The organism is Serratia sp. SM04 (genome assembly GCF_040280225.1).
Taxonomy (GTDB): domain Bacteria; phylum Pseudomonadota; class Gammaproteobacteria; order Enterobacterales; family Enterobacteriaceae; genus Serratia; species Serratia sarumanii.
This window is the reverse complement of sequence record NZ_JBEOQT010000021.1, coordinates 109813-571185: the sequence shown is the minus strand read 5'-3', so window position 1 is coordinate 571185 and position 461373 is coordinate 109813. Positions and strand designations below refer to the sequence as shown.

The following is a 461373-nucleotide window of genomic DNA, read 5'->3' as shown; positions in this document are numbered from 1 at the left end:
CCTCGTTTAACGCCCATTACGGCTGAGTGCCGTTTCCCCATAAAAAAAGGCCGCCGAAGCGACCTTTTTATCGTTTGAAGCGTTATCAGAACGTCGGCTGCGCCATCTGCACCAGCGAAATCAGCGGCTGCGGATAGACGCCCAGCAGCAGCACCAGCGCGGCGGAGATCAGCACCACGACGCCACCGGCGGTCAACGCCCAGTTGTTCGGGGTATCGCGCTGCAGCGATTCCGGCGCGCTGAGGAACAGGCTGACGGTCACGCGCAGGTAGTAGTACAGGCCGATGGCGCTGCCTACCACGACTGCGCCGGTCAGCCACCACAGGTGTGCGCTGACGCCCATCGCGATCACGAAGAACTTACCGATAAAGCCCAGCGTCATCGGGATACCGGCCAGCGACAGCATCATCACCGTCATCACCGCGGACAAGATTGGCTTATGCCAGAACAGACCGCGATAAGAGAACAGTGAATCCGCATCCGGGCCGCGGTACGGGCTGGACATCAGGCTGACCACGCCGAAGGCGCCCAGGCTGCTGAACAGGTAACCGGCCAGGTAAACGCCGGCGGTTTCCAGCGACAGCTGATGGGTTTGCACCGCAATCAGCGCCACCAGCAGGTAGCCCAGGTGAGCGATCGACGAGTAGCCCAGCAGACGCTTGATGTTGGTCTGGCTGATGGCCATCAGGTTACCGAACAAGATGGAGCAGAACGCGATGATCGACAGCACCATGCGCAGCGCTTCGTTGTCGGCGGCCGGGGCATACAGGAACAGACGCATCACGACCGCGAAGATCGCGATCTTGCTGGCGGTCGCCAGGAAGGTCGAGACCGGCGCAGGCGCACCCTGATACACGTCCGGCGTCCACAGTTGGAACGGCACCAGCGACAGCTTGAAGCCCAGACCGACGATCATCATGCCCATGCCGGCCAGGATCAGCGGCTGGTGCATCATGTTTTCCTGCAGGCTCTTGCCGAGGCCGGCCAGCGACAGATCGCCGGATTCGGCATACAGCAGCGCCATGCCGAACAGCAGGAACGACGACGCGGCGGCGGACAGCAGCATGTACTTGATGGCGGCTTCCAGCGGGCGCTTCTGGCGGTAGGCGTAGCCCACCAGGCCGAACAGCGGCAGCGAGATCAGCTCGATACCGATGAACAGCGAAGCCAGATGGTTGGCGCTCGCCAGCAGGATGCCGCCCATGGCGGCGATCAGCACCAGCAGGTAGAACTCTTCGCGGTTATCCGGATAGCCGACCAGCCACGGATAGGCGAAGGTGCAGGTCGCCAGACTCGCCAGCAGCACCAGCCCGGTGTAGAACATCGAGTAACCGTCAACCCGCAGCAGCGGGGTGACGTCCATTGGGCCTGCCTGGCCGACAAAGTACAGCGAAAGCAGCGCCAGGTTGAGACCGATCACGGTCAGGGTGGCGTTGATAAAGTGGTCGCGTCGCCACGCAATGCCTAGCATCACAACCACCACCGTCAATCCGACGATCAACAGCGGCAGCAGTGCGATCAGTTGTTGAGGAGTTATTGTCATGGCGAATTACGGCCTTGTTGTTGAAATTGCTGAAACTGACGAACCAAACCAGTGTTGCACGTTGCTCATCGCCGCGTTGGAAGTATCCAGAATCGGCTGCGGGTAAACCCCCAGCAGAACCAGCAACACCACCAGCAGCAGAATGATGAACAGTTCGCGCGCGGTCATGCCCTGCAGCGGCTGGTCGGATTTAGGCGCACCGTAATAAGCGCGCTGCATCATGATCAGCGAGTAAACCGAAGCGAACACCAGACCGAAGGTGGAGATCACGGTGATCACCGGCACCACCTGGTAGCTGCCGAACAGAATCATGAATTCGCCGACGAAGTTACCGGTACCCGGCATCCCCAGCGTAGCCACGGCGAAGAACAGCGACAGCGCAGGGATGAACTTGATACGCCCCCACAGGCCGCCCATCTGACGCATGTCGCGGGTATGCAGGCGCTCATACAGCTGGCCGCAGATGATAAACATACCGGCGGCGGACAGACCGTGCGCGATCATCTGGATCACCGCGCCCTGATAAGCCAACTGGCTGCCGGTGTAGATGGCGATCAGCACGAAGCCCATGTGCGAAACCGAGGTGTAGGCGATCAGACGCTTGATGTCGGTCTGCGCGAACGCCATCCAGGCGCCGTAGAAGATGCCGATCACGCCCAGCCACATGGCGATTGGCGCAAACTCGTGCGAAGCCTCAGGGAACAGCGGCAGGCTGAAACGCAGCAGGCCGTAGGCCGCGGTTTTCAGCAAGATGCCCGCCAGATCGACGGAACCTGCGGTCGGCGCCTGGCTGTGCGCGTCCGGCAACCAGCCGTGCAGCGGCACCACCGGCATTTTCACCGCGAAGGCGATGAAGAAGCCCAGCATCAACAGATATTGCACGTTGTGGGACATCGGCGTTTGCAGCAGGTCTTCGTAATCGAAGGTCCACACGCCGGTGGCGTTGTAGTGCACGAACACCAGGCCCAGGATCGCAATCAGCATCACCAGACCGCTGGCCTGGGTGTAGATGAAGAACTTGGTCGCCGCGGTGATGCGGGTTTTACCGTCCGACGCCTTGTGGCCCCACAACGCGATCAGGAAGTACATCGGCACCAACATCATTTCCCAGAAGAAGAAGAACAGGAACATGTCGATGGCGAGGAACACGCCGATAACGCCGCCCAGGATCCACAGCAGGTTGAGGTGGAAGAAGCCCTGATACTTCTGGATTTCACGCCAGGAACAGAGGATCGCCAGCACGCCCAGCAGACCGGTCAACACCACCATCAGCAGCGACAAGCCGTCCAGCGCCAGGTGGATGGAGATACCGAAGCGCGGGATCCACGGCAGCAGGAATTCGCTCTGCCACTGCGGAATGCCTTTCGGCGTGGTCAAGGTATAGCCGCCCTGCAGCCACAGCTGCAGAGAGAGCGCCAACGTCAGCCCCATTGCGATCAGCGCTATCCAGCGCGGCACCTTAGTACCGAAGCGCTCAAGCTGCCAGCACAGCAGACCGCCGATAAAGGGGATAAGAATTAGCCAAGGTAATAGCATGGCGTTTTGTGTCCCTTATACGAATAATTTCAAACTTTGTACGTAGCGCCTGCCCGGCGCTACGCCCGAAAAATGCGTCTGTTTAAATTATTCAATTAAACCAAAATCAACAGAGCCAATACGACCACTGCACCCACACCCATAGACGCTATATACCAACGCACCTGACCGTTCTCACTCACCGTCAGACCGCGGTTCCCCCAGCGGGAGAAGACGGCCGGCAGGTTCATCAGCGAGTTCAGCGGATCGCGCTGCAGCAGCTTCGCAATGCCCAGGTACGGCTTGACGAACACTTTGTCATACAGCCAGTCGAAGCCCCAGGCATGGAACCACCAGGTCGAGAAGAAACGCCCCGGCGCGCTGTTGGCGATGCTGTTGACCAGGCTGCGTTTGCCCAGCCACAGCGCGGCCGCCAGCAGAATGCCGACGATAGCCACCACGCCGGAGGTGATTTCCAGCGTCAGCACGCTGCCGTGCGCCAGCTCGGTCGTCTCCGGCAACACGCCCTGCAACGGCGGCACGATCATCGCACCAACGAAGGTGGACAGCACCAGCAGAACCAGCAGCGGCAGGTGGTGAGTGATGCCTTTACCGGCATGCGCTTTGATTTTCTCTTCGCCGTGGAACACGATGAAAATCATACGGAAGGTGTACAGCGAGGTCATGAACGCGCCGACCAGGCCGGCCACCATCAGGTTGATGTGGCCGTTGGCCATCGCGCCCGCCAGGATCTCGTCCTTACTGAAGAAGCCGGCCGTGACCAGCGGCAACGCAGACAGCGCCGCGCCACCCACCAGGAAGCAGACGTACACCAGCGGGATGCTCTTGCGCAGGCCGCCCATCTTGAAGATGTTTTGCTCGTGGTGGCAAGCCAGGATCACCGAACCGGACGACAGGAACAGCAGCGCCTTGAAGAACGCGTGGGTCATCAGGTGGAAGATCGCCGCGTCCCATGCCTGCACGCCCAGCGCCAGGAACATGTAACCGATCTGGCTCATGGTGGAGTAAGCGAGCACGCGCTTGATGTCGGTCTGCACCAGCGCGGCGAAGCCGGCCAGCAGCAGAGTGACCGCACCGACGATGCCCACCAGGTGCAGCACTTCCGGCGCCATCAGGAACAGGCCGTGCGTACGGGCGATCAGATAGACGCCCGCGGTCACCATGGTCGCCGCGTGGATCAGTGCGGAAACCGGGGTTGGGCCCGCCATCGCGTCCGCCAACCAGGTTTGCAACGGCAGCTGCGCCGATTTACCGACCGCGCCGCCCAGCAGCATCAGGGTTGCCCAAGTGATGGCCGTATCGCCCACCGCCAGTTTCTGCGGCGCCAGGATCATCAGCTCGCGGATATTCAGCGTGCCCAGCTCGTTGTAGAGGATGAACAGCGCGAACGCCAGGAACACGTCGCCCACGCGGGTCACGATGAAGGCTTTCATCGCCGCCGCGCCGTTGGCCGGATCTTTGTAGTAGAAACCGATCAACAGGTAGCTGCACAGGCCCACGCCTTCCCAACCCAGATACATCAGCAGCAGGTTGTCCGCCAGCACCAAGACCACCATGCTGGCGATAAACAGGTTGGTGTAAGCGAAGAAGCGCGAATAGCCCTCTTCACCGCGCATGTACCAGGAGGCGAACATGTGGATGAAGAAGCCGACGCCGGTGACCACCGACAGCATGGTCAGCGACAGGCCGTCCAGCACCAGGGTCACGCCGATATTGAAGTTGCCGACGGCCATCCAGGTCCACAGGCTTTGCTCGAACAGCTGCACGCCGGCGGCTTTCTGGGCGAAGAAATCCATCGCCACATACACCGTGACCAGCGCAGCCAGGCCGATAGAGCCCACGCCGACGGTAGCCGCCGTGTTCTCAGACCAACGACCGCGGGAAAATGCCAACAGCAGGAACCCGATCAGCGGTAGCAGAATTGTTAAATATAATAGGTTCATCCGCGCATCTCACTGACAGTATCAATATTCAGGGTATGACGACGACGGTAGAGCTGCAGCAGCAGCGCCAGGCCGATACTGGCCTCGGCTGCCGCCAGGCTGATCGCCAGGATGTACATCACCTGCCCGTCCGCCTGGCCCCAGTAGCTTCCCGCCACGATAAACGCCAACGCCGCAGCGTTGATCATCACTTCCAGGCTGATCAGCATAAACAGCAGGTTGCGGCGCACCAGCAGCCCGGTCAGCCCGAGCACAAACAGGATAGCCGCCAGGATCAGGCCGTGTTGAAGAGGGATCATGCTTGCTCCTCCGATTTTCTTCTCGCCATTTCGCCACTCGCCGGCGCGTTGCTCAGCACCTCGCCAGGTTTGTGCTCGCGGCCGATATGGAAGGCGACAACCAGACCCGCCAACAGCAGCATTGAAGCCAGCTCAACCGCCAATACGTAAGGCCCGAACAGGCTGATGCCCACCGCCTTCGCGTCGACCATCTCGCCGCTGATACCCTGGTCGGATACGCTGCGGATCGCGACGATCAATACCACCAGCAGCGCCAGCGACAACAGGCCAGGCCCGATCCACACCGTCGGCTTCATCCAGTCGCGCTCTTGCTGCTGCACGTTGCCGAGGTTCAGCATCATCACCACGAACACGAACAGCACCATGATGGCGCCCGCATAGACGATGATTTCCAACGCGGCGGCAAAGTAGGCGCCGAGCGAGAAGAAGACTGCCGAGATCGCCAATAACGAGACGATCAGATACAGCAGCGCATGCACAGGGTTGGTATGGGTGATCACGCGAATCGTCGCGGCCACCGCAATCAAACCTGCCAGGTAAAATGCAATTTCCATGCTTGCTGGCTCCTTAGGGCAACAGACCTTTGACGTCGATCGGTTTGGCTTCGTTTTCGGCTTCGCCTTTGGCTTTGCCGTCAATCGCCATACCGGCCATCCGGTAGAAGTTATATTCCGGATATTTACCCGGCCCCGAGATCAACAGATCTTCTTTTTCGTACACCAGATCCTGACGCTTGTACTCACCCAGTTCGAAATCCGGCGTCAGCTGGATAGCGGTAGTCGGGCAAGCCTCTTCGCACAGACCGCAGAAAATGCAGCGCGAGAAGTTGATGCGGAAGAACTCCGGATACCAACGGCCGTCTTTCTGCTCCGCTTTTTGCAGCGAGATACAGCCGACCGGGCAGGCAACCGCACACAGGTTACAGGCGACGCAGCGCTCTTCGCCGTCCGGATCGCGCGTCAGCACGATGCGGCCGCGGTAGCGCGGCGGCAGGTAAACCGGTTCTTCCGGATACATCTGGGTTTCGCGCTTGGCGAAGGCATGCATGCCAATCATCCAAATGCTGCGCACCTGGGTGCCGAAACCAACCACTAACTCTTTCAATGTCATGGTTTATTCACCCCTTATTGAGCGTTGTACAAAATGACCGCGGCGGTTGCCAGCAGGTTCAGCAGCGTCAGCGGCAGGCACACTTTCCAGCCGAAGGACATCACCTGGTCATAACGCGGACGCGGCAGCGCGGCACGGATCAGGATGAACATCATCATGAAGAAGGCCGTTTTCAACGCGAACCAGATGAATGGCGGCAGGAACGGACCCTGCCAGCCGCCGAAGAACAACGTCACAATCAGGGCGGACACGGTGACGATACCGATGTATTCCCCCACGAAGAACAGACCGAACTTCATGCCGGAATATTCGATGTGGTAACCGTCGGCCAGTTCCTGCTCGGCTTCCGGCTGGTCAAACGGGTGACGGTGACACACCGCCACGCCGGCGATCGCGAAGGTCACGAAGCCGAAGAACTGCGGAATGACGTTCCAGACGTGCGCCTGGGATTCAACGATGGCCTGCATGTTGAACGAATCCGCCTGCATCACCACGCCCATCAGCGACAGGCCGATGAACACTTCGTAGCTCAGGGTTTGCGCGGAGGCGCGCATCGCGCCCAACAGCGAGTATTTGTTGTTGCTCGACCATCCGGCGAACAGCACGGCGTACACCGCCAGGCCGGCCATCATCAGGAAGAACAGAATACCGATGTTGAGATCGGACACCGCCCAGGTCGGGCTGACCGGCACGATGGCAAATGCCAGCAACAGAGAAGTAAAGGCGATCATCGGCGCCAGGGTGAAGATCACCCGGTCGGAGAATCTCGGCACCCAGTCTTCCTTGAAGAACATTTTGATCATGTCGGCGACCAGCTGCAGCGAGCCGCCCCAGCCTACGCGGTTCGGTCCGTAGCGGTTCTGGAACAGGCCGAGCAGGCGACGTTCGCCAAAGCTCATGAATGCCCCGCACGCCACGACCACCAACAGGATCACGACCGCTTTAAGAATGGCGATCAGAATGTCGATCACCTCAGGGGTAAACCAGCTCATCGTGCCGCCTCCCGCAGATTGTCTACCTTAGCACCCACCAAGATCGGCGGGATCCCTGGCAAGCCGAGCGGCAAACCAACCTGGCCCTGGGTCAGGGTTTCACTCAGACGCACCGGCAGACGCAGGGTCTGGCCCGCACAGCTGAACTCCACCAGGCTGCCCGCGTTGACGCCAAGCGTCGCCGCGTCGGCCGGGTTGACCATCACGTAGGCTTCCGGCATGCGCTGCTGGATCACGTGAGAGCGCTGCGACATTTCGTCGCTGCCGAACAGGTGGTAGTACGGCGCGACACGCCAGCCGTCGTTCGGATTGAACGCGGCAGGCACGCGGTCGAAGTAACCGAGGCTGCCCTCCCCCGCTTCGATCAGGCGCACGCCCGGATCGCCGTGGCGCAGTTTGCCGCCCACTTCGGCCTGGAACTTGTTCCATGCCTGCGGTGAGTTCCAGCCTGGCGCCCAGGCGAACGGGATCTGCTGACGATCGGCCAGCGGACTGTTGTTCCCTTCCATCGAGAAGGCGAACATGGTGTCTTTATCCTGCGGCTGACGCGGCTCGTGCACGCTGATGTTGGCGCGCATGGCGGTACGGCCGCTGGAGCGGTGCGGCGAACGCGCCAGCTTCTGACCGCGAATGCGGAAAGTCGCGTCCGGCGCGGCGTCGACGATGCCCTGCAGCTGCGGCAACGCGGCGACGCAAGCGGCGATCACGTCATCGAGCTGGGTCCAGTCCACGTGGCGGCTGGTGTAGGTGGAGTGCAGCGAGTGCATCCAGCGCCAGCTTTCCAGCATCACGGTGAACTGATTCTTCTTGGCGTCGTCGTAGTAGGCCGGATCGTATACCTGGAAGAAGCGCTGCGCGCGGCCTTCCTGGTTGATCAGCGTACCGTCGCTCTCGGCGAAGCTGGCCGAGGAGAGGATCAGGTTGGCTTTGTCCATGATCGCAGTGCGCTGGTGGTCGGCGACGATCAGGTTGTTGACCTTAGCCAACGCCGCATCCACCTGCGCCGCCGGCGCATGACGATAGAGATCGTTTTCCATCACGATAGCGGTGTCGGCTGCGCCGCTCGCCAGCTGTTCCAGCGCCTGATCGAGCGAACCGCCGCCGATCATCGCCAGGCCCATGCTGTTGGCTGCGCCCGCCACGAAGGTGATGCCGACATCGGAACCGCGGCCCTTCAACGCTTTGGCAATGTTGGCCGCCGCTTCGATGATGGCTTCGCTGCCGGCGTTGCTGCCGGTAATAATCAGCGGTTTGCGTGCGCCGGTCAGCGCCTGCACGATGATATCGACTTTCTTGTTCAGGCCTTCAGCCAGATCGTTCACCGCCGGCGCCGCGCTGTCCAACGCGTGAGCGATGGCGAAGCCGAAGCGCGCCTGCTCGTCCACCGGCGCGCGGTAGTTCCAGGCGGCGATGTCGTCCAGGCGGGTGTTGTCGACGTTGGTGGTGAACAGCGGGTACTTGGCGTGCTGGCCGATGTTCTGCACCGCCGCGATCTGCCAGTCGGCCACGCGTTGCGCCGCCGCCATCGCGCGGGCTTTGCCCTTGACGGCCTGGCGCACGGACAGCGCGATGCGCGCGCCGGTTTGCGTCAGGTCTTCGCCCAGCACCAGCACCGCGTCGTAATCTTCGATCTCACGCAGCGCCGGCGTATGGACGCCGCCGTTCTTCAGCACGTTCAGCATCAGCGCCAGGCGTGATTGCTCCGCCTGAGCGATACCGGTGTAGTAGTTCTCGGCGCCGACCAGCTCGCGCAGTGCGAAGTTGCTTTCCAGGCTGGCGCGCGGGGAGCCGATGCCGATGGTTTTCTTCGCCTGACGCAGGATGTCCGCCGCGCCCTGCATCGCCTGCTCGGCGTTCAGGGTGATCCAGTCATCGCCGCGCAGCTGCTGCGGTTGACGCGGACGATCTTTCTGGTTGACGTAGCCGTAACCGAAGCGGCCGCGGTCGCACAGGAAGTAGTGGTTCACGCTGCCGTTGTAACGGTTTTCGATACGGCGCAGCTCGCCATAGCGCTCGCCCGGGCTGGTGTTACAGCCGATGCTGCACTGCTGGCAAATGCTCGGCGCGAACTGCATGTCCCATTTACGGTTGTAGCGCTCGGAGTGCGTTTTGTCGGTGAATACGCCGGTCGGGCACACTTCCACCAGGTTGCCGGAGAACTCGCTTTCCAGCGTGCCGCTTTCCGGGCGACCGAAGTAGACGTTATCGTGCGCACCATACACGCCGAAGTCGGTGCCGTCCGCATAGTCTTTGTAGTAACGCACGCAGCGGTAGCAGGCGATGCAGCGGTTCATCTCATGCGAGATAAACGGCCCCAGCTCCTGGTTGTTGTGGGTGCGCTTGGTGAAGCGGTAGCGGCGGAAGCTGTGGCCGGTCATTACCGTCATATCCTGCAGGTGACAGTTACCGCCTTCTTCACACACCGGGCAATCGTGCGGGTGGTTGGTCATCAACCACTCGACCACGCTTTCACGGAACTGCTTCGCTTCGCCGTCATCGATGGAGATGAAGGTGCCATCGGATGCCGGGGTCATACAGGACATCACCAAACGGCCGCGCGTATCTTCCGCGTTTTGGTATTGCTTTACCGCACATTGGCGGCAAGCGCCGACGCTTCCCAGCGCCGGATGCCAGCAAAAGTAAGGAATATCAAGGCCGAGGGAGAGACAAGCCTGCAGCAGGTTGTCCGCCCCGTCTACCTCATACTCTTTGCCGTCTACATGAATCGTAGCCATAGTCAGCATGCTTCCAAGTGGCCTGCCTTGCGGCAGGCGTTAATCAAAAATTCTGGCCGTGTTCGGGCGAGTCGGCTTACCAGCGCTGCTTCAGCAGATTGTTCGGCTGAATGCCGCCAATCGCATGGGCGTTGCCGAAGTGCTGCACGGCGATACCCGCCTCGAACTCTTCACGGAAATATTTAATCGCGCTTTGCAGTGGCTCTACGGCACCTGGCGCGTGGGCGCAGAAGGTTTTGCCCGGGCCGAGGGAACGGCACAGCTGTTCGAGGGTTTCGATATCCCCCGGCTGCCCTTCGCCGTTTTCCAACGCACGCAGGATCTTCACGCTCCACGGCAGGCCGTCGCGGCATGGCGTACACCAGCCGCAGGACTCGCGGGCGAAGAACTCTTCCAGGTTACGCACCAGCGGCACCATGCCAATCTCGTGGTCTACCGCCATCGCCAGCGCGGTGCCGAGACGGCTGCCGGCTTTGCCGATCGCACCGTATTCCATCGGCAGATCGAGGTGATCGGCGGTCAGGAAGTCAGTCCCCGCGCCGCCTGGCTGCCAAGCTTTGAAGCGCAGACCGTCGCGCATGCCGCCGGCGTAGTCTTCCAGGATCTCGCGCGCGGTGGTGCCGAACGGCAGCTCCCAAACGCCCGGATTTTTCACCCGGCCAGAGAAGCCCATCAGCTTGGTGCCTTTGTCCTCACTGCCGGAGATGCCGGTGTACCACTCCACGCCGTTCGCCAAAATGGCCGGTACGTTGCACAGCGTTTCGACGTTGTTGACGCAGGTCGGCTTGCCCCACACGCCGGCGCTGGCCGGGAATGGCGGCTTGGAGCGCGGGTTGGCGCGGCGGCCTTCCAGCGAGTTGATCAGCGCGGTTTCTTCGCCGCAGATGTAACGGCCGGCGCCGGTGTGCACGATCAGCTCGAAATCAAATCCGGTGCCGAGAATGTTCTTGCCCAGATAGCCGGCTTCGGTGGCTTCCGCGATGGCGCGACGCAGATGCGCCGCCGCTTCGATGTACTCACCGCGCAGGAAGATGTACCCACGGTAGGCTTTCAGCGCGAACGCGGAGATCAGCATGCCTTCCACCAGCAGGTGCGGCAGCTGCTCCATCAGCAGGCGGTCTTTATAGGTGCCCGGCTCCATCTCATCGGCGTTACACAGCAGGTAACGGATGTTCATGGATTCGTCCTTCGGCATCAGGCTCCACTTCAAACCGGTGGAGAAGCCCGCGCCGCCGCGGCCCTTCAGCCCGGAGTCTTTCACCAGGTTGACGATCTCGTCCGGGGCCAGGCCTTTGAGGGCCTTTTCTGCGCCGGCATAGCCGTTTTTGCTGCGGTATTCGTCCAGCCACAGCGGCTGCTTGTCATCACGCAGCCGCCAGGTCAGCGGATGCGTTTCGGGAGTGCGTACAATGTGCTTGGTCATTGATACTGCTCCAGTAGCGTCTCGATATCTTCAGGCTTCAGCTGACTGTGAGTGTCGTCATCAATCATCATGGTCGGCCCTTTATCGCAGTTGCCCAGACAGCAGGTCGGCAGCAGCGTGAAGCGGCCATCAAAGGTGGTTTGACCCGGCTTGATGTTCAGCTTCTTCTCGATAGCGGCCTGAATGCCCTGGTAACCGGTGATGTGACAAACAACGCTGTCACAATAACGGATCACGTGACGTCCTACCGGCTGACGGAAAATCTGGCTGTAGAACGTGGCCACGCCTTCTACGTCGCTGGCGGGGATGCCCAGCACTTCCGCGATGGCGTAAATCGCACCGTCCGGAACCCAGCCGCGCTGCTTCTGCACAATTTTCAGTGCTTCGATGGAAGCGGCGCGCGGATCCTCGTAATGATGCTTTTCGTGCTCGATCGCATCACGTTCTTCCGCACTCAGTACAAATGCATCAACGCCGCTCTGAGGAGCGGCTGCGTTGATGGGCTCGAGCGCATCATTGACTGCGTGATTGTCTTTTTGAGAGTGCATAATTAGCGGTCCACATCTGACATAACAAAATCGATACTACCCAGATAGACGATCAGGTCGGAAACCAGGCTGCCACGGATGACCGATGGGATCTGCTGCAGGTGCGCAAAGCTCGGCGTACGTACCCGGGTGCGGTAGCTCATGGTGCTGCCGTCGCTGGTCAGGTAGTAGCTGTTGATCCCTTTGGTGGCTTCAATCATCTGGAATGATTCGTTGGCTGGCATCACCGGGCCCCAGGAAACCTGCAGGAAGTGGGTGATCAGCGTTTCAATGTGCTGCAGCGTGCGCTCTTTCGGCGGCGGCGTAGTCAGCGGGTGATCGGCCTTGAACGGGCCTTCCGGCATGTTGTTCAGGCACTGTTCGAGGATGCGCAGGCTCTGGCGCAGCTCTTCCACCTTCAGCATCACGCGGGTGTAGCAGTCGCTGGTGCCGTCGCCGACCGGCACTTCGAAGTCGAAGTTCTCGTAGCCGGAGTACGGACGCCATTTACGCACGTCGAACTCGACGCCAGTGGCGCGCAGGCCGGCGCCGGTCACGCCCCACTCCAGCGCTTCTTTGGCGTTGTAAGACGCTACGCCGATGGAACGGCCTTTCAGGATGCTGTTCTTCAGCGCCGCTTTCACGTAGGAGTCCAGACGCTTCGGCATCCAGTCGAGGAATTCACGCAGCAGGCGATCCCAGCCGCGCGGCAGATCGTGCGCGACGCCGCCGATGCGGAACCAGGCCGGGTGCATACGGAAACCGGTGATCGCTTCCACCAGATCGTAGATTTTCTGACGGTCGGTAAAGGCGAAGAACACCGGGGTCATCGCGCCGACGTCCTGAATGAAGGTGGAGATGTACAGCAGGTGGCTGTTGATGCGGAACAGCTCGGACAGCATCACGCGGATGGTGTCGACGCGCTCCGGCACCTTGATGCCGGCCAGCTTCTCGACCGCCAGCACGTAAGGCATTTCGTTCACGCAGCCGCCGAGGTACTCGATACGGTCGGTGTACGGAATGTAGCTGTGCCAGGATTGGCGCTCGCCCATCTTCTCGGCACCGCGGTGGTGATAGCCGATATCCGGCACGCAGTCGACGATCTCTTCGCCGTCCAGCTGCAGAATGATGCGGAACGCACCGTGCGCGGACGGGTGGTTCGGGCCGAGGTTGAGGAACATGAAATCTTCGTTCTCGGTGCCGCGCTTCATGCCCCAGTCTTCCGGCTTGAAGGTCAGCGCTTCCATCTCCAGATCTTCTTTCTGCTTGGTCAGCACGAAAGGATCGAATTCGGTGGCGCGCGCCGGGTAGTCCTTGCGCAGCGGGTGCCCTTCCCAGGTCTGCGGCATCATGATGCGCGACAGGTGCGGGTGGCCGTCGAAGGTGATGCCGAACATTTCCCAGGTCTCGCGCTCATACCAGTTGGCGTTCGGGAACACCTTGGTCGCCGTCGGCACGTGCAGGTCTTTTTCAGACAGCGCCACCTTCAGCATGATGTCGCGGTTGCGTTCGATGGAAATCAGATGGTAGAAAACGGAGAAATCCGCAGCGGGCAGGCCATCGCGGTGGGTGCGAAGACGTTCGTCCACGCCATGCAGATCGAACAGCATGACATACGGCTTCGGCTGTTTTCTCAGGAACGTCATTACTTCCAGCAACTGGTCAGGTTTAACCCATACCACGGGCATGCCGGTACGGGTGGCCTGAACAGTAAAGGCTTCCGGCCCAAAACGGTTGCGCAGTTCGCCGATCACCGGGTCGTCAAGGTGATCTCGGGTCTGCCAGGCAGGCAAGGCGTCGTGCGTCGTCAAATCTGTCATAATTTTTTTTCACCACACTAAAGGGTTATTCGCCGCAAGTTTCACTTTTCGCTGTGTTAACCAATAGCGCACTAAGATGGACGTTAAATGAACGTCTTAAATCTCGTCAGGCGTCCGGAGGTTGGTCACCGCGATGCGCTCGCCGTGTTTACGCTCTCTTTCAGACTGCATATTGGCGCGGTAAACGCCCTGATCGCCGACAACCCACGACAGCGGGCGACGTTCTTTGCCGATGGATTCCTGCAGCAGCATCAGCGCTTGCATATAGGCTTCCGGACGCGGCGGGCAGCCGGGAATGTACACGTCGACCGGCAGGAACTTGTCCACGCCCTGCACCACGGAATAGATGTCGTACATGCCGCCGGAGTTGGCGCAGGCGCCCATCGAGATCACCCACTTAGGTTCCAGCATCTGCTCGTACAGGCGCTGGATGACCGGGGCCATCTTGGTGAAGCAGGTACCGGCCACCACCATCAGGTCAGCCTGACGCGGGGAGGCGCGCAGTACTTCCGCACCGAAACGCGCCACGTCGTGAACGGCGGTAAACGACGTCACCATCTCCACGTAACAGCACGAAAGGCCGAAGTTATACGGCCAAATAGAGTTTTTACGCCCCCAGTTCACCATGTCATGCAGCGCATGTTCGAGTTTACCCATGTAAACCGTGCGGTGGACCTGTTGTTCCAGGGGATCGGCGACGATCTCCTGTTTTTGCAGGGGATAACGGTCGTTCTCACCGTTCGGGTCTATGCGGGTGAGCGTATAGTCCATCTTAATGCCTCGCTGTTACTGCGGATGACTGTTGGTGTTAGTGATCGTGCTCGGTTTGCTGCGGCGTTGGGAACGCGCCGGAGTCCAATCCAACGCGCCGATGCGCACCAGATAAACCAGACCGGCCAATAGCACCAAAATGAAAATGGCGGCTTCGATAAAGCCTACCCAGCCGCTCTCGCGAACCGAGACCGACCAGGCGTACAGGTATAAGGCTTCAACGTCGAAAATAACGAAGAACATGGCCACCAGGTAGAACTTGGCGGACAAGCGCATGCGCGCCGTACCGACCGAGTCGATGCCTGATTCAAACGGGGTGTGTTTGGCGCGCGCCCGGGCTCTCCCGCCCAAGAAGAACGCACCCAGCAGCATTAAGCCGCAGAGCCCGATAGCCACGACGAGAAATACGGCGAGCGCCCAGTGATGAGCGATAACTTCAGTGGTTGTTGACATACTCTATGCTTACTCATCAAAAGTGGCGTCGATCGCGCTGCTCTTGTCACCGGCAGTTAGTGCGCCACATCGATTTAAGGGAAGGATAAATAACCACACAAACAAACTGCTTTTACAGCGAGTTAGGCAGCGTTTTTCTGTGGGCTTTTTACTCCTTTCTATAACCTTTTGTCAACTTTGACAAAAGTATCTACACACTAGTTTACATACGTATCATTTGATTAACATTTGATGCGCCAGGGGCTGGCTAAATCGTGTCAGTTAATTTTTGTGTAGAAACAGATAGATATAAACCAACGTGCACATTTCAGTTTTACTATACCATTGTCTCAGGAATTCCCTGTTCTTCCACTCACTACCTAGGGGTATTTTTTTGATCCAGGACACGTTTTCAGCATAAATCCTCAAAAAAAGTGTGGCCCTTTAACAATTTTCCTCAAATTAAGCCGCAAAAACGGCCGCTATAAGCTAACAAAATAACCCTTCTATTACCATGCCTTTAACCCATTCAATCTTATTGCTCAAAAAACACACTCAGCGTCTTAAACCCGGCCAAACTCTCTTTTCAGCAACGCTTAAAAGTTAATAAAACAGCCAACTCATAACAAAATCGTCATTAAATCCCTATAACAGTAAAAATCGCCAAAAAAAGGACAAAAAAAACCTCCGCCGAAGCAGAGGTTTTCATCAGATCTAACGCCGCGGCGTTATTCTTCTTCGTCTACCAGGCTGGCGTCATCCTGATCGCCCTGGAGACCGGCTTCCGCGCCGTTGAAGCCATAGCTGTCATTGCCGCCCTGCATTGCGCTGAAGATGGCCATCGCCAATTCGTTGCTGCACTGCGCGTTTTTGCACAGCGCATACTGGGTATCCGGCAGCGGCGGCAAACCTTCCACCGCCCCCAGCACCCGCAGGTCGGGGCTCATCATCTCGATCGGCCGCGCGGTCACGCCCAGGCCGGCCTTACAGGCCGCCCGCACCGCGGACAGCGTGGAGGCGACGTAGGCGATGCGCCACGGGATACCGGCTTCGTCCAGCTGCTTGATCGCCAGCGCGCGGAACGGGCTTGGCTCATCCATCACCACCAGCGGGATCGGTTCGCCGGCCTGATAGTGGTAATCGGCGGCGCAGTACCACAGCGTCGGCGATGTGCGCAGCACGATGTGCGGGTGCCCGGCCGGATCGGCCGTGGTCACCGCCAGATCGATCTCGCCCTCTTCCAGCAGATCGACCATCGTCGTGCTGCGCTTTACGCGCACGTCAATGGACAGCTTCGGATAGATGGCGGTCACGCGGTTCAGCAGGAAAGGCAGAATGGTATCGGCGGTGTCGTCGGAAGCGCCGATGGTCAGAACACCTTTAATATTGTTGTACATCAGCGAGGTACAGGCTTCGTCGTTAAAGCGCAGGATCTTCCTGGCATAACCGAGAAGCTGAATACCATGCTCAGTCAGGAGTTTGTTGCGCCCATGGCGGGCAAACAGTTCTTTGCCGACCAGTTGCTCTAATCGCTGCATTTGTTGACTGACGGCTGATTGAGTACGGCATACGGCGACGGCCGCCGCCGCGAAGGTATTCAAATCAGCAACCGCAACAAAGGTTCTTAGCAGATCGAGGTCGAGATTAAGTATCGGACGATTTGCAGTTGTCATAGTGTATTCTTCACTTTTTTAAATTCTAATTTACGAACTACTACCCTGGTGTGTTTCTCAGACGCCGTTGAAAAGGACGGAGCCTGTTATGACAGTACCCCACTCATAAGTGGAGGGCAAAAAAATTACTTATGATTCGTTACCTCTATCGCTTTTTAAAATGCGATCTATCGATGGTGCTTATAGAACGCGGGGGGCTGAATATCGGTGGAAAGGGAAAACCCCCACCGAACCTGAGATTTTACTCATTCATACTGCCTAATTTCCACTCCATTCGTGCTACTGAGAACCCTTATCAACCGGCGACCAGACTGCATTACAGAGCAAAAAAGATAAATAATTAACGATATCGACTTCGTGTTACTACTCAATGAATTTAATAAATTCAATCAGTAAGATTTTTACTTTAAATAATAATCCTATAACCACATAAACAATGCTTAAGCTAAAATATAAAGTAAAACTAATGTAAATATGCCATTTTCTTAGTGTGGTGCGCTAACCGACAACCCGCTATCAGACAACTCCGGTATTATCGTTCCTTTACAGTTTATTGAAGCCCATTCTCACTTTCGGCTTATCAGTTCACTGCTGCCGGCCGCGATCGCCGGCACGTCGCGTTTATCGATGCGGGATTTTACAGAACAAAACCCTAGTAAAATTATAGTTCATGAAATTATGAACCACAAAATAACTTTACCTTTGCTTATCATAACTAAAATCTCCCGTTACGACATGCATTTGCACCAAAGGCGTGCAAAACCCTTCAAAAGCAACTACGCCAGGAGTACATTGGGCGGGTTGCGGCGTCCCACGGTAGGAGCGCCCCTATCCCAGCAAAAGGCTCAACTTTTTATGTCCCCCATTGAGAAATCCAGCAAACTGGACAACGTCTGCTATGACATTCGCGGCCCGGTGCTTAAAGAAGCCAAACGTCTTGAAGAAGAAGGCAACAAAGTCCTGAAACTGAACATCGGCAACCCTGCCCCGTTCGGTTTCGACGCCCCTGACGAAATCCTGGTCGACGTGATCCGCAATCTGCCCACGGCGCAAGGCTATTCCGACTCCAAGGGCCTCTTCTCGGCGCGTAAAGCGATCATGCAGCACTATCAGGCGCGCAACATGCGTGACGTGACCGTTGAGGATATCTACATTGGCAACGGCGTCTCGGAACTGATCGTCCAATCCATGCAGGCGCTGCTCAACAGCGGCGACGAAATGCTGGTGCCGGCGCCGGACTACCCGCTGTGGACCGCCGCGGTATCGCTGTCCGGCGGCAAGGCCGTGCACTACCTGTGCGATGAGCAGGCCGGCTGGTTCCCGGATCTGGACGACATCATCAGCAAGATCACCCCGCGCACCCGCGGCATCGTGATCATCAACCCGAACAACCCGACCGGCGCGGTTTACAGCAAAGCGCTGCTGGAACAGATCGTCGAGATCGCCCGTCAACACAACCTGATCATCTTCGCCGACGAGATCTACGACAAGATCCTGTATGACGAAGCCGAGCACCACTCGATCGCCGCGCTGGCGCCGGATTTGCTGACCGTCACCTTCAACGGCCTGTCGAAAACCTACCGCGTGGCGGGCTTCCGCCAGGGCTGGATGGTGCTGAACGGGCCGAAGAAGCACGCCAAAGGCTATATCGAAGGGCTGGAGATGCTGGCTTCGATGCGCCTGTGCGCCAACGTGCCGATGCAGCACGCCATTCAGACCGCGCTGGGCGGTTATCAGAGCATCAGCGAGTTCATTCAGCCCGGCGGCCGCCTGTACGAACAGCGCAACCGCACCTGGGAGCTGCTCAACGACATCCCGGGCGTCTCTTGCGTGAAGCCGCAGGGCGCGCTGTACATGTTCCCACGCATCGACGCCAAGCGCTTCAACATCCACGACGACCAGAAACTGGTGCTGGATCTGCTGCTGCAGGAAAAAGTGCTGCTGGTGCAGGGCACCGCGTTCAACTGGCCTTATCCGGATCACGTGCGCATCGTCACCCTGCCGCGCGTAGACGAGCTGGAAATGGCGGTCGGCAAGCTGGGCCGCTTCCTGGAAGGCTACCACCAGTAATCGCCTGGGGCGCAGCGCCTTGTTGCGCCCTTCTCTCACTGCCCGGTTGCAAAATTCGCCGTCACTGCTTCACAATGGGGCCCTCACTTGCCGTTAAAGAGAGCACCATGAGCCAGAGCCATTTCTTCGCCCATCTGTCCCGCCTGAAACTGATCAACCGCTGGCCGCTGATGCGCAACGTGCGTACCGAGAACGTTTCCGAACACAGTCTGCAGGTGGCTTTTGTCGCCCACGCGTTGGCGGTGATCAAAAACCGCAAATTCAACGGCAACCTCAACGCCGACCGCGTTGCGCTGCTGGCGATGTACCACGACGCCAGCGAAGTGATCACCGGCGACATGCCAACGCCGATCAAGTACTACAATCCGCAGATCGCCCACGAATACAAGAAGATCGAAAAGATCGCCCAGCAAAAGCTGCTGGACATGATCCCCGCGGAGCTGCGCAACGATTTCCGCACCATTCTCGATGAGCACTACTACAGCGAAGATGAAAAGCAGGTAGTGAAGCAGGCAGACGCACTGTGCGCCTACCTGAAATGCCTGGAGGAACTCTCTGCCGGCAACAACGAATTCACCCTGGCCAAGGCGCGGCTGGATAAAACCCTGGAACAGCGCCGCAGCCCGGAAATGGACTACTTCATGGACGTGTTCATCCCCAGCTTCAGCCTGTCATTGGACGAAATCAGCCTCGACAGCTCGCTGTAACCCCGCCGGCGCAGCCTCGCTGCGCCGTTAAAAGCCGTAGAGCCACGGCACCACAATCACGCTGACCGCCATCACCAGCAGGGTGAACGGCACGCCGAGACGCACGAAATCGCCGAACTTGTAATTGCCCGGCCCCAGCACCAGCGTGTTGACCGGTGAAGAAACCGGCGTCATAAAGGCGGCGGACGCGGCGATGGCGATAATCATCGCGAACGGGTATGGCGAAACGCCCATTTCGCGCGCGGCGGCGATGGCGATCGGCGCCATCAGCACCGCCGTCGCGGTGTTGGAAATAAACAGGCCGATGGTGGCGCACAAGACGAACAGGCACAGCAGCATCACGCGCGGCCCCGCGCCGCCGGCGACGTCCATCAGCCCGCTGACGATCAGATCCACCCCGCCGGTCTTTTGCAGCGCCTGCGCGAACGGCATCATGCCGACGATCAAAATGATGCTCGGCCAATGGATCGATTTATAGGCGCTCTCCATATCGATACAGCGGAACTTGCCCATCAGCAGACAGGCGATCAGCGCCGCGATCGGGTTGGGGATTTCGTCGGTCAGCATCATCGCCACCATCAGCGCCAGGCAAAACAGCGCGTGCGGCGCCTGCGTGATGGCCGGCGCCACTTCGTCCACCTCGGCCGGCAGATTGAGCACGATAAAGTCGTGGGTTTTGGCCTGCAGCTGACGGATCGCCTTCCAGTCGCCGATCACCAGCAAGATGTCGCCCAGCTCCAGCGGCTCGTCCACCAGCTTGCCGCCCAGCGTCTCGCCGTGGCGGCGGATGCCCACCACGTTCAGATCGTAGCGGCTGCGGAACGCCGCTTCGCGCAGGCTTTTGCCCAGCAGCGCCGAGTCCGGGATCAGCGACACTTCGGCCATGCCGACGTTGCGCGACTGTTCCGAGAAGTAATCGCCGCGCAGCACCATCGGCTCCAGCCGCTGCTCGCCGCAGAATTCGCGCAGATCGACCTGGCTGTCCGACATGTCGATCAAGAGGACGTCGCCCTCGCGCAGCTCGGTGCTGCCGGAAGCGCTGACCATCACCCGCCGGAAGCGTTTCCAGCGCTCAATGCCCACCACGTTGGCGCCATAGCGCGCACGCAGGTGCAGCTCATCCAGCGAACGCCCGATCAGCGGCGAAGCGCTGCGGACAGCCAGCCGCCGCGCACGGCCGGTCAGCTTGTAGTCGCGGATCAAATCGCGGAAGGTTCGGCGCTGCCAGTCATCGCCGGCTTTGCCCGTGTCACCGCTGCCCAGCCAACGCCGAGCGATCAGCATGTAACCGACGCCCAGCGCCAGCACCGCCAGACCGATGGGCGTCACGCTGAAGAAGCCGAAACCATGGATGCCTTCACGCACCAGTTCGCTGTTGACCACCATGTTTGGCGGCGTGGCCACCAGCGTCATCATGCCGCTGATGAGCCCGGCGAAGCTGAGCGGCATCATCAGCCGCCCCGGCGCAATCTTCATTCTCGCCGTCACGCTGAGCACCACCGGGATAAAGATCGCCACCACGCCGGTCGAGCTCATGAACGCGCCCAGCCCGGCGACCGTCACCATCAGCAGCATCAACATTTTGGTTTCGCTGCTGCCGGCCACTTTCACCAGCCAGTCGCCGACCTGATAGGCCACGCCGGTGCGCACCAGCCCTTCGCCGATCACGAACAGCGCGGCGATCAAAATCACGTTGGGATCGCTGAAACCGACCGTCGCCTCCTGCAGGCTGAGCGTGCCGCTCAGCACGAAGGCGATGATCACCAACAGCGCCACCACGTCCATACGCAGCTTGTTGGTGGTAAACAGCACGATGGCAATCAGCAGTAAACTCAGCACCCACAGTAATTCGCTGTTCAAAACGGCCTCATCCGGCAAATATCCAAGGGTCTAAAAAATAGCATAAAAAAACCCCGCCGAAGCGGGGTCTAATCAATTAGGGTGAAGATAATGCCGCTCAGGCCAGCCGGCGAACGATCGCGCCCTGCGCCGTTTTATCGACGGCGATCTGCGCCAGCGAATCCAGCCGCAGGTCGACCTGCTCCAGCTTCGGCGTATCCGCCGGCGCGTTGACCGCGATCACCTGGCAGCCCGCGGCCAGGCCGGAGAGAATGCCGGCCGGCGCGTCTTCAACCACCACGCACTCGTGCGGCGCCAGCCCCAGGCGCTCGGCGCCCAACAGATAGGCATCGGGCTGCGGCTTGCCGTGTTTAACCTGCTCGGCGGTGATGAACACCTCCGGCTGCGGCAAACCGCCGGCCTGGCGGCGAGCGCCGGCCACCGGCACCGAACCGGAGGTGACGATCGCCCAAGGGATGCCGAGCGCGTTCAGGCGCTCCAGCAGCGCAATCGCGCCCGGCAGCGCGCGAACGCCGTCGGTATCCTGCGCTTCCACCTGCTCCAGCAACTGAAACTCGCGCTGAATTTCCGCTTCGCTTTCGCCCGGCATAAAGTGGCGCAGAGAAGTAATGGCCTGTTTACCGTGAATGAAGTCCAGCACCGCTTGCGGGTTGACGCCGCGGCGTTCGGCCCAGTGCGTCCAGGCGCGCTCTACCGCCGGCAGCGAATCCACCAGGGTGCCATCAAGATCGAACAGAAAACCCTTACACTCCACAGAAAACCTCTTCTTAATCAAGCATTGATGATTTGCGCTATCTCAACGGCGCTCAAGTGATACTGGCGCGGACAGGCCAGCCAGATCGCCAGCATGCGCTGGTATTTTTCCCACATTTTGGTCTGGGCGTTGAAACCGTGGCTGCCGGAATCGAAGTGAGTATAGCGCCCCTCGGTGCTGACCAGGAAACGCACGTAGCTCAGGTAGCGCGCCTCGGTGGCGGCGTCGAAGCCGAGAAACGCCAGGCGGCGCTCGTCCAGATCCTGCTTCTCTTTCAGGTTGCCCCAGGAAACCTGCAGCGCATGGTGCATCTCCATCACGTTGATGATGGTGCGGCACACCTCTTCGCTCAGTTCGCCGAAGTCGCGATCCAGTTCGCGCATTTGCAAACCGAAGCCGCGTTCGACGATGGTTTGCAACCGGCGATAACGGTCGCCGTTGTCCGGATCGAGCAGGGTCATCATCTTGTACTGGTTCGACAGGATCAGCCGCTGGGCGTTGGTCATTTCCATCAGGATTTCCTCATTTCTGTGTGATGGCGGGAGCATCGCACAGCGCAAGAACGCAGGAAATCACAACTCGACCGTTCTTTGATTTAAACCGGGGTTATTGGCGCTTTGACGAGAAAGGCCGCACAACGCGGCCTTTTTCATTTACAGATCGTCGAGGAAAGTTTTGTCCAGCTGCTTGAAAGCGCGCTTGAGCAGATCGGCCAACGTCTGATAGGTCGGCGTGCCTTCGAGCGGCGCCACCGCCTGCCCGGCTTCCGTCAGCTTGTTGCGCACCTCATGGAACCATTGCAGCAGCGTCGGCGGCAGCGGCGTGACCGAACGACGCCCCAGCCACCACAGCCCCTGCATCGGCAGGCTGCAGGCGAACAGCGCGGTGGCGATCGCCGGGCCGAGCTGGCCGCCGAGCGCAATCTGCCAGGTCAGCGTGAAAATCGCCAACGGCGGCATGAAACGGATAGCGAAACGGGTGGCACGCGCAACGCGGTTCTCCGGAAAGACCGGTGCCAGACGTTTGTCCGACGGCCAGGTTTTCATATAATGCTGCCCGCGCTGGAAGACCTGAAACCAGCTTACGGAACCGGACGGTTTGCTCGTCATTGCGTACCTCAACGTCACGTAAAGAAACTAAAAGCATGCTGCCAGAGACCATACTAAAAAATTTGAAGCTTTAAATTTATTTTGTGTTTACACCGGGCTATCGGTATCCTAAGCCGGCCTTGTGGCCGGTAGAAGATGACGCAAACTTTGTCAACTTTTAGCCCTATAAAAATCAAGATTATTTAAACCGCAGAGAAATCATCGGTTTTTCCATCATCCTGTGATTTGTGCACGTCACATGATGTTAATCATAAATGTCATCGGCACTATGCGCTACGCTTGTTGTCTGATTGACGATTAATTCACCACGTGTTTTCGATTTTCTTTTAACAACACGACTATTTAAGTAGGTACTTCCATGTCGAGTAAGCTAGTACTGGTTCTTAACTGCGGCAGTTCTTCTCTGAAATTCGCCATCATCGATGCCGTTAACGGCGACGAATTCCTCTCCGGTTTGGCCGAGTGTTTCCACCTGCCTGAAGCTCGCATCAAGTGGAAAATGGACGGCGCCAAACACGAAGCTGCCCTGGGGGCCGGCGCTGCACACAGCGAAGCGCTGAACTTCATCGTTAATACTATTCTGGCACAAAAACCAGAGCTTTCCGCGCAGTTGACCGCCATCGGCCACCGCATCGTGCACGGCGGCGAGAAGTTCACCGCTTCCGCCGTGATCAACGACGAAGTTCTGCAGGGTATCAAAGATTCCGTGCCGTTTGCACCACTGCACAACCCGGCTCACCTGATCGGCATCGCGGAAGCGCTGAAATCCTTCCCTAACCTGGCCGACAAGAACGTTGCCGTGTTCGACACCGCGTTCCACCAGACCATGCCGGAAGAATCTTACCTGTACGCCCTGCCGTACAGCCTGTACCGCGACCACGGCGTTCGCCGCTACGGCGCGCACGGCACCAGCCACTTCTACGTGACTCAGGAAGCCGCGAAGATGCTGAACAAGCCGGTGGAAGAAGTGAACGTGATCACTTGCCACCTGGGCAACGGCGGTTCCGTTACCGCAGTGCGCAACGGCCAGTGCGTTGACACCTCCATGGGCCTGACCCCGCTGGAAGGCCTGGTGATGGGCACCCGCAGCGGTGACATCGATCCGGCTATCATCTTCCACCTGCACGATTCTCTGGGCATGAGCGTTGACCAGATCAACAAGATGCTGACCAAAGAATCCGGCCTGCTGGGCCTGACCGAAGTCACCAGCGACTGCCGTTACGTTGAAGACAACTACGACAGCAAAGCCGACGCCAAACGCGCCATGGACGTGTTCTGCCACCGTCTGGCCAAATACGTCGGCGCATACAGCGCGCTGATGGAAGGCCGTCTGGACGCGGTGATCTTCACCGGCGGCATCGGCGAGAACGCCGGCATGGTGCGTGAGCTGACCCTGAACAAACTGGGCCTGCTGGGCTTCGAAATCGACCACGACCGCAACATGGCCGCTCGCTTCGGCAAATCCGGCGCCATCACCAAAGACGGCAGCCGCCTGGCGCTGGTGATCCCGACCAACGAAGAGTTGGTCATCGCGCAGGACGCATCCCGCCTGACCGCGTAATGCTCTCAAAACACCGTCAGCCCAGGCTGGCGGTGTTGTTTTAGCCTCATGTTAATCGTGAAGAGGACTATTCTGTGTCACGTACTATTATGTTGATCCCCACCGGCACCAGCGTCGGCCTGACCAGCGTCAGCCTGGGTGTCATCCGCTCCATGGAGCAAAAAGGCGTTCGTCTGAGCGTGTTCAAGCCTATCGCTCAACCGCGCACCGGCGACAACGCGCTCGACCAGACCACCACCATCATCCGCAGCAACTCCACCATTCCGGCGGCCGAACCGCTGCGCATGGACTACGTTGAGGGCCTGCTGAGCTCCAACCAGCAAGACGTGCTGATGGAAGAGATCGTGGCGCGTTACCACGAGAACACCAAAGACGCGGAAGTGGTGCTGATCGAAGGCCTGGTGCCGACCCGCAAGCATCAGTTCGCCAACGCGCTGAACTACGAGATCGCCAAAACCCTGAACGCCGAGATCGTCTTCGTGCTGGCGCTGGGCAACGACTCCCCGGCGCAGCTGAAAGAGCGCATCGAACTGGCGCGCACCAGCTTCGGCGGCAGCAAGAACAAAAACATCACCGGCGTGATCATCAACAAGCTGAACGCACCGGTCGACGATCAGGGCCGCACCCGTCCTGACCTGTCCGAAATCTTCGACGACTCCACCAAAGCCAGCATCGCCCACGTCGATCCTGCGCAGCTGTTCGCCAACAGCCCGCTGCCAGTTCTGGGCTGCGTGCCGTGGAGCTTCGATCTGATCGCCACCCGCGCCATCGACATGGCTCGCCACCTGAAGGCCCGCGTGGTCAACGAAGGCGACATCATGACCCGCCGCGTGAAGTCCGTGACCTTCTGTGCGCGCAGCATCCCGCACATGCTGGAACACTTCCGCCCAGGCTCTCTGCTGGTGACCTCCGCAGACCGTCCTGACGTGCTGGTCTCCGCCTGCCTGGCGGCGATGAACGGCGTGGAAATCGGCGCCATCCTGCTGACCGGCGGCTACGCCATCGACGAGCCGATCAAGAAGCTGTGCGAACGCGCCTTCCAGACCGGCCTGCCGGTGTTCATGGTCGATACCAACACCTGGCAGACCTCGCTGAGCCTGCAGAGCTTCAACCTCGAAGTGCCGGCGGACGACCACCAGCGCATCGAGAAAGTGCAGAACTACGTGGCCAGCCACATCAACACCGAGTGGATCGACTCGCTGACCGCCACCTCCGAGCGTTCACGCCGTCTGTCTCCACCGGCGTTCCGTTACGAGCTGACCGAGCTGGCGCGTAAAGCCGGCAAGCGCATCGTGCTGCCGGAAGGCGACGAGCCGCGCACCGTGAAAGCGGCGGCCATCTGCGCCGAACGCGGCATCGCGGAATGCGTGCTGCTCGGCAACCCGGAAGAGATCCAGCGCGTCGCGGCAGCGCAAGGCGTTGAGCTGGGCAAAGGCATCGAAATCGTCGATCCGGTCGCCGTGCGTGAAAACTACGTGCCGCGTCTGGTTGAGCTGCGCAAGAGCAAGGGCATGACCGAAGTGGTCGCGCGCGAGCAGCTGGAAGACAACGTGGTGCTCGGCACCCTGATGCTGGAACAAGGCGAAGTCGACGGTCTGGTCTCCGGCGCAGTTCACACCACCGCCAACACCATCCGTCCGCCGTTGCAGCTGATCAAAACCGCGCCGGGCAGCTCGCTGGTGTCCTCCGTGTTCTTCATGCTGCTGCCTGACCAGGTACTGGTCTACGGCGACTGCGCGATCAACCCGGATCCGACCGCCGAGCAGCTGTCTGAAATCGCCATCCAGTCTGCGGATTCCGCCGCCGCCTTCGGCATCGAGCCGCGCGTAGCGATGATCTCCTACTCCACCGGCAACTCCGGCGCGGGCAGCGACGTCGAGAAAGTGCGCGAAGCAACCCGTCTGGCGCAGGAAAAACGCCCGGATCTGATCATCGACGGCCCGCTGCAGTACGACGCCGCCATCATGGCCGACGTTGCCAAGTCCAAGGCGCCGAACTCACCGGTAGCCGGCCAGGCGACCGTGTTCATCTTCCCGGATCTGAACACCGGCAACACCACCTACAAAGCGGTACAGCGTTCCGCTGACCTGGTCTCCATCGGGCCGATGCTGCAAGGTATGCGCAAGCCGGTGAACGACCTGTCGCGCGGCGCACTGGTTGACGATATCGTCTACACCGTCGCGCTGACGGCGATCCAGTCTTCCCAGGCTGACGCTGCCGCCAAGGCGTAATAAACCGTAAAAAAAGCCAGTCAGGTAATCCTGACTGGCTTTTTTATGCCTGATATTCTTGGTGATTATGCTGTTTTAGACAATATCCGCCAAATCCGCTGCACCCACCATCATCGCCAGGCGCTGACGCCCCGTGCAGAAAAATCAATGGTGGGCATGATGGGTGTTTGGCTATTCGTGGCATAGAAAAATGCCGAATTCGTAAAGGAATACACCTTCCCGGAAAAATTGATGGTGATGCGGTTTCCCTCACCGCGGATAGTTGCATCAGCCCGATCCGCCGTCAAGATTGGCGCGCTTTGCCCCAGCACTTTGATAGGGTCCCCATCCAGGCTTCGGTTCAAATAGTAACGATACACATCCGTGTCGGTAGCCCCCGCATTCTGGTACTCGGTGATGTAGAGCCAAATATCGTCGGTCAACTGCTTTTTGCTATAGAGCTTATCGTCATAAGTATCGCGGGTGGTATACCAGTATCCCGCCAATCCGACGACAATAACCAACAAAATTGCCGTCAGCAGCCGATGAGCCCATCTAGTAACCATGCCGATTTGCATAATCAATTCCTTGCTTGATCCAATATTGATCCTGAGGGTCATCACCATACGGCGGGCGTTGATACCAATGACTCCATTCTGACCGAGATGTTCCTGCCCGTGACTGAGCAAATCCGGCGCCCATCAACAAAATTTCTGCGGGAATTCCAGCCGCAGTACCGGTTGCCCCATAATTGAAATTACCAAAGTTAGCCAATGCGCGATTTTGCTGTTTGTAATCCCAAGGGCCCCGATTTTTTACCTGCTGGTAGAACCAATAATAAGTACCTGGCAGCGCCATGTTGCGAGGTTGCCCCTGCCTGCGCGCCTCGCGCAAATTTCTGGCAAGAACAGTAAAACCGCCTGGCGGCAGTAATGGAACCACGGCCATAATCTCCTCCTTGAGAGCCGAATGTAATTTATGGTGCAGAAACCCAACGGCACTCTCTCAAGCGTTATGCCTATCGCTTCGTTTCACACACATTGCCGTCCTTGTCATTTCATTCATCCCTTCTCTCGCTTTATTACTCCGCACTGGCAATAACCTGCAAAATCTGTCCGTCACTGATTTTCAGCGAGAAACTGCGCTGCCAGAAACGTTTGGAATCTGCATCCTGAGGATCTACGGTACTGATTGCCACGGTGTATGGCACATTGCTCTCAAATGCCTTGAACGAGTATGGGATACATTGGCCGGGCGTAATCGTCTCAACGGGCTTCGGTGGTAGAGTGGTCCTACGCCAGAGCTCATGCGTTTGGCTATCCAACCGTTGTTCAATAGCGATGCTGACCAGACTGACCCTGCCACTCTGTGTTGGGTAGGCTTGCGGTAAAGAGAAACAGAGATCATTTCCCCGCAGCGTAATATCCGCAGCGTAAAAACGTTGCTTTTCAAGCATACAGCCACTGAGCAACATCATCATGATGAGGGTATAGATTCTTCTCATTTCAGGTTTTTCCTGTCGGCAGGAGCATTAAGAAATCCTTTCAAAACATGCTCATAACGGCTTTTCAAATCTGGACCTATAATACCTTGCATCAGTTTCACCTCAAACCACCGTTCTTTGCCATAACGAGAAAGGATGAAGTAATCTGCAAGAAGGCTGGCTTGTGCCTCCATACCATAATCAGCTAAGGAGTAGTAATCAGGCAGCGAGTATTTATAAGTTACCGCCCAGCTCATTATTCCCCGCAGCCGGACGTTCATCCCCATCTGATACTGCCATACGTGGGCCATTTCATGCATGAACCACCATAGGTAGCGCGTTGTTTCTGTGGAAAAATCTTCCCTGAAGTGTTTTTCAGGCCAATAAAGTTCACCATTAGGCGTAACGGCCGTTTCCTCATTCTGCAAACCAAACGGGAAATAGCTCGCGTTATGCACTTTAACAAGACTGTAGTCGATGGCATTTTTATAGAGAAAACGGGATAGCGTGATCTCGCCTAGCGTCAGCCTTCTGAACGAGCCTCTTGCTGTTATCATTATTCACTCCATGAATATAACTTGTTGTATTTATTAGACTGTTTTTATTATCTCTTTTTACCCAAGCATTGGCCATCCATTATCCATTAAAAACAAAAAGCCCCCTAAGGGGCTTCTCAGTTGATAACGCGTGAGTCATAACTCAGATACTGGGCAGGAAGGCATGTGCTTTATACATAGCACCAGACCTCATTCGTTACAGCAGTTGTGATTGACTCGAGAACTATTTTTGCAGCAGCTGCCCGGCGGCCTCCAGAATATGCTCGGCGGTCAGGCCATACTCCTGTTGCAAGAACGCTTGGGTGCCCACCTGGCCGTAACGCTCCTTCACCCCCACGCGCCGCATCGGCGTCGGGCACTCTTCCGCCAGCACCTCCGCCACCGCCGATCCCAGCCCGTTATGAATGCTGTGGTTTTCACAGGTGACGATGCGCCCGGTCTTGGCCGCGTAGGTTTTGATCAGTTCACGGTCGATAGGCTTGAGGGTGAACATATCGATCACCGCCGCGCTGACGCCCTGCCGCGCCAGCCTCTGCGCCGCCTTCAGCGCCTCCGCCACCATGATGCCGTTGGCGATCAGCGTAATGTCGTCGCCGTCGCGCAGCAGGTTGCCCTTGCCGATGGTAAAGCGCGAGCCCTCCTGATAGATGCGCGTCGCCTGCTTGCGAATGGTGCGCACCCAGTAGAAGCCGCGCAGATCCATCAGCTGGCGCAGAATGTCGGCGAACATGGTGGCGTCGGTCACCTCCAGCACCACCGAATGCGCCAGCCCGCGCACGATGCCCATGTCCTCGAACGACATGTGGGTGCCGCCGTTGTGGCAGGCGCTCACCCCGGCGTCGGAGGCGATCACCTTGACGTTGTTGCGCTGATAATCCAGCGACATGAACAGCTGATCGAAACAGCGGCGGCTGGCGAAGGCGGTAAAGGTATGCACGAACGGCACCCGGCCGGTGAGCGACAGCCCGGCGGCGACGCCGATCACATTGGCCTCCATGATGCCGCAGTTGATCACGTGCTGCGGGTGATCCTTGTGTACGCCGTCCATCGCCATCGAGCTCATCAGATCTGCCTCCAGCGCGATGATCGGCGCGCCCGCCTCAATCTGCCGACGCACCGCGCCGGCGTAGACTTTGCGCATTTCGACGGCGTCGTTTTCCAACTGCGTCACTACGTTAAACATGGGCGGCCTCCAGTTCGGCGATGGCTTTTTCGATTTCCTGCTGCACGTCCGGCGTCAGGCGCAGGTGGTGAGAGTTCGACAGGTTTTCCAGATAGGCAACGCCCTGCCCTTTGATGCTGTCGAGCACGATCGCCAGCGGCCGCTGTTCGCCGCCGCGCGCCGGCGCCACCGCCGCCAACAGCGCCGCGATATCGTCGCCCTTGATGGTCTGCACCTCAAAGCCGAAGGCGCGGAACTTGGCGGCCAGATCGAACGGTTGGATCACCTCGTCCAGCGCGCCGTCCAGCTGTTGCTTGTTGTAATCGATGAACAGCGTCAGGTTGTTCAGATTGTGGTGGGCGATAAACTGGAACGCCTCCCAGCACTGCCCTTCATTCAGTTCCCCATCGCCGAGGATGCTGAACACCCGATTGCGGCGCCCCGCCAGCCGATGGGACAACGCCATGCCGGCGGCGATCGACACGCCCTGCCCCAGCGAGCCGGTGGTGGCGTCCACGCCGCGCGTGCGCAGCCGGTCCGGATGGCTCGGCAGACGCGTGCCGTTCTGGTTGAGGGTCTTCAACTCCGCCAGCGGGAAGTAGCCCTTGATCGCCAGTGTGCTGTACAGCGCCGGGCCGGCGTGTCCTTTCGACAGCACGAAGTCATCGCGCTCCGGCCAGTCCGGATCCGCCGGATCGATGCGCATCACGCTGCCATACAGCACCGCCAGCGTCTCCACCACCGACATGCAGCCGCCGTAGTGGCCGAAGCCCAGCCCGGTCAGCGCTTTCAGCGTTTCCAGGCGGATCGCGCGCGCCAGGGCATGCAGCTCTTCAATTTCCGTTTCGCTCGTTGTGTAGTTCATCAGTCTGCCCTCGTTATTTCTCGACGCGGTCAGCGGCCGGCGCGCCTTTGCGTTTTCCCAGGAAGTTATGCGCCACCAGCAGCGCGAACACGGCGACGATCGCCAGCATGATCATCTCTTTCGACATAAAGCGCGCCATATTGCCCAGCAGGATGCCGATCGCGCCGAAGTCGGCGTCGGAGAAGGTGGTGTTGGCAAAGCCCAACGCCCCCAGCACCGGCAGCAGTAATACCGGCAGGAAGGTGATCAGCAGCCCGTTGGCGAAGGCGCCCAGCATCGCGCCGCGCCGCCCGCCGGTGGCGTTGCCGAACACCCCGGCGGTAGCGCCGGTGAAGAAGTGCGGCACCACGCCGGGCAGGATCAGCACCATCTTCAGCTGCCCCAGCAGGAACAGCCCGGCCAATCCGCCAAGGAAGCTGAACAAGAAGCCGATCAGCACCGCGTTGGGGGCATAGGGATAGACCACCGGGCAATCCAGCGCCGGCCGCGCGTTAGGCACCAGTTTTTCCGAGAAGCCGGTGAACGCCGGCACGATTTCCGCCAGAATCAGGCGCACGCCCTGCAGGATGATGAACACCCCGGCGGCGAAGGTGATGGCCTGAATGATCGAATACACCAGGTAGTTCTGGCCGCCGCTGAGCTCGCTTTCCACATAGGCCCGCCCGGCGCAGATCGCCAGGATCAGGTAGATGACGATCATGGTCATCGAGATCGAAATGGAGCTGTCGCGCAGGAAGCTGAGGTTTTTCGGCAGGTTCATCTCTTCGGTCGAGCGCGAGTTTTTACCCACCTTCGAGCCGATCCAGCCGGACAGCACGTAGCCCAGGGTGCCGAAGTGGCCGAAGGCGATATCGTCATTGCCGGTGATGCGGCGCATATAGCGCTGGGCGATCGCCGGGAAGAACGCCATCACCAGCCCCAGGGTCAGCGCGCCGGTAAACACCAACTGCACGCCCTCGAAGCCCGCCACCGTCAGGATGATGCCGATCATGCAGGCCATGTAGAAGGTGTGGTGGCCGGTCAGGAAGATGTATTTCAGCCGGGTGAAGCGTGCCACCACGATATTCGCCACCATGCCGAACGCCATGATCAGCGCGGTGGAGGCGCCGTATTTCTCCAGCGCGATCGAGACAATGGCTTCGTTATTCGGAATGATGCCCTGAATATTGAACGCATGTTCGAACATGCCGCCCAGCGGATTGAGCGACCCAACCAATACCGTGGCGCCGCCGCCTAAAACGATAAAGCCGAGAATGGTTTTTACCGTGCCTTTCACCACGTCGGAAAACGATTTCTTTTGCGCCAGCAAACCGATCAGCGCAATAAGCCCGACCAGCACCGAAGGCACCTTTAATATATCCACCACAAACTTAAGCGTTTCCTGGATAAACATATCCACCTCGCCAATCGTTTTATTCAGATGATTGAGTGGGCTTCGAAGTAAGCGCGCAGCTTGGCTTCCAGCTCATTAATGTCGATGATGTTGCTGATCACCACCAGCTGCTCGGCCGGTACGCTGGCGCTGTCGGCGATGTCTTTCGCCATCACGAACACGTCGGCGGCGCCGGGGGTGGCGGACGACAGATCGGAGTGTTCGACCTCGGCCTCCACGCCCATCTTTTTCAGCACCTTTTTAATGTTCATTTCCACCATAAAACTGCTGCCGAGACCGGAACCGCAGATCGCCATGATTTTCATAATATCCACCTGTTGAATTTAGCGTGTAGGGTAGCGCCGCCGGTCATATTCCCGGCGTTGTTAGCATTGATGGTATTCCTGGTGATTAAGCGTTAATAGCGGGCGATAATATCCTCGATTTGCCGTTTATCTTTGGCGTGAAATAACGCCGCCATGGCCTGATTGTCTGAAAATAATTCCGCCAGTTGCGAAATCAATTCGATGTGGCTGTCGCCGTCGGGCGCCGAAAGCATCACCACCACCTGAACCGGATCGTTATCTGCGGAATGAAAATTCACCCCCTGATGGATCTTCAACAGCGATAATCCCAACGCGTTGGCACCCTCTTCGGGCCGGGCGTGCGGCATGGCAATGCCCGGTGCCAGGACGAAGTAAGGGCCGAGCTTCTCCTGCTGATCAAAGATCGCCGTCAGGTAATTCGGCGTGATCACGCCGTCTTGCAGCAGCGGCTGCGCGCTCAGCGTGACCGCCTGGCGCCAGTCCTCCACCCGTTCGCACAGCTGTATATGATCGGCGGTCAGCCACTCTTTCAGCACGTTACCCTCCTAAAGGTTGATGGTTTCGGCCGGTGATTAATTCACCGACGACGGTAAAACTTTAATCAACCCCTCCCGGCCACACAGTGATGGATATCACAAAGATAGCGCTACCAAAGCGCTATCATGCAGATCTGTGATAGCGCTATCAAAACGCCGCGCCGCGGCATGGCGTTAACCACAATTTTTTCTCGCTCTTTCGGGTAACGGGGTAGAATGTGCCGCATACGGGGATCGTCGAAGCCGCGCCGTCGGCTTCCCGCCCTCACCATTTTTATGCGCCGCGCGCGCATTTCAGTCGGGATTAGGCATGTCGATCGGTAAAAAACGACGCAGCACGGGCAGGGTGACGTTGGCTGACGTAGCGCAGCTGGCGGGCGTCGGCACCATGACGGTATCGCGCGCGCTGCGCACGCCGGAGCAGGTTTCAGACAAACTGCGCGAGAAGATTGAAGCCGCGGTAAGCGAACTGGGGTATCTGCCCAACCTGGCCGCCAGCTCGCTGGCGTCGGCCTCGTCCTACACCATCGCCATGGTGGTGCCCAGCCTGTCCGAATCCGGCTGCGCCGAGATGTTCGCCGGCCTGCAGAAAGTGCTGCAGCCGGCCGGTTATCACATCATGCTGGCGGAATCGCAGCACCATCTGGAGCGCGAAGAGAAGCTGCTGGAGACCCTGCTTTCCTACAACCTGGCGGCGGCGGTGCTGCTCAGCGTCGAGCATTCGCAAAACGCCCGCAACGCGCTGATCGCCGCCAACATTCCGGTGGTGGAGATCGGCGCCGTACGCGCCGATCCGATCGACATGAGCATCGGCATCGACTACGTGGCGGCCATGTATCAGCTGACGCAAACGGTGATCGCCAGCGGCTATCAGAACATCGGGCTGCTGTGCGCCAACCAGGAACAGTGGATCTTCCAGCAGCACCTGCAGGGCTGGCACAAGGCGCTGCTGCGCAACCATATGTCGCCGCATCGGGTGATCAACGCCGCGCAGCCCGCCAGCTTCAGCACCGGCGCGCAGCAGCTGCCGGAATTCTTGCTGGCCTGGCCGGAGCTGGACGCGCTGGTGTGCGCCTCGGACGAACTGGCCGGCGGCGCGCTGTATGAATGCCAGCGGCGGCGCATCAAGGTGCCGGACAATCTGGCGGTGGTGGGGTTCGGCAACAGCGAGTTCAGCCGGGTGTGCCAGCCGCCGCTGACCACCATGACCATTCCGCATCGCGACATCGGCATTCAGGCCGGCCAGGCGCTGCTGGCGCGGCTGAACGAGCAGCCCTGGCAGCCGGCAGGCTCCCTGCCCGCCACGCTGTGCCGCCGCGACAGCTGCTGAATCCGCACCATAAAAAAAGCCGGTCGATGACCGGCTTTCTTACGCGTTGGCGTCTCAGTGGTTGTCGAGCGGCTTGCCGTAATCCTGTTCGTTGTTGCGCGTCAGCCACAGCGACAGCGCCTTCAGCGAATCCGGAGTAAACTCGTCGCAGCGCGCGGTGATCTCTTCCGGCGTCAGCCAGCACACCTCGGCCACTTCTTCTTCCTGCAGCGCGAACGGGCCGTGCGATACGCAGCTGAACAGCGCGCCCCACACCCGGCACTGCTCTTCTTCGAAGTAGAACAGACCGTGTTCGGCGAAAGGCACGCCGGCGATGCCCAGCTCTTCTTCCGCCTCGCGGCGCGCCGAGTCCAGCACGTTTTCACCGCTTTGCACCACGCCGCCCGCCGTCGCGTCCAGCCAGCCCGGGTAGAAGTCTTTGATCTCGGTGCGACGCTGCACCAGAATTTTTCCCATTCCATCATGCACCACAATATAGGTAGCACGATGACGCAGCCGCTCCGCCCGCATCTGTTGACGACTGGATTGCGCAATCACCTCGTTTTGCTCGTCGACGATATCAACCCATTCGGTATCTGCAGCCTGACCCTGTTCCGCCATCCTCTAAAACCTTCTATTTTGGCGCGATGCATCCCGCGCGCTGGTTAATCAATGAGTGCTTTTCAAAGATTTTTATTGTGTGTGTATAAATTAGTGCGTTTAGCGTGTTAACGCCACCTCCGCGACGACCTTGCCGCCGTCGAGCGTCAGCACGCGCAAAGTGCCCCGATCCAACATGCCGTAGCTGGCCGGAAAGCCCCCTTTGGGGATGCTGACCGAGCCCGGATTGAAGCAATAGATCTCACCCTGCCGCTCCGCCTGCGGCAGATGCGTATGGCCGTAGGCCAGGACGTCACCGCGGGATAACGGCGGCAGTGCCGAGGGATGATAAAGGTGACCGTGGGTCAAAAACAATCGTCTTTTTTGCAGTAAAACCTGTTGCCAGGGCGCCTCGATGGGAAACGTCAGCAGCATCTGATCGACCTCGCTGTCGCAATTGCCGCGAACGGCGATGATCTTGTCGCTATAGCGATTCAATCGTTCGGCAACCTGAGCGGGCTGATACCCGGCCGGCAGCGCGTTGCGCGGGCCGTGATTCAGCAAATCACCCAGAAGAATCAGCCAGTCGGCGCCGTTTTGTGCGAACAATTCCAGCACGCGTTCGGTAGCCGGCAGCGAGCCGTGGATATCCGAGGCGAACATCAGCTTCATAACCTTGTCCTATAGAGGGAAATAAGCGCCATTTTACCGCGCCGGCGCCGTGCGGCAAACCGCCGCCCGCCCCGATGGAGAATTGTGATCCAACCGCGCAGATAGCATCGGACGAATCCCACATAGCCTGCTATCCTTAGCTGCTATTGTTGGATCCCTGATATGCCTTTGTGCGCGGCGAAGACCGCAGCAACGTGTAATGAATTACAGATCACCTTACCGCAGGAGGCAACATGATTGACCTATCAATTACAACTTTTTCCTCCCGAGTGCGAACTCAATAAAAAGGAGCCAAATCGGCTCCTTTTCAGTCACTTAGTATCTTTAGGTGGATATGGGTCGTGTCCATGTGAATCAGAGTTAGAAATCTTTCCATCCCGATTATGGATCACTAACTCACTTTCTTGATTACGTGCAATTACTCGGGCAGCATCAATTGCTTCTTTCTTAGTGTTAGTAACAACCGTTGCACGGCTGTTACCCTCCCCTTTAACTTGCCATCCATCAGCATGGGGCGTCACGTGTTGATCTTTACCTTTTGCCATGTGTAAGTCCTCTTGATGGGATATCGAGTTCAGATTACACATCTTGAAACAAAATGTACAATTTGCAATCAGATGGATTGTCACCCCCCTACCCTTACCCTAAGATATCTGTGGTTGCTTACCTACTAGGAATGATGAAAATGACAGATGAACAATTTGAAGAAAACTACCCGAGGGATAGATTCGAGTACGTCAAAACTAAAATGAGAGTTAAAGGAACGATGGGACAGACCGAAATAGAGTACTTTGACATCATCGAACGTGCTACAGGTCAGGTAGTGCTACAACCAACCAGAACTGAACATACGAACTTACGCGGGTTGAACACTACGGTGAATTGGAATTGGTAAGCTCAATGAAAAAGCTGGCTCTAATTTGCCTTCCGTTGATTCTGGTAGGATGTGCTCAAGTGCAGTACAACGATGGAAAGACCGTAAGCATTCAGTCAGACGGATGGTACGGACTTGATAGCCTACAGAAAACAGCCAACGCAGCTTGCCAACAGTACGGCAGGACAAAGGCTACATACACTCATAGTGCTAACTTGAACCCTCACCTCCCTGCGGGTAGTGGCGTACAGAATACAATTTGGAAGTGTGAGTGAAAAAGGAGCCTTAAGGCTCCTTCGAATTACTTGGTATCTTTTGGTAGATAAATCGGAAAAATTAATTATTTTTTACTAGCTAAATTAATGAAGTTTTTAGGTGGCTTAAAAAGCAATACTTTTGTGCCAGTTTTAGTAGGAGTTATAGACTTCACTAAATATTTCATAGCCACTTCAGGTAGAAGTGAGTGTTTTTTTACAAGATAACCACCTCTAACTTTTTCTATCACACCTTCTGACTCTAGCTTTTCAAAATCAACAGTAGCGAGAAGCTTTGCTTTAGAAATTATATCTTTTATCAGTTCGTCCTTCGAACGCGTATCGTTTTCATCTGACATAGCCCCTCCGATATTCGTGCTGTATAAAAAATCATTAACTACCACCAATCAATACTATCAGTACCCTCCATACGTCATCAAGAGGTATTGGCGGGAGCACTACACCACATACTGCCAGTACTGGAAGAATGACGTAATTCCATGCAATAATAAATGTTAGAACATACCCCAATGCTTGCCGCCACGTGAAGCCCTTACGAGTTTCCTCAAGAGTGATCTGATTCTGTTCGTGGCTATTCTGAGCTTCTAACTCATTTTTACTCTGTTCTTTTTTCTGAAATAACCCAATTCCAGATTTAATTAGTTCAATTATCATCCCTATCATTTAAAATTCCCGTTGTATAAACCCAGAAATATAATCCTTTCTGGTACTGTTTGTGTTTGTCGATTATGACAATATATTTCCCCTCATCAAATAAAGTCCACTCATGAACACTACCCATTTCAAAATGAGGATCATTCTGTACGAGGAACCCAATATTCATGTATTCCTTGCACTCAATTCTTTCATCCATATCGGCAATATATGCCTTTAGTTTCTTCTTGAGTGGTTTAATCAACAAACTACTATGCATCGTATGTGAGTTTACATCCGGTACAGTAATTTTATTGATTAAAATACTCATTGTGTCTTGATCATAATGCATATTACATCCTTGATATTCTAAAATGCCCTCGAACCCCTGAAAGTACTAAACGTACACCCTGCTCTGCTTCCTTATAGAAGTCATAAACAAGTTTCCTTTTCTTCGTTTCACGTAGTCCAATTACACGTTTTGTCTTTGTTTTCGTATCTTTCTTGCTAGTGTCAATTAATCTTCTCTTACCGCCAGAATCAACAACCTTATACTTACCAGAACTAAGACCAGATTTAAGACCTGATATATTACCTTGCTGTGTCATACGGGCAGTACTGGTGGGAATGAACTTCTTAAGATTCGACGGCTTCACAATAATATCGTATAGATACTGTGCCTGAATGTTCTTCACTAAGATTTGATTAACTGCCTGTCCAGTACTGTCACGATAGAAACGAAACAGTATTGCATTCTTCGTGAATGGTACTGGTCCACGATCAATTGCATTATTCATGTCAATTTGCATCTTCTGTGAAAGCTGTCTAAGTCTATTGGACACTTCCTTATTAAAGTTATTAGCGTAATCAATACCTTGTTGTTGAATATTTGCAATTACTTGCGGTACACCGGTTATAGTACTTACATTATTTGGCATTATGTAAAAGCCTCCATCAACATACGAATAATTCTTCGTTGTTCCCCATTGTCTTTTTTAAGTCTCGTCTTAGTCATCAATGCTTTATTGCGACAAAGATGATCAGTACCGCAATATGCAATCAACGCAGCTTCAACTAATTCTGCCTCCTGACGTGTTTTAAAACACCATAGAATCTGTTTAGTATGATGTTCCCCAGTGGCAATACGTTCTTGTACTTCTTTAGAACTGGAATTGTACTTTTCCCAGTTACTTTCAATACTGGTAGATTTAATCTTTGAAGCATCTTTGACTTTCTGATAAACGCCTTTAACGCCTATATAGTACTCTCCGCATTCTGGAAATTGAATCAGATACACGAAAGCGGCATAATCCAGTACGTCATATAGATCCCAATCATCCTGATAAAACATTGTCCATGCCATAAATCACCCACGTACAACATAGGCGATCATAGAATCAACACGATTAGGGGTTTGTTTGTACCAACGTGAATCTTTGCATTCGATAATAGCAGTTGCATAATTACCTGCCTTTAGAGCTGCTAGGAACTTCTTGAAGCCCTTCACACCCGCAAGACCTAGTTGGAATACCATAATGATTAGAAAATCATTCCAGCGGCTTTCTACGGGTAGATTTACGCCAAGTGAAGCAACACCAGCACGTGCAATGGCAATATCTTTATCAAGCAATGCATCTGCCTGTACTTCGTTTAGACCTTGTGAGAAGTCTTCACCTTTAAGTACTAAATGACCAAATCCAATAGTTGGATAGCCAAGACTGTCTTTATACGTCCAGTACTTACCATTCTTGAAATAACCTACTTTAGTCTGATACTCTTTAGTACCTTCATATTGTTTTAATTGTTGTTTTAAATCCATTTGAATTCCTCCGTTGTCAATCTATTTATGGGAGGAAATGAAAAAGGGGCTGTTATGCCCCTTTGTTGTTTTGCTCTAATAGCTGTTTTATTACGCCAATATCAATCCGTGCCTCAGAAAGTTCAGCCCTGATCATCTTGATTTCTTCAATGTCATCGTTGAGTACTTCAAGTTTAAGTTCTGCTTTTTGAACACGATTTTCCAATTGATCAATTCGATCATTTAAATTCTTACTTCGTTTAGAAAGTACTTTAAATACCCAACCTCCAATTGGAATGATAAAAACGGTTAATAACCATTCCCATTCCATTTGTTATTCCTTATTGTTGTCCTATTATATTTAGTATCCTGTAAATACTGCTAACGGTATTCTTAATAATTGTTGATTAGTAGCTTGCGGATAACCATCTTGATATTGTGCAGCATAAGTAACTTGGATATTGCCATTGGTATATCTAAGCAAGAAGCCAGAAAATCCCATAGATTCTGATTCAGATACGTTACCCGGTAAACCTGACAGCAAAAACCACGGCGACCATCCAAGATTCTTTGAAATTACTTGTCCTTGTAGATTGTAACCTTGCGGTATGACCAGATGATCGAACACTCGTGGCATTGTACCAGCACTTGCAGCACTCCAGATTAAAGTACCTTGACCATTGAACACATCTAGATAACCTGACTGGACAGTACCATTCACCGAAGTACGCATAAATTGTACTGAATTCGGTTCAAACAATTCTGCACCGGGGAAGCAATATGAATCACGTGTAAAACGACACCATAGCAAGCCCGGTTGAAATAGAATATCACTCACCATATACCCAAGTGTTCGCCCGTCACCGAACGCCGTAGGAATCAAATAGCCTGTAACTTCAACGTTACCTTGAGGAATGAGGGAACTAATCACAGTCCCCTTCTGTTCTGAATCTACAACTATATTCCCATATGTATTGTATGCTTGAAAACCACTCATGCGTATGTATAAACCTCAAATGTTAATGCATAAGAATATGCTTGATTACTTATTAAATTTCGCAAAGTGAAACCACCATTGCCCGGAATTATACTGAAGTACCGTGAAGCACGTTCATTTAGGTATATTGCAATCCATCCCGTATCCCTAAACGCTGAATAAGGAACCCACCACTGCCGAACACCAGTTGTTACTGTGAATTGGAAAGTACCAACATACCTCATTGAGTAGTCTCCAATATCAACTAACATTCGACCACTTCCATCCCATGCTTGTAAACCTTGTGTCATTACCATAACCCCATTCTTACGCGAAGTACGTTGTTGCTGTCGTATACTTCGATTCTGTTATTATTAATTACCATTCGACCACCAGAATTACCATTGATATAGAATGTCCCATCTTTATTTATCTGCCATCCAGTACTATTAGGTACGTAGTTGTTACTTTGAATAGTATTACCTATTTTGGCATTGGTGACGCTGCCGTTAATTATGCGGGCTTCATCTATGCTGGCTAGGGCAATCTTAGCTTGAGATACTGCCAAGTCCTTTATCTGAGCTGAGCCGATCGAGGCATCCTGAATCATCGCAGATTGGATATAGGTTTTTCCACCCTGAACAACAAAAGGATATACCTTCGTTGAACTACCAGCCGTAGCAGAACTGATAATTGAGAAGCGATCGGCAATTACTGTAAACACCGATTCAGTACCGTTATTACCTAGGGCAATACCAGATACATATCCATTGTTTGTAACTCTTAATTGCCAGCCTTTGAATTCAGTATTGTCAATGATTTCTTGTTTAATCTCGTTCATCTCAGATGATCCAAGAACCCAATCAATTACATCATCATTCAATTTAGAGTATGGTACTTTCGTCTGTTGATTGTACGGGATCATTGCAGTCCATCGGATACCATCTACACCGAACACATCATACATACCTGCACGAATATAGTACTGTCCATCTTCCACGACCGCCCAATAAATGAATTCTGCTGAAGTAGTAAACGTCTGTACTCCAGAACTGAAATCTTCGCTTGCAGATACTTGGAACATAATCCCGGCATAATCAATAGGTTTATTACTGTTATCCCATTCAAACACTAATGCACCAATACCAGATTTAACAGTTAATCCCTGTAACAATGGTGCTTGTGGGTTACTGACAGTTATTTTTACTTCTTGACTGAAAGTACCAAGATTGAAACCACGTGCAATAACACCTATTGTAACGTTACGCCCAGTATAATCGGCCTGATTCATTGCAAATGTATAACTGAAATTGTTCTGAGTAGTGAAGTACGAATTGCGTTTGTTCCCAGCTTGATCATATATCACTATTTCGTACTTCTGTAAGTACTCGGACATTGGACGACCATTAACTTGTAATGATGATTGATCATTCCATGCAATATTGAAATCAGATGATTCAGTACTGGTACTCGTTGCCATTGCATTTGTTAGAACAAGTCCAGTAACTGCCGGTAGTGTAAAGTTGAAATCAGGTACAAGACCATCCTTTGTAACTTTGACAGAAATGAATCCAAGGTTGTTATATGCAGCTACGGCAAAGTCATATTTTTGATCGGCAATAAGTCCATATAGTTCATAATCCGTCTTGTATCTGTTAGTACTGCCAACATACGACCAATCTGTATTACCTGTTTTACGATAATAAATGTAGTAACCTACTAGATTAGGGTCTAATGATTCATCCCAATCCATGATAACTACTTGACCACCTACTACACCACCTTTTCGTGTAACTTCTAGATTACGTGGTGGCTGTACTGTAATTACAGAATTGATATCACCGTTAGGACTCCATACACCCGGATCAACACCATCATACATTGCCGGATTATATTCAACGCAAGTAAGTTGGCAGTATCCAATACTGTCATTAGTACTTGCCAAATCTTTTGCCAGTACTCGATATTGGCCGTTAATATGGAATTCATCTAATTTAACGTTAATGATATCCCACGTCTTTAAATCCCAACCTTCCGAAGTGGTAAACACGATTGTATTCTGTGAGTACTTTGATTTTAATAGTTCGATATTAACAAGTTTCGATAACTGATCTTTGTCATATACCCATGTGTAATCACGTGCAAGGGCTATCACGCGACCGTCTGAACGAATCACATCATCCTGTGAAATATCACTTGGAATGCGTAGAACGTCGTTTGTGTAGCGAGAATAGGCATTTTTATATGATGCATCGATTGTGTTGTAATAGTCAGTACTACCACTGGTTGTTACCTGTACTGAACCGAATACAGTACTTTCATCAAAACTTGCCACTGGTAATCCTTTAACATCAATTGTCAGATAGATTTTACCTGCATGGATGTAAGTAATACCTCCAAACGTCTGGAGCATTTTTTCACAGTTACTCTTGAATGATTCACTATAACTAATTGCACCATTAGACCAATAGTTATTAGTTTGACAGTACTGTGCAGCACTACGGAAACTTGGTAAATCAATTAAACTTGGATCTAAACCCATGCCGTAAGTAGTATTCGTGAGATAGTCATATAGTTGGCTTGGTGCATTACTACATGTACGTTGTTGAAGATCAACTAAATCAGTAATCACTAATCCTTTCATCTCTACTTGAAGAGTATAGTTATCATTGACTAGTACTGAATTTTCTAGACTCGATTGATCTTTCTTGATAACAGTACTGATACTAACAATACCTTTACCAAGAAACTTATCCGTCCACTTCGGCCCTGCATATTGCTGTGCCAATGATTTAGTACTGGTATAATTACCACCAAAACGTACTTCTAGTTGTAAGTTGTTTTTGTACTTATCAATGAATTTATTCTGATTAACAATACCATCTTCAGTAATTGGTGAACCATCAATTAGAATTGGATCATTATCAATATAGATCTGATTGATATACTTTTGTACGCCCGCGTAAGCAATTGCATGTTCTGTAAATAAGTACTGTGAATCGTTATCCTTGACGTTGAACCAAGGAACGATTGAACCTAGAAGAACGAATGAACCATTACTAGTATCTTTGTGTGGCATCTGACCGCCATACACAATCGGTAAACCTGTTTGCGGGCTGGTTGTCCTATTTGGAGTACTGGCACTATCCCCATAACCTTTCATGTTGCCCGGTAAAGCAGTCATCATTGAAGTTGCCACTAAAGACGCAGCACCAGCAGCAGCACCCCAGCCAGCAGCAGCCCATGCAGTAGCACCACCGGTATATACTGCGGCTGCAACAGTTACTGCCATCATAACGGCGGAAAGAATACCGCCTCCTGAAATCTTACCCATTACTGCTCCTTACTCGATAAAACTTTCCATCCGTTGGAAAGTACAATTCAAAATGTGTGTGTTGTTCATCGACAACTAAAATTCGATTGCTGATATAAACACTCATTACAGTACGATCATCTTTATCAACCCATATATCACCCGGAATTGGGAATTCAACTTCCTCGATGTACTGTTCAATCAACTCGAAAGTACTGCTAACGCCTAGTTTTTTTAGAATATTTCGCCCTTTACGCAATGTGTCATATTTGCACATCCCAACGTATTCAGTACTGCACATTAAATCGATAATTTTTAGTACTAGAATATTGCAATCATTCTTTCCAAGCTGATATGGTTGTTCTAATGCACCTTGACATATGTCTACTATTTTATTAATCATTTATATCTCCAAGATTGGTTAGCATTAACTTGTCCAAGTAATGAAAAGTACTCATCACCGGGATAATAAGATTGATATACTGAGTTTGCCGCAATAGTGCGTGGTTGTAGGTCTAGTTTCTTATAGACTGAATTTAGATATACGCTCATTTCGTTCTTTGCCGCGTTTGGATCTGCTTCTGCCTGAATATAGTCAATGAAACCACTGAACATGAGTGTACTGTTCAGTACTGAATTGTCGGATGGGTTAAGTATTACGAGATAGATATTAACCTTTGCTTCTCGAAAGGCTCCACCTAGTGCCAATGTTCTAGTACTGTCATTAACGTTGCTTACTTTAAAGTTAATGCTGTTATTGTTAATTTCTTTTGTCTCTGTGAAACTTGGAAATGAATCACTAATTAGATCAGGAAAGCTTGTATACTGTGTCCCATTGATATTGAGATCTACAAAACCATCAGTCCAGAAGATTGGAGGAATGCCATTCTTTGGAAACACATCAATTGCACGGCAATGAACACCAAGTGACATTAGTTCAGTAATAGTAAGTTTGGTTTTATTACCACCTCTCGTAAGATTCCAGTACTGTAATAGGTCTGGATTAGTCAATAATTCATTCATTATAAGTACTCCGTCGCCTTTAGGTTAACACTCATGATATTATTAACAGGCACTTTATATTCATTATCAATGTCAAGGGTAAAAGTACCTTGAAGATTGTTATAAAGAATAGTTTCACCTGTCTGTACGTTTTCACGTAGATTGGGGAACAATTGAAGTACATTACCTGTCCGGCCAATAATGCGATAAATCTTTGAGTGGTTCGTAAATTGAATCAATGAACCTATTTCAAGAGTATTGGCAGTACTGGAAACTTGATAAGAACCTTTTAATGCCTGTGCAGATGCCGAAACAGCCCCAGATTGAGATCCTTTATAGACGCCCATATGACCTAACGAAAAAGTAAAAGGCTTACCACGTGAGTACTCAGCAACGAATGCTTGATATTCTGCTAGTGATTGTTGTTTGAAAGTCAATGTGAATTCTAGTTTATAGTACTGAATGCCAGTACTCCTAGTAACCTCTGTTCCTGTCCAAGAGCGATTTGAATAACGCGGTTCAGTACTGGATACTGAAACCCCATTGATTTTGATATTATTTGAAAATGATGCCATATATGCTCCTTAGCTTATGTAGTATTTAGGGCAATAAAAAACCCGGACATTGCCAGGTATTTATTTATGCATTTCTTGATTGAGCAGACCTAACAGCCTGATTAACATTATTTGCATGTCGTTTTAGATAGTCATTAAACATCTTGTCGTCATTAATACCGCCTTGAACAACCAAGGGAGCATTGATTGTGATTTCTCCAGTACTGCTATTGCCAGAAGATTGCTCTTGTTTATCGAGGAACTTCGACAATTTGCGGTTTGCCGGGGCCTGCACAACCCTCTCGCCCTGTTGAAGTACAAATGACTTATTATTTAAATGACTTGGTAACTCGTCTACACCGCCGTGGAATTGACCTGAACTAGCCCCTTTGATTGTACTAATAATGCTCATACCCATGCCGGCGACTTGTGCATATGCAGCCAACGAGGCAGGGAACGGTGTTGCCAAGGCACTAGCAAGAGCCGCTTGGATACGCATAATCGTTTCAGAAATGATTAAACCCTTCTGTACTGCGAAAGCCGCTTTAGCTGCTGCTGACTGTTCCCCAAACGCACCGGCCATCATGCCACCGATATCACCAGCAGCATTACCCAAGAGAGTAAGCTGTGCTCGTGTATTCTCTGTAGCCGTGTTCATTGAGTCCTGTGCATACTTGGCTTGCAATGCTGCCTTACGCTTCTCGTACTCTTCAGTACCGGCATAGAGACGTTCATTCAGTGCCATTTCTTGATTGTACTGGTCTTCTAGCTGTTGTTGCTTTGACTGAGTATCATCAACTGCAAAGGGATTATCACCATAAACCCGTTGGGCTTGTTGCTGTCCTAGATAGTTCTTCTGTTGGTCATTTAGGGTTACACCATTAAGATTCGTGTTTAAGTCCTTCAATCCTTGATTCGGATCGTTGTAACCAATCTGTTTATTGATTAGTTCTGTACGCTGTCTTGCACCCTGCTCTTTTGCCTGTGCTAAGTACTTATCAATCTCGGCCTGAGATTTACCAAGCAACTTTGCATTCTCGGCAATCTTGCGTTGCATTTCATTCTGCTGGAAGTCAAATGCATTTAGTTGGCGTTGTAGTTCAGTTTCACCGATCTTAGATAGTGCAGTACTTAAATCTAGCTGGGCTTTCTTCCGTGCATCTGCATTCTTCTTATCAAGTGCTGCTTGCTTCGTTGCTGCTGACTCAGCGGCTTTTGCTGCTTTGTCTTTACCGGCTTTATCATTGATAATATCTAACTGTTCTTGACGTTGTTGTTTATACATACGTTCAAGATCCGAAAGATCTTTTTGACGTAATGCAGGATTACTTTTATATGCTTCATCATTAGATTTCATGATTGCATTTTTAGTATCATTATAACGTTGCGTTAAGTTTGCTAGTTTCTGATTGGCTTGATCTGCCTTTGTATAAAGTGGTTGCATTGAGTTCTGAATAGTACGCCGACTAACTGAAACGTCTTCTTGCTTCTTGACTTCTTTGGTTTGGTCTTTCTGTATAGCTAGAATGTCTCGTTGTAGCTTCAAGGCTGCACGTAATGCCCCAGTAGCTCCTTTGTCTTCATAGCCAGCCGCTGTATAAACGGTTTCAGAGCCGTTATACATTTTCTTGAAATCTTCAGAAGTACGAGCCTGAGTAATGCCATTTAATAATTCCAGTACTTTAGTTAATGCCGGAACTAGACCACTAGCAATACTGTTTTTCCATGATTCCCATGTTTTTGCAAGTTGGGCTGATTGAGCATCATACTCTTTGAATTTTTCAACTTGTTCAGTAGTGAGTGATACTGTTTGTCTTCCTTGCTCGTTTAAATAGTCCTGTTGAGAAGCATACTTTTCATATACCTGAACACGTGAAACTGCATCATTACCTATGGTTTCCATTAGGTTAGTAATTTCAGTATTACTTAGACCTTGTGCCTTAGCAGCAAAGTAGATCTTTGCATAAACATCTTCACCTGCATCTGCAAGAGTTTTAAGTTCTAGAATGTTTAGTTTCAAAGGCTGGATAACATCAGTAAGCATACTGCCACCGTTGTTTGCTAGGGCATCGCCTAACTTGTCCTTTAAGTCCTTATTTTGATCTGCGATATTGTCGAGGGTTAACCCGGTTTGCCGTAGCATATTGGCTTGTTGCTGTAGTACTTCAACGCTATTACCAGATTTAGCAGCTGCGGCAACTAATTCCATTGCTTGTTCATGTGCCTGTGCTACTGAAGTAAGAGCAAAGGAAAATGCTGCCAGTACAACAGTAGCACCAGCAAAACCAACTTTCATACCAGTAGTCATACCAGCCATTGAGCTTGTAATACTATTAAGATTTCCCTGTGCAGCAGAACGAAGATTGTTCAAACTTGTTTGTGCCTGATTAACTGCCGTTGTTAGTCCTTGACTGTTACCAGTAATATTAACGACGATATTATTATTATTGTTGCTTGCCATTCTTCTTCCCTTTTTCCATATCCATTAAATCACGGAATGACTTTTTAATGTTCTGTACTTTATTTTCTTGTTCTTCTTCTTCGCGTTTCTTCTGGCGTTCGGATGCGGTGAGATTCTCAAATGTACCGAATAGATCCCAGTCCTTTAGTTTGGCTTCTTTTCTTCCCTTCTCTGATAGATTGGGTGAAGTCATCATTAACAAATGACAAAGATTAGCGAACATGGCACTTTGTACTTGTAACCCGCTTGGTTCAATTCGTTGATCAAAGATCATCAGTGCTTCAAGTATATCAGCTGGCAAATCATAAAATTCGTCCGGCGAAAGTCCACGTTTGTTAACCATCTTTAGAAAGTACTGTAAACGTGGATCACCGGTTCTTATTTTTTTTCGAGATCTTCAACTTGAGTAGATGCCTCAGTACTCCATAGTTCAATAACTTTCTGATTCAGTTCACCAACGAACATTGCATCAATTGAATTAACATCAATCCGGCCTTGAATTTCACCATCTGCGAAAATGGGGTCGCCGTTCTCATCTTTAACACAGTGAATAAGAGTTGCTTTTGCATCTGTACATTTATCAAAATCGGCAGAACTTGGACGATGAATGTATAGATCCATTCCGTGAAAATCGATTTTATGTAGTTTTGGTCTTAGTAGTTTTTGTAGGTCTTGTAAGTTCATTGAAAAGATTCCATAAATGGGGGAATTGCTCCCCCGTTATTATTGTTTTTGCATGTGTATTTATGGGGTTTCTGGAGTAGCACCAGAAGCAACAGAACCTTGATCTACTGCTAGTTTGAAAGTCTTCTTGACTACTTCATCTTTGTCACCAGCTACAGTAGTACTAGACACAAAGACGTTATAAACTACGAAGTAACCAGTTGTGTGTGTAGCATCCTCAAAGTATGTAATGCGAACTTGACCACGTGTTTGATCATTGGCCGCATTTTCAAGAGACATATGTACTACATCATCTGGTAGCCAGTTAACTTCTAAATCAATGTCCGGGCAAGATTTAGTACCTAATAATTTACGATTGTAAGCACTGTTGAAAGTCTTTACATCGATTACAGTACTTTCAAAACCTGAAGTAGTAAAACTAGCAACTTCAGGAATTACTTTATAATCAGTCGATGCAGTAGAACCAGAAGTAGTACTGAATTCTACTTTAAGATTTGCACCTGAGAAAATATCAAAACTCATATTATATCCTTATAAGTGATTGGGGCATCCTTGCCCCGTTGTATTTATTTATTTTGTTCTAATGCAGCAATACGTTCTTCTAGTTTTACAAGTGCATCTTTCAGTACTGCATTCTCTACTTTCAATTCTTGTACTTCATTGTCAAGTTCTGAAATAGATTTAAATGCTAATGGTAGGATTGTACTTAAATCAGGGTTTAAACTCACATCACCATATTGCTTAGTAATCAAACCGGGATCAATTTCTTCAAGTTGTTGAGCTTTCCAACCATAGTCTACGTGAGTAGCATTTTTGAAGTCTCTTGTTTGTTCGTTCCAATCGAATTGAACAAACTCAATTTGGCGTACTTTATCAAGTGCTGAACCTTGGCATTCGGCAAAGTTCTCTTTCAAACGAATATCAGATACACCATTTCTACTAAGCCACGTTTTAAGATAACCATCAACACCATTTGCCCATTGATCCCCCCAAATATTACCATCCTTGTGAAAACGGGCACTTCCTACTTCAATAATCGGATCTGTACCATTTACAGTTAAGTGGGCATCATTACGGAATTCAAACCAACCTTGTTTGCCATAGCCTTGCTGGTTAATAACAAAGCCTGAGTTTCCAGTACCCGTACGTGTAACCATGTATTGTTGAGCAACGTTATCTGAACCTTTTTGTAATAAACGCATACCATTGATTTGTCTAACCCATTGTCCGTTACCATTTTCTTGATATGGATTTGTTCCATAAAGTTCCATCCAACCTTTATTAAAGAATTGAGCTTTAATAAAACCATCATTTCCTTCACCGACTGAGTTACTAATATCCTGACCGACTGATAGATAACCGTACTGAACATTTAATAATCCATCAGGACTATATGTAACAGACTTACCACCTTTAGCCATCATCCCCATGACACCATCTTTGTCACACCATAACGCACCGCGTTGTGTTGTATTATCCATATCAAAGAACCCAAGATTAGCCCAGTCTGTATTATTAACTGGCCTAGTACGCATTGAACCACGTAAAGATAAACCGTTATTGATTGTGACGTTGGCATTAAATGTTGCTGCGTTAGCTGTATAAAGTCCTAGCCCAGTTAAATTAACTTGAGCAGTTGCAGGATCAATTACTACTGCTTGAGTGGTATCCGCATCACCCTTTGGTCTAATGTTAATCGGTTTATTTGCTGTAGAAAGTACAGCTTGACCTTGTGCATTACCACGTAAAATAACGCCATTCATATTAACTGCGGCATCAGACGTACTAACAAGATTAACACTAGAAAATGTTGGTGTACTTGTTGAACCAAGTCCTACATCATCGGCAGTTGGTTTATTACCAGTATGGTACATTGTATAGTTTGTTGAACCAACACGAACAGTTGGGTTTACTGAGCTATTAATAGAAATAGGAACGGCAGTACTACCTATGCCAACGGCATTAGACGAAGTTAAAGTAAGAATACCTAGATTAGTTCCCGTAGTGTTTTTGAATGAAATAGTTCGACCATTATCAAATTCAGTATTTGCATTAATTCTTACTGTAGAGTTAAAAGTATTCAGAGATGAAAATGTATTAGTTGTATCTTCACTTACAATTTTATTCCATGCAGACCAATTATCACCACCTAGATATGAACGGGTAAAATTCCTCCCAGAGAATGATCCGCTAGCACCATATCCATATAGGATCTGAGTGCAACGATAGCCAACGGGAGGTGTACCACCGCTGTTCCATGTTAGTACTTGTAGGAACCAAGTACCGGTAGCACCTGTCGGGGCATTTACTGGGTTAGTGACTACAGTACAGAATGAACCATCTTTTAGTGTGTTCAAATCCGTATCAGACGATGCAGTTACAAAAGTCCCAATACCATAATCACCAACTGTTACTACGTTGCCTGTACTTGTACCAGTGTTTAAAGTAGCTGCGTTACCAAGTCCTAGATTCGTGCGGGACGTTGCTTTATTGCTCAAATCAGAAAGATTGTTTGCAACTGTTAGTTGTGCAGAGTTAAGTACATTAGAAAGCCCTACATCGCTCTTAGACGGCTTAAAACCTTCATGGTATACGTTACGTACTGTCCATAGTCCTGACGTTGTATCATTGGCCTGACGGAACTGTAATTGTGAATTTGGGGAAATACCGAACCACTCATTAGCTTTAGTACCAAATGGTTCATTATTTCGCCAAACAATGCCGTAACCTTGTTCTGAACTGAGGGCTGCACTTGCTCCACTTACTGGGGAAGTCTTTAGACCTTGGTTGCCCGGTACTGTCACTGTTCCAGTACTGGAGATCGTGCCGGTAATGGTTAAGTTGCCAAAGTTAGCAGGCTGGCCCAGGCGGGCATAACGTGTATCTTGTTCAGTACTGGTATAGATACGAGTCCATGCAGTGTTCTGATTACGTGCATACAGCTTTAGATCGCCAGTCTCGGACATAACGATAGAGGCTTCATTATTATTATTGGTTAAGCCCACGCCGATAAGGTTAGTACTTGCAGGGTTGCCGGTTGCAGCTGCTGGGATCTGGATGAAACCATTACCTGCTATCTGTCCTGTTGCTGGTGTGTACTGAGGTGCATCAATACCATCGCTACCTAGGCCATAGTCTGAACGGCGTAGTAATGGTTGAATTGGTGCGAATCCTTGAGTAACTACAGTTTCAGGTGTGAACAGGTATGATCTCTGTACAACTGCGTCCTTGTCACCTGTGAGATTGTTAGATGAAACGTATCCATTGAGTACTATATAGCTTTCGGCATTGGCTTCTTCATCAGTAGTGTATTTTACTTTTACTTGAATGGGAGTTTGTTGTTCTGCCGCTTGTTCTAAAAATTTATGGCTTGGTTCGTCAATAACATAATTCACAGTAATCGGGAATGCGTCAATTGCCTTATCCCCTGTCAGTACTGAACTATAATCACTATCATAAGTTTCGATATTCTCTACCGAACTTGTTTGTAAAATTGTTGGAAATTCTGCAATGTTTGCAATTTCCTGATAACCACCGAAACTAGGACTATTGTTCCCAATATCAGTAGTGTAAAAAATTTGTAGGTCTTGTCCTGTTGAAATGTTCATTAGCTTTCCTTCCGTTGGATTACACTAATATTTAGTTGAAAGGTCCCTGTGCATATACCAGTAGTTGGATCTTGATGTGTACCGATATTGTCAAAAACGGGTTGCTTACTAATGATAAAATTCTCATTTAAAAAACATTCCTGTACTTTTGATTGAAATATTGACATTGTTTCTGACGTCAGGATATAGAATTGTTCTGTTGGATTTGTTTTGTTATTTCCAAAAGTAATATAAAATACTACCGAAAATGAACTCTCTATTCGACCACACATATTCATTTGTACTTCATTTGCTTGTATCTCGGAACAAAACACCCTAGTATCTTCGGATTGTTTTTTTAATGGATTTGACGCCCACGGGGTGAACGTCATAAGTTTATTAATTGCTTTCTTAACTCCAAGAATCATAATCTTTTCTCCGATAGTAATAATTAACTACCCCAGATAGATCATCATCTAGGTTATAAATTATTTGTGTAGCATTGTTAATTTCAATTAGTGTCCCAACTTGAAGTACTGGATTCTTCCGTGCCGTAAAGTAATATTCATATTCGATTGCAACACCATCAGAATCTTCAATGGTAATTTGGCGTACTTCCAAGATTGCCTTGAAAGACACGCCATTTAGTTCAAGTGGTTCGCCAAAAGCATTTAACAGTGCTTCGCTTTGCTTACTATTAAATGCTCTCATGCTATTAAGCCTTCTTAACTAGTACGAAAGCTTCTTTGTGAGCTACTGCGAAATCGATGTAGCTGAATGAACGTAGTACAACGCCAGCTGAGGCACGTCGCGAAGTGGTGTCGCGATCAAGTTCGTTAGTACCCCATTGAGCAATAATTAGTTCACTGAAGTCACCAATTAGAATTGAATCAGTTGGAACGCGAGTACTTACAATTACCCGGATCTCATCAGCGAGGTACTGTTCATCTCTGAATCCTTCAATAAGCATTTTAGCAGCGGTGTTACCAGCCATTGGGATTTGGCGTAGTGCTGCATATACGGATGGGTGCATTACTGCAACACAGTCGCCTGCATATACGTTTGCCATCGCTAAAGCTTCTACAGCAGCTTCAATTGCAGCTAGATCAAATACAGTTGTAGTTTGTTGGGTCGCATTGCTACCAATGTAACCTAGGATTTCGTTTTCTAGATCATTTGCAGATTTTTTAATTAGTTGTTCAGATACGTAACGTTCTGCGGCATTATTACTTAGTTGTAGAGTCTTAGTTAGAGTTACAGAACCAGTAAAGGTTTTTGGCTTTAGGCTTACGCTAGTAAATGGTGCATCGTGCATTGGTGAATCTGCACCTTCAGCGACGAAACCGAAATTACCGCCAGTTAGTGTTTGTGCCACGGGAATTACTAGTTCACCATTACCTTCTAGACCGGAAAAAATTTGTGGTTGTACTACTTGTGCAAGTACTGATTGTGCCCATAGTTGATCAATATAACTATCAGCTGTTTTATGAACTACAACACCAGCAGCGTTAGTAGTAGTGGTATCACGTTGCATTTCTACAACATAACCACGTTCACCCATTACAACACCCTCAATAGGTTGTTTTTCAATTAGGGAACGAATTGCTAAAGAAAGAGAATTGTTTTCCATTGTGATTTCCTTATCATCAATATTATTTTTAAGTTGATTGGTTATATCGCGAATACTCAATTTGGAATCGAGATAACGTGATACATCCTTATTTAGTAGTTTTCCAATAACGGCAATTTCCATTTGACGTTCTTTGTCTTGTTCTTCTGTATTTATTACTTCTTCATCAGTACTTTCATTCGGTACTTCAGTTTCTGTTTCATCTTGAGATTCATCAGTACTTTCATTCGGTACTTCTGTTTCTGTTTCAGTGCGGGTTTCATCTTGAGGTTCGTCAGTACTTTCAGTTTCTGATTCAAGTTGTTCTTCGGCTGGTGTTTCTTCTTCAACATCTTGTTCAAGAGAACGGCCAATACCTGATTTCAAATCATCAGCAGGAATACTCACGAGAGAGATCTCGTAAGGTTGCCACGAACTCACAAGAAGATTCTCACCTTCGATTCGGTAATCTAGAATTGAATATCCAACACTGACTTTTGTTAGAATTCCTTCTTCAACCATTGTTTGATATTCTTGTGCAGTACTGGAAAGACGAATACTTGCACGGCATACTTTATCTGCATCTACAGAACAAGATTCAACTACACCGATTAGATTGTCTTTGCAGTGATTGAAAAGTACTGCGGCTTTATTCTGAATACGGCTTAGGTCTACATTTTCTGGGGAACAAAGTAGAATTTCATTTAGGATTCTGTCGCCGAATTCTCTTTGTACTGGGATTTCTGATGCAAAGGCTAATTCAATTAGTTTATTGTTCTGATTGATTTGGCGGGTTTCCATCTCCCTCATCATTTGGTTTTTGTTGTTCATCTATTTTGTTATCCTTAACATTTAGATAATTGTCTATTTCATCTTTTTCAAAGTCCTTTAGAACGTCGCGGTAGTCCTGACCAAGTTCAGAAATAATCTGTTGGCGTGATTTCAATCCATTTTGCAATAGTGCAATTTGGTACTGTGCGTCTTTATTCGGATCTAGGCTTAATGAAACAACTGGCGTATAAGTTGCTTTGATTAAATTCTTAAAGTCTTTAAAATTGAGCTTTAACTCATTCTTATTTATCATTTCGACTTTCAAAAACTCTTTATAGATTGGTTTCAGTACTTGAACGATAAGTGCATTTTGTTTGCCCTTAACAACTTGTTGCATCATCCTGTCTGATAATTTAGCAGCACTGAAACTGCTGTTTTTAGTGTCATATAGTAGATTCATCTTGGTTACGTTTAATGCCATTGCAATTTGTCCTAACATTTGATCCATGAAAGAATCTAGTCCGTCAGTACTTGAAGTTGGATTTACAGTCTGGATCTTTTTACCCGGATCAAGTTCAATTAGAACACCCGGATCTAAATATCCTTCGTAGTTCTCATATGCATTTTGTGCTTCTTCAATGCTTCCTAGTAACTCTGTAGTACTGTTAGTGGGTTTTTCATCACTGGTGATAAAGGCCATTGAGCTTGCGGATACTTTCTTCTGTACAATAGATGCATTAACAAATTGTTCTAGTTCTTTAATCAAATTGGTACAGGCGACAATGTCGGGAATACCTCTTTCCTGGTCCGGAAATTCTTGAATAAAGAAGTGAATAATTTCTTCTGCTGGTACTACTTCAATGTCAGTCTGATAGTATGAATAGATTGTTGGGTCTACTTTACAGATATTGTATGAAATAGGACGTTTGAACTTGTTAAATCTAATACCATTACTGATATAGTCACCGTTACTGAACTTTTGATTGTTGATTACTGGTACTCGTAGACTGTCGATTATTTCGAGTCTTAAACCACCTTCAACTTCATGTAACCTGATAAAACACTCTCCGTCACGTGCTCTAGTACGACATACTAGATTTTGAAAAGTACTGATATCGTGTCTGCCATTAGTACTAAATGCATCTGGTTCTTCTGCCCATTCATAAAACAATTGTTCGATACTCATTGAGGTATCATGATTCTTTGTTTCATCGTCAAAAAGTTGTACATTCGAACGAATACTAATACCATCTGCACCAGAGATCTGATCGGCGTCCATTAGAATGTACTTTCGAACGATTGGATTGTTTTGTGCTAGTTCACGTGCCTTTGTTTGTAGTGCTGGTAGAGTACTATTAATAAGGCGGTTGATATTTGCACCTTGACCGTTACCAGAATAACCGAATGATAAAGTACTTGACCGTGCAACAGTGATAGTATTCAAATCACGTTCTAATTGTGATTTCTTTGGCGTATGTGGTTTAGTTTGGTATGTTGGTGCCGGTTGTTTTGCTGCGGGTGCTTCTTCTGGTTTCTTCCTGAAAAAATTAAACATTAATGATTACCCCTGTGTAGCTTGGTAATACTCTTGATTGGTTGTTTACCGTCTCCTGATTTACCATTGAGTTTTAATAGTTCTTTGTTGGCCTGTTGTGTGTACTGTTCTTTAAGACGATAAAGTACTTCCAACGACTCATTTACCAATGTCTTATTGTTGATTGTTGTAGTTGTAATTAGACCGCCAGAAATACGCATTGCAATAACTTCATCAATTTCCTTGAGAGTCTTCAATAAGTCTTGATATCTGGTTGTAGTTTCTAATGGATCTACTACAACAAATGTTGATACTGCCTTGATTGACATATCGTCTTTTAAAATCTGCGTCCACATTCCACTTTCCCAATTGGCAGTACTGATAGGTGTGGAGGTTTGTGTAATTTCAATTTTTGTCTGACTTGGTGAAACGAGTGTAGTACTTTCATTTACGTCTTGATAATATACAATAGTTTCACCAATATAGACTTTCTCTATTTTAGTGTTCATATTTAGTTCCAAAATGTATTGCGTCTAGCTGGCCGCCTTTTTTGTACTGGCTGCTGCGGCTGTACTTGTACTGGCGTTGCTGGGGCAATTGGTGCTTGTTCCTCACTATATTTATTACGAACACGTGCGTTATATTCCCGTAGAATATGGAATGGATCGGCACCTGTTAATGTATTTAGATAATTTTTCATGCATATAAATGAATATACGAGACAGTCCAATGCTTCATTTCGTGAACCTGATACCTTTAATGACCATTGCTTGAAACCGTTCTTAACATCCACCCTTTCAGCGGTAAGTTGATTAAAGTAATCGTCCGGTAGAGATTCACTAAATCGGATTGGTGGTTTTGTCTTGTCTACTAGGCAAGTTCTGAGCATCTTATTCACAGTACTTTTAGCGAGGTTCACGTTTAAGATCTGTAGCTCGTGCCCGCCAGTTCTTGACGATCTGAACAACGGTTTAGTACTTGAACAACCTTCACCTTTGATTGGCTTGAATAGTGGATTAATGCTATTGCAGTACGTGTAGACTGTTTGCGTTGCGTTACCGTTCGATGAGTCCATGTATCCCATGAGTACTTTCACCGGGCGGCCTGTAACGGTCTTGAACACGCTTTTGCTGTACTGGGTGAGTTCGGTATAGGCTTTACTACCAATCTGCGTACAATCCACGCCATAGAAGCTTCTATGATCCAGTACGTATAGGGTTTTCTCAGTGAAGCCCATAGTGGTGCATTCTAGGCGGTCTTGTTGTTGGTCTACTCCTAGGACAATACCAAGGCAGTTATCAGGGATTGCCAGTACTGAAATCTCTTCCCTTAAGTTCTCCAGCTCGACTAGGTTATGTTCCTTGTTCTCTTCTGGTTCATAAGGCAAGCCCAATGAGTTGTTGTAAAAACTCTGAAGATCGAAGTTGTAATGTGCGTTGCTGAAGTCCTCAACAGTACTTTCAATGGTGTTGATAGGACTGTACAAGCGGCTAACGTGATAGCTCGGATATTTACCTGATTGGTTAGATGCTACCCAATGTCCACCAGCAATTGCCCGTACACGTTCCCCTTCCGTAATATGATGCTCACAGTTTGGACAAAGTAACTTAGCAGTATTTGGCAGTGCTTTTCTACGTCCATTTGGCAGTACTTCCCAATCGAAACGCACGTTTTCAAATACTAATTCATGGTAGTGATTGCACTTCGGGCAAGGTACATGAAACTTACGTTGATCCCCTGCTTCGTACTCTTGGCATATCGCATCAAGTTTGTTTGTTGGGGTTGAACCCATCATAATTAAACCATCATCAAATGATTTAATACGTTGGCTCGCAAGACTTATTGGATCACCTTCACTGTCATCAGTACTGCCAGAGATTTCATCAAGAAAGATTCTCTTGGTTGTAATACCTCTAAGGGTCGATGGGGCGTTCAAGTTGATGAAATAAGTATTAGTACCGTCTATGTTCTGTTGCGTATTAGCATTATTGGCGGCATTCTTATCTGATTTGAGTGTCACATAATCTTTTAGTACTGACTGATCAATACTTGGTTGCCATTTACCTGTTTTGAATTTCTGAGTACTGGCCGCACTTTGTGAACCATAAGCCATATTCGCAGGATCATTCACAATAAAGTATTGCATGGCTGCAAGCATTACTGTTGATTTAAGTAATTGAGCACTACTCATCATTACGATGCGATGAATATTAGGTTCAACTATCGTATCTAGTACTTGACGCTGGAATTCAAATAATCTGAGTTTTTGTCCTGCTAGGCGGCCATCTGGGAATACTAGATTATCTTCTGCAAACTTACTTGGTTTTATTCTTTCTGGAGGTAGTATCTTTTTTATTGTTCGTTGGTAGATCTTCTTGAATTTGTTCTTCTCCAGAGAGTTCAAGAGATCCAATTTCTCTGAGTGCATTATCAATTACTTCCTGTAAATTGTTCTTCAAGGTGATTGCATCCTTGCTTTCAAATAGTTTGAGATATTCGCTTGATGGGATTGAACGCAATATTGTTTTGAATTGGTGAAAGTATTTTGCAAGTTCTGATTCAACAATTGCAACGTTAATCAATTCACCTCTTCGTTCTTGTTCGTCTAGTTCTTTTATATTCGCTGTTGCTGTTAATTCTCGAAGACGTTCTTTTTCAATTTGTACTTTAGTGGATTCATCACTTCGCAATGGCTTGATGATATTTTCAATAATCCATTTATTAATTTCTGCTTCTGACTTTGTAATATCAAGCCCGCGATTTTTCCAATCACGGCTAACAGTACTGACATCGTAACCGTAACGATCTGCGATTGCCTGATAAGTAATTTTTGTTGTCATTTTATTTCCATTTTGTTTTGAGTCGTTGTTAAAAGCCGATATATTTTTAAAACAAGGCGGGGCGAAACTACGCTTGAGAATGGTTCTCATTGGGAGTACCTTTTGTTATTTAAAATCAATCAGTTACAGTACTGAATTTTATTCCTTAAAGAGTTCTGCCACGGTGTCTATCATCGATTGTAGTACTTGAATATGTTTGTGTTCACTGCCTGTGTAGTTCATATAGTCATACTCAATCCTGCTTCCAATCGTTGCATAGTAGCCATCGTGTATTGTTATGTATTTATATCTGGCTGTGAGTTTGTTACTGCTTATTGTTAGGTAGTAGTCATTGTATTTGATGTGCAGTACTGCAACCTTGGATAATAACGCTGGTAAGCATTCATATTGATTTCCGTTATTGTCTGTCCATCTTATGGTGAAGTCCTGTAATAGCATAGTAGGTTCTCCAATGCGTAGTGCTGATCAATGATGTAATCTAATACCTTGGCGTCTATTACTGTTGAGTACTGAAATAGTTCAGGTTCATCTAATGCCGTGAGTGTTCGATTGAATTTAAGTACTTTAAAGTTATCACCACTTATTAGTACTTCCCATGTGTTATTAAAGTTCAGGTGTGTCTCTACACGAATATTACCGAATGTGATTAGTTGATATAATGCGTTCTGCATTAGAAATGTTTGTGTTGTTGATAGGATCATGTTGCCCTCCTTTTGGTATTTAGGGCATAAAAAAACCCGCACTAGGCGGGCTGGGGTAATTCTAATTGTTGTTCACGTTTCCCCTATTCCTTGGTGTTGTTATATCTCGCCTACATTCATAGTTGGTTCTGCAACGTTCATTTCATTATTAGGAACAGTAAATTCAGTACTGGCATTTCTTGTATGATTTCCGTGTGCGATATGTTCACGGTATGAATGAATATCAGTAATACGTTCTGCGTTTATATAACAGCCAGTACTGTTATTATCCATCTGATAGTACTTATTGTAAATCCTTCCGCAATCAGCAGACAACTGAGGCCGGTAATATTTAACACCTGCCATTTCATAAGCAGGATACATTACTACTAGTGTCGAGCCGTCTACCTGCCCTACTACAGCAGATTTAGTGTAATCATGTGTAGTACTGCAACCGGTGATCAGCATGGTGATTACCAGAGTAATTATTTTTTTCATTGTTTTATCTCCAGTGTTGTTGTGTGGGCATTGTATCATTTCAAACCATATTGATCAATTTTAACGATCAATAATTAGATTTTGATCGTTAAAAACGATCATAAATGTTAAATCGTGCGTATACGGGCTTATGCGGCGTTCTATGCAAAAGCCTATGGTTTGTATTGGTAGTGTGATTTAAATCGCGTGTTGATGTGTACAGGAGCCTGGATTGATCCGAGTTGCCAGATATATACTACGAGGGTGACGCCCACTATCTAACAACCCGGATCAATAGTACTATATTATCAACTGCTAATAGTACGGACAATACAAGTTCCACAATCAGGTAAGATATAATGACAGTTGATAACATCGTTAAAGTACTTCTATGCATTTTGGCAGTATTATTAGCTTATGCGTTCGCAAATATTTATGCGACCCAGTACATAAAATTAAACGATTGGGGAGTATGGGCAAACTGGGCCGGAGCATTAGCTAACTGGCTTGTTGCAATAGCAACATTAGTGGCGGTATTTAATGTCAAAAGTTGGTTTAAAGAGAAAAATAATTCAGCTGGTTATGATTTTTCGTTGAAACTCATGATTGATATAGATAGTACCCAAGCTGAACAGCATGAATTTTACTGGTACATAAGTAGTCTTTATCCCAATCATACAGATTTAAATAACATGTATAATAAAATAAGACTAAAATCATTTCATATATCATCATTAAAAGACAGAGCAGACTCATGTCTTCGTTTCAATATAAAACCGTGCTCCGATATTTATTTTTACCTTGAGGAAATGCATACATTTTATGACACCTGCCTTCGCCTTTATGGTGCACTAAGAATGGAGGATCATGATGAAATAAAAAGCTTACATACAGATTTGAGGGAAAAGCTAGAAAAAATAAAGAAAATAAAAAAACATATAAAAAAAGAGATTCATGAATTATTTAAATTCCCCTAGCATTTCAAATGAGGGAGGGGTATCCCCTCCCTCATTTAATTTGTGATGCTTTTGCGAATTAAACGCCCATCAAATCTCTTTTCGTATTCAGCAATAATGCTTTTCAATCGCCGGTCAATATGTGAATTATGATTGGCTTTCAATCCTGTTAACTTCATAATTGCTTGTACAGTATTAAATTGCTCTTTCTTAGAGTCACATACGTAAACTAACATTTCTAAGTTATCTTTAACCAAGAAATCATCAACTTCCTTTTCCATTTTGAAAAGTAGCTTTTTAAACTCTTCTTTTTGATCTATTCTGTTGACGTATTTTTTTAGTTGCGTAGTTCTTATATCAGCTACGCCTTCAGTACTTAATGTTGAAAAAGAATTATAGAATTTCTTTAACTGTATTGCTTTTTCTAACAAACTCTTTATATCTAACTCTGTAGACAAAGGCTTAACTTTTCCTAGACGTGATGCGATCCATTGTTCTTTGAAATTTTTCTCTTCACCTTCACGCTCATCGTTATCAGCATATTGAAGTTCTTTGATATACTGGACATCAACAAACACATCCCAATTACTGGTTCGCTGTGACTGGTATAAGAACGTCAATGCATCATTTGGCAGTAAGTCGTAAATCGCTGACATTCGCCGCTCAACTGCTTTGATACTCTGCTCAAGAGATACCAGTTCGGTAGCCATCCCTAACTTATCAGATAGAAAGTTTGCCATCTTGGCCAAAGCTTCCTTTCTAGCCAATTCATCGAGCACACGGTTCTTTTCTAGCTTGAATTCTGTACTAGCATTGAAGTGATTCTGTGCACACTGGCAGCCAATCAGAGCTTCAACGCCGCTCTTAGTTGTACCAAGCCATCCATTTTTGTGCTTCTGACGACATATCCCTTTGTCAGTACGCACCTGACAGATCTGATCGTCCCGGAAAAGGTAGGTTCCAATTAGTCCCTTGAAGTTACTGGGGCTTATCTCATAGGTAGGGTCGAAGGCGGGACGGCTGCATACTTCATCATAACTATGGAACTTCACAGACTGCTCGGTCATATCTGCCTCTCAGTTGATGAATGCCTGTTCATTAAAACAGCTGTTTAAACATACACCACGCTGAGTGTAATAGCAACACCTAGTACTAGATAATGTGTTTGCGAAAAAAATTACTACTAGTGGTAGTACATACCGACTTTTCCAGCCCTGGGCCGTATCGCCAACATCGCAGCCTTGGTGTAGAATCAGTACTTGTATCTTCCTTCCCACAGCACAGAGCCTGTATGACCAAACAAGATTGGATAATGCAACTTCGCCGTTGTATTAGTATTGAAACCCTAGAAAAAGTCATTGATAAGAACAAGTATGAACTTTCTAATGATGAGTTAGAAAGTTTCTATGCAGCGTCTGACCATCGACTAGCAGAAATCACGATGGGCAAACTGTACGATAAAATCCCGGCTAGTGTGTGGAAGTACGTGAGGTAATAACATATGGAAAAGAAGAAAAAAATAAAGAAAAGCGGAGTTTGCCAACTTACCGGTGATGTTGGTCCATTTCAAAGATCACATATACTTCCAAAGGCTGTAACAAAGCTGAGTGAGATTGGAGAACGATACATTGAAACATCATTGGAAAGTAAACCCGGCTGGCGTTCCAATAGTTGGTATGATTATAATCTAGTTACAGCTAAAGGAGAAAAGATACTCAGTGAAATAGATGATCATGCAATTAATGAGTTAAGAAAACATAAACTTATTTGGAGTGGATATGGTCCTAAATGGAGAAACCCACCAATAAGTTATCATATCAAAGAAGAAATTAGAGAACTCAACTCTATCGATAGTAATTTACTTAGATTGTTTTTTCTTAGTTTATTGTGGAGAGCAGCAGCATCAGCAAGAGAGGAAATGAATGATATTTACCTTCCTCAGAGTGAACTTGAAATTATAAGAACAATGATATTGAATAGGGATTCGGGTGAGTCATATTTCCTCCCTATGTACTTCAATCAAATTTCTGATATTGGGGCTCACCATAATAGAACCCCAATAACTGAAAAAATAAAACTACCTAGTAGTATAAAGCAAGATTCTACTATTGAGTTAGATAGTTTTAGATTTTATTTTGAGGGTTTAATATGTCATGTTGTTCACTCTTATGATAGTACGCTGACAAAAACAATGGAGCAGTGTTTTTTAGGGGCTTCGAATACACTACTTGTTATCACCCATCCATTTGAACAGTCACGCGAATATAGCGACTTAAATTTAGTAATAGCAGACTCATATAATAAAAACCCGAAATTCTCTACTTAAATCTATTATTCCATGTAAGGGCTTTAACAGCCCGATCCCTAAACAAACGAAGTGCGTTAGCTACTAACAAGGCAGTTATTTTGAGGCAGTTAGTACTTTCATGTCGGCGAAGCAAGACTTAAAACTCCGCGTTCTTTTCGACTGAAAGGAGAAAAAACGCAAGTTTAATCCCTATTAATTTTTTCTTAGTTAAGCGAGGAACGAGCTTGACTACGACAAGTTTACTTGGCGATTCTTTATTATAAAAATTCGAATGAAGAATAATATTAATATAAGGTCGCAAGATGCGAATCAACACTACATACTGTGCGTAAACCATTGATATATCTACTATATTTTATGTCGCCATGCGAGATAAAAACACCATCTTGCGAAGTAAACACCCATCTTGCGAAGTAGGTGGTCGCAACATAAAGTAAATCACTTCGCGTCTATCATATTTTGAAGTGCTTCAATAAGCTCTTGGGCTGAAGCTCCATCATTGTATAGTTTGTCTAGTTGATACTTTTGTACCGTAGTGGGGTAATAGTGACCAGCTTTTGAAGTTTTGAATAGCTTAATGCCTTTTGTATGTGCATCTACCATTGCCTCTGATAGCTGCTTGGTGATAGTCAGAAACTTGCGAACAGTGTTCTCTGATGGCATTGAATCATCACTAGGATAGTACTGTAGCCAGTACTTCACTCTGTCCCTGCTAATCTCAGTGCAATTAAATAATACGTAGTAAACCTTCTCTTTCGGATAGCCTTTCTTGCCTGCACATTTACCGATAATATCAATAACGATCGCTTTACCTTCAGTAGTAAGATCCGAGTACTTAGAATTATTACCAGCAATACTAATAAATTTTGAGTTGTCTGTTTTTTGTTGTTTTCCAGCCATTATAAATACCTTAGTTAGTTTAGATAAGCCCCACGCACGGGGCTTCTTTTATTTCGTTTCAATATTGTTGTCGTAATCAGATTGGATATTATCCCTAACTTCAATAAGACGTTGAATTACTCGTCCATCAAGACGTTGATCAAATGCAAACTCACGTAGGACATTGTTAATCTCTTGAATCTTCCAGAGCTGCCATTGTCTATGGGCATCATTTGCAGTTTTGAAATACTTAGCTTCATTAATATCATCAACCCAGCACCGTGCTTTATAATATTTCTGTTTCTCAATACAGACACCTTTTGGCAACCCGTTATTCTTTCCACCGCTATTCATCAGCGTGTTGATCTTGCTAGGTATCCAAACGCACTTATCTGGGTGATACTCTTTGTTGCCTGCAACGATCCAGTCCTTATCGATGTACCAGCCCTCAATGTGCGTAGCAAGCCACCACCTAGCGAATTTACTGTACGCCAGCCATTCAGTACTGACAGTCGCTCTTTTCTTAATGCTTTCAGCTTCTAGGCGATCTTTCCATGCTTGGTAGCACTTTCGCTGAAGTTCTGGTGTTAAGCCCATCTGTTGTTGTGTTTTAATATCGTTTGCTAAGTCATTCGTGCCAATCCCAGCTACTAGCTTTTTATTTTCCTTTTTCATTTTAAAATTCCGTTTACATGTATCACCACGTGCGGGTGATACTCCCTTTACTGCCGTTACTTCTTGTCACCTCCTAGAATAATGTACTGATTGATAATATGTTGTATTGCTGCTGCCCTTGTTTTAACGATTCCAGTACTAATAAGTTTATCAAGTCCTTCTACTTGTAATGGTGTTAATCGCACTGTTACTTGTTCTGTTTTGTTGATTTTCATGAATTCATTTTCCTAAATTTTAATTGCAAAAAAGCCCCCGCTGTCACCACGGGGTTACTTTGCTTCTTTGGAGATATTTATTAAATAGAATGAAATACGTTACCTAATGCAATTCCAAGCTTTTCATTTTGGAACACAAAAGCAATTGTACTTTCATCATCTGTATTTAGTATTTTCACATCATAAAGCGTGAATAATGCAAGCCAAAACACACTATTGAATTGATCAATATCTTCGGTAAGTTCTAAATTGTTGTCTTGCAAGAATCGTAGAATTTCATTTACGAGAATTAAATGTTCTGGTAACTCGAGAAATAGTAATTTAACCAATCCACATGTAGTTATAAGATTAAGCTTGGACATTGAATACCGCCCATAAGAAGGCAATAGACCAAACAATACTAAATGGATTGGCAAGTACTAAAATTATTAGTGCAAATATTGTAGATAGTACAATGAAGTCTTTTATATGTTGTTTCATGCGGGTGTTCCTCAGTAAGTTATCACTGCCTTTATTTAGTGAATAACTCCCAGAACACCTCTATTATAGCAGGAAATCAGGATTTTTTCAGATTTGTTCTTTTGCAATGACCTCATTAAGCCGATAGTACCGAACCCGATCTAGCTCATCCAATGGCATGATACCGAACTCTTTCTTAATACGACGATCAGTCCATCCCTCACGCTTCATAAGCTCTTCATGTGTAATAAAATGAGAATCAATACCGATGTATGCATACCCATTATTTTCAATAAAAATATCTAACAAATCCGAGATATGTTGAAAACTAACTGGTAAATCATAATCAGTGTTGAATTGCATTTCGTCTTTATATACACCATACACTACATCAGAATCAAAATAATCGGTTACAACTAATGCACCATCTTTCTTGTAGAACCGATATGTACCTGTGTCTGATTCTGGATCAATAAGAAGTAATTTAGACTCCTCATCTTCATTATCAATGTACATTGTAACATGGGTACTATATCCAGTAGGTTCAATCATATTGGTAATGTAACTATCAACCAATGTACTGAGAATTGAGTTAATTCTTGCATTAGACATATTTTTATTCCTCTTTATAATTTGAATAATAGTTTCCCCCACGCTAATTTAATAGCATGTCGAAAACAGTTTGTTTTACAGACAGGTATCCGCACACTGATATTTTAGTGTGGGATTAGATAAGATTGTTTTTCTTGCGGTATGAGTTGCTTCGAAATGAACTTTACCATACCCATCAGGAGTTGTCAATGGATATTTTCAATAGGGCTTAGAATCTCATTTCTTCGTCCAGAAGTGTTTACCGCCAAGTACTGGATAACCTACAACCCCAAGCATTTCTTCGGCCATGTTGGTGACCTTTGCTTGTCCCTCTACAAGTGCGTATAACGCTCTGTAAGGCGTTCTATGCCTTGGACGTGTATTGGTTCGTCTTTTGCATTTAAACACCTCTGCGAGCTTCCTATACTCATTTTCAATGATTCATCGACATAGCATTACAGATATCTATTTTAGTACTGCATCCATATTATGTTGTAAATACATCACATCGACGATCCATTGTTTCTCGCGGATACTCCCGATGTAGTTTGCCAACATAAAATAGTCCGTAACACTTACATCATCTATACCTTCAAAAGTACAACCATCTTCATGCTCAATAATTTTAAATGACCCACTACTATAGTTAATAGCATCATCTTCTTTTATAATGCTAATGCTTGATACTACCCCACCGGTTTTATTATCAAGTATCAGCACATGCTTTAATACATCCGTAAAATACTTGATATCTATAATAATCACTTTATCATCTTTATTAAAACAGATTGACTTGATGCTTTTTTTAATTTGTATATTACACTTCTGTCTTAACTCTATATTGTTTTGATTGGTAATATCATCAACATTAAAATCAAAGTCTAACGGATATTCAGACGCTTTTATTGATGATATTTCCTCTTCTAATTTAGAAATTTTTTCTTCTGTAGTAATCAATGCTCGTAACACAGCAGTAGGTGGTCTTTCAGTGGTCTTTATTATTTCATCTATTTCTAATTTATAGTTAAGTAACTCAGCCAATTCCATATTTAGATCTTCAGAACGCTCATTACTACGATCACTGTCGCGATATACTTTATTCCAATCAATGTTTTTTATATGTTGCAAAATCGCTAGTTCTGCATAAGCGTACACAAAGCCGGATAAATCACATTCTTTTGTACCACGTTTTTTCCAACACCAATAATACAGTTTATTGTGTCCATTTACGCTAACACACATTGCGGCACCACATTTTCCACAGCGAGCCACCGAGTTAAATATAGACCTCTGCGAACTATTAACCTTCTGTTTATTAAGCATTACTTTAGAGTTTTTAATTTCCCTTGCCTTTTTAAAAACATCCTCACCCACTATTGCTGGATAAATTTTCATGCCACTTTTCCAGCCAATCAACCTCTCATCCGAATACATCTTAGTCAATGCGGCAGTACTCCAAGATAATCCATCTATCTTCATATCATTATTATTAAGATACTTTACGATATACGCAGTACCATACCCTTCCGTGTATAACTTGAATATTGTATTAACTGCATCTGAATATTTTTTATCAATAACATACTCGCTGTTAACTATTTTCAACCATTTTGGAGTACGTGCAGGCAAAGGTTTTCCAGTAGCAAGTACTGTTTCTCTACGGGCCTTCCATACCTTTTTTGCAATAGTTGACTTTCTTTCACTCTCCCCCCACGCTCTTTCTATTGAGTGAGATAATTTTGATAGTGTATTGGGGATTTTCTTGCTATACACCACACCTGTTTCCACTTCATGGATATCAATGCCACCAAGAATCAGATCATTGAACTCTCGGATAGCTTCATGCTCCGGTAGGCGACTGAATCTATCAACGTTTTCAATGACTAACGCACCCTCTTTAATCTCCCGGCTCAATACTTTTCGCTTGAACTCACCCAAAGCTCCTTTAGTGAAGTTGTAACCATGATATGCCGACTTTCCTAGGTCTGGATCAAGCATCTCATGATCGTCTAAGCTGAGCTGATATCCTAATTTTGGATCAGGCTGATAATCATTGATGTACTCTATGACGGTGGCTTCTTGCCTTGTGATCCCAGTACCACCTTGTTTTTTGGTTTGATGTGTAGAACTAACACGGCAATATAAGAAAGCTCTCATGTTTCCCTCGACGCTAAATGATTCATGATTCATTCTATCATGGTGTTTTACAAGGAGTATTATAATATGATTGACCTGTATTACGCGCCTACTCCCAATGGTCACAAGATCACCTTGTTTTTGGAAGAGGTCGGCTTACCCTACCGTATCCATCGCGTAAACATCAGCGCCGGCGAGCAGTTCAAACCGGACTTTCTGAGCATTTCTCCCAACAACAAAATCCCGGCGATCGTCGATCAGCAACCGGTGGATGGCGGCGAGCCGATCAGCCTGTTCGAATCCGGTGAAATCCTGCTGTATCTGGCGGAGAAGACCGGCAAACTGCTGAGCAAGGGCCTGCGCGAACGCGCCGCCACCCTGCAGTGGCTGTTCTGGCAGGTGGCCGGGTTCGGGCCGATGCTCGGGCAGAATCACCACTTCAACCACTACGCGCCGCAGCCGGTGCCCTACGCCATCGAGCGTTATCATCTGGAGACCAAGCGGCTGTACGGCGTGCTGGAAGCCGAACTGCAAAAACACCCGTACCTCGGCGGCGACAACTACAGCATCGCCGATATCGCCACCTACCCGTGGGTGGTGTCGCATCCGCGCCAGCGCATCGATCTGGCGGATTACCCGGCGGTGCGCAACTGGTTCGAACGCATCAGCAACCGCCCGGCGACCGAGCGCGCCTATAAGCTGGCCGAACAAGGCTAAGTGCTTCCCCGACTCCCCGTCGACCGGGGAGTCACATCGTCCCTGCGTTATCATTTCCCTACTTTCCGTGTATTCTGAACGCCAATAATCAGACCTATGGAGAATCTCTGATGTCTTTCAGTCAACCCGACGCCGTTATTCGCATTAAAAATCTGCGGCTGCGCACGTTCATCGGTATCAAGGAAGAGGAAATCAACAACCGACAGGACATCCTGATCAACGTGGTGATCCACTACCCGGCGGACAAGGCGCGCAACAGCGAAGACATCGCCGATGCGCTCAACTACCGCACCATCACCAAAGCGATCATCCGCCATGTGGAAGATAACCGTTTCGCGTTGCTGGAAAAATTAACGCAGGATGTGCTCGATATCGTAAAAGAACACGCCTGGGTGACCTATGCTGAAGTGGAGATAGATAAACTTCTGGCTCTGCGCTACGCCGATTCTGTCTCCATGACCATGAGCTATCGCAGGGACTAACTCAGGGAGGTCGACCATGCGGATCCTGATCACCGGCGCAACGGGATTGATCGGCAGCAGCCTGACGGCCAGGCTGCTGGCGCTTTCTCACCATATTACGGTACTGACGCGAGACGAACGGCGGGCTCGGGCCCGGCTCGGCGACCAGCCGAGCTATTGGCGCACGCTGGACGACCGGCAGTCGCTGGATGACTTCGATGCGGTGATCAATCTGGCCGGCGAACCTATCGCCGACAAGCGCTGGAGCGCACAGCAGAAGCAGCGGCTGTGTCATAGCCGCTGGGATCTGACCGAACGCTTGGCGCAGCTGATCAAGGCCGGCAGTACGCCGCCCGGCGTGCTGATTTCCGGTTCCGCCGTCGGCTACTACGGCGATCAGGGGCAGGCGGTGGTCACCGAAGAGGAGCCGCCGCACGACGAATTCACCCACCAGCTGTGCCAACGCTGGGAAGCGCTGGCGCTGCAGGCGCAGAGCGACGCCACCCGGGTCTGCCTGCTGCGCACCGGCGTGGTGCTGGCGCCGCAGGGCGGCGCGCTGGCCAAAATGCTGCCGCCGTTCCGCTTCGGGCTGGGCGGCCCGATCGGCGACGGCCGCCAATACCTGCCGTGGATCCATCTCGACGACATGGTCAACGGCATTATTTATCTGCTGGATCACGCCACGCTCACCGGCCCGTTCAACATGGTCGCCCCCTACCCGGTGCATAACGAGCAGTTCGCCGCCCAATTGGCCAACGTGCTCGATCGCCCGGCGTTTCTGCGGGTGCCGGCGTTCGTCATGCGCTTGTTGATGGGGGAAGCAGCGGTGCTGGTGCTCGGCGGCCAGCGGGCGGTGCCGAAGCGGCTGGAGGAGGCCGGCTTCCACTTCCGCTATCTGGAGCTGGAGCAGGCGCTGGATGACGTGATTAATCAGCGGGCCGAAGCCCGCTGATCTGAAGTTACTTCAACGCGCCGGACAGGAACTGCTGCAGGCGCGGGCTTTTGGGGTTGCCGAACAGCTCGGCCGGCGGCCCCTGTTCTTCAATCAACCCTTTGTGCAGGAAGATCACGTGGTTGGAAACGTGGCGCGCAAACTCCATTTCGTGCGTCACCACCACCATGGTTTTCCCCTCCTCCGCCAGCTTCTGCATGATGCGCAGCACCTCGCCCACCAGCTCGGGATCCAGCGCCGACGTCGGTTCGTCGAACAGCAGCACTTCCGGCTCCATCGCCAACGCGCGGGCGATAGAAACGCGCTGCTGCTGGCCGCCCGACAGGTGCACCGGGTATTTGCCGCGCGCCCGCTCATCGATGCCCACCTTATCCAGATAACGCACCGCGCGCTCGTGCGCGTCGGCCTTGCTCAGCCCCAGCACCTGCACCGGCGCCTCCATCACGTTCTCCAACACCGTCATGTGGCTCCACAGGTTGAAATGCTGGAACACCATGGTCAGGCGGGTGCGCAGCAGCTGCAGCTGCTTCTTGTCGAACACCTTCAGCTGGCCGTCCTTGTCGCGCACCATGCGGATGTCTTCGTTGTTCAGGCTGATCGAGCCTTCGCTCGGCTTCTCGAGGAAGTTGATGCAGCGCAGAAAGGTGCTTTTGCCGGAGCCGGAGGAGCCGATGATGCTGATCACATCCCCGGCGTTGGCCGCCAGCGAGACGCCCTTCAGCACTTCGTGGTCGCCATAGCGTTTGTGCAGTTCCGTGACGGCTAATTTATTCTCAGACATGGTTTTTCTTCCCGTCATTTATCAGTGACTAACGTGTGCCATCCAGCGTTTTTCAGCCTTGCGGAACAGGCTGATTAACACGTAGGAGATGATCAGGTACAGCACCGCCGCGATGCCGAAAGCGTAAAACGGCTGATAGGTCGCGGCGTTGATGTCGCGCGCAATCTTCAGCAGATCCGGCACGGTGGCGGTAAACGCCAGCGCGGTGGAGTGCAGCATCAGGATCACTTCGTTGCTGTAGGCCGGCAGCGCGGTGCGCAGCGCCGAAGGCAAAATGATGCAGCGATACATCTTGAAGCGCGAGAAACCGTAGGCGTTGGCGGCCTCGATCTCACCGTGCGGCACCGAGCGGATCGCCCCGGCGAAGATCTCGGTGGTATAGGCGCAGGTGTTGAGCGTCAGCGCCAGGATGGTGCAGTTGAGCCCGCTGCGGAAAAACGCATTGAGAAACTCGCTGCCGCGCACGATCTCGAGGCTGTACATGCCGGAGTAGAACACCAGCAGCTGCACGTACAGCGGCGTGCCGCGAAACACATAGGTATAGAGCCACACCGGGAAACGCACCCAGCGGATGGAAGAGACGCGCGCCACCGCCATCGGGATCGCCAGCAGCCCGCCCATCACCACCGAAGCGATCAGCAGCCACAGCGTTACCGCCACGCCGGTGAAACGGTAGCCGTCGCTCCACAGCAGCGACTGCCAATACTGTTGCAAAATCTCGATCATAGCTCGGCCCTCTTGACGCCCAGTGAGTAACGCCGTTCAAGCCACAGCAGCACGCCGTTGGAAACGGTCGTGAAGATCAGGTACACCACGCCGGCCACGATGGCGAAGAAGAACGGCTGATAGGTGCCTTTCCCCGCCAGCTGCGTGGCTTTCACCACGTCGTTCAGGCCGAGGATCGACACCAGCGCCGTCGCCTTCAGGATCACCTGCCAGTTGTTGCCGATGCCCGGCAAGGCGAAACGCATCATCGCCGGGAACAGAATGCGCCGGAAGATCTGCGCGCCGCTGAAGCCGTAGGCCGTCGCTGCTTCGATCTGCCCTTTCGGCACCGCCAGATAGGCGCCGCGGAAGGTCTCGGTAAAATAAGCACCGTAGATAAAGCCGAGGGTAATGATGCCGGCGCCGAGCGGATCGATATCGATCTGCGAGAAGCCCAGCAGCGTAGTGATATTGTTCAGCGCGATTTGCAGACCGTAAAAGATCAGCAGCATCAGCACCAGATCGGGCACGCCGCGGATCAGCGTGGTGTAAGCGCCGAACAGGCCGGAAATAAGGGGGTTGTGGGAGAGTTTGCCGCCGGCGCCGATCAACCCGATCACCACCGCCAACAATACGGAACTGAGGGCCAACTCCAGCGTCACCAGAGCCCCCTCGAAAATCAGTTGGGAATAGCCTTGCAGCATCTACTTCACCCTGTGGTCTAGGATCCGAACCATCGGGGCCGGCACACCGGCCCCGCAGTCACAGCATGGAACGGTTAGCGGATTACCCGCCGTAGACGTCAAAGTCGAAGTACTTTTTCGCGTATTTATCGTAGGTGCCGTCTTTGCGCATTTCGGCGAAGGCTTTGTCCAGCGCCGCTTTCAGCTCGGTATCGGCTTTGCGCAGCCCCATGCCGGTGCCGACGCCGAAGAATTTGTCATCCTTCACCGATTCGCCGGCGAACGCGTAGTCTTTGCCCGGCGGCTGTTTCAGGAAGCCGTCGCTGCCCGCCACTTCATCCTGGAAGGCGGCGTCGATGCGCCCGGACGCCAGATCGGCGTAGACCAGATCCTGGTTCTGGTAAGGCACCACGGTGACGCCCTTCGGCTGCCACATGGCGTTGGCGTAGGCTTCCTGGGTGGTGCCCTGCAGCACGCCCACGCTCTTGCCTTTCAGGGCGTCCACGGTAGGCAACAGCTTGGAGCCCTTCGGCGCGATCAGACGCGCGTTGGCGGCATACAGCTTGTCGGTAAAGGCGATTTCCTGCTGGCGTTTTTCAGTGATGGACAGCGAAGAGATGATGGCGTCGATTTTCTTCGCCTTGAGTGATGGGATCAGCGCGTCAAAGTCGCTCTCCACGAAGGTACATTGGGTATTTATGCGTTTGCACAGCTCTTTGGCCAAATCGATATCGAAGCCGACCAGCTCGCCTTTGGCGTTTTTGGATTCAAACGGCGCATAAGTCGGATCGGTGCCGATCTTCAATGTCGATGGGATAGCGGCGAATGCGCTGTTTGCGGCCGCCAAAGCCAAGACTAAAGGAAGAACCTTAACCAGCTTTTTCATAAATTACCCTCAAATTGATTTTTTTGATGCCACTACGGGCATTACTTTTCCCCACCAAATCAATTTGCAGTAATCGTGCCACATTAGGTGCTACGGGCGGAGGGAACGGCTCCGGCCTTCACAATACTGTTTCCTGGGACGATAACCGCAAAATTAAATCGGCCGCTCGGGGCCGCGCCACTGGCAGCCGCGACAAGGCGGCGCCATGAAACAGTGAACGTGATGAAGTAGGATCATTATGGTGCATGCGCCGCCCTAATTCAGTGCGGTGTTGCACAAATGTGCCAATTTGGGGATTAAAATGTTAACTGACGCCCTGCCAACGGGTGAACAGATCGGCCGGCAGTTCGATATCAAACTGATCGATCACCCGATTGACGGTCTGATCGATGATGTCTTCCACGCTTTTCGGCTGGTGATAAAACGCCGGCACCGGCGGCATGATCACCGCCCCCATCTCCGCCGCCTGGGTCATCAACCGCAGGTGACCCAAATGCAGCGGCGTTTCCCGCACGCACAGCACCAAACGGCGGCGCTCTTTGAGCACCACGTCGGCGGCGCGAGTCAGCAGCCCGTCGCTGTAACTGTTGACGATGCCGGACAGCGTTTTGACTGAGCATGGCAGGATCGCCATGCCCAGGGTTTTGAAGGAACCGGAGGAGATGCCGGCGGCGATGTCGCGCGCATCGTGCACCACGTCGGCCAGCGCCTGCACTTCCCGCAGGCTGTACGGCGTTTCCAGCGCCAGCGTTTGTCTTGCCGCGTTGCTCATCACCAGATGGGTTTCCACCTCTGCGACGTCGCGCAAAACCTGTAACAGGCGCACGCCGTAGATGGCGCCGCTGGCGCCGGAAATGCCGATGATGAGTCGTTTCATGGAAAATGGCCTCTGCCGTAAAAAGTAAGATCAGGCAGACTTTGCCGCAATGGCGAGGGATAAGCAAGTCAGAGGAGCAAGGCGCACCGCCGCAGACGCGGCGATGCACCCTGATGGATCAACGCAGGCGGTTAGCCTTCGTTATGCAGTTCCAGATTTTCCGCTTCGGTTTGCACCCGCAGCGCCTTGGCGTCGTCGCTGCGCAGCGACTCCAGGTATTCCAGATAGCTTTGGTCGACGTCTTTGGTCACGTAGATGCCGTTGAACACCGAGCATTCGAACTGGGTGATGTCCGGGTTCTCTTCGCGCACCGCTTCGATCAGATCGTCCAGATCCTGGAAGATCAGCCCGTCGGCGCCGATAATCTGGCGGATTTCATCCACTTCGCGCCCGTGGGCGATCAGTTCGTTGGCGCTCGGCATGTCGATTCCGTAGACGTTCGGGAAACGCACTTCCGGCGCGGCGGAAGCCAGGTACACCCGCTTGGCGCCCGCTTCGCGCGCCATTTCGACGATCTGTTCCGACGTGGTGCCGCGCACGATGGAGTCATCCACCAGCAGCACGTTCTTGTCGCGGAACTCGGCGCGATTGGCGTTCAGCTTGCGGCGCACCGACTGACGACGCGCCTGCTGGCCCGGCATGATGAAGGTGCGGCCGACGTAGCGGTTCTTCACAAAGCCCTGGCGGTAGGGCTTCTCGAGAATGCGCGCGATCTCCAGCGCGATGTCGCAGGAGGTTTCCGGAATCGGGATCACCACGTCGATATCCAGATCTTCCCACTCGCGGGCAATCTTCTCGCCCAGCTTCTGGCCCATGCGCACGCGGGCGCTGTAGACCGAGATCTTGTCCATAAAGGAGTCCGGGCGCGCGAAATAAACGTATTCGAACAGGCACGGGTTGGTTTTCGGATTCTCTGCGCACTGGCGGGTGAACAGCTGGCCCTTGGTGGTGATATACACCGCTTCGCCCGGCGCCACGTCGCGCAGGAACTCAAAGCCCAGGGTATCCAGCGCCACGCTTTCGGAAGCCACCATGTACTCGCTGCGGCCATCCTCCAGCGTGCGCTTGCCGATCACCAGCGGGCGAATGCCGTTCGGATCGCGGAACGCCAGCAGACCGTGGCCGATGATCATCGCCACGCAGGCGTAAGCGCCGCGCAGTTGCTGATGCATGGCGGCGACCGCGGTAAAGATGTTGTCGGCCTCCAGCGGGTAGTGCGGGAAACGATCCAGCTCGCTGGCCAGCACGTTCAGCAGGATTTCCGAGTCGGAGGTGGTGTTGACATGGCGGCGGCCGCTTTCGAACAGCTTTTGGCGCAGCTCATGGGCGTTGGTCAGGTTGCCATTGTGGGCCAGCGTAATGCCGAACGGCGAGTTGACGTAGAAAGGCTGGGCCTCAGAGGCGCTCGAGCTGCCGGCCGTCGGGTAACGCACATGGCCAATACCCATGTTGCCCTGCAAGCGTTGCATATGGCGCGCCTCAAACACATCCTTCACCAGGCCGTTGGCTTTACGCAAACGGAACCCGTTGTGGGCGTCAATGGTGACGATGCCTGCGGCATCCTGGCCACGGTGCTGAAGCACCGTCAGCGCATCATAAATCGACTGGTTTACCGGCATGAAACCGGCGATACCGACAATACCGCACATGTTGTCTTTTCCTCATCAGCGCTACCGCCCCGGCAATTGGGTCGGCAAGAAACTCGACGTGCTCTGCAGGTAGTCAAAGAACCACCTGATGACGTAACTGAACTGGGGAATGAGCTGCGACTGTTTCCAGTCGGCACTCTGTGAAAAGCCGGTAAAGGTATCCAGGAAGAACAGGATCGCCGCGACGATCAATACTCCGCGCAGCGCGCCGAAGCAGATGCCCAGCACCCGGTCGGTGCCCGACAACCCGGTTTTCTCTACCAGTGAGCTAATCACATAGTTAACAATAGCCCCTACGATCAAGGTCGCGATGAACAAAATCGCGATCGCGATGCCGTTTCGCACCAGTTCATCTTCAAAACGAGTGAAATAGACCGCAAGGTAAGAGTAGAAATGGCTGGCAACAAAAAACGCACATCCCCATGTCACAAGTGACAATGCTTCGCGAACAAACCCTCGGATCAGGCTCACCAGAGCCGAAAATCCAATTACCGCTATAATGACGTAATCAATCCAGACCATGAACTATTCCAATGATGAATCGCCCCTGCATCCAATTCGCGGCGAATTCTAACAGAAAAAGAAAACGTTTGCGTAGGGGATTTCCTACCACGTTACAAATAAAAAGCGGCGATCAAAAAATTCTCAATCGCCGCGCCTACATAGGTGATTTCGCCTGTAAAAGGCGCGGTTTTTCTCGCTTTCTCTCCACCACTCCTTCATTCAGGGGCGCATCGTGCTGCGCCCCTGCGGGGTTTAACGGCCGTACGGCTTCACCTGCCCGCTCAGCCCGCTGATCGAGTTCAGCGACGGCAACGCCGCCTGCAGCTTCTGCCTGGAGGCGTCCGGGCCGACGTAGATGCGGGTTATCTGCCCCTGCACCGGCGTTGACGGCACGGTGAAGGCGCGGTAGCCCGAGAGGCGCAGCGAGGCGACAATCTCGTTCGCCTTGGCGGCGTTCTTCAGCGCCCCGAGCTGCACGACATAGGCTTGCCCTGCCGGCGCTTTTTCTTCCGCCGGTTTCGGCTGCGGCGCCGGCTCAGGTTTCGGCGTCGGCTCAGGTTTCGGCGTCGGCTTCACTTCCACCGGCTTCGGTTGCGGTGCCGGTTTCGTTTTCACTTCCACCGGTTTGGTTTCCACCGGTTTCGGCTTGGGCTGCGGCACCGGCTGAGGACGCGTCTCGACCGGCGGCGGCGCCACCTGCGTCGGCTGCTGAGCGCTCTGCCGTACCGCCTGTTGCGCCGCCGCTTCATTGGCCGCCTGCTGCTCGACCAGCGCGCCCGCCCCTTCCGGCGGCTGCGCCGGCAGCGGTTGCGTCACCGGCGGCAGCACGTCGTTCTCCTCGACGTCGCCCGGTTTCGGCACCAACGGAATGGCCGCAAATTCATCCTCGTAATGCTTCTTTTTGCCGTCCAGCAGCCCTGGCAGGATGATCACCCCCAGCGCCACCAGAATCACGGTTCCGACCAGTCGGTTCTGAAATTTACTCGCCACTCACACTCCCCGCATCTCGTCTAACGCCGCCATCACCTGCGCCACGGTGTGGAACGATCCACAGACGATCACAATATCCTGTTTATCAGCATCCTGCATAGCCTGCCGCCAGGCAGTTTCGACATCATTAAAGCGGCGCGGTTCCTTCAGATGTTGCGCCAGCTGTTCGACGCTGGCGCCGCGCGGCCCGTCGAGCGGCGCGCAGTACCATTCATCCACCTGCTCGCTCAGGCAGGCCAGCGTGCCGGCGATATCCTTGTCCGACAGCATGCCCACCACCGCGCGCACCTTGCCGCCTTCGCGCGGCAGTTTGGCCAGACGCCCGGCCAGATAGCCGGCGGCGTGCGGGTTGTGCGCCACGTCGAGGATCAGCGTCGGCTCCCGCCGCACGATCTGGAAACGCCCCGGCAGCGTCGCCTGCTGCAGCCCGGTGAAGATCGCGCGTTCGTCGATTTCCAGCGGGGAGCAGTTCAGCGCCGCCAGCGCGGTAGCGGCGTTGGCCAGCGGCACGTTCGGCGTCGGCAGATCGGTCAGCAGCGTGTCGCCGCCCTGCCACTGCCAGCGATCGCCCTGCTCGCTGAAGCTCCAGGCTTCGCCGCGGCGATACAGCGACGCGCCCAGCGTTTCGGCAACCTGACGAATGCTCTCCGGCATGTCGGGTTCGCCCACCACCGCCGGCTTGCCGCTGCGGAAAATGCCGGCCTTCTCGCGGCCGATGCTTTCGCGATCGTTGCCCAGCCAGTCGGTGTGATCGAGCGCGATGCTGGTAATCACCGCCACGCTCGGATCGACGATGTTGGTGGCGTCGAGACGCCCGCCCAGGCCCACTTCCAGGATCACCACGTCGAGCCGCGCCTGTTTGAACAGCTGCAGCGCCGACAGGGTGCCGAATTCGAAATAGGTCAGCGACGTTTCGCCGCGGCCGGCCTCAATGGCGGCGAACGAGCGGCTGTGCTCCGCTTCGCTCAGCTCTTCCCCCTGAATGCGCACGCGTTCGGTATAGCGCACCAGATGCGGCGAACTGTAGACGCCGACGCGCAGGCCGGCGGCCAGCAGAATGGCTTCGAGGGTGCGACAGGTGGTGCCTTTGCCGTTGGTGCCGGCAACGGTGAACACCGTGGGGGCGGGGGTCAGTAAATCCAGATGCGCCGCGACGCGCTGTACGCGCTCAAGGCCGAGTTCGATCGCCTGGCTGTGCAGACGTTCCAGATAATAAAGCCACGAGCTCAATGGCGACGTGGCTTGGGGAATTTGGTGGTTTTGCATGAGTCCCATCACTGAACTTGGGTTCATTAATCCATCAGGGCACCACCCTCACCGCGGTAAAGGCGATGCGCTTCGTGACTGCCGCCAGCCTGCAAACCGCAGCGAGATAGGCCACGGCCGGCAGGGAACGGGCATCAGCCGTCACTTAGCCACAAAGTGGCGGCTGAACCCGGGCGGGATCTGTCTTTGCCTCAGGCGTCGGCCTGCGGCTCCGGCTCAATGACCGGCGCGGCCTCATCGAAATGCGGCTGCGGCTGGTTGGTCAGCTTGGACAGAATGCTCGCCAACGTTTGGCGCATTTCCGGACGGCGAACGATCATGTCGATCGCGCCTTTTTCGATCAGGAACTCGCTGCGCTGGAAGCCCGGTGGCAGTTTCTCGCGCACGGTCTGCTCGATGACGCGCGGGCCGGCAAAGCCGATCAGCGCTTTCGGCTCGGCGATGTTGATGTCGCCCAGCATCGCCAGGCTGGCGGAAACGCCGCCCATGGTCGGGTCGGTCAGCACGGAGATGTACGGCAAGCCGCGCTCCTGCATCTTGGCCAACGCCGCGCTGGTTTTCGCCATCTGCATCAGCGACATCAGCGCTTCCTGCATGCGCGCGCCGCCGCTGGCGGAGAAGCACACCAGCGGACAGTTGTCCTCCAGCGCCTGCTCAACCGCACGCACGAAACGCGCGCCGACCACGGAAGACATCGAGCCGCCGATGAAGGCGAATTCGAAGGAGGCCGCGACGATCGGCATGCCGTACAGCGTGCCCTTCATCACCACCAGCGCGTCTTTCTCGCCGGTCGCTTTCTGTGCGGCGACCAGACGATCTTTATAGCGCTTGGAATCCTTGAATTTCAGAACGTCCTTCGGCTCCAGATCGCTGCCCAGCTCCACTTCGCTGCCTTCGTCCAGCAGGGTATGCAGACGCGCGCGCGCGCCCATGCGCATGTGGTGGTCGCACTTCGGACACACTTCCAGATTACGCTCCAGCTCGGCGCGGTAGAGGACCTGGCCGCAGCTGTCGCATTTGGTCCAGACCCCTTCAGGAATGCTCGCCTTACGGGTTTGTGTGATATTGCTCTTGTTAAGAATTCGTTCAATCCAGCTCATCGATGACCTTTCTGTTTGAACCTGGCACACGCCAGTCCGCTGTTCATGCTTTAACAATCCCCCTGAAAACACCCCAATGAAAAAATGCCCGTTCGCGGCGCGGCAAGCGCGGCGACTGAGGCATCGGCTTCAGGGTTGTTCGCAGGAACAGACCATAATGTCGCTCATTAAACCATATCGGCCCGACGCTGTGGACAAAAAACTGGTCGAACCGACAGGTTAAGCGATGTTTTTACTGTTTTTGCTGGCGGGCGGCCGCGCGCTTGTGGCGCCAAATTTCAATCACGCCCGGCAGAATCGAAACAATGATGATCCCGACGATCAACAGTTTCAGGTTCTCCTGCACCACCGGCAGATCGCCGAACAGGTAGCCAGCATAAGTGAAGAGCAGCACCCAAACCAGTGCGCCAATCACGTTGTAGGCGGCGAAGTGGCGATAGGACATATGCCCCATACCGGCGACGAACGGCGCAAAAGTACGCACGATCGGCACAAATCGCGCCAGAATAATCGTTTTTCCACCGTGCTTCTCATAGAACTGGTGCGTCTTGTCCAGGTAGCTGCGGCGGAAAATTTTCGAATTCGGGTTGCTGAACAGCTTCTCGCCGAACAACCGCCCGATAGTGTAGTTCACCGCATCGCCGAGGATCGCCGCCACCACCATCAACGCCACCATGGTGTGCACGTTCAGATCGTTGGTCGGCAACGCCGCCAGCGCGCCGGCGACAAACAGCAAAGAATCCCCCGGCAGGAACGGCGTCACCACCAGACCGGTTTCGCAAAACAGGATCAGGAACAGAATAGCGTAGACCCACATGCCGTATTGTGCGACCAGTTCGGCCAGGTGCACATCAATATGCAGAATGAAATCAATAATAAACTTGATGATGTCCATAAATTCTCTCATTGATACCGGGTGTTTCAATCACCCGGCAGAAGCACAAGGGAGCGACGCGTTCAGGCGTGCCGGCGTTTAATCGTCGGGCAAAAACAGCGGCCCCATCGGCGGCCGCGGTAGACCAAAGTGGTCGGGATAATCCACGGCAACCAGATACAGCCCCTCGGCTCGCGCCGTCGCCGCCGCCAGATTGCGATCCTTCAGCGCCAGCAGCTCGGCCATCCAGTTCTCATCCTGATTGCCGCAGCCGATCTCCATCAGGCTGCCGACGATGTTGCGAACCATGTGATGCACAAAGGCATTCGCCTTGATATCTACCACAATATATTCGCCGTAGCGCGTAACCTTAACGTGTTTTACGCAGCGCCACGGGGTGCGCGACTGGCACTGCACCGCGCGAAACGAAGTGAAGTCGTTTTCGCCCAGCAGCGCCTGCGCCGCCCGATGCATGCGATCGGCGTCCAGCGGGTGATAAAAGTGCGTCACCCCCTGTTGCAGCACCGCCGGCCGGTAGCGATGGTTGAAAATAATATAGCGGTAGCGGCGCGCGGTGGCGCTGAAGCGCGCATGGAAATCGTCGGCGACAGGGCTCACCCAGCGCACCGCGATGTCCGGCGGCAGATGGGTGTTCACCCCCATCGTCCAGGCGGCGTCCTTGCGGCGCGCGGTGGTTTCGAAATGCACCACCTGCCCGGTGGCGTGCACTCCGGCGTCGGTGCGCCCGGCGCACAGCACGCTAATCGGCGCATCCGCCACCTTGCTCAACGCCTGCTCCAGGCGTTGCTGCACGCTGGCCACTTCTTGCTGCCGCTGCCAGCCGTAGTACCGGCTGCCGTCATATTCGATGCCCAGCGCAATTTTCAGCGTCGGCTGAGCGGGCGAGACCACCTCAGACATCAGTACATCTGCTCCTGCACCAGACGCTCGGCGGTTTCGACAGCCATCAACGCGCCGCCGAAGCGCACGTTGTCCGCCACCGTCCAGAACTGCAGCAGCTCGGGGATGCCGTAATCGTTACGCAGACAACCGATGCTGAGCGCATCGCTGCCGGAGGCGTCGGTGACCTGAGTCGGGTAATCGTCCTCTTCGCTCAGCTGAATGTCCTCGACCTCTTCCAGCTCGCTGCGCGCCTCTTCGGCGGACAGAGGGCGCAGCGCTTCCAGGTGCACCACCTGCGCGTGGCCGTAAAACACCGGCGACTGAACGCAGCTCACCGAAATCGGCAGCCCTTCATCCTGCAGCACCTTGCGCACCTGATCGACGATCAGGCGTTCTTCGCGCACGCTGCCCTGCTCGTCGGCAATCAGCGGCAACAGGTTGAACGCCAGCTGCTTGCCGAAAACGCCTTCCTCCGCCGGGATGCCGTTCAGCAGGCGCGCGCTCTGGCCGGCCAAGTCGTCCACCGCCGCCTTGCCGCGCGACGATACCGACATCAGCGTGGTGACGTGCAAACGCGACAGCCCCGCCTGTTCGGTCAGCGGCTTGATCGCCGTCAGCAGCTGGCTGACCATGCTGTCGGCCACCGCCACAATGTTGCGGTTGCGGTAATCCGCCAGCACCTGCGGGTTGACGCCCGGCACCACCAGCGGCACATCCGGCTCCATGGCGAACAGGCCGCTGGTGTCGATCACCAGGCAGCCCATGTTGCCGGCTTCTTCGGCATAGCGCGCGGAAGCGTCGCTGCCGGCGACGAAGAAGGCCAACTGCGCCTGCGACCAGTCGAACTCTTCGGCGTTTTGCACCAAAAGAGACTTGCCGTTGAAGCGCACATTGGCGCCCGCGCTGCGTTCGCTTGCCAGAGGATAGAGCTCACCCACCGGGAACTGGCGATCCTGCAACAATTCCAGCAACGCTTCACCTACCGCGCCAGTGGCGCCGAGCAGCGCGATATTCCAGCCGTCAGACATCGGGTTTTCTCCAGAGTATTTCATTCATAAAAGCAGACGGGCAGTGCAGCCACCGCCCGATAATCTTTGCCGCTCACTGTAGCGGCGTTGGCTTAAGACAACCTTACGCGCTATGCCACGCTGAAGCCCAGCTTGCCGAGCAGCTCGGCGCTGGCGCTGTCATCGCATTGCACGGCCAGCGAAGACCACTCGCGGCGCTCCTGGTAGTGCTTGCGCAGGCGATCGAATTCGCCCGGTTGCCCGGCGACTTTGCGCAGCGGCGCATCATCGCGGCGCACATCATACACCAAGTGCATCAATCGTTTTAACCGCGCTTCATCCAGCGGCCCGTTGAGTCGGATCTGGCTGAACTCCGGCACCGGCAGCAGCGAGGCCAGCGCCACCTGCTGCGGCTGCCCCAAATGGCGGCTGAACGCCTCGAACACTTGGGTGGTGCCGCGCGCCTTGCCTTCCAGCGTATACCCGGCGATGTGCGCGGTGCCGATATCCACCCGCGCCAGCAGCGGCAAGGAGAGATCCGGCTCCGGTTCCCACACGTCCAACACCGTGCTCAGCTTTTTGCCTTTTTCCAGCGCCTGCAGCAGCGCGGCGTTGTCCACCACCGGCCCGCGGCAGGCGTTGATCAGAATGCGGTTGTCAGGCAGCGCCGCCAACAGCTCGGCGTCCGCCAGATGCAGCGAATGGTATGGGCCGGATTTATTCAGCGGCGTATGGAAGGTCAGCACGTCGGCCTCGGCCACCAGCTTCTCCAGCGGCCAGAATTCCCCGGCGTCGCCGCGATCGGCGCGCGGCGGATCGCACAGCAGCGTGCGCACACCCAGCGCTTTGAGGCGCGCGTCCAGGCGGGAACCGACGTTGCCCACGCCGACGATGCCGACGGTTTTATCCCGCAGATGGAAGCCATCGCGTTCGGCCAGCAGCATCAAGGCAGAGAACACATACTCGACCACCGCAATGGCGTTGCAGCCCGGCGCGGCGGAAAAACCGATGCCCTGCCGTTGCAGCCAGGCGTCATCGACGTGATCGGTGCCGGCGGTGGCGGTACCGACAAAGCCGATGCGGCTGCCGGCCAGCAAGGCTTCATTGACCTTGGTGACCGAACGCACCATCAGCGCATCGGCATCCGCCAGCGCCTCGCGCGGGATCGGGCGGCCCGGCACCGCCTGCACGTCGCCCAGGCGGCTGAACAGCTCGGCCGCGTACGGCATATTTTCATCAACCAGAATTTTCACTGCGTTCTCCGACGGTTTACGGCTATTTGTCTGCGAAATAGTGTGCCACTGAATCATGCACGGCGAAAGCGCTCAGGGGTGGTGCCGGCGATCTGCTGGAACATGACGATAAAGGCCGACGCGGAGCTGTAGCCGACGTCCAGCGCCACGTCCTGCACCGTCTTGCCCTGCTCGAGCAGCGACACGGCGTGCAGGAAACGCAGACGCTGGCGCCATTCGCTGAACGACATGCCCAGATCCTGCTGGCAGCGGCGCGACAGCGTACGCTCGGTGGTGTAGACCCGAGCCGCCCACGCCGCCAGCGAGGTGTTGTCCGCCGGGCAATGTTCCAACGCTTCCAGCACCGGCGCCAAAAACTTGTCGTCCGACGACGGCAGATAGGTTTGCTGGCGCGGCGACAGACGCAGCTGGTCGATCAGCACCTGGCACAGGCGCAAATCCTCCTCCGCCTGCGGAATGTACTGTTTGCGCGCATAGAAATCCTCGGCGATGGCGCGGAAGATTGGCGTCACGCTCACCAGGCAGGGATCGGCAGGCATGCCGGCGCACAGCGCCGGCGTGATGTCCACCATGCGGCACTGCGCCAGCCGTTGGTTGTAACAGGAGTGTTCGATGCCGGCCGGCGCCCACAGCACGAACTCCGGCGGCGCCAGAAAGCGCTGCCCGCCGATGCGCAGCACCATCACCCCGGCTTTAACCCACATCAACTGGCCCCAGGTGTGGCTGTGCGGCTGGAATTCGGTGCGCGCATTGAACTCCTCGCAGCGGAACTGCACCGGGTTGGGTGCCGGGATCAGCGACTCGGGGAAATGGCGGATTTCTGGCATGGTTTCGTCCCGTGATTTGTCTTGTTTACGCCAATTTTTGTCTGGATATCGCTATATATGATAAACCGGACACGCGTAGACTAGCCAGCATGTTGGACGTTATTGAGAATAATTATCATGAATATGATCTTCCCGCTGTTGGCCGTGCTGATTTGGTCGATTAACGCCGTCGTCAGCAAACTCTCCGCCACCGCCATCGATCCGGCGGCCATTTCGCTCTACCGTTGGCTGCTGGCGCTGATTGCCCTGACGCCGTTCGTGCTGCCGGGCGTGCTGCGCAACTGGGCGCAGGTGCGCGCCAACTGGTGGAAGCTGATGATCCTCGGCCTGCTGGGCATGGTGCTGTATCAAAGCCTGGCCTATTACGCGGCGCACAGCGTCAGCGCGCTGTTTATGGGCATCATCGTGTCGCTGATCCCGCTGCTGACCATCCTGATCAGCATCGTGCTGCTGCGCATTGCCCCGACCGTCGGCGTACTGCTCGGCAGCATACTCTCCTTCGGCGGTTTGATCTGGCTGGTCAGCGGCGGCCAGCCCGGCGTGCTGCTGCAGCACGGTATCGGCAAGGGGGAATTGATGATGCTGCTCGCCACCGCCTCTTACGCGCTGTATGGCGTGTTGACCAAACGCTGGGCCATCGCGCTGCCGAACTGGCAATCGCTGTACGTGCAGATCCTATTCGGCGTGCTGCTGCTGCTGCCTAATTTCCTGATGGCGCAGGATGTCGGCTTGAATGGCCATAACCTGCCGCTGGTGCTGTTCGCCGGCATTCCGGCTTCGATCATCGCCCCGTTCCTGTGGATCCAGGGCGTGATGCGCCTGGGCGCCAACACCGCCTCGATCTTCATGAACCTGGCGCCGGTGTTTACCGCCGCTATCGCCGTGCTGTTCCTGCATGAGCAGCTGCACGGTTACCACCTGATCGGCGGTGGCATCACCCTGCTGGGCGTGATCCTGTCGCAGCGGCTGCGCACGCCGCTGACGCGTAAAGCCAAAGCCCCGGCGGCCAACGTCGAGTCCTGCAAAGAACAGGCTTAAGGCAGCAGCCTGAAGCGCACCCGCACCAACAGGCCGCCCAGCGCGGCGGAGCTCAGCAGCTCCGGGCGGGTGCCGTGATAGGCGGTGATGTCCTTCACCAGCGCCAGCCCCAGGCCGGCGCCCGGCTGATCGCCCACGTTGTCCAGCCGGTGAAACGGCTGCAGCGCCAGCGCCTTATCCTGCAAGGCGATGCCGGGGCCGCTGTCTTCAATCTCCAGCACGCCTTCCCCCGCCGCCTTATCCTGAGTGAGGCGGGCGGTCACTATCCCCTGACGCGGCGTGTATTTCAGCGCATTGTCCAGCAGATTGGCACACAGTTCGGCCAACAGCAGCGGCTCCCCCGCCACCTGACACGCCGCCTCGCCTTCGAAACCCAGATCGATCTGTTTGCTGCGCGCCTGCGGCAAGCGGGAAAAGCAGGCGTCGCGCAGCACCTGCGCCAGATTGACCGGCTGCAGCTGGCGCTCGGCCTGGTGCTCGCTGGCCTTCAGGCGTGAGAGGTGCAGCAGGCGATCGGTCAGCGCCACGGTATTATCCAGCGTCGCGCTCATCGCCTGCAGGCTTTCACGCCACTGCTGCGGCCGATCGCTGGCCAGCGCCACCCCGACCTGAGTCTTCAACACCGCCAGCGGCGTGCGCAGCTGGTGGGAGGCGTCGGCGCTGAAACGTTCCTGACGCGCCACCATCAGCCGCAGCCGTTCGATGTAACGATTGAACGCCACCAGCAGCGGCTGCATCTCCGACCACGGCAACACCCGCGGCAAGGGCGTCAGCTCGCCCGGATCGCGCCGCAGCATGATGCCGGAGAGTTTACGCATCGGTTTCAACACCCGCTTGAGCAGCGCGAACGCCAGGATCAGGGTCAACACCACCACCGTACCCTGGCTCAACAGCGCCGCGATCATCATCTGCCGCGCCAGGTAACGGCGCGACTCCAGGGTTTCCGCCACCAAAATGGTCGCCATGCCGCTCACCCCCGACTCGTTGACCGGTTGAAACAGCGCCGCCACGCGGATCGGCCGGCCGAGGTATTCCGCATCGTAAAAATGCACCAGCGCCGGGTAGAGCGTGGAGCGCGGGATATGGGGCGGCAAAGGCGGCAAATCGTCATAGCCCGAAATGCTTTTCCCCTGCGGCGAAATCACCTCGTAATACAGCTGATCGTTCATGTTGCGCTCGAAGCTGTCGAGCACCACATAGGGCACATCGACCGCCAGCTTGCCTTCGCGCACCACCAGCCGCTCCGCCACGGTGCGTGCCGACGCCAGCAGCGTGCGATCGTAAGCCAGGGTGGCGGCGCTCATGGCGCTGAAATAGTGGGTGTAGATAGAGATGCCGCCCAACGCCAGCAACGGCAGACCAAAAAACAGCAGCAGTTGATAGAACAGCGAACGCGGCGCGTTAAACCACCGCATTGCACAGCTCCAGGCTGTAGCCCAGGCCGCGCAGCGTGACGATCGCCACGTCGCTGCCCTGCAGCTTTTTCCGCAGGCGGTGTACGTAAAGCTCGATGCTCTCCGGGTTGGCTTCGTCGGACAGTGTAAACACCTGTTCGAACAGCTGTTGCTTGGCCACCGGGCGGCCGCGCCGGTGCATCAGCGCGGTCAGCACCGCCAGTTCGCGCGGCGTCAGCGCCAGCGGCTTGCCCTCCAGCAGAAAATAGCCTTCGTCGTGATAGGTCAACGCGCCGTACTGCAACGCCGGCTGCGGGGCGCCGACGCTGCGGCGCAGCAGCGCCCGGATGCGCGCTTCCAGCTCGTCCAGTTCGAACGGCTTGGTGAGGTAATCGTCCGCCCCCAGATTCAGGCCTTTCACCCGGTCGGCCACGTCGGTGCGTGCCGTCAACAGCAGCACCGGCAGATCCTGCCCGCGCTTGCGCAGGCGCGCCAGCAAATCCAGGCCGTTCATACGCGGCAGCGCCACATCCAGCACCGCGAGCGCATAGCGTTCGTTGAGCAGCAGGTGATCCGCCGCCACGCCGTCCGGGGCGACGTCAACGGCAAAGCCGGCGCCGGTCAGCGCCTTTTGCAACCAGTGAGACAGCTCGGGGTGATCTTCAACCAATAACAGTCGCATGTTCCCATTCCATTGATTTACCTGAACAACCTGGCGCCGACACGGCGCCTGTTAACAGGCCGATAACAGAGAATGGCATGGAAAATAAGGGGATAAAAGAGCGCCGCGCCGCCAGTTTTGGGAGCTGGCACACAATTATGCGTATGGGGCGCGATCGCAGGGCGGTGTCAGATCAGCGGAATGGGGCTATCGGCAACGGCAATGTCCAGCACCGGGCGCAGTTTGTCGGCGGTAAACGGTGAAGATACCAGCACGGAGCGGTTGTTGACGGCAAACACCAGATCGATGCCGGTCACGCAGGCGGTCATCTGGCAAGCATATTTTTCACCGTCGGCGTTGACGAAATGCAGCTCAAAAACGCCAACGTCGGCACGCAGTCGCTTTAAACGGCACTGCCCGGCTTTTCCCGTCATTTCAGCGTAAACCTCAGGCAACCGTTTAATCGCACTTACTTTGGCGCTGTCCCTGCCACCAAACAATTTCCCTAACGAAAACATATCACTGCGTCTCTATTCATTTCACCGATCGTGATTTTATCGCGAAAGCAGAACGGCAAACCTGATATTACGCAGGATTTTGCCCGGTTTTGCGCCCTGTTCTTGCCCGCTTTTCTATGGTAGCGCATCCGTTATTCGCCGGCGACAAGAGACCCTAATCACAGACTGGAAACTTTTCCGGCCACTGAAAGGTAAATGAAAGGTTGTTGTTTTAACAATCCTGCAACCGCACCCGGCGGGATTTCACAATCAGAACAATACCGAGGGCAAGTCACAATGAAAAAAATAATGACCCGTACCTTTACCGCCGCCGCCCTGCTGCTGGCAGCCAATCAGGCCTTTGCCGTGGAAGCGCCCAAACGCACCGAATGCATCGCGCCGGCCAAGCCCGGCGGCGGCTTCGATCTGACCTGCAAGCTGATTCAGGTGTCGCTGCAGGACACCAAGGCCATCGATAAACCGATGCGCGTCACCTATATGCCCGGCGGCGTCGGCGCGGTGGCCTACAACGCCATCGTCGCGCAGCGCCCGGCGGAGTTCGGCACCGTGGTGGCCTTCTCCGGCGGTTCGCTGCTCAATCTGGCCCAGGGCAAGTTCGGCCGCTACAACGTGGACGACGTGAAATGGCTGGCGGCGGTCGGTACCGACTACGGCATGATCGCGGTGCGCGCCGACTCGCCTTACAAAACCCTGAAAGACCTGATGGACGCCTTCCAAAAAGATCCCAACAGCGTGGTATTCGGCGCCGGCGCCTCCATCGGCAGCCAGGACTGGATGAAAACCGCGCTGCTGGCGCGCGAAGTCGGCGTGGATCCGCGCAAGATGCGCTACGTGGCGTTCGAAGGCGGCGGCGAGCCGGTCACCGCGCTGCTCGGCAACCATATCCAGGCGGTCTCCGGTGATCTGAGCGAGATGGTGCCTTACCTGCAGGGCGACAAGATCCGCGTCCTGGCGGTGTATGCCGAGCAACGTTTGCCGGGCCAACTGGCCGACATTCCGACCGCCAAAGAACAGGGATACAGCCTGGTGTGGCCGATTATTCGCGGCTTCTACGTCGGGCCGAAAGTCAGCGATGAAGAGTATCAGTGGTGGATCGACACCTTCCAGAAAATGATGGCGACCGACGAATTCAAGCAGCAGCGCGATCTGCGCGGCCTGTTCGAATTCAACATGACCGGCAAAGAGCTGGACGCCTACGTGAAGAATCAGGTTGCCCAATACCGTGAGCAGGCGAAAGTGTTCGGCCTGGCCAAATAACCGCAGGGGAAAACCATGAGCGATCGTATTTTTGCCGGCTTTTGGCTGCTGCTGTGTATCGGCGGGCTGTTCATCGGCTGGGGCATCCAAAGCGAATACAGCTATGAACCGCTGGGGCCGCGCCCGTTCCCGCTGGCGATCCTCAGCCTGATGGCGCTGTGCTCGGCCCTGCTGTTGCTGCGCCGCCCGCAGGCGGTGGAGTGGCCGCACAACAAGGTGCTGCAGCGGCTGTTGGTGCTGGTGATCACCCTGGTGCTGTATGCCTGGGGCTTTGAATGGCTGGGCTTCCCGCTGGCGACCGCGCTGCTGACGTTCAGCATCGGCCTGCTGTTTCAGGCCAGCCTGCCGGCGGCGGCGATCTCCGGCGTCGTCATGGGCGCAGTGCTGTATTACGCCTTTGACCGCCTTCTTGATGTCACACTGCCGCTCGGCGCCTGGCTGAGCTAACGGGAGCGATGATGGATACCTGGATGTATTTGACCCAAGGGTTCGAAGTGGCGCTGGTGCCGCAGAACCTGATTATCGCCCTGATCGGCTGCTTCGTCGGCACCATCGTCGGCCTGCTGCCGGGCCTCGGGCCGATCAACGGCGTGGCGATCCTGCTGCCGCTGGCGTTTGCCCTCAAGCTGCCGGCCGAATCGGCGCTGATCCTGCTGGCGACGGTGTATATCGGCTGCGAATACGGCGGGCGCATCTCGTCGATTCTGCTCAACGTGCCGGGCGACGCGGCGGCGATCATGACCGCGCTGGACGGCTACCCGATGGCGCAGCAGGGGCGCGCCGGCGTGGCGCTGTCCATCTCGGCGGTCAGCTCGTTCGTTGGCTCGATGATCGCCATCGGCGGCATCATCCTGTTCGCGCCGCTGCTGGCCCGCTGGTCGCTGGCCTTCGGCCCGGCGGAGTATTTCGCCCTGATGGTGTTCGCCATCGCCTGCCTCGGCAGCATGATGAGCCAGAACCCGCTGAAATCGCTGCTGGCGGCGCTGATCGGGCTGGGGCTGGCGACGGTGGGCGTCGACGCCAATACCGGCGTTTACCGCTTTACCTTCGACAGCGTGCACCTCTCTGACGGCGTGCAGTTTATCGTGGTGGTGATCGGCCTGTTCTCGGTCAGCGAAATCCTGCTGATGCTGGAAAGTACCAGCGCCGGACAAAAGCTGGTGCGTAAAACCGGCCGGTTGCTGTTCAACCGCAAAGAGGCGGCGCAGTGCGCAGGCCCTACCCTGCGCTCGTCGGTGATCGGCTTCTTCGTCGGCATTCTGCCGGGCGCCGGCGCCACTATCGCCAGCGCGCTGACCTACATGACCGAGAAGAAAATCAGCGGCAACAGCGACACCTTCGGCAAGGGCGACATCCGCGGCGTAGCGGCGCCGGAAGCGGCCAACAACGCCTCTGCCTGCGGTTCGTTCATTCCGATGCTGACGCTGGGGGTGCCGGGTTCCGGCACCACGGCGGTGATGATGGGCGCGCTGACGCTGTACAACATCACCCCCGGCCCGGCGATGTTCACCGAACAGCCGGATATCGTCTGGGGGCTGATCGCGGCGCTGCTGATCGCCAACGTCATCCTGCTGATCATGAACCTGCCTCTGGTCGGCCTGTTCACCCGCATGCTGACCATCCCGCTGTGGTTCCTGGTGCCGGCGATCGCCGCGGTTTCGGCGGTGGGGGTTTATGCGGTGCACAGCACCACCTTCGACCTGCTGCTGATGGTCGGGTTGGGCGTGTTCGGCTACATCCTGCGGAAAATGCACTTCCCGATGTCGCCGCTGATTCTGGGCTTCGTGCTGGGTGAGATGCTGGAGCAGAATCTGCGTCGCGCGCTGTCGATCAGCAACGGCGAGTTCGGCATCCTGTGGAGCAGCAGCATCGCGCAAACGCTGCTGGTGCTGGCGGTCGCGGTACTGGCGCTGCCGCCGCTGCTGCGCCTGATGCGCAAACGCCGCCAATCGGCGATCGAGGCCAAGGCCGAGTAACGCGAAACGGGCGGGGAATCCCCGCCCGTTGTGTTTAACGGCGTAGCGCCGCCACTCCCCTTTCCAACGCATCGATATCGTCATCGGCAAGCAGCGGTTGAATCACCGCAAAGTCCACCTCGGACAAGTCATAGAGGCGCAAGGCAAGCAACCGCGCGATGACCTCCGGCGCGAACCGCCAACGGATAAACCGCGCGGGGTTACCGCCAACGATGGCATAAGGCTCAACATCGCCGGCCACCACGCTGCCGGCGGCGACGATCGCCCCCTCACCTATCGATACCCCTGGCATCAACATCGCGCGCATGCCGATCCAGCAACCGTCACCCAGCCGGGTATCGCCTTTGGGGCGGTACGCCTGCTTGATGGTTGCCATAAACGGATACAGGCTCAACCAGTCGATGCGATGGGTGTGATTGCCGCCCATCAGGATCACCGCTTCGGCCGCGATGCACACGTAATCGCCGATCAACAGGCGATCTATTTTACCCAGCGGCTGCCATTGCCGGCTGACCGCGTCGCCGTGCAGATAGCGCACTACCGAGCGTTCGAAGCCGTTATCCCAGCAGTCGCTGTAGTAGCTGTGGGTGCCTTTGACGATAATATTCGGGTTGGTCACCGTCTGATGCAGCAGCTCGGTGTTGGACCAGTGTTTTTCGGACATGGCGTATTCTCTCGTTACGGGAATAAAAGCCACGGAACGGAATGTCTGTGGCCGTGTTGTCGTTCATTCAACACGGCCATTCAAGCGATAAGCGCTCGTTTCAATCTCGGGTTATTCATCATTACGGCCTCTCTTGCGAGGCGTAAGGGTAGCCGATCACGCCTCGGCGGTCTTGCTTTTCAACAGCAGCACCCCGCCCATCACCAGCGCGCTGCCCAGCAGCTGCAGCTGATTCATGCTTTCCCCCAGCAGGAAATAGGCGATCACCGCGGTGAACACCAGCTCCAGCGACAGGATCAGGTTGGCCACCGCCAGCGGCAGCGTTTTCAGGCTGATATTGTACAGCCCGAAGCCCAGCAGCGTCGGCCCGGCGGCCAGCGCCAGCAGCAACAGCCAGCCGCTCCACTGAATGCCCTGCGCGCCGTGCGACAGGAACCACAGAGAGCCGGCCATGCCGTGGAACGCCGCCAGCGGGAACGCCGTCAACGCCGCGTTGAACACCAGCTGGTACAGCGCCGAAAAACCGAACACGTACAGGATGGTGTTCCACACCGGATAGCCGCGTTCGCTGGCCACCCGCCCGCCGAGGGTATACAGGGTATAGCCGATGCCCGACAGCATCCCCACCAGCAGCCCCAACAGATCGAAGTGGCTGTTCCCCATGCTGTCGCCGTTGCTGACCAGGAAGCAACCGCCCAGGCTGATGGCGATCACCAGCAATTGGCGCAGCGTCAGGCGTTCGCTGTACATCACCCAGCCGAGGAACACGGTAAAACCCACCGAGCAGTAGGTCAGAATGGTCGCCACCGATGCGCCGTTCAGCGCCACCGACAGCGTCCACAGGCTGTTGAACAGCGCCAGCAGCAGCCCGTAAAGCGCGTAGAATGCCACCTGTTTACGGCGCAGGCGCGCCCACTGCGGTTTCACCAGCAACAGCAGCGGCAACAGCACCAGCGCCACCAGCGCCGCGCGCCAGAACGCCAGCACGAAGGTCGGCAGGTGATAGTACTCGGTCAGCGCGCGGATGATGATGGCGGTAAAGGCCAGCAGCATGGCGCTGATAATGGCGATGACGTAACCCTGGCTGCTGCCCTGAAAGAGGCGCGCGCCGGGCAGCGCCGGCCGGGCGGAAACGCCTGACGGTAATGACATGAGATCCTCGGAAAAATGGCGACATAAATGCTCAGGCGCACAGTGTAACGCGGCCATTTTTTCTCACTATAGCCACTTTGCGGCGTTGTCATGCAGGCCACTTTTCTGCGCTTGAAGCCCTGTTGACATGGGGTATAGTAAAAATCTCTCTCCATAACCGGGCCAATTTCCCATGCATATCCCGTTGGATCGCGAGCAGGACGTTCCGCTCTATTTACAGATCGAAGAAGCGCTGCGGCGCGCCATCCTCACCGGCGTGTTCGTGGATGGCGACAAACTGCCCTCGACGCGCACGCTGGCGGCCGAACTGGCGGTCAGCCGTTTGACGGTGGATAACGCCTACGCCGAACTGGCGGCCAAGGGTTTTTTGCTTCAGCGGCGCGGCAGCGGCGCCTATGTCGCGCACCCGCAGGCGCAAACGCGCCCGGCCCGGCCGACCAGCGATGCCCCTTTCCCGCTGGAGAGCTTCACCACCCTCACCTCGCGGCTGGACGGCTACGCCGACGCCCCGCTGCCGGAGGGGCTGATCAACTTCGCCGCCGGCGTCGGCAGCCCTAAGGTGTTTCCGCTGGAAGCGTTTCGCAAAGTGCTGCTGTCGGTGCTCAGCCGCCACGCGGAAGAAGCCTTCAGCTACGGTGAATACTGCGGCTACTACCCGCTGCGCGATACGCTGAGCCGCATTCTCAGCGCACAGGGCATCCCCACGCAGGCGGAACAGGTGCTGATCACCAACGGCTCGCAGCACGCCATCAGCCTGGTGGTGCAAAGCCTGCTGGCGCCGGGCGATACGGCGATCGTCGAAGAGCCGACCTACGCCGAAGCGCTGGGCCTGCTGCGCCAGCACCGCGTCAATATCGTCACCGTACCGGGCGACCGACACGGCATGCGGGTGGATTTGCTGCCGGAATTGTTAGAACGCCACCGTCCCAAACTGATCTACACCATCCCCAATTTCCACAACCCGACCGGCCGCTGCCTGAGCGAGGCGCGTCGGCGACGCCTGCTGGCGATCGCTCAACAGGCCGGCGTGGTGATCCTGGAAGACGACTTCGTCGGCGATCTGCGTTATCAGGGCAAACAGCTGCCGTCGCTGCGCGCGCTGGCGCAGCCGGGCGCGGTGATCTACGTCAGCACCTTCTCCAAAATGCTGCTGCCCAGCATGCGCATCGGCTATCTGGTGGCGGACAGCGAACACTATCAGCGCTTCGCAAGGCTGAAGCACGTCGACAGCTTCACCAGTTCCAGCCTGATCCAGCGGGCGCTGGACGCTTTCGTCACCGTCGGCCGTTACGACAAGCAGCTGCGGCGCGCCGGGCGCGTCTACCGCCGCCATCTGGAGGTGATGATTGACGCCTTGCAACGGCGGCTGCCGCCGGGGTGCCGCTTTGAAACGCCGCAGGGAGGCTTGTTTATCTGGCTGACGCTGCCGGCGGCGGTGACCACCGCCGAGCTGATGCCGGTCGCCTGGCGATACGGCGTGACCTTCGCGCGCGGCGAATGCTTTTATGCGCAGGAACATTTGGGCGCGCACGGCCTGCGGCTGAATTTCGCCGCCAACTCGCCGCCGCAGATTGAAGAAGGTATCGCCCGGCTATGCCGGGCGATTGAGGAGGTGATAACGGAGAAAAACGCCGGTTAGACGGCGGCCCACCACAGCCGCAGCTTCATCCCCCAGTAGCTGGTCCAGCCGGTGGTGGTCTGCACCACCTTGCCCTGCGAGACCACCACGAAGGTCGGCGTCACGCCAATCTGCCACTGCGCCGAGAGCGTACCGGCCGGATCGTTGACCACCGGCAGCGCCAGCCGTTTGCGCGCCAGCCATTGTTTCACCTGGGCATCGTCGCCCGAGCGCAGCGCGACGGTCAGCACGTTGCCGCCCGCCGCCTGCAAACGGGCGACGTCCGGCGTGGTGAAACGGCAGACGCCGCACCAGCTGGCCCAGAAGTAAACCAGCAGCGGCCGCTCATGGCTGAGCTGCGCCAACGACACACTCTCGCCATCCAGCGTGGTCAGGGTCTGGGCATCGAAGGCCGGCGGCGCCTGCGGCGCGTTCAGCCAATCCATCACCGTCACCACCGCCAGCGCGATCAGCGCCAGCAGCAGCAACTCGCGCCCCCAGCGCTTGAGCTTAGCCATTGTTGGCCTTCGCCAGCTGCTGTTTCACCATCGCTTCCAGCTCTTCATAGGATACCGCCCCCGGCAGCATCCGATCGCCGATCAGCGTCGCCGGCGTCCCCTGCACGCCCAGTTGCTCCGCCAATTCCATGTTGGTGCGCAGCGTGGTCATGCTCTGTTCGCTGGGCGCCACCGCCTTGACGCCGGTTTTCTCTTGCGCGGCGGCGATGCTGGCGTTGTCGTGGAAGCCCTTTTTCGCCATCAGCCGCTGGTGCAGGGCCCAGAATTGATCCGGGTGCTGTTGCCAGGTGGTGAGCGCCACGCGCGCCGAACTGACCGAGCTTTCGCCCTTGAACGGCAGCAGTTTCACCACCAGCGCCACGTCCGGGTATTGCTTGACGATCTTCTCCAGCATCGGATCGAAACGCTTGCAGTACGGGCAGTTATAGTCGGTAAAGGTCACCAGCGTCAGTTTGGGGTTGGCGGCGCCGAGGCGCGGGCTGGCCGGATCCTGATACAGCGTTTTGGCGTTCTGCTTGATAGCCTGGCTGATCTGCTGGCCGGCGGTTTGTTGCTGCCAGGCGTCCACCGCCTGCGCCAGAATGTCCGGGTTAGACACCAGCGTTTCGCGGATCATCTCTTTGATACGCGCCTCTTGTGCCGGAGTGAAAGGCTCGGCGGCCCACACCGGGGTGGCGATGATCATCAGTAAAATCAGTAGCTTTTTCATTGTTCGGTTCCTTTGGCATGGGAAAGGGATTGCAGCACGGCGTCACGGGTCAACAGCGGGGATAACACCTCGCCCTCCGGGCTGCCGGGGCCATAGATTTGGTTGAAAGGCACGGCGACGCTGCCGCGCTTTTGCAGGAAGGCGCTGATGTCGGCCGACGGGCGGCTCCAGTCGCCGCGCAGCGCGACCACGTCGTCGGCGCTCAGCGCGCGCTGCACGTCATCGCGCAACAGCACATTGAATTTGTTGGCTTTACAGGTCACACACCAGTCGGCGGTCACGTCGACGAACACCCGCTTATGCTGGGCCAGCGCTTCGGTAATCGCCTGTTCGCTCAGCGGTTGCCACTGCACCCGATCCTGCAACGGCTGGCGCCACAGGCCGGCGGTCAGCGATCCGGCCAGCAAGGCCACGCCCGCCAGCACCAACGTGCCCGCCGCCAGCTTGGCCGCCAACCGTGCGCCCTGTTGACGCCACACCGCCAGCAGCAACGCCAGCAGCGCCAACGCCCCCAGCCACAGCGTGGCCTGCACGCCGATATGGTTGCTCAACAGGCTCAGCAGCCACAGCGACGACGCCAGCATCAGCAGCCCCATCGCCAGCTTGACGGTATTCATCCAGCGGCCGGGGCGCGGCAAGCGCAGCGCCAGCGACGGCCAGGCGGCGATCAGCAGCCACGGCAGGCTCATGCCGATGCCGAGCGCGATGAACATGCCCCACAGCACCGGCAGCGACGCCGCCAGCGCGAAGGCCACCGCCGTGCCGAGAAACGGCGCCGAGCACGGCGTCGCCAACAGCGTGGCGAACGCGCCCTGCCAGAAATGGCCGCTCAGCCCCTGCCCGTTATGGGTGGCCAGCGACGTGTTTAGATCGGACGAGAGGCGCAGGTGGAACAGGCCAAACAGGTTGGCGCTGAACAGCAGCGTCACCAGCACCATAAAACCGATAAACCACGGATTCTGGAACTGAATGCCCCAGCCGAGCGCATGGTTGCCGAGCCGCAGCAGCGTCATTAACAGGGCCAGCGCCATAAACGAGGCGACGATACCCAGCGACGACGCCAGGAACTGCAAACGCACGCTGCGCCGATCGCGATGCTCCACCTGTAGGATGGAGCCGAGCTTGATGCCCAGCACCGGCAGCACGCACGGCATCAGGTTGAGGATCAACCCGCCCGCCAGCGCCATCAATACCGCCTGCCACAGCGGGAACGCCGCACCGACGGGCGCGGCCAACGGATCGCCAATCGGCAGCGTAATCTGCTGCGCCATGCCGCCGTCGTCGATCACCAGCGTCAGCGTTTTGCCGCGCAGATCCGGCGCCGCATCGCCCCAACCGTCGCTGACCGGCACCCGCGCCAACAGCTGAGCGCCGTCGGTCTCGACTTGAGGTTTACCGAGATCGGCATCCGCCAGCGTATCGAAGAACAGCGCGGGCTGCTGCCAGCCGGCGGCGCGTTCGGCGGCAATCTGCAACTCGCCGTTGCGGTAACCGGCCTTGACGCTCTCCGCTACCCCGGCGACGATCGGCACCTGCCCCATCGCCTGCGCGAAGTCGTGGTTAAACTGCGGATCGTTCGGCGTCGTCAGATCCAGACTGAACGGGTAGTCGGTCAGAATGCAGACGTTGCTGCAGGTGGACAGCGTCAGGGTGCCCGCCAGCGGGCCGGATACCGGGCCTGACATCACGATCGGCAGCGTGACCCGATCGTGATAGCCCTGGGTGGAAATGCCGGCCACTTCGAAACGCTGCGGCGTCGGCCAGTGCCAGGTCGCCGGCGGCGGGTTGCCCTGCCAGACAATAGCCGGCGCGATGCCGCCTTCGCCAGGGGAACGCCAGTAGGTTTTCCAGCCCTTTTGCAGCTCGACCGACAGCAGCAGGCGGGTTTCCCCCGGCTGTGACGTGTCGGCGCGCAGCCGCACCTTGGCATGATCGTTGGCCGGATTTTGCAGCCAGCCGCTGTCCGCCGCCTGCAAGGCAGGTAGCCACAGCATAAACAGGCAAGCGCAGGCCAGCCTGATAATTTTCAACATGTTAATTCTCCATAAATGATTAAATCACCGCGAAAAACGGGCGATTAACTCATTCACGGAAGACGCATAATCGAAGGTGCACCCTGAGGGTGGGGGGTGAAATGGCGCGGGGAGGAGGAATGCGCAGGCGCGCGGCGATGGTCGGCGCCAACAGCGCCAGCAGCAGACCCAGCCCGAACAGCACGGTTTCGAACATCACCGGCGGCGCGGCCAGCAATGACTTGGCGCTCAGCTCACAGGGCGTCGGCTGCGCTTCGGCGGCGGTATCACCGGACTGAACGGCAGTGGCCGCCGGGATCCCCAGCGTTTGCTGCAGCGCATGCAGGCCCGCCATGCGCTGGGTCATGCACGTCAGCACCACCAGGCAAGCCAGGCATAAAAACCATTTTGCAATCCGCTGCCGTTTAACCATGCCATCCTCACGTTCGGGTCTGGGGCTATCTTAGCGGCGCGGGCGCGATTAGCAACGTTTTGTCGGTAAAGAAATGTCTGAGCGGCGGTATTGATGGCGGCGATTTACAGGTATCATAGTGGGTAAGCCTGTGCTTTTCGCCGGGTACGATGATGATTCTCTCCTCCAGGCATTCTGCGGGGATACACAGCGAAGGACTGGTGATATGCAACCTTTGAGTGGGCCGGGCACCCCAATCGCCGGCGAACGCCCTCCCTCCCCGGGCAAAACGGCGGCCACTGACGATCAACCCCTCTCTCCGGCGCAGCGCACGACGCTGGAAAAGCTGATCGTGAAAATCATGACGCTCAGCCCGGCAAAGCCGGCGGAGATCTGGGCGACTCTGCGTCACGATCTCGGCGCCGATAACGGCGGTGAACTGCTGGCGCGTCATTTTCAACCGGCGGAACAGCTGCTGCAAACGCGCCTGACGCAGGCGCAGCAAAACCATGCCGGGCGCCAGCTGTTGCAACAGCTGGCCGAATTGCTGCCGCAGGGCAACAATCGCCAGGCGGTCAGCGACTTTATTCGCCAGCAGTTCGGCCACACGGTACTGAGCCAGCTGAGCCCACCACAGCTGCAGCAGGTGCTGAATCTGTTGCAAACCGGCGGCCTGGCCATTCCCCAGCCGCAGCAAACCGCCACCAGCGATCGCCCGCTGCTGCCCGCAGAGCATCAAAGCCTGCAGCAGCAGGTCACCAAACTTAGCGCGGCCACCGGTGAAGCGCCGGCTAAAATCTGGCAAACGCTGTTTGATCTGGCGGGCGTGAAAACCAACGATCCGCTGCCGGCGCGCCACTTCCAGCTGCTGAACCAGTTTTTGCAGGTGAAGGTGGCTCTCAGCCCGCAGAGCGCGCCGACGCTGAACAATCTGCTGGCGGCACTCAAGCAGCCGGCGGACGAGCAAGAGCTGCAGCAGATGAACGACTACTGCCAAACGCGCTTCAACTGCGGCGCCAATGCGCCGCTGACGCATCCGCAAATGAGTGACGCCATTCATCAGCTGTTTGCCCGCCGCCTGGAGAAGGCCGGCCAGGCGCAGCCGATCGTCAGCCAGCCCGTCGAGCCGCAGCCGCTGCTCAACCCGCTGATCGCCGCCCTGCCGCTGCCGCTGCAAAAAGCGCTCAGCAAGCCTGCCGCGGCGCTGATCCTGCTGCTGGTGGCGCTGGCGATCGTACTGGCGCTGGTGTTTTAACGCCTCAGGCGCAGCCGCAGTCCTCAGCCGCCGCCCGATCGCGCAGCGATCCCGGCTGTTCGCCGGTGGCCAACGGATGGCCGTCGCGCAGCCAGAAATCCAGCCCGCCGATCAGCTCCTTCACCCTGAATCCCAGCTTCGCCAGCTTGTAGGCGCCTTTGGTGGAACCGTTGCAGCCGATGCCGTCGCAGTAGGTCACATACACCTTTTGGCGATCCAGCTGCGCCGTGCCGGCTTCATCCATCAGGCGATGCGGCAAGCTGATCGCCCCGGGGATATGCCCGGCGGCGTACAGCGCCTCTGCGCGGGTGTCGATCACTACTATCCCGTCCACGCCGTTGCGCAGATCTTCCGCCACGTCCCAGGCATCCGCATAGCGGCTCAGCTTGGCCGCCAGGTAAGCCAGGCTCTCTTCCGGCGCCGCCGGTGGAAAAGCCAGCACCAATGATTCTTTCGACATACCACTCACTCCCGTGCATCAAAACAGATGACAATAGTGCCTCATTTTGGTCTTATGATTGATACCCATTTTCCATAAATCATAAGGCCAATTATGCGGCACTCGCTGGTCACGCTGTTTCAGCAATCGCCCCACACCGCCGGCACGCTGCGCGATCGCCTGTGCGGCGCACTGCGGCAGGCCATCCATCAAGGGGCATTGAACGTTGGGCAACGCCTGCCTTCCAGCCGGGTGCTGGCCAGCGATCTGGGCCTCTCGCGAGTGACCGTCGAAGCGGCCTACGGTCAGTTGGAGGCGGAGGGATATCTGCAGCGCCGCGTCGGCCAGGGCACCTTTGTGGCGATTACCATCGCCAAATCACCGCCGCCGGCAAGCGGCTCCGGCATGCCGCGCCTTTCGCAGCGCGGCCAACAGATCGTGCAAACCGGCGGCTGCCGCGATCCGCAGCAGCCACAGGCGTTCGCCGCCGGTTCACCGGACCTGCGCGCGTTTCCGCTGGCCTTGTGGAAGCAGCTGACCGCACAGCGCCTGCGGCTACAGGGAGAAAGCCTGCTGCGCTACGGCGACCCGCAGGGCTATTTACCGCTGCGTGAGGCGATTGCCGCCCACGTCAACCAAACGCGCGGCGTGGTCTGCGATGCACGGCAGGTTATCGTGCTGACCAGTTCGCAGCAGGCGCTGCAGCTGATCGCCACGTTGCTGCTGGACAGCGGCGACAGCGTCTGGATGGAAGAGCCGGGTTACACCGGGGCAAGAAACGCCTTTATCAGCGCCGGCGCCGCCCTGACGCCGGTCGCGGTAGACGGCGACGGCCTGCGTGCTGAATCCTCCTTGCCGGACCCTCGTTTGATTTATCTGACCCCCTCACACCAATACCCGACCGGCGCCGCGCTCAGCCTGGCGCGCCGATTGGCGTTGCTGGCGCTGGCAGAGCGGCAACAGGCCTGGATCATCGAGGACGATTACGACAGCGAGTTTCATTACGACGGCCTGCCGATACCGGCGATGCAGGGCCTGGATCGCCGTGGCCGAGTGCTGTACCTCGGCACCTTCTCCAAGTCGCTGTTCCCTTCACTGCGGTTGGCGTATCTGATCGCCCCGCCCGCGCTGGTTGAAGCGTTCGTCACCGCGCGTACGGTGTATGACGGCCACAGCGCGCAGCTGATGCAGGCGGTCACCGCCGAATTCATCCACCAGGGGCACTTCGCCGCGCATATCCGCTACATGCGCCAGCTCTACCGCAGCCGGCGCGATGTGTTGCTGGCGGAAGTATGCGAAAAACTCGGCCACTTCGCCACGCCCGCTCCCGCCACCGGCGGCCTGCAGCTCAGCGTCTGGCTGCCGCCCGGCCAGGAGGCGGCGCTCAGCCGACAGGCGCGGCGGCTCGGCATCCTCACGCCCGGGCTGAAGGCGCAATACCAGACGGCGCAGGCGCAGCGCGACGGCTGGCTGCTGGGCTTTTCGGCCCTGACGCCGGGCGAGATCCGCAGCGCCGTCGAGCGGCTGGCGCAGATCGCCGTGGCTTAGCGCGGCCCCAATGGAACGCCCACCCGCTTATTGCTCGGTCAGGCGCATCTCCGCCACCAGCGGCAGGTGGTCGCTCACCGCCGGCCAATGCACGCCGTTCCAGTCGCCGCTGGCGTTCGGCACCGTCAGGCTGTCCAGATGCCAGCGCTGCGCGTTACCGGTGAAGATGTAATCCACCTTGATCTCGGCGTTTTCCGCCGGCCAACTGCGGCCGTCCTGCCCGTCAGGCATGATGTCGTTCCAATAGCGGCTCAACTCCAGCCAGGTCACGCTGCCCGGCACATCGTTCATATCGCCGAACAGCAGCTTGATACCGCGTACTTCGATGGCGCGATCGTTCAGCTCCCGCACCTGATCCAGGCGCATCGTCGGATCTTCCTTGGTATCGAGGTGGGCGTTGAACAGCGTGATCGGCGCCGGGAACTCCGGCACGTCAACCTTGGCGCTGAAGGCGATGCGCTGTTCGCGCTGGCCGGACGGCAGCGGATAGATCACGGCATCGTGCAGCGGATACTTCGAGAGAAACGCCAGGCCATATTCGCCGCCGTCGTGATCGATCGCCCGGCCAAACACCGCCTGCATGCCGGTCAGCTTCGCCAGCTCCGCCGCCTGATCGACCCGGCCGCTGCGGGCGGTGAGTTTATCCACCTCTTGCAGCGCCACCACGTCGACGTTCATCGCGCGAATTGCCTTGGCGATGGCGGTCATGTCGCTGACCTTGCCGGCGGCGATATTGAAGCTGGCGACGCGGATCTTCGGCGCCTGCTCCAGTTCATAGGTTTTATTTTTCAGGCCACCCAACGCGCTGGCCACTTCGCGGCTGTTGGCGTTGCTGTTGGCATGGCCGGCATCGGCAGAGGCCCAGGCGCTGTGAGAGAGGCCCAGGGACAGTAAGGTGATAAGCAGAGCGTGACCGGTGTGCATGAATTCTCCTTGAGGGACAGATAAGTGTTATGTAGGCGCTTCCCGGCCCACAGCTAACACCGATTTTGCCGCAGAAACCTGCGACTATTTCCTAGTTGCACCGCTATTTTTCGTTTCTGCGCGATGCTTCGCATTCTGGCGGTTTACGCATTGCACCGTTGGACAAACGGCTGATTTCGTTTTAAAACCGGTAGATTGCCAACCGCGAGGAGTTCCGATGACCAGCCCGATTGCCGAACAGCTTACCGAACGTTTCTTCCGCTACCTGGCGGTCACCAGCCAGAGCAACGCCGCCGCAACCACCCTGCCCAGCACGCCGGGGCAGCATGAAATGGCGCAGCTGCTGGCAGAAGAGCTGCGCCGGCTAGGCCTGGCCGACGTGCAGATAGACGAGCACGCCACCGTCACCGCCCGCAAGCCCGGCACCCAGCCCGGCGCGCCGCGCATCGGCTTCATCACCCATATCGACACCGTGGACGTCGGCCTGTCGCCCGAAATTCGCCCGCAGCGCCTGCGCTTCACCGGCGAAGATGTATGCCTGAACGCCGAGCAAGACATCTGGCTGCGGGTCGCCGAACACCCGGAGATCCTGCCCTACCGCAACGAAGAGATCCTGTTCAGCGACGGCACCAGCGTGCTGGGTGCCGACAACAAGGCGGCGGTCACCGTGGTGATGACGCTGCTGGCCAACCTGGCCGCCGCCGATCGCCACGGCGATATCGTGGTGGCGTTCGTGCCGGATGAAGAGATCGGCCTGCGCGGCGCCAAGGCGCTGGATCTGCAGCGTTTCCCCGTCGATTTCGCCTACACCATCGACTGCTGCGAACTGGGTGAAGTGGTTTACGAGAATTTCAACGCGGCGGCGGCGGAAATCCGCATCGAGGGGGTGACCGCGCACCCGATGTCGGCGAAAAACGTGTTAATCAACCCGATACGCATCGCCAACGACATCATCAACCGCTTCGACGTGCAGGATACCCCGGAACACACCGACGGGCGCGAGGGCTATTTCTGGTTCACCGATCTGGCCGCCAATGCCAATCAGGCGACGCTGAAGGTGTCGATTCGCGACTTCGATAGCGCGGCGTTCGAGGCGCGCAAAGCCCGCCTTGAGGAGACGGTGCGTCAAGTGGCGGCCGGCTATCCGCGCGCCAACTTCAGCTGCAGCATCAGCGACATCTACAGCAACATCAGCAACGCCATCGGCGAAGATCGGCGCGCCATCGATCTGATCTTCGGCGCCCTTGCCGCCCACGGCATCCCGCCGAAGGTGATCCCGATGCGCGGCGGCACCGACGGCGCGGCGCTCTCGAGCCGCGGCATCCTGACGCCCAATTACTTCACCGGCGCGCATAACTTCCACTCGCGCTTCGAGTTTTTACCCGTCAGCGCCTTCGTGAAATCCTACCAGGTGACCCGCAGCATTTGCCTGCTGGCCGCCCGGCAGAGCGGTAATCAGAGTTAGCTCAATAGCCAGCCGACCAGCGCGGCCCACGCCAGCAGCGGCAGCGAGTAATAGTGGAAGCGCAACCAGATCTTGCGCTCCCCCGCCATGCGCAGCGCAATCAGGTTGGCGAGCGATCCGATCGCCAACCCGAAGCCGCCGGCATTGACCGCATAGGCCAGTTGCGTGCTGGAGGGCGCATAGTTGAGCAGCAAAATGGTGGCCGGCACGTTGCTGACGATCTGCGACAGCCCAACGCCCAACGCATACACCCCACCGTCGCTCAGCCCGGCGATGGCGGCAAACGCCAGCTGAAGCGGCGGCAGGCGGGTAAACAGGCCAACATCGATAAACATGGCGGCGAACCCGAAAATCAGGCTCCAGTCGATCTGCAACAGCACCCGGCGCGCCAGCAACAAAAAGCCGGCGAACACCGCCAGCAGCCCATACAGCGGCAGGCCGATATCCAGGCACAGCAGGAAGATCGCATACAGCCCCACGCAGCTCAGCAACAGCGGCCGTTGATAGGGGTAGCCCTCGGTATTCGGCGTTTTCACGATGTCGCGCGCCGGGAAGCTGAACCAGGTCAACGCCAGCAGGCTCAGCATCATCGCGGCGCCAAACGGCGCCATCTGGCCGATGAAGCCGAGGAAAGAAAGGCCGGAGCGGCTCCACAGCAGGATATTTTGCGGGTTGCCGATCGGCGTCAGCAGCGAACCGGCGTTCACCGCTAGCGCCTGAAAGATGATCAAACGGCCAACCGGCAGCGCCGACAGCTTTTTCAGCGTGATGGTGAGCGGAATGACGATAAACAGCGCCACGTCGTTGGTCAGAAACGACGACAGCAGCGCGGCGGAAAACACCAGGAACAGCGCCAGCCGCCGTTCGCTGTGCAACCGGTTGATAATCTTGCGGCCAACGAAGTCGAAGTAGCCGCTGACCTCGACGCCTTTGGTCAGCAGCATCAGCCCCAGCAGAGTAATGAGGGTGCGGACGTCGATGAAACCGCCCAGCGCCGCCAGCGGCTGCGGATCAAAGGCGAACATCGCTGCGCCGGCCAGCAACAGCACGTGCAGGAAACGGTCTTTGACAAAGGGGTGGATAAGCCGGGAAATGGCGGTTGAACTCATGGTGGCAGCTTGAAACCTCAGCGAAAAGCATGAGCGAGACGTTAGCTCAGGCGCGGCATCTACGCCAGCAAAATGCTATTTTACCTTTATCCGCTTTCCATTTGCCGCGCTTTACTTTATTTGTAGCGGCTTTCTCGTTTTCAAAGGACATGTTATGGCTTCCCTGTTCGCCAAAGGGGCGTTGCTCAGCGCCTTATGCGCCCTGCTCGCCGCCTGCGACGATGCCGCCTCCCGCCCGCAAATCGATATCGACGGCAAGACCATGGGCACCTTCTACAGCGTTAAAGTCAGCGGTGACGTCGCGATCGGCAAGCAAGAACTGCAGCGGCAGATCGACGCGGTGCTCGAACGGGCCAACGACGATATCTCCACCTACCGCGCCGACTCGGTGCTGTCGCAATTTAACCGCAGCGCCGGCCTCGAACCGCAGCCGATCCCGCGTGGCATGGCAGACATCGTGCTGATGGCCCAGCGCATCGGCCGCGATACCGGCGGCGCCATGGACATCACCGTCGGCCCACTGGTGAACCTGTGGGGGTTCGGCCCCGACAAGCACCCGGTCAAAGTGCCGGAGCAGGCGCAGATCGACGCGGCGAAGCAGCGCACCGGCCTGCAGCACCTGAAGCTGATCAGCGACAATCGCGGGGAGTGGCTGCAAAAAGATCTGCCGGATATGTATGTCGATCTCTCGACGCTGGGCGAAGGCTACGGCGCCGATGAACTGGTGCGCCTGATGAACCGCAACGGCATTACCAACTACCTGGTATCGGTCGGCGGCGCGGTCTCTTCACGCGGCGTCAACGGCCAGGGCAAACCCTGGCGGGTGGCGATCCAAAAGCCGACCGACCGTGAAAATGCGGTGCAGGCGCTGGTGGATCTGCACGGTTACGGCATCAGCACCGCCGGCAGCTACCGCAACTACTTCGAACAAAACGGCCAGCGCTACTCCCATGTCATCGATCCAACCACCGGCAGGCCGATCAACCACCGCCTGGTTTCCGCCACGGTGATCGCCCCCACCGCGCTCGAGGCCGACGGCTGGGATACCGGCCTGATGGTGCTGGGCACGGAGAAAGCGTTGAAACTTGCCGAAGAGAAAGGGCTGGCGGTCTACCTGATCAGCAAAACCGACGACGGTTTCAGCGCCGTGATGACGCCGCAGTTCAAGGCGTTTTTGGTGCAGTGAAATTAAAAAGCCCGGCGCGCGATGGCCGGGCTGGTTGCATGCGCCCGCAGGCGCTGCGCCGATCACTTGGTCAGCGCGATGATGCCGAGAGTCAGGCCGGCAACCGCCGCCGCGCCGCCGGCGATCGCACCCGCGGTTTCCCAGTTATCCTGAGTGGTGCCCTTCATGCAGGTGTTGGTGTGCACCAGGCGCCCCTGGTCATCGTAGACCGGCACGCAGGGAGAATCGGTGGCGCATCCGGCCAACACGGCCGACAGTAACCCAACCGCAATTAACTTTTTCATACTTCGTGCCTCAATGTTCGATCACTTTGGAAAACTACGCCGAGCGATAATCACGCTACCCGGCTATTGTATGCCCAACGCGTGTAATGGCGAGGTAATGATGTGTCAGGGGATGTGATTTGGGAAAACTCCGAACGCCCGGCCGGCGGGCTTTGGACAGTAAAAAGCCCGCGAAAACGCGGGCTTGATAGCGAGGTGAGACTCAGGCGGGATTATTTCGCCAGTTTGCGCATCACCAGGGTGGCGTTGGTGCCGCCGAAGCCGAAGCTGTTGGACATCACGGTGGTCAGCTCGCGCTGAGTCGGCTGAGTCACGATGTTCATGCCGGCCGCCTGCTCATCCAGGGTTTCGATGTTGATGCTCGGCGCGATAAAGCCGTGCTCCAGCATCAGCAGGCTGTAGATCGCTTCCTGCACGCCTGCGGCGCCCAGCGAGTGACCGGTCATCGCCTTGGTGGAGGAGATAGCCGGGGTATTGTCGCCGAACACTTCGCGAATCGCGCCCAGCTCTTTCACGTCGCCCACCGGCGTGGAGGTGCCGTGCACGTTGATGTAGTCGATCGGCGCATCCAGATCCTGCATCGCCATCTTCATGCAGCGCACCGCGCCTTCGCCCGATGGCGCTACCATGTCGGCGCCGTCAGACGTTGCGCCGTAGCCAACGATTTCCGCGTAGATGTGCGCACCGCGCGCCAGCGCGTGTTCCAGTTCTTCAACCACCACCATACCGCCGCCGCCGGCGATGACGAAACCGTCACGATCGGCGTCGTAAGTACGGGAGGCTTTTTCCGGCGTGTCGTTGTACTTGGTGGACAGCGCGCCCATCGCGTCGAACTCGCAGGCCATTTCCCAGCACAGCTCTTCGCCGCCGCCGGCGAACACGATGTCCTGTTTGCCCAGCTGGATTTGCTCAACCGCGTTACCGATGCAGTGTGCGGAGGTCGCGCAAGCGGAGCTGATGGAGTAGTTCACGCCGTGGATTTTGAACGGCGTCGCCAGGCAGGCGGAAACGCCGGAAGCCATGGCTTTGGTGACCACGTATGGGCCAACCGCTTTCAGGCCGCGCGGGCTGCGCATCGCATCGGCGCCGAATACCTGGAAGCGCGGAGAACCGCCGCCGGAACCGGCGATCAGGCCCACGCGCGGGTTGTTTTGATACTCTTCTTCCTTCAGGCCGGAAGAAGCGATCGCTTCTTGCATCGCCAGGAAAGCATAGATGGAAGCATCGCTCATGAAACGCACCGCCTTGCGGTCGATCAGGCCGGTTGTGTCGAGCTTAACTTGCCCCCATACGTGACTACGCATGCCGGAATCTTTCAGCTCCTGGGAGAAAGTGATCCCAGAACGTCCTTCCTGCAGGCTCGCCAGGACCTCCTGCTGGTTATTACCAATGCTGGAGACAACTCCCAGGCCAGTAATCACTGCACGTTTCATTCAATACCTCTTCCACTATTTACCTACGGGATTTTGCATCGCACTTTAGCGTACAGATGTAAGCCGAACAAGTCCGATCAGCGTTTTTCAGCTTTATTGTTGTCCAGTTTGCGCCAGGGCGCCAGCGCCGTTAGAATTCGCGGCATCCCTTGAATTTCGAGCTATTGACCGTGAACCACGCCCCCATCCAAACCGCAACGCTAACCTGGAACGAACAGGGTACACCTGTTTCGAAACAGTTTGATGACGTCTATTTTTCCAATCAGGATGGGCTGGAAGAAACCCGCTATGTCTTTCTGCACGGCAACCGGCTGCCGCAGCGTTTCGCCACTCACCCGCGCCCGCTGCTGGTGGTGGCGGAAACCGGCTTCGGCACCGGGCTCAATTTCCTTACGCTGTGGCAGGCCTTCGCGGGCTTCCGCCAGGCCGAGCCGGACGCCGCGCTGCAACGCCTGCACTTTATCAGCTTCGAGAAATTCCCCCTGCAGCAGGCCGATCTGGCGGCGGCGCATGCGCGCTGGCCGGAGCTGGCTCCCTATGCCGATGAGCTGCGCGCCCAATGGCCGCTGCCGCTGCCGGGCTGCCATCGCCTGCTGTTGGCCGAAGGCCGCATTACGCTCGATCTGTGGTTCGGCGACGTCAACGAACTGCTGCCGCTGTTCGACGCCAGCATGAATAACCAGGTCGACGCCTGGTTCCTCGACGGCTTCGCACCGGCCAAAAATCCCGACATGTGGACCGAGCAACTGTTCGCCGCCATGGCGCGTTTCGCCCGGCCGGAAGGCAGCTTCGCCACCTTTACCGCCGCCGGCTTCGTGCGCCGCGGCTTGCAACAGGCCGGTTTTCAAGTCAACCGTTGCAAAGGCTTCGGCCAAAAGCGTGAGATGCTCGCCGGCTGTCTGCCGGCCGATGCGCAGCCCACGCGCCACCCGGCACCCTGGTATCGGCGTCCGGCGGCGGACAACACCGCCGACATCGCTCTGATCGGCGGCGGCGTCGCCAGCGCGCTCACCGCGTTGGCCCTATTGCGGCGCGGCGCCACCGTCACGCTGTACTGCGCCGACGAGCAGCCGGCCGAGGGCGCATCCGGCAATCGTCAGGGGGCGATTTACCCCCTGCTGAACGGCAGCGGCGACGCGCTGGAGAGTTTCTTCAGCGCCGCGTTTCCTTTCGCCCGCCGCCAATACGATGCCCTGTTGCAACAAGGCGTCGCCTTTGATCACCAGTGGTGCGGCGTCAGCCAGCTGGCCTACGACGAAAAGAGCGGCGCCAAGATCGCCAATATGCTGAAAACCGACTGGCCGCAGGCCTTGGCGGCGGCAGCCGACCGCGAAACGCTCAGCGAACTGTGCGGCGTCGACACCGGCTTTGGCGGCATCACCTACCCGCAGGGCGGCTGGCTCTGCCCGGCCGAGCTGACGCGCGGCGCTATCGCGCTGGCGCAGCGTCAGGGCTTGGTCTGCCAATACCGGCACGATGCACAGAGGCTGACGCAGGAAGAAAACGGCTGGCGCATCGATTTCGCCCACGGCGAAAGCCGCCGCCATGCGACGGTGATCCTGGCCAACGGCCACCGGTTGGCCGAGCTGGCGCCGACGCAAGCCCTGCCGCTGTATGCGGTGCGCGGGCAGGTGTCGCACATCCCAACCTCGCCGGCCCTCGGTCAACTGAAACAGGTGTTGTGCTACGACGGCTACCTGACGCCGGTCAACGCCAACAACGGCCAACACTGCATCGGCGCCAGCTACCAGCGCGGCGACACCGCCACCGACTACCGCGAGCAGGAGCAACAGGAAAACCGCGAGCGCCTGCTGCGCTGCCTGCCGGAGCAGGCCTGGCCACAGCAGGTGGACGTCAGCGCTCATCAGGCGCGTTGCGGCGTGCGCAGCGCCACCCGCGATCATCTGCCGATGGTCGGCGCGCTGCCGGACTATCAGGCCACGGTGACGCAGTATCAGGATTTGCAGCGGCGAAACCAGCGCGGCGAAACCGTCGCCGATGCGCCGGTCTATCCCGGCCTGTTCGCTATCGGCGGGTTGGGATCGCGCGGGCTGTGCTCGGCGCCGCTGGCAGCGGAAATTCTGGCGGCGCAGCTGTTCGGCGAACCGCTGCCGGGCGATGCGCGCCTGCTGGCGGCGTTGAATCCAAATCGGATGTGGGTGAGGAAGCTGCTGAAAGGACGTACGGTTTAATCAACCTTGAGGGGCGCGGCGGCGCGCCCCGGCATGGCGGTCAGGCGGCAGGGGTAGCGGCCTGATAAAGGTTTTCCCACATGCCGCGCACCAGGATCTGATCCGGCGGCGAGAGTTCCCCGGCGGCGATCGCTTTGTGCAGGCTCTCTTCCACCCGCGCTTTCAGCGCTTCGGCAGTGTGCTCGCCCTGCTCTTCCGCTTCGGCCACCGCCAGCGTCAGATGACCGCGCAGGTAGCCACCGGCAAACAGTTCATCATCGCTGGCGTGCTCTACCATGTCATCAATCAGCGCCAAAATGCGCGCTTCGAATTCTGCGATCATCAAATTTCCTCATTAAATAACGGGCTGTGGCGTCAGTTGAGATCTTCCGGGTACGGAAAATGCTCGGCCGCCAACGGTGGCGTATTGTAGAACGATTGCAACGCCTGAATAAAGCGCGCAGGCCGTGTGGGTATTCCCTGCTCCAGCAGCGCCAATACCCGGGCGCGCACCTTGCGCTGGAACGCGATGCGATCCGGCTCACAGTCGCCGTTCAGGTTGTCGCAGCTGACGTTGAACGGGAAACCGGCCGCCACGCAGAACATCCATTCCAGCGCCTGCGGTTTGATCTCTACCGCTTCGAATTCACTCTGGGTTTGCGCGTCGCGCCCGTCCGGGCAATACCAGTAACCGAAGTCCACCAGCTGGCGGCGCGCCTCGCCGGCGATGCACCAGTGCGAAATTTCGTGCAGGCCGCTGGCGTAGAAACCATGGGCAAACACGATGCGGTGATACGGCAGTTCGTCGTCGGCCGGCAGGTAGATCGGCTCGTCGTCGCCCTTCACCAGGCGGGTGTTGTAGTCATCGCTGAAGCACTGATTGAAGATCTCGATCAGTTGCTCATAGTGATGACGGGTCTGTGTGTCTGACATAAAAACTCTATAACCACAAAAATAAAGAGGTCATTATACCCGATAAGACAGGGCGCGTAAGCAACGCCCTCTCTTCATCTTTAACCGTGCACCAGGGCGCTCAACCACTGCTGAATTTCCGCGCCGTGATTGTCGTACAGCAGCTTGAGGCTCATCACCAGCGAGACGATCACGATCATCGGCCGAATCAGCTTCTGCCCGCGGGTCAGCACCATGTGGGCGCCCAAACGCGCCCCCAGCACCTGCCCCACCAGCATCACCAGACCGATGCTCCACACCACCTTGCCGCCGATGATGAACAGCGCCAACCCGCCGACGTTGGAGGTGAAGTTAAGCACCTTGGCGTGCGCCGTGGACTTGGCAAGGTTGAAACCGCACAGCGTCACATAGGCCAGCGCGTAAAACGATCCGGCGCCGGGGCCGAAGAAGCCGTCGTAAAACCCGACGCAGCCGCCGGCCACCAGCCCGAACGGCAAGGCGCCGAGACGGCGTTGACGATCTTCCTCACCCAGCCGCGGCATCAGCAGGAAGTAGAGGCCGATGCCGATCACCAGCAGCGGCAACATCTGCCGCAGCAAATCGGCGCGCATATGCTGCACCAGAATGGCGCCGGCGATCGAACCGATCAGCGTCAGAAAGATCGTCAGCTTCTGGTCGTTGAGGTTCACCGCCCGCCGACGAATAAAGTACAGGCTGGCGGAGAAGGAACCGCCGACCGACTGCAGTTTGTTGGTCGCCAGCGCCTGGGCCGGGGGAACCCCCACCGCCAGCAGGGCCGGCACCGTCAGCAGCCCGCCGCCGCCGGCGATGGAGTCGATAAACCCCGCCAGCAGCGCTACCGCAAACAACACCCCGAGCATCTCGGGGCCGATGACAAACCAGTCCATGTGTTATTCCGCTGAGAAATGGTGATCCAGCAATGCCTGACAGGTCGGCGGTAACGGCGGCGGCACCGGTTTACCCGGTTTGGCGTTCGGTTGATGCGGCACGAACCAGCTCGCCAGTTCGGCGCCGCAGCCGTCGCCCGGCGGCGGCGTATCCTGCTCTTTACATTCAAGGCTGCCCGCCGGGCAACGCAGGCGCACGTGCATGTGCGCGCGGTGACCGAACCACGGCCGCACCTTGTGCAACCAGGCACGGTCGGCGCCGGCGTCCAGACACAGACGCTGTTTGATGGCCGGATTGACGAAGATGCGCGTCACGTCCGCATCCTGCGCCGCCAGCTTGATCAGCGACTCAATCTGCGGCTGCCATTGGCGCGCCACTACCTGCTTGCCGTCCCCTGACACCAGATCGATCGGCTGCGGCTTCAGCAACTGCTGCGCGCTCCAGCGTTGACGCGGCAGTTGCAGCCAGATGTCGACGTCGAGCCCCGACTGGTGGCTGGCGTGGCCGCTGCTGAAGCGCCCGCCGGCCGGCATCGCCATATCGCCGATCAGCACCGTGCCCAGCGCTTTCTGATTCGCCTGGCTGCTGAGGCGCTGAATGAACGCCAACAGATCCGGGTGGCCGAAATAGCGGCGCTGGTCGGTACGCATCACCTGGTAGTTCGGTGAGTTCAGCGGCAACGGCTGGGCGCCGATGACGCAGCCGTTGGCGAAACCGCCCACCGCCTGCGGCGCGCCGGCCACCGGATGATCGATTTTCTGCCACGGCGTCAGCGCCATGGCGGAGGCGGAGGCCGTCAGGGCCACCAGGCCCAACATCCAGTTTTTCATGGCGATTACCAGTGCGGCACGTCGGAAACCACATCACCGTTTTGCGCACGCTGGCGCAGCAGGTGATCCATCAGCACGATCGCCATCATCGCTTCGGCGATCGGCACGGCGCGGATACCCACGCACGGATCGTGGCGGCCGCGGGTGACCATTTCCACCGCTTCGCCCTGGCGATTGATGGTGCGGCCCGGCACCATGATGCTGGAGGTCGGCTTCAGCGCCAGATGCGCCACCACCGGTTGGCCGCTGCTGATGCCGCCGAGAATGCCGCCGGCATGGTTGCTCTGGAAACCTTCCGGGGTGATTTCATCGCGGTTTTCGCTGCCGCGCTTGGTCACCACGGCAAATCCGTCGCCGATCTCCACGCCTTTCACTGCGTTGATGCTCATCAGCGCGTGCGCCAGATCGGCGTCGAGGCGGTCAAACACCGGCTCGCCCAGGCCAACCGGCACATTTTCAGCAATCACGCTGACCTTGGCGCCGATGGAGTCGCCCTCTTTTTTCAGCGCGCGCATCAGTTCGTCCAGCGCTTCCAGCTTGTCCGGATCCGGGCAGAAGAACGGATTCTGCTCGACCTGATCCCAGTCTTTCAGCTCGCAGGTCACGTCGCCGATCTGCGCCAGATAGCCGCGCACCTGCACGCCGAACTTCTGCTGCAGGTATTTCTTGGCGATAGCGCCCGCCGCAACGCGCATGGCGGTTTCACGCGCCGAAGAGCGGCCGCCGCCGCGGTAATCGCGCAGGCCGTATTTCTGTTCGTAGGTGTAGTCGGCATGCCCCGGACGGAACACGTCTTTGATGGCGCTGTAGTCTTGCGAGCGCTGATCGGTGTTCTCAATGATCAAACCGATGCTGGTGCCGGTGGTCACGCCTTCGAATACGCCAGAGAGAATGCGCACCTGATCCGGTTCGCGACGCTGGGTGGTGTAACGCGAGGTGCCCGGACGACGGCGGTCCAGATCGTGTTGCAAATCGGCTTCGGTGAGCGGGATGCCGGGCGGCACGCCGTCGACAATACAACCCAGCGCCACCCCGTGAGATTCACCGAAGGTGGTGACGCGGAAAATCTGCCCAATACTGTTTCCTGCCATCACGGCTCCTTACCGTTAGTCTTTTATCGTTATGAGGCCCGCCGTGCGGGCCTTGAAAATGCGGCTTAGCTGCGATAGAGGCTGAAGTGTTCCTTGCAATCCACCAGTTGCTGTTTGGTCAGCATGAACACGCCGTCGCCGCCGTTTTCGAACTCCAGCCAGGTGAACGGAATATCCGGATATTGTTCCATCAGGTGTACCATGCTGTTGCCCACTTCACAAATCAGCACGCCGTCGTCGGTCAGGTAGTCCGGCGCGCAGGCCAGGATGCGGCGCACCAGCTTCAGGCCGTCGCTGCCCGCCGCCAGGCCCAGCTCCGGCTCAAAGCGGAACTCCTGCGGCAGATCGGACATGTCTTCCGCATCGACGTACGGCGGGTTGGTGACGATCAGATCATACTGGATCGCGGGAACGTCGCGGAACAGATCGGAACGGATCGGGATCACCTGGTGTTCGACGCCGTACGCCTGAATGTTGCGCTCGGTCACCGCCAGCACCTCGCTGGAGATGTCCACCGCGTCCACTTCCGCTTCCGGGAAAGCGTAGCCGCAGGCGATGGCGATACAGCCGCTGCCGGTGCACATGTCGAGGATATGGCGCGGCGGGTGCGGGATCAGCGCGCTGAAGCGATCGTTGATCAGCTCGCCGATCGGCGAACGCGGCACCAGCACGCGCTCGTCGACGTAGAATTCCATGCCGCAGAACCAGGCCTTGTTGGTCAGGTAGGCGACCGGGATGCGCTCGTTGACGCGGCGGATCACGCGCTCAACGATGCGATGGCGCTCGCTGGAGGTCAGACGGGCGGTGTGCATGTCCTCCGGAATGTCCAACGGCAGGAACAGGCTTGGCAGCACCAATTGCACCGCTTCGTCCCACGGATTATCGGTTCCGTGACCATAATAGATATTGGCGGCGTTGAAGCGGCTTACCGTCCAGCGCAGCATATCTTGAATGGTGTGCAGTTCGTTCACTGCTTCGTCGACGAAAATTTTGTCCAATTTGCCCTCCGGCAGGCGCTGTGTTTCATGATTTAGCCGCATAGTTTGCCATGAAGCCCGCGACAAATCACGCTTGCCCCTCGCGCTTTTCACTCTGGCCCGAGTTTTGCGTCGACAGCGCTCATTCACAAGGTAAACTAGCGAAATAAACGATTTCCGGTGAATGAAGCATGAAGAACAAGCCCCCTCTGAGCAAAGACGAACAACAGCTCTTCAGAGAGTCGGTGGCGGGCGCGAAAAAGCTGCGCCAGGACACCATCGTCCACCGCCCGCCGAAACCCAAGGTCAAACAGATTGCCCCGCAGCGGCTGCTGCAGGAGCAGGTCGATGCCAGCTATTATTTTTCAGATGAATACCAGCCGCAGCTGGAAGAAGAAGGCCCGACGCGCTACGTGCGCCCCGGCAGCAGCCCGTATGAGCTGAAGAAGCTGCGACGCGGCGATTACTCGCCGGAGCTGTTTCTCGATTTGCACGGCCTGACCCAGCTGCAGGCCAAGCAGGAGCTGGGGGCGCTGATCGCCGCCTGCAAACGCGAACACGTGCACTGCGCCTGCGTGATGCACGGGCACGGCAAGCACATTCTCAAACAGCAAACGCCGCTGTGGCTGGCGCAGCATCCCGACGTGCTGGCGTTTCATCAGGCGCCGAAGGAATGGGGCGGCAACGCCGCCATCCTGCTGTTGGTGGAGCTGGCCGAGTAGACCCGCAGAAACGACTCAGGGCGATGTCAGACATCGCCCTGAGTTTATTCCGCACCGCATCCGCGGTTCACACTTTGGCCATCACCTGCGACGGGCTGACCTGCCATTCAAACTTGCCGTAGCTGCCGTCCGCCGGCAGATCGACGTTGGCAATCGCCGAGGTCGCGAACATCGGCGGGCACTCGCCCGGGCACAGTTCGGCCACCAGATAGCCCACCAGCGGCAGGTGCGACACGATCAGCACCGAGCTCACCCCTTGCATCGCCAGCGCCTGCAGATAGCTGCCGACCTGTTCGGCGTTGCCGCCCGGCGTCAGCTCGGGCAACACTTCTTCGCCCTCCGGTAGCGTCAAGGCTTCACGCACCGTCGCCAGCGTCTGTTCGGCCCGCAGATAGGGGCTGACCAGCACGCGTTCAATATCCACAGACTTGGTGTTCAACCAGGCCGCCATCTGACGGGACTCGTCGCGGCCGCACAGGGTAAGGGGCCTTACCGCATCGCTGGCTGCCTCGAGCGCCGCCTCTCCGTGACGCATAATCAAAACTTGCATATTGCACCGCTGTTGTTGACAAAGTAACGCTATACAGAAACGCCGTGCGTGCTGTACCGCCGAGTTTTACAACCCAAAGCCAAAGCTTTAAAACGATAACGCGCCGTCTCTTTATGGCGGCCGGGCATTTTGCCTGAAAGTTTGCCTAAAGAAAACGCTGTTTTTTACAGCAATCCTCCCCGGGCAAACCTCGATTGCTCACAGAACAATCAATTCAACGGGTTAAATTTTAACCTTTCCGCCATGAGATTTATTGATGGCGGTCAAGCTAACTTACCGCTGCCGCAGCCTCGCTGTACAGCCTCACCGGCTGACGCTGTCGCAAGGAGTGATGGCGATCACAACGCGGCCCTGTTGCAACTATAGTGCAAATCGGGCCGCCCTGCGTTCAGCTCCCCAGCGGGTAAAAGCGCTCGCCCTGCTGCGCCATGCGCTGCAGGCGTTCGCACGGGGCGAAATGCTCGCCGTGCTGCTGACGCAGGTAGTCCAGCGTCTTCACCACTTTCTCGGCGCCAAGCTCGTCCATATAGCGGAACGGGCCGCCGAGGAACGGCGGGAAGCCGATGCCGAACACCGCGCCGATGTCGCCATCGCGCGCGCTGCGGATCACGCCTTCGTCCAGGCAGCGCGCCGCTTCGTTCAGCATCATCATCACGCAGCGCTGAGCGACGCTCGCCGGCAGCATGTGCGCCTTCGGCGTGACGCCGAGCAGCGTATACAATGAGGTATCCGCACGTTTGCGCCGCTGCCGCTGCTGCCCTTCGCTCGGGTAGAGATAGAAGCCGCGGCCGTTCTTGCGCCCTTTGCGCCCGTCTTTCAGCACCGCATCGAACGCGGCAGGCGCGGCGAAGCGCGGCCCCAGCGCCTCGACCAGCACGGGAATGATCTTGGTGCCGACGTCGATGCCCACTTCATCCAGCAGGGTGATCGGGCCGACCGGGAAACCGAAGTCCACCAGCGCCTTGTCCAGCGACTCAATCGGCTCGCCTTCCAGCAGGCAGCGCGCCGCTTCGTTGATGTACGGTGCCAGGATGCGGTTGACATAAAAACCGGCGCTGTCGCCCACCACGATGGCGGTTTTGCCCTGCTTGTGCGCCAGCGCCACGGTGGTGGCGATGGTCTCTTCGCTGGTGCCGGCGTGCGGGATCACTTCCACCAGCGGCATCTTGTCCACCGGGCTGAAGTAGTGCAGGCCGATCACCTGCTGCGGCCGCTGGGCCTTTTCGGCGATGCGGCCGATAGGCAGCGAAGAAGTATTGGAGGCGAACACGGTATGCGGCGCGCAGTTGGCTTCTACCTCGGCCACCATCTGCTGCTTCAGCGCCAGATCTTCGAACACCGCCTCGACCACGATATCCACCTGTTCAAAGCCGGTGTAATCGGTAGAGCCGGAGATCAGCATCATCTGCTTTTGCCGTTCCGCCGGGCGCATGCGCTTGCGGCGCACCCGCTTGCCGAGCACGTCCCAGCTGTATTTCAGTGCATGGTTGATACCGGTTTCATTGATGTCTTTGATGCGAACCGGCAATCCGCCGCGGGTGGCGGTGACGCAGGCGATGCCGCCGCCCATCAGGCCGCCGCCGAGAATGCCGACGCGATGCAGGGCGTGCGGCTGGGCATTGCCGCCCCGCTCCTTTTTCAGCGCGGTGGAAGCGAAGAACAGGCTGCGCAGCGCCGCCGACTGCGGCGTCATCGCCAGCTCGCCAAAGGCGCGCGCTTCAGCCTCATAGCCGCTGGCGCTGCCGTGATCCAGCCCGGTACGCACCACCTGAATGATGCGCTCCGCCGCCGGGTAGTTGCCGTGGGTTTTCGCCAACGTTTTCTTGCGCACGATGCTGAACAGCAGACTTCTGCCCAGCGGGCCGTTGAGCAGGCGATCCTGCCACGGCAGCTCGCGCTGATGCTTCCAGCCCTGCTTCACCCGCTCGATGGCGGTCTGCAACAGAATCGACTGCGGCACGGCGTCGTCCACCAACCCCATGCGCAGCGCCTGGCGGGCGCGAATGTGCTTGCCGGTCAGGATCATGTCCAGCGCCTTGGCGGCGCCGACCAGGCGCGGCAGGCGCTGCGTGCCGCCGGAGCCCGGCAGCAGGCCCAGCTGCACTTCCGGCAGCCCGAGCGCGGTTTTGTCATCCAGCGAACAGACGCGGCCATGGCAGGCCAGCGCCAGCTCCAGGCCGCCGCCCAGGCAGGCGCCGTGAATGGCCGCCACTACCGGCACCGGGAACGCGGCGATCTGCGCCAGCGTGCTCTGCCCTTTCCTGGCCAGCGTTTCCGCCTCTTTGGCGCTGGTGCAAGCGGCAATCATAGTGATGTCGGCGCCGGCGATAAACGAGTCCGGCTTGCCGGAAACGATCACCAGCCCTTCCAGCGCGGTATGCTGCTGCGCCCGGATCAGCACGTCGTTGACCTGTTCGACGAACTCGGCCTTGAGCGTGTTCACCTTGTCGCCCGGCACGTCGATGGTGATCACGCCGATGTTGTCGGGGCGAATCGTCAGCTGAAAGGCCGACGGTTTGGCGCGCTGTTCATGCAATGCGTTTTCGAAGCTCATCATTCCACCTCCACGATCATCGCGGCCCCTAACCCGCCGGCGGCGCAGGCGGTGGTCAGGCCCAGCCCGCCGCCGCGGCGTTTCAGCTCATGCAGCGTCTGGGTGATCATGCGCGCGCCGGTGGCGGCGAACGGGTGGCCATAGGCGATGGAACCGCCCAAGACGTTGAATTTGTCCATGTCCACCTCGCCGATCGCCTGGCTGCGGCCAAGCTTCTCGCGGGCGAACTCTTCGCTGGCGAACATCTTCAGGTTGGCCAGCGTTTGCGCAGCGAAGGCTTCATGCATGTCGATGAGCGTCAGATCGGCCAGACCGATGCCGGCGCGATCCAGCGCCAGCGGCGTAGCGTAGGAAGGCCCCAGCAGCATGTCTTCCCACACGTCGATGGCGGCGAAGGCGAAGCTGCGCAAATAGCCCAGCGGCTGCAGCCCCAGCTCTTTGGCACGCGACTCGCTCATCATCAGCACCGCCGCCGCGCCGTCGGTCAGCGGCGTGCTGTTGGCCGCGGTGACGCTGCCATGCTTGCGATCGAACGCCGGCTTCAGCTTGGCGTAGGAAGCCAGGCTGGAATCTTTACGGATGTTGTTGTCTTCAGAAAGCTGCGCGCGGTAAGGCGGCACATAGGCGGTCATCACCTCGTCGCGCAGCCACCCTTCCCGCCAGGCCTTGGCCGCCAGCTCGTGGGAACGGTGCGCCAGCGCATCCTGCGCTTCACGGGTGATGCCGTGGCTCTTCGCCATCTGCTCGGCGGTATCGCCCATGCGCAGGCCGGTGGAATACTCCGCCACCGCCGGCGGCACCGGCATCAGATCGCGAAATTTCAGCCGGCTGAACAGTTTGAGGCGCTGCGACAGCGTGCGCGCCTTGTTGACGTCCACCAGCGTGCGCGCCAGCGCCTTGCTGACGCCGATCGGCAAGACGGAAGAAGAATCCGCCCCGCCGGCGATGCCAACGCTGATGCTGCCGGCCATGATGCTCTCCGCCACGTTGGCGATCGCCTGGAAGCTGGTGGCGCAGGCGCGCGACACGCTGTAGGCGTCGGTATGGACGCTCATGCCGGTGCCGAGCACGATTTCACGCGCGATGTTCGGCGCCTCGGGCATTTGCACCACCTGGCCGAACACCAACTGTTCGATAAGCTGCGGATCGATGCCGCTGCGCGCCAACAGCTCGCTCACCGCCGTTTTCCCTAAATCCACCGCCGGAATGCCGTGATAGGCAGTCGCCTGTTTGGCAAAGGGGGTACGCAGTCCATTCACAATCGCAATGCGGTCACCATGACGGGTCACCAACGGCAGTGCCTTACTCATAAATGCTCCTGAAGAAAATAACGTCAGCGCAATGGGCAGAAAGAGGTCTGACCTGATGAGGTCATTGTTAACCAAACGGTTACATTTGGCAAACCGGCAGAGATCAAAACTGCGAGCAGGCGCACTTTCTATCGGGGGCGGTGTGGGGAAAGGCAATCCCCGGCACGCGGCAGGCGGCGCCGGGGTAAAACGGGGATTAACGCAGGCCGAGCTGGAAGATCAGGGTTTCCGCCTGGCAGGCGAAGGTAAAATCGGCCGCCAACTGCACGCCGCCGTCAACCGGTTTAATGCTACTGCTGATGTCACAAGGGTCGGATTCTACCGCGCGCGCCTTTTCGCTCAGGGCGGCCAGCATCGCCTCCGCATCTTGTTGATTGCTGAACACCTGGCTGTAGGACGCGGTGCAATCGGTGTTATCCATCACGGTGCCGACATCCACACAGCAACACGCGGCGGTTTCCTGGGCGCTGCATTTATTAATTGCATCTGACATGATTGGTTCTCCTCAAAGGCCTCGGTTATCAGCCCAAATTGCCGTTTTACTCACCGGCACAAAGCCACAAAATTCTGCAGGTATTTTACGCTTCCACGCCGGCAATCACTAGCACTTACTTTTAATGGGTGTTTTAAGTGATGGAAATCACAAATAAAAATGAGCGCCTGCTAAGAAATGGTAAGAATTTTGTTATTTACCGCTGACGTTTTGTTAAGCAGATCTCTTTTTTGATATCAGGTTGGAAATATTTCAAAAACAAACTTGCAACATTTTCACAGGTCAGACCTATACTTCAGCCACTGGTCTGATTTGTCTGAACGATAACGGACCCTACAATCCCGCGCTCCTTGTTACCTCGTGTAACAATAGTTTAAATAATAAACACATAATGAGGTTTTGGTCATGAGCCAGAAAAACCTATTGACTAAATCAGCTCTCGCAGCTGCAGTGGCAATTATCTCTTCAAACGTGTCTGCCGCAGGATTCCAGCTGAATGAGTTCTCATCAGCTGGTTTAGGACGTTCGTATTCTGGCGAAGGCGCCATGGCGGATACGGCGGCCTCCGCAAGCCGCAACCCGGCGTTGCTGATGATGTATACCCGCCCGGAACTTTCTTTCGGCGCGGTCTTCATCGACCCGGACGTTGACATTACCGGTCAATCCCCTTCCGGCGCCAGTTTGGATTCGAAAAACATCGCGCCGACCGCCTGGGTGCCGAACCTGCATTATGTTCACCCGATTAACGATCAGTTCGCCGTAGGCGGCTCGGTCACCAGCAACTACGGTCTGGCGACAGAATTCAACGACGGCTATACCGCCGGCGCTTACGGCGGCAAGACCGATCTGACCACCCTCAACCTGAACCTCAGCGGCGCATATCGTCTGAATCAACACTTCAGCTTCGGTCTGGGCTTCGATGCGGTGTACGCCAAAGCCAAACTGGAACGTTACGCCGGTGAACTGCCGAAGCTCATCGCCGGTTCAGGCCAATTACCGCCGCAGCTAGCCGGCCCTGTTTCGCAGATCCCGGCAGATACCCAGATTTCGCACCTGAAAGGCGACGAATGGGGCTTCGGTTGGAACGCCGGTATTCTGTACGAAGTGGATGAAAACAACCGTTACGGCCTCACCTACCGCTCTGAAGTGAAAATCGACTTCGACGGCGACTACAAGAGCAGCCTGCCTTCAGCCTTCAACCCGCTGCTGGCCTCTCAAGGTCTTCCGTGGGGCACCAACGGCAACACCATTCCGGGTTCTCTGAGCCTGCACCTGCCGGAAATGTGGGAGCTGTCCGGTTACAACAAAGTGGCGCCGCAGTGGGCCATCCACTACAGCCTGGCCTACACCAGTTGGAGCCAGTTCCAGGAGCTGAGAGCCACCGGCAACAACGGCCAAACGCTGTTCGAGAAGCATGAAGGCTTCAAAGACGCTTACCGCATCGCGCTGGGTACCACCTACTTCTACGACGACAACTGGACCTTCCGTACCGGTATCGCCTTCGATGACAGCCCAGTGCCGGCACAGAACCGTTCGATTTCCATTCCGGATCAGGATCGCTTCTGGCTGAGTGCCGGTACCACCTATGCGTTCAACAAAGACGCGTCGGTCGACGTCGGCGTTTCCTACATGCACGGCCAGAAAGTCACCATCAAAGAAGGCCCTTACACCTTCAACTCTGAAGGTAAAGCCTGGCTGTACGGCGCCAACTTCAACTACCGCTTCTAATCTCGCCTGAGATGGATGCCAAAGCGCCCCGCGGGGCGCTTTTTCTTTGCCTGCCGCGTGCCGCCGGCATAAAAAACCCGCCTGCCGGCGGGTTTTTCATTGGCGTGACGCCCGTGATTACTGCGAGTCGATCTCGTCCAGTTCGCCCTGAATCGCCTTGGCGTTCGGGTTCTCTTCCGGCTTGAGCGAGCCGCCGTTGGCGATGAAGTCGTGGCGCTGGAAGTAAGCTTCGCGCACCATGATGTAAGGATCGGAGGAGTTGCGCAGCAGGCCGTCGGAATCCAGCAGCTGGGCGCGGGTTTCGATCCCCTCGACCACCCATTTGCCCGCCGACATCCAGAAGGTAAGGTAGCTCAGCATCGGATACAGCGTATCCGCAAAGTCGCCGCCGTCTTCACGCAGGGTGAAGCTGCCGTAGCCCGGCAGCATCACGTACGGGCCGTAACCCACATCGTAATGCCCCAACGTGCTGCCGAAGCGGTTCGGCTCTTCGCGCGCCAGTTTCGGGTTGGCCATGCCGGCCACGTCGATCAGGCCGCCCATCCCGAGCAGGGTGTTCAGGAAGAAGCGGTTGAAGTGAATCATCCCGCGGTAAGGGTCGCCCTTGAGGAAGGCGTTGACCATGCTGGCCGGCTCTTCCAGGTTGGAGGTGAAGTTGCTGATGCCGTTACGCGCCGGCATCGGCACGTAGTCACGCCAGGCCACCGCGACCGGACGCAGGATATAGGGATCCAGGACGTTGTAGTTGAAGTCGAACATCGTCCGGTTGAATCCTTCCAGAGGATCGGAACGCCCTTGCGGATCGTTGTCTGGCGCGCTGGCACAGCCCACCAGTAATACCGTTGCGAATGCCACCCCAGTCAGGCGAAAGTTCATATTTTTCTCCATAAAAACACGTTCGGTCTTATTTTTCAGTGACCTGCTTGTTTATCTGAACGCTAACCTGCTCTTTACCGCTGAATGTCTGCAGCGAGCTTTCGCCGAACCAGTCCCCCGGCTGCGGCGTGGCCAATCCGTCCTGTGAGAGGCGCACACGCACCTGCACCTGATGCTGCGCCGAGAGCAGACGCTCGGGCATCATGGCGTTGCTGTCATCCAGAGAGAAAGACAGCGGAAAACGGCTCAGCGGCAATTGTTTTACCGCCACCGGCACCGGGCTGACGCCGTCAGTGACCGAAATGACCAGCGTCCCCTGCGGCGGCAAGGCTTTCGCCGCCTGCGGTGACAGCGAAACGGTCACATTCAGTTTAACATTTTCTCCGCCTGCCTGGGCTTTTGCTTGTGCAATGCTGCGCTTTATCACTTCCGCGCGCGGATCGTTGGCCGGCAGCAGTTGCAGCATCACCTGCCAGGCGCCGATCGCCTGCTTGAAATCGCCCTGTTCGAAGGCATTGAACGCCAACAGGCTCAGCACCCGCGGATCGCCGTGGTTTTCCGCGATCATGCGCCGCAGCAGTTGCGTCGCCTGCTTGTTATCCTCCGGATCGTTGGAGCGCGTCAAGACCTCGGCATAGCCGAGCCGCACTTCCAGACTATTCGGATCCAATTGATAAGCATGGGCAAACGCCTGCGTGGCGGTGGTGGCGTTGTTCAACGCCATGCCGACGCGCCCCAGCATCATCCAGTCGTTGATGTTGCGATCGTCCTGCTGCAGCGCGGTGCGCAGCCCCAGCCCGAGGCGGGCGATCTCTTCCATGCTCAGCGGTTTGGCGCGCTCATTGGCAACGCGCTCGCGCAATTCCGGCATTTGCGCCTGCACCAGACGCCAGTCCAGCACCTGCGCCAATCCGCCGGTTTTCAGATAAAAGCCAACGGTCACCGCCAGCAATAACAGCACGCCCGGCACCAGCGCCCAACGATTGATCGGTTTCGCCTGCGCCGCTTGCTCGGCCGGGATGTCGTTCAACAGGTTCTGTTGCAGCTCTTTCACCAGCTCCGGGCGCTCGGCCACCACGCCCTGCTGCTCGTCCTGCTCCAACTCGCTGAGACGATCCTGATAAAAAGCCTTGTTCAACGCATCGCGCGTGGCGGCGCTCTGCTTGCCGTGGCGCATTGCCGGCACCACCAGCAACGCGGCGGCGCCGGCCAGCAACACGCAAATAATCAGCCAAAAAGCCATTAGGGTTTCTTCCTGTCAGTCTCTTGCAACAGCGCAGCCAGGCGCTGCCGTTCCCGTTCGGAGAATGCATCGTCCACCGCCGCGTCGGGCCGGCGCCGGGCGCGCAGGATCACCACCGCCCCGCCGATCAGCACGAACAGCAGCGGGCCGATCCACAAGATCAGCGTCGCCGGCGTCACCGGCGGCTCGTAGGTGACGAAATTGCCGTAGCGCGCCACCATGTAATCGATGATCTGCTGCTTGCTTTGCCCCTGCATCATCAGCTCGTACACCTTGGTGCGCATGTCGGCGGCGATAATGGCGTTGGAATCGGCAATGCTGTTGTTTTGACATTTCGGGCAGCGCAGCTGTTCGGTCAACTCGCGATACTGCTGCTCCTGCTCGACGGAGTTGAAGCGATAGGTATCGATCGCCGCGGCGGCGCTCCAGCTCAGCAGCGCGGCGCACAGCAGGACAATCAGCCTCATGCCTCACCTCCGTACTTTTTATACAGCGGCAGCACTTCCTGCTGCCAGACGCGCTCGTTCATATCGCCGGCGTGGCGATAGCGAATAATCCCCTGGCCGTCGATGAGAAAGGTCTCCGGCGCGCCGTAGACCCCGAGATCCAACCCCAGCATGCCGTCGCCGTCGTACAGGCTGAGGGCATAGGGATTGCCGAGGGAATTCAGCCAGGTCACCGCCTTGGCGCGATCGTCTTTATAGTTCAGGCCGACCACCCGCACGCCGCGCGCCGCCAGCGTGTTGAGATACTGGTGTTCCGCGCGGCAGGTCGGGCACCAGGTGGCCCAGACGTTGAGCAATATCGGCTTGCCGTCGCGCAGCACCGCCTGATCGTAGGTTTTGCCGGGCTGATCCAGCGATTCCAGCCTGAAGGTCGGCACCGGTTTGCCGATCAGCGCCGATTCCAGCATGGTCGGATCTTCGCCGCCGGCGTTGCGCGTCAGCTGCACCATCAGCGCCGCCACCAGCAGCAGGAAGAGGACCAACGGGATAAACAGCAGCTTGCGCTTCATGGTTGCGCCTCCAGCTTGCCTTCGCGCTTGAGTTTTTTGCTCATGCGGTAACGCGGGTCGAGGATGCACAGCAGGCCGCCGATCGCCATAAAGACGCCGCCGAACCAGATCCAGCGCACGAAGGGTTTGTAATACAGGCGCACCGCCCAGGAGCCATCCTCCAGCTCCTCGCCCAGCGCCGCATACAGATCGCGGCTGAAACCGCCGTCGATCGCCGCCTCGGTCATCATACTGCGCGCCACACTGTAATAGCGTTTCTCCGCGCGCAGCGTCGCCTCCGGCTTGCCGTTGCGCGTGACGTCGATGATGCCGACGCCGCCGCTGTAGTTCGGGCCGCGAATGTCGTGCACGTCGCGGAACACGAAGTGATAGTTGTGGATATCCACGCTGTCGCCGGCCTTCATCCGCACGTCGCGCTCCACGCTGTAGTTCTGGCTGAAGGCGATGCCGATCACCGTCACCGCCACGCCGAGGTGGCCGAGCACCATGCCCCAGTGGCTGCGGGACAGCTGGCGCAGGCCGCGCCAGAAACCGTGACGGTGGGTGGCACGCTCATGCAGTTCCATCAGCGTCAGGATGATCACCCACAGCGCCATGATCAGGCCCACCACCGTCATGCCGGCGATGCTGTCCTGTAGCAGCCACGGCAGCAGAATCGACAGCGCCAGCGTCGCCAACAGCGCCACGCCGAGGCGGCGCCACAGCTTGCTCGGCTCATCGCGGCGCCAACGCACTAGCGGGCCGATGCCCAACAGCAGCGCCAACGGCGCCATCAGCCAGGTGAACATGGTGTTGAAGAACGGCTCGCCGATCGAGATGCTGCCCAGCCCCAGCTGTTTGTGCACCAGCGGCAGCAGCGTGCCCAACAGCACCACCAGCATGGCGGCGATCAGCAGCACGTTGTTGCCCAGCAGGAAGGTCTCGCGCGAGAAGGTCTCGTGCTGCACCCGGCTGCGCACCTGGCCGCCCTTGACCGCGTACAGCAGCAGCGAACCACCGATCACGATCACCAGATAGGCGAGGATAAACATGCCGCGCGCCGGATCGGAGGCGAAGGAGTGCACCGAGACCAGCACGCCGGAACGCACCAGGAAGGTGCCCAGCAGGCACAGCGAAAAGGCGGTGATCGCCAGCAGCACCGTCCAGGCTTTGAACGTGCCGCGTTTTTCGGTCACCGCCAGCGAATGCATCAGCGCAGTGCCGGCCAACCACGGCATAAAGGAGGCGTTCTCCACCGGATCCCAGAACCACCAGCCGCCCCAGCCCAGCTCATAGTAGGCCCAGGCCGATCCGAGCACGATGCCCAGCGTGAGGAACACCCAGGCGGCGGTGGTCCACGGGCGCGACCAGCGCGCCCAGGCGGTGTCGAGCCGGCCGGCCATCAGCGAGGCGATGGCGAACGCGAAGGCGACCGAGAAGCCGACATAACCCATATACAGCAGCGGCGGGTGGAAGATCAGGCCGATATCCTGCAGCAGCGGGTTGAGATCGCTGCCGTCGATCGGGAAATTCGGCAGCGTGCGGGTGAACGGATTGGAGGTCATGATGATGAACAGCAGGAAACCGGCGGTGATCATCCCCATCACCGACAGCACCCGCGCCACCGCATCCTGCGGCATCGCCCGGCTGCACAACGCCACCGCCAGCGACCAGCAGCTCAGCAGCAGCACCCACAGCAGCAGCGAACCTTCATGCGCCCCCCAGGTGGCGGCGATGCGGTAATACACCGGCAGTTGGGTATTGGAGTTGGTGGCCACGTAGGCGACGGTAAAATCGTTGACCACGAAGGCGTGCACCAGGCACAGGAACGCCAGCGCAATCGCGGCGAACATGCCGTAGGTCAGCGGCCGGGCCACCGCCATCATGCGGCTGTCCTGCCGCGCCGCGCCCCACTGCGGGTAAATGCTCAGCAGCAGCGCGATCGCCAGCGCCAGGCACAGCAGAAAACTGCCCAGTTCCGGCATCATGACTTGGCGCCCTCCGCCTGCGGCGCGTTATACGCTTCCGCCGGGCCTTTGTGGTTCTCTTTCATCGCGTCGGCCACTTCCGGCGGGGTGTATTTCTCGTCGTGTTTGGCCAGCACTTCGCGCGCATTGACCACGTTGCCCTCACCCAGCACGCCCTGCGCCACCACGCCCTGCCCTTCGCGGAACAGGTCCGGCAGAATGCCGGTGTAGGTCACGCCGATCGCGCCGCGCGCGTCGTAAATCTTGAAGCTGACCTGCAGCGTATTGGGATCGCGTTTCACCGAGCCCGGCATCACCATGCCGCCGATGCGCAGCCGCTGGCCGACCTCGGGCTTCTCATGATTCTCGCCCTTGCCCTGCAAAATTTCACCCGGGGTATAGAACAGATCGATATTGGAGCGCAGCGCGTACAGCATCAGGGTCGCGGTCAGCGCGATGCCGATCAGCACAACGATCGCCAGATAAAGGCGGCTTTTACGACGTGGATTCACAATGATTTCTCCCGCGGTGCGGCGGATTTTTGTTTTGATTGTTGCGCATGGCGAATGCGCCGCTCGCGCGCCTGACGGCGGCCGATCTCGGCGAGCAGCTGGCGCCGTTGCCAGACGGTGTGCGCCACCAGCCCCAACAGCGAAATCAGCGTGGCGGCGACCGCCAGCCAGACATAGAAGGCGTAACCGCCCATGGCGAAAAACGCCGACCAGGAATCGAATGCGGCATTCATGACTAACGCTCCTTATTCACCAGCCCGGCGACCCACGGGCGCTGGCGTTCCTGGAACAGGATCAGATTGCGCAGGCGCATCAGCGTCAGCGTGACGAACAGCAGCAGGTAGCCGAGGATCGCCCAGCGCAGCGGGGTGCGCATACTGGGCGCGATGGACTGCTGCATGTTGGTCGAGCCCTGATGCAGCGTATTCCACCATTCGACCGAGAAATGGATGATCGGGATATTCACCACGCCCACCAGCACCAGAATCCCGGCGGCGCGGCCCGCCAGGCGGCGGTCTTCGAAAGCGTTATACAGCGCGATGACGCCCATATAGAGGAACAGCAGCACCAGCTCGGAGGTCAGACGCGCATCCCACACCCACCAGGTGCCCCACATCGGCTTGCCCCAGGCGGAGCCGGTCACCAGCGCGATAAAGGTGAACACCGCGCCGATCGGCGCCATCGCCGCCACCACGGTATCGGACATTTTCATCTGCCACACCAGGCCGATAAACGCCGCCACCGCCATCGAGGCGTAGATGCCCATCGACCACATGGCCGCCGGCACGTGAATATAAATGATGCGGAAGCTGTCGCCCTGCTGATAATCCTTCGGCGCGAAACCAAAGCCCCATGCCCAGCCAAGCAGCAGGCAGGCCGCCGCCGCCAGCCCCAGCCAGGGGATAAAGCGGCCGCAGACGTGATACAGCCGTTCAGGCCGCGCCAGTTGATGTAACCATTTCCACATTGTCGTCAGTGCTCACGGTAATTTTTATGCGTCGGCCGCCCCGAGGGTTCGAAACGGCGAAAATCTTCTGCGGGGTACGCTCTTGTCGGCCTTGCCCGTCTGTTCATTCAATACGTTAGCTAGTGTACGCTCACTCGCAGCGCCGCCGCGGTGGCAAATGGCGCCAATGTCACGCTGCCCGCCAGCATCGCGCCGAGTATCGCCAGGTAACCGTCGATCGGCATGCCCATCGAAGCGGCGTCGATCGCCCCGGTGGCGAAGATCAGCACCGGAATATACAGCGGCAGCACCAGCAGGCTGAGCAGCACGCCCCCTTTGCGCAGGCCGACGGTCAACCCCACGCCGATAGCGCCGATCAGGCTCAGCGTCGGCGTGCCGAGCAGCAGCGTCCCCGCCACCGCCAGCCAGGTCTGCATATCGAGCGACAGCAGCAGCGCCACCAGCGGCGACAGGATCAGCAGCGGCAGACCCGTCACGACCCAGTGAGCACACACTTTGCCCAGCACCGTCATCGGCAGCGGCGTCGGCAGCAGCAACAGCTGCTCCAGCGAGCCATCGAGGAAATCATCGCGAAACAGCCGCTCCAGCGACAGCAGCGAAGCCAGCAGCGCCGCCACCCACACGATGCCCGGCGCAATGCGCGCCAGCAGCTGCGGCTCCGGGCCAATCCCCAACGGGAACAGCGTGATCACTATCAGGAAAAACCACAGCGGGTTGACGATCTCCGAGCCTTTACGGCAGGCGATCTTCAGTTCGCGGCGCACCAGGGTCAAAAACATCACAAACTCCCCGCGTCGTGTTCCGCCAAACGAACTTTGCCCACCGTTTGGCCGACGCCGGCCAAATCCTGATGGGTGGTCAACAATACCATGCCGCCCCGCTGCGCATGTTGTTCAAAAAGGCTAATCAACTCGGCCACGCCCTGTTTGTCGATCGCCGTCAGCGGTTCATCGAGGATCCACAGCGGCGCCGCGCTGAGCCACAGCCGCGCCAGCGCCACGCGCCGCTGCTGCCCGGCGGAAAGCTGCGCCACCGGCAGATCTTCGTAACCCACCAGCCCCACCTGCTCCAGCGCGCGCCAGATGGCCTGATGCTCGGCCGCGCCGCGCACCGCCTGATAAAACTGCAGATTTTCGAAGGGCGTCAATACGGCTTTGATGCCGGGCTGATGGCCGATAAACAGCAAATCTTGCTGGTAATTCGCGCGATCGCGCAGCGTGTTGCGCCCGCGCCAGCACACCTCGCCGCCGTCCGGCCGCGCCAGGCCGGCGAGAATGCGCAGTAAACTGGTCTTGCCCGCGCCGTTCGGCCCTTCTACCTGAATGATATCGCCCGGCTGAACTGAAAAGCTTAGCTCGCTAAACAGGATGCGCTCATCGCGCACGCAACTCAGACTTTTGGCTTCCAGCATCGGGGAACTCATATTTTTCTTTGGGATAGCGAATCATAGCATAAGCCTTTCCCCGCACGCAGCCCGCGGCGGGCGCGCCGACGGGCCAATATGGCGAGCAGGATCAAGAATGCGTGGAAAAAATCGGCGGATTTTAACTCTTGTTACCTTTTTCTGTATTTCGCCGCATTTAACTACGCTTAATGACGTGAACTCACCCTTATGAAGCAGGAGCGACAGCATGAACGAACAGCGACGCCAGGAGCACGAGCCGGATGAGACGATGCAGGTAGAGAGCAAAGAACAGGAACAGGGCAAGCGCGAAATCGAAGTCAGGGAAGAAAATCTGCCGTCGCGCGCGGCGGCGGTGCATGAACAGATCCGGATGGAAGGCGAAAAAGAGCTGGAGCGCGACTGGCTGGCATTGCTGTGGTCGGCGATCGCCGCCGGGCTGTCGATGGGTGCCTCGCTGGCGGCAAAGGGCATTTTCCACGCCCGCCTGCCGGACGATCCCAGCCGCTTTTTCATCGAGAACCTCGGCTACACCTTCGGTTTCATCATTGTCATCATGGCGCGCCAGCAGCTGTTTACCGAAAATACCGTCACGGCGGTATTGCCAATCATGCATAAACCCACGCCGCGCAACCTGCTGATCCTGCTGCGCCTGTGGGGCGTGGTGCTGCTCGGCAACCTGATCGGCACCGGGCTGGCGGCGCTGGCGTTTACCCATATGCCGCTGTTCGACGCCGAGACGCGCGGCGCCTTCATCAGCCTGGGCGAAGAGGTGATGCGCCATACGCCGGGAGAAATGTTCGCCAACGGCATCCTGGCCGGCTGGATCATCGCCACCATGGTGTGGATGTTCCCGGCCGCCGGCGCGGCGAAAATCTGGGTGATCGTGCTGATGACCTACCTGGTGGCGATTTGCGATCTGACCCATATCGTGGTCGGTTCGGTCGAGATCCTCTATCTGGCGTTCAACGGCGCGATTGAATGGCAAGAATTCATTTACCCGTTCGCCCTGCCGACGCTGGCGGGCAACATCATCGGCGGCACCTTTATCTTTGCGCTGATAAGCCACGCGCAGATCCGCAACGATTTGAGCGCCAAAAATCGGGCGGCGCGCCTGCAAGAGGAAAAACGGCGCCACGGCGGGGAAAAACCGTGATCGCCGTCGGTTAGCCGAGGAAATTTCGGCATGAACTGGCGAGGTATTGAGCAAACGCGCCGCTAAGCGCTTATTCTGCGGGTAAAAAAAGGTATAATGCCCCGGCAGCTTCGGTTGCCGGCCCGCAGCGTCCCCGTAGTTAAACGGATATAACAAGCCCCTCCTAAGGGCTAGTTACTGGTTCGATTCCAGTCGGGGACGCCATTCTTTCTTGTCCAGCCATTCCCCGTCATCTGCACCCGCAATCCGCCCTTTTCCCCCGTTCAGATTCGATTTCCCCCGAGCGTTATGATTGGCATTAATTAAAAAACTTAATATCCGTCGGAGTAGAAACCGTCGTTGCCTGCCCTCTGGCCTGCAACTCGCCCTTCTCATCATCGAAATCGAACAACATAACGGTATTGGTAAACACATTCGTCACATAGAGATGGTTACCGCCGGCATCGAAAGCGAGCGCACGCGGTTCAATGCCGCCGGCCTCATAGCGCGTTGGTGCGCCCGGCAGCCCATCCTCGCCAATTTTTAATACCAGCAGGTGGTTATCGGCACCGCGATTGGTGGCAATAAGATATCTGCCGCTCGGGCTGAGGATTATTGCCCCACCGCTTTTCGCCTCCGCTGAATCCTGCCCGCCGTGCAGTTTCACCTTCCCTTGCCGCGTCAATCGATGGTCGCTGACGGCAAACACCTCGATTTCACTCGCCATTTCAGTGATGACGTAGGCGTATTCGCCTTCTGGCGAGAACGCCATGTGCCGTGGGCCGGCGCCGGGTGCGAAGGCGACATCGCGCGAAGCATCCGCTTGCAAAGGCTGCGCGTTGTCCGAGCGATAGCGGTAGGCGCGCAGCTTGTCCCCGCCGAGATCCGCCGCGTACAGGTATTGGCCATCGCGGCTGAAGGTGGTGGAGTGCGCATGGCCCCCTTCCTGGCGCCCCTGCACGGCGCCGGAGCCGGGCGTGAACGGAAAATGCTGCACCCGTTCCCCCAGTTTGCCGTCGCCGCCAATCGGTAATACCGTCACCCCCGCGCCGCCTTTGGCGACGGAGTAGTTGGCGACAAACAGAAACTTGCCATCCGGGCTGAGGGTGGCATGCGTCGGCTGCCGGCCCGCGCTGCTCACCGTATTCAGCACCCGCACGGCGCCGTCTTTGTCTATCGCCAAGGCAGTGACCGTTCCCGCGTTCTCCTCATTGGTGGCATAGGCGAAACGGCCATCGCGAGATTTTACGATCCATGACGGGCTTTTCATTTTAATCACGTCGAGCAGCGTTAATGTGCCGTCGCCATTAACCGCCAGACGATAGAGGCCTTCACTGGGGTGCGCCGGTTTCTGCACCGCAGGCGCATCCGGAATATGGGTCCAGGTGCCGACTAACGCTATTTGCTGATGCTCCCGATTATTTGCCATCGCATTTCCTGAAAACATGAAAAGAGTTAATGCCAACGCGAATTGAATGGCCTGTCTGGCTAAACCGGCCACGCTCGCTCCGCCAGACACAGACAATGTCAAAGGTAGCATACGGCGCGCATAATGACGCTTATTCATCGAATCGGTGGATTTCTCTATACTCATGATGTTTCCTTTTCTCAACGCTACGCCACAGGAATAAGTATATCGACATTGACGACGCGACTGTGTAAATGCTCATGTCTATATAGTTCGATAAAAAAACTTTCTCTCACCTTGACATTGATAGCCGGCAGATAGGCGTCATAGATATCTGCAAAAAAATCAATGTACTCAGACAACTCACCCATAAAGGGGATGACAATATATTTCCCTCTGGGTATGTAGAAATTGAAGATAGAATGAAAAACCTCTTGCTCCTTACCGTTTGAATGCCATTTTCCCGCTCTGTTGTTTTCCGCACGATAAGCCTTCCCATGCTTGCTTAACCATTTCTCATTAGTCTGCGTAATGTCACCGGCATCTCTGTATTTCCTTATGGAGTGGAAGATCAATGCCTTGTACTGCTTTAACAGCTCGATATCATCCGGCATGACCGTGTGATAAAAATAGGGTTTCTTGTCAATGCCATACGGTGGGATCTGGGTGGAAAAATCCCATCCCCGGCTGTTCCTAAAGCTGTTGGGCGTTTCGCCAAAGAAACGTTTAAACGCCCGCGTGTAACATTGCTGAGAGGCAAAGCCCGATGCCAAGGCGACATCCAATATGTTCTCTTGATGTTGTTTAAGCAAGATTGCGGATCGGCTCAGCTTTCTGTTTCTGATATAAGTCCCTAACGTAATGCCAAAATAATGTTTAAACAGCCGCTGTAAATGCCATTTAGAGTAACCCGAGATAATAGACACTTTCTCAACGGAAAGTCCCTCTATAATATTCTTCTCCATATACTCTAACACCTGTAAAAGAATATCTTTTCGATAGTCCATGCGCGCTCCTTGCTTTTATAAAAATCGTGTCCTTTTCATTAAAATCGTTAACCAACCAAATCAAGTCATTAAGATTAATCCTAAAAAAATCACCCTGACAACGCCATTTTTACGGCATGGGAAAAGTCATCATATAAATAACTGAAAATGATCATGTTATATAAATACGCTTGCGAAAAACACGTGAATAAAAAATGCGCCACGCAAAGTGCATCCATTAAAGATGCATTTGCCCCGCCGTGGCAAATCACACTTTATGTTAATTGTTTTATCTTAAAGTGTTTTTTTCATCCCAATTGCATGACCAAATAGGAATTTCATCATTGCAAATTAAAATACATTTTATAATCAGGCTGACTGATAAAACTTATTGAGGCTAATAAATAAAAACATGAACAGCGTTTGAAAAGAAAATAGGGACAGGCTCATTTTCTGAACATCGGGCCAGAAAATTACAGATCGTAATAGGGAGCTTCTTTTATCTTTTTCCTGCGCTGAGAAGAACCGATGTTTTAACACATCTTGCTCGATGCCCTATTTTACCCTCCACGCCAATTGGGGCGCTACTTTGCCCACCGTGAACCGCCGGCCCTCCAACGTAAAAGCCTCATGCCGATTCGCACCGTGCGTTGTTGCCAAAATAGCCTGATTGCCCAGTAAAAAGCCCAGCCTATAAGGCCGGGCCTTTCATTAACGGCCTGATTAATCAGCCAGGTTGTCGATCTCTGCGGATCTGTGCTTGCGCAACAGATACAGCAGCAAAGATACCCGCCGCTCGGTGCGTTCCGGGGTATCCGGCGGCAGGTTGTAGCGCAGGGTGTAGCGCTCGTTATTCTCGTTGCAAAAATCGATGACGAGCACGGGAGCAGAGGCCCCCGCTACTTTTCGATAATTCAGCGAGATGCACGACAGGTTTTTTTTCATCTCAACTTACCGCGACAGTGCGGCGGGTTGATTCGGCAATCCGCCCCACGCCGGCGCTCAGCGCAGCGCCCAACAGCAGCATCAACAGCGAACCCCACGCGGCGCGCGACAGCTGTTTGGCCGCTTCGTCGGCCGCTTCACGCGCTTTCTGCTCGGCCTCAGCCTTGAGTTTTTCCACTTTCTGCACCGCCTGCTGGTAAGTCTGAGCATAGTTATCGACGATTTGGCTCGCTTCATCGCGGCTTTTGCCGGTGCGCGCCGCAACGATATTCACCAGCGCATCCTTGTCGGCGGCGCTCAACGTCGGCTCACCGGACTGCTTGACGCGGTCGAACCACTGCTTGAGCTCGGAGGCGGCCTGCGCCGGATCGGCAGCCGCGTCCATGGCCGATTGCTTGCCGTCGGCGGTCGCCCTATCGGCCTTCTGTTCCAACCGAGCCGGATCCAGTTCCGGCTTGCCGGTCTGCTTGAGCGTGGCGTTCAACTGGTTTTCCAGGCTTCCCCAGTCAAGGCTGATGCCCTTTTTATCCAGCTGTTGCTTGAGGCCTTCGCCCACGTTTGGCGCCGCCGCCGCCAGGCCGCTGCCCGCCAGCGAAAGCCCTTTGCCCACCGCGCTGCCCGCCAGCCCCACCACGCCACTCGCCAGTGAAACCACCAGCCAGGTGGTCAGCAAGGTGGTGATCGCCCAGCTCAGCAGGCCATGCAAGCCGCCGCGGTTCGGTGCGGTGCGGCCGGCGACGAACGCGCCTGCGGCCAGCGACGCCAGCGTTGAAACCAGCAGCCAGATCCCGGTGCCAGTGCCAAAGCCGCTCAGCGGGTTACCCTTTTGCATCATATCCACGGCCTGGGCGCCGATAGCCGTGCCCAGCACGCTGAAGATCAGATAAGTCACCAGCGCCACGGCACTCCCGGCCAATATCGAGCCCCATGACACCTGAAACGCAAAGCGATTTGATTCATAGACAGTGGTCATCGTTGTTCCTTATATTTTCTGGACAAGTGATTGCACGCACGGCGGATAACCGCGCAGACAGATGCAGTCTGCCGCGCGGCGTCGTCGGCCGTCCCGGTTCATTTGCGCCAGAATGACTAGTGCATTCACACCCTGCGAATACGCACGTTATGCACTAAGCTGCTCAGCGAGTAGCGTAACCCGCGGCCCCGGTCAGAGGCCGCTCCCTTCTGTCTAGCGGAGAACACATGAGCCAATCCGTCCTGGCCAGCGAAACCCACCGCGGCCACCTGCAGCAAATCATCTCCGGCTTGTCCGACGGCGTGATCCTGACGGATACCGATCGAACGCTGCTCTGGGCCAACGAGGCCGCGTTGGCCATGCATAGCGTGAGTCATCAGAAAGCTCTGGGGGCCAATGCCGGCGAGTACGCGGCGCGTTTTGCCCTGCGCTATCGCAACAATCATCCGCTGGCTTTGGAACAGTATCCGCTGAACCGGGTTGCCGATGGCGAGACCTTCACCGATGTGGTGGTGGAGGTTCGGCAGGCCGACGATCCGGACAGCTTCTGGGTGCACCGCCTGCGGAGCCTGATTATCACCGATGCGCAGGGGCAACCGGAGCTGCTGGCGCTGATCCTGAGCGACGCGACGGAGTGGGCCAGCGCCGAACAGCGCTTTGAAAAAACCTTCAACGCCAATCCGGCGCCGGCGGTCATTTGTCGGCTAAGCGACCTGCGCTACGTCAAGGTCAACCAGGGGTTCCTGGATATGACCGGTTACCAGCGTGAACAGGTCATGGGCCGTTCGGTTTATGAACTCGACGTTTTGGAACAGGCGGAGCACAAAGATCTGGCGATACAGCGCCTGGGGGAAGGCGCCACCATTCCGCAAATGGAGGCCGAGCTGAAACTGCCCGGTGGCGGAAGCAAGCTGGTGGTGGTTGCCGGCCAACCGCTGGACATCAATGAAGACGACTGCATGCTGTTCACTTTTACCGATCTCGAACCCCGGCGCCAGGCGGAATCGGCGCTGCGGGAAAGTGAAGAGCGGTTCGCCAAGGCATTTCGCCTGAGCCCGGTGCCGACGTTGCTGTGTACCGCGCACGAGCGGCGCGTGCTGGACGTCAACGAAGCCTTTACCCGCACCACCGAGTACGACGCCGAAGCCTTGATCGGCAAGACGATCGATGAGATCCCGTTTATTGACGATCCCGAGGCGAACCGCCGTTTGTTTGCCGCGCTGGAAAAAAGCGGCAACGTCGAAGGGCTGGACATCCGGGTGCGCAAGAAAGGGAGCGAGTCGATCGACTGCGTGGCCTCGGCGGATGCCGTCAGCATCCACAATGCGCCCTGCTACCTGCTGGTGCTCATGGACATTACCGAACGCAAACGCTCGGAGCTGGAGCTGGTCAGCGCCATCGAAGAAGTGATGCAGGACGCCTCCTGGTTCAGCCAAACCCTGATTGAAAAACTGGCCAACGTGAAAAGCATCAACCGGCCCGACCAGGCCGGATTGACCGCCAGCGATCTCACGCCGCGCGAGCGCGATGTGCTGGAATTGATTTGCGAGGGGCTGCCGGACAAGAAAATCGCGGCGCGTCTCAATCTGGCGCTCAACACCATTCGCAACCATGTCGCGACGGTCTATTCCAAACTTGGCGTGCACAGCCGCAGCGAAGCCATCGTCTGGGCCAGAGAACGCGGGCTGTTTACCGGCGGGCTGGCCGCCAGGAACGGAAAGTAGCCTGCAAATGCACTATCCGCACCGATGCAAACGCCCCTTATAGGCTCAAAGTGAAGTGCATAACATGGAGGTGCAAATGCAGGCTTTCGCCCTGTGCGGAAGCCAAACGGATCGAACCTTAGGAGCGCATCACAATGAACAGCGAAAAAGCCAATGGCATGATGGAAAAAGTGGCGGGCAAGGCGCAGGAAATGGCGGGCGACGTCACCGGAAACCCACGCTTGCAGGCCGAAGGCGCCACGCGCTATGCAGCGGGCGCGCTGCAAGAAAAATACGGCGACGCCCTGAGCTGCGCCGGCAGCATGATGAAGAAAAACCCCCTCGCCGCATTAGCCCTCATTGCCGGCGCTGGCCTGTTGACCGGCCTGCTGCTGCGCCGCCGTTGATACGCGCCGGCGAGCAAACCGCTTTTCCCTGAACGCCGCGCCCGATTAACGACAACCGGGCGCGGTGCTATCGGCCAACGGGCAATGCCGTGCGAGCATATGGCCTTTTCGATTTATTCATCCGTTACGCCGACAATGATGATTAACGGCTATTCAGCGGCATCGGGTTATTATGGCGAAACGGCGATATCCCTCATGGAATAGACGGCATTCTTTTTCATACCGTCGCACGCCGCCTTTACTCACTGCTTAACGACAGCCATTTTATTTTCCTCGCGTATTCCTGATTTTTATCGTCTTCTCAACCCAAACCCCTCGGCGGTTATTTACGGTCTTGGTGCAATAAATCGGCTTACCCTCAACATCATTAAAACCATCAGGTTAAAATTCGACTCCATTCGTCAACCTGGGTTTATCCTCCTCTCCATTAAATGTTAAGATCGCTGTATTGCGCGCACGGAGAAATAGCATGTTCCCCACTAAAAAACATTCACAGCGGGCCACCCCGCTGACCAGCTATCAATTTTCCCGGCTGCATACTTTCGAATGCGTCGCCCGTCATTTATCTTTTGCGCTGGCGGCGCAAGAATTGTCGATCACCCCCAGCGCCGTAAGCCACCGCATTAATTTGCTCGAAAAGGAGTTGGGTTTTCTGCTATTCCAGCGCTTTCATCGCAGAATTACCCTGACGCCGGAGGGCGAGCGCATGCAATGGGCGCTGGACAGCTCCTTCAACACGCTGAATCAGGAAATTCTGGACATCAAGAATCGCGAGCTGACGGGCACCCTGACCCTCTACTCGCATCCGTCTCTGGTGCAATGCCTGTTGCTGCCGCGCATCGGCGACTTTATCGCCCAGCACCCCACCATTCACCTCAACATTCTGACCGGGCAAGAGATCATCAACCTGGCCAACCGCGGCGTGGACTTGGCGATGTACTTCGGCAAACTGCCCTCGGGGCGGCATCTGGACGAGGCCTTTATGCAGGAATCGATGGTGCCGATCTGTACGCCGCAGTACGCCGCCGCACATAGCCTGTACGATGCGCCGGAAAATTTGGCCCACTGCACGCTGCTGCACGATCGCTACAACTCCGGCGAAGACGAGTGGCAAACCTGGTCGCAACACTTTGCGCTGGGGCTGGATACCGACAGCAAAAGCATGGAGTTCGACCGTTCCGATCTCGCGGTGCTGGCCGCCACGCGGCACCTTGGCGTCGCCATGGGGCGGCTCAATCTGGTGCAGGACTGGATCAAAAGCGGCGAGCTGATCATTCCGTTCACCGACATGACCGTGCCCTGCGAGCACTGCTATTTTACCTCGACCATCTCCGAGCGGCAGTGGCCGAAAATCCTCGCGTTTAAGCAGTGGATCATGAAAATCGCCCCTCTGGTCTGATGGCCGGAGGGCTAGCGCATTATTTTAGGGGAATAAGAAAAATTCAGCGCGCAGGCGTAGAGCCGGCCGGCCTTTGAATAAGAGATATATTTGCGGTTTTTATCCCAGGCCAGCAGGGAGTTATTGGCAAAATAATAAACCTCCAATTGCATCCCATTAGCCAACCTCGACCAGCCTCGGCTTCGTATCACGGTAAAATCACCGTTATCGCCGAGCGTAATCAGCGGCACGCCCCAGGCATAGCGGGATATTTGCAGCTGAATAATGAATTGGCTTTCGCAGCTTATTTGGTAGTTCTGTACATCAACATCCATAATTTATATTTTTGGTGCCACCCTTCGGTAAAAATAAATAAGATAAGAACAACTCACCACGCTTAACACCAGCGCGATCAGCAAACAGGCGCACAGCGTGGCGCGATCTCAGGTGAAGCGCTGGCCGCGGCGGCAGCCCTGCCGTCGATTCCGATTCTCGCATTCATAATAGGGTTCTCGCCGCCGCGAGAATAATAACAGGCTACCGTCGCGTTATTCTTTGTACACCACAATTTCCTGATAAAGCTTAATCACCTCACCATCGCTGTCGACGGAGTCGGTATATTCGGTTTGCTGCGCCAAATGAATCACCTTCCATCCTTTGCGTGCTAATTCGGGGATCGTCAGGCGCCCCACGCCGCGGCAGGAAAACAGGGTGTCGTCAGACAACCTGAGCTTGCTAACCTCTGCATAATCATAGGCTTGAGAATGGCAAACGTGCGACTCCGCCGCCATCGCCGGCAGTGAAAACAGCCCCACTAACAACATTAACAGGTTTCTCATGGCGACCTCCCAATCGCTTATTCATGCCGGCCGATTACGCAGACAAAGGCTGACGTTAATACGCCGGCGAAAGGCTCGAATTAATTCTCTCTTGCACGGCTGAAATTACAGGCTGGCGCCGGTGACTGACAAATGAAAAATATAAACCTTGGCGTTAGATGAATTCATCCGAATCGCCAGACATGCGCAACGGCCCTTTTCACCGCACGAAATGGTTAAAAACCGGTCGATAATTAGCAAGAAAAGTAATTCTTTATGTCACTGTTTATGTTACAAATGCCGCCCGCCGCTAACACACCAAAAAACCGTCAAAATGCGTGAAAACGCAGCGTTCTGCGCAAAACATCGGCATGGCGGCGCTGATGGGGCGGTCATACATAAAACAGGGATAACACATGGCAATCAAATTGCGCGTATTGACTCAAGCGGTGGCGCTGGGTCTGGCGATCGGCAGCGCGTCGTTCGCCGCTCAGGCGGAAATCACCCTGCTGAAGCAGGATCCGCAGGCCGGCGATCCGCTCAGCCGCCTGAACTTCACCGTTGGCGGCAGCATCCGTCCACAGTTCAACAACATGACGGGCGACGGCGACAAGGGCTCCTACAAGCGTAACGGCTTCGACGGCGGCACCCGCTTCCGTTTCGCGGCGGACTACTACCTGTTCGACGATATCAGCTGGATCAGCTACTACGAGCTGGGCGTGAACATTCCGGCGCTGTTCGACTGGGATCACCACTATGCCGACGGCGCGAGAAACACCAGCCGCCGCATGCTGTACACCGGCCTGAAAAGCAACACCTGGGGCCAGATGACCTTCGGCCAGCAGAACAGCGTTTACTATGACGTGGTGGGCGCCAAGACCGATATCTGGGACTACGACATGCTGGCCCAGGCGCCGGGCAACGGCATCAACGGCGACTACGACGGCTCTTACCGTTCACGCAAGATGCTGAAGTACAAGAACCGCTTCGGCGATGCGGACGTTTATGCCTCGTACCTGTTCAGCGACAGCGACTACCTGCCGGGCAACGGCCTGCGCTATAAGCGCAAAGGCGGCGGCTCACTGGGCGTGGACTACCACATCACGCAGGATCTGACCTGGGGCACCGCCTGGAACTACACCCGCGCCGAAATGCGCAATCCGTCCACCAGCGGCAGCAAGAGCTACGATCAGCACATCGTCGGCACCGCCCTCAGCTGGAAACCGGACAACTGGACGCTGACTTTCGGCGGCGGTTACTACCACGACTTCCTGACCACCAAGAAAGCCGACATCAACAATTACTTCGCCGGCGATGCCTGGGGTATCGAATACCTGGCCGGTTATACCGTGCCGGTGGGCCAGTACGCGGTGAAATCGGTGATGCCGTACTTTATGGGCGATCGCCTGGAATACATCAGCGGCCGCAACTACCAGCGCATCGACAACGGCCTTGGGGTTACCGTGCAGTTTGACTACGGCTTCCGCGTTGACGTAGAGCACGTGCTGACATCGAGCACCGACAACCTCGGCGATATGACCGTGGTGCGTCTACGCTACGATTTCTGATTGTTCCGCACGTAAAAAAGGCCGCGCAAGCGGCCTTTTTCGTTATTGAAGCAGCGTCAGAAGCCGCCGCGCGCCGAGCGCCCTACCGCTTCGCCCAGCTGCCATACCGCCATGGCGTAGTGGGTGCTGTGGTTATAGCGGGTGATGACGTAGAAGTTCGGCAGGCCGTACCAATACTGGTAGCCGGTGCCGACGTCCAGCCGCAGCAGGCTGGCTTCCTGATTGTCGCCGAGCGAACCCTGCGGGCTTAGGCCGGCTTCCGCCAGCGCAGCGACCGAGTAGCGGGTCTTGAAGCCGTTTTCCAATCCCGGCGCCTGGCCGTTGGCCTGAATCGCGACCGGCTCGCCTTTGGACCAACCGTGCGCCTTGAAGTAATTGGCCACGCTACCGATGGCATCGACCGGATCCCACAGGTTGATATGACCATCGCCGTTGAAGTCGACCGCATAGCTCTTGAAGGAAGACGGCATGAACTGCCCATAGCCCATCGCGCCGGCGAAGGAGCCGCGCAGTTCGAGCGGATCGTCGCCCTCGGTACGCGACATCAGCAGGAAGGTTTCCAGCTCGCCGGCGAAGTAATCGGCGCGGCGCGGGTAGTTGAAGGCCAGCGTCGCCAGTGCATCGATAATGCGGGTTTTACCCATTACGCGGCCCCAGCGGGTCTCCACGCCGATAATCCCCACGATGATCTCCGGCGGCACGCCGTACACCTGCCAGGCCCGCTGCAGCGCATCCTGATATTGATTCCAGAACACCACGCCGTTTTGCACGTTATCCGGCGTGATGAACTTGTTGCGGTAGCGCAGCCAGGAACCGTTCGGGCCGGTAGGCCCCTGGGTAGACGGTTTCGGCGCCTGCCTGTCCATCAGCCGCAGCACCGAATCCAGGCGCCGAGCCTGCGCCAGCACGTCGTGCAGCTGCTGTCGATCAAAGCCGTGTTCCCGCACCATCTTATCGATAAAGCGTGCGGTATTCGGGTTATTGGCGAAATCTCCACCCAGCGGCGCGCCGCTGTGCGCCGGGCTCAGCAAAAAGCCGCCCTTTACCGGGGTGCCCTGCGGCGTAGCGGTGGTACTGGGTTTCGGCGTGCTGCTACAGGCAGCAAGCAAGGTAATCAGCGGTAAAAGCGCAACCAGGTGACGCATCGGATATCCATATAGCCATGCAAGAGATAAGTGGGAGTTATGTTAATGCATTGTTCAACGCGAACAAACAGGATTATGCCGCCAATTACCGCGCCAGGTAGCCAAACGTGCCAAATTGTGACGTTTTGCACGGTGAGAGAACGCCCGGCGCGGCCGCGCGGAATCTCAACCGCGACTAAATGAGAAAAATTATCACCTTGACGCCCCCTTTTACCCCGATAAAATGCCCGGCTGCTTGCCATCCGGCTATCGCCGCAATGATCACGACAATGGACTGTAATGGAATCTCTCGGACAACTCGCCAAAGATCTTTACCGTGGGCGCATCTCGCGCAAACCCTTTGTTTTCTCGCTGGCGATCTTCGCCATTGGCATCGTGTTGCTGTCGTTTCTGTCGACCTACCTGGATAAAAACCATTTTCGCGCCCATGCGCACGGCGATACCGAGGAATTCGTCTCAGTGCTGCTGTATCTGCTGTGCATTATGGTCTGGGCGCTGTTCTGTTTCGGCCTGGTGGCGTGGTTCATGGCCAAAACCGCGTTCCGGCTCAACGATATCGGCCTGCCCGGCTGGGCGCTGGCCGCAGCGTGCTATGTTTGCTCGGTGCTCAACAACTACTCCCCCGGCCCGGTGGCGCGCTGGCTGCCTCTTTTCAGCCTGGCCGTCATGATCTGCGCTCTGCTGTTGCCGCCGGGCGGGCTGCGCCGCAGGCCGGACGGCAACGCTGACGACTAACGCAGCTGCACCACCTTGTTCGCGGCCGGTTCGGCCGCCGTCAGCCTGCCGCTGACCTGGCTGATGCCGCCGCCGCTGTTATGGGACACCACGGCGATCGGCAAACGCCGCAGCTGCCGGGTCAGCTCGGGCGTGATATAGCCGATGTGGGTGTTCTGTTGCTGTTTCCGCCAGCGGTCGGCCGCCCTGCGGCGGGAGAAATACTGGTTGTATTTGGCCCAGGCGATCAGCGTGACGGCATTGAACAACGCCACAATGATGTACAGCGAGATCACTTCCAGCAGCGACAGGGCGGAGCCCACCCCGTGCTGATCCATTACCGACATCAGGCCGCGGCTGAACAGATAAAGGAAGCCGCACCAGGCGAAAAGCGTCAGCAGGCTGTCTACCACGCGCGGCAACAGGCCGCGTTCGGAATAAATCAGGACGTCCGTCATTCTTTGATCCTCCCAATGCCCCGGTCGGGGCTGATCCAGCGCGCACGCCCGCGCCGAGCTTTCAACATCACTTTGGAAAACGCCACCAGCGTGGTCAGCAGGCTGAGCAGCCAATACACCAGCGGATACCAGATGATCCAGAACAGCGAGCGGCCGAAGCCCTTCTCATAGCGCTTCTCCAGCAGCAGGCTGACGGTGAACTGCAGCAGGCACACCACGCCCAGCACCAGGCCGGTAAACGCCGGCGTCAGCAACGAGTGAATGCGGATGCCCTCCGGCAGCGGCACCGCCAGCCCGACCAGGAAAATCAGCACGCTGACCAGGTAAGTGAACGCCCACAACGTGGAGAGGCAATACTCGGCGAACAGCAGCCACATATGCCGGTGCTCCCAGGCCCACAGGTTGCGCAGATTCTTTAAAAACACCTCGGCGCCGCCCTGCGCCCAGCGCAGGCGCTGCTTCCACAGCCCGCGCAGGGTCTCCGGCATCAGGATCCAGCACAACGCCCGCGGTTCGAAGAAGATAGCCCAGTGCTTGAGCTGCAGTTTCCAGCTGATGTCGATGTCTTCGGTGATCATGTCCTGGCTCCAGTAACCGACATCGGTAAGCGCTTGCTTACGAAACGCGGCCACCACGCCGGAGATGGTGAACAGGCGGCCATAAACGCGCTGCGTGCGCTTGATAAGGCCGATGATCGATGAAAACTCACCGACCTGGATGCGGCCGATCAGCGTGGAGCGCGTGCGGATGCGCGGGTTGCCGGTCACCGCGCCGACGTGCGGATTGGCCAACAGCGGCGCCACCAAATAGGCCGCCGCATCGCGATCCAGCAGCGCATCGCCGTCGATGCACACCAGATACTCGCTGCGCGCCGCCGCCGCGCCCGCCTGCAGCGCGATCGCTTTGCCCTGATTTTGCGCCAGATGGATCACCCGCAGCCAGGGGAACTCCAGCGTCAACTGATCCAGCACCTCGGCGGTGTCATCGCTGGAGCCGTCGTTGATGGCGATCACTTCGATATTTTCATAGCGCTGCGCCATCGCCGCCGAAATGGTTTCACGCGCGTTCAACCCTTCGTTGAAACAGGGGATCAGCACGCTGATCGACGGGTTGCCCGGCAGCGCCGGCGCGGGCATGTCCGGGCTCCAGCGCCAGTGGCGCTCGCGGTGCAGCCAGAAATAGATGCCGCCGGCGATCCAGATACCGGACATGAACAGCGGCCAGAAGAACACAAAGTTGAGCAGCACTTCGCCGGTAAACAGCAGGACGATGCCGAAAGGCACGCTCAACACCAGACACAGGATGAATAAGGCAATTAAACGATCGGTCATGGCAGTGGGAACCAGGCTGAGGACAACACCGGGCGAACGGCATCCAGCTTAGGCCGATCGTCGAGGAAGTTGTCGGGGTAATAACCAAAGCTCTGAGCGCCATTGCGCTGCAGGCGACGCATCCATTCGGCCAGCAGTTGACCGTCATCCAGGCTGATCCGGCGCTCCTTGCGCCAGTCGACGGCCTGCAACTCAAACACCGTTTTATCGAGCGCGCCGGGGTAAGCGGCCACTTTGCCCACCAGTTGATCCAGCCAGCGGCCGCTGTCGGCGCGCGGCACGTTTTCCATCAGCGGCATCGCCATCGGCGCCACCCAGTCGTAGGCCTGCAGGAAATCCGCCAGATTCTGGCCGAACCAGGCTTCGCTGGCGGGATCGAGCACCGGCATCGCATAGATGTTGCGCGCGGTTTGCACCTGCGGGCCGCGGATCGCCCGCACCCGCTCGGTCAGCGACTGGGTAAATTCGATCAGCGCCCGGCTCTTGAAGCGCGTCCAGCGCGCCATCGCCTGCGGATCCTGGCGTATCGCCGCCACCGAATCGGCGAAGCCGGCCTGGCGGTAGGCCGCAGCGGCGTCGGGGCCGGCGTCTTCGAAGTCCGACAGCAGGGCATCGTCGTGGAACAGGATCCCTTTGAAGGTGGCGTGAGCCGCCAGATCCTCGTAGATCTCACCGATGCGCTGGCGCGCCACCGGGCTGAACGGCGACAGGCGGCGGTACTGCTTGTCGTCTACCGACAGCTGCCCGTTTTGCGGATCGAGGCGCTGTACGCGCGGCACGTCAGATCCCAGCTCGAACGCCAACACCGGCATCCAGGCATACACGGCCACGCCGGTGCGCGAAGAGAGCTGCCAGGAGACCCGGTTGAACAGGTCGGCCTTCATCGGCAGCCAGCGGTTGGGGAAATAGAGCTCGCGCACGTTGCCGTCGCCTTTTGGATCGGCGAACGCCTGCAGGAAAACGGTATTGATGCGCAGGTCGTAGATGCGCTGGATCAGCTTGTCGAGGTTTTTGGCCTGCTGCTGCGGATCGGGATCGTAAAGGTAGTCGAGATCGACGTGCGCCACCCGCATGATCTGCCGGTTCTGTATCTGCGTCAGCTGCTGGGCGAAGCTCGTCAGCGACGGGTTGCCGGCCACCAGCATGCGCGGCACGTTCTCAGGCGCGTTGACGTCTGCCAGCCCGTTCTCCAGCGTCAACGCCATGCGGTAACCGTGCTTGCGCGCGATGTCCAGCGCCACGCCGCCGGCCGCGCCGTACGGCCAGACCCAGACGCGCGGCGCCTTGCCGGTGGCGGCGGTGATGCGCTGGGTGATCAACGCCACGTCCTTCTCGATGCGTTGGCGATATTCCGCCTCGCTTTCGTAGCGGCCCTGTTTGGCGTCGTACAACCGATTGGCGACCGCCGGTTCGGTATTGCCCTGCGGGTTGGCGATGCCGCCGTAATGCGAAGCGTAGGTGTGCGCGCCGATCTCCACCAAGCCGGAGTCCGACACTTCCCGCACCTGCTGCCAGGTGAGGAAGCGATCGCGCGGCGTCATCAGGCCGCCGAAATCGACCGGCTTGTCGGCCGGCGCATCCAGCCAGACGCCGACCGGCGCCAGCACCGCCGGCCAGTTGTAGGCCTTCAGCAGCGGGAAGACTCGGCTGTAGAAGCTGCGGTAGCCGTCGTCGAAGGTCAGCAGCACCGCCTTGTTCGGCAACGCCGGGCCGCCGTTTTGCGCCTGCAGGATCTGCTCGACCGACACCGGCTGGTAGCCGTTTTGCTTCAGCCAGGCGAACTGTTCGTTGAGCGCGCTGGTGCGCACCGACATGTAGCGCTGGTCCGCCGCGCCGTCTTCCACGTCGTGATACGCCAGCACCGCGTAACGGTTGGCCGGCCACGGGCGTTCCATCGGCCCCACGGGCCGCTCCGCCGGCGGCGTGAAGCGCGGCACGTCCGCCTGGCTGCAGCCGGTGGTCAGCAACGCGGCCAACACGAAAAGCGAGGATCGAATAAGCATGATTATTCCTTTAAAAACGATAATTCAGATCAAACGTCACACCGATGTTGCGCTCGCGCTTGCCGTCGTAAGGATGCTTCTCAAACTGCAGCATCGCGCCGGCGTCCAGCACCCCGTTCCAACTGATGCGCTGGCCGTAACCCAGTTGGGTGATCGGCTTGCGCGCATAGTCCCGCTGCCAATAGCTGCCGGCGCCGGCCTGGAACTGCTGGCTCCACTCGGTCTGATAATGGCGATACAGGGTGTGATCGAGCGTTAACGACGGCAGCAGCGTGAAGTCGCGCTTCGGGTTGTAATACGGCACGTTCTCCTGGCTGTTGCGGCTGCCGGACAGCGTCAGGTTCATGTCCAGCCGATAACGGGCGCCGGCGAGCAGCCGTTGCCGCCCTTCCAGGCCGTATTCCAACCGGTTGTTGCCGTCCGAGAAGTGCGAAGGCGCCACGCTGGCGCGCAACTCGCGGCTTTCGTTCTGCTGCCAACGCAGCCACAGGTTGCCGCCGTTGGCGCTGATGCCGTTGGTCAACGCGCGCAGCGGCGTCTCGGCCGACAGGCGCGCCACCGAACCGCCGAGGCGCCATTGATCATTCAGGTCATACCAGGATGAGAGGCGCAGGCCGAGCTCATTGCCGTGGCCGTAGTTGCGGTTGGCCACCTCGGCTTCCAGCCACAGATCGCGCGAGCGCCACTCGGCGCCGGCGCTGAGATCGCGGTTGATGCCCTTGCCCTCGTCGAACTGGCCGGTGTTGAATCCCCAGCCGGTGAACAGCCGCCAGTTGTCGTCGATCGGCGGTGAATAGAGCGCGGCGTGAATGCCGAAATCGTGGCTGCCGCTGACCGGCCCGTCGGAATCGATGCCCTGATTGCCGCTGATGCGCAGTTCAGACATGTGGTGAATGCGGCGCGAACGCTCGAGCTGCTGAACGGCAACGCTTTCCGGCGCGCGTTGGATGACGTCGTCGGCCAGCAAATCCAGCTGCCGCCACTCCTGCAATTCCTGTGCGACATAGCCCTGCTGGATCTCCAACGGCAGGCTGCGCGGCTCCAGCCCTTCCACCTGCTTCAACTCGTCCTCGGCGCGGCGCGGCCAGCCGCGCGCCAAATAAACGCTGGCCAATGAGATGCGCAGCCCCTGATTGCCCGGCGCCGTGCGCGCCAGATGGGTCAGCTGCCGTTCGGCCTCGGCCAGATCGCGTTGATAAACCCGTGACTGCGCCAGCAGCGATTGGCCGACCAGCCAGTCATCGTTGTAGGCCAGCGTCGGCAACTGGTACAGGCGGGTCGCGTAGGGATAGCGCTGGCTGACGCGCTGCGCCAGCAACGCCGCCCGATCGATGCGTTCGTCCTCCGCCTGCGCGTAAAACAGATCGGTTTCGTCTTCGGCGGTCACCGCCTGCGGCGCGGCGGCGTTCAAGCGGCTGAAAATGGCCTGCGCCTTATCCGGCTGCTGCAGGTAGAGGTAGGCGGACGCCGCCCAGCGCTGGGCATAATCCGGCACCGTGCGCCCTTCCGCCTGCAAGGTTTGATACTCGCTCACCACATCGGCCATGCGATAACGCGCCAGCAGCGCGCCCAGGCGATCGATACGCGCCTGCTGGTAGCTGTCCTGCGCCTCCGGCAGCGGCCGCCACTGCGTCAGCAGTTGGTCATAGCGCGCCAGCGCGCGGTCGGCGATGACGAAGCGTTCCTGTTCGCCACGAGCATCGATAAACGACAGCCGCACCAGTTCGGCGGCTTCATCCACCTGCAGGCGCCGCTGCTGCGCGGGCGGCAATGCCAGCCCCTGGCTTGCACGCAGCGCCGGATCCGCGACCCGGTTCGCCGCCAGCAGCGTCACGTAATAAGCCTGAATGCCGGCGTCGGACGGCGCCAGCGCACGGGCGCGGGTCACGTTTTCCAACGCCGCCCAGCTGCGGCCGGCGGCCTGATCCACATAGGCGCGCGTCAGATACCACGTCGCCGGTTCCAGTAACTTCTCCGCTTTGGCCGCTTCCGTTTGCGCCTGCGCATCCCGCCCGGCATCCGCCAGCGTCATCACGTAGCCACGCTGCAGGCCGCCGTCGGCGGGAGCGAGCTGCAACGCCGCCCGCCACAGGCGCAGCGATGGTTGCCACTGCTTAAGATTGCGGTAGGCGCGGGCCGCCGTCGCCAGGCTGGCGCTATCCCGCTGCAGCGCGGCGCCGTCGGCACGCCAGAGTGCGACCACCTCTTCGTCATGGCCGGCCCAACCGGCCACCTGGATATAATCGGCTCGCTGCTGCAGGCTCAACCCCTCCCGAGCGCGCCGCTGCGATAAATACGCCAGCACCGGCGCGGTATCGCCCGATCTGGCCTGACGGATCAGCGCGTCATAGCGCTCATCCGCCAGCGCGGCGGCCGGCAGGGATAAACCGATAAACAGCAATGACGCCGCATATTTGGTGACGTGGCGTTCGGTAAAGCGTAATGAACGCGAGTTAACTTTAGGCACGAGGTATTCCTTTAATCCGTGAGCTGCTGTCCTGGCAGAGTGCAAATGCGAGCAGGCACCCGAAAAGTCGGCTAGAGCCGTCGGGTAATAAGCATGGAGTAATGAATATTTCTGTCTGGCGCAGACATAAAGAGAATCGAATGCGCCTTTGCCTAAAAAGAGTATTTTATAAAGCTGCCGGTGAATACCGCAGCCAGGTGATATCTGCCTGAAACTGGAATTTCACAATTGTTAATAAGTGAAATAATAAAAATTAAACCACCATAAATCAAATACATGAACTTTTATCATGATCAATATTCTTATTTTCACCCTTCCGTGTGAAATTGTATAAAAACCGGCGTGATATTTGATTTTAATTCTCATTATCACCCATCAACAGGGATATTAATCCAAACACCTAATTAAATAATCTGTCTTCATGGAAGAAATAATAAGAATATTGCTCACAAAGAAATTAAATTTGCCTGCTAATAATTATTACTTTCAATTTAAATTCCCCCACGGCTGCGTTCATGCTGGCTATCTTCCGGGCATGCCGTCACAATAGCGCCTCATTCAGGCTTCAATCAGGGATTGCCATGTACAGCCACTACCCCGCCCATTACACCTTCGATCGCGACAGCGACGCCTGGCAGATCGGTTTTCACGACTTCCCCGAGTGGCAATCTGCCTGCTATAAACGCGAAGACATCGAGCTGGAAGCGCAGGAAAGCCTGCTGGCCGCCATCGCCGCCGCGATGGACGAAGGGCTGCCCCTGCCCGCCCCTTCCCCTGTGCAAACCGATGATCTGAGAGTACATCTGCCGGCGCTGGTGGCGCTGAAAATCGAGCTGCACAACGCCATGCTGCGCAAAAACACCGGCAAAGCGGCGCTGGCGCGCAAGCTGGGATTCAACGGCGGGCAAATGGAGCGGTTGCTGGATATCGGCTACGCCTCGAAGGTTGAGGCGTTGGAGCAGGCGCTGTATCTGCTGGGCTACGAAGTGCGCGTGACAATAAGCGAAGTTTGCCAATAGGTTAGCGGCAGGTAAGCGAAATATTATCCAACGGGGCTAAATTTTCCCCGTTTTGCGCCGATATGATCGCTACCTAATCACTTGTCGCAACAACGAAGGCTAAAAATGGAGTGGAGTCGCCGTCATATTTGGGCCGTTATTCTGCTGTCTTGTCTCGTTTTTTGGGTCATTTTGGCGACCGGCATCAACGCCGTCGCCTGAGCGCCTGCCGCCGCATTGCAATACCTAACGCTTAACATCGCCCATGACTGAGTGATTCAGCCATGGGCGATGAAACAAAACCCCGTGCAGGCCTAAAGTCCTAATATAAAAATATTATTTAATATCAATCAATTAACCCTAGGCCTTCTTTCAATAACACGAATGATTACTGGGCTGACTATAAGCGTAATAACCAAGCAGCCGATAAGTAGCGCTATACCTACAAACCCCTCAATATCGCGTTCACCGAACAAGTTTGCTGCTTTTATCCAAAATGCACGCTCCCCCTGAGTCGAGGGGTCTGAAGGCCTCGCAAGCAAAAATGTCAGTATATAAATGCCAGCCCCTATCAGAAGTTTAATCCCTATTGGGACACGTCTGCTTTCCATTAAGAATGACCTCAATCGTTCCATAAGACATCAGGCCGTTAACTAACCTGACTGGCCGGGTAGAGACTAATGCCTGACGAATAGCTAAAAAGTCAGTCCGATGCTGCAATGTAATACAGCCCAAAGAAATACCTAAAGGGCCTGATGGATGCAAACGGAAATTTCCCCGCTTTACCCCATTGATCCATGTATAGTCGTCGATTTTCCCATCTTCACGATAGAGGGCAAACCACTCATATTTGATAACCGGTGTCGATGTCGGCCACGAATAGAAATCACGAAGATCGGTTCTCAACATTCCTTTCCAGCCGCCCGTTAGCCTGTTGACGATGTGATAACGGCCCTGAGGGATTGGGCCATTGTCAGGAACAGCCACGCAACCGGCTTGGTTACGATATATTCCATTGCCCGAGTAAGCCAGAAAAGTGCCAACACCGTATATGAGTAAAGGGGAGAACTGAGCATTATTAACGATAAACTCTCCATGTAGCGGTATAGGTAAAACTCCTTTTTACCGTTCATTAGTATAAAATTCACACTAACACAAAAATCATCTACCGAAAAAGAATACCTGCGGCTATCGTGGGTCAGAAAGTTGGCCTATCCCGACTTAAAAAGCGTTATAAAACAGTCCGTGCTGTGCAAAAAACAGCCAAAAATTGTGATCAAAAACACAGTATTGAAATCAGACCAGTATTGAGAGTACATTAGCGCCGATCCTGTCGCGGTTCGGATTTTACCTCACGGAGCATGAGGCGCGACAACCGGACAACCCGCGCTCGAGGACGTTGTTCTTTCGCTTGGAAGAATCCGCCCGACAAGCAGGTTGCCCATAAAATACTCAGCACAACAATCGGGATCATTGCTGGCGAGGACTCCAGACAGGAGTTGTTCAGTGAAATATTTTTTGATGGGCGTGTCATTCATGCTGGTTGCCTGGGTTGGCACCTTCATGTTGATGGTTGCCTGACCGGGAACACAGCCAAAGGGACGCACAAGCGTCCCTTTGTCGTTTCGGCTAGCGATCATTTGCCCGGCATCATGCGGCGCAGGGTGTCGTCCTTGCGCAGATAGTGATGATACAGCGCCGCCAGCGCATGCGCGCCAATGATAAAGTAGCCAACGTTTGCCAGCGTCTCATGCACCGTTTTGACCAGCCGGCGCATCACCGGATCCGGCGTCACCCACTGCGGCACCGGCCAGCCCAGCAAAGACCACGATTTACCGCCATAGGCCAGGGTTAACATACCCAGCAGCGGCAACATCAGGAAGACCACGTACAGCAGCCAATGGAAGATCTTGGCGCCCACTTCCTGCCACTCCTCCAGCGGCGGCGTGGTCGGCGGCGCAGCGCGGAAAGCGCGCACCGCCAACCGAATCAGCATCAGGGCAAAGACCGATACCCCGAAATTAAAGTGCAGATTTTTGACCACCGGCCCCCACGCCTCCGGCATCGAATCCTTCAGCAACATCGCCGAATAGGTGAGGATCACCAGCAGCAGCGTCAGCCAATGTAAAACGATTTGCGATCGCGCGTAGCGGTTACTCATACACTCAGTCCAAAAAATAAAACTCAGCGTAGTCGAGCATAATGGGGAAATAATGAAGAAAACCTTGGGACGGAAAAAATAAGGCCGGGCGAACGCCCGGCCTGACAGGATTATTTGGCGCTGCCGCCTTTGGCCGGTTTCAGCAACCCGTCCGCGCGGAACATCGCCTTGATGCCGCGCACCGCCTGGCGGATACGGTCCTGGTTCTCGATCAGCGCGAAGCGCACGTGGGTATCGCCGTAGTCGCCGAAGCCGATGCCCGGCGAGACGCAGACCTTGGCTTCCGCCAGCAGACGCTTGGCGAACTCCAGCGAACCGAGGTGGGCATAAGGCTCGGGAATTTTCGCCCACACGTACATCGACGCCTTCGGATTTTCCACCATCCAGCCGGCCTCGTGCAGCCCTTTCACCAGCACGTTGCGGCGCTGCCGATACTGCTCGGCGATATCGCGCACGCACTGCTGATCGCCCTCCAGCGCGGCGATGGCCGCCACCTGCAGCGGCGTAAAGGTGCCGTAATCGTGATAACTCTTGATGCGCGCCAGCGCGCTGACCAGTTCAGGATTACCGACCATGAAACCGATGCGCCAGCCGGCCATGTTGTAGCTTTTCGACAGGGTGAAGAACTCCACCGCAATGTCTTTCGCTCCCGGCACCTGCATGATCGACGGCGCTTGCCAGCCGTCATAGACGATATCGGCATAGGCCAGATCGTGGATCACCAGCACGTTGTACTGCTTGGCCAGCGCCACCACCCGCTCGAAGAAATCCAGCTCCACGCACTGCGCGGTCGGGTTGGACGGGAAGCCGAGGATCATCATTTTCGGGCGCGGAATGGTTTCCCGAATGGCGCGCTCCAGCTCACCGAAGAAATCCACGCCGTCCACCAGCGGCACCGAACGCACCTGGGCGCCGGCGATCACCGCGCCGTAAATGTGGATCGGGTAGCTGGGGTTCGGCACCAGCACGGTATCGCCGTGATCGAGGGTCGCCAGCATCAGGTGCGCCAGCCCCTCTTTCGAACCGATAGTGACGATGGCTTCGCTTTCCGGATCGATATCCACCTGATAACGGTCGGCATACCAGCGCGAAATGGCGCGACGCAGGCGCGGAATGCCGCGCGAGGTGGAATAACCGTGGGTGTCGTCGCGCTGGGCGACGGCGCACAGTTTTTCCACGATGTGCGGCGGCGTCGGGCCGTCGGGGTTACCCATGCTGAAGTCGATAATATCCTCGCCGCGACGGCGCGCGGCCATCTTCAGTTCGGCGGTGATGTTGAATACGTAAGGGGGAAGACGTTCAATGCGCGTAAAACGGCGCTGTGGACTGTTATCAGCCATAGGGGATTCCTCGATAGACGTTAGCGCCCGGACCGTCCGAGCGACGCTGGCCAGCGAACTGACCGAATATCGAACATAGCGCAGCGCCGACGAGCTTGTCGATACCCGGCGCGATATTTTTATTTGCCGCCCTGAAACTCCGCCGCCAGCAGCCCGAACAGCCAGTCGTCGCACCACTGCCCCGCCAGACGGTAGTTGTCGCGCAGCGTGCCTTCCAGCTGAAAACCGCACGACTCCAGCAGGCCGCGCGAAGCAAGGTTGCCCGCGGTCACGGTGGCGGTCAGCTTGTGAAAACCGCAGGCGTTCACCGCAAAATCCAGCACCGCCCGCAGCGACTCCTTGCCATAGCCCTTGCCCTGGCCGGCCGGCAAACTCCCGTATCCCACTTCCGCCTGCCGATACGGCACCCACTGCGGGCGAAAGCCGGTAACGCCCACCGCCTCTCCGCTGTGCTTCTCACGCATCACCAGGCACAGCCACTGCTCACCGTGTTTGTCCCAGGCCGGCAACCGCTCCTCGAACCGGGCGCGGATCTCCGCTTCGCTGCGCGGATCGGAAATGTAACGGATCACCTCGGGATCTTGGTACAGGCGCAAAAACAGCGGCCAATCCTCGGCGGTTATCGACTGTAAGTGCAGACGTTCAGTGACCAGCTTCATAAAATCTCCGAAAAACGAAAAAGAGGAACTTACGAATGAAATATATCTCTTTATTTTCCCCGATTGGTTGCCGATAATCATTCACGTTAAAACCACAAAACCATAACGTCTTGCCCGATTCCCTACAACCGCTCGCCGCAGTCACTCACGCGGCACGAGGAGAACACCATGGCCTCTTTAGTCATCGATGATATTCCGCAGACGATCGTTAACGTCAAGCGCCAGCTGCGCCAGGCATTGCCGAACTACCGCGACGTATTTCTGGCGCTGGAAGAGAACATCCGCGGCCAGGTCGAACAGATCCGGCGCGAGCTGGCCGCCGGCCACAATCCGGTGCCGCAGATCGACGCGGAAGATATCCTGCAGCAGCGCGTCAGCGAGCAGCAGATAGCGCTGATCAAACAGCGCGGCGCCTGCGCCATTCGCGGCGTGTTTCCCCGCGCCAAGGCCGAGGGCTGGAACCGGGAAATCGGCGACTACCTCGAGCGCAACAACTTCGTCGAGCGGTTGAAAAACGCCGCCGAAGACAACTATTTCGGCAAGCTGGCCGCCAGCAAACCGCAGATCTACGGCATCTATTGGTCGAAACCGCAGGTCGAGGCGCGGCAGGATGCGCGCATGCATGCGGTGCAGGTGTTCCTCAACAGCCTATGGGCCACCGAGAGCAACGGCAAACAGCATTTCGATCCGACCCGCGTCGCCACCTATGCCGATCGTACCCGCCGCCGCCCGCCGAACTCCTCGTCGCTGGGTCTGTCGCCGCACGTCGACAGCGGCACCATCGAGCGCTGGCTGGACGAAAACTTCCGCTATGTGTATCGCCACGTTTTCTCCGGCGACTGGCAGCAGTACGATCCCTTCGCCGCCGACGGCCGCACCGAGGTGCGCGAGATAGCCTCGCCGGCGGTCTGTTCGATGTTCCGCACCTTCCAGGGTTGGACGGCGCTGACGCCGCAGCGCACCAATGCCGGCACGCTGAACCTGGTGCCGATCGCCAACGCCATGGCCTATGTGCTGCTGCGCGCGCTGCAGGACGACGTCGCCGACGACGATCTGTGCGATGCGGCGCCGGGCCGCGCGCTGTCGATCTCGGAAAAATGGCATCCCCTTTTATTAAGTGGGATTTCCCCTATTCCCGATCTGGAGCCGGGCGACACGGTATTTTGGCACTGCGACGTGATCCACGCGGTGGAGAACGAGCATAACGGTGAGTTCGACAGCAACGTGATGTACATCGCCGCCGCGCCGGGCTGCGAGAAAAACGACGCCTATCTGCAGCGCCAGCTGCCGAGCTTTATCGACGGCAGAACGCCGCCGGACTTCGCCCCCGACGACTTCGAGGTGGATTTCGACGGCCGCGCCACCGCCGACCTGCTGACGCCGCTGGGCAAAGCGCAGCTCGGCATGGGCTGATCCCCCGCCCGTGGCGCGCGCCACGGGCCCCTTTCGCTGTGGTATACTGCCGCCATCCGTAGGCCGCAGCGAGAACCCGTCGTGCACCCTTTTTTTGAAATGCTGTTGGCGGTGTTTGATCGCGCCGCGCTGATGTTGATCTGTCTGTTTTTCCTGACCCGCACCCGGCTGTTCCGCCAACTGCTGCAAAAAGAAGACCATACGCCGCTCGAGCTCGGCATCGTCACGGCGATCTTCTCGCTGTTCGCGCTGTTCAGCACCTACTCCGGCATCAACGTCGAAGGGTCGCTGGTCAACGTGCGCGTCATCGCCATCATGGCCGGCGGCATCCTGTTCGGCCCCTGGGTGGGCATCGTCACCGGCATCGTCGCCGGGGTGCACCGCTATCTGATCGACATCGGCGGCATCACCTCGGTGCCTTGCCTTATCACCAGCATCATCGCCGGCATCAGCGCCGGCTACATCAACCTCAAGGTGAAAAAAGAGCAGCGCTGGCGCGCCGGCATCGTCGGCGGCATGCTGTGCGAATCCCTCACCATGCTGCTGATCGTGCTGTGGGCCAAGCCGACCGAGCTTGGGTTGGACATCGTGTCGCAGATTGCCCTGCCGATGATCCTCGGCACGGTGTGCATCGGCCTGATCGTGCTGCTGGTGCAGAGCGTCGAGGATGAAAAAGAGGTGATCGCCGCGCGCCAGGCCAAGCTGGCGCTGGATATCGCCCACAAGACGCTGCCCTATTTCCGCAACATCAACAGCGAATCGCTGGCCACCATCTGCGATATCATCCGCCAGGACATCCGCGCCGACGCGGTGGCGATCACCGATACCCACCAGGTGCTGGCCTACGTCGGCGTAGGGCGCGAAGCCTACCCGATCGGCCGCGAAGGGCTGAGCCGCGTCACCCGCGAAAGCATTCGCCACGGCAAAATCATCATCAAGAACAACCTGGAAAACCCGGCCGCGCCGCAGATCCATTCGCAGCTGGTGGTGCCGCTGTGGGAAAAAGGCGAAGTGACCGGCGCGCTGAAAATTTACTACTGCCACGCCCACCAGATCACCAACACGCTGAAGGTAATGGCGGTCGGGCTGTCGCAGATTATCTCCACGCAGATCGAGGTTTCCCGCATCGAGCATCTGCGCCAGATGGCGGACAAAGCCGAAATGCGCGCGCTGCAGAGCAAGATCAACCCGCACTTCCTGTTCAACGCGCTGAACGCCATCTCTTCCTCTATTCGCCTGAATCCGGACACCGCGCGCCAGCTGATCATCAATCTGTCGCGCTACCTGCGCTACAACCTGGAGCTGAACGACGAACTGATCGATATCCGCAAGGAGCTGCATCAGATTCAGGACTATATCGCCATCGAACAGGCGCGCTTCGGCGCCAAGCTGACGGTGATTTACGACATCGACGACGACGTCTCGGTGCGCATTCCCAGCCTGCTGATCCAGCCGCTGGTGGAAAACGCCATCGTGCACGGCATCCAGCCCTGCAAGGGTAAAGGGGTGGTGGTGATCGCGGTGAAAGATCAGGGCGATCGGGTGAAGATTTCGGTGAAGGATACCGGCCACGGCATCAATCAGGAAACCATCGACCGGGTGGCGCGCAACGAGATGCCGGGCCACAATATCGGCCTGCTCAACGTGCACCACCGCGTGTCGCTGCTGTATGGTGAAGGGCTGCATATCCGCCGCCTGGAGCCGGGCACCGAAATCGCGTTCTACATCAGCAAAAACGGCGGCAAGCTGCATCAGGAACCGAGCACGCCGCCGGTCGGGGAGGCCTCATGAAAGCCATCATCGTGGAAGACGAATTCCTCGCGCAGGAAGAACTCAGCTACCTGATCAAGAAACACAGCAATATCGATATCGTCGCCAGCTTCGAGGACGGGCTCGACGTCCTGAAATACCTGCAAACCCACCAGGTCGACGCCATTTTCCTCGACATCAATATCCCGTCGCTGGACGGCGTGCTGCTGGCGCAAAACATCAGCAAGTTCGCGCATCGCCCGTCGATCGTGTTCATCACCGCCTATAAAGAGCACGCGGTGGAAGCGTTCGAGATCGAGGCGTTCGACTATATCCTCAAGCCCTATCACGAGGCGCGCATCGTCACCATGCTGCAAAAGCTGGAGGCGCTGCACCAGCGCCCCGCCGGCGCGGCGGAACCGGCCAGCGCGCCGAGCCGCGGCAGCCACAGCATCAACCTGATCAAAGACGAGCGGATCATCGTTACCGACATCAACGACATCTACTACGCCGCCGCCGATGAAAAGGTGACGCGGGTCTATACCCGCCGGGAAGAGTTCGTGATGCCGATGAACATCACCGAGTTTTACGGCCGGCTGCCGGAAGCGCATTTCTTCCGCTGCCATCGCTCTTACTGCGTTAACCTGGCGAAGATCCGCGAGATCGTGCCCTGGTTCAACAATACCTACATTCTGCGGCTGAGCGATCTTGAGTTTGAAGTGCCGGTCAGCCGCAGCAAGGTGAAAGAGTTTCGCCAGCTGATGCGCCTGTAAGCGCTTACCAGCGCGGGCCCGGACGGTAGTCATAGCCGGGCGGCGGCGGTGGCGGCATGCGGTAATGCGGCCGATCTCGCCAGTCGCGCCGCGGCGGCCCGTAGTAAATCACCCGTGGAGGCGGGCCATAATAGTACCCGCGCGGGCGTTCATACCGGTGGTGATCGGCCCACCAGCGCGGATCGCGCCAGCGATAGCCGTCCCAGTAGTGGCCGCGATTATCGCGATCGCCGATATGCAACGACAGACCCGGCACGTTCACACCGATGGACACGTCGGCCTGGCTCGCCAGCGGCAGCGCCAGCAGCGCGGCCAGTAACAACAGCGTTTTTTTCATTTCATGGACTCCTGCAGAGCGGACCTCGTCCGATCGCAGATAACATAGTCCCGCGCTCATCGCCGCTCTATAGGCGCAATGCCGATTTACGCCTTTCAGACGCATCCTTCACAATCTCACCACAATCGTTCACCGGCAGTTAACAATAAATCGTTGATATCTTTGATGTAGATCACGTGTCACCCACGGCATTTCACGCGCTTTTCGGCGCAAAAACGGCAACTCACGCCGCATAACATGCATTTCATTCCTTCCGCCGTGCAACTCATTCCCGATCCGCCGCCCGCCGGGGGGGCCGGCCATATAATAAGCCCATACCGCGGGAACACAGCTTCACCCCGCAAATTTCAGCCAGCGGCTCACGCCCGGCAACGCACACACAGGAAGGAGACCGGCCATGAACACCAAACCGGCAAATCGCAGCTTAATCGTTCTCGGCACCATCATCTGTCAGATGGGCCTGGGCACCATCTACACCTGGAGCCTGTTCAACCAGCCGCTGGTCGACAAGTTCCACTGGGGGCTGGCGGACGTCGCCACCACCTTCTCCATCACCAGCTTCTTCCTGGCCTTCGCCACGCTGTTCGCCGGCAAGCTGCAAGAGCGCTTCGGCATCCGCAACCTGACGCTGTGTTCCGGCATTCTGGTCGGCCTGGGCCTGATCGCCAGCGCCCACGTCAGCTCGCTCGACATGATCTACCTGCTGGCCGGCGTGGTGGTGGGCTTTGCGGTCGGTATCGCCTACATCTCCACCCTGTCCAACCTGATTAAGTGGTTCCCGGCCAATAAAGGCCTGATTTCCGGCATCTCCGTCGGCGCATTCGGCAGCGGCAGCCTGTTGTTCAAATACGTCAACGCCGCCCTGATCGCCGACGTCGGCGTTTCCGGCGCCTTCTTCTACTGGGGTGCCATCGTGATGGGTCTGATCGTCGTCGGTTCCCTGCTGCTGAAAGAGCCGGTGCTGGCGACCAACGCCGCGCAGCAAGGCGCCAACGGTCTGGGCAACGACTTCAGCGTGCGCCAGATGCTGGCCACCAAAGAAGCCTACCTGCTGTTCACCATCTTCTTCGCGGCCTGCATGAGCGGTCTGTACCTGATTGGCATCGTGAAAGACATGGGCGTTCAACTGGCCGGGATGGATTTGGCCACCGCCGCCAACACCGTGTCCGCCGTCGCCATCTTCAACACCGCCGGCCGCATCATCCTGGGTACGCTGTCCGATAAAGTAGGCCGCATGCGCGTCATCAGCTTCACCATGCTGGTTACCGTGCTGGCGATTGTCGCCCTGAGCTTCATGACCCTGAACCACACGCTGTTCTTCATCTGCGTCGGCGCGGTGGCCTTCTGCTTCGGCGGCAACATCACCGTGTTCCCGGCGATTGTCGGCGACTTCTTCGGCCTGAAAAACCACAGCAAAAACTACGGCATCATCTACCAGGGCTTCGGCCTGGGCGCGCTGGCCGGTTCGTTCGTCGCCAAATACTTCGGCGGCTTCCACGCCACCTTCATGGTGATTGGCGTCCTGTCCGCCGCCTCCCTGCTGATTACGCTGTTCATCAAAGCGCCGAAAGGGGTGGAAGCGGAAACGGCAGAAACCGCCCAGACGGCGGAGTTGGCCAAAGCCTGATCCCCCACGAAAACGACAAGGGGCGCAACCTGCGGGTTGCGCCCCCTTTTTTTATTACTTCATCTCTGGGCTTACAGCTGCATGCCCAGCGTTTGGCGCAGATGCGCGCCGGCACCCAGCAGGCCCGGCTGGCCGTGCGTTATCATGAACACCGGAATGTCGCGCACATAGTCACGGAAACGCCCTTTGTCTTCGAAGGCGGCGCGGAAGCCCGAGGCCTTGAAGAATTCCATAAAGCGCGGCACGATGCCGCCGGCGATGTACACGCCGCCAAAAGTGCCCAGATTCAGCGCCAGGTTGCCGCCGAAGCGCCCCATGATCACGCAAAACAGCGACAGCGCGCGGCGGCAATCGATGCAGCTGTCGGCCAGCGCCCGCTCGGTGATGTCCTTCGGCTCCCATTTTTCCGGCAGGCGGTTGTCCGCCTTGACGATGGCGCGATACAGATTGACCAGGCCCGGCCCGGATAGCACGCGCTCGGCGGAAACGTGCCCCACTTCACCGCGCAGCACCTCCAGAATGATGTCCTCTTCTTCGCTGTTCGGCGCGAAATCGACATGGCCGCCCTCGCCCGGCAGGCTGACCCAGCGGCGATCGACGTGCACCAGGTGGGCGACGCCCAGCCCTGTGCCGGCGCCGTACACCGCGATCGGTTTGCCCGGCTGCGCATCGCCGCCGCCAAACTGCAGCACGTCATCCGGCGAAAGCATCGGGATCGCCATCGAGACGGCGGTGAAATCGTTGATCACTTCCAGGTGGCTCAGCCCCAGGCTGGCCTTCATTTCTTTGATCGAGAACGCCCAGCTGTGGTTGGTCATCGCCACCCAGTCTTCGGTCACCGGGCAGGCGATCGCGATACAGGCGTCCTGCACCTCGATATCGCACGCTTTCAGGTATTGGCGGATCACCGCCTCCAGGCTGTCGAACTCCAGGCCGGAATAGGTTTTCGCCTGGGTAATTTCACCCGTCGCAACAGTGCACAACGCCAGGCGGGCATTGGTGCCGCCAACATCACCCACGAGGGCATAGGTCATTGATTTCGTCTCCGCAAAATGAAAAATAAAAAGCTGCCCACACTGTAAAATCCTGCTGCGAAAACAACAATCACCCGCCCCGGATCTGCACCCCAATAGCGATCCGGATCACAAAAAACGTTTCAGCTTGCCCGCGACGCCGCGCCTTGAAACAAATTGCGGCAAAAAACGCCCCCCGGCGACTGTTAACCGTCATCGCCGCCGGGCAATATCAATGCGTGCCTGCGCGCCGATAGTCTGGCAAGCTGTGGCCACAGCCCAACCACCCGCTCTCCCTGCCCTGTAGGGAGGCATCGACAAGGGATTACCCATGCTGCATCCGCGCGCCAATGCCATGTTGGCCTTTGCTTTGCCTGCGCTGATTATCGGTTCCGCTTCCAGTCTGGTGCTGCTGCTAGTGATGAAAGTCGCCGCCACGCTGCAGCAGTGGCTGTGGGTAACGCTACCCGATGCGCTGAGCCTGGACGCCCAGTCGCCCTGGTGGCCGGTCGCGATGCTGACGCTGACCGGCGTGGCGGTGGGCCTTATCGTGCGCTATATGCCGGGCCACGCCGGGCCGGATCCGGCGACGGAATCGCTGATCGGCATGCCGCTGCCGCTCTCCGCCCTGCCGGGACTGGGGTTGGCGCTGATCGTCGGCCTGGCCGGCGGCGTCAGCCTGGGGCCGGAGAACCCGATCACCGCCATCAATATCGCGCTGGTGGCGGCCGCCGGTGCGCGCCTGCTGCCGAAGGTGCCGCGCATGGACTGGATCATCCTGGCGGCCGCAGGCACCATCGGCGCGATGTTCGGCACGCCGGTCGCCGCCGCGCTGATCTTCTCGCAAACCCTGGCGGGCAATAACGAAACGCCGCTGTGGGATCGCCTGTTCGCCCCGCTGGTGGCCGCCGCCGCCGGCGCGGTCACCACCCAGATGTTCTTCGTGCCCAATTTCGCCCTGCAGCTCGACGCCTACGACGTGACGCGGCTGCCGGACATCTTCAGCGGCGCCATCGTGGCGCTGATCGCCATCGCGCTCGGCATGGTGGCGCTGTGGTGCTTCCCGCACGTTCACCGTCTGTTCCATTCGATGAAGAATCCGGTGTTGATGTTAGGGCTGGGGGGTTTTGTGCTGGGCCTGCTGGCGCTGGTGGGCGGAGAGATTACCCTGTTCAAAGGGCTGGATGAAATGAAGCGCCTCGCGCAAGACGACGGCTATTCGGTGCCGGCGCTGTTGGCCATTACCCTGACCAAGCTGGCGGCGCTGGTGATCGCCGCCGCCAGCGGCTTTCGCGGCGGGCGCATCTTCCCGGCGGTGTTCGTCGGCGTGGCGCTGGGGCTGATGCTGCACCAGCACGTTCCGGCGGTGCCGGCGGCGATCACCGTCTCCTGCGCCATCATGGGGCTGGTGCTGGTGGTGACGCGCGACGGCTGGCTCAGCCTGTTCATGGCGGTGGCGGTGGTGCCGGATCTGCACCTGCTGCCGGTCTTGTGCATCGTGATGCTGCCCGCCTGGCTGGCGCTGGCGGGCAAACCGCTGATGCTGGTGAACCGCCGGCAACCGCCGCACGACGATTAGGCCAGCGCGAACGCCGCGGCGGCGCGGGCGTGGATCGCGGTGGTGTCGAACACCGGCACCGAGGCATCCTGCTCGCTCACCAACAACCCTATCTCGGTGCAGCCGAAAATAATCCCCTGCGCGCCCTGCTGCTCCAGATCGCTGATGATCCGGCGATACTCGTCGCGCGAGGCGTCGCGAATTTTACCGAGGCACAGTTCGTCATAGATGATGCGGTGTACGATGTCGCGATCGGCGCTGACCGGCGTCACCACCTCAATGCCGTGCAATTCCTGCAGGCGGCCACGGTAGAAGGTCTGCTCCATGGTAAAGCGCGTGCCCAGCAGCCCGACGCGGCGAATGTTTTTTTCCCGCACCTGCAGCGCCGTGGCGTCGGCGATGTGGATCAGCGGCAGGCCGCTGGCCTGCTCGACCGCCTCCGCCACCTTGTGCATGGTGTTGGTGCAGATCACGATAGCTTCGGCGCCGGCGGCGCGCAACGCCACCGCGGCGGCGGCCAGCAATCGGCCGGCGCCGTCCCAATCGCCCTGGTGCTGCAATCGCTCGATCTCCTGAAAATCGACGCTGTAGAGCACGATTTTGGCCGAATGCAGCCCGCCGAGGCGCGCCTTTACCTGCTCGTTGATGGTGCGGTAATACGGAATGGTGGATTCCCAGCTCATGCCACCCAGCAAGCCCAACACTTTCATTTTTCTTTCCTCAGCCTGTTGCGACAATCCTCTGACCTTACCTGAGAATCGCCGGGCTGACGACGCCTTATTCAGCGCCGGAATTGATCGGCTGGCGCGCTTCGAACCAGCGCTGGCGCAGCGTGTCGTACAGCCAGTTATAGGCCATGGTGTACGGCAGGAAGAACAGGAAGAAACCGATCTCCAGCATAAAGGCCTGCAATACGGAAATATTCAGCATCCAGGCGGCGATCGGCACGCCGATCAGGATAAAACCGGCTTCAAAGCCGACGGCGTGCAGCACACGCACCTTCAGGTTGCGGACGACCCGGCTGACCGGCCACAGACGGTCGAACACCGTGTTGTAAACCATATTCCAGACCATGGCGATGGTCGCCAAGGCCACCGCCAATGCGCCGATTTGCACCATCGAACGATTAAGCAGCCATGCCCCCAGTGGAGAAACGATCATTACGGCAATCACCTCGAAACCGACGGCGTGGACGATACGTTCAATGAGAGACTTGTTTTGCAGTTGCATACATCACCTTTTTTCCGACAGTTGTTGCGAAAGTCAGGTGATTATCATCGCTTTTTTGGGTAGATTAAAAATAGATACCATCGATAAAGTAGATAGTTTATGCACTATTCCCCGGAAGCGCTGCACGCGTTTGTCGAAGCCGCCGCCCTCGGCTCGTTTTCCGCCGCCGCGCGCAAGCTGCGCAAAAGCCAATCCACCATCAGCACCGCCATCGCCAATCTGGAGGCCGACCTAGCGCTGACGCTGTTCGATCGCAGCGCACGCCAGCCGGTGCTCACCGCCGCCGGCCGCAAAGTGCTGGGGCATGTGCAGGCGATCCTCGCCGCCAGCGAGCGGCTCGACGCGCTGAGCATTCAACTGGCGGGCGAGGTCGAACCGCGCCTGAGCATGGTGTTCTCCGATACCTATCAACCCAAGCATCACGATCAATTGATGCAACAATTCGAACTGCGTTACCCGGAGATTGAGCTGGAGTGGATGATCGCCGAAGATGGCGACGTTATCGATCTGCTGCAAAGCGGCCGCGCGCATTTGGGCATGGTGGAAGTGCAAAAAAGCTACCCGCCGGATATCGCCTTCTCTCGTTTGCCGGAACAAACCGACATGGGGCTGTTCGTCGCCCACCAGCATCCGCTGGCGCAGGCCGCCGCGCCGACGCCGGAGCAGTTGTCCAGCACCCGACAGCTGATCCTGAACACCTACACCGGCGCCGAAGCGGCCAGACAAGGCGGCCTGGTTTGGTCGGCGCCCAGCTATCTGCTGCTGCTGGAGATGGCGGAACAGGGGTTCGGCTGGGCGGTATTGCCGCACTGGCTGGTGCAACAATACGGCCACAATATGCTGACCGAGCTGCGGCCGCGCGGCTGGCCGAAAATGATCTCGGTGGATGCGGTATGGTCAAAACTGACCCCGCCGGGCCCGGCGGGGTTCTGGGTGCTGAAGCGCCTGCTGGGCGATTCCCTGCCTTAAGCGGCGGCGTTGCGCGCCTGAATGGCGCGCGAAACGGTGTCGAGCAGCTCGGGAATGTCCATCTTCGGCAGCATCACTTCAATGAAGGCCAGCCGATCGCCGTCGGCTACCTCGCGCAGCGCCTGGCGCAAGCCGTCCGAATCGCTGACCCGCAGCGCCTTCACCGGCCGCTCGCCGGCCAGCGCAGGCGGCAGCTGCGTCCAGTTCCAGCGCGCGATGTCGTTATAACGTTGCTCCGGCCCGTGGATGGCGCGCTCGACGGTATATCCCTGATTATTCAGCACGAAGATCACCGGTTTAAGCCCGTCGCGCAGCATCGAACCCAGCTCCTGCACGGTCAGCTGCGCGGCGCCGTCGCCAATCAGCAGCACTGCCCGGCGCTGCGGTTCGGCGGTCTGCACGCCGAACGTCGCCGGCAGGGTATAGCCGATCGATCCCCAGAGCGACTGCACGATCAACCGGCAGCCGCGCGGCAACGTCAGCGCCGCCGCACCAAAACAGGCGGTGCCCTGATCGGCCAGCACGATATCCCCGGGCCGCAGGAAATCCTGCATCTGCCGCCAGAAGGCGTGCTGATCCAGCCCTTCCCCATCGCCTTCCGGCAGCGCCGGGCGGACGATCAGCGGCAACGGCCAACGCGACGCCAGCGACAGGCTCAGGCGATGCAGCGCCCGCACCGCCTCGCGCATCGGAATGCGGCTAAAGCGCTGCCGCCCGACCCAGGCTTCGAACGGCTGAATGTCGATGCATTTTTCCACCGGCAGATGATGCGTGAAACCGGCGGTAATGGTGTCGGTCAAACGCACGCCGACGTTGATCACCACATCGGCGTTTTCGATAAGCTGTTTCACCGCCGGATCGCTGGCACCGCCGCAGTAGGTACCGACAAAACCGGCGCGGTTCTCATCCAGCACGCCTTTGCCGAGCAGCAGCGTAGCGTGCGGAATGTCGACCTCCTGCAGCCACTCGTCCAGCGCCGCTTCGGCGCCGAAGCGATCGGCCAGGAAGTCCGCCAGCAGCGATACCCGCCGCGCCGACAGCAGCTTTTCGCGCGCCGCGGCGATAAACGCCTGCAATGCGCTGCGCGACAGTTTGGCCTGGCGCAGCATCAGCGGCGCCGGTTTACTCGGCAGCGGCGCCTGCGCGACGTCGCTGGGCAACATCAGGTAAACCGGGCGATGTTCCAGCAAGGCGACGCCGATCAGGCGGTCGATCTCCTCTGCGGCGTTGTCGGCGGTCAGGTCGGCCTGCGCGACGGTCACCTCTTTGGCTATGCGGGCGAAGTGGGTGAAGTCGCCATCCCCCAGCGAATGGTGCAGCAAATCACCGGCGCGCTGAGCGCGCTGCGCCGGCGTGCCGACCACGTGGATCACCGGCAGGTATTCGGCGTAGCTGCCGGCCACCCCGTTTAACGCGCTCAGCTCGCCGACGCCAAAGGTGGTGAGCAGCGCGGCCGCCGGTTTGCAGCGCGCATAGCCGTCGGCGGCGTAGGCGGCGTTCAGCTCGTTGGCGCAGCCTACCCAGGTGATTTGCGGATGGGCGAGGACGTGATCGAGGAATTGCAGGTTGTAATCCCCCGGCACGCCGAAGAAATGACGGATGCCGATTTGGGCCAGACGATCGAGCAGATAATCGGCCACCGTATAGGTCTGAGTCATGATCATCACCTGTCTGCAGCTGGAGCGATTACCTTTAAGTATCGAAGATGCTGTTCAAATTTCGAACAAGGCTTCCTGCATCGATCGGCAACCTGGCGTTACATGCCGGCGCTGTGATCGCTCCCCCGGCAGCGCGGTGTGAAAGCGTATACACTCAAAGCACTTCACCTCTCGCCGACAAGGATAACTATGTCCTACCCCGCCTCCCCCTCACGTTATCAAGACATGGAATACCGGCGCTGCGGCCGCAGCGGGCTGAAGCTGCCCGCCGTCTCGCTCGGACTGTGGCACAATTTCGGCGACGCCACGCTGTACGACAACGCCCGCGGCCTGATCCGCTGCGCCTTCGATCGCGGCATTACTCATTTCGATCTGGCCAATAACTACGGCCCGCCGCCCGGCGCCGCCGAGGAGAACTTTGGCCGCATACTCAACGCCGATCTGCGGGCCTGGCGCGATGAGCTGATCGTCTCATCCAAAGCCGGTTACACCATGTGGCCCGGCCCCTACGGTGATTGGGGCTCGAAAAAGTACCTGGTCGCCAGCCTCGATCAGAGCCTGAGGCGCATGGGGCTGGAGTATGTGGATATCTTTTATCATCATCGGCCGGATCCGGACACGCCGCTGGAAGAAACCATGGCGGCGCTGGATTTGTTGGTGCGCCAGGGCAAAGCGCTGTATGTCGGCCTGTCCAACTACCCGGCCGAGCGCGCGCGGCAGGCATTCGACATTCTGCAGCGGCTCGGCACGCCGTGCGTGATCCACCAGCCGAAGTATTCGATGTTGGAACGCGGGCCGGAGACGGCGCTGCTGGATACGCTGGCGGAGCATGGCGTCGGCTCGATCGCCTTCTCGCCGCTGGCGGGCGGCCTGCTGACCGACCGCTACCTGCACGGCGTTCCGCAAGATTCCCGCGCCGCCAGCGGCAGCCGTTTCCTGCAGCCGGAGCAGTTGACCGCCGAGCGGCTGGACAAGGTGCGCCGCCTCGATGCGCTGGCGCGGCAACGCGGGCAGAAGCTGTCGCAAATGGCGCTGGCCTGGGTGCTGCGCGGCGATCGCGTTACCTCGGTGCTGATCGGCGCCAGCAAGAATGCGCAGATAGAAGACGCGGTGGGCATGCTGGCCAATCGCCACTTCAGTGACGAAGAACTCGCGCAGATCGAGAAAATCTTATTGTAATCGCTTACAAATTCCGCCGCTCAATCGAGCGGCGATCCCCCAGAAAAATCTCAAATCTTGGCCTTCGTCGCCGTTTTCAGAGTGGCTCTCAGATTCAACCCCATGCGCCGGCGCTATGATGCCGATATTGCAGCAAAAATAACGATAAGGCCGCTTTTTTAAACTGATGAACGCGCTTCATAAAGTGACAAACGGCCAGGCCGCGCAAGCGGAAAGGAGAAGTCATGTTTAAACCTCTGCTCTTGGCCGCCATCTTGGCGGCGACGGTACTGCCCGCCGCACAGCAGGCGCACGCCGAAGGGATCAGCATCGATCTGATGCCGGGCGTTTCACTGCGCATCGGCGATCGGGACAATCGCGGCCGTTACTGGGACGGTTACGACTGGCGCGATCGCGACTGGTGGCAAGGCCATCAGGGGCGCTATCTCGGCGACCGCAGCCGCCGCGGTTACTACTGGGACGGCTATCGCTGGCGCGACCGCGACTACTGGCGCAAACACTATTACTATCATGAAGGACGCTATCGTAAATACGACAGGCATTACGATAAGCACCACTGGAAGAAAGAGAAAAAGCACCACCACGATCATGACCGCGATCGCTGGCGCCGCCACGGCGATGACGACCGCGATTAACGACGACGGGCCGGCGCAATGCCGGCCCGCGCTATTTTCGCCTACAGTACGCTGCCGATCAGCAGGTAGCCGTTCAATCCCACCACCACCAGCACGATCAGCTTGCCCAGGTTTTGCACCACAGGGCCGTTGACCATCTCCCCCATCAGCGCCCGATTGCCGGTGAAAGCCAGCAGCGGCACCAGCGCCAGCGCAATGCCGAAGCTGAGCAGCACCTGGCTCAGCACCAGAATGCGCGTGGCGTCCATCCCCAGCATGATGACGATAAACGACGGCAGCATGGTCACCGCACGCCGCAGCCACAGCGGAATATGAAAATGCACAAACCCCTGCATCACCACCTGCCCCGCCAGCGTGCCCACCACGGTAGAGGAGAGGCCGGCGGCCACCAGGCTCAGGCCAAACACGGTGGCGGCGGCTTGCCCGAGCAGCGGTTGCAGCGTCAGGTAGGCCACGTCGAGATCGGCGATGCCGCTGTGGCCGCTGAAATGAAACGCGGCGGCGGCGGTGGCCATCATCGCCAGGTTAACAAAACCGGCAATGGTCATGGCCACGGCGACGTCGACTTTGGTGGCGGCATAGCGTTCCGCCTTGTCGTGCTCGCCGCCGATTTGGGTGAGCGAGGAATGCAGGTAGATCACGTGCGGCATGATGGTGGCGCCCAATACCCCGGCGGCCAGAAATACCGCATCGCCGTTGGGCAGATCGGGCAGCGCCATGCCCTTCAGCAGCGGCGCGAGCTGCGGCTGAGAGAACGCCAGCTCGACGATGTAAGCGGCGGCGACGAACAGCAGCAGGCCGCCAATCACCAGCTCCAGCGGTTTTTGCCCGCGCTTTTGCAGCATCAAGATTAAAAAGGTGGCGATGCCGGTCAGCACGGCGCCCTGCAGCAGGGAAACGCCGAGCAGCAGCTTGAAGCCGATCGCCGCGCCGATAAACTCGGCCAGATCGGTCGCCATGGCGATGATCTCCGCCTGCACCCAATAGGCCCACACCGCCGGCCGCGGAAAGCGATCGCGAATGTGCTCGGCCAGATTTTTCCCGGTGGCGATGCCCAGCTTGGCGGACAACAGCTGGATCAGCATCGCCATCACGTTGGCCCAAACCACCACCCACAGCAGGCTGTAGCCGAACGAGGCGCCGGCCTGGATGTTGGTGGCGAAGTTACCGGGATCGATATAGCCGATAGCGGCGATGAAGGCAGGCCCCATCAGCGAGAGTTTGATTTTTCTGGCGGAGCGACCGGAGATGGTTTCAACCACGCGACTGTTCAGCATATGTTGAACCCTTACTGAAATTACGTTTATCTCCACTCTATATAAATGATAATAATTATCAAGCGCATTTAGAGCGGTAAAACTTATCTCTGTAATAGCCAACATTAACGGTTTTATCGAAGGGTTCAGCGCGGAGCTTGCCGATTTCCGTGCTTTTCTGATGGGATTTTGGCTGCAATACCCCTGAAAGACAGGTTAGCACAAGAATACGAATTTCCTATTGCCGATTTAACGTCTTGATTTTTTATGCTTTTGCGCAACACTTTAGGAGAACTCCCGCTATGATTTTCCATATTTGCAATAGAAGTCTCGTTTTTAAACGTAGCGTTACATAAAATGACAGCCGAAATTCAGCCTGCCTCAAATTTGGAGCAAACATGTCCCATATTGCGCACTTTGCGTTGGCGATAGTGGTGGTGGCGATCCTGGCCCTGTTGGTGTGCCGCGATCGCAAAAGCATCCGCATTCGCTATGTTATTCAATTACTGGTTATCGAAGTACTGCTGGCCTACTTTTTCCTGCATTCGGAAGCGGGTTTGGGCTTCGTAAAAGGATTCGCCGCGCTGTTTGACAAACTGCTCGGGTTTGCGGGACAAGGGACTGATTTCGTGTTCGGCGGCATGGGCGACAAAGGCCTGGCGTTCTTCTTCCTGAAGGTGCTGTGCCCGATCGTCTTCATTTCGGCGCTGATCGGTATTCTGCAGTACATCAAGGTGCTGCCGTTCATCATCCGCATTATCGGTACCGTGCTGTCGAAAGTGAACGGCATGGGCAAGCTGGAGTCATTCAACGCCGTCAGTTCGCTGATCCTCGGCCAATCCGAAAACTTCATCGCCTACAAGGATATCCTGGGCAAGATGTCGGAAAAGCGCATGTACACCATGGCGGCGACCGCGATGTCTACGGTGTCCATGTCCATCGTCGGCGCCTACATGACCATGCTGGACGCCAAGTTCGTGGTGGCGGCGCTGGTATTGAACATGTTCAGCACCTTTATCGTGCTGTCGCTGGTCAACCCGTACGACACCAATAAAGAAGAAGAGCTGCACCTCGGCAACCTGCACGAAGGCCAGAGCTTCTTCGAAATGCTGGGTGAATATATCCTGGCCGGCTTCAAAGTAGCGATTATCGTTGCCGCGATGCTGATCGGCTTCATCGCCCTGATCGCCGCGCTCAACGGTGTGTTCAGCGCCATCTTCGGCCTGAGCTTCCAGGAAATCCTCGGCTACTTCTTCTATCCGTTCGCCTGGATCATGGGCATTCCTAAGCACGAAGCCCTGCAGGTTGGCAGCATCATGGCCACCAAGCTGGTTTCCAACGAGTTCGTGGCAATGATGGAGCTGCAGAAAGTGTCTGCCGAACTGTCGCCGCGCAGCCTGGGGATCCTGTCGGTGTTCCTGGTGTCCTTCGCCAACTTCTCTTCCATCGGTATCGTGGCCGGTGCGATCAAGGGCCTGAACGAACATCAGGGCAACGTGGTGTCGCGCTTTGGCCTGAAGCTGGTGTACGGCTCTACGCTGGTCAGCATCCTGTCCGCTTCGATCGCAGGCCTGGTGCTGGGCTAAGCCTCGAACCGACTGCGATAACAAGGCGCCTGCGGGCGCCTTTTTTGTTGGCCTGCATTCGGCGAAGGTGAAATGACGCAAAGCAAAAAGCCGACCCAAAGGTCGGCTTTTTAAATTGTGGTGGAGCTAGACGGGATCGAACCGTCGACCTCTTGCATGCCATGCAAGCGCTCTCCCAGCTGAGCTATAGCCCCACAAAAGTGGTACGCTTTGACCGGCGTTACGGTATTCCCCAACCTCTCTGAGAAGAAGGTTGGTGGAGCTAGACGGGATCGAACCGTCGACCTCTTGCATGCCATGCAAGCGCTCTCCCAGCTGAGCTATAGCCCCGTTCCACAATCACTTTGTGCTGTGAACGGGGCGCATAATATGAAACCCGCTCAAAGCTGTCAACGGCTAAATTGAATTCCTGAATCAAGCGTTGAAAAAGCCGCCAAATCAGCGCGTTTGCTACGAAATATTGCTCGTTTCGGGCAAAAATGCAGCGCCTGCGCCAACTCTACTTAACCAGGTACATACCTTCGCTGGCCGGGCGGCTGAGCTTGAAGCCAAACTTTTCATACAGCGACGGCACGTCGGCCATCAGGGTGATATAAGCACCCTGCGGTGCGGCCCGTTCCAGATATGCCATAATATGGCTCATGATCTGGCGCCCCAATCCTTTCCCCTGGTGTTCGGGATCGACCGCCACATCAACAATCTCGAAATTCAGCCCGCCATCCCCCACCACACGCCCCATGCCGACCACCAGCCCCGACAACGTGATTTGCACGCCGTACAGGCTGTTGGGCAACGCACGTTCGGCGCCCGCACGCGGCCGCGCCGACAGGCCGGCAACCTGCCGCAGCCGCATAAAATCGTCCACCGGCGCCACTTGCTGTTTCACGCTATACAAGATGCCTCCTTAATATTTCTCACCGTTTGCGTTCGCCCATTGAGTGTAGGCGGAAAAAAAGCCCCGGGATCGCTCCACGGGGCTTTTCTTTAAGGCGTATCAGCGAATCAAGCTTGCGCTTCGCGCTCGGCGATGTAAGCCAGCGCCATGTCGATGCGCTGCAGCGAACGCTTCTGGCCGATAGCATGCACGGTCACGTCCATGCCCGGCGACTGACCGGCGCCGGTCACCGCAACGCGCAGCGGCATGCCGACTTTACCCATGCCGACACCCAGCTCATCCGCCGTGCCCTGAATGGCGTCGTGCACGTTTTCCGGCGTCCAGACGGTGATGGCGGCCAGCTTGGCGCGCACCGCTTCCAGCGGCTGACGCGCAACCGGGCGCAGGTGCTTCTTGGCGGCGTCGGCATCGAACTCGCTGAAGTCTTCATAGAAGTAGCGGCAGGACTCCGCCATTTCTTTCAGCGTTTTGCAACGCTCGCCCAGCAGCTTGACGATGTCTTTCAGTTCCGGGCCGTTGCGGGTTTCAAGGCCCAGTTGCTCAACGTGCCACGCCAAATGCACCGCCACTTCTTCCGCCGGCATATGGTTGATGTAGTGGTGGTTCAGCCACTGCAGCTTCTCGGTGTTGAACGCGCTGGCGGATTTGTTGATCGCTTCCAGCGTGAAGAACTCTTTCATCTCATCGATGGAGAAGATCTCCTGATCGCCGTGGGACCAGCCCAGACGCACCAGGTAGTTCAGCAGCGCCTGGGGCAGATAGCCGTCGTCGCGGTACTGCATAACGCCCACGGCGCCGTGACGCTTGGACAGTTTTTTACCGTCGTCGCCGAGGATCATCGACACGTGCGCGTATTCCGGCACCGGCGCGCCCAGCGCTTTGAGAATGTTGATCTGGCGCGGGGTGTTGTTGATGTGGTCTTCGCCGCGGATCACGTGGGTGATTTCCATGTCCCAGTCATCGACGACGACGCAGAAGTTATAGGTTGGCGAACCATCGGTACGGCGGATGATCAGATCGTCCAGCTCCTGGTTGCTGAATTCGATCGGGCCGCGAATTTTGTCATCGAAGATCACCGAGCCTTCCTGCGGGTTGCGGAAGCGCACCACGTGCGGCTCGTCGTCGGTGTGGCTGCACTGGCTGTCGCGGCAGTGGCCGTCGTAGCGCGGCTTCTCGCCGTTTTCCATCTGCTTCTCGCGCAGCGCTTCCAGACGTTCCTTGGAGCAATAGCATTTATAGGCAGTGCCCTGCTCCAGCATCTCGTCGATGACCGCGTTGTAACGATCGAAACGCTTGGTCTGGAAATACGGGCCTTCATCCCAATCCAGGTTCAACCAGTTCATGCCATCCATAATTGCGTCGATCGCGTCCTGGGTGGAGCGTTCCAGATCGGTATCTTCGATACGCAGAACGAACTCACCGCCCGCATGGCGGCTGAACAACCAGGAATAAAGTGCGGTACGCGCGCCGCCGACGTGAAGATAGCCGGTCGGGCTCGGTGCAAAACGGGTTTTGATTTTCATTGGGTTCACTGCCTTATTACGCAACGCGTGTCGGCGGTTGCCGACGATTGCTCGGAATTGAAAAAAGAGTGGACGACATTGTATCACCACGCGCTAATTCCTCAACGCCGACACGATATTGCGCCGGTCGATTTCGCGCGTTTTGCGGCGAGTTTCGCATAGCGTTGCGCAAAGAATCGGCGCCGTTGGCGATAATTATCGCGCCCTGCCTAAATTTGCGGCGAACGATTGAAATCATTTTAAAAACCGTTGACTCACTTTGAACTATCCCTATAATGCGACTCCAACAAGACGGGGCGATTAGCTCAGTTGGTAGAGCATCTCCTTTACACGGAGGGGGTCGGCGGTTCGAGCCCGTCATCGCCCACCATCTTGTTGAGAAAAATGAGAACGAATGAGGGTGATTAGCTCAGTTGGTAGAGCATCTCCTTTACACGGAGGGGGTCGGCGGTTCGAGCCCGTCATCACCCACCATCATTATCTCGTTTAGCAGTACCTGGAAGTCCTGAAGTGGGTGATTAGCTCAGTTGGTAGAGCATCTCCTTTACACGGAGGGGGTCGGCGGTTCGAGCCCGTCATCACCCACCACTTCTGCGGGTCGTTAGCTCAGTTGGTAGAGCAGTTGACTTTTAATCAATTGGTCGCAGGTTCGAATCCTGCACGACCCACCAATTCAGAAAAAAGCGCCTTTTGGCGCTTTTTTCGTTTCTGCGCCCCCCAACTCTGACTTTATCTTCTTGCAGGCATAGTTTACCGAGTCGTGAAGGATGAAGAACCGTAGAGGTTCGAGCATCGCGCAGCGATACGACAACGCGCAGCGTTGCCCGCAGGGTGAGGCCAAAGGCCGAATCAATCCTGCACGACCCACCAATTCAGAAAAAAGCGCCTTTTGGCGCTTTTTTCGTTTCTGCCGCACTCACCTCCACTTTCTCCTTATTCTCACTATTCACCACGCGCTGAGATACGAATGGTTATCATTTTGCCGGCTTGGATGGTAAATTAGCGGGCATCCACCACGCAGCCAATCCGCCGCCGGATTGATAAGCCTTAGTTCAAGGAAAGAAAGAGCCCGCTCATGACCCTATCCTTACGCCAGCTGTTCATTGCATTTATCGCCACTTCCAGCCTGCTGCTCAGCGGCTGCGGCCCGGACGACCAGAGCGACGGGCAGAAACCGTCCGCCCCCGCTGCCGACAGCAGTTGGCCGCGCACCATCGACAGCGTCAAAGGGAAATTCACGCTCGAAAAACCGCCGCAGCGCATCGTGTCCACCAGCGTCACCATCACCGGCACGCTGCTGGCTATCGACGCCCCGGTCGTCGCCAGCGCCGCCACCAGCCCAAATCCCCTGGTGGCCGATAAGCAAGGCTTCTTTACCCAGTGGAGCGAAGTGGCCAAACAGCGCCACGTCGAACGGCTGTACCAGGTGGAGCCCAATGCCGAAGCCGTCGCCGCCGCCGCACCGGATTTGATCGTCGTCGCCGCCACCGGCGGTGATTCGGCGTTGAAGCTGTATGACCAGCTGTCCGCCATTGCGCCGACGCTGGTGCTCGACTATGGCGACAAGAGCTGGCAGCAGCTGGCCAGCGAGCTCGGCGAGATCACCGGCCATGAAGCCGGCGCCAAACAGGCTGAGGATCGTTTCGAACAGCGCGTGGAGCAAGTGAAGCAGGCGATCGCGCTGCCGCCGCAGCCGACCACTCCGCTGGTGTATGCCGACAACGGCCGCGAGGCCATGCTGTGGACGCCGGGTTCCGCCCAGGGCAAGCTGCTGACGCAGCTCGGTTTTCAGCTGGCCACCCCGCCGGAAAGCGCCAAAGGCAACACCAGCATGGGTAAACGCCATGACATCATCCAGATCTCCGGCGAAAAAATGGCCGAGGGCCTGAACGGCAAAACGCTGATCCTGTTCGCCACCAACGAGCGCAAAGTGCAAGAGGTGCTGAGCAACCCGTTCCTCAAACATCTGGAGCCGGTGGAACAGCGGCACGTCTATGCCGTCGGCAACGACACCTTCCGCCTCGATTACTACAGCGCCACCAACATGCTGAACCAAATCGAACGGCTGTTCAAAAAGCCCTGAACCACGCCGTCGGCGGGTCAGCCTCCTGCCGACGTTTGCCATAAACAGGGCAACCGTTCACATTCAATCAATTGAAATATCAATAGTTATTAACATCGTCAACGCACCTGCGCCACCAACCGGCGGGTGCATGCGGGCGCAAACTCGTGCTACTATTGGCACCCCGCATGAACGCAAATAACAATGAGAATAAAAATCATACAGGAGTTACCGGTGTGAACGTACCCACTCCGACTGAGCGGACGCTTTCGTCCGCACCGCACGCAGCTTACGCCAGTGGCTTCAAACGCATCGCCGGGTTCGGTATCGGCTTGGCGCTGTTGCTGCTGTGCATCATTGCCAGCCTGATGCTGGGTTCCAAAGCCATCCCCTTCCACACCGTCTGGCTCAGCCTGCAGGGCGCCGCGAGCGGTTCCGACAGCACCATCATTCTCAACGCCCGGGTGCCCCGTACGCTGGCGGGCATCTTGGCCGGCATGGCGCTCGGCGCCGCCGGCGCGCTGATTCAGGCCTTGACGCGCAATCCGTTGGCCGATCCCGGCGTGCTCGGCATCAACGCCGGCGCCAGCTTCGCCGTGGTCATCGGCATCATGTTTTTCGGCGCCGCCACCACCGAAAGCTATATGGCCTACGCCTTTGTCGGCGCCGCCCTCACCACTCTGCTGGTCTACCTGATCGGCACGCTGGCGGGCGGGCGCATTAACCCGGTGCGGCTGACGCTGGCCGGCGTGGCGATCGGCGCGGTGCTGCTCGGCATCACCACCGGGCTGTCGCTGATCGATCCGCAAACCTTCGATCAACTGCGCTTCTGGCAGGCCGGCACGCTGGATATCCGCACGCTGTCCACGCTGCCGGTCACCGCCCCCGCCATTTTGCTCGGCTGCCTGCTGACGCTGCTCATCGCCCGGCCGCTGAATACCATCGGCATGGGGGAAGATCTGGCTATCGCGCTCGGCGCGCGCGTGGTGCTGACTCAGGTCATCGCGGTGATCGCCATCACGCTGCTGTGCGGCGCGGCAACCGCCACCGTCGGCCCAATCAGCTTTATCGGCCTGATGGTGCCGCACATCGCCCGCTGGTGGGTCGGCCCCGACCAGCGCTGGATCCTGCCCTACTCCATGCTGCTGGCGCCGATTTTACTGCTGTGCGCCGACGTGGTCGGCCGTCTGCTGGCGGCCGGTGAGCTGCGGGTTTCCATCGTGGCGGCCTTCATCGGCGCGCCGGTGCTGATCTGGCTGGTGCGCCGCAAGAAAACGCTGGGGGGGCTGTGATGAGTCTGCCCCACACGTTGCATATCGGCCGCCCGGACGGCGTCATCAACTGGCGCATGCCGCTGCGCCTGCTGCTGGTCAACCTTTCGCTGCTGGCGTTGTGCCTGGCGATGGCCGTTGCCGCGCTGTGCTACGGCACGCTGCAGCTCTCGCTGGAGCAGGTCTTTGCCGCGCTCAGCGGCGAGGCGCCGAAAAATCTGGTCACCGTGGTCACCCAATGGCGCTTGCCGCGTATCGCCATGGCGCTGCTGTTAGGCGCCGCGCTCGGCATGAGCGGCGCCATTTTCCAGTCGATTATCCGCAACCCGCTCGGCAGCCCGGACGTGATTGGCTTTAACATGGGGGCTTACACCGGCGCGCTGATCGCCATCACCCTGTTCAACGGCGGCTATTACTACATCGCCGGCGGCGCGCTGGCCGGCGGCATTCTCGCCGCGCTGGCCATCTACCTGCTGGCCTGGCGGCAAGGCATCGCCGGCTTCCGGCTGATCATCGTCGGCATCGCCATCAGCGCGGTATTGGTCTCCACCAATACCTGGCTGATCATCACCGCCTCGCTGGAGCGCGCCATGGACGCCGCCATGTGGCAGGCCGGTTCGCTCAACGGCATGACCTGGCAGAAAGCCCAACCCGCCACGGCGTTCATCGTGCTGGCGGCCGCGGCCGCGCTGCTGATGAGCAAACGGCTGCAGCTGCTGGAAATGGGCGACGATACGGCGCGCGCGCTGGGCGTGAACGCCGAAGGCAGCCGGCTGTGGCTGATGCTGTTCGGCGTCACCCTCACCGCCGCCGTCACCGCCACCGCCGGGCCGATTTCCTTTATCGCGCTGGCGGCGCCGCAGATCGCCCGCCGCCTGGCCGGCCAATCCTCGGTCACCCTGACGTCCTCGGCGCTGATGGGTGCGGCGCTGCTGCTCGGCGCCGACGTAGTGTCCCAACATCTTTTCGCACCGATCCAACTGCCGGTCGGGGTCGTGACCGTCTGCATCGGCGGCCTGTACCTGATTTGGCTGCTCATCCGTGAGGCCCGCAGATAATGAAGAATGACAATGCCATGAGCCACCGCCTGCACGCCTCGCATCTGAAGCTGGGCTACGACAATAAAATCATCGCTGACGATCTGAGCGTGGCGATCCCCGACGGCGCCTTCACGGTGATCGTCGGGCCGAACGCCTGCGGCAAATCGACGCTGTTGCGCGCCCTGTGCCGCCTGCTGAAACCCAGCGCCGGCGAGGTGATGCTGGACGGCAAGAACATCAGCAGCTTCGCCACCAAGGCGCTAGCGCGCGAGCTTGGGCTGCTGCCGCAAACCTCGATCGCACCGGACAGCATTACCGTGGCGGATCTGGTGTCGCGCGGCCGCTACCCGCACCAGAGCCTGCTGAAACAGTGGACGCAAGCCGACAAACAGGCGGTGGAAGCCGCCATGGCGGCCACCAACGTCGGCCAGCTGGCGGACCGCAGCGTCGACGAGCTGTCCGGCGGGCAGCGCCAGCGCGTCTGGGTGGCGATGGCGTTGGCGCAGCAAACGCCGCTGCTGCTGCTGGATGAACCGACCACCTATCTGGACATCGCGCATCAGATCGAGCTGCTGGATCTGTTCCGCCAGCTCAACCGCGAGCACGGCCAAACCCTCATCGCGGTGCTGCACGATCTCAACCACGCCTGCCGCTATGCCGATCACATCATCGCTATGCGCGACGGCAAGATCGTGGCGGAGGGGAAACCGGCGGAGATCATCACCGCCGAGCTGGTTGAGCGGGTATTCGGCATGCCGTGCATGATCATCGACGATCCGCTGTCCCACACGCCGCTGGTGATCCCGCGCGGCCGCTACCACTGCGACACGCCGCAGGCATGAAAAAGGCCGGGTTAGCCCGGCCTTCGTTTATCCATGACTAGGGAGCCAACAGCGCCCGCAATCCGTCGAGCAAACCGCCGCGCCAGCAGACGGCATCATGCCCGCCGGCGAATACGCGATAATCGACCCGATGCCCCGCCTCCACCAGCGCCCGATGCATTTGGCGATTGACCTGATGAATATCCCTCTCCCCTTCACCGGCTTCCTGAAAGACGCGCAGCGGCGTCGCGGCGCACAAGCCCCGCCGCACCTGTTCAGTCAACCAGCCGACGTCGGCGTCATACTCCTCAGCCGGGTTAATCATCGCTTCAATGTGCGGCCACCAGAAAGAACCCGACTGGGTCAATACGCAGCCGAAACGCTGCGGCCAATGCAACCCGGCATACAACGCCGCCAACCCGCCGTAACTCTGCCCCGCCACCACCGTGCGCTGCGGATCGTCGCTGTAAGGCGTACGCGCCGCCACCTGCGGCAGCAGCTCCTCTTGCACCGCCCGCCAGAAAGCCGCATTGCAGGCCAATTCTTCCGCACGCCGCGCCATGTCTATCACGTCGATAAACAGATAAAGCGCCGACGGCAGCCTTCCGTTAAGCGTCTCGGCGTCCAGTGCGGAAAAAATCGGTATGCCATGCAGCCAAAATTGCCCGTCCAGCAGTACGACTAACGGGCGGTCTTCCCCTGCGCCGGTGGCGTACAGCCAGATGTTGCGTCGGTTAGCCAATCGTTCGCTGTGCCAAAAGAAGTGCTGCAAACGCCCAGACGCGGCGGGCAATGCTTGCCCGGCGTCCAACGCCCGCCACGCTGATTGATCCGGCGCCGCCGGCAAATGTATCGCAGACAACGGGAAGCCGCGGCTGCTGCAGTGCGGCGCCACCGGATTGAGCGGATCATGGCGCATCAACGGAAACAACGAACACCACCACTGACGCTGCTGCTGCCGACGCTGAGCCGCATCGCCGGTAAAAGCGGGCGGCAGTTGCGCCGTCTCAATGGGTATAAAACTGTAACTGCCTCGCCAATCTTCGCGAACAGTGAACTGCCACCACCAAATATCGCTACCCGGCCGGCGTTCCAGACTCTGTGGCGAAGGGCTGTGATGGTCGGTCACGCAGTTGATATCGACATACACCTTTTTAATCGGCGAGCGCCGTTCATCGCCCCACGGGTCGCGCCAGAAAAAGGTAACGCGCACCTGCGCTGCGGGCAGCGATTCGACGAGCGGCGTTCCCAACTCCGCGACCTGACGCCACCAATCTTCTCCGCCGAGATCGGGCCTTTGCAGCAGGTTGAGCACCAGGCCATCGGCATGAAGCGAATGCATTTTTCCTTTTTCCCCTGTTCACCGCACCCGGCGTTTTTTGTTTTCTTGAATAATGCAAATGGTATTGAGAATCATTTGTATTTTCAATAAAATGTAACCAATTATAAATCAACGCGCCTGAGGTCAACAAGGCCACTTCGAAGCGTGGCTCTGCAAAACGGTAAGCGATTCGTCCACCGTTCATTTATGGCAAGGAACTGCGCAGCCCTTCTCGGCGGCGCCAAATGAAAAAAGACAGCAATAGCTTGATATAAAATTGTTTTTTAAGGGATGAAAAATGTCAGAACACCCCCAAAATACCGCCAATCAACCTCTGCGTCACCCAGTCGCCAAGCTCTTGCTGACCTCAGCCATGCTGCTGGCGCCGGGCGTACAGGCCGGAACCGACAACGTTGAGCGTGATATCACCGTCGTCGCCGGCGCACAGGAAAACGTCACCGCGCCGCTGCAGGGCATCGTCGCCAAAGAAAGCGCGGCGGGAACCAAAAGCGCCGCGCCGTTGGTAAAAACGCCGCAGGCCATCACCGTCGTCACGCGCGATCAAATGGATCAACAGGATGCGGCTTCCGTCGCTCAGGCGCTGCGATACTCCAGCGGCGTCGTGGCGGAATACCGCGGCACCTCTAACCGCAGCGACGAAGTGATCGTACGCGGCTTTCGTTACGCCCCAAAATATCTGGACGGCCTGAGCTATCAAAGCGGCCAGATCGACCCCTGGCTGCTTGAACGCGTTGAGGTGGTGCGCGGCCCGGCTTCTGTGCTGTACGGCCAGGCCAACCCGGGTGGGCTGGTGGCGATGACCAGCAAGCGGCCCGTCGCCCAGGCTATTCGCAAACTGCAATTGAGCGCGGGCAACCTGCATCAAGGAGAGGCCGCTTTCGACTTCGGCGGCGCATTGGACGAAGATGCCAAACTGCTGTATCGCCTTAACGGCATCGCCGGCACCAAAGAGACCGGTATCAAAGATCACAAGGAAAAACGCTTCGCCATCGCACCGGCGCTGACCTATATCGCCAATGAAGACACGACGTTCACCCTGTTGACCAGCTATCAAAAGGAACCGGAGAACGGCTACCGCAACTTCCTGCCGACCTCCGGCGTGGCGATCAAAAGCAGCGCCGGCTATCTGCCGTATGATTTCAACGTCAGCGATCCCGGTTTCAATCAGGCTCGCCGCGAACAAACCTCGTTCGGCTATATCTTCGAGCACTATATTAACGACGTTTTCTCTTTCCAGCAGAACATGCGTTACACCACGGTGGATGAACGTTACAAATATCTGGTGTTCATGTCGCAAGCCAAAAACAGCACGCTGCTGCAGCGCCGTCCGCAAAAAGATATCGTCAAATCCCATGAGCTGGGGTTGGATAACCAACTGAAAGCGCAATTCAGCACCGGCGACGTCGAGCACAGCGTGTTGACCGGCCTTGACTACAAGTGGAGCAAGGTCAATACCCAAAACTGGCGCGGCGACAGCGCGGGCTATTTCCTCGACTGGACTCGGCCGGTTTACGGCATGCCGGTCAACGAAAGCGCATTGCCGAAGGTCACCGATAACCGCAAGGTGCTGGACCAACTCGGCGTTTATCTGCAGGATCAGATGAGCTACGGCGGTTGGAATTTGTTGTTGTCGCTGCGCAACGACTGGACCGAGCTGCGCACTCAGGACATGTTGAGATCCAGCGACAGTCAGCAAAACGACACCAAGCTGACTGACCGCAGCGGCCTGCTGTACGCCTTTGACAACGGCATTGCCCCGTACATCAGCTACAGCACATCGTTTGAACCCAACCTCGATACCGGCGCGCCGGGCACCGATCCGTTCAAGCCCACCACCGGTGAACAAACCGAAATCGGCGTGAAATTCCAGCCGAAGAACAGCAACACGCTGCTGACGCTGGCGTTGTTCGATCTCACGCAGAAAAACGTCAGCTCCACCAACCCGGTAACCAAATACAAGGAGCAGATCGGCAAAGTGCGCTCCAAGGGGCTGGAAGCCGAAGTGCATTCACAGCTCACCCCGGCCATCGCGCTCATGGCGGCCTACACCTATACCGACATCGTTACCAAAGAAACCTATGTCGACGATCAGCGCGGCAAGACGCTGGTGATGGTGCCGACGCACGCCGCCTCCGCCTGGGGAACCTACAGCTTCCTGCAAGGGCCGCTGAAAGGCTTCTCCACCGGCGCTGGGGTACGTTACAACGGCGCCAGCCAAGGCGATGCGACCAACACCTACAAAGTGCCGGCCTTTACGCTGTATGACTGGATGGCGCGCTACGAATTGGCAGAAGTGGCTCCGAGCCTGGCAGGCGCCGCGCTGCAGGTTAACGTCAACAACCTGACCGACAAGCATTACGTTTCGTCCTGCGGCGGCGTGGACGCCTGTTTCTACGGCAGCGGCCGCACCGTCACCGCCACGGTCAGCTACAGCTGGTAAAACCTTTGGGCGCCGCATTGCCGCGGCGCCCTGCTTTATTTCTCCAGCGACACCTGCTTGAAGATGTGTTTGCCGAACGGGTCAATCTCGTAGCCTTTCACTTCCTTGCGCACCGGTTCGAAGATGGTCGAGTGCGCGATCATCAGCGCCGGCATCTGATCGTGCATCATCACCTGCGCCTGCTGGTACATCGCCATCCGCTTGGCGTGATCGTTCTCTTCGCGCGCCTGCAGGATCAGCTGGTCGAACGGTTTATAGCACCATTTCGCCGAGTTCGAACCGCCGAGCGAAGCGCAGGTGAACAGCGGCCCGAAGAAGTTGTCCGGATCGCCGTTGGCGGTGGTCCAGCCCATCAGCGCGGTCTGATGCTCGCCGTTTTTAATCCGCTGCAAATATTCGCCCCACTCGAAGGTGACGATTTTGGCGCGTACGCCGATCTTGGCCCAGTCGGCCTGGATCATCTCCGCCATACGCTTGGCGTTGGGATTGTAGGGCCGCTGCACCGGCATCGCCCACAGATCGATGTCGAACCCCTGCCCCAGCCCAGCCTCCTGCAACAGCTGCTTCGCCCGCTCCGGCGAATACGGGTAATCTTCAAGCTGCGCGTTGCTGCCCCACTGGGTCGGCGGCAGCAGATTCTTGGCCGGCTGGCCGGCGCCGTGGAACACCGCCTCGATGATCGCCGGCTTGTTGACCGCCAGCGCCAACGCCTGGCGCACCTTGACGTTATCCAACGGTTTCTTCTGGGTGTTGAACGCCAGGAAGCCGATATTCAAGCCGGATTTTTCCATCACCTGAAGGTTGCCGTCCTGCCGCATGCGCGCCAGATCCGCCGGATTGGGGAACGGCATCACCTGACACTCGTTCTTTTGCAGCTTGGCGTAACGCACCGTCGCATCCGGCGTGATCGAAAACACCAGCCGGTCGATCTTCGGTTTGCCTTCCCAGTAACGATCGAACGCCTTGTAGAGGATTTTCGCGTCTTTCTGATACTGCACCAGTTGGAACGGCCCAGTGCCGATCGGATCGTTGTCCACCCGCTGCGGCGTACCGGCCTTCAGCATCGCGTCAGCATATTCCGCCGATAATATGGTGGCGAAGTACATGCCCAGATCGGCGACGAACGGCGCCTCGGCGCGGGAGAGCTCAAAGCGCACGGTGTTGTCGTCCACCTTGACGATCCGGTCAATCAGCGTGCCGAACTCCATCGACTCGAAGTTGGTGTAGGCGCCGTTGGAGACCTTGTGATACGGGTTGTTGGCGTCCTTTTGCCGCATAAACGAGAAGATGACGTCATCGGCGTTGAAATCGCGGGTGGGCGTGAAATATTTATTGCTCTGGAATGCCACGCCCTTGCGCAGGTGGAAGGTATAGCGCTTGCCGTCCTCGCTCACCTCCCAGCTTTCCGCCAGGCTGGGTTGCAGCTCGACGGTGCCGGGTTTGAAGTCCACCAGCCGGTTGTAGATCGCCGCCGAACTGGCGTCCACCGTGGTGCCGGAGGTGAACAGCTGCGGGTTGAAGCCTTCCGGCGAGCCTTCGGAACAGTAGACCAGCGTATTGGCCCGCGCGCCGCCGGCAATCGCCAACGCCAGCAGCCCGATCGTTATTGCTTTTCTTTTCATTGCGCTATCCCCAGTGGTGAAAAAACAGCCCAACGGTTAGCAATAAATCATGCGGTTAGCGATGTAAAGGACAAATTCCGCGCATAAAAACGGGCAGGCGCGCATGCGGCCTGTCCGGTGAAACGGCGCGAGGATGATGAAATTAAATCATCTGGCTGAAGTTCATCTGCGCCATCAGCTTATAGTTGTCGGCGTAGTCGACCGGAATGGCCACCACCACCGGCCCCTGGATCGCCATCGCCTTGCGCAGCATCGGCCGCAGATCGTCCACCGACTGCACGGCGAAACCGACCGCGCCGCAGGATTCCGCGTAGGCCTTGAAGTCGATCGGCCCAAACTCCACGCCGGATTTGCGCTGGTATTTGTTCACTTCCTGCATCTCCACCATGTTGTAGGCGTTATCGACCCAGATGACGTGCACGATGTTGTTTTTCAGCCGCACCGCGGTCTCCAGCTCCATGCTCGACTGCATGAACCCGCCGTCGCCGGAGATAGACACCACTTTATCGCCAGGGCGCACCAGCGCCGCGCCGATGGCCCACGGCAACGCCACCCCCATGGTTTGCTGGCCGTTGGAGATCAACAGCTGACGGGCGCGGAAACTGTACAGGTAGCGGGCGATCCAGATATGGAAACTGCCCATGTCCACGCACAGGGTTACGTCGTCGCTGACGATGTCCTGCAGCTCCTTGACGATGCGCAGCGGGTGGATCGGCATGCCGCCGCGGCGCGCGGCGCGCTCCGCCAGTTCCGTGCGTTGGCGGCCGAGATCGGTGAGGATCAGCTCCACCTCCGGCGGCACGCAGACCGCCTCAGTGAACGTTTCGGTCATCATGTTCAGCGTGGCGCTGATGTTGCCCACCAGCTCGACGTCCGGCCGATAGCAGGTGTCGATATCCGCCGGCAGCACGTCGATGTGCACCAGTTTCAGCCGCCCGTGGCTGTTCCACATGCAGGGATCGTATTCGATCGGATCATAGCCGACGCTGACCACCAGATCGGCCTTCTGCAACAGCTGATCGGCCGGCTGGTTGTTGAACAGGCCGACGCGGCCGGCGAAACGGGCGAAGTGGTTGACGTCGATCACCCCCGCCGCCTGATAGGTGCCGACCACCGGCATATGGGTGCGGTACAGCAGATGGCGCACCGCCTCGCTGTTCTCCGGCCGGCTGGCCTGCAGGCCGAGCAGCAATACCGGGCATTTGGCCTGCCGGATCAGTTTCACCGCCGCCTGAATGTCGTCCGCCGCCGCGGCCCCCATGCGCGGCAAGCGGCAGCCGGCCAGCACCGGCGCGCTCACCGGTTCATTGACGATATCCATCGGCAGGCTAACGAACGACGCCCCCGGCCGGCCGAACTCGGCGCGGCGAAAGGCGTTGGCGATCACCTCGGAAATTGCCGAACCGGCATGCACTTCGGCGCAATACTTGGTCACCGGCCGGAACATGCTGACGGTATCCATGCTCTGGTGCGTCTGTTTCAGGCTGTCGGCGCGCTTCACCGCCCCGCCGAAGGCCACCACCGCATCCCCTTCCGAAGTGGCGGTGGCCAGCCCGGTGATCAGGTTGGAGCTGCCCGGCCCGGAGGTGACCAGCGCCACCCCGGCCTTGCCGGTCAAGCGGCCGACCGCCGCCGCCATAAAGGCCGCGTTGGCCTCATGCCGCACCACCACCGTTTCAATCGATGGCGCGTCCTCCAGCGAGTCGAACACCCGGTCGATCTTGGCGCCCGGAATGCCGAAAACGTGTTTGACGCCCTGCGCTTCCAGGTTTTTCACCACCAAATCGGCGCCACATTGCCAGTCATTGCCTGTTTTTTCCTGTGCCATGGTTCCACCTCCTAAGAAAACGATCGCCGGGGTTAGCCCTCGGCGGAACGAATCGCGCGATCCAAATCCTCTGGGCAGAGGTTGGCGCGCAAGAAATCCGCATCATGCGGTAACTGAAGATTGAGACGCGTGATGACGCCGAACTGCAGACGGCCATGATCGAGCTGGTAGTCCAGCACGTGGCCGCCGCCGCTGCGGTCGTCGGTAACGAAGTGTTCGTGATAGCCGGCCACGCCGATGCCCTGCATGTAATCCGGCGAGCGGAAACCAACCAGCGTGCCGCGCCGCTGATGGAACGAGAAGGTCGGCTGCTCTTCTATCGCCTCCAGCATCGGGCGGTAAGGCCGCTCCTGGCGCGGCACGGTACGGGTTTCCACGTGGCTGAACTCGCCGTCGACCCGCACCGCGCAAAACAGGTTCGGCGAGGCGACCTGCTCGTCGATGCACTGGTGCAGCTGCGCCTTGGTGATCGGCCGGTCGAATTGCTGGCTGACGCTGGGCTGGAAAAAGGTGACGACGGCGAAGGGGGTTTGCTGTTGCAGGCCGGCCGGCCGGGCGCTGCCGTCGGCGCGCAGCTGGTGTATTTCCTGGTCGAAAGCGATCAGTTCGCCGTCCAGGTGATTGAAGGTGCCGAGGCCGAAATCGCCGTGCTTGAGCAGCTCGGCAATAGTTGTTTCACCCTCGTAGACCCCGTCGATGAGCGCGCTCATCAGCGAGATTTGATAGATTTCGCCCTCCCCGGCGTTGATCGACTGCCTGGCAAAACCCTGCGCCAAATGGCGCGCACAGGCACACCCGTGTTTTTCGTTCATGACTGACTCCTCCACCAGCGCGAAACCGCGGTTCCGCGCGTTCAAAAGACCCACCGACGGTGAGCCAAGATGCCCCCCAAGGCGCGTTCATCAGTTGGAACGATTCAGCCTGAGGCGACAAAAAAACCGGCACGGCTGGCCGGCCGATAACCAGGCATCAGATCAGAATGAGATAAAGTAAAGGCTTACTAATCATTAAGACTGAACCGGTTATCAAATTGAACGGTTAATCTGGTGTTGGAGCGGCAATCAACTCCGCAGGCGGCTCACGCGGCCTGGGAAAAACATCTGCTATTTGGTGCTAAGCGCCGCGAGGTTTATGCGTTTTCTCTCTATGCGGCCGGGATGGGACGGCGCCGAAGCCCGTCGTCAACCCGCAGCCAGAGTAGCCGCCGCGCCGCCGGCAGAGAAGCGGGTATTCATAAGAAACGCTTTTGCATATAATGCAAAAATGAATGACGCCCGCTATGTAGAACATCTGCCAATTTTTCTCGACGTCGCCCGCCTGGGCAGCTTTTCCGCAGCTGCGCGCCGGCTGGGCATGGTGCCCTCTTCACTGGTGCGCCACATCGATGCCCTGGAAAGCGCGCTCGGCGCCGCGCTGTTCGTGCGCTCCACCCGTGGCCTGCTGCTGACCGACGCCGGCGAACTGCTGCTGACGCGCGCCGCCGCGCTGATGACGGACATCACCGGCCTTCGCGCCGAGCTGAGCGCGCTGAACGAAACGCCGCAGGGCACGCTGCGCATCAGCTGCCTGCCAACCTTCGGCAAAACCTATGTGCTGCCGCTGCTGCCGACGCTGGCGGAACGCTACCCGCAGCTGTCGGTCGACCTCGATCTGACCGAACGCCAGACCGATCCGACGCAGGAGCGGCTCGACGCCGCCCTCCGCATCGGCGAACAGAAGGACAGCGCGCTGTATGCCAGCCGCATCGCCACCCAACGCTGGGTGATGTGCGCCAGCCCCGCCTACGTCGCCCGCTATGGCCTGCCGGCCGATCTGGAAGCGCTGCCGCAGCATCGGCTGATCGCCCGCTACCACAAGCAGCAGCCGGCCTGCTGGGCGCAGATCCTCGACGCGGCGCTGATGAACCGCTGCACCATGGCGCTGCGCTGCGACGACTTCACCGCGCAGCGCCAGGCCGCGCTGCTCGGGCTCGGCATCGCCTTTCTGCCCAACTGGGTGGTGGGGCCGGACGTGCAGCACGGGCAACTGGTGCAGATGCTCGAAGATCCGCGCCATGAGCAGCAAGGCATCTATCTGCTGCGCCCGATGGCGAAGGTGTCCGCCCGGCTGGCGGCCTTTACCGCCCTGCTGCAGCAAACCCTCGGTCAGCCGCCCAACTGGGGGTAAAGCGGCGTTACCCGGCCGCGCAGCGCCGGGTTGTCACTCTCATCTTTCAGTTCGACGCCGGTCAGCCGGCGCTGGAACGCCTGCTCCAGCAGCCAGGCCAATTTGAACGCCGCCTGCGGGTAATCCAGCCCCTCGGGGCGCACGTTGGAGATGCAATTGCGCTCGGCGTCCGTTCTGCGCGCGTTCGGCCCCCAGGTCAAATAGACACCCAGGCTGTCCGGCGACGACAGCCCCGGCCGTTCGCCAATCAGCACCGCCACCGCCCGGGCTTGCAGGCATTCGCCGATCTCATCCCCCAGCGCCACCCGCGCCTGATGCGCCAGCACCACCGGCGCAACGGTCAGCCCCAGCGTATCGAGATAGGGCCGCAGCGCCTGCAGCAGCGGCAGCGCCTGGCGGTGCACCGCCTTGGAGGAGAGACCGTCCGCCACTATCAGCAGCAGATCGACGCGGCGCGATGGCGAACCGAGCAGCAGGCTGCGGCTATCCGACACCAACCGCCGCCCCAGATCCGGCCGGCGCAGATAGGCGGCGCGGTCGGCGGCCTGGCTGTGCACCGCCAGCGTGGGCCAACCGGCATCGTGCAGATCCGCCGCCAGCCGCTCGCTGTCGAAAGGCTGATGCACCGCGTCGCGCGCCTGGGCATGAGCCAGGCCGAAGCGCAGCAGTTCGTCGGTCGGCAGGCTGGCGCCGGTGCGCCCCAGCGCGATGCGCGCATCGGTAAAGGCGCGCAGCGCGTCCCAGCTGTTGACGTGAACCGGTTTGCTCATGTGCGTTCTCCCTGCAGCGCCAGCAACAGCGGATGATTGGCGGCGGCATCGCGCAGCCGCCCGCGTTCGTCGGTAATGTTCATCGCCGCCAGCCAGGCGGCGAACTCCGGCGCGTGCTTCAGCCCCAGCAGCTCTCGGATATAGAGCGCGTCATGGAACGACGTGCTTTGGTAGTTGAGCATGATGTCGTCCGCGCCCGGCACGCCGATCAGGAACGTCAACCCGGCGGCGGCCAACAGCGTCAGCAGCGTGTCCATGTCGTCCTGATCGGCTTCGGCATGGTTGGTGTAGCAGACGTCGCAGCCCAGCGGCAGGCCGAGCAGCTTGCCGCAGAAGTGATCCTCCAGCCCGGCGCGGATAATTTGCTTGCCGTCATACAGGTATTCGGGGCCGATAAACCCTACCACGGTGTTGATCAGCAGCGGCGAGAAATGGCGCGCCACCGCATAGGCGCGCGCCTCGCAGGTTTGCTGATCGACGCCGTGATGGGCGTTGGCCGACAGGCAGCTGCCCTGCCCGGTTTCGAAATACATCACGTTGTCGCCCAGCGTGCCGCGCCTGAGGCTCAGCGCCGCCTGCTGCGCTTCCGCCAGCAGCGCCAGATTAATGCCGAAGCCGCGATTGGCCGCTTCGGTACCGGCGATCGACTGAAACACCAGATCCACCGGCGCGCCGCGCTCTATCAGCCGCAGCGTGTTGGTCACGTGGGTCAGCACGCAGGATTGGGTGGGAATGGCGAAGCGCTGGATCACGTCGTCCAGCATGTAGTTGAGCTTTTCCAGCAGCGGCAGGCTGTCGCTGGCCGGATTGATGCCGACCACCGCGTCGCCGCTGCCGTACAACAGGCCGTCCAGCATGCTGGCGGCGATGCCCTGCAGGCTGTCGGTCGGGTGATTGGGCTGCAGCCGCACGCTGAGGTGGCCCGGCAAGCCAATCGTATTGCGAAAGCGCGTCACCACCCGGCACTTCTTGGCCACCAAAATCAGATCCTGATTGCGCATGATCTTGCTCACCGCCGCCGCCATCTCCGGCGTGATGCCGGCCGCCACCTGCGCCAGCATGGCGCTGTCCGCCTGCTCGCTCAACAGCCAGTCGCGAAAATCGCCGACCGTGAGGTGCGAGATGGGCTCGAAGGCGGCGGCATCGTGGCCGTCGATAATCAGGCGTGTCACCTCGTCCTGTTCGTACGGCACCAGCGCCTGCTGCAGGAATGCCTTGAGCGGCAAGTCCGCCAGCGCGATGCGCGCCGCCATGCGCTCTTCGGCGCTGTGCGCCGCCACCTCCGTCAGATAATCGCCGGAACGCGCCGGCGAAGCCTTCGCCATCAGCTGACGCAGATCGCCGAAGCGATAGCCGCGTTGGCCCACCGTTGCCTGATACATAGCCCCCTCCCTTGCCCCGAGTGACGAGATAAAAGCCCTGCACCAAGTGTAGTCAGTGAGAGAAGAAAATTAATTTGCCTGCGATCGCCGTCATCACGCCTCCCGCCATTTCACCCGCAGCCGCTTCGGGTTACAGTAGCCGCGAAAACAGGAGGGGTGATGGATCCGCAACGGCAAATTATCGACTGGCTGCAACAAGATGACGCGCGCATGGCCGCCCTGCGCACCGTGCGCCGGCTCGGCCTGAATGACTGGTGCCTCGGCGCCGGCTTCGTACGCAATCTGGTGTGGGATCGGCGCCACGGCTATGTGGAGCCCACGCCGCTCAACGATATCGACGTGATCCACTTCGATGCGGAGCGTGCGGACGCCGAGCGCGATCGCATGCTGGAGGCGCGGCTGCAGCAATGGCTGCCGCAGCCGTGGTCGGTCAAGAATCAGGCGCGCATGCATCTGCGCGGCGGCCGGGCGCCTTACCGCAACAGCGAAGAGGCCATCAGCTTCTGGACCGAAGTGGAAACGGCGATCGGCGCGCGCCTGAACGCCGACGACAGCCTCACGCTGGTGGCTCCCTTCGGGCTCGCGGCGCTGTTCGGCGACACCATCACCTTCAACGTGAAAAACGGCGATCGCGCTGCCTATGCCCAGCGGGTGCTCGACAAAGGCTGGCTGCAGCGCTGGCCGCGCCTGCGGCAGGTAAAGATTTAGCCGCCACTGCCGATACCCTGAACAGCGATATACCGACTCAGGGAGAGCATCCATGTCGACCAGCATCACCATGATCGTACCGATCAAAAATACCGTTCCCGGCGTCAGCAACGTCTTCAGCGCGCCGGGCCATCAGGGCGAATTGCTGATGGCCAAACCGGTCAACAACCAGCCGGAAGGCGGCAAGGCGAAGAAAAACGAAGGCGCCAACGGCAATGACGAACCGGCAAATCTCAACGAAAGCCGCGCCTCGGCGCGCATCAAGGCGCTGAACCGGCAGATTCAGGCTCTGCAGCAAAAGCTGGTGGAGCTGAAGGACTCCAGCGCCGATCCCAAAGAGATCGAGAAGCAGAAACAGCTGATCGAAGCGCAGATCAAGATGCTGCAGGCCGAGATCGCGCGCATCCAGAAAGAAGAAATGGAAAAGCAGCAGCAGGAGCAAATGGAAAAAGCCGCGGCGCAAGCCGGCGACGGCGTAAACCGCCCGACGCCGCTCAACGCGGTGGACGTCTATATCTGAGTCAATATTCCGCGTTTTCCTGCCGGCGCTGGTGCAGCAGCGCCGCCTGCTGACGCGCGACCTGCCAGATGGCCTCCGCCGCCGGCGTCAGCGAGCGATTTTTACGCCGCACCAGCATCAGCGCGCGGTTGATCTCCGGCACCAGCCGCCGCACCCGGAGCCGCCCCCCTTCCGGCAGCGGCAGCGCCAACGCCGGGAAGATGCTGATGCCAATCCCCTCCGCCACCATCGGGAACAGCGTGGCCGGATGGCCGATTTCCTGCACCACCTGCGCCTCGACGCCCTGCTGCCTCAGCGCGCTGTCGATCAACGGCCGGCTGCCCGACGCGTAATCCTGCAACACCAGGCGGCAGCCGTTTAACGCCGACCAACGCACCTCTTGCTGCGCAGCAAACGGGTGGTCGTCGCGGCACAGCAGCAGGAACGGTTCATGCAGCACCGCTTCGCACTCCAGATCCACCGCCTGCAACGGATCGACCACGATGCCGAAATCCACCTCGGCGTTGCGCACGCTGTGCAGTACCTGCTGCTGCGCCTGATCGCGCAGCATGATGCGGATCTCCGGGTATTCACGCTCGCCGGCGGCGATGCACTGCGGCATCAGGTGGGCGGAAATGGTCTGGCTGGTCGCCACCCGCACCGTGCCGCTGCGCTGTACGCCAAAGCTGCGCGCATCCAGCAACGCGGCCTGCAGTTCGTCCAGCAGCCGTTCGACCCGGTTGGCCAGCCGCAGGCCGGCGTCGGTCAACACCACTTCACGCGTGGTGCGATCCAGCAGGCGCACGCCGACCTCCGCCTCCAGCTCTTTCACGCTGTGGCTGACCGCCGATTGCGTCAGGCCGATCGCCTCGCCGGCGCGGCTGAAGCTGCCGTGGCGGGCGACAGCGACGAACACCCGCAGCTGTTTGAGTGAGTAATTCATGTGTTTTATTCATATATAAATTAAATAAATCAATTTAATTATTATATGCCCACGCGGGAGAATAGCCCCATCGATTTTCTACCCGAGCGCATCGCCATGAGATTCCTGCCCGATCGTTTTACCCTGACGCTGATCGCCACCGTGCTGCTGGCTTCTTTCCTGCCGGCGCGCGGCGAGTTCGTCGGCTGGCTCAACGTCCTGACCATCGCCGCCATCGCCCTGCTGTTCTTCATGCACGGCGCCAAGCTGTCGCGCGAGGCCATCCTGGCCGGCAGCAATAACTGGCGGCTGCATCTGTGGGTGATGTTCAGCACCTTCATCATTTTTCCGGCGCTGGGGATGCTGTTCGCCTGGTGGGCGCCGATCGACGTCAGCCCCGAGCTGTACGCCGGTTTCATCTACCTGTGCATCCTGCCCGCCACCGTGCAGTCGGCCATCGCCTTCACCTCGCTGGCGGGCGGCAACGTGGCGGCGGCGGTGTGCAGCGCCTCCGCCTCCAGCCTGCTGGGGATCTTCGTGTCGCCGCTGTTGGTTGGCCTGCTGATGAACGTGCACGGCGATACCGGCAGCCTGCGGCAGGTGGGCTCGATCGTGCTGCAACTGCTGGTGCCGTTCGTCGCCGGCCACCTGCTGCGGCCGCTGATCGGCGGCTGGATCGAGCGCCATCGCCCGCTGATCGGCAAAACCGACCAGACCTCGATTCTGCTGGTGGTGTACGCCGCCTTCAGCGAGGCGGTCACACACGGCATCTGGCATCAGGTGGGGATCGGTTCGCTGGCGTTTATCGTCGGCGGCAGCATCGTGCTGCTGACGATCGTGCTGGTGGTGAACACCTACATGGCGCGCTGGCTGGGGTTCAGCAAGGCGGACGAGATCACCATCGTGTTCTGCGGCTCGAAGAAGAGCCTGGCGAACGGCATTCCGATGGCCAATATCCTGTTCCCGGCGGCGACGGTGGGGATCATGGTGCTGCCGCTGATGGTGTTCCATCAGGTGCAGCTGATGACCTGTGCGGTGCTGGCGAAAAGGTATCAGCGCAAGCAGCGGGCGCAACAGACGGTACCCAACGCCAACGCGCAGGCGTCGCGCGGGTAAAAAAAGACGGGCCGGGGCCCGTCAGTTCAACTTTTCTTCAGCGGCTTGACCAGGTGGTCAAGCCCTTCGATTTTAATCGCCAGCGTCATCTCCATCAGCATGCCGAGCTTGCCTTTGGGGAATTCGCCCTTGCGGGCGAACCACAGCAGGTACTCTTCGGGCAGATCGATCAGCACCCGCCCCTGGTACTTGCCGAACGGCATCACGGTATTGGCGATCTCCAGCAGGTTTTCCTTTTCCATCAGTCACCCAGCAGGCGGATCATCTCCGCTTCGTCGATCACGGCGATACCCAGCTCCTGCGCCTTCGCCAGCTTGGAGCCGGCCGCTTCGCCGGCGATCACCAAATCGGTTTTCTTCGACACGCTGCCGCTGACCTTGGCGCCCAGCGCCGTCAGGCGATCTTTGGCCTCGTCGCGCGACAGCTGGCTCAGCGAGCCGGTCAGCACTACGGTTTTGCCGGCGAACGGGCTGTCTATCTCTTCGGCGACCACCACCACCGGCGCCGGCCAGTGAATGCCGATCTCGGCGCCCACCAGCTCGTTGATCACCTGCTGATTGAGCGCTTCATCAAGGAAATTGCGGGTGTGTTTGGCCACCACTTCGCCGACGTCCGGCACCTCTTTCAGCGCCTCGATATCGGCGGCGAACAGCTTCTCGAGCGATCCGAAATGCGCCGCCAGGTTGGCGGCGGTCGCCTCGCCAACCTCGCGAATGCCCAGCGCATACAGGAAACGAGCGAAGGTGGTCTGCTTGGATTTCTCCAGCGCATTGACCAGATTCTGCGCCGATTTCGGCCCCATCCGATCCAGGCCGGTCAGAATGCCGGCGGACAAGCGGAACAGATCGGCCGGGTTCTTCACGTACTCTTTGTCCACCAGCTGCTCGATGATCTTGTCGCCCATGCCTTCAACGTCCAGCGCGCGGCGGGAAACGAAGTGCTTCAACGCCTCTTTGCGCTGCGCGCCGCAGATAAGACCACCGGTGCAGCGCGCTACCGCCTCGCCTTCCACGCGCTCAACGTCGGAGCCGCACACCGGGCAGTGCAGCGGGAACACCACTTCGCGCGCATCCTGTGGCCGGCGGTCTTCCAGCACCCCCACCACCTGCGGGATCACGTCGCCGGCGCGGCGCACGATCACCGTATCGCCGATGCGCAGCCCCAAACGCTCAATTTCATCGGCGTTGTGCAAGGTGGCGTTGCTGACGGTCACCCCGGCCACCAGCACCGGCTCAAGGCGCGCCACCGGCGTAATCGCGCCGGTGCGGCCAACCTGAAACTCCACTTCGCGCACTACGGTGATCTGCTCCTGCGCCGGGAATTTGAACGCCGTCGCCCAGCGCGGCGCACGCGCCACGAAGCCCAGCGTTTCCTGCAGATCGATGTCGTCAATCTTGATCACCACGCCGTCGATGTCGAAACCGAGCTGCGCGCGGTCCTGCTCGACCTGGCGATAAAACGCCAGCACTTCCTCGCTGCCGGTGCGGCGCTGGGCGCGATCGCTGACCGGCAGGCCCCAGGCCTTGAACTGCATCAGGCGCTCAAAGTGGCTGCGCGGCAGTTCGCCGCCTTCCAACAGGCCGACGCCGTAGCAGAAGAAGGTCAGCGGGCGTTTGGCGGTAATGCGCGGATCGAGCTGGCGCAGCGAGCCGGCGGCGGCGTTGCGCGGGTTGGCGAACACCTTGCCGTCTTTGCGCCGGGCTTCTTCGTTCATCTGTTCAAAACCGGCCTGCGGCATGAACACTTCCCCGCGCACTTCCAGCCGGCGCGGGATGTTGTCGCCGGTCAGGCGCAGCGGAATGGCGCGAATGGTGCGCACGTTGGAGGTGATGTTTTCGCCGGTGGTGCCGTCGCCGCGCGTCGCCGCGCGCACCAGCTCACCGTCTTCGTACAGCAGGCTGACCGCCAGGCCGTCCAGCTTCAGCTCGCAGCAAAAGGTCAGCGGATCGCTGCTTTTGAGCCTGTCCTGCACGCGCTTGTAAAACGCCAGGAAGCTTTCTTCGTCGAACACGTTGTCCAGCGACAGCATCGGCACTTCGTGGCGCACCTGGTCAAACGCCGCCAGCGGTGCAGCGCCCACGCGCTGGGTCGGTGAATCGGCGGTGACCAACTCAGGATGCGCGCTCTCCAGTTCCCGCAGTTCGCGCATCAGGCGGTCATATTCCGCATCCGGCACTTCCGGCGCATCCAGCACATGATACTGGTATTCATGATGGCGCAGTGTGGCTCGTAGTTGATTGATTTGTTGGATTATCGATTCCATGGCTCACCATCAAAGATAAAAAACCCCCGGCTAGCGGGGGCTTTGTTGTTACGGATGTTCAGTGCGCGCGGCAACCCGGTCAGGCATTGTTTTCCAACACTTCACGGATGCGCGCTTTGTAGGTTTCCAGCTTCTGCGGCGTCATCATGCGGCGCTCGTCGTCCAGCACCACGCCGCCCACGTCGTCGGCGATGCGCTGTGCCGACTGCAGCATCAGCTTGAAGTTCTGATTGGCGTCGCCGTAAGACGGCACCATCATGAACATCGACACGCCCGGCGTGGAGAAGTCGGACATCATGTCAGGATCGAACGATCCCGGCTTGACCATGTTCGCCAGGCTGAACAGCACCGGGCCGCTGCCGGCCGGGCTGATATGGCGGTGGAAGATGCCCATCTCGCCAAACTGGAAGCCGGCCTGCAACACGCTCTGCAGCAGCACTTCGCCGCCGATCACGCCGCCCTGGTGGGCCGCGACGTGCAGCACCAGCACGGTCTCTTTCAGTTTAGCCTGAATTGGCGCAGCCGCCGGCTGCGGTGCAGGTTCCGGCGCAGGCTTCACTTCCGGCGCTGGCTGCACAGGGGCCGGCTCGGCGTGGAATGCCGGTTCCGCCACCTGCGGCGCCTCATGTTCATGCGGCAGATCGTCGACGCGCGGCTCACGGCGCGCGGCCGGTTGCGGTTGCTGCGGTTCGGCCGGTTCTTCGTCCGGCGCGTAGTTGTTCAGCAGGATGTCATCATACTCCGGCCGCTGAGACAGCGGAGGCGGCGTCTGATGGGCAGCCGGCTGAACGGCGCGGGGCGCTGGCGCAGCCGCCGGAGCGGGCTTCGGCGCGGCCACGGGTTCTTCGCGTGCGGCATCGAAATGGCCGAATGACGGCTCGTCTTGCGGGTGAGCGGCGCGTACGCGCACCTCACCGACGCCTTCTTCGAGATCGTCGATCGGAGTTTGTTCACGTTCCTTTTGGGAACGTTTGGCTGGGCGATCGCGGAAGAGCGCTGACCGTTCTTTGCGACTGGTCCACAGACCGTGCAATAACAGCGCTATTATGGCGATCGCGCCAACAACGATTAATATCAGACGCAAATCCTGCATCATTGCTATCTCTGTTGTTCCAATACATTGCCACCGCGGCAAACATTCACTCTTTAACTCTATTTGCCCGCGCACACAAGTGCAAGTCCGTGCTGAACTTTATGCCAATAAAGATGATTATACTGCCTTTTTCTGCTGGTTTTTCAGCCAACCCTACCCTAGCCAGTGGAAAATCATCCCTATATGATAATGATGCCTGTTCAGACAACGAGATAACTTAAGATATGTCCTATACGCAGCCCCCTTCCCGTTCGACCAGCGGCATTCACTATTTCGCCGAGGGTTGGCGCCTGATTTCGCGCCCGGGGATTAAACGCTATGTGGTCCTGCCGTTGCTGGTCAACGTGCTGCTGATGGGTTCCGCTTTCTGGTGGCTGTTCAGCCAACTCGGCGACTGGATCCCGGCGATGATGAGCCACGTTCCCGACTGGCTGCAATGGTTGAGCTACCTGCTGTGGCCGCTGGCGGTCATTTCGGTGCTGTTGGTGTTCAGCTATCTGTTCAGCACCATCACCAACCTGATCGCCGCGCCGTTCTGCGGCCTGCTGGCCGAGCAGCTCGAAGGCAGCCTGACCGGCAAACCGCTGCCGGACACCGGCCTGCTCGGCATCGCCAAAGATTTGCCGCGCATCATGGCGCGCGAATGGCGCAAGTTGATGTATTACCTGCCGCGCGCGCTGCTGCTGCTGGCGCTGTACTTCGTGCCCGGCATCGGCCAGACGGTGGCGCCGGTGCTGTGGTTCCTGTTCAGCGCCTGGATGCTGGCGATCCAGTATTGCGACTACCCGTTCGACAACCACAAGGTGAGCTTTGCCGACATGCGCCGCGCCTTGCGCCAGCACAAACCCGCTAACCTGCAGTTCGGCGCGCTGGTCAGCCTGTTCACCATGATCCCGATCCTCAACCTTGTGATCCTGCCGGTCGCCGTCTGCGGCGCCACCGCCATGTGGGTCGATCGCTACCGCTCACAGTTCGTCCGATAACCGCCGCTTTTTACCGCCGATAGCGCGGGAATTTTCGACAGGGGGCGCATTTCGCGCCCTTATCATTGTGCTTAAAACTTATTTCCTAATAACATATAGATATACCAATTCTTTACTTCCCTGCCGGTACTGTTAGCGTATGCTTTCGATGTTCCCCACATTTTCATAGAGTTAAAGGACGGGCTATGAGCAAGATATATGAAGACAACTCATTAACAATCGGCCATACGCCGCTGGTTCGTCTGAACCGTATCGGCAACGGACGCATTCTGGCCAAGGTTGAATCACGCAACCCGAGCTTCAGCGTCAAATGCCGCATCGGTGCCAATATGATTTGGGATGCGGAACAACGCGGCGTGCTGACCGCCGGCAAAGAGCTGGTGGAGCCGACCAGCGGCAACACCGGCATCGCGCTGGCCTTCGTTGCCGCCGCGCGCGGTTACAAGCTGACGCTGACCATGCCGGAAACCATGAGCATCGAGCGCCGCAAGCTGCTCAAGGCGCTCGGCGCCAATCTGGTGCTGACCGAAGGGGCGAAAGGCATGAAAGGCGCCATCGCCAAAGCCGAAGAGATCGTCGCCACCGATCCGAACCGTTACCTGATCCTGCAGCAGTTCAGCAACCCGGCCAACCCGGCGATCCATGAAAAAACCACCGGCCCGGAAATCTGGGAAGACACCGACGGCGACGTCGACGTATTCATCTCCGGCGTCGGCACCGGCGGCACGCTGACCGGCGTCAGCCGCTACATCAAGAACACCAAAGGCAAGGCCATCACCACCGTGGCGGTCGAGCCGACCGACTCGCCGGTCATCAGCCAGGCGCTGGCCGGTGAAGAGCTGAAACCGGGCCCGCACAAGATCCAGGGCATCGGCGCCGGCTTCATTCCGGGCAACCTCGATCTGGATCTGGTGGATCGCGTCGAGAAAGTCTCCAACGACGAGGCCATCAGCATGGCGCGCCGCCTGATGGACGAAGAAGGCATCCTGGCGGGCATTTCCTCAGGCGCAGCGGTCGCGGCGGCGGTGAAACTGGCCGAAGAACCGGAGTTCGCCGACAAGACCATCGTGGTGATCCTGCCCTCTTCCGGCGAACGTTACCTGAGCACCGCGCTGTTCGCCGATCTGTTCACCGAGCAGGAATTGCAGCAGTAATTCCGCCACTGCACAAATCGCTAAAAAAGCACCCTGCGGGGTGCTTTTTTGTGGACTGGATCAAACTTTATAGCAGTCCAAGATTGCTTTTGCCCGCCGGCTTTAGTATTTAACGGTGCATTATTTCGATGCGCAAAATTAATCCCCCCTGAGCCCGGTCAAGGCTGAATCGATTTACTCATCTGTCGCCGACGCGGCGAATCGGGCATAATGGGGAGCGGATTGGAACGACGTCTAAAGCCGAGTTTTTTGATCTGAAGTGCCTAACGCGTCGTTTTCTGTTGCATCAACGTTCGCCCCTGTCCATAGTCAGGCGCTATAACCAGACAAGCTAAAGTCAGGCCCCTGGGCTAAACTTTAGCTCCACAACATTAATCCAATAAGTTGGGGAAACATCAATGTTCCAGCAAGAAGTTACTATTACCGCTCCGAATGGTCTGCATACTCGCCCTGCCGCTCAGTTCGTTAAAGAAGCCAAAGGCTTCGCGTCTGACATCACCGTGACCTCCAACGGCAAAAGCGCCAGCGCTAAAAGCCTGTTCAAACTGCAAACTCTGGGGCTGACTCAAGGGACCGTAGTGACAATCTCCGCTGAAGGTGAAGACGAGCAGAAAGCCGTTGAGCACTTGGTAAAACTGATGGCAGAGCTTGAGTAATCGGCCCGTCTTTTTAGTTAACACCAGTCAAGAGTAAGGTAGGGTTATGATTTCAGGCATTTTAGTATCACCGGGCATCGCTTTTGGTAAGGCTCTCTTGCTGAAAGAAGACGACATCGTCATCAACCGGAAGAAAATCTCTGCTGATCAAGTAGAGCAGGAAGTCTCGCGTTTTCTGGCCGGCCGCGCGAAAGCGTCCGAACAGCTGGAAGCGATCAAGACCAAAGCTGGCGAAACCTTCGGCGAAGAGAAGGAAGCTATCTTCGAAGGCCACATCATGTTGCTGGAAGACGAAGAGCTTGAGCAGGAAATCATAGCCCTAATCAAAGACGATCTGGCCTCCGCAGACGCCGCCGCCTACACCGTGATCGAAGGTCAGGCGAAAGCGCTGGAAGAGCTGGACGACGAGTACCTGAAAGAACGCGCCGCCGACGTGCGCGACATCGGCAAGCGCCTGCTGCAAAACATTCTGGGCATGCCGATCGTCGATCTGGGCTCCATTCAGGACGAAGTGATCCTGGTGGCCACCGATCTGACCCCGTCCGAGACCGCGCAGTTGAACCTGGACAAAGTGCTGGGCTTCATTACCGATCTCGGCGGCCGGACTTCCCACACCTCTATCATGGCGCGCTCCCTGGAGCTGCCGGCGATCGTCGGCACCAGCGACGTGACCAAGCAGGTGAAGAACGACGACTACCTGATTCTGGATGCGGTTAACAACCAGATTTACGTTAACCCGACCGCTGACGTTATCGATCAGCTGAAAGCCGCCCAGAACCAATACATCACCGAGAAAAACGATCTGGCCAAGCTGAAGGACCTGCCGGCGATTACGCTGGACGGCCATCAGGTTGAAGTCTGCGCCAACATCGGCACCGTGCGCGACGTCGCGGGTGCAGAGCGCAACGGCGCGGAAGGCGTCGGCCTGTATCGTACCGAATTCCTGTTCATGGACCGCGACTCGCTGCCGACCGAAGACGAGCAGTTCCAGGCTTATAAAGCCGTGGCGGAAGCCATGGGCTCGCAGGCCGTGATCGTCCGCACCATGGACATCGGCGGCGACAAAGACCTGCCGTACATGAACCTGCCGAAGGAAGAGAACCCGTTCCTCGGCTGGCGCGCCATCCGCATCGCGATGGACCGCCGTGAAATCCTGCACGCCCAGCTGCGCGCCATCCTGCGCGCCTCGGCGTTCGGCAAACTGCGCATCATGTTCCCGATGATCATCTCCGTGGAAGAAGTGCGCGATCTGAAAGGCGAAATCGAGACGCTGAAGGCGCAGCTGCGCGAAGAAGGCAAGGCGTTTGACGAGAGCATCGAAGTGGGCGTGATGGTGGAAACACCGGCTGCGGCGGTCATCGCTCACCACCTGGCGAAAGAAGTCGACTTCTTTAGTATTGGGACAAACGATCTAACCCAGTATACTCTGGCGGTAGATCGCGGCAACGAGCTGATTTCTCATCTCTATAACCCGATGTCCCCATCAGTGCTAGGCCTGATCAAACAGGTTATTGATGCATCTCACGCGGAAGGCAAGTGGACCGGCATGTGCGGCGAACTGGCTGGCGATGAGCGTGCTACACTGTTGTTATTGGGCATGGGGCTGGATGAGTTCAGCATGAGTGCGATTTCAATCCCGCGCATCAAGAAAATTATTCGTAACACGAATTTCGAAGATGTGAAGGCGTTGGCAGCGCAGGCCTTGGCACAGCCAACGGCACAAGACCTGATGAATTGCGTCAATAAATTCATCGAAGAAAAAACGCTCTGCTAAACTTCCACGACACTGGAACGCCGCCCAATTTAATGCTTAGGAGAAGATCATGGGTTTGTTCGATAAACTGAAATCTCTGGTTTCTGATGACAAGAAAGACACGGGCACTATCGAGATCGTCGCTCCCCTTTCTGGCGAAATCGTCAATATCGAAGATGTGCCGGACGTAGTGTTCGCTGAAAAAATCGTTGGCGACGGTATCGCCATCAAACCGGCCGGCAACAAAATGGTTGCTCCGGTTGACGGCACCATCGGTAAGATTTTCGAAACCAACCATGCATTCTCTATCGAATCCGACAGCGGCATTGAGCTGTTCGTCCACTTCGGCATCGATACCGTAGAACTGAAAGGCGAAGGCTTCAAACGCATCGCCGAAGAAGGCCAGCGCGTCAAGAAAGGTGACGTGGTTATCGAGTTCAACCTGCCTCTGCTGGAAGAGAAAGCCAAGTCTACCCTGACGCCGGTCGTTATCTCCAACATGGACGAGATCAAAGAGCTGATCAAACTGTCCGGCAGCGTGACCGTTGGCGAAACCCCGATCATCCGCATCAAGAAGTAATCGCGAATGAGCAAGAAAAACGGCGCCCTCGGCGCCGTTTTTTTATCCCCTTCGTCGTATCCCGATTTCGCTACGTTATGACGGCCAGCGCGGGATACGCAGGGTAATGACCAGGCCTTCTTTATCGCCGTTGCGCGCCTCAACCTGGCCGCCGTGCGCCAGCACCACCTTGCGGGTAATCGCCAGCCCCAGGCCGTAGCCCTTGCCCGACAGCGCCGACTTCACGCGCACGAACGGATCGAAGATGCTCGACAGCTTCGCCTCCTCGACCCCCGGCCCCTGATCGCTGACGGCGATCTGGAACTGGTTATCGACGCGCGTCAGCGCTACCGTCACCCGCTGGCCGTGGCTGGAAAAGCGCAGCGCATTGCGCACGATGTTATCCACCGCACGCCGCATCAGCTCCGCATTGCCCTTGACGGTGTACTCCACGTCCGACTCGGCCTGCAGCACGATATCCACGCCGGGCACCTGCGCCTCGTAGCGCGCATCGCTCACCACCGCGTCCACTAACCCATAGAGATCGAAATACTCTTCGTCCGGCAGGCTGCTGTGTTCGGTACGCGACAACGCCAGCAGCTCGCCGATCATTTTGTCCAGCCGCCCCGACTCGTGTTCGATGCGCTTGAGCGAGGTTTCGACATTGCCGGCATTCTGCCGCGCCAGACCGATCGCCAGCTGCAGGCGCGCCAGCGGCGAACGCAGCTCATGCGAAACGTCGTGCAACAGCTGCTCGCGGGCGCTAACCAGCAGCTCCAGCCGCTCGGCCATGGTGTCGAAATCGCGCGCCACGTCGGACAGCTCGTCATGGCGGCGCCGCATTTTCGGAAACAGCCGTACCGAGAGATCGCCCTGCGCCACCCGGTCCAGGCCGCCGCGCAGCTGACGCATCGGCCGGGTCAGGTTCCAGGCCAGCACGGCGCTGAACAGCAAACCGCCCAGCCCGCCGACCCACAGCATCGGCGCAGGAATGTTGAAGAAGTGGGAACGCCGCTCCGGCCGATACTCTTCCCGCAGCCCGCGCACGTTATAGCTCAGCCAGTATCCCTGCCCTTCCCCGGTCTGCACCCAGGCAGAGATCTCTTTCGGCATCCGCCGCCCTTCAAACGCCGGTTCTTCCGGCGCGGGCGGCGGCGGTTGGGTCATCGGCGTCACCGACAGCAAACGCCTGTCGTCCTCGGGCCAATCGCGCATCAGGGCTTCCAGCGCCGGCATGCCACCGCTGCGCAACTGGGTGGCGGCAGAGGTCAGCTGCAGGCCGATCACCCGCCGCGCCATGGCGTTCTCCGGCGGCACATAGCGATCGCCATAGAGAGAAAACGCCACCCACAGCGCCTGCGTCATGATGAGGAAAGTCAGCCAAAAGCCGAGTAAAATTTTCCAGAACAGTCTTCCGCGCATATCAGGTTACCGAATGCGATAGCCGATGCTGCGCACCGTCTCGATAATGAGCTTACTGCCAGCCAACGCGCTCAGCTTCTGGCGGATATTGCTGATGTGCACGTCCACGCTGCGGTCATAGGCCTCGCGCGGGCGCCCCAGCCCCTTCTCTGACAGTTCGTCCTTCGACACCACGCGATCCGGCGCACGCAGCAACAGCTCCAGCAGATTGAATTCCGAAGCGGTCAGATCAAACGCCTTGCCGCGCCATTCGCTGCTGCGGGTTGAAGGGTTCAGCGTCAGCTCGCCGAAGCTGATGGCGGCCTCGTCGTCCGCCTCTTGCGGCCGCTCTTCGAAACGGCGCAGCACCGCGCGCAGACGCGCCACCAGTTCGCGCGGGTAGCACGGCTTGGGCATGTAATCGTCGGCGCCCATCTCCAGGCCAATCACCCGATCGATGTTGTCGCCTTTGGCGGTCAGCATGATGATCGGCAACCGGCTCTTTTTACGCACGTCGCGCAGCACGTCGATGCCGCTCATGTCCGGCAGCATGATATCGAGGATCATCGCGGTATAGTCGCCCGACAGCGCGCCCTCTACTCCCGCCTTGCCGGTCAGCACCAGCGTGGCGTCGAAGCCTTCGCCCGTCAGGTATTCGCTCAGCATGGTGCCAAGCTCCAGGTCATCGTCGACCAGTAAAATTTTCATGCCTTGCTCCTTCACCGATTTTCGTTATTTTCCCGCCAATTCCGCCGGCCCGCAGCCGGTTTTACTCAATCCTTACACATCGCCGTTCGCGTCTCGCCACCGTTAGTGTGGCTGCTGTCGCGCGATTTCTCTACTTCAGTCAGGGCATTGGCATGCAGGCAGGCGCCAGCCGCCATGCTGGCGGGGCGGATATGCCGTCGGTCAAAAGGGAAGTGAGAGGGGGTTTCCCGGCGGAACGCGCCGCCGGGACGGAGCGCTCAGTCGAACACGCCGGTGGAGAGGTAACGGTCACCGCGATCGCAGACGATCGCCACCACGACGCTGCCGGGGTGGGCCGCCGCGACGCGCAGGGCGCCGGCCACCGCGCCGCCGGAGCTGACGCCGCAGAAGATGCCTTCACGCTGCGCCAGCTGGCGCATGGTCTGCTCGGCATCGCGCTGCTCGATATCCAGCACCTGATCCACCAGCTCCGGGCGGAAAATGCCCGGCAGGTAAGCGGGCGCCCAACGGCGAATGCCGGGGATGCTGCTGCCTTCCGCCGGCTGCAGGCCGATGATCTGCACCTGCGGATTCTGGCTCTTCAGGTAACCGCCTACGCCGGTAATGGTGCCGGTGGTGCCCATGCTGGAAACAAAGTGGGTGATGCGCCCTTCGGTCTGGCGCCAGATCTCCGGGCCAGTGGTGGTGAAGTGGGCGTAGGGGTTGTCGAGGTTGTTGAACTGGTCCAGCACCTTGCCCTGCCCCTGGCGCTGCATCTCCAGCGCCAGATCGCGCGCCCCTTCCATTCCCTGCTCACGGCTGACCAGGATCAGCTCGGCGCCGTAGGCACGCATCGCCGCCTGCCGCTCCAGGCTCATGTTCTCCGGCATCAGCAGCTTCAGCGTATAGCCTTTGAGCGCGGCGATCATCGCCAGCGCAATGCCGGTGTTGCCGCTGGTGGCCTCGATCAGCACGTCGCCGGGCTTGATCTCGCCGCGCAGCTCCGCCTGCTGGATCATCGCCAACGCAGCTCGATCCTTCACCGAGCCCGCCGGGTTATTGCCTTCCAGTTTGACCCATACCTCGCTGCCCGCCTGGGCGGCCAGCCGTTGCAGTTGTACCAGCGGGGTATTCCCGATGCATTGTTCGAGCGTTGTCACGATCTTTGCCTGTGTGTTGGTGTGCGTAAAGTAAAAAGGCAACCCGGGGGTTGCCTTGAATAAAAGGGCAGCTAAAACCTATCAGGCGCTTTTGGCTAACGCAACAGGTTGCAGCAGTTGATCGCCGGCATACAGCCGCGCATTGAGGCTGCCGACGTAATAACGGCCGCCGCGCACCGGGGTTGGGTTGCCTTCCGGCAACACCACGCCGATCGGCTCCTGATGCCAGCCGATTGGCTGCACCGTCAACTGCCAGAAGTGGCCACGCGGGCTGACTTCCAGCACCTGCACCGGCAGCGGGCAGCGCTCGCTGCTTTCGGTCGCCACTTCCATTTCCCACGGGCGCAGGAACAGATCGACGCTGCCCTGGTGCATCGGCTGGAACGACAGCGGCCACTGGTGCGCGCCGACGAACAGCTGGGAGCCGCGGATCTCGCCGTTCAGGCGGTTCACTTCCCCCATGAACTCCAGCACGAAGCGGCTGGCCGGTTCGCGCATGATCTCTTCCGGCGAGCCTACCTGTTCGATATTGCCCTGGCTCATCACCACGATGCGGTCGGCCACTTCCATCGCCTCTTCCTGATCGTGGGTGACGAACACGCTGGTGAACTTCAGCTCTTCGTGCAACTGACGCAGCCAGCGGCGCAGCTCTTTGCGCACCTGCGCATCCAGCGCGCCGAACGGTTCGTCCAGCAGCAGAATTTGCGGTTCCACCGCCAGGGCGCGCGCCAACGCCACGCGCTGTTTCTGGCCGCCGGACAGCTGCGACGGATAGCGGTTGGCCAGGTGGGCCAGCTGCACCATTTCCAGCAGCTGGGTGACTTTCTGTTTGATCGCCGCTGCGTTCGGCCGCTCGCGGCGCGGCAGCACGGTCAGGCCGAAGGCGATGTTGTCGAACACCGTCATATGGCGGAACAGCGCATAGTGCTGAAATACGAAGCCCACGCGCCTGTCGCGCGCGTGCATGTGGCTGACGTCGGTGCCGTGGAAGCCCAGCTTGCCGCCGCTCTGGCTTTCCAGCCCGGCGATAATGCGCAGCAGCGTGGTCTTGCCGGAACCGGACGGCCCGAGCAGCGCCACCATCTCACCGGAAGCAATATCGAGCGAGATATCGTTCAATACCTTGGTGCGACCGAAGTACTTGTTGATGCCGTTAATCTCAATGCTCATGATTTTCCTCCCGCTCGAGGCGCGCATTTTGACGTTCCAGACGCCACTGCAGCGCGCTCTTCAAAAATAGGGTAACGATCGCCATCAGGGTCAACAGCGCGGCGGCGGTAAAGGAGCCGACGGTGTTGTAATCCTGCTGCAACAGCTCGACCTGCAGCGGCAGGCTGTAGGTTTCGCCGCGAATCGAACCGGACACCACCGACACCGCGCCGAACTCGCCGATGGCGCGCGCGTTGGTCAGCACCACGCCATACAGCAGCGCCCAGCGAATGTTGGGCAGCGTCACGCGGCGGAACATTTGCCAGCCGGACGCCCCCAGCAGAATGGCGGCCTCGTCTTCCTGGCTGCCCTGGCTGAGCATCATCGGCACCAGCTCGCGCACCACGAAGGGGCAGGTGACGAAAATGGTCACCAGCACCATGCCCGGCCAGGAGAACATGATCTGGATGTTATGCGCATCCAGCCAGCCGCCCAGCAGGCCGTTGCTGCCGTAAAACAGCAGATAAATCAGCCCCGCCACCACCGGTGAAACGGCGAACGGGATATCGATCAGCGTCAGCAGCAGCTGGCGGCCGGGGAAAGTGAAGCGCGTCACCAGCCACGCCAGCAACGTGCCGAACACCAGGTTGAACGGCACGGTGATCAGCGCGATCAACACCGTCAGCCAAATGGCGTGCAGCATGTCCGGATCGAGCAAGTTGCTCCACATCGCGCCGAATCCTTTGGAAAAGGCCTCGGCGAAAATCGATATCATCGGCACCACCAGCAGCAGCACCGAGAACAGCGCGCCGATGGCGATCAACGTCCACTTGCCCCAGTTGACGCGCGGGCGCTCAGCGCCGTTGAAGGCGGAAACATCAGCCATCAGTGCCCTCCTCCCAAACGTCTGCCGAAGCGGCTTTGCAAGACGTTAATGCTGAACAGCAGCAGCAGCGACGCCGCCAGGATCACCGAGGCGATGGCGCTGGCCGCCGGGTAATCGAACTCCTGTAAACGCACAAAAATCATCAGCGAGGTCACTTCCGTCTTCCAGGCGATGTTGCCGGCGATGAAAATCACCGCGCCAAACTCGCCCAGGCTGCGGGTAAAGGAGATGGCGGTGCCGGCCAACAATGCCGGCGCCACCTCGGGCAATACCACGCGGCGGAAGCTCTGCCAGCGCGTGGCGCCCAGCGTCTCGGCCGCCTCTTCGTATTCCGGCCCCAGCTCTTCCAGAACCGGCTGCACGGTGCGCACCACAAACGGCAGGCTGGTGAACGCCATCGCTACCGCGATCCCAAGCCAGGTAAAGGTGACCTTGATGTCGAAGTGCGCCAGCCACTGACCGTACCAGCCGGTGGTGGAAAACAGCCCCGCCAGCGTCAGGCCGGCCACCGCGGTCGGCAGCGCAAACGGCAGATCGATCAGGCCATCCAGCAGCGAGCGGCCGGGAAAACGGTAGCGCGTCAGGATCCAGGCCATCAGCATGCCGAACACCGCGTTGAACAGGCTGGCGACGCCGGCCGCCAGCAGCGTCACTTTATACGCCGCCACCACCTGCGGATTGGAAATCACTTCCCAGTATTGCGCCAGGCTCATCTGCGCCAGCTGCATCACCAGCGCGGTGAGCGGCAGCAGCAGGATCAAACAGGTATAAAACAGGCTGCTGCCGAGGCTGAGGCCAAATCCGGGCAGCACCCGCTTACTGGACGACAACGCCAACATTTACTTGCGCCCTGCCGCTAACAGCTGATCCAGCTCGCCACCGGTGGCGAAGTGGGTTTTCATCACCTGCGGCCAGCCGCCGAATTGATCTTCCACGCGGAACAGTTGGGTATCCGGGAATTGCCCCTTCGCCGCCGCCATCGCTTTCTGGTCATACACGCGGTAGTAGAAGCTGGTGATCACCTGCTGCGCCGCCGGGCTGTAGAGATAGTTCAGATAGGCTTTGGCCGCCTGTTCGGTGCCGTTACGCTCGACGTTTTTGTCGATCCAGGCCACCGGGAACTCCGCCAGAATATCGACCGGCGGCACGATCACTTCGTACTTGTCTTCACCGTATTGCTTGCGGATGTTGTTCACTTCGGACTCGAAGCTGATCAGCACGTCGCCCAAGCCGCGCTCAACGAAGGTGGTGGTCGCGCCGCGGCCGCCGGTATCGAACACCAGCACGTTTTTCAGGAAGCGGGTCATGAAGGCGCGGGTCTTGGCCGCGTCGTTGCCGTCGGCCTGGCTGGCGGCGCCCCAGGCGGCCAGATAGGTGTAACGGCCGTTGCCGGAGGTTTTCGGGTTCGGGAACACCAGCTTCACGTCGTCGCGCACCAGATCGTTCCAGGTGTGGATGCCCTTCGGGTTATCCTTGCGCACCAGAAACGCCATGGTGGAATAGAACGGCGAACTGTTGTTCGGCAGGCGCGCCTGCCAGTCCGCCGGGATCAGCTGCCCGCGATCGTGCAGGATTTGCACGTCGGTGACCTGGTTATACGTCACCACGTCGGCGCGCAAACCCTGCAGGATCGCCAGCGCCTGCTTCGACGAGCCGGCATGCGATTGTTTGATGGTCAGCTTGTCGTTCGGATGCTGTTGATTCCACTGCTGTTCAAAGCCGGGATTCAGCGCGACGAACAATTCACGGGAAACGTCATAAGAGCTGTTCAGCAATTCCGCCGCCGACGCGGCGCCGCTCGCCAACAGCGCAGCCGCCAGCCAACCTTTCAGCACGAGATTTTTAACCCGGTTTTGTTTCATTCTGCACCTTATCACTGAGTCATTCCTTCAGGCTTTCGCCTTATTGACGACCAGTGTATTTATAACTCGGTGCGGAGCTGTAACGCTTTTATATACCGTTTAGTGATTTACAAGCATCAAACGCTATAAGGCAGGGAATGCGAGGCGTTTTGGGGCGGGGAAACGGACCGAAGCCGGGCAAGCCGGCTTCGGCAACGGCGTCAAAGTGACAGCAGGCGCGTCAGCGATGGCGCGAAGTAGTAGCTGCCGGTCACCGCACGGCTGAAACGCAGCATCGCGTCGCGTTTGCCGTCCAGATCGCCGAACATGCTCAGCAGCTGCTGCTCGATATTGTGCAGGCGCGCGCAATACGCGATGAAGAACAGGCCGTGCTTACCGCTGGCGGTGCCGTAAGGCAGGCTCTGGCGCAAAATTTTCAGGCCTTTGCCGTTCTCTTTCAGATCGACGCGGCTGACGTGCGAGGTATCCGGGCGCTGATCGGCCGGCAGCTCTTCGCTGTCGTGCTTGGTGCGGCCGATAATCTGTTCCTGTTGTTCGGTGGTAAAGCGCTGCCACTGGCGCAGGTTGTGCTCGTAGCGCTGCACCAGCACGTAGCTGCCGCCTGCGTCCTCTTCGCCTTCGGCGATCGTCGCCACTGCCGGGCGCTGCTCGCCCTTCGGATTTTCGGTGCCGTCGATAAAGCCGCTCAAATCGCGCTCTTCTACCCAGCGGAAACCGTGGGTTTCTTCTTCGATCTTGATGGCGTTGCCAAACGCCGCCAGCGCGGCCTGCGCCAGCGTGAAGTTGACGTCATGACGCAGCGACTGGATGTGGATCAGCATATCGCGCTGGGTGGCCGGCGCCAGCCCTTTGCCGAGCGGCGTGAACGGCTTCAGCTCTTGCGCGCCCTGGCCGCTGGAGAGATCGTGCCAAACATCGTAGCCGAAAGCGATCACCGCGCCGAGGCGCGCATCGGGGAACTGCTGCTGCAGCTCGCTCAGCGTCTGACAAAACTGCTTGCAGCCCTGGCGCAAGTCGGCGAACTCGCCCTGTACGCTGGCTTCCATAAAAATGGCGAAACGGCAGTGCTCCAGCAGAATGCCGCTCTGAACCTGTGTCATGTTGTTATCCTCAATACAGAATCCGGCAACAGGTAAGGTATGGCGGTTGACGCGCGGGTTCCCTGTTACAAACGCGCGCTATCATACCGCAAGCACGGGCGATTGCCTTGCAGCAGCGCAAAGAAAATAGGGGTAATGGCTTGAAAAGACAGGCGCCGCGAACCGACGCCCGTTGAACGCGTTACTGCTGCGGCTTGGCGTGCCAGATGATTTTGCTGACCGTCCAGCTTTTCAGAGTGTCGTCCGGCGGGATGATATCCTGCGCCCCGGCCCACTTGCCGCTGAAGATGTAGGTGACGTACTTGCTCTGCTCCGCCACGCACTCCACTTTACCGGCGTCTTCGCCGCTGCCCGGTTTACAGGAACCGAACGCCTTGCTGTACATGTCGCCGAACGGCGTGCCGAGCTTGTTGCCCCACTCCGTCGCCACTTGCGGATCCAGCACGTCTACCCGCTGCAGACGCCCTTTCGGTTCGCCGGTGATCACCAGCTTCACCTCGTCGCCGGACAGCGCCTGGTAATAAGAGACGATCTGGCCGTTGCTGGTCGCCATGCCGCCGCGCAGGCGGTAGTTGCCGTCCAGCCCGTCGTTGATGGCGCTTTCCGACATCGGCGTGCCGGCGTTGAGCTTGCCGACGCCCTTGGCGCCGACCTCCAGGCTGCTGCCGAACCAGTTGAACGGCGACAGGCTGGACCAGGAGAAATTGGACATGCTCGAACAGCCGGTCAGTAACAGCGGAAGCCCTAACAGCAGGGGGCGAATATTCATCTCTAGCTCCTTAAACATCAATGGCACGGGGCGGTAACCCGCCCCCGCCGCACTCGGCATTTTGCTGCGTGCCAGCCTCTCACAACGGCCCGCACTACGCCAACGGTTGCCAGCTTGGAGTGCGGAAAATGCGAAAAGTGCCGCACTTCTCGGCAATTAGTCGGCGTGCTCCGCCGGCGCAAAGCAGGCTTTCAGGCGCGCATTCAGCAACAGATAGCTTAGCGCCAGCGCATCGAGCAGCGCCAACGCCAGCTCCAGCCCCGGCGCATCGCCGTCCTGGCGCCACAGACTGAACAGCGAGCCGCCGAGCGACGCCAGCAGGGAGACAGCCAGCCCCCAGCGCCAGCCGCGCCACAGCCGCGGCCATTGGTGGCGGCGGCCGCTCAGCAAAAACGCCAGCGCCGCCGGCAGGCCGAGCAGCATGCCGTACCAAAAACGTTGGGTATCCGGATAAAATAGCGCCAGCAAGCTTTCGCCCTGCTCGCGCGAAGCGCCGGCCATCACGAACAGCAGCCAGGTGCGCGCCTGCAAAATCAACACGGCCCAAAATCCCAGCGGCAGCCGCAGCGCGCCGTGCTGGTCGTAATCGTCCGGGGAAAACCGGGGTGAGAATGGCTTCAACGATCGTTCCTTGCCAACAGAATAAAGACTATGGCTACAGATGGGCGCCGGCGGCGGGAATTTCAATGCGTCGGCTTAAGAAGCTCTTAAGATCGGTGTGTTTTAATCGTTAGCACTTAACAAGCAGCCCGATATCAGCGGGATGTGATTTTCGATAACGATGATAAGGAAGCGCAACATGAAAAAACTGACTCTGGCCGCTCTGATCGCGCTGTGCAGCGCACCGGTACTGGCGCAACAAGGCGGGTTCCTCGATCCGGCCGCGCCGCAGGCCCAAACGCAACCCGCTCCTCAGGGCGGTTTCTCCGGCCCCAGCGCGGCGCTGACCACCGTGGACAAGGTGAAATCGCTGAGCGATGACACCTGGGTGATGCTGCAGGGCAATATCGAGCAGCGCATCGGCGACGACACCTATACCTTCCGCGATGCCACCGGCACGCTGACGGTCGAAATCGATCGCAAGCGCTGGAACGGCCAAACCGTTACGCCGAAAGACAAGGTGCAGTTGGAAGGCAAAGTGGATAAAGACTGGAGCAGCGTCGAAGTGGACGTGAAAACCGTCAAAAAGCTGCCGTAATGCACTGCGGCGGGCGGTGCAACGCCGCCGCCCGCCGCCCGCTCAATATTCCTGATCTTCGATCAGCCGCTTGCCCAGGCTGGTGATGCCCTGGATCTCGTAGCCGAGCTTCTCGTACATCTCGACCACCGTGTCGTTGTCTTCGCGCACCATAATCTGGATTTTCGGGCAGCCACGGGCGATCAACTTCTTCTCCAGACGGTTGATCAACGCATTGGCGATGCCGCGCCCGCGATAGTCGGGATGCACCCCGAGGTAATATGCCGAGCCGCGGTGGCCGTCATAGCCGCCCATCACCGAACCGACCACTTCGCCGCCGACTTCCGCCACCAGGAACAGCTCCGGATCGTGGTTCAGCTTGCGCTCGATGTCCATTTCCGGATCGTTCCAGGGCCGCAGCAAATCGCAGCGCTCCCACAGGGTAATGACTTCTTCAAAGTCGTCTTGTCGAAATACGCGAATTTCCATCGATGTTGGCCGCTGTTAATTAAGGTGTTTATCTGATTATCGCGTGATTATTCACTTACGCAATATCAAACTGCGATTTACCGCGCTATTTGCCAGAAATCGCCGGTAACAGGCGTAATAAATGGAAATAGTTATCGGGTCGATTAATGATTATCAATACGATATAACGTCGCAAAATAGAAACGTCGACGGAGCGTTGCGTAATGAAAAAGCAGGGTAAACCCTTCCTCAATTTTAAACCGCTTGCCGTTTCCCCGACGCGACGCCAACTTTTGCTTTCCGGCCTGGCGGTGGCGCTGCTCGGCGTGAAAAGCCAACGCGCCAGGGCGGAAGGCCTGCTGCGCAATCAGCACAGCAAGCCGGCGGCGAAACCGGCCGGAGCCAAGAAGCTGGTGATGATCGATCCCGGCCACGGCGGCATCGACTCCGGCGCGGTCGGCCACGAAGGCTCGCAGGAAAAACACATCGTGCTGGAAATCGCCAACCACGTGCGCCGTTTCCTGCATGAGCGCGATCACGTCGAGGCGCGCCTGACGCGCGAAGAAGACGAGTTCATTCCGCTGTTCCAGCGGGTGGAGATCGCCCACCAGCACCAGGCCGACCTGTTCATTTCGATTCACGCCGACGGCTTTACCAGCCCGTCGGCCTCCGGCGCTTCGGTGTTCGCCCTGTCCAACCGCGGCGCCAGCAGCGCCATGGCGCGCTACCTGTCCAACCGTGAAAACGCCGCCGACGACGTGGCGGGCGGTAAATACAAGGATCAGGACAACTACCTGCAGCAGGTGCTGTTCGATCTGGTGCAAACCGACACCATCAACAACAGCCTGACGCTCGGCCGCCACGTGCTCGGCCAGATCCGCCCAGTACACCATCTGCACAGCGACAGCACCGAACAGGCGGCGTTTGCGGTGTTGAAATCGCCGTCCATTCCCTCGGTGCTGGTGGAAACCTCGTTCATCACCAACCCGAACGAAGAGCGGCTGCTGGGCACCACCGCGTTTCGCGAGAAGATTGCCCGCGCCATCGCGGACGGCATCGTTAACTTCTTCGACTACTTCGACGCCCACCAACGCAAACCCCGCTGATGCCGCGGGCGGCGAATAAGAGTATACTCAGCGCCTTGTTCAGCCAGACGCTATAAAGACCCCGCATGAGTTTACCTAACATCGCTGAAGTAAAATCCTTCCTGCTGGCGCTGCAGGATCACATCTGCGCGCAGCTCGCCCAGGCCGACGGCGGCGCCGCGTTCACCGAAGACCAATGGACGCGTGAAGAAGGCGGCGGTGGCCGCAGCCGCGTGTTGACCAACGGCGCGGTGTTCGAACAGGCGGGGGTCAACTTCTCGCACGTCTCCGGCGCCACCCTGCCGGCCTCGGCGACCGCGCACCGGCCGGAGCTGGCCGGGCGCAGCTTCCAGGCGATGGGCGTCTCATTGGTTATCCATCCGCTCAGCCCCTACGTGCCCACCAGCCACGCCAACGTGCGCTTCTTCATCGCCGAAAAGCCGGGCGAGGCGCCGGTGTGGTGGTTCGGCGGCGGCTTTGATCTGACGCCGTTCTACGGTTTCGCAGAGGATGCCGTGCATTGGCACCGCACCGCGGCCGAGCTGTGCGCGCCGTTCGGCGACGAGGTCTACCCCAAATACAAACAGTGGTGCGACGATTACTTCTTCATCAAGCACCGCAACGAAGCGCGCGGCATCGGCGGCCTGTTCTATGACGATCTGAACACCCCGGACTTCGACCACTGCTTCGCCTTCACCCGCGCGGTGGGCCAGGGCTTCCTCGACGCCTATCTGCCGATCGTGGAAAAACGCAAGGCCTTGACCTGGGGCGAGCGCGAGCGCCAGTTCCAGCTGTATCGCCGCGGCCGCTACGTGGAGTTCAACCTGGTGTGGGATCGCGGCACGCTGTTCGGGCTGCAAACCGGCGGGCGCACCGAGTCCATTCTGATGTCGATGCCGCCGCTGGTGCGTTGGGAATATAACTACCAGCCGGAAGGCGACAGCCCGGAAGCGGCGCTGGCGCGTGATTTCCTGCCGGTGCGCGACTGGCTGCAGGAGCCGAAATGATGCAGATTTGGGTCGATGCAGACGCCTGTCCGAACGTGATCAAAGAGGTGCTGTTCCGCGCCGCCGATCGTACCGCCATCACCGTAACGCTGGTGGCGAACCAGCCATTGCGCACACCGCCGTCGAAGTACATCCGTTCACTGCAGGTGGCGGCCGGCTTCGACGTGGCCGACAACGAGATCGTGCGCCGCTGCGAAGCGGGCGATCTGGTGATCACCGCCGATATCCCGCTGGCGGCGGAGGTGATAGAGAAAGGCGCGGTGGCGCTGAACCCGCGCGGCGAGCGCTATACGCCGGACACCATCCGCGAGCGCCTCAACATGCGCGATTTTATGGATACCCTGCGCGCCAGCGGCATCCAGACCGGCGGCCCGAACGCCCTGAACCAGCGCGACCGCCAGCAGTTCGCCAACGAGCTGGACAAATGGCTGCTGCAAGCAAAGCGGGCGCAGTGATGAATGAACTGCGCCCTGCTCTGCTGCGGTTTAGAAGCGCAACTCCCCCCCGAAGATATAAGTCCGCCCACGGGCGGTGTTGGTCGGCGTGAAATCTTGTGACTGCGACGGCAGCGAATTCATCTTGTTCAGCGCGTCCGAGTAGTCCTTGTCCATCAGGTTTTGCACGCTGAGCTTCAGCAGCAGATTGCGATTCACCTGATAGGTGCCGTACAGATCGATAATGGTCGGAATATGCGGCGCCGGCTCCTTCATCAACTGTTCGTTTTCATCGAGAGTGGAATCAGGCGACAGGCGCACCGACTTGCCGGTGTATTTCACCACCCCGCCCAGCGTCAACGTCTCGTCCAGCAGGCGCACTCCGCTGTCCAGCGTGAAGTAAAACTCCGGCAGTTCGCTGATATCGCCCGCGCCGAAAACGTTGCTGGCCTGGTTGGTCGGCTGGGAGGTATGCTCCTTGCTTAACGACAGCTTGGTGAAGGCGAAACCGGCGTCGTACAGCGCTTCGAGCTCCACCCCGCGCATTTTGACCGGTTCTGGGGCGTTGCTGTACATGGTCATGCTGACGTTGACGTCCGCGTTATCCCACTCTTCCTGCGTCGCCTGCGAACGGTTACACTTCTGGCGGTTTTTACACACCAGGTAGGTTTGGCTGGATATGTAGTTTTTGATCCTGGTTTCGAAATAGACCGCTTTCAGTTGGAAGCTGTCCTGCTTGAACAACAGATCGTGGGCATTGGCGTTGAAACCGCCCTGCCAGGTCTCCGCTTTTTCGCCCTTCAGGAACGGGTTCATCGACTGGCCGCCGCTGTTGGCGAAGAACACCTCCTGGATATTCGGCCCGCGCATCGACTTGCTGTAGCTGACGAACGGCTGCAGCCACGGCGTCACCTGCGCCGACAGCATGACCGACGGATTGAAACCCTGTTCATTGCGAGTGATATTGCTGGCGCCCTGCGGGAAGCACTCTACGCGTTCGTCACAGGCCGGCTTATAGCCGGAGAGGCGATAGGCGGTGTAGTTCAGATCGAAATTCCCCTGCCAGATGCCGTAGTTGGCCTGCAACCCACTGTACAGGCTGGAGATATCTTGTTTGCCGGCAATGCCCACCGGCATGCTTTCCGCCTGATTGTCATCCGTCACCAAACCGGAGGCCTTTTTCTTATACTCGTTGCGCACCAGCTTGCCGCCGTAGCTGAAGGCGAAATCGACATCCTGCAGGCTGAAACGGCTGGTGTTGTTGATATCCAGCGCATCGGAGATGTTTTTCGCCGTGCTGTCGCTGAATCCCGCCATGTTGTCGGACATAAATTGCTGTTTGCCGCGGCTGGTGCTGGCGGTCAGGTTGAAATCGATCAGTTCCGAGAACGGCGCGTAGTGGTATTTAAGGTAGAAATCGTCGCTGTCGATGTGGCGGCGGGTGATTTTATTCTGGTAGCTGCGCGCCGACAGTTCGATGCTGTTGAAGGCATCCGGCTTGATGTCCACCTTGAACAGCTGGGATTTCGGGTTCTGACGATAGGTTTTATCGACGTTGAACACCTCGCTGTCGAAACCGGCGCCGTTTTTGTAGTTGGAGGTGATGGAGCTGCCGCTGATGGCCGCCATCGCCCCCAGGCTGCCGCCGTCGGCAAAGGCGGCGGTTTTGGCGCCCACGGCGATCATGCCGCTGCGGCCGATGCCGTTATTGCCCACCGAGAATTTGGTGCGCACGCCGAACGGGTTATCGGAAAATACTACGTCGTCCACGCCGATAGTGCGGAAGTTGGCGCTGCCCGCCAGGGCGTTCACCCCAGCGGAGCCGGTGGCATTGCCGCGCGCCACGTCGACGCCGACGATAAAGTTAGGATCGATCAGCGCCCCGAACTGGCTGGTGGGCAATCCCCCGTGCGCTGCGTCGCTCGGCGAGTTGCCGTAGTAGTTTTGCGTGATGCCGTCGACCATGGTGTTGACCCGGCCAAAGCCGCTCAGGCCGCGGATATTGACGCTGACCGATCCCTGGCCGGGATCGATCTGGGTATAGGTGCCCGGCATGCTGCGCAGAATGCTGTCCACCGACTCCAGATTCTTGTTTTCGTCGCGCGAGCTGAACGCACCTGGCCTCGCCAACGCGTCTTTTTCGCTGCTGTTGCCGCTGTCGGCGGCCGAGACGTTGAGCGGGCTGAACGCCACGCTGCCTTTATTATTTTCCGCCTGTTCCTGCGCGGCCGCAGCCGGCCCGTACAGCGCCAGTCCCGCGCCGATCAGGCTCGCTATCATTTTGATTTTCATATATCCCCAGAAATAGCCAATAAGGTTTGATGGCCGACAATGCCCAGCAAAAAGCCCGCCGAAAGCGCGGTAAAAGATTGTTATTGTTTTATTGCGCCGCAGCGTGCCGCGGCGCTGAAGGTTATTTCTGCGCCTGCCGGTCCGCCGCCAGAATAAAGGCGTACTCCAGCGCGCCGTTTTCCAGCCGCGCCAGGCGGCCCGATTTGCCGCCGTGGCCGGCGGTCATGTCGGTGGAGAGCAGCAGCAGCGAATCGCCCTGCTTGAAGCGCCGCAGCTTCGCCACCCATTTGGCCGGCTCCCAATACTGCACCTGCGAGTCGTACAAGCCGCTGGTAACCAGCAGGTTCGGGTAACGCTGCTTGCGCACGTTGTCGTACGGGCTGTAGGACTTCATCAGCGCATAGGCGGCCGGCTGGTGCGGGTTGCCCCACTCCTCGTACTCCCCAGTGGTGAGCGGAATGCTGTCGTCCAGCATGGTGGTCACCACGTCGACGAACGGCACCTGCGCCACCACCGCGTTGTACAGCTGCGGCGCCTGATTGATCACCGCCCCCATCAGCAAGCCGCCGGCGCTGCCGCCCATGGCGTAGATGCGCCCTGGTTGGCCGTAGCCGTCTTTGATCAGCGCCTGGGTGGCGTCGATGAAATCGTTGAAACTGTTCGGTTTGTGCGTCAGCTTGCCCTGTTTGTACCAGCTCTGCCCCAGCTCCCCGCCGCCGCGCACGTGGATCAGCGCATAGACGAAGCCGCGATCCAGCAGGCTGATGCGGTTGGCGCTGAACGCTGGATCCATGCTCATGCCGTAAGCGCCGTAGCCGTACACCAGCAGCGGGTTATGCCCGTTTTTGAACAGCGATGTGCGGTACACCAGCGAGACCGGCACCTTCACGCCGTCGCGCGCCGTTACCCAGATGCGCTCGCTGTGATACAGGCTCGGATCGACGCCTTTCACCTCTTGCTGCTTCAGCAGGGTGCGCTCGCCCTTGTTCAGATCCCACTCATAGGTGCGGGTCGGCGTGGTCATCGCCGAATAGCCGTAGCGCAACCGATCGCTGTCCGGCTCGGGGTTATAGCCCAGCCAGGCCATGTAGCTGGCGTCGTCGAACGGGATGGCGCGCTCGGTTTTGCCGTCCCAGCTGATTTGCCGCAGCTGCACCAGCCCGTTGGCGCGCTCCTGCACCACCAGCCAGTCGCGGAACAGGCTGAAGCTCTCCACCTCGTGCTGCGCCTGCGGCGCGATCAGCGTCTGCCAGGGTTTGCCCGCCGCCGCCGTGCGGTACAGGCCGAAGTTCGGATCCTGATGGTTGGAACGCAGATAGAACTCGCCGCGGTAGTGATCGAGATAATACTCGCGGCCGTTCTGCCGGGCGGCGAACAGCTGCGGCTCGCGCTGCGGCTGATTGGCGTCGATCAGGCGCACCTCGGAGGTGGTGTTACCGCTGATGGTCAGAATCAGGTAATCGCGCGAGGACGAGCGGCCGAGGCTGAGGTAGAACGCCGGGTCGTTTTCCTGGTACACCAGCTTATCTTCCGCCGTCGGCGTACCGTACTGATGGCGGTAGACCTGGTATGGCAACAACGTTTGCGGGTGGTTGCGCACGTAGAACAGGGTTTGGTTGTCGTTGGCCCACACCATGTTGCCGGAGGTGTTTTCCAGCGTTTCCGGCGACCAGCGTTCGCTGCCTATCTCGCGCAGGGAGATGCGGTATTGGCGGCGGCCCTGCAGATCTTCGGCCACCGCTAGCCGGCGGTTGTCCTGGCTGACGTCCATCGCCCCCAGGCGATAGTAGGCATGGCCGGCCGCGCGCTGATTGGCGTCCAGCAAGGTTTGCCACGGCGCGTCGGCGGTGAGCGCCTGGCGCTGATACCGCGCGAAATCTTTACCGGCGGCGTAGCTTTCCTGATAGCGATAGCCGTTGAGCTGATACGGCACCGAACGATCGTCAGGGTTCATGCGACCCAGCATCTCCTGATACAGCGTGGCGCGCAGCTTCTGGTACGGCGCCATCATCTGCTCGGTGTAGCGGTTCTCCGCCTTCAGGTAGTCCAGCACCTTCTGCTCTTTTCGGCTGTCGTCGCGCAGCCAGTAGTAATCGTCGGTGCGCGTCTCGCCGTGCGCCGTCAGCGCTTTCGGCGCGCGTTCCGCCAACGGCGGCTGCGGTTGCGCCAGCGCGGCGCCGGCGACGCCTAAAGAAAGCCAGAGCGCGGCCGCGATGCGACGGCGCGGGGTGGATAACAGCGGATTCATAATCCCTCACGAAGTTTGAAAAGGCGCACGACGGCGATGCGGCGCCTGCGGGCATTAACGGCGGGCATTCAGCTCCGCCAGATTGAAATCGATCGGCATCGTCACCCTGACGGCCCCCTGCTGCAGCATCTCCGGCGGCGGCGGCGGCAACGGCTGAGCGCGCGACACCACCGCTACCGCTTCCCGATCCAGCGACGCAGTGCCGGAGCGCACCAGCAGCGTAACGTTCGAGACCCGCCCCTGCGCGTCGACGCTGAAACTGACCTGCGGCATGCCGCTGCGCCGGCGGCTGCGGGCATCCAAAGGGTAATCCTTGATGCGGTTCAGTTTGCCTTTCACCAGGCTCTCCCACGACAGTTTTGCCTGCGCGTTGCTGTTGGCGTCGCTGTTGATCGGTGCGGCGGTCTGGTGAGAGAGCGTCTGCGCCTGCGGCGCGGCGGCGCTGGACGCGGCGGCGTTGCGCGTCTCTTTGGCCTGTTCCTGCGGCTTAGGCTGCGGCTGCGTTTTTTGCGGGGGGCGGCGTTCGGCGCGCTTCTTCTGCGCCGTCACGATTTTCGCTTTCTCGGCGCGCGCCAGCTTGGGCAGATCCGGCTGTTGCTGCTGCTCCGCCGGCTGCGCCGCAGCGGATTCCGCCTGCTGCACGCCCAGCGGCAGCGGCTTGCTTTCCGGCGCTTCAATCTGCGCCGCCCAGCTCATCATCACCGCCGGCGGTGGCAACACCACCGGCTCCAGCGCCGTCTGCGGCCAGTAAAACAGCAGCACCAACGCCGCGTGCGCCGCCAGAGCGAGCAGCAGGCCGCGCGTCCAGCGCGGCTGCGGCAGTTCAAAGGCCGGGAGGGAGTATGACTGACTTAACATAGGGGCATTAGCTTGCTTAATTGCGAATGATTGCAGATCACATTTACTAATGATAATCATTTGCAACTATAATTAACACCCCTTTTCACTCTCTTAACGTATTCATTTCACTGATGGTGTGATCCACAGGTAGTCTGCGGTGTTCGCATCGACCTGTACGCCCTGCTCCGCCAGCATCAGCACCGTCAGCGCCGCCGCCGGTTGCAGATCCCGCACGTGCAGCGGCACCCCCACCGATTTGGCGGCGTGATAGCCACCGGCGATCAACAGCGCGGGCGTGGGCGCCGCCAGCAGGCGCTCAGCCATGCGCCGGTCGCGCTGCTGCTGGATCGCCAGCATCGCACGCAACTGGTCGGCCTCAATCTTGCCGCCGTGCGAAGTGCGGATGGTCTCTTCCAGCGCCTTGCGCACCGCCGGCTGCGCCGATAGCTGCCCCGCCGGGAATTGCGGCTGCTGATAGAACGCAGTAATCTCGCTGCGATCCAGGTTGGCCGACCACAGCGGGTAAGGCGCGCGCATCGCCGCCATCGTCACCCCGCCATACAGCGCCCACTTCCAGCCCGGCTGCCAGGCGATCAGCTCCGCTACGCGGCCGTCGCGCACCGTCGGATCGCTCTGCAACCACTGCTTGACCTTGTCGATCTGCGCCTGTTGGTTCGGATTGATCATCTCCATCAGCACGCTGCCCTGCGGCCGCCGCTGCGGCAGTTGCTGCACCAGCCATTGCTCAATCTGATGGTGGTAAGGATTGTCATGTTTCTCACCCAGGATCACCCGCGGCTGCTGCGCCAGTCGCGTCAACAGCTGCTCCGGCGTCAGGGTCGCGCCGCTGTGCAGATCGGTGATGCTCCCCAAACTCGCGACGTCGTTGGCCGGCGCCTTCACCGGCGCCTGGCTGCAGGCGCCGAGCGCCAACGCCGCCAATAAAATCAGGTATCTCATCATGTTGCCCCATTATCGAAAATGGCGACATTATAGATAATAATTATCATTTGCATATAGATCCGGCTTAACGATTTTTTTACGCGGCGATCGCCGGCTGTGCATTGCGTTGAAAAAGCATTGCGGGTATAACCAATAGCCATTCAGATATTTAGACGTCTATACGGATAGATTATTATGCAACCATCGGCACCCGCCGCAGGACAGTTCAAACGCAGCATGAAGGCCCGGCACCTGGTGATGCTGTCGCTGGGCGGCGTGATCGGCACCGGGCTGTTTTTCAACACCGGCTACATCATCTCCACCACCGGGGCGCTCGGCACGCTGCTGGCCTACCTGATCGGCGCGCTGGTGGTGTATCCGGTGATGCTGTGCCTGGGCGAGCTGTCGGTGGCGATGCCGGAAACCGGCGCTTTTCACGTCTATGCTTCGCGCTATTTGGGGCCGGCCACCGGCTATACCGTCGCCTGGCTGTATTGGCTCACCTGGACGGTGGCGCTCGGCTCCAGCCTGACCGCCGCCGGATTCTGCATGCAGTACTGGTTCCCGCAGTCGCCAGTGTGGCTGTGGTGTTTGATCTTCTGCGTGGCCATTTTCCTGCTTAACGTGGTGACCACCCGCTTTTTCGCCGAAAGCGAATTCTGGTTTTCGCTGATCAAAGTGGTGACCATTCTGGCGTTTATCATTCTGGGCGGCGCCGCCATGTTCGGCCTGCTGCCGATGAAAGACGGTACCCCGGCGCCGTTCCTGCATAACCTGACCGCTTCCGGCTGGCTGCCGCACGGCACGCTGCCGATCCTGATGACCATGGTGGCGGTGAACTTCGCCTTCTCCGGCACGGAACTGATCGGCATCGCCGCCGGCGAAACCGAGAACCCGGAAAAAGTCGTGCCGCTGGCGATCCGCACTACGGTGATCCGCCTGATGCTGTTCTTTATCGGCACGGTCTTCGTGCTGGCGGCGTTGATCCCGATGGATCAGGCGGGGATCGTCAAAAGCCCGTTCGTGCTGGTGTTTGAACGCATCGGCGTGCCTTACGCCGCCGATATCTTCAACTTCGTGATCCTGACCGCCATCCTGTCGGCGGCCAACTCCGGCCTGTACGCCTCGGGGCGCATGCTGTGGTCGCTAGCCCACCAGCGCACCCTGCCGGCCTACTTTGCGCGCGTCAATACGCGCGGCATTCCGATCAACGCCCTGACCTTCAGCATGCTCGGCGGCGTGCTGGCGCTGCTGACCAGCGTGATCGCGCCGGACACGGTGTTTGTCGCCCTGTCGGCGATCTCCGGTTTTGCGGTGGTGGCGGTGTGGCTGAGCATCTGCGCGGCCCACTATGCTTTCCGCCGCGCCTACCTGCGCAGCGGCCAGCCGATAAGCGGCCTGAAATACCGCGCGCCCGGCTACCCATTGACGCCGCTCCTCGGCTTTGCGCTGTGCCTGCTGGCCTGCATCGGGCTGGCGTTCGATCCGGAGCAGCGCATTGCGCTCTACTGTGGGCTGCCGTTCGTCGCCCTGTGCTACCTCACCTATTTCCTGACCCGGCGCGCCGGGCAAAAAACCGCTTTGGGAGAACAACATGTCGGTTAACAACCCCGTCGCCCGCCTGCTGGCCGAACATCCTACGCTGATCCTGGACGGCGCGCTGGCCACCGAGCTGGAAGCGCGCGGCTGCGATCTGACCGATCCGCTGTGGTCGGCCAAGGTGCTGATTGAAAATCCCGAGCTTATCTATCAGGTGCATCTCGATTATTTCAACGCCGGCGCCCAATGCGCCATCACCGCCAGCTATCAGGCCACGCCGCAGGGCTTCTTGCGCCGCGACCTGGATCAGGAGCAATCGCTGGCGCTGATCGCCAAAAGCGTGCAACTGGCGCAGCGGGCGCGCCGCGATTATCTGGCCGCGCACCCGCAGGCGGCACCGCTGCTGATCGCCGGTTCGGTGGGCCCGTACGGCGCCTATCTGGCCGACGGCTCGGAATACCGCGGCGATTACCGGCTGGCGCAGGATGACATGATGGCCTTCCACCGCCCGCGCATCGCCGCCCTGGCGGCCGCCGGCGTCGATCTGCTGGCCTGCGAAACGCTGCCGTCGTTCGCCGAACTGCAGGCGCTGCTGACGCTGCTGCAGGAATTCCCGACGCTCGGCGCCTGGTTCGCCTTTACCCTGCGCGGCAGTCAACATCTCAGCGACGGTACGCCGCTGACGGAGGTCCTGTCCGCGCTGCGCGGCAACCCGCAGGTGTTGGCCATCGGCATCAACTGCATCGCGCTGGACAAGGTCGCCCCGGCGCTGCGTCAACTGAACGCGCTGGCCGACAAGCCGCTGCTGGTTTACCCGAACTCCGGCGAGCACTACGATGCGGTGAGCAAAACCTGGCACGCCTGCGGCGGCGAGCACGGCAGCCTGGCCGATCAGGCGACGGAGTGGCGCGCGCTCGGCGCACAATTGATCGGCGGCTGTTGCCGCACCACCCCGCAGGATATCCGCGCCATCGCTGCACGCTGCAAGGCATAAAAAAAGCCCCCGGCGCCAGCGGTGCAGGGGGCCAGTCACTCAACCCGGGCTTACAGCGGCTGGGTCTGGGCTTCCACCACCGCCAGCGCCACCATGTTGACGATGCGGCGCACCGAGGCGATCGGCGTCAGGATGTGCACCGGCTTGGCGACCCCCATCAGCACCGGCCCGACGGTCACCCCTTCCGAGCAAGAGACGCGCAGCAGGTTGTAGCTGATGCGCGCCGCTTCCATGTTCGGCATGATCAGCAGGTTGGCCGAGCCTTTCAGCGGGCTGTCCGGCATCAGATCGTGACGGATGCTTTCCACCAGCGCGGCGTCACCGTGCATTTCGCCGTCGATCTCCAGCTCTGGCGCCAGCTCGTTCACCAGCTCCAGCGTTTTGCGCATCTTGCGCGCCGCCGGGCAGTCGGAAGAGCCGAAGCTGGAGTGAGACAGCAGCGCCACCTTCGGCTCGATACCGAAGCGGCGCACGGTTTCCGCCGCCATCAGGGTGATCTCCGCCAGCTGTTCCGGGGTCGGATCGTCGTTGACGTAGGTGTCGGCGATAAAGGTGTTGCCGCTCGGCAGCAGCAGCGCGTTCATCGCGCCGGCGACGTGCGCGCCTTCACGGAAGCCGAACACGTTCTTCACCACGTCGTAATGCTCGTGGTAGCTGCCGATGGTGCCGCAGATCATCGCGTCCGCTTCGCCGCGGTGCAGCATGATGGCGGCGATCAGCGTCGGGTTGCCGATCACCGCGCGGCGCGCCTGCTCTTGCGAGACGCCGCGGCGTTTCATGATCTGGTAGTACTCGCCCCAGTATTCGTTAAAGCGCGGATCCGACTCGTTGTTTACCACTTCGAAATCCTTGCCCGGCGTCAGCTGCAGACCCAGCTTTTTCAGGCGCATCTCGATCACGCTCGGGCGGCCGACCAGGATCGGGAAGGCCAGCCCCTGCGACACCAGTTCCTGCGTGGCGTGCAGCACGCGCTCTTCCTCGCCTTCCGCCAGCACCACCCGCTTCACCTCTTTGCGCGCCTGCGAGAAGATCGGCTTCATGAACAGGTTGGTTTTGTAGACGAACTCCGCCAGCTTCTCGACGTAAGCGTCGAAGTCTTCGATCGGGCGCGTCGCCACGCCGGAGTCCATCGCCGCCTTGGCTACCGCCGGCGCGATCTTGACGATCAGGCGCGGATCGAACGGTTTCGGGATGATGTATTCCGGCCCGAAGGAGAGATCCTGATCGTCATAGGCGGAAGCCACCACGTCGCTCTGCTCCGCCAGCGCCAGATCGGCGATGGCGTGCACGCAGGCCAGCTTCATCTCTTCGTTGATGGTGGTCGCGCCCACGTCCAGCGCGCCGCGGAAGATGAACGGGAAGCACAGGACGTTGTTCACCTGGTTCGGGTAATCGGAACGGCCGGTACAGATGATGGCGTCCGGGCGCACCGCTTTGGCCAGCGGCGGCAGAATTTCCGGTTCCGGGTTGGCCAGCGCCATGATCAGCGGATCGCGCGCCATGGTTTTCACCATATCCTGCGTCAAGACGCCCGGGCCGGAGCAGCCGAGGAAGATGTCGGCGTTCGGGATGGCGTCGCCCAGCGTGCGCTGGCCGTTATCCTCGATGGCGTAGGCGGCTTTGGTCTGCTCCATGTTGGCGTCACGGCCTTTATAGATGACGCCCTTGGAGTCGCAAACGGTGATGTTCTGTTGCCGCAGCCCCAGCGCCACCAGCAGGTTCAGGCAGGCGATGGAGGCCGCGCCGGCGCCGGACACCACCAGGCGTACGTCGGAGATATTCTTCTTCACCACGCGCAGGCCGTTGAGCACCGCCGCAGTGGTAATGATCGCCGTGCCGTGCTGGTCGTCGTGGAACACCGGGATCTTCATGCGTTCGCGCAGTTTCTGTTCGATGTAGAAACACTCCGGCGCCTTGATGTCTTCCAGGTTGATGCCGCCGAAGGTCGGTTCCAGCGCGGCGATAATGTCGATCAATTTGTCAGGGTTATGCTCATCCACTTCGATATCAAACACATCGATACCGGAAAACTTCTTGAACAAAACGCCCTTGCCTTCCATCACCGGCTTACCGGCCAACGCGCCGATATTGCCCAGACCCAGTACCGCCGTGCCGTTGGAAATCACCGCCACCAGGTTGCCGCGCGCGGTGTATTTGTAGGCCGCCAGCGGATCTTCGGCGATCTCGAGGCAAGGCGCGGCGACGCCCGGCGAATAGGCCAACGCCAGATCGCGCTGGGTCGCCAACGGTTTGGTGGGGGAAACCTGGATCTTCCCTGGGACAGGAAACTGATGGAAATCAAGGGCACTCTGTTTGAGCTGTTCGTCCATTATGGATTCCTTTGTTTTTTGCTTTTATGTTGAGGTAAGGCTTTGAGGCTGCGCCCTGCCGTGGGCCGTGGCGCCCAAGTACAATGACAGGGCGCAGCCTTGAAGTATAGTGAGAGAAACATCACAAACTTTGAAGCGCGCCATAACCTTGGCCGAAAGACCGTTTTAAAAGTAAAAAAAGGATCGCGAGACGAGTCGAAGAAGCGCCGCCGTCAGCGTGGCGGCAGCGTGGCGCGCCAGGCGTTGAGCGTCTCCACCTGGCCGGCGCAAATGTGTAACGAGGTTTGTAACGCCAGGGTATAGCTTACCGCATCGCCCCAGGTTTCCCCTTGCAGCCGCGGTTGCTCACAGGGCGCGAACACCGATTCAGGGGGCAACAGCGGCACGGCCTGCGGCGCCGGCGGCCGGGCGCAGGAGCTCAAGCACAGCGCCAGGCAGAGGCTGAGCGGCGCAGGGATCGTTTTTAATCGCTTCACGGTATTTCCTCTGATAAGCCTCGTGTTGTTGGCGCAGCTGCCGTTCCTGCCGCTGCTGCGCCGCCATCAGCGCGCGGTTTTGCGCATCCTGGGTCTGCAGGGTGGCGATCAGCCCGGCCTGCTGCGCCAGGCTTTTCTGTAGCTCCGCCGCCTGTTGGCGCGCGGACGCCAACTGGTGCGACAGCAGCGAGCTGTAGCCGCCGAGGCTGATGGCCGCCAGCAACAGCAGCAGCAACCCGCCCTGCATCAGTTTTTGCAGCCAGCCGCTCATGCCGGATAGTCCCGGAACGCCAGCTGGAAGTGCGGGCCATCCTTGAGGGTTTTCCACTCGCCGCCCCATTCGACGTTGACCCCGCATTCACGCGCCGCGCGCCGCACCGCCACCGCAATCTGCGCGTAGTAATCCCACTCCCAGGAGACCACCCCCGCCGGCATCGCCACCACGTCCACCGCGTGGCCGGTCAGATGGCGGCTGCGCAGCGTTTGACTGCTGCCGGCGCGCACCATTTCCCGCTGGCGCGCCATGCTGCGCAGCCCCTCGCTGACGGAAAACGGCACCAGCGAATAACGCAGCGCCAGACGAATAACGCGCACCAGATCCGGGTGCACGCCGCGCAGGTTCTCTTCGCTGCGGGCGGTAAAACGAATCTCTTCGATGTCATTTAACATTTTTAAACCCCGTCTTTTTGCCGATGAATTTTTTAATTAAGGCGTTGATGTAATCTGCCCCCATAAAGCCAATCAGTACGCTGGCCAAATTCGCCCACTTTAATTCCAGGCCCATCAGCGCCAGCGCATCGCGCACCGTCCAGGCCAATAACGCGCACATCGCCGCATTCAATAAACGGCGCCGAATGCCCACGTTGCGGTAAGCGCCGTGCAATAGCGCCATGACGCCGGCCAAAATGGCGTTTAATACCGGCTGAAGATATTCACATACTCGCTGGACTATTAAGCCAACAGCGTCAGGCTCTATGCTGGACATAGCTCATCTCCTTTTTTATTTTTAATTAAATGCCAATCACGGCCGGTGGGACATCGGATAATCAGAATCTAGTTAAGGATGCTATTACAAAGCAAATGAATAAATACAGGCCCTATGGTCGAATTCATTCATGCTGAGCGCTGGCACAACGCATAAGCGCCAATGTTGACGGCAATGAATAAAATTTCATTGTTATCGTGATTTATTTCGACTTTTGTTTTCACCAAAAATAAACATTAATGGCTGCGGGAAATATGTCCCATCTTAAAAACATCCACTCTGGAGAAATACCATGTCCACACGCAAAGCCGTTATTGGGTATTATTTTATTCCGACCAACCAAATCAATAATTACACCGAGTCCGATACGTCCGTCGTACCGTTCCCGGTTTCCAACATCACGCCGGCCAAAGCCAAACAGCTGACGCACATCAACTTCTCGTTCCTGGATATCAACAGCAACCTGGAATGCGCCTGGGATCCGGCCACCAACGATGCCAAGGCGCGCGATGTGGTCAACCGCCTGACCGCGCTCAAGGCGCACAATCCCAGCCTGCGCATCATGTTCTCCATCGGCGGTTGGTACTACTCCAACGATCTGGGCGTGTCGCACGCCAACTACGTCAACGCGGTGAAAACCCCGGCCTCGCGCACCAAGTTTGCCCAATCCTGCGTGCGCATCATGAAAGATTACGGCTTCGACGGCGTGGACATCGACTGGGAGTACCCACAAGCATCAGAAGTGGACGGTTTCATCGCCGCGCTGCAAGAGATCCGCACCCTGCTGAATCAGCAAACCGTCGCCGACGGCCGCCAGGCGCTGCCGTATCAGTTGACTATCGCCGGCGCCGGCGGCGCCTTCTTCCTGTCGCGCTATTACAGCAAGCTGGCGCAGATCGTCGCGCCGCTCGATTACATCAACCTGATGACCTACGATCTGGCCGGCCCCTGGGAGAAGATCACCAACCACCAGGCGGCGCTGTTCGGCGACGCGGCCGGGCCGACCTTCTACAACGCGCTGCGCGAAGCCAATCTGGGCTGGAGCTGGGAAGAGCTGACCCGCGCCTTCCCCAGCCCGTTCAGCCTGACGGTCGACGCCGCGGTGCAGCAACACCTGATGATGGAAGGCGTGCCGAGCGCCAAGATCGTGATGGGCGTCCCCTTCTACGGCCGCGCCTTCAGGGGCGTCAGCGGCAGCAACGGCGGCCAGTACAGCAGCCACAGCACGCCGGGCGAAGATCCGTATCCGAGCACCGATTACTGGCTGGTGGGCTGCGAAGAGTGCGTGCGCGACAAGGATCCGCGCATCGCCTCCTATCGCCAGCTGGAGCAGATGCTGCAGGGCAACTACGGCTATCAGCGGTTGTGGAACGACAAGACCAAAACCCCTTACCTGTATCATGCGCAGAACGGGCTGTTCGTCACCTATGACGATGCCGAAAGCTTCAAATACAAAGCGAAGTACATCAAGCAGCAGCAGCTGGGCGGCGTGATGTTCTGGCATCTGGGGCAAGACAACCGCAACGGCGATCTGCTTGCCGCGCTGGATCGCTATTTCAACGCCGCGGACTACGACGACAGCCAGCTGGATATGGGCACCGGCCTGCGTTACACCGGCGTCGGCCCCGGCAACCTGCCGATCATGACCGCGCCGGCCTACGTGCCGGGCACCACTTACGCGCAGGGCGCGCTGGTGTCCTATCAGGGTTACGTCTGGCAGACCAAATGGGGTTACATCACCTCGGCGCCCGGCTCCGACAGCGCCTGGCTGAAGGTGGGCCGCGTAGCGTAAGCCATAAAAAAACCCCGTAGCCGAGCGCTGCGGGGTTTTCATTGAGTTAACCGTTTGATTTTCGCGTCCCTTCGTCTCTATTCCTTCAGTTGTGGCACCAAGGATAGCCGCCATCCCGCACCACTTCGCGGCCCATCAGGCTGTAAACATCGCTTTTGCGCGTCAGCCGCTCATGCCACCAGTTAAACCCGGCGCCCTTGCTGGCCGGATGCCACGCCAGCCAAATCATTTCGTCGCCCTTTTGCATCTCCACCGGCACCGTCACCAGTTCGCCGCTGGCCAGTTCCTTTTCGATCAGCGACGGCGGCAGAAAAGCGTGGCCGATGCCGCGTTTGAGCAGCGCCAGGTTGCTTTCCACGTCGCACACCACCAGTTGGCGCTGCAAAGGCAACGTGCCGTGATTGCGTTTGGGCAGTTCATGGCTGCTGTCGGCGATCGCAACCACGATGTCGTTCAAGCGCTGCTTCTTGCACACCGGCTTTTTCTGCGCCGCGAACGGATGCGAGGGCGACACGCACAGCACAAAGTTGAGCTTGCCGAGCATCAGGGTTTTGGCCTGTACGCTGTCGGGGATTTGGCCGATGGCGATGATCAGATCCGCCCGGTTGTTCTTCAGCGCATCCCAGGTGCCGTTCAGCGCTTCCCGCTGCACCGAGATATTGGCGTTCGGGCAATGCTGAATATAGTCGCGGATATCCTGCGTCAGGGTCTCCAACGGGAAGAAGGTGTCCACCGCCAGGCGGATATTATTGTCCAGCTTGGGGATGTTTCTTACCCGGCTTTCCAGATCCTGCACCGCATTTAATATCCAGCTGCCCTCCTGCAGGAGAAATTCCCCTTCATCCGTCAGGGTAATCATGGGGCCATTGCGATGAAAAAGTTTCACGCAGAGTTTACTTTCAATATTGGAAACCCGATAAGAGATTGCCGAAGGCGTTTTATGCAGCGCCTCCGCCGCCATAGAGAAAGAGCCGGTGCTCTTAATGGTGCTGATTATTTTAATCGCGTCCAGGGATAATCTAGTCATACAAATTCCTCTTTAAAATAAAACAAGAAAAATGACACTAAATTCCCAAGGTGGTGGCGCACAAAAATCGATCAAATCGAACAAGGATACTCAAGGCAACAAGCAATATACTTCATAAATGAGAGCGCTATCTTAAATACTATTCATCACGACCTGATATAAAATTCATCATAGCGCTCTATTTTTGCATTGTGACAGTTAAATAAATTCAGCCTAACGATCAAAGATCGTCATCATAATAATTTCCGTTAATAGCCGTTAAAACATTCCGCTCTGCTGCACGACCAGAATGATAAAAATAAAACAAGCCGACAAGAAGGGTTATTTCCAATTACGTTATTAGCCTCTCATTTTGTCGGTGAAATACGCTCAACTTACAACATAATTTCAGTCAGGAGTGACTTATGAACAAAACTTCCCGTACCCTATTCTCTCTGGGCCTGCTGAGCGCAGCCATGTTCGGCGTTTCGCAACAGGCGAATGCTCACGGTTATGTCGAATCGCCGGCCAGCCGCGCCTATCAGTGCAAACTGCAGCTCAACACCCAGTGCGGCAGCGTGCAGTATGAACCGCAGAGCGTCGAAGGCCTGAAAGGTTTCCCGCAGGCCGGCCCGGCTGACGGCCACATCGCCAGCGCCGACAAGTCCACCTTCTTCGAACTGGATCAGCAAACGCCGACGCGCTGGAACAAGCTCAACCTGAAAACCGGCCCGAACTCCTTTACCTGGAAGCTGACCGCGCGTCACAGCACCACCAGCTGGCGCTATTTCATCACCAAGCCGAACTGGGACGCTTCGCAGCCGCTGACCCGCGCCTCCTTTGATCTGACGCCGTTCTGCCAGTTCAATGACGGCGGCGCCATCCCTGCCGCACAGGTTACCCACCAGTGCAATATACCGGCAGATCGCAGCGGTTCGCACGTGATCCTTGCCGTGTGGGATATAGCCGACACCGCCAACGCCTTCTATCAGGCGATCGACGTCAACCTGAGCAAATAATCGGCCAAATGAGGCCATCTTTGAGGGTTCAGCCTGGCGCTGAACCCTTCTTTTTTTGGCTCTCGCGCCACCGCCCCCCTCGCCTCCCCCGCCGTAAACCGCGCCCCGCCTGGGTTTACTCGGCATTCATTGTTATTATCCATCGCAACAATCAGAAAAAGCGCATTTTCATTCCCGACCCGATGATGCAGTGTGTTCCCCCTATGATGAAAAAGGTTCTCATTTCCCTACGTTGAGCTTGGTCAAGGAGCTTATCAATGAATCAATTAGACGCACTCAAGCAGCTGACCACGGTGGTCGCCGACAGCGGCGATATCGAATCCATCCGCCAGTTCGAACCCCAGGACGCTACCACCAACCCTTCGCTGATCCTGAAAGCCGCCGCGCTGCCGCAGTACAAGGCGCTGATCACCGAAGCGTTGGACTATGCCCGCCGCCAGGGCGGCAGCAAGGAAACCCAGCTGATCAACGCCAGCGATAAGCTGGCGGTCAATATCGGCGTCGAGATCCTCAAAAGCGTGCCGGGCCGCATCTCCACCGAAGTGGACGCCCGCCTGTCGTTCGATCGCGGCATGTGCGTCGCCAAAGCGCGAAAGCTGATCGCCATGTATCAAGAACAGGGCATCGACAAATCGCGCATCCTGATCAAACTGGCTTCCACCTGGGAAGGCATCAAAGCCGCCGAGGAGCTGGAAAAAGAAGGCATCAACACCAACCTGACGCTGCTGTTCTCCTTCGCCCAGGCCCGCGCCTGCGCCGAAGCCGGCGTGTATCTGATCTCGCCGTTCGTCGGCCGCATCTATGACTGGTATCAGGCCAAACAGCCTGCCGCCGACTACGATGCCGAGCAGGATCCGGGCGTGAAATCGGTGCGCACCATCTATGAATACTACAAGCGTCATCGTTACCAGACGGTGATCATGGGCGCCAGCTTCCGCAAGGTTGAGCAGATCCTGGCGCTGGCCGGCTGCGATCGCCTGACCATCGCGCCGAACCTTTTGGAACAGCTGAAAAACAGCGACCGGCCGGTCGAGCGCAAGCTGACCCCGTCCACCGAGGGCTTCCACCAACCGGCCCCGCTGGCCGAAGCGGAGTTCCGCTGGCTGCACAACCAGGACGCCATGGCGGTGGAAAAACTCGCCGAAGGCATTCGCCTGTTCGCCGTCGACCAGCAGAAGCTGGAAGACATGCTGGCCGCTCAACTGTAACCGTACTGGAGTTTCGTTATGTCTTCTCGTAAAGAGCTTGCCAACGCTATCCGCGCACTCAGCATGGACGCCGTACAAAAAGCAAATTCCGGCCACCCGGGGGCCCCTATGGGCATGGCGGACATCGCCGAAGTCCTGTGGCGTGACTACCTCAACCACAACCCGACTAACCCGCACTGGGCTGACCGCGACCGTTTCGTGCTCTCCAACGGCCACGGCTCCATGTTGATTTACAGCCTCCTGCACCTCACCGGCTACGACCTGCCGATGCGCGAGCTGGAAAACTTCCGTCAGCTGCATTCCAAAACCCCGGGCCACCCGGAGTACGGCTACACCCCGGGCGTTGAAACCACCACCGGCCCGCTGGGCCAGGGCATCGCCAACGCCGTCGGCTTCGCCATCGCCGAACGCACCCTGGCGGCGCAGTTCAACCGCCCGGGCCACGACATCGTTGACCACCACACCTACGCCTTCATGGGCGACGGCTGCATGATGGAAGGCATCTCGCACGAAGTCTGCTCTCTGGCCGGTACCCTCAAGCTCGGCAAGCTGACCGCTTTCTACGATGACAACGGCATCTCCATCGACGGCCACGTCGACGGCTGGTTCACCGACGACACCGCCCTGCGCTTCGAAGCCTACGGCTGGCACGTAGTGCGCAACGTCGACGGCCACAACCCGGACGCCATCAAGGCCGCGATTGAAGAAGCGCGCAAGGTGACCGACAAGCCGTCGCTGCTGATGTGCAAGACCGTTATCGGCTTCGGTTCGCCGAACAAGGCCGGCACCCATGACGTGCACGGCGCCGCGCTGGGCGCCGCCGAAGTGGCCGCCACCCGCGAAGCGCTGGGCTGGAAATACGCCGCCTTTGAAATCCCGCAGGACATCTACGCCCAGTGGGACGCCAAGGAAGCCGGTCAGGCCAAAGAAGCGGCCTGGAACGACAAGTTCGCCGCCTACGCCAGGGCCTTCCCGGAGCTGGCTGCCGAGTTCAAGCGCCGCATGAACGGCGAGCTGCCGGCCGACTGGAAAGCCGACGCCAAGGCGTTCGTGGAAAAACTGCAGGCCAACCCGGCCAACATCGCCAGCCGCAAGGCGTCGCAGAACGCGCTGGAAGCGTTCGGCAAGGTGCTGCCGGAGTTCCTGGGCGGCTCTGCCGACCTGGCGCCGAGCAACCTGACCATGTGGTCAGGCTCGAAAGCGCTGAACGTTGACCCGGCGGGCAACTACATTCATTACGGCGTGCGCGAGTTCGGCATGACCGCCATCACCAACGGCATCGCGCTGCACGGCGGCTTCCTGCCGTACTCGGCGACCTTCCTGATGTTCGTGGAATACGCCCGCAACGCGGTGCGCATGGCGGCGCTGATGAAGCTGCGCAACGTGTTCGTCTACACCCACGACTCCATCGGTCTGGGCGAAGACGGCCCGACCCACCAGCCGGTGGAGCAGCTGGCGAGCCTGCGCGTGACCCCGAACATGAGCACCTGGCGCCCGTGCGACCAGGTGGAATCGGCAGTGGCGTGGCAGTACGGCATCGAGCGCAACGACGGCCCGACCACCCTGGTGTTCTCGCGCCAGAACCTGACCCAGCAGCCGCGCAGCGCAGAGCAGCTGGCGAACGTGTACCGCGGCGGCTACGTGCTGAAAGACTGCGCGGGCACGCCGGACGTCATCCTGATTGCCACCGGCTCCGAAGTGGGCATCACGGTGGAAGCGGCGGACAAGCTGACCGCGGCGGGCCGCAAGGTGCGCGTGGTGTCGATGCCGTCGACGGACGCGTTCGACAAGCAGGATGCGGCGTACCGCGAGTCGGTGCTGCCGGCGGCGGTAACGGCGCGCGTGGCGGTGGAAGCGGGTATCGCGGACTACTGGTACAAGTACGTGGGGCTGAACGGCGCCATCGTGGGCATGACCACCTTCGGTGAGTCGGCGCCGGCGGAGCAGCTGTTCGCCGAGTTCGGCTTCACCGTGGACAACGTGGTGGCCAAGGCGCAGGCGCTGCTGAAGTAAGCGGCCTGGCGCCAGCCGATAAGAAAGCCGGTCATCGTGACCGGCTTTTTTTATGCCATCACCCGATGGATCTGCAAATACTGCAGCAGCATGATGGTCTTGCCGTCTTTAATGCGGCCGTCGGCGATCATCGCCACCGCTTCGCTGAACGGCAGTTCGATCACTTCAATATCTTCATCTTCAATGCCGCCGCCGGCCGCGCGCCGCTCATCGTCATGGTATTCGGCGATAAAGAAGTGCACGATCTCGGTCACGCCGCCCGGCGACATGTAGGCTTCGAAGATTTTCTTGACCTCGCCCACCTGAAAACCGGTCTCTTCCACCGCTTCGCGGCGCGCACACTGCTCTGGAGAGTCGGCATCCAGCAGGCCGGCGCAGGCCTCGAGCAGCATGCCGCTCTCGTTGCCGTTGACATAGGTCGGCATGCGGAACTGGTTGGTCAGCACCACCGTGCCCTTGGCGCGGTTGTACAGCAAAATGGTGGCGCCGTTGCCGCGATCGTAGACCTCGCGCATCTGTTGCACCGAACCGCCGTTTTTGCGTTTCAGATCGAACGTATACTTATGCAGCACATACCAGTTGTCCGACAGCAGCTCTTTCTTCACATTCTCAATTTTCGACGACATGACCCTTTTTCCTTGAGTTGCAACCTGAAGATCATACCGCGATTACGCCGCGCCGCGGCAGACGATTTGCAACAAAACATCATCGGCCCCGGCGGCGGCCCGACCTGAAATCATCTTAAAGTAAGCACATCTAAGTAGCGGAAACCCTGAAAAAAAACCATAAGGGATAGCGCCACATCATCCTAATAACACGCGCCTATTTTATTTTTCAACGCCTCTTTAGGGAAAACCAACGTGAAACTGACTCATCGCTGCTTGTTACCATTAAGCCTTTTATTGATGGCCAGCGCCGGCGCTCAGGCGGCGGACTGCGCCAACGTGCCGGAATGGGTGGCTAAAACCTACGCCATCAAAGGCACGCAGGTCATAAAGGACAATACGCTGTTCGCCAATAAATGGTGGGCAGAAAAACACCATATCCCCGGCGTAGCCGGTTGGGTCGGCGAACCCTGGCAAAACCTCGGCCAGTGTGCCGCCCAGGAGACTCCCTGGTGGCAAGCCTATGCCGAGCAGGAGGGATTCAACGATGCGCTGCGTTACATCGGCACCAGCCTGGATGCGCTGAATCAGGATGCCGAACAGGCGATGGCGGACTCGCAAGATGCCCGCACGCCGCTGTATTGGCTCAAACGCACCATGCAGATGTACCCGTCAGACACGCCAAATGTCTACCGGCTGCCGATCGTTCACGCCGCCAGTTGGTACAACTCCTTGTATGGCAGCATGGCGCGCGGAATTTTCTTCTACACCCGCACGCTGGGGAATCAGGGCGACAGCGTCACGATAAAGGCCGGAACTATTCCGGCAGGCAGCTCATGTTTTGCGGCGACCAGCGCCCGTTTCGATAACGTTGACAACATCTACTCGAACAAACGAAAGCTTGATGCCAACAAGGAGACCACTTATACCTTCGCGCAAACCGGCGTCCTGGCCTTAGGCTGCAGCCATCCGCAAAAACAGCAAAACGGCGAATTTGTCCGGTTAGAGGTGAGCGGCGGTGGCGACAGCAACCTGCACATTCTCGGTCAGAATACGCAAGGCGACTGGGAGCAACAGAAGGCCGGCGCCGGCATCCTGGGCGGCGCCGTGTTGTATGACGGTAAATCCAACCACTTCGTACCGAAGAAAATCACCGACAAAACGCAGGAGATCATCAATAAATCGCTGGGGGAAAGCCTCAGCATCGCCGCGCTGTATGAAGCGGTGAACGGCATGGACGGCACCCACGAGATGTTCACGGCATCACAGGGTTCCCTGTTCCTCAACTACAGCAAATGCTGCAGCGCCGAATACCGCGAGGGCGCGGTCAACGTCGGTTTCTTCGCCGACAAGACCACCCGCGCCAACGCCGCCCACTGGGGACTCTGGCACGAACTGGGGCATGAGAACGAACCGCAGTGGGAATACAACGTATTCCCCGAAGTGCAGGTCAACCGTTATTCGGTACTGGCTTGCCGCCTGTTGTCGGAACGCAACGATTTCGACTATGGCCCAACCTGCAAACTGGGTGCCGACAAGGAGTGGGATCGGGATGCGGTGCGTAAGTTCCTCGCATCAGAAGTGCGCTATGACGAATTCCCGAAGAAGCAGCATGATGTCGCGCTGGGGTTTTTTACCCATCTGTTGCACGCTTATGATGAATCCTTCTTCCCGCGAATTAATCAGGAACGGCTGAAGCAGACTTTCGCGGCGCCGGGTAACACCATGCAGGATAAATATAAATACGTTTTCGGCACGCCGCAGAAGGTCATCGACTTCAGCGTGGTCGTCTACAGCCGGGAGGCGGGGCAGGATCTGCGCGAGTACTTCACCCGCTGGGGGCTGCGCTTCAGCGACCACGCAGCGAAGCAGGTGGCCGCGATGAATCTGCCGACGCCCTGAAGCGCGGCAATAAAGCGCCCCCAGAAACAGGGGGCCTTCTGCCTGATTTCATCCGCGCTAAAGGCAAATCTTCAGAGAAAACCGGCCCGCCGCTGAACATCGGCGGGCATTTCGCTATTCATTTGATTACACAACGACAATTGTTCCCGTTTTGTTGACAACTTGATACAAATCGCGGTGCAATTTAGTTGCAAAAGTTATAGTTTTGCTTTCGAATGAAACTGGCGAAGCGCCTCACCTGAGAGAAAAGGATTCCGTGATTGCTTGTTAAACGTTCCGTGACCGGCAGCCTGGCCAGAGCGCTGTTCGGCATCGTGATACTGTCGGTGCTCGCCACCGGGTTGGCGTTGACGACCGTCGCCGGCAGCCAGAGCGATGCCGAGGCGATCAACATCGCCGGTTCGCTGCGCATGCAAAGCTACCGCTTGGCCTTCGATCTCGAGCGGCAGAGTCCGGAGTTGGAGCTGCACCTGCAGCAGTATCGGCAATCGTTGCAGGCGCCCGCGTTGCAAAAGCTGACGCGCTTTTACGTCCCGGCCGAGGTGCGCAACCACTATCTGGCGCTGCAACGAACATGGCAAACGATGGAGCGGCAGATCCGCGACGGGCAGGCGGCCGCCTACCGGGCTGAGGTCGCCGGCTACGTCAACCGCGTCGATCATTTCGTTTCCGCTCTGCAGCGTTATTCCGAGTTGAAACTCACCCTGGTGGCCGCCGTCAGCGTACTGGGCTACGCCGCCATCATCGGTCTGGTGCTGTTCTGCATCCGCTTTATGCGCCGCCAGGTGGTCACGCCGCTGCAGCATCTGGTCGACGCCAGCCAGCGCGTGCAACAGCGCGACTTTCGCCATCCACAGCTGGACGTGGCGCTGCCGAACGAGCTCGGCGTGCTGTCGCAAACTTTCAGCGCCATGTCTGACGAGCTGGCCCGCCTCTATCAGTCGCTGGAGCTGAAAGTGCAGGAAAAGACCCAGCGCCTGCAGCAGGCCAACGACACGCTGGAGGTGCTCTATCGCTGCTCGCAGGCGCTGAGCGTGCGTCAGATCGATCAGCAGGCGTTCGAAAATGCGCTGCGCATCGTGCGCCAAAGTGAACGACTGCGCTGCATCCGGTTGAACGTGGCGGACGATCATGGCCAGTGGCAACTGAACGAAGGAGAGCCGGCGCCGGCGCAAACCTGGAGCGCGCTGCCGATCACCCAAGGCGATAAACTGCTGGGCGAGTTGCGATGGCAGCCCGAAGCGCAGCCGCCGCATCCTCACCTGATGCAGAGCCTGGCCAACATGCTGGGGCGCGGCGTCTACTTCAACCGGGCGCAAAAGCAGCACCAATATCTGCTGTTGATGGAAGAGCGTGGAACCATCGCACGCGAGCTGCACGATTCGCTGGCGCAGACGCTGTCGTTCCTGCGCATCCAGCTGACGCTGCTCCGGCGCGCCGCCGACGATCCGGCGGCGCAGGCGATTATCGACGATTTCGAGCGCACGCTGGCCGATGCCTATCGCCAGCTGAGAGAATTGCTGGCCACCTTCCGCCTCAACATTCAGGAGGCGGATTTGAATGCCGCGCTGGAGCAACTGTTGCAGCCATTAAAGGCGCTAACCCCCGCGCGGATTCAGTTACACTGTCGGCTGCCCTCGCAGGCGCTCAACGCCCAGCAGCAGGTGCACGCGCTGCAGATCGTGCGCGAGGCGGTGCTCAATGCCGTCAAGCACGCCGGAGCGAACGAGATCGCGGTATGTTGCGAGGTCAACGCCGCAGGCGACAACGTATTCAGCATTACCGACGACGGTTGCGGCATCGCCAGTCTGGAAGAACCGGAAGGGCATTACGGCTTGACCATCATGAGCGAACGCGCGGCGCGACTGGGAGGAACGCTGCGCATCCGGCGCAGAAGCGGCGGCGGCACGGCGGTCTGCCTGACATTCTCGCCCTGACCTTGCGGCTGTTCACTCTGCGTTACGGTTGCCGCCGGCCTGAAGGCCGCCCGGAGAGGTTTGCGGTGCAGAATGCCGCTATTTTTGAAGAGACAGTCCCACTGTGAAGCACGCCTCCGGGCGCGTTTGAGTGGCTTTACTTGCTACAGGGAGCATATTTCATGGTGATGAAGCAATACCGAGTCATGATCGTTGACGATCATCCGTTGATGCGGCGCGGCATCAAACAACTGCTGGGACTGGATGCGCGATTTGGCGTGGTGGCAGAGGCCGGCAACGGCAGCGAGGCGGTTGCGCTGGCGCTGCAGCACGCTCCGGACGTGATCTTGTTGGATCTGAACATGAAGGGCATGTCGGGGCTAGATACGCTGCGGGCCCTGCGCGACGAAGGCGTGGACGCGCGCATCATCGTGCTGACGGTCTCCGACGCGCGCAGCGATCTGTATGCGCTGATCGACGCCGGCGCCGACGGCTATCTGCTAAAAGACAGCGAACCCGAACAACTGCTGGAACACATCAGCGCCGCCGCCGAGGGCCAGAACGTGATCAGCGACGCGATGGCCGACTATTTGCTGGCGCGCAGCGAGCAGCGCGACCCCTTCGCCGCCTTGACCGAACGCGAACTGGACGTCCTGCAAGAGGTGGCGCGCGGCCTGTCCAACAAGCAGGTGGCGGCGCAGTTGCATATCTCTGAAGAAACCGTGAAGGTGCACATCCGCAACATACTGCGCAAGCTGGACGTGCGTTCTCGCGTGGCGGCGACGGTGATGTACCTGGAGTACAAAAGCCACTGATCGCCCCGCCCCGGCCGATCCGCCGGGGCCGCTTACTCGATGGCGCTGAGCAGCGCCTGATGATGCTGGTGTACCCAGCTCTTGTTGAACGGCCCCCAGCTTTCCAACTGATAGAAACCGTCGTTGTTGCGCACGCCCTGCTGCACGAACTGCAGCTCGACGCCCATGCCGGGCAGCGCCTTCAGCACATCCTGCAACGTACGGCGCGGCCAGCCGGTCAGCGCCATCAACCGCGGCACATTAGGCCACTCACTGTGGCTGATCAGCCAGCATAAATAAAGCCGACGGGCAAATACCGGGTTAATTCCCATGCCAAGCTCCTGCTGTAAGGTGAGGCCAGTTTTTACTTTTCGATTCCCTGCGGCGAAAAAATGCGCAAGGCCTTTGATAGTAATAAAAATGTCTTAATAGCGTACAATTACCGACGCCGATACGCCCGCGCCGTTTTCCGCTACCGTTATTTACACTATCTCCTTTTTTTCTCCACGCTTTCCTCGGCTATCCCGAGTAAAGTGCAATAGCGCCGGAATCCTTCCCTGCCGCTGAAATGCATATTTCCGATGCGTTTTAAAGATAGAACAAGTCATAACGAGGTTCGCGCTGCATGGCCAATTTTTTTATTGATCGCCCGATTTTCGCCTGGGTGCTGGCAATTATTCTTTGCCTGACCGGGGCGTTGGCGATTTTTTCTTTACCGGTAGAACAATACCCGAATTTGGCGCCGCCGAACGTGCGCATCAGCGCAACTTACCCAGGTGCTTCGGCGCAAACGCTGGAAAACACCGTTACCCAAATCATTGAACAGAATATGACCGGCCTCGACAACATGATGTACATGTCGTCGCAGAGCACCAATACCGGCCAGGCGACTGTGACCTTGACGTTCGAAGCCGGCACCGATCCCAACGAGGCGATGCAGCAGGTGCAAAACCAGCTGCAGGCCGCGATCAAACGCCTGCCGCAGGCGGTGCAAAATCAGGGGGTGACGGTCTCGAAATCCGGCGACACCACGCTGATGATGGTGGCATTCGTCTCCACCGATGGCAGCATGGACAGGCAGGACATCGCCGATTACATCGTCTCCAACCTGCAGGACCCGCTCAGCCGCATCAACGGGGTCGGCAGCATGGACGTGTACGGCTCGCAATACGCCATGCGCATCTGGCTCGATCCCAACAAGCTCAACAGCTACCAGTTGACCACCCAGGATGTGGTCAGCGCCATTCAGTCGCAGAACGCCCAGGTTGCGGTCGGCCAGTTGGGCGGCACGCCATCGGTCGATAAGCAGGCGCTGAACGCCACCATTAACGCCCAGTCGCAGCTCCAGACGCCAGAACAGTTCCGCCAAATCACCCTGCGGGTCAATCAGGACGGTTCGCTGGTGACGCTGGGCAACGTTGCCACCGTCGAACTGGGCGGCGAAAACTACAACTACCTCAGCCGCTACAACGGCATGCAGGCCGCGGGCATGAACATCAAGCTGGCCTCCGGCGCCAACGAACTGCAGACCGACCAGTTGGTGAAAGACAAGATCGCCGAGCTGTCGCAATACTTCCCGCACGGGCTGGAGGCCAAAGTGGCCTATGAAACCACCCCCTTCGTCAAAGCCTCGATCAAGGACGTGGTGAAAACGCTGCTGGAAGCCATCCTGCTGGTGTTCCTGGTGATGTATCTGTTCCTGCAGAACTTCCGCGCCACACTGATCCCCACCATCGCCGTGCCGGTGGTGCTGCTGGGCACCTTCGCCATCCTTTCCGCCTGCGGCTTCAGCATCAATACCCTTACCATGTTCGCCATGGTGCTGGCGATCGGCCTGCTGGTGGACGACGCCATCGTGGTAGTGGAAAACGTCGAACGCGTGATGAGCGAAGAAGGCCTGCCGCCGCGTGAAGCCACGCGCAAATCCATGGGGCAAATCCAGAGCGCGCTGGTCGGCATCGCTCTGGTGCTGTCAGCGGTGTTCGTGCCGATGGCGTTCTTCGGCGGCACCACAGGCGCCATCTATCGCCAGTTCTCCATCACCATCGTTTCCGCCATGGTGTTGTCGGTGCTGGTGGCGATGATCCTGACCCCGGCCCTGTGCGCCACGCTGCTCAAACCGATCGCCAAGGGGCACCATCACGGCAAGCGCGGCTTCTTCGGCTGGTTCAACCGCATGTTCAACCGCAACGCCGAACGCTATGAGCGCGGCGTGGGGCGCATTCTGCACGCCAGCGGCCGCTACATGGTGATTTATCTGCTGTTGCTCGGCGGCATGGCGCTGCTGTTCATCAAGCTGCCGACCTCGTTCCTGCCGCAGGAAGACCGCGGCATTTTCACCGTACAGGTACAGCTGCCGGCGGGCTCGACCCTGCAGCAAACCTCTAAAGTGGTGGAAAAGGTCGAGCAGTATTTCCTCACCGAAGAGAAACAGGACGTGTTGTCGGTGTTCGCCATCATCGGCTCCGGGCCGGGGGGCAACGGCCAAAACGTGGCGCGTCTGTTCGTTCGGCTGAAAGACTGGGATCTGCGCACCTCGGGCGCCAACAGCTCGTTCGACATCATCGATCGCGCCACGCTGGCATTCAACAAGATTAACGAAGCGCGGGTGATCGCCAGCAGCCCGCCGGCGATCACCGGCCTCGGCAACTCCTCCGGCTTCGACATGGAACTGGAAGATCACGCCGGGTTGGGGCACGCCAAACTGATGGCGGCTCGCGACCAACTGTTACAGCTGGCGGCGCAAAATCCGCTGCTGTCGCGCGTGCGCCACAACGGCCTGGACGACAGCCCGCAGCTGCAGATCGATATCGATCAGCGCAAGGCGCAGGCGCTGGGCGTATCTATCGACGACATCAACAATACCCTCTCCACCGCCTGGGGTTCGACCTACGTCAACGACTTCGTCGATCGCGGCCGGGTGAAGAGAGTTTACGTGCAGGCCGCCGCGCCGTTCCGCATGCTGCCGGAAGACATCAACAAATGGTATGTGCGCAACAGCGCGGGCGGCATGGTGCCGTTCTCGGCCTTCGCCAGTTCACACTGGGAATACGGCTCGCCGCGGCTGGAACGCTATAACGGCAACTCGGCGCTGGAAATCGTCGGCGAGGCGGCCAACGGCGTCAGCACCGGCACCGCCATGGCGGAAATGGAAAAACTGGTCAGCCAGTTACCGACCGGCTTCGGGCTGGAATGGACGGCGCTCTCCTACCAGGAACGCTTGTCCGGCTCGCAGGCGCCGGCGCTGTACGCCATCTCGCTGCTGGTGGTGTTCCTGTGCCTGGCGGCGCTGTATGAAAGCTGGTCGATACCGTTCTCGGTGATGCTGGTGGTGCCGCTGGGGGTGATCGGCGCGGTCGCCGCCACCTGGCTGCGCGGCCTGGAGAACGACGTTTATTTCCAGGTCGGCCTGTTGACCATCATTGGGCTGTCGGCGAAAAACGCCATTCTGATCGTCGAATTCGCCAACGAGCTGAACCACAAAGGGCAGGATCTGATGTCCGCGACGCTCGACGCATCACGCATGCGTCTGCGGCCGATCCTGATGACTTCGCTGGCGTTCATCTTCGGCGTGCTGCCGATGGCCACCAGCAGCGGCGCCGGTTCCGGCAGCCAGCATGCGGTCGGCACCGGGGTGATGGGCGGCATGATCTCCGCCACCCTGCTGGCGATTTTCTTCGTGCCGCTGTTCTTCGTGCTGGTTCGCCGCCGCTTCCCGGGCAAAGCGCATCCGGCAGGCAATACGACGGCCGCCGGGGAGTGATAGCCTGGGCATAAAAAAAGCAGCGTCGGGTTACCGATGCTGCTTTATTTCGAACGATAATCTCGTTCCCAAGGTGTTTCAGTGACTTTCCAATGACTCAACCTTGCCATCTGCTTCAACGCTGTGTCAGTTGCCCAACATCTCATCAATGAAGTCTTTCCAGTTTCCTAATTCACGATCAACCATAATACTTTACAACCTCAATTATTTGACGAAGCGGATTCTACGCCTGTTTTTTGACCATGTGAAGGGAAACGGGAACGATGCCGGGCCCGGAAACCGGGCTTAGCGCACATTTTCGTATTTATCTGATCAATACTCAGTGCTGCTATTCCCTTGTGATATCAATTTCTCCGCGGTAGCGTGTAAAAGGTATAACAATACGACAATGGAGCGCCGACATCCGCGGGTATCAGCACGCCATTCGGCACTATGCCGCCGACCTCAGTCTTATTGGTTAGAGGAAAACGATGGAAATTATCACCGACCCGAACCGCCGCGCCATCGACTGGCAGCGGCTGTGTGAATTGCTGGAGGCCGCCGGGCTGGGCAAGCGCGATCCGCACACCCTGCGGCGCGTTTACCAACACAGCCAGTTTTGCTATTGGGGTTTTATCGGCGACGAGCTGATCGCCACCGCGCACGCCATCAGCGACCTGACCTCGGTCGCCTACCTGGCCGACGTGGCGATCGATCCGCGCTTTCAGGGGCAAGGGCTGGGGCGCCGGTTGATGGATCGGGTGATTCAAGATTTGGCGCCGCTCGGCAAGATTTTCATCTATTCCGTGCCGGAAAAACTGGCCTTCTATAAAAAGTACGGCTTTCATGATTTGACCACCGGCATGGTGTATGCGGACGGCGCCTCACTGCAACGGTTGCAAAACGGCGGTTATATCCGCTGATCATCTTGATCAAAATACTTTTCTCAGCAGAATACAGCTGACGATCTGCTTGAGACAGATAAAATGCTTAGCCAAAACGCCCCAGAAAAAACACACACTCTCTTTTAACTTTTTATTTTCACTATTATTCACCTCTGCAACCATGAATGAGAAAACGTTTGAACTTCCTGTCAGAGATATTTCTTAGTCATTAGACCTCTTACAAAGATATCACGAACCAAAAGATCGGTAAAAACGATCGAATATTAATTTACGATAGGAATGATCTATGATATTTCCTTTTAATTATCCTTGATTGATAGCTGACATCTATTTAAAAATCTCTACCCCTCTTGCGGCAATTTTAACTTAAATTATTTATTATTTAATTATCAATAAGTTATTAAGAAATCCAACTAAACCAGCGGTATAGGTAAATGTTGAGATTCATCATCGGAAATAATTCAACATTTAATTATTTCGATTATTTCTATTTTTATACTTTAAGATAACCGTCGCCACCGGGAATAAAAAATAAAGGATTATAATAATATGAAGATCGATATTTTCAGCGAATGTACCTATACCATTATCGGTATCAGACAACTGATAAATCAAACATGGTCAGAAAAAAACACGCCAGCCGACTTTAACCGCAGAAGGGTCTGCTTTATCGATGTCACCCTCGCCAATTTTGAAGCGCGTTACCGCGATGAATATGCCAACCCCAAAACCTACAAAATAGTCATTATTACCGACTGCCCGCATGAGATGGTGATTGTCGACAATAAGACCATTATATTATCAAACCTTATATCTTTAAGCCGTTTCAGCCACCTGATCGGCGATTTATATACGCGCTACAGTCACTATACCGAGCCGCCGCAGCTCTCCCGGCGCGAGTCCCTTTTCCTGTCGGAGTGGTCGACGGGAAAATCGCTGACCGATATCAGCAACGCTATGAATATAAGAAACAAAACCGCCAATCATTACAAATCGAGAATCATGAAAAAGCTTGGCGCCAGCAGAATAAAACCGCTGTTGCATATTACCCGCGTACGGTGTTTAACCGATCGTTTAAATATAAAAATTAATAAAGAATAGTTCCTCTGAGCCCAGATCCGCATTGGCGGCTGAACGCGTTCGCCGACGTCTTTTACAAGCACCGTCGGCGAAGTCTGCCGTTCAACCACATTGCCAACTTCTCTCCCTGGTGCTCAATCGCATCTCGCGCGCATCGTTGTCTGGATCTCGCCGCCGCTTTACTGGCATTATCTCTGCTATCGCCGGGCGGCGAGAAGGCCTAAGACCGCGCCCGCCGCCCAGTATCGACTCGACGAGACAGGTAGCTTTACGCCATGGCAAACAAACCGCAACAGACAACGCTGACGATGTACGGCATCAAAAACTGCGACACCATCAAGAAAGCCCGCCGCTGGCTGGAAGATCAGGGCGTGGCCTATCATTTTCACGACTACCGCGCCGACGGCCTGACCGAACAGCAGCTGCGCGGTTTCGTCGCGCAACTGGGTTGGGAGCCGCTGCTCAATACCCGCGGCACCACCTGGCGCAAGCTGGATGAAGCGCAGCGCAACGCCTGCGATAACGCCGACGCCGCCATCGCGCTGATGCTGGCGCAGCCGGCAATCATTAAACGCCCGCTGCTGGACGACGGCAACGGCCGCGCCCTGCTCGGTTTTAACGCCGACACTTACCAGCAATTTATCGCCGAGGTCGCCGTATGACTTGCCCGGTTATCGAACTGGCCCAGCAGCTTATCAAGCGCCCTTCCCTCAGCCCGAATGACGAAGGCTGCCAGCAACTGATGATCGATCGTCTGCAGGCAATCGGCTTCACCGTCGAAGCGATGGACTTCGAAGACACCCAGAATTTCTGGGCCTGGCGCGGCGAAGGGCAAACCCTGGCGTTTGCCGGGCACACCGACGTGGTGCCGACCGGCGATGAAAAGCGTTGGGACAACCCGCCGTTTGAACCGGCGATCCGCGACGGCATGCTGTATGGCCGCGGCGCGGCGGACATGAAAGGTTCATTGGCCGCAATGGTGGTGGCCGCCGAGCGATTTGTCGCCGCTAACCCGGATCACCGGGGCCGCCTGGCATTTCTGATCACCTCGGATGAAGAGGCCAGCGCCACCCACGGCACGGTTAAGGTGGTCGAAGCGCTGATGGCGCGCAACGAGAGGCTGGATTACTGCCTGGTCGGCGAGCCGTCCAGCACCGAGCGCGTCGGCGACGTGGTGAAAAACGGCCGACGCGGCTCCATCACCGCCAACCTGCATATCCACGGCGTACAGGGGCACGTCGCCTATCCGCACCTGGCGGACAACCCGGTGCACCGCGCCATGCCGGCGCTGAATGAACTGGTGGCGATCGAATGGGATCGCGGCAACGAGTTCTTCCCGCCGACCAGCATGCAGATCGCCAACGTGCAGGCCGGCACCGGCAGCAACAACGTGATCCCGGGCGATCTTTACGTGCAGTTCAACTTCCGTTTCAGCACCGAGCTGACCGACGCGATGATCAAGCAGCGCGTGGAAGAGCTGCTGGAACGCCACCAGCTGAACTACAGCATCGAGTGGCGGCTGTCCGGCCAACCGTTCCTCACCTCGCGCGGCGCGCTGGTGGATGCGGTGGTCAACGCCGTCGAGCACTATTCTGAACTGACGCCGCAGTTGCTGACCACCGGCGGCACCTCCGACGGCCGCTTTATCGCGCAGATGGGCGCGCAGGTGGTGGAGCTGGGGCCGGTCAACGCCACCATCCACAAGGTCAACGAATGCGTCAACGCCGCGGATCTGCAGCTGCTGAGCCGCATGTATCAACGCATCATGGAGCAATTGGTCGCATGATCAACGCAGAGATGCTCACCGGCCGCTCAACCGAACACCTGGCGCCGCTGAGCGGGAACCATCGGCTGCAGCCGCAGGCGGTCAACGCCTTCCTGGCGATGCAGCAAGCGGCGCATGAGGCGGGATTCGATCTCCAGCCCGCCAGCACCTTCCGCGATTTCGACCGGCAGTTGGCGATTTGGAATGGCAAATTCTGCGGCCAGCGGCCAGTATTAGATAAGGACAGCCGCCCGATCGACGTCGCGCCTCTGCCCGCCGCCGAGCGCTGTGAGGCAATCCTGCGCTGGTCGGCCCTGCCGGGCGCCAGCCGCCATCACTGGGGCAGCGATCTGGATGTGTACGATCCGTCGCTGCTGCCGGAAGGGAAAAAGCTGCAGCTGGAGCCGTGGGAATATGAAGAAGGCGGTTACTTTGCGCCGCTCAACCAGTGGCTGACGGCGCATATGGCCGAGTTCGGTTTCTACCGCCCCTTTACCGAAGACAGCGGTGGCGTGGCGGTAGAGCCGTGGCATCTGAGCTACCGGCCGCTGGCGCAAGAAGCCGAGCATTTGCTGACCCCGGCGCTGTTGCTGGCGGCCTGGCAAGACAAGGAGGTCGCCGGTGCCGAATGGCTCGAACGCCATCTGCCCTCGATTTTTTCGCGTTTTATACGCAGTGAAGTAAAGGAGTAGCTATGCAATGGTTAGCTGATTACTGGTGGATTATCCTGCTGGTTCTGGTGGGAATGGTCGTCAGCGGCATCAAGGAACTGCGCCGCGTCGACGTGAAAAGCTATCTGGCCAACAAGCCGGAGATACCGCCGCACCGCGACAATAATGCCCAGTGGGATGACGAAGACGACTGGCCGAAAAAGAAATGACACCAGGGCGCTTATCGGCGCCCTGAGTTTTTAGCGAAAGGCGATCAGCTCGCCGCGCTTGCCGGACAATGCTTCGTCCCAGTAGCGCTGCGGCACATAATAATGCAGCCTTTCCAGCGCGGCGTTCATCATGCCCTGGTTGATCGCGTGCCCGACGTTTTCCTCTACGTCCAGCGTGAAATCGGCGCCGCCGGCCCGAAGCGCTTCCGCCGCCGCGTGAGCGTGTTGCACCGCGATCACCGCGTCCTCTTCACCGTGGATCAAATGCACCACGCTGTCGCCGAAAGCCTGCTCAGGCAGCTGGGCGAAACGCCCGCTGAACGCCACCACGCGCCCGGCCAGCCGGGTTTCCGCTTTCAACGCTTCCAGCGCCATAATGGCCCCTTGCGAGAACCCCACCAGCGCCGTGCCGGCATAGCCCACGCCGCTCAGCTGCTGCCAATGGCGCACCACCGCCACAAACTGCGGCATCACGTCTGCAATACGGGCCGCGCGGTTCTCTTCGGTCACGTCCTGCACCGAAAACCACTGGCGCCCGGCGCCGTTGCCAAACGCTTCGGGGCCACCGATGCTCACCACCTGCGCCTGAGGAAACTCTTTGGCGAAGTAGCTGCCGATCTCCCCCATCGCCACCGGGTTGTCGCCGACACCGTGAAACAGCAAGATCAGCTGCGCCGCCGGGGTCGCCGGGCTTTGGACAACGAAATGCTCATGTTTCATCGATGACTCCTTAATAGTAACCAAACCTGGTGCGAGGACAGTCGCCGCCGCACCGCTGACAGTGACTATACGCCGTTGAGAAAGCGGGAAAATCGGGTTTTATTGAGCGAGTTGTTCAATTTATTGCAACGACTGCGCCCAGTCGCGCCAGTAGCGGCAGTGCTGCGCATTCAGCTGTTCCAGCGCCTGCGCCGTTTCATGCCGCCAGTGGCGCAGCAAGGCTTTCTGGCCGCTGACGCCCGCCTGCTCCGCGCAGGCCGCCGGGGATTGCCGCCGCTGCAGATGGCCGCGCAGCGCGGGCAGCGGCAGATTGCTGGCCAACAGCAAACGCTGCAATGCCCCCAGGCTGGCCTCCAGCGGCCGGTGGGCGAAAGCGAACCCGGCCAGCTCACGCCAGTCCTCTTCGCCGAGCGACGTATCGCCGTCGTCGCCCGGGATCGCCAGCGCGAGCTCGATGCGCTGCCGCAGCCAGGGCCAGTCGCGCGCCAGATGCTTGTGCGCCGCGTGCCGCAGCGCCTCCCCTTGCTCGCTCAAGGGTAAAATAGCCATCGCGGTATAGCAGCCGCTGCTGGCCTCCGGCTTGCTGCCGATGCGCACCAGCTCGAAACCGCAGGATTGCCAAAAACGCCACAGCGGCTCGGTATAGCCGAAGCTGACCGACAGGAAATCCAGCCCCTGCGCCTGGCGGCGTTGCCGTTCAATCAGCTGACGCGCGATACCCTGTCGCCGCAGCGCCGGCAGCGTCGCGATGCGGGTAATGCGCCGTGAACGTAGCGTTGGCGCCCACCATTGGCCGCCGTGCGCCGCCAGCGACTGCGCCACCAGGTTGCCACGCGGCCGACGGCGGCCGGCCCACACATCGTGCGCCAACTCGGCGCTCAAGCCGCCTTCGTCCACCAGCCACACGGCGCCGACCACCTCTGGCCCGGCCTGCGCCAGCCCGTAATGCATGCCGGGCGCATCCATCAGCCTGCGCAAGTCCAGCGGCGAGGTGCGGTAATGCGCGCTGCTCAGCAGGGCGTAGAAACGCGCCAGCCGCTGCGGATCGGCGCACAGTTCGCGCTGCTCCGCTTGGCTGTAATCGATCGCCTGGCCATCCGCCGGCCAGACGGGCAGCTCGTTGAACAACAGCGCATTGTCCGTGATCCGTTCCAGCGCATCGCCCTGTGCCCAGCGCATCGGCTGTTGCAGGCTCAACGCCTGATAAGACGGCAGCCCGGCGCAAAACTTCAGCAGAAAACCGCGGCCGGTGCCCTCATACCCCTGCACCGTAGTGGTCAGCAGCACGCGCGGGAAATAACCGATCAGCTGCTGCAACAGCGGCGCGGGGATCGCCGCCGCTTCATCCACCAGCAGCCAGCCCACGGCGCCGACGTCCCCCTCCCGACACTGCGCCAGCAAGGCATCAGGCGCCCAAAACTGCGCGCGCCCCTGCGCCCATTCCCCGGCCACCTCCGTGGCGGCGCGGCTCGGCCCGGTGATCCAACAGGTCAGCGGCGACTGCGCCACCAGCATGCCGGCCAGCGTCGATTTGCCGCGGCCGCGGGCGGCGGTCAGCACCCACACGCCGGATTCGGCCTGCAGCAGCGCCGTCAAGATCGCCTGTTGCTCCCCGGTCGGCCGGCCATCCGGCGGCAGCCAACCCTCGCGCGCCGGCAGCTCGGCGAGCGTCAGAGGCTCATCCTGCCGCCAGATCGTCACTTCTCGGTCGTCTGCCAGGTGCTGCTGCAGATGGTGAATGAAATGCGGGGTGGTGATCGGCTGTGGGCAATCGCTCCAGCGCAGGCTGTCGCCGTCCGGCAGCTGAGACCATTGCCGCCAGGGCGGCGTCAGCAGCAGCAGCCAGCTGCCGGCGCGCAGTGCGCCGCACAGCGCCGCCAACGCCTCCACGTCCAGCGATTGGCCGGCGTCGAACACCGCGTGCAGCCGTTCCTGCCCCAGCAGTTGGCGCACCGCGCCGCTCGCCAACGCCGTCAGGCCGGGCGGCGGGTTTTCCCCCACCCACGGCCAGTCGCCCGGCAGCGTCGCCGCCAGCCGCTGCGCCTGTTCGCGGCACCAGCCGGGCTCACCGCTGAGCACCAGCAGGCGCCGGATGCCCTGCCGCCGCATGAGTTGTTGCGCTGCCTGTAGCATAAGGCTGTATCTCAATCCGAAAAAAATGCCGGAGTCAGGCTCCGGCACTTGAGGCGTTAACGGGATGCAAAGGTGTTGCAGGTATTGGGATCGCCGCTGTCGAAGCCCTGTTTAAACCAGGTGTAGCGCTGCTGCGAGGTGCCGTGAGTGAAGCTGTCCGGCACAACGCGGCCCTGACTCTGCTGCTGCAACCGATCGTCGCCAATCGCCTGCGCGGCGTTCAGCGCCGCCTGCAGATCGCCCTCTTCCAGCATCTGCTGCTTCTCGGCGTATTTGCCCCACACGCCGGCGAAACAGTCCGCCTGCAGCTCCATTTTCACCGACAGACGGTTCACTTCCGCCTGGCTGGCACCCTGCTGCATCTGGCGAACCTTGGGCTCGATGCCCAACAGGTTCTGCACGTGGTGGCCGACTTCGTGCGCCACCACATAGGCCTGAGCGAAATCACCGCCGGCGCCCAGCTTGGTTTTCATGTCCTGATAGAAAGACAGATCGATATACACCGTTCTGTCACCCGGGCAGTAGAACGGCCCCATTGCCGCCTGACCGGTGCCGCAGCTGGTGCGCGTCACGCCGCGATACATCACCAGCTTCGGCGGTTGATAGGTTTTGCCCATGCGCTGGAAAATCTCTTTCCAGTTGTCCTCGGTCGAGGCCAGCACCACCGAGGTGAATTTGGCCAGCTCATCATCTTTCGGACTGATGTTGGCGCTCTGTTGTTGCCCCTGCGGCGCAACGTTACCGCCGTTCAATAGCGGCGACAGATCGATGCCGTAATAGCCGGCCACCAGCACCACCACCAGAATGACGATGCCGCCCTTGCCGCGCACCGGCACGCGGAAGCCGCCGCCGCCCAAACCTGAAGATTGCCCGCGACGATCCTCAACATTGTCACTTTCCCGACGCCCTTGCCAACGCATAAATATACTCCAGATATTTCCCCTGCTCGTTGAAGTTGCGCCGCGATGGTAAGCGCAAAGGCAGCTTCAAGCCTGAGTGGGATAGGTTTTAGTCATCTCGCATCCATTATTATAAATGGTCTGCCGCAGAGGAAATGTAGAAATTTTCTGGAAAAACGCAGAATAGCGGGACGATCCGGCCGGATCGCCCCGAATGGCGGTGCCGACGCTTAGTCGAGCTTCACGCCGATGCGGCGCGCCACTTCTTCATAGGCTTCGATCAGGCCGCCCAGGCTTTGACGGAAACGGTCTTTGTCCATCTTGTCCAGGGTGTTTTTGTCCCACAGGCGGCTGCCGTCCGGCGAGAACTCATCGCCCAGCACCACTTCGCCGTTGAACAGGCCGAACTCCAGCTTGAAGTCGACCAGGATCAGGCCGGCGTCGTCGAACAGCTGGGTCAACACGTCGTTGGCGCGGTAGCTCAGCTCGCGCATGCGCGCCAGATGCGCTTTGCTCACCCAGCCGAAGGTTTCGCAGTAGGATTCGTTGACCATCGGATCGTGCATGGCATCGTTTTTCAGGAACAGATCGAACAGCGGCGGGTTCAGCACCAGGCCTTCTTCGATGCCCAGACGCTTCACCAGCGAACCGGCGGCGCGGTTGCGGATCACGCATTCCACCGGCACCATGTCCAGCTTTTTCACCAGCACTTCGTTGTCGGACAGCAGACGCTCCATCTGGGTCGGGATGCCGGCTTCTTCCAGTTTGCTCATGATGAAATGGTTGAACTTGTTGTTCACCATGCCTTTGCGATCGAACTGCTCAATGCGCTGACCATCCAGTGCTGACGTATCGTTGCGGAACTCCAACACCAACAGATCGGGATTCTCGGTGGTGTAAACGGTTTTTGCCTTTCCGCGATACAGCTCAGCTAGCTTTTGCATCTTACTTACTCCAGTGATGTATCCCCGATGTCTCCCGAGCGCGGCCCGAAATTAGGGGGTATAGAATTGACCTAATGAATTCTTTGGCGTGCCGGGCACTATTGTGCCAAACCTGCGACGCAAACGATACCGTATAGACAAAACAAAAAGGGGCCGCAGCCCCTTTTCGATTAGTTAACGCTGGTTTTACTGAAGGCAGACTGGAATGCCGCCACCAGTGCGTCGTTTTTCGACTGGGTCAGCGGTTTGCCTTTCGGATCGATGAATTGCAGGCTGGTGCGGTTGTTGAGATCGCCGACCTGCAGCTTGTAATCCCCTTCCGCCAGTTCAGGATCCTTGACGCCCAACGCATCCCAATCGCTGCTGCTCAGGGACTTGTAGGTCACGGCGACGGTGCCCTGCGGACGGCTGCGGTCACCCACTTTCATCCCCAGTTTTTCGAGCGCCGGCGGCAGGCGATCCCACACCACGGTGTACGGGCCGCGCACCACCAGCATCGGCAGGCCGGTGTCATCGGCGCCGCTCTGCACGTCCAGCGCGCCGAAGCGGCTGGCGGTCTGGCTGCTCGCCAGGTTGTCCTGCTTGTCCAGGCCTTCGATCAGGGTGTTGATCATCATGCCGTTGTAGCGCTGGATTTCAGACTGATCGGTCACCTGTTCGGTCTTGCCCTGCTGCTGCAGGCCAACGCTTTTCACCACCAGCGCCTGCTGGTAGCCCTGTTGCTGCACGCTGATCTGATAACGGCCTTCGTACTGGTTGTCTTCGTCCAGACGGTTCCACTTCACCCAGTCGGTGGTCAGGGTCTGACCGGCGTCCTGGCGCGAAGCGATCGCGATGTTCTTCGCCTGCAGCAGGCTGACCACGCGCGACCACAGGTTCTGGTTCTGCGGGCTGTTTTCCAGCAGCAGCGTGCCGCTGTCGCCGGCGTATTGCGCGCGAGAACCGCTCAGCAGCGCCAACGGCTGCACTGGCGGACGAATGTCCAACTGCTTGCCGACGTTGCCTTGCAGCGTCGTGGCGGGAACGTCATAGTTGCCGCTCTGCACCGGCAGGATCATGCCGGACGGCGCGTTCAGCGCCTTGAGCGGAGCCGCGTCGAGGTAGGCCTCGTCGCCGCTGACCTGGCGCTTGTAGCGCTGATCGCTGCTGCAGGCCGCCAGCATCATCACCAAAGAGATGCCCACTACTTTTGCTACCGTCGACTTTTGCAATGAATAAGCCATCAAATTTCCCTTAGAGTTACAGCAAACCGACGCTTTTCAGCGCGCGCTCCACCACCGGGCGGGCGGCTTCGCTCAACGGCGTCATCGGCAGACGCAGCGTATCGGTTGCCATCAATCCCAACGCCTTACAGGCCCACTTCACCGGAATTGGGTTTGCTTCTACAAATAGATCCTGATGCAACGGCATCAAGCGCTGATTTAAGCGGCGCGCGTCGGCAAACTTGCCCTGCGCCGCCAGCGCGCAAAGTTCCGCCATCTCGCGCGCGGCCACGTTGGCCGTCACGGAAATCACCCCTTTGCCGCCCAGTTGCATGAAGTCCAGCCCGCTGGCGTCGTCGCCGCTCAGCAAAATGAAGTCTTCATCGTCAACCAGCACTTGGATCTGACTAACGCGACTTAAGTTCCCCGTCGCTTCTTTTACAGCAACAATATTCTTGATTTTCGCCAGCCGAGCGATGGTCGGCGGCAGCATGTCGCAGCCGGTGCGCGAAGGCACGTTGTACAGGATCTGCGGCAGCTCGGTGCTCTCGGCGATCGCCTTGAAGTGCTGATACAGCCCTTCCTGCGTCGGCTTATTGTAGTACGGCGTGACCGTCAGGCAGCCCACCACGCCGGTGTTGGCGAAGCGGGTGGTTAGCGCGATGGCTTCGGCGGTGGCGTTGGCGCCGGTGCCGGCGATCACCGGAATGCGGCCGTCGGCCAGCTCCAGCGTCTGCAGCACCACGTCAACGTGCTCGTCATGGGCAAGCGTTGCGGACTCGCCGGTGGTCCCTACGGAAACGATCGCCGCGGTGCCACTGGCTACATGATAATCGATCAATTTTTTCAGGCTCGCGCGATCGACAGCACCTTTGTCGTCCATCGGCGTAACCAGTGCAACAATACTTCCCGTAAACATTGGCCGTCCCCTCCACAAACAAGTCACTCATGGTACTTTTGCTGCCTATCCAAAAGCAAGCGCACAACCGCGTTGTAAGCGCTTGGCAGGCGGTTTTTTTTATGTTTACCATGGTAACCCCATTAAGCACGACAGGAAGCGCTATTTTGCCTCAGTCAGACGAACACTATCTCGTGATTACCGCGCTCGGCGCCGACCGCCCCGGAATCGTCAATACCATCACCCGCCACGTCAGCAGTTGCGGATGCAATATCGAAGATAGCCGTCTGGCCATGCTGGGAGAGGAGTTCACGTTCATCATGCTGCTGTCCGGCAGTTGGAACGCCATCACCCTGATCGAATCCACCCTGCCGCAAAAAGGCGCGGAGCTGGATCTGCTGATCGTGATGAAGCGCACAAACTCGCACGAAAGGCCGCCGATGCCGGCCACGGTGTGGGTGCAGGTGGAAGTGAAGGACTCGCCGCACATCATCGAACGCTTTACCGATTTGTTCGACTCCAGCCAGATGAATATCGCCGAACTGGTCTCGCGCACGCAGCCGGCGGACGGCGACCTGCCGCCGCAGCTGTATATCCAAATTACCGCCCACAGCTCCGGCGATCGGGACGCCTCAAATATTGAGCAAGCCTTCCATCGCCTATGTACAGAATTGAACGCGCAAGGCAGTATTAGCGTGGTGAACTATCCACAGCATGACGAGAAAGATGGAGAGTAGTGATGAGCCCATTGAAAGCCGGTGACACAGCGCCGAAATTTAGTTTGCCTGACCAGGACGGTGAGGAAATTAATTTGGCCGACTTCCAGGGACAGCGAGTATTGGTCTATTTCTATCCGAAGGCGATGACGCCGGGCTGCACCGTGCAAGCCTGCGGCCTGCGGGACAACATGGACGAATTAAAAAAGGTCGGCGTCGAAGTGCTGGGCATCAGCACCGACAAACCGGAAAAACTGTCGCGCTTCGCCGAAAAGGAGCTGCTCAACTTCACGCTGTTGTCTGATGAAGATCATCAGGTGTCACAACAGTTTGGCGTGTGGGGCGAGAAAACCTTCATGGGCAAGACCTACGACGGCATTCACCGCATCAGCTTCCTGATCGATGCCAACGGCAAGATTGAAAAAGTGTTTGATGATTTCAAAACCACCAATCACCACGACATCGTTCTGAACTACCTGCAGCAGTAATTCTCACGAAGCGCAGCGGCCTGCTGCGCTTCGTTTCTTCCCTGTCAGTCGGCCTTGTCTTCCACCTCGACCCGCAGTTCATCCGGCCAGGCGTGAATCACCGCCTTCACCAGCGTCGCCAGCGGAATGGCGAAAAACACCCCCCAAAAGCCCCACATCCCGCCGAACACGATCACAGAAAGGATAATCACCAGCGGGTGCAGGTTGACCGCTTCGGAGAACAGGATCGGCACCAGCAGGTTGCCGTCCAGCCCCTGCACCACCAGATAAGCGACGATCAGCGTCCAGAAATCGGCGCCGACGCCCCACTGGAACAGCGCCACCACCACCACCGGTATGGTGACCAGCACCGCGCCGATGTAGGGGATCAGCACCGAGAAGCCCACCAGCACCGCCAGCAGCAGCGAATAGCGCATGTCCAGCACGGCGAACACCAGGTAGGTCGCCACGCCGACAATCACCATCTCCAGCACCTTGCCGCGAATATAGTTGGTGATCTGCTGATTCATCTCGTTCCAGACCTGCCCCGCCAGGCCGCGATTGCGCGGCAGCACGCGGCGCACCGCGTTCAGCAGCTGCTCTTTGTCTTTCAGCAGGAAGAACATCATCATCGGCACCAGGATCAGGTAGATAGCCAACGTCAGCAGGCCGACCAGCGACGCCAGCGAGAATTTCACCACCGACTCGCCCATGCCGGACAGCCGGCTGCGCAGGTTTTCCGCCATCATGTCGATGATGCCGGCATCCACCAGCGCCGGGTAACGCTTCGGCAGCGTCGCGGCGAAGTTATAGAACTGGTTGAGCATGCCCGGCAGATCGCTCATCAGATTGATGCCCTGTTGCCAGGCGGTTGGCGCGACGACGAACACCAGCAGCATGGCGACGCCCGCGAACACCAGCAGCATGATGCTCGCCGCCCAGGTGCGCGAACAGCCGATGCGCTGCAGGCGCGCGGTCGGCCACTCCAGCAGATAGGCCAGCACGATGGCGACCAGCAACGGGGTCAGAATGCCGTGCAGAAAATAGAGAATGAGGAAGCCGGCAACCAGGATCACCAGCAGCGCGATAGCCTGCGGATCGGTGAAGCGGCGGCGGTACCACTGTAATAACATCTCCAGCATCAGAGCGGGCTCCTCGAGGTTTGACGGGCGGGCATGGCGATTCCTGTGATGGGCGTGATTAAAGCATAGATAGAACGGGCGCACGCGAGGTGTGCAAAGCACTCAGAGTACTCAAAGTTCGCCATACATCAACCGCAATTTGGCTGATTTTATCGCGTGGGCAGGCGATCGGCGCAAAAATCCGCAGACGCGGCGACAGGCGCGGTGAGCGGCCCCGAACGGGGCCGCGGAAGATTACAGCGAGGTACCGATAGAAAGGGGCGAACCGACCGCCAATGCGAACAACAGCACACAGCCAATCGCGATCGCCGCCGCCAGATCATTTTTCATTTTCCCATCCCCTGATGCTTAAACTGATTATCGTCACGAACTCTGTCGGTTCTTGCGTTGCGGCCTTTTCTGATGCACGTCATTAAAAACCCCCGCCGCAGCGGGGGAGAAAACGTTCTGGTGCATCAAGTGTTACAAGGAGGTCATGAGGGATTGCTAACCCTAAATGACTATTTCAAGCTAGGATTATTCCCAGAGCATGGCAAGCGATCGCGTCGAGGTTATCCGCACTTTGAGATAAACCTCATAAAAAAATCCCGCACGGCAGCGGGATGAAGGGATGATAACGTCATGAATTTTTTATGCGGACAATGAGGCGGTATTGTCGTCATTTGGCGACAATACCGCGCCGGCACGGCGGTCACAAGGGAAATTTGGCCACGGTGAGGAAATCAGAATTTCGCCACTGCACGCGATCGTGGGCCCGCCAGCATCAACGAAAAAATGAGATTTTCGTCAGACAGCCGCCGGGCAAAAACCGGTAGCATGGCCGATATCATCCCAAACGCCGTAGGGGAAAAAAGATGAACAGCAAACCGTGTGAATTTGATGAAGCCATCTGTCTGGCGATCGGGCGTGGCGTTTGCGAAGTCGTGAAGATAGGGGATGAAATCAGCGTTTTCTCCCTGCTGGAAGCCATCGAGAGCTTCATCGAACGACAGGCGCTCAGCGAAAGCGAAATCGCGGCGGCGGACGACGCGCTGGATCTGATCAGCGTGCTCACCCATCGGTCATAGTGAAAAACGATCCCCCGGTGACGAAGAAACCGACGGCCCATCACATGTGGGCCGCCGTCGTTTCTGTATCGCTTAGAAGTCGTAAGTTACCGACGCTTTCAGCGTTCTCGCCTGTCCCTGGAAGACGTAAGTGCCATTGCTTTCTACGCCGGACCAATACTTCTCGTTCGTGACGTTGTCCAACCCCACACGCCATACCAGCGTATTTTGATCCTCATTCAAACGCATGCGATAGCGAAGGCCGAGATCCAGGGTCGTGAAACTATCGAGCTTTTTGGTATTGGCGGAGTCGGCATATTGCGAACCGGTATGCCTCACTTTCGCCGTCGCCGTCAGGCCATCGACCGGCCTGATATCGTATTCCGCCCCCAGCACCGCGTAGAAGTGCGCTACGCCGATAGCGTCTTTGCCATCGTTACGGCCGCCCTGGGTTTTGGTCAGCTCGGGCGAAAGCCAGGTAGCGCTGCCGTTAAGGCGCAGGCCGAAGGCCGGTTCGCCAAATACATTCAACTCCACGCCGCGGTTACGTTGCTCGCCGTTCAACGTGTAGTAGTTGTTGCTGTCGATCATGGTGGCCGGCTTTTTGATTTCAAACAGCGCCAACGAGCCGCCCACGCGTTCGAAATCAACTTTCACGCCCACTTCATTTTGCTTGGAACGGGCGATACCGGTACTCTGCCCGAAGTTAGCCGCCTCTTTCGGCGCAATGCCGCCAGGCTGCAACGCCTCGGTATGGTTGGCATAAAGCGACACCGTTTCCCACGGCTTGTAGACCAGCCCGAACGTCGGCATCCAGCGGCTTTGCGTATAACGGGAGGCGGTATCCTCCAGGCCGGTGGCGTTGCTGTAATTACGCACCACCACTTTCTGATGGCGCGCCGCCGCCGTTAACAACACCCGGTCGCCGAAAAAGCCCAACGTATCGCTGAACAACCAGCCCTGCGTCCGGTTGCGCGCCGTGGTCAGCGGATCGCTGTAGTTGCCGCCGAAATAGGCATTGTCCGGTATTGCGACATCATGGTTATCGTAGATATTGGTCGTCGGATTGTTGGCAGACATGCGCCACGCGGTTTTGTCGCGTTTAATCTGCGCGGAATAGCCGACGTTGACCCGATGCGAAACCGCCCAGGTCGTGAACTTGCCCTCAAGCCCCGCCATGCCGCTGAAAGCGTCGATAATGCGGTTGGTGTCCAGGCGCCCAACCGTGGCGTCGCCGTTGGCGTTGATGAGTTTCGGTGCGCTGTAAACACCGGTTTCATGGCCGTGCTGCGCGCCCAAGCCGGCATAGGCCTTCCAGTCGCGGGTTAAATCATATTCCGCTTTCGCCATGCCGAATTCGTTCTCGATATCGCTGTAGCCCCACTGCTGACTGTAATTTTTACGGGTGTCAGGCACCGCGGGTATCACATCGATGCCGCTGATGTTGACCCCCATCGTTCCCCCATGGAAAGTCTTTTTCTGATAACCGAAGTCCAACGATGAACGGAAACGATCGCCGCGATAGTCCAGCCCAACCGATGCCAGCGTCGTGCGCCGCTTATCATCCTCAACCGCCGTTTCACCCTCACGGTGCACCAGGTTGACGCGAGCGCCAAACTGGTTGTCGTCACCAAAACGGCGGCCCAGATCCAGCGTGCCGCCCACCTGAGAATCGGAGGTGTAGTCGAGGCCGATCTGGGTGGTCGGCGTTTCTTCCGCCCGCTTCGGTTCAAGATTGATCATGCCGCCAACGCCGCTGGAAGCCAGGCCGTTCAATAGGGCGTTCGCCCCTTTGAAGATCTCCACCCGCTCCAGCATCTGGGTATCCATCACCTGGCGCGGCACCACGCCCGGCAGCCCGCCCATCGTCATGTCGTCGCCGTCCAGTTGGAAACCGCGGATACGATAGGTTTCGGCGAAGTTACCGTACCCTTGCACCGCCTGTACACCCGCGTCGTTGCTGACCACGTCGGCGATGGTCTTCGCCTGCTGATCCTGTACCAGCTTCGCGGTATAACCTATGACGTTGAACGGAACGTCCATCGCTTTCTGTTCGCCCAACATTCCCAGGCGGCCGCCGTGGGCGACCTGTCCATCCAGGTAGGCGGGAACCAAATCATTGCCGCCGGAGTTGAAATCGCCGTGTTTTTCGGCCCGGACAACCAGGGTGTCCTCCTGGTTTTTCTTGGCGCCGCCGTCTGCGGCCAGCGCCCCCTGGCTCAGCGCGCCAATAGTCAGCGCCAGCAGCGTTTTACGTAAAGGGAAATTCGTTGTACTGGTGTTGTGCATAATTCACTCATGAATGAGGATAAAAGTTAAATGGCCCGTCGCCGGGCCGATGGGGCTTATTTATTCAACGCGATGCGAACCACGCTGTCCGGCCCCTGAGTGGAATGATCTTTGTTAAACGGCTGTTTGACCGTAACGAACAATGTCTGGCCGTCTGCCGACAGCAGCAAGCTGTTTGGATTCGGCGGCAGCGGCCAGCGCTGTTTCACCGCATAGGTCGTCGCATCCAGGCTCAGCACATTGCCGGATTCACGCTGCGAGATGTAAATTTCGTTGCGCCGTGGATTGAAAACGACAGCCAAAGAGTCGCCCACATCAAGCCGCTTCAATAACTTCCCGGTGTGAATATCCAAGACCAGCGTGGTCTTCGCCTTGGAGTTGTCGGTGACGAACAAACGACCGGTAGCCTCGTCCTCCGCCATATTGAGCAGCAGTGCGGGTTGGTCTCCCAACGGTTTCCAGCGTTTTTCGATGCGGTTGGAACGCGGGTTGATCACCAGGATCTCGCCGCTGCCATTGGCGGCATACACGCGTTGGGTCTGTTCGGAGTAATGCAGGCCGGTCATCCATTTGCCGGTATTTTTAATGCGCGTTTTCAGCTTGAGCGATTCAGCGTCAACCACCCAAATTTGCGCCGGGTCGGCCACCGCCCCCACATACAGCGTGTTGTCGTGAGCCAGAATTTGGCGCGCACCATACGGCAACCCTTTCTCATTGCGTTCGCTGAACAGCAAACGCCCTTTTACCTTACCGTCGGCGGCGCCGATTGCGCTGATGCCGCCGTCCAGCGAATTGCTGACATAAAGGGTTTTCCCATCCGCAGCGGCCTGCATGGCGAAATTTTTCAGATCGGTATGCGTCGTGCCAAGGGTTTTCAGGGTCTTGGCGTCCAGCTTATAGACCACGCCACCCTGTACATCTTTAAAACTTTCGGCACTGGCGACGTACAGCGCATCTCCCCCTGGCGTCAGCGCCATTTCATACAAGCCATAAGCCAGTTGGCGTTTGACGATGCTGTCGGATTGCGCCGCTTGCGCCAGAGGTTGCACGGCAGGGGAAGAGGAAGAGGTTTGGTGCGGCGTGCAGCCGCTGAGCGCCATCCCCGTCAGCAGGGCGAGCACAGAGGTTTTCATTTTCATCGGGGAAATCCTTGACCATTCAAAACGGTGTTTACGGCGGGCTCTGCAGTTTAGTTTTGAGCTTTCTCATCACGAGAAATGAGCGCCACCGCGCGTCTCAGTGTTTCCCTGTGAATCAACTATCACGCTAATGCAGGCTAATAACTCCTTCGTGCGCCCGCGAACAACAAAGAGAATGAGAAACATACTCATTATTATTTACGCAATCAAGCGTAATTATTTTCCTTCCTTCTCTAAAAGTCATGGCGACATCTCGTATTATCAAAACCAATCCGCCAGCTATCGATCCCGGTGCCGTGCATGGTTATCTCGCCTTACACCGTCGATAAACGGCCTCACCCTGCGTACAGGCACTTAACAACGAACGAACAGACAACAGGAGAAGCCCCCTCATGACAACCCCTGCCCCACGGGAGTGGCAGCGTGCGGACTATCTCGTCAGCACCGATCCCGCTCTGCTGGATCTCGATGCCATCCATGCATTTCTGACCCGTTCGTCATGGGCGGAGGGCATTGACAAAGAGACCGTCCGCCAGTCCCTCGCCCACAGCCTGTGCTTCGGTTTGTATCACGGCGCCAGGCAAATCGGTTTCGCCCGGCTGGTTACCGATTACGCCACTTTCGGCTATCTGTGCGACGTGTACGTGCTGGAAACGTACCAAAAAAGCGGGCTGGGTCTGTGGCTGGCGGAATGCTGCCAGGCCCATCCGCTGATGGCGACGCTGCGGCGAGTCATGCTGGTCACCAGCACCGCCCCCTGGCTCTATGAAAAAGTGGGCTATAGCGCCATCAACCGCCCCGACTTTGTCTGGCAGATCGCCCGGCCGGACATCTACCGACGATAGGTGTTTTCGCTGACCAGGCGCTATTTCAGCGCCTGCTCGGCCAGCAGCCCGAGGGCGATGACGATCATCGCCGCGCCGGAGATGCGCCCCACCACCTTCGCGGCCTGTGGGCGCGTGCGCAGTACCGACTGCGATCCGAATCCCACCAGCAGATACACCAGGCCGCAGCTGATCAAATGCACAACGCCCAACGCCAGCATCTGCATCGGCACCGACCATTCGGCCCGCGCGTCGGTAAACTGCGGCAGCAGCGCCAAAAACAGCAGAAACACCTTGGGGTTCAGGCCGCTGACGCACACGCCCTTGCCGGCCCAGCGCAGCCAGGAATCGGAACGCTGATCTTCACCGGCGCCGGGCACCGGCGGGTGCAGCAGCATGTTGCAACCGATCCACAAGAGGTAAGCCGCCCCCAGCAAGGTAAGCGCCGTCAGCGCCAGCGGGTTGCCGACCAGCAGCGCGCCGACGCCCGCCACCACGATCGCAATCATCAACAAATGGCCAAACAATAAACCGGCGACGGCGGGCACCACCACCCGGCCGCGAATGCCCGCCGAGATCACATAGGCCCAATCCATACCCGGCGTGATCACCAACAAAATCGATACCGCCCAAAAAGCGGCGAACAGAGCGAGCGTCATACCGCCGCCCTCTCAAACGCGCTGCGCCACACTGAACAGAGAACCATTGCGCTTTCCTCGTGGAAGAAGAACGGCCCCGCCTGCCGCGGCGGCCGTCAAAACCGTTCAACAGATGGCAAGAATATCCTCAAGGGATTAAAATGTGCTTTCAATTACTTGCCTGAAATCGGCATAAGAGGGGAAATTCTTCTAAATGGATAAGATTGATCGCAAGATTCTTGCTGAACTGCAGGCCGACGGCCGTTTGTCGGTGACCGAGCTGGCCGAGCGGATCGGGTTGAGCGTATCCCCCTGCCACCGCCGGGTGCGAGCGTTAGAGGAATCCGGGGTGATCAGAGGTTACCGCGCCCAGCTCGATCCCGGCAGCCTGGGCTATAACTTTTCCGCCCTGGTGTTCGTCACCATGCGCGAAGGCGATCGCCGCGCCGTTGAAACCTTCGAAAACGCCATGATGGACATTCCCCAGGTGGTGCAGGCGCAGCGGCTGTTCGGCGATCCCGACTACCTGCTGCACGTGATCGCCCGCGATCTGCCCGCCTTTCAACAGCTTTACGACGAGAAACTCTCCGCTCTGCCGGGCGTGCAGCGCCTGAGCTCCACGCTGGTGATGAAGACCGTGGTGCCGGAGCGTTCATTCCTGCCGCTGGGAAAATGACGATGGGAGCGTTGCCGCTCCCGTTTTGACTTCTTTAAGGCACAATCACGAAATCCGGATTGGCGATGGCGAACAGCGCCTCGCGATCCGCCGCCGGTGGATAAATCCACTGCGTGTTGATCTCCTGCTTAATCTTTTTGCCTTCCTGACGGGTAAAACGCACCTGGCGATCCCAGCCTTCGGTATACAGCGCGCCCCAGGGCCCCAGATCCAGACAGGTCACATACTTCGGCTGGCTGTACGGGTGCGTCGGCAATCCCGCCAGCTCCGCCGCCGCATTGTGGCCGGCCACGCGGCCAAGGCTCATCGCATGCTGGCAGGTCATCAGGTTGTGGTTGCCGAGATCGTCGGTCGCCGCCTTCACCGTATCCCCGGTCACGAAAATGCCCGCCGCCGCCGGCGCGCGCAGGAAGGCGTCGCCGATCACCCGGCCGCTGCCGTCGCGCTCGCCGGGGATCTGCTCGGTCAGCGGATGCGCCCGCACGCCCGCCGCCAGGATCACCGTGTTGGCGGCGATGCGCTCACCGTTCGACAGCATCACCCCCTCGGCGTCGATGGCCGAGACGCGCAGACCGGCCCGCGCTTCCACGCCGCACTCCGCCAGCGCCTGGCGTATCACCGCCCCCGGCTCCGCCCCCATCCCGGCGCCCACTTCCGGCGCGGTATCGACGATCACCACGCGCACGTTCTCGTCTTTGCCCAGCGCATCCCGCAGCCGCTGCGGCATCTCCGCCGCGCTCTCCAGCCCGGTCAGCCCCGCGCCCACCACCACGGCGGTGTTGCGCGCCGGCGTCGACGGTTTGGCCGCCAGCGCTTTAATATGGGCATCCAAACGCTGCGCGCTTTCCAGCGTATCGACGTTGAAACCGTATTCGGCAAAGCCCGGCACCGCAGGCACGGAGAGCCGACTGCCGGTGGCCCACACCAAGCGGTCGTAGACCAGCTCAAGGGATTCCCCCGTCGCCTGCGCCACCGTGAGCGTTTTGGCGGCGGCGTCGATGCGTTCTACCGTCCCGGCCAGGTGGCGCACGCCGACGGCGGCGAGCTGCGCGGAAATGTCCGGGTTCATGTTTTCCAGCACCGCTTCATACAGGCGCGGCCGGATGGTGACCGTTGGCGTCGGCGAAACCATGAGCACCTCGATCTCGTCATGCTTACCGGCGATGTTAATGGCGCGCATGGCGGACACGGCGGCCCAAAAACCGGCAAAACCGGAACCGGCAATCACTATTTTCTGCGTCATGGGATGACTCCTTCATACAGGGTTAACCGGGCGATAAGGCTGCCCGCAAGTTTTCGGATGAACGATGCCGTTCCGCTCCCGTAACAGGGTGCAGAAGGCCCGCCCGCCCCTTCCGAAGAGGCGGGAAAAAGTGTGTTTTGCTTTAAGGAAAGGCGGTGGTTAGGTCTTGGCGCGCGCCGTTTTGCCGCTGCGCGCGGTGCGTTCCGTCATGCGCTCGTCGAGCCAGAGGTTGACCTCACCGAAGAAGCCCTGCGGCGCCTTGCGGCCAAAGCGGGCCGCGACGGCGCCGAGGGTCTGCGCCGCCAGCGCGTCGCGCATCGCTTTCTCCGCCTGCAGCATCACCGCGTGGATGGCACATTTGCCGGAAACCGCCCAATCCGGCGGGGAATCGTCGAACACCGCGCAGCGCCCGCGCACCTCCTGGCAATCGAACAGCGGCTTGTGCCCTTCGATGGCGTCGATGATCTCCAGGAAGCTGATCTCGTCCGCCGGGCGCGCCAGACGATAACCGCCGCGCACCCCTTCACTGGCGGCGACGATCCCTGCCTTTTCCAGCTTGGGGAAAATCTTGGCCAGAAAGCTGGGGGAGATGCCTTGCAGCTCGGCGAGTTCGCGGCTGCTGAGCGCGCGCTGGTTATCGCCGACCAGCCACAGCAGGCAGTGGATGCCATATTCAACGCTGGTTGTGATGTACGCCATGTGTCCGTTTTCGACCGTCAATGAATCTTCAATAACGCAGACTATATGAGTCTGCGTTTCTCTTGTCAATAAAACACGGACAAAGTTGATCCGTGTTTTATTCGGAATGCATGCCGCCAGCGACGAAAAAACGCCCTTCAAAATGAAAAATAAAACTTTTTTGCCCGATCCGCGCCCGGCTAACGTTTCCTTGTCGCCTGCGGCTGACTATGATGTGATGGGTGCCGCCGCCGCGGTTTGTGAGCCGCCGCACTTTCGCGCGGATTGCGCCGCGGGAATAAAGAACTCTTGTCTGCTGCTGACGTCTTAGAAATGATTATTTAAGGGAAACGCCTGACTATGACCAACCGGTTGACCAAAACCGCGTTAGCGGTGCTGCTGCTCGGCACGCTGAACGCCACCGCCCTGGCGCCAGCACAGGCGGAAAGCCAGGATCAGTTGCCGGATATGGGCACCTCCGCCGGCGGCACCCTGAGCATCGGACAAGAGCTGGCGATGGGCGATTTCTACGTGCGCCAACTGCGCGCCAGCGCCCCGCTGATCAACGATCCGCTGCTGAGCCAGTACATCAACCAGTTGGGCAACCGGCTGGTGGCCAGCGCCTATTCGGTGCGCACGCCGTTCCATTTCTATCTGGTGCGCAACGACGAGATCAACGCCTTCGCCTTCTTCGGCGGCAACGTGGTGCTGCACTCCGCGCTGCTGCGCGTCAGCGACAACGAAAGCCAGCTGGCTTCGGTGCTGGCACACGAAATCTCGCACGTCACCCAGCGCCACCTGGCGCGCGCAATGGAAGATCAGCAGCGCAACGCCCCGCTGACCTGGGTGGGCGCGCTCGGCTCCATCCTGCTGGCGATGGCCAACCCGACTATGGGCATGGCGGCGCTGAGCGGCACCCTGGCCGGCACCCAGCAGGGCATGATCAGCTTTACCCAGTCGAACGAACAGGAAGCCGACCGCATCGGCATTCAGGTGCTGCAGCGCGCCGGATTCGATCCGGAAGCGATGCCCGACTTCCTGCAGAAGCTCTCGGATCAGTCGCGCTACGCCTCCAAACCGCCGGAAATGCTGCTGACGCACCCGTTGCCGGACAGCCGCCTTTCCGACGCGCGCAACCGCGCCAACCAGATGCCGAAACACATCGTGCAGTCTTCGCAGGATTACCTGATGGCCAAGGTGCGCGCACTGGGCATGTACAGTTCGGAGGGCTATGGCCTGAACGAAGAGCTGCTCGGCTCGCTCAGCAAGGGCAATGTGCGCGAACAGGCGGCCGCCAAATACGGCCGCGCCATCCTGTTCTATGAAGCGAAAAAATACGACGACGCACGCAACATCATTCAACCGATGCTGGCGCAGGATGCGAAAAACGTCTGGCTGATCGACCTGATGACCGACATCGATCTCGGCCAGAAACGCGCGCCGCAGGCCATCGCCCGGCTGCAGGCGGCCAACGCCGCCCAGAGCAACAACCCGGTGCTGCAGCTCAACCTGGCCAACGCCTATGTCGAAGGCAACCAGCCGGCGCAGGCCTCGAAGATCCTGAACCGCTACACCTTTGCCCATCCGGACGATCCGAACGGCTGGGATCTGCTGGCGCAGGCCAGCGCCGCCCAAGGGCTGCGCGATGAAGAACTGTCGGCCCGCGCCGAAAGCCTGGCGCTGACCGGCCGCCTCGATCAGGCCATCGGCCTGCTCAGCAATGCCAGCTCGCTGCAGAAACTCGGCAGCCTGAAACAGGCGCGCTACGATGCGCGCATCGACCAGCTGCGCCAACTGCAACAGCGCTTCCGCCAATACCAGCGCAGCTGATGCAACAAGGAATGAACGCCATGAAAAACGTCACGATTTACCACAACCCGCGCTGCTCCAAGAGCCGTGAAACCCTGGCGCTGCTGGAACAGCACGGCGTCGATCCCAAGGTGGTGCTGTACCTTGAAACGCCCCCGTCGGCCGATGAGCTGAAAAAGCTGTTGAAGGAACTGGGCTTCACATCGGCGCGCGATCTGATGCGCAAGAAAGAAGACCTGTACAAGGAATTGAAGCTGGCGGACGACAGCCTGAGCGAAGAACAGCTGCTGGCGGCGATGACGGCGAACCCGAAACTGATCGAACGCCCGATCGTGGTGAAAGGCAGCAAGGCGCGCATCGGCCGGCCGCCGGAGCAGGTGCTGGAGATTTTGTAAACGGTCAACCCGCCTCTTATTGAGCCGTAACATACCAATAGCCCTGAACAGGGCTATTTTTAATTGTTTGTTATATAAATACTTTTCATCATCCTCAACTTCTCCTGTTGCTATGCTGCACAAATGCCGAGCCTCACGGCAAGACAGGCGTTGACAACCGTCAACACCCCACCTACCCTAATCGCATCACTGGACGAGCGATGAAAAAACACCCAGACAAGCATATCCAGGCGGCATTAGCTTACGCCCTTTCTCAGGGATGGCATTTTCGCCCCAGCAAAGGGCACGCATTTGGGCGACTGCATTGCGCCTTTGCCGGACATCAAGAACATATGATGAGCATCTGGAGCACGCCGAAAAATCCAGAGGTACATGCCAAACAGATTCGGCGCAAAGTCGATCACTGCCTGGCGCTGTCGCAGAAAAAATAACCGGAGAATCACCATGACGCTCTTTCATTTCTCATTGACGCTAGATGGAGTGACCGCCGATACCACCGGGTTGGAGGATGCGCTGCATGCAGCGGGATGCGATGACGCGCTGATCTGTTTCTACGGTAAAACCGTCTACCTGGAGTTCGATCGAGAAAGCGATAACTTTGCGCACGCGATTTGCAGCGCCATCAGTGATATTGAGTCTGCAAATATTGGCGCCAAGGTGATATCGGTAGACTCCAGCCTGGTGGGATTAAGCGATATTGCCGAGCTCACTGAACTGTCGCGTCAGGCGATCGCGATGCTAAAAGACGGGACTCGCGGCCCCGGCGGCTTCCCTTCCCCCATTCAACGGCTCGGCGGCACCTCACCGTTATGGCGCTGGGCTGACGTGGCGGCCTGGTTGGCGCAACAGGGGAAAATCGACCCACGGCTTGCAGACAATGCGCAGTGTCTGGAACATATCAATCTCGCTTTGCAACTGCGAAGCGATCGGCAACGTCAGCAGGTTGAGCACTACAGCTCCCTGCTGGAACATGCAGAAAAACAGGTTTGATGGCTCGCTACAGCCCCAGGATCTCTTTAACGAACGGGATGGTCAGCTTGCGCTGGGCGGTGATCGAGGCGCGATCGAGTTGATCGAGGGTCATAAACAGCGTGCGCATCTCGCGATCCAGCCGTTTCAACAGGAAGCGGCCCACGTCTTCCGGCAGCTCGAAGCCGCGCAGTTTGCCGCGCAGCTGCAGCGCCAGCAGTTTCTCTTCGTCCGACAGCGGCTGCAGCTTGTAGATCTGCCCCCAGTCCAGGCGCGAAGCCAGATCCGGCAAACGCAGGTTCAGCTGGCGCGGCGGGCGATCTCCGGTGATGAACAAACGGGTGCGGCCGGTTTCCAGAATGCGGTTGTAGAGGTTGAAGATCGCCATCTCCCACTCTTCGTCGCCGGCGATGCATTCAATATTGTCGATGCAAACCAGCGCCAACTGCTCCATGCCGTCCAACACTTCAGGCACGAAGTAGGCGCGCTTGTCGAGCGGCACATAGCCCACCGCCTCGCCCTTCTGCGAAAGCTCGGCACAGGCCGCATGCAGCAGATGGCTGCGCCCGCCGCCTTCACGCGACCAAAAATAGATATAGCTGCCATGTTCCTGACGGACGGCGGATTGGATCGCGGCTAATAGGGATGGGTTCTCGCCCGGATAAAAACTGGCGAAAGTTTCATCATCGGGAAGATAAAGTGGCAGTGAAAGCTGTGCCGGCGTATTCAGAGAAGCACCTCAACCAAAACTGGCAGAAAAACGTAGGCAGTTTAACACAGAAAACGGGCGCTGTTGAACCGGCAGGATCTTATGCCGCAATAGTGAGCAATGCCTAAGCGCCGCTTGATCGGCTGCGGTGTCCGCCAAGGCAAGAATTGTCCGATATCATTCCCTAACTCCATGCCTGCGCAGGTTAAATTTGTAATTTAAGTAAAATCTGACCTAGTATAGGTAGGCTAAATGCAATCACCATCAACAAGGTTTCTGCAAGGATATAGACGATGAAAGTATGGAATAAAGTGCTGTTGGCCTCCTTTATCGGGTTGTTGGTTGCCGGCTGTGATGACTCGTCCAAGGTTGACGCCAACCTGGATAAAGCCAAAGACAGCGCCGAGCAGATGAAAGACGCCGCCCAGAAAAAAGCGGACGATCTGACGGACAAAGCGAAAGCAACGGCGGATGAAATCAAAAAAGAGGCCGCCACCCAGGCTGACCAGCTGAAAGACAAAGCCTCGGCGATTAAAGATGAAGCTGCCAAACAGGCGGACGCCATCACCAACGACGCCAAGGCCAAGGCCGCCGCGATCAAGGATGACGCAGGCAAACAAAGCCAGCAGCTGGTGGATCAGGCCAAGGCCATCAAAAACGACGCCATCAACGGCGCTAACGATCTGACCGAGCAGGCCAAGGCGAAGACCGAAGCCATCAAGAACAGCGCCGAAAACAAAGCGCAAGAGTTGAAACAAGAGACCGATGCGGCGGTGAACGGCAATACGCAGCCGGCCACCCAGCAGTAAGCTATTCTCAGCCACAAAAGAAAGGAGCAGTAAATGGGGATTATTTCCTGGATTATTTTCGGCCTGATCGCCGGTATTTTGGCTAAGTGGATCATGCCCGGCAAAGACGGCGGCGGCTTTATCCTGACCATCGTGCTGGGGATCATCGGCGCCGTGGTCGGCGGCTATATCAGCACCTTCTTCGGCTACGGCAAGGTTGACGGCTTCAACTTCGGCAGCTTTGTGGTGGCGGTCATCGGCGCTATCGTGGTGCTGTTCGTGTACCGCAAAATTCGCAGCTAATATGATATTGGGGGGGCTGAGGCTCCCCCTTTTTCACTATTTGACCATGCGTCCGTCATTAAGAATGAACGCAGTTCTACCGTCCCAAAACTCAGCAATAAAAATATCTTTCGGCTCTATACCGTGTTCACGGATAGTTTGGCTCAACCACTCCTCATCTTTATTAATCTCCTGCAGCTCATAAGGCCTGGCCCTGCCATTTTTCATAATGATAATCGAAGGCAGCTCATTTCCCTCACATACCGCGGTGATCTGACCGCCCGGCTCAATTTGCGCATAGACAATCTCCTGAAAGGCGTGAATCCCCTGCGCATGCAGCTGTGAGGAAACGTTCAAGATGTCGATTTTATTTTTCTTGGCTAAAATATTTTCCATCAAAAAGCGGCCGTTTTTTATAATTGGTATCGGGTTGCCGATAGTGACCGAACGAAAGAAGTTGCAGTGTTTACTGATTGCATTCAACAGAGAAATTAGCCCTACCCCGATAAGCAGTACAACGACATACTGGTACAAGGGGATGCTGTCGCTATAGATAACGCCCCCAATAATGCCCCCGAGCACAAAGTTGCCGATAAAATCCACAGGGGTCATTTGCGATAGCTGGGTCTTTCCGGACAAGTTCAAGTGGGTGATAACAATGACAAAGCCAATAACAAATTTGAGCAAAATATATCCGTAGTACTCCATATCCTTTTCCTTTTAATCGATGTTGTTAATGCTATCAGCTACTTTATCCCAACGGATGTAAAGGCAGAAATACGAGTAAAAAGGGCAGCCCCTGGGCTGCCCTTTTCGTTACTTCTGCTCCGCCGGTTCGTCCGGCGCGTCGAGCACCTCTTCTTCCTTGCGGAACAGGCTGATGACCTTGAACAGCAGGCTCAGGCCGATACCCACGATGGTCGCCAGCGCCATGCCTTTCAGCTCCGCCGCGCCGATATGCACCTTGGCGCCGCTCACGCCGATGATCAGGATCACCGAGGTCAAAATCAGGTTTTGCGCTTTGTTGTAATCCACTTTGGACTCGATCAGCACGCGAATGCCCGAGGCGCCGATCACGCCGTACAGCAGCAGGGAAACGCCGCCCATCACCGGCACCGGCACCGCCTGGATCGCCGCCGCCAGCTTACCGATGCAGGACAGCAGGATCGCCAACACCGCCGCGCCACCGATCACCCAGGTGCTGTAGACCTTGGTGATGGCCATCACGCCGATGTTCTCACCGTAGGTGGTGTTCGGCGTAGAGCCGAAGAAGCCGGAGAACACCGTCGAAATGCCGTTGGCGAACATCGAGCGGTGCAGCCCGGGATCGCGGATCAGATCTTTCTTCACGATGTTGGCGGTCACCACCAGGTGGCCGACGTGCTCGGCGATCACCACCAGCGCCGCCGGCAGAATGGTGAAGATGGCGAACCACTCAAAGCGCGGAGTGTAGAAGGTCGGCAGCGCGAACCAGTGCGCCTCGCGAATCGGAGTCAAATCCACCACGCCCATGAAGAACGACAGCGCATAGCCCACCAGCACGCCGATCAGGATCGGGATAATCGCCAGGAAGCCGCGGAACAGCACCGAGCCGAGCACCGTGACCGCCAGCGTCACCAGCGAAATGGTGATGGTGGTCGAATCGGCGCTGGTGCCTTCCGCCGGCAGCAGCCCCGCCATGTTGGCCGCCACGCCCGCCAACTCCAGCCCGATGACGGCGACGATCGCCCCCATCGCCGCCGGCGGGAACATCACGTCCAGCCAGCCGGTGCCGGCCTTTTTCACAATCAGCGCCACCAGGCAGAACAGCACGCCGCACATGATGAAACCGCCCAACGCCACTTCGTAACCGAGCGGCAACAGCAGCAGCACCGGCGAGATAAACGCGAAGCTGGAACCGAGGTAGGCCGGGATCTTGCCTTTACAGATGAACAGATACAGCAGCGTGCCGATGCCGTTGAACAGCAGCACGGTCGCCGGGTTGATCTTGAACAGGATAGGCACCAGCACGGTGGCGCCGAACATGGCGAACAGGTGCTGGAAGCTGAGCGGAATGGTCTGGAGCAGCGGCGGGCGCTCGCTGACGCCGATGGCGCGACGGGTCATGTGTGCTTTTCCTCGGTTTATTGGTTTTATAGGTTTTAGTCAAAAAAAAGCCGACTCGTTAAGTCGGCTCAAATGTTTACTTGGTACCAAATATCTTGTCGCCCGCATCGCCCAGGCCAGGCACGATGTAGCCCTTGTCGTTCAGGCACTGATCGATGGAGGCGGTGTACAGCTCAACGTCCGGGTGCGCTTTCTCCAGCGCGGCGATGCCTTCCGGCGCCGCCACCAGAACCAGCACCTTGATGCTGTGGCAGCCGGCTTTCTTCAGCAGATCGATAGTGGCGATCATCGAACCGCCGGTGGCCAGCATCGGGTCGACGACCAGCGCCATGCGCTCTTCGATGTTGGAAACCAGCTTCTGGAAGTACGGCACCGGCTCCAGGGTTTCTTCGTCGCGGTATACGCCCACCACGCTGATGCGCGCGCTCGGCACATGCTCCAGTACCCCTTCCATCATGCCCAGGCCTGCGCGCAGGATCGGCACTACGGTAATCTTTTTCCCTTTGATCTGATCCACTTCAACTGGCCCGCACCAGCCTTCGATGGTGACTTTTTCCGTCTCCAGATCGGCGGTCGCTTCATAGGTCAGTAAACTACCCACTTCTGAGGCCAGCTCACGGAAGCGTTTGGTGCTGATGTCATTTTCGCGCATCAGGCCAAGCTTGTGTTTTACCAGCGGGTGTTTCACCTCAACGATCTTCATCATTTTTCTCCTATTAAGGTGGTTGCGGCCAAAAAAATCGCGGGATTATACCTCCTTTTTTTCGCCGCGCCACCCACCATAGCCCGATCGGGATCAACAAAAGTTTGAATATCAGTATAGATGACGAAAAAGCGGAGCCGGTTCACAAGCCGCTCGCAAACGTTTGCCTGCGCTGTTAGAATTGCCGCGCCTTATTCCGGAATCAACATCGGAAGCACAGTTTTCAAACCGCAAACCGTCGTGGGGAATCGCGCAGTGACCGACAAAACCTCTCTCAGCTATAAAGACGCAGGTGTCGATATCGATGCTGGCAACGCATTGGTAGACCGCATCAAAGGTGTAGTTAAACAGACCCGTCGCCCGGAAGTGATGGGCGGTCTGGGCGGGTTTGGCGCCCTGTGTGCGTTGCCGCAGAAATACCGCGAGCCGGTGCTGGTTTCCGGTACCGACGGCGTGGGCACCAAGCTGCGTCTGGCGATGGATCTGAAACGCCACGACACCATCGGCATCGATCTGGTGGCGATGTGCGTCAACGATCTGGTGGTTCAGGGCGCCGAGCCGCTGTTCTTCCTCGACTACTACGCCACCGGCAAGCTGGATGTGGACACCGCGGCCAGCGTGATCACCGGCATCGCCGAAGGCTGCAAACAGTCCGGCTGTGCGCTGGTGGGCGGCGAAACCGCTGAAATGCCGGGCATGTACCACGGCGAAGATTACGACGTGGCCGGTTTCTGCGTCGGCGTGGTCGAAAAATCCGAGATCATCGACGGCAGCAAAGTGCAGTCCGGCGACGCGCTGATCGCCCTGGGCGCTTCCGGCCCGCACTCCAACGGCTACTCGCTGGTGCGCAAAATCCTGGAAGTGAGCAACACCGATCCGACCGCCACCCAGCTGGAAGGCAAACCGCTGGCCGACCACCTGCTGGCGCCGACCAAGATTTACGTGAAGTCCGTGCTGGAGCTGATCGAGAAGGCGGACGTACACGCCATCGCTCACCTCACCGGCGGCGGCTTCTGGGAAAACATTCCACGCGTGCTGCCGGAAGGCATGCAGGCGGTGATCGACGAAGCCAGCTGGCAGTGGCCGGCGGTGTTCACCTGGCTGCAGCAGGCCGGCAACGTCAGCCGCCATGAAATGTACCGCACCTTCAACTGCGGCGTAGGCATGGTCATCGCCCTGCCGGAAGCCGAAGTGGAAGCGGCCATCGCGCTGCTGACCGCGGCAGGTGAAAAAGCGTGGAAAATCGGTAAACTGACCGCCTCTTCCGACGAACAACAAGTGGTCATCAACTGATGAAAAAGATCGTGGTGTTGGTCTCCGGCCAGGGGAGCAATCTCCAGGCGCTGATTGACGCCTGCCAGCAGGGCCGCATCGCCGCCGAGATCGTGGCGGTGTTCAGCAACAAGGCGCAGGCTTATGGCCTGCAACGCGCCGAGGCGGCGGGCATCGCCACCCAGGCGCTGGATGCCAAGGCCTATGCCGATCGCACGGCGTTCGACGCCGCGTTGGCGGACGCCATCGACCAGCACCAGCCCGATCTGGTGGTGCTGGCCGGCTACATGCGCATCCTCAGCCCGCAGTTCGTGCAGCGTTATGCCGGCCGCATGCTGAACATTCACCCTTCCCTGCTGCCGAAATACCCGGGGCTGCATACTCACCGTCAGGCCATCGACAACGGCGACAGCGAACACGGCACCTCGGTGCACTTCGTGACCGAACAGCTCGACGGCGGCCCGGTGATTTTGCAGGCCAAGGTGCCGATTTTCGCTGACGACGAAGAGGATGACGTGGTTGAACGGGTGCAAACCCAGGAACACACGATCTATCCGCTGGTGGTGAGCTGGTTCGTCGACGGCCGCCTGGCGATGCGCGATGGCGCCGCCTGGCTGGACGGCGAACGCCTGCCTGAGCAGGGCCACGCCGCCGACTGATGCGCGCAGCCTGAACCTTGCCTAAACGGCGCCCACGCGGCGCCGTTTTTTTTCGCCTTCATCCATTCTGTGAAGTTATACTTTGCACAATTTCACGGCACAGAGGAGCCCACATGTCCAGCACTGCCAGCGTCAGGTTACGCCCATTGGAACGGGACGATCTGTCGTTCGTCCACCAGATGGACAACAACGCCAGCGTTATGCGCTATTGGTTTGAAGAACCTTACGAAGCCTTTGTCGAGCTTTCCGATCTCTACGACAAACACATCCACGATCAGAGCGAGCGCCGCTTTATCATCGAGCACGAAGGCGCCAAGGTCGGCCTGGTGGAGCTGGTGGAGATCGATCACATCCACCGCCGCGCAGAGTTCCAGATCATCATCGATCCCGCCCACCAGGGCAAAGGCTATGCCAGCACCGCCGCCCGCTTGGCGATGGACTACGGCTTCTCGGTGCTGAACCTGTACAAGCTGTACCTGATCGTCGACAAAGAGAACCCGAAGGCGATCCACATCTACAGCAAGCTGGGCTTCAACGTGGAAGGCGAGTTGATCGACGAGTTCTTCGTCAACGGCGAATACCGCACCGTGCTGCGCATGTGCATCTTCCAGCCGCAATACCTGGCGAAGTTCAAAACGCCCAATGATAAGCCGCTGGTGAAGTGACAATTAGCGAGAAAAAAGAGAAAACCCGCGCAGGCGGGTTTTTTATTGGGAAATAAGTGGCTAGTATTAAGGCATGCTATTTTATCGTCAGGAAATAGCCTGATGAATACGGAAATAAATAATATTTCCCGAGATAATTAATCGAACAATAATTAATGGTGATAGTAAGAGTTACCCTCTGCCTCTACAAAGGAAAAATATAATGACGACCATCTCAAACCTGCTGCTTTTTATCGGTCTGGTCATGTTCGCCATAACCGCCGGCCTGAATACCTATAGCGGCTACGCGCCTGCAGATCCCAATAGCGCCCCTCTGTTTTCCCCGCTCTGGTGGACGCGCTGGTTCCCGCTCTATGCCTCGGGCGGTGTGTTGTTGCTGGTGGGGTTGGTGCTGCGGGTTTCGGGGCGGGGACGATAAAAACCCAATTTCATCGTAGATATTGCAGAGCGATATATGCACCATATTCATTATCAAAGCGAATATTTCTGCAATGTGTATATATTGCAAACCGAATTATTTTAAAGTGACAATAAAATCAATGTATTACTTTTTGATTACTGCGTAATAAAAAACCCACTTTTGCGGGCTTTTTATCACCTGTTAACAGCTTATCATGCTACAGATAGTATCAGTAACTACGTCCAATCTTGGTAGCCGTCTTCATCAATCCAGACAAGACCACCAGGGCATTCCTCTTCATAGAACCAAATGTCTTCATTTTTTGTTTTCCATTCCTCTTCTGTCTTAGGGAATACAGATTTGTAATGTGTTACCTGTTCTTCAATGTCTCCCTCAAGGAATTGGCCATGTTTACCTAACCTTACTCTCCCTTCAGTCATAAGGTGATGAATTAAATCGAAAAAATAGTTTTTCTTTTCTTCGTAGGACAATGTATTCCTATCAAAATTATCAGCTCTCATAGCTGACCATACGGTTCCAATGGAAGCACCGTCCAACTCTTCACTAAACAGTTTGTATTGATCCTCGCTATACAACATGGTTGCCCTCATCGAAATTTGATTTCTACTCTTTTTTTCACTTTACCTTGAAGCGCATTCAGGTGTTCATGATCTATGATATCAATCGTCCAACGTGCTTTGGTATCTTCCTTGCTACTTGAAACACTCCTAAGAGTTAATTTCTCACCTGTTTTTTCATTTAAAACCACCGTCCATAGTGCATCTTTTCTAACTTCTATTAATGGTTTCCCCCCGGTAAGAGATTGCGCATAATCGAAAATCGCCTGTTTCGATAAATTCTCAGTGGCAAACACTTTTGTATTACCTTGCTTGTTGCCGCCACCCCCACCTAACACCTGCTCGAACTGCTGACCAAACACGTTTAGCTTACTTTCGTTCTGTTTCGGATCAAACACCTTGACCAACTGGTTAGTGTTAACCTTCTGTATTTCCCGCAAATAATCTGCCGTTTTAGTCGACAAATTCGCCCCGGCTGCTGTTTCTCCTTTGATAAAATCGGCAACCGGCTGAGTGTTGAACGTTTTTGTTTTGTATAATTCATCGGAAGCGTTCACCAGCTGTCGGCTCAACTTCCTCACGCTGTCTTCGGTCTTACCCAAAATCAATGTGCTGCCGGTGGTTATGGCGCCAGTACCAATAATCGCCTCTGGAGCCACAATATCCGCCGCATAAATACCGGCTTGATTCAGACAAAGAGCGGGGTTGGTTTTACAGCCGGCAATCGCCAATCGTGCCGCCAGAACCAATTCTGGCGCAGCTCCCACCAGCGTCATTCCCCCCGCAGCAAGTACCAGACCGCCGCCACCTACGGTCGCCACTATTGCGGCAGCTTCTCGGCGAGCCACAACACGTTTTGCCGCAGCAACATCACCTTTATCAGCGGCCAAAATGTCTTTCTGATTATCCAGCGCATACTGCATCAACATATGTTCGGTCATGTTGTAGCGATAAACCGACTGCGCGCTGTCCGCAGCACTGTAGGCGCCTTCCGGCGTATGCGTTGTCAACGCCCCGGTCAAAGCCCCGATCACTCGTGCCGTTTGCTCTTTTACTTCATTGCCGTTTAGCGCTTCCTGCAGACGGTAGAGCTGGCGTTCCTTTTCGTTGAGATTGGCCGGTTCGAACAGCGTGCTCTGCATCACGACCCCGGCCAGCTTCGCCGCCAGCGCCCCGGCAGCAGCCCCTTTACCGTCGCCGCGCCCAATTTCCGCGGCGATGCCCGCCACAACCGCATGGCTGACTGACTTCCCGGCCGCACCCAGAACGTCGCCGTTATCCCCGATCAGGTTGGCGCCCTCGGCCTGAACCTGGCTGCCGATATTCGCCAGCAGCGCATTGGTCAGGTTGTCTTTGAAGCTACCACCGTTAATGGCGGTATTCAGGCTGGAGCTGATGACCGATTGCCCCGCTACACGCTGAGCAATCTTGCTCCAGTCGCCGTTGCTCAACTGCGGCAGTTTAACGTTGTTTGGATTAAGCGGTTTGCCCACCGCGTCCTATCGGCGTTTATATGGAATACAGCATCAAGAGAAAACGGCTCCGAAGAGCCGTTCATGGAAAAAAATATTACCGAATTACAGTATTACTTACACTGTTCCAGTAACCCAAGTAGCTCCATGTCATAAAGCAAGTCGCTTTTTTCTTCTTCGCTAGCATCCAGCAGTAACTCTTCTAGAGATCTATCCTTTAATATGTCCGATATGTTATTTCTAATATTAATTTCTACCCCCTCTGGCCCTCTACCAGCCATTAAAACAAGCTTAAATACATTTAACATTAGATTTTCTATAGGTATAAAAGGTACATACTCATATTGATATGATGCATATCCTATTTCTATACCGTCATACGAAGGCTTCTCGCCTGACTTATTACTCGTATCTAAAATATTTCGGCAACAACCGTAGAAACAGTCTAAAAAATCAGTTCGTATATCCTTATAGCTCATACGTTCGTCATCTATCATTTCAACCTCCGAGGTATCAGCAGTATATTATTGTTATCGATCACTTCCACCTTGACTCCTGGGTATTTTTTCTGAAACTGTTCCACGACACCAAGGCAACTGTCGCAAGCTACACGCTCAGTAAAAATGGTAACCTTTCCCTTAGCGGTAATGTTCGCCCCCAATTTATCAGCCAGATTATCCAAAATTTTATATTCAGAATCCAGGTTTCTGGGGATTGGGTTACCGTCACTATTCTTGATCGTTTCATATGTGAAGTTTCCCCCACCTTTCCCAACAAAACTTTTTTCAGCCTTGTCTATACGGCTATGTGCCGCAAGAGTTTTCGGCATGCCTGGGATATCGATTTGTGCAACTGCGGCATTCCCCATCTTCCTGATATTTTGAGAAAACGGCGCTCTAGCATCCAATACCTGCTGCCTAAACGCAGCAGCCTGTTGAACGGTCTTCTCATTGACCAGATACCCTTTCCAGGCGCTGGTTGGCCCTACCAGTTTGGATGACAGGTACTGGTTGCCGACGTTCGCTTTACCCATACCGGCAAACGTGCTGGCAATAGAGACCGCCATCACCGAGGCATTCACCCAGTCCGGCGACCACCCGGTCAACTTGCTGATTTGTTCTATCTGCTGGTTGCGTGCAAACAGCTGGCCGTCGGTTATCTGGTCGCCCAAATCATACGTGAATAACTTTTCGCTGTCATAGCCGGCAAACGCCGGATAGTTGCCGAAGCGCTGGCGCTCTTTTTGTACCCAGTAATTGGCAATGAGGCCGTCTTCATCCCGCGTTGACGGGTACTTATTCATCAGGGCTTCAAACTGCTTGCGTTCGTCTGAGTTCAACGCCTCTTGCGTGGTGCAAGCTACTTTTCGGCATGAAGCCGCCATCAGACGCGCTTCTTTTTCCTTGTCACCCTTAGCCAACGCTTTAATGGCGTTGAGTTCTTCCTGATGCAACTGTCGATTAAAACGCTCGACAAACTCACCCGCATTTGCACCGCTGGTGGCACCTGCTGCTTTGGCGGTTACGATGGCCCCTGCAAAGGCGCCCGCTACGCGGCTGATTTGAGCCTGACGCTCTTGCCAGCCTTCACTTCTGACCAAATTATCATTGATGATCACCCCGGCCAGCTCCGCCGCCAGCGCCCCTGCCGCTGCGCCTTTGGCATTGCCCTTGCCGATTTCTGCGGCCACGCCCGCTAGAACGGCATGGCTTACGGCTCGGCCCGGTATATTGAGAACCTGACCGTTATCCCCGATCAGATTGGCGCCCTCGGCCTGAACCTGGCTGCCGATGTTCGCCAGCAGCGCATTGGTCAGGTTGTCCTTGAAGCTGCCACCATTGATGGCGGTATTCAGGCTGGAGCTTATGACCGATTGCCCGGCCACCCGCTGCGCCACCCTGCTCCAGTCGCCGTTGCTCAGCTGCGGCAGTTTGACGTTGTTTGGATTGAGCGGTTTGCCCGCCGCGTCCTTGCTCCAGCCCATCGCGCTGTCGAAACCGTTGAGCGCGCCGCCGATCGCCATCGCCGTGGCGGTCGCCTTGACGTTCTCATTGCTGCCCAGCGCCTGCAGGGTTTTCGACAGGTTGCCCCGATTCTCCACCAACGCCACCGCCGCCTGGGAGGCCAGCGAAGACATCCCGGCGGTGACCGCCCCGCTGGTTACCGCCCCGCCGCCCACGGCGCCGGAAACGCTGGAGGCCGCCGTGGCCGCCAGTGAACTGCCTGCGGTCACCGCCGCGGCCGCGATGGCGATCACCGCCGCCACCGCCGGGTTCAGGTGCTGGCTCTTGTAATCCCAGCTGTCGTAAGCGTCTTTGACCTTGCTCCACTGCACGTCGTTGCGCTTGTTCAGATCTTTGACCCAGGTGGTGCCCGGCGTATTGCCCAGGGCGTCGATGGCGCTTTGCAGCGCCTGGCCGTTTTTCACCTTCACATCGGCGCTGACGCCCTTGGCGGCCTCTACGGTCAAGGCGCCACCGGTATGAATGCTCGGCAGCACCCACTTATTGTCTTCGTACCCTTTATTGGCCTGCTTGATAAAGAAGCCTTTCGAATTGCTGACGGTCTGTTCGAAAGAGGTGTTTTTCACCGCGCGGAAGTTAACCTGGCCACGGGAGCTGGTCAGGCGTGCGTTTTGCCCAGCGGCGATTTTGCTGGCTTCATAGGTGCTGTCGTCGCGGCTCATCAGCGTGATATTGCCGGCGGCGGTAAACTCGGTAACCTTGTTGGTCACGTCATGGCGGGTCTGCTTAACCTCGGTTTTCTTGCCCCACCATTTGCGCTTGGTTTCCTTTTTCTCGAAGTGGCTGGACTCTTCCATCGCCTGGGCGTAGAGATAGCCGCCCTTGGCGGCGATATCCAAGGAACCGGTGCGGATCGCCAGTTCACGATTTCGAGCATCTTCCTGCTCTTTACGTTGTCTTTCCGCATCATGTTGGCGCTGTTTTGCTGCCAGAGCCACGTTAAGTTGATTTTCGGCATCATTTTTTTCTTTCGTCTGTTGTAGAGTCTGCTGCTGGGCCTGGTCAAATGCATGTTGGGATGCATTTAGCGCACTTTGCGCGTTATTTATCGCATTCTGGCGGTCTATTAAACGCTGACGAATCTTGTCATATTCTTCTATGGTCGCTTCTTTTATCGCGTTACCGACTTTGACGCCGTCTTGAGTCGGTGCAGTGACATCTCCCCATTGAAGGACATTATTAACAAACGCCCGGCCCCCTTCTCGTAATAACCGCTCGAGGTGTGCCTGATTATCAATCAATGCCGAAGCGTCAAAGTGAACACCCCCTCCGCTATAAACCGGCACTGAAACGAACCGGGATGATGATGACGTAATTGGATGTGCGGCAGCATCAAATAACGACAAGGTATCAGGGTGCTGACGTGCGCTACCCAATGCGTGTTTACTTGCATTTAGTTGGTTTTCGGTCTTAGACCTATTATTTATCGTCTGTTCAAGTCGCTGCCTAGCCTCCTGAACCCGGCGTTCAGCCATTGAAAATGCAGAGTCAACCCCAGAAAGGTCGATAGAAATACCTATCTGTCCAAGTTGTCCCTTAGACAGGAGTTTGGTGGCCTGAAAGAGAATGCTGCCGCCGGCAATCACCGTCATAAGGCCGCCGGCATTCAGCTCGGTGCCCTGCTGAGTACGGGTTTCGGTGAACTCGTTGCCGCCCTCGCGGTAAGTGTGATTTTGCACCGCCTCGAAACGCATATCGCCGCCGGAGGTCAGCGTCATGTTGGCGCCGGAGGTCAGCCTGGCGCCGTAAGTCAGCAGTTGGTTATTCGCCGACGCGGTCAGGTTTTTACCCGCGCTGAGGGCTGTGACCACATGGCGGTCGTCTTTGTTGTTGTCGTTGGCGGCATCAATGGCGGAATAGGCCAGGTTCGACAACCATAGATTCTGCCCGGCCAGCAGCGTGATATTGCCGTTAGCGGAGAGCGCGCCACCCTGGGTGCCGATGTCGCGGGCCGAGTTAATCAGCAAATTGCCGCCGGCGTGTACCCGGCTACCCAGTTCAGGCGTGCGGGACACAGGGAAAAGCGCATTGAATCGGCCGTCAAGTTCACGGTAGTTAAGATCGGCGTTATGGGCGGCTAACAGCGTAACGTCCTTGTCCGCATTAATCTTGGCGCCGCGGAGCGCCAGATAGCCACCGCTATTGAGCAGAACCGAACCCGTTGCCCTCATTTGGCCACTGGCCAACAGCTGGTTGAAGTATTCCTGCCGTTTAGCCGGAGAAACCGGCCCCCCCAATAGCGCCCCCTCCAACAACGCGCTGTTTTTTACGATTGCAATGCTGCCGTTAGCCGTCATGGCGATATTGCGACTTTGCGGCGCCAGCAGCGTATTCAGCAACGTAATGGTACTGCCAGCCGTGAGAGACAGATCGCGTGAAGCCTCAAGGCTGCCCAACCAACGCGAACCGTCAGGGCGGAAGTAGTGAGGTTTCTCGCTGGAATGTATCTTTATCTCACCGTTTTTGGCGTTTAGCGTGACGTCCTGCCCTTTCAGCTCACTTTGCCAGGCGTCGATGGCGTTGACCGCCGTCAGAGACAGCTCTTTTCCGGCGGCCAAAATGCCTTGCCCAAGAACAATCCGATCTTCGGCAATCGCGGTGATATTGCCGTCGGCACGAATCGCATCAGTACCGACGATATTTTTGGCATGCAGCAGAACATTCCGTGCCTTTAGCGACTCTGGCCTGCCGGAGGTGACCACTTCATTCAGCTGATTTTCATGAGGCGTCGGCGTACTGATCTCTATCTTATTTTTAAAATCCGCAGTGAGATTATTGCCGGCGGTAATCGATGATTTTTGCTGCCCCTTTGCTCGCCAGACGACAAGTTCCTGCTGCTTGGTATAAGGCGCTTTTTCCGTGACATACAGCAGATCCCAATCTCCGGGAGGCGCATCTTCGTCACGGGCAAACGCCCCAACGCCAAACGTGTTCGTTCCCAGACGCCAGTACCGATCTTTCTGGCCGAGTTGAATGCTCTTTACGGTAAAATCGTTCCCCGTCAGGATCAGATCTTTGGCCGCGCTGATATTCGACTGATCGTTCCATAACGTTGTCGCGTTGATATAAGCGTTGTTGCCTGAATTTATCACCCCCGGCGCCTGCGATTTCACCAGAAGATACTCGTCTTTCCCCACATTAACCTTGTCGCCTTTCGACAGGTTGATTTCGCCAAACCAACTGCCGATGCCAAAGTCCTTCAGTTCAGGCTCCAGCAGCACAATAGCGTCAACACCTTGCCGTGAGTCGTAATAACTTCCTACCAAGGATTTATTGAACGCTTTAGAGTTAGCGGGAGTATTTTTCCAAACGGCTTGAACCTCTTGCCTGACATTGTTCAAATTCTCCGTGCGTATAACCAAGTCACCGCTGTTGGTCTGAATGCGTGCAGAGCGGTTTTCTATCTGTTTGGCTTTATTCCCCTGAGCGTCTTTCTGAATCCAGAGATTATTGTTGCTATGCAATGCGGTGTTGTCGCCATCACGTAGTGCCACATTGCGTACCGTATCGGCAAACACCCGCATATCGCGATGCGCCGTAACATTGCCGTTGTTATTGAGCGTATCGGCAGCCATTGTCACGTCACGTTCACCGCGCACCTTAACGCCCGATGAGATATGAATTTCCCTGGCGCTGGCGTTCAAGTCTGTCGCTGCCTGTGTATTGCCCAACTCAATCCGCCCGCTAACGCTCAGCGTAATATCCCGCTGTTTGCTGGTGAGGTCTTTCAGGTTAACCCCCACCCCATTATCGTTGGCCACCAGGCGGATTTTGTTGGCGTACATGCCGCCCAGTGCCTTGGTGTCCACCGCCAACACTGGTTTGGCGCCTTCGCCGGCGATCGGCTTGATGGTGCCGTCTTTAAAACTGATGCGGTTAGCGCCCTGGGTCAGCGACAGGTTTTGCGCGTTGATTTTGCCGTTCAGCTCGGTGGCGCGGCTGATGATGTCAACATAGTCGGCGCCGCTGCCGTCCAGCCCTTTACCGCCGATGGTGACGCCGCCTTTTTTCACCTCCAGCGCCTCCAGCGCGCCCTGCTTGTCGAACTGCGGTTTGCCGGTGGTCAGCGTCACGCCCGGCGCGTTAATAAAGCCGCAGCCGTTGCAGGTGATGCCATTCGGGTTGGCGATCATCACGTTGGCCTTACTGCCGAACACCTCGAGCTTGCCCTGCAGCTCGGAACGACTGCCGCCGATCACCTCATTAATGATCAATTCCGCCGGCTTTCCCTTCAGGTAGGTGTTGCCCTGCGCGCTGTAGATTTCCACGCCCAGCTGCGTTTTGCCCCCGTGCGTGGCGTTATTCAATACGGCGCCCTGTGGCCCAACGTTGAAATCTTTATAGGTGTTGTGGGAGATACCCGCGCCGTTCGGCGTGGCGATATTCACCACCGGTACGTTGCCCGGCTTGATAACCACCTGCGTATTGCCGTTAGCGGCGGTAATGCCGGCGGCGAACGCCGGGTGCAACGGCTGGAAAGCCGTCAGGTAGATCAGCAAATAGCTGGCGCCCCGCGCCAAAGGGGAAGTGGACTTATCCATATTCATTCCTTCGAAAGGATGTTGTTTTGAACGCCGAGGCGCTCCTGCTGTGTGCTGGCGTTATAACGTGACGGTGGCTTGCCAGTAGGCCACCCAACGATCCGGTTGCAGGCTGCCTGGGTGCGTCAGCGGTTTACCGACGGTGACCGCCTGATTGAACCAGCGGCCGTTTAGCGTCGCGCTCAGCGCCGCGCCGGCGACGCTGCCGCCGTCTATCAGCCCGGCGCGCCCCTGCAACCAACCGGCGTCTAACGCGCCGGTGAAAGAAAGCTCTCCCAGCCCCGGCAACGTCCGCCATTGCCAGTTGAGTTCATTGCGCCAGTAGGCGCCGCGATTGCCGGTCAGGTACTGCTCTTTAAAGCCACGCACCGAGTATTGCCCGCCAATGGAAATGCGCTCGCCGGCATACAGGTTGTCTGCGCTGGTTTGCCCATAGGCCGAGGTCAGGTAATAGAGAGAGGGGGCGAGCGGATAAAAGTAGCTGGCGCTGAGGCCAAGCTTGCGGAACTCGCTGCGCGGCGCTCCGTCGCGCTCAGGATCGTCGGCGGTGGCGCCTAGCATGCGCAGCCCGCGGCTTACCGTCGGGTTCAGCGTCATATAGCCGCCGCCCGCAGCCGCACTGTAATTGAGGCCCAGGCTGGCGACGCTGAGCGTCGGGCTGCTGACGCCCAACCGTTCCCCCGCCAGCTTATTTTCCGTGGTACGCCGCGCCAGCCCGATATCGACGGCCAGCTTGCGTTTGCCATCCCGCAGCAACGTGCGGTTGGCGCCCAGACGCTGGGTCTGGTTGTTGCCCTGATAGCGGTAAGCCGCGCCGTTGAACGGCACCCGCTGGAAAAAATCGTTCCAGGCGTACTGGTAACTGAACAGCCAATAGCCGTAGGGTAAGGTGACGCCGCCGTTCAGGCTGCGGCTGCGGTAATGCGGGCTGAAATCGTTATTGCGCGCTGCGGAAAGCGACCATTGATCGGCGAGGCGCAGTGGGTTATCCAGCGTGAAGGCGGCGTTCATCTGCCCGGTGCCGGTGCTTCTCTGGCCGCTGTTATCGGCGCCGAAAGAGAAAGAGACCGGCGCGCGCCGGGCGCCACGCAGCAAAACCACGTTGGAAAAGCCGGGTTGTTCGCCGGGTTGAATATCGATAGCCACCTGTTGCGATGGCAGGCGGTTGAGCTGCTCCATGCCCTGCTCAATATCGCGCAGATTCAATACGTCGCCAACCAGGCCGGGAAACGCCATTTTCAGCGCCAGCGTCTGCTCGCCGTTCTGCGTGATGGACTCGATTCGCCCTTCGCTGGCGCTCACGGTCAACACGCCGCGGGAGATATCCTGCTCCTGTAGCCAGGCCTGCGAGGTGACATAGCCGCGTTGCAGATAAGCATTGGTGGTTTCGCGCACCAGACGGTTGATGTGCTCTAGCGTCAGGCAGCGCCCCTGATACGGGCGCGCCAGGCTTTCTTTTACCGACCAGGAAAGATGTTCGGCGCCCTGAAAAACGATCTGCCGCACCGGCTGGCAAACCGCCCCTGCGGCGGCCGACACAGGCAGCGGCAAGGCCGGCAACTCAACGTTATTTTGCAGCGCCTCGCGTTGCTGCTGCGCCTGTTCCAGCAACGTTTTCTGCTGCTGGGTAATGCTGTCGCGGTCAGCAGGGCTGGCGATCTCCGCACACCACGCCGGAGCGCAGAGCGCCAAGAGTGCAGGCCAAATCCCGGGCTTCCATGCACACATTTAAACACATCCATTTACGTTAGTTTACATAGCTTATCGAAGTATATACATTTTACGCCGGCGATCAATGATAATGAGAATTGTTTTTGTTTGATCGGGTTCACAACGTGGTTAAACATCAGGAATATATTTTGTCGAGCTTGCCGCCACATTTCCTGATGGCGGATATTATTAACACATGAATTAAAAACCTAAATAATTACCAATAATAAATTCAAGAGTTAAATAACACGCACAATATCGCTAAAAATAAAAAATAAAGTTTACAAAATTAACCCGCCGTCTTACCGTGATATTTTGTTTAATGCAATTATTCATGAAAGCCATAATTTACAACTAACCAATCAAGAACCTCGGACAACATCAGGATTTCCTAATGCCAGAACGTGATATAGAACTGTTTATTCGTGATTACGTTAATGATATCAAAGCTGGCAGCGCCGCGCTGTTTGCCGGCGCCGGGCTGTCCATACCCGCCGGTTTCGTCAGCTGGAAAGAGCTTATCGGCGATATCGCTTATGAATTGGGGCTGGATATAGAAAAAGAAAGCGACCTTATTTCTCTGGCTCAATATCATCTCAATGAAAAAGGCAACCGGCATAAGATAAATCAAAAAATAATTACAGAATTCGCTGAGCAAGCGGAAGAAACTGAAAATCATCGGATCATTGCCAGATTGCCGATAGCGTCACTCTGGACAACCAACTACGACGATCTGATTGAAAAAACCTATGCCCGTTATAATCGCGTCTGCGACGTTAAAACCACGCCGGAAAGTCTGACCAACAATATTCACAAGCGTGATGTTGTCTTATATAAAATGCATGGTGATTATAGAACCCCCAACCAGGCGATTATCACCCGCGAACAATACGAAACTTACTCCCGTACACACCTTCCTTTTATCAACATGCTGATGGCGGAGTTGACCGCCAAAACCTTCCTGTTTATCGGTTTCAGCTTTGAAGACCCCAACCTGCAATACGTATTGAGTCGCCTTTACGCGCAGTACGGCGAAGGGAAAAGAAACCACTACTGCATCATGCGGCGCGTTCAGCCTGGCGACAGCGGCAGCGAGGATCAGGCGTCTTATGATTACAACAGCCGAAAACAAAGCCTGATGATCAACGATCTGCGCCGTTACGGCATTCAAACGCTGCTGGTGGAGGACTATCGGCAAATCACCGACCTGCTGTATGCCATCGAAACGCAATTCAAGAAAAGCACGGTGTTTATCTCCGGCAGCGCCGACAACTACCACCCCTATGCCCGTGAAGAGTCCATCCAGTTCATACACCGCCTGGCGCGCCTGCTTATCCGCAAACAGTACCGCATCGTCAACGGCTTCGGTTGGGGCGTGGGCACGGCGGTGATCAACGGCGCATTGGAAGCCATTTACGCCAGCGGGGGGAAAATCAGCGAAAGCCAGCTGGTATTGCGCCCTTTCCCCCAATTCGCCAGCGGGAGCATTACGCTGCCGGCACTTTGGCACGAGTACCGCCAGAACATGATTTCGCTCAGCGGCATCGCGGTTTTTTTGTTCGGCAACAAGCGTAACGCCGAAGGCGAATGCGTGCTGGCCGATGGTTTATTGAAAGAGTTCCACATCGCTGCGGAACAAGGCTGCGTCTGCATTCCTATCGGTTGTACCGGCGGCGCATCCGCCGAGATCTACCGAAAAATCAAGGAGGAGATGAAAGACACCCTCTATCACCGCCATCCCGTCGCCATGAACCTGCTGGATCAACTTAACGAGCCGGGCAGCCTGGCGGAGAAGAAAACATGCCTGTTGGCACTTATCGATATCATTACTAAGGATAATCCTCGATGACCAGAAAATGTTTTTACAGTTTCCATTATGAGCCGGACAACTGGCGCGCTTCTCAGATACGCGAAATGGGCTCGCTGGAAGGTAACCGGCCGGCCACGGATAACGATTGGGAGGAAGTGAAAAAAGGCGGTGACGACGCCATCGCCGCTTGGATCAAAGGCCAGTTGGACAATCGGAGCTGCGCCGTGATTCTCGCGGGTAAAGATACCGCCAATCGCAAGTGGATCAACTTCGAAATCTGCGAAGCCTGGAAGAAAGGCATGGGCGTGCTGGTGGTGTATATCCATAACCTGAAAGACAGCGCCGGCGAACAAGCCCGAAAAGGCAACAACCCGTTGGATCATATCAAGCTGGGGGATAGAAAGCTTTCCGGAATCGCCAAAGCCTATGACCCGCCTTATTTGACCAGCGCCAATGTCTATAATCACATCAAGGAAAATCTGGCGGAGTGGGTAGAAGAAGCGATCCGCATTCGCGAAAATTACTGACGGCCGCCCTAAAGACGAAAGGCTGCATTATCCTGCAGCCTTTCGTTCGCTAGGGGTGCGGCACGTCGCTCACCCATACCGCCCGGTAATATAATCTTCGGTGCGGCGCTGGCGCGGCGAGGTGAAGATGGCGTCGGTATCGTTGTACTCCACCAGCCGCCCCTGATGAATAAAAGCGGTGTAGTCGGAGACGCGCGCTGCCTGCTGCATGTTGTGCGTCACCAGCACCACGCTGTAACGCTGTTTCAGCGCAGAAATCAGCTCCTCGATGGTCAGCGTGGAGATCGGATCCAGCGCCGAGGTCGGCTCGTCGAGCAGCAACACTTCCGGCTCGATGGCGATGGCGCGCGCGATCACCAGGCGCTGCTGCTGGCCGCTGGACAAGCGGAACGCATTTTCACGCAGCCGATCCTTCACCTCATGCCACAGCGCGGCGGCGCGCAGCGAACGCTCCACCGCTTCATCCAGCAAGCGCCGGTCGCGCACGCCCTGCAGCCGCAGGCCGTACACCACATTTTCATAGATCGATTTCGGGAACGGGTTCGGCCGCTGGAACACCATGCCCACCCGCCGCCGCAGCGCCGCCACGTCGATCTGCGCGCCGGAGATCGTCGCGCCGTTCAGCTGCAGATCGCCCTCGATGCGGCAGTTGTCCACCAGATCGTTCATGCGGTTGAAACAGCGCAGCAGCGTCGATTTGCCGCAGCCCGAAGGGCCGATCAGGGCCGTCACCCGGTGCTTCGGAATGCGCAGCGAAATGTCGTGCAGCACCTGTTTGTCACCATAAAACAGGTTCAGTCCGTTGACCGCCAGCGCGGTCTGTTCATCGTCGAGATGCTGGACATCCAGCCGGGGCAAACTGCCTGGCGTCATCAAACCCATTACGCACTCCCCAAAAATAGCGTCATTGTTACTGCGACCATGCTCGGTACCGCTCCCTCAGCGAATGGCGGATACCCATCGCCGCCAGATTCAAACTCACCACGATCGTCACCAGCAGGAAGGCGGTGGCGAACACCAGCGGCCGCGCCGCCTCTACGCTCGGGCTCTGGAATGCCATATCGTAGATCTGGAAGCTCAAATGCATAAACTTCCGCTCCAGGTGCAGATACGGGAAAATCTCGTCCACCGGCAGCACCGGCACCGATTTCACTACCCCCACCAGCATCAGCGGCGCCGTCTCCCCGGCGGCGCGCGCCACCGCCAGAATCAGGCCGGTCATCATCGCCGGCGCCGCCATCGGCAGCACGATGCGCCACAGCGTCTCGGCCCGGCTGGCGCCCAGCGCCATCGAGCCCTGCCGCAGCGAGGTGGGAATGCGCGACAGCCCTTCCTCGGTGGCGACGATCACCACCGGCAGCGTCAGCAGCGCCAGCGTCAGCGCCGCCCACAGCACACCGGGCGTGCCGAAGGTCGGGTTGGGCAAGGATTCAGGATAGAACAGCTGGTCGAGCGTGCCGCCTATCATATAAACGAAAAAGCCGAGGCCGAAGACGCCGTAGACGATCGAGGGCACGCCGGCCAGGTTCACCACCGCGATGCGGATCACCCGCGTCAGCAGATTGTTGCCGGCATACTCGTGCAGATATACCGCCGCGATCACGCCAAACGGCATCACCACGATCGACATCAGGATCACCATCAACACCGTGCCGAAAATGGCCGGGAACACCCCGCCTTCGGTATTCGCCTCGCGCGGGCTGTCGGTGAGGAACTTCTTCACCTGCTCGCCCCAGTGCGCCAGCTTCTCGCTGGTGTTCATGGCGTTCGGGTACCAGGCATCGCGCACCTGGCTGAGCGGAATGGTCAACGTCTGGCCATGCATATCGCGCAGCAGCAGCGCATCGCGCTGGCGATCGCGGTTCAGCCCCGCCAGGCGTTCGGACAGCAGCTGGTATTGCCGCTGCAGCTCCAGCCGCTCGGCCTTGATGGCGTCCTGCGCGCGGGCATCCAGCTTATCGTCGCGCTGCAGGCGCTTTTCCCGCAGCCGCAGCGCGTCAAACTGCTGATTGATGCGCGCCATATCGCGAAATTGAATGTCGTGCGCCTGGCGCGAGAGCGCGGCGATTTGCGGCAGCCGCTGCTGCAACGCCTGCCCCAGATTGCGGCCGGTCAGCGGTTGCCCGTCCTCCAGCAGCCCCGCCAGATAGCCGTAAGCGGTGCCGTGGCTGTCGCGCTCCAGCACCAGCAGGCTGCGCGGCGTGCTTTGGCTGCCGATGTCGCTGGCCAGCAAGGTGCGGAAATCCTGCCCTTCACGCTCGCGGTTACCGACCTTGATCAGATAACGTTCGACGCTTTGCGCCTCGCCCGGCGGCGTCACGCCCGCTTCCGTTAGCTGGCGGCGCGAAATGCTTTGCTGTTGATACAGCTCGCCGATCACCGTCACCGGCCCGGCGCCGTTCTGATTCAGCTCGAACTGATAAACCGGGCTCGGCCAGAAATAGCGCATCCCTTGCCCGGCCAACAGCAACAGAATGCCGATCAGCGCCAACAGGCTGACGGCCACCGAACCGGCGGTGAGCCAAATCCACGGCGACCCGCTCTTCACCCAGTTCTTCATGGCGCCTCCTGATTCGGCGTGTAGCGCTTGCGCAGCCGCAGGCGCACCGCCTCCGCCAGCGTGTTGAACACGAAGGTGAAGATAAACAGCACCAGCGCGGTCAGGAACAGCACGCGGTAATGGCTGCTGCCGGAGACCGCCTCCGGCATTTCGATGGCGATATTGGCCGCCAGCGCTCGCAGCCCCTGGAACAGGCTGCCGTCGATAATTGGCGTATTGCCGGTGGCCATCAGCACGATCATGGTTTCCCCCACCGCGCGGCCAAAGCCGATCATCAGCGCGGAGAAAATCCCGGCGCTGGCGGAAGGCAGCACCACCTTGATCACCGTCTGCCATTGGGTGGCACCCAGCGCCAAAGAGCCCTGGCTCAGGGTGGCCGGCACGCTGAACAGCGCGTCCTCCGCCAGCGAGAAGATGATCGGCACCAGCGCAAAGCCCATCGCCACGCCCACCACCAGCGCATTGCGCTGGTCGTAATTATCCCCCAGCCAGAAATGCAGCGGCTCACCGAACAGCGCCGCCTCCAGCCGCGGCCCCAGGCTGAGCGCCAGCCACACCGTCAACGCCAGCAGCGGCAACAGCAACAGCAGATCGACACCTGGCCGGCAGCGCGGCATAAAGCGGTGGGTCAATGCGCCGCACAGCAGCACCGCCGCCGCCAGCAGCAGCGGCAACGCCAGCACCGCCAACAGGTATTGCTCGATGATCGGCGCCAGCCAAATGCCGGCCACCAGCCCGATCACCACCGTCGGCAACGCGCCCATCACTTCGATAGCCGGTTTGATCACCCGCCGCAGCCCCGGCGTCATAAAATAAGCGGTATAGATAGCGCCGGCCAGCGCCAGGGGAATGGCAAACAGCATCGCGTAAGCCGCCGCCTTGAAGGTGCCGAAGATTACCGGCATCAAACTGAATTTGGGTTGGTAGCTGTCTTCACCGGAGGTGGACTGCCAGACGTAGGCCGGCTGCGGGTAGTTCTCATACCACACCTTGCCCCACAGCGAACGCCAGGTGACGTCCGGATACGGATTGTCGAGCGCATAGCGCTGCCAGCCCTGCGCGCTCTCCAGCAGCAGGCCATCGCCGCGCGGCGCGAACGCCATCTGCCGCACCTCGGCGCCCAAGCGGGCATTCAGCAGCGGCTGCGGCTGAATGGCGGAGAACAGCGAAAAACCGCCGTCGGGCCGCAGAGTGGCGAACACCCGGCGGTAAGGCTCGGCCACCGTCAGCTCCCGCCCGTCGGCGCCGTGGTCGAAATGCTGCACCGGCGTCAGGCGCCAGCGCTGCTCTTTTTCTACTTCGAACCACTCGCGCAGATTGCCGTCGGCGCCCTTGATCAGCAGCGCGCTGCCGCCAGGCAGCGCCGTCATCTGATACGGGGCATGTTCGCCAAGGGTACGCGTTTCACGCAGCTGCAGCTGCGCGCCGTCGATCTGATAACGCGCCAGCCGGTTGCCGGTCAGCAGGTAAAGCTGGCGGCCATCCGGCGTCAGCACCAGTTGCTCAGCATCATGTTCCAGCGGGCGCTCGCTGAACTGCGGCGGCCGGTCGGGGCTGAAACGGCCGAACACTAGGCGCCGATCGTCGGTCACCCCGGCCAGCAGATACTGCCCGCGATGCGCATCCGCCAGCGTCATCAGTTTCAGCGGCTTGCGCTGTGGATCCAGCGCCAACGGCTGCTGCCCGAGCGGGAACAGCCACTGCGGCCGGCCGGTCTCCGCCGTCGCGAAATCCGCGCGCGCCACCACCAACCGGCCATCGGCCTGCGCCAGCGCAAACAGATCGCGCTCTCCGGCGGCCTGCGCGAGCAGCGCCGGCTTGGCCAACAGCGTCTGCTGCGCCAGCGGCGCCTGGGGCTGGCCGTTCGGGGTCGGCGTCAGGCGATAAAATTGCCCCGCGCCCTGCGCGTCAATGCGGTAACCAACGCGCTGCTGCACGTCCATGCCCAGCGCCAGCGCCGGGGCCGACGCCGCGATCGGCAGCGGCTGCGCCTGGCCGAGCGAGGCCGGTTTGAACAGCGGCAGCACCGCAAACAGCAGATAAACGAAGATCAGCATCAACGTCATCAGCACCATCAGCCCGCTGGCGGTCACTGCCGCCTGCACGCCGCGGTCGATGCGCCCGCGCATGCGATCTCGGGGATGTTGATTGGCCGTCGTCTGTGTCATGTGTCTCGCTGTCGCTGATGTAATCGGGCTTGCGCCGTAAGATAACCGGGCATCTTATGTCAGTTTTATGACGTTTGCATGACAAAGTTACCCTGCTTTGCCCAGGTTTTTTACACTGCAAACAGACAATATGGCGTCGGTATATTGCTGAAAAATGAACGTAAACACGCTTAATATCACCAAAAATGAGCCTGCTAATCGTCATTTCATGCTACTCACTTCACTGCCGGGCGTCCCGCCTCGGCGAAAATTTATTGCCGCCGAAAAATGCCGCGCGCCAACGCAATGGATATGTTGGACTTTCCTGTCAATCTCTCGCAATAATGATCAAGGACACTAGAGCGGCATCCGGGCGCTGCGTCCCGGATCCTATTCTAAATTTGAACTGGAGTGGCAATGGGTCAGGAAAAGCTCTACATCGAAAAAGAACTAAGCTGGTTATCCTTTAATGAACGCGTGTTGCAGGAAGCCGCAGATAAGAGCAATCCCCTGATTGAACGTATGCGTTTTCTGGGCATTTACTCCAACAACCTCGACGAATTCTATAAAGTCCGCTTCGCCGATCTCAAACGGCGCATCCTGATCAGCGAAGAGCAAGGCTCCGCCGGCGCCTCGCGCCACCTGCTGAAAAAGATCCAGGCCAAGGTGCTGAAAACCGATCAGGAGTTCGACGGCCTGTACAACGATCTGCTGCTGGAAATGGCGCGTAACCAGATCTTCCTGATCAACGAACGCCAGGTGTCCGAGAACCAGCAAATCTGGCTGCGGCAATATTTCAAACAGCATCTGCGCCAGCACATCACGCCGATCCTGATCAATCACGACACCAATCTGGTGCAGTTCCTGAAAGACGATTACACCTATCTGGCGGTGGAGATCATCCGCGGCGCGCGCATCGACTATGCGCTGCTGGAGATCCCGTCCGACAAGGTGCCGCGCTTCGTCAATCTGCCGCCGGAAGCGCCGCGCCGCCGCAAGCCGATGATCCTGCTGGACAACATTCTGCGTTACTGCCTGGACGATATCTTCAAGGGCTTCTTCGACTACGACGCGCTCAACGCCTACTCGATGAAAATGACCCGCGACGCGGAGTACGATCTGGTGACCGAAATGGAATCCAGCCTGCTGGAACTGATGTCCTCCAGCCTGAAACAGCGCCTGACCGCCGAGCCGGTGCGCTTCGTGTATCAGCGCGACATGCCGAACGAAATGGTGGAACTGCTGCGCGGCAAGCTGGGCATTTCCAACTACGATTCGGTGATCGCCGGCGGCCGCTACCACAACTTCAAAGATTTCATCAGTTTCCCGAACGTCGGCAAGGCCAACCTGGTCAACAAGCCGCTGCCGCGCCTGCGCCACATCTGGTTCGACGGTTTCCGCAACGGCTTCGACGCCATTCGCGAAAAAGACGTGCTGCTCTACTATCCGTACCACACCTTCGAGCACGTGCTGGAGCTGCTGCGCCAGGCGTCGTTCGATCCGAGCGTGTTGGCTATCAAGATCAACATCTACCGGGTGGCGAAAGATTCACGCATTATCGAATCGATGATCCACGCCGCGCACAACGGCAAAAAAGTCACGGTGGTGGTCGAGCTGCAGGCGCGCTTCGACGAAGAAGCCAACATTCATTGGGCGAAGCGCCTGACCGAGGCCGGCGTACACGTGATCTTCTCCGCGCCGGGCCTGAAAATCCACGCCAAACTGTTCCTGATTTCACGCCGTGAAGGCGATGAAATTGTGCGCTATGCTCATATCGGCACCGGCAACTTTAACGAAAAAACCGCGCGCATCTACACCGACTATTCGCTGTTGACCGCCGACTCACGCATCACCAACGAGGTGCGTCGGGTGTTCAACTTTATCGAGAACCCCTACCGGCCGGTCACCTTCGACAACCTGATGGTGTCGCCGCAGAACTCGCGCCTGAAGCTGTATGAGCTGATCGACAACGAAATCGCCAACGCCCAGGCCGGGGAACAGGCCGGCATTATGTTGAAAATTAATAATCTGGTGGATAAAGGGCTGGTAGATCGGTTATATACCGCGTCCGGCGCCGGCGTGAAGATCCGCCTGCTGGTGCGGGGCATGTGTTCCCTGATTCCCAACCTGCCGGGGATCAGCGACAATATTCAGGTGATCAGCATCGTCGATCGCTTTTTGGAACACGACCGGGTTTACGTTTTCGACAATAAAGGTGACAAACGGGTGTATCTGTCCTCCGCCGACTGGATGACCCGCAACATAGATTACCGTATCGAAGTGGCGGTATCTCTGCTGGATCCGGCGCTGAAACAGCGCGTTCTGGACATTCTGGAGATCCTGTTCAGCGATACGGTCAAGGCCCGTTATGTGGATAAAGAACTGAGCAACCAGTACGTGCCGCGCGGCAACCGCCGCAAAGTGCGTGCCCAGGTGGCTATTTACGAGTATTTAAAAGCTCTGGAACAACCAGGACAGTAGGCCAGCAACTATGCCGCTAAAAAACACTGCAACGAACAAACCGCAGGAAATCGCCGCCATCGACCTCGGGTCGAACAGTTTCCACATGGTGATCGCCCGCGTCGTCAACGGCGCCTTACAGGTATTGGGCCGTTTAAAACAGCGGGTGCATCTCGCCGACGGATTGGACAGCAACAACGTACTCAGTGAAGAGGCGATAGAACGCGGCCTGGCCTGCCTGGCGCTGTTTGCCGAACGGCTGCAGGGCTTCCCGGCGGATAACGTCACCATCGTCGGGACGCACACCCTGCGTCAGGCGGTGAACGCCGAAGTGTTCCTCAAGCGCGCCGCCAAAGTGATCCCCTACCCGATCGAAATCATCGCCGGTCAGGAAGAGGCGCGTCTGATCTTCATGGGCGTGGAGCACACTCAGCCGGAGAAAGGCCGCAAGCTGGTGATCGACATCGGCGGCGGATCCACCGAGCTGGTGATCGGCGAAGACTTCGAGCCGCTGCTGGCGGAAAGCCGCCGCATGGGCTGCGTCAGCTTCGCCCAGCTGTTCTTCCCGGGCGGCGAGATCAGCAAAAACAACTTCCGCCGCGCGCGGCTGGCGGCGGCGCAAAAATTGGAAACGCTGGCCTGGCAGTACCGCATTCAGGGCTGGCAGTACGCGCTGGGCGCCTCGGGCACCATCAAGGCCGCCCACGAAGTGCTGGTGGCGATGGGGGAAAAAGACGGTCTCATCACCCTGGATCGCCTGGAAATGCTCGCCGAACAGGTGCTGCAGTTCAAAAGCTTCAGTTCGCTGAGCCTGCCGGGGCTGTCGGAGGATCGCCAATCGGTGTTCGTGCCGGGGCTGGCTATCCTGTGCGGCGTATTCGACGCGCTGGCGATCCGCGATCTGCGCCTGTCCGACGGCGCGCTGCGCGAAGGCGTGCTGTATGAAATGGAAGGTCGCTTCCGCCATCAGGACATCCGCAGCCGCACCGCCAAGAGCCTGGCCGATCACTACAACATCGACCGCGAGCAGGCCAAGCGAGTGCTGGAAACCACCGAGCTGCTCTACTCGCAGTGGATGGCGCAAAACACCAAGCTGGCGCATCCGCAACTGGAAGCGCTGCTGAAATGGGCCGCCATGCTGCACGAGGTGGGGCTGAGCATCAACCACAGCGGCATGCACCGCCATTCGGCCTACATTCTGCAAAACTCCAACCTGCCTGGCTTCAACCAGGAACAGCAGCTGCTGCTGTCGGCGCTGGTGCGTTTCCACCGCAAGGCGATCAAGCTCGAAGAGCTGCCGCGCCTCAACCTGTTCAAGAAGAAGCACTACCTGCCGCTGATCCAGCTGCTGCGTCTGAGCACCCTGCTCAACAACCAGCGTCAGTCGACCACCACGCCGGAAACGCTGCGCCTGACCACCGACGACAACCACTGGACGCTGCGCTTCCCAGCCGGCTACCTGGCGCAGAACAACCTGGTGCAGCTCGATTTCGAGCGCGAGCAGGCCTACTGGAACGACGTCGTCGGCTGGAAGCTGCTGATCGAAGAAGAAGGCTCGCAAAACGAACAGCGCTCCGCCTGATCCCCCGCCCCCTGCCAGACAGGGGGTTTTTCTTTCCGCCCTCGCCCCGTCAACCTAAACGAAGCCCTAATACACCGCCCCGCACGCCGGAAAAAAATGGACAACTTTTGCCATCAGCGCCTAAAATCCGCTTACAAATTCTCGAGTGAATAACACAGGACACCGGCATACCGGGTGATATATGCGCAAGAAAACCACCGGACAGATGACGAAGATAGTGTTGTTTATCAGCTTTATCATTTTAGTCGGCCGACTGCTGTACGCCGCCGTGGTGGCGGTGCCTCATCATCAGGAAAAAAAGCAGGCCGCTGCGCAAAACGCCGCCGAAGTCAGCGCGCCGCAACAGGACGCCTCCTCTGAATAACCGCCGCACCCCGGCCGTTTCATAAAAATGACGCCGGCACCCGCTATGCTCTATCTTTTAATGAGCCTGCGTCAGGAACGCCGAGCGCCCGTAAAGGAACACCATGTCAGCCGCAACCCATAACGTCAAAAAAGTCGCTGAATACCGCCAGCGCATTCTCACTCTGCTGTTGAACAATAAGGAGTTGGTCGACGGCATTCTCGGCCGGCCAGGGGATGAACACGCCCTCAGCCAAAGCGAACTGCTGAACCAGACGGCGGAAATCACCGGTCTGTTGGACGATATGCACGCCGCCGACCTGGCGGACCTGCTGGAGGCGCTGCCGCAGGACGAACGTATGGCGCTGTGGCGGCTGGTGGGCAACAGCAAGCGCGGCCAGACGCTGGTGGAGGTCGCCGAACCGGTCTGGGACAGCCTGATCGAGGAAATGAGCGACAAAGACCTGCTCAAAGCGATCAAAACGCTGGACGTCGACGAACAGGCCTACCTGGCGCAATACCTGCCGCGTAACCTGATGGGCCGGTTGCTGACCTCGCTGGAGCCGGAGCAGCGCGCCCAGGTGCGCGAGATGAGCCAGTACGCCAAAGACAGCGTCGGCTGGATGATGGATTTCGAACTGGTGACGGTGCGGCCGGACGTCACGCTCGGCGCGGTGCATCGCTTCTTGCGCATGCGCAAAACCATTCCCGACGCCACCGATAAACTGTTCGTCACCGATCGCAAAAACACCCTGTTGGGCGAGCTGCCACTGACCGCAGTGCTGCTGAACGATCCGGAGATCCCGGTGCGCGAAGTGATGGACAGCGATCCCGCCACCTTTCAGCCCGAAGACAAGGCCGATGAAGCGGCCGGCGCGTTCGAACGTTACGACCTGATCAGCGCCCCGGTGGTTGACGCCAAGGGCAAACTGATGGGCCGCCTGACCATCGAAGAGATCGTCGACGCCGTCAACGAAGAGAGCGACACCAACCTGCGCCGCATGGGCGGTTTGAGCCCGGAAGAAGACGTGTTCGCCCCGGTCAGCAAGGCGGTCAAGACCCGCTGGGCCTGGCTGGCGATCAACCTCTGCACCGCATTCATCGCCTCGCGGGTGATCGGCCTGTTCGAACACACCATTTCCCAGTTGGTGGCGCTGGCGGCGCTGATGCCGATCGTCGCCGGCATCGGCGGCAACACCGGCAACCAGACCATCACCATGATCGTGCGCGCGCTGGCGCTGCACCAGATCGAAGTCGGCAACATCTCGCGCCTGATGCTCAGAGAGCTGGGCGTCGCCATCATCAACGGCGTGGTGTGGGGCGGCATCATGGGCGTCATCACCTGGCTGCTGTACGGCGACGCGGCGATGGGCGGCGTGATGACGCTGGCGATGCTGCTCAATCTGCTGCTGGCGGCGCTGATGGGCGTAGTGATCCCGATGACCATGCTCAAAGTGGGCCGCGATCCGGCGGTCGGCTCCAGCGTGCTCATCACCGCGCTGACCGATACCGGCGGCTTTTTCATCTTCCTCGGCCTCGCCACCCTGTTCCTGCTGTAATACGCGAAAAGCCGGCCGCGCGCCGGCTTTTTCGCCATTCTGTCGCCGGGTTTGCGTTAACGCAGTAAAGTCGGCCATCCCGGTAGGTTTTCCTCTCGCGCTGTACTACCCTTTGCCAATAAATCGTCTTAATTCATCCACGTCATGAATCAAATCACTGACAGAGGCCATCGGTAAGGGTGTCTATGGAGATCAGCGCGCCGAACACGTTCGGCACCCACAAAGGCGTCGTGCTGACGCATTCCCTGTTAGTGGCGCTGGCGACGTTTCTGCTCGCCTTGCTGAGCCTGTCGCTGTCCAGCGAAGCCAGCCACTTCACCCCGCTGTGGTTTCCGACCGCCGCCGCGATCGCGGTGCTGTACCGCCACGCCCCGCGCCACTGGGGCCTGCCGCTGTTGGCCAGCGGCCTCGGCATCGTGCTCGCCAGCTTCTTGCTGTTCGGCGTCAGCGCCACTCCCGTCAAGCTAGCCGCCATCAACCTGCTGGAAGCGGCGGTTTGCGCCCTGCTGTTGCGCCGCATGCTACACCCGTACGATCCGTTGAACGATCTCGCCAGTTGGCTGCGTTTTGTGGTGTGCGCGGTGATTTTTACCCCGCTGTTCAGCGCGCTGCTGGCCGCCAGCCTGGTGCCCGCGCCAGGCCAGCCTTTTTGGCAGCCGTTCGGTACCTGGTTCATTTCCGAAGCGATAGGGGTGCTGTCGCTGGCGCCGATCGGCCTCTCTTATAATCGTCGCACCCTGACGGCGCTGAACCCGTTTCCATTATTGCTGACGCTGATGGTTACGCTGGCTTTCAGCTTTGTGGCGCTGACCTACCTGCCTTTTCCGTTCACGTTCGTGATTTTGCCGCTGCTGTGGGCAGCCATCGCACTGCCGCGTTTTGAGGCGTTCACCGTTTGCTTCTGCACCCTCTTGCTGATCACCGTGATGATTTCGCTGGGGTTGCTGCATTTCCAGGCTTCCGGCAAGCACCTTGGCGATCTCGGTCTGTACTTGCCGATGCTGCTGATTTTAATCCCGGCGCACGCGATGGCGGTGGTGATGCACGCCTTTCGGGTGGAAAAACAGCACATCGTCGAGAGCGAAAGCCGCTTTCGCAGCGCGCTGGAGTATTCCGCCATCGGTATGGCGCTGGTGTCGCCGCAGGGGAAATGGCTGCAGGTCAATCAGGCGCTGTGCGCGCTGCTCGGCTATACGCCTGAGGCGCTGCATAAGCTGACCTTTCAAGAAATTACGCATCCCGACGATCTCACCGCCGATCTCAGCCAGTTGCACGACCTGCTCGATGGCCATATCAGCAGCTACACCATGGAGAAACGCTACATCCGCAGCGACGGCCAGACCGTCTGGGCGCTGCTGGCGGTCTCGCTGGTGCGCGACGCCGAAGGGCTGCCGCTGTACTTCATCTCGCAGGTGGAGGACATCAGCGATTTGAAGCGCAGCCAGGCGGAAAACAACCGGCTGGTGGAGCGCATTACGCTGGCCAATCAGGTGGGCGGCGTCGGCATCTGGGAATGGGTGATGAGCCAGGAAAACTTCACCTGGGATCAGCGCATGTTCGAACTCTACGATCTCAATCCCGACCAAACGCCGACGCTGGCGCTGTGGCGCACGCTGTTGGTGCCGGAAGATCGCGACCGCACCGATCGCGAGCTGGCCGCGCTGTTGGCCGACCCCAAGCCTTTCGTCATGGAATACCGCATCGTGACCCGCCAGGGCAGCGTGCGCCATATTCGCGGCCAGGGCAACGTGATCCTCGACGATCAGGGCCGGCCGCTGCGCATGATCGGCACCAATATCGACATGACCGAGCTCAAGAGCCTCGCCGAAGCGCTGCACGAGGAGAAAGAGCGTTTGCACATCACCCTCGACGCCATCGGCGAAGGGGTGATCTCCACCGACAGCCACCTGCGCATTACCTTTATGAATCCGGTGGCCGAGCAGATGTGCGGCTGGCCGCTCGATCTGGCGATCGGTATGCCCGTCGCCGGCGTGGTGCGCCTGACCAACGGCAAAGACGGCCCGGAAATCGAAAACCTCACGCAATATCCACGGCAGTGGCCGGCGGATTACGCATTGGTGCTGCACAGCCGCGACGGGCGCTATTTCGACGTGCAGCAGTCTGTCTCACCGCTGAAAACCCTCGACGGTGAAACCATGGGCGCGGTGATGGTGCTGCAGGATGTCACCGCCTCGCGCGAACTGATGAAAAAGCTCAGCTACAGCGCCTCGCATGACGCGCTGACCGGCCTGCCGAACCGCGCCAGCTTCGAGAAGCAGCTGAAAGCGGCAATCGTCGCCGGCGGGGAACCGTCGCCGCCGCATTCGCTGGTGTTCCTCGATCTGGATCGGTTCAAGGCGGTGAACGACACCGCCGGCCACGCGGCGGGCGATGCCTTGCTGCGGGACATCGCCCAGCTGATGCGGCACCAGCTGCGCAACAGCGACTGCCTGGCCCGGCTGGGCGGCGACGAATTCGGCCTGATCCTGTTCGACTGCCGGCCGGAGCAGGCCAAATCGCTGATGCAACAGGTGGTCAACCAAATCAGCCAGCATCCGTTCTACTGGGAAGGGAAAATTTATCGCGTCGGCGCCAGCGCCGGCATCACGCGCATCGGCGGCGACGCCAAAAGCAGCGAGCTGCTGGCCCAGGCCGACATCGCCTGCTACACCGCCAAGCACCACGGGCGCGGCCAGGTGTATCTGTATGAAGCACGGCAAAAACAGCTGCTGGAGCGGCAGCATGAATTGCTGAGCCTGCAGGAAGTGCAGACGATCGTCAGCGAGGGGCAGCTGCGGCTGCTGACCCGCGCGGTCGCACCGCCGGCGACGCCGCTGTCGGCCGCGTTCCACCAGGTGAAGCTGCAGGTGATGGCGCCGGACGATCGGCCGCTGCCGCACGAGGCATTCATCGCCGCCGCGCAGCTGTACGGCCTGATGCCGGACATCGACCGCTGGACGGTGGCGCAGCTGCTGGTGCACTGCGCCGACGACATCAAGCGCAAGGGGCTGTCGCTCGCGTTGCCGCTGGCCACCGACAGCCTGCTGAACACCGACTTCCAGCGCGAGCTGACGGAAAGGGTGCGCGCTTCCTCGCTGCCGCCGCAGGCACTGTTGTTCAGCGTCGATGAGGCCGTGGTGCTGGAACACGCCGCGCAGTGCCGGGCGTGTCTTCGCGAACTGCAGCAGCTGGGCTGCCGGCTGATCGTCAATGGCTTCGGGCATAACATCAATGCCTTCGATGAGCTGGGCGATCAGAAAATCGACATCATTCGCGTCGATGAACGCTTTATCACCAATGTGCACTGCAACCAGATGGATGAACTGATGGTCTCGATGCTCAACGGCGCGGCACATCGGATCAAAGCGCAGACGCTCGCCGGGCCGGCCCACCAGCCGGTGACGCTGCAGGCGCTGCGCGATATCGGCGTCGATCTGGCGGATGGCGATCAGGTAGCGCTGGAGCAGCCGCTGGCGGTGTTGCTCAGCGACGGCTACTTCGGCATTCGCTAACCCCTCCCCCTCACCGGCGCCGTCTCGCGGGCGGCGCCGCACTCCCGTTATTCACATTGTGTTAACCCATGCGAGATTAGTGATATAAATAACACCTGAAGCTTAAACGATTAAATAAGATGAAACTCCCATGCGAACATCAGCGTATCCGTTGATTTTGCTCGACATGTGATGGCTCAGGGATAAGGGACTATGGAAAAGAAATGGTTTTCCGCCAGGGAACTGATGGGCAAGGCGGGGTTGCCTTCAACCCCGCAAGGGGTCAATTTGATGGCCCGGCGCGAAGGCTGGCTAAGCCGCCGCCGCAGCGGCGTGCAGGGCAAAGCGCTGGAATACCATATCGACAGCCTGCCGTACGGCGCGCGCAGCCTGTCGGCCTTGCGCGAGACAGACCCTCCGGGCTACGACGTCAAACGCCAGGATCCGATACGGGTCTGGATCGAGTATTACTACCACCTGACGCCGGCCGAGCGGGAAAAGCTGCTGGCGTTCCTGATGCGCGAGGGCATGAGCCGCCTGCTGCAGCTGATCGAGCCCCCCCGCTAGCCCGAATGCTCAATCCTCCCCTTCCGGCGCCCAGCCGTCGTTGTGCCACAGATGCAGCGTGGCGTAAGAGCGCCACGGGCGCCAACGTTCGGCATAGCGTTCGATCTGGCGCGGCGCCATGCCGGGAAAACGCTGTTTGATCAGGTAGTCGCCGGCCAGAAACACGTCCGGCCAAGACCAGGCGCGCATCGCGATATAGCTGGCGGTCCAGTTGCCGATGCCCGGCAGCGCGGTCAGCGCCCTGATGCCCTGGTCGATATCCAGCACGTTGTCGAGCTGCAGCCGCCCTTCGCCCAGCGCGCGGGCGATCTCGATCAGCGCCGCCGCGCGCTTCAGCTGCACCCCGAGCGGGCGCAGTGCTTCGGGCTGCAGCTGCGCCACCCGTTCGGCGCTGGGGAAAACGTGGGTGATGCCCTCATGCGGCGCCGCCAGCGGCTCTCCCCAGCGTTCGGCCATCCGCCCGGCGAAGGTCGCCGCCATTTTCACGCTGACCAACTGCCCCAGCACCGCCCGCGCCGCCTGCTCGAAGCTGTTCACGCAGCCCGGCAGGCGCAGCCCCGGCGCATCGGCCGCCAGCGAGCCCAGCGCCTCATTGATGCGATCCGGCGCGGCGTCCAGATCAAACAGCAGGCGCACGCGGCGCAGCACCTCCGTCGTCACCAAACTGAGCGCCGGCGCGATCTCGACCCTGACCCGGTTGCGCGCTTCCTCCGGCTGCACGCTGACCCAGCCGCGATGTTCCGTGCCGCCCTGGTTGACTGCGATCGAACGCAGGTAGCGGCGTCCCTCGACCCGCTCCACGCCCTGCACGGCGCGCGCCTGCAGGAAATTCAGCATGCGATCCCAGTCATAGGGCGGCCGATAGCCCAGATGGAACACCAGCCCGCTGGCGGCGGCCCGCTCACCGCGCGCGCCGCCGCTGCGCAGCGCAGACGGGATCAGGCGATAGCGCGCCTTGAACAGCTCGTTGAAACGCCGCAGGCTGCCGAAACCGGCGGCGAACGCCACCTCGCTGAGCGGCAGATCGGTGTCCGCCAGCAGGCGTTTGGCCTGCAGCAACCGGTGCGACTGCGCGTAATCGATCGGCGAAGCGCCAAACTGTTCGGCGAAGATGCGCCGCAGGTGGCGATCGGAAATGCCGAGCCGCGCCGCCAGCGCTTCGCAGCTGTGTTCGGACAGATAGCCCTGCTCGATGAGCTGCACCGCCACCTGCGCATAGCGATTGCCCAGATCGATCAGCGCCAGGCCGGGTGCCAGCTCCGGCCGGCATTTAAGACAGGGGCGAAAGCCCGCCAGCTCGGCCGCCGCCGCGCTCGGATAGAAGGTGCAGTTTTCCAGCTTTGGCGTGCGGGCACTGCACACCGGGCGGCAATAGATGCCGGTGGAAGAGACGCCGACGAAAAAGCGGCCGTCGAATTTGCGGTCACGCGCGCGCAGCGCGTCGTACAACGCTTGCTGTTGAGTATTCATGGCAACGCTCGGGTTCGGTTTTTTCTGCATTATGGGGCTCGCCTGGCGCGCTGACGTGCGGAATTCGGACATTAAGTTAAGCATGCCGATGCCGCGCCCGCTAAATTTTTCGACACTCGCGCATTGGCGCATTGCCCGCCGGCTCCGTCTCGGGTAAAGTCGCCCCCCTTCATTGGCATGGGGACAAAAAAGAGATGTTTATTGGATTCGACTACGGGACAGCCAACTGTTCCGTCGCGGTGATGCGCGACCACGGCCCCGAGCTGCTGACGCTGGAAAACAACGAACCGTATCTGCCTTCGATGCTGTGCGCGCCGACCCGCGAAGCGGTGAGCGAATGCCTGCACCGCCATTGGCAGGTGCCGACCGGCAGCGAAGAAAACCAACAGCTTCTGCGCCGCGCCATCAGTTACAACCGCGAAGAGGACATTCCGGTCAACGGCGACAGCGTGTTGTTCGGCCTGCAGGCGCTGGCGCACTACATGGAAGATCCGGAAGAGGTGTACTTCGTGCGCTCGCCGAAATCCTTCCTCGGCGCCAACGGCCTGAAGCCGCAGCAGATCGCGCTGTTCGAAGACCTGGTATGCGCCATGATGTTCCACATCAAACGCCAGGCGGAAAACGTGCTGCAGACCGGTATCGAGCAGGCGGTGATCGGCCGGCCGATCAACTTCCAGGGCATCGGCGGCGAAGAGGCCAACCGGCAGGCGCAGGGCATTTTGCAGCGCGCCGCCGAACGCGCCGGTTTCAAAGCCATTGAATTCCAGTTCGAGCCGGTGGCGGCGGGGCTGGACTTCGAGGCGACTCTGAGCGAAGAGCAAACCGTGCTGGTGGTGGACATCGGCGGCGGCACCACCGACTGCTCGGTGCTGCTGATGGGGCCACAGTGGCGCGACCGCGCCGATCGCCAGCAAAGCCTGCTGGGCCACAGCGGCTGCCGGGTCGGCGGTAACGATCTGGACATCATGCTGGCCTTCAAACAGTTGATGCCGCTGTTCGGCCTGGGCGGCGAAACCGCGAAAGGCATCGCCCTGCCGGCGCTGCCTTACTGGAACGCGGTGGCGACCAACGACGTGCCGGCGCAAAACGACTTCTACAGCGCCGCCAACGGCCGCGTGCTGCGCGATCTGATCCTCGACGCGGCGGAGCCGGAAAAGGTCAAACGCCTGCTGAAAGTGTACCAGCAGCGCCTGAGCTACCGACTGGTGCGCGCGGCCGAAGAGAGTAAGATAGCCCTGTCCGGCCAAACCGCCATCAGCGCACCGCTCGGCTTCGTGCAGGCCGATCTGGCGGAGAGCATCAGCCAGGCTCAGCTCGCCGACGCCATCTCGCAGCCGTTGATGCGCATCCAGGAACAGGTCAGCGCCGCGCTGGCCAGCAGCCAGACCGCGCCGCAGGTGATCTACCTGACCGGCGGCAGCGCGCGCTCCCCCCTGCTGCGCGCCGCGCTGCAACAGCAGCTGCCTGGCATTCCGATCGTCGGCGGCAACGACTTCGGCTCGGTCACCGCCGGGCTGGCGCGCTGGGCGCAAACGCTGTTCCGTTGACAGCCCGCGGGCGCGGCTCGCCGCGCCCTTGCTCATTGGAGGCTATACATCATGTCAACCATCCTTACCCTCGACAGCGCCAGGCTGCGGCTGCGCCCCTGGCGCGACGAAGATCTGCCGGCCTTCGCTGCGCTTAACGCCGATCCGCAGGTGATGCGCTATTTCCCGGCGACGATGACGGCCGAGGAAAGCCGCGCGCAGGCCGAACGCATCCGCGCCTTCATGCAACAACATGGCTGGGGGCTATGGGCGGTGGAAGTGAAAGACGGCGCGCCCTTTATCGGGTTTGTCGGGCTGGCGCGGCCGGGCGACGATCTGCCCTGTTCCCCCTGCGTGGAGATTGGCTGGCGGCTGGCGGCGGCCCATTGGGGCAACGGCTACGCCGCTGAAGCGGCACGCGCGGCGCTGGCGTGCGCCTTCGACACGCTTCACTTGCCGGAAGTGGTGTCCTTCACCGCCGAAAACAACCAACCGTCGCGCCGGGTGATGACGCGCATCGGCATGCAGTTTGACGGCGAAACCTTCCTGCACCCACGCCTGCCGGCGGGCCATCCGCTGCAAAAGCACGTCTTGTACCGGCTGAACCGGCAAACGTGGCGCGAACGTCGCGGCGATTAATACAGCGTATCCTTCAGCCGCTGCGGCAGCGCCTGGTCGTACTCCTCACCGTCGAAGCGCGTTTGGCTCACCGCGGCCAAAATATGGCCGGGGCTGGGCAGCGCCGAACGTTCGAGGCGGCTGCCCTCTTCCCAGAGTCCCGAACGCAAGATCGCCCGGCTGCACTGGAAGAACACCGCCTCCACCCGAATGCGCAGCACCGAACGCGGCAGCTGATTGCGGTGGGCGAAGCGCTGCAGCACCGCCGGCGCCACCACGATCTCCGCCCGCCCGTTAATCCGCAGCGTTTCGCCGATGCCGGGGATCAGCAGCAGCAGCGCCACCCGGTTGTCGTGCAGGATATTGCGCAGGCTGTCGATGCGGTTATTGCCGCGCCGATCCGGCAGCAGCAGGGTTTTCTCGTCTTCGATATGGATAAAACCGGCCGGATCGCCGCGCGGGGAGACATCCATGCCGTCCGGCCCGACCGTCGAGAGGGCGGCAAACGGCGCCGCCTCGATAAACGGGCGGTACGCCGGATGGATATAGCTGACTTCTTTAAACACCGAGGGCGCGGCGGGTTTGCCGTACAGCTGTTCCAGCGTCGCGAGGTCGTTGATGGTATCGCCAGACATTGCAGTTCCCTGAATAAGTCATATTGACCCCTTCAGCATAGAGCAAAATCGCCGGCGGCTCTTACTCAGCGCTGGCGTGGTTCAGCGTCTGAATGTCGTCCGCATCCAGCGTCAGGCGGGTGGCGCTGACCAACTCATCCAACTGCGGCAACGAGGTGGCGCTGACGATCGGCGCGGTGATGCTCGGGCGCGCAATCAGCCAGGCCAGCGAGACCTGCGCCGGGGAGCTGCCGTGCTTGCCCGCCACCTGATCCAGCGCCGCCAGAATGCGGAAACCGCGCGGGTTAAGGTAGCGTTCGACGATGCGATCGCCGCGCTGGCTTTTGCCCTCGTCCGCTTTGCTGCGGTATTTGCCGGTCAGGAAGCCGCTGGCCAGCGCGAAGAAGTTGATCACCCCGAGGCCATGGCGCTGCGCCACGCCTTCCAGCTCGGCCTCATAACCTTCGCGCGCATACAGGTTATATTCCGGCTGCAGGGTTTCGTAGCGCGCCAGCCCGTTGCTTTCGCTCACCCGCAGCGCTTCTTCCAGGCGATCCGCCTGATAATTGGAGGCGCCGATCGCCCGCACCTTGCCGGCCTTGATCAGCGCATCGAACGCCGCCAGCGTCTCTTCCAGCGGCGTATCGCGGTCATCGTCGTGCGACTGGTAGAGATCGATATAATCGGTTTGCAGACGGCGCAGCGAGTCCTCCACCGCCTGCTGAATATAGCGCGGCGACAGCCCCTGTTTGCCTTCCCCCATCGGTTTGCCCACCTTGGTGGCGATGATCACCTGGTCGCGCTTGCCGCTCTTCTTGAGCCATTCGCCGATGACGGTTTCCGATTCGCCGCCCCGGTTGCCCGGCACCCAGCTGGAATAGACATCGGCGGTATCGATAAAGTTGAGCTGATTGTCCACCAGCGCATCCAGCAGGCTGAAAGAGGTCGCTTGATCCGCCGTCCAGCCGAACACGTTGCCGCCGAAGGTTAACGCCGGCACCTGAATGCCCGAACGGCCCAGTTGTTTCTTGCTCATCACAAAGGCTCCATGGGTTAAATGATTTGCCTGTTAATTATTAGCGCCAAATGCAGGAAATCGTTAAAACGCATTGGCTATAAGCCGGAATAAATCACTTATAAACATAGCACGCTCAAATCACCCACTTATTAGGACAATGCTGACGGTTCCTCCATATTTCCTTCATTTTTATGCCGTCTTCGCTGGCTAAACTAGTATCCTGTAAGGAGTGTCATTTTTGTGGCAATGAGTGCCCGCGCCCCTGCCTTTTGGAGAGAATTTTCACCACCATGAATGCAAAACCCCAACGTCGTTCCCTGCTGCTGCGCCTGCTGGTTGCGGCGATTGCGATCATCGTCGCCGTTCTGGCCTGGCGCCATTTCAGCGCCGCCCAACCGGCCACCGGGACGACGCCGGGCGCGCACCAGGCCGCCGGTAAAACGGGAGCGGGCCGCGCGGCGGGCGGCAGACGCGGCGCGCCGATGTCGCCGGTGCAGGCGGCGACCGCCACCCGCCAGACGGTGCCGCGCTATCTTTCCGGCTTGGGCACTGCCACCGCCGCCAATACCGTGACCGTCACCAGCCGGGTCGATGGCCAGCTGATGGCGATCCACTTTACCGAAGGCCAGCAGGTCAAAGCCGGCGATCTGCTGGCGGAGATCGATCCCCGGCCGTTCCAGGTTCAGTTGACCCAGGCTCAGGGGCAGTTAGCAAAAGATCAGGCCACGCTGGCCAACGCCCGGCGCGATCTGGCGCGCTATCAGCAGCTGGTGAAAACCAATCTGGTTTCCCGTCAGGAGCTGGATACGCAAGCCTCGCTGGTGCAGCAGACCGAAGGCGCGATCAAGGCCGATCAGGGCGCGGTCGACAGCGCCAAACTGCAGATCACCTACAGCCGCATCACCGCGCCAATCGACGGCCGCGTCGGCCTGAAACTGGTCGACGTCGGCAACTATGTCACCAGCGGCAGCACCACCGGTCTGGTGGTGATCACGCAGACGCACCCGATCGACGTGGTGTTCACGCTGCCCGAAGGCAACATCGCCGATCTGCTCAAGGCGCAAAAAGCCGGGCCGGTGGGCGTCGAAGCCAGGGATCGCACCAACCAGAACAAGCTGACGACCGGTTCGCTGCTGAGCCTGGACAACCAAATTGATACCGCCACCGGCACCATCAAGCTGAAAGCGCGCTTCACCAACGAAGATGACGCGCTGTTCCCCAACCAGTTCGTCAACGCGCGGCTGCAGGTGGATACCCTGCACGATGCGGTGGTTATCCCGACCGCCGCGCTGCAGATGGGCAACGAGGGCAACTTCGTCTGGACGCTCGGTGAAGACAACAGGGTCAGCAAACACCGGGTCACCGCCGGCGTGCAGGACAGCCGGCAGGTGGTGATCAGCGCCGGCCTCAACGCCGGCGATCGGGTGGTGACCGACGGCATCGATCGCCTGACCGAAGGCATGCAGGTGGAAGTGCTCGCGCCGAGCGAAGCGCCAGCGGCGGCCAACGCCAAGCGCGAACCTGACGTTCAGAGGAAGTCCTGATGCAGGTGATGCCTCCCAACGCCGGCGGCGGTCCGTCCCGCCTGTTTATTCTGCGTCCGGTCGCCACCACGCTGCTGATGGTGGCGATATTGCTGGCGGGGATTATCGGCTATCGCGCGCTGCCGGTGTCCGCCCTGCCGGAGGTGGATTACCCCACCATCCAGGTGGTGACGCTGTATCCCGGCGCCAGCCCGGACGTGGTGACCTCCGCCATTACCGCGCCGTTGGAACGCCAGTTCGGCCAGATGTCCGGCCTCAAACAAATGGCGTCGCAAAGCTCCGGCGGCGCCTCGGTGGTCACGCTGCAGTTCCAGCTGGCGCTGCCGCTCGACGTCGCGGAGCAGGAAGTGCAGGCGGCGATCAACTCCGCCACCAACCTGCTGCCGACCGATCTGCCCTACCCGCCGATCTACAGCAAGGTTAACCCGGCCGATCCGCCGATCCTGACGCTGGCCGTGACCTCCACCGCCATGCCGATGACGCAGGTGGAAGACATGGTGGAAACCCGCGTGGCGCAAAAAATTTCTCAGGTGACCGGCGTCGGCCTGGTGACGCTGGCCGGCGGCCAACGCCCGGCGGTGCGCGTAAAATTGAACGCCGCGGCGGTCGCCGCCTATGGCCTGAACAGTGAAACCATCCGCGCCGCCATCAGCAATGCCAACGTCAACTCGGCGAAAGGCAGCCTTGACGGCCCGACCCGATCGGTCACCCTGTCCGCCAACGACCAAATGAAATCTGCCGACGACTATCGCCAGCTGATCGTCGCCTACCAGAACGGCGCGGCGATCCGCCTGCAGGATATCGCCACCATTGAACAAGGGGCGGAAAACACCCGACTGGCGGCCTGGGCCAACAAGCAACAGGCGATCGTGCTGAACATCCAACGCCAGCCTGGCGTCAACGTCATCACCACCGCCGACAGCATCCGCGAAATGCTGCCGACGCTGATTAAAAGCCTGCCCAAATCGGTCGACGTCAAGGTGCTGACCGATCGCACCACCACCATCCGCGCCTCGGTCAGCGACGTGCAGTTCGAGCTGCTGCTGGCGATCGCGCTGGTGGTGATGGTGATCTACGTGTTCCTGCGCAACGTGCCGGCGACCATTATCCCCAGCGTGGCGGTGCCGCTGTCGCTGGTCGGCACCTTCGCCGCCATGTACTTCCTCGGCTTCTCCATCAACAACCTGACGCTGATGGCGCTGACCATCGCCACCGGCTTCGTGGTGGACGACGCCATCGTGGTGATCGAGAACATCTCGCGCTACATCGAGAAAGGGGAAAAACCGCTCGACGCCGCGCTGAAAGGCGCCGGCGAGATCGGCTTCACCATCATCTCGCTGACCTTCTCGCTGGTGGCGGTGCTGATCCCGCTGCTGTTCATGGGCGACATCGTCGGCCGCCTGTTCCGCGAGTTCGCCGTCACGCTGGCGGTAGCGATTTTGATCTCCGCCGTGGTGTCGCTGACGCTGACGCCGATGATGTGCGCGCGCATGCTCAGCCACGAATCGCTGCGCAAGCAGAACCGGTTTTCCGCCGCCTCCGAGCGCTTTTTCGACCGGGTGATCGCGCGATACGGCCAGTGGCTGAAAACGGTGCTTAACCATCCCTGGCTGACGCTCGGCGTGGCCGTCGGCACTCTGGCGCTGACGGTATTGCTGTACCTGCTGATCCCGAAAGGCTTCTTCCCGGTGCAGGACAACGGCATCATTCAGGGCACGCTGGAAGCGCCGCAGAGCGTCTCGTTCAGCAATATGGCCGAGCGCCAGCAGCAGGTCGCGGCGCAGATCCTCAAAGATCCGGCGGTGGAAAGCCTGACCTCGTTCGTCGGCGTCGACGGCAGCAACGCCACGCTCAACAGCGGCCGGCTGCAGATCAACCTGAAGCCGCTGAGCGAACGCAGCGAGCGCATTCCGGCGATCATCAGCCGCCTGCAGCAGCAAACGGCGCAGTTCCCCGGCGTGAAGCTATATCTGCAGCCGGTGCAGGATCTGACCATCGATACCCAGGTCAGCCGCACCCAGTACCAGTTCACCCTGCAGGCGATGTCGCTGGACGATCTCAGCCTGTGGGTGCCGCAGCTGATGGATGAGCTGAAGCAAACCCCGCAGCTGGCGGACGTCACCAGCGACTGGCAGGATCAGGGGCTGGTGGCCTACGTCAACGTCGATCGCGATTCGGCCTCCCGCCTCGGCGTCACCATGAGCGACGTGGACAATGCGCTGTACAACGCGTTCGGCCAGCGCCTGATCTCCACCATCTACACCCAGGCCAACCAATACCGCGTGGTGCTGGAGCACGACGTCAGCGCGACGCCGGGGCTGGCGGCGCTCAATGAGATCCGTCTGAGCGGCAACGACGGCGCCGTGGTGCCGCTGAGCGCCATCGCCAAAATCGAAGAGCGCTTCGGCCCGCTGTCGGTCAACCATCTCGACCAGTTCCCGTCGGCCACCGTTTCGTTCAACGTCGCCGACGGCTACTCGCTCGGCGAGGCGGTCGACGCGGTCACCCAGGCGGAAGAAAATCTCAACATGCCGAGGGACATCACCACCCAATTCCAGGGGGCGACCCTGGCCTTCCAGGCGGCGCTCGGCAGCACGCTGTGGCTGATTTTAGCGGCGGTGGTGGCGATGTACATCGTGCTGGGCGTGCTGTATGAAAGCTACATTCATCCGGTCACCATCCTCTCCACCCTGCCGACCGCCGGGGTCGGCGCGCTGCTCGCGCTGATGATGGCCGGCAGCGAGCTGGACGTGATCGCCATCATCGGCATCATCCTGCTGATCGGCATCGTGAAGAAGAACGCCATCATGATGATCGACTTCGCGCTGGCGGCGGAACGCGAACAGGGCTTATCGCCGCGCGACGCCATCTATCAGGCCTGCCTGCTGCGTTTTAGGCCGATCCTGATGACCACGCTGGCGGCCTTGCTCGGCGCACTGCCGCTGATGCTGAGCACCGGCGTCGGCGCGGAGCTGCGGCATCCGCTCGGCGTCTGTATGGTCGGCGGTTTGATCATGAGCCAGATCCTGACGCTGTTCACCACGCCGGTGATCTACCTGCTGTTTGACAAACTGGCGCGCAACACGCATCGCCAGCCGGATACGCAGGAGCTGCCGTGAAATTCTTCGCCCTGTTCATTCACCGGCCGGTGGCCACCACCCTGCTGACGCTGGCCATCGCCATCAGCGGCGCGATCGGCTTTCGCCTGCTGCCGGTGTCGCCGCTGCCGCAGGTGGACTTTCCGGTGATTTCGATCAGCGCGTCGCTGCCGGGCGCCTCGCCGGAAACCATGGCGTCCTCGGTGGCGACGCCGCTGGAGCGCGCATTGGGCCGCATCGCCGGGGTTAACGAAATGACCTCGATGAGCTCGCTCGGCAGTACCCGGGTCATTTTGCAGTTCGATCTCGATCGCGACATCAACGGCGCCGCGCGCGACGTGCAGGCGGCGATCAACGCCGCGCAAAGCCTGCTGCCGACCGGCATGCCGAGCCGCCCCAGCTACCGCAAGGTCAACCCTTCCGACGCGCCGATCATGATCCTGACGCTGACCTCGGACACCTACAGCCAGGGGCAGCTTTACGATTTCGCCTCCACCCAGCTGGCGCAGAAGATCAGCCAGACCGAGGGCGTCGGCGACGTTTCCGTGGGCGGTAGCTCACTGCCGGCGGTGCGGGTGGAGCTGAACCCTTCGGCGCTGTTCAATCAGGGCGTGTCGCTGGACACCGTACGGCAGGCCATCGCCAACGCCAACGTGCGCCGCCCGCAGGGCGCCGTGGAAAACCCGCAGCAGCGCTGGCAGATCCAGGCCAACGACGCGCTGAAAACCGCCGAGGCCTACCGTCCGCTGATCGTTCATTACAACAACGGCTCGGCGGTGCGTTTGGCCGACGTGGCCGAGGTCAACGACTCGGTGCAAGACGTGCGCAATGCCGGGATGACCGACGCCAAACCGGCGATCATTCTGGCCATCAGCCGTGCGCCGGACGCCAACATCATCGAAACCGTCGATCGCATTCGCGCCGAGCTGCCCGCCCTGCAGGAGAATATCCCGGCCTCGATTAAACTCAGCGTCGCGCAGGATCGTTCGCCGACCATTCGCGCGTCGCTGGCCGAGGTGGAACAGTCGCTGGCGATCGCCATCGGGTTGGTGATCCTGGTGGTGTTCATCTTCCTGCGCTCCGGGCGCGCCACGCTGATCCCGGCGGTCGCCGTGCCGGTGTCGCTGATCGGCTCGTTCGCCGCCATGTATTTGTGCGGGTTCAGCCTCAACAACCTGTCGCTGATGGCGCTGACCATCGCCACCGGCTTTGTGGTGGACGACGCCATCGTGGTGCTGGAAAACATTTCCCGTCATGTCGAAGCCGGCATGAAACCGATCAACGCCGCGCTGCTGGGCGCGCGGGAAGTCGGTTTCACCGTGCTGTCGATGAGCGTTTCGCTGGTGGCGGTGTTTATCCCGCTGCTGCTGATGGAAGGCCTGCCGGGGCGCCTGTTCCGCGAGTTCGCCGTCACCCTGTCGGTATCGATCGGGCTGTCGCTCATCGTCTCGCTGACGCTCACGCCGATGATGTGTGCCTACCTGCTGCGCCACCAGCCGCCGCGTTCGCAGCGGCGGGCGCGCGGCTTCGGCAAAATGCTGCTGGCGCTGCAGCAGGGTTACGGACGCTCGCTGAACTGGGTGCTCGGCCACTCGCGCTGGGTGCTGGCGGTGTTCCTCGCCACCCTTGCGCTCAACGTCTGGCTGTATATCAGCATCCCGAAAACCTTCTTTCCGGAACAGGATACCGGGCGCCTGATGGGCTTTATCCAGGCCGACCAAAGCATTTCGTTCCAGGCGATGCGCGGCAAACTGGAAGACTTCATGAAAATCGTGCGCGAAGATCCGGACGTGGAAAACGTCACCGGTTTTACCGGCGGCTCGCGCACCAACAGCGGTTCGATGTTCATCTCACTGAAACCCCTGTCGGTACGCAGCGACGACGCGCAGAAAGTGATCGCCCGCCTGCGCGCTCGCCTGGCCAAAGAACCGGGCGCCAGCCTGTTTCTGATGGCGGTGCAGGATATCCGCGTTGGCGGCCGGCAGGCCAACGCCAGCTACCAATACACGCTGCTGGCGGACGATCTCGCCGCGCTGCGCGAATGGGAGCCGAAGATCCGCACCGCGCTGGCCGCATTGCCCGAGCTGGCGGACGTCAACTCGGATCAGCAGGATAAAGGCTCGGAGATGGATCTGGTCTACGATCGCGAAACCATGGCGCGCCTCGGCATTTCGGTATCCGACGCCAACAACCTGCTGAACAACGCCTTCGGCCAGCGGCAGATTTCGACCATCTATCAACCGCTCAATCAATACAAAGTCGTGATGGAAGTGGCGCCGCCCTACACCCAGGACGTGAGCTCACTGGACAAAATGTTCATCATCAACAGCGAAGGCAAGGCGATACCGCTCTCCTACTTCGCCAGTTGGCGGCCGGCCAACGCGCCGCTGTCGGTCAACCATCAGGGGCTGTCCGCCGCCTCGACCATCTCCTTTAACCTGCCGGACGGCGGCAGCCTGTCGGACGCCACCGCCGCGGTAGAGCGCACCATGACTCAGCTCGGCGTGCCGTCTACGGTACGCGGCGCGTTCGCCGGCACCGCCCAGGTATTCCAGGACACCCTGAAGTCGCAGCTGATCCTGATCCTGGCGGCTATCGCCACGGTCTATATCGTGCTCGGCGTGCTGTATGAGAGCTATATCCATCCGCTGACCATCCTTTCTACGCTGCCTTCCGCCGGCGTGGGCGCGCTGTTGGCGCTCGAGCTGTTCGGCGCGCCTTTCAGCCTGATCGCGCTGATCGGCATCATGCTGCTGATCGGCATCGTGAAGAAAAACGCCATCATGATGGTCGACTTCGCGCTCGAGGCGCAGCGCAACGGCGGCATCAGCGCCCGCGAGGCAATTTTTCAGGCCAGCCTGCTGCGTTTCCGGCCGATCATGATGACCACGCTGGCGGCGTTGTTCGGCGCACTGCCGCTGGTGCTGACCAGCGGCGACGGCGCGGAGCTGCGCCAGCCGCTCGGCATCACCATCGCCGGCGGTCTGGTGATGAGCCAGCTGCTGACGCTGTACACCACCCCGGTGGTCTATCTTTACTTCGACCGCCTACAGGCGAAGTTCCGCCGCAACAAGCAACTGGCCCCGCTGCCGCATTAATGGCCGACCGATGCTGATGAAACACGCCGCCACGGTACGCTGGCAACTCTGGATAGTGGCATTCGGCTTCTTTATGCAGACGCTGGATACCACTATCGTCAACACCGCCCTGCCCTCGATGGCCGCCAGCCTGGGGGAGAACCCGCTGCGCATGCAGTCGGTGATCGTCTCGTATGTGCTGACGGTGGCGGTGACGCTGCCGGCCAGCGGTTGGCTGGCGGACAAGGTCGGCGTACAGCGGGTGTTTTTCAGCGCCATCCTGCTGTTCACCCTCGGCTCCCTCCTCTGCGCCCGTTCGGAAACCCTGAACGAGCTGATCGCCTCGCGCGTGCTTCAGGGCATCGGGGGCGCGATGATGGTGCCGGTCGGCCGCCTGACGGTGATGAAGATCGTGCCGCGCGAGCAGTACATGGCGGCGATGACCTTCGTGACGCTGCCGGGGCAAATCGGCCCGCTGATGGGACCGGCGCTGGGTGGCTTCCTGGTGCAATACGCCAGCTGGCATTGGATTTTCCTGATCAACATTCCGGTGGGCATCGTTGGCGCCATCGCCACGCTGTTGCTGATGCCCAACTACCAAATGCAGACCCGCCGCTTCGATCTCAGCGGCTTTATCCTGCTGGCGATCGGCATGGCGTCGCTGACGCTGGCGCTCGACGGCCACAAGGGCATGGGGCTGTCCGGCGGCGCCATCGCCGGCCTGGTGGCGCTGGGCGTGGCGGCGCTGTTGGGGTATGTTTGGCATGCCTACGGCAATAGCCGCGCCCTGTTCTCGCTGCGGCTGCTGCGCACCCCGACTTACAAGATCGGGCTGCTGGCCAGCCTGCTGGGGCGCATCGGCAGCGGCATGCTGCCGTTCATGACGCCGCTGTTTCTGCAGGTCGGCATGGGCTTCACGCCGTTCCACGCCGGGCTGATGATGATCCCGATGATCATCGGCAGCATGGGCATGAAGCGCATCGTGGTGCAGGTGGTCAACCGCTTCGGCTACCGTAACGTGCTGGTGGCCGCCACGCTGCTGCTGGCGCTGGTCAGCTTGAGCTTCCTGCTGGCGGCGATGCTCGGCTGGCTGTGGCTGCTGCCGGTGGTGCTGTTCTTCCAGGGGATGGTCAACTCGCTGCGCTTCTCGGCGATGAACACCCTGACGCTGAAAGATCTGCCTGACAGGCTGGCCAGCAGCGGCAACAGCCTGTTATCGATGGTCATGCAGCTGTCGATGAGCCTTGGCGTCAGCGTCGCCGGCATCTTGATCGGCAGCTTCGCCCATCATCAGGTGGTGGCCGATAGCCCGGCCATTCACAGCGCATTTATTTACAGCTACTGCTGTATGGCGTTGATTATCGCTCTGCCCGCGCTGGCCTTCGCGCGCGTGCCGGCCGATAGCGCGCCCAACCGCACGCTGACCAAAGAGCCGGGTACCGGCTCAACGAGGTTGCAATGAGGATAGGCATTACCGGGAAACTGTTCCTGGCCATTTTCGCTACCTGCATGCTGGTGTTGATCACCATGCATTGGGGGGTGCGCGTCAGCTTTGAGCGCGGATTTATCGATTACATCAAGAGCAGCAACGAGCAACGCATCAACATGCTGAGCGAAGCGCTGGAGGAACAGTACAGCCACCATGGCAACTGGATATTCCTGCGCAACAACGATCAGGTGGTCTACCAAATCATGCGCTCGTTCGAGCAGAACAGCGACAGCAGCCACAATCTGCCGCCCAAGGGCTGGCGCACCCAGTTTTGGGTGGTGGACAGCCAGTTCAATCGTTTGGTCGGGCATTCTGGCCCCCTGCCGAAAGAGGGGCCGCGCCACCCGATCCGCTACAACAACCAGATCGTCGGCTGGGTGCTCACCACCCCGGTCGAGCGCCTGACGCGCAATACCGACATCAACTTCGATCGCCAGCAGCGGCGCACCAGTTGGATTATCGTCGCGCTCTCCACCCTGCTGGCGGCGGCGGTGACCTGGCTGCTGTCGCGCGGCATGCTGGCCCCGGTCAAGCGTCTGGTGGCGGGCACCCACCGCCTGGCGGCGGGCGATTTCACCACCCGCGTGGCGGTCAGCAGCCAGGATGAACTGGGCCGACTGGCGCACGACTTCAACCAGCTGGCCACCTCGTTGGAAAAAAACGAGCAGATGCGCCGCGCCTTTATGGCCGACGTATCGCACGAGCTGCGCACGCCGCTGGCGGTGCTGCGCGGCGAACTGGAAGCGCTGCAGGACGGCGTGCGCCAGCCGACGCCGGCGTCGCTCAGCTCGCTGCAGGCCGAGGTATCCACCTTGACCAAACTGGTCGACGATCTGCACCAGCTGTCGCTCTCCGATCTCGGCGCGCTGGCCTATCGCAAATCGTCGGTGGACTGCGTGCACCTGCTGCAGATCGCCGTCGCCGCCTTTCGCGAACGCTTCCGCGCCAAAGGGCTGGAGATCGTCACCCATCTGCCGCCCCAGGCGCCGCTGTTCGGCGATCCCGATCGCCTGAACCAGCTGTTCAATAACCTGCTGGAAAACAGCCTGCGTTACACCGACGCCGGCGGCCGGCTGGAGATCGGCGCCGAGCTGCAGCCGGGGCGGCTGCTCCTCTACTGGCAGGACAGCGCGCCGGGCATCAGCGATCAGCAACTGACGCGCATTTTCGAACGTTTCTACCGGGCGGAAGGTTCACGCAACCGCGCCAGCGGCGGTTCAGGGCTGGGGCTGGCGATCTGCCACAACATCGTGGAAGCGCACGACGGGAAAATCCGCGCCGAGCATTCGCCTTTAGGCGGCGTGCGCATTACAGTAGAATTTGCTACCCCGATAAAAAATAAGGCGCCCTGATGGACATTCAGAATCAACCCGTGCAGATCATGATTGTTGAAGATGAGCCCAAGCTGGGCCAGCTGCTGGTGGATTATCTGCAGGCGGCGGGCTACGCCACCCGCTGGCTGACCAACGGCAACGAGGTGGTGCCGACCGTGCACCAGCATCCGCCGGCGCTGATCTTGCTCGACCTGATGCTGCCGGGCGCCGACGGGCTGACGGTGTGCCGCGAGCTGCGCCGCTTCAGCGACGTTCCGATCGTGATGGTGACGGCGAAAATCGAAGAGATTGACCGCCTGCTGGGGCTGGAGATCGGCGCCGACGATTACATCTGCAAACCCTACAGCCCGCGCGAAGTGGTGGCGCGGGTGAAAACCATCCTGCGCCGCAGCTATCGGCCGCAGGAGAGCGCGCGGGAAGATGACCTGCTGCACATCGATGAACCGCGCTTCCAGGCCAGCTATCAGGGGCAGTTGCTGGATCTGACGCCGGCGGAATTCCGCCTGTTGAAAACGCTGGCCAGCCAGCCGGGCAACGTATTTTCTCGCGAGCAGCTGCTGAACAACCTGTACGACGACTACCGGGTGGTCACCGACCGCACCATCGACAGCCACATCAAAAACCTGCGCCGCAAGCTGGAACTGATCGACGGGGAAAAATCCTTTATCCGCTCGGTATACGGCGTGGGCTACCGCTGGGAAGCCGAGCCCTGCCGGCTGGTGAATGGGGTTTAGGGGGAAATCAGCGCGTCCAGTCTTCAACCGCCAACCCGGGCACCATGGCGAATGCGCGATCGTTGGTCACCAGCGTCGCGCCACGGCTCTGCGCGTGAGCGGCGATCAGTTGATCCAGCGCGCCCATGATTTTGCCCTTTTTCTCCATGTTCGCGCGCATTTCACCGTAGCAGCGGGCGGCCTCGCTATCCCATGCATAGACCGTCACCGCGGCAAGAAAGGCCTCGACCATGCTTTGCAACGCCTTGTTCCGCCGTTTAGCCACACCGTAAAGCAGTTCCGCCTCCGTGACGCTGGAAATACATACGGCAGAAGGCGGGAGCTTTTCCATGACGTTAAGCACCTGCGGATGCTGCCGAAACAAGTGGCTGACGGTGTTGGTATCAAACATGTACATCGCCTACTCTTCCTCTGAGAATGGATCGCGGTCTGCAACCCCTTGCTGACGATCTTCCGCGCCAAGAAACTCTTGCGGCACCGGCGTTTGGGCGATAATGCTCAGCAGCGGTGCCCAGCTGTCCGGCTTTGCCGGATATTTGGATAAAATCACGTTGCCCTCCCGATCGCGACGGATATAGACACGATCCGTATCAAATTCAAATTCCACCGGTAACCTCACCGCCTGATTTCTGCCGTTTTTAAACAGCTTTGCGATTCTTTCCATCTCGACAACCTCCACAGCAGGCATAGGCCAAAGCATATGCCTGTAGCGTGTCGATGCCAAGATGTATCGCTCATTTTTTATCCACATTGACGAAACGGCCAAACCGTAACGCACAATCTCACGGGGTGAAACCCTGTTCCCCTTGTTATGCGGCGCACTGCGCAATCACCGCGCCTTCCCTTAGCTTCCCGTGCGGCGCCAGGTTCACCGAATGAAAACTCCGCGCCGGCGCAAAAAAACTGCGCATTTTTTCGACTAAGCTGCTGTGAGGTTTAGCCGCCGATTTTCAAGCGATTGGCTACACTTACATCACGAATCGGAACCTACAGGAGAAGAACCATGGCAATCGGTCATTATGAGCTGAAAAAAGCAAAGAACGGGCAGTACCACTTCAACCTGAAAGCCAGTAACGGCGAGAGCATTCTGGCCAGCGAAATGTACGCCAGCAAAGCCTCGGCGGAGAACGGCATCGCTTCGGTGCAGACCAATTCACCGCACGAAGCGCAGTACGAACTGAAGCACAGCACCAGCAATCAGCCCTATTTTGTGCTGAAGGCAAAGAACCATCAGGTGATCGGCGTCAGCGAAATGTACAGCTCCGAAAGCGCAGCCAAAAACGGTATCCAGTCGGTGATGAAAAACGGCCCGACAACCGATATCCGCGATTTGAGCGCCTGATCTTTCCCTTTCTCCCGCGCGGTGGCCCGCCGCCGCGCATTTTCCGTTTGACCAAGATCAATCTCCCCTGAATAAATCCGGTTAACTGCTGATTTCTTGCCGCGCTGCGGCTACAATTCCCCGCTTTTACTGCGCCATCAGGTGGCGTGGTGCTGACCTGAAATCAGACCGAGACACACTATGTTTACACCGGAACTTCTCTCCCCGGCCGGAACGCTGAAAAACATGCGTTACGCCTTCGCGTACGGCGCCGATGCGGTTTACGCCGGCCAGCCGCGCTACAGCCTGCGGGTGCGCAACAACGAGTTCAACCACGAGAATCTGGCGCAGGGCATCAATGAAGCCCATGCGCTGGGCAAAAAATTCTACGTGGTGGTAAACATCGCCCCGCACAACGCCAAGCTGAAAACCTTCCTGCGCGATCTGAAGCCGGTTATCGATATGGGCCCGGATGCGCTGATCATGTCCGATCCCGGCCTTATCATGATGGTGCGCGAAGCCTTCCCGCAGATGGACATCCACCTGTCGGTGCAGGCCAACGCCGTTAACTGGGCGACAGTGAAGTTCTGGCAGCAAATGGGCCTGACCCGCGTGATCCTCTCGCGCGAACTGTCGCTGGAAGAGATCGCCGAGATCCGCGCCGAAGTGCCGGACATGGAGCTGGAGATCTTCGTGCACGGCGCGCTGTGCATGGCCTACTCCGGCCGCTGCCTGCTGTCCGGCTACATCAACAAGCGCGATCCCAACCAGGGCACCTGCACCAACGCCTGCCGCTGGCAGTACAAAGCGGAGGAAGGCAAAGAGGACGACACCGGCAATATCGTGCACCTGCACGAGCCGATCCCGGTGCAAACCGTCGAGCCGACGTTGGGCATCGGCGCGCCAACCGACAAGGTGTTCATGCTGTCTGAAGCGCAAAAGCCAGGCGAATATATGAGCGCCTTCGAAGATGAACACGGCACCTATATCATGAACTCCAAGGATCTGCGCGCCATCCAGCACGTGGAGCGTCTGACGCAGCTCGGCGTGCACTCGCTGAAGATCGAAGGCCGCACCAAATCCTTCTACTACTGCGCCCGCACCGCCCAGGTCTACCGCCGCGCCATCGACGACGCGGCCGCCGGCAAACCCTTCGATCCGACCCTGCTCACCACGCTGGAAGGCCTGGCGCACCGCGGCTATACCGAGGGTTTCCTGCGCCGCCACGTGCACGAAGCGCAGCAGAATTACGACTACGGCTCCTCGCTCTCCGAACGCCAGCAGTTCGTCGGCGAATTCACCGGCGTGCGCCGCGATGGCTGGGCGGAAGTCGACGTGAAGAATAAGTTCGCGCTCGGCGACAGCGTCGAGATGATGACGCCGGGCGGCAACGTGGTGTTCACCCTCGAGAGCATGCAAAATAAGAAAGGCGAGCCGATTGAGGTGGCGCCGGGCAACGGCCATATCGTTTATTTGCCGATCCCGCAGGATATCGATCTCAATTATGCGTTGCTGATCCGCAATTTGGCGGAAGAAAATAGCGCCGGGGCATAAAAATGAATCGCCGTCATTCGGCGGCGATTTTTAGCAAATATTAGAATTGGATCACATCAATGTGCGCGCAGCTTGGTTACTATCACGCTGCTTAAAACGAACAACGAAAATATTTGCATAGCAATACTAGGAACCACCTCCTTAGCCGGCCCAATCTCCCTTGGGCTGGCTTTTTCTTTATGGGTGCGCCTATTTTTTTCGCCGCGCCGATTTCCATAACTTATTCCCGTTATCCGTTTTAATAATAATAATCACGTCGCCTCGATATATAAATAACGCTACAGCGATTAATCCTCTCGTCTTTAAAACCTGGCTTATTTCCGGGTAAAATTCAGATAAATTCGCCTTGTTTCTTATTCACTGAACGCCGGGAAATAACCAGAATTAGCTGAATATTCTGATGGCCTGGTGGCGGCAGCTGGTTTATCTTGAGGCATTCTTGGTTTTCCGCCGGAGGATATCGGCAATGCCTCAACACTCACATGCGCCCGCCCTGCTTATCATCAACGGCAAAGGCGCCGGTAACGAAGAGCTGCGGCAGGCGGTCAAACGCCTGCGCGCAGAGCAAATCACGCTGCACGTGCGCGTGACCTGGGAGCACAGCGACGCCGCGCGCTATGTCGCAGAAGCCACGCAGCTCGGCGTCGGCACCGTCGTCGCCGGCGGCGGTGACGGCACCATCAACGAAGTGGCCGCCGCGCTGGTGCAACTGCCGGCGCACAACCGGCCGGCGCTGGGCATCCTGCCGCTCGGCACCGCCAACGACTTCGCCATGGCCTGCAACATCCCCCCTTCGCCGGAACAGGCGCTGCAGCTGGCTATCAAGGGCCGCTCGGTGCCGATCGATCTGGCGAAGGTCAACGGCGAGCGCTACTTCATCAACATGGCCACCGGCGGCTTCGGCACCCGCATCACCACCGAAACGCCGGAGAAGCTGAAGGCGGCTCTCGGCGGCGTGTCCTACTTCGTGCACGGCTTGCTGCGCATGGATACGCTGCAGGCCGACCGCTGTGAAATCCGCGGGCCGGACTTCCGCTGGGCCGGCGAGGCGCTGGTGATCGGCATCGGCAACGGCAAGCAGGCAGGCGGCGGCCAGGAGCTGTGCCCCAGCGCGCTGATCAACGACGGCCTGCTGCAGCTGCGCCTGCTGATCGCCGATGAGCTGCTGCCGGCGCTGGTCGCCGCCCTGTTCAACGACGAAGAGAGCAACAGCATCCTCAGCGCGGCGCTGCCGTGGCTCGAGATCGACGCGCCGCATGAGATGACCTTCAACCTCGACGGCGAACCACTCAAGGGTCGCCATTTCCGCATCGAAGTGCTGCCGCAGGCCATCGAATGCCGCCTGCCGCCTAACTGCGCCCTGCTGGGCTGACCTTGTCGGGCGCAGCCGCTGCGCCCCGTTTCTTCCCCCGTTTACCCGCTTCCGCTCGCGATCAAATGTGATCCTCTCCGGCAAATTCATCAAATCATACTTGTATGGTAGTTAGTTCATGACGTATTTTCGCGCTATCTCTCCGCAGCTACAGGATGTGAAGGTTATGAAAATCGTCAACGCCGAGGTGTTCGTCACCTGCCCGGGGCGCAATTTTGTCACGCTGAAAATCACCACCGATGACGGCATCGTCGGCCTCGGTGACGCCACGCTAAATGGCCGCGAATTGCCGGTGGCCTCTTACCTGAAAGATCACCTCTGCCCGCAGCTGATCGGCCGCGACGCGCAGCGGATCGAAGACCTCTGGCAATTCTTCTACAAAGGCGCTTACTGGCGGCGCGGCCCGGTGACCATGTCGGCCATTTCCGCTGTCGACATGGCGCTGTGGGACATCAAGGCCAAGGCCGCCAACATGCCGCTGTATCAGCTGTTGGGCGGCGCCTCGCGCTCTGGTGTGATGGTGTATTGCCACACCACCGGCCACTCGATCGACGAGGTGCTCGACGACTACGCCAAACATAAAGAACAAGGCTTCAAGGCGATCCGCGTTCAATGCGGCGTGCCGGGTATGAAAACCACCTACGGCATGGCCAAGGGCAAAGGCCAGGCCTATGAGCCGGCCACCAAGGGCGACTGGCCGGAAGAGCAGCTGTGGTCGACGGAAAAATACCTCGATTTCACCCCCAAACTGTTCGACGCGGTGCGCAACAGGTTCGGCTTCAACGAACATCTGCTACACGACATGCACCACCGCCTGACGCCGATCGAAGCGGCGCGCTTCGGCAAAAGCGCCGAACCGTATCGCCTGTTCTGGATGGAAGATCCGACGCCGGCGGAAAATCAGGCCTGTTTCCGCCTGATCCGCCAGCATACCGTCACGCCGATCGCCGTCGGCGAGGTGTTCAACAGCATCTGGGACTGCAAACAGCTGATCGAAGAACAGCTGATCGACTACATCCGCACCACCCTGACGCACGCGGGTGGCATTACCGGCATGCGGCGCATCGCCGACTTCGCCTCGCTGTATCAGGTGCGCACCGGCTCCCACGGCCCTTCCGATCTGTCGCCGATCTGCATGGCGGCGGCGCTGCATTTCGATCTGTGGGTGCCGAATTTCGGCGTGCAGGAATACATGGGCTATTCCGAGCAAATGCTTGAGGTGTTCCCGCACAGTTGGACGTTCGACGACGGCTATATGCATCCGGGCGACAAGCCGGGCATCGGCATCGAGTTCGATGAGAAGCTGGCGGCCCGTTACCCGTATGAACCGGCCTACCTGCCGGTCGCGCGTCTGGAGGATGGCACCTTATGGAACTGGTAAACACCATGCGCAGCGTCGTGATCGAACAGCCCGGGCGCCTGGCGCTGCAGACGCGCGCGCTGCCGCAGCCGGCGGCCGGCGAGGTGCGGGTCAAGGTGAAATTCGCCGGCATCTGCGGCTCCGACGTCCATATCTATCACGGCCATAACCCGTTCGCCCGCTATCCGCGGGTGATCGGCCACGAGTTCTTCGGCCTGATCGATGCGCTGGGCAAAGGCGTCGATCCGGCGCGCCTCGGTGAACGCGTCTCGGTAGATCCGGTGGTGAGCTGCGGCCACTGCTATCCCTGTTCGGTCGGCCGCCCCAACGTCTGCACCTCGCTGCAGGTGATCGGCGTGCACCGCGACGGCGGCTTCAGCGACTACGCCTGCGTGCCGGCGCGCAACGCCTATCCGGTTCCGCCCGCCATCAGCGATCGCCACGCCGCGATGATCGAACCCTTCAGCATCGCCGCCAACATTACCGCCCATCTGCAACCGCGCCCCGACGACATCGCGCTGATCTACGGCGGCGGGCCGATGGGGCTCACGGTTATCCAGACGCTGAAAGGCGTGTACGGCGTCAAGCAGGTGTGGGTCGTCGATCGCATCGCCGAACGGCTGGACATGGCGCGCGCCAACGGCGCCGACGAGACGTTCAACAACGCCGAGGCCGCATTGCCGCAGATGCTGCAGCAGCGCGGCATTCAGCCGACGCTGATCGTCGATGCCGCCTGCCACCCCGCCATTTTGCCGGAGGCGATCAATCTGGCCTCGCCGGCGGCGCGCATCGGCATCATGGGCTTTTCCGGCGACGCCTGCACCCTGACCCAGCAGAGCATCACCAGCAAGGAGCTGTCGATCTTCTCCTCGCGCCTGAACAGCGCGCGCTTCCCGCAGGTGATCGGCTGGATGGCGGACGGCAAGCTAGACCCGCAGCGGCTGCTCACCCACTGCGTGCCCGCCGACGACGTCGAACGGGCGATGCTGATGTTCGAGCGGGATCAGCGCACCTGCTGCAAGGTGCTGCTGCAGTTCGAGTAACGCCAAGGCAGCATCGGGGCATTGGGCGGCCCCCGCCGCCCGTGCAAACAACGAAGCATCACGATTAAAACGACACCCAGTGGAGTGCTTTATGTTTAAAAACCTGCGTTGGACCATCGTGTTCCTGCTGTTCATGGTCTACATGATCAACTACCTCGATCGCGTGGCGCTGTCGATCACCGTGCCAATGATCGAACAGGATCTGATGCTGAACGCCGAACAGTTCGGCCTGATCTTCGGCAGCTTCTTCTTCGGCTACGCCATCTTCAACTTCGTCGGCGGGCTGGCGGTCGACCGTTTCGGCCCGACGCTGGTGCTGGGCGTGGCGGTCGGTCTGTGGTCTATCTTCTGCGGCATGACGGCGATCGCCACCGGTTTTTACTCGATGCTGATCCTGCGCGTCCTGTTCGGCATGGCCGAAGGGCCGATCTGCGCCTCGGCCAACAAGATGATCAACGGCTGGTTCCCGAAGAAGCAGGCGGCGACCGCCATGGGCCTGCTTAGCGCCGGTTCGCCTTTGGGCGGCGCGGTGGCCGGGCCGATCGTCGGCTATCTGGCGCTGGCGTTCGGCTGGCGACCGGCGTTTATGATCATCTGCGCCATCGGCATCGTCTGGATGCTGGTGTGGTTCTTCGTGGTGGCGGATAACCCGGCGAAAAGCCAGCGCGTCAGCGCCGAAGAACGGGCGCTGATCGCGCGGCTGAAACAGGAAAACCTCGGCGAGGAAAGCGCGCTGAGCGACGCCGCGCACGGGCTGGGTTACTACCTGAAGCAGCCGATCATTCTGGTCACCGCCTTCGCCTTCTTCTGCTACAACTACATTCTGTTCTTCTTCCTGAGCTGGTTCCCCTCGTATCTGGTGCAGGCGCACAACCTGAACATCAAAGAGATGAGCCTGACCACGATGATCCCGTGGATCGTCGGCTTCGTCGGGCTGGCGCTCGGCGGCTATATTTCCGACAAGATCTTCAACATCACCGGCAAATTGCTGCTGTCGCGCAAGATCGTGCTGGTCACCAGCCTGCTGGCGGCGGCGGTGTGCGTGGCGCTGGCGGGCACCGTCAGCAGCGTGGTGCCGGCGGTGATGCTGATGTCGGTGTCAATCTTCTTCCTTTACATCACCGGCGCTCTCTACTGGGCGATCATCCAGGACGTGGTGCATAAATCCCGGGTCGGCGGCGCCAGCGGGTTCATTCATTTGATCGGCAGCGTCTCCGGCATCATCGGGCCGATCGTCACCGGCTACATCGTGCAGAACACCGGCAAATTCGACAGCGCCTTTATGCTGGCGGGCGGCGTCGCCGCGCTGGGCGCGCTGCTGGTGCTGCTGGTGATCAAGGCGCCGCGCGCGACGGCGGGCGTGCAAATCTTAAAACCATAACGCCAGGCGGGGCGGCTTCGCCCCTTTGCTTACCTCTCCAGGGACATTGAACATGAGACTTTCCGACCACAGCGCGCTGCCGGCCGCCGTTCTCCGGCCCGGCTACGCACGTGAGCGAGTGAAACCGCGCATGGTGCATATCGGCTTCGGCGCGTTTCACCGCGCGCACCAGGCGATGTACGCCGACAGGCTGGCCAGCGAGCACGGCAGCGACTGGGGCTACTGCGAAATCAGCATGCAGCACGGCCGGCAAAAGATCGCCGACCTGCAGCAACAGGATCTGCTGTTCTCGGTGGCGGAGATGGACGACGACGGCTTGCGGGGCCGGGTCATCGGCGTGGTGCGCCAGGCGCTGCACCTGCAAACCGACGGGCTGGCGGCGGTGCTGGCGGCCCTGACGCAGCCTGAGATCGCCATCGTCTCGCTGACCATCAGCGAAAAGGGCTATTGCCACCACCCTGCCAGCGGCCGGCTGATGGCGGAACACCCGGCGATCGCGCATGATATCGCTCACCCGGCGCAGCCACAGTCGGCGCCGGGGCTGCTGCTGGCGGCGCTGCGCCTGCGCCGCGAACGCGGGCTGCCGCCGTTCGCCGTGATGTCCTGCGACAATATGCCGGCCAACGGCCGGGTCACGCGTCAGGTGCTGCTCGACCTGGCGCAGCGGCAGGATCCGGCGCTGGCCGACTGGATGCGTCAAGAGGTCGCCTTCCCTTCCACCATGGTAGATCGCATCGTGCCGGCGATGACGCAGGAAGCCCGCGAACAACTGTTTGCCTGCCTGGGCGGCGTCGAGGATGAGGTCGGCGTGGCCTGCGAGCCGTTCAGCCAGTGGGTCATTGAGGATCGCTTTCCCCAGGGGCGCCCAGCCTGGGAAAAGGTCGGCGCCGAGCTGGTGAGCGACGTGCTGCCGTACGAGGAGATGAAGCTGCGCATGCTGAACGGCAGCCATTCGTTCCTCGCCTACCTCGGCTATTTGGCCGGTTATCAGCACATCGGCGACTGCATGCAGGATGCGGATTTTGTCCGCGCCGCCCGTCACCTGATGCTGGCGGAACAGGCGCCGACCCTGCAGGTGCAGAACGTCGATTTGGCGCAGTATGCCGACTCGCTGCTGCGGCGTTTCCGCAACCGCGCGCTGAAGCACCGCACCGCGCAAATCGCCGTGGACGGCACGCAAAAGCTGCCGCAGCGGCTGCTGGACGCGATCCGCTGGCATCTGGCGCGCGGTAGCCGCTTCGACTGCCTGGCGCTGGGCGTCGCCGGCTGGATGCGCTACGTCGGCGGCCGCGATGAGCAAGGCGCGCCGATCGCCATCAGCGATCCGCTACGCGAACGCCTCGCCGCGTTGGTCGCCGGCAGCGAGGAAGGCCGGCCCCGCGTCCTGGCGCTGCTGCAGCTCGACAGCGTCTTCGGCCAGGATCTGCCCGACTCGCCTGACTTCGTCCGCGCCGTCAGCCACGCTTATCATCAACTGCTGAGCCTGGGGGCCAAAGCCGCCGTCGCCGCTCTGCCGCTTACCGACCGGGAGGTTTCCGATGACCGTCACCACGCATAACGCCGTCAATACCGGCAATCAACCGCTGCTGCGGCGCGTCGCCAGCGCTTCGGCCATCGGCACCGCCGCCGAGTATTATGATTTCTTCGCCTACGGCACCGCCGCGGTGCTGTTCTTCGGCCAGCTGTTTTTCCCCAGCGCCGATCCGCTGATCAGCACGCTGGCGGCCTTCGCCACCTACGCGGTCGGTTTCCTGGCTCGCCCGCTGGGCGGCATCGTGTTCGGCCACATCGGCGACAAGGTCGGCCGCAAGAAGGCGCTGGTGATCACCATCCTGATCGTCGGCCTCGGCACCTTCTGCATCGGCCTGCTGCCCACCTATGAGCAGATCGGCATCTGGGCGCCGCTCGCGCTGATCTTTATCCGCGTGCTGCAGGGCTTCGGCGTAGGCGGCGAACAGGCCGGCGCGGTGCTGATGACCGCCGAATACGCGCCGCCGCCGCGGCGCGGCTTCTACGCCAGTTGGGTACAGATCGGCGCGCCCGCCGGTTTCCTGCTGCCGTCCGGGCTGTTCGCGCTGTTGACCGCCGTGCTGTCGCCGGCGCAGATGCTGGACTGGGGCTGGCGCATTCCGTTCCTGCTCAGCCTGCTGCTGGTGATTGTCGGGCTGTTTATTCGCCTGAAGATCGACGAGTCGCCGGTGTTTACCCAAATCCGTGCCACCAAGGCGGTGGAGAGCCGGCCAGTGGTGGAAGTGGCCCGCCGCTACCCTGGCCTTATCGGCAAAGGGGTGTGCGCCAAGCTGATTGAAGCCTGCGCCTTCGCCATGTTCACGGTGATCGTACTGGCCTATGGCAAGGCCAACCACCTCAACGAAAGCATTCTGCTGGAGGCGATGATCGTGGCGGTGCTGCTGGAGATTTTCGCCATTCCGCTGATGGGCCGCCTCTCCGATCGGGTTGGGCGAAAACCGGTATACATCGCCGGCGCGCTGTTGCAGGTGGCGTGCATCGTGCCGTTCTTTATGGCGATCAACCTCGATAATTTCTGGGTGACGCAGATCGCCATGATCGTGGTGCTGACCTTCGGCCACAGCATGTGCTACGCGCCGCAGGCCTCCTACTTCCCGGAGCTGTTCCCCACCCGCGTGCGCTGCAGCGGCATCGCGCTGATCTGGCAGATCGGATCGCTGATCGGCAGCGGCATTCTCGGGCTGCTGGCGGTGAAGATCCTGCAGGTGACCGGCGGCCACTACTACGGGCTGGCGGGTTACATGATGGTGCTGGGCGTGGTGTCGGCCATCGGCCTGAGCCTGATGCCGGAAACCGCGCCAGGGCGGCGCAAGCAGGAATATCAGGATTGGCATCACTGAGTTACCCTGCCCGGCGGGTGGATTTATCCACCCGCCCTCAACCAATAATCTGCTAGTATGGTGGCATTCGAATTCCAGCCAGATGCCTGATTGTCGCCATGTCTGAAACGTACAGTCTCACCAACAACGTCCCGGTCAACCAACAGATCTATCGCTTCCTGCGCAAGGATATCGTCGACTGCACCATCCCCCCCGGCACCCTGTTGTCCGAGAAAGAGATTTCTACGCGCTTTTGCGTTTCGCGCCAGCCGGTGCGCGAAGCTTTCATCAAGCTGGCGGAGGCCGGCCTGGTGCAGATCCTGCCGCAGCGCGGCACCTTCGTGATGAAAATCTCCGCCAAGCGCGTGGCCGACGGGCGCTTTATCCGCCAGGCGGTGGAATGCGCCATCGTGCGCCGCGCGGCCGAGCGCGCCACTCCGGCGCAGCTGATGACGCTGGAGCATAACCTGCACCGCCAGGCGCTGGCGGCGCAGAACGGGCAAACGCGCGAGTTTCTGGCGCTGGACGACGAATTCCACCAGCTGCTGACCCAGTTCGCCGACTGCCCGCTGGCGTGGGAGACCATCGAAACCATCAAAGCCACCATGGATCGGGTGCGTTTCCTCAGCCTGAGCGAAGTCTCGCCGCCAGAGAGCCTGATCAAGCAGCACTACCGCATCTACGAGGCGCTGAAAGCGCGCGATGCCGAGGCGGCGGAGCGCGCCATCCACGATCACCTGCAGGAGATGATCTACTCCATCACCCCAATCGCCCAGCAAAACACCGAGTGGTTCGAGATCGAATAATCAATCGTTTAGCGCGCCGGGGGCGATCGTCCCCGCGTATTTGGCCTCGCAAATGGCATTTCCTCTCAATCGCATCTATTGTTTGTCCTTGCCGGATCCAGTTCGGTAGTATCGCTTTACAGCTTCAATCACCGCTTTTTTACTGCGCCGGTGGTCAAAAACCCTTGCATTGCCGGTGTATGAAGAAGCTTAATCGGGAGTGAATCATGACTGATATTGTGCAGTTGCTAGGAAAGGAAGCGGAAGATCTGCTGCAACACCGCTGTACCACTATCCCCGCCGAGAATCTCTACCTGCCGGGCGACGACTTCGTCGACCGCGTAATGATCGATAACAACCGCCCCAACAGCGTGCTGCGTTCGATGCAAACCCTGTTCAACCACGGCCGCCTGGCCGGCACCGGCTACCTGTCGATCCTGCCGGTCGATCAGGGCATCGAGCACTCCGCCGCCGCCTCGTTCGCCGCCAACCCGCTGTATTTCGATCCGAAGAACATCGTCGAGCTGGCGATTGAAGCTGGCTGTAACTGCGTCGCTTCCACCTACGGCGTGCTGGCGTCGGTATCGCGCCGCTACGCGCATAAAATTCCGTTCCTGGTCAAACTCAACCACAACGAAACGCTGAGCTACCCGACCCAGTACGACCAGACCCTGTACGCCAGCGTCGAGCAGGCGTTCAACATGGGCGCGGTGGCGGTCGGCGCTACCATTTACTTCGGCTCCGAGCAGTCGCGCCGCCAGATCGAAGAGATCTCGATCGCCTTCGAGCGCGCGCATGAGCTGGGCATGGTCACCGTGTTGTGGGCCTATCTGCGCAACCCGGCATTCAACAAGGACGGCGTGGACTACCACTCCAGCGCCGATCTGACCGGCCAAGCCAACCACATCGCCGCCACCATCGGCGCCGACATCGTCAAACAGAAAATGGCGGAAAACAACGGCGGCTACCGCGCGGTGAAATTCGGCTATACCGACGATCGCGTCTACACCAAGCTGACCACCGATCACCCGATCGATCTGGTGCGCTACCAGTTAGCCAACTGCTACATGGGCCGCGCCGGGCTGATCAACTCCGGCGGCGCCGCCGGTGAGAACGATCTGCAGGAATCGGTGCGCACCGCGGTGATCAACAAACGCGCCGGCGGCATGGGCCTGATCCTGGGGCGCAAGGCGTTCAAGAAATCGATGAAAGACGGCGTGGCGCTGATCAACGCCGTGCAAGACGCCTACCTGGACAAGAAGGTCACCATCGCCTGATGTGACGGACCGCCTGTCCCCAAGCCCGGTTCGCCGGGCTTTTTTGTGCATCGAGGGAGGTCTTGACAAGGAAATAATGCAACCGAATGTATTTTATGAGCAAAAATAAGAGCTGGTTTTTATTTAATCTCCCTGGGCTTTTTTTATTCCAAATATGCGAAAGAGAACGACATAAATCATTAAAGATTGAAAGTTAACCTTATCAAACTTCAAATTTCCCACCTTTTCCGAAAACACAAAAACTTAGCGCATTAATAATTATTATAGTTCATTGTTATTTATGGACTTTTGACTAAATTTTACGCTAGTTAATCCACATTTTTATGGTGGTGCCATCATGAAAGTCAATATTGTAATCATCTCCCTGCTCATCCTTTCGCTATCGTCTTGCGCGCTATTTAAATCTCCGGCCTCTAGGCATGAGTTGAAACCTGGAGAAACGTATTGGTTTGACTATGACTCAACAAGAAGCAGCGCCATTTATATTCCCGCAGACTCAAATATCAAGTACTGCGTGGCTCCACCGCCTGATGTCGCGCAGTCCGTTATTGCCGCGCTGAAAGCTGAAATGAGTACGGAACAAATTCAAAAAGTCAGTGGCGATGCAGAGTTCAGCACCGCCGTAATCGATCTGGCTCGGCGCACCACCACGGTAAATTTTATCCGCGATACGTTGTATCGCGTCTGCGAAGCCAGACTACAAGGCCCGCTCACCGCGACGGAAAAAGAAATTTTCCTGGCCGCGATAGCCGCCGCCAAAGATATGGCAATCGCTGAAAAAGACAAACAAAAGCAAGAACTGGCCCAAACGGCCGAAAGAAACGGTGCTTCCGTACAGACAATACAAAAGATTCTCGAGCAGTAACAGAAACACGCTAACAACGGCGATTTCCGTATACCCCCTACCCAAAGCCCGGTTCACCGGGCTTTTTTGTGCCCGCGCTCTCCCCCTCATGCCACAGACCTTCTCTTTCTTTCATTTTAAACTTTCAAAATAAAATATTTATCTTTCAAATTGTGATCTATTTAAAACAAATAGCCCAACAAAGTGACTACTGTAAGGCCCATGGCGACAGAGCCGCCGTTCGCTCCAGGCCATATCAGTCCATTACAGGAGAACATAATGATTGAGCTAATCACCCACGGCGCCGAGTGGTTTATCGGCCTGTTTCAGAAAGGCGGTGAAGTGTTTGTCGGCATGGTGACCGGCATTTTACCTTTGTTGATCAGCCTGTTGGTTATCATGAACGCGCTGATCAAATTTGTTGGCCAGGAACGTATCGAACGATTGGCGCAGCGCTGCGCGGGCAACCCCGTGTCGCGTTATCTGCTGCTGCCGCTGATCGGCACCTTTGTCTTCTGCAACCCGATGACCCTCAGCCTGGGGCGCTTCATGCCGGAGAAATACAAGCCGAGCTACTACGCGGCGGCCTCCTACAGCTGCCACTCGATGAACGGCCTGTTCCCGCACATCAATCCGGGCGAACTGTTCGTTTACCTCGGCATCGCCAGCGGCCTGACCACCCTCGGCCTGCCGCTCGGCCCGCTGGCGGTGAGCTATTTCCTGGTGGGGCTGTTCACCAACTTCTTCCGCGGCTGGGTCACCGATCTCACCACCAGCCTGTTCGAACGCAAGATGGGCATCCGTCTGGATCGCCAGGTGCAACTTTAATTCGTGGAGTGCAGCATGAGTGCTTATATCCGTATTGAAAAAGGCGCCAGCGGCTGGGGTGGCCCCCTGGAGCTGCCGATCGAGCCCGGCAAGAAAGTGGTGTACATCACCGCCGGCACCCGACCTTCGATCGTCGATCGCCTCAGCGAATTGACCGGCTGGCCGGCCGTCGACGGCTTCAAAGAAGGTGAACCGCCGGCGGAAGAGATCGGGGTGGCGGTGATCGACTGCGGCGGCACCCTGCGCTGCGGCCTGTATCCGAAACGCCGCATTCCGACGGTCAACATCCACGCCACCGGCCAGTCTGGCCCGCTGGCGCAGTTTATCCTCGAAGACATCTATGTCTCCGGCGTGCGCGACCACAACATCAGCCGAATCGAAGCGGCAGATAGCCAACCCGCCGCCACCGTTGCAGCGCCGCCCAAGGCGCGCGACTACGACACCAGCAAGAAGATCACCGAGCAAAGCGACGGGCTGCTGGCGAAGGTCGGCATGGGCATGGGATCGGTGGTGGCGGTGTTCTTCCAGGCCGGGCGCGACACCATCGACACCGTGCTGAAGACCATCCTGCCGTTCATGGCGTTCGTCTCGGCCTTGATCGGCATAATCATGGCCTCCGGCCTCGGGGACTTTATCGCTCACGGCCTGACGCCGCTTGCCAACAGCCCGATCGGCCTGGTGACGCTGGCGCTGATCTGCTCATTCCCGCTGCTGTCGCCGTTCCTCGGCCCCGGCGCGGTCATCGCCCAGGTGATCGGCGTGCTGGTCGGGGTGCAGATCGGTCTCGGCCATATTCCGCCGCAGCTGGCGCTGCCCGCGCTGTTCGCCATCAACGCGCAGGCCGCCTGCGACTTCATTCCGGTCGGCCTGTCGCTGGCGGAAGCCAAGCAGGACACCGTGCGGGTCGGCGTGCCTTCGGTGCTGGTCGGCCGCTTCCTGACCGGCGCGCCGACGGTGTTGATCGCCTGGGCCGCCTCGGCCTTCATTTATCAATAAGCTGATTTCCAGGGAGACGTTTATGCACACCATTTTTCACACCACCATCACGCAGATCGGCGGCTGCGCCCGCGACGCGTTGCTGGACAACATGCTGATCACCTTCCGTGAAGGCGCCCCAGCGGATATCGAAGAGTTCTGCTTCATCCACCGCCACGGCGCGACCGCCGGCGAGCTGCAGGTCGGCGGCGTGATGGAACTGGCGCAGCGGCGCTACGCCATCACCGCCGTCGGCAGCGTCGCCACGCAGAATCTGCGCGAGCTGGGCCACATCACCGTGCGCTTCGACGGCGAAGCCGAAGCCGAATTCCCCGGCTCGATCCACGTATCCGGCCCGACGCCGACCGATATCCCGTTGGGCAGCACGCTGTCATTTATCGCATAAGGAGTAGACCATGTCTGAAGTAGCTGTAGTGATTGGCGGCGGCCAAACGTTAGGCGCCTTTTTGTCCCACGGGCTGGCGCAGGCCGGTTATCGGGTGGCGGTGGCCGATCTGAACGCCGACAATGCCAATCAGGTGGCACAGCAGATCAACGAAGCGTTTGGCGCGGGCAGCGCCTGCGGTTTTCAGGCCGACGCCACCGACGAGCAGAGCGTGATGGCGCTGGCGGCGGCGGTTGATCGGGCGTTCGGCCAGGCCAACCTGCTGGTGTACAGCGCCGGTATCGCCAAGGCGGCGCCGATCACCGATTTCCCGCTGGGCGACTTCGACCGCTCGCTGCAGGTGAACCTGGTGGGTTATTTCCTCTGCGCCCGCGAGTTCTCGCGCCTGATGATCCGCGACGGCATCGCCGGGCGCATCATTCAGATCAACTCCAAGTCCGGCAAGGTCGGCAGCAAGCACAACTCCGGCTACAGCGCCGCCAAGTTCGGCGGCGTGGGGCTGACGCAGTCGCTGGCGCTCGATCTGGCGGAGTACGGCATTACCGTGCATTCGCTGATGCTCGGCAACCTGCTGAAGTCGCCGATGTTCCAGTCGCTGCTGCCGCAGTACGCGCAAAAACTGGGCATCGCGCCGGACCAGGTGGAGCAGTACTACATCGACAAGGTGCCGCTGAAGCGCGGCTGCGACTACCAGGACGTGCTGAACACCCTGCTGTTCTACGCCAGCGACAAGGCCTCTTACTGCACCGGCCAATCGATCAACATCACCGGCGGCCAGGTGATGTTCTGACGCCATCGACGCCCCCTTCCGCGCAAGGGGGCCTAAGGAGAACCCCATGACTCAAGCTCTGATCGCCTTCGCGCTGCTGGCCTGGCTGCTGCAAATCGCCTTCGGCTGGTGGCAACTGCAGCGCTTCAACCGCGCCTTCGACGGCCTGTGCCGGCTGGGCGCCGTCGGCGTCGGCCGTTCCGGCGGCCGCTTCCGCCCGCGAGTGGTGCTGGCACTGGCCTTCGACGCCGATCGGCGGGTGTGCGGCAGCCTGTTGCTGCGCGGCCTGACCGTTTTCGCCCGGCCCCGCCCGCTGCCCCGATTGCACGGTTTGCATCAGCGGGATTTGCGCCCGGATGTGATCTTCCCCGAGGATCGCGCATGCCAGTCTGCACTATCGTTAGCGATTGAACCCAAATCGTGATATTTTCACATTAAAAGACATTACCTTTCATAGTGAATTATTCAGCGAGGGGAAATGCCCAACTCTTGTGAACGGGAATCGCGATGAAACCAAAGCAGCGGCAGGCCGCTATCCTTGAATATCTGCAGCGGCATGGCAAAACGGCAGTGGATGCCCTGGCCGAGCATTTCTCCACCACCGGTACCACCATCCGCAAGGATCTCACCCTGCTGGAAGAAGAAGGCGAGGTGATACGTACCTACGGCGGCGTGGTGCTCAGCCGCGACGACGGCGATCAGCCGATCGACCGCAAAACCCATATCAACACCGAGAAAAAACGCCACATCGCCAGCGCCGCCGTGGCGCTGATCGCCGACGGCGACTCGCTGATCTTCGACGCCGGCAGCACAGTGCTGCAGATGGTGCCGCACCTGGCGCAGTTCAATAACATCACGGTGATGACCAACAGCCTGACCATCGTCAACGCGCTGGTGGAGCTGGACAACGATCAGACCATCCTGATGCCGGGCGGCACCTACCGCAAAAAATCGGCCTCGTTCCACGGCAGCCTGGCCGAATCGGCGTTTCAGCAGTTCAGCTTCGACAAGCTGTTTATCGGCGCGGACGGCGTCGATCTCAACGCCGGCGTCACCACCTTCAACGAAGTGCACAACGTCAGCAAAGCGATGTGCGAAGCCGCCGGCCGCATTATTCTGTTGGTAGACTCCTCGAAATTCGGCCGCAAGAGCCCGAACGTGGTGTGCGAACTCAGCGCCGTCGACACGCTGATCACCGACCGAGACATCAACCCCGATTACCTCGCCGCGCTGCAGGCGAAAGGCATCAATATCCTTCTGGTAGGAGACCCCGATGAGTAACGCCAACGCCCTGCTCGCCTTCGCCCGCGAAACGCTGGAGATCGAGCTGACCGAAGCGCAACGCCTGCTGGCGCGCCTGGACGACAACTTCGTCAGCGCCTGCGAACTGCTGCTGAACTGCCGTGGCAAAGCGGTGATTTCCGGCATCGGCAAGTCCGGCCATATCGGCAAGAAAATCGCCGCGTCGCTGGCCAGCACCGGCACGCCGTCGTTCTTTGTGCACCCGGCGGAGGCGCTGCACGGCGATCTCGGCATGATCGGCGCCGACGACGTGGTGGTGTTCATCTCCTACTCCGGCCGCGCCAAAGAGCTGGATCTGATCCTGCCGCTGCTGGCGGAGAACGGCATTCCGGTAATCGCCGTCACCGGCGGCAAAGAGTCGCCGCTGGCGCAGGCCGCCGCCTGCGTGCTGGATATCGGCGTCGAGCGCGAAGCCTGCCCGATGGGGCTGGCACCGACCTCCAGCGCGGTCAACACCCTGATGATGGGCGATGCCTTGGCGATGGCGCTGATGCGCCAGCGCGGTTTCAACGCGGAAGATTTCGCCCGCTCGCACCCGGGCGGCAGCCTGGGGGCGCGCCTGCTGAACCGCGTGCATCACCTGATGCGCACCGGCGATCGCCTGCCGCGCGTGAGCGAAAGCGCCAACGTGATGGAAGCGATGCTGGAGCTGAGCCGCACCGGGCTCGGGTTAGTGGCGGTCTGCGACGCGCAGCAGCGGGTGGTGGGCGTGTTTACCGACGGCGACCTGCGCCGCTGGCTGGTGAAGGGCAACAGCCTGCAGGATCCGCTCAGCCCGGCAATCACCCGCCCGGGCTATCGGCTGCCGGAGCAGTGGCGCGCCGGCGAGGCGCTGGAAGCGCTGCACGAACAGCACATCAGCGCGGCCCCGGTGGTCGATATGGACGGCGTGCTGGTGGGGGCGCTCAACCTGCACGATCTGCATCAGGCCGGCATCGGCTGATCAACGCCGGGGGGCGCCATCACCGGCGCCCCCGGTCAGATCATTTCCAGTCGGGATTGTTCTCGAACTGCTGCTTCAGCAGCGCCTTCATGTCGTCATCCGGTTTGCCGAGCCACTGATACTTGGCGTATTTCTTCGGATGGTCGACGGCTTCCGGCCGGTCTTCCACCGCCACTCGCACGCCCCAGGCCTGGGATTTGTCCGCGCTGAACGCCACGATCAAAAAGTTGTTGCCGCAGTCGTGCGGCTTGCACAGGTTGCCGACCAGATACTCTTTGCCCTTCCAGCTCAGGTTCTGCGCCGGCGTCGAGGTGCCGACGCCCTTGCGCGCCCAGCCCGGCATCCGCGCCTGGCCTTTCACCATGTTTTGCCAGCTGGCCTGATACCCCGGCTGCTGAATCAAATCCGACGTGGTGACGATCTGCTGAGCAAAGCTGCCCGCGCTGAAGCTGAGCAGTGCGCCGAAGAGGGCGCAACGCAGCGCCTGGTGTCCCGTCATAGTCCTTCTCCCTAGGTTAAATCAGGTTTCGCCCGTCAAACCGGGCCTGAACTAGTCAGACCACGGTTGCGGCAAAAAGTTGACTCACCACCAGGCGTGGAAATGATGCACCGGCCCGATGCCGTGCCCCACTTCCAGCGTGTCCGCCTGTTGCAGTGCTTGTTGCAGGTAGTCCTTGGCGTCGGTTACCGTAGCCGCCCAGTCGGCATGGCGCGGCCGTAGCGCCGCCAGCGCGGCCGAGAGCGTGCAACCGGTGCCGTGGGTGTGGCGGGTGGCGACGCGCGGCGCGGTAAAGCGCTGCTCGCCTTCTGCGGTAAACAGCCAGTCCGGGCTCTCGCTTTCGCTCAGGTGGCCGCCCTTCATCAGCACCGCCCGGCAGCCCATCGCCAGCAGCGCCCGCCCCTGCTCGCGCATCTGCGCTTCATCTTCCGCCGGCGCGCACGCCAGCAGCGCCGCCGCTTCCGGCAGGTTCGGCGTAATGATCGACACCAGCGGCAACAGCTCGCGTCGAATAGACGCCACCGCCTCCGGCGCCAGCAACGGATCGCCGCTTTTCGCCAGCATCACGGTGTCCAGCACCACGAATTCCGGCCGGTAATGGCGCAGCCGTTCGGCCACCGCCTGCACGATGTCGGCGTTGGCCAGCATGCCGATCTTGACGCTGTCGATGCGCACGTCGCTGAACACCGAGTCCAGCTGCGCGGCGACGAACGCCGGATCGATGTAATACACCGACTGCACGCCGCGGGTATTCTGCGCCACCAGCGCGGTGATCACCGAGGTGCCGTAGGCGCCGAGCGCAGAAAAGGCCTTCAAATCGGCCTGAATGCCGGCGCCGCCGCTGGGATCGGTGCCGGCGATGGTCAGGGCGTTAATGCGTTTCATCACAGATCCTCCCCGCGCAGCTGATACAGGGCATCGAGGAACGCCGGCGTAAAGCTGCCCGGCCCGCCGGCCTGTCTGGCCGCGAGGCCGCCGCAGTGGGACATCACCCGGCAGGCGGTCGCCACGTTGTCCAGGCGATCGCCCGGCAGGGCGCAAAACGCTGCCACGACCGCCGACAGCGCGCAGCCGGTGCCCACCACCCGCGTCATCAGCGGGGAACCGCCTTCGATCGCCCAATCGCGTTGGCCGTCGGTGACGTAATCCACCGCGCCGGTGACCGCCACCACCGCGCCGCTGCGCTGCGCCAGCTCACGCGCGGCGGGCAATGCCGCCAGCGAATCGTCGCCGCTGTCCACGCCGCGGCCGCTGGCCAGCAACCCGCTGAGCGCCATGATTTCCGAGGCGTTGCCGCGTATCGCCGCCGGTTTCTCGTCCAGCAGCTGTTTAGCAAAGGCGGTGCGGTAGGAGAGCGCGCCGACCGCCACCGGATCCAGCGTCCAGGGCTTGCCGGCCTGATTGGCGGCGGCCACCGCCGCCCGCATCGATTCGGCGCGCAGCGCATTGAGGGTACCGACGTTGATCAGCAGGCCGTCGGCCAGCGCGCTGAACTGCGCCGCCTCTTGCGGCTCCACCACCATCGCCGGGGAGGCACCGAGCGCCAATAGCACGTTGGCGGTCAGCGATTGCACCACTTCGTTGGTCAGGCAGTGGATCAGCGGAGGCCGCTGTTGGAATTGGGTCAGACAGGCCGCGGCGCGCGCGCCGGGTAGTGCATCAGGTCGAGCGATCATATTCCTCCCAACCGGCGTTCAAGAAGGCGGCGCCGGCTGGGCGGCCGTGACTTCCCTACGCTGGCATTATCCAGATCAGGTAATACGGGTATTTCTCAGCCTTCACGTAGAAGGGCACCCCGAGTCATGAAAATCAATAGGTTGTGATCAACGTTGCGTTAATCCCTGAGCGGGATGGTAATGCCAGCGGGAAGTCTTGTAAACGGCAAAGCTGCTCTTTTAGGTCATGTATGGCAGATTGGATATCAATCTATGTGATACAAATAACTCCCCATCCCTTAGACGCAAGCTCTCATGAGCGGTAGAATATGAAGAAATTAGCGAAGGGAATGGCATGCCAAACTAGCCGAGAAGCATGTTCTAGCGATCCAGCAATGGATTAGTAGTAAAATATGCGGGCTCACTGATAATCACGAGGGGAGTTCTGCGTCAGCTTTACTGACCAATACCATTTGCCATTACTACAGAATTCCGGTTTAGGACTCACAAAAGCCGGGAGTATCCCGGATTTTGCTGTCAGACATATTAATTCGGTTAGATCTCGCCATCAACCATTGGATAACCCGGAATAGCTGTTCAAGAGAAAAACCTAATGTTTATTATATTAAAAATCAATTCTCATCACGTTTATAGTTTGCACGAAGAAAATTTTCATATTTCACAGGAAGAATACCAACCTCCCCCCATGCTTTATCTTTAGACCAATATCCTGCACCACATGGGTCGATTTTTCCAAAAAATAGAAGAATTCGTCTTAATGCATTACTCTGAGTAATTCCTCTAGCGTCCAGATCGCCGTTACTGGCTGATATTCTAAAATCGACGTTACCAACAAGTCTAGGGTGTCTTAAAAATACATGACTTTTATTTTCAAACCGATCTATGCGTACAATTTCCCCAAAATAGAATCTAGGGAAGTCATCTTCAGCATTTATTTCAGAAGCGTCTTTCAAACATTCTGCTAAAACATACTGGTGCACATTTTCTCCTACCACTACATGAATATCTCGGTAGTAATTTTGACGAAAATTCGCACATAGAGATTGAACACTGGTTATCTTACTTGGTAGATTAAACGTCTGACCTTCATGACGAGATGCTGGAACGTTAACTGATGGCCCATCTTCACTTTCAAATTCTGTTTCAACCGGTTCGCCATACTCTTCATCTTGCTGCCTAGCAGTATTTTGAGGCCTTTCCTGTTTAAAGCCGCTAATAATAATCAGATCACCATCTTCAACAGCTTTAGCTGCTTCAGCCTCTGAATCGTATTTTTTTCCAACCATAATACCACTCCGTAAGCGGCAATATGGTGCATCTTCATCAGGGAAATGACGAAAAAGAGCATCAGCTCCATTAGCCATAACAGCTACTGCTGGATCTCCAGGAACCCTTAACAAAGGCTCATAACAAGAGGGGCAATGTAAATGCCCTTTCATTTCTTCTTCATATTCTAAAGGTTCAACCTCAGTTCGGCTCAGAGCAACAATAGGCATTGTTAATTTATCCCATCGGGGATCATAATAAGCATAAGCGATTCTTCGAATGGCCATATTTTTCTCCCTATAAAAACTACATCTATACCTATTTTTTATTACCGTAAGAAGCAGAAATACCATCAAGATAGCCCTGAGCATAGGCAGCATGCGGGCTCTTATGCCGTACATTCCCAGCTTGGCTCTCAGGAAGTGAATCTAATTCAATTTGAAGTATTTCATCTCTTCTTACCCCCGCCAGGTATCCTCTTTCATATGCACAACCACAGCACTTATGCCTGCCTACTCCTCCCTGATCGTCAGGAAGCTGTTCGAAAAAACCCCAGTATCGATGTTGATCTTCACAATTAGCCATAGATCAATTTTCCTTTAGGAGAAAAGTATCAAAGCTATATGAGTATCACTACCTTATTTTTCAAGAAAAATCTCCATGACTTTTTGACCAACCTCACAAAACCAATGAAAAAGATGACTATTTGTACTAAGGCAGCTAATCAATCACATAAAAAGGTCATGAGGTAGGAGGGAGAAGTAGATAATGTCTAACGAAATTCAACACCTCTCATGTCTACCATTGTTGTAGGTTAAAAATGTTACTATTTCAGTCAGAAATCACCACTAAGAAAGTTGCGTGAGAAATAATTCACAACGTTTGTTATTACAAAAAACCTCAAGCACTGGATATCAAGATTTTCGTAAACATAGGCATACATTTTCCCAACTCAGGAAGCTCTCGTTTTTAGTATTCTAAGGAAGTCCTACTCTTCTACTAATACCCAACATAGTTTGTAAATTTCTACTCAATCAGTTTCGAGTAGCCCACTACTTGTAAGAGATATCGTTAGCGTTCATCTGTCCTCATCATTCCGACTTCAGTTTCCCCGAAACACCGAAGCCGCTTTTTCCTTCCCACCGATTGTCTTATGATTAGGCAACATCGACCAAGCGGCATTTTTCTCTCTGCACGCATTATGGACGGGACTATCGATGCATCGACTTTATACCTACCTCTGCAGCCTTCACAGATGCGGGTAATCAACAAAACGGAAAACGTCGAACGCTTCTTTGATGAGGAAAAAGTCATTGAAGAGCGCGAAATACTTTACCAGTTCAGCAACGGCGTCATCATCTTGTGCAAGATGGAGTCGGATACCTTTCAAGCCGACGAGCTGTGCCGCGAATGCTGGATAAGCTACGAAGTCGTACACGGCGGCTGCCATGCCGTCCCGCCGAGAAAAAAGCAGCTTTATAATCGCTGCCAGGAAGCGTGCTGGGTGAAAATGCAGTCGGAGCACACCTGACGACATATCACCACGCGCTTAAGACGACGGCCGTTCGTTCCCAGCGCTATGCGCTATAGTGAGCACAAACCACCGGGAGATGCCATGCAGATAAGACCCTACCAAGAAACCGATCGCCCCTTCCTGCGCACGCTGTACTTGGCGTCGCGCAAGGCGGCGTTCGGCTGGCGCGATACCTCAAACTATCAGTTGGAAGATTTCGACGGCGCGACGCTGGGCGAAGCGATTTGGGTGGCGGAAGACGGCGGCACGCTGCTGGGATTCGTCTCCATCTACCGCGAAGACAACTTCATTCATAACCTGTATGTCGATCCCCATCAGCCGCCGCGCGGCGTCGGCAGTGCGCTGCTGCAGGCGGCGGAAGCTACCTTCACCGCCACCGGCTCGCTGAAATGCCTGGTGAAGAATGAAAAGGCGCTGGCGTTCTACCGCAAACACGGCTGGCGCATCATCTCTACCGGCAACGACGGCGAAGAAGATTATTACCTGCTGCATTCGCCAGCCCGCTAACGCTGCCTTTCCCGTCACAGAACTTATTAATGATAATGGATTTCATTATCACTTAAGCATACCCTTCCTTGTCTCTCTCAATGAACTTGGCAAGGAAGGTTATGCAACACCAAACGGATACTCGCTTCCCCGATGCCGCGGCGGCGGACTACGATCGCCGTATTCTGACCCTGGTGCCCGGCTATCAGTTTGCTCAGGCGCTGCTGACGGCGACGCTCGCGCAGACGCTGCCGAATGACGCCACGCTGTTGCTGGCCGGTTGCGGCACCGGCAGTGAACTGGAGGCGCTGGCCGCCGCCAACGCCAGCTGGCGTTTCAGCGCCGTGGAACCCTCCGCCGGCATGCTGGCGGCCGCGCGTGCCAAGGCCGAAGCCGCGGGTTACGCACAACGGGTGAGCTTCCAGCCCACCTTGCTGCAACAAGCGCCGCAAACCCGCCACGACGCGGCGGTGTGCTCATTGGTGCTGCACTTTATCGCCGACGATGGCGCCAAACTGGATTTCCTGCAGCAGCTGGCGCAGCGCCTCTCCCCCGCCGCACCGCTGCTGCTGTTAGACTATCAACCGGATGGCCTGCCCGCCAGCCACTACCAACATTGGCTGCAAAGCGCCGGGCACTCGGCGGCGCAGGCGCAGGAGGTGATCGAACGCACCCGCCGCAACTGGCACCCGATGACGGCGGCACGCAGCCGTCTCCTCCTGGCGGAAAGCGGCTTCACCGCGCCTCAGCAGTTGTGCGGTGCGCTGGGCTTCCAGCTTTCACTGCTCCACCGCCGCCGCTGAGGGCGGCATGCCGCGCAGCGTCAGCCGCCAAAACAGCAACGCGCTTAGGCTGACGCCCGCCCCCAGCCAGCAGACGCCGCTCCAGCCCGCCCAGGCATACATATGGGTGCCGGCAAAGGCGCCCAACCCGCTACCGACGGCGTAAAACAGCATGTAGCAGCCCACCAGCCTGCTGTGCGACTGCGGGTGCGCGCTGAAGATCATGCTCTGGTTTAGCACGTGGATCGCCTGGCCCGCCAGATCCAGCAGCACGATGCCCGCCACCAGCCAAACCAGGCCGCTGCCGAGCAAACCGAGCGGCAGCCAGGCCAGCGTCAACAGCAGCAGACACACGCCGCTGGCCGCCTGCCCCAGCCCGCGATCCGCCAGATGCCCGGCGCGCACCGCCGCCAGCGCGCCCACCGCGCCGACCAGGCCGAACGCCCCCACCGCGGCATGGGTGAAGTTGAACGGCGCCTGGCTCAGCGGCAACACCAGCGAACTCCAAAAGAGGCTGAAAGCGCCGAACATCAGCAGCGCCAACATGCCGCGAATTTGCAGCGTGCGGTCATGTAGCAGCAGGGTCAGCATTGAACGCAGCAGCGCGGGATAGCTCAGCGTACTGGGAGCGGTGCGCGGCGCAGGTAGCAGGCGAGACAGGATCGGCAGCAATACCAGCGTCACCCCGGCGGAGAAGAAGTACACCGTGCGCCAGCCGCCGACGTCCGCCAGCGCGCCGGACAGGGTGCGCGCCAACAACAGCCCCAGCACCACCCCACCCTGCGCCGCGCCGACCACCCGCCCGCGCTCCTGCGGCGCCGCCAGGGCGGCGGCGAAAGCGATCAGCCCCTGCGTCATGGCGGTGCCCAATAAGCCTACCAGCAACATCCCCGCCAGCAGCCAGGGCGCGCTGTGCGCCCAGCCCACCAATAGCAGCGCGCCGATCAGCCCCAGCTGTTGCCCCGCCAGCAACCAATGCCGGTTCAGCCGATCCCCGAGCGGCACCACCAACAGCAGCGCCAGCGCGCAGCCCAGTTGGGTCACGGTGATCACCATGCCGACCGCCGCCAGACTGATGGAAAAATCATGGGCGATGGCGTCCAGCAGCGGCTGCGCATAGTAAACGTTGGCCACGCTAAAGGCGCTGGCGGCGGCCAACAGCAGCACCAGAGGGGCCGGCAGGCGCCCCAGCGCCGCACAGGGGGGATCCAGCAGTTTGTCGCTCATCGCACACCTCAATCTGGTTTCATTATTAAACCCAATGAACTTTAGGCGCGGAGGTTTTATAATGCAACCAGAATATGCAGCTGGAGATAACCGTCGTGAAACGTAAAAGCCTGGAAAACGCGCCGTGCCCGGTGGCGCGTACGCTGGATGTGATTGGCGACTGGTGGTCGCTGCTGATCGTGCGTGACGCCTTCGACGGCGTCACCCGCTTCAGCGAATTTCAAAAAGGGCTGGGGATGGCGAAGAACATCCTTGCCACCCGCCTGCGCGCGCTGGTGACGCACGGCGTGCTGGAAATCGTGCCCGCCGCAGACGGCAGCGCCTATCAGGAATATGTGCTGACCGAGAAAGGCCGCGCGCTGTTTCCGGTGATCGTCGGCCTGCGCCAGTGGGGGGAAGATCATCTGTTCGCCGAGGGAGAAGCGCACTCAACGCTGGTGGAAAGCGACAGCGGCCGCCCCGTCCCGCGCCTGACGCCGATCGGCAGCGCCGGGCAGACGCTCACCCCGCTGAATACCCGGGTGGTGAAGGTGGAGGAACGGTGATGAGAGTTAGTGGCGGTGCCCGCAGCTCACCCGCTGAAAAACCTGGCGGATAAAGAGCCATTCCAGACACCCGGCCAACAGATAAACCGCGCCAAAAATGAGCGCACCAAACCACTCCGTATCGTTAAAATGGAAAAACTCGCTGGCGTCAATCAGCCAAGCGGTTTGATCCTGGTTTAGCCTGGGTACAGGAAAAAGCTTTATTGTCAGCACAGCCAGCCCAACAACAGCCAATGCGTTAGCGAGCAACAGGGCAAGTTTTTTCATAGCCTTTCACCTCGATAGTCCCATATGCCTGTAATGTCGTTCCCGGAACTCTGGCTGTTTTCGATTTCAGCAATGCAGCTCGCAGACGATTGAATTCGTTTTGGGAATAAAAGGTTACACATCCTTCGGATAATCCAAGTGGACCGATTGGATGCAACCTGAATTGCCCACGCATAATGCCGTTAATCCATGTTCTATCGTTAACTGTTCCATCATCTCTGTATAAAGCAAACCAACTATTGTGATCTACATTGGTCACAATATCTTTTATGAAAGTAATAGTCTGCGACTTTAAACCACCGGATGGCCGATCCACAATCCAGTAAGTACCGGCTGGTATAGCCCCGTTATTGGGAACATCTGTGCATCCTGGTTGATTTGTATACTGTTTATTGCCAGAAAACACAGAGAACATCCCAACCCCTTGACACAACAGAGTGTTTATTTTGTTTCCATTATGAACTAAAAAGCAGCGAAGCATTTTATTTCCCCCATCCTTTGGCTGAGCACCGATAATATCCAGCAAATAAGATTTTATCTATCTTATTGATTTTGTGAATATTGTTAACTCGTGATGATAGAATCAGCAATGAGTAAGGCCCAATCAGCATTGATGGCGCATGCATCACCTTGAGCTATTACATCTATTCTCTAACAGCTTCCGCAATCCCCTGCAGGTAATGTATAGTCCGCGTTTTACGGAGATCCCATGCTGACTAACTCATCCATTCGTCTGAACAAATACATTAGCGAGAGCGGTATCTGCTCACGCCGCGACGCCGATCGATACATCGAACAGGGCAACGTTTTCATCAACGGTAAACGCGCCACCGTTGGCGCTCAGGTATTTGCCGGCGATGTGGTGAAGGTTAACGGTCAGCTGATCGAACCGCGCAATGAAGAAGATCTGGTGCTGATCGCGCTGAACAAGCCGGTCGGCATCGTCACCACCACCGAAGACGGCGAGCGCGACAACATCGCCGACTTCGTCAACCACAGCAAACGCATTTTCCCGATCGGCCGTTTGGACAAGGATTCACAGGGGCTGATCTTTCTGACCAACCACGGTGACCTGGTCAACAAGATCCTGCGCACCGGCAACAATCACGAGAAAGAGTATCTGGTGACGGTCAACAAGCCGGTGACCGACGAGTTTATTCGCGGCATGGGCGCCGGCGTGCCGATGCTGGGCACGGTGACCAAAAAGTGCAAGGTGAAGAAAGAGGCACCTTTCGTGTTCCGCATCACGCTGGTGCAGGGGCTGAACCGCCAGATCCGCCGCATGTGCGAACACTTCGGCTACGAGGTCACCAAGCTGGAACGCACGCGCATCATGAACGTCAGCCTGAAAGGCTTGCCGCTGGGCGAATGGCGCGATCTGACCGATGACGAGCTGATCGAGCTGTTCAAACTGATTGAAGGCTCTTCATCCGAGGCCAAGCCGGCGAAGAAGGCCCCGGCCAAATCCGCCGCGGCGAAAAAACCGAGTGCCGGCGGCCCCAAAAGCGCCGACAAAGCCGCTGCGCCGGCCGGCCGCAAGCGCTTTACCCAGCCAGGGCGCAAGAAAAAAGGGCGTTAACCCCCCGCTCACGCTTCTCGCCAAGCCCGCCGTTGCGCGGGCTTTTTCATCATAAAAGTCAGCCACAGGCCGCCACTGAGTTCTCACCATAAAAAAGGCCCGCATCAAGCGGGCCAGTCAGTACCAGAGAAGTCTAGAGGAAGAATCAGAACGACCAGCGCAGGTTGGCGTTGACCGAATTAACGCGGGTATCGGCGCCGAATTGCCCCTGATAGCCGACATCCAGCGTCGCGGCGCGCGACAGTTTCACGCTCACGCCGATATCGCCCACCATCACGTTGTCATCCACGGCCTGGCCCTGAGTGACGAACGCGTCGCTGCCGGCAAACGCCATGCGCGATGAGGTGTTCTTATCGCCGTAGGCGTGCTGCCAGCCGAGCGAGCCGTAGAGGCTGACGTTCTTCGGCAGTTCGGTCACGCCGCGCACCCCGAGCGTGGAGTAGAAGGTGTTCATCGTTTCATTGCGCACGCTCAGCGCCGCCGCGCCACCCGACTCCTGGAAGCTGTCGGTATGCAGACGGATGTAGCTCAGGTTGATGAACGGTTCGACGTTCATCTCCGGCTGGCCGAAACGGTAACCCGCTTCGGTGAACGCCAGCAGCGAGTTGGCATCGTAGTCCGACTTCAGCCGATCCGAGAAGCCGCTGAAATCGACGTTGCGTTTGCCTTCGATCTTGTGCCAGGTGTAACCCAGCGCGCCGCGCAGCGAGAACGCATCCTGCTGCCCCGCCGCATACAGGCCGAGGTGGTAGTTGTCGGTATCGGCCTTGGAACGGCGGCTGTCGACGTCGTAGTCGCCGCGGCTGTAACCGAAGTAGCCGCCGATGCGCACGTTATGGTCCGCCAGCTTGCGATCCGCCCCCAACAAGAAGCCGGTGGTGTTGCCATCCAGCTTGCCCACGTTGCCGTTGCCGCTGTTTTTGCCCCAGGAACTGAAGGTCTGCCCCCAGACGCCGCTGTTTTGCGCCTGCGCCGGTTGCACCAGCGACATCGCCAACGGCGGTATCGGCAGGCTGTCGTTGTCGAACAGGCGCAGCATGCGCTGGTTCAGCACGTTGAACAGCTGGGTGCTGCCGGCGATCAGGTTAGACTGCATCGACGGATAGACTTCGCCGGACAGCTGATTAAACGCCTCGCGCGCTTCCGGCGCACTCAGCAGCAGCAGCGAGTTGTACAGCGCCAGCGAAGGGCCGCTCTGCGTCAGCGTCGAGAGCGCACCGGCGGTATTCCACTGGTTGCCGCTTTCGGCCACCGTTTGGAAAATGCCCGGCTTGCCGCTGCCTGGGTTCTCGCCCCCCGGATTTTCACCCCCTGGGTTTTCTCCACCCGGATTCTCGCCCCCCGGATTTTCACCCCCTGGGTTTTCCCCGCCCGGATTCTCGCCCCCTGGATTCTCACCGCCTGGGTTTTCTCCACCCGGGTTTTCGCCGCCTGGATTTTCACCGCCCGTGTCTTTCTGCGCGATGGTCAGATCCACGGCGTTGGCGCTGTGATTCAGCGCCACATCGAGGAAGGCAGACTTGGAGACCGCCGCCGCGAACTGGCCGTCAATGCCGCCGTCCGAGGTCAGAATGCGGTAGCTTTGGCCGGTTTTATAGCTGGTTTGCGGATCCAGCGCCGTAACCTGCACCTTGGCCCGATCGCTGATGGTGGTTTTGCCCGCCACCAGCAGTTGGTCACTGCGGCCGTCACCGGCGATATCGACGTCGTAGAAGGATTCGCCGATAAAATTCAGGTAGCGTTTCAGCGTCAGCGTGCCGATATTGCCGTCGCCGGGCGAGATATGGCCGCCGGACTGGATCTCGGTCTGGCCCAGCGTGCCGTTGCCGCCCAGCGTGCCGCCGGCCTTGATCGACGCGGCGCTGCTGTAGCCCTGCCCGTTATTGACGTCGGCACCCGCCGTCGCATTGAGGATCAGCGTGCCGCCGTTCTCGGCGCTGAGGGTTTGGATCTCGAAGATATCGTCTTCTTTCTGGGTGTTGATGTCGCTGGCGATAATGAGCTTGCCGCCGCGTGCGGTGACGTTGGCCTGCAGCCCAGTGAGATCGCCGTTCAGCGTCGTATGCCCGGCGGTGTTGATCACCTCGCCTTCGCCGCTCATCTTGTTGCTGAAGACGTAATTGCCGTCGGTATGGTTAAAGTACACATAGCTGCGGAACAATCCGCCCCGCAGGGCGATCGCCGTCTGGGCATCGATAGTGCCTGCAGCGCCCGCCGCGCCGAGCGTCGGCTCGGTCAAGCCGGTGCCGGTATCCATGTTGCCGCGGCTGCCGATAATCAGCGCACCGCGGTTCGAGCCGGAACCGGCCTCGCCCAGCACCACTTCGTTGCCGCCGGCGGAGAATGTCCCGCCGTCCATGACCGCCAACACGCCATTGCCGTAATCGCCGACGTTGACGCTGCTGCCGCTGGTCACACGTGAACCGTTGCCGGCGATCGTCAACTCGGCAGTTTTACGCGCGCCGGAGATGCCCGCCACCTGAATATTACCGACGTTGACCGCGCCGCCGTTCAGCACGTCCAGATCGCCGTAAAGCGTGAGCGCGCGGCCGACGTTCCATTGGGAATTGGCCCCGGTGACCGTGGCTTTCGGGCTCAGCGTATCGGTCTCGCCAGGCCCGCTACCATTGCCGATGCGCGCGTCAAAGGCGGTGTTCAGCACCGCGCCGTCTTCAATCGCCAGCGTGGATCGTGCCCCTAAATCGGTGCCGACGCTGAGAAAATTGCTGGTGACGCGGGAGCCGGCGCCGGTGGCGATCAGGTGGCTGTCGTAGCCACGCGTAGTGCCGACCACGATCTCTTTCGCGCTGGCCAGCGCGCCGTCTTCAACCCGCAGGGTGCCCCGCCCCAGATTCAGGCCGCCGCGCAGCACGAACTGATCGTTCACCGCGTTCAGCTCGGCGTTCGGCCCGCGGACCGTGACCAGGCTTTCATGAATTTGGCCGTTGAACATCCGGCCGATATTGATGTTATAGGCGCTGATCTTGCCATTATCGATCAGCAGGTTGCCGCTTTGATTACGGCCGACGTAAACGTCCCCGGTGTAGGCCAATGATTCGGTAATTTTTGCGTCGCCATCAAAAATGGCATCGTCTGCGCGAGCGATATCGGCGGGCGCCAGCATCAACAGCGGCGCAGAAAATAGAGCGAGGTAAAGTTTGGAAAGCGGTGTTTTAACCGCTAAAGGATGCGATGTCTTGTCATTCACGGGCTATCTCCGTACTCGTTGGCGTGATGGCGCGAAATTTATTGTTATAGGGAAACTCAATGCACTAGAGGAGGTGTAAGGCGTTATTTCGCGCACGCCGGTTTAGTGATCGTCGAAGCAAAAGCTTATTGCCCCCCGGCGCTGACGCTCCGACGATGGAAAACCAGGAAGCGGCAATACCGCCCCCAAAGCGAATTATTTATGCGTGACCACCGGCGTACAGGTCGGCGCGCTCAGCGACGGCGACGAACCTAAAATTCCCGGCATCATCAGCGACGAGCAATCGAAAATGCGGCCTTTTTCCGTGGTGGCGCGATAAGAAAGTTTTTGCCCGCCCAGCGCATCCGGCTGTGCGCCATTGACATTGGTCACGGTAATTTCGTCCGATGAGCCCAGGCCCAGCATTTTGGCGGTTTCCGCCTGCAGTAATGGAATGGCCTGATCGGTTTTCAGGGTGGAACAACCGGCTATCATCATCGTAACGGTTAAAGCGATAAGTGGTTTTTTCATAAATTATCCTTTATAACCAATCAGTTAAAATTATCGATTGGCTTTATGTTTTCTCTTATCCAAATCCTCGAATAATATATTTCCCTTTCCTAAACGAAAAAACCCTCCTAAAGTAGGGAGGGTTGATAATAATTCATCAGACCTATCTGAACTGTGAAGGCGAAAGGAGAATCCTTTGGGGCAGGATTATGCGTTGGTCGTTGATGACCATCCATTGGTAGCAAGCGGTATCGCTAACTTTCTCAGCACGCATTGCCGATTCAAACAGGCACATGTGGTGACCAATGAAGAAAATTGCTACCGTCATATTAGGGAAAATGGCCCGCCGCGTTTACTGGTGATCGATTTTTGGCTCTCTTCCGGCACCGCATTGAAATTACTCAAAGAAGTAAAACAACGTTATTCTCAGGTGCGTATTTTGGTGGTCAGCGGCGACGAAAATAACGATATCTGGCAGAAAGTGCACAATGCCGGCGGGCATGGGTTCGTATTAAAAAATGAACCCCCGGAATTATTCGCCAGAGCGGTTTTTGCGTTGAATAATAATCAGGAGTGGTTCCCGGAAGGAAATGAATCCGCCATTAAAAACAGTCATGAACATTTAAATAAATTCAATTTAACGCCGAGACAAATCGACGTATTGACTATGATGCTGCGCGGCCTGCCGAATAAAAGGATCGCGACGCAGCTGTCTATTTCCGAACCCACCGTGAAAGAACATATCAGTAATATCTTGAAAAAGATCGGCGTCAACAGCCGGGTGGAAGCCATCACGCTGTTGCACGGCAAACGGGATCCGTCGCCATGAAGTTTTTCCAGAATTTACAAAATGATGGCATCTCCTCACGCGCGCAGATCCGCCTGCTGGACAACACCTTCATGCGGTTGGTGTTCAGCTTCACCGCCGTGCCTTTCGTCGGCATCCCGTTCGCCATCTGGATTTATTTGCTGGGGGATGAACTCGGCCCAACCATTGCCTGGATCATGGTTTACCTGCTATGCGCCGTGGCGATCAGAATATGGCATCGGCGCTACCAACGCGAGGCCAAAGAAAATGATGAAGACGCCGTGCTGCGCCGCTGGCTGCCGCGCATTAATAAGGTGGCGTTTATTCACGGGGTGGGGATCTCCTCACTCTATTTAATTACCCCGCAGACCCATAACTTTGACTTTTTTCTGCTGCTCAATATCAGCATCGCCGCGATCGTCGCCGCCAACGCAACGCATCTGACGCCGGTTATCAGCACCTTTACCCGCTTTTTCTTCGCTTCCTGGGGGCTGCTGAACCTCGGCATCATCTGGCGGCTGGAAGACGTGATGTTCATCGTGCTGATGCTGAACTTGCTGTACGGCTTCGCCATTTACCGCCACGCGTTAACCTCGCATGCGTTCTTTATCCAGCAGGCGTTGCTCGAAGAACAAAGCTCACGCCTGGCGGAACAGTTCCGGCAAGCTAAAGAGGAGGCGGAACAGGCGCTGCTGGACAAGAACCAGTTCCTGACCACCGCCAGCCACGATCTGCGCCAGCCGGTGCACGCCATGGGCTTTCTGATCGAAGCCATCATCCACAAGAACCGCGACGACAGCCTGACGCCACAGCTGCTGGATCTGCAGCAGAGCGTGCGTTCGGTGCATTTGATGTTCAATTCATTGCTCGATCTCAGCAAGATCGAGTCCGGCAACGTGCGCACCGCCGCCACCCATGTGGATATCGGCGCCCTGCTCGACTCGGTGATCACCCTGTTCCGCGAAGAGGCCAACAGCCGCGCCCTGGCGCTGCGCACCTGGCGGCCTAAACGGCGCATCAGCGTGATGGGCGATCCGCTACTGGTGCGGCAATCGTTGATCAACCTGATCCAAAACGCCCTGCGCTACACGCAACGGGGCGGCGTGCTGATCGCCATCCGCCCGCGCGGCGCCGAGTGCCTGGTGGAAGTATGGGACACCGGCGTGGGCATCGCCGACGAAGAGAAAAGCAAAATCTTCTCCCCTTACTACCGCCCCGAACTGGCGTGGAAAATCGACAGCGCCGGCCACGGGCTGGGGCTGGCGGTAGTGGCGCGCTGCGCCAAGCTAATGAAGGTGAAGTACGGCATGCACTCCGTCGAAGGCAAAGGCTCACGCTTCTGGATGCGCTTCACGCAATACATCGGCGAAGACAAAGCGCCGGAAACCGCGGCCGCCTACGACAACACCGCCACGCCCATCCGCTATGCGCCGCTGCGCGGCGCCTGCCTGGTGGTGGACGACGATCCCTTGGTGACTTCAGCCTGGGAGAGCCTGATGAGCACCTGGGGCATCACCGTGCGCTGCGCGGCCTCCGCCGAGGAAGCCTTCGCCATCGTCGACGACGGTTTTACGCCGTTCGCCGTGCTGTGCGACCAGCGCCTGCGTTCCGGCGAGAGCGGTTTCGACATCCTGAAAGCGCTGTTCGAACGCCTGCCGGACGTGAGCGGCGCCATGGTCAGCGGCGAGTTCAACTCACAGATATTGCAGGAGGCCGAGCAGGAAGGCTATCTGGTGCTGCGCAAGCCGCTGGAGCCGGCCAGGCTGCATGCGCTGCTGACGCAGTGGGGGGCCGGCTAAGGGTGGTTTGGTGCTGACAACATGGTGATGCCAAGGATCATGCGGAGAGCTCTCTACGAGAAACTGTGCATCCATCTGCTTGTTCAGGCGCTATGATTCAAACACCTTATATCCCGTCGATATGACAAGATTGTATGTATGGTGGAAACGGTCCCTCTCATAATTTTTCCCTGGAGCGCGCGCACTCATCAGATTTATCTTTCATTGAAAATGGCAGCAATCTCAACAAAACAACGGCCTTCTCTCACCACCATCTTGTTCGTAGGATTCTGAAACATGGAAAAGATATATCTAAGGTTTCCGCGTTATTACCGTAGCAATTGCTCTGTTTTCATCCTCGCTCCTCCTGGCGTTTCCTATGAGCTGTCGGCTTTCATATGAACCATAAACATGTTCTTCATCGTCAATAACTTGGCTGGAGCCTCAACATAAAAAACGTTAAAAAACATAAAACTACCCACACTAATAAACTATTAAGCGATGAGAATGTTTAGAATCTTTTCGATTAAAACCAGAAAAAACAATCGTTAATTTGTTATTTTCGAAATAAAAAAATGACTTTCTAAGTAAAAATAGATTTTTACTCCAAAAAAATAAGCTCATGATTAATTTTTGCACTTAAAAACTCACGGGCTTTACAAATTGTCTTTTTATGTAAAAATAGTATGACAAAATCTAAGCAACTGAAAATACTTGCAAGGTTAATTATGTACACAGCTAAGGAATCAATTGAGCGTGATGGTTTTGTCGTCATTCGTAACCTTTTCACCCCAGAAGAAATGGCTCGGATGAACTCTTCCATACACACCTTTTTTCAAAAAAAGGGCGTAACTTACCGTTACGGACTGACTCAGCCAAACATTGCTGTTGAAGAGCCTGATTTCTCATGGGTAATTAGTCATCCAAAGGTATTAGAAGCCTACCGTTCTGTATTTGGCCAGGACGAATTTGTTTTTACATCCCATGCAGATATTCATCACAACATGGGATTCGGTTGGCATAAAGACGACGCCAAAGGTGCATATTTTTCCGAGCCATATTTCACGTCCGATTGCCGAGTGTACAAAATGGGGATCTACATGAATGATCACTCCTCTGATGGAAACGGTATGTCGGTAAGGATAGGTTCTCATCTTAAAAACAACCTAACGGAAGGAGAGGCCATCTCATTAGCCACTAAGCCCGGAGATGTTGTAATTTTTGATGTAAGAATTACGCACGCAGGTAAAGAATATGATGTTATTGAGAAAGGATTGCTGAAGATAGGAAGGATGCTTGGTGATATGAATGGCAAGTCAGAAATTGGCCGTAAAGTACGTGACTTTTATTGCAGTTTGAAATCTGGAAAGCCAAAGCGTAGCTTCTTCTTTACATTCGGTGCACCAAACACTTTCACTTACGACTTCTCCCGCAAAAATATGCGTAGGCAGCTAGAACAGTCTGGAGGCAACGAATATATTTTATCAGAAAAGTTGTCTAATGAACTGCATAGCAATGGCGTTAGAACTCTGAAATTTGAAGATGGTTTGTAACTTATCTGACCGAGGCAACTCGGTTAGACGTTATCATAACGATATTTTTCTCATTTAAGCGCTTTGAGCATGCCCAGAAAAGAGAATTTCAATGAAAAATAACCGCGTTGAATCACTTGATTATCTCCGTGGATTAATGGCCTTATCCGTTGTAATCTATCATTATATTTCATGGTCAATGTCTACCGGTTCGTCAGTTGACGTTATCGGCAGTCAGTTCATACTAGGGAAACTGGGTATCTATGCAGTTTCTATTTTTTATATTCTTAGTGGTGTTAGTCTAGCGTATATCTACGAAGGAAAAATAACATCCACACGTCAAGTTTCAGCATTCGCCATAAAGCGTGTATTTAGGATATTCCCTTTATTTTGGATAGCCGTAACCGGGATGATTATTTTTAGCTGGCTTTTGGCGACGGTGAATGGCCTAGCATATGACTTCCCATATTACAAAGCATTTTTAAATTATACACTATTATTTGGATTTATTGAACCAACAGCTTACTTATCCACCGGAGCCTGGTCAATCGGCAATGAACTTGTATTTTATTTCATATTCTGCCTTACTTATTTTTTATCTTCATCGTACAGATATACCTTCCCGATTGTAATGGTGTTAAGTATCATTTCTGGATTTTACTTCGCTTTTAGCGTTCTTGACTCCTCATCACCGCTTGCCGAACAGTGGGCTAACTACATAAACCCTTTTAACCAATTATTCCTCTTTATGTGTGGCGCTGCAATTGGTAAATATGCACCGAAGTTAACAATGCGCAACAGCTCTCTGTTATCAATTTGCTTATTATCAACTTTGGCATTCATTTTTTATCCTGTTTCCGGAGATAAAATAAACCTGGTTTCAGGAAACAATAGAATTGTCATCTCCACTTTATGCGTGGCATTTGTTTTTTCGCTTTACAAATTAAACCCCAGCTACAATAACGTATTGACTAATGCCCTGAGAAAACTGGGTGAAATATCATACTCAATTTACTTAATGCACCCTATAGTAGCAATACCCGTGACGTTTATAGCAAAGAAGATGGGAGTTCCGATCGGCTTTGGATACGCTACATCGTTCATTATTGTCATTATTGTTGGGTTTGCTACCTATCACCTTGTGGAAAAACCCATGATGCGTGTGGGAGCAAACATAGCCTCTTGGTTAAAAAAGGATGCCGCCATCACGCAAAATCTAGTCAAATAATCTTACCAGGATATATTGAATAGTCCGTCTCGTGAACAACTGACTCTCCCAGTTGTTCACCCTGATTGCCGATTCATTGCTATCTAGCGTTCTTACGCCTGTAGCGTAAATATGCCAATACATGACAAATCAATAGTTGATCAGTAATACAAAGCAGCAGCAACTTTGTATGGCGCAGTTTGGAACAACGAGCTCAGTATACGGCAGCACGGGTAGCGTACCTGAGCAAGCACAGATGCTCACAGCACAACCAAGCTCCTAAAAGAGAAAACCCCCGCGTGGCAAAGCCGCAACGGGGGTTTTTAAATAATCACTGATAGTCAGTAATTAGCCGTTCATCACTCCCACTCGATGATCAATGCTGTCTTAAAACACTATAAAATCAATAAAATAGTATTATCTCTGCATGTCGATACCATACAAAATACCATGGTAAGAAAACTTGGAGACTGTACTGATCGTGTCGCCCGACGCAAAACGCTTTTAGACTGACAACTTGCACACCACAAAGGATATTCGTCCAAAAGCGGTTATTCAAAGAAGTCAACGCCCTGGGTTGGATCTTCCGCTTGCCTCCACCAGACTTACATCATCACGAAGCAATGTCACCATCGCTTCATGATGTGCTGTTATCTGCTGATCGTCCCAGTTTGTATTTCGGGTGATTTCCGCCATTCTCTTGAGCTTGGGACTTTGAAGTTCAATTGTATCCTTGAAGTTTTCGGCCTTTGCTCTGGGGAGGCTATTGCTGAATTTTGAGTTCGCGCTGACGCTTACGAGCGCGAGGTTGCCAAGCAGGTTAAGGCTAGAACCTGAAACAACCGCGCCCGACTGTTCTTTGTCAGGATGCTGTGGATAGAAGTGCTCAATGGAAGTTCTGAACTGAAATTTGAAATCTCGTTTTGAGGAGTCACTCAACAGAAGATAGTCGAGATACGAAAAGACGATACGGCTGATACCAAACCCTTGTGGTTGCTGATCTTTCTCAAAGGAGAATGTCTCTTTAACCTTGCTGCGGGCATATCCCTTCAACAAATCGGCAAGATCCGCATGTTTCACGTCTCGAGGGGCTTTAACGGAGAGCCAGCGAAGAACTTTGGTAATCCAGTGCATCGTTCGCGGAGAAGTGTAGGTAATCCGAAGCATGGACTGAAGCAGCAATACATCTCGGGTATGTGGGTCAGCACTCCCGTCCTCCTCTAAGCTTCCATTGCTGGCCGAGAAAACATGGATGTACGTCGGGGTTGGCTTCTTGTCCCCGCCTCCTTTTTTCAGTCGCTGGAGAGACCAATCGCCATCGTCACCGATGTTTGCCGTGAATTGACGCTTCAAGATGAAGCCATCGAAGAGGTTGCGGCACTTGAGAAGCATAAATGCAAAACTACGCACCCAATCGGCTTTAGCATCGGGTACATTATTTACGGCGTCGTCAAATGACTTGATGAGGCGCTTGTCGTCAAGCAGGCCTTCGTCTTCGACCTCATCGCCTTTCATAATTCTTAGAACGTGTAGCAGAAAGGCCGGAAACTCAATAGTCGAACGAAACCGCTCGTTGCCCTCGTCTTCAGTGGAATTTGACTCGAGCTCTTTAGCGTATTTTGACAACGCCTCATCCAAGGACAACGATACCCCTTCGGAGGATTGCCTTGATGAATTGATGCCGGATTGCGGACGACTTTCCATTAGCGAAGAGAAGCTGGTCACCTCCAGCCAGGACCATTCATCACCAAATACTTTGTTTCGCAAACTTGTGTCACCACGGGTCAGAGACATCTGGACATAAGAATCCATGTCAGCACAGGAATCCCAAACCCACGCAAAGCATTCGCGTTCATATTGATTGGGCAGTTTGCTCATCAGGCGAGCCTTAACAATATCAACCTGCTTGAGTTGCTGCCCACGAGTGTTCATGATCTCGAAGTAGCGATTGAGGTCGGTATTGGGTGGCAGCGAGGCACGGACGACAGTCACCTTCGTTAGCAAGAAATCGGAGAATTTTTCGCGTGAGCGATTAAGGTTTTCATTTTGTTTGAAGAACTGATTGATGATGCTGTAGCCTTCATGAATGCCAGCATCTGCATTACTCGTGGAGCCCTGCGGTCGAACGTGCTCCTTAGCCGCCTCCTGTGCTACTCGCAGCAGGGCCTCAGTTGCCCGTGCGCGCGACTCATATTGCAAGTGGCCTGCATGGCCAACCGACGGCTTCTCACCCTCACCGTCTTGCTCTAGGAAGGTAAGAAGCAGATAGAGGGTTGTAAGTCGTTGTTGTCCATCTATGACCTCGAACTCATCCTCTCTACCCCGCTTGATTACAACAAGGTTCCCAAGAAAATAGTTGTCCTGGCCCCCTACCACCGAGTCTTGAATATCGCTAATAAGTTGCTCAATCTGTTCGGCCCGCCAAGCATAGTTCCGTTGATAAATAGGAATCAGATAATTGTCAGTGAATAACTTGCCTACTGTTAACAGTTCAGGTTTCAACTCCTTCTTGCTCATTGCAGCCCCTTGATAAAAGCAACGAGTTCCTTTTCGTGGTTATCGCTGTATGGCTTACTTGTTATTGGAAGTTTGCGGACAACACTTCCAGTCATCGCATTACGTAGCAAAACAAAAGGCGATTTATTTGCATCGTTTTTACCTCGCGCTCGGTTGTCAGCAGATACAAATTGCACACGAAGTAACTCGACCCGCAAGGCATATGCCCATGCGAATAACCTATTTCGCACTTCATCTACATCTTCATCGCCAAACTTGTTTGTATAGCAAAGCAGCGCGGCAATGAACAATTCGTACACGTAGCGGTAGCGACTTTGAGATGGGCCAAAGTTTTTGAAACCTCTGTCAATAACCTCTTGTTCCAGTATCTTCAGTTCGTCAAGCATGAATGTCACCATCTCGAAAAATGAGCGTCCTGCGATTATCGGGGCATCAAGCTGAAAGCGGCTGCGCCCGGCATTTCGTGCATCATGTGTAGAGGATACCGACCATGCACTTAGAAGTGGCATAGCGGCTTGTGCTGCAAGGTGATATCGCAGATTTGGCGAAAATGACCTGTGGGATCGTGATGAAATGCCCTTGAACATGCCGATGTCCCGAATAGTAAATTCGAGCGAGCTTTCGCCTCGTGACCACTTGGATATCCGGTATAAAAAAGTAGAAAAAAGCCTGTCCAGATCCTCATCGTTTACGGCTTCCCAAGCCTCAACGACAGCCACTTTCATAGCAGCGGACTCATCGTGCATTTCGCGCAGGTGGTGTGCTTTGAGCAAGTCGTGAGGGGCAAGCGGTTTGCCGCGATAGTTCTGGGAATCAAAGACACGAAATGCCTCATCAATATCGTCCGTCACAATACGCACCAACTGACATTTGTGACAGATAAAATCCAAAAACTCTTTTTTATCTTCCAACTGCGACAGGCGCCTTTGAAGCTCTATCCAAACTAGGGAGACAGGAGTTTCGCTGTTACCAGACATCGAAATTTGATGATTTATCGGATCTAAGGCCGCAAGAATCATTCGCAAAGTCAGCAGGCGCTGCTGCCCGTCGACTACATTGAGATACTCACCATCATCGTGAAGAATGATTGCACCCAAAACATAGGGAATATCTTTTCGTTCGGTATCTCGAAGAGCTTCGCTGATATCATCCACCAGTTGTAGAGCAGTCGATACATCCCAACTGTATGGGCGTTGATAGTTCGGTATCCGAAGGCCTTGCTTGAGTAGTTCATCCACGGTGACTGCACTAACACCGTTCTCTCCGTTAATCGCCATTCCTATGTCCCTTCATTGACGCTTTTCTATTTTCTCAGCGTATTTTCCGCAAACTTTATTCACCTATATGGATACTTCGATTCCGAGTGGCGGCTGTCTTGTTCACAATTTCTATCACGAGGTGCTCCTCTGGCGCATATTTAACGATCTGGGGCATGGGTCGAGAGAGCGGTTCTGATCAAAGCGAGCATCGATGGCATCAGCACAGCGCTGCAATGCACCCGGTTGTCGATACCATGGCATTTGCTGATACGGTCACATGGTATTTGCTATATCTTCGATTCAGCGTCGGCCTTAAACCATAAAAAATGCCATTGATAATGCAGTCAATATCATCAATGGAACTCACTAAATCAAATAAAACAATAGGTTAAATAACAATCTCACCCCCACTCAATTATAAACCATACAAAAACAACCTTACAAATCAACTTATTGCAGGAAATTCAACTTACAGAACCATTAAAAATACCACGTTCAAATCAGAGAAGTAGAGTGCGCCCTGTATCGGCGTCCTCCGACCTCACAGCATCTACCGAGGCCGTGGCCATCTGCCGCAATAGAATGGCCAGCTCGGCTGGAGTACCCTTGCGGCGGACTTCGGCAAGCAATTCCGCCGCATACGTCGGATCGGCGCGGAAGTGATCAGCCATCGCCGTATCATGCGATCTATCTTTCATTGATGCCGTCCTCCTAAATGTGCGGTTTGATAGCAAGGTCCGTGCGATGCGAGCACGACTAGAAAGGGATGCTTTCGTCCCACCCCCCGTGTTTTGCCTGTGTTATTTTAGCTTTTATCTTGGCCTCCAAGGACTTGATAAAACGAACTGATGCTGCAACGTGATTAAAGATCAACAAGCTTTCCTCATAATTCAGTATCGGGTTATCGTGTGCAAGACTCTTGTTGTTACGCACGTCATTAAAGGCTTCCAGCACTGAAATACTGGACTTAAGGATGCGCTCGGTCATGGCCGACTCAAGATGACCACCTTCCCGCAGCGCCTTGACGTACTCTCCGAAAACACTATGCAGCGGCTTATCACGAGTGATAGTGATGCCGTGCGGTTCACACGTCACGCGGATGAATTTGTTGACGAAAGTATGCAGCCGATCCAGCCCGCCCTCGGGTTGATTCTTCTCGATTGCCTCGCGGACGTGCTCCGCCACCACCTCGAAATCTCGCTCATCCGCAATGGCGGTCAACGCATCCAGTTCAGCCACTGGCTGGTTACTAAGAAGGCGCTGAGCGATCTTCCGACAATCCTCGATCAGCAGAGGATTGCTATCTCCAAGGCAGTCCTCTTGAATACCAACAGCAATCAAACCATCAATCACACGGCCAGCCGTATGGTTGGGAGCAACATCCCAGAACGTGCGCATCCGCTTGGCCTTGGAGTCGCCACCTGTTCGGTACTGAGCTGCATCAATTTCCACACGGTAATCAATGAAGAATTCGGAATAGGTGCGGTCTGAAAAATTCAAAACATAACCGCCCCCCATACCAAACAGCTTTTCGAGCTTACGACGCTCAAAGGCAGTCAGGTCGGCCATATATCCCCCTACGTCACCGACTTAATCCACACCTTTGGTGGAATTAGCTTAGCGATCTCAATGTTAAAAATTTCATGCCCCTGTCGAATCTTGTAGTTGGCATGTACCCATTCACCAGCACCGTAATAGCGAGCTCCCTGCAGAAAGCACTCGCGGCTGATACCACCCAACAGCCACATGCGTCGCTTTGCAATTTCATAGGTCATGAAGAAGAACTGGTCGATGGGTTCTTCCGCATGGCGAGCCGTAATTTGTGCGGTGTAGTCCTCACGGGGCGGCACTTTGCGCTTCACTGTCTTGACGCCGATGCGAACGTTCAGGGCTGTCACGAAATCAGGCTGACCGGCCGCATCATCCAGTACCCACTCAAGGCTTTGGATGCCTTCATGCTTAAACCATGAGTTGAAAACCATCTCGCCTAGGTCCCCCACCCATCGCTCATCAGTGGCTGCCTCGGTGTAGATGTTTCCATACTGGCGATCGCGTTCGGCCCGCATCCGCTTGGCCCGCTCTTCATGTTCTGGTGCTATCAAAAGAGAAATCCACCCTTGAGGGTGGACTTGGCTGTTTGCCATAGCCTCAGTCCTCGGCCGGATACGGCCCGAGGAAACGCACGCCGTTAAAGTGGATTAAATGGGAAGGTGCATCTGCCACCCACACTTCAGTTTCCCAAGCTATTTCGCTCAGGTAGCGGCCCATGATGGCCCGGTTTGGGAAGGCAGTCACATAGACTAGCCCGGCGGTCGATCCGGCGAATAGCTTCGCCAGCTCGGTATGGCGCTTACCATCGACCGGGCCGTGGCTGGTGACAGACTCCACCAGTAGCAGCCAGTTTTTCTCAGTAAAGTGCAACACCACATCGGGCATCTTCCCATGCGAATCCACATCAACACCCAATCCGGCCAGCAATGGTGCATCGAAGTAACCCCACTTGTCACCTGTGTCGCCGGCATATATCAGAACGCTACCCGGCGCAAAACGCGGTGCAAAATCCTCGATGATGTCCCGGATCAACTCGCTGTGCTCACCGGGACTGAGAGTGATTTGCTGGCCCGGTGCAATCTCAACCGGGATACGGTTCTGCTCGCGCTCTTTGGCATAGCGGGCAACAAGTGTTTCACGCTCGGCCAAATAAGCAACGAGGCTGTCATGCCATGCAGGGGTTCCGAAGGTGCGCAGCAAGACCAATGCGGAGGGTTCGATTTGATACACCGCCTTCGGACTATTCACAGGACGGTCGGGTTTGTCAGGGTTGTAGAGAGCGAGTCCAGCGTCGCAAAACTGATGCATTGTCTGTCGGCGTACTGATTCACGGGTGTTCGGTTTATAAGCTTTGTCGAAGTGATCGCGCGCCCAGTCCATGATGGGCGTTATGCCGATCAGCGGGTTTCCTGCGTCGGCCCATGACTTACCCGGAGTGAGATCCAACAGGGCCAAAAGGCAAAGGGCCGAACGCTCGTTATGCTGTGCCTTCGGTAGCCCGAGGGAAATAATGATTTGTTGCGCAGCCTCGATGTAATCGTTCTTATCTTTCATGCGGTCAGGGTCCCCAGCTTGCTATCGATCAGGTCTTGCGTGAGCGTTCCTTGCTGCATGGCCCACTCGCCAAGCTCGATCAGGGTGTCACGGCTCGGGTACTTCATCAGCTTGAGGTCAGTTGCATTGACCTGCGTATGGCCGTTGAAGCGCCGGAAATGCTCATCTACTGCGGTCGTATTCAGGAACACGGCCAACCCACGGGCCAGTGCCTCGGGCAAGCCGCGTTTGTTCTCGTGAAACAGGTTCATGTGGTTCTCGAAGCCCAGCACCGAATGATTGCCAAAGGCAGCAGGATCAACGAGACTTGCCACTACACGACGCTTTTCCTCCTTCGATGAGAAACGGCGCACCACGCAATAAAACCCGTTTGGGTAAAGCCATTTTTCCGTCTCGTTATTTCGCATGATCGCGTTGGACTTCTTCAAGCCCGGTACGGGCCAGACGGTGCCCGTCATGCTCAAGTGGCCGGGGTAAATCAGGGGCACGGTGCCCGGCTCTGGCATGTCTCGCAAGTGTTCTTTCAAGCGGAAATCAACTACCGGCCCAGTCGATACCTTCACGCCAATGTCGGCCAGCGAATAGCGCACGACAGGCGATAACTCGATGGCGCTTTTCTCAGTCGTGGTCGGCACATGAATGAACCGCTCCGGGTCATCCGGGAACACGATCCGGTCAAACGGATGTTCGTGGATGTTCAGGTCGGAAAAGCTGTCATCTGTGGAGGTCGAAATCGTTACTGCCCCCTGCTGACCACCACGCTCCAAGCGGATGATGATGTTTTCCTGCAGCACCTCGTCATCCTTGAAAGCCTTGTTGCGTGACTCGAATAGGTGCATATGGCGGATCGCTGCTCGCGCAAGGATGAAATCACGAAACGGTCGGTAATACGGGCCATTGCAAAAGCTGCGCGGGATGATAGCAACGATCTGCCCACCCGGCGCCGCCTCGCCCACCGCCAGCGCGAGAAAGGCGGAATACAGGTTCACAGTCTCTATACCGACACTACGCAATGCAAGCCGGTGAGCGGATTGGCTGTTGATCTTCTTGTACGGCGGATTGAGAATCACATGGGTATAGCCTCGGTCCTTCAGCCCCTCAGCAGTTGCGAGTTCGATGTAATCTCCTGCGAGGATGCGGGGCCTCACGCAACTGTATCCACCTAAGTGTTGCGTAAGGTGGCCGCGCAGGTTGTCGTCGATTTCGTAGGCCGTCGCCTCGACGGACTCAAAGCTAAAGCCACCCGTCGCCCAACGGTCGAGAAAAGCGCAGGATAGAGCGCCGACACCCGCTCCTGCATCAAGTAGACGACAGATCTGTTGGGTGCTAGGTGGGAACAATGATGCCATGAAGCGGGCCACGCTCGAAGGCGTCATGAACTGCCCAAATTCGGCTTTATGTTTCTGCGCGGTACGGGGGGCTAACTCGCGGCGTACGCTGTCTGCAGTGTCTAGCTGCTGGTTCATGCAAACTCCTCATTGGCGCGGCGTAATTACGCCAACGTGTTTATAAAGGGTGGTTCGGGACACGCCATAACGGCGAGCTACCTCGGCCACCTGAATATCTGGATCGCGCAACAGGGCTTTGATCTCGCGCACCTGCTGCTCATCTAGCTTCGGTTTTCGGCCACCGGCGCGGCCACGTGCGCGGGCTGCTGCTAGTCCGGCCTGCGACCGCTCCCGGATCAAGCCGCGCTCGAACTCGGCCAGCGCCGAGATCACATAGAAAACCGTCTTGCCCGCTGCACTGCCCGTCTCGATTTTCTCAGTGAGGCTCACGAAATCGACCCCGCAATGTTCAAGATCAGCCACGATCTGCACCAGCTCGGGGAGGCTGCGCCCTAGTCGATCCAGCCGCCACACCACGAGGGTGTCTCCGGCCCGTAGCGCCTTACGGCACTCCTCAAGCTCCGGGCGTGGTGCGGTTTTGCCGGTAGCCACTTCCTCGTAGATCACGTTGCACCCGGCCTGCTTAAGTGCGTCACGCTGCAGGTCTAGGTACTGGTCATCCTTCGAAAGGCGGGCGTATCCAATGCGTTGATTCATTGACAGTACCGAAACATTGAAAAATTGACGGGTATCTTAACACTGCTGAATGCGTCCAGCCACAAAAGCGCGAAACCCGGTAGGCTTTCAAGAAAATACCGTTTTATGAACAGATTTTGCAGCACCAGCACCTTCGCCGCATGATGACGTCCCTCAACTGCTGCTTCTTGGATTGCGCAATCCAAAATGGAATCGTTTAATAGTAAAAACCTGAAAAGCAGGTTGCTTGAAATCGCGGTTGAGTTACCAGCCAAGCTGGCAACTATCCTTCGGATATCGCCACATAGTTTTATGGATAAGAAGCAGCATCCTTACTCACGTGTCGAGCATGTCCCACTCATCACCCAAGACCCATCGCAGGGCAGACAGCTTCCCATTCAGCATCCCCCATTCAAAGTCGCTCCAGGGCCCAGTATCTTCATATTTATCCCTGACCCGTTGAGCTGCAATTTCTGCTTGGCCGAGGATATCTTCGTGAATCACATCATTGCCGTAGCGTTTTGTGCCAGCGGGGACGACCTCTATGTCACCATTATCTAGGTGATACATCATGTTCATATGGCGGTTGTACCAAACTTTATCGAACAACTCGTCCATCGCAGACATGATTTCCTGAAGCCCACGAGTTTCGTCCTCCCAAGCAAAGCTATTCTCATAGTGAAATTCTTCAAGATCGAGCAAATCCTCGATGGCAGAGCTTGTGGCGTTAAAGAATAAAGAGCTGCTGCCGTCAAAAATATCTGCGAAATCGTCGTGTGGCTGCCTGTGGTCTTTGCCGGAAAAATCCGTGACATTATGAGTGACAAATCTAAAGGTTTCGTACTCACTTGCGTGTGACATCCGAAACTCTTGGAAAGTCTCTGCTAACACTGCGTCAGCAACACTATTCTTCTGCTTATGGAACGGTGCCTTCTTAGCGATAGCCCGCTCTGCTGCTCTGATTTTTGCGACATCAGAGATTACAACTTCGTGGGCCATGTCAAAAAGTTTGGTAACACGATTTACTGTGTTTTGATTTACTTCGGAAAGAATAGGCAGCCTGTGATTAACATCATCCAAGGTTTTGAGCGCAGTCTCTTTACCTTCACCGCCAAACGACTCAACCACCCCTTTAATTACTCGAAATTCACTGGCGAGCCGTTTTCGCGTAGCCTCAATCACCCTATCTTTATTTCGTTCGTACTCGGCACGTATCAGATCGGGCAGTAGTATTTTGATACTCCCATCCTGCACCAGATGTTCTATGGCAGTAAGCATCGGCAATTCAGCTTTTTGAGACGAAATATCAAGCCAAACACATGTATCGAGCATTATTAGATGCATTAAAGCTCCTACTAATTATTCTTTCCAAGATTCAACCCATACACTTTATGGGATAATGCCTCGTCAGCATAGAACAGTGCCAATAACGCAGGACAACCTACTTTCTGACGAGTCATTGAACGATGTTTTCAGCTATATCAGTCCATTAGAGCGGTCCTTCGGTTGCATCTGCCTACGTTGTGGGGCCACGCCTGGCATATCGCTCGCCTCTCCCTTTTTGGTGTCCTTCGGAGCGTATACCTCGGTCTGAAAGGCCTTCTCCATTTCCTTATACTCGGCCGTCTCGCGGCGCATACGCTCCATCGCCGGATCGGTGAACGTGACCTTAAGGCCGTGCATACCGGCGAGCTGGGCGACTTCAAGCCGGAACTCGTCTGTGCCTTCCACGATAAGGGCTTGGCCCTCGAACCGCTTGGACGCCAGTTCGAGCGCAACCAGTGCCGCGCCGGTCGTGGCTTTCTGCGCCTGAACGTGCGTCTTCCGGTCGATCACCATGCCGCCGTCGATGGTGCTGTACGCCATCGTCCCGTCTTTCCGGGCCTTGGGCTTGAGCTTGTCGAGAACAACAGCCTTGGCCTTGTCGGCCCGGTCGGCGGTCAGTAGCTCCCCGTTCCAGCGGCGTGTCCGTTCCTCGCGGTCGCGCAGCACGGCCAGCGCCTCGGTGTTGCCGCGCTCGGCCTGCTGCGTCAGCCAGTCGGCCCAAGTGGGCATCGTCGTCTGTTTGAACAGCGCCTGACGGCGAGCGTCTGCGCTCTGCCGGTTCTTTTGGCGCGAGGCGTCGGCCTGCTGTTTGATAGTGCCATACATCAGGCGTTTGGTTGGCCCCTTGCCCGCGACCTTCAAAAGCATTCGCTCTGTCTGGCTCCACTGCTTAACCTGCGCATTGAAAGCCGCACTCTCGCGCTTGATCTGGTCGAGGCCCTGACGGCGGGCCAGAATGGCCGCCTGTCGCTCGCGCTGGTACTGGTTGAACAGGCCCGCTGTCGTCGGGTTATCCGGCCGCCGGGGTCGTGGCTCGTACCGCTTGCGGTTCGCCTTCGCCTCGGCCTGCCGTTCGGAAGGCTGGAACGGGCCAAGACGGTCAGTTAGGGCCTTCATGGAAAGGTCGCGGCCGACGTTGCTGGCCTTCGCCCAAATGCCTGAATCTGGCTCGCCGATGACAAGGCCAGCGCCGCGCTGGCGAACCTCTAGGCCGTGTTCGGCCGCTGCGTCGTGCAGCTCCTGCCAGCTCGTCACCTGTCGCATCGCCGGGGCCAGCTCGCGGGCCGCGTACCCGATCAGCGTCTCGATGCCGGACTGCGCCTCCACGCTGGCCACCTTCGCGCCGATGCGGACTGGCTCCGCTTTATCTGCTGACTGTCTCTGTAGACGGGTATCGGACAGCTTGCGCAACCCGTTCAGGGTTTTGGCTTCAGGAGGCTTCGATATGCTGAGGTCGTAAGCGTTTCTAAGGTGTTCACGGAATAGGCTGTCGCGCTGCTCTGGGGCTTTCGCTGGCAACAGCTCAATGTCGCGGTTCTGATGCCGCTGCTTTGCCTCCAGACCATGAAACGTTCTTTGCAAGCCATGCTCTACCTCAAGACGCTCACAGGCCTCCATCAGGCGGAACTGATCGTAATAGGGTTCAATGTTCTGTAACCCGGTCGGGTGAACCTTGTTGATGGCCACATGCACATGCAGGTTATCGGTGTCGATATGAACCGCTGATACACGCTGGTGCTCATCGAGGCCGATGGCAGCGCATAGTTCGTCTTCGATGGCGTGCAGCGTCTCAAGGTCTGGCTGCTCGCCGGGCGGGAAGGAATAGACAAAGTGGTAGGTCTTTTCCGCCTTCGACCTGGTGTTAGCCGCTTGCGTGGCTTGGATCAAGATTGCGGCATCTGCCGGATCATCCGTGCCGCAGTTGGTAACGCGGTAGCTGGCGACCTTCTCGCCCTCGGTCGTGCCATTGGCGGAATCCAGAATGTAATCGGCCGTGCGCTCCCAGCTCGTCGGGTCAATGCCGCCCTTGGCCGCCACCATATACTTGATTAACCGGGCTGGGCTTGAGGCCTTGCGTTCACGGTTGATGCGATGTGCGATCATTTGGAAATCCTCCCCATGAGCGCCCGCATGTCCTCTTGGATTGCGCGGAAATCCATCATCATCGCTTCTACGTCAATCGGTCGCGCGCCCTGACCGCGTTTCTCAGCGAGCCACAATTTCAGCAATCCGGCCACCCGACCTAGGTCGCCATTCACCTTTGCCAACTGGCGGACAGCTTCCAAATCGGCCCGCGAACCTATAGGCAGATTCAGCCCAACAGCGCGAAGGAAAGCGGCATTCGACAATCCCGCCTGATCGGCCCTTTCGGCTAACTCTTTTTTCTCATCAATGCTGACCCAAACCTCAATTCGCTCCCGCCGTGGACGTGTCCCACGCGAATGCGGCTTGATAGCCTCAATCGCATTTTCACCGGCCATAAGCCTTTCCTCTTTGGTGTAAATGTCGCGGAGCGACTGACAGCCTCGCAGAGCAAGATGCCGTCGAACCGCAGGTGAGTAAGGGGCGGTGTTGGACTGGTGCGGGCTTGCCCGTACCGGTACAACACACATCTTGCCGTACTGCTCAGTGCAATTTTAGGCAATTTAACGCTAATGGCCAGCTTCGCTAACATCAGTTGCGTTCATTTTCCTATAATTGCGCTAGTTTTCCTTAAATCGCGCAGCGTCGCGCTATTACGAGCCAAGAATTGCGTAAAATTGCGCTAATTTTCTTTGCTTGGATATACTGGTTTGGACCGAACGTCGAGAACGGAGAAAGGCACATGACCGACCATCAAAATGCAAATACTGAACGTCGCCCTCAACGCCGTGGCCGCGCATCGTTCGTGGCGGTACTTGATGAGGTGCGGAAGGAGCACGAACGCGGGGTACCGCTGGTATGGATTTATGAGGCATTCGCGGACCGGCTCGAAATGGGATACACCCAGTTCACCAAATACGTCACACGATACATCAAGCAAGGTCAGCCAATCCTCGCTCCCTACAAGCACGATGGGAAGTGATGATCCTGTTATGGCCAAACATGCCGACGGTCGTTAGAATGCAATTACATTCAACGGCGTAAAGCCAAAATGGCACCAAAGAGGAGTGGATAAATTGGCCAGAAAAACACTTTCTGAGCGGCGGGCTGATGCGCTTTCGGAGCTTGAAACGGCAAAAGCAAGGCTGGCAAAACTTGACAATGAGGCAGCCGAAAGAATCGGAAGAATTGCAATAAAGTCAGGATTGGTTAATCTTGAGCTGACGGACGATCAAGTCCGAGAAGAATTCGACAGAATCGTGGAAAGGATCAGCAAGGGGAATTGATCATGAAGACAGCTCACCGCATCGGCGCATTGGCCAATCAACTCAACGAACTGCAAGCCTGCCTTGGCCGAGCCAACGGGCGGTCTGGCAAAGACGTTATCGAAGCCCAGCGCATTGCGGCCGAGCTAGCTTCCTCTCTCGAAGACTGGCACCTTGAAACGCTGCACATTCCGGAAACGGAGCGTGACCTCTATCGCGTACAGAATCCCTATTACGCTGCTCACTGACGCCGCGCACCGCCTTATCAAAAGCTCACTTCGGTGGGCTTTTTTGTCCGCAAAACGTATCAAAACGGACAGCCAAACCCCGTCCGCTCGTCAAGAAAAACGCGATCAAAATCATACTGTTGAGAAACAATCTCGTGAAGATTGGCGGACAGTTTACGGACATAAGCCATTGAATTTTATGCGGATGCAAAATTATCCGCATATTTAAAACCGCTCCATATCGGTCAATAATCAAACCTCGGACGATGACAAAATGAGGTATTCGGTATGGAAATGGAATCGCAAAAAACGTCGACTTATGCCGCCCAAAAATTCGGTCGAGGTGCGGCGCTCGCTCTGGCTATGGCAAGCGCAGGCCTAGGTGTAAGTCTCTACATGGCACCGGCTCCAGCCTATGCCATCTACTGCTCGAACTGCTCGACGTTCTATCAGCAGATGTACGAGTACGCCGAAGCGGTCAACACGCAACTAAACACCGCGCAGCAGTTGCAGACGCAGATCCAGCAGTATCAAAACATGGTTACGCAGGGTCTGAGCTTGCCCAACTCCATGTTCGGCAGCATCGCGGCCGACCTGCAAAGCGTGGTGAATATCTACACGAAGTCGCAGGCCTTGGGCCGCCAAATCCAGAACATGGATTCGCAGTTCAACACGCAGTTTCCGGGCTTCGAGTCCTACCTGAATCAAGCCGCGAACTCGGCGGCAGTCCCGGCGCGGGATCGTTATCAGAAGTGGTCAGAGCAGGGGCGCGACAACGTGAAAACGGCGATGGAAGCGGCGAACCTCAATACCGGCACTTTCGAGTCTGAGGACGCGCAGCTTGCCCGCATGGTTTCCCGTTCGCAGTCGGCCGCTGGCCGGATGCAGGCGATTCAGGCGGGCAACGAAATAGCCTCGCAGAACGTGCAGCAACTGCAAAAGCTGCGCGATCTGGTAGCCACACAAATCAATATGCAGGGCAACTACATGGCCCAGCAAGGCGACCGGACGGCCGCTAGCGAAGCCGCCGAACAACAGTTTGAAGCGCGTAAAAACACACGCGGCGGCGTTAAGGGGTACTGAGAATGACTATTTCGAAATGGCTTATAGCCCTGATTTGCACCGCGTCCGCATTGGCCGGTTCTGTGGTCACTGTGGCTGTTCAAGGCAACAGCGAATGCACTGCGGTGTCGGAACAACAACGGCACCAGCGTGACGCTGATGCCGCATTTGAGGCGCGCCCGAACACTCGCGGCGGCGTCAAGGGGTACTAGTTATGGAACGTCGTCTGTTGTTGTTCCTTGTCCTAGCGAGCGTGCTTGTCGCCGGAAATGCTATGGCTGCGAACGACCTGTCCCACGCCGATACATCGGTTCAGGGCCTTCTCGATCTCGTTCTGCAGCAGTCGCACCAATGGTCAGGAAAACTGTACTACTACGCCATTAGACTGTTCTGGCTGCTGGCCACCATCCAGTTCGTATGGACGCTTATGCCTCTGGTCATGAAGCAAGCTGATTTCGGCGAGATTGTCGGCGAACTGCTGCGCTTCGTGATGGTGATCGGTTTCTTCCTCGCAGTCATGACTTATTCCGTGGAGTGGTCGACGGCCATTGTCGATAGCTTCCGCGATGCGGCAGCATCGGCAAGCGGTCTTGGCCGTGCATTAGAACCCGGCGACATGCTCGCAGTTGCGCTGGATTTCGGCCGCACCATGGTGGAAGGCATTTCAGTGTTTTCTCCGGCCAAGGGAATTCTGATCGCTGTATGCGCTGTGCTGGTCTTGGCGTGCTTCGCCTTCATCGCAGCGTTCATGTTTGTGACGCTCGTAGAGTCCTACGTGATCATCAACGCATCTGTGCTGTTCTTTGGCTTTGGTGGTTCTCAATGGACGCGGGACTTTGCAATTGCGCCCATGCGTTTTACCGTCGCAATCGGAGCCAAGCTGTTCGTCTTAACGCTGATTGTCGGCCTGATCGTACAGTCGGCTAAGCAGTGGCTAGCGGCCTACACCAACGACGAAGCGTCATTGATGACGATGGTCGGTCTGGCCTTGGTGTGCTGCTATCTGACGAAGACCATCCCTGATCTGATCGGCGGCATGATAAGCGGCACATCGACGGGCGGCGGCTCCGCCATTGGCGGGATGGCGGTAGCCGGTGCTGCCGGGGCGGCCGCGGCGGCGGCCACCATCGCCACGGTTGGCGCCGCGGCTCCTGCTGCTGCCGGTGCGGCGGGTGCCGGAGGGATTGGCGGCGGCGGTCTGGCCGCCGCAATCAATTCCAGCTTTGCCAGTGGTGGTGCGCCCGCAGCGGCCGCAACAGGTGGGGGCGGTGCGACCTCTGGTATCGGCGCGAGCACTGGCGGCCAAACGGCGGTCAAGAGCGCGGCGTCGGTAGGTGCCCGAGTGGGCGGTAGCGGCGCACCACAAACGCCGGGCGCCGCGCCGCAGCATCCTAGCAGCGGAGTGCAGCAGGCAGCCAAGCAGGCCGGAAAAGCGGCGCAGGGCAACGACAACAACGACCAGCAAGCGACACCAAAAGGGGGAGTTGTCAGCTCCGGCAACGCACTTTCCCAAGCGGCCAATGGTGGTGCAAAGATGCTCGGCGTAATGGCCTCGATGGCAGTGCCGGGCATGGAGAACGCGCACTCTTTGTCTCTTGGCGCAGGCTCTCCACCACCTGTTCCCGGCGATGCCAACTCGACAGCCCCGGCCAACGGCGCGGAAACGATAGTCGAGGAGTCTAATGTTATCCGACCAGCTTCGGACACCAGTTCTACTCCCGGTCGCCTCGCTTCGCTCGACGTGCAGGGCACCGCTTCGAACAACGATCAACTGGAGAAATAACCATGTTTGACATTCTGATTTTCGCTGGATTTGTAGTATTCGCCTCGACCTTCGCTATCGGCATGTGGGCGCTCGGCCGATGGCTACGTAGCAAGGGCTACGGGCCACAGCTCGATAGGCTGGATCGCCAATACACGGCCTTACAGCTTCGGGTAAGTCCGCTCGCCCTGTCAGCTTCCTATCGCATGTTTTCCGGGGCACAGGCGCTGAACCGTCTACCGCTGCTTGGCAGCAAGAATAACGCCGCTCTAAACCAGCAAGTGTTGATGGCCATCCAAGCCGCACAGGAAGCTCAAAGGCAGGAGAAGCGCGACAATAGCTGATCGCTGGCCAGCCTCCCAAACAACCCCGCCTAAGTGCGGGGTTTTGTTTTCCTGCCGCAGCTCTTCCGTCTATTACACACCGCAAAAACGGCCTGTATAGCGCTGTGAGAAGTTTTCACACATGACAGCCACAACCCCCGTTCCGACACTTAAAAAACGCCACCACGGCCCATAAAGGAGCGATTTTGGACGCTTTCGCAGGCCGTTAGAGGCCTTATGCCGGTTTTGGCCCTGCCCTTCCCTTTTTGGTGCCAATCGTCTTTTTGCCGGTTTCAACGGCTCGACCAGGCGCTGCGACCGGTGGGTAATCCACGGAACTAACCGCGTCCGCGACGGCTGGCCCGCCCCACCTTTTTGGTGCCCGACGGCCGTAGGCCGACCAAGAGCAGCAAGCGATGAGCTGCGCCATCAAGGCGCGGCGCTTAGCGCGCATGATGGAGATTCTTAGAGAATCTTGGATGGAATTTGCGAACGGCCCGCAAGGCCCCGCCGTTGCAGGGTTTCCAGAAACGAGCCGGGTACCGTTAACGTGGGGGTTGGGTACCATTAACGTGGGGGTCGGGTACTGAAAACGTGGGGCGGGTACCGTTATCGTGGGCCTTGGGACGTCCGATCTCCCATTTGTCTTTCGCATATTCGTCCAGCTTCCAACCCACGGCGACCAGCTCGACCAGCGCTTTGCGTGCTTTCTGGCAGCGCTTTTTGATGGTATTCGGGTTCGTAGCTTCGTCGGGCCAGACGTAGCTGCAAAGCGTGCCTAGCTCGACACGCCCCGATTTGCCGGGGTCAATCCAGCCGCAAAGTCGCTGATGGATCAGGCGGGCGGGGTCGGTCTGTAGCTTTCTCACTTCGGCCATGTCTATGCGGATGTGTTGCCCGCCGATGATTGCGCGAGCAATCATAGGATTCAATGCCACGTATAGCTTGCCGTCCTGCTCATCGCTGGCGTACTCGGACAACAGGCGAAAGCCCTGTCGCTTCCTTCCGTTTTGCGCAATGATGGAGACCTTCCATAGCCTCTCGATGCATTCGCGTACTCGTTCAGTGTCGTTTTTGTTGGCATAGCCCACTTCACTGGCCAACGCCCCATAGCTGCCCCTGACCACCATTGCATCCTGCTGGATGGCTTCCCACTTAGGCTCAAGGAATAGCCGGAGCTGCTGACCGGCCTCTGTCTGCGGGTCGGGGGAAAGCACGAGCCCAGAAGGCCCGGCCATTGCTACGAGTCCTTGCAAAATGCGGAGATCGTCGGCTCCCAATGGTTCCGGGCCACTGAACTCGATACGCTTGCCATTGCCGTAGTCATATACCACGTCGAGCTTGCTGTGCTTGCGCTCCCCTTTCTTAAGGCTACGGAACAGGCCGGGTGCTAGACAATGCACCGGGTCATGCCGGGCGTGAGTCAAGTCATGCTTGCTCACGTTGACGCCCCCTTCCGCTGTCCTGCTTGGCGTCCAACAACTCCACCGGCAGCAAAACGCCGCCGTCATGACGCTGATACCAGCGATCGTCGTCAATTTCGGCATAGTTCTGTTTGCTGACACCAAAACGAACAAAGAACTTCCGGCGATTTTCCCCGATAGGCTGTCGGTCGTAGACGCGGTCAGTATGGTTCAGCGCTTCTTTTTCAGTCATCTTGGCGACGAAACCGCACCATCGGGGATTATCGACAAGAGCCGACGCACCACGTACTGCCTGTTGCTGATCGGCCTGCCCGTCGCGGGCGCTGCCTTTGCTGACATGGTGCAAATAAAGCACTGACGCTTTAGTAATGGTCGCAATTTCCTCAAGCATGGCGACAAGCCGGGCCATATCGCCGTTGCTATTCTCATCAAGGGTATGAATACGGCTCAATGTGTCCAGAACGATTAGCCGAGCGCCTTCGCATTGCTTGATTATCTGGGACCGTTTATTTTTCTTCGTGACGTCCATTAGTTTTCCCATGATCGGCACGACCATGAGGTTTTCTATGATGGCTTCGCGAGCTTCTTGACCGAGGTGTTTGCCAACAGAGTGAATTCGCCCAATCAGCGCTGGCTTGGGGTCTTCTCCGGCGTAATAGACGACGCGGCCAGCTTTCGCAGGTGCAAGCCCTACCAAGTCACCACCGGCCGCTCTGCTTTCAACGGTTGCAGCACAGGCAACCGACATTGCCGCTTCCAGCGCCCAGAAGCTCTTACCCGTGGCTCCGGGAGCCACCAACGCGCCTACTGTCCCAGCAAGGAAGCCCGGCCAAATAAAGTCTAGTGCGGGCGGTTCATTCTCGAACGCTGCCCGTAAGTCAATCAAGTCAATCGCCACAATTCAGGCCCCCATTCCGGGACGAGGGGCCGGGCTGGAATGTTTGCACGCATCAATCCATGCCTCGACCTCCGCCAAATCCCACACGACCTTGCGGCTACTGAGCGCAATGCGCTGAGGAAATTTCCCCTGCTTTTCAAAGTTGTAGATCGTGCGCTCGCACAGCGGAATCATCTCCAGCAGTTGCTTTTTGCTAATGAGAACTTTACTTGCTCTCCTTAATTCTTTTTCCACACCGAATACCTCGTTTTGTCATCATCCGAGGTTTAATTATTGCTACACAATCCCGGAAAATTCCAGCATCCAAGATTATATTTTTTCATTTAAATCAATAACTTAGCGTCCGTAAACTCAACGTTTTACGGACAATCCTGATAACGCAAACTGCTGTTTTAATTAGGTTTGCAATAGGCACTTAAAGCCAATTTATCGCGTCCGGAAATTCATCGTTTTTCGGACAAAAGAAAGCCCACCGAAGTGGGCATTTCGCTACAGAATGCAGGTCTCTAGGCTCCGAATCAGTCCTTGAGGCGGGTCTTCCTGATTGTCCACTCGTCGATCATGTCGGCCCAATCTTGGAGCATCGCCCGGCGCTGATCGCGGTACTCGGCCTTGTTGTAGATGGCACGAACGCCCTTCTGTTCGTGCGCAAGGCACTTCTCGATCCAGTCGGTGTTATAGCCCGCCTCATGCAACAGCGTGCTGGCTGTGCGCCGCAAGTCGTGCGGTCCAAACTTGCCAAGTGAATGCCCTTCCTTCTGGGCCAGCCGATAGGTAAGGGTAAGCACCTGATTGAGCGTTGCGCTGCTCATCGGCAAGTCTGAGTCATAGCGTGATGGCAGAATGTATTCCGAACCGCCGGCGAAGGTCTTCAGCGCGATGAAAATATCCAGCGCCTGCCTCGAGAGGAACACCAAATGGGGATTGCGGCGCTTCATCCGCTCCTTGGGGATTGTCCAGAGCGCGTCGGTGAAATTGATTTCGTTCCACGTTGCGTTGGTCAGTTCGCTTTTGCGAACCATCGTTAGCAACAGCAGCTTGGCAGCCGCTCGAATTGAAGGTGTGGTGCCGATACGCTCCATGTACTGGTACATCAAGCCAATTTCCTCGGGCGTCAGTGCTCGATCTCGCGGCTCAAACTTAGCGATAGTTGACGGGCGCACCAAATCGGCCGGGTTCTCAACCTTCTGTCCGCGTTCGATAGCCCAGCGGAAGACCTGCATCATAATTTCGCGGCAAAGCACGGCCGTTGATGGCCTGCCTTGTTCCACGATGGCGTCAGTCAGCGCCCGCAAGTCCTCGTGGGTAATTTCTATCAGTTTCCTGTTGCTGAATTTCGGCTTTAGCTCTCGCTCGTATGTTCCACGGCGCATGTCGCGGGTGGAATCTGCCATTTGATAGCCGCGCAACCACTTCTCGGCCCACGCGCCGAATGTCTCAGCATCCTTGACGCGGGCTTTGTCCCGCGCTTTCTCCTTGGCTGGAGATTTCCCTGCGGCGATCATCTTCTTGGCTTCGCCCAGCCGTTCGCGAGCTTCCGCTAGCGTGATCCCTCCGACACCATAGCGGCCGAAGGTGATGGTCTCTTGCCTGCCGTGGATCGAGTAGTTGTAGCGGAACGAAATCGAACCCGCAGGGGTGATGGCCACGTAGAGGCCGTCACGGTCATTCACTTTGTAGAGCTTGTCCTTTGGCTTGAGGTTGCGCAGCTTGGTATCAGTCAACATAGTCGGGTTGGGTTTCCTCTCAAAAATACCATGCTCAAAAAGCCCCGCAAATCCTCAAAAAACTTCTTTAAGGACAATGCGTTACCCAAATTCGATACCATGAACACCCCATCAGAGGCGGCATGGTATCGAGTGCCGAACATGGCATCAGGTTCAAATCGTACCATCTACCATGCCATAGAAACGGTGTGCTTGGCGATGCGAAAATTTGCCAGACAGTGCTACGCCAAGAACAAAACAAGCCCGCAATTACGCGGGCTTAGGGGTGTTCTAATGCTTTTTGGTGCCAGTCTATGCCGGACGCGGGATCACTCCCACTCAATCGTCGCCGGTGGCTTGCCGCTAATGTCGTACACCACGCGGGAGATGCCGTCCACTTCGTTGATGATGCGGTTGGAGACGCGGCCGAGGAAGTCATACGGCAGGTGCGCCCAGTGCGCGGTCATGAAGTCGATGGTTTCTACCGCACGCAGGGAGACCACCCAGTCGTATTTGCGGCCATCGCCCATCACGCCGACAGAACGCACCGGCAGGAACACGGTGAACGCCTGGCTGACTTTGTTGTACAGGTCGGCTTTGTGCAGCTCTTCGATGAAGATGGCGTCGGCGCGGCGCAGCAGATCGCAGTACTCTTTCTTCACTTCGCCCAGCACGCGCACGCCCAGACCCGGGCCCGGGAACGGGTGACGGAACAGCATGTCGTACGGCAGGCCCAGCTCCAGGCCGATCTTGCGCACTTCGTCTTTGAACAGCTCTTTCAGCGGCTCGACCAGGCCCAGCTTCATCTCTTTCGGCAGGCCGCCCACGTTGTGGTGCGACTTGATCACGTGCGCTTTGCCGGTGGCGGAAGCGGCGGATTCGATCACGTCCGGGTAGATGGTGCCCTGTGCCAGCCATTTCACCTGCTCTTGCTTGCAGGCTTCTTCGTCGAACACTTCAACGAACACGCGGCCGATGATTTTACGCTTGGCTTCCGGCTCGTCCACGCCCGCCAGTGCGGTCAGGAAGCGGTTTTCCGCTTCGACGTGCACGATGTTCAGGCCGAAGTGGTCGCCGAACATTTCCATTACCTGCTTGGCTTCGTTCAGGCGCAGCAGGCCGTTATCGACGAATACGCAGGTCAGGCGTTTGCCGATGGCGCGGTGCAGCAGCATCGCGGTGACGGAGGAGTCTACGCCGCCGGACAGGCCGAGGATCACGTGGTCTTCACCCACCTGCTCGCGGATGCGCTCGACCGCATCTTCGATGATGGTGGCCGGGGTCCACAGGGCTTCACACTGGCAGATGTCCAGTACGAAGCGCTCCAGCATGCGCTGGCCCTGACGGGTGTGGGTCACTTCCGGGTGGAACTGCACGCCGTAGAAGCGTTTTTCTTCGTTGGCCATAATGGCGAACGGGCAGGTGTCGGTGCTGGCGATGGTCACGAAGTCGGACGGGATCGCGGTCACTTTGTCGCCGTGGCTCATCCACACGTCCAGCAGCGGTTTGCCGGCCGGGCTGATGGCGTCTTCGATGTCGCGCAGCAGCGCGCTCTCTTTGACGATTTCCACCTGCGCGTAGCCGAACTCGCGTTCGGTGGAACCCTGCACATGGCCACCCAGCTGCATCGCCATGGTCTGCATGCCGTAGCACACGCCCAGCACCGGCACGCCGGCGTTGAACACGTAGTCCGGGGCGCGCGGGCTGCCGGCTTCGGTGGTGCTTTCCGGGCCACCGGAGAGGATGATGCCGCTTGGGTTGAATTCGCGGATCTGCTCTTCGCTAACGTCCCAGGCCCACAGTTCGCAGTAAACGCCGATTTCGCGCACGCGGCGGGCGACCAGTTGGGTGTATTGCGAACCGAAGTCCAGTATCAGGATGCGATGCTTATGGATATTTTGTGTCATGTGAGGCGAATTCCAGCAACAAGAGAAAAAGAGCGAAAATGTGTGTTTCGGGATGGGGCTTAACGCCCCACCCCGGCCTCTCACTCAGGAGAGGTTAAGGCATTAGCCCATGCGGTAGTTCGGCGACTCTTTGGTGATGGTCACGTCGTGCACGTGGCTTTCCTGAATGCCGGCGCCGCTGATGCGCACGAACTCCGCCTTGGTGCGCAGATCGTCGATGGTGGCGCAGCCGGTCAGGCCCATGCAGGAGCGCAGGCCGCCCATCTGCTGGTGCACGATGGCTTTCAGCATGCCTTTATAGGCGACGCGGCCTTCGATACCTTCCGGCACCAGTTTGTCGGCGGCGTTATCGGTCTGGAAGTAACGGTCGGAAGAGCCTTTGGACATCGCGCCCAGCGAGCCCATGCCGCGGTAAGATTTGAACGAACGGCCCTGATACAGCTCGATTTCGCCCGGGGATTCTTCGGTGCCCGCCAGCATGGAACCGACCATCACGCAGGATGCGCCCGCGGCGATCGCTTTGGCGATGTCGCCGGAGAAGCGAATGCCGCCATCGGCGATAACCGGGATGCCGGTGCCTTCCAGCGCTTCCACCGCGTCGGCGATGGCGGTGATCTGCGGTACGCCCACGCCGGTCACGATGCGGGTGGTACAGATGGAGCCAGGGCCGATACCCACTTTCACCGCGCTCACGCCGGCTTCAGCCAGCGCTTTGGCGCCCGCTGCGGTCGCGACGTTGCCGCCGACGATCTGCAGATCCGGGTATTTGGCGCGGGTTTCGCGGATGCGCTGCAACACGCCTTCGGAGTGGCCGTGCGAGGAGTCGATCAGCAGAACGTCAACGCCTGCCGCCACCAGCGCGTCAACGCGCTCTTCGTTGCCGGCGCCGGCGCCGACCGCCGCGCCCACGCGCAGACGGCCGTGCTCGTCTTTACAGGCGTTCGGTTTGCGTTCCGCTTTCTGGAAGTCTTTAACGGTGATCATGCCCAGCAGGTGGAAGCTGTCGTCCACCACCAGCGCTTTTTCTACGCGCTTTTCGTGCATCTTCTGCAGCACCACGTCGCGCGCTTCACCTTCTTTCACGGTGACCAGGCGATCTTTCGGCGTCATGACCGCGGTGACCGGCTGGGTCAGATCGGTCACGAAGCGCACGTCGCGGCCGGTGATGATGCCGACCAGCTCGTTGTCTTCGGTGACGACCGGGTAGCCAGCGAAGCCGTTGCGGGCGGTCAGCTCTTTCACTTCCTGCAGCGTGGTGGATGGGGTAACGGTCTGCGGGTCGGTAACTACGCCGCTTTCATGCTTCTTCACGCGGCTGACTTCTTCAGCCTGGCGCTCGATGGACATGTTTTTGTGGATGAAGCCCAGGCCGCCTTCCTGCGCCAGCGCGATGGCCAGGCCGGATTCGGTAACGGTATCCATGGCTGCGGACAGCATAGGGATGTTCAGGCGGATGGTTTTGGTCAGTTGGGTGCCGAGCTCTGCGGTGTTAGGCAGAACCGTGGAGTGGGCTGGAACCAGGAGGACGTCGTCAAACGTCAGAGCTTCTTTAGCGATACGTAGCATGGGCAATATCTCACCAGGGTGGGCTGTGAAAAAGATAAAATATTGCCGCGGCATTATACAGAGCGGAATCGGTTGCCTCCAGCACTTTCTTACAAAAAGTCTTGATTACCTTTTTCAGCCATGTAGTATCGACCAATTAAGTGATTGTTTTGAAATTTGATCTGGGTCACATGTCGCTACCTGTTTCGCCTTCCATTTTTACCGTAAGCCGCCTCAATCAGACGGTTCGCCAACTGCTGGAAATGGAAATGGGGCAGATTTGGCTCTCCGCCGAGATCTCCAACCTCTCCCAGCCCGCCTCCGGCCACTGGTATTTCACGCTGAAAGACGATCGCGCCCAGGTGCGCTGCGCGATGTTCCGCAACAGCAACCGCCGCGTCACCTTCCGGCCGCAAAACGGCCAGCAGGTCCTGGTGCGCGCCAGCATTACGCTGTATGAACCGCGCGGCGACTACCAGCTGATCGCCGAGAGCATGCAGCCCGCCGGCGACGGCCTGCTGCAGCAACAGTTCGAGCAGCTGAAACAGCGCCTGAGCGCCGAAGGGCTGTTCGATCAGCAGTTCAAGCAGCCGCTGCCCGCCCCTGCCAAACGCGTCGGGGTGATCACCTCCGCCAGCGGCGCGGCGCTGCACGATATTCTGCAGGTATTGCAGCGGCGCGATCCGTCGTTGCCGATCGTCATCTACCCCACCTCGGTGCAGGGCGCCGAAGCGCCGATGCAGATCGTGCGCGCCATCGAGGCCGCCAACCGCCGCGACGAATGCGACGTGCTGATCGTCGGCCGCGGCGGCGGTTCGCTGGAGGATTTGTGGAGCTTCAACGACGAACGCGTGGCGCGGGCGATCTTCGCCAGCCGCATTCCGATCGTCAGCGCCGTCGGCCATGAAACCGACGTCACCATCGCCGACTTCGTCGCCGATCTGCGCGCGCCGACCCCTTCCGCCGCCGCCGAACTGGTCAGCCGCAATCAGCTCGAGCTGTTGCGCCAGCTGCAGTCGCAGCAGCAGCGGCTGGAGATGGCGATGGATTACTACCTGGCGCAGCGCCAGCAGCAGTTCACCCGCATTCACCACCGTTTGCAGCAGCAGCATCCGCATCTGCGCCTGGCGCGCCAGCAAACGCTGCTGTTCAAGCTGCAGCGCCGGATGGAAGACGGCATGCAGCAACAGCTGCGCCTGGCCGCCCGCCGCAGCGAACGCGCCCAGCAGCGGCTGGCGCAGGTGCAGCCGCAGGGCCGCATTCATCGCTACCAACAGCGCGTACAGCAGCAGGAATACCGCCTGCAGCAAGCAATGGAGCGGCAGCTCAACGCCTACCGCCAGCGCTTCGGCGTGGCCTGCAGCCAGCTGGAAACCGTCAGCCCGCTGGCGACGCTGGCGCGCGGCTACAGCGTGACGCAAACCCCGCGCGGCGAGCTGCTGAAAACCACCAAGCAGGCGCAGGTCGGCGAACTGCTGAAAACCCGCCTGCAGGACGGCTGGGTGGAAAGCGAGGTGAAAACCATCACCGTCGCCAAGAAGCCGCGCAAGAAACGCGCGGCCGAGTAACCCCTACTCCAGCGTAAAACGCTCGCCCGGTTCGCCGTTCACCCACAGCGCGCGCATTTCGCCTTCCGGCAGGCTGAGCGCCAACGTGCGCCAGGCCGGGCGGAAACTCCCTTCCGTCGTGATATCCAGCATGATGCGCTGATGGTCGCAGCGCATTTCCCAACGCAGCCACAGCGCATCGCCCTGTCGCCAGCCTTCGCTTTCACCGTCGTCCTCAAACAACAGCCCGCTGCTTGCGCCGCAGCCCTTGAGCGGAAACAGCCGCAGCTCGCGCCGATCGTCGGCGGCAACGTCCACATGCGCCAGCCGCTGCGACAGCGGCAGCGCCGCACCAGCGCGCACCAGCAGCGGCAGACGCTCCAGCGGCGCCGCCAGCGTCACCGTCTGGCCGCCGCCGAACCATTGGCCGCTGTAGAAGCAGTACCAGCCCTCACCGTTGTCCGGCAGATATACCGAACGCCGGCGCTGCCCCGGCTCCACCACGCTGGCCACCAGCAGATCGCGGCCGATCAGAAAATCGTCGTTCTCGCCGAAGGTGCACGCATCCTGTTCATGATCGAGAAAGGTCGGGCGCAGCATCGGCTCATCGTCGGCGCAGGCCTGCCACAACAGCGTGTAGAAATACGGCAGCAGTCGGTAACGCAGGTTGATCGCCTCGCGCACCGCCGGGGTGGCGGCCGGGTACATCCAGGGCTCGTTGACCGTGGCGTCGTCGTTCCAGGAGTGGATGGTGAAACGCGGATGCATCACGCCGTTTTGCACCCAGCGCACCAGCAACTCCGCATCCGGTTTGTCGCCCGAGAAGCCGCCGACGTCGTGGCCAAGGTTATACAGCCCGGACAGGCTCATGCCCAGCCCCATGCGGATGTTGTAGCGCAGCGTCTGCCAGCTGGTGCGGTTGTCGCCGCTCCAGGTCTGCACGTAGCGCTGCATGCCGGCGCAGCCGGAGCGCGAGATCAGATACGGCCGCTTCTGCGGCGCGAAGCGCTGCTGGGCCTCCATCGAGGCGCGCATCATCAGCAGCGGCATCACCGGGCGGATGTGCTTGATGGCGATTGGCCGCCCGAAGCCGTGGCAGCGCGCTTCGCCGTCCCACACTTCGTACTCGTTGTTGTCGTTCCAGGTCGAGTCGATGCCCATCTCCAGCAGTTGCTGCGTGACGCCCTGCTGCCACCAGCGCACCGCCGCCGGGTTGGTGAAGTCGAGGTGCGATCCTTCGTCGTCCCAGAAGCTGGAGCGCTCGGGCGCGTCGCTTTGCGAATCGCGGATAAACAGCCCCTGCGCCGCCACCGCCTGATACTGCGGGTGATCCTGCAGCAGGCACGGCTTGATGTTGGCCGCCAGCCTGAGGCCGGCGTCGTGAAACGCCTGGCTCAGTTGCTTGGGCTGCGGCACCTTGTCGTAATTCCAGTTGAACACGTAGCGCTTGTTGTTGATCGAGGTGTAGCCCGACGACAGCTGGAAAGAGTCGCAGGGAATGGCGTGTTGACGGCACAGCGCGATGAACTGCTGCAGCTGCTGCTGGGCATCCGGCGCGTCGGTGTAGTGCATGGTCGAGCCGCTGTAGCCCAGGCTCCACTTCGGTCCGAAGTGGGTGCGGCCGGTCAGGCGCACGAAGGCCTTAGTGACGTCCAAGACCTTCGGCCCGAGGAACAGGTAGTAATCCAGATCGCCCGCTTCGGCCTGATAGCGGCGATAGGCCGCGTGGTAGTTGTCGATCTCGTTGCCCAGATCCAACCAGCAGCTGCTCAGGTTGTCGTAAAACAGGCCGAAGCTCGCCTCCGGCCCGCGGGTGATGGTGAACGGAATGTGCTTGTACAGCGGATCGGTGCTGGCGGCGTTGTAGCCCATGGCGTCCAGGTTACGCATCTCGAAGCGGCGGCCGGTGCGCTCCAGATCGCCGGCCTTCTCCCCCAGGCCGTAATAACGCTCATCGGCGAAACGCCGCTGATAGTGCGCCACGCCGTCGCCGTGCGCATTGAGCAGGTAGGCGCTGGTCGGCCGATCCGCCGCCAGCGGCCGCCATTCGCCGGCGGCGTTGCAATATTCCCATTCCAGCCACAGCGGCTGATGCACCGTCACGCGCAGCAGCGGCGTGCTGACCACCAGCCGATCGCCCTCCTGGCGCAGCTGGTAGCCCGGCAGGCTGAAGCCGGCGACGCTGAGCCGATCGCGCCCCTCCCAGGGCACATCTTCCTGCGGCGCGATGCTCCAGGTACGATCCAGCGCCAGTTCGCCCTCACGTTTGATCAACACGCGGAACAGACCGTCTTCCAGCACGTACAGGCAGAAACGGTGGCGTTCATCGACCAGCAGCTCAACGTGGTCGGCATGCTGCGCCGCCAGCGTCCAGTTTTTCAAGGTTTTCATAAGCATTCCACTTAGCTGTGTGAAGGTGTTTTCTTACCGCCGCGTTCGGCGATCAGGGCAATCAGGAACAGGGCACCGATCAGATCGAAGAAGCCCATGGCGATGAACAGCGGGTTGAAGCCGATGGTGTCGGATACCGCGCCGATCAGCAGCGTGAACAGGAAGCTGGCGATCCAGGCGCTGGATCCGCGCATGCCGTTGACCGTCGCCATCTGGTTTTTATCGAACGACTCCACCACCAGCGCGCTGAGCATGCAGGAGATCACCTGGTGGCCGAAGCCGCCGATCGAGATCAGCGCGATCGCCACATAGGGATCTTGGGTGATCGCCACGAACGCCAGCGACACCATCAGGAAAGCGCCGGTCACCGAGCTGGCGACCACCGAGTTGACGCGGCTGCAGCCGAACCATTTGCGGTACAGGGTGGTGAGATAGCCGCTGGCGACGCTGCCGATATCCGCCGCCAGAAACGGCAGCCAGGCGAACATCGCGATCTGTTTCAGATCCATGCCGCGTTCGGTGGCCAGGTACAGCGGCACCCAGAAGCTGAATACCGCCCAGGCCGGCTCGGCGAGAAAGGCCGGGATGGCGATGCCGTAAAACTTCTTGTTCTTGCACAGGCTGGCCAGCGAGGTGAGGAACGGCAGCTTCGGCAGCACCGGCTCGTTGTCTTCGCGGATCAGATCCAGCTCTTGCTGGCTGAGGTTCGGGTGCTGCTGCGGCGAGTGGTAGAACAGCCACCACAGCACCACCCAGATCAGCGCCAGCCCGCCGGAGAACAGGAAGGCGCCCTGCCAGCCGAAGGAGACGTGAGCGATGACGATGATCGGCGGCGCCAGCATGGCGCCGATGGAGAAACCGACGCCCGCCCAGCCGGCAGCGATCGGCCGCTCCTTCTTCGGAAACCAGTCGGAGATCGCCTTGGCGTTGGCCGGGGTGGCCGCCGCCTCCGCGCCCCCCATGAAGAAACGCAGAATGGCCAGTTGCAGCCAGCTGCCGGCGCCGGCGTGCAGCATGCACACCACCGCCCAGATGCCGGCACAGATCAGAAAGCCCATCTTCAGGCCGATAACGTCGATCAGCCAGCCGCAGATCGGCTGAAACACCGTGTAGGCCAGCTGGAACGACGCCACCACCCAGGCATATTGCTCGGTGCTCATGTTCAGGCTGGTTTTCAGCTCCGGCGCCAGAATGCCCAGCGAGTTGCGGGTGATGTAGTTGACCGTGACGCCCAGCAAGAACAGCGCCAGCATCCACCAGCGCAGCGATTTGAACTTGCGCCGGCCGCTCTGCGCGACCGCCTGATTGATCTCCACACTCATCGGTTCTCTCCCCGCGGCCGCCGGCTACGGCGACGCGCGTTTTGGTAGGGTACGTTGTGCTATCAAACACGGGGCGGTGAAAACGGGTCGGCGCCATATCATTGGCCGACAGACAATCACAACCCCATGATTTATTTTTGTTTTCATTTTCGCACACCGTTAAAATTGGACTGACATGTCGCTAAAATTGGTGTACCAATGCAGACTACTCAGCGAGAGCGCGCAGCGAAACGCTGTTTTTTGCAAAGATTTTCACAGGCGGGTGAAAAAATAGTCATAATGACCAAGAAATCCGGTCAAGACGCTGAAAATCTGCAATGAAAATATTCTCACGGACGAATTTGAAGGAGATCACAGAATGAACGGAAAGCTGAAAATTCAGGAGATCGCTCGCCAAACCGGGCTGTCGATCAGCACCGTTTCCCGCGTGCTGGCAGGCAAGGCCAACACCAGCGCCGAGGCGCGCCGCAAGGTGCTGGACTGTGCGCAGCAAAACGGCATTCTGCAGGGCATTTCCAGCGGCCGGCTGATGCTGAACAACGTGATGGTGTTCGCGCCGCAGCGCGCGTTCGACGTACGCACCGACATCTTCTACTACAAGGTCATTCAGGGTATCGCCGCCGCGCTGATGGAGCACGAGGTGCGCATCCGCTACTGCGGGCTGGAAGAGCAACACAGCGACGGCGCGCTGTTTCTGGAAAAGATGAGCGACCCGCACACCGAAGCGGCGCTGATCATCGGCATCGACGACGAGCATATCCACACCCTGGCCGCCGATCTGCACAAGCCCTGCGTGCTGATCAACTGCAGCGATCGGCAGATGCGGCTGGACAGCGTCTCGCCGGATCATCAGCTGATCGGCGACTATTCCGCCAGCTACCTGTTCCAGCAGGGGCACAGCCATATCCTCAATCTGCAATGCCTGCGCCGCCACACCATGGAGCTGCGGCTGGCGGGCATCCGCCAGGCCTACGCCCGGCATCATCTGCCGTTCGACGACGGCCGCCATCTGATCACCACCTCCGGCTTCGGCGGCGAAGAGGCCGAGCAGGCGCTGACCACCTATCTCGATGGCATCCACGGCCACTCCCCGCTGCCGACGGCGATCCTGGCCGGCGGCGACTACATGGCGGTCGGGGCGGTCAAAGCGCTCAACAAGCGGGGGCTGAGCGTGCCGGGCGACGTCTCGGTGATGAGCACCGACGGCTTCAATCTGGCGGAAATCCACGATGTGCCGCTGACCTCGGTGCAGGTGCCGCGTGACGAACTGGGCTACGAGGCGATCCAACTGCTGCAGCGGCGCATGCTGCGCGCCGACGCGCCGCCGTGTAATCTGCTGCTGCACGGCCGGCTGGCGGTGCGCACCTCGGTGCGACGCATCAGCCCGCACAAGACCGCGCCGGCGGTGAGCACGCATGACCACAGGCTTTATGACGAGTAGGCTACACTTAGGCACAGTGCATTCATTCGATGAGGTAAAATTTTTGCCTAAGGAGAGCCACTATGCCAGCCCAGCGCATGCGTTCCGTCATTCCTCCCTACATGCTGCGCCGCATCATTGAACACGGCAACGCCCCGCAGCGCGACTGCGCGCTGCACACGCTGAACCACGTGCAAAGCCTGCTCGGCAACAAGCCGCTGCGTTCGCCGACCGAGAAAAACGCCCGAGCCGGCGAAGCGCTCCGCGATATCTACGACGCCCAGAACGGCACCCAGCTGCCCGGCAAACAGGTGCGCAAAGAGGGCCAGCCCAGCAACCACGATGTGGCGGTGGACGAAGCCTACGACTACCTCGGTGTCACCTACGATTTCTTCTGGCAGGCCTACCGCCGCAATTCACTGGATAACCAGGGGCTGCCGCTGGTTGGCAGCGTGCACTACGGCAAGGAGTACCAGAACGCCTTCTGGAACGGCCAGCAGATGGTGTTCGGCGACGGCGACGGCGAGATCTTCAACCGTTTCACCATCGCCATCGACGTGGTCGGCCACGAGCTGGCGCACGGCGTGACCGAGAGCGAAGCCGGGTTGATCTACTATCAGCAGTCCGGGGCGCTCAATGAATCGCTGTCCGACGTATTCGGCTCGTTGGTCAAGCAGTTCCACCTGCAGCAAACCGCCGATAAAGCCGACTGGCTGATCGGCGCCGGGCTGCTCGCCGAGGGCATCAAAGGCCAAGGGCTGCGCTCGATGTCGGCACCCGGCACCGCCTACGACGATCCGCTGCTGGGCAAAGACCCGCAGCCCGCCAGCATGAAGGATTATATCCAGACCAAGGAAGACAACGGCGGCGTGCACCTCAACTCCGGCATCCCCAACCGCGCCTTCTACCTGGCGGCGACGGCGCTGGGCGGCTTCGCCTGGGAGAAAGCCGGTTACGTCTGGTATGACACGGTGTGCGACAAAGCGCTGCCGCAAAACGCCGACTTCGCCACCTTCGCCCGCACCACGGTGAAACATGCGCAGGCGCGTTTCGATCAGAGCGTGGCGGACAAGGTGCAGCAAGCCTGGCATCAGGTGGGGGTGGAATAATGAAACCGCTGCCGACGCTCAATCAGGATACGGTCATTGAGCTGGCGCGCGAGGGAGGCTTTGCCTACATTCCCAAACTGGCGGGCCAGCGCCGCATCGCGCTGGCCGATATCACGCCGGAGCAGCGGCAGCGCCTGAATCAGTTGCTGAACCAGACGCTGCCCTATGCGCAGGAAGAAGGCCAGCCCAGCTCCCCCGGCTGCGGCGACCAGCGCTACTACCGCGTGCAAATCAACTACACCAGCCCCACCCTGAGCACTGAGATCGTGCTGTTAATCCCGGAAAGCAGCGCGCCGCAGGCGCTGGTGGATCTGTGGAAAACCGGCCAGGTGGATGAGTGAGGACTTACAGCGGCTGATAGCTGAAATTCACCCGTTTTTTGGAGATCAGCCCGTGCCCGTTCTGGCACAGGTAATCCACCGCCCCGCAGGCTTTCAATTCTTGCAGCGGCTGCCCGCACGCCGGGCAGCTCGCCAGCAGCCGATAATCGCGCTGGCAGGCTTCACAATGGTAGTGACCCGCTACCCACTTCATGGTCTGACGGCATTGCGGACAGTGCGCTTCCATAACGACTCCAGGTTAAATCGCGCCCCATGAGCGCAAGAAATAAATCCCCAACGCGGTGGTGAAGAACGAACCGACGGTGGTGATGGCGATAATATTGGCCGCCAGCGTGGCGTTGCCACCCATGGCGCGCGTCATCACATAGCTGCCCGACGCGGTCGGCGTAGCGGAAAACAGGAAGATAATGCCCAGCGCCGCCCCCTGAAACCCGCACAGCCAGCCGGCCAGCGTCATCAGGCACGGCACCAGAAACAGCTTGGCCGCCGACGACAGCGCCGCCACGTTGGACGAGCGGAACATGGCGCGAAAATCCAGGCTGGCGCCGGTGCACAGCAGCGCCAGCGGCAGCGACAGCGCAGAGATATAGCTGCCGGTCTGGCGGATCACGGTCGGGATGCCCAGCCCGGTTTGCGCGTACAGCAGCCCGCACACCAGGCCGATGATCAGCGGGTTGGTAACGATGCTGCGCAGCAAAGACAGGTGGCTGATTTTCTTGCCCTGCCCGCCCTGCAGGCTGCGCGTGAGGGTGATGACCGACAGCACGTTGAACAGGATCACCGTCACCGTCAGATACAGCGAGGCGAGCGCAATGCCTTCGCTACCGTAGGCGGTCATGGCGTAGGCCAGGCCGACGATGGCGGTATTGGCGCGGAAACCGCCCTGTACGAACACCCCGCGCTCACGCGGTTCTTTCACCAGCCACTTGGCGGCCAGCTCCAGGAGCAGGAAGGTCGCCAGCGTGCCGACCGCGCCGAACAGCACCAGCGGCAGGTTGCCGAGCAGCTGCGGGTGGTTGGTGGCGATGCTGAAAAACAGCAGGCATGGCAGCGCCAGATTGAACACCAGGCGGGTCGCGCCGTCGACAAAGCGGTCATCCATCAGGCGCCAATGGCGCAGCAGGATCCCCAGCAGCATCATCAGCAGATTCGGCACGGTGACGTTAAACGCAAAACTCCAGGTTTCCCAGGACATGGTGTTCCTTCAGGCAGGCGAGGTAATCTTCAGATAATAAAACGATTTCGGGCCAATAAAAAAGGGGCGCGGCATCACTGCCGCGCCCCTCATGAGCGATTACTTGCTCTTTTTCAGGTGGCTCATCAGGCGCTTGCGCTTACGCATCTGGGTCGGCGTCAGCAGGTTGCGTTTGCCGGCGAACGGGTTGTCGCCCTCTTTGAACTGGATGCGGATCGGCGTCCCCATCACGTTCAGCGAGCGGCGGAAGTAGTTCATCAGGTAGCGTTTGTACGAATCGGCCAGATCGCTGACCTGGTTGCCGTGGATCACCACGATCGGCGGGTTGTAACCGCCGGCGTGAGCATATTTCAGCTTCACACGGCGGCCGCGCACCAACGGTGGCTGGTGATCGTCAACCGCCATCTGCATGATTTTGGTCAGCATCGAGGTGTTTACGCGGCGGGTTGCGCACTCGTAGGCTTCCTGCACCGATTCGAACAGGTTGCCGACGCCGCTGCCGTGCAGCGCGGAAATGAAGTGCACGCGCGCGAAGTCAACGAAGCCCAGACGCAGGTCGAGCATCTCTTTCACGTGCTCGCGATCTTCTTCGCTCATGCCGTCCCACTTGTTGACCGCAATCACCAGTGAGCGCCCACTATTGAGGATAAAGCCGAGCAGCGAGAGATCCTGATCGGAGATGCCTTCACGCGCGTCGATCACCAGCAGCACCACGTTGGCGTCTTCAATCGCCTGCAGGGTCTTGATCACCGAGAACTTCTCGACGGTTTCAGTCACCTTGCCGCGTTTGCGCACCCCGGCGGTGTCGATCAGCACATATTCGCGTTCGTCGCGCACCATTGGAATGTAGATGCTGTCGCGGGTGGTGCCCGGCATGTCATACACCACCACGCGCTCCTCGCCGAGGATGCGGTTAGTGAGCGTAGACTTACCGACGTTCGGGCGGCCGACGATCGCCAGCTTGATCGGCAGATCCTGCGGGTTGAACGCTTCTTCCGGCTCTTCGTCTTCTTCGCCTTCCAGCGTTTCGCCGTTTTGCTCGGCCCAGTAAGCGGCGTTGGCCTCTTCCTCGGTCAGCTCGACGTCTTCCGGTTTTTCCGGCACGAACGGCACCAGCACGTGTTCGATCAGTTGGGTCACGCCACGGCCGTGGGAAGCGGCGATAGCGAACACTTCACCCAGGCCGAGCGAGTAGAAATCGGCGGTGGCGGTGTCCGGATCCAGGCCGTCGGTCTTGTTGGCCACCAGGAAGGTCGCCTTCTGGCGGCTGCGCAGGTGCTGGGCGATGCCCTGATCCGCCGGCATCAGGCCGGCGCGGGCGTCGACCATGAACAGCACGATGTCCGCCTCTTCGATCGCCAGCAGCGACTGACCGGCCATGCGCGTTTCAACGCCGTCTTCGGTGCCGTCGATACCGCCGGTATCGACGATGATAAATTCATTGCCTTCGATTTCAGCACGACCATACTTGCGGTCACGCGTCAGCCCCGGGAAATCCGCCACCAGCGCATCGCGCGTATGGGTTAAACGGTTGAACAAGGTGGATTTACCCACATTCGGGCGCCCGACCAGCGCGACGACAGGTATCATTGTTGAAGCCTCATTACTTAATAATCAATGCGTTACTGCACTGTGGATAGACACCAGCGGTGCAGCTTATAAAAATACGAAACGGCCCCTGAACATTCAGGAGCCGTTTTCAAGCCTTGCGACGAGCGGCGTTAGCGGGTGAAAGCGTAAACTTTCCCGCCGCGAGCCTGGATGATCAGCTTGTCGCCGGCCACCATCGGCGCAGACAGGAAGCCGGAGCTGTCCACTTCCTGCTGGGCGACAAAACGGCCATCGGTGGTGTTGATCCAGTGCAGATAGCCTTCGGCGTCACCGGTCACCAGATAACCATTATACATCACCGGCGGCGTCAGGTTGCGGTGCAGCAGATCGCTCTGCGTCCACACGGTCACGCCGCCTTCGGTGCTGAGCGCGACGACGCGATCGTTTTGGTCGATCAGGTAGATGCGGCCCGCGTCGACGATGAAATCGTTCACCGAACCCAGCTCGCGTTTCCAGATAATCTGGCCGGAACGCAGATCCAGCGCCGTCAGGTTGCCGTTGTAACCCAGCGCGTAGACCACGCCGTCAACGATCACCGGCGTGGTGTCCACGTCGTTCAGGCGATCGATTTCGGTCGCGCCGCTCGGCTGAGAAATACGCTGTTGCCAGATCAGTTGGCCCTGCTGCATCAGCACGGCGCTGACGCGGCCGTTGTCACCGCCGACGATGGCGGCGCCAAAGGCGACGGCCGGCGCGGATTCACCGCGCAGCGACAGCGAAGGCATGTCCAGGTTAACCGTCCATTTCACCGCGCCGTCGGCTTCGTTCAACGCCTGCAGCATGCCGTTGGAGGTGTGCACCAACACCATGCCGTCGCTGACAACCGGACGGGAGATCGCTTCGCCGGCCACTTTAGTCTGCCAGGCGATGGCGCCGTCGGCGGTGTTCAATGCGTAAACCACCGCTTTTTCGCTGCCGACGTAAACCTTGTCACCCGCGACCGTCAGGCCGCCGGACAGCAGCGCAGACAGGTTGCTGGAGAAGAAACCGGTCTTCTCGGAGAGATTGACCTTCCACTTCTCGTTGCCGCTGTCGGCGTCCATCGCTTTCACGATGCCGAAGCGATCGGCGGCGTAAATGGTGCTGTCCTGATAGGCCGGACGCAGGTGGGAGTAATACTCACCGATACCGTCGCCCACCGAGGTGCTCCACGCCTTGCTCGGCGTAAACTGATTTTCAACTTTCGGCAACGGCGACATGGTAACCACGTCTTCTTCGCTGTTAAACAGCGAGCAACCACTCAGCAAGGCAGCGGAAACCAGTCCGACCAAGAGTGTTTTACGCAATTGCATGGGAATTCCCCTTAGCTGGACAAGTTATTCAATTTCATGCGCAGCAGAACCTGCAGCGCCTGAGAAGCGTTGGACTCAATGCCCTTGCTGTAAGCTTCGCGCGCGCCCTTGGCGTCGCCCTTGGCCAGCAGCACATCGCCGCGCACATCCTGCATCATCGCCGCCCAGCCTTCGCCTTTCACGCCATCCAGCGTTTTCAGCGCTTCATCCAGCTTTTTCTCCTGCAGCTGGACGCGCGCCAGACGCAGGTCGATCATCGCCAACAGGTTGTCGTCTTTGGTCTGGCCCTGCGCCAGCGCCAATTGCTGTTCCGCCTTGGCGAAATCATTCTGTTCGACAAAGTGCTTGGCCAACTGCAGCGCGGCCAATACGCCGTAGCTGTTACCGTTAGCCTGGACAAATTTCTCCGCGGCAGCCACGTCATCCGGCTTGCCGGCCGCCAGACGATCGCTGGCTTCCTGATAGGATTGCGACGCAGCCATCATGTTGGAGTTTTCATGGCTCTGCCAGTAACGCCAGCCAACCAGGGCACCAATTCCGAGCACCACGCCCACCGCCAGCGCTTTGCCGTTCTCGGCAAAGAACCGACGCAGTGCGTCGACTTGTTCGTTTTCAGTGGTATAGACTTCCACGGTGTCCTTCTCCTTAACCTAACATCAAAGCCAGACGCGCAGCGACTTCGCTTTGCGCCAGCGTTTCTTGTTCACCACTGCGCAGGTCTTTCACCACCACCTGCTGCGCCGCCACTTCGCTCTCACCCAGGATCAGCGCGATGCGCGCGCCCCATTTGTCCGCACGGGTGATCTGCTTCTTGAAGTTGCCGCCGCCGTAATTGGTCATCAGCTTCAGCTGCGGCGCCGCGTCGCGCACCTGTTCAGCCAGCTGCATCGCCGCGCTCTGGGTGCCCGCGCCGGAAGAGATGACGTACACGTCGATAGCCGACGGCGCCTTGAATTCCGGGTTAACCGCCTGCACCAGCAACACCAGGCGCTCGAGGCCCATGGCGAAACCGACCGCCGGGGTGGCACGGCCGCCCAATTGCTCGACCAGGCCGTCGTAACGGCCGCCCGCGCAGACGGTGCCCTGCGCGCCCAGGCTGGTGGTCACCCACTCAAACACGGTGCGGTTGTAGTAATCCAGACCGCGTACCAGGCGCTCGTTAACGGTATATGGGATACCTGCCTGCGCCAAAAGTTCACACAGACCGGCGAAGTGAGCACGGGATTCTTCATCCAGGTACTCGGACAGGCGCGGCGCGTCGTTCAGCAGCGCCTGCACCTCAGGATTCTTGGAGTCCAGCACGCGCAGCGGGTTGCTGTACATGCGGCGTTTGCAGTCTTCGTCCAGCACCTCGACGTGCTGCTCCAGGAACGCCACCAACGCGTCGCGGTAGTTGGCGCGCGCCTCCAGCGAACCGATGGAGTTCAGCTCCAGCTTGACGTGCTCGGCGATGCCCAGCGCTTTCCACCAGCGGGCGGTCAGCAGGATCAGCTCGGCGTCGACGTCCGGGCCTTGCAGGCCGAACACTTCCGCGCCCAGCTGATGGAACTGACGGTAACGACCCTTCTGCGGGCGCTCGTAGCGGAACATCGGGCCGATGTACCACAGACGCTGTTCCTGATTGTACAGCAGACCATGTTCGATGCCGGCGCGCACGCAGCCGGCCGTCCCTTCCGGACGCAGCGTCAGGCTTTCGCCGTTGCGGTCTTCGAAGGTATACATCTCTTTTTCCACGACGTCGGTCACTTCACCGATCGCGCGTTTGAATAACGGGGTCTGCTCTACAATCGGCAACCGGATTTCGCTGTAACCGTAGCTGCCCAGCACCTGCTTGAGGGTGCCTTCAATACGCTGCCATAATGCCGTTTCTTCCGGCAGGTAGTCGTTCATGCCGCGAATGGCTTGAATGTTCTTTGCCACGTGAGTTCTCTGTCCGTTGTCTGTAAAAATGAACCTGATTATAGGGACTTTGCCGCCCGGTATTCAACGCGGATGCGGTTTTCTGCCCTTCAGGTTCATAAACAAGCGGGCCAACAGGCCCGCCGTGTAGCGATAACGCTTACTTTTCCAGCAGATTGACCGTGATGCGGTTGCTTTCGTCCATCATCGCGGCCTTGGCGCGAATTTTCGCTTCCAGCTGGTCGATCATCTGTTCGTTGTCGAAACGCTCTTTCTGGCGCACGCCGTCTTCATAGAAGCCGCTCTTCTTGTGGCCGCCGGTCACGCCCATGGTGGACACCAGCGCTTCGCCCGGGCCGTTCACAACGCAGCCGATGATCGAAACGTCCATCGGCGTGATGATATCTTCCAGGCGCTGCTCCAGCGCGTTCACCGTGCCGATCACGTCGAACTCCTGACGCGAACAGGTCGGGCAGGCGATAAAGTTGATACCGCGCGCGCGGATGCGCAGCGACTTCAGGATATCGAAACCGACCTTCACCTCTTCGACCGGATCCGCCGCCAGCGAGATGCGCAGGGTGTCGCCGATGCCTTCAGACAGCAGCATGCCCAGGCCGATGGCCGATTTGACCGACCCGCTGCGTGCGCCGCCGGCTTCGGTGATACCCAGATGCAGCGGCTGATCGATGCGCGAGGCCAGCAGGCGGTAAGACTGCACCGCCAGGAACACGTCCGACGCCTTGACGCTGACCTTGAACTGGTCGAAGTTGAGGCGATCGAGGATGTCCACGTGGCGCATGGCGGATTCCAGCAGCGCTTCCGGCGTAGGTTCGCCGTACTTTTCCTGCAGGTCTTTCTCCAGCGAGCCGCCGTTGACGCCGATGCGAATCGGGATGTTCTTGTCGCGGGCGCAGTCCACCACCGAGCGAATGCGCGATTCGTTGCCGATGTTGCCCGGGTTGATGCGCAGGCAGTCTACGCCGTATTCGGCAACCTGCAGCGCGATGCGATAATCGAAGTGGATATCGGCGACCAGCGGCACGTTGACCTGCTGCTTGATCAGCTTGAACGCCTCGGCGGCGTCCATGGTAGGAACCGAAACGCGGACGATGTCGACGCCCACGCGCTCCAGCGCTTTAATCTGATTAACCGTTGCTTCAACATCGGTGGTACGGGTGTTGGTCATCGACTGCACGGCAATCGGCGCGCCATCACCAATAGGCACCTTGCCGACGTAAATGCGTGTAGATTTTCGACGGTTGATGGGCGCTTGGTTATGCATTACTTACTCTCCATTGCTGCTCTGACATCACGACCGGTGCCGCGCGATTACTGCGCGGCGACGGTCAGGCGAGCAACACGGTTTGACTTAACGAACCGGCTTAAATCAACCGGTTTACCCTGATACTGGATCTGAACTGCCGCCGGCGCGCCGATGGTCAGTTTATACGGCGCAGTGCCGGTCAGGTTCAGCTTGCCGCCCTGCTTCTGGGTGCCGCTGAACAGCGTCTTACCGCTCGCGTCGGTCACCTGCAGCCAGCAGTCGGCAGAGAAATCCATCACCAGCGCATTCGGATCGGCCGCCGGCGCAGCCACGCCCGCATCGGCGGTCGGCAACGGCGCCTGTGCCGCCGGCGCGGTTTCCGGCAGGGTGGTCTGGCTTGGCGACACCACGGCAGGCTGCTGCTGAGCCGCACTCGGCGCCTGGGCGGTCGCCGCCGGCGCCTGAGCCGCTGCGCCAGTATCGGCCGGCGCGGCGCTGTTGTCGGTCAACGGCACGTTGGTGCCGGCATCGGCATTGCCGTCGGTCAGCGGCACGGACTGCCCTTCGTTATTCTGCGAAAGCTGCGCGGAGGACTGATCGGCCATGGTGGCGATCTCTTCCTGCTGGGCCTTGTGGTTTTGCCACCACCAGGCGCCGGTCAGGCCGATCACCACGAACACGATAAGCCAGGTGAAGCTCATCAGCCAGCCGTCGCGTTTCTTGCGGCGCTTGCCCAGCGAGAAGCTTTGCATCGGCGCCACTTTCGCCATCTTCAACGGCGCCTGCTTGGCCAGCATCGGCAGCAGTTCGTCTTCCGGCAAATGCACCAGCTTGGCGTAGGAACGGATGTAGCCGCGCACGAAGGTGGACGCGAGGTCAGCGGACACGCTGTCTTCCTCGATATCGCGCACGGTGGACATTTTGAGACACAGGCGTTCTGCAACGGTCTGTTGGCTCAGCCCGAGTTGCTCACGGGCCTGACGCAGGCGCTGGCCCGTCGTCATGGATACGGTTTTATCTTGGGAGGCTTCAGTATTCATTAGCTAAGAACTGCTGGTACTGTTTGGATTGTGGAAAACTTCGCGCTAGCTGCTTGCCATAGCGTTGAACGCTATCCTGACGGCCGGCTAACGCGGCGAAACGAATCTGTAACCATAAGCTGCTGGCGCTGGCCGGCAGAACATGCTGATAAACATCCAATAAAAGTTGCGACTGGGCGCGCTTCCCTTCTCCAAATTGCTTTTCGGCCTCCGCCAACAGCGGAGTGCCTTTGTCCGGATCGACTTTCAGCGCGCGGCTCAACAGCGTGCGCGCCTCATCGTTTTGTCCGGCCTTGAGAAAACAGTAACCTGCGTTTTCCAGGCTGTCGGCGACCTGGCCATAATCGGGCGCCAGCGCCGCAGCGCTAAACTGCTGTTGCGCCGGTACATACTGCCCTAAACCGCAAAGAAACGCACCGTAATTATTCAATACGGTGCCATTGCCCGGCGCAAGTTTGAGCGCTTGCCGATAACGCTGTTCGGCCGCGGCATTTTCACCGATCCGCTGCTCATAGAGTGCCATGCCCAACTGAGTGCGGTAATCCTGCGGAGCTGCGTCCAACGCCTTTTCCAGGTTCTGGCGCGCGGCGTCCATATCGCCTTGCTGCAGGTACTCCAAGCCCAGCTGCAACCGCGTTTGGCCCGCCTCAGAGACTTGCGCTTCCTTTTCCGGCGCTGAACCGGAACACCCGGCCAACAACCCGGCCGCCAGCCACACACCCCACAGTTTCAGCTTCATGCCCGCATTCATTTCCTTATCGGCCGTCAGCTAACGCCCGCCAGCGACACGCTTTCGCATAACAGGCTGTTAGATAACAAAAAATGGTGCTATAGGATTCAGACCGCCCGTACGTTGATAGGTTCCCCGGCCATTTTCTTCTTCAGGGTACGCTTGGTACGGTCGATCACTTCACCCGCCAGTTGCCCGCAGGCGGCGTCGATATCGTCACCACGGGTTTTACGAACAATAGTCGTAAAGCCGTATTCCATCAACACCTTGGAGAAACGATCCACCCGGCTGTTGGAGCTGCGGCCGTAAGGGGCGCCCGGGAACGGGTTCCATGGGATCAGGTTGATCTTGCACGGCGTGTCTTTCAGCACTTCCGCCAGCTGATGCGCATCGTCGGTGCTGTCGTTGATATGATCCAGCATCACGTACTCGACGGTCACGCGGCCCTGATTGGCGTTGGATTTCTCCAAATAGCGACGCACCGCGGACAGGAAGGTCTCGATGTTGTACTTGCGATTGATCGGCACGATCTCATCGCGGATGGTGTCGTTCGGCGCGTGCAGCGAGATCGCCAGCGCCACGTCGATCATGTCGCCCAGCTTGTCCAGCGCCGGCACCACGCCGGAGGTAGACAGGGTCACGCGGCGTTTGGACAGGCCAAAGCCGAAGTCGTCCAGCATGATTTCCATCGCCGGCACCACGTTGTTCAGGTTGAGCAGCGGCTCGCCCATCCCCATCATCACCACGTTGGTGATCGGGCGTTGGCCGGTCACCTTCAGCGCGCCGATGATTTTCGCCGCGCGCCACACCTGGCCGATGATTTCCGACACGCGCAGGTTGCGGTTGAAGCCCTGCTGCGCCGTCGAACAGAATTTGCACTCCAGCGCGCAGCCTACCTGCGAGGAGACGCACAGCGTCGCGCGGTCGGCTTCCGGGATATACACGGTTTCGACCTGCTGATCGCCGACTTTAATCGCCCACTTGATGGTGCCGTCGGCCGAACGCTGTTCTTCCGCCACTTCCGGCGCGCGGATTTCCGCCACGCGTTGCAGCTTGCCGCGCAGGACTTTGTTGATGTCGGTCATCTGCTCGAAATCGTCGCAGCAGTAGTGGTAAATCCACTTCATCACCTGATCGGCGCGGAACGGTTTCTCGCCCATTTCGGCGAAGAACTCGCGCATTTGCTGGCGGTTCAGGTCCAGCAGGTTGATTTTGGCCGCAGCCGGTTGCTCCACGTTAACGGAGGGGGTAGTCAGCGAATTATTTTCAGACACGGTGTGCTCGGACGTGATGGGTTCTAACATAATGATCTCTGGCCTCGTTATTACACGTTATGGCGCTAAAGAATGGACAGTAAGTTGTGCATTTCAGCCCGCATGATTCGGGTGGCGGCACTAAAAACACGCCCCTGACAAGTCGTCTTATCAGGGGCGCGGCATTGTACAAATTTTAGTAGCGGGTGGCTACGGCTGAAAGGCATTCAGGGCATTTTTATTGTTTCAGCCGGTGAATGCCTGGCTATCAGCAACGGCACGATTAACGTGCGCAGATTTCGCTTTCGTTGAAGAAGTAAGCGATTTCGCGCTGTGCGGATTCAACGGAATCGGAACCGTGAACGGCGTTAGCGGTGAAGCTGTCCGCGTAGTCGGCACGCAGGGTACCGGCCAGCGCGTTGTCCGGGTTGGTTGCGCCCATGATGTCGCGGTTGCGCTGCACGGCGTTTTCAGATTCCAGAACCTGCACCATGATTGGGCCGGAGGTCATGAACTCAACCAGACCGTCGAAGAATGGGCGGCCTTTGTGCTCAGCGTAGAAGCCTTCAGCTTGCTCGCGAGTCAGACGCAGCATTTTAGCGGCGATGATTTTGAAACCGGCGCGCTCGAAACGAGCGTAGATAGCGCCGATGTCGTTGTTGGCTACAGCGTTTGGTTTAACGATGGAAAAGGTACGTTCTACGGTCATGATGGCCTCTGTATGACTTCCAAAACAGGCCGGTCTGCAATGTTGCCGGCCTTCTCAAGTGGCGCAGATTATATGTGCGCCGTTAACGCTTGCCTACGGGAAAAACAACATTTCATTAAAAAAATATGATCTTCATGATTCATTTTCGACCACGCGGCGGCGCTACTGGGTCTTGTCGGTAGACGGGATCAAATTGCGCAGCCAACTGCCCCAGCGGCGCTGATAAAACGGCTGCGTATGGGAGATCAGATAGTGGCTGATGCCGCGCTCGTTCTCCGACACCAGGCAGAAATCCACCGGTTCGTCGTTCGGCGCCGTTTCGCTGGCGACGCTGCCGGCCTCGTTGATCAACGCCTCGATCTCCGCCGGCTCGGCGTCCACTTCCAGCCCGATCAGCAGATTCGGCTTCTCGTCCGCCGCCTGATCGTGCATCAGCGCCAGAAACGCGCGGCGCACCGGCTTGCGCTGGCTGAACAGCGTGGTCAACGCGTCCACCATCGCCGACGGATACTCTTCGGGCTGCCCCAGCAGGATTTGGGTCTCTTTGTCGACGTAATGCTCAACCGGTTTGACGACGCCGCCGGTCGCCAGCAGCATCGCCACCTCTTCCGGGTAGAACTCCTTGCCGTACTCCGCCTTCGGGTTGAGAAACAGATCCGCACCCTGGGTGATTTCGAACAGCACCCGCGCCGGCATGGCGATGAACGGCTGTTCGTCCTCAACGGCTTTCTGCAACGCTTCCAGCGAGGTGAAGAACGGAATGATGCTGCCGCCGCCCTGCTTCTCCCAATGCTGGATATTGACCGGCGTATCCGCGTTCAGCGCGATGTCGCCGTCCTGCTGCACCTGCTCGCTGTCGCCGAGGATCAGCACCGTGGCGTCGAGCAGTTCACGGAAGAACGCCGGGCGATGGGCCGGCTCCGTCACCGCCAGCTTCAGCAGGCGTTCAAGTTCGTTTTCGCTCGGGGCAGCATCGTGATGATGGGCACTCATGGCAAACTCCAGGGATTAAATAGCGAGGCCCAGCATGCTGGGCCCCGAAGATAATGCGCATTCTAGCGCCCGACGCAGCGGGCGTTCAATTATTTGGCTTTGCTCAGCAGCAGGTTGGCCAGGGTACGCACGCCCAGACCGGTCGCGCCGGCCGACCACTGCTCCACCGCGCCTTTGCGGTAGGTGGCGGAACAGTCGATGTGCAGCCAGCCTTGTTGGTAATTCTTGACGAAGTGCGACAGGAAGGCCGCCGCGGTGCTGGCGCCGGCGGTGTAGGCCGGGCCGGCCACGTTGTTCAGCTCGGCAAAGTTGGACGGCAGTTGGCTGCGGTGGAACTCGGCCAGCGGCAGACGCCAGAACGGCTCTTGCTCGGCGGTGGCGCTGTTCAGCAGCTCCTGCGCCAGCGCGTCGTCGAAGCTGAACAGCGCATGGTAGTCGTTGCCGACCGCGGTTTTGGCGGCGCCGGTCAGGGTGGCGCAGTCGATAATCAGCTGCGGGTTCTGCTCAGAAGCGTCGATCAGGCCGTCGGCCAGCACCAGGCGCCCTTCCGCATCGGTGTTCATCACCTCAACGGTTTTGCCGTTGCGGTAGCGAATGATGTCGCCCAGTTTGAAAGCGTTACCGCTGACCATGTTGTCGGCGCAGCACAGGTACAGCTTCACGCGCTGCTTCAGGCCGCGCGCCGCCGCCAGCGCCAGGGCGCCGGTGATGGTGGCCGCACCGCCCATGTCAGCCTTCATCGAATCCATAAAGGCGCTCTGTTTCAGGCTATAACCGCCGGTATCGAAGGTGATGCCCTTGCCGACCAGGCAGGCGAACACCGGCGCATCCGGGTTACCGGTCGGGTTGAAGTCGAGCGCCAGCAGCACCGGTGGGCGCTCGGAGCCGCGGCCGACGGTGTGGATGCCGGCATAGTTCTGCTCGCGCAGATCTTCGCCCTTGGTGATGCGGTAGCTGACGGCATCGCAGCCGACGTCGCACATCAGATCGACGGCGCGGGTCGCCAGTTGCTCTGGCCCCAGCTCTTCCGCCGGCATGTTGATGGTGTCACGCACCCAGTCAACGATCTTCAGGCGCTTATCCAGCTCCTGACGTGCGGCTTCCGGCAGCTCGGCCCATTCGACGTTGCGCTGCCCTTTCGGCCCGCGGTAGCCCTGCCAAAACGCCCAGCTGTTTTCCAAGTCCCAACCGTCGCCGGCCAGCTTGACGTTTTTGATGCCCTGACCGTCAATTTTGCGGCCCGCGCGCTGGATCGCGCCCAGCTTGTCGGTGCCCGTCAGGTGAATGGTCATCCCTTCGCCGTTGGTGCTGAGCAGCGCTTTTTCGCCCCAACGGGCGTCGGCAGGTTGTTGCGACAGCGTGACCTGCATGAATTCTGTTGTCATAGCCTTCTTACTCCGGATGTTCCCTTTATTATTTCATTAGGGCTTTATTGCATACCCTATGGATTTCAAATTGCAGCTAGGCGCCCAGCGATCTCATCCCCAGGAGCTTACTCAGGTAAGTGACTGGGGTAAGACAAATCTGCCGGGAGCAGATTTGAACGCTGCTCGCAGCGGCCCCTTGGGGCGTGGCCCACGGATGGGCCACGTAACTACGTGCAGGTAACAACGCTGCGGTTTGAAAGACGACGGGTATGTCGGATACAAAATAAACGGGCCGCCCATGGCAGCCCGTTACGCTATTTACTCCGCTTCATCTAACCAGACCAGCAGGATCGCTTCCAGTATTTTTTCGTTGGAAGCCTGCGGATCGTCGTCGAACTCTTCCAGATCGCAGATCCACTGATGCATATCGGTAAAACGCACGGTTTTCGGATCGGTGTCCGGGTATTGGTCGTACAGGGCTTCGCCGATTTCTCGGCTGTCGGTCCACTTCAGTCCCATTATGATCTCCGGGTTGGCGCTGCGGCTAACAATTAATGCTCACGCGCGTGGTTGACGGTGTAGCGCGGCATTTCGACCACCAGATCTTCGTCGGCGACCAGCGCCTGGCAGCTCAGGCGGCTTTCCGGCTCCAGCCCCCAGGCCTTGTCCAGCATGTCGTCTTCCAGCTCGCTGCTCTCTTCCAGCGAATCGAAGCCTTCACGCACGATGCAGTGGCAGGTGGTGCAGGCGCAGGATTTCTCGCAGGCGTGCTCGATTTCAATGCCGTTGCGCAGCGCAACGTTGAGGATCGACTCCCCTTTTTCAGCTTCCAGAACCGCCCCTTCCGGGCAAAGATCTTGATGGGGCAGGAAAACAATTTTAGGCATGGTTAAACCTCATCCACAGAATGGCCAGCCAGCGCGCGGCGAATGGAAGCGTCCATGCGGCGCGCGGCAAAATCTTGCGTTTGTGCATCTAATGTTTTGATGGCGTCTTCGATAGCGGCGGGATCTTCCCCCTGCACCGCCTGCTGCAACGCCTGGGTCGCGGCGGCGATCGCCTGGCTTTCCGCCTCGCTCAGCAGCGCGGCGTCGCTGGCCAGCGCGCCCTGCAGGCTTTCCAGCACCCGCGCGGCTTCCACGCGTTGCTCCGCCAGCTTGCGCGCGCCCACGTCGCTTTGCGCGTTGGCCATCGAATCCTTGATCATGCCGGCGATTTCGCTGTCCGACAGGCCGTACGACGGCTTCACCTGGATCGAGGCTTCCACGCCGGTGGATTTCTCCATCGCGGTGACGCTCAGCAGACCGTCGGCATCCACCTGGAAGGTGACGCGAATGTGCGCGCCCCCGGCAGGCAGCGGCGGCAGGCCGCGCAGCGTGAAACGCGCCAGCGAACGGCAGTCCTGCACCAGCTCGCGCTCGCCCTGCAGCACGTGGATCATCATCGCGCTCTGGCCGTCTTTAAAGGTGGTGAATTCCTGCGCGCGCGCCACCGGAATGGTGGTGTTGCGCGGGATCACTTTCTCCACCAGACCGCCCATGGTTTCGAGGCCCAGCGACAGCGGGATCACGTCCAGCAGCAGCATGTCACTGTCCGGCTTGTTGCCCACCAGAATGTCGGCCTGGATCGCGGCGCCGATGGCGACCACTTTATCCGGATCGATCGACGTCAGCGGCGTGCGGCCGAAGAAGGCGCCCACCTGCTCACGCACCAGCGGCACGCGGGTGGAACCGCCGACCATCACCGCTTCCAGCACCTCGTCGGCGGCGACGCCGGCGTCTTTCAGCGCGCGGCGGCAGGCCATCAGCGTGCGTTTCACCAGCGGGGCGATCAGCGCTTCGAACTGGGCGCGGGTCACCTCGCCCTGCCAGCCGCCCACCTCGACGCGCACGCTGTCGGCATCACTCAACGCGATTTTAGCGGCGATGGCGGCGTCCAGCAGCTGGCGCTGCACGCCGTGGTCGCTGCGATCGGCCACGCCGGCCTGCTCGCGCAGCCAGTCGGCCAGCAGGTGATCGAAGTCGTCGCCGCCCAGCGCGGAATCGCCGCCCGTGGCCAGCACTTCGAACACGCCGCGGCTGAGGCGCAGAATGGAGATATCAAAGGTGCCGCCGCCCAGATCGTAAACCGCGATCACCCCTTCCTGGCCGGAGTCCAGCCCGTAGGCGATCGCCGCCGCGGTCGGTTCGTTCAGCAGGCGCAGGACATGCAGGCCGGCCAGACGCGCCGCGTCTTTGGTGCCCTGGCGCTGCGCGTCGTCGAAGTAGGCGGGAACGGTGATCACCACGCCATCCAGCTCCCCTTCCAGCGCCGCTTGCGCGCGCGCGGACAGGGCCCGCAGGATATCGGCGGAGACGCCGACCGGGTTAACCGGGCCGGCGGCGGTGACGATCAACGGCAGGCCGTTGTCGCTGGCCTGGAATTGATAAGGCAGGTTCGGGTAACGTTGCTGCACGTCCGCCAACGAGCGGCCCATCATGCGTTTGATGGAGCTGACGGTATTGGCCGGATCCTGCGCCGCCTGTTGGCGCGCCTCCCAGCCGACGCGCTGCGCGTCCGCCTGATAATGCACCACCGAAGGCAGCAAATGGCGGCCCTGTTCGTCGGCCAGCGTTTCCGCTTGCCCGCTGCGCACCGTGGCGACCAGCGAGTTGGTGGTGCCTAAGTCGATGCCGGCGGCCAAGCGTCGCTGGTGCGGCGCGGCGCTGAGGCCAGGCTCACTAATTTGTAATAAGGCCATGTTGAAGCTTCCACAATCAGAATCAGAAGGTGTTACTCAAAACCCAGCAGTTTTTCTTCGAGTTGTTCAACCTGTTGCTGGAGTTTGTCCAAAAAACGCAGCTTGCGCACGGTGTCGGCGGCGTCCGCCCACTGCTCGCCGTCCAGCTGCTGCAGCATCAGCGCACTGCGCTGCTTGATGGAGGTGGCCAGCCGCGCGCCGAAATCGGCCAGCAGGCTTTCCGCCTCCGGCTTGCGCTCAATGGCGTCGAGCTCTTCGCGCAGTTCCAGCTGTTCCATCAGGAACGCGGTGTCGCGCATCGTATGCTGTTCGTTACCCAGATCGAAGCCGTGCAAAGATAGCATATACTCCGCGCGTTTTAACGGGTGCTTCAGCGACTGGTAAGCTTCATTGATGGTCGCCGCCTGCTGCAACGCCATCAGGCGTTCGCGCTCCGGCTGGTTGGCGAAACGATCGGGGTGAAATTGGCGCTGCAGATCCTGGAAGCGGGACGCAAGCAGGCTGCCGTCCACGGTGTAGCGAACTGGCAGCCCGAATAAAGTAAAGTAATCCATAGCGTGCTCTGGGCGTTAGCGGATGAAGTTCCCCCGCCGAAACGGGGGAGCACGATGGACTGTCAGACGTTGAAACTCTCGCCGCAGCCGCATTCGCTTGAGACGTTCGGGTTGTTGAACTTGAAGCCTTCGTTCAGGCCTTCCTTAACGAAATCAAGCTCGGTGCCGTCAAGGTAAACCAGGCTCTTGCCGTCGATGATCACCTTGATGCCTTTGTCTTCAAACACGATGTCGTCATCGTTGGCTTCGTCAACAAATTCCAGCACGTAGGCCATTCCGGAGCAGCCGGAAGTTCGCACTCCCAGACGCAGGCCGAGACCCTTGCCGCGGTTCGTCAAAAACGCCTGAACACGCTGCGCAGCGCTGTCGCTCATGGTAATAGACATCACAACCTCACACTTCAAATCAAAGCCCGGCGTGGCCGGGCCGACTCAGACAAATTACTCGGCGCTATGCTTGCTCTTATAGTCGGCAATCGCTGCTTTGATGGCGTCTTCAGCCAGGATCGAGCAGTGAATTTTGACCGGCGGCAATTCCAGCTCTTCGGCGATCTGGGTGTTTTTGATCGCTTCAGCCTGATCGAGCGACTTGCCCTTCATCCATTCGGTCACCAGCGAGCTGGAGGCGATGGCGGAACCGCAGCCGTAAGTTTTAAAGCGCGCGTCTTCGATGATGCCTTCATCGTTAACCTTGATTTGCAGCTTCATGACGTCGCCGCAAGCCGGCGCACCTACCATGCCGCTACCGACGGTAGGATCTTCGTTGTCAAAGGAACCCACGTTGCGCGGGTTTTCATAATGATCGATTACTTTTTCGCTGTAAGCCATGACCTTGCTCCTGAAACCTGAGAATTAATGATGCGCCCATTCGATGCTGTTGATGTCCACGCCCTGCTTGAACATCTCCCACAGCGGAGACAGATCGCGCAGACGGCCGATGGATTTACGCACCAGTTGAATGGTGTAGTCGATCTCTTCTTCCGTGGTGAAACGCCCCAGGGAGAAACGGATCGAGCTGTGCGCCAATTCATCGCTCATGCCCAGCGCGCGCAGCACGTAGGACGGCTCGAGGCTGGCGGAGGTACAGGCTGAACCGGAGGAAACGGCCAGGTCTTTCAGCGCCATGATCAGCGACTCGCCTTCAACGTAGTTGAAGCTGACGTTCAGGATGTTCGGTGCGCCGTGCTCCAGATCGCCGTTCAGATACACTTCTTCCATATCTTTCACGCCGTTCCACAGACGATCGCGCAGGGTGCGCAGACGCGCCATCTCTTCGGTCATCTCTTCTTTGGCGATGCGATAAGCTTCGCCCATGCCGACGATCTGGTGGACAGGCAGGGTGCCGGAACGCATGCCGCGCTCGTGACCGCCGCCGTGTACCTGCGCTTCGATGCGGATGCGCGGCTTGCGGCGCACGTACAGCGCGCCGATGCCTTTCGGGCCATAGATTTTGTGGCCGGAGAACGACATCAGATCGACTTTCAGCTTGCTCAGATCGATAGGCAGTTTGCCCACGCTCTGGGTGGCGTCAACGTGGTAGATGATACCGCGCGCGCGGCACATTTCGCCGATCGCTTCGATGTCCTGCACCACGCCGATTTCGTTGTTGACGTGCATGATGGAGACCAGAATGGTGTCATCGCGCAGCGCCGCTTCGAGATCCTGCAGGCTGATGATGCCGTTGCTCTGCGGCGCCAGATAGGTCACTTCGAACCCTTCGCGCTCCAGCTGACGGCAGGTGTCCAGCACGGCTTTGTGTTCGGTTTTGCTGGTGATGATGTGCTTGCCTTTTTTCTGGTAGAAATTGGCAGCACCTTTGATCGCCAGGTTGTCGGATTCGGTCGCCCCGGAGGTGAAGACGATTTCGCGTGGGTCGGCGCCCACCAGTTCGGCAATTTGGTTACGGGCGATGTCTACCGCCTCTTCCGCCTGCCAACCGAAACGGTGGGAACGGGAAGCCGGGTTGCCGAAAGTGCCGTCCAGGGTCAAAAACTGCATCATCTTCTCAGCAACGCGCGGGTCAACCGGCGTCGTTGCTGAGTAATCCAGATAAATCGGTAATTTCATTGCTCTTGTGCTCCGTACATCACTTCCAAAAACTAAAATAATTTCGCCAGCTGCTTATGCGCGCAGATTAACGTTGATAGTTTCTTGCGGACGACCGTTGGCCGTGCGGCGCGTATCGTTGTTTTGACGATCCGCCACCACCAGCACTTCCTGGTTGTTGACCAGTTCTGCCAGCGTAATGTTGTTCAGGAACCCGCTGATGCGCTCGCTCAGATCGCGCCACAGGGCGTGGGTCAAGCAGCGATCGCCGCCCTGACAGCCTTCTTTGCCCTGGCACCGGGTTGCATCTACCGATTCATCGACGGCAGTGATGACAGCGCCAACGGCGATCTCACCCGCGTCTTTACCCAGCAGATAACCACCGCCCGGGCCGCGCACGCTGGCCACCAGGCCATTCTTGCGCAGACGGGAGAATAATTGTTCCAGATAAGAGAGCGAAATACCCTGGCGTTCGGAAATGTCCGCCAGTGGCACCGGCCCTTCCTGGGAATGCAGCGCTACGTCGAGCATAGCGGTTACGGCATAACGGCCTTTGGATGTCAGTCTCATAGCTCAATGGTTACCTGTTGGTCAAATATGGCCGAAAGTCTGACATTCCTGAGTAAAACAGTCAACTATTTAACCTAGTAATTGACTCAAGTATTAGCACGTTTTGAACTTAGCAAGAACAAAGGTATATAAAATACATGTTATAACCTTTGGATAACTAATACTATTGTCACCCGCCGCTATGCCACATCAATTAATTACCTTGATGTTTATCCTGTTTCTCGATCGACGTCAGCATGCCGCGCAGGATATTCAGCTCCTGCCCTTCCGGGCGCGCGCGGGTGAACAGCCGACGCAGGCGGCTCATCACCTGGCCCGGATGGGACGGGCGAATAAAGCCGGTGCGCTGCAGCGTCTGCTCCAGGTGCTGATAGAAACGCTCGAGGTCATCCACCAGCGGGTACGGCGTCTCTTCCAGCTGCGGCGCACCCGCCTGTTGGCGATCGAGGTAAGCCACGCGCACTTCGTACGCCAGGATCTGCACCGCCATCGCCAGGTTCAGCGAGCTGTAGTCCGGGTTGGCCGGAATGGCGACGTGGTAGTGGCACTTCTGCAATTCATCGTTGGTCAGCCCGACGCGTTCGCGGCCGAACACCAGCGCCACCGGCGCGTGCTCGCCCTCGTGCACCGCGCGCACGCCGCATTCACGCGGCTCCAACATCGGCCACGGCAAGGTGCGAGAACGGGCGCTGGTGCCCACCACCAGGCTACAGCCGGCGATGGCGTCATCGAGGGTGTCGACGATAGTGGCGTTGCCGATCACGTCGCTGGCGCCGGCGGCCAGGGCGATGGCCTGAGAATCGGGTTTGATCAGCGGATTAACCAGATAAAGGTTGGTTAAACCCATGGTTTTCATGGCTCTGGCGGTCGAGCCCATGTTGCCGGTATGTGAAGTCTCTACCAGAACAATGCGGATATTGTGCAGCATACAAACTCTGAGCGTGGCGGAAAATCGCAGCATCTTAACACAGCCATAGGCAATTTGCCGAACAGCTGCTATACTTCGCGCCGTTTCCTGTTCTTTAACATCCTAGTTGGAAGATACCCATGCATCCGATGCTGACTATCGCCGTGCGCGCTGCGCGCAAGGCCGGTAACCTGATTGCCAAAAACTACGAAACCCCGGACGCTGTAGAAGCGAGCCAGAAAGGGACCAATGACTTCGTCACCAACGTCGATCGCGATGCAGAGCATCTGATCATCGACGTCATCCGCAAGTCTTATCCGCAACACAGTATCGTGAGCGAAGAACGCGGTGAGCTGATCGGCGAAGATCGCGATGTGCAATGGGTGATCGATCCACTGGATGGCACTGCAAACTTCATCAAACGTTTCCCTCATTTCTCCGTTTCCATCGCCGTACGCATCAAAGGCCGTACTGAAGTGGCCGTGGTTTACGATCCGATGCGCAACGAACTGTTCACCGCCACTCGCGGCCAGGGCGCACAGCTCAACGGCTACCGCCTGCGCGGCACCAACGCCAAAGATCTGGATGGCACCATCATGGCGACCGGCTTCCCGTTCAAGGTCAAACAGCACGCAACGCCTTACATCAACATCGTCGGCAAGCTGTTCACCCAGTGCGCGGACTTCCGCCGCACCGGTTCCGCTGCGCTGGATCTGGCCTATGTGGCCGCCGGCCGCGTAGACGGTTTCTTCGAAATCGGCCTGAAGCCGTGGGATTTCGCCGCGGGCGAACTGCTGGTGCGTGAAGCCGGCGGCCTGGTGACCGACTTCGTCGGTGGCCACAACCACTTCAGCTCCGGCAACGTGGTGGCAGGCAACCCGCGCGTAGTGAAAGCCATGCTGGCCACCATGCGTGAAGAACTGAGCGAAGCGCTGAAGCGTTAATCGCCAGAAGCGAATCGAAAAAAGCGCTGCCGATGCAGCGCTTTTTTTATGCCCGTTAGCGGGAGAAGGGACGGATGCCGCCGCCGAATTCCGGCTGCGCGCTGACGTACAGCAACAGCCCGGCGGCCAGCAGGATCAGGCCGCCGGCCAGCGCCAACGCCCCCCAGGCCACCGCGCTCCAGGCGGCGGGCGCGCGCGAACGGCTGAGGCGCACCGCCAGCCGGCGGCTGTAATGTACCAGCAGCGCCAGCATCGAGATGGTCAACGAGGTGCCGAACGCCATCGCCAGCGCGGAGATCACTCCCCAGCCGAACACGCCGATCACTTTGGAGAACAGCAGCACCAAAATCGCCCCCGAACAGGGGCGCATGCCCATCGCCAGCACGATGGCGGCCTGAGTGCGCCAGTCGCTTCCCGCCTGCAGCTCGCTGTCGCTCGGCAGATGCCGGTGGCCGCAGCCGCAATTGGCGCTGTGCACATGATCCGCCGCCAGCGGCGTCAGGCTGTTGATGCGCAGCGCCGGCGCCGGGCGCATCGCCTTGATCGCCGCAAACAGGCGTTTCAGCGCGCGCCAACTCAGCAGCACGCCAAGCAGCATCACCAGAATAAAGCTGCCCTTTTCCAGCCAGAAGCTGCTTTGGTGCAGCTGGCGCGAAGAGAGCTGCAATACCACCAGCATCAGCGTGACCAGCGCGATCGCTACCCCACCCTGCACCAGCGAGGCGGCGAAGGTCAGCTTCAGGCTGCTTTTCAGCCGCGCCGGATGGGTAGCCAGGTAGGTGGCGATCACCACTTTGCCGTGGCCGGGGCCGAGCGCATGCAAGACGCCATAGCCGAGGCTGAACAGCATCAGCGCCAGCCCGGCCTGCTGCGGCGCGGCCTTCACCTGCTGCAACAGCCCCGCCATCTGCTGGTGCAGCGCTTTTTGCCACACCACGCTCTGCATCAGCAGCTGCGGCCAATAGTGCCACGCCAGCAGCGCGGCGGCCGCCAGCGCCAGCGTGAACGGCAGCAGCGGCCACAGGCCGAAGGCCCAGTGGCGCCGGCTCGTCGTCGGTTGCGAGAGATTTAACGACATTGCAGCGTCACCCGCTGGGCGAACTGCTGCCCCAGCGCCAGGTCTTCGCCGGGCGAGTCGTTCTTGTCGAGCGACAGCGCATAGGCCTGCAGCGACGCATTCGGCTTCGGCGTCATCAGCTTGTAGCTGCACAACTGCGCCATCTCCGGCGGCAGATGCAGCGCATTTTGGTCTTTATAGGTCATATCCACAAAATAAGTCGGATCGTAAGTAGAAAGTTCGAACGGCTTGCCCGCCAGCGGCTGCGGCTCGGCCAACGGCAGCACGAACTCCAGCACCGCCTGGTTGCCCTGGCGCGACAGGTGATATTCGCTGGGCAAGTTCAGGTATTTCACCGGTTTGCCGTCGCGGTAAAGATCGGTGAAATAGTGCTGCCCCAGCACGTTGGCCATCACTTCCGCCGCCAGTTTTTTCCACACTTCCGAATCGCTCGTGGCGTTTTTCGCATCGTAGAGCAGATCCGCCGAGGTGATTTCATCCATCACCCACACCATTTTCAGGCCGACCAGCCGCTGGTCTTTGGCGACGAAGGTGGTATTCATGTCGATAAAGCTGTGCGGATGAGCGATCGCACCGGCGCTGAACACGGCGCCGAAGGCAGCCAAAAGACGACGTAACTTCATCATTATCCTGTCTTACCTGCATTTGTTATAACGTAACACAAATAGATGCCTAACGGCCCGCCTCTCCCGGCGATATTTGTGACGAAAGTTGTAAGCCGAAGTAAAAGCCGCGCGGTAATCCTGCCGTCACAAAGCCTTTTGCTATGCTTAGGCATAATCGCAACCTTTTATGCCGGAAGGTGATAATGAGCCTGGACACCTCTCCCGTGCCCGAGCTCTCCGGACAACAACGGCGCTGCCATCTGCTGCTGATGCTGTACACGCCGGAGCCCGAGTTACAGCTGGAGACCCTAAGCCGAATCAACGGCGTCGCCCCCCCGATAACCCGGCAAGATATAGCCGAGGTGGCCAGTGAAATCCAGCGTTTCCATCACCTGGAGATCGCCGTCGATCCCGACCATGGCTACCAACTGCGGGGCAGCGTGCTCGACCAACGCCTGTGCCTGATCCACTGGCTGCGGCGGGCCCTGCGCTGCAGCCCGCGGTTTGTCGAAGGCGATTTCGCCCCGCGCCTGCGGCAAGCGCTGGCGACCGATGCCGCCCCGGCGTCTGCGCTGACAGAGGCGATCGACGCCTGCGAGCCGCTGCTCAGCCGCCACTTCGATGCGCGCGACCGCCAATTCCTGCAGCATTACCTGCTCTACTGCGCCTGGCAAAATCGCCTGCAGCAGCATCCGCGTTTCGACGCGGTTCAACGCGACTGGCTGCGGAAAAAGCCGGAACAGCAAGCCGCCGCCTGGCTGCATCAGGCCTGCAACCGGCTGTTTAACCAGCCGCCGCAGGCAGACGAGCGCGATTTTTTGGCGCTGACGTTTACCATGTTGAAAAATCACAGCTACCACAGCAACGACTCAGCGCAAGAGCGGAGATTGATGGTGGCGATCGACAGCATGGTCGAGCGCTTCCAGCAACTTTCCGGCATGGCCTTCAGCAGCAAGGCGGAGCTGGTCAGCCAGCTGTTCGCCCATCTGGCGCCGGCGCTGGAGCGCTGCCGTTTCGCCATCGGCATCGACAATATGCTGCTGGAAGAAGTGGTGCGCAAATACCCGCGGCTGATGCGCACCACGCAGGAAGCGCTGAAACCGCTGGAGCAGGAGTACGGCGTGCATTTTTCCAACGAGGAGGCGGGTCTGGTGGCCATCAGCTTCGGCGCCTGGCTGATGCAGGACAACGCGCTGCAGGAAAAGCAGGTGCTGCTGCTGACGCTGGACAACCCGCAGCTGGAAGAGGAAGTGGAATATCAGATCCGAGAGCTCACGCTATTGCCGCTGAACATCAAGTACCTGCCGCTGAGCGACTATCTGCGCGGCGGAGCGCCGCAGGGCATCACGCTGGTGATCACCCCTTATGCGGCGGTGCACAGCGATCCGCACCCGCCGCTGGTCTATACCGAACTGCCGCTGGAAACCCGGCAGCGCCAGGCGATCCGCGCGCTGCTGGAAGCCCCTTAATCAGCGGCTGACGCTGACCGCCGGCGGCCGGATGAACAAGGCCGGCACCGCGACCGCCGCCATCACCCAGAATACCCCGCCCTGCCAATGTTCGAACAGGAACCCGGCAATGACCGTCATGACGGCGATGCCGCCGCCCATCGCCAGCGCCGAATACACCGCCTGCAGTTGGATCACCTCTTGCCCCTGACGCGCGGCGATAAAGCGCATCGCCGCCAAATGGCAGACGGTGAAAGTGCCGCAGTGCAGGATCTGGATCAGCAGCAGCCAGCCCAGCTCGGTGCTGTAGGCCATCAGGCTCCAGCGCAACACGCCGCAGCAGGCGGAGAGCAACAGCAGGTTGCGCGCATTCCAGCGGCGGAACAGCACGTTGCTGCTGGCGAAAATAATCACCTCCGCCACCACGCCCAGCGACCACAGATAGCCGATGGTCGAGGCCGAATAGCCGGCCTCCTGCCAGTAAATGGAGCCGAAGCTGTAGTAGCCGGCGTGCGCCCCTTGCAGCAGCGTGACGCACAGCAGGAAGCGCCAGACCGGCCCCTCTTTCAACAGTGCCCACAGCGAACGTTCGGTTCCGCTGTGCGTGCGCGCTTCGCCCTGCGGCATGACGCTCGGCTTCAACAGCATGCCCAGCAGCATCGCCAGCACGCTGAAAATCAGGCTGTAGAGAATGGCGTTATGGCCCCATACCGCTACCAGCTGCCCGGTCAGCGCCGAGCCGATGACGAACGCCAGCGAGCCCCACAGCCGCACCCGGCCGTAGTCCATACGGATCTGCTTTTGCCAGGTGGCGGCCAACGCGTCGGTCAGCGGCACCAGCGGCGAGAAGAACAGGTTGAAACCCGCTATCACCAGCATCAGCCAACCCCAGCCGTTGCCGAAACAGAAACCGACCGCAAAGGCCAGGGTCAGCAGCGCCAGCAGGCGCAGGGCGGAGACTAAATGAGAGGGATCTTTAACGCGGGGCGCAATCAGTAAGCTGCCGAGGAAGCGGGCCACCAAGCCGGCGCCGAGCAGCATGCCGATGGTTTCGGGTGCGATGCCCTCGCCTTTCAGCCACACGCCCCAGAACGGTAAGAAGATGCCATAGGAAAAGAAGTAGGTGAAATAACTGAGCGCGAGCCAACGCGTTGATTGCAGAACCATGATCCCTCCGGAGTGAGGGCAATACTTTGACAGAGCTCACACCGCCCCGCAATCTTCATTCCACTTCAATGCGTTAGAGTGCCAAACAGTTCACAGTTTGCTGCAGGCGGGCATAAAAAAACCCGCCGCAGCGGGTTTTGTCGGGCGAAAGCGGGATTATGCGTAAACCGGCAGGCGAGCGCAGATATCCAGCACTTTCTTCTTGGTGCGTTCGATGGTGGCTTCATCGTTGATGTTGTCCAGCACATCGCAGATCCAACCGGCCAGTTCGCGCACGTCGGCTTCTTTGAAGCCGCGACGGGTCACGGCCGGGGTGCCGATACGCACGCCGGAGGTGACGAACGGGCTTTTCGGATCGTTCGGCACGCTGTTTTTGTTGACGGTGATGTTGGCGCGGCCCAGGGCGGCATCCGCTTCTTTACCGGTCAGGTTTTTGTCGACCAGATCCAGCAGGAACAGGTGGTTATGGGTGCCGCCGGAGACCACTTTGTAGCCGCGCTGCAGGAACACTTCCACCATCGCCTTGGCGTTGACCGCCACTTGCTGCTGGTAAACCTTGAACTCAGGCTCCATCGCTTCTTTCAGCGCCACCGCCTTGCCGGCGATCACGTGCATCAGCGGGCCGCCCTGGCCGCCAGGGAACACGGCGGAGTTCAGCTTTTTGTACAGCTCTTCGTCGCCGCCCTTCGCCAGGATCAGGCCGCCGCGCGGGCCCGCCAAGGTTTTGTGGGTGGTGGTGGTGACGATGTGCGCGTGCGGTACCGGGTTCGGGTACACGCCGGCGGCGATCAGGCCCGCCACGTGCGCCATGTCGACGAACAGGTAAGCGCCGATGCTGTCGGCGATTTCGCGCATTTTGGCCCAGTCAACCACGCCGGAGTAAGCGGAGAAGCCGCCGATGATCATTTTCGGCTTGTGGGTTTGCGCCTGCTTGGCCAGATCGTCATAGTCGATTTGGCCTTTGTCGTCGATGCCGTAAGGCACCACGTTATACAGTTTGCCGGACAGGTTGACCGGGGAACCGTGGGTCAGGTGGCCGCCGTGCGCCAGGTTCATGCCCAGAATGGTGTCGCCCGGCTGCAGCAGCGCGGTGTACACGGCGAAGTTAGCCTGGGAGCCGGAGTGCGGCTGCACGTTGGCGTAATCGGCGCCGAACAATTCTTTGGCGCGATCGATAGCCAGCTGCTCAACGATATCCACGTATTCGCAGCCGCCGTAGTAACGCTTGCCCGGATAGCCTTCAGCGTATTTGTTGGTCAGCTGGGAACCCTGAGCCTGCATCACGCGCGGGCTGGTGTAGTTCTCAGACGCGATCAGCTCGATGTGCTCTTCCTGACGCACCACTTCCTGCTCCATGGCACGCCACAGTTCCGCATCGTAATCGGCAATGTTCATTTCACGCTTTAACATCCGGCATCTCCTGACTTAAATCAGCTAACTAAAAAATCACCAAATAACTACCCGTTTGGGTTCTGGGCCACAGTGTAAACCGTTTCGCCCCACCGAAGATAGGTCTTGACAGAGGTTTTTACGCAAACGATTGGCATAAGGTGGCGCAAGGCTTTGATCCGCTAAACGCCGCCGTTTATCAACGGACATTTCCTCATGCGAACGATGCGCTTTTTTCATGTTCTGTGAGCGCGATCGACGCCCGAAGAACACCGTAACGAAAACAAGGGTATTTACAAGCGACGCGGAACCCAATAAGATGCATTTAAAATGCATCATTACAATTATCGTCAAGATCCCAACCCAAGGAGCGCTTCCATGCTGGATAGCCAAACCATCGCCACCGTGAAATCCACCCTTCCCCTGCTGGCTGCGACCGGGCCGAAGCTGACCGCCCACTTCTACGATCGCATGTTCGCGCACAACCCGGAATTGAAAGACATTTTCAACATGAGCAACCAGCGCAACGGCGATCAGCGTCAGGCGCTGTTCGACGCCATCTGCGCCTATGCCGCCAACATCGAGAACCTGGCGGCGCTGCTGCCGGCGGTGGAGCGCATCGCGCAGAAGCACACCAGCTTCAATATCCAGCCGGAGCAGTACAACATCGTCGGCGGTCACCTGCTGGCGACGCTGGACGAAATGTTCAGCCCGGGTCAGGAAGTCCTGGACGCCTGGGGCAAAGCCTACGGCGTGCTGGCCAACGTATTTATCCAGCGTGAAGAACAGATTTATCAGCAGAGTGAAACCGACAACGGCGGCTGGCGCGATCTGCGCGCGTTCCGCATCCTGAAGAAACAGCCGCAGAGCGACGTGATCTGCAGCTTCGTGCTAGCGCCGGTGGACGGCGGCCGAGTGGCGGACTTCAAACCGGGGCAGTATCTGGCGGTCTACATCAAGCACGACAGCCTGGAACATCAGGAAATTCGCCAGTACTCGCTGACCACCTCGCCGAACGGCGAGTTCTACCGCATCGCGGTGAAGCGCGAAGATCAGGGGAAAGTGTCCAACTACCTGCACCAGCAGGCGCAGGAAGGCGACGTGATCTACATCGCCCCACCGCACGGCGACTTCTTCCTCGACGTGGCGCCGACCACGCCGGTGGCGCTGATCTCCGCCGGCGTCGGCCAAACCCCGATGCTCGGCATGCTCAACACCCTGCACGACAGCCAGCATCAGGCGCAGGTCCACTGGCTGCACGCGGCGGAAAACGGCGGCGTGCACGCCTTTGCCGATGAAGTGGCGGATATTGCCGGGCGCATGCCGAATCTGAGCCGCCATGTGTGGTACCGCGAGCCGGGCGCCGATGACGTGGAAGGCCGCGACTACCACAGCCGCGGATTGATGGATTTGAGCGCCCTGCAAGGCAGCCTGGCCGATCCGCAGATGCACTATTACTTCTGCGGCCCGGTGGCCTTCATGCAGTTCGTGGGCAAACAGCTGCTGGAAATGGGCGTAGAGGCCGAACGCATCCACTACGAATGCTTCGGCCCGCATAAGGTGCTGTAATGCTTGCGGAGCGCGGCCGTCAGACCGCGCTCCCTCTTCATTTCGCCTGTAGTTGGCGCGCGTCCTGCACCTGCTGCACCGTCACCGGCGCCGCCTGGTTGCCCCAGCTTCCCCGCAGATAGCTCATCAGATCCGCCGCCTGCCGATCGTTCAACGCCCAGCCGTAAGCCGGCATGTCGAACGCCATCGCCTGCTGCGTGATCGGCGTATGCGCCCCCTCCAGCACCACCCGCAGCGCGGTCAGCGGATTGTCCGCCGTTACCGTGGCATTGCCCGCCAGCGCCGGAATGGCGAAGTCGGTGCCCTCCCCCTTGTTGCCGTGGCAGGTCGAGCAGTACATCGCGTAGGTCGCCTTGCCGCCCGGATTATTCGCCTGTACGGCAGGCGCAGCGGCTTTGGCGGCGGCTTCCGGCGCCAGGCTGCGCAGATACACCGCGATGGCGTTCAGATCGCCGTCGCTGAGGTACTGCGTGCTGTGGGTCACCACCTCGCTCATCGGCCCGGCGACCGCCGCATGGCGGCTGCGGCCGGTTTTCAGCAGTGCCGTCACCTCTTCCGGCGGCAGGCCGCGCAGATTGGAGGCGTACCAGCCGTCCAGCTCGGCGCCGCTCAGGAACACCGGCTCCTTGCCGTCCAGCCCCTTCTCCTGCATCGCCCAGCCGCGCGGCGTGTGGCAGCTGCCGCAATGGCCCGCGCCCTGCACCAGGTAGGCGCCGCGGTTCCACTCGGCGCTTTGCTGCGGATCCGCCTGATACGGCTGGTCGTCGTGGAACAGCTGGTTCCACACCGCCAGCGGCCAGCGCATCGACAGCGGCCAGCTGATGTCGCTGGCGCGGTTGGCCACGTTCTGCGCCGGCACCTCTTTCATCAGATAGTCATACAGCGCGCGCATGTCTTCCGCGCTCATTTTGGCGTACGAGGTGTACGGCATCGCCGGGTAGAGCCGGTGACCGTCTTTGGCTACCCCCTGGCGCATGGCGCGATCGAACTCTTCGAACGAATAGGCGCCGATGCCGTGCAGTTTGTCCGGCGTGATGTTGGTGGCGTAGATAGCCCCGAGCGGCGTCGGGAACTTCATGCCACCCGCCAATTCGGCGCCGCCCGGCGCGGTGTGGCAGGCGGTGCAGTCACCGGCTTTGGCGACGTATTCCCCAGCCGACATCGCCTGGGCCGAGCCGCCGGCCGCCAGCAGGCTCAGCAGGCTCAGCAGGTACAGCGAACGCAGACTCATGCTCCCTCCTTGGCGGCAACCTTGCCGTAGGCCAGTTCATTCACCGCGCGCCACGCCTGATCGATCGCCGAGTTGGCGTACGGGCTCCAGTCGGCATCGGAGTTGGCGATAACGATCTTGCCGATCGGCTGCCGCGCCGTTTCGATGATTTTCGTGGCCTCGTCTTCGTCGTCGAACAGCCCGTTGAGGAAGTAGGAGTAACCGTGCGACCAGCGGTTGACGGTGATCGCCTGAATGTCGCGCTGATGGTCGAAACCGGCCTCGCCCAGCATGCCCTGCAGCTGTTCGCGGATCATCTGCTCGTGCACCTCGAACGGCGTGCCCAGCAGCAGCGCGCGCCCTTTGCGCGACTGCTCGCGCGGGCTGAGGCCGCTGCCCGGCAGCGTCGGCACGTACACCATATGCAGGCCGATCGGCCGATCCGGATCGCGCGGGTGCTGATACCCGCCCATGCTCACCGGGTAATCCAGCTTCACGCGGCTGTACGGCGCGGCCGGCGAATAGATCTCGTGCACGCCCAGCTTGATGAACGGCTGCCAGTTGCGGATCACCACCTTGCTGTACACCAGCGGCGACTTGACGTTCTGCTTCAGCGCCTCCTGCTGCTCGTGCGACATCTCCGGCACCAGGTATGGGATCATCATGTTGTAGCCGGCCATCACCACCTGCCCGGCGCGCACCTTGGTCATCTTCTCGCCGGTCATGTAGGTGACTTCCACCTTGTCGCCAACGTTGGCCGCATGCAGCCCGGTGCTGTTCAAACGCAGCTTCACCGGCGATTCCGGCCGATCGAGCTGGCCGTAGTCGAATTTGGCCAGCACCACGTCGTTCATGTCGTTGCCAGCCGGCGCCACCGCCGGGATCAATTTGCGCACCATCAGGCGCGCCAGCGTGGCGTTGCCGTCCGGGAAGTGGAACACGTAAGGATCGTCGAGATCCGCCTGCGACTCCTCGTCCAGCGGCGGCAGATTCATGCCGTCTAGGCCCGGCAGATCGCAGATGCGCGCATCGCTGCACGACGTGCCGTCGATGCCCACCGCCTGGAAATCGTTGGTGGTCTGCTGGAAATAACGGATCGCCAGCTCACTCAGGCCCGCCTTCTCGCGCAGGAACTGGGTGTAGCTGTGGGTATCGAGCCACTCGACCTTCTGCTCCAGCGTCATCTCCGGCAGATAATCTTTCTTCACCGTATGCAGCGCGATCAACGCCTGGCGATCGCTTTCCGGCAGCGGGAAATCACCGATGAACGCTTCATAAGAGCGGCCGTTGAGACGATCGCGCGGAATGTCGTCCGCCACCGTGCGGCCCGGATCGCCGCTCACCACCTTGTCGACGCCGAAGTTCTTGCGATCGAAGTAAACCCCGCGGCTCAGGTTCAGATCCGGGTAGAAGGTGGTGTCAAACGCCTGCTCCAGCCGATCGATATCGACGCCGAGCTTGCGCAGCAGCCCCATCGCCACCGGGCTGAAGTTGGAGCGTGGCGACTGCAGCGATTCGCTGCCGCCGTAGCCGAGCAGCATGCCGTCGTCGGTGTTGAATTCGTTGCGCTTGGCGTGGCCGCCGAAGTCGTCATGGTTGTCGATCAGCAAAATGCGCTGCTGCTCACCTTTCAGCTGCTGCCAGAAGCAGGCGGCCGCCAACCCGCTGATGCCGGCGCCGACCACCACCAGATCGAACTCTTCAACGGCGGGCACGCTGCCGAAATCAAAGGTTTTGCCGTCGCGCCCCAGCTGGTGCGCATGCTCGAACGAGCCCGGATGGTTACCCCGCAGCCCGGTCAGCGCCGGCGGGTAGTACAGGGTTTGATTGGCGGTTTGCGGCGACGCGCGCAAGATTTGCAGCGGCGTCAACCCGGCGGCGATGGTGATCGCCACCCCGTTGAGAAAATCGCGTCGGGTGATACCCATATAGGCTTCCTTTCAATTTTTATTATCATCGGCCGGCCGGGGCCGGCCCGAAGGCCGCGCTATTGTGCGGATAATTATTGTAAAATCAATGTTTGAACATCACATGACGAATGGCGGTGTAATCCTCCAGCCCGTACATCGACATATCCTTGCCGTAGCCGGACAGTTTCTGGCCGCCGTGCGGCATTTCGCTCACCAGCATGAAGTGGGTGTTCACCCAGGTGCAGCCGTATTGCAGGCGGGCGCTTAAGCGATGCGCGCGGCCCACGTCGCGAGTCCACACGGACGACGCCAGCCCGTAGTTGGATTCGTTCGCCCAGGCCAGCACCTGCTCTTCGTCGTCAAACGGCGTCACCGTCACTACCGGGCCGAACACCTCGCGCTGCACGATTTCATCCTCCTGGCGCGCGCCGGCCAGCAGCGTCGGCTGGAAGTAGTAACCCGGCCCCTTCACCTTCTCGCCGCCGGTCACCACCTGCACGTGCGGCAACGCTTTGGCGCGCTCGACAAAACCGGCGACCCGCTCCAGATGCTGGGCGGTAATCAATGGCCCCAGCTCGGTGCTCTCGTCGTCCGGCGCACCGATCTTCAGGCTGGCCACCGCCTCGCCCAGCCGCTTCACCAGCTCGGGATAAATGCTTTTCTGCGCGTAGATGCGGCAGGCGGCGGTGCAATCCTGCCCGGCGTTGTAGAAACCGAAGCCGCGAATGCCGTCCACCACCTGCTGCAGATCGGCATCGTCAAACACCAGCACCGGCGCCTTGCCGCCCAGCTCCATATGGGTGCGCTTAATGCCGGCGGCGGTGTGGGCGATGATGTGCTCGCCGGTGGCGATCGAGCCGGTCAGCGACACCATGCGCACCTTGTCATGCCCGGTCAGCCGATCGCCGACGCCGGCACCGCGGCCGAACAGCACGTTGAGCACGCCCGGCGGGAACAGCCCGGCGGCCAGTTCGGCCAGTTTAAAGGTGGTCAGCGGCGTCTGCTCCGACGGCTTGATCACCACGCAGTTGCCCGCCGCCAGCGCCGGCGCCAGTTTCCAGGCCGCCATCATCAGCGGGTAGTTCCACGGCGCGATCGAAGCCACCACGCCGAGCGGATCGCGGCGGATCATCGAGGTATGCCCGGCCAGATACTCGCCGGCCGCCATGCCGGTCAGGCAGCGGCTGGCCCCGGCGAAGAAGCGAAACACGTCGGCCACCGCCGGCAGTTCGTCGTTCAACACGCAGTGATAAGGCTTGCCGCAGTTGAGCGACTCCAGCCTGGCGAAGGTCTCGGCATGCGCATCGATCAGATCCGCCAGCTTGAGCAGATGCTCGGCGCGCTCTTTCGGCGTGGTTTGCCCCCAGGCGGCGAACGCGGCGTCCGCCGCCAGCACCGCGCGATCGACCTGCTCCGGGCTGGCCTCCGCCACCTGCGCGATCACTTCGCCGGTCGCCGGGTTATACACCGGCTGGGTCGCGCCCTGGCCGTTCACCAGTTGGCCGTCAATCAACAGTTGGCTTTGCATAGGGTTATCCTTTTATCAGAGGTCGGGTAAGGAAATTATTTGCCGCTGCCGGCGACGCTTTCCCCACCTTTGGTCAGGTAGTAAGCGCCGAGGATCGGCAGCATGGTCAACAGCATTACCGACAGCGCCACCACGTTGGTGATCGGCACATCGCGCGGGCGACCGAGCTGGTTCAGCAGCCACAGCGGCAGCGTGCGCTCGTGGCCGGCGGTAAAGGTGGTCACGATGATTTCATCGAAAGACAGCGCGAACGCCAGCATGCCCCCGGCCAGCAGCGCCGAGCCGAGGTTCGGCAAGATCACGTAACGGAAGGTTTGCCAGCCGTCGGCGCCGAGATCCATCGACGCTTCGATCAGGCTGTACGAGGTGCGGCGGAACCGGGCGATGACGTTGTTGAACACGATCACCACGCAGAACGTCGCATGGCCGACGACGATAGTCAGGATGCCCGGCTCGATGTTCAGCGCCTTGAACGCCGCCAGCAGCGCCAGACCGGTGACGATCCCCGGCAGCGCGATCGGCAGCAGCAACAGCAGCGAAATGCTGTCCTTGCCGAAGAAATCGCGCCGATACAGCGCCGCCGCCGCCAGGGTGCCGAGCACCAGCGCGATGGCGGTCGCCAGGCAGGCGATCTGCGCCGACAGCAGCACCGCATCGAGGATATCCTGCCGCCCGGCGGCAACGTTGAACCAGTGCAGCGTGAACCCCTTCGGCGGGAAGCTGAAAGCGGCATCCTCGGTGTTGAAGGCGTAGATGGCGATGATCGCCAACGGGAAATGCAGGAAGACAAGTCCGCCCCAGGCGGCCAGCTTCAGCCCTAAGGGCGCGCGTTCAGAGTGCATCGAAAGCCCCCAGACGTTTGACGATGGAAAGGTAAATGGCGATCAGGACGATCGGCACCAGCGTAAAGGCCGCGGCCATCGGCATATTGCCGATCGCACCCTGCTGGGCGTACACCATGCTGCCGATGAAATAGCCCGGCGGCCCCACCAGCTGCGGCACGATAAAGTCGCCCAGCGTCAGCGAAAAGGTGAAGATCGACCCGGCGGCGATGCCCGGCACCGCCAGCGGCAAAATGACGTGGCGGAAGGTCTGCGCCGGTCGGGCGCCCAGATCCGCCGAGGCGTGCAGTAGCGAAGGCGGCAGGCGCTCCAGCGCCGCCTGGATCGGCAGGATCATGAACGGCAGCCAGATATAGACGAACACCAGAAAACGCCCCAGCCCCGAGGTCGACAGCGTGTTGCCGCCGACGCCGGGCACCGTCAGCAGCGAAGCCAACAGCGGCTCCAGCCCCAGGTGCTGCAGGAACCACTGCGCCACGCCGTCTTTCGCCAGCAGCAGGGTCCAGGCGTAGGCTTTAACGATATAGCTGGCCCACATCGGCATCATCACCGCGATGTAAAAGAACGCCTTGACGCGGCCGCTGGTGTAGCGCGCCATGTAATAGGCGATCGGGAACGCCAGCACCGCGCTGGCCAGCGACACCAGCACCGCCATGGTCAGCGTGCGCAGGATGATGTCGTAGTTGGCCGGGTTGAACAGCGCCGCCAGGTTGGCGAAGGTCAGATCCGGCGTCACCGCCATGGTGAAATCGTCAAAGGTGTAAAACCCTTGCCACAGCAGCGTCAGCAGCGAACCGAGGTACACCGCGCCGAACCACAGCAGCGGCGGCACCAGCAGCAAAAGCAGATACAGCGTCGGCCGGCGATAGAGCCAGGTCGACAGCGCGCGCACGGTGCCGCCGCGCGCCGAGGGGGAATCGATGCTCATGTCCATCTCACCTCTCCTCCAGCAGCGGCACCATCGCCGCGCGCGGCCAGCAGGCGACGATCGGCTGGCCGATCTGCCGCTGTTGCCCTTCGGCGAGCCACTGCGGATTGGCCTGGCTGACCAGCAGCTTTTCGCCGCCATGCAGCGCGATTTCATACCGCGTGGCCGCGCCCTGGTAATGGATTTCCTGCAGCGTGCCCTGCACCTGGATCTCGTCCTGCGCCGCGCCGCCGTGCTCCAGCAGGCGGATATGTTCCGGCCGGATCGAGAAGGTTCGGCTTTCGCCGAGCAGGCGCTGCGCCAGCTCGCTGCGCACCACGTTGGAGGTGCCGACAAATTCGGCGACGAACGGCGTCTTAGGCCGCATGTAAAGCTCGCGCGGCGTATCCACCTGTTCGATGCGGCCGTTATTGAACACCGCCACCCGATCGGACATCGACAGCGCTTCGCTTTGATCGTGGGTGACAAAGATAAAGGTGATGCCCAGCTGGCGCTGCAGCTTCTTCAGCTCGCCCTGCATCTGCTCGCGCAGCTTGAGATCCAGCGCGCCGAGCGGTTCGTCCAGCAGTAGCACCCGCGGCCGATTGACCAGCGCGCGCGCCAACGCCACGCGCTGCCGCTGGCCGCCCGACAGGTGCGCCGGTTTGCGTTCGGCAACGAAACCGAGCGCCACGCTCTCCAGCGCCTCTTGCGCCCGCGCCAGCCGCTCGCGTTTGGCGACGCCCTTCACCATCAGGCCGTAGGCGACGTTTTCCAGCACCGACATGTGCGGGAACAGCGCGTAATCCTGAAACACCGTATTCACGTCGCGCTGGTACGGCGGCAGGTTGGCGGCTTCCTGGCCGTGGATGCGAATCGAGCCGGAAGAGAGCTGTTCAAAGCCGGCGATCAGGCGTAGGCAGGTGGTTTTACCCGAGCCGGACGGCCCGAGCATGGAGAAGAATTCCCCGTCCTGAATGTCGATGGATACCCGATCCACGGCGCGAACATCGCCGAAAGTCCGCGAAACATCGATGAATTGCACGGCAATGGTCATTTTCTGTGCTCCATACTGATGTAGTTCGGGCGCAGCGGGCTGCGCCCCGCGGCTTAGCGGCCGCCCATGATGGCGATGTAATCCTGGGTCCAGCGGCTGTACGGCACGAACTTGCCGCCCTGCGCCTGCGGCGTTTTCCAGAAGGCGATTTTGTCGAACTGGTTGAAGCCGTTGGTTTCGCAGCCCTTCTCACCCAGCAGTGCGCTGGCCTTGCAGCCCGCCGGCGAAGCCGGCACCGACCCGAACCAGGCCGCCACGTCGCCCTGCACCTTCGGCTCCAGCGACCAGTTCATCCACTGGTAGGCGCAGCTCGGGTGCTTGGCGTCGGCATGCAGCATGGTGGTGTCCGCCCAGCCGGTCACGCCCTCTTTCGGGAACACGGTGGCGATCGGCTGCCCCTCGCCCTTCAGGGCGTTGGCCTGATACGGCCAGGCGCTGGAGGCCACCACGCCTTCGTTTTTAAAGTCGCTCATCTGCACCGAGGTGTCGTGCCAGTAGCGGTGGATCAGCGCGTGCTGGCTGCGCAGCAGCTTCAGCGCCGCCTGATACTGCTCTTCGTTGAGCTGGTATGGATCGCTGATGCCGAGCTGCGGCTGGGTGGCCTTCAGGAACAGCGCCGCGTCGGCGATGTAGATCGGGCCGTCGTAAGCCTGCACCCGGCCCTGGTTGCTCTTGCCGTCCGGCAGGTTCTGCTGCTGGAAGATCACCGCCCAGCTGTCCGGAGGCGTCGGGAAGGTTTTGGTGTTGTACATCAGCAGGTTCGGCCCCCACTGGTACGGCGTGCCGTAGGTTTTGCCGTCCACGGTGTACCAGGCGCCGTTCAGCAGGCGCGGATCGATGTTCTTCCAGTTCGGGATCAGCGCGGTGTTGATCGGCTGCACCCGCTTGCCGAAGATCAGGCGCAGCGAGGCGTCGCCGGAGGCGGTCACCAGATCGTAGCCGCCCTTGGCCATCAGGCTGACCATTTCATCAGAGGTGGCGGCGGTCTTCACGTTCACCGCACAGCCGGTTTGCTTCTCAAACTGGGTGACCCAGTCGTAGTTTTTGTCGGACTGGCCGCGTTCGATGTAGCCGGGCCAGGCGATGATATCCAGCCGGCCTTCGCCTTTGCCCAGCGTCTGCGGCAGATCGGCCGCCTGGGCCAGGCCGCACAGCACGGTGAGACAGAGCGCGGAGACGGTGGTGGTGACTGCGGTAGTTTTTCCCATCGTAATTACCCCTGTGTTGCTTATCGGTGTGCGGCAGGGAACGGCTGCCGCCTGATTTTTCTTGATATAACCGTTAGAAGCCGGCTTTGAACTTCGCCATTACGTGCCTGACAACGCTGTAATCCTGCAGCGAATCGCTGGACAGATCCTTGCCGTAGCCGGAGCGTTTCAGGCCGCCGTGCGGCATCTCGCTCGCCAAGGTGAAATGGGTGTTGATCCAGGTGCTGCCGTACTGCAGATGGGCGGCGATGTGCAGCGCCCGATCGATATTTTGCGTCCACACCGACGAAGCCAGCCCGTATTCCGAGTCGTTGGCCCACGCCACCGCCTGCTCCAGGTGTTCGAAGCGCGTGACGCTGACCACCGGGCCAAACACCTCGCGCTGCACGATTTCGTCGCTTTGCAGGCAGCCCGCCAGCAGGGTCGGTTGGTAATAGAACCCCGGCCCGGAGTGGGCCGCGGCGCCGGTGATCAATTCGATATGCGGTTGGCTGAGCGCTCGCTCGACGAAGCTGGCGACGCGATCGCGCTGGCGGGCACTGATTAACGGGCCGATCTCATTATCCTGATCGCGCTTGCGGGCGAAGCGCAGGCTGGCGACCGCCTCGCCCAGCGCGTCCACCAGCTTGGGATAGATGCCCGCCTGCGCGTAGATGCGGCAGGCGGCAGTGCAGTCCTGGCCGGCGTTGTAATAGCCGTAGGTGCGAATGCCGTTGACCACTTCGTCGAGATCGGCGTCGTCGCAGACGATCACCGGCGCCTTGCCCCCCAGTTCCAGGTGGGTGCGCTTGACGCTTTTGGCCGCCGCCTGAAGAATTTTTTGCCCGGTGACGATATCACCGGTGACCGATACCAGCCGCACCTGCGGGTGCCCCACCAGCTGGCTGCCGACCCCTTCGCCGCCGCCGTAGACGATATTCAGCACGCCCGGCGGCAGGATCTCCTGCAGCGCCGGCACCAGCGCCAGAATGGTCAGCGGCGTATGTTCAGAGGGTTTGAACACCACGGTATTGCCCGCCGCCAGCGCCGGCGCGATCTTCCACGCCGCCATCATCAGCGGATAGTTCCAGGGGGCAATCGAGGCCACCACGCCGATCGGATCGCGGCGGATCATCGAGGTGTGGCCCGGCACATACTCGCCGGCCAACTGCCCTTGCTGCGTGCGCACCGCGCCGGCGAAGAAACGGAACACGTCGACCGCCGCCGGCAGATCGTCATTGAGCGCCTGATGCAGCGGTTTGCCGCAGTTGAGGGCTTCCAGCTGCGCCAGCTGCGGCGCCTGCCGCTCGATGGCGTCGGCGATGCGCAGCAACAGGGCGGCGCGCTGGGCCGGCGTGGTGCGCGACCAGTGACCAAACGCCTGCTGCGCGGCTTTCACCGCGCTGCCGACCTGCGCCGAAGAGGCTTCGGTCAGGACGATCAGCGTCTCGCCGTTGGCCGGATTGACGATGCACTCCTGCTGGCCTTCGCCGTCGACCATCTGACCGTTAATGAACTGCTGACAGGACAAACCTGAGAGAACCTGCACATCTGCCATCGCCTGACGCCCCTAAGTGATAAAAACGTTAACTAAATGTGAATAAGTTAGTTTTAATCAGCCTAAGCGAGCCTCTGGCGGGCAACAAATTCTAAATACTGAACGCCGCGTTCGATTAAATCGAATGCTTAAGCCCGGCGGCGTGTTTGCTGCCGTTCTCGCGCGCGATGGTAAGGAACGGCGTCACCAGCTCCGGCCGCGCGCTGCCACGCCGCCACGCCAACCCGATGTCCAGCGGCTCCAGCAGATCGTCCAGCTTGCGCGCCTCGATCATGTTGCCTTCCAGCGACCAGGCGCGGTACGCCATGTCCGGCTGGATGGAGACCCCCATCCCCGCCGCCACCAGGCTGCGCACCGCCTCGGTCGAGGCGGTCTTCATGGCGATCTCCGGTTTCAGCCCGGCGCGCGCCCAGATGCGCCGCGCGTGCACGTCCATTTCATCGGCGTTGAGCTGGATCAGCGGCTGTTTGGCCACGTCCGCCAGGCTGATGCTCTCGTGCTCCAGCAGCGGGTGCAGCGGCGGCAACCACAGGCGATACGGCGAGTGCATCAGCACCTCGGTCTGCAGCGCGTCGCGGTCTTCGATGTTCGACAGGATCAGCACGCCGATGTCGATCTCGCCGCTGACCAACAGATGCTCGATATACGGGCGCTCGTCTTCAACCACCTGCACGGTGACGTTAGGATAGGCCGATTTAAAGCGCGTGAGCAGCTCCACCAGGAAGTAGCCGGCCACCAGGCTGGTGACGCCGACGGTCAGCTTGCCGGTCAGGCTTTCGGTGCCGATCTGCAGGCTGCGCTTGGCGTTGTCCACCGTCGCCAGGATCAGATACGACTGGCGCAGAAACTGATGCCCCTGATGGGTCAGCGTCATGCCCTTGGCGTGGCGATCGAACAGCCGCACGCCGATCTCGGTTTCCAACTGCTGGATCGCCAGCGTCAGCGAAGACTGGGAGACAAACACCGCCTGGGCGCCGGCGGAGATCGACCCGGTTTCCGCCACCGCGATGAAGTGGCGGATTTGGCGTAACGTCATCATCCCCATCGCCTTTCAAGCCGCTGCGTTGTTGTCTGCGTTCTATTACGTGGCCCATCCGTGGGCCACGCCCTAACGGGCCGCTGCAAGCAGCGTTCAAATCTGCTCCCGGCAGATTTGTCCCCCCAGTCACTTACTTGAGTAAGCTCCTGGGGATGCACGCCCTTGCCGCCTAGCCGCAACTTGAAATTCATTGGGGATCACCTCAACCAAGATTGTTAGATTGATTGTAGATCCCGCAAAAAAAGCGATCGGGCAAAGTATCAAAAACGCGATAGCGTTCGCTTTTTTAGAATGCTAATGGTGAAAATAACCAGAATTGTGGAGAAGTCGGGAGATGTTCACTGAGGTGTGGGGCGTAGCGAGCGCCGGCCAGATTGGGCACGGCCAGCGCGCAGGGCCCGGAGCGTACACGCAGTACGTGAGGAGACCGAGCACTGCCCAGGCTCAAGCTGGCGGTGCTCGGTAGACGATCACATTAAATCGCTTCTTCGTCCTGCTCGCCGGTACGAATGCGCACCACGCGCGCCACGTCGAAGACGAAGATTTTGCCGTCGCCGATCTTGCCGGTCTGCGCGGTCTGCATGATGGTTTCCACGCAGGTGTCGACGATGTCGTCGGCAACCACGATCTCGATCTTCACCTTGGGCAGAAAGTCGACCATGTACTCGGCGCCGCGGTACAGCTCGGTATGGCCCTTCTGGCGGCCGAAGCCTTTCACTTCGGTGACCGTCATGCCGGTGATGCCCACTTCGGCCAGCGCTTCGCGGACGTCATCCAGTTTGAACGGCTTGATAATCGCGTCGATCTTTTTCATCTTCTTTCCTTTTACCAATTTTTGCGGCCAAAACCGGATGTGATGGGGTAGCGGCGGTCTTTGCCGAAGTTACGGGCGGTGATACGCGGCCCGACGGCGGCCTGACGCCGCTTGTATTCGTTGATGTCCACCAGGCGGATCACCTTGCGCACGATCGCTTCGTCGAACCCTTCGGCCACCAGATCGGCAACCGATTTGTCGCGCTCAACGTAGCCTTCCAGGATCGCGTCCAGGATATCGTATGGCGGCAGGCTGTCCTGATCGACCTGATCCGGCGCCAGCTCGGCGGACGGCGGACGATCGATCACCCGCTGCGGGATCACGTAGGAGACGGTGTTGCGGTATTCGGACAGCTTGAACACCAGCGTTTTCGGCACGTCTTTCAACACGTCGAAACCGCCGGCCATATCGCCGTACAGCGTGGCGTATCCCACCGCCATTTCGCTCTTGTTGCCGGTGGTCAGCACGATGCTGCGGCGTTTGTTGGACAGCGCCATCAGCACCACCCCGCGGCAACGCGCCTGCAGGTTTTCTTCGGTGGTGTCGCGCTCGGTGCCGGCGAACATCGGCGACAGCTGGCCCATAAAGGCGTCGAACATCGGTTCGATGGAGACGATATCGAACTCCACGCCGAGGATTTCCGCCTCTTCCTTGGCGTCGGCGATGCTGATGTCCGCGGTATAGCGGAACGGCATCATCAGCGCCTGCACCTTGTCTTTGCCCAGCGCATCCACGGCGATCGCCAGCGTCAGCGCCGAGTCGATACCGCCGGACAGCCCCAGCACCGCGCCTTTAAAGCCGTTTTTGGTCACGTAGTCGCGCACCGCCAACACCAGCGCCTGGTACACCTGCGCCAGCTGCGGCAGCTCGGCGGCCGGATCGGCCATCGGCACCACGGCCAGCTCGTTGAATTCCAGGCGGGTCACCTGCTCGTCGAAGGCCGCCAGACGGTGAGTCATGGTGCCGGCGGCGTCGAAGACCTTGGAGCAGCCGTCGAAGATCAGCTCATCCTGGCCGCCGACCTGATTGAGGTACACCAGCGGCAGCTGGGTGCGCTGGCAGTGGCCGGCCATCAGCGTTTTGCGGATATACGGCTTTTCGCGGTTATACGGTGAGGCGTTGATCGACAGGATAATTTCCGCGCCGGCCGCCTTGGCGGCGTCAATCGGCTCAGGGAACCACAGATCTTCGCAAATCAGCAGCCCCAGACGGTAGCCTTTCAGTTCCACCACGCAGGTGTCGTTGCCGGCGTGGAAATAGCGCTTCTCATCGAACACGCCGTAGTTCGGCAGCTGCTGTTTAAAGTAGCGGGTCAGCAGGCGGCCTTCGGCAAACAGCGACAGCGCGTTATACAGCTTGTCGCCTTCGCGCCACGGGTGGCCGACCAGGATCGCCGTCTCGGCGGAGGCCTGCTGCAAACGCAGCAGCTGCGCGTCGCAGCGCTGATAGAAATCATTGCGATACAGCAGATCTTCCGGCGGGTAGCCGGACAGCGCCAGTTCGCTGAACATGACCAGATCGGCTCCCGCCTTCTGCTGCTCCTGCACGATTTGCAACATGCGTTCGGTGTTGCCTTCAATGTCGCCGACCAGCAGGTTCAGCTGGGCCAGGGCGATGGAAAGTGATCTGCTCATTTGTGTACGATCCCGCTTAATACGTTCCATGGTGCTCTACGCCGGGCGCGCCGCGGCAAAGAGAACGGAGTGTAAATCATTCCGCCGGATTTGTTGAGAACCTGCGTGGCAGGCACCGGCGGCAAACTGTCATTCTTTAAAATCGTTGGCGTCCAGCTCGTGGCGCGACAGCAATTTGTAAAACTCGGTGCGGTTGCGGCCCGCCATGCGCGCGGCCTGGGTCACGTTGCCCTTGGTGATCTGCAGCAGCTTGCGCAGGTAATGCAATTCGAACTGGTTGCGCGCTTCGGCGAAGGTCGGCAGCGCGGTGTTTTCCCCTTCCAGCGCCTGCTCCACCAGCGCTTCGCCGATCACCGGCGCCGAGGTCAGCGCCACGCACTGCTCGATGACGTTGACCAGCTGACGCACGTTGCCCGGCCAGCTGGCGGTCATCAGCCGCTTCATGGCGTCGGTCGAGAAGCTGCGCACGAACGGCTTGTGCCGCTGAGCCGCTTCGCGCAACAGGTGGTTGGCCAACAGCGGGATATCTTCGGCGCGTTCGTTCAGCGCCGGGATCTTCAGGTTCACCACGTTGAGGCGATAGTAGAGATCTTCTCGGAACTCGTTCTTCGCCATCGCCTTTTGCAGATCGCGGTGGGTGGCGGAGATGATACGCACGTCAATGTCCAGATCGCGGTTGCTGCCCAGCGGCCGCACCTTGCGCTCTTGCAGCACGCGCAGCAACTTCACCTGCAGCGACAGCGGCATATCGCCGATCTCGTCGAGGAACAGCGTGCCGCCCGCCGCCGCCTGGAACAGCCCTTCGCGGCTGCTGACCGCGCCGGTAAAGGCGCCCTTGGCGTGGCCGAACAGTTCGGACTCCAGCAGCTGCTCCGGCAGCGCGCCGCAGTTGATGGCGATGAACGCCTTGCCGGCGCGCGGGCTGGCGGCGTGGATCGCCTGCGCCACCACCTCTTTGCCGGTGCCGCTCTGGCCGTTGATCAAGACGCTGACGTCGGACTGCGCCACCATTTTCACCTGCTCCAGCAGGCGCAGCATCAGCGGGCTGCGGGTGACGATATCTTCGCGCCAGGCATCGTCGCCGGCCGGGGTGGCCGACAGCGCGAGCGCTTCGTCGATCGCCTTGTACAGCGCATCGCGATCCACCGGTTTGGTGAGGAAGCTGAACACCCCCTGCTGGGTGGCAGCCACCGCATCGGGAATCGAACCGTGCGCGGTGAGGATGATCACCGGCATGCCCGGCTGATGCTTTTGGATCTCGGCGAACAGCGCCATGCCGTCCATCTCGTCCATACGCAGATCGCTGATCACCAGATCGATCTGTTCGCGCGCCAGCAGGCGCAGCGCTTCCTGGCCGCTTTCGGCGGTGGTGACGTGAAAACCTTCGCTGGTCAGACGCATGCCCAGCAGCTTCAGCAGGCTGGGATCGTCGTCAACCAAGAGCAGGTTGGCCGGTTTGCGTGCGGTCATTGCGCGTGAGACTCCTTATTGGCAGGGGGCGGCGTATAGGTGTCTTCCGGTTCAACCGGCAGCGCGGTGCCCTTTTCCGGTTCGTCCTGCGGCTCCGCCCCTTTGGCGGCCGCGCCGTTTTTACCGGCGGCTTCGCCCTTTTGCGAGCCTGTGTTGTTTTCCGGGATTTCCCCTTGCAGCTGCTTGCGCGAAGAGAGCTGGCGCTCGATGTCGGTCAGGTTTTCCAGCTTGCGCGAGGTGTCCTGCAGCTGCGATTGCAAACGCGCCTGGTTCTGGCGCAGCGAATCGATCTGGCTGTCGCTGCTCTCCTGCAGATGCTGATAGCGCGCTTTTTCATCGAACAGCGTGATCTGCAGCATCTGCTGCTGGCGCCACAGCTGCGTCAGCGGCCGCAACGAGCCTGGGAACTCCATTCGGTAGCTGTTGATCCTGTCGATCATCTGGCGGCGCTCGCCGGAAGTCGGCTGCGCGCTGCCCAGCAGGATGCTCTGTTTGAAAACGCCGGACCAGCTGTCGCCAGACACCGTTTTCGCCAGCGCGCGCGCCTGGGTCGACCCGATGCGATCGGCGCAGTCCATCGCGCGCAGCCAGTAGAGCGCGTTATCCAGCGCGTCCTTGTCGTCCAACTGCCACAGGGTATCGCAAGCCGCGGTGCGGTAATCGATCACCTTGGTATCCGGGATCGCCTCTTGCTGCTGAGCGTTCAGGCCGCCGCTGACAGCGCGATCGACGCAGCCCGCCAGCAACAGCGGCATTAAGAAGACGGCGCCCAACCAGCCGATCGGGCGTTTGCCGAGCGGCGTCCTGTGCGTGGCACGCGGTGAACCTTCGGTCTGTGAAAGACGAAGGCGCTTAGACCATGTGTACATTATTTATTCATTCTCGGCGGTTAACGGCAATTCAATGCGGAAGCAGACGTCTGCACCGGCGACCGTCGCCAGTTGCAGCTCACCGCGCATGCGACGGATACAGTCCTGAGCGATGCTCAACCCCAGTCCGCTTCCTTTTACCGCCCCTTTTCGCTGGTGACTACCCTGGAAAAAAGGCTCGAAAATCATGGCTCTTTCAGCCTCGGGGATCGGCGTGCCGGTATTGGCGACGTCGATTTGCACCCGTTGTCCAACCTGACGGCTGCGGATCCAAATGTTACCGGATTCCTTGCCGTAGTGCACCGCATTGGAATAGAGATTATCCAGCACGCGCATTAATAGCGTAGGCTCTGCCCAGCAGATTTCCGCCTCCAGCGCAATTTCGGTGGAAATCATCTTCGCCCGCGCCGGCAAACTGTGCGCGGCGACCACCAAATCGACCATTTCGCGCAGTTCGACGTTCTCATGTGCCGCCGGGCCATCGGCCAGTTTGCGGTTGTAATCCAGCAGCTGTTCAATCAGCTGCTGCAGATGGCGGCTGCTGTTGTCGAGGATCGTCACCACCTCTTTCTGATCGGAAGTCAGCGGCCCCGCCACCTCGTCGGCCAGCAGCTCGGTGCCTTCGCGCATGCTGGCCAGCGGCGTTTTCAGCTCGTGCGAGATATGGCGCAAGAACTCGTGGCGCTGCGATTCCAGCCACGCCAGCCGCTCGCTCAGCCAGATAATGCGCTGCGCCAGGGAACGCAACTCGCGCGGCCCTTTGAACGACGCGGTGCTGCCCAGCGCGCGCCCTTCCCCCAGACGGTTGATCATCCGCTCCACGGCTTTGACCGGCCCGATGATCATGCGGGTGAACAGCACCACCAGCAGCACGCTGACCAGGAACAGCAGCAGCGCCTGCCAGCCGAAGAACTGGCCGCGCTCGGCGATGGCCTGCTGCAGCTGCTGGCCACGCGAGAACACCACCGCGCGCGTGGCCTGCACCATTTCGGCGTTGGAGCGCGAGAACGACTCGAGCAAGGCGGAAGCCTCTTGATCCGGCCCGCTGTTATGGCATTTGATCGCCGCCAGCTGGGTCAGCAGCTGGCGCAACGTTTGATAATAGCGCTCGTCCGGCAGAATCGGCGCATGGGCGTCCAGCATCTGCGAATACTGCTTGCGCTGGTTCTGATACAGCTTTTGCAGCGTGGGATCGACCAGCACGCAGTACTGACGATAGCTGCGCTCCATCTCCAGCGCCACGCTGGTCATCGCCTCGCTGCGCCGCGCGTCCACCAGCGTGGTGCGGTTGATGTCCGCCGCCTGCGCGCTGAGGTGATCCAGGCTCTGGTAGGCCTGATAGGCCAGCACCAGCAGCGGCAGCAGCACCAACAGGAAGGCCAGCAGCACCAATTGCCGCAGCGAACGGGGGAATAAACGCCATCTTTTCAACGAAATCATCTCATTCTCTCAGCTCTGTCACGATGCTAACTGACTCGCCGGAAAGAGAAAAGCCCGGCAAGGGAGAATCCTGAACGCGCAAGGAAAAAGCCGCGGGATCGGTGAACCGCGCCCATAGGCCTGGCCTGCCGACGGCATGCGGCCCCGGCAACATCAACCGGTGCGAAAACGAGAGTGTGGGGATAGCGTCTGCGTTCGAGGGCATAGGCAACGCAACAGGGATAAGCGCAGCGTTGAGAATTGACATCGGGGCAAGAAACTTGCCCCAACGCAAGGAAAGTGTGGATGCCCTTAAACCTCGTCCCCAGGGTGATGTAGCGCAGCGGCTGGCATCGAACAGGACGAATAGCATCCGTAAGTATCCAGGATTGATGAACCCTTCATCACAGTTGGATACAGGCGGTGCCTCACTCCACGTGTCGCCCGATGCTTGATAAAGCCGCTTGCACGGTCTGTTATCGGTTTGGTTGGACGATAGGCACCATTTCTTTGGCATCATTCGGAGGCTTATGAGGCGATTTGCCGTCTAATTACGGCGCCGTCATAAAAAGGTGAATGAGCAGCCGCCGAGAATAATGCACGTTACGTGCCAACTTTGCAATAAAAATAATAACAATATGATTTTATTAAAAAATAAGATTATATCAGCAAATTTCTTTGTGCATCACGCCCCGATGAGCGATGAAAAAAACGCCGCGCTGTCGCCAAATGCAGACAACTAAAGCCAAACCCATTTACCATTAATAAAATCAAATAGTTAAATGTCTCCATTTAGCGACAGGGAAAATAGCGCCTGTCGCAAAATGCAGACACTGCCGCCAGACGGCGAACGCCGGCCATAAAAAAGGGCGCAATTGCTTGCACCCTCTGTACGGCGGTGGCCGTTTTTAGCCCAGCTGCTTACGGGCGTTGCGGAACATGCGCATCCACGGGCTGTCCTCGCCCCATTCTTCCGGGTGCCAGGAGTTGCTGACGGTGCGGAACACGCGTTCCGGGTGCGGCATCATCACCGTGGCGCGCCCGTTGGCGCTGGTCACGGCGGTAATGCCGTTCGGCGAACCGTTCGGGTTGGCCGGGTAAGTTTCCGTCACCTGACCGGCGTTGTTGACGAAACGCAGCGCCACCAGGCCGTGGCTTTCCAGCGCGGCCAGATGCGCCGCATCGCGCACTTCAACATGCCCCTCGCCGTGGGAAACGGCGATCGGCATGCGCGAACCGGTCATGCCCTGCAGGAACAGCGACGGGCTGGCCGCCACTTCCACCAGGCTGAAACGCGCCTCGAAGCGATCCGACAGGTTGCGCACAAAGCGCGGCCAGTGTTCGGCGCCCGGGATCAGCTCGCGCAGGTTGGACATCATCTGACAGCCATTGCACACGCCCAGCGCCAGCGTCTGCGGACGGTGGAAGAACGCTTCGAACTCGTCGCGCACCCGCTCGTTGAACAGGATAGACTTCGCCCAGCCTTCGCCGGCGCCCAGTACGTCGCCGTAAGAGAAGCCACCGCAGGCCACCAGCGTGTGGAAGTCCTGCAGATCGCGGCGCCCCGCCAGCAGATCGCTCATGTGCACGTCCACCGCATCAAAGCCGGCGCGGTGGAACGCCGCCGCCATTTCAACGTGGGAGTTCACCCCCTGCTCACGCAGCACCGCCACTTTCGGGCGAGCGCCCTTGGCGATATACGGCGCGGCGATGTCTTCCTGCGGTGCGAAGGTCAGCTTCACGTTCAGGCCGGGATCTTGTTCATCCTGCTTGGCCTGATGTTCCTGATCGGCGCACGCCGGGTTGTCGCGCAGGCGCTGCATCTGCCAGGTGGTTTCCGCCCACCAGGTGCGCAGTGTATTGCGGCTTTCGCTGTACAGCGCCTTGCCGTGTTGGGTGATGACGAAACGATCGCCGGCCTGCACGCTGCCGATGTGATGCACATTGTCGGTCAGACCGTGCTGAGCGAACGCCTGCTTCACGTCATCGAGACGTTCGGCGCTCACCTGGATCACCGCGCCCAGCTCTTCGTTGAACAGCACCGCCAGCGCATCATCGCCGAGGCCGTCAAGGTTGACGTCCACGCCGCAGTGACCGGCGAAGGCCATCTCCGCCAGCGTCACCAGCAGGCCGCCGTCGGCGCGGTCGTGGTAAGCCAACAGCGCTTGATCGGCCACCAGCTGCTGCATGGCGTTGAAGAAGCCCGCCAGCTGCGCAACGTTGCGCACGTCGGCTGGTTTGTCACCCAGTTGGCGGTAAACCTGCGCCAGCGCGGTGGCACCCAGCGCGTTATGGCCGTTGCCCAGATCGATCAACAGCAGCGCGCTGTCGCCCTTATCGGTGCGCAGCTGCGGCGTCACGGTGTGGCGCACGTCCTCCACGCGGGCGAAGGCGGTGATGACCAGCGACAGCGGCGAGGTCATTTCACGCTGTTCGTTGCCTTCCTGCCAGCGGGTCTTCATCGACATGGAGTCTTTACCCACCGGGATAGTGATGCCCAGCGCCGGGCACAGTTCTTCGCCCACCGCTTTTACCGCTTCGTACAGGCCGGCGTCTTCGCCCGGGTGGCCGGCGGCGGCCATCCAGTTGGCGGACAGCTTCACGCGCTTCAGGCTACCGATCTCTGTGGCGGCCAGGTTGGTCAGCGCTTCCCCGACCGCCAGGCGGCCGGAGGCGGCGAAGTCCAGCAGCGCCACCGGCGCGCGTTCACCGAGCGACATCGCTTCACCGTAATAGCTGTCCAGGCTGGCGGTGGTGACCGCGCAGTCGGCCACCGGGATCTGCCACGGGCCGACCATTTGGTCGCGCGCCACCATGCCGGTAACGGTGCGGTCGCCGATGGTGATCAGGAAGGTTTTCTCCGCCACGGCCGGCAGATGCAGCACGCGTTTCACCGCGTCGGCCAGCGTGATGTTCTCGCGCTGCACCGCCTCGCCGCTCGCCTGCAGGCGGGTGACGTCGCGGGTCATTTTCGGCGTCTTGCCGAGCAGTACGTCCAGCGGCATGTCGATCGGCTGGTTGTCGAAGTGGCGGTCGTTGAGCGTCAGGTGCTGTTCTTCGGTCGCTTCGCCGATCACCGCATAAGGCGCGCGCTCGCGGCGGCAGATCTCGTCGAACTGCGCCATCTGCGCCGGGGCGATCGCCATCACGTAACGTTCCTGCGATTCGTTGCACCACACTTCCAGCGGGCTCATGCCCGGCTCGTCGTTGAGGATATCGCGCAGCTCGAAGCGGCCGCCGCGGCCGCCATCGCTCACCAGCTCCGGCATGGCGTTGGACAGGCCGCCGGCGCCGACGTCATGGATAAACAGGATCGGGTTCTGGTCGCCCAGCTGCCAGCAGCGGTCGATCACTTCCTGACAGCGGCGCTCCATTTCCGGGTTGTCGCGCTGCACCGAAGCGAAGTCCAGATCGGCGTCGGACTGGCCGGACGCCATCGACGAGGCCGCGCCGCCGCCCAGGCCGATATTCATCGCCGGGCCGCCCAACACCACCAGCTTGGCGCCGACGGTGATTTCCCCTTTCTGCACGTGATCGGCACGGATGTTGCCGATGCCGCCCGCCAGCATGATCGGTTTGTGGTAGCCGCGCAGCTCAACGCCGTTGTGGCTGTTGACGCGCTCTTCATAGGTACGGAAGTAGCCCAGCAGCGCCGGACGACCGAATTCGTTGTTGAACGCCGCGCCGCCCAGCGGGCCTTCGGTCATGATATCCAGCGCGGTGACGATGCGTTCCGGCTTGCCGAAATCCTGTTCCCACGGCTGTTCAAAGCCGGGAATACGCAGGTTGGACACAGAGAAGCCCACCAGGCCGGCCTTCGGCTTGGCGCCGCGGCCGGTAGCCCCCTCGTCGCGGATCTCGCCGCCGGAGCCGGTCGCGGCGCCCGGCCACGGCGAGATCGCCGTCGGGTGGTTGTGGGTTTCCACCTTCATCAGGATGTGCGCGTCTTCCTGATGGTAATCGTAGGTGCCGGTCTCCGGCGCGGCGAAGAAGCGGCCGACCTGCGAACCTTCCATCACGGCGGCGTTGTCTTTATACGCCGACAGCACATAGTCCGGCGTCTGCTCATAGGTGTTCTTGATCATTTTGAACAGCGATTTAGGCTGCTGTTCGCCGTCGATGATCCAGTCGGCGTTGAAAATCTTGTGGCGGCAGTGCTCGGAGTTGGCCTGCGCGAACATATAAAGTTCGATATCCGTCGGGTTGCGCCCCAAACCGGTAAAGGCATTCAGCAGGTAGTCGATCTCGTCCTGCGCCAGCGCCAGGCCGAGCCGGACGTTGGCCTGCTCCAGCGCGGCGCGCCCTGCGCCCAGCACGTCGACCGACTGATACGGCGCCGGCTGATGGTGCACGAACAGCTGTTCGGCCTGTTGCAGTTCGCTGAAGACGGTTTCCATCATGCGATCGTGCAGCAGCGCGGCGAGCTGCCGCCACTGGGTTTCCGTCAGCTCGGGCGCCTTGACGTAGAACGCCAGGCCGCGCTCCAGGCGCACGACCTGCTGCAGACCGCAGTTGTGGGCGATGTCGGTGGCTTTGGAAGACCAGGGAGAAATGGTGCCCGGACGCGGCGTAACCAGCAGCAACCGGCCTTCGGGGGCGTGTTCGGCGAGAGAAGGACCGTACTTGAGCAGCCGCTGAAGCTTGGCGTGTTCTTCGGCACTGAGCGGTGCGCTAACATCGGCAAAGTGGACGTACTCGGCGTAGATATCACTGACGGGCAGGTGAGCGTCCTGGCAGCGGGACAGCAGTTTGGTAATGCGAAAAGCCGATAAAGCGGGCGAACCACGCAGAATTTCCATAATCAAAGTTCTCTCGTCTTCGAAGCGACGGATAAGACGCTTCATTGGGCGCAACAGGGGAAAACGCGCGTCATTATAGAGAATCCTCGCCGCCGACGAAACCGTTTGCGTAGGGATAATTGATAAAAGCGTGCCGCACCGTCGAATTGTCATAACGTGTCAATAAAGTTGCACACTGGCGTTTTGTTGCGCAAAATGCCCCCGCACTGGTGATTTAACCATGAGAAAAGTCGCGGTTATCGTCGCCGGCGTACCTGTGCCACCACTGGATAACTATTTGAAACGTCTTAAAATAAACTACATCCTCATCGGCGTTGTCACCCTGCTTCTGGCTCTCGCGCTGTGGCCCAATATCACCTGGCGCAGCGGCCCGGGCGGGCAACTCCAGGAGATCATTTCCCGCGGCGAGTTGCGTATCAGCACGCTGAATTCACCGCTGACCTATTTCAACACCAAGCAAGGGCCGGGTGGGCTCGACTACGAACTGGCCAAGCGCTTCGCCAACTACCTCGGGGTGAAGCTGGTGGTGATCCCCCATCAGAACATCAATGACCTGTTCGACGATCTGGACGACGACGATGCCGACCTGCTGGCGGCCGGCCTGATCTACAACCAGGAACGCCTCAGCCGCGCGCGCACCGGCCCGGCCTACTACTCCGTTTCCCAACAGCTGGTGTATCGGCTGGGCACCCCGCGGCCGAAAAGTTTCGCCGACATTAAAGGCAAGCTGGCGGTCGCTTCCGGTTCCGCGCACGTCAGCACGCTAAAGCAGCTCAAACAGGATAAATACCCCGATCTCGCCTGGGAGTCCTCCAGCGATCTCACCTCCAAAGAGCTGCTGGAGCGGGTGGCCGACGGCAAGCTGGACTACACCCTCGGCGATTCGGTGACCATCGCGCTGCTGCAGCGCATCCATCCACAGCTGGCGGTGGCGTTCGACGTCACCGACGAAGAGCCGGTCACCTGGTATCTGAAACGCGACGGCGACGACAGCCTGTACGCGGCGATGCTGGACTTCTACAGCCAGATGGTGGACGACGGCACCCTGGCGCGGCTCGAAGAGAAATACCTCGGCCACGTCGGCAGCTTCGACTATGTGGACACCAAAACCTTCCTGTCGGCCATCGACTCGGTGCTGCCCAACTTCCGCCCGCTGTTCGAGAAGCACGCCAACGAGATCGACTGGAAGCTGCTGGCGGCCATCGCCTATCAGGAATCGCACTGGAATCCGCAGGCCACCTCACCCACCGGCGTGCGCGGCCTGATGATGCTGACCCGCGCCACCGCTGACGGCCTCGGGGTCAACGACCGCCTCGATCCGGAAGAGAGCATTCAGGGCGGCGCCCTTTACCTGCAGCGGCTAATGGCCAAGGTGCCGGACAGCGTGCCGGAAGACGAGCGCATCTGGTTCTCGCTGGCGGCTTACAACATGGGCTGGGGCCACATGCTGGACGCGCGCAAGCTGACCAAGGCGCAAAAAGGCAACCCGGACAGCTGGGTCGACGTCAAACAGCGCCTGCCGATGCTCAGCCAGAAGCGCTACTACCCGCAGCTGACCTACGGCTATGCGCGCGGGCGTGAAGCCTACAACTATGTGGAAAACATTCGCCGCTACCAGGTCAGCCTGGTGGGCTATCTGCAGGAAAAAGAGAGAAAGGCGGCGCAAGCGGCCGCCGAGCAGGAGGCGTTGGGGAAAGGCTACCCGACGGTGATGCCGGAACTGGCGCTCAACTACTGATTATTCCGGCTTATCCGCCGCCCGCTGCGCCAGCCTGAGCGCTTTTTTCTGTTCACGGCGTAGACGGAAGAAATTGCTCAGGGTGGCGGCGCACTCCTCCGCCAACACGCCCGAGACGATCTCCACCTGATGGTTCATGCCCGGATGGCGCAGAATGTCCACCAGCGAACCGGCCGCGCCGGTTTTCTCGTCGGCGGCGCCATACACCAGCCGGCGGATACGGCTGTGCACCATCGCACCGGCGCACATCACGCACGGCTCCAGCGTGACGTATAGCGTGGCGTTCAGCAAACGGTAGTTTTGCAGCACCGCGCCGCCCTGGCGCAGCGCCATGATCTCGGCGTGTGCGGTAGGATCGTGTCGGCCGATCGGGCGGTTCCAGCCCTCGCCGATGACCTGATTGTCCAGCACCAGCAGCGCACCCACCGGCACCTCGCCCTCTTCCTGCGCGCGCAGGGCCAGCTGCAATGCCTGACGCATCCAGTACTCATCGTTATATTCAGTCATCGCATAATTCCTCGTGCGCTTTTGCGGCGGGCATTATACACACTAGCCTCCCTTTGTCGTAGCCGCCCGCCAATGGCTATACTGGCCGAATCAGCGGGTGATTCAGGGACAAGAAGCATGAAACTCAGTAAAAAGAACGCGGTCGTGGTGCGCAAGGCGCTGGACGGTTGGGTGGGAGAAGGCGCCTTGACGCCCGAACAACGGCAGCAACTGCTGCAGCATGTGGCCGTGCAGCCTTTCGACTGGCGGCGGCTGGCGCGCTATGCGTTTCTCGCCGCGCTGGCCTCGCTGCTGATCGCCGTCACCAGCCTGTTCGCCGACAGCGAACTGCTTGCATGGCTCAGCGGGCTGTTCCGCTTCGACGCGCCGGTGCGCATGGCAATCGCCGGCGTACTGGCGGCGCTGGCCTACGTCTGGGCGCTGCGTCGCCGCCGGCGCCACCCGGAAAAACGCTACGGCAATGAGGCCGCGCTGTTTGTCGCCGTGTTGCTTACCGCCTGCGCCTTATGGCAGCTGGGGGTCTGGCTGGATAACGGCAGCGGCCGGGTTTCCGTGCTGCTGTTGTTCGCCGCGCTGCTGTACGGCGCGATCGGCTGGTTCAGCCGCTCCGGGCTGGTGTGGTGGTTCGCCCTGCTGTCGCTCGGCAACGCCTTCGGCGCCGAGACCGGCTACCTGTCCGGCTGGGGCGCCTACTGGCTCGGCATGAGCTACCCGATTCGCTTTATCGCCTTTGGTGCGGTGCTGATCGCCGCCGCGCTGCTGTTGCGGCCGCTGTTGGCGCAGCGCGGTCTGCAGCGGGTGTCGCTGGCGATGGGCCTGCTGTACCTGTTTATCGCTCTGTGGCTGCTGTCTATCTTCGGCAACTACGGCGACCTCGACAGCTGGTACCGCGCGCGCCAGATCGAGCTGTTCCACTGGAGCCTGCTGTTCGGGCTGGCCGCCCTCGCCACCATCTGGCTGGGGTTGAAGCATGACGACGCCATGCTGCGCGGCTTCGGGCTGACCTTCCTCGGCATTAACCTGTATACCCGCCTGTTCGAGTTTTTCTGGGACAGCATGCCGAAGGCGGTTTTCTTCGCGCTGCTCGGCCTGAGCTTGTGGGCACTGGGGCATTATGCGGAGAAGATTTGGCAGCTGGGGCGCAAGCCGCACGACGTGACCGACGACCGATCGCGGTACTGATAAAAGCAGAAAGGGCGGAATCCTCCGCCCTTGGTTTATTCCAGCTGCTGCAGCTCGCCCTGCTTGCTTACCCGCCAGCGGTGCTCGCAAAAGAACAGCAGCGGATTATCCTGCTTGCTGTCGCTGTAACCGCTGTACAGCTTTAGCGGCGCGCCGAGCCGCTGCTCCAGCTGCACCACTTTCTGCGCCCCCAGGCAGCGCAGGGTCAAGACCCAGCCGCCGCAGCGGCGCGTGATGCGGCTGCCGATCAACCGTACCCGCGGCAGAAACGCCGAATCGCGATACACCTGCTCCACCAGCCGCTCCGGCGAGCCGGTAATCAGCCACACTTCGGCATCGTGCTCCTCCAGGTACTGCCGCAGCCGCATTTGCACCACCGGAAATGCGGTCACCTTCTGGCGAAAGGCCTCGATAAACTGCCGCTCCAGCGCCTTTAGCGTCGTTTCGGAACGCCCGAAGGTGATTGCCCACAGCAGCAGGCTCATCGGCCAACGCGCGGCGCGCCCCAGCAGCAGCAGCGCCAGACCGATCGGCAGCAGCAGCGGTATCACCAGCAACAGGTTCAGCGGTAAGCGGCGCAGCAGAAAACGCAAGAAACTGCCGAACATATCTTCCTGATGCAGGGTGCCGTCCAGATCGAAAAAGACCACGCGGCGCCCCTCTGCGGCCGGTTGTTGCTGCTTGTCGCTCAAACGCTACTCCTCGGGATCGTTGAACCCCATCATCCAGGTGAAGAGAAAACCGGCGATAATCGTAATCAGCATCCCCGCCAGATACAACATCACCTTACCTGAGACGATGGTCAACGCCAAAGGCAGCCCCGAAATGCCGAAGGTGATCACCGTCGCCACCTTCCAGTAGCTGATCAGCGCGCCGCCGACCGCACCGCCGAGGCAGGCGCCGATAAACGGCCGGCCCAGCGGCAGCGTCACCCCGAAGATCAGCGGCTCGCCGATGCCGAGAATGCCGACCGGCAACGCCCCTTTGATCACCTTTTTCAGCCGCGCATTGCGGGTTTTCAACAGCACCGCCAGCGCTGCCCCCACCTGCCCGACGCCGGCCATCGCCAGGATCGGCAGCAGCGGGTTGGAACCGTGCGCCTGCACCAGCTCGACGTGGATCGGTACCAGCCCCTGATGCAGACCGGAGAGCACCAGCGGCAGGAACAGCCCCGAGAGCAGCGCTCCCACCAGCAGCCCGCCCTTGTCGATCGCCAGATTGGCGCCGTGGGCGATGGCGTCGGAGATAATGCCGCCGATCGGCTGCAGAATCAGGATCGCCAGCGAGGCGGTGACCAGCGTGGTCAGCAGTGGGTTAAGGATCAGTTCGACCGATTCCGGCAGCAGCGTGCGCAGGCGTTTCTCCACCCAGCACATCAACGCCACCACCAGCAGCACGGCGATCACCCCGCCGCGCCCCGGCTGCAGCGCCTCGCCGAACAAGGTAATCTGCGCCAGCGCCGGGCTGGAGAGAATGCCGGCCATCACGCCGCCCATTGCCTGAGAGCCGCCGAATACCCGCGCGGCGTTGACCCCGACCAAAATGTTCATGATGGCGAACACCGCGCTGCCGAAGATCGCCAACAGCCCCAGCACGTTCGGGTAGTCCACCGCCAGCTGGCCGGCGATGTCAGGCCGTTTCAGCAGGTTGATGATGCCGGTGATCAGGCCCGAGGCGATAAACGCCGGGATCAGCGGAATAAAGACATCGGCCAGTTTTTTCAGCGCGCCGCTCATCGGCGCAGCGTATTTTTGCTTGGCCTGCGCCTTGATGCGGGCCGCGTCACCGACGGCGACGACGGGCTGCGCGCTGCCGCTCAGCAATGCGCGCATGGCGTCCACCACCTTGGCGGCGGCGCCCGGGCCAACGATAAACTGATGCTGCTCACCCTGTTTGATATAGCCCTTCACGCCGGACAGCTGCTTGAGAGCGGCCAGATCCAGACGCTGTTCGTCGCTGACCTCGACGCGCACCCGCGTCATGCAGTTCTCCAGTTTGAGGATATTGCCCTCGCCCCCCACGCCCGCCAGGATCTGTGTCGCCAATGCCGTTGTCTTGTCCATCGCCGCCCCCACCGTGAGTTAACGCGCCAGCGCCGCGCGCAGGTAGCCGTCGTGCCGCTGCAGCCGCTGCTGCGCCTCTTCGGCGCTGACGCCGGCCAGAATCATCAGTATCGCCGGCTTGACCTCGAAGCCGGTCTGCGCCAGCGCCGCCTCGGCCTGAGCGCGTTCGGCGCCGGTGGCCTCCACCACGATGCGGCAGGCGCGATCCACCAGTTTGACGTTGGTGGCCTTCACGTCCACCATCAGGTTCTGATAGACCTTGCCCAGCTTGACCATCGCGCCGGTCGACAGCATGTTGAGCACCAGCTTCTGCGCGGTGCCGGATTTCAGGCGCGTCGAACCGGTCAGCGCCTCCGGCCCCACCACCGGTGAAATCGCCACCTGCGCTTCGTGCGCGATCGGCGAATCCGGGTTGCAGGAGATGGCCGCCGTCGGGCAGCCCAGCCCGCGCGCATAGCGCAGTGCGCCGATCACATAAGGCGTGCGCCCTGAGGCCGCCAACCCCACCACCATATCGACGGCGGTCAGATTCAGCGCCCGGAGATCGGCTTCGCCCAGGGCTTCGTCGTCTTCCGCCCCCTCCACCGCCTTGAGCAGTGCGCCCGGCCCGCCGGCGATCAAGCCCACCACCACGCCGTGCGGCACGCCGAAGGTCGGCGGGCACTCGGAGGCATCCAACACCCCCAATCGGCCGCTGGTACCGGCGCCCAAATAAATCAGCCGGCCGCCGGCCTTCAACGCCGCCGCCGCCAAATCGACCGCCTGCGCGATCGCCGGCAGCACCTTTTCGATCGCCTCCGGCACCTTGCGGTCTTCCTGGTTAAAGCAGCGGACCATCTCCAGCGTCGACATCTCATCCAGCCCCATGGTGGCCGGGTTGCGGGTTTCCGATACCAGTGCGCCTAAGTTCATCTGTTCACCTTTGAATTTTTAATTCACAAATTTAAATCAATATTTGAATATTTTATTCAACAAAGCGAGCGCTATTTGCTATTTTAACGACGAGCTCACAAAAATTTTCACCGCGCGTTTTCGCCGCCTGCATGGCAAAATGGCCGCTGGTTTCCAGGGAAAGATCAATGAGTACCCTTCTGCGCATACGCCAGATGTATCCGACACTGGCGCAAAACGACCGCAAGCTGGCGGACTTTTTGCTGAACAACGCCGAGCAGGCGCGCCATCTCAGCTCGCAAAAGCTGGCCGAGCTGGCCGGCATCAGCCAGTCGAGCGTGGTGAAGTTCGCCCAAAAGCTGGGCTATAAAGGTTTCCCGGCGTTGAAGCTGGCGCTGAGCGAGACGCTGGCCCAGCCACAGGCCGAACCGGTCGTGACCGTTCACAACCACATCCTCAGCAGCGACACGCTGAAAACCGTCGGTGAAAAGCTATTGGCGGAAAAGCAGGCGGCGCTGCGCGCGACGCTGGACATCAACAGCGAAGAGCGGCTGCATCAGGCGCTGGACATGCTGCGCCAGGCGCGCCGGGTAATGCTGATCGGCATCGGCGCTTCCGGGCTGGTGGCCAAGGATTTTTCCTTCAAGCTGCTGAAAATCGGCGTGATGGCGGTGGCCGAAGCGGACATGCACGTTCAGCTGGCGGCGGTGCAGGCGCTGGACAAACGCGATCTGCTGCTGGCTATCTCCTTCAGCGGCGAACGGCGTGAAATCAATCTGGCGGCGGAAGAAGCGCGCCAGGCCGGCGCCAGGGTGCTGGCGCTGACCAGCTTTTCTCCCAACGGCCTGCAGCAGCGCGCGGATCACTGCCTCTACACCATCGCCGAAGAGCCCCACACCCGCAGCGCGGCCATCTCTTCCAGCACGGCCCAGTACGCTCTCACCGATCTGCTGTTTATGGCGCTGATCCAGCACGATCTCGATCATGCCCGCGACCGCATCAAGCACAGCGAACAGTTAATGAAAAAGTTGGTTTGAGGCGTATAATGGCGGCCGATAAAACGCCGCCAGCTCAATTATTTCCCTTCTCTGCATTCGAAAAATAATGTGCGGGCGGTGACTCGCTCAATTATCAATCAATAATTGAGCATGCATGGACAGCATTATTTAACGATACCATTATGAATACACACACTGTTATTTTAGATAAGTTGCGGCACTCCGTGACTCACCCGACCCTGCGCACTTTTTTATTTTACGCCATTATTGCTTTGATATTGATCAAAGCGATGGGATACAGCGGTGGAAAAGGCATTGATATTCTTTTTATTGCACTTATCTTGTTATTATTATCTATCCATTCGCTTACCCGTTACGGCCTGATTATTCCGTTTATTCTGCTGTGCGCGCTGTATGCGCCGGTCGGGGCCATATACGGTTCCCCATCAGCCATCGTGGTGTCAGCCCTGCTGCAATCCAACCCGATAGAGGCAAGGGAGTTTTTGCAAACCCTCCCAGTCAGCTGTTATCTGTTGCCTATCGCCATTCTGGTTACGCCGGTCATTCTCGGTCGATTTATTTGGCGACACCCCCTGTCAAAGAAAACAATATTGATCGCATTGGCCCTGCTTACGGCGATTACTATCGCCAGAGCATTCAGCGGTGGGTTGAGCAATCTCAGATTGCCTGACTTCTTTTTATCCACTTATTCGGCTTACCATCAATACCAACAGCAGATTGATGAATTAAACACCGACGCTTCAGCACCAAACCGCTGGTCGCTTACCGCCGGCGCACCAACGAATGAGAACTATGTCATTATCGTCGGCGAAAGTATGCGCAGGGATCATATGTCCTTATTTGGTTATCCGGTGTCCACTACACCGTTTCTGGATAATGCCAAGGGACGGTTTTACAGTAATTATATTTCCACCGCGCCGAATACATTCGAATCGCTCCCCCGCACGCTGGCTTTAAGCAACGGCCACAGCATTGCCCTCGGAGATAATATCATCACCCTGGCAAAAGCCGCCGGCCTCAATACCCACTGGCTGTCCAATCAGGGCATGTTCGGGCAATTCGATACGCCGGTATCAAAAATCGCTATGTTCAGCGATAACCATTACTTCCTGAAGAAAGGCGACTATCAATCGCGCAACACCGATGATGATGCACTGCTGCCGATATTTGACCAATTATTGAGCCGCCAGGGGCAAGGCAACCTTTATGTGCTGCATCTGATGGGCTCGCACGCCGACTTTTGCGAGCGGCTTAACGGCGAACCGCCGAGCGTCGAGTCGCCGAATAAGGAGCTGGCCTGCTACCTCTCTACCTATCGCAAGACTGATCGTTTTATCGAGCAGGTTTATCACAGTCTGAAACAGACCGGCGCGCCGTTTAAACTGTTCTATTTCTCCGATCACGGTCTTTCCCATAAGGATATCGGCGGCATACGTTCTCTGCGTCACAGCGGCGATACCCGGCAGAATTACCAGGTGCCATTGCTGGTGCTGAGCGATCGCGACCAACAGCACCAGATCATTGATGATCCCTTGAGCGCGTTCGATTTTATCGGGTTGTTTGCTCAAGAGGCGGGAATACGGGTTACCCATCCGGAGGTGATGCCTACGATGCGTATGGCGGATACCGATAAGCGCTGGGTGTTTGACGGGCAGAGAAGGGTTGATTTCGATCAGTTGGCTGACGACCCACCTGAGTTACCCTAAGCGGTAAGATGACGAAAAAACGCCCGCCGCGCGGTGATTCTATGATAGATTGCGCGCCAGCCCGAGCACACCGATGGAAAGATAACTGACAATGGCACTGCTGATTACCAAGAAATGCATCAACTGCGATATGTGCGAGCCGGAATGCCCGAACCAGGCGATTTCGATGGGCGATGAGATTTATCAGATCGATACCGATCGCTGCACCGAGTGCGTCGGCCATTACGATACGCCGACCTGCCAGCAGGTTTGCCCGATCGACAACACCATCATCACCGATCCGCAGCATCGCGAGACCAACGAACAGCTGTGGGACAAGTTCGTGGTGCTGTACCACGCCGATCGCATTTAATTTGCCGCAGGACTGACAAGGGCGCCACAGGCGCCCTTGCTATTTTCAGCTTTCGACGATCACCGTCGCGCAGGCGTAGCGCCGTTCGTCGGCCAGCGAAACGTGGATCGTGGTGACCCCCATCTCCCCGGCCAGCTCGGCGGCGCGGCCGTGCAAACGAATATTCGGCTTGCCCAGCGCATCGTTGAACACTTCGAACTGATTGAACGCCAGGCCGTTGCGAATGCCGGTGCCGAACGCCTTGGCGGCGGCCTCTTTCACCGCGAAACGTTTGGCCAGAAAGCGAATCGGCTGCTGGTGCTGCTGATACAGCGCCCACTCGGCGTCACTCAGCACGCGGCGCGCCAGGCGATCGCCGCTACGCTCCACCACCGCTTCGATACGCGCCATCTCAACGATGTCGGTTCCCAGCCCGAGCACCGCCATTACCGGCGCGCTTCCCGCATCAGCACTTTCATGTCGGCAACCGCGGCCGGCAGCCCGCTCATCACCGCCTGGCCGATAATCGCATGGCCGATGTTCAGCTCGTGCATCTCCGGCAGCGCGGCGATCGGCTGCACGTTGTGGTAGGTCAGGCCGTGGCCGGCGTTGACCTTCAGCCCTTTCTCGGCCGCGTAGGCGGCGGCTACCGCGATGCGGCGCAGCTCGGCCTGTACCGCCAGCTCGCCCTGCGCTTCGGCGTAGGCGCCGGTGTGGATTTCGATATAGGGTGCGCCCACCGCCACCGCCGCGTCGATCTGGCGATGATCGGGATCGATGAACAGCGAGACCAGAATGCCCGCCTGCGCCAGGCGCTCGACCGCCACGCTCATTTTGTCCAGCTGGCCGGCGACGTCCAGGCCGCCTTCGGTGGTCACTTCTTCGCGCTTCTCCGGCACCAGGCAGCAGAAATGCGGCTTCAGCTCAATGGCGATGTCCAGCATCTCGTCGGTCACCGCCATCTCCAGATTCATGCGCGTCTGGATGGTCTGGCGCAGCAGGCGCACGTCGCGGTCGGTGATGTGGCGGCGGTCTTCGCGCAGATGCACGGTAATGCCGTCGGCTCCCGCCTGTTCGGCAATGAATGCCGCCTGAACCGGATCCGGGTATTGGGTTCCGCGCGCGTTACGTAACGTGGCGATGTGATCGATATTGACGCCCAGCAGCAAATCAGCCATGACAACCTCTAAATACGATTTTCAGTGCCAGCAGTTTACACGCGGGCGCAAGGCGGCAAAAGGGGAAAAGGTCAGGCGTCGTCGACCGGCGTATTCGGCTGTTTGCGCACGAACTGGCGGAACAGTTCGCGGCTCTTCAACGGCTTGCCGCCTAGATAGGGTTTCAGCGCCATACGGGTGAAACGCTTGGCGGCGCGCAGCGTCTCGGCATCGGGAAACTGCCGCTCCGCCAGCGCGCGCAGTTCGCGCCCGGTGAAGCTGTAGTGATCCACCACCAGGCTGGCGATAAAGCCTTTCTCTTCGCGGTAGCGGTAGGTCATGGCGTCATCCACCGGCAGGCCGCTGCCGGCGCAGTGCAGGAAATCGAGGCCGTAACCCAGGTGGTGCAGCAAGGCCAGCTCGAACTGGCGCAGCGCCTGCTCCGGCGAGCTGTCTTCCGCCGCCAGCGCCTGCAGGCATTGCAGATAGTCGAAGAACAGCACCGAATAGTTGGTTTCCTGCTCCAGCACGCGCGCCAGCAGTTCGTTCACGTACAGGCCGCTGTACAGCATCATGCCGCTGAGGGGTAAACCGAGGGAGACCGCTTCGGCGTTGCGCAGCGTTTTCACTTCGCCGCGGCCGCCCCAGCGCACTAACAGGGGGGTAAAGGGCTGCAGGCAACCCTTGAGATTGGAGCGGCGGCTGCGCGCGCCTTTCGCCAGCAAGCGCACCCGCCCATGACCTTCGGTAAACAGATCCAGCATCAGACTGGTTTCACTGTACGGCCGCCCATGCAGGACGAAAGCGCGCTCCCAGCCGTCCACGGATCGTTACTTCAGATCGTCAACATAGCCCAGGCTGCGCAGCGCACGTTCGTCGTCCGCCCAACCGGATTTCACTTTCACCCACAGCTCGAGATGCACTTTGGCGTCGAACATCTGTTCCATGTCCTGGCGCGCTTCGATGCCGATGGTTTTGATCTTGGCGCCCTTGTTGCCGATGACCATTTTCTTCTGGCCTTCGCGCTCAACCAGGATCAGGCCGTGCACATCGTAGCCGCCGCGATCGTTGGCCACGAACTGTTCGATTTCTACCGTCACCGAGTACGGCAGCTCTTCGCCCAGGAAACGCATCAGCTTCTCGCGGATGATCTCGGAGGCCATAAAGCGCTGTGAGCGATCGGTGATGTAGTCTTCCGGGAAGTGGTGTTCCGCTTCCGGCAGCAGCTTGCGCACGATGCCGGCGATGGTGTCGACGTTCATGCCTTTTTCGGCGGAGATAGGTACCACATCGAGGAAGTTCATCTGCTGGCTGAGGAACGCGATGTGCGGCAACAGCTTGGATTTGTCGGTGACGTTATCGACCTTGTTGATCGCCAGCAATACCGGGCAGCGCAGGCTGCGCAGCTTGTTGACCACCATTTCGTCGTCGGCGGTCCAGTTGGTGCCTTCGACCACGAAGATCACCAGTTCGACGTCGCCGATCGAGCTGCTGGCCGCGCGGTTCATCAAGCGGTTGATGGCGCGTTTTTCTTCGATGTGCAGCCCAGGGGTGTCGACGTAGATCGCCTGATAGGCGCCATCGGTGTCGATGCCCATGATGCGGTGACGGGTCGTCTGCGGCTTACGCGACGTAATGGAAACCTTCTGCCCCAGCAGTTGGTTCAGCAACGTCGATTTGCCCACGTTCGGGCGGCCGACGATGGCGATAAACCCGCAGTGTTGTTTTACTTCGCTCATTCAAGCTCCAGCTTTTTCAGCGCTTGTTCCGCTGCCGCCTGCTCGGCTTTACGGCGGCTCGAGCCGGTGCCCACCACGGGCTCGCTCAAACCACTCACCTGGCAGTGGATGGTAAACTCTTGGTCGTGCGCTTCACCGCGAACCTGCACTACCAAATAAGAAGGCAACGGCAGATGACGCCCCTGCAAAAACTCCTGCAAACGGGTTTTCGGGTCTTTCTGCTTATCACCGGGGCTGATTTCGTCCAACCGGCTGCGATACCAGTCCAAAATCAGACGCTCGACGGTCTGGATATCACTGTCCAGGAACACGCCGCCGATCAATGCCTCCACCGTATCCGCCAGGATTGACTCGCGGCGGAACCCACCACTTTTCAATTCGCCCGGTCCAAGCCGCAGACATTCGCCCAGGTCAAACTCGCGCGCCATCTCCGCCAGCGTGTTGCCGCGCACCAGCGTGGCGCGCATGCGGCTCATATCGCCCTCGTCGACGCGAGGAAAGCGGTGATAGAGCGCATTGGCGATGACAAAGCTCAGAATCGAGTCACCCAGAAACTCAAGACGTTCATTGTGTTTACTGCTGGCGCTGCGGTGAGTCAAAGCCTGCAGTAAAAGCTCCTGCTGTTGAAAAGTGTAGCCCAGCTTCCGCTGCAGCCTGTTTATTACGATGGGGTTCATGAGTTACCAATAGATCAAGAATGCGTCAAAAACTTGCAGCATACGGAACAGGCCTGCTTCGCCGAAAGCCGATCCAAAGCTGTTTCGTTTGCAGTGGCTCCCAGCAGGGGCCAACTTTTTATCGCTCGAGAAAGTATTCTACAACGAGTGGAAACATAATGCTGTGTTTTATATCCCCTTAATCTTTCACGCCGCAGTAGGCTGCGGCGTGAAATTAACAGGGAATCAGTCAGCGATTAATGAATGCCGCCGATCCGGCTAAAACGCACGCCGGTAGGCCACTCACCTTCCTGCTTTTCAAAGCTCATCCAGATGGCCGTGGCTTTACCCACCAGATTCTTCTCCGGCACAAAGCCCCAGTAACGGCTGTCCGCGCTGTTGTCGCGGTTGTCGCCCATCATGAAGTAATGCCCGGCCGGCACCACCCACTCCGCCAGAGGTTTGCCCGGCTGTTGGTAGTAAGCGCCCACCCGATCCTGCGCGTCCGGCACGGTCAGGATACGATGCGTGACGTTGCCGAGGCTTTCCTGGCGCTCGCGCATGCGAATGCCGCCCGGCGGCACATTATCGCTCAGCGGGATCTGGTAGAAGCCGTTGCTGGCCTCGCCCATGCCGCTGCGGCTGAACAACTGCACGAAGTCGCTCGGCTGCGCGTCGGCGTAGGTCACCGCCAGCGCGGTATCGCAGGACTGCCCACTGTTGCAGGACGGCTGCACCGTAACGCGCTTATTCACCGGATCGTAAGTAATACGGTCGCCCGGCAGGCCGATCACGCGCTTGATATAATCCAGTTTCGGATCCAGCGGATATTTAAATACCGCAATATCGCCGCGCTTCGGATGGCCGGTTTCAATGAGCGTGGTCTGGGTAATCGGATCTTTAATGCCGTAGGCATATTTCTCCACCAGAATGAAATCGCCAATCAACAGCGTCGGCATCATTGAGCCGGACGGGATCTGGAACGGTTCGTAAATAAACGAACGCACCACAAAGACCAACAGCAGCACCGGGAACACCGATGCGCCGGTCTCCACCCAGCCTGGCTGCTTCGCCACTTTCGCCAGCGTTTTATCGTCTACGGCGCCCGCGGTCTGTGCGTTGACCGCCGCGATCTTCGCGCGGCGGGCCGGCGCCCATTTGAAGCGCTCGAAGCACCAGATGATCCCGGTGACCAGGGTGGCCAACGCCAGGATCAGGGCAAACATATTCGCCATGCAAACTCCCTCGTTTCGCGAACTCGTCGCGGTTACTTGCCGTCTTTACCGACGTGCAGAATGGCCAGGAACGCTTCCTGCGGCAGTTCGACGTTACCGACCTGCTTCATGCGTTTCTTACCGTCTTTCTGTTTCTGCAGCAGCTTTTTCTTACGGCTGACGTCACCGCCGTAGCATTTCGCCAGCACGTTTTTACGCAGCTGCTTCACGGTGGAACGCGCGATGATGTGCGTGCCGATCGCCGCCTGAATCGCGATGTCGAACTGCTGACGCGGGATCAGATCTTTCATCTTCTCCACCAACTCACGGCCGCGATACTGCGAGTTGTCGCGGTGAGTGATCAGGGCCAGCGCATCCACGCGCTCGTTGTTGATCAGCACGTCCACGCGCACCATGTCGGAGGCCTGGAAGCGCTTGAAGTTGTAATCCAGCGACGCATAGCCGCGCGACGTGGACTTCAGGCGGTCGAAGAAGTCGAGCACCACTTCCGCCATCGGGATTTCATAGGTCAACGCCACCTGGTTGCCGTGGTAGACCATGTTGGTCTGCACGCCGCGTTTCTCAACGCACAGGGTGATGACGTTACCCAGGTATTCCTGCGGCATCAGCATGTGACATTCGGCGATCGGCTCGCGCAGTTCCTGGATGTTGTTCAACGGCGGCAGCTTGGACGGGCTGTCGACGTAGATCACTTCTTTGCCGGTGGTTTCCACTTCGTAGACGACCGTCGGCGCGGTGGTGATCAGATCCAGATCGTATTCACGCTCCAGACGCTCCTGAATGATCTCCATGTGCAGCAGGCCGAGGAAGCCGCAGCGGAAGCCGAAGCCCAGCGCGGTGGAGCTTTCCGGCTCGTAGAACAGGGAAGCGTCGTTGAGGCTCAGCTTGCCCAGCGCATCGCGGAAGGACTCATAATCGTCGGAGCTGATCGGAAACAGACCGGCGTACACCTGCGGCTTCACTTTCTTGAAGCCCGGCAGCGCTTTATCCGCCGGCTGACGCGCCTGCGTCAGGGTATCGCCCACCGGCGCGCCGAGGATGTCTTTGATCGCACAGACCAGCCAGCCCACTTCGCCGCAGTTCAGCACGTCGCGATCGACCTGCTTCGGCGTGAAGATGCCCAGGCGGTCGGCGTTGTACACCTGGCCGGTGCTCATGACCTTGATCTTGTCGCCCTTGCGCAGCGTGCCGTTCTTGACGCGCACCAGAGACACGACGCCCAGGTAGTTATCGAACCAGGAGTCGATGATCAGCGCCTGCAGCGGCGCATCGGGATCGCCCTGCGGCGGCGGGATGTCGCGCACCAGGCGCTCCAGCACGTCGGGCACGCCGACGCCGGTTTTGGCCGAGCAGCGCACCGCATCGGTGGCGTCGATGCCGACGATGTCTTCAATTTCCTGTGCGGCGCGATCCGGATCGGCGGCCGGCAGGTCGATTTTGTTCAGCACCGGCACCACTTCCAGATCCATTTCGATCGCGGTGTAGCAGTTGGCCAGCGTCTGGGCTTCGACGCCCTGACCGGCGTCCACCACCAGCAGCGCGCCTTCGCAGGCCGCCAGCGAGCGGGAAACTTCATAGGAGAAGTCAACGTGGCCGGGGGTGTCGATAAAGTTGAGCTGATAGGTCTGCCCATCCAGCGCCTTATAATCCAGCGTCACGCTCTGCGCTTTGATGGTGATGCCGCGCTCGCGCTCCAGATCCATGGAATCGAGCACCTGCGCGGCCATTTCACGGTCAGACAAGCCGCCGCAGATTTGGATAATGCGGTCAGACAGCGTCGACTTACCGTGGTCAATATGGGCAATAATGGAGAAATTTCGTATATGCTTCATTATAAAAGTTTTTCTGCCTTGGTATTTCTGAATTACTCGCCTATAGAAACCCGCATGGACCTAAAGCGACAGTGAATGGGTTAGGCCGTCTTGCACCTGAATCGCTGCATTCTACATGCCACACCACTGAAAACCTAGCGATCGGTGCAGTGAAGGCATTCTATTATGCGCCGCTAAATGTTACAGGGCGCCCCGGCGGGTGAAAACAGATGTTAACGCGGACGATACGGCCTGAACCCAAGGCTTGCCGATGATTCGTGGCCACCAAACTCCGGCGCTAATACATAACCGGCCGCAGCGCAATAAACCCTCTCCGAAATAATAAAAAAAGAATATTTGGATCAACCTCTTAGATTTCCATCTCATCCATCTTCCTTTAGGAAAAACCCCATATACGCCACCACCGCCCCTCGGATAGAAAGGGCATGAACTCCGCGACAAAACATTATTCAGGGCACTACATCGGCAGCCTACCGGGGTTCACCAGCATATCTGCGTACGTTGATTGGAAGGTGCATTATGATCGATAAAGGGCAAATGCTGAGCCGGCACGATTTTTCAAAGGTCAACTGGGGCATTCTGGCGGCGGCGGCGCTGCTGTTTAGCGTGGGGGCGGCGCTGTTGGTGCTGCCGCTGCTGAGCAGCATTGATGAGAGCGAGGTCATCACGCTATTGCAGGCCGGCGCGGGCACGATTTTACTCGGCTGTACGCTGCTGGCGCTGCGGCATTATCTGCGCCCGACGCTGACCTATCGCCTGTACGAGCACGGCGTGCGGGTCTTTGACGGCCACCATCATAAAGAGCGCTTCATCCCGTTTGAGAAGATCGGCGATATCTATCGCTTTCGCGGCGGCCAGGCTTTTGGCGGGCTGTTTGACGTCACGGCGTTCCGCGCCGGCGCGGATCAGCCCTGGTGTACGGTTTTCAGCAATGTCGCCCATTCGTGGCGGCTGGCGGACGTGATCGTCGACCAACAGCTGCAGCAGCGCGGGCCGCTGGCGCTGAATGCGCTCTATCAAGGGGAGACGGTGTCGTTTCACACCGTTGAGGGCGACGCGCGCTGGCTGTGGCAACTGCTGCTCGGCAAGCGGCAAGGCACGCCGACCGAAACGCTGCGGCTGAGCGCCACCTTGCTGACCACGGAGCGGGGCAACGTGCCGCTCGAGCAGATCCGCGCGGTGGAAAACCATCCGCAGCGCGGCATCCGTTTGCTCGACGGCCAGGGAAATGTGCTGTTCGCGATTAACTACGATTCGCTGCTCAGCGCCGATCTGTTCATCGCGCTGCTGGAGCATATGATCCACAACCGCATCCCCGCCTATCACAACCCGGCGATGACGCGGCCGTCGGTTTAAATCAGCGGGGAATTTTCCGCCTGCATGCGCATCGCGGTAGGCGGCAACCCAATCTGCAGCACCACCGGCTGGTAATCGGCCTGCTCACCCAGACGCCGGGCCAACCGGCGCGCCAGCATAAAGGCCGCCGCGCCGCCCAGTACGGCGCCGACGGCCGCCGAGGCGTCGCTGCCGAAACAATATTGCAGCAACGTGCCGCCCAGCATCATGCCCAGCAGCGGCGTCAGGTAAACCAGCATGGCGGAGCGCAGCAGGCTGCCTTCCGCAATGCCGACCTCGACGCGCTGCCCAGGTTCGAGCGGCTGATCGATATGCACCTGCAGCTGATGCTCGGTTTCCGGCACCAGTTCGTTCAGCGCGCGCGCGCCGCAGCCGGAACGCGCGGTGCAGCTGCCGCAGCCGGCCTTGGGTTCACAGCGCAGCAGCGCTACGCCCTGTTGCCACGAAACCACCGTGGCCCACTCCTTCATCATTGCGGCGATACCTTGAAAGAAATGCTGTCGGCGATGCGCTTGGCCGTAGCCGGCGGCAATTCGCCCACGATAGTGATTTCGTTGCCCGCGCGCACTTCGGTCTGAATGGTGCGGCGCCCCTGACGGTAGTATTGCTGTCCGGCTCCGCTGCCCGCCGGGCTGACGTTGACCGAGAAGCTGAACAGGCCGTCGCTGTAGAGCCGGGATTCAACCGGCACGGCGACGTTCGGCAATTTGCGGCGATTGCGCGCCACCTCGTCCACCCCGGCCGGCAGCCAGCCGGTGCTCCAGCTGAGCTTGACGTTTTCCACCGCCGGCAGCGACAGCAGCGGCGGCAGGTTGGCTTTGAGCAGCCCCTGCATCGCGCCCTGCACGTCGGCGCCGACCGCGAAGGAGATCACCCGATATTGCTCCAGCGTTTCGCCGTCGCGGTCGAGCAGATCCACCCGCAGCGGCAGCTTGGTGTCCTCGTCCATCCAGACGATATAGCTGTAGCGGGAACCGTCGCGCGCCACCACGCGCAGCACTTCACACGGCCGATCGGCGATGCGGGTGCTGCCCACGGAGATAAAGTCGTAGTACTTGGCCAGGCGGGTGAAATCGGCATAGACGATCGCCGGCAACGCATCGACGATGTGATCGCCGGTGAGCGTGAACGGCTCCAGGCCAGGCTCGAAGTAGCTGATCCCGCCGCCGCGCTGCAACACTTCGCGGCGCGGGCCGTCCATATGCAGCAGCTGGCCGAGCGGCACGT

At 58.6% G+C, this 461373-nt stretch carries 429 protein-coding genes, 7 tRNA genes, 1 other RNA gene, 1 pseudogene and 1 riboswitch (2 of these 439 cut by a window edge); of the genes and pseudogenes, 158 read left to right on the top strand and 280 right to left on the bottom strand.

Going from position 1 to position 461373, the window contains the following annotated elements; translation table 11 throughout:
* On the top strand, positions 1–26 hold the 3' end of the coding sequence (locus ABTW55_RS17200; RefSeq protein ID WP_060421945.1) for a LysR family transcriptional regulator. Its footprint begins 850 nt before the window's first position; only the last 26 of its 876 coding nucleotides appear in the window; its start codon lies off the left edge, out of view; it ends in the stop codon at positions 24–26.
* Positions 27–85: 59 nt separating this feature from the next.
* On the opposite strand, the gene nuoN is transcribed toward ABTW55_RS17200, so the two are convergent.
* From nuoN to lrhA, 14 genes are all read right to left on the bottom strand, one after another.
* Positions 86–1543: an NADH-quinone oxidoreductase subunit NuoN gene (gene nuoN / locus ABTW55_RS17195; protein ID WP_033635324.1), complete on the bottom strand. Its 1458-nt coding sequence runs from the start codon at positions 1541–1543 to the stop codon at positions 86–88.
* A 6-nt stretch (positions 1544–1549) separates the two neighbouring features.
* Complete coding sequence (gene nuoM, locus ABTW55_RS17190; RefSeq protein WP_033648043.1) at positions 1550–3079, bottom strand: NADH-quinone oxidoreductase subunit M; 1530 nt, start codon at positions 3077–3079, stop codon at positions 1550–1552.
* Positions 3080–3174: 95 nt separating this feature from the next.
* On the bottom strand, positions 3175–5022 hold the full coding sequence (gene nuoL, locus ABTW55_RS17185) for an NADH-quinone oxidoreductase subunit L (RefSeq protein WP_015378577.1): 1848 nt from the start codon (positions 5020–5022) through the stop codon (positions 3175–3177).
* On the bottom strand, positions 5019–5321 hold the full coding sequence (gene nuoK / locus ABTW55_RS17180) for an NADH-quinone oxidoreductase subunit NuoK (RefSeq protein WP_004936014.1): 303 nt from the start codon (positions 5319–5321) through the stop codon (positions 5019–5021). The genes nuoL and nuoK overlap by 4 nt, the downstream gene beginning before the upstream one ends.
* Positions 5318–5875 (bottom strand): NADH-quinone oxidoreductase subunit J, encoded by a 558-nt coding sequence (nuoJ, locus tag ABTW55_RS17175; RefSeq protein WP_019453717.1) that lies wholly within the window; start codon positions 5873–5875, stop codon positions 5318–5320. The genes nuoK and nuoJ overlap by 4 nt, the downstream gene beginning before the upstream one ends.
* A 13-nt stretch (positions 5876–5888) precedes the next feature.
* The gene (gene nuoI, locus ABTW55_RS17170; protein WP_025160170.1) at positions 5889–6431 is read right to left on the bottom strand and encodes an NADH-quinone oxidoreductase subunit NuoI; all 543 of its coding nucleotides are present in this window, start codon (positions 6429–6431) and stop codon (positions 5889–5891) included.
* Between the two features lie 14 nt (positions 6432–6445).
* Positions 6446–7423, bottom strand: coding sequence for an NADH-quinone oxidoreductase subunit NuoH (nuoH, locus tag ABTW55_RS17165; RefSeq protein ID WP_004936022.1), 978 nt, complete (start codon positions 7421–7423; stop codon positions 6446–6448).
* Entirely contained in the window at positions 7420–10158 is a 2739-nt protein-coding gene (gene nuoG / locus ABTW55_RS17160) for an NADH-quinone oxidoreductase subunit NuoG (RefSeq protein ID WP_049234003.1), read from the bottom strand. The genes nuoH and nuoG overlap by 4 nt, the downstream gene beginning before the upstream one ends.
* A 76-nt stretch (positions 10159–10234) precedes the next feature.
* Positions 10235–11581 (bottom strand): NADH-quinone oxidoreductase subunit NuoF, encoded by a 1347-nt coding sequence (gene nuoF, locus ABTW55_RS17155; protein ID WP_060421949.1) that lies wholly within the window; start codon positions 11579–11581, stop codon positions 10235–10237.
* The gene (gene nuoE, locus ABTW55_RS17150) at positions 11578–12129 is read right to left on the bottom strand and encodes an NADH-quinone oxidoreductase subunit NuoE (RefSeq protein WP_033635327.1); all 552 of its coding nucleotides are present in this window, start codon (positions 12127–12129) and stop codon (positions 11578–11580) included. Before nuoE ends, nuoF begins: the two co-directional genes overlap by 4 nt.
* A 2-nt stretch (positions 12130–12131) precedes the next feature.
* Positions 12132–13928: an NADH-quinone oxidoreductase subunit C/D gene (gene nuoC / locus ABTW55_RS17145; protein ID WP_004936036.1), complete on the bottom strand. Its 1797-nt coding sequence runs from the start codon at positions 13926–13928 to the stop codon at positions 12132–12134.
* A gap of 96 nt (positions 13929–14024) precedes the next feature.
* Entirely contained in the window at positions 14025–14699 is a 675-nt protein-coding gene (locus ABTW55_RS17140) for an NADH-quinone oxidoreductase subunit B family protein (protein ID WP_004936039.1), read from the bottom strand.
* 15 nt (positions 14700–14714) lie between these two features.
* Positions 14715–15152 (bottom strand): NADH-quinone oxidoreductase subunit NuoA, encoded by a 438-nt coding sequence (nuoA, locus tag ABTW55_RS17135; protein WP_025303663.1) that lies wholly within the window; start codon positions 15150–15152, stop codon positions 14715–14717.
* A gap of 707 nt (positions 15153–15859) precedes the next feature.
* Positions 15860–16804, bottom strand: a complete 945-nt coding sequence (gene lrhA, locus ABTW55_RS17130) for a transcriptional regulator LrhA (protein WP_033648047.1) — start codon at positions 16802–16804, stop codon at positions 15860–15862.
* A gap of 855 nt (positions 16805–17659) precedes the next feature.
* Here lrhA and ABTW55_RS17125 point away from each other — a divergent pair.
* Positions 17660–18874 (top strand): pyridoxal phosphate-dependent aminotransferase, encoded by a 1215-nt coding sequence (locus ABTW55_RS17125; protein ID WP_004936047.1) that lies wholly within the window; start codon positions 17660–17662, stop codon positions 18872–18874.
* 107 nt (positions 18875–18981) lie between these two features.
* Positions 18982–19581, top strand: a complete 600-nt coding sequence (yfbR, locus tag ABTW55_RS17120; RefSeq protein WP_025303666.1) for a 5'-deoxynucleotidase — start codon at positions 18982–18984, stop codon at positions 19579–19581.
* A gap of 27 nt (positions 19582–19608) precedes the next feature.
* Here the strand turns inward: yfbR and ABTW55_RS17115 are convergent, their stop codons facing one another.
* The 4 genes from ABTW55_RS17115 to yfbV all read right to left on the bottom strand — a co-directional run bounded on the left by ABTW55_RS17115 (position 19609) and on the right by yfbV (position 23304).
* Positions 19609–21459, bottom strand: a complete 1851-nt coding sequence (locus tag ABTW55_RS17115; protein ID WP_071883829.1) for an SLC13 family permease — start codon at positions 21457–21459, stop codon at positions 19609–19611.
* Positions 21460–21538: 79 nt separating this feature from the next.
* Positions 21539–22195 carry a sugar phosphatase gene (locus tag ABTW55_RS17110; protein WP_060421951.1) on the bottom strand — a complete coding sequence of 219 codons (657 nt, stop codon included), beginning with the start codon at positions 22193–22195 and terminating at the stop codon, positions 21539–21541.
* 17 nt (positions 22196–22212) lie between these two features.
* Positions 22213–22707, bottom strand: a complete 495-nt coding sequence (locus ABTW55_RS17105) for a YfbU family protein (protein ID WP_016926898.1) — start codon at positions 22705–22707, stop codon at positions 22213–22215.
* 141 nt (positions 22708–22848) lie between these two features.
* A complete protein-coding gene (gene yfbV, locus ABTW55_RS17100; RefSeq protein ID WP_004936061.1) occupies positions 22849–23304 on the bottom strand; it encodes a terminus macrodomain insulation protein YfbV in 456 nt (151 codons plus the stop codon).
* A gap of 358 nt (positions 23305–23662) precedes the next feature.
* Here yfbV and ackA point away from each other — a divergent pair, with 358 nt between their 5' ends.
* Together ackA and pta are read left to right on the top strand one after the other, a co-directional pair.
* Positions 23663–24865: an acetate kinase gene (gene ackA / locus ABTW55_RS17095; protein ID WP_025303669.1), complete on the top strand. Its 1203-nt coding sequence runs from the start codon at positions 23663–23665 to the stop codon at positions 24863–24865.
* 74 nt (positions 24866–24939) lie between these two features.
* Positions 24940–27096 carry a phosphate acetyltransferase gene (gene pta, locus ABTW55_RS17090; RefSeq protein ID WP_033635332.1) on the top strand — a complete coding sequence of 719 codons (2157 nt, stop codon included), beginning with the start codon at positions 24940–24942 and terminating at the stop codon, positions 27094–27096.
* A 110-nt stretch (positions 27097–27206) separates the two neighbouring features.
* Here pta and ABTW55_RS17085 read toward each other — a convergent pair whose 3' ends face one another.
* From ABTW55_RS17085 to ABTW55_RS17045, 9 genes are all read right to left on the bottom strand, one after another.
* Entirely contained in the window at positions 27207–27653 is a 447-nt protein-coding gene (locus tag ABTW55_RS17085) for a hypothetical protein (RefSeq protein WP_033653823.1), read from the bottom strand.
* Positions 27631–28023, bottom strand: a complete 393-nt coding sequence (locus ABTW55_RS17080; RefSeq protein ID WP_072008404.1) for a polymorphic toxin type 44 domain-containing protein — start codon at positions 28021–28023, stop codon at positions 27631–27633. Before ABTW55_RS17080 ends, ABTW55_RS17085 begins: the two co-directional genes overlap by 23 nt.
* Before the next feature lie 133 nt (positions 28024–28156).
* Complete coding sequence (locus ABTW55_RS17075) at positions 28157–28579, bottom strand: putative T6SS immunity periplasmic lipoprotein (RefSeq protein ID WP_041036067.1); 423 nt, start codon at positions 28577–28579, stop codon at positions 28157–28159.
* Entirely contained in the window at positions 28576–29115 is a 540-nt protein-coding gene (locus ABTW55_RS17070; protein ID WP_033635334.1) for a hypothetical protein, read from the bottom strand. The genes ABTW55_RS17075 and ABTW55_RS17070 overlap by 4 nt, the downstream gene beginning before the upstream one ends.
* 223 nt (positions 29116–29338) lie before the next feature.
* On the bottom strand, positions 29339–30298 hold the full coding sequence (locus tag ABTW55_RS17065; RefSeq protein ID WP_033653757.1) for a transketolase family protein: 960 nt from the start codon (positions 30296–30298) through the stop codon (positions 29339–29341).
* Complete coding sequence (locus ABTW55_RS17060; protein ID WP_033635336.1) at positions 30291–31142, bottom strand: transketolase; 852 nt, start codon at positions 31140–31142, stop codon at positions 30291–30293. The genes ABTW55_RS17065 and ABTW55_RS17060 overlap by 8 nt, the downstream gene beginning before the upstream one ends.
* A gap of 13 nt (positions 31143–31155) precedes the next feature.
* Positions 31156–32535, bottom strand: a complete 1380-nt coding sequence (locus tag ABTW55_RS17055) for a PTS ascorbate transporter subunit IIC (protein ID WP_004936074.1) — start codon at positions 32533–32535, stop codon at positions 31156–31158.
* A gap of 23 nt (positions 32536–32558) precedes the next feature.
* Positions 32559–32840, bottom strand: a complete 282-nt coding sequence (locus ABTW55_RS17050; protein WP_025303676.1) for a PTS sugar transporter subunit IIB — start codon at positions 32838–32840, stop codon at positions 32559–32561.
* Between the two features lie 92 nt (positions 32841–32932).
* Positions 32933–33376, bottom strand: coding sequence for a PTS sugar transporter subunit IIA (locus ABTW55_RS17045; RefSeq protein ID WP_047571198.1), 444 nt, complete (start codon positions 33374–33376; stop codon positions 32933–32935).
* A 310-nt stretch (positions 33377–33686) separates the two neighbouring features.
* On the opposite strand from ABTW55_RS17045, the gene ABTW55_RS17040 reads away from it, so the two are divergent.
* On the top strand, positions 33687–34706 hold the full coding sequence (locus ABTW55_RS17040; RefSeq protein ID WP_004936083.1) for a LacI family DNA-binding transcriptional regulator: 1020 nt from the start codon (positions 33687–33689) through the stop codon (positions 34704–34706).
* 54 nt (positions 34707–34760) lie between these two features.
* Here ABTW55_RS17040 and yfcD read toward each other — a convergent pair whose 3' ends face one another.
* The 26 genes from yfcD to ABTW55_RS16910 all read right to left on the bottom strand — a co-directional run bounded on the left by yfcD (position 34761) and on the right by ABTW55_RS16910 (position 60046).
* On the bottom strand, positions 34761–35306 hold the full coding sequence (gene yfcD, locus ABTW55_RS17035; RefSeq protein ID WP_004936086.1) for an NUDIX hydrolase YfcD: 546 nt from the start codon (positions 35304–35306) through the stop codon (positions 34761–34763).
* A gap of 99 nt (positions 35307–35405) precedes the next feature.
* Complete coding sequence (gene yfcE, locus ABTW55_RS17030) at positions 35406–35957, bottom strand: phosphodiesterase (RefSeq protein WP_033648055.1); 552 nt, start codon at positions 35955–35957, stop codon at positions 35406–35408.
* 311 nt (positions 35958–36268) lie between these two features.
* On the bottom strand, positions 36269–36502 hold the full coding sequence (locus ABTW55_RS17025) for a DUF2188 domain-containing protein (RefSeq protein ID WP_071824282.1): 234 nt from the start codon (positions 36500–36502) through the stop codon (positions 36269–36271).
* A 669-nt stretch (positions 36503–37171) separates the two neighbouring features.
* A complete protein-coding gene (locus tag ABTW55_RS17020; RefSeq protein WP_350429296.1) occupies positions 37172–37444 on the bottom strand; it encodes a hypothetical protein in 273 nt (90 codons plus the stop codon).
* A gap of 305 nt (positions 37445–37749) precedes the next feature.
* Entirely contained in the window at positions 37750–38091 is a 342-nt protein-coding gene (locus ABTW55_RS17015; protein ID WP_350429295.1) for a hypothetical protein, read from the bottom strand.
* Between the two features lies 1 nt (position 38092).
* Positions 38093–38677: a hypothetical protein gene (locus ABTW55_RS17010; RefSeq protein WP_350429293.1), complete on the bottom strand. Its 585-nt coding sequence runs from the start codon at positions 38675–38677 to the stop codon at positions 38093–38095.
* Complete coding sequence (locus ABTW55_RS17005) at positions 38677–39102, bottom strand: hypothetical protein (RefSeq protein WP_232036896.1); 426 nt, start codon at positions 39100–39102, stop codon at positions 38677–38679. The genes ABTW55_RS17010 and ABTW55_RS17005 overlap by 1 nt, the downstream gene beginning before the upstream one ends.
* Positions 39103–39105: 3 nt before the next feature.
* Complete coding sequence (locus tag ABTW55_RS17000) at positions 39106–39558, bottom strand: glycoside hydrolase family protein (protein WP_197796328.1); 453 nt, start codon at positions 39556–39558, stop codon at positions 39106–39108.
* Positions 39559–39610: 52 nt separating this feature from the next.
* Entirely contained in the window at positions 39611–39868 is a 258-nt protein-coding gene (locus tag ABTW55_RS16995) for a hypothetical protein (protein ID WP_060435494.1), read from the bottom strand.
* Positions 39869–39898: 30 nt separating this feature from the next.
* On the bottom strand, positions 39899–40534 hold the full coding sequence (locus ABTW55_RS16990) for a hypothetical protein (protein WP_350429291.1): 636 nt from the start codon (positions 40532–40534) through the stop codon (positions 39899–39901).
* 289 nt (positions 40535–40823) lie between these two features.
* Positions 40824–43847 (bottom strand): DUF1983 domain-containing protein, encoded by a 3024-nt coding sequence (locus tag ABTW55_RS16985; RefSeq protein ID WP_350429290.1) that lies wholly within the window; start codon positions 43845–43847, stop codon positions 40824–40826.
* Positions 43840–44229, bottom strand: a complete 390-nt coding sequence (locus ABTW55_RS16980) for a DUF6950 family protein (protein WP_110158203.1) — start codon at positions 44227–44229, stop codon at positions 43840–43842. The genes ABTW55_RS16985 and ABTW55_RS16980 overlap by 8 nt, the downstream gene beginning before the upstream one ends.
* Entirely contained in the window at positions 44226–44849 is a 624-nt protein-coding gene (locus ABTW55_RS16975; RefSeq protein WP_087763364.1) for a DUF2163 domain-containing protein, read from the bottom strand. The genes ABTW55_RS16980 and ABTW55_RS16975 overlap by 4 nt, the downstream gene beginning before the upstream one ends.
* Entirely contained in the window at positions 44849–45403 is a 555-nt protein-coding gene (locus ABTW55_RS16970; protein ID WP_164134514.1) for a hypothetical protein, read from the bottom strand. Before ABTW55_RS16970 ends, ABTW55_RS16975 begins: the two co-directional genes overlap by 1 nt.
* Positions 45404–45467: 64 nt before the next feature.
* The gene (locus tag ABTW55_RS16965) at positions 45468–47843 is read right to left on the bottom strand and encodes a hypothetical protein (RefSeq protein ID WP_350429288.1); all 2376 of its coding nucleotides are present in this window, start codon (positions 47841–47843) and stop codon (positions 45468–45470) included.
* Positions 47827–48186 carry a hypothetical protein gene (locus tag ABTW55_RS16960; RefSeq protein ID WP_350429287.1) on the bottom strand — a complete coding sequence of 120 codons (360 nt, stop codon included), beginning with the start codon at positions 48184–48186 and terminating at the stop codon, positions 47827–47829. Before ABTW55_RS16960 ends, ABTW55_RS16965 begins: the two co-directional genes overlap by 17 nt.
* A 35-nt stretch (positions 48187–48221) precedes the next feature.
* Positions 48222–48527, bottom strand: coding sequence for a hypothetical protein (locus ABTW55_RS16955; RefSeq protein ID WP_350429286.1), 306 nt, complete (start codon positions 48525–48527; stop codon positions 48222–48224).
* A gap of 60 nt (positions 48528–48587) precedes the next feature.
* Positions 48588–49049: a hypothetical protein gene (locus ABTW55_RS16950; protein ID WP_350429285.1), complete on the bottom strand. Its 462-nt coding sequence runs from the start codon at positions 49047–49049 to the stop codon at positions 48588–48590.
* Between the two features lie 44 nt (positions 49050–49093).
* Positions 49094–52135, bottom strand: a complete 3042-nt coding sequence (locus ABTW55_RS16945) for a tail fiber domain-containing protein (RefSeq protein ID WP_350429284.1) — start codon at positions 52133–52135, stop codon at positions 49094–49096.
* A 390-nt stretch (positions 52136–52525) separates the two neighbouring features.
* Positions 52526–52825: a hypothetical protein gene (locus ABTW55_RS16940; protein WP_151523003.1), complete on the bottom strand. Its 300-nt coding sequence runs from the start codon at positions 52823–52825 to the stop codon at positions 52526–52528.
* Between the two features lie 4 nt (positions 52826–52829).
* Positions 52830–54554: a phage major capsid protein gene (locus ABTW55_RS16935; RefSeq protein WP_350429283.1), complete on the bottom strand. Its 1725-nt coding sequence runs from the start codon at positions 54552–54554 to the stop codon at positions 52830–52832.
* Entirely contained in the window at positions 54493–56049 is a 1557-nt protein-coding gene (locus ABTW55_RS16930) for a phage portal protein (protein ID WP_350429281.1), read from the bottom strand. Before ABTW55_RS16930 ends, ABTW55_RS16935 begins: the two co-directional genes overlap by 62 nt.
* Entirely contained in the window at positions 56049–56537 is a 489-nt protein-coding gene (locus tag ABTW55_RS16925; RefSeq protein WP_107226557.1) for a hypothetical protein, read from the bottom strand. The genes ABTW55_RS16930 and ABTW55_RS16925 overlap by 1 nt, the downstream gene beginning before the upstream one ends.
* Positions 56538–56539: 2 nt before the next feature.
* Positions 56540–58456: a terminase gpA endonuclease subunit gene (locus ABTW55_RS16920; RefSeq protein ID WP_350429280.1), complete on the bottom strand. Its 1917-nt coding sequence runs from the start codon at positions 58454–58456 to the stop codon at positions 56540–56542.
* Positions 58344–58958: a hypothetical protein gene (locus ABTW55_RS16915; RefSeq protein ID WP_350429279.1), complete on the bottom strand. Its 615-nt coding sequence runs from the start codon at positions 58956–58958 to the stop codon at positions 58344–58346. Before ABTW55_RS16915 ends, ABTW55_RS16920 begins: the two co-directional genes overlap by 113 nt.
* 710 nt (positions 58959–59668) lie before the next feature.
* Positions 59669–60046: a hypothetical protein gene (locus ABTW55_RS16910; RefSeq protein ID WP_350429277.1), complete on the bottom strand. Its 378-nt coding sequence runs from the start codon at positions 60044–60046 to the stop codon at positions 59669–59671.
* 338 nt (positions 60047–60384) lie between these two features.
* Between ABTW55_RS16910 and ABTW55_RS16905 the strand changes: the two genes are divergently transcribed.
* Positions 60385–61002: a hypothetical protein gene (locus ABTW55_RS16905; protein ID WP_164134502.1), complete on the top strand. Its 618-nt coding sequence runs from the start codon at positions 60385–60387 to the stop codon at positions 61000–61002.
* A gap of 35 nt (positions 61003–61037) precedes the next feature.
* On the opposite strand, the gene ABTW55_RS16900 is transcribed toward ABTW55_RS16905, so the two are convergent.
* Positions 61038–62048, bottom strand: coding sequence for a hypothetical protein (locus tag ABTW55_RS16900; protein ID WP_164134501.1), 1011 nt, complete (start codon positions 62046–62048; stop codon positions 61038–61040).
* 224 nt (positions 62049–62272) lie between these two features.
* Between ABTW55_RS16900 and hha the strand changes: the two genes are divergently transcribed.
* Positions 62273–62476: a hemolysin expression modulator Hha gene (gene hha / locus ABTW55_RS16895; RefSeq protein WP_277312889.1), complete on the top strand. Its 204-nt coding sequence runs from the start codon at positions 62273–62275 to the stop codon at positions 62474–62476.
* 6 nt (positions 62477–62482) lie between these two features.
* Entirely contained in the window at positions 62483–63307 is an 825-nt protein-coding gene (locus ABTW55_RS16890) for a hypothetical protein (protein ID WP_350429276.1), read from the top strand.
* Positions 63308–63727: 420 nt separating this feature from the next.
* Here ABTW55_RS16890 and ABTW55_RS16885 read toward each other — a convergent pair whose 3' ends face one another.
* The 6 genes from ABTW55_RS16885 to ABTW55_RS16860 all read right to left on the bottom strand — a co-directional run bounded on the left by ABTW55_RS16885 (position 63728) and on the right by ABTW55_RS16860 (position 68265).
* Entirely contained in the window at positions 63728–64189 is a 462-nt protein-coding gene (locus ABTW55_RS16885) for a hypothetical protein (protein WP_164134498.1), read from the bottom strand.
* A 48-nt stretch (positions 64190–64237) separates the two neighbouring features.
* The gene (locus ABTW55_RS16880) at positions 64238–64843 is read right to left on the bottom strand and encodes a hypothetical protein (RefSeq protein ID WP_350429275.1); all 606 of its coding nucleotides are present in this window, start codon (positions 64841–64843) and stop codon (positions 64238–64240) included.
* A gap of 56 nt (positions 64844–64899) precedes the next feature.
* Positions 64900–65058: a hypothetical protein gene (locus ABTW55_RS16875; RefSeq protein ID WP_153297018.1), complete on the bottom strand. Its 159-nt coding sequence runs from the start codon at positions 65056–65058 to the stop codon at positions 64900–64902.
* Between the two features lie 80 nt (positions 65059–65138).
* On the bottom strand, positions 65139–65420 hold the full coding sequence (locus tag ABTW55_RS16870) for a hypothetical protein (protein ID WP_350429273.1): 282 nt from the start codon (positions 65418–65420) through the stop codon (positions 65139–65141).
* 205 nt (positions 65421–65625) lie between these two features.
* Positions 65626–66129 (bottom strand): hypothetical protein, encoded by a 504-nt coding sequence (locus ABTW55_RS16865; RefSeq protein ID WP_060433683.1) that lies wholly within the window; start codon positions 66127–66129, stop codon positions 65626–65628.
* Positions 66130–66573: 444 nt separating this feature from the next.
* Positions 66574–68265, bottom strand: coding sequence for a recombinase family protein (locus ABTW55_RS16860; protein WP_350429272.1), 1692 nt, complete (start codon positions 68263–68265; stop codon positions 66574–66576).
* 66 nt (positions 68266–68331) lie between these two features.
* On the opposite strand from ABTW55_RS16860, the gene yfcG reads away from it, so the two are divergent.
* From yfcG to ABTW55_RS16845, 3 genes are all read left to right on the top strand, one after another.
* Positions 68332–68961 carry a GSH-dependent disulfide bond oxidoreductase gene (yfcG, locus tag ABTW55_RS16855; RefSeq protein WP_033635339.1) on the top strand — a complete coding sequence of 210 codons (630 nt, stop codon included), beginning with the start codon at positions 68332–68334 and terminating at the stop codon, positions 68959–68961.
* A 110-nt stretch (positions 68962–69071) separates the two neighbouring features.
* A complete protein-coding gene (gene folX / locus ABTW55_RS16850; RefSeq protein ID WP_033635340.1) occupies positions 69072–69443 on the top strand; it encodes a dihydroneopterin triphosphate 2'-epimerase in 372 nt (123 codons plus the stop codon).
* Between the two features lie 16 nt (positions 69444–69459).
* Positions 69460–70374, top strand: coding sequence for a TIGR01777 family oxidoreductase (locus ABTW55_RS16845; RefSeq protein WP_033648057.1), 915 nt, complete (start codon positions 69460–69462; stop codon positions 70372–70374).
* A 7-nt stretch (positions 70375–70381) separates the two neighbouring features.
* On the opposite strand, the gene hisP is transcribed toward ABTW55_RS16845, so the two are convergent.
* The 15 genes from hisP to ABTW55_RS16770 form a co-directional block, all read right to left on the bottom strand.
* Positions 70382–71155, bottom strand: a complete 774-nt coding sequence (gene hisP, locus ABTW55_RS16840; RefSeq protein WP_004936098.1) for a histidine ABC transporter ATP-binding protein HisP — start codon at positions 71153–71155, stop codon at positions 70382–70384.
* A 21-nt stretch (positions 71156–71176) separates the two neighbouring features.
* Positions 71177–71881: an ABC transporter permease gene (locus ABTW55_RS16835; RefSeq protein ID WP_033635343.1), complete on the bottom strand. Its 705-nt coding sequence runs from the start codon at positions 71879–71881 to the stop codon at positions 71177–71179.
* Positions 71878–72564: a histidine ABC transporter permease HisQ gene (locus ABTW55_RS16830; RefSeq protein ID WP_033635345.1), complete on the bottom strand. Its 687-nt coding sequence runs from the start codon at positions 72562–72564 to the stop codon at positions 71878–71880. Before ABTW55_RS16830 ends, ABTW55_RS16835 begins: the two co-directional genes overlap by 4 nt.
* Positions 72565–72646: 82 nt before the next feature.
* Positions 72647–73429: a histidine ABC transporter substrate-binding protein HisJ gene (hisJ, locus tag ABTW55_RS16825; protein WP_033635346.1), complete on the bottom strand. Its 783-nt coding sequence runs from the start codon at positions 73427–73429 to the stop codon at positions 72647–72649.
* A 304-nt stretch (positions 73430–73733) separates the two neighbouring features.
* Entirely contained in the window at positions 73734–74306 is a 573-nt protein-coding gene (locus ABTW55_RS16820; RefSeq protein ID WP_033635347.1) for a UbiX family flavin prenyltransferase, read from the bottom strand.
* A gap of 131 nt (positions 74307–74437) precedes the next feature.
* Positions 74438–75955 carry an amidophosphoribosyltransferase gene (gene purF / locus ABTW55_RS16815; protein ID WP_019453742.1) on the bottom strand — a complete coding sequence of 506 codons (1518 nt, stop codon included), beginning with the start codon at positions 75953–75955 and terminating at the stop codon, positions 74438–74440.
* A gap of 21 nt (positions 75956–75976) precedes the next feature.
* On the bottom strand, positions 75977–76477 hold the full coding sequence (gene cvpA, locus ABTW55_RS16810; protein ID WP_004936119.1) for a colicin V production protein: 501 nt from the start codon (positions 76475–76477) through the stop codon (positions 75977–75979).
* 234 nt (positions 76478–76711) lie between these two features.
* Complete coding sequence (gene dedD, locus ABTW55_RS16805) at positions 76712–77449, bottom strand: cell division protein DedD (protein ID WP_047571191.1); 738 nt, start codon at positions 77447–77449, stop codon at positions 76712–76714.
* Positions 77450–78715 carry a bifunctional tetrahydrofolate synthase/dihydrofolate synthase gene (folC, locus tag ABTW55_RS16800; RefSeq protein WP_060421955.1) on the bottom strand — a complete coding sequence of 422 codons (1266 nt, stop codon included), beginning with the start codon at positions 78713–78715 and terminating at the stop codon, positions 77450–77452.
* Positions 78716–78906: 191 nt separating this feature from the next.
* Positions 78907–79815 (bottom strand): acetyl-CoA carboxylase, carboxyltransferase subunit beta, encoded by a 909-nt coding sequence (gene accD / locus ABTW55_RS16795; RefSeq protein ID WP_025303691.1) that lies wholly within the window; start codon positions 79813–79815, stop codon positions 78907–78909.
* A 232-nt stretch (positions 79816–80047) separates the two neighbouring features.
* On the bottom strand, positions 80048–80710 hold the full coding sequence (locus tag ABTW55_RS16790; protein WP_019453745.1) for a DedA family protein: 663 nt from the start codon (positions 80708–80710) through the stop codon (positions 80048–80050).
* Between the two features lie 78 nt (positions 80711–80788).
* The gene (gene truA, locus ABTW55_RS16785; protein WP_033635351.1) at positions 80789–81610 is read right to left on the bottom strand and encodes a tRNA pseudouridine(38-40) synthase TruA; all 822 of its coding nucleotides are present in this window, start codon (positions 81608–81610) and stop codon (positions 80789–80791) included.
* Entirely contained in the window at positions 81610–82620 is a 1011-nt protein-coding gene (locus ABTW55_RS16780) for an aspartate-semialdehyde dehydrogenase (protein WP_033635352.1), read from the bottom strand. The genes truA and ABTW55_RS16780 overlap by 1 nt, the downstream gene beginning before the upstream one ends.
* Before the next feature lie 110 nt (positions 82621–82730).
* Positions 82731–83852, bottom strand: coding sequence for a 4-phosphoerythronate dehydrogenase PdxB (gene pdxB, locus ABTW55_RS16775; RefSeq protein ID WP_043147765.1), 1122 nt, complete (start codon positions 83850–83852; stop codon positions 82731–82733).
* 53 nt (positions 83853–83905) lie between these two features.
* Entirely contained in the window at positions 83906–84679 is a 774-nt protein-coding gene (locus ABTW55_RS16770) for a helix-turn-helix domain-containing protein (protein ID WP_033635354.1), read from the bottom strand.
* Positions 84680–84796: 117 nt separating this feature from the next.
* On the opposite strand from ABTW55_RS16770, the gene ABTW55_RS16765 reads away from it, so the two are divergent.
* A complete protein-coding gene (locus ABTW55_RS16765; protein ID WP_060421958.1) occupies positions 84797–85717 on the top strand; it encodes a DMT family transporter in 921 nt (306 codons plus the stop codon).
* On the opposite strand, the gene ABTW55_RS16760 is transcribed toward ABTW55_RS16765, so the two are convergent.
* The 3 genes from ABTW55_RS16760 to ABTW55_RS16750 form a co-directional block, all read right to left on the bottom strand.
* The gene (locus tag ABTW55_RS16760) at positions 85714–87132 is read right to left on the bottom strand and encodes a sensor histidine kinase (RefSeq protein ID WP_033635356.1); all 1419 of its coding nucleotides are present in this window, start codon (positions 87130–87132) and stop codon (positions 85714–85716) included. The two genes, ABTW55_RS16765 and ABTW55_RS16760, sit on opposite strands and share 4 nt — an antisense overlap.
* Positions 87119–87793, bottom strand: a complete 675-nt coding sequence (tctD, locus tag ABTW55_RS16755; protein ID WP_033648064.1) for a transcriptional regulator TctD — start codon at positions 87791–87793, stop codon at positions 87119–87121. Before tctD ends, ABTW55_RS16760 begins: the two co-directional genes overlap by 14 nt.
* A 167-nt stretch (positions 87794–87960) precedes the next feature.
* Positions 87961–88290, bottom strand: a complete 330-nt coding sequence (locus ABTW55_RS16750) for a hypothetical protein (protein WP_049195968.1) — start codon at positions 88288–88290, stop codon at positions 87961–87963.
* A gap of 276 nt (positions 88291–88566) precedes the next feature.
* Between ABTW55_RS16750 and ABTW55_RS16745 the strand changes: the two genes are divergently transcribed.
* The 3 genes from ABTW55_RS16745 to ABTW55_RS16735 are packed head-to-tail and all read left to right on the top strand — an operon-like array spanning position 88567 to position 91523.
* Complete coding sequence (locus tag ABTW55_RS16745; protein WP_033635359.1) at positions 88567–89547, top strand: tripartite tricarboxylate transporter substrate binding protein; 981 nt, start codon at positions 88567–88569, stop codon at positions 89545–89547.
* Between the two features lie 15 nt (positions 89548–89562).
* The gene (locus ABTW55_RS16740) at positions 89563–89994 is read left to right on the top strand and encodes a tripartite tricarboxylate transporter TctB family protein (RefSeq protein ID WP_033635360.1); all 432 of its coding nucleotides are present in this window, start codon (positions 89563–89565) and stop codon (positions 89992–89994) included.
* An 11-nt stretch (positions 89995–90005) separates the two neighbouring features.
* Positions 90006–91523: a tripartite tricarboxylate transporter permease gene (locus ABTW55_RS16735; protein ID WP_033648067.1), complete on the top strand. Its 1518-nt coding sequence runs from the start codon at positions 90006–90008 to the stop codon at positions 91521–91523.
* A gap of 34 nt (positions 91524–91557) precedes the next feature.
* Here the strand turns inward: ABTW55_RS16735 and ABTW55_RS16730 are convergent, their stop codons facing one another.
* A complete protein-coding gene (locus ABTW55_RS16730) occupies positions 91558–92187 on the bottom strand; it encodes a CatB-related O-acetyltransferase (RefSeq protein ID WP_060421961.1) in 630 nt (209 codons plus the stop codon).
* Between the two features lie 156 nt (positions 92188–92343).
* Positions 92344–93339: a DMT family transporter gene (locus ABTW55_RS16725; protein ID WP_041036084.1), complete on the bottom strand. Its 996-nt coding sequence runs from the start codon at positions 93337–93339 to the stop codon at positions 92344–92346.
* A gap of 172 nt (positions 93340–93511) precedes the next feature.
* On the opposite strand from ABTW55_RS16725, the gene ABTW55_RS16720 reads away from it, so the two are divergent.
* A complete protein-coding gene (locus ABTW55_RS16720) occupies positions 93512–94978 on the top strand; it encodes a PLP-dependent aminotransferase family protein (RefSeq protein ID WP_060421963.1) in 1467 nt (488 codons plus the stop codon).
* Here ABTW55_RS16720 and ABTW55_RS16715 read toward each other — a convergent pair.
* The 4 genes from ABTW55_RS16715 to ABTW55_RS16700 are packed head-to-tail and all read right to left on the bottom strand — an operon-like array spanning position 94975 to position 98629.
* Positions 94975–95475, bottom strand: coding sequence for a protein disulfide oxidoreductase (locus ABTW55_RS16715; RefSeq protein WP_033648071.1), 501 nt, complete (start codon positions 95473–95475; stop codon positions 94975–94977). The genes ABTW55_RS16720 and ABTW55_RS16715 overlap by 4 nt on opposite strands.
* The gene (locus ABTW55_RS16710) at positions 95468–96184 is read right to left on the bottom strand and encodes a DsbA family protein (protein ID WP_041036088.1); all 717 of its coding nucleotides are present in this window, start codon (positions 96182–96184) and stop codon (positions 95468–95470) included. The genes ABTW55_RS16715 and ABTW55_RS16710 overlap by 8 nt, the downstream gene beginning before the upstream one ends.
* Positions 96181–98217 carry a protein-disulfide reductase DsbD gene (locus tag ABTW55_RS16705; RefSeq protein WP_060421967.1) on the bottom strand — a complete coding sequence of 679 codons (2037 nt, stop codon included), beginning with the start codon at positions 98215–98217 and terminating at the stop codon, positions 96181–96183. Before ABTW55_RS16705 ends, ABTW55_RS16710 begins: the two co-directional genes overlap by 4 nt.
* A 49-nt stretch (positions 98218–98266) precedes the next feature.
* Positions 98267–98629 (bottom strand): hypothetical protein, encoded by a 363-nt coding sequence (locus ABTW55_RS16700; protein ID WP_033635372.1) that lies wholly within the window; start codon positions 98627–98629, stop codon positions 98267–98269.
* A 205-nt stretch (positions 98630–98834) separates the two neighbouring features.
* Here ABTW55_RS16700 and flk point away from each other — a divergent pair, with 205 nt between their 5' ends.
* The gene (flk, locus tag ABTW55_RS16695) at positions 98835–99863 is read left to right on the top strand and encodes a flagella biosynthesis regulator Flk (RefSeq protein ID WP_039564954.1); all 1029 of its coding nucleotides are present in this window, start codon (positions 98835–98837) and stop codon (positions 99861–99863) included.
* Between the two features lie 4 nt (positions 99864–99867).
* On the opposite strand, the gene ABTW55_RS16690 is transcribed toward flk, so the two are convergent.
* Complete coding sequence (locus tag ABTW55_RS16690) at positions 99868–100323, bottom strand: rhodanese-like domain-containing protein (RefSeq protein ID WP_047571161.1); 456 nt, start codon at positions 100321–100323, stop codon at positions 99868–99870.
* Positions 100324–100416: 93 nt separating this feature from the next.
* On the opposite strand from ABTW55_RS16690, the gene ABTW55_RS16685 reads away from it, so the two are divergent.
* Entirely contained in the window at positions 100417–101850 is a 1434-nt protein-coding gene (locus tag ABTW55_RS16685; RefSeq protein WP_060421970.1) for a PLP-dependent aminotransferase family protein, read from the top strand.
* A gap of 27 nt (positions 101851–101877) precedes the next feature.
* Here ABTW55_RS16685 and ABTW55_RS16680 read toward each other — a convergent pair whose 3' ends face one another.
* Positions 101878–102774, bottom strand: a complete 897-nt coding sequence (locus ABTW55_RS16680) for an endonuclease/exonuclease/phosphatase family protein (RefSeq protein ID WP_041036098.1) — start codon at positions 102772–102774, stop codon at positions 101878–101880.
* A gap of 217 nt (positions 102775–102991) precedes the next feature.
* Here ABTW55_RS16680 and pepT point away from each other — a divergent pair, with 217 nt between their 5' ends.
* Positions 102992–104239, top strand: coding sequence for a peptidase T (gene pepT / locus ABTW55_RS16675; protein WP_060421972.1), 1248 nt, complete (start codon positions 102992–102994; stop codon positions 104237–104239).
* Here pepT and ABTW55_RS16670 read toward each other — a convergent pair.
* Positions 104236–105348: an SLC13 family permease gene (locus ABTW55_RS16670; protein ID WP_060421975.1), complete on the bottom strand. Its 1113-nt coding sequence runs from the start codon at positions 105346–105348 to the stop codon at positions 104236–104238. The genes pepT and ABTW55_RS16670 overlap by 4 nt on opposite strands.
* Positions 105349–105502: 154 nt before the next feature.
* Between ABTW55_RS16670 and apbE the strand changes: the two genes are divergently transcribed.
* Complete coding sequence (apbE, locus tag ABTW55_RS16665) at positions 105503–106534, top strand: FAD:protein FMN transferase ApbE (protein WP_039564940.1); 1032 nt, start codon at positions 105503–105505, stop codon at positions 106532–106534.
* Positions 106535–106596: 62 nt separating this feature from the next.
* On the opposite strand, the gene ABTW55_RS16660 is transcribed toward apbE, so the two are convergent.
* Positions 106597–106818, bottom strand: a complete 222-nt coding sequence (locus ABTW55_RS16660; RefSeq protein ID WP_004936201.1) for a hypothetical protein — start codon at positions 106816–106818, stop codon at positions 106597–106599.
* 212 nt (positions 106819–107030) lie between these two features.
* Complete coding sequence (gene fabB, locus ABTW55_RS16655; RefSeq protein WP_016926857.1) at positions 107031–108251, bottom strand: beta-ketoacyl-ACP synthase I; 1221 nt, start codon at positions 108249–108251, stop codon at positions 107031–107033.
* 170 nt (positions 108252–108421) lie between these two features.
* Here fabB and mnmC point away from each other — a divergent pair, with 170 nt between their 5' ends.
* Positions 108422–110443, top strand: coding sequence for a bifunctional tRNA (5-methylaminomethyl-2-thiouridine)(34)-methyltransferase MnmD/FAD-dependent 5-carboxymethylaminomethyl-2-thiouridine(34) oxidoreductase MnmC (gene mnmC / locus ABTW55_RS16650; RefSeq protein WP_060422354.1), 2022 nt, complete (start codon positions 108422–108424; stop codon positions 110441–110443).
* 40 nt (positions 110444–110483) lie between these two features.
* Here mnmC and ABTW55_RS16645 read toward each other — a convergent pair whose 3' ends face one another.
* The 6 genes from ABTW55_RS16645 to prmB form a co-directional block, all read right to left on the bottom strand.
* Positions 110484–110765, bottom strand: a complete 282-nt coding sequence (locus ABTW55_RS16645; RefSeq protein WP_016926855.1) for a YfcL family protein — start codon at positions 110763–110765, stop codon at positions 110484–110486.
* A gap of 32 nt (positions 110766–110797) precedes the next feature.
* Positions 110798–111355: an elongation factor P hydroxylase gene (locus ABTW55_RS16640; RefSeq protein WP_060421977.1), complete on the bottom strand. Its 558-nt coding sequence runs from the start codon at positions 111353–111355 to the stop codon at positions 110798–110800.
* Positions 111356–111435: 80 nt separating this feature from the next.
* On the bottom strand, positions 111436–112242 hold the full coding sequence (locus ABTW55_RS16635) for a sulfite exporter TauE/SafE family protein (RefSeq protein WP_033635385.1): 807 nt from the start codon (positions 112240–112242) through the stop codon (positions 111436–111438).
* 3 nt (positions 112243–112245) lie between these two features.
* A complete protein-coding gene (gene mepA, locus ABTW55_RS16630) occupies positions 112246–113073 on the bottom strand; it encodes a penicillin-insensitive murein endopeptidase (RefSeq protein ID WP_041036109.1) in 828 nt (275 codons plus the stop codon).
* A 5-nt stretch (positions 113074–113078) separates the two neighbouring features.
* Positions 113079–114164: a chorismate synthase gene (aroC, locus tag ABTW55_RS16625; RefSeq protein ID WP_060421980.1), complete on the bottom strand. Its 1086-nt coding sequence runs from the start codon at positions 114162–114164 to the stop codon at positions 113079–113081.
* A 65-nt stretch (positions 114165–114229) separates the two neighbouring features.
* Positions 114230–115162: a 50S ribosomal protein L3 N(5)-glutamine methyltransferase gene (gene prmB, locus ABTW55_RS16620; protein ID WP_060422357.1), complete on the bottom strand. Its 933-nt coding sequence runs from the start codon at positions 115160–115162 to the stop codon at positions 114230–114232.
* Positions 115163–115332: 170 nt separating this feature from the next.
* Between prmB and smrB the strand changes: the two genes are divergently transcribed.
* Positions 115333–115863, top strand: coding sequence for an endonuclease SmrB (gene smrB / locus ABTW55_RS16615; RefSeq protein WP_004936226.1), 531 nt, complete (start codon positions 115333–115335; stop codon positions 115861–115863).
* 67 nt (positions 115864–115930) lie between these two features.
* Here the strand turns inward: smrB and sixA are convergent, their stop codons facing one another.
* From sixA to ABTW55_RS16595, 4 genes are all read right to left on the bottom strand, one after another.
* Complete coding sequence (gene sixA / locus ABTW55_RS16610) at positions 115931–116413, bottom strand: phosphohistidine phosphatase SixA (protein WP_004936230.1); 483 nt, start codon at positions 116411–116413, stop codon at positions 115931–115933.
* A gap of 388 nt (positions 116414–116801) precedes the next feature.
* A complete protein-coding gene (gene fadJ, locus ABTW55_RS16605) occupies positions 116802–118967 on the bottom strand; it encodes a fatty acid oxidation complex subunit alpha FadJ (protein WP_060421983.1) in 2166 nt (721 codons plus the stop codon).
* Complete coding sequence (gene fadI / locus ABTW55_RS16600) at positions 118967–120277, bottom strand: acetyl-CoA C-acyltransferase FadI (protein WP_041036112.1); 1311 nt, start codon at positions 120275–120277, stop codon at positions 118967–118969. The genes fadJ and fadI overlap by 1 nt, the downstream gene beginning before the upstream one ends.
* A gap of 196 nt (positions 120278–120473) precedes the next feature.
* Entirely contained in the window at positions 120474–120770 is a 297-nt protein-coding gene (locus ABTW55_RS16595; protein WP_072265018.1) for a YfcZ/YiiS family protein, read from the bottom strand.
* Between the two features lie 405 nt (positions 120771–121175).
* Between ABTW55_RS16595 and fadL the strand changes: the two genes are divergently transcribed.
* Positions 121176–122498, top strand: coding sequence for a long-chain fatty acid transporter FadL (fadL, locus tag ABTW55_RS16590; protein ID WP_033648086.1), 1323 nt, complete (start codon positions 121176–121178; stop codon positions 122496–122498).
* A gap of 117 nt (positions 122499–122615) precedes the next feature.
* On the opposite strand, the gene mlaA is transcribed toward fadL, so the two are convergent.
* The 10 genes from mlaA to ccmA all read right to left on the bottom strand — a co-directional run bounded on the left by mlaA (position 122616) and on the right by ccmA (position 130468).
* Positions 122616–123374 (bottom strand): phospholipid-binding lipoprotein MlaA, encoded by a 759-nt coding sequence (gene mlaA, locus ABTW55_RS16585; RefSeq protein WP_033635394.1) that lies wholly within the window; start codon positions 123372–123374, stop codon positions 122616–122618.
* Positions 123375–123402: 28 nt separating this feature from the next.
* The gene (gene ccmI / locus ABTW55_RS16580) at positions 123403–124617 is read right to left on the bottom strand and encodes a c-type cytochrome biogenesis protein CcmI (RefSeq protein ID WP_060421985.1); all 1215 of its coding nucleotides are present in this window, start codon (positions 124615–124617) and stop codon (positions 123403–123405) included.
* On the bottom strand, positions 124617–125084 hold the full coding sequence (locus tag ABTW55_RS16575; protein ID WP_033648088.1) for a cytochrome c-type biogenesis protein: 468 nt from the start codon (positions 125082–125084) through the stop codon (positions 124617–124619). Before ABTW55_RS16575 ends, ccmI begins: the two co-directional genes overlap by 1 nt.
* The gene (locus tag ABTW55_RS16570; protein WP_015378623.1) at positions 125081–125632 is read right to left on the bottom strand and encodes a DsbE family thiol:disulfide interchange protein; all 552 of its coding nucleotides are present in this window, start codon (positions 125630–125632) and stop codon (positions 125081–125083) included. Before ABTW55_RS16570 ends, ABTW55_RS16575 begins: the two co-directional genes overlap by 4 nt.
* Complete coding sequence (locus ABTW55_RS16565; RefSeq protein ID WP_033653725.1) at positions 125629–127599, bottom strand: heme lyase CcmF/NrfE family subunit; 1971 nt, start codon at positions 127597–127599, stop codon at positions 125629–125631. The genes ABTW55_RS16570 and ABTW55_RS16565 overlap by 4 nt, the downstream gene beginning before the upstream one ends.
* A complete protein-coding gene (gene ccmE / locus ABTW55_RS16560) occupies positions 127596–128090 on the bottom strand; it encodes a cytochrome c maturation protein CcmE (protein ID WP_004936264.1) in 495 nt (164 codons plus the stop codon). Before ccmE ends, ABTW55_RS16565 begins: the two co-directional genes overlap by 4 nt.
* Positions 128087–128323, bottom strand: coding sequence for a heme exporter protein CcmD (gene ccmD, locus ABTW55_RS16555; RefSeq protein WP_004936267.1), 237 nt, complete (start codon positions 128321–128323; stop codon positions 128087–128089). Before ccmD ends, ccmE begins: the two co-directional genes overlap by 4 nt.
* 2 nt (positions 128324–128325) lie before the next feature.
* A complete protein-coding gene (locus tag ABTW55_RS16550) occupies positions 128326–129057 on the bottom strand; it encodes a heme ABC transporter permease (RefSeq protein ID WP_060421988.1) in 732 nt (243 codons plus the stop codon).
* Between the two features lie 119 nt (positions 129058–129176).
* Positions 129177–129836 (bottom strand): heme exporter protein CcmB, encoded by a 660-nt coding sequence (gene ccmB / locus ABTW55_RS16545; protein WP_025303731.1) that lies wholly within the window; start codon positions 129834–129836, stop codon positions 129177–129179.
* Positions 129836–130468: a cytochrome c biogenesis heme-transporting ATPase CcmA gene (ccmA, locus tag ABTW55_RS16540; protein ID WP_033653721.1), complete on the bottom strand. Its 633-nt coding sequence runs from the start codon at positions 130466–130468 to the stop codon at positions 129836–129838. Before ccmA ends, ccmB begins: the two co-directional genes overlap by 1 nt.
* A gap of 220 nt (positions 130469–130688) precedes the next feature.
* Here ccmA and ABTW55_RS16535 point away from each other — a divergent pair, with 220 nt between their 5' ends.
* The gene (locus ABTW55_RS16535; protein WP_033648092.1) at positions 130689–131615 is read left to right on the top strand and encodes a formate/nitrite transporter family protein; all 927 of its coding nucleotides are present in this window, start codon (positions 130689–130691) and stop codon (positions 131613–131615) included.
* A 129-nt stretch (positions 131616–131744) separates the two neighbouring features.
* Positions 131745–131819 (top strand) — tRNA-Arg (locus ABTW55_RS16530).
* A gap of 94 nt (positions 131820–131913) precedes the next feature.
* Here the strand turns inward: ABTW55_RS16530 and ABTW55_RS16525 are convergent.
* The 4 genes from ABTW55_RS16525 to ABTW55_RS16510 form a co-directional block, all read right to left on the bottom strand.
* Positions 131914–133188, bottom strand: coding sequence for a lactonase family protein (locus tag ABTW55_RS16525; protein WP_230199924.1), 1275 nt, complete (start codon positions 133186–133188; stop codon positions 131914–131916).
* Between the two features lie 20 nt (positions 133189–133208).
* Entirely contained in the window at positions 133209–134009 is an 801-nt protein-coding gene (locus ABTW55_RS16520; RefSeq protein ID WP_060421994.1) for a helix-turn-helix domain-containing protein, read from the bottom strand.
* A gap of 702 nt (positions 134010–134711) precedes the next feature.
* Positions 134712–134933, bottom strand: a complete 222-nt coding sequence (locus ABTW55_RS16515; protein WP_004936288.1) for a hypothetical protein — start codon at positions 134931–134933, stop codon at positions 134712–134714.
* A 1-nt stretch (position 134934) separates the two neighbouring features.
* Entirely contained in the window at positions 134935–135906 is a 972-nt protein-coding gene (locus ABTW55_RS16510; protein ID WP_060421996.1) for a hypothetical protein, read from the bottom strand.
* Positions 135907–136133: 227 nt separating this feature from the next.
* On the opposite strand from ABTW55_RS16510, the gene ABTW55_RS16505 reads away from it, so the two are divergent.
* The 3 genes from ABTW55_RS16505 to dsdC all read left to right on the top strand — a co-directional run bounded on the left by ABTW55_RS16505 (position 136134) and on the right by dsdC (position 139415).
* Positions 136134–137630 (top strand): helix-turn-helix transcriptional regulator, encoded by a 1497-nt coding sequence (locus tag ABTW55_RS16505; protein ID WP_060421999.1) that lies wholly within the window; start codon positions 136134–136136, stop codon positions 137628–137630.
* A gap of 134 nt (positions 137631–137764) precedes the next feature.
* The gene (locus ABTW55_RS16500) at positions 137765–138016 is read left to right on the top strand and encodes a CsbD family protein (RefSeq protein ID WP_033648096.1); all 252 of its coding nucleotides are present in this window, start codon (positions 137765–137767) and stop codon (positions 138014–138016) included.
* Between the two features lie 469 nt (positions 138017–138485).
* Complete coding sequence (gene dsdC / locus ABTW55_RS16495; RefSeq protein ID WP_039564894.1) at positions 138486–139415, top strand: DNA-binding transcriptional regulator DsdC; 930 nt, start codon at positions 138486–138488, stop codon at positions 139413–139415.
* An 11-nt stretch (positions 139416–139426) separates the two neighbouring features.
* Here dsdC and ABTW55_RS16490 read toward each other — a convergent pair whose 3' ends face one another.
* Both ABTW55_RS16490 and ABTW55_RS16485 read right to left on the bottom strand, forming a co-directional pair.
* Positions 139427–139729 carry a hypothetical protein gene (locus ABTW55_RS16490; protein WP_041036126.1) on the bottom strand — a complete coding sequence of 101 codons (303 nt, stop codon included), beginning with the start codon at positions 139727–139729 and terminating at the stop codon, positions 139427–139429.
* Positions 139730–139942: 213 nt separating this feature from the next.
* Positions 139943–140233, bottom strand: coding sequence for a hypothetical protein (locus ABTW55_RS16485; protein WP_015378635.1), 291 nt, complete (start codon positions 140231–140233; stop codon positions 139943–139945).
* A 395-nt stretch (positions 140234–140628) separates the two neighbouring features.
* Between ABTW55_RS16485 and ABTW55_RS16480 the strand changes: the two genes are divergently transcribed.
* Positions 140629–141780 carry a porin gene (locus ABTW55_RS16480; RefSeq protein ID WP_060422001.1) on the top strand — a complete coding sequence of 384 codons (1152 nt, stop codon included), beginning with the start codon at positions 140629–140631 and terminating at the stop codon, positions 141778–141780.
* A gap of 56 nt (positions 141781–141836) precedes the next feature.
* On the opposite strand, the gene mltB is transcribed toward ABTW55_RS16480, so the two are convergent.
* Positions 141837–142925, bottom strand: a complete 1089-nt coding sequence (gene mltB, locus ABTW55_RS16475) for a lytic murein transglycosylase B (protein WP_033648101.1) — start codon at positions 142923–142925, stop codon at positions 141837–141839.
* Positions 142926–143204: 279 nt separating this feature from the next.
* Between mltB and ABTW55_RS16470 the strand changes: the two genes are divergently transcribed.
* Positions 143205–143660, top strand: coding sequence for a DUF805 domain-containing protein (locus tag ABTW55_RS16470; RefSeq protein ID WP_060422004.1), 456 nt, complete (start codon positions 143205–143207; stop codon positions 143658–143660).
* Here the strand turns inward: ABTW55_RS16470 and pgaD are convergent.
* From pgaD to pgaA, 4 genes are read right to left on the bottom strand one after another with little or no spacing between them, the layout of a single operon-like run.
* Complete coding sequence (gene pgaD / locus ABTW55_RS16465; protein WP_015378639.1) at positions 143657–144097, bottom strand: poly-beta-1,6-N-acetyl-D-glucosamine biosynthesis protein PgaD; 441 nt, start codon at positions 144095–144097, stop codon at positions 143657–143659. The genes ABTW55_RS16470 and pgaD overlap by 4 nt on opposite strands.
* Positions 144094–145428, bottom strand: a complete 1335-nt coding sequence (gene pgaC, locus ABTW55_RS16460; RefSeq protein ID WP_060422006.1) for a poly-beta-1,6-N-acetyl-D-glucosamine synthase — start codon at positions 145426–145428, stop codon at positions 144094–144096. The genes pgaD and pgaC overlap by 4 nt, the downstream gene beginning before the upstream one ends.
* Positions 145425–147431 carry a poly-beta-1,6-N-acetyl-D-glucosamine N-deacetylase PgaB gene (gene pgaB / locus ABTW55_RS16455; RefSeq protein WP_047571119.1) on the bottom strand — a complete coding sequence of 669 codons (2007 nt, stop codon included), beginning with the start codon at positions 147429–147431 and terminating at the stop codon, positions 145425–145427. The genes pgaC and pgaB overlap by 4 nt, the downstream gene beginning before the upstream one ends.
* A gap of 10 nt (positions 147432–147441) precedes the next feature.
* Positions 147442–149898: a poly-beta-1,6 N-acetyl-D-glucosamine export porin PgaA gene (gene pgaA, locus ABTW55_RS16450; RefSeq protein WP_072265799.1), complete on the bottom strand. Its 2457-nt coding sequence runs from the start codon at positions 149896–149898 to the stop codon at positions 147442–147444.
* A gap of 581 nt (positions 149899–150479) precedes the next feature.
* Between pgaA and ABTW55_RS16445 the strand changes: the two genes are divergently transcribed.
* The gene (locus ABTW55_RS16445) at positions 150480–150917 is read left to right on the top strand and encodes an antitoxin HicB (protein ID WP_033648105.1); all 438 of its coding nucleotides are present in this window, start codon (positions 150480–150482) and stop codon (positions 150915–150917) included.
* 558 nt (positions 150918–151475) lie between these two features.
* Here ABTW55_RS16445 and ABTW55_RS16440 read toward each other — a convergent pair.
* Complete coding sequence (locus tag ABTW55_RS16440; protein WP_071998130.1) at positions 151476–152003, bottom strand: DUF2778 domain-containing protein; 528 nt, start codon at positions 152001–152003, stop codon at positions 151476–151478.
* A 399-nt stretch (positions 152004–152402) separates the two neighbouring features.
* Here ABTW55_RS16440 and ypdK point away from each other — a divergent pair, with 399 nt between their 5' ends.
* Positions 152403–152477 (top strand): membrane protein YpdK, encoded by a 75-nt coding sequence (gene ypdK, locus ABTW55_RS16435; protein WP_099782600.1) that lies wholly within the window; start codon positions 152403–152405, stop codon positions 152475–152477.
* Between the two features lie 55 nt (positions 152478–152532).
* Here ypdK and ABTW55_RS16430 read toward each other — a convergent pair whose 3' ends face one another.
* From ABTW55_RS16430 to ABTW55_RS16420, 3 genes are all read right to left on the bottom strand, one after another.
* A complete protein-coding gene (locus ABTW55_RS16430) occupies positions 152533–153057 on the bottom strand; it encodes a cytochrome b (RefSeq protein ID WP_060422013.1) in 525 nt (174 codons plus the stop codon).
* Between the two features lie 110 nt (positions 153058–153167).
* Positions 153168–154397 (bottom strand): alanine transaminase, encoded by a 1230-nt coding sequence (gene alaC / locus ABTW55_RS16425; protein ID WP_060422016.1) that lies wholly within the window; start codon positions 154395–154397, stop codon positions 153168–153170.
* A gap of 119 nt (positions 154398–154516) precedes the next feature.
* On the bottom strand, positions 154517–155056 hold the full coding sequence (locus ABTW55_RS16420) for a GNAT family N-acetyltransferase (protein WP_033648108.1): 540 nt from the start codon (positions 155054–155056) through the stop codon (positions 154517–154519).
* A 168-nt stretch (positions 155057–155224) separates the two neighbouring features.
* On the opposite strand from ABTW55_RS16420, the gene ABTW55_RS16415 reads away from it, so the two are divergent.
* The 3 genes from ABTW55_RS16415 (at position 155225) to ABTW55_RS16405 (ending at position 158991) form a co-directional block, all read left to right on the top strand.
* Positions 155225–156469 carry a DUF1479 domain-containing protein gene (locus ABTW55_RS16415; RefSeq protein WP_033648109.1) on the top strand — a complete coding sequence of 415 codons (1245 nt, stop codon included), beginning with the start codon at positions 155225–155227 and terminating at the stop codon, positions 156467–156469.
* Positions 156470–156568: 99 nt separating this feature from the next.
* A complete protein-coding gene (locus ABTW55_RS16410; RefSeq protein ID WP_060422018.1) occupies positions 156569–158260 on the top strand; it encodes a sensor histidine kinase in 1692 nt (563 codons plus the stop codon).
* Complete coding sequence (locus ABTW55_RS16405) at positions 158257–158991, top strand: LytTR family DNA-binding domain-containing protein (protein ID WP_033635419.1); 735 nt, start codon at positions 158257–158259, stop codon at positions 158989–158991. The genes ABTW55_RS16410 and ABTW55_RS16405 overlap by 4 nt, the downstream gene beginning before the upstream one ends.
* Before the next feature lie 4 nt (positions 158992–158995).
* On the opposite strand, the gene ABTW55_RS16400 is transcribed toward ABTW55_RS16405, so the two are convergent.
* Positions 158996–159328, bottom strand: coding sequence for a DUF2502 domain-containing protein (locus ABTW55_RS16400; RefSeq protein ID WP_060422021.1), 333 nt, complete (start codon positions 159326–159328; stop codon positions 158996–158998).
* Positions 159329–159725: 397 nt separating this feature from the next.
* On the opposite strand from ABTW55_RS16400, the gene ABTW55_RS16395 reads away from it, so the two are divergent.
* Entirely contained in the window at positions 159726–160955 is a 1230-nt protein-coding gene (locus tag ABTW55_RS16395) for an OFA family MFS transporter (protein ID WP_033648111.1), read from the top strand.
* 71 nt (positions 160956–161026) lie between these two features.
* Here ABTW55_RS16395 and glk read toward each other — a convergent pair whose 3' ends face one another.
* A complete protein-coding gene (gene glk, locus ABTW55_RS16390; protein WP_033653702.1) occupies positions 161027–161989 on the bottom strand; it encodes a glucokinase in 963 nt (320 codons plus the stop codon).
* Between the two features lie 310 nt (positions 161990–162299).
* Between glk and ABTW55_RS16385 the strand changes: the two genes are divergently transcribed.
* On the top strand, positions 162300–163547 hold the full coding sequence (locus ABTW55_RS16385) for an ion channel protein (RefSeq protein ID WP_060422023.1): 1248 nt from the start codon (positions 162300–162302) through the stop codon (positions 163545–163547).
* On the opposite strand, the gene ABTW55_RS16380 is transcribed toward ABTW55_RS16385, so the two are convergent.
* Both ABTW55_RS16380 and ABTW55_RS16375 read right to left on the bottom strand, forming a co-directional pair.
* Positions 163544–164236 (bottom strand): aspartate/glutamate racemase family protein, encoded by a 693-nt coding sequence (locus ABTW55_RS16380; RefSeq protein ID WP_033653701.1) that lies wholly within the window; start codon positions 164234–164236, stop codon positions 163544–163546. The genes ABTW55_RS16385 and ABTW55_RS16380 overlap by 4 nt on opposite strands.
* 67 nt (positions 164237–164303) lie before the next feature.
* Positions 164304–164756, bottom strand: coding sequence for a multidrug/biocide efflux PACE transporter (locus ABTW55_RS16375; RefSeq protein WP_033635424.1), 453 nt, complete (start codon positions 164754–164756; stop codon positions 164304–164306).
* A gap of 99 nt (positions 164757–164855) precedes the next feature.
* Here ABTW55_RS16375 and ABTW55_RS16370 point away from each other — a divergent pair, with 99 nt between their 5' ends.
* Positions 164856–165725, top strand: coding sequence for a LysR family transcriptional regulator (locus ABTW55_RS16370; RefSeq protein ID WP_033653700.1), 870 nt, complete (start codon positions 164856–164858; stop codon positions 165723–165725).
* Here the strand turns inward: ABTW55_RS16370 and ABTW55_RS16365 are convergent.
* Positions 165722–167383, bottom strand: coding sequence for an alpha-keto acid decarboxylase family protein (locus tag ABTW55_RS16365; RefSeq protein WP_060422359.1), 1662 nt, complete (start codon positions 167381–167383; stop codon positions 165722–165724). The two genes, ABTW55_RS16370 and ABTW55_RS16365, sit on opposite strands and share 4 nt — an antisense overlap.
* 189 nt (positions 167384–167572) lie before the next feature.
* Between ABTW55_RS16365 and mgrA the strand changes: the two genes are divergently transcribed.
* Together mgrA and ABTW55_RS16355 are read left to right on the top strand one after the other, a co-directional pair.
* Positions 167573–168562 carry an L-glyceraldehyde 3-phosphate reductase gene (mgrA, locus tag ABTW55_RS16360; protein ID WP_060422027.1) on the top strand — a complete coding sequence of 330 codons (990 nt, stop codon included), beginning with the start codon at positions 167573–167575 and terminating at the stop codon, positions 168560–168562.
* A gap of 224 nt (positions 168563–168786) precedes the next feature.
* Entirely contained in the window at positions 168787–169197 is a 411-nt protein-coding gene (locus tag ABTW55_RS16355) for a DUF2502 domain-containing protein (protein WP_049195598.1), read from the top strand.
* Between the two features lie 41 nt (positions 169198–169238).
* On the opposite strand, the gene ABTW55_RS16350 is transcribed toward ABTW55_RS16355, so the two are convergent.
* On the bottom strand, positions 169239–170474 hold the full coding sequence (locus ABTW55_RS16350) for an Nramp family divalent metal transporter (protein ID WP_060422030.1): 1236 nt from the start codon (positions 170472–170474) through the stop codon (positions 169239–169241).
* A gap of 377 nt (positions 170475–170851) precedes the next feature.
* Between ABTW55_RS16350 and ABTW55_RS16345 the strand changes: the two genes are divergently transcribed.
* Positions 170852–172039, top strand: coding sequence for a NupC/NupG family nucleoside CNT transporter (locus ABTW55_RS16345; protein WP_004936373.1), 1188 nt, complete (start codon positions 170852–170854; stop codon positions 172037–172039).
* Between the two features lie 118 nt (positions 172040–172157).
* Here the strand turns inward: ABTW55_RS16345 and ABTW55_RS16340 are convergent.
* The 4 genes from ABTW55_RS16340 to gltX all read right to left on the bottom strand — a co-directional run bounded on the left by ABTW55_RS16340 (position 172158) and on the right by gltX (position 174457).
* Positions 172158–172233: transfer RNA gene (locus ABTW55_RS16340), tRNA-Ala, on the bottom strand.
* A 60-nt stretch (positions 172234–172293) separates the two neighbouring features.
* Positions 172294–172369: transfer RNA gene (locus tag ABTW55_RS16335), tRNA-Ala, on the bottom strand.
* A gap of 169 nt (positions 172370–172538) precedes the next feature.
* Positions 172539–172892 (bottom strand): GNAT family N-acetyltransferase, encoded by a 354-nt coding sequence (locus ABTW55_RS16330; RefSeq protein ID WP_197413420.1) that lies wholly within the window; start codon positions 172890–172892, stop codon positions 172539–172541.
* 149 nt (positions 172893–173041) lie between these two features.
* Positions 173042–174457, bottom strand: coding sequence for a glutamate--tRNA ligase (gene gltX / locus ABTW55_RS16325; RefSeq protein WP_015378659.1), 1416 nt, complete (start codon positions 174455–174457; stop codon positions 173042–173044).
* A 294-nt stretch (positions 174458–174751) separates the two neighbouring features.
* Between gltX and ABTW55_RS16320 the strand changes: the two genes are divergently transcribed.
* The 9 genes from ABTW55_RS16320 to ABTW55_RS16280 all read left to right on the top strand — a co-directional run bounded on the left by ABTW55_RS16320 (position 174752) and on the right by ABTW55_RS16280 (position 179672).
* A tRNA-Val gene (locus ABTW55_RS16320) sits at positions 174752–174827 on the top strand.
* 28 nt (positions 174828–174855) lie between these two features.
* A tRNA-Val gene (locus tag ABTW55_RS16315) sits at positions 174856–174931 on the top strand.
* Between the two features lie 38 nt (positions 174932–174969).
* Positions 174970–175045: transfer RNA gene (locus ABTW55_RS16310), tRNA-Val, on the top strand.
* A gap of 7 nt (positions 175046–175052) precedes the next feature.
* Positions 175053–175128, top strand: a tRNA-Lys gene (locus ABTW55_RS16305).
* A gap of 75 nt (positions 175129–175203) precedes the next feature.
* Positions 175204–175327: non-coding RNA, RtT sRNA (locus ABTW55_RS16300), on the top strand.
* 205 nt (positions 175328–175532) lie between these two features.
* A complete protein-coding gene (fepB, locus tag ABTW55_RS16295; protein WP_049213201.1) occupies positions 175533–176540 on the top strand; it encodes a Fe2+-enterobactin ABC transporter substrate-binding protein in 1008 nt (335 codons plus the stop codon).
* Between the two features lie 215 nt (positions 176541–176755).
* Complete coding sequence (gene fepD, locus ABTW55_RS16290; RefSeq protein ID WP_033635435.1) at positions 176756–177811, top strand: Fe(3+)-siderophore ABC transporter permease; 1056 nt, start codon at positions 176756–176758, stop codon at positions 177809–177811.
* The gene (gene fepG, locus ABTW55_RS16285) at positions 177811–178848 is read left to right on the top strand and encodes an iron-enterobactin ABC transporter permease (RefSeq protein WP_039564864.1); all 1038 of its coding nucleotides are present in this window, start codon (positions 177811–177813) and stop codon (positions 178846–178848) included. The genes fepD and fepG overlap by 1 nt, the downstream gene beginning before the upstream one ends.
* A 17-nt stretch (positions 178849–178865) precedes the next feature.
* Positions 178866–179672, top strand: coding sequence for an ABC transporter ATP-binding protein (locus ABTW55_RS16280; RefSeq protein ID WP_041038072.1), 807 nt, complete (start codon positions 178866–178868; stop codon positions 179670–179672).
* Positions 179673–179709: 37 nt separating this feature from the next.
* Here ABTW55_RS16280 and fes read toward each other — a convergent pair whose 3' ends face one another.
* Positions 179710–180993 carry an enterochelin esterase gene (gene fes, locus ABTW55_RS16275; RefSeq protein WP_060422032.1) on the bottom strand — a complete coding sequence of 428 codons (1284 nt, stop codon included), beginning with the start codon at positions 180991–180993 and terminating at the stop codon, positions 179710–179712.
* A gap of 277 nt (positions 180994–181270) precedes the next feature.
* Between fes and ABTW55_RS16270 the strand changes: the two genes are divergently transcribed.
* Positions 181271–183433, top strand: a complete 2163-nt coding sequence (locus ABTW55_RS16270; RefSeq protein WP_350427624.1) for a TonB-dependent siderophore receptor — start codon at positions 181271–181273, stop codon at positions 183431–183433.
* A gap of 35 nt (positions 183434–183468) precedes the next feature.
* On the opposite strand, the gene ABTW55_RS16265 is transcribed toward ABTW55_RS16270, so the two are convergent.
* The 3 genes from ABTW55_RS16265 to budA form a co-directional block, all read right to left on the bottom strand.
* The gene (locus ABTW55_RS16265; RefSeq protein WP_039564858.1) at positions 183469–185055 is read right to left on the bottom strand and encodes an ABC transporter substrate-binding protein; all 1587 of its coding nucleotides are present in this window, start codon (positions 185053–185055) and stop codon (positions 183469–183471) included.
* Between the two features lie 142 nt (positions 185056–185197).
* Positions 185198–186883: an acetolactate synthase AlsS gene (gene alsS / locus ABTW55_RS16260; RefSeq protein ID WP_033635442.1), complete on the bottom strand. Its 1686-nt coding sequence runs from the start codon at positions 186881–186883 to the stop codon at positions 185198–185200.
* A 32-nt stretch (positions 186884–186915) separates the two neighbouring features.
* The gene (gene budA, locus ABTW55_RS16255) at positions 186916–187695 is read right to left on the bottom strand and encodes an acetolactate decarboxylase (RefSeq protein WP_033635443.1); all 780 of its coding nucleotides are present in this window, start codon (positions 187693–187695) and stop codon (positions 186916–186918) included.
* Positions 187696–188146: 451 nt separating this feature from the next.
* Here budA and ABTW55_RS16250 point away from each other — a divergent pair, with 451 nt between their 5' ends.
* A complete protein-coding gene (locus ABTW55_RS16250; RefSeq protein WP_033635445.1) occupies positions 188147–189049 on the top strand; it encodes a LysR family transcriptional regulator in 903 nt (300 codons plus the stop codon).
* Here the strand turns inward: ABTW55_RS16250 and eutC are convergent.
* Together eutC and ABTW55_RS16240 are read right to left on the bottom strand one after the other, a co-directional pair.
* Positions 189028–189819, bottom strand: a complete 792-nt coding sequence (gene eutC / locus ABTW55_RS16245) for an ethanolamine ammonia-lyase subunit EutC (protein ID WP_060422035.1) — start codon at positions 189817–189819, stop codon at positions 189028–189030. The two genes, ABTW55_RS16250 and eutC, sit on opposite strands and share 22 nt — an antisense overlap.
* Positions 189816–191201 (bottom strand): ethanolamine ammonia-lyase subunit EutB, encoded by a 1386-nt coding sequence (locus ABTW55_RS16240; protein WP_060422038.1) that lies wholly within the window; start codon positions 191199–191201, stop codon positions 189816–189818. The genes eutC and ABTW55_RS16240 overlap by 4 nt, the downstream gene beginning before the upstream one ends.
* Positions 191202–191360: 159 nt before the next feature.
* On the opposite strand from ABTW55_RS16240, the gene ABTW55_RS16235 reads away from it, so the two are divergent.
* Positions 191361–191909, top strand: coding sequence for a nucleotidyltransferase family protein (locus ABTW55_RS16235; protein WP_033649834.1), 549 nt, complete (start codon positions 191361–191363; stop codon positions 191907–191909).
* 52 nt (positions 191910–191961) lie between these two features.
* Complete coding sequence (locus ABTW55_RS16230) at positions 191962–192429, top strand: FlxA-like family protein (protein ID WP_060422042.1); 468 nt, start codon at positions 191962–191964, stop codon at positions 192427–192429.
* Position 192430: 1 nt separating this feature from the next.
* Here the strand turns inward: ABTW55_RS16230 and ABTW55_RS16225 are convergent, their stop codons facing one another.
* The gene (locus tag ABTW55_RS16225) at positions 192431–193351 is read right to left on the bottom strand and encodes a LysR family transcriptional regulator (protein WP_060422044.1); all 921 of its coding nucleotides are present in this window, start codon (positions 193349–193351) and stop codon (positions 192431–192433) included.
* Between the two features lie 96 nt (positions 193352–193447).
* On the opposite strand from ABTW55_RS16225, the gene ABTW55_RS16220 reads away from it, so the two are divergent.
* Complete coding sequence (locus ABTW55_RS16220; protein ID WP_060422047.1) at positions 193448–194446, top strand: bile acid:sodium symporter family protein; 999 nt, start codon at positions 193448–193450, stop codon at positions 194444–194446.
* Positions 194447–194472: 26 nt separating this feature from the next.
* On the opposite strand, the gene ABTW55_RS16215 is transcribed toward ABTW55_RS16220, so the two are convergent.
* The 3 genes from ABTW55_RS16215 to zipA form a co-directional block, all read right to left on the bottom strand.
* Positions 194473–194688 carry a DUF3820 family protein gene (locus ABTW55_RS16215; protein ID WP_004936441.1) on the bottom strand — a complete coding sequence of 72 codons (216 nt, stop codon included), beginning with the start codon at positions 194686–194688 and terminating at the stop codon, positions 194473–194475.
* Positions 194688–196709 carry an NAD-dependent DNA ligase LigA gene (ligA, locus tag ABTW55_RS16210; RefSeq protein WP_047571072.1) on the bottom strand — a complete coding sequence of 674 codons (2022 nt, stop codon included), beginning with the start codon at positions 196707–196709 and terminating at the stop codon, positions 194688–194690. Before ligA ends, ABTW55_RS16215 begins: the two co-directional genes overlap by 1 nt.
* A 79-nt stretch (positions 196710–196788) precedes the next feature.
* Positions 196789–197805 carry a cell division protein ZipA gene (zipA, locus tag ABTW55_RS16205; RefSeq protein WP_041036178.1) on the bottom strand — a complete coding sequence of 339 codons (1017 nt, stop codon included), beginning with the start codon at positions 197803–197805 and terminating at the stop codon, positions 196789–196791.
* A gap of 221 nt (positions 197806–198026) precedes the next feature.
* Between zipA and cysZ the strand changes: the two genes are divergently transcribed.
* The 5 genes from cysZ (at position 198027) to crr (ending at position 202928) form a co-directional block, all read left to right on the top strand.
* Positions 198027–198785, top strand: coding sequence for a sulfate transporter CysZ (gene cysZ, locus ABTW55_RS16200; RefSeq protein ID WP_033635453.1), 759 nt, complete (start codon positions 198027–198029; stop codon positions 198783–198785).
* 185 nt (positions 198786–198970) lie between these two features.
* Positions 198971–199939, top strand: a complete 969-nt coding sequence (gene cysK / locus ABTW55_RS16195) for a cysteine synthase A (protein WP_060422050.1) — start codon at positions 198971–198973, stop codon at positions 199937–199939.
* Between the two features lie 398 nt (positions 199940–200337).
* A complete protein-coding gene (ptsH, locus tag ABTW55_RS16190; protein ID WP_033635455.1) occupies positions 200338–200595 on the top strand; it encodes a phosphocarrier protein Hpr in 258 nt (85 codons plus the stop codon).
* A gap of 46 nt (positions 200596–200641) precedes the next feature.
* Entirely contained in the window at positions 200642–202369 is a 1728-nt protein-coding gene (gene ptsI, locus ABTW55_RS16185) for a phosphoenolpyruvate-protein phosphotransferase PtsI (RefSeq protein WP_004936461.1), read from the top strand.
* Between the two features lie 49 nt (positions 202370–202418).
* The gene (gene crr, locus ABTW55_RS16180) at positions 202419–202928 is read left to right on the top strand and encodes a PTS glucose transporter subunit IIA (RefSeq protein ID WP_004936467.1); all 510 of its coding nucleotides are present in this window, start codon (positions 202419–202421) and stop codon (positions 202926–202928) included.
* 75 nt (positions 202929–203003) lie between these two features.
* Here crr and ABTW55_RS16175 read toward each other — a convergent pair whose 3' ends face one another.
* The 10 genes from ABTW55_RS16175 to ABTW55_RS16130 form a co-directional block, all read right to left on the bottom strand.
* The gene (locus tag ABTW55_RS16175) at positions 203004–204329 is read right to left on the bottom strand and encodes an ATP-binding protein (RefSeq protein ID WP_060422053.1); all 1326 of its coding nucleotides are present in this window, start codon (positions 204327–204329) and stop codon (positions 203004–203006) included.
* A 6-nt stretch (positions 204330–204335) separates the two neighbouring features.
* Positions 204336–205016 (bottom strand): response regulator transcription factor, encoded by a 681-nt coding sequence (locus ABTW55_RS16170; RefSeq protein WP_033635459.1) that lies wholly within the window; start codon positions 205014–205016, stop codon positions 204336–204338.
* Positions 205017–205273: 257 nt separating this feature from the next.
* Entirely contained in the window at positions 205274–206155 is an 882-nt protein-coding gene (gene cysM / locus ABTW55_RS16165) for a cysteine synthase CysM (RefSeq protein WP_033638551.1), read from the bottom strand.
* 81 nt (positions 206156–206236) lie between these two features.
* The gene (gene cysA, locus ABTW55_RS16160) at positions 206237–207325 is read right to left on the bottom strand and encodes a sulfate/thiosulfate ABC transporter ATP-binding protein CysA (protein ID WP_033635460.1); all 1089 of its coding nucleotides are present in this window, start codon (positions 207323–207325) and stop codon (positions 206237–206239) included.
* Entirely contained in the window at positions 207315–208190 is an 876-nt protein-coding gene (gene cysW / locus ABTW55_RS16155) for a sulfate/thiosulfate ABC transporter permease CysW (protein ID WP_033635461.1), read from the bottom strand. Before cysW ends, cysA begins: the two co-directional genes overlap by 11 nt.
* Positions 208190–209029: a sulfate/thiosulfate ABC transporter permease CysT gene (gene cysT, locus ABTW55_RS16150; protein WP_019453852.1), complete on the bottom strand. Its 840-nt coding sequence runs from the start codon at positions 209027–209029 to the stop codon at positions 208190–208192. Before cysT ends, cysW begins: the two co-directional genes overlap by 1 nt.
* Entirely contained in the window at positions 209030–210052 is a 1023-nt protein-coding gene (locus tag ABTW55_RS16145) for a sulfate ABC transporter substrate-binding protein (protein WP_033635463.1), read from the bottom strand.
* A 200-nt stretch (positions 210053–210252) separates the two neighbouring features.
* On the bottom strand, positions 210253–211152 hold the full coding sequence (locus ABTW55_RS16140) for a Dyp-type peroxidase (protein ID WP_060422055.1): 900 nt from the start codon (positions 211150–211152) through the stop codon (positions 210253–210255).
* A 181-nt stretch (positions 211153–211333) separates the two neighbouring features.
* A complete protein-coding gene (locus ABTW55_RS16135; protein WP_033635465.1) occupies positions 211334–211921 on the bottom strand; it encodes an RpoE-regulated lipoprotein in 588 nt (195 codons plus the stop codon).
* Positions 211922–212077: 156 nt separating this feature from the next.
* A complete protein-coding gene (locus tag ABTW55_RS16130) occupies positions 212078–212542 on the bottom strand; it encodes a DUF2919 domain-containing protein (RefSeq protein WP_041036188.1) in 465 nt (154 codons plus the stop codon).
* A gap of 178 nt (positions 212543–212720) precedes the next feature.
* Between ABTW55_RS16130 and ABTW55_RS16125 the strand changes: the two genes are divergently transcribed.
* Entirely contained in the window at positions 212721–213119 is a 399-nt protein-coding gene (locus tag ABTW55_RS16125) for a YgiW/YdeI family stress tolerance OB fold protein (RefSeq protein ID WP_004936500.1), read from the top strand.
* Between the two features lie 42 nt (positions 213120–213161).
* On the opposite strand, the gene ABTW55_RS16120 is transcribed toward ABTW55_RS16125, so the two are convergent.
* Entirely contained in the window at positions 213162–213587 is a 426-nt protein-coding gene (locus ABTW55_RS16120; protein WP_004936504.1) for a GNAT family acetyltransferase, read from the bottom strand.
* A gap of 203 nt (positions 213588–213790) precedes the next feature.
* Between ABTW55_RS16120 and amiA the strand changes: the two genes are divergently transcribed.
* The 3 genes from amiA to ABTW55_RS16105 all read left to right on the top strand — a co-directional run bounded on the left by amiA (position 213791) and on the right by ABTW55_RS16105 (position 216113).
* Entirely contained in the window at positions 213791–214672 is an 882-nt protein-coding gene (gene amiA / locus ABTW55_RS16115) for an N-acetylmuramoyl-L-alanine amidase AmiA (protein ID WP_033654993.1), read from the top strand.
* A 65-nt stretch (positions 214673–214737) separates the two neighbouring features.
* Positions 214738–215658, top strand: a complete 921-nt coding sequence (gene hemF, locus ABTW55_RS16110; RefSeq protein WP_060422057.1) for an oxygen-dependent coproporphyrinogen oxidase — start codon at positions 214738–214740, stop codon at positions 215656–215658.
* The gene (locus ABTW55_RS16105) at positions 215658–216113 is read left to right on the top strand and encodes a YaiI/YqxD family protein (protein ID WP_004936514.1); all 456 of its coding nucleotides are present in this window, start codon (positions 215658–215660) and stop codon (positions 216111–216113) included. The genes hemF and ABTW55_RS16105 overlap by 1 nt, the downstream gene beginning before the upstream one ends.
* A gap of 30 nt (positions 216114–216143) precedes the next feature.
* Here the strand turns inward: ABTW55_RS16105 and ABTW55_RS16100 are convergent, their stop codons facing one another.
* The 4 genes from ABTW55_RS16100 to ABTW55_RS16085 form a co-directional block, all read right to left on the bottom strand.
* On the bottom strand, positions 216144–218384 hold the full coding sequence (locus ABTW55_RS16100) for a TonB-dependent receptor domain-containing protein (RefSeq protein WP_060422060.1): 2241 nt from the start codon (positions 218382–218384) through the stop codon (positions 216144–216146).
* Positions 218385–218505: 121 nt separating this feature from the next.
* Entirely contained in the window at positions 218506–220632 is a 2127-nt protein-coding gene (locus ABTW55_RS16095) for a S9 family peptidase (RefSeq protein WP_077791428.1), read from the bottom strand.
* Positions 220633–220686: 54 nt separating this feature from the next.
* The gene (locus tag ABTW55_RS16090) at positions 220687–221490 is read right to left on the bottom strand and encodes a TonB family protein (protein ID WP_060422063.1); all 804 of its coding nucleotides are present in this window, start codon (positions 221488–221490) and stop codon (positions 220687–220689) included.
* Positions 221491–221592: 102 nt separating this feature from the next.
* Entirely contained in the window at positions 221593–222432 is an 840-nt protein-coding gene (locus ABTW55_RS16085) for a ChaN family lipoprotein (protein WP_060422065.1), read from the bottom strand.
* Between the two features lie 177 nt (positions 222433–222609).
* On the opposite strand from ABTW55_RS16085, the gene mmuP reads away from it, so the two are divergent.
* Entirely contained in the window at positions 222610–224019 is a 1410-nt protein-coding gene (gene mmuP, locus ABTW55_RS16080) for an S-methylmethionine permease (RefSeq protein ID WP_060422068.1), read from the top strand.
* On the top strand, positions 224009–224947 hold the full coding sequence (gene mmuM / locus ABTW55_RS16075) for a homocysteine S-methyltransferase (RefSeq protein WP_060422072.1): 939 nt from the start codon (positions 224009–224011) through the stop codon (positions 224945–224947). The genes mmuP and mmuM overlap by 11 nt, the downstream gene beginning before the upstream one ends.
* 50 nt (positions 224948–224997) lie before the next feature.
* Here mmuM and maeB read toward each other — a convergent pair whose 3' ends face one another.
* From maeB to ABTW55_RS16050, 5 genes are all read right to left on the bottom strand, one after another.
* Positions 224998–227277 (bottom strand): NADP-dependent oxaloacetate-decarboxylating malate dehydrogenase, encoded by a 2280-nt coding sequence (gene maeB / locus ABTW55_RS16070; protein ID WP_033635475.1) that lies wholly within the window; start codon positions 227275–227277, stop codon positions 224998–225000.
* Positions 227278–227489: 212 nt separating this feature from the next.
* Positions 227490–227663 carry a hypothetical protein gene (locus ABTW55_RS16065; RefSeq protein WP_039564819.1) on the bottom strand — a complete coding sequence of 58 codons (174 nt, stop codon included), beginning with the start codon at positions 227661–227663 and terminating at the stop codon, positions 227490–227492.
* A complete protein-coding gene (locus tag ABTW55_RS16060; RefSeq protein ID WP_060422075.1) occupies positions 227644–228024 on the bottom strand; it encodes a DUF2570 family protein in 381 nt (126 codons plus the stop codon). Before ABTW55_RS16060 ends, ABTW55_RS16065 begins: the two co-directional genes overlap by 20 nt.
* Positions 228021–228422 (bottom strand): M15 family metallopeptidase, encoded by a 402-nt coding sequence (locus ABTW55_RS16055; protein ID WP_033635478.1) that lies wholly within the window; start codon positions 228420–228422, stop codon positions 228021–228023. Before ABTW55_RS16055 ends, ABTW55_RS16060 begins: the two co-directional genes overlap by 4 nt.
* The gene (locus ABTW55_RS16050; protein ID WP_004936551.1) at positions 228412–228738 is read right to left on the bottom strand and encodes a phage holin, lambda family; all 327 of its coding nucleotides are present in this window, start codon (positions 228736–228738) and stop codon (positions 228412–228414) included. The genes ABTW55_RS16055 and ABTW55_RS16050 overlap by 11 nt, the downstream gene beginning before the upstream one ends.
* Positions 228739–229030: 292 nt before the next feature.
* Between ABTW55_RS16050 and ABTW55_RS16045 the strand changes: the two genes are divergently transcribed.
* Positions 229031–230530 carry a glycosyl hydrolase family 18 protein gene (locus ABTW55_RS16045; RefSeq protein WP_060422079.1) on the top strand — a complete coding sequence of 500 codons (1500 nt, stop codon included), beginning with the start codon at positions 229031–229033 and terminating at the stop codon, positions 230528–230530.
* A gap of 85 nt (positions 230531–230615) precedes the next feature.
* Here ABTW55_RS16045 and ABTW55_RS16040 read toward each other — a convergent pair whose 3' ends face one another.
* Entirely contained in the window at positions 230616–231557 is a 942-nt protein-coding gene (locus ABTW55_RS16040) for a LysR family transcriptional regulator (protein WP_033635481.1), read from the bottom strand.
* Between the two features lie 404 nt (positions 231558–231961).
* On the opposite strand from ABTW55_RS16040, the gene ABTW55_RS16035 reads away from it, so the two are divergent.
* From ABTW55_RS16035 to tkt, 3 genes are all read left to right on the top strand, one after another.
* Positions 231962–232555: a lytic polysaccharide monooxygenase gene (locus tag ABTW55_RS16035; protein ID WP_033635482.1), complete on the top strand. Its 594-nt coding sequence runs from the start codon at positions 231962–231964 to the stop codon at positions 232553–232555.
* 257 nt (positions 232556–232812) lie between these two features.
* Positions 232813–233763, top strand: coding sequence for a transaldolase (gene tal / locus ABTW55_RS16030; RefSeq protein WP_033649859.1), 951 nt, complete (start codon positions 232813–232815; stop codon positions 233761–233763).
* A gap of 18 nt (positions 233764–233781) precedes the next feature.
* A complete protein-coding gene (gene tkt / locus ABTW55_RS16025) occupies positions 233782–235776 on the top strand; it encodes a transketolase (protein WP_060418201.1) in 1995 nt (664 codons plus the stop codon).
* Between the two features lie 50 nt (positions 235777–235826).
* Here the strand turns inward: tkt and nudK are convergent, their stop codons facing one another.
* The gene (gene nudK / locus ABTW55_RS16020) at positions 235827–236402 is read right to left on the bottom strand and encodes a GDP-mannose pyrophosphatase NudK (protein ID WP_033635486.1); all 576 of its coding nucleotides are present in this window, start codon (positions 236400–236402) and stop codon (positions 235827–235829) included.
* A gap of 234 nt (positions 236403–236636) precedes the next feature.
* Between nudK and ABTW55_RS16015 the strand changes: the two genes are divergently transcribed.
* The 3 genes from ABTW55_RS16015 to ABTW55_RS16005 all read left to right on the top strand — a co-directional run bounded on the left by ABTW55_RS16015 (position 236637) and on the right by ABTW55_RS16005 (position 241014).
* Positions 236637–238283, top strand: coding sequence for a M60 family metallopeptidase (locus tag ABTW55_RS16015; protein WP_126192960.1), 1647 nt, complete (start codon positions 236637–236639; stop codon positions 238281–238283).
* A 260-nt stretch (positions 238284–238543) separates the two neighbouring features.
* Positions 238544–240220 carry a nitrate/nitrite two-component system sensor histidine kinase NarQ gene (gene narQ, locus ABTW55_RS16010; RefSeq protein ID WP_060423096.1) on the top strand — a complete coding sequence of 559 codons (1677 nt, stop codon included), beginning with the start codon at positions 238544–238546 and terminating at the stop codon, positions 240218–240220.
* A 161-nt stretch (positions 240221–240381) separates the two neighbouring features.
* Positions 240382–241014 carry a response regulator gene (locus ABTW55_RS16005; RefSeq protein WP_033635488.1) on the top strand — a complete coding sequence of 211 codons (633 nt, stop codon included), beginning with the start codon at positions 240382–240384 and terminating at the stop codon, positions 241012–241014.
* A gap of 32 nt (positions 241015–241046) precedes the next feature.
* On the opposite strand, the gene ABTW55_RS16000 is transcribed toward ABTW55_RS16005, so the two are convergent.
* The gene (locus tag ABTW55_RS16000; RefSeq protein ID WP_060423098.1) at positions 241047–241325 is read right to left on the bottom strand and encodes a helix-turn-helix domain-containing protein; all 279 of its coding nucleotides are present in this window, start codon (positions 241323–241325) and stop codon (positions 241047–241049) included.
* Between the two features lie 293 nt (positions 241326–241618).
* Between ABTW55_RS16000 and acrD the strand changes: the two genes are divergently transcribed.
* Positions 241619–244756, top strand: coding sequence for a multidrug efflux RND transporter permease AcrD (gene acrD / locus ABTW55_RS15995; protein ID WP_033635489.1), 3138 nt, complete (start codon positions 241619–241621; stop codon positions 244754–244756).
* 126 nt (positions 244757–244882) lie between these two features.
* On the opposite strand, the gene ypfM is transcribed toward acrD, so the two are convergent.
* Positions 244883–244942 carry a protein YpfM gene (gene ypfM, locus ABTW55_RS15990; RefSeq protein WP_100396732.1) on the bottom strand — a complete coding sequence of 20 codons (60 nt, stop codon included), beginning with the start codon at positions 244940–244942 and terminating at the stop codon, positions 244883–244885.
* A 284-nt stretch (positions 244943–245226) separates the two neighbouring features.
* On the opposite strand from ypfM, the gene ABTW55_RS15985 reads away from it, so the two are divergent.
* From ABTW55_RS15985 to ABTW55_RS15960, 6 genes are all read left to right on the top strand, one after another.
* On the top strand, positions 245227–245658 hold the full coding sequence (locus ABTW55_RS15985) for a GNAT family N-acetyltransferase (protein WP_060423101.1): 432 nt from the start codon (positions 245227–245229) through the stop codon (positions 245656–245658).
* Positions 245659–246189: 531 nt separating this feature from the next.
* Positions 246190–246741: a LuxR C-terminal-related transcriptional regulator gene (locus ABTW55_RS15980; RefSeq protein ID WP_033648805.1), complete on the top strand. Its 552-nt coding sequence runs from the start codon at positions 246190–246192 to the stop codon at positions 246739–246741.
* A 254-nt stretch (positions 246742–246995) separates the two neighbouring features.
* Entirely contained in the window at positions 246996–247382 is a 387-nt protein-coding gene (locus ABTW55_RS15975) for an ArsC family reductase (protein WP_033654592.1), read from the top strand.
* The gene (gene dapE / locus ABTW55_RS15970; protein ID WP_033648807.1) at positions 247379–248506 is read left to right on the top strand and encodes a succinyl-diaminopimelate desuccinylase; all 1128 of its coding nucleotides are present in this window, start codon (positions 247379–247381) and stop codon (positions 248504–248506) included. Before ABTW55_RS15975 ends, dapE begins: the two co-directional genes overlap by 4 nt.
* Positions 248503–249177: a M15 family metallopeptidase gene (locus ABTW55_RS15965; protein ID WP_033654591.1), complete on the top strand. Its 675-nt coding sequence runs from the start codon at positions 248503–248505 to the stop codon at positions 249175–249177. Before dapE ends, ABTW55_RS15965 begins: the two co-directional genes overlap by 4 nt.
* Before the next feature lie 2 nt (positions 249178–249179).
* The gene (locus ABTW55_RS15960; RefSeq protein ID WP_004941720.1) at positions 249180–249365 is read left to right on the top strand and encodes a YpfN family protein; all 186 of its coding nucleotides are present in this window, start codon (positions 249180–249182) and stop codon (positions 249363–249365) included.
* A gap of 30 nt (positions 249366–249395) precedes the next feature.
* Here the strand turns inward: ABTW55_RS15960 and ypfH are convergent, their stop codons facing one another.
* The 6 genes from ypfH to dapA all read right to left on the bottom strand — a co-directional run bounded on the left by ypfH (position 249396) and on the right by dapA (position 256182).
* Positions 249396–250085: an esterase gene (ypfH, locus tag ABTW55_RS15955; protein ID WP_049194842.1), complete on the bottom strand. Its 690-nt coding sequence runs from the start codon at positions 250083–250085 to the stop codon at positions 249396–249398.
* Positions 250086–250205: 120 nt separating this feature from the next.
* Positions 250206–252218: a tRNA(Met) cytidine acetyltransferase TmcA gene (locus ABTW55_RS15950; RefSeq protein WP_060423104.1), complete on the bottom strand. Its 2013-nt coding sequence runs from the start codon at positions 252216–252218 to the stop codon at positions 250206–250208.
* A gap of 56 nt (positions 252219–252274) precedes the next feature.
* Positions 252275–253138, bottom strand: coding sequence for a neutral zinc metallopeptidase (locus ABTW55_RS15945; RefSeq protein ID WP_033635497.1), 864 nt, complete (start codon positions 253136–253138; stop codon positions 252275–252277).
* Positions 253139–253347: 209 nt separating this feature from the next.
* Positions 253348–254061 (bottom strand): phosphoribosylaminoimidazolesuccinocarboxamide synthase, encoded by a 714-nt coding sequence (gene purC, locus ABTW55_RS15940; RefSeq protein ID WP_033635498.1) that lies wholly within the window; start codon positions 254059–254061, stop codon positions 253348–253350.
* 170 nt (positions 254062–254231) lie between these two features.
* On the bottom strand, positions 254232–255284 hold the full coding sequence (bamC, locus tag ABTW55_RS15935; RefSeq protein ID WP_033648812.1) for an outer membrane protein assembly factor BamC: 1053 nt from the start codon (positions 255282–255284) through the stop codon (positions 254232–254234).
* A 16-nt stretch (positions 255285–255300) separates the two neighbouring features.
* A complete protein-coding gene (dapA, locus tag ABTW55_RS15930; protein ID WP_043147806.1) occupies positions 255301–256182 on the bottom strand; it encodes a 4-hydroxy-tetrahydrodipicolinate synthase in 882 nt (293 codons plus the stop codon).
* Positions 256183–256292: 110 nt separating this feature from the next.
* Between dapA and ABTW55_RS15925 the strand changes: the two genes are divergently transcribed.
* Positions 256293–256898, top strand: a complete 606-nt coding sequence (locus ABTW55_RS15925; RefSeq protein ID WP_369783268.1) for a glycine cleavage system transcriptional repressor — start codon at positions 256293–256295, stop codon at positions 256896–256898.
* Between the two features lie 2 nt (positions 256899–256900).
* Positions 256901–257365 (top strand): thioredoxin-dependent thiol peroxidase, encoded by a 465-nt coding sequence (gene bcp, locus ABTW55_RS15920; RefSeq protein WP_015378709.1) that lies wholly within the window; start codon positions 256901–256903, stop codon positions 257363–257365.
* A 44-nt stretch (positions 257366–257409) separates the two neighbouring features.
* Here the strand turns inward: bcp and ABTW55_RS15915 are convergent, their stop codons facing one another.
* A complete protein-coding gene (locus ABTW55_RS15915; RefSeq protein ID WP_004941690.1) occupies positions 257410–258486 on the bottom strand; it encodes an AI-2E family transporter in 1077 nt (358 codons plus the stop codon).
* A gap of 854 nt (positions 258487–259340) precedes the next feature.
* Here ABTW55_RS15915 and ABTW55_RS15910 point away from each other — a divergent pair.
* Positions 259341–259553 carry a hypothetical protein gene (locus ABTW55_RS15910; RefSeq protein ID WP_033648813.1) on the top strand — a complete coding sequence of 71 codons (213 nt, stop codon included), beginning with the start codon at positions 259341–259343 and terminating at the stop codon, positions 259551–259553.
* 72 nt (positions 259554–259625) lie between these two features.
* Here ABTW55_RS15910 and ABTW55_RS15905 read toward each other — a convergent pair whose 3' ends face one another.
* Positions 259626–261821, bottom strand: coding sequence for a TonB-dependent siderophore receptor (locus tag ABTW55_RS15905; protein WP_033654586.1), 2196 nt, complete (start codon positions 261819–261821; stop codon positions 259626–259628).
* 56 nt (positions 261822–261877) lie between these two features.
* The gene (locus ABTW55_RS15900; RefSeq protein WP_060423107.1) at positions 261878–262960 is read right to left on the bottom strand and encodes a YncE family protein; all 1083 of its coding nucleotides are present in this window, start codon (positions 262958–262960) and stop codon (positions 261878–261880) included.
* Positions 262961–263352: 392 nt separating this feature from the next.
* Here ABTW55_RS15900 and ABTW55_RS15895 point away from each other — a divergent pair, with 392 nt between their 5' ends.
* Complete coding sequence (locus ABTW55_RS15895; protein WP_033635504.1) at positions 263353–263805, top strand: GNAT family N-acetyltransferase; 453 nt, start codon at positions 263353–263355, stop codon at positions 263803–263805.
* 20 nt (positions 263806–263825) lie between these two features.
* On the opposite strand, the gene ABTW55_RS15890 is transcribed toward ABTW55_RS15895, so the two are convergent.
* The gene (locus ABTW55_RS15890; RefSeq protein ID WP_033635505.1) at positions 263826–264443 is read right to left on the bottom strand and encodes a LysE family translocator; all 618 of its coding nucleotides are present in this window, start codon (positions 264441–264443) and stop codon (positions 263826–263828) included.
* 193 nt (positions 264444–264636) lie between these two features.
* Between ABTW55_RS15890 and ABTW55_RS15885 the strand changes: the two genes are divergently transcribed.
* Positions 264637–265098: an Lrp/AsnC family transcriptional regulator gene (locus ABTW55_RS15885; RefSeq protein WP_033635506.1), complete on the top strand. Its 462-nt coding sequence runs from the start codon at positions 264637–264639 to the stop codon at positions 265096–265098.
* A 34-nt stretch (positions 265099–265132) separates the two neighbouring features.
* Here ABTW55_RS15885 and ABTW55_RS15880 read toward each other — a convergent pair whose 3' ends face one another.
* Positions 265133–266341 carry an NAD(P)/FAD-dependent oxidoreductase gene (locus ABTW55_RS15880; protein WP_060423110.1) on the bottom strand — a complete coding sequence of 403 codons (1209 nt, stop codon included), beginning with the start codon at positions 266339–266341 and terminating at the stop codon, positions 265133–265135.
* 159 nt (positions 266342–266500) lie between these two features.
* On the bottom strand, positions 266501–267040 hold the full coding sequence (locus tag ABTW55_RS15875) for an Rrf2 family transcriptional regulator (protein ID WP_004941666.1): 540 nt from the start codon (positions 267038–267040) through the stop codon (positions 266501–266503).
* A gap of 339 nt (positions 267041–267379) precedes the next feature.
* Here ABTW55_RS15875 and ABTW55_RS15870 point away from each other — a divergent pair, with 339 nt between their 5' ends.
* The 4 genes from ABTW55_RS15870 to ABTW55_RS15855 all read left to right on the top strand — a co-directional run bounded on the left by ABTW55_RS15870 (position 267380) and on the right by ABTW55_RS15855 (position 270213).
* Positions 267380–268849, top strand: coding sequence for a M48 family metallopeptidase (locus ABTW55_RS15870; RefSeq protein WP_033635508.1), 1470 nt, complete (start codon positions 267380–267382; stop codon positions 268847–268849).
* A gap of 20 nt (positions 268850–268869) precedes the next feature.
* Positions 268870–269223, top strand: a complete 354-nt coding sequence (gene arsC, locus ABTW55_RS15865) for an arsenate reductase (glutaredoxin) (protein WP_033648817.1) — start codon at positions 268870–268872, stop codon at positions 269221–269223.
* A 200-nt stretch (positions 269224–269423) separates the two neighbouring features.
* A complete protein-coding gene (locus tag ABTW55_RS15860; protein ID WP_033644019.1) occupies positions 269424–269654 on the top strand; it encodes a hypothetical protein in 231 nt (76 codons plus the stop codon).
* Between the two features lie 13 nt (positions 269655–269667).
* Positions 269668–270213, top strand: coding sequence for an AlpA family transcriptional regulator (locus tag ABTW55_RS15855; protein ID WP_041036242.1), 546 nt, complete (start codon positions 269668–269670; stop codon positions 270211–270213).
* A gap of 7 nt (positions 270214–270220) precedes the next feature.
* Here ABTW55_RS15855 and hda read toward each other — a convergent pair whose 3' ends face one another.
* Positions 270221–270922, bottom strand: coding sequence for a DnaA inactivator Hda (gene hda, locus ABTW55_RS15850; protein WP_025159568.1), 702 nt, complete (start codon positions 270920–270922; stop codon positions 270221–270223).
* 272 nt (positions 270923–271194) lie between these two features.
* Between hda and ABTW55_RS15845 the strand changes: the two genes are divergently transcribed.
* Positions 271195–271710: a hypothetical protein gene (locus tag ABTW55_RS15845; protein WP_019452428.1), complete on the top strand. Its 516-nt coding sequence runs from the start codon at positions 271195–271197 to the stop codon at positions 271708–271710.
* Between the two features lie 33 nt (positions 271711–271743).
* Entirely contained in the window at positions 271744–271992 is a 249-nt protein-coding gene (locus ABTW55_RS15840) for a GlsB/YeaQ/YmgE family stress response membrane protein (protein WP_033635514.1), read from the top strand.
* A 36-nt stretch (positions 271993–272028) separates the two neighbouring features.
* Here ABTW55_RS15840 and ABTW55_RS15835 read toward each other — a convergent pair whose 3' ends face one another.
* The 3 genes from ABTW55_RS15835 to upp form a co-directional block, all read right to left on the bottom strand.
* Positions 272029–272679 carry a DUF421 domain-containing protein gene (locus ABTW55_RS15835; RefSeq protein WP_033648818.1) on the bottom strand — a complete coding sequence of 217 codons (651 nt, stop codon included), beginning with the start codon at positions 272677–272679 and terminating at the stop codon, positions 272029–272031.
* Between the two features lie 108 nt (positions 272680–272787).
* Positions 272788–274077 (bottom strand): uracil permease, encoded by a 1290-nt coding sequence (gene uraA / locus ABTW55_RS15830; protein ID WP_021504398.1) that lies wholly within the window; start codon positions 274075–274077, stop codon positions 272788–272790.
* Between the two features lie 76 nt (positions 274078–274153).
* Positions 274154–274780, bottom strand: a complete 627-nt coding sequence (gene upp / locus ABTW55_RS15825) for a uracil phosphoribosyltransferase (RefSeq protein ID WP_004941642.1) — start codon at positions 274778–274780, stop codon at positions 274154–274156.
* Positions 274781–275035: 255 nt separating this feature from the next.
* Here upp and purM point away from each other — a divergent pair, with 255 nt between their 5' ends.
* The 4 genes from purM (at position 275036) to ABTW55_RS15805 (ending at position 277794) form a co-directional block, all read left to right on the top strand.
* Positions 275036–276073, top strand: a complete 1038-nt coding sequence (purM, locus tag ABTW55_RS15820; protein ID WP_025303843.1) for a phosphoribosylformylglycinamidine cyclo-ligase — start codon at positions 275036–275038, stop codon at positions 276071–276073.
* Positions 276073–276711, top strand: a complete 639-nt coding sequence (gene purN / locus ABTW55_RS15815) for a phosphoribosylglycinamide formyltransferase (RefSeq protein WP_049194849.1) — start codon at positions 276073–276075, stop codon at positions 276709–276711. Before purM ends, purN begins: the two co-directional genes overlap by 1 nt.
* 113 nt (positions 276712–276824) lie before the next feature.
* Positions 276825–277376 carry a spermidine N1-acetyltransferase gene (gene speG, locus ABTW55_RS15810; RefSeq protein WP_004941631.1) on the top strand — a complete coding sequence of 184 codons (552 nt, stop codon included), beginning with the start codon at positions 276825–276827 and terminating at the stop codon, positions 277374–277376.
* 202 nt (positions 277377–277578) lie between these two features.
* Positions 277579–277794 carry a hypothetical protein gene (locus ABTW55_RS15805; protein WP_039568432.1) on the top strand — a complete coding sequence of 72 codons (216 nt, stop codon included), beginning with the start codon at positions 277579–277581 and terminating at the stop codon, positions 277792–277794.
* Positions 277795–278012: 218 nt separating this feature from the next.
* Here ABTW55_RS15805 and ABTW55_RS15800 read toward each other — a convergent pair whose 3' ends face one another.
* The 5 genes and pseudogenes from ABTW55_RS15800 to ABTW55_RS15780 all read right to left on the bottom strand — a co-directional run bounded on the left by ABTW55_RS15800 (position 278013) and on the right by ABTW55_RS15780 (position 288119).
* Positions 278013–278375 (bottom strand): DUF596 domain-containing protein, encoded by a 363-nt coding sequence (locus ABTW55_RS15800; RefSeq protein WP_049194996.1) that lies wholly within the window; start codon positions 278373–278375, stop codon positions 278013–278015.
* An 8-nt stretch (positions 278376–278383) separates the two neighbouring features.
* Positions 278384–279853: pseudogene (locus ABTW55_RS15795) on the bottom strand (DUF637 domain-containing protein); the annotation flags it as partial.
* An 86-nt stretch (positions 279854–279939) separates the two neighbouring features.
* Entirely contained in the window at positions 279940–280323 is a 384-nt protein-coding gene (locus tag ABTW55_RS15790; protein WP_043147815.1) for a hypothetical protein, read from the bottom strand.
* Positions 280320–286391, bottom strand: a complete 6072-nt coding sequence (locus ABTW55_RS15785) for a DUF637 domain-containing protein (RefSeq protein ID WP_060423116.1) — start codon at positions 286389–286391, stop codon at positions 280320–280322. Before ABTW55_RS15785 ends, ABTW55_RS15790 begins: the two co-directional genes overlap by 4 nt.
* Positions 286392–286451: 60 nt before the next feature.
* Entirely contained in the window at positions 286452–288119 is a 1668-nt protein-coding gene (locus ABTW55_RS15780; protein ID WP_060423119.1) for a ShlB/FhaC/HecB family hemolysin secretion/activation protein, read from the bottom strand.
* 376 nt (positions 288120–288495) lie between these two features.
* On the opposite strand from ABTW55_RS15780, the gene ABTW55_RS15775 reads away from it, so the two are divergent.
* Entirely contained in the window at positions 288496–289950 is a 1455-nt protein-coding gene (locus ABTW55_RS15775) for an SIR2 family protein (RefSeq protein ID WP_049194856.1), read from the top strand.
* Positions 289947–290438 (top strand): TIR domain-containing protein, encoded by a 492-nt coding sequence (locus ABTW55_RS15770; RefSeq protein WP_033635524.1) that lies wholly within the window; start codon positions 289947–289949, stop codon positions 290436–290438. Before ABTW55_RS15775 ends, ABTW55_RS15770 begins: the two co-directional genes overlap by 4 nt.
* Before the next feature lie 69 nt (positions 290439–290507).
* Here ABTW55_RS15770 and pstB read toward each other — a convergent pair whose 3' ends face one another.
* The 3 genes from pstB to ABTW55_RS15755 are packed head-to-tail and all read right to left on the bottom strand — an operon-like array spanning position 290508 to position 295166.
* Entirely contained in the window at positions 290508–291320 is an 813-nt protein-coding gene (gene pstB / locus ABTW55_RS15765; protein WP_049234954.1) for a phosphate ABC transporter ATP-binding protein PstB, read from the bottom strand.
* 28 nt (positions 291321–291348) lie between these two features.
* Complete coding sequence (gene pstA, locus ABTW55_RS15760; RefSeq protein ID WP_033648825.1) at positions 291349–292998, bottom strand: phosphate ABC transporter permease PstA; 1650 nt, start codon at positions 292996–292998, stop codon at positions 291349–291351.
* Positions 292995–295166 (bottom strand): ABC transporter permease subunit, encoded by a 2172-nt coding sequence (locus ABTW55_RS15755; RefSeq protein ID WP_060423121.1) that lies wholly within the window; start codon positions 295164–295166, stop codon positions 292995–292997. The genes pstA and ABTW55_RS15755 overlap by 4 nt, the downstream gene beginning before the upstream one ends.
* A gap of 396 nt (positions 295167–295562) precedes the next feature.
* Here ABTW55_RS15755 and ppk1 point away from each other — a divergent pair, with 396 nt between their 5' ends.
* From ppk1 to ABTW55_RS15725, 6 genes are all read left to right on the top strand, one after another.
* A complete protein-coding gene (ppk1, locus tag ABTW55_RS15750) occupies positions 295563–297626 on the top strand; it encodes a polyphosphate kinase 1 (protein ID WP_033648827.1) in 2064 nt (687 codons plus the stop codon).
* 10 nt (positions 297627–297636) lie between these two features.
* Complete coding sequence (gene ppx, locus ABTW55_RS15745) at positions 297637–299187, top strand: exopolyphosphatase (protein ID WP_043147817.1); 1551 nt, start codon at positions 297637–297639, stop codon at positions 299185–299187.
* A 181-nt stretch (positions 299188–299368) separates the two neighbouring features.
* On the top strand, positions 299369–299551 hold the full coding sequence (locus tag ABTW55_RS15740; RefSeq protein WP_004941600.1) for a YfgG family protein: 183 nt from the start codon (positions 299369–299371) through the stop codon (positions 299549–299551).
* Between the two features lie 103 nt (positions 299552–299654).
* The gene (gene mgtE, locus ABTW55_RS15735) at positions 299655–301088 is read left to right on the top strand and encodes a magnesium transporter (RefSeq protein WP_033654569.1); all 1434 of its coding nucleotides are present in this window, start codon (positions 299655–299657) and stop codon (positions 301086–301088) included.
* Between the two features lie 185 nt (positions 301089–301273).
* Complete coding sequence (locus ABTW55_RS15730; RefSeq protein WP_060423123.1) at positions 301274–304600, top strand: diguanylate cyclase; 3327 nt, start codon at positions 301274–301276, stop codon at positions 304598–304600.
* 192 nt (positions 304601–304792) lie between these two features.
* Positions 304793–305146, top strand: coding sequence for a DNA-binding protein (locus ABTW55_RS15725; protein WP_033635531.1), 354 nt, complete (start codon positions 304793–304795; stop codon positions 305144–305146).
* A 9-nt stretch (positions 305147–305155) separates the two neighbouring features.
* Here ABTW55_RS15725 and alkA read toward each other — a convergent pair whose 3' ends face one another.
* The gene (gene alkA, locus ABTW55_RS15720; protein ID WP_060423126.1) at positions 305156–306646 is read right to left on the bottom strand and encodes a DNA-3-methyladenine glycosylase 2; all 1491 of its coding nucleotides are present in this window, start codon (positions 306644–306646) and stop codon (positions 305156–305158) included.
* 164 nt (positions 306647–306810) lie between these two features.
* Between alkA and yegD the strand changes: the two genes are divergently transcribed.
* Both yegD and ABTW55_RS15710 read left to right on the top strand, forming a co-directional pair.
* The gene (gene yegD, locus ABTW55_RS15715) at positions 306811–308163 is read left to right on the top strand and encodes a molecular chaperone (protein WP_033648831.1); all 1353 of its coding nucleotides are present in this window, start codon (positions 306811–306813) and stop codon (positions 308161–308163) included.
* Positions 308164–308214: 51 nt separating this feature from the next.
* Positions 308215–308781 carry a GNAT family N-acetyltransferase gene (locus tag ABTW55_RS15710; RefSeq protein ID WP_060423129.1) on the top strand — a complete coding sequence of 189 codons (567 nt, stop codon included), beginning with the start codon at positions 308215–308217 and terminating at the stop codon, positions 308779–308781.
* On the opposite strand, the gene ABTW55_RS15705 is transcribed toward ABTW55_RS15710, so the two are convergent.
* Both ABTW55_RS15705 and ABTW55_RS15700 read right to left on the bottom strand, forming a co-directional pair.
* Positions 308778–309395, bottom strand: a complete 618-nt coding sequence (locus ABTW55_RS15705; RefSeq protein WP_033654564.1) for a pyridoxamine 5'-phosphate oxidase family protein — start codon at positions 309393–309395, stop codon at positions 308778–308780. The genes ABTW55_RS15710 and ABTW55_RS15705 overlap by 4 nt on opposite strands.
* A 61-nt stretch (positions 309396–309456) precedes the next feature.
* Positions 309457–310410: an aldo/keto reductase gene (locus ABTW55_RS15700; protein ID WP_049194869.1), complete on the bottom strand. Its 954-nt coding sequence runs from the start codon at positions 310408–310410 to the stop codon at positions 309457–309459.
* A 272-nt stretch (positions 310411–310682) separates the two neighbouring features.
* Here ABTW55_RS15700 and ABTW55_RS15695 point away from each other — a divergent pair, with 272 nt between their 5' ends.
* Genes ABTW55_RS15695 through baeR form a run of 6 tightly spaced genes read left to right on the top strand, consistent with a single transcriptional unit; the run spans position 310683 to position 321668 of the window.
* Entirely contained in the window at positions 310683–311936 is a 1254-nt protein-coding gene (locus tag ABTW55_RS15695) for an MdtA/MuxA family multidrug efflux RND transporter periplasmic adaptor subunit (protein ID WP_060423131.1), read from the top strand.
* Positions 311936–315055, top strand: a complete 3120-nt coding sequence (locus ABTW55_RS15690; RefSeq protein ID WP_060423134.1) for an MdtB/MuxB family multidrug efflux RND transporter permease subunit — start codon at positions 311936–311938, stop codon at positions 315053–315055. Before ABTW55_RS15695 ends, ABTW55_RS15690 begins: the two co-directional genes overlap by 1 nt.
* Positions 315052–318132, top strand: a complete 3081-nt coding sequence (mdtC, locus tag ABTW55_RS15685) for a multidrug efflux RND transporter permease subunit MdtC (RefSeq protein WP_047570975.1) — start codon at positions 315052–315054, stop codon at positions 318130–318132. The genes ABTW55_RS15690 and mdtC overlap by 4 nt, the downstream gene beginning before the upstream one ends.
* 10 nt (positions 318133–318142) lie before the next feature.
* Positions 318143–319573 (top strand): multidrug transporter subunit MdtD, encoded by a 1431-nt coding sequence (gene mdtD / locus ABTW55_RS15680; RefSeq protein ID WP_060423136.1) that lies wholly within the window; start codon positions 318143–318145, stop codon positions 319571–319573.
* Positions 319570–320952, top strand: a complete 1383-nt coding sequence (baeS, locus tag ABTW55_RS15675; protein ID WP_033635541.1) for a two-component system sensor histidine kinase BaeS — start codon at positions 319570–319572, stop codon at positions 320950–320952. Before mdtD ends, baeS begins: the two co-directional genes overlap by 4 nt.
* Positions 320952–321668: a two-component system response regulator BaeR gene (gene baeR, locus ABTW55_RS15670; RefSeq protein ID WP_033635542.1), complete on the top strand. Its 717-nt coding sequence runs from the start codon at positions 320952–320954 to the stop codon at positions 321666–321668. The genes baeS and baeR overlap by 1 nt, the downstream gene beginning before the upstream one ends.
* Positions 321669–321675: 7 nt before the next feature.
* Here baeR and ABTW55_RS15665 read toward each other — a convergent pair whose 3' ends face one another.
* Together ABTW55_RS15665 and ABTW55_RS15660 are read right to left on the bottom strand one after the other, a co-directional pair.
* Positions 321676–322065: a type II toxin-antitoxin system VapC family toxin gene (locus ABTW55_RS15665; RefSeq protein ID WP_041036282.1), complete on the bottom strand. Its 390-nt coding sequence runs from the start codon at positions 322063–322065 to the stop codon at positions 321676–321678.
* Positions 322066–322068: 3 nt separating this feature from the next.
* The gene (locus ABTW55_RS15660; RefSeq protein ID WP_004941563.1) at positions 322069–322332 is read right to left on the bottom strand and encodes an antitoxin; all 264 of its coding nucleotides are present in this window, start codon (positions 322330–322332) and stop codon (positions 322069–322071) included.
* A gap of 339 nt (positions 322333–322671) precedes the next feature.
* Between ABTW55_RS15660 and ABTW55_RS15655 the strand changes: the two genes are divergently transcribed.
* The 18 genes from ABTW55_RS15655 (at position 322672) to gutQ (ending at position 340677) form a co-directional block, all read left to right on the top strand.
* Positions 322672–323010, top strand: coding sequence for a YegP family protein (locus tag ABTW55_RS15655; RefSeq protein ID WP_033648841.1), 339 nt, complete (start codon positions 322672–322674; stop codon positions 323008–323010).
* Between the two features lie 180 nt (positions 323011–323190).
* Positions 323191–324543 (top strand): tRNA 5-hydroxyuridine modification protein YegQ, encoded by a 1353-nt coding sequence (gene yegQ / locus ABTW55_RS15650; protein WP_033635545.1) that lies wholly within the window; start codon positions 323191–323193, stop codon positions 324541–324543.
* A gap of 466 nt (positions 324544–325009) precedes the next feature.
* Positions 325010–325915, top strand: coding sequence for a lipid kinase YegS (gene yegS, locus ABTW55_RS15645; RefSeq protein ID WP_060423139.1), 906 nt, complete (start codon positions 325010–325012; stop codon positions 325913–325915).
* 166 nt (positions 325916–326081) lie between these two features.
* The gene (gene manD / locus ABTW55_RS15640) at positions 326082–327296 is read left to right on the top strand and encodes a D-mannonate dehydratase ManD (protein ID WP_047570971.1); all 1215 of its coding nucleotides are present in this window, start codon (positions 326082–326084) and stop codon (positions 327294–327296) included.
* 5 nt (positions 327297–327301) lie between these two features.
* Positions 327302–328318 (top strand): Zn-dependent oxidoreductase, encoded by a 1017-nt coding sequence (locus ABTW55_RS15635; protein ID WP_181423069.1) that lies wholly within the window; start codon positions 327302–327304, stop codon positions 328316–328318.
* A gap of 91 nt (positions 328319–328409) precedes the next feature.
* The gene (locus ABTW55_RS15630; RefSeq protein ID WP_049194884.1) at positions 328410–329699 is read left to right on the top strand and encodes an MFS transporter; all 1290 of its coding nucleotides are present in this window, start codon (positions 328410–328412) and stop codon (positions 329697–329699) included.
* A gap of 52 nt (positions 329700–329751) precedes the next feature.
* Positions 329752–331257: a mannitol dehydrogenase family protein gene (locus ABTW55_RS15625; protein WP_060423143.1), complete on the top strand. Its 1506-nt coding sequence runs from the start codon at positions 329752–329754 to the stop codon at positions 331255–331257.
* Entirely contained in the window at positions 331238–332569 is a 1332-nt protein-coding gene (locus ABTW55_RS15620) for an MFS transporter (protein WP_033654553.1), read from the top strand. The genes ABTW55_RS15625 and ABTW55_RS15620 overlap by 20 nt, the downstream gene beginning before the upstream one ends.
* 98 nt (positions 332570–332667) lie before the next feature.
* Positions 332668–333354: a GntR family transcriptional regulator gene (locus tag ABTW55_RS15615; RefSeq protein ID WP_033635552.1), complete on the top strand. Its 687-nt coding sequence runs from the start codon at positions 332668–332670 to the stop codon at positions 333352–333354.
* 206 nt (positions 333355–333560) lie between these two features.
* A complete protein-coding gene (gene fbaB / locus ABTW55_RS15610; protein ID WP_033635553.1) occupies positions 333561–334610 on the top strand; it encodes a class I fructose-bisphosphate aldolase in 1050 nt (349 codons plus the stop codon).
* A gap of 337 nt (positions 334611–334947) precedes the next feature.
* Positions 334948–335475, top strand: coding sequence for a hypothetical protein (locus ABTW55_RS15605; protein ID WP_041036286.1), 528 nt, complete (start codon positions 334948–334950; stop codon positions 335473–335475).
* Between the two features lie 258 nt (positions 335476–335733).
* A complete protein-coding gene (locus ABTW55_RS15600; protein WP_004941528.1) occupies positions 335734–336282 on the top strand; it encodes a PTS glucitol/sorbitol transporter subunit IIC in 549 nt (182 codons plus the stop codon).
* Between the two features lie 15 nt (positions 336283–336297).
* The gene (locus tag ABTW55_RS15595) at positions 336298–337278 is read left to right on the top strand and encodes a PTS glucitol/sorbitol transporter subunit IIB (RefSeq protein WP_033635556.1); all 981 of its coding nucleotides are present in this window, start codon (positions 336298–336300) and stop codon (positions 337276–337278) included.
* Between the two features lie 22 nt (positions 337279–337300).
* Positions 337301–337663, top strand: a complete 363-nt coding sequence (gene srlB, locus ABTW55_RS15590) for a PTS glucitol/sorbitol transporter subunit IIA (protein ID WP_021504438.1) — start codon at positions 337301–337303, stop codon at positions 337661–337663.
* A gap of 10 nt (positions 337664–337673) precedes the next feature.
* On the top strand, positions 337674–338453 hold the full coding sequence (gene srlD, locus ABTW55_RS15585; protein ID WP_041036296.1) for a sorbitol-6-phosphate dehydrogenase: 780 nt from the start codon (positions 337674–337676) through the stop codon (positions 338451–338453).
* 46 nt (positions 338454–338499) lie between these two features.
* Complete coding sequence (gene gutM / locus ABTW55_RS15580; protein WP_033648849.1) at positions 338500–338856, top strand: transcriptional regulator GutM; 357 nt, start codon at positions 338500–338502, stop codon at positions 338854–338856.
* Between the two features lie 83 nt (positions 338857–338939).
* Positions 338940–339713 (top strand): DNA-binding transcriptional repressor, encoded by a 774-nt coding sequence (locus ABTW55_RS15575; protein ID WP_033635559.1) that lies wholly within the window; start codon positions 338940–338942, stop codon positions 339711–339713.
* Positions 339706–340677, top strand: a complete 972-nt coding sequence (gutQ, locus tag ABTW55_RS15570) for an arabinose-5-phosphate isomerase GutQ (protein ID WP_060420023.1) — start codon at positions 339706–339708, stop codon at positions 340675–340677. The genes ABTW55_RS15575 and gutQ overlap by 8 nt, the downstream gene beginning before the upstream one ends.
* Before the next feature lie 40 nt (positions 340678–340717).
* Here gutQ and ABTW55_RS15565 read toward each other — a convergent pair whose 3' ends face one another.
* From ABTW55_RS15565 to ABTW55_RS15545, 5 genes are all read right to left on the bottom strand, one after another.
* The gene (locus tag ABTW55_RS15565) at positions 340718–341176 is read right to left on the bottom strand and encodes an inhibitor of vertebrate lysozyme family protein (protein WP_033648850.1); all 459 of its coding nucleotides are present in this window, start codon (positions 341174–341176) and stop codon (positions 340718–340720) included.
* An 84-nt stretch (positions 341177–341260) separates the two neighbouring features.
* Positions 341261–342061: a bifunctional hydroxymethylpyrimidine kinase/phosphomethylpyrimidine kinase gene (gene thiD / locus ABTW55_RS15560; RefSeq protein ID WP_060423145.1), complete on the bottom strand. Its 801-nt coding sequence runs from the start codon at positions 342059–342061 to the stop codon at positions 341261–341263.
* A complete protein-coding gene (gene thiM, locus ABTW55_RS15555; protein WP_060423150.1) occupies positions 342061–342852 on the bottom strand; it encodes a hydroxyethylthiazole kinase in 792 nt (263 codons plus the stop codon). The genes thiD and thiM overlap by 1 nt, the downstream gene beginning before the upstream one ends.
* Before the next feature lie 35 nt (positions 342853–342887).
* Positions 342888–342984: riboswitch (TPP riboswitch) on the bottom strand.
* Positions 342985–343463: 479 nt separating this feature from the next.
* Positions 343464–344405 (bottom strand): hypothetical protein, encoded by a 942-nt coding sequence (locus tag ABTW55_RS15550; RefSeq protein ID WP_072265048.1) that lies wholly within the window; start codon positions 344403–344405, stop codon positions 343464–343466.
* A gap of 31 nt (positions 344406–344436) precedes the next feature.
* Positions 344437–344703, bottom strand: a complete 267-nt coding sequence (locus ABTW55_RS15545; RefSeq protein WP_072265049.1) for a hypothetical protein — start codon at positions 344701–344703, stop codon at positions 344437–344439.
* A gap of 616 nt (positions 344704–345319) precedes the next feature.
* Between ABTW55_RS15545 and ABTW55_RS15540 the strand changes: the two genes are divergently transcribed.
* The 3 genes from ABTW55_RS15540 to ABTW55_RS15530 all read left to right on the top strand — a co-directional run bounded on the left by ABTW55_RS15540 (position 345320) and on the right by ABTW55_RS15530 (position 346941).
* Positions 345320–345649 (top strand): hypothetical protein, encoded by a 330-nt coding sequence (locus ABTW55_RS15540; protein WP_072265054.1) that lies wholly within the window; start codon positions 345320–345322, stop codon positions 345647–345649.
* Positions 345650–345733: 84 nt separating this feature from the next.
* Positions 345734–346159 carry a GNAT family N-acetyltransferase gene (locus ABTW55_RS15535; RefSeq protein WP_033648853.1) on the top strand — a complete coding sequence of 142 codons (426 nt, stop codon included), beginning with the start codon at positions 345734–345736 and terminating at the stop codon, positions 346157–346159.
* 101 nt (positions 346160–346260) lie between these two features.
* Complete coding sequence (locus tag ABTW55_RS15530) at positions 346261–346941, top strand: methyltransferase (protein WP_060423156.1); 681 nt, start codon at positions 346261–346263, stop codon at positions 346939–346941.
* On the opposite strand, the gene ABTW55_RS15525 is transcribed toward ABTW55_RS15530, so the two are convergent.
* Positions 346918–348147 carry an MFS transporter gene (locus tag ABTW55_RS15525; RefSeq protein ID WP_060423159.1) on the bottom strand — a complete coding sequence of 410 codons (1230 nt, stop codon included), beginning with the start codon at positions 348145–348147 and terminating at the stop codon, positions 346918–346920. The genes ABTW55_RS15530 and ABTW55_RS15525 overlap by 24 nt on opposite strands.
* Positions 348148–348242: 95 nt before the next feature.
* Between ABTW55_RS15525 and ABTW55_RS15520 the strand changes: the two genes are divergently transcribed.
* Positions 348243–348692, top strand: a complete 450-nt coding sequence (locus ABTW55_RS15520) for a helix-turn-helix domain-containing protein (protein ID WP_047571750.1) — start codon at positions 348243–348245, stop codon at positions 348690–348692.
* A 6-nt stretch (positions 348693–348698) separates the two neighbouring features.
* Here the strand turns inward: ABTW55_RS15520 and ABTW55_RS15515 are convergent, their stop codons facing one another.
* Together ABTW55_RS15515 and ABTW55_RS15510 are read right to left on the bottom strand one after the other, a co-directional pair.
* Complete coding sequence (locus ABTW55_RS15515) at positions 348699–348959, bottom strand: DUF1158 family protein (RefSeq protein WP_033648856.1); 261 nt, start codon at positions 348957–348959, stop codon at positions 348699–348701.
* Positions 348931–349485, bottom strand: coding sequence for a DUF2778 domain-containing protein (locus ABTW55_RS15510; protein ID WP_230199962.1), 555 nt, complete (start codon positions 349483–349485; stop codon positions 348931–348933). The genes ABTW55_RS15515 and ABTW55_RS15510 overlap by 29 nt, the downstream gene beginning before the upstream one ends.
* A 183-nt stretch (positions 349486–349668) precedes the next feature.
* Here ABTW55_RS15510 and rluF point away from each other — a divergent pair, with 183 nt between their 5' ends.
* A complete protein-coding gene (gene rluF / locus ABTW55_RS15505) occupies positions 349669–350538 on the top strand; it encodes a 23S rRNA pseudouridine(2604) synthase RluF (RefSeq protein ID WP_060423161.1) in 870 nt (289 codons plus the stop codon).
* A gap of 145 nt (positions 350539–350683) precedes the next feature.
* On the opposite strand, the gene ABTW55_RS15500 is transcribed toward rluF, so the two are convergent.
* Both ABTW55_RS15500 and ABTW55_RS15495 read right to left on the bottom strand, forming a co-directional pair.
* The gene (locus ABTW55_RS15500) at positions 350684–353746 is read right to left on the bottom strand and encodes an autotransporter domain-containing protein (RefSeq protein ID WP_060423164.1); all 3063 of its coding nucleotides are present in this window, start codon (positions 353744–353746) and stop codon (positions 350684–350686) included.
* A 195-nt stretch (positions 353747–353941) separates the two neighbouring features.
* Entirely contained in the window at positions 353942–354256 is a 315-nt protein-coding gene (locus tag ABTW55_RS15495; RefSeq protein WP_025303891.1) for a hypothetical protein, read from the bottom strand.
* Positions 354257–354431: 175 nt separating this feature from the next.
* On the opposite strand from ABTW55_RS15495, the gene ABTW55_RS15490 reads away from it, so the two are divergent.
* The 4 genes from ABTW55_RS15490 to ABTW55_RS15475 all read left to right on the top strand — a co-directional run bounded on the left by ABTW55_RS15490 (position 354432) and on the right by ABTW55_RS15475 (position 359581).
* Complete coding sequence (locus tag ABTW55_RS15490) at positions 354432–355064, top strand: response regulator transcription factor (RefSeq protein ID WP_041036315.1); 633 nt, start codon at positions 354432–354434, stop codon at positions 355062–355064.
* A complete protein-coding gene (locus ABTW55_RS15485; protein ID WP_060423167.1) occupies positions 355061–356842 on the top strand; it encodes a hybrid sensor histidine kinase/response regulator in 1782 nt (593 codons plus the stop codon). Before ABTW55_RS15490 ends, ABTW55_RS15485 begins: the two co-directional genes overlap by 4 nt.
* Before the next feature lie 707 nt (positions 356843–357549).
* Complete coding sequence (locus ABTW55_RS15480) at positions 357550–358374, top strand: phytanoyl-CoA dioxygenase family protein (protein WP_060423169.1); 825 nt, start codon at positions 357550–357552, stop codon at positions 358372–358374.
* Positions 358375–358465: 91 nt separating this feature from the next.
* Positions 358466–359581, top strand: a complete 1116-nt coding sequence (locus ABTW55_RS15475) for an acyltransferase (RefSeq protein WP_072008421.1) — start codon at positions 358466–358468, stop codon at positions 359579–359581.
* 543 nt (positions 359582–360124) lie between these two features.
* Here ABTW55_RS15475 and ABTW55_RS15470 read toward each other — a convergent pair.
* From ABTW55_RS15470 to ABTW55_RS15420, 11 genes are all read right to left on the bottom strand, one after another.
* Positions 360125–362077: a DUF262 domain-containing protein gene (locus ABTW55_RS15470; protein ID WP_000037308.1), complete on the bottom strand. Its 1953-nt coding sequence runs from the start codon at positions 362075–362077 to the stop codon at positions 360125–360127.
* A complete protein-coding gene (locus ABTW55_RS15465) occupies positions 362074–363354 on the bottom strand; it encodes a DUF262 domain-containing protein (RefSeq protein ID WP_016246209.1) in 1281 nt (426 codons plus the stop codon). The genes ABTW55_RS15470 and ABTW55_RS15465 overlap by 4 nt, the downstream gene beginning before the upstream one ends.
* 482 nt (positions 363355–363836) lie before the next feature.
* Positions 363837–364034: an addiction module antidote protein gene (locus tag ABTW55_RS15460; protein ID WP_085381339.1), complete on the bottom strand. Its 198-nt coding sequence runs from the start codon at positions 364032–364034 to the stop codon at positions 363837–363839.
* 58 nt (positions 364035–364092) lie between these two features.
* Positions 364093–364905, bottom strand: coding sequence for an abortive infection family protein (locus ABTW55_RS15455; RefSeq protein WP_001410805.1), 813 nt, complete (start codon positions 364903–364905; stop codon positions 364093–364095).
* Between the two features lie 8 nt (positions 364906–364913).
* A complete protein-coding gene (locus ABTW55_RS15450; RefSeq protein ID WP_032194554.1) occupies positions 364914–365480 on the bottom strand; it encodes a hypothetical protein in 567 nt (188 codons plus the stop codon).
* 4 nt (positions 365481–365484) lie between these two features.
* On the bottom strand, positions 365485–366441 hold the full coding sequence (locus ABTW55_RS15445; protein WP_001410807.1) for a BsuBI/PstI family type II restriction endonuclease: 957 nt from the start codon (positions 366439–366441) through the stop codon (positions 365485–365487).
* Positions 366438–367907, bottom strand: coding sequence for an Eco57I restriction-modification methylase domain-containing protein (locus ABTW55_RS15440; protein WP_060441676.1), 1470 nt, complete (start codon positions 367905–367907; stop codon positions 366438–366440). Before ABTW55_RS15440 ends, ABTW55_RS15445 begins: the two co-directional genes overlap by 4 nt.
* Before the next feature lie 9 nt (positions 367908–367916).
* Positions 367917–368486 (bottom strand): recombinase family protein, encoded by a 570-nt coding sequence (locus ABTW55_RS15435; RefSeq protein ID WP_024172478.1) that lies wholly within the window; start codon positions 368484–368486, stop codon positions 367917–367919.
* A gap of 315 nt (positions 368487–368801) precedes the next feature.
* Positions 368802–369809, bottom strand: a complete 1008-nt coding sequence (locus tag ABTW55_RS15430) for a PIN domain-containing protein (RefSeq protein ID WP_001685308.1) — start codon at positions 369807–369809, stop codon at positions 368802–368804.
* A gap of 132 nt (positions 369810–369941) precedes the next feature.
* Entirely contained in the window at positions 369942–371894 is a 1953-nt protein-coding gene (gene traI, locus ABTW55_RS15425) for a TraI/MobA(P) family conjugative relaxase (protein WP_275256182.1), read from the bottom strand.
* Entirely contained in the window at positions 371891–372271 is a 381-nt protein-coding gene (locus ABTW55_RS15420) for a conjugal transfer protein TraJ (RefSeq protein WP_000896705.1), read from the bottom strand. Before ABTW55_RS15420 ends, traI begins: the two co-directional genes overlap by 4 nt.
* 344 nt (positions 372272–372615) lie before the next feature.
* Between ABTW55_RS15420 and ABTW55_RS15415 the strand changes: the two genes are divergently transcribed.
* From ABTW55_RS15415 to ABTW55_RS15390, 6 genes are all read left to right on the top strand, one after another.
* Positions 372616–372855 carry a TraK family protein gene (locus ABTW55_RS15415; protein ID WP_001689909.1) on the top strand — a complete coding sequence of 80 codons (240 nt, stop codon included), beginning with the start codon at positions 372616–372618 and terminating at the stop codon, positions 372853–372855.
* 94 nt (positions 372856–372949) lie between these two features.
* Positions 372950–373159 carry a TraC family protein gene (locus ABTW55_RS15410; RefSeq protein WP_000101796.1) on the top strand — a complete coding sequence of 70 codons (210 nt, stop codon included), beginning with the start codon at positions 372950–372952 and terminating at the stop codon, positions 373157–373159.
* 2 nt (positions 373160–373161) lie between these two features.
* Positions 373162–373386, top strand: a complete 225-nt coding sequence (locus tag ABTW55_RS15405) for a hypothetical protein (RefSeq protein WP_001410812.1) — start codon at positions 373162–373164, stop codon at positions 373384–373386.
* Positions 373387–373653: 267 nt separating this feature from the next.
* A complete protein-coding gene (trbJ, locus tag ABTW55_RS15400; protein ID WP_060441674.1) occupies positions 373654–374448 on the top strand; it encodes a P-type conjugative transfer protein TrbJ in 795 nt (264 codons plus the stop codon).
* Positions 374449–374641: 193 nt separating this feature from the next.
* A complete protein-coding gene (gene trbL / locus ABTW55_RS15395) occupies positions 374642–376210 on the top strand; it encodes a P-type conjugative transfer protein TrbL (RefSeq protein WP_060441673.1) in 1569 nt (522 codons plus the stop codon).
* A 2-nt stretch (positions 376211–376212) separates the two neighbouring features.
* Positions 376213–376533 (top strand): hypothetical protein, encoded by a 321-nt coding sequence (locus tag ABTW55_RS15390; RefSeq protein WP_023115107.1) that lies wholly within the window; start codon positions 376213–376215, stop codon positions 376531–376533.
* Between the two features lie 524 nt (positions 376534–377057).
* Here the strand turns inward: ABTW55_RS15390 and repC are convergent.
* The 6 genes from repC to guaB form a co-directional block, all read right to left on the bottom strand.
* Positions 377058–377954, bottom strand: coding sequence for a replication protein C, IncQ-type (gene repC, locus ABTW55_RS15385; RefSeq protein ID WP_001410817.1), 897 nt, complete (start codon positions 377952–377954; stop codon positions 377058–377060).
* The gene (locus ABTW55_RS15380) at positions 377941–378822 is read right to left on the bottom strand and encodes a helicase RepA family protein (RefSeq protein ID WP_060441677.1); all 882 of its coding nucleotides are present in this window, start codon (positions 378820–378822) and stop codon (positions 377941–377943) included. Before ABTW55_RS15380 ends, repC begins: the two co-directional genes overlap by 14 nt.
* A gap of 15 nt (positions 378823–378837) precedes the next feature.
* Positions 378838–379068, bottom strand: coding sequence for an AlpA family transcriptional regulator (locus ABTW55_RS15375; RefSeq protein WP_000410046.1), 231 nt, complete (start codon positions 379066–379068; stop codon positions 378838–378840).
* Between the two features lie 284 nt (positions 379069–379352).
* The gene (locus ABTW55_RS15370; protein ID WP_001410819.1) at positions 379353–380561 is read right to left on the bottom strand and encodes a site-specific integrase; all 1209 of its coding nucleotides are present in this window, start codon (positions 380559–380561) and stop codon (positions 379353–379355) included.
* A gap of 308 nt (positions 380562–380869) precedes the next feature.
* Positions 380870–382447: a glutamine-hydrolyzing GMP synthase gene (gene guaA / locus ABTW55_RS15365; protein WP_060423171.1), complete on the bottom strand. Its 1578-nt coding sequence runs from the start codon at positions 382445–382447 to the stop codon at positions 380870–380872.
* A 102-nt stretch (positions 382448–382549) separates the two neighbouring features.
* Positions 382550–384013, bottom strand: coding sequence for an IMP dehydrogenase (gene guaB, locus ABTW55_RS15360; RefSeq protein ID WP_033635581.1), 1464 nt, complete (start codon positions 384011–384013; stop codon positions 382550–382552).
* Between the two features lie 170 nt (positions 384014–384183).
* On the opposite strand from guaB, the gene xseA reads away from it, so the two are divergent.
* Positions 384184–385560: an exodeoxyribonuclease VII large subunit gene (gene xseA, locus ABTW55_RS15355; RefSeq protein ID WP_031299944.1), complete on the top strand. Its 1377-nt coding sequence runs from the start codon at positions 384184–384186 to the stop codon at positions 385558–385560.
* 3 nt (positions 385561–385563) lie between these two features.
* Here the strand turns inward: xseA and ABTW55_RS15350 are convergent, their stop codons facing one another.
* Positions 385564–387930, bottom strand: coding sequence for a TIM-barrel domain-containing protein (locus ABTW55_RS15350; protein WP_060423174.1), 2367 nt, complete (start codon positions 387928–387930; stop codon positions 385564–385566).
* An 11-nt stretch (positions 387931–387941) separates the two neighbouring features.
* On the bottom strand, positions 387942–389252 hold the full coding sequence (locus ABTW55_RS15345; protein WP_033635583.1) for an MFS transporter: 1311 nt from the start codon (positions 389250–389252) through the stop codon (positions 387942–387944).
* 358 nt (positions 389253–389610) lie between these two features.
* Here ABTW55_RS15345 and ABTW55_RS15340 point away from each other — a divergent pair, with 358 nt between their 5' ends.
* From ABTW55_RS15340 to ABTW55_RS15330, 3 genes are all read left to right on the top strand, one after another.
* Complete coding sequence (locus ABTW55_RS15340) at positions 389611–390693, top strand: LacI family DNA-binding transcriptional regulator (RefSeq protein ID WP_039568525.1); 1083 nt, start codon at positions 389611–389613, stop codon at positions 390691–390693.
* 62 nt (positions 390694–390755) lie between these two features.
* Positions 390756–391781: a M4 family metallopeptidase gene (locus tag ABTW55_RS15335; protein ID WP_041036327.1), complete on the top strand. Its 1026-nt coding sequence runs from the start codon at positions 390756–390758 to the stop codon at positions 391779–391781.
* The gene (locus ABTW55_RS15330) at positions 391781–392122 is read left to right on the top strand and encodes a protealysin inhibitor emfourin (RefSeq protein WP_033648911.1); all 342 of its coding nucleotides are present in this window, start codon (positions 391781–391783) and stop codon (positions 392120–392122) included. The genes ABTW55_RS15335 and ABTW55_RS15330 overlap by 1 nt, the downstream gene beginning before the upstream one ends.
* Before the next feature lie 4 nt (positions 392123–392126).
* Here ABTW55_RS15330 and ABTW55_RS15325 read toward each other — a convergent pair whose 3' ends face one another.
* The 22 genes from ABTW55_RS15325 to trmJ all read right to left on the bottom strand — a co-directional run bounded on the left by ABTW55_RS15325 (position 392127) and on the right by trmJ (position 412312).
* Entirely contained in the window at positions 392127–392348 is a 222-nt protein-coding gene (locus ABTW55_RS15325) for a zinc ribbon domain-containing protein (RefSeq protein WP_060423176.1), read from the bottom strand.
* Between the two features lie 12 nt (positions 392349–392360).
* Complete coding sequence (locus ABTW55_RS15320) at positions 392361–393317, bottom strand: AEC family transporter (protein ID WP_047730075.1); 957 nt, start codon at positions 393315–393317, stop codon at positions 392361–392363.
* A 99-nt stretch (positions 393318–393416) separates the two neighbouring features.
* Complete coding sequence (der, locus tag ABTW55_RS15315) at positions 393417–394907, bottom strand: ribosome biogenesis GTPase Der (protein ID WP_004941442.1); 1491 nt, start codon at positions 394905–394907, stop codon at positions 393417–393419.
* Between the two features lie 131 nt (positions 394908–395038).
* Positions 395039–396220, bottom strand: coding sequence for an outer membrane protein assembly factor BamB (bamB, locus tag ABTW55_RS15310; RefSeq protein ID WP_033635590.1), 1182 nt, complete (start codon positions 396218–396220; stop codon positions 395039–395041).
* Between the two features lie 11 nt (positions 396221–396231).
* Positions 396232–396852: a YfgM family protein gene (locus ABTW55_RS15305; RefSeq protein WP_033635592.1), complete on the bottom strand. Its 621-nt coding sequence runs from the start codon at positions 396850–396852 to the stop codon at positions 396232–396234.
* Between the two features lie 13 nt (positions 396853–396865).
* Positions 396866–398140, bottom strand: a complete 1275-nt coding sequence (gene hisS / locus ABTW55_RS15300; RefSeq protein ID WP_033635593.1) for a histidine--tRNA ligase — start codon at positions 398138–398140, stop codon at positions 396866–396868.
* Positions 398141–398279: 139 nt separating this feature from the next.
* A complete protein-coding gene (ispG, locus tag ABTW55_RS15295; protein WP_016929756.1) occupies positions 398280–399401 on the bottom strand; it encodes a flavodoxin-dependent (E)-4-hydroxy-3-methylbut-2-enyl-diphosphate synthase in 1122 nt (373 codons plus the stop codon).
* Positions 399402–399448: 47 nt separating this feature from the next.
* On the bottom strand, positions 399449–400423 hold the full coding sequence (rodZ, locus tag ABTW55_RS15290; RefSeq protein WP_004941432.1) for a cytoskeleton protein RodZ: 975 nt from the start codon (positions 400421–400423) through the stop codon (positions 399449–399451).
* Positions 400413–401162, bottom strand: a complete 750-nt coding sequence (pilW, locus tag ABTW55_RS15285) for a type IV pilus biogenesis/stability protein PilW (protein ID WP_033638557.1) — start codon at positions 401160–401162, stop codon at positions 400413–400415. The genes rodZ and pilW overlap by 11 nt, the downstream gene beginning before the upstream one ends.
* Positions 401163–401260: 98 nt before the next feature.
* Positions 401261–402457, bottom strand: a complete 1197-nt coding sequence (locus ABTW55_RS15280; protein WP_004941426.1) for a bifunctional tRNA (adenosine(37)-C2)-methyltransferase TrmG/ribosomal RNA large subunit methyltransferase RlmN — start codon at positions 402455–402457, stop codon at positions 401261–401263.
* 232 nt (positions 402458–402689) lie between these two features.
* Entirely contained in the window at positions 402690–403115 is a 426-nt protein-coding gene (gene ndk / locus ABTW55_RS15275; protein WP_004941424.1) for a nucleoside-diphosphate kinase, read from the bottom strand.
* 162 nt (positions 403116–403277) lie between these two features.
* Entirely contained in the window at positions 403278–404108 is an 831-nt protein-coding gene (gene sseB, locus ABTW55_RS15270) for an enhanced serine sensitivity protein SseB (protein WP_060423179.1), read from the bottom strand.
* 89 nt (positions 404109–404197) lie between these two features.
* Positions 404198–405493, bottom strand: a complete 1296-nt coding sequence (gene pepB, locus ABTW55_RS15265; protein ID WP_049194914.1) for an aminopeptidase PepB — start codon at positions 405491–405493, stop codon at positions 404198–404200.
* A 300-nt stretch (positions 405494–405793) separates the two neighbouring features.
* Positions 405794–405994, bottom strand: coding sequence for a Fe-S cluster assembly protein IscX (gene iscX / locus ABTW55_RS15260; protein WP_006327336.1), 201 nt, complete (start codon positions 405992–405994; stop codon positions 405794–405796).
* Positions 405995–406026: 32 nt separating this feature from the next.
* Complete coding sequence (fdx, locus tag ABTW55_RS15255; protein ID WP_004941417.1) at positions 406027–406362, bottom strand: ISC system 2Fe-2S type ferredoxin; 336 nt, start codon at positions 406360–406362, stop codon at positions 406027–406029.
* Positions 406363–406364: 2 nt separating this feature from the next.
* A complete protein-coding gene (gene hscA, locus ABTW55_RS15250; RefSeq protein ID WP_060423180.1) occupies positions 406365–408215 on the bottom strand; it encodes a Fe-S protein assembly chaperone HscA in 1851 nt (616 codons plus the stop codon).
* A gap of 32 nt (positions 408216–408247) precedes the next feature.
* Positions 408248–408769 (bottom strand): co-chaperone HscB, encoded by a 522-nt coding sequence (hscB, locus tag ABTW55_RS15245; RefSeq protein ID WP_060423185.1) that lies wholly within the window; start codon positions 408767–408769, stop codon positions 408248–408250.
* 62 nt (positions 408770–408831) lie between these two features.
* Positions 408832–409155 (bottom strand): iron-sulfur cluster assembly protein IscA, encoded by a 324-nt coding sequence (iscA, locus tag ABTW55_RS15240; RefSeq protein WP_004941410.1) that lies wholly within the window; start codon positions 409153–409155, stop codon positions 408832–408834.
* Positions 409156–409209: 54 nt separating this feature from the next.
* Positions 409210–409596 carry a Fe-S cluster assembly scaffold IscU gene (gene iscU, locus ABTW55_RS15235; protein WP_033635600.1) on the bottom strand — a complete coding sequence of 129 codons (387 nt, stop codon included), beginning with the start codon at positions 409594–409596 and terminating at the stop codon, positions 409210–409212.
* Positions 409597–409620: 24 nt separating this feature from the next.
* Positions 409621–410835, bottom strand: a complete 1215-nt coding sequence (iscS, locus tag ABTW55_RS15230; RefSeq protein WP_016929764.1) for a cysteine desulfurase — start codon at positions 410833–410835, stop codon at positions 409621–409623.
* 54 nt (positions 410836–410889) lie between these two features.
* A complete protein-coding gene (gene iscR, locus ABTW55_RS15225) occupies positions 410890–411384 on the bottom strand; it encodes a Fe-S cluster assembly transcriptional regulator IscR (RefSeq protein ID WP_004941404.1) in 495 nt (164 codons plus the stop codon).
* A 193-nt stretch (positions 411385–411577) separates the two neighbouring features.
* Complete coding sequence (gene trmJ / locus ABTW55_RS15220) at positions 411578–412312, bottom strand: tRNA (cytosine(32)/uridine(32)-2'-O)-methyltransferase TrmJ (RefSeq protein WP_025303916.1); 735 nt, start codon at positions 412310–412312, stop codon at positions 411578–411580.
* A 119-nt stretch (positions 412313–412431) separates the two neighbouring features.
* On the opposite strand from trmJ, the gene suhB reads away from it, so the two are divergent.
* A complete protein-coding gene (gene suhB, locus ABTW55_RS15215) occupies positions 412432–413235 on the top strand; it encodes an inositol-1-monophosphatase (RefSeq protein WP_060423187.1) in 804 nt (267 codons plus the stop codon).
* 55 nt (positions 413236–413290) lie between these two features.
* Here suhB and ABTW55_RS15210 read toward each other — a convergent pair whose 3' ends face one another.
* Both ABTW55_RS15210 and ABTW55_RS15205 read right to left on the bottom strand, forming a co-directional pair.
* Positions 413291–414313 carry a nickel/cobalt transporter gene (locus tag ABTW55_RS15210; protein WP_016929766.1) on the bottom strand — a complete coding sequence of 341 codons (1023 nt, stop codon included), beginning with the start codon at positions 414311–414313 and terminating at the stop codon, positions 413291–413293.
* The gene (locus tag ABTW55_RS15205) at positions 414304–414939 is read right to left on the bottom strand and encodes a DUF1007 family protein (protein WP_060423193.1); all 636 of its coding nucleotides are present in this window, start codon (positions 414937–414939) and stop codon (positions 414304–414306) included. Before ABTW55_RS15205 ends, ABTW55_RS15210 begins: the two co-directional genes overlap by 10 nt.
* A 182-nt stretch (positions 414940–415121) precedes the next feature.
* Here ABTW55_RS15205 and csiE point away from each other — a divergent pair, with 182 nt between their 5' ends.
* Positions 415122–416387, top strand: a complete 1266-nt coding sequence (csiE, locus tag ABTW55_RS15200; protein ID WP_060423197.1) for a stationary phase inducible protein CsiE — start codon at positions 415122–415124, stop codon at positions 416385–416387.
* Here csiE and ABTW55_RS15195 read toward each other — a convergent pair whose 3' ends face one another.
* Positions 416388–417533 (bottom strand): 3-phenylpropionate MFS transporter, encoded by a 1146-nt coding sequence (locus ABTW55_RS15195; RefSeq protein WP_033654288.1) that lies wholly within the window; start codon positions 417531–417533, stop codon positions 416388–416390.
* Positions 417534–417689: 156 nt separating this feature from the next.
* Complete coding sequence (glyA, locus tag ABTW55_RS15190; RefSeq protein ID WP_004941389.1) at positions 417690–418943, bottom strand: serine hydroxymethyltransferase; 1254 nt, start codon at positions 418941–418943, stop codon at positions 417690–417692.
* Positions 418944–419300: 357 nt separating this feature from the next.
* Here glyA and hmpA point away from each other — a divergent pair, with 357 nt between their 5' ends.
* On the top strand, positions 419301–420491 hold the full coding sequence (gene hmpA / locus ABTW55_RS15185) for an NO-inducible flavohemoprotein (RefSeq protein WP_041036350.1): 1191 nt from the start codon (positions 419301–419303) through the stop codon (positions 420489–420491).
* 37 nt (positions 420492–420528) lie between these two features.
* Here the strand turns inward: hmpA and ABTW55_RS15180 are convergent, their stop codons facing one another.
* From ABTW55_RS15180 to purL, 15 genes are all read right to left on the bottom strand, one after another.
* Complete coding sequence (locus ABTW55_RS15180) at positions 420529–421722, bottom strand: cytochrome c (RefSeq protein WP_060423198.1); 1194 nt, start codon at positions 421720–421722, stop codon at positions 420529–420531.
* The gene (locus ABTW55_RS15175) at positions 421719–423629 is read right to left on the bottom strand and encodes an FAD/NAD(P)-binding protein (RefSeq protein ID WP_060423201.1); all 1911 of its coding nucleotides are present in this window, start codon (positions 423627–423629) and stop codon (positions 421719–421721) included. Before ABTW55_RS15175 ends, ABTW55_RS15180 begins: the two co-directional genes overlap by 4 nt.
* An 85-nt stretch (positions 423630–423714) precedes the next feature.
* On the bottom strand, positions 423715–425139 hold the full coding sequence (gene patD / locus ABTW55_RS15170; RefSeq protein ID WP_060423203.1) for an aminobutyraldehyde dehydrogenase: 1425 nt from the start codon (positions 425137–425139) through the stop codon (positions 423715–423717).
* 35 nt (positions 425140–425174) lie between these two features.
* A complete protein-coding gene (locus ABTW55_RS15165) occupies positions 425175–425981 on the bottom strand; it encodes an ABC transporter permease (RefSeq protein ID WP_004941378.1) in 807 nt (268 codons plus the stop codon).
* On the bottom strand, positions 425971–426915 hold the full coding sequence (locus ABTW55_RS15160; RefSeq protein ID WP_025303927.1) for an ABC transporter permease: 945 nt from the start codon (positions 426913–426915) through the stop codon (positions 425971–425973). The genes ABTW55_RS15165 and ABTW55_RS15160 overlap by 11 nt, the downstream gene beginning before the upstream one ends.
* A 1-nt stretch (position 426916) precedes the next feature.
* The gene (locus tag ABTW55_RS15155) at positions 426917–427945 is read right to left on the bottom strand and encodes an ABC transporter ATP-binding protein (protein WP_060423206.1); all 1029 of its coding nucleotides are present in this window, start codon (positions 427943–427945) and stop codon (positions 426917–426919) included.
* 53 nt (positions 427946–427998) lie between these two features.
* A complete protein-coding gene (gene ydcS, locus ABTW55_RS15150) occupies positions 427999–429153 on the bottom strand; it encodes a putative ABC transporter substrate-binding protein YdcS (protein ID WP_033648931.1) in 1155 nt (384 codons plus the stop codon).
* A gap of 73 nt (positions 429154–429226) precedes the next feature.
* Positions 429227–430690, bottom strand: a complete 1464-nt coding sequence (locus ABTW55_RS15145) for a gamma-aminobutyraldehyde dehydrogenase (RefSeq protein ID WP_041036359.1) — start codon at positions 430688–430690, stop codon at positions 429227–429229.
* Positions 430691–430805: 115 nt separating this feature from the next.
* Complete coding sequence (locus ABTW55_RS15140) at positions 430806–431729, bottom strand: LysR substrate-binding domain-containing protein (protein WP_004941365.1); 924 nt, start codon at positions 431727–431729, stop codon at positions 430806–430808.
* A gap of 475 nt (positions 431730–432204) precedes the next feature.
* Entirely contained in the window at positions 432205–432543 is a 339-nt protein-coding gene (glnB, locus tag ABTW55_RS15135) for a nitrogen regulatory protein P-II (protein WP_004847623.1), read from the bottom strand.
* Positions 432544–432554: 11 nt separating this feature from the next.
* Entirely contained in the window at positions 432555–434177 is a 1623-nt protein-coding gene (locus ABTW55_RS15130) for an NAD+ synthase (protein WP_025303930.1), read from the bottom strand.
* Positions 434178–434306: 129 nt separating this feature from the next.
* Positions 434307–435647, bottom strand: a complete 1341-nt coding sequence (gene glrR / locus ABTW55_RS15125) for a two-component system response regulator GlrR (protein WP_033635613.1) — start codon at positions 435645–435647, stop codon at positions 434307–434309.
* Positions 435644–436516, bottom strand: coding sequence for a two-component system QseEF-associated lipoprotein QseG (qseG, locus tag ABTW55_RS15120; protein ID WP_060435637.1), 873 nt, complete (start codon positions 436514–436516; stop codon positions 435644–435646). The genes glrR and qseG overlap by 4 nt, the downstream gene beginning before the upstream one ends.
* Before the next feature lie 3 nt (positions 436517–436519).
* Positions 436520–437956 (bottom strand): HAMP domain-containing sensor histidine kinase, encoded by a 1437-nt coding sequence (locus ABTW55_RS15115; RefSeq protein ID WP_033635614.1) that lies wholly within the window; start codon positions 437954–437956, stop codon positions 436520–436522.
* Positions 437957–438843: 887 nt separating this feature from the next.
* Positions 438844–442737 (bottom strand): phosphoribosylformylglycinamidine synthase, encoded by a 3894-nt coding sequence (purL, locus tag ABTW55_RS15110; protein ID WP_181423070.1) that lies wholly within the window; start codon positions 442735–442737, stop codon positions 438844–438846.
* 274 nt (positions 442738–443011) lie between these two features.
* Between purL and mltF the strand changes: the two genes are divergently transcribed.
* Positions 443012–444472 (top strand): membrane-bound lytic murein transglycosylase MltF, encoded by a 1461-nt coding sequence (mltF, locus tag ABTW55_RS15105; protein ID WP_060423211.1) that lies wholly within the window; start codon positions 443012–443014, stop codon positions 444470–444472.
* On the opposite strand, the gene tadA is transcribed toward mltF, so the two are convergent.
* Complete coding sequence (gene tadA, locus ABTW55_RS15100) at positions 444473–444979, bottom strand: tRNA adenosine(34) deaminase TadA (protein WP_033648933.1); 507 nt, start codon at positions 444977–444979, stop codon at positions 444473–444475.
* A gap of 117 nt (positions 444980–445096) precedes the next feature.
* Here tadA and ABTW55_RS15095 point away from each other — a divergent pair, with 117 nt between their 5' ends.
* Positions 445097–446161: a DUF2157 domain-containing protein gene (locus ABTW55_RS15095; RefSeq protein WP_060423215.1), complete on the top strand. Its 1065-nt coding sequence runs from the start codon at positions 445097–445099 to the stop codon at positions 446159–446161.
* 35 nt (positions 446162–446196) lie between these two features.
* Here ABTW55_RS15095 and yfhb read toward each other — a convergent pair whose 3' ends face one another.
* Genes yfhb through murQ form a run of 3 tightly spaced genes read right to left on the bottom strand, consistent with a single transcriptional unit; the run spans position 446197 to position 449136 of the window.
* Positions 446197–446853 carry a phosphatidylglycerophosphatase C gene (gene yfhb, locus ABTW55_RS15090; protein WP_049272836.1) on the bottom strand — a complete coding sequence of 219 codons (657 nt, stop codon included), beginning with the start codon at positions 446851–446853 and terminating at the stop codon, positions 446197–446199.
* Positions 446854–446856: 3 nt separating this feature from the next.
* Complete coding sequence (locus tag ABTW55_RS15085; RefSeq protein WP_041036370.1) at positions 446857–448224, bottom strand: PTS transporter subunit EIIC; 1368 nt, start codon at positions 448222–448224, stop codon at positions 446857–446859.
* Positions 448225–448242: 18 nt separating this feature from the next.
* Positions 448243–449136, bottom strand: coding sequence for an N-acetylmuramic acid 6-phosphate etherase (gene murQ, locus ABTW55_RS15080; RefSeq protein WP_033648937.1), 894 nt, complete (start codon positions 449134–449136; stop codon positions 448243–448245).
* A gap of 167 nt (positions 449137–449303) precedes the next feature.
* Here murQ and ABTW55_RS15075 point away from each other — a divergent pair, with 167 nt between their 5' ends.
* The 3 genes from ABTW55_RS15075 to ABTW55_RS15065 all read left to right on the top strand — a co-directional run bounded on the left by ABTW55_RS15075 (position 449304) and on the right by ABTW55_RS15065 (position 452192).
* Positions 449304–450152, top strand: a complete 849-nt coding sequence (locus ABTW55_RS15075; protein WP_060423218.1) for a MurR/RpiR family transcriptional regulator — start codon at positions 449304–449306, stop codon at positions 450150–450152.
* A gap of 143 nt (positions 450153–450295) precedes the next feature.
* Positions 450296–451840 (top strand): phosphoethanolamine transferase, encoded by a 1545-nt coding sequence (locus ABTW55_RS15070; RefSeq protein WP_195758017.1) that lies wholly within the window; start codon positions 450296–450298, stop codon positions 451838–451840.
* A gap of 91 nt (positions 451841–451931) precedes the next feature.
* Positions 451932–452192, top strand: a complete 261-nt coding sequence (locus tag ABTW55_RS15065) for a YfhL family 4Fe-4S dicluster ferredoxin (protein WP_033654301.1) — start codon at positions 451932–451934, stop codon at positions 452190–452192.
* A gap of 45 nt (positions 452193–452237) precedes the next feature.
* Here ABTW55_RS15065 and acpS read toward each other — a convergent pair whose 3' ends face one another.
* The 7 genes from acpS to lepA all read right to left on the bottom strand — a co-directional run bounded on the left by acpS (position 452238) and on the right by lepA (position 458790).
* Positions 452238–452618 carry a holo-ACP synthase gene (acpS, locus tag ABTW55_RS15060; protein ID WP_060423220.1) on the bottom strand — a complete coding sequence of 127 codons (381 nt, stop codon included), beginning with the start codon at positions 452616–452618 and terminating at the stop codon, positions 452238–452240.
* Positions 452618–453349: a pyridoxine 5'-phosphate synthase gene (gene pdxJ, locus ABTW55_RS15055; protein ID WP_025303943.1), complete on the bottom strand. Its 732-nt coding sequence runs from the start codon at positions 453347–453349 to the stop codon at positions 452618–452620. Before pdxJ ends, acpS begins: the two co-directional genes overlap by 1 nt.
* A 71-nt stretch (positions 453350–453420) precedes the next feature.
* Positions 453421–454152 carry a DNA repair protein RecO gene (gene recO / locus ABTW55_RS15050; protein ID WP_004929165.1) on the bottom strand — a complete coding sequence of 244 codons (732 nt, stop codon included), beginning with the start codon at positions 454150–454152 and terminating at the stop codon, positions 453421–453423.
* A gap of 6 nt (positions 454153–454158) precedes the next feature.
* The gene (gene era, locus ABTW55_RS15045; RefSeq protein WP_004929162.1) at positions 454159–455067 is read right to left on the bottom strand and encodes a GTPase Era; all 909 of its coding nucleotides are present in this window, start codon (positions 455065–455067) and stop codon (positions 454159–454161) included.
* Entirely contained in the window at positions 455064–455744 is a 681-nt protein-coding gene (rnc, locus tag ABTW55_RS15040; RefSeq protein ID WP_004929158.1) for a ribonuclease III, read from the bottom strand. Before rnc ends, era begins: the two co-directional genes overlap by 4 nt.
* Positions 455745–455980: 236 nt before the next feature.
* Positions 455981–456958, bottom strand: coding sequence for a signal peptidase I (gene lepB / locus ABTW55_RS15035; protein ID WP_033635624.1), 978 nt, complete (start codon positions 456956–456958; stop codon positions 455981–455983).
* Between the two features lie 32 nt (positions 456959–456990).
* On the bottom strand, positions 456991–458790 hold the full coding sequence (gene lepA / locus ABTW55_RS15030; RefSeq protein WP_033648940.1) for a translation elongation factor 4: 1800 nt from the start codon (positions 458788–458790) through the stop codon (positions 456991–456993).
* Between the two features lie 519 nt (positions 458791–459309).
* On the opposite strand from lepA, the gene ABTW55_RS15025 reads away from it, so the two are divergent.
* The gene (locus ABTW55_RS15025) at positions 459310–460146 is read left to right on the top strand and encodes a hypothetical protein (RefSeq protein WP_033654302.1); all 837 of its coding nucleotides are present in this window, start codon (positions 459310–459312) and stop codon (positions 460144–460146) included.
* Here ABTW55_RS15025 and rseC read toward each other — a convergent pair.
* Positions 460143–460619: a SoxR-reducing system protein RseC gene (gene rseC / locus ABTW55_RS15020; RefSeq protein ID WP_033635627.1), complete on the bottom strand. Its 477-nt coding sequence runs from the start codon at positions 460617–460619 to the stop codon at positions 460143–460145. The two genes, ABTW55_RS15025 and rseC, sit on opposite strands and share 4 nt — an antisense overlap.
* Positions 460616–461373 carry the 3' portion of a sigma-E factor regulatory protein RseB gene (gene rseB, locus ABTW55_RS15015; RefSeq protein WP_033635628.1) on the bottom strand. It continues 202 nt past the right edge of the window, so 758 of the gene's 960 nt are visible here — the last part of the coding sequence; its start codon lies off the right edge, out of view; the stop codon is at positions 460616–460618. The genes rseC and rseB overlap by 4 nt, the downstream gene beginning before the upstream one ends.

Bases quoted from the DNA above. Each gene is read 5' to 3' on its own strand.
- ABTW55_RS16135 (WP_033635465.1), bottom strand. From the start codon at position 211,921: ATGAATATTCGCCCCCTGCTGTTAGGGCTTCCGCTGTTACTGACCGGC.
- ABTW55_RS16710 (WP_041036088.1), bottom strand. From the start codon at position 96,184: ATGAAAAAGCTACTGATTTTACTGATGATCATCGCCACCCCGGTGTGG.
- ABTW55_RS15655 (WP_033648841.1), top strand. From the start codon at position 322,672: ATGGCAATCGGTCATTATGAGCTGAAAAAAGCAAAGAACGGGCAGTAC.
- ABTW55_RS16240 (WP_060422038.1), bottom strand. From the start codon at position 191,201: ATGTATCAGGCAACGGTGGGCCAACGCGGCTATCGCTTCGGCGATCTG.
- ABTW55_RS16380 (WP_033653701.1), bottom strand. From the start codon at position 164,236: ATGAAAGTGTTGGGCTTGCTGGGTGGCATGAGCTGGGAATCCACCATT.
- ABTW55_RS15895 (WP_033635504.1), top strand. From the start codon at position 263,353: ATGACAACCCCTGCCCCACGGGAGTGGCAGCGTGCGGACTATCTCGTC.
- ABTW55_RS15330 (WP_033648911.1), top strand. From the start codon at position 391,781: ATGAAACCGCTGCCGACGCTCAATCAGGATACGGTCATTGAGCTGGCG.
- ABTW55_RS17070 (WP_033635334.1), bottom strand. From the start codon at position 29,115: ATGATAACAGCAAGAGGCTCGTTCAGAAGGCTGACGCTAGGCGAGATC.
- ABTW55_RS15420 (WP_000896705.1), bottom strand. From the start codon at position 372,271: ATGGCCGGTGAAAATGCGATTGAGGCTATCAAGCCGCATTCGCGTGGG.
- yegQ (WP_033635545.1), top strand. From the start codon at position 323,191: ATGTTTACACCGGAACTTCTCTCCCCGGCCGGAACGCTGAAAAACATG.
- ABTW55_RS16365 (WP_060422359.1), bottom strand. From the start codon at position 167,383: ATGACTCAGACCTATACGGTGGCCGATTATCTGCTCGATCGTCTGGCC.
- ABTW55_RS16375 (WP_033635424.1), bottom strand. From the start codon at position 164,756: ATGCAACTGCAAAACAAGTCTCTCATTGAACGTATCGTCCACGCCGTC.
- lepA (WP_033648940.1), bottom strand. From the start codon at position 458,790: ATGAAGCATATACGAAATTTCTCCATTATTGCCCATATTGACCACGGT.
- ABTW55_RS16920 (WP_350429280.1), bottom strand. From the start codon at position 58,456: ATGCACTCAGAGAAATTGGATCTCTTGAACTCTCTGGAGAAGAACAAA.
- srlD (WP_041036296.1), top strand. From the start codon at position 337,674: ATGTCTGAAGTAGCTGTAGTGATTGGCGGCGGCCAAACGTTAGGCGCC.
- xseA (WP_031299944.1), top strand. From the start codon at position 384,184: ATGTCGCTACCTGTTTCGCCTTCCATTTTTACCGTAAGCCGCCTCAAT.
- ABTW55_RS15335 (WP_041036327.1), top strand. From the start codon at position 390,756: ATGCCAGCCCAGCGCATGCGTTCCGTCATTCCTCCCTACATGCTGCGC.
- cysA (WP_033635460.1), bottom strand. From the start codon at position 207,325: ATGAGCATTGAGATTAACGGCATCAACAAGTACTTCGGTCGCACCAAG.
- iscS (WP_016929764.1), bottom strand. From the start codon at position 410,835: ATGAAATTACCGATTTATCTGGATTACTCAGCAACGACGCCGGTTGAC.
- ABTW55_RS16125 (WP_004936500.1), top strand. From the start codon at position 212,721: ATGAAAAAACTGACTCTGGCCGCTCTGATCGCGCTGTGCAGCGCACCG.
- ABTW55_RS15405 (WP_001410812.1), top strand. From the start codon at position 373,162: ATGAAGACAGCTCACCGCATCGGCGCATTGGCCAATCAACTCAACGAA.
- gutM (WP_033648849.1), top strand. From the start codon at position 338,500: ATGACTCAAGCTCTGATCGCCTTCGCGCTGCTGGCCTGGCTGCTGCAA.
- hha (WP_277312889.1), top strand. From the start codon at position 62,273: ATGACCAAACAAGATTGGATAATGCAACTTCGCCGTTGTATTAGTATT.
- ABTW55_RS16235 (WP_033649834.1), top strand. From the start codon at position 191,361: ATGGATCCGCAACGGCAAATTATCGACTGGCTGCAACAAGATGACGCG.
- aroC (WP_060421980.1), bottom strand. From the start codon at position 114,164: ATGGCAGGAAACAGTATTGGGCAGATTTTCCGCGTCACCACCTTCGGT.
- ABTW55_RS16680 (WP_041036098.1), bottom strand. From the start codon at position 102,774: ATGCACACCGGTCACGCTCTGCTTATCACCTTACTGTCCCTGGGCCTC.
- ABTW55_RS15530 (WP_060423156.1), top strand. From the start codon at position 346,261: ATGCAACACCAAACGGATACTCGCTTCCCCGATGCCGCGGCGGCGGAC.
- yfbV (WP_004936061.1), bottom strand. From the start codon at position 23,304: ATGACGAGCAAACCGTCCGGTTCCGTAAGCTGGTTTCAGGTCTTCCAG.
- iscR (WP_004941404.1), bottom strand. From the start codon at position 411,384: ATGAGACTGACATCCAAAGGCCGTTATGCCGTAACCGCTATGCTCGAC.
- iscA (WP_004941410.1), bottom strand. From the start codon at position 409,155: ATGTCTATTACCATGAGCGACAGCGCTGCGCAGCGTGTTCAGGCGTTT.
- der (WP_004941442.1), bottom strand. From the start codon at position 394,907: ATGATACCTGTCGTCGCGCTGGTCGGGCGCCCGAATGTGGGTAAATCC.
- mgtE (WP_033654569.1), top strand. From the start codon at position 299,655: ATGTCAGCCGCAACCCATAACGTCAAAAAAGTCGCTGAATACCGCCAG.
- thiM (WP_060423150.1), bottom strand. From the start codon at position 342,852: ATGATCGCTCGACCTGATGCACTACCCGGCGCGCGCGCCGCGGCCTGT.
- uraA (WP_021504398.1), bottom strand. From the start codon at position 274,077: ATGACCCGTCGCGCCATCGGCGTCAGCGAGCGCCCGCCGCTGCTCCAG.
- ABTW55_RS17010 (WP_350429293.1), bottom strand. From the start codon at position 38,677: ATGCCAAATAATGTAAGTACTATAACCGGTGTACCGCAAGTAATTGCA.
- hemF (WP_060422057.1), top strand. From the start codon at position 214,738: ATGAGTTTACCTAACATCGCTGAAGTAAAATCCTTCCTGCTGGCGCTG.
- ABTW55_RS16215 (WP_004936441.1), bottom strand. From the start codon at position 194,688: ATGGAAAAGGAAAACCTGCTGGAGATCGCCAATACCGTGATGCCGTTC.
- mdtD (WP_060423136.1), top strand. From the start codon at position 318,143: ATGCTGATGAAACACGCCGCCACGGTACGCTGGCAACTCTGGATAGTG.
- zipA (WP_041036178.1), bottom strand. From the start codon at position 197,805: ATGATGCAGGATTTGCGTCTGATATTAATCGTTGTTGGCGCGATCGCC.
- ABTW55_RS16355 (WP_049195598.1), top strand. From the start codon at position 168,787: ATGTTTAAACCTCTGCTCTTGGCCGCCATCTTGGCGGCGACGGTACTG.
- ABTW55_RS16175 (WP_060422053.1), bottom strand. From the start codon at position 204,329: ATGCGCGGAAGACTGTTCTGGAAAATTTTACTCGGCTTTTGGCTGACT.
- ABTW55_RS15160 (WP_025303927.1), bottom strand. From the start codon at position 426,915: ATGGACATGAGCATCGATTCCCCCTCGGCGCGCGGCGGCACCGTGCGC.
- ABTW55_RS15025 (WP_033654302.1), top strand. From the start codon at position 459,310: ATGATCGATAAAGGGCAAATGCTGAGCCGGCACGATTTTTCAAAGGTC.
- ABTW55_RS16865 (WP_060433683.1), bottom strand. From the start codon at position 66,129: ATGTCTAATGCAAGAATTAACTCAATTCTCAGTACATTGGTTGATAGT.
- ABTW55_RS16220 (WP_060422047.1), top strand. From the start codon at position 193,448: ATGAGATTCCTGCCCGATCGTTTTACCCTGACGCTGATCGCCACCGTG.
- ABTW55_RS15605 (WP_041036286.1), top strand. From the start codon at position 334,948: ATGAAAGTCAATATTGTAATCATCTCCCTGCTCATCCTTTCGCTATCG.
- ABTW55_RS16095 (WP_077791428.1), bottom strand. From the start codon at position 220,632: ATGAATCCGCTGTTATCCACCCCGCGCCGTCGCATCGCGGCCGCGCTC.
- ABTW55_RS15475 (WP_072008421.1), top strand. From the start codon at position 358,466: ATGAAAAATAACCGCGTTGAATCACTTGATTATCTCCGTGGATTAATG.
- ABTW55_RS16520 (WP_060421994.1), bottom strand. From the start codon at position 134,009: ATGGACTATCGAAAAGATATTCTTTTACAGGTGTTAGAGTATATGGAG.
- nuoF (WP_060421949.1), bottom strand. From the start codon at position 11,581: ATGACCAAGCACATTGTACGCACTCCCGAAACGCATCCGCTGACCTGG.
- ABTW55_RS16345 (WP_004936373.1), top strand. From the start codon at position 170,852: ATGTCCCATATTGCGCACTTTGCGTTGGCGATAGTGGTGGTGGCGATC.
- nudK (WP_033635486.1), bottom strand. From the start codon at position 236,402: ATGTCGTCGAAAATTGAGAATGTGAAGAAAGAGCTGCTGTCGGACAAC.
- fabB (WP_016926857.1), bottom strand. From the start codon at position 108,251: ATGAAACGTGCAGTGATTACTGGCCTGGGAGTTGTCTCCAGCATTGGT.
- ABTW55_RS16330 (WP_197413420.1), bottom strand. From the start codon at position 172,892: ATGCGGCTGCGGCAGGTTGCCGGCCTGTCGGCGCGGCCGCGTGCGGGC.
- nuoC (WP_004936036.1), bottom strand. From the start codon at position 13,928: ATGACAGATTTGACGACGCACGACGCCTTGCCTGCCTGGCAGACCCGA.
- ABTW55_RS16050 (WP_004936551.1), bottom strand. From the start codon at position 228,738: ATGTCCAGCATAGAGCCTGACGCTGTTGGCTTAATAGTCCAGCGAGTA.
- ABTW55_RS15155 (WP_060423206.1), bottom strand. From the start codon at position 427,945: ATGACCATTGCCGTGCAATTCATCGATGTTTCGCGGACTTTCGGCGAT.
- iscU (WP_033635600.1), bottom strand. From the start codon at position 409,596: ATGGCTTACAGCGAAAAAGTAATCGATCATTATGAAAACCCGCGCAAC.
- ABTW55_RS15960 (WP_004941720.1), top strand. From the start codon at position 249,180: ATGCAATGGTTAGCTGATTACTGGTGGATTATCCTGCTGGTTCTGGTG.
- folX (WP_033635340.1), top strand. From the start codon at position 69,072: ATGTCTTTCAGTCAACCCGACGCCGTTATTCGCATTAAAAATCTGCGG.
- ABTW55_RS17140 (WP_004936039.1), bottom strand. From the start codon at position 14,699: ATGGACTATACGCTCACCCGCATAGACCCGAACGGTGAGAACGACCGT.
- ABTW55_RS15205 (WP_060423193.1), bottom strand. From the start codon at position 414,939: ATGATGAAGTTACGTCGTCTTTTGGCTGCCTTCGGCGCCGTGTTCAGC.
- hmpA (WP_041036350.1), top strand. From the start codon at position 419,301: ATGCTGGATAGCCAAACCATCGCCACCGTGAAATCCACCCTTCCCCTG.
- fepG (WP_039564864.1), top strand. From the start codon at position 177,811: ATGAGTCTGCCCCACACGTTGCATATCGGCCGCCCGGACGGCGTCATC.
- ABTW55_RS15615 (WP_033635552.1), top strand. From the start codon at position 332,668: ATGTCTGAAACGTACAGTCTCACCAACAACGTCCCGGTCAACCAACAG.
- ABTW55_RS16955 (WP_350429286.1), bottom strand. From the start codon at position 48,527: ATGAACTTACAAGACCTACAAAAACTACTAAGACCAAAACTACATAAA.
- apbE (WP_039564940.1), top strand. From the start codon at position 105,503: ATGGCTTCCCTGTTCGCCAAAGGGGCGTTGCTCAGCGCCTTATGCGCC.
- ABTW55_RS16660 (WP_004936201.1), bottom strand. From the start codon at position 106,818: ATGAAAAAGTTAATTGCGGTTGGGTTACTGTCGGCCGTGTTGGCCGGA.
- ABTW55_RS16565 (WP_033653725.1), bottom strand. From the start codon at position 127,599: ATGATGCCGGAACTGGGCAGTTTTCTGCTGTGCCTGGCGCTGGCGATC.
- baeR (WP_033635542.1), top strand. From the start codon at position 320,952: ATGGACATTCAGAATCAACCCGTGCAGATCATGATTGTTGAAGATGAG.
- fadJ (WP_060421983.1), bottom strand. From the start codon at position 118,967: ATGAGCTTCGAAAACGCATTGCATGAACAGCGCGCCAAACCGTCGGCC.
- arsC (WP_033648817.1), top strand. From the start codon at position 268,870: ATGAAAAACGTCACGATTTACCACAACCCGCGCTGCTCCAAGAGCCGT.
- ABTW55_RS16035 (WP_033635482.1), top strand. From the start codon at position 231,962: ATGAACAAAACTTCCCGTACCCTATTCTCTCTGGGCCTGCTGAGCGCA.
- ABTW55_RS15280 (WP_004941426.1), bottom strand. From the start codon at position 402,457: ATGTTAGAACCCATCACGTCCGAGCACACCGTGTCTGAAAATAATTCG.
- ABTW55_RS16350 (WP_060422030.1), bottom strand. From the start codon at position 170,474: ATGCTGAACAGTCGCGTGGTTGAAACCATCTCCGGTCGCTCCGCCAGA.
- lepB (WP_033635624.1), bottom strand. From the start codon at position 456,958: ATGGCGAATATGTTTGCCCTGATCCTGGCGTTGGCCACCCTGGTCACC.
- yegS (WP_060423139.1), top strand. From the start codon at position 325,010: ATGCCTCAACACTCACATGCGCCCGCCCTGCTTATCATCAACGGCAAA.
- ABTW55_RS16690 (WP_047571161.1), bottom strand. From the start codon at position 100,323: ATGTCGAAAGAATCATTGGTGCTGGCTTTTCCACCGGCGGCGCCGGAA.
- ABTW55_RS15710 (WP_060423129.1), top strand. From the start codon at position 308,215: ATGTCAACCATCCTTACCCTCGACAGCGCCAGGCTGCGGCTGCGCCCC.
- ABTW55_RS15790 (WP_043147815.1), bottom strand. From the start codon at position 280,323: ATGATAGATGACGAACGTATGAGCTATAAGGATATACGAACTGATTTT.
- fadI (WP_041036112.1), bottom strand. From the start codon at position 120,277: ATGAGTAAGGCACTGCCGTTGGTGACCCGTCATGGTGACCGCATTGCG.
- acpS (WP_060423220.1), bottom strand. From the start codon at position 452,618: ATGGCGGTGCTCGGGCTGGGAACCGACATCGTTGAGATGGCGCGTATC.
- ABTW55_RS17080 (WP_072008404.1), bottom strand. From the start codon at position 28,023: ATGGCCGTGGTTCCATTACTGCCGCCAGGCGGTTTTACTGTTCTTGCC.
- ABTW55_RS15840 (WP_033635514.1), top strand. From the start codon at position 271,744: ATGGGGATTATTTCCTGGATTATTTTCGGCCTGATCGCCGGTATTTTG.
- sixA (WP_004936230.1), bottom strand. From the start codon at position 116,413: ATGCAAGTTTTGATTATGCGTCACGGAGAGGCGGCGCTCGAGGCAGCC.
- pepT (WP_060421972.1), top strand. From the start codon at position 102,992: ATGACCAGCCCGATTGCCGAACAGCTTACCGAACGTTTCTTCCGCTAC.
- pdxJ (WP_025303943.1), bottom strand. From the start codon at position 453,349: ATGGCTGATTTGCTGCTGGGCGTCAATATCGATCACATCGCCACGTTA.
- ABTW55_RS15845 (WP_019452428.1), top strand. From the start codon at position 271,195: ATGAAAGTATGGAATAAAGTGCTGTTGGCCTCCTTTATCGGGTTGTTG.
- ABTW55_RS16980 (WP_110158203.1), bottom strand. From the start codon at position 44,229: ATGATTAATAAAATAGTAGACATATGTCAAGGTGCATTAGAACAACCA.
- csiE (WP_060423197.1), top strand. From the start codon at position 415,122: ATGAGCCTGGACACCTCTCCCGTGCCCGAGCTCTCCGGACAACAACGG.
- ABTW55_RS16975 (WP_087763364.1), bottom strand. From the start codon at position 44,849: ATGAATGAATTATTGACTAATCCAGACCTATTACAGTACTGGAATCTT.
- ABTW55_RS16005 (WP_033635488.1), top strand. From the start codon at position 240,382: ATGGTGATGAAGCAATACCGAGTCATGATCGTTGACGATCATCCGTTG.
- ABTW55_RS16745 (WP_033635359.1), top strand. From the start codon at position 88,567: ATGAAAAAAATAATGACCCGTACCTTTACCGCCGCCGCCCTGCTGCTG.
- ABTW55_RS16575 (WP_033648088.1), bottom strand. From the start codon at position 125,084: ATGAGGCTGATTGTCCTGCTGTGCGCCGCGCTGCTGAGCTGGAGCGCC.
- ABTW55_RS16770 (WP_033635354.1), bottom strand. From the start codon at position 84,679: ATGCCAGAAATCCGCCATTTCCCCGAGTCGCTGATCCCGGCACCCAAC.
- ABTW55_RS16470 (WP_060422004.1), top strand. From the start codon at position 143,205: ATGGAATCTCTCGGACAACTCGCCAAAGATCTTTACCGTGGGCGCATC.
- ABTW55_RS16505 (WP_060421999.1), top strand. From the start codon at position 136,134: ATGAGCCAATCCGTCCTGGCCAGCGAAACCCACCGCGGCCACCTGCAG.
- ptsH (WP_033635455.1), top strand. From the start codon at position 200,338: ATGTTCCAGCAAGAAGTTACTATTACCGCTCCGAATGGTCTGCATACT.
- ABTW55_RS15065 (WP_033654301.1), top strand. From the start codon at position 451,932: ATGGCACTGCTGATTACCAAGAAATGCATCAACTGCGATATGTGCGAG.
- ABTW55_RS15925 (WP_369783268.1), top strand. From the start codon at position 256,293: ATGGTAACCCCATTAAGCACGACAGGAAGCGCTATTTTGCCTCAGTCA.
- ABTW55_RS15855 (WP_041036242.1), top strand. From the start codon at position 269,668: ATGACGCTCTTTCATTTCTCATTGACGCTAGATGGAGTGACCGCCGAT.
- yegD (WP_033648831.1), top strand. From the start codon at position 306,811: ATGTTTATTGGATTCGACTACGGGACAGCCAACTGTTCCGTCGCGGTG.
- ABTW55_RS15455 (WP_001410805.1), bottom strand. From the start codon at position 364,905: ATGGCCGACCTGACTGCCTTTGAGCGTCGTAAGCTCGAAAAGCTGTTT.
- crr (WP_004936467.1), top strand. From the start codon at position 202,419: ATGGGTTTGTTCGATAAACTGAAATCTCTGGTTTCTGATGACAAGAAA.
- ABTW55_RS16265 (WP_039564858.1), bottom strand. From the start codon at position 185,055: ATGAAAAGAAAAGCAATAACGATCGGGCTGCTGGCGTTGGCGATTGCC.
- ABTW55_RS16120 (WP_004936504.1), bottom strand. From the start codon at position 213,587: ATGGAAATTCGCGTATTTCGACAAGACGACTTTGAAGAAGTCATTACC.
- ABTW55_RS17060 (WP_033635336.1), bottom strand. From the start codon at position 31,142: ATGAACTACACAACGAGCGAAACGGAAATTGAAGAGCTGCATGCCCTG.
- ABTW55_RS15175 (WP_060423201.1), bottom strand. From the start codon at position 423,629: ATGGGTATCACCCGACGCGATTTTCTCAACGGGGTGGCGATCACCATC.
- ABTW55_RS16875 (WP_153297018.1), bottom strand. From the start codon at position 65,058: ATGAAAATCAACAAAACAGAACAAGTAACAGTGCGATTAACACCATTA.
- ABTW55_RS16250 (WP_033635445.1), top strand. From the start codon at position 188,147: ATGAATGACGCCCGCTATGTAGAACATCTGCCAATTTTTCTCGACGTC.
- ABTW55_RS16090 (WP_060422063.1), bottom strand. From the start codon at position 221,490: ATGTTAAGTCAGTCATACTCCCTCCCGGCCTTTGAACTGCCGCAGCCG.
- ccmA (WP_033653721.1), bottom strand. From the start codon at position 130,468: ATGCTGGAAGCCAAAAGTCTGAGTTGCGTGCGCGATGAGCGCATCCTG.
- qseG (WP_060435637.1), bottom strand. From the start codon at position 436,516: ATGTACACATGGTCTAAGCGCCTTCGTCTTTCACAGACCGAAGGTTCA.
- nuoE (WP_033635327.1), bottom strand. From the start codon at position 12,129: ATGCACTCTCAAAAAGACAATCACGCAGTCAATGATGCGCTCGAGCCC.
- ABTW55_RS15535 (WP_033648853.1), top strand. From the start codon at position 345,734: ATGCAGATAAGACCCTACCAAGAAACCGATCGCCCCTTCCTGCGCACG.
- fbaB (WP_033635553.1), top strand. From the start codon at position 333,561: ATGACTGATATTGTGCAGTTGCTAGGAAAGGAAGCGGAAGATCTGCTG.
- ABTW55_RS15465 (WP_016246209.1), bottom strand. From the start codon at position 363,354: ATGGCGATTAACGGAGAGAACGGTGTTAGTGCAGTCACCGTGGATGAA.
- ABTW55_RS17020 (WP_350429296.1), bottom strand. From the start codon at position 37,444: ATGTCAGATGAAAACGATACGCGTTCGAAGGACGAACTGATAAAAGAT.
- pilW (WP_033638557.1), bottom strand. From the start codon at position 401,162: ATGAAGCTGAAACTGTGGGGTGTGTGGCTGGCGGCCGGGTTGTTGGCC.
- ABTW55_RS16925 (WP_107226557.1), bottom strand. From the start codon at position 56,537: ATGAACACTAAAATAGAGAAAGTCTATATTGGTGAAACTATTGTATAT.
- ABTW55_RS16940 (WP_151523003.1), bottom strand. From the start codon at position 52,825: ATGAGAGCATTTAATAGTAAGCAAAGCGAAGCACTGTTAAATGCTTTT.
- ABTW55_RS15630 (WP_049194884.1), top strand. From the start codon at position 328,410: ATGTTTAAAAACCTGCGTTGGACCATCGTGTTCCTGCTGTTCATGGTC.
- ABTW55_RS15390 (WP_023115107.1), top strand. From the start codon at position 376,213: ATGTTTGACATTCTGATTTTCGCTGGATTTGTAGTATTCGCCTCGACC.
- rodZ (WP_004941432.1), bottom strand. From the start codon at position 400,423: ATGAATACTGAAGCCTCCCAAGATAAAACCGTATCCATGACGACGGGC.
- ABTW55_RS15775 (WP_049194856.1), top strand. From the start codon at position 288,496: ATGCCAGAACGTGATATAGAACTGTTTATTCGTGATTACGTTAATGAT.
- ABTW55_RS17040 (WP_004936083.1), top strand. From the start codon at position 33,687: ATGTCGATCGGTAAAAAACGACGCAGCACGGGCAGGGTGACGTTGGCT.
- ABTW55_RS15325 (WP_060423176.1), bottom strand. From the start codon at position 392,348: ATGGAAGCGCACTGTCCGCAATGCCGTCAGACCATGAAGTGGGTAGCG.
- nuoG (WP_049234003.1), bottom strand. From the start codon at position 10,158: ATGGCTACGATTCATGTAGACGGCAAAGAGTATGAGGTAGACGGGGCG.
- ABTW55_RS15460 (WP_085381339.1), bottom strand. From the start codon at position 364,034: ATGAAAGATAGATCGCATGATACGGCGATGGCTGATCACTTCCGCGCC.
- ABTW55_RS16670 (WP_060421975.1), bottom strand. From the start codon at position 105,348: ATGAGTTCAACCGCCATTTCCCGGCTTATCCACCCCTTTGTCAAAGAC.
- ABTW55_RS16635 (WP_033635385.1), bottom strand. From the start codon at position 112,242: ATGGACTGGTTTGTCATCGGCCCCGAGATGCTCGGGGTGTTGTTTGCG.
- ABTW55_RS15085 (WP_041036370.1), bottom strand. From the start codon at position 448,224: ATGGACAAGACAACGGCATTGGCGACACAGATCCTGGCGGGCGTGGGG.
- ABTW55_RS16960 (WP_350429287.1), bottom strand. From the start codon at position 48,186: ATGGTTAACAAACGTGGACTTTCGCCGGACGAATTTTATGATTTGCCA.
- ABTW55_RS16595 (WP_072265018.1), bottom strand. From the start codon at position 120,770: ATGTCAGATGCAATTAATAAATGCAGCGCCCAGGAAACCGCCGCGTGT.
- ABTW55_RS16270 (WP_350427624.1), top strand. From the start codon at position 181,271: ATGTCAGAACACCCCCAAAATACCGCCAATCAACCTCTGCGTCACCCA.
- glrR (WP_033635613.1), bottom strand. From the start codon at position 435,647: ATGACCGCACGCAAACCGGCCAACCTGCTCTTGGTTGACGACGATCCC.
- ABTW55_RS17085 (WP_033653823.1), bottom strand. From the start codon at position 27,653: ATGCAAATCGGCATGGTTACTAGATGGGCTCATCGGCTGCTGACGGCA.
- rnc (WP_004929158.1), bottom strand. From the start codon at position 455,744: ATGAACCCCATCGTAATAAACAGGCTGCAGCGGAAGCTGGGCTACACT.
- ABTW55_RS16890 (WP_350429276.1), top strand. From the start codon at position 62,483: ATGGAAAAGAAGAAAAAAATAAAGAAAAGCGGAGTTTGCCAACTTACC.
- ABTW55_RS17055 (WP_004936074.1), bottom strand. From the start codon at position 32,535: ATGTTTATCCAGGAAACGCTTAAGTTTGTGGTGGATATATTAAAGGTG.
- manD (WP_047570971.1), top strand. From the start codon at position 326,082: ATGAAAATCGTCAACGCCGAGGTGTTCGTCACCTGCCCGGGGCGCAAT.
- ccmB (WP_025303731.1), bottom strand. From the start codon at position 129,836: ATGTTTTTGACCCTGGTGCGCCGCGAACTGAAGATCGCCTGCCGTAAA.
- upp (WP_004941642.1), bottom strand. From the start codon at position 274,780: ATGAAGATCGTTGAGGTGAAACACCCGCTGGTAAAACACAAGCTTGGC.
- gutQ (WP_060420023.1), top strand. From the start codon at position 339,706: ATGAGTAACGCCAACGCCCTGCTCGCCTTCGCCCGCGAAACGCTGGAG.
- purN (WP_049194849.1), top strand. From the start codon at position 276,073: ATGAAAAAGATCGTGGTGTTGGTCTCCGGCCAGGGGAGCAATCTCCAG.
- ackA (WP_025303669.1), top strand. From the start codon at position 23,663: ATGTCGAGTAAGCTAGTACTGGTTCTTAACTGCGGCAGTTCTTCTCTG.
- ABTW55_RS16000 (WP_060423098.1), bottom strand. From the start codon at position 241,325: ATGGGAATTAACCCGGTATTTGCCCGTCGGCTTTATTTATGCTGGCTG.
- glk (WP_033653702.1), bottom strand. From the start codon at position 161,989: ATGACCTATGCCCTCGTGGGTGATGTTGGCGGCACCAATGCCCGCCTG.
- gltX (WP_015378659.1), bottom strand. From the start codon at position 174,457: ATGAAAATCAAAACCCGTTTTGCACCGAGCCCGACCGGCTATCTTCAC.
- bamC (WP_033648812.1), bottom strand. From the start codon at position 255,284: ATGGCTTATTCATTGCAAAAGTCGACGGTAGCAAAAGTAGTGGGCATC.
- ABTW55_RS16985 (WP_350429290.1), bottom strand. From the start codon at position 43,847: ATGGGTAAGATTTCAGGAGGCGGTATTCTTTCCGCCGTTATGATGGCA.
- ABTW55_RS16725 (WP_041036084.1), bottom strand. From the start codon at position 93,339: ATGTCATTACCGTCAGGCGTTTCCGCCCGGCCGGCGCTGCCCGGCGCG.
- ABTW55_RS16950 (WP_350429285.1), bottom strand. From the start codon at position 49,049: ATGAGTTTTGATATTTTCTCAGGTGCAAATCTTAAAGTAGAATTCAGT.
- ABTW55_RS15445 (WP_001410807.1), bottom strand. From the start codon at position 366,441: ATGAAAGATAAGAACGATTACATCGAGGCTGCGCAACAAATCATTATT.
- ABTW55_RS17000 (WP_197796328.1), bottom strand. From the start codon at position 39,558: ATGGATTTAAAACAACAATTAAAACAATATGAAGGTACTAAAGAGTAT.
- era (WP_004929162.1), bottom strand. From the start codon at position 455,067: ATGAGCGAAGTAAAACAACACTGCGGGTTTATCGCCATCGTCGGCCGC.
- ABTW55_RS15635 (WP_181423069.1), top strand. From the start codon at position 327,302: ATGCGCAGCGTCGTGATCGAACAGCCCGGGCGCCTGGCGCTGCAGACG.
- traI (WP_275256182.1), bottom strand. From the start codon at position 371,894: ATGATCGCACATCGCATCAACCGTGAACGCAAGGCCTCAAGCCCAGCC.
- trmJ (WP_025303916.1), bottom strand. From the start codon at position 412,312: ATGCTGCACAATATCCGCATTGTTCTGGTAGAGACTTCACATACCGGC.
- purF (WP_019453742.1), bottom strand. From the start codon at position 75,955: ATGTGCGGTATTGTCGGTATCGCCGGTTTCATGCCGGTAAACCAGTCG.
- ccmI (WP_060421985.1), bottom strand. From the start codon at position 124,617: ATGGCTTTTTGGCTGATTATTTGCGTGTTGCTGGCCGGCGCCGCCGCG.
- ligA (WP_047571072.1), bottom strand. From the start codon at position 196,709: ATGGAATCGATAATCCAACAAATCAATCAACTACGAGCCACACTGCGC.
- ABTW55_RS16225 (WP_060422044.1), bottom strand. From the start codon at position 193,351: ATGAATTACTCACTCAAACAGCTGCGGGTGTTCGTCGCTGTCGCCCGC.
- ABTW55_RS16930 (WP_350429281.1), bottom strand. From the start codon at position 56,049: ATGTTTAATTTTTTCAGGAAGAAACCAGAAGAAGCACCCGCAGCAAAA.
- ABTW55_RS17065 (WP_033653757.1), bottom strand. From the start codon at position 30,298: ATGTTTAACGTAGTGACGCAGTTGGAAAACGACGCCGTCGAAATGCGC.
- srlB (WP_021504438.1), top strand. From the start codon at position 337,301: ATGCACACCATTTTTCACACCACCATCACGCAGATCGGCGGCTGCGCC.
- ABTW55_RS16880 (WP_350429275.1), bottom strand. From the start codon at position 64,843: ATGAAAAAGGAAAATAAAAAGCTAGTAGCTGGGATTGGCACGAATGAC.
- ABTW55_RS15450 (WP_032194554.1), bottom strand. From the start codon at position 365,480: ATGGCAAACAGCCAAGTCCACCCTCAAGGGTGGATTTCTCTTTTGATA.
- guaA (WP_060423171.1), bottom strand. From the start codon at position 382,447: ATGACACAAAATATCCATAAGCATCGCATCCTGATACTGGACTTCGGT.
- ypfH (WP_049194842.1), bottom strand. From the start codon at position 250,085: ATGAAACATGAGCATTTCGTTGTCCAAAGCCCGGCGACCCCGGCGGCG.
- ABTW55_RS16780 (WP_033635352.1), bottom strand. From the start codon at position 82,620: ATGTCTGACGGCTGGAATATCGCGCTGCTCGGCGCCACTGGCGCGGTA.
- ABTW55_RS15165 (WP_004941378.1), bottom strand. From the start codon at position 425,981: ATGCACTCTGAACGCGCGCCCTTAGGGCTGAAGCTGGCCGCCTGGGGC.
- accD (WP_025303691.1), bottom strand. From the start codon at position 79,815: ATGAGCTGGATTGAACGAATTCTTAACAAGAGCAATATCACACAAACC.
- ABTW55_RS15740 (WP_004941600.1), top strand. From the start codon at position 299,369: ATGCGCAAGAAAACCACCGGACAGATGACGAAGATAGTGTTGTTTATC.
- ABTW55_RS16145 (WP_033635463.1), bottom strand. From the start codon at position 210,052: ATGAAACAAAACCGGGTTAAAAATCTCGTGCTGAAAGGTTGGCTGGCG.
- ABTW55_RS15340 (WP_039568525.1), top strand. From the start codon at position 389,611: ATGAACGGAAAGCTGAAAATTCAGGAGATCGCTCGCCAAACCGGGCTG.
- tal (WP_033649859.1), top strand. From the start codon at position 232,813: ATGAATCAATTAGACGCACTCAAGCAGCTGACCACGGTGGTCGCCGAC.
- patD (WP_060423203.1), bottom strand. From the start codon at position 425,139: ATGCAAAGCCAACTGTTGATTGACGGCCAACTGGTGAACGGCCAGGGC.
- ABTW55_RS15950 (WP_060423104.1), bottom strand. From the start codon at position 252,218: ATGCTACAGGCAGCGCAACAACTCATGCGGCGGCAGGGCATCCGGCGC.
- yfcG (WP_033635339.1), top strand. From the start codon at position 68,332: ATGATTGACCTGTATTACGCGCCTACTCCCAATGGTCACAAGATCACC.
- ABTW55_RS16760 (WP_033635356.1), bottom strand. From the start codon at position 87,132: ATGCGGTGGTTTAACGCGCCGCGTTCGCTGTTCTATCAACTGCTGCTG.
- ABTW55_RS17105 (WP_016926898.1), bottom strand. From the start codon at position 22,707: ATGGAAATGACCAACGCCCAGCGGCTGATCCTGTCGAACCAGTACAAG.
- ABTW55_RS15440 (WP_060441676.1), bottom strand. From the start codon at position 367,907: ATGAACCAGCAGCTAGACACTGCAGACAGCGTACGCCGCGAGTTAGCC.
- ABTW55_RS15195 (WP_033654288.1), bottom strand. From the start codon at position 417,533: ATGGTTCTGCAATCAACGCGTTGGCTCGCGCTCAGTTATTTCACCTAC.
- ABTW55_RS16410 (WP_060422018.1), top strand. From the start codon at position 156,569: ATGCTGTTGGCGGTGTTTGATCGCGCCGCGCTGATGTTGATCTGTCTG.
- ABTW55_RS15700 (WP_049194869.1), bottom strand. From the start codon at position 310,410: ATGAGCAAGAAACAACTGGGCCGTTCGGGCATTCAGGTGCCGGCGTTA.
- ABTW55_RS16510 (WP_060421996.1), bottom strand. From the start codon at position 135,906: ATGACCACTGTCTATGAATCAAATCGCTTTGCGTTTCAGGTGTCATGG.
- lrhA (WP_033648047.1), bottom strand. From the start codon at position 16,804: ATGACAACTGCAAATCGTCCGATACTTAATCTCGACCTCGATCTGCTA.
- ABTW55_RS16500 (WP_033648096.1), top strand. From the start codon at position 137,765: ATGAACAGCGAAAAAGCCAATGGCATGATGGAAAAAGTGGCGGGCAAG.
- nuoN (WP_033635324.1), bottom strand. From the start codon at position 1,543: ATGACAATAACTCCTCAACAACTGATCGCACTGCTGCCGCTGTTGATC.
- ABTW55_RS15725 (WP_033635531.1), top strand. From the start codon at position 304,793: ATGGAAAAGAAATGGTTTTCCGCCAGGGAACTGATGGGCAAGGCGGGG.
- bcp (WP_015378709.1), top strand. From the start codon at position 256,901: ATGAGCCCATTGAAAGCCGGTGACACAGCGCCGAAATTTAGTTTGCCT.
- ABTW55_RS15130 (WP_025303930.1), bottom strand. From the start codon at position 434,177: ATGAGCAGATCACTTTCCATCGCCCTGGCCCAGCTGAACCTGCTGGTC.
- ABTW55_RS15910 (WP_033648813.1), top strand. From the start codon at position 259,341: ATGAACAGCAAACCGTGTGAATTTGATGAAGCCATCTGTCTGGCGATC.
- ABTW55_RS16730 (WP_060421961.1), bottom strand. From the start codon at position 92,187: ATGTCCGAAAAACACTGGTCCAACACCGAGCTGCTGCATCAGACGGTG.
- ABTW55_RS17015 (WP_350429295.1), bottom strand. From the start codon at position 38,091: ATGCATTATGATCAAGACACAATGAGTATTTTAATCAATAAAATTACT.
- ABTW55_RS16550 (WP_060421988.1), bottom strand. From the start codon at position 129,057: ATGTGGAAATGGTTACATCAACTGGCGCGGCCTGAACGGCTGTATCAC.
- ABTW55_RS16485 (WP_015378635.1), bottom strand. From the start codon at position 140,233: ATGAGAAACCTGTTAATGTTGTTAGTGGGGCTGTTTTCACTGCCGGCG.
- flk (WP_039564954.1), top strand. From the start codon at position 98,835: ATGCAACCTTTGAGTGGGCCGGGCACCCCAATCGCCGGCGAACGCCCT.
- ABTW55_RS16990 (WP_350429291.1), bottom strand. From the start codon at position 40,534: ATGAGTGGTTTTCAAGCATACAATACATATGGGAATATAGTTGTAGAT.
- ABTW55_RS16100 (WP_060422060.1), bottom strand. From the start codon at position 218,384: ATGAAAATCAAAATGATAGCGAGCCTGATCGGCGCGGGACTGGCGCTG.
- yfbR (WP_025303666.1), top strand. From the start codon at position 18,982: ATGAGCCAGAGCCATTTCTTCGCCCATCTGTCCCGCCTGAAACTGATC.
- mgrA (WP_060422027.1), top strand. From the start codon at position 167,573: ATGTCCTACCCCGCCTCCCCCTCACGTTATCAAGACATGGAATACCGG.
- ABTW55_RS15180 (WP_060423198.1), bottom strand. From the start codon at position 421,722: ATGAGTCTGCGTTCGCTGTACCTGCTGAGCCTGCTGAGCCTGCTGGCG.
- ABTW55_RS16790 (WP_019453745.1), bottom strand. From the start codon at position 80,710: ATGGACATCATCAAGTTTATTATTGATTTCATTCTGCATATTGATGTG.
- nuoH (WP_004936022.1), bottom strand. From the start codon at position 7,423: ATGAGCTGGTTTACCCCTGAGGTGATCGACATTCTGATCGCCATTCTT.
- ABTW55_RS16140 (WP_060422055.1), bottom strand. From the start codon at position 211,152: ATGACACAGGTTCAGAGCGGCATTCTGCTGGAGCACTGCCGTTTCGCC.
- glyA (WP_004941389.1), bottom strand. From the start codon at position 418,943: ATGTTAAAGCGTGAAATGAACATTGCCGATTACGATGCGGAACTGTGG.
- ABTW55_RS16085 (WP_060422065.1), bottom strand. From the start codon at position 222,432: ATGAGATACCTGATTTTATTGGCGGCGTTGGCGCTCGGCGCCTGCAGC.
- pgaB (WP_047571119.1), bottom strand. From the start codon at position 147,431: ATGCTTATTCGATCCTCGCTTTTCGTGTTGGCCGCGTTGCTGACCACC.
- ABTW55_RS16740 (WP_033635360.1), top strand. From the start codon at position 89,563: ATGAGCGATCGTATTTTTGCCGGCTTTTGGCTGCTGCTGTGTATCGGC.
- ABTW55_RS15835 (WP_033648818.1), bottom strand. From the start codon at position 272,679: ATGGAGTACTACGGATATATTTTGCTCAAATTTGTTATTGGCTTTGTC.
- ABTW55_RS16645 (WP_016926855.1), bottom strand. From the start codon at position 110,765: ATGATCGCAGAATTCGAAGCGCGCATTTTGGCGCTGATTGATGACATG.
- fes (WP_060422032.1), bottom strand. From the start codon at position 180,993: ATGCATTCGCTTCATGCCGATGGCCTGGTGCTCAACCTGCTGCAAAGG.
- ABTW55_RS15435 (WP_024172478.1), bottom strand. From the start codon at position 368,486: ATGAATCAACGCATTGGATACGCCCGCCTTTCGAAGGATGACCAGTAC.
- ABTW55_RS16750 (WP_049195968.1), bottom strand. From the start codon at position 88,290: ATGTTTTCGTTAGGGAAATTGTTTGGTGGCAGGGACAGCGCCAAAGTA.
- dapE (WP_033648807.1), top strand. From the start codon at position 247,379: ATGACTTGCCCGGTTATCGAACTGGCCCAGCAGCTTATCAAGCGCCCT.
- cvpA (WP_004936119.1), bottom strand. From the start codon at position 76,477: ATGGTCTGGATTGATTACGTCATTATAGCGGTAATTGGATTTTCGGCT.
- ppx (WP_043147817.1), top strand. From the start codon at position 297,637: ATGCCGCTAAAAAACACTGCAACGAACAAACCGCAGGAAATCGCCGCC.
- hisP (WP_004936098.1), bottom strand. From the start codon at position 71,155: ATGTCTGAGAATAAATTAGCCGTCACGGAACTGCACAAACGCTATGGC.
- ABTW55_RS16900 (WP_164134501.1), bottom strand. From the start codon at position 62,048: ATGACCGAGCAGTCTGTGAAGTTCCATAGTTATGATGAAGTATGCAGC.
- ABTW55_RS16420 (WP_033648108.1), bottom strand. From the start codon at position 155,056: ATGAAGCTGGTCACTGAACGTCTGCACTTACAGTCGATAACCGCCGAG.
- truA (WP_033635351.1), bottom strand. From the start codon at position 81,610: ATGTCTGAGGTGGTCTCGCCCGCTCAGCCGACGCTGAAAATTGCGCTG.
- murQ (WP_033648937.1), bottom strand. From the start codon at position 449,136: ATGAACTTAGGCGCACTGGTATCGGAAACCCGCAACCCGGCCACCATG.
- bamB (WP_033635590.1), bottom strand. From the start codon at position 396,220: ATGCAATTGCGTAAAACACTCTTGGTCGGACTGGTTTCCGCTGCCTTG.
- rluF (WP_060423161.1), top strand. From the start codon at position 349,669: ATGCTGACTAACTCATCCATTCGTCTGAACAAATACATTAGCGAGAGC.
- thiD (WP_060423145.1), bottom strand. From the start codon at position 342,061: ATGAAACGCATTAACGCCCTGACCATCGCCGGCACCGATCCCAGCGGC.
- ABTW55_RS16885 (WP_164134498.1), bottom strand. From the start codon at position 64,189: ATGGCTGGAAAACAACAAAAAACAGACAACTCAAAATTTATTAGTATT.
- ABTW55_RS16685 (WP_060421970.1), top strand. From the start codon at position 100,417: ATGCGGCACTCGCTGGTCACGCTGTTTCAGCAATCGCCCCACACCGCC.
- ABTW55_RS15070 (WP_195758017.1), top strand. From the start codon at position 450,296: ATGAATACACACACTGTTATTTTAGATAAGTTGCGGCACTCCGTGACT.
- ABTW55_RS15595 (WP_033635556.1), top strand. From the start codon at position 336,298: ATGAGTGCTTATATCCGTATTGAAAAAGGCGCCAGCGGCTGGGGTGGC.
- mltB (WP_033648101.1), bottom strand. From the start codon at position 142,925: ATGCGTCACCTGGTTGCGCTTTTACCGCTGATTACCTTGCTTGCTGCC.
- ABTW55_RS15625 (WP_060423143.1), top strand. From the start codon at position 329,752: ATGAGACTTTCCGACCACAGCGCGCTGCCGGCCGCCGTTCTCCGGCCC.
- ABTW55_RS15695 (WP_060423131.1), top strand. From the start codon at position 310,683: ATGAATGCAAAACCCCAACGTCGTTCCCTGCTGCTGCGCCTGCTGGTT.
- ABTW55_RS15905 (WP_033654586.1), bottom strand. From the start codon at position 261,821: ATGCACAACACCAGTACAACGAATTTCCCTTTACGTAAAACGCTGCTG.
- ABTW55_RS16820 (WP_033635347.1), bottom strand. From the start codon at position 74,306: ATGAAACGACTCATCATCGGCATTTCCGGCGCCAGCGGCGCCATCTAC.
- ABTW55_RS15515 (WP_033648856.1), bottom strand. From the start codon at position 348,959: ATGAAAAAACTTGCCCTGTTGCTCGCTAACGCATTGGCTGTTGTTGGG.
- ABTW55_RS16385 (WP_060422023.1), top strand. From the start codon at position 162,300: ATGCTGCATCCGCGCGCCAATGCCATGTTGGCCTTTGCTTTGCCTGCG.
- ABTW55_RS15415 (WP_001689909.1), top strand. From the start codon at position 372,616: ATGACCGACCATCAAAATGCAAATACTGAACGTCGCCCTCAACGCCGT.
- ABTW55_RS15545 (WP_072265049.1), bottom strand. From the start codon at position 344,703: ATGGCTAATTGTGAAGATCAACATCGATACTGGGGTTTTTTCGAACAG.
- ABTW55_RS16055 (WP_033635478.1), bottom strand. From the start codon at position 228,422: ATGTTAAATGACATCGAAGAGATTCGTTTTACCGCCCGCAGCGAAGAG.
- ABTW55_RS15870 (WP_033635508.1), top strand. From the start codon at position 267,380: ATGACCAACCGGTTGACCAAAACCGCGTTAGCGGTGCTGCTGCTCGGC.
- ABTW55_RS17025 (WP_071824282.1), bottom strand. From the start codon at position 36,502: ATGGCAAAAGGTAAAGATCAACACGTGACGCCCCATGCTGATGGATGG.
- ABTW55_RS15785 (WP_060423116.1), bottom strand. From the start codon at position 286,391: ATGGATAAGTCCACTTCCCCTTTGGCGCGGGGCGCCAGCTATTTGCTG.
- tkt (WP_060418201.1), top strand. From the start codon at position 233,782: ATGTCTTCTCGTAAAGAGCTTGCCAACGCTATCCGCGCACTCAGCATG.
- ABTW55_RS15900 (WP_060423107.1), bottom strand. From the start codon at position 262,960: ATGAAAATGAAAACCTCTGTGCTCGCCCTGCTGACGGGGATGGCGCTC.
- amiA (WP_033654993.1), top strand. From the start codon at position 213,791: ATGAAAAAGCAGGGTAAACCCTTCCTCAATTTTAAACCGCTTGCCGTT.
- ABTW55_RS15730 (WP_060423123.1), top strand. From the start codon at position 301,274: ATGGAGATCAGCGCGCCGAACACGTTCGGCACCCACAAAGGCGTCGTG.
- ABTW55_RS16480 (WP_060422001.1), top strand. From the start codon at position 140,629: ATGGCAATCAAATTGCGCGTATTGACTCAAGCGGTGGCGCTGGGTCTG.
- dapA (WP_043147806.1), bottom strand. From the start codon at position 256,182: ATGTTTACGGGAAGTATTGTTGCACTGGTTACGCCGATGGACGACAAA.
- ABTW55_RS15430 (WP_001685308.1), bottom strand. From the start codon at position 369,809: ATGCATCTAATAATGCTCGATACATGTGTTTGGCTTGATATTTCGTCT.
- ABTW55_RS17005 (WP_232036896.1), bottom strand. From the start codon at position 39,102: ATGGCATGGACAATGTTTTATCAGGATGATTGGGATCTATATGACGTA.
- ABTW55_RS15665 (WP_041036282.1), bottom strand. From the start codon at position 322,065: ATGTACATGTTTGATACCAACACCGTCAGCCACTTGTTTCGGCAGCAT.
- budA (WP_033635443.1), bottom strand. From the start codon at position 187,695: ATGAACGAAAAACACGGGTGTGCCTGTGCGCGCCATTTGGCGCAGGGT.
- cysK (WP_060422050.1), top strand. From the start codon at position 198,971: ATGAGCAAGATATATGAAGACAACTCATTAACAATCGGCCATACGCCG.
- ABTW55_RS15620 (WP_033654553.1), top strand. From the start codon at position 331,238: ATGACCGTCACCACGCATAACGCCGTCAATACCGGCAATCAACCGCTG.
- yfcD (WP_004936086.1), bottom strand. From the start codon at position 35,306: ATGGCGGAACAGGGTCAGGCTGCAGATACCGAATGGGTTGATATCGTC.
- ABTW55_RS15800 (WP_049194996.1), bottom strand. From the start codon at position 278,375: ATGTTGTATAGCGAGGATCAATACAAACTGTTTAGTGAAGAGTTGGAC.
- ABTW55_RS16835 (WP_033635343.1), bottom strand. From the start codon at position 71,881: ATGATCGAGATTTTGCAACAGTATTGGCAGTCGCTGCTGTGGAGCGAC.
- ABTW55_RS16870 (WP_350429273.1), bottom strand. From the start codon at position 65,420: ATGTCCAAGCTTAATCTTATAACTACATGTGGATTGGTTAAATTACTA.
- alaC (WP_060422016.1), bottom strand. From the start codon at position 154,397: ATGGCTGATAACAGTCCACAGCGCCGTTTTACGCGCATTGAACGTCTT.
- ABTW55_RS16915 (WP_350429279.1), bottom strand. From the start codon at position 58,958: ATGAGAACCATTCTCAAGCGTAGTTTCGCCCCGCCTTGTTTTAAAAAT.
- ABTW55_RS16905 (WP_164134502.1), top strand. From the start codon at position 60,385: ATGACAGTTGATAACATCGTTAAAGTACTTCTATGCATTTTGGCAGTA.
- mepA (WP_041036109.1), bottom strand. From the start codon at position 113,073: ATGAAAAACTGGATGTTGGGCCTGGTGGCCCTGACGGCCTCCGCCTCC.
- trbL (WP_060441673.1), top strand. From the start codon at position 374,642: ATGGAACGTCGTCTGTTGTTGTTCCTTGTCCTAGCGAGCGTGCTTGTC.
- maeB (WP_033635475.1), bottom strand. From the start codon at position 227,277: ATGGACGAACAGCTCAAACAGAGTGCCCTTGATTTCCATCAGTTTCCT.
- nuoK (WP_004936014.1), bottom strand. From the start codon at position 5,321: ATGATCCCTCTTCAACACGGCCTGATCCTGGCGGCTATCCTGTTTGTG.
- ABTW55_RS16525 (WP_230199924.1), bottom strand. From the start codon at position 133,188: ATGAGTATAGAGAAATCCACCGATTCGATGAATAAGCGTCATTATGCG.
- cysW (WP_033635461.1), bottom strand. From the start codon at position 208,190: ATGGCTGATGTTTCCGCCTTCAACGGCGCTGAGCGCCCGCGCGTCAAC.
- ABTW55_RS16400 (WP_060422021.1), bottom strand. From the start codon at position 159,328: ATGAAAAAAACGCTGTTGTTACTGGCCGCGCTGCTGGCGCTGCCGCTG.
- ABTW55_RS15140 (WP_004941365.1), bottom strand. From the start codon at position 431,729: ATGATGACGTTACGCCAAATCCGCCACTTCATCGCGGTGGCGGAAACC.
- tctD (WP_033648064.1), bottom strand. From the start codon at position 87,793: ATGCGACTGTTATTGGTTGAAGATCACCCCGAGCTGTCTCACTGGTTG.
- ABTW55_RS15095 (WP_060423215.1), top strand. From the start codon at position 445,097: ATGAAACTCAGTAAAAAGAACGCGGTCGTGGTGCGCAAGGCGCTGGAC.
- ABTW55_RS15965 (WP_033654591.1), top strand. From the start codon at position 248,503: ATGATCAACGCAGAGATGCTCACCGGCCGCTCAACCGAACACCTGGCG.
- ABTW55_RS17050 (WP_025303676.1), bottom strand. From the start codon at position 32,840: ATGAAAATCATGGCGATCTGCGGTTCCGGTCTCGGCAGCAGTTTTATG.
- ABTW55_RS15470 (WP_000037308.1), bottom strand. From the start codon at position 362,077: ATGAGCAAGAAGGAGTTGAAACCTGAACTGTTAACAGTAGGCAAGTTA.
- ABTW55_RS15980 (WP_033648805.1), top strand. From the start codon at position 246,190: ATGAAGATCGATATTTTCAGCGAATGTACCTATACCATTATCGGTATC.
- ABTW55_RS15975 (WP_033654592.1), top strand. From the start codon at position 246,996: ATGGCAAACAAACCGCAACAGACAACGCTGACGATGTACGGCATCAAA.
- ABTW55_RS16230 (WP_060422042.1), top strand. From the start codon at position 191,962: ATGTCGACCAGCATCACCATGATCGTACCGATCAAAAATACCGTTCCC.
- folC (WP_060421955.1), bottom strand. From the start codon at position 78,715: ATGCAAAACCACCAAATTCCCCAAGCCACGTCGCCATTGAGCTCGTGG.
- yfcE (WP_033648055.1), bottom strand. From the start codon at position 35,957: ATGAAGCTGATGTTCGCCTCGGATATCCACGGCTCGCTGCCGGCTACC.
- ABTW55_RS16170 (WP_033635459.1), bottom strand. From the start codon at position 205,016: ATGAAAATTTTACTGGTCGACGATGACCTGGAGCTTGGCACCATGCTG.
- ABTW55_RS15985 (WP_060423101.1), top strand. From the start codon at position 245,227: ATGGAAATTATCACCGACCCGAACCGCCGCGCCATCGACTGGCAGCGG.
- ABTW55_RS15540 (WP_072265054.1), top strand. From the start codon at position 345,320: ATGGACGGGACTATCGATGCATCGACTTTATACCTACCTCTGCAGCCT.
- ABTW55_RS16060 (WP_060422075.1), bottom strand. From the start codon at position 228,024: ATGAGCGGCTGGCTGCAAAAACTGATGCAGGGCGGGTTGCTGCTGCTG.
- nuoM (WP_033648043.1), bottom strand. From the start codon at position 3,079: ATGCTATTACCTTGGCTAATTCTTATCCCCTTTATCGGCGGTCTGCTG.
- speG (WP_004941631.1), top strand. From the start codon at position 276,825: ATGTCCAGCACTGCCAGCGTCAGGTTACGCCCATTGGAACGGGACGAT.
- ABTW55_RS16490 (WP_041036126.1), bottom strand. From the start codon at position 139,729: ATGGATGTTGATGTACAGAACTACCAAATAAGCTGCGAAAGCCAATTC.
- ABTW55_RS15660 (WP_004941563.1), bottom strand. From the start codon at position 322,332: ATGGAAAGAATCGCAAAGCTGTTTAAAAACGGCAGAAATCAGGCGGTG.
- ABTW55_RS15860 (WP_033644019.1), top strand. From the start codon at position 269,424: ATGAAAAAACACCCAGACAAGCATATCCAGGCGGCATTAGCTTACGCC.
- ccmD (WP_004936267.1), bottom strand. From the start codon at position 128,323: ATGAATGCCGCATTCGATTCCTGGTCGGCGTTTTTCGCCATGGGCGGT.
- ABTW55_RS15075 (WP_060423218.1), top strand. From the start codon at position 449,304: ATGAGTACCCTTCTGCGCATACGCCAGATGTATCCGACACTGGCGCAA.
- ABTW55_RS15565 (WP_033648850.1), bottom strand. From the start codon at position 341,176: ATGACGGGACACCAGGCGCTGCGTTGCGCCCTCTTCGGCGCACTGCTC.
- ABTW55_RS16405 (WP_033635419.1), top strand. From the start codon at position 158,257: ATGAAAGCCATCATCGTGGAAGACGAATTCCTCGCGCAGGAAGAACTC.
- dsdC (WP_039564894.1), top strand. From the start codon at position 138,486: ATGTTCCCCACTAAAAAACATTCACAGCGGGCCACCCCGCTGACCAGC.
- ABTW55_RS15945 (WP_033635497.1), bottom strand. From the start codon at position 253,138: ATGCGTTGGCAAGGGCGTCGGGAAAGTGACAATGTTGAGGATCGTCGC.
- alkA (WP_060423126.1), bottom strand. From the start codon at position 306,646: ATGCAGAAAAAACCGAACCCGAGCGTTGCCATGAATACTCAACAGCAA.
- ABTW55_RS16970 (WP_164134514.1), bottom strand. From the start codon at position 45,403: ATGGCATCATTTTCAAATAATATCAAAATCAATGGGGTTTCAGTATCC.
- ABTW55_RS15550 (WP_072265048.1), bottom strand. From the start codon at position 344,405: ATGGCCATTCGAAGAATCGCTTATGCTTATTATGATCCCCGATGGGAT.
- ABTW55_RS15755 (WP_060423121.1), bottom strand. From the start codon at position 295,166: ATGACACAGACGACGGCCAATCAACATCCCCGAGATCGCATGCGCGGG.
- ABTW55_RS17075 (WP_041036067.1), bottom strand. From the start codon at position 28,579: ATGAGAAGAATCTATACCCTCATCATGATGATGTTGCTCAGTGGCTGT.
- ppk1 (WP_033648827.1), top strand. From the start codon at position 295,563: ATGGGTCAGGAAAAGCTCTACATCGAAAAAGAACTAAGCTGGTTATCC.
- ABTW55_RS16535 (WP_033648092.1), top strand. From the start codon at position 130,689: ATGAACGAACAGCGACGCCAGGAGCACGAGCCGGATGAGACGATGCAG.
- ABTW55_RS16705 (WP_060421967.1), bottom strand. From the start codon at position 98,217: ATGTTGAAAATTATCAGGCTGGCCTGCGCTTGCCTGTTTATGCTGTGG.
- sseB (WP_060423179.1), bottom strand. From the start codon at position 404,108: ATGAGTGCCCATCATCACGATGCTGCCCCGAGCGAAAACGAACTTGAA.
- ABTW55_RS16830 (WP_033635345.1), bottom strand. From the start codon at position 72,564: ATGCTGCAAGGCTATTCCCAACTGATTTTCGAGGGGGCTCTGGTGACG.
- ABTW55_RS15770 (WP_033635524.1), top strand. From the start codon at position 289,947: ATGACCAGAAAATGTTTTTACAGTTTCCATTATGAGCCGGACAACTGG.
- nuoJ (WP_019453717.1), bottom strand. From the start codon at position 5,875: ATGGAAATTGCATTTTACCTGGCAGGTTTGATTGCGGTGGCCGCGACG.
- alsS (WP_033635442.1), bottom strand. From the start codon at position 186,883: ATGGCACAGGAAAAAACAGGCAATGACTGGCAATGTGGCGCCGATTTG.
- ABTW55_RS15805 (WP_039568432.1), top strand. From the start codon at position 277,579: ATGACGACCATCTCAAACCTGCTGCTTTTTATCGGTCTGGTCATGTTC.
- trbJ (WP_060441674.1), top strand. From the start codon at position 373,654: ATGGAAATGGAATCGCAAAAAACGTCGACTTATGCCGCCCAAAAATTC.
- ABTW55_RS15690 (WP_060423134.1), top strand. From the start codon at position 311,936: ATGCAGGTGATGCCTCCCAACGCCGGCGGCGGTCCGTCCCGCCTGTTT.
- ABTW55_RS15370 (WP_001410819.1), bottom strand. From the start codon at position 380,561: ATGTTGACTGATACCAAGCTGCGCAACCTCAAGCCAAAGGACAAGCTC.
- ABTW55_RS15345 (WP_033635583.1), bottom strand. From the start codon at position 389,252: ATGAGTGTGGAGATCAATCAGGCGGTCGCGCAGAGCGGCCGGCGCAAG.
- ABTW55_RS15320 (WP_047730075.1), bottom strand. From the start codon at position 393,317: ATGTCCTGGGAAACCTGGAGTTTTGCGTTTAACGTCACCGTGCCGAAT.
- ABTW55_RS16945 (WP_350429284.1), bottom strand. From the start codon at position 52,135: ATGAACATTTCAACAGGACAAGACCTACAAATTTTTTACACTACTGAT.
- ABTW55_RS16640 (WP_060421977.1), bottom strand. From the start codon at position 111,355: ATGTCAGACACACAGACCCGTCATCACTATGAGCAACTGATCGAGATC.
- ABTW55_RS15885 (WP_033635506.1), top strand. From the start codon at position 264,637: ATGGATAAGATTGATCGCAAGATTCTTGCTGAACTGCAGGCCGACGGC.
- ABTW55_RS15145 (WP_041036359.1), bottom strand. From the start codon at position 430,690: ATGGCAGATGTGCAGGTTCTCTCAGGTTTGTCCTGTCAGCAGTTCATT.
- ydcS (WP_033648931.1), bottom strand. From the start codon at position 429,153: ATGGGAAAAACTACCGCAGTCACCACCACCGTCTCCGCGCTCTGTCTC.
- ABTW55_RS16845 (WP_033648057.1), top strand. From the start codon at position 69,460: ATGCGGATCCTGATCACCGGCGCAACGGGATTGATCGGCAGCAGCCTG.
- ABTW55_RS15600 (WP_004941528.1), top strand. From the start codon at position 335,734: ATGATTGAGCTAATCACCCACGGCGCCGAGTGGTTTATCGGCCTGTTT.
- mmuP (WP_060422068.1), top strand. From the start codon at position 222,610: ATGCAACCATCGGCACCCGCCGCAGGACAGTTCAAACGCAGCATGAAG.
- ABTW55_RS16995 (WP_060435494.1), bottom strand. From the start codon at position 39,868: ATGGAATGGGAATGGTTATTAACCGTTTTTATCATTCCAATTGGAGGT.
- ABTW55_RS15915 (WP_004941690.1), bottom strand. From the start codon at position 258,486: ATGCTGGAGATGTTATTACAGTGGTACCGCCGCCGCTTCACCGATCCG.
- ABTW55_RS16935 (WP_350429283.1), bottom strand. From the start codon at position 54,554: ATGAACAACAAAAACCAAATGATGAGGGAGATGGAAACCCGCCAAATC.
- glnB (WP_004847623.1), bottom strand. From the start codon at position 432,543: ATGAAAAAGATCGACGCGATTATCAAGCCGTTCAAACTGGATGACGTC.
- hscB (WP_060423185.1), bottom strand. From the start codon at position 408,769: ATGGATTACTTTACTTTATTCGGGCTGCCAGTTCGCTACACCGTGGAC.
- pstA (WP_033648825.1), bottom strand. From the start codon at position 292,998: ATGAAGAACTGGGTGAAGAGCGGGTCGCCGTGGATTTGGCTCACCGCC.
- ABTW55_RS16045 (WP_060422079.1), top strand. From the start codon at position 229,031: ATGTCCACACGCAAAGCCGTTATTGGGTATTATTTTATTCCGACCAAC.
- ABTW55_RS16445 (WP_033648105.1), top strand. From the start codon at position 150,480: ATGTACAGCCACTACCCCGCCCATTACACCTTCGATCGCGACAGCGAC.
- hscA (WP_060423180.1), bottom strand. From the start codon at position 408,215: ATGGCCTTATTACAAATTAGTGAGCCTGGCCTCAGCGCCGCGCCGCAC.
- ABTW55_RS16280 (WP_041038072.1), top strand. From the start codon at position 178,866: ATGAGCCACCGCCTGCACGCCTCGCATCTGAAGCTGGGCTACGACAAT.
- ispG (WP_016929756.1), bottom strand. From the start codon at position 399,401: ATGCATAACCAAGCGCCCATCAACCGTCGAAAATCTACACGCATTTAC.
- ABTW55_RS16700 (WP_033635372.1), bottom strand. From the start codon at position 98,629: ATGGTTAAACGGCAGCGGATTGCAAAATGGTTTTTATGCCTGGCTTGC.
- purC (WP_033635498.1), bottom strand. From the start codon at position 254,061: ATGCAAAAGCTAGCTGAGCTGTATCGCGGAAAGGCAAAAACCGTTTAC.
- pgaD (WP_015378639.1), bottom strand. From the start codon at position 144,097: ATGACGGACGTCCTGATTTATTCCGAACGCGGCCTGTTGCCGCGCGTG.
- fadL (WP_033648086.1), top strand. From the start codon at position 121,176: ATGAGCCAGAAAAACCTATTGACTAAATCAGCTCTCGCAGCTGCAGTG.
- ABTW55_RS15115 (WP_033635614.1), bottom strand. From the start codon at position 437,956: ATGATTTCGTTGAAAAGATGGCGTTTATTCCCCCGTTCGCTGCGGCAA.
- ABTW55_RS15705 (WP_033654564.1), bottom strand. From the start codon at position 309,395: ATGTCTGGCGATACCATCAACGACCTCGCGACGCTGGAACAGCTGTAC.
- mlaA (WP_033635394.1), bottom strand. From the start codon at position 123,374: ATGAACTTTCGCCTGACTGGGGTGGCATTCGCAACGGTATTACTGGTG.
- pgaC (WP_060422006.1), bottom strand. From the start codon at position 145,428: ATGACCGATCGTTTAATTGCCTTATTCATCCTGTGTCTGGTGTTGAGC.
- ABTW55_RS15495 (WP_025303891.1), bottom strand. From the start codon at position 354,256: ATGAAAAAACCACTTATCGCTTTAACCGTTACGATGATGATAGCCGGT.
- ABTW55_RS16860 (WP_350429272.1), bottom strand. From the start codon at position 68,265: ATGAGAGCTTTCTTATATTGCCGTGTTAGTTCTACACATCAAACCAAA.
- fepB (WP_049213201.1), top strand. From the start codon at position 175,533: ATGACCCTATCCTTACGCCAGCTGTTCATTGCATTTATCGCCACTTCC.
- ABTW55_RS15210 (WP_016929766.1), bottom strand. From the start codon at position 414,313: ATGTCGTTAAATCTCTCGCAACCGACGACGAGCCGGCGCCACTGGGCC.
- ndk (WP_004941424.1), bottom strand. From the start codon at position 403,115: ATGACCGTAGAACGTACCTTTTCCATCGTTAAACCAAACGCTGTAGCC.
- nuoL (WP_015378577.1), bottom strand. From the start codon at position 5,022: ATGAACCTATTATATTTAACAATTCTGCTACCGCTGATCGGGTTCCTG.
- ABTW55_RS16515 (WP_004936288.1), bottom strand. From the start codon at position 134,933: ATGAAAAAAAACCTGTCGTGCATCTCGCTGAATTATCGAAAAGTAGCG.
- ABTW55_RS15875 (WP_004941666.1), bottom strand. From the start codon at position 267,040: ATGGCGTACATCACAACCAGCGTTGAATATGGCATCCACTGCCTGCTG.
- ABTW55_RS15880 (WP_060423110.1), bottom strand. From the start codon at position 266,341: ATGACGCAGAAAATAGTGATTGCCGGTTCCGGTTTTGCCGGTTTTTGG.
- nuoI (WP_025160170.1), bottom strand. From the start codon at position 6,431: ATGACATTGAAAGAGTTAGTGGTTGGTTTCGGCACCCAGGTGCGCAGC.
- cysZ (WP_033635453.1), top strand. From the start codon at position 198,027: ATGTCCTATACGCAGCCCCCTTCCCGTTCGACCAGCGGCATTCACTAT.
- guaB (WP_033635581.1), bottom strand. From the start codon at position 384,013: ATGCTACGTATCGCTAAAGAAGCTCTGACGTTTGACGACGTCCTCCTG.
- ptsI (WP_004936461.1), top strand. From the start codon at position 200,642: ATGATTTCAGGCATTTTAGTATCACCGGGCATCGCTTTTGGTAAGGCT.
- ABTW55_RS16415 (WP_033648109.1), top strand. From the start codon at position 155,225: ATGGCCTCTTTAGTCATCGATGATATTCCGCAGACGATCGTTAACGTC.
- eutC (WP_060422035.1), bottom strand. From the start codon at position 189,819: ATGAGCAAACCGGTTCACGTCAACAGCTGGGACGCGCTGCGCGCCTTT.
- tadA (WP_033648933.1), bottom strand. From the start codon at position 444,979: ATGACTGAATATAACGATGAGTACTGGATGCGTCAGGCATTGCAGCTG.
- ABTW55_RS15575 (WP_033635559.1), top strand. From the start codon at position 338,940: ATGAAACCAAAGCAGCGGCAGGCCGCTATCCTTGAATATCTGCAGCGG.
- ABTW55_RS16965 (WP_350429288.1), bottom strand. From the start codon at position 47,843: ATGGCAAGCAACAATAATAATAATATCGTCGTTAATATTACTGGTAAC.
- ABTW55_RS15780 (WP_060423119.1), bottom strand. From the start codon at position 288,119: ATGTGTGCATGGAAGCCCGGGATTTGGCCTGCACTCTTGGCGCTCTGC.
- nuoA (WP_025303663.1), bottom strand. From the start codon at position 15,152: ATGTCAACAACCACTGAAGTTATCGCTCATCACTGGGCGCTCGCCGTA.
- acrD (WP_033635489.1), top strand. From the start codon at position 241,619: ATGGCCAATTTTTTTATTGATCGCCCGATTTTCGCCTGGGTGCTGGCA.
- fdx (WP_004941417.1), bottom strand. From the start codon at position 406,362: ATGCCTAAAATTGTTTTCCTGCCCCATCAAGATCTTTGCCCGGAAGGG.
- pepB (WP_049194914.1), bottom strand. From the start codon at position 405,493: ATGACAACAGAATTCATGCAGGTCACGCTGTCGCAACAACCTGCCGAC.
- smrB (WP_004936226.1), top strand. From the start codon at position 115,333: ATGAAGAACAAGCCCCCTCTGAGCAAAGACGAACAACAGCTCTTCAGA.
- ABTW55_RS15480 (WP_060423169.1), top strand. From the start codon at position 357,550: ATGTACACAGCTAAGGAATCAATTGAGCGTGATGGTTTTGTCGTCATT.
- ABTW55_RS17125 (WP_004936047.1), top strand. From the start codon at position 17,660: ATGTCCCCCATTGAGAAATCCAGCAAACTGGACAACGTCTGCTATGAC.
- ABTW55_RS16570 (WP_015378623.1), bottom strand. From the start codon at position 125,632: ATGAAGCGCAAGCTGCTGTTTATCCCGTTGGTCCTCTTCCTGCTGCTG.
- ABTW55_RS15485 (WP_060423167.1), top strand. From the start codon at position 355,061: ATGAAGTTTTTCCAGAATTTACAAAATGATGGCATCTCCTCACGCGCG.
- mmuM (WP_060422072.1), top strand. From the start codon at position 224,009: ATGTCGGTTAACAACCCCGTCGCCCGCCTGCTGGCCGAACATCCTACG.
- rseC (WP_033635627.1), bottom strand. From the start codon at position 460,619: ATGATGAAGGAGTGGGCCACGGTGGTTTCGTGGCAACAGGGCGTAGCG.
- ABTW55_RS16395 (WP_033648111.1), top strand. From the start codon at position 159,726: ATGAACACCAAACCGGCAAATCGCAGCTTAATCGTTCTCGGCACCATC.
- ABTW55_RS16715 (WP_033648071.1), bottom strand. From the start codon at position 95,475: ATGGCTAAGCTCAAGCGCTGGGGGCGCGAGTTGCTGCTGCTGGCGCTG.
- ABTW55_RS15525 (WP_060423159.1), bottom strand. From the start codon at position 348,147: ATGAGCGACAAACTGCTGGATCCCCCCTGTGCGGCGCTGGGGCGCCTG.
- pstB (WP_049234954.1), bottom strand. From the start codon at position 291,320: ATGGGTTTGATGACGCCAGGCAGTTTGCCCCGGCTGGATGTCCAGCAT.
- ABTW55_RS15890 (WP_033635505.1), bottom strand. From the start codon at position 264,443: ATGACGCTCGCTCTGTTCGCCGCTTTTTGGGCGGTATCGATTTTGTTG.
- ABTW55_RS16910 (WP_350429277.1), bottom strand. From the start codon at position 60,046: ATGAAAAAAATAATTACTCTGGTAATCACCATGCTGATCACCGGTTGC.
- ABTW55_RS16735 (WP_033648067.1), top strand. From the start codon at position 90,006: ATGGATACCTGGATGTATTTGACCCAAGGGTTCGAAGTGGCGCTGGTG.
- cysT (WP_019453852.1), bottom strand. From the start codon at position 209,029: ATGTTGGCGTTGTCGTCCAGTAAGCGGGTGCTGCCCGGATTTGGCCTC.
- suhB (WP_060423187.1), top strand. From the start codon at position 412,432: ATGCATCCGATGCTGACTATCGCCGTGCGCGCTGCGCGCAAGGCCGGT.
- baeS (WP_033635541.1), top strand. From the start codon at position 319,570: ATGAGGATAGGCATTACCGGGAAACTGTTCCTGGCCATTTTCGCTACC.
- ABTW55_RS16040 (WP_033635481.1), bottom strand. From the start codon at position 231,557: ATGACTAGATTATCCCTGGACGCGATTAAAATAATCAGCACCATTAAG.
- ABTW55_RS16370 (WP_033653700.1), top strand. From the start codon at position 164,856: ATGCACTATTCCCCGGAAGCGCTGCACGCGTTTGTCGAAGCCGCCGCC.
- ABTW55_RS16105 (WP_004936514.1), top strand. From the start codon at position 215,658: ATGCAGATTTGGGTCGATGCAGACGCCTGTCCGAACGTGATCAAAGAG.
- hisJ (WP_033635346.1), bottom strand. From the start codon at position 73,429: ATGAAAAAGCTGGTTAAGGTTCTTCCTTTAGTCTTGGCTTTGGCGGCC.
- iscX (WP_006327336.1), bottom strand. From the start codon at position 405,994: ATGGGACTGAAGTGGACCGACAGCCGAGAAATCGGCGAAGCCCTGTAC.
- ABTW55_RS15350 (WP_060423174.1), bottom strand. From the start codon at position 387,930: ATGAAAACCTTGAAAAACTGGACGCTGGCGGCGCAGCATGCCGACCAC.
- ABTW55_RS16765 (WP_060421958.1), top strand. From the start codon at position 84,797: ATGAATATGATCTTCCCGCTGTTGGCCGTGCTGATTTGGTCGATTAAC.
- ABTW55_RS16430 (WP_060422013.1), bottom strand. From the start codon at position 153,057: ATGAGTAACCGCTACGCGCGATCGCAAATCGTTTTACATTGGCTGACG.
- ABTW55_RS16720 (WP_060421963.1), top strand. From the start codon at position 93,512: ATGCATATCCCGTTGGATCGCGAGCAGGACGTTCCGCTCTATTTACAG.